Source organism: Trueperella abortisuis (assembly GCF_030811095.1).
Lineage (GTDB): Bacteria > Actinomycetota > Actinomycetes > Actinomycetales > Actinomycetaceae > Trueperella > Trueperella abortisuis.
Window position 1 is genome coordinate 1 of record NZ_JAUSQL010000001.1, and the last position, 461,373, is coordinate 461,373.

372 protein-coding genes, 7 tRNA genes, 1 other RNA gene and 2 pseudogenes (1 of these 382 only partly in view) are annotated in these 461,373 nt (G+C 64.2%); 221 read left to right on the top strand and 161 right to left on the bottom strand.

Going from position 1 to position 461,373, the window contains the following annotated elements:
• Positions 1–225 precede the first annotated feature (225 nt).
• The 7 genes from J2S45_RS00005 to J2S45_RS00035 all read right to left on the bottom strand — a co-directional run bounded on the left by J2S45_RS00005 (position 226) and on the right by J2S45_RS00035 (position 12,021).
• Positions 226–1,971 (bottom strand): RNA-binding domain-containing protein, encoded by a 1,746-nt coding sequence (locus tag J2S45_RS00005; RefSeq protein WP_307634107.1) that lies wholly within the window; start codon positions 1,969–1,971, stop codon positions 226–228.
• Between the two features lie 190 nt (positions 1,972–2,161).
• Positions 2,162–3,397 (bottom strand): methyltransferase domain-containing protein, encoded by a 1,236-nt coding sequence (locus J2S45_RS00010; protein ID WP_307634108.1) that lies wholly within the window; start codon positions 3,395–3,397, stop codon positions 2,162–2,164.
• 112 nt (positions 3,398–3,509) lie between these two features.
• On the bottom strand, positions 3,510–6,050 hold the full coding sequence (hrpB, locus tag J2S45_RS00015; RefSeq protein WP_307634109.1) for an ATP-dependent helicase HrpB: 2,541 nt from the start codon (positions 6,048–6,050) through the stop codon (positions 3,510–3,512).
• Between the two features lie 20 nt (positions 6,051–6,070).
• On the bottom strand, positions 6,071–6,685 hold the full coding sequence (locus J2S45_RS00020; protein WP_307634110.1) for a hypothetical protein: 615 nt from the start codon (positions 6,683–6,685) through the stop codon (positions 6,071–6,073).
• Positions 6,686–6,796: 111 nt separating this feature from the next.
• Positions 6,797–9,883, bottom strand: a complete 3,087-nt coding sequence (locus J2S45_RS00025) for an efflux RND transporter permease subunit (RefSeq protein WP_307634111.1) — start codon at positions 9,881–9,883, stop codon at positions 6,797–6,799.
• Between the two features lie 10 nt (positions 9,884–9,893).
• Positions 9,894–10,694 carry a potassium channel family protein gene (locus J2S45_RS00030; protein WP_307634112.1) on the bottom strand — a complete coding sequence of 267 codons (801 nt, stop codon included), beginning with the start codon at positions 10,692–10,694 and terminating at the stop codon, positions 9,894–9,896.
• Entirely contained in the window at positions 10,687–12,021 is a 1,335-nt protein-coding gene (locus tag J2S45_RS00035) for a TrkH family potassium uptake protein (RefSeq protein ID WP_407702438.1), read from the bottom strand. The genes J2S45_RS00030 and J2S45_RS00035 overlap by 8 nt, the downstream gene beginning before the upstream one ends.
• Positions 12,022–12,155: 134 nt before the next feature.
• Between J2S45_RS00035 and J2S45_RS00040 the strand changes: the two genes are divergently transcribed.
• Entirely contained in the window at positions 12,156–13,475 is a 1,320-nt protein-coding gene (locus J2S45_RS00040; RefSeq protein WP_307634114.1) for a hypothetical protein, read from the top strand.
• Positions 13,476–13,527: 52 nt separating this feature from the next.
• On the opposite strand, the gene tgt is transcribed toward J2S45_RS00040, so the two are convergent.
• The 6 genes from tgt to J2S45_RS00070 form a co-directional block, all read right to left on the bottom strand.
• Positions 13,528–14,757, bottom strand: a complete 1,230-nt coding sequence (gene tgt / locus J2S45_RS00045) for a tRNA guanosine(34) transglycosylase Tgt (RefSeq protein WP_296931523.1) — start codon at positions 14,755–14,757, stop codon at positions 13,528–13,530.
• A gap of 3 nt (positions 14,758–14,760) precedes the next feature.
• A complete protein-coding gene (locus tag J2S45_RS00050; protein ID WP_307634115.1) occupies positions 14,761–15,450 on the bottom strand; it encodes a queuosine precursor transporter in 690 nt (229 codons plus the stop codon).
• A 157-nt stretch (positions 15,451–15,607) separates the two neighbouring features.
• Entirely contained in the window at positions 15,608–16,435 is an 828-nt protein-coding gene (locus J2S45_RS00055) for a DUF4261 domain-containing protein (RefSeq protein WP_307634116.1), read from the bottom strand.
• 23 nt (positions 16,436–16,458) lie between these two features.
• Positions 16,459–17,007 (bottom strand): DUF4825 domain-containing protein, encoded by a 549-nt coding sequence (locus tag J2S45_RS00060; RefSeq protein ID WP_307634117.1) that lies wholly within the window; start codon positions 17,005–17,007, stop codon positions 16,459–16,461.
• Positions 17,008–17,153: 146 nt separating this feature from the next.
• On the bottom strand, positions 17,154–17,870 hold the full coding sequence (locus J2S45_RS00065; RefSeq protein WP_270973713.1) for a CYTH domain-containing protein: 717 nt from the start codon (positions 17,868–17,870) through the stop codon (positions 17,154–17,156).
• Between the two features lie 72 nt (positions 17,871–17,942).
• Positions 17,943–19,229: a hypothetical protein gene (locus tag J2S45_RS00070; protein WP_307634118.1), complete on the bottom strand. Its 1,287-nt coding sequence runs from the start codon at positions 19,227–19,229 to the stop codon at positions 17,943–17,945.
• Positions 19,230–19,377: 148 nt separating this feature from the next.
• On the opposite strand from J2S45_RS00070, the gene ilvA reads away from it, so the two are divergent.
• The 8 genes from ilvA (at position 19,378) to J2S45_RS00110 (ending at position 26,800) form a co-directional block, all read left to right on the top strand.
• Positions 19,378–20,625, top strand: coding sequence for a threonine ammonia-lyase IlvA (ilvA, locus tag J2S45_RS00075; protein ID WP_270973710.1), 1,248 nt, complete (start codon positions 19,378–19,380; stop codon positions 20,623–20,625).
• Positions 20,626–20,657: 32 nt separating this feature from the next.
• Complete coding sequence (locus J2S45_RS00080) at positions 20,658–21,446, top strand: DsbA family protein (RefSeq protein WP_307634119.1); 789 nt, start codon at positions 20,658–20,660, stop codon at positions 21,444–21,446.
• A 78-nt stretch (positions 21,447–21,524) separates the two neighbouring features.
• Positions 21,525–22,100: a 1-acyl-sn-glycerol-3-phosphate acyltransferase gene (locus tag J2S45_RS00085; RefSeq protein ID WP_270973705.1), complete on the top strand. Its 576-nt coding sequence runs from the start codon at positions 21,525–21,527 to the stop codon at positions 22,098–22,100.
• The gene (locus J2S45_RS00090; RefSeq protein ID WP_307634120.1) at positions 22,097–23,467 is read left to right on the top strand and encodes an alpha/beta fold hydrolase; all 1,371 of its coding nucleotides are present in this window, start codon (positions 22,097–22,099) and stop codon (positions 23,465–23,467) included. Before J2S45_RS00085 ends, J2S45_RS00090 begins: the two co-directional genes overlap by 4 nt.
• Positions 23,468–23,581: 114 nt before the next feature.
• Positions 23,582–24,388 carry an aldo/keto reductase gene (locus J2S45_RS00095; RefSeq protein ID WP_307634121.1) on the top strand — a complete coding sequence of 269 codons (807 nt, stop codon included), beginning with the start codon at positions 23,582–23,584 and terminating at the stop codon, positions 24,386–24,388.
• An 80-nt stretch (positions 24,389–24,468) separates the two neighbouring features.
• Positions 24,469–25,401, top strand: a complete 933-nt coding sequence (locus J2S45_RS00100) for a hydroxymethylpyrimidine/phosphomethylpyrimidine kinase (protein ID WP_307634122.1) — start codon at positions 24,469–24,471, stop codon at positions 25,399–25,401.
• Between the two features lies 1 nt (position 25,402).
• Positions 25,403–26,074 (top strand): HD domain-containing protein, encoded by a 672-nt coding sequence (locus J2S45_RS00105; RefSeq protein ID WP_270973694.1) that lies wholly within the window; start codon positions 25,403–25,405, stop codon positions 26,072–26,074.
• 24 nt (positions 26,075–26,098) lie between these two features.
• Positions 26,099–26,800 carry a FadR/GntR family transcriptional regulator gene (locus tag J2S45_RS00110; protein ID WP_307634123.1) on the top strand — a complete coding sequence of 234 codons (702 nt, stop codon included), beginning with the start codon at positions 26,099–26,101 and terminating at the stop codon, positions 26,798–26,800.
• 114 nt (positions 26,801–26,914) lie between these two features.
• Here the strand turns inward: J2S45_RS00110 and J2S45_RS00115 are convergent, their stop codons facing one another.
• The 3 genes from J2S45_RS00115 to dnaB form a co-directional block, all read right to left on the bottom strand.
• The gene (locus tag J2S45_RS00115; RefSeq protein ID WP_307634124.1) at positions 26,915–27,601 is read right to left on the bottom strand and encodes a cyclase family protein; all 687 of its coding nucleotides are present in this window, start codon (positions 27,599–27,601) and stop codon (positions 26,915–26,917) included.
• A gap of 136 nt (positions 27,602–27,737) precedes the next feature.
• Positions 27,738–29,027, bottom strand: coding sequence for an MFS transporter (locus J2S45_RS00120; protein WP_296931543.1), 1,290 nt, complete (start codon positions 29,025–29,027; stop codon positions 27,738–27,740).
• A gap of 144 nt (positions 29,028–29,171) precedes the next feature.
• Positions 29,172–30,506, bottom strand: a complete 1,335-nt coding sequence (gene dnaB, locus J2S45_RS00125) for a replicative DNA helicase (RefSeq protein WP_296931545.1) — start codon at positions 30,504–30,506, stop codon at positions 29,172–29,174.
• 564 nt (positions 30,507–31,070) lie between these two features.
• Here dnaB and J2S45_RS00130 point away from each other — a divergent pair.
• The 3 genes from J2S45_RS00130 to J2S45_RS00140 all read left to right on the top strand — a co-directional run bounded on the left by J2S45_RS00130 (position 31,071) and on the right by J2S45_RS00140 (position 36,113).
• Complete coding sequence (locus J2S45_RS00130) at positions 31,071–31,700, top strand: hypothetical protein (protein ID WP_307634125.1); 630 nt, start codon at positions 31,071–31,073, stop codon at positions 31,698–31,700.
• Between the two features lie 15 nt (positions 31,701–31,715).
• A complete protein-coding gene (locus tag J2S45_RS00135) occupies positions 31,716–33,026 on the top strand; it encodes an MATE family efflux transporter (protein ID WP_296931548.1) in 1,311 nt (436 codons plus the stop codon).
• A gap of 144 nt (positions 33,027–33,170) precedes the next feature.
• Positions 33,171–36,113, top strand: coding sequence for a 5'-nucleotidase C-terminal domain-containing protein (locus J2S45_RS00140; protein ID WP_296931550.1), 2,943 nt, complete (start codon positions 33,171–33,173; stop codon positions 36,111–36,113).
• A 158-nt stretch (positions 36,114–36,271) separates the two neighbouring features.
• On the opposite strand, the gene J2S45_RS00145 is transcribed toward J2S45_RS00140, so the two are convergent.
• The 11 genes from J2S45_RS00145 to J2S45_RS00195 all read right to left on the bottom strand — a co-directional run bounded on the left by J2S45_RS00145 (position 36,272) and on the right by J2S45_RS00195 (position 47,781).
• On the bottom strand, positions 36,272–36,892 hold the full coding sequence (locus tag J2S45_RS00145; RefSeq protein WP_307634126.1) for an ATP-binding cassette domain-containing protein: 621 nt from the start codon (positions 36,890–36,892) through the stop codon (positions 36,272–36,274).
• A gap of 90 nt (positions 36,893–36,982) precedes the next feature.
• Positions 36,983–37,948, bottom strand: a complete 966-nt coding sequence (locus J2S45_RS00150; RefSeq protein WP_307634127.1) for a hypothetical protein — start codon at positions 37,946–37,948, stop codon at positions 36,983–36,985.
• The gene (locus tag J2S45_RS00155; RefSeq protein WP_307634128.1) at positions 37,945–39,495 is read right to left on the bottom strand and encodes an ATP-binding cassette domain-containing protein; all 1,551 of its coding nucleotides are present in this window, start codon (positions 39,493–39,495) and stop codon (positions 37,945–37,947) included. The genes J2S45_RS00150 and J2S45_RS00155 overlap by 4 nt, the downstream gene beginning before the upstream one ends.
• 189 nt (positions 39,496–39,684) lie before the next feature.
• The gene (rplI, locus tag J2S45_RS00160; RefSeq protein ID WP_270973681.1) at positions 39,685–40,131 is read right to left on the bottom strand and encodes a 50S ribosomal protein L9; all 447 of its coding nucleotides are present in this window, start codon (positions 40,129–40,131) and stop codon (positions 39,685–39,687) included.
• 15 nt (positions 40,132–40,146) lie between these two features.
• Positions 40,147–40,386: a 30S ribosomal protein S18 gene (gene rpsR, locus J2S45_RS00165; RefSeq protein ID WP_038101734.1), complete on the bottom strand. Its 240-nt coding sequence runs from the start codon at positions 40,384–40,386 to the stop codon at positions 40,147–40,149.
• Between the two features lie 75 nt (positions 40,387–40,461).
• A complete protein-coding gene (locus J2S45_RS00170) occupies positions 40,462–40,986 on the bottom strand; it encodes a single-stranded DNA-binding protein (protein WP_270973679.1) in 525 nt (174 codons plus the stop codon).
• A gap of 14 nt (positions 40,987–41,000) precedes the next feature.
• Entirely contained in the window at positions 41,001–41,309 is a 309-nt protein-coding gene (rpsF, locus tag J2S45_RS00175; RefSeq protein ID WP_270973678.1) for a 30S ribosomal protein S6, read from the bottom strand.
• Positions 41,310–41,457: 148 nt separating this feature from the next.
• Positions 41,458–43,614, bottom strand: coding sequence for a transglycosylase domain-containing protein (locus tag J2S45_RS00180; RefSeq protein WP_307634129.1), 2,157 nt, complete (start codon positions 43,612–43,614; stop codon positions 41,458–41,460).
• A 2-nt stretch (positions 43,615–43,616) separates the two neighbouring features.
• Positions 43,617–44,813 carry an AI-2E family transporter gene (locus J2S45_RS00185; RefSeq protein WP_296931561.1) on the bottom strand — a complete coding sequence of 399 codons (1,197 nt, stop codon included), beginning with the start codon at positions 44,811–44,813 and terminating at the stop codon, positions 43,617–43,619.
• Positions 44,814–44,941: 128 nt separating this feature from the next.
• Positions 44,942–46,339, bottom strand: coding sequence for an MFS transporter (locus J2S45_RS00190; protein WP_307634130.1), 1,398 nt, complete (start codon positions 46,337–46,339; stop codon positions 44,942–44,944).
• Complete coding sequence (locus tag J2S45_RS00195) at positions 46,336–47,781, bottom strand: CCA tRNA nucleotidyltransferase (protein ID WP_307635423.1); 1,446 nt, start codon at positions 47,779–47,781, stop codon at positions 46,336–46,338. Before J2S45_RS00195 ends, J2S45_RS00190 begins: the two co-directional genes overlap by 4 nt.
• A gap of 114 nt (positions 47,782–47,895) precedes the next feature.
• On the opposite strand from J2S45_RS00195, the gene J2S45_RS00200 reads away from it, so the two are divergent.
• From J2S45_RS00200 to J2S45_RS00225, 6 genes are all read left to right on the top strand, one after another.
• A complete protein-coding gene (locus tag J2S45_RS00200; RefSeq protein WP_270973673.1) occupies positions 47,896–48,414 on the top strand; it encodes an NUDIX hydrolase in 519 nt (172 codons plus the stop codon).
• On the top strand, positions 48,411–50,399 hold the full coding sequence (locus J2S45_RS00205; protein ID WP_307634131.1) for a DUF6049 family protein: 1,989 nt from the start codon (positions 48,411–48,413) through the stop codon (positions 50,397–50,399). The genes J2S45_RS00200 and J2S45_RS00205 overlap by 4 nt, the downstream gene beginning before the upstream one ends.
• Positions 50,400–50,444: 45 nt before the next feature.
• Positions 50,445–52,421, top strand: coding sequence for a hypothetical protein (locus J2S45_RS00210; RefSeq protein ID WP_307634132.1), 1,977 nt, complete (start codon positions 50,445–50,447; stop codon positions 52,419–52,421).
• 12 nt (positions 52,422–52,433) lie between these two features.
• A complete protein-coding gene (trxB, locus tag J2S45_RS00215) occupies positions 52,434–53,363 on the top strand; it encodes a thioredoxin-disulfide reductase (RefSeq protein WP_307634133.1) in 930 nt (309 codons plus the stop codon).
• A 93-nt stretch (positions 53,364–53,456) separates the two neighbouring features.
• A complete protein-coding gene (locus tag J2S45_RS00220) occupies positions 53,457–54,779 on the top strand; it encodes an aminotransferase-like domain-containing protein (protein WP_270973669.1) in 1,323 nt (440 codons plus the stop codon).
• Between the two features lie 6 nt (positions 54,780–54,785).
• The gene (locus tag J2S45_RS00225) at positions 54,786–55,772 is read left to right on the top strand and encodes a D-alanine--D-alanine ligase family protein (protein WP_296929828.1); all 987 of its coding nucleotides are present in this window, start codon (positions 54,786–54,788) and stop codon (positions 55,770–55,772) included.
• A 74-nt stretch (positions 55,773–55,846) separates the two neighbouring features.
• Here J2S45_RS00225 and J2S45_RS00230 read toward each other — a convergent pair whose 3' ends face one another.
• The 8 genes from J2S45_RS00230 to rpmH form a co-directional block, all read right to left on the bottom strand.
• Positions 55,847–57,118, bottom strand: a complete 1,272-nt coding sequence (locus tag J2S45_RS00230; protein WP_307634134.1) for a ParB/RepB/Spo0J family partition protein — start codon at positions 57,116–57,118, stop codon at positions 55,847–55,849.
• A gap of 2 nt (positions 57,119–57,120) precedes the next feature.
• Positions 57,121–58,050 carry a ParA family protein gene (locus tag J2S45_RS00235; protein WP_366512645.1) on the bottom strand — a complete coding sequence of 310 codons (930 nt, stop codon included), beginning with the start codon at positions 58,048–58,050 and terminating at the stop codon, positions 57,121–57,123.
• Between the two features lie 996 nt (positions 58,051–59,046).
• Complete coding sequence (rsmG, locus tag J2S45_RS00240) at positions 59,047–59,682, bottom strand: 16S rRNA (guanine(527)-N(7))-methyltransferase RsmG (RefSeq protein ID WP_307634135.1); 636 nt, start codon at positions 59,680–59,682, stop codon at positions 59,047–59,049.
• A gap of 78 nt (positions 59,683–59,760) precedes the next feature.
• A complete protein-coding gene (locus tag J2S45_RS00245; RefSeq protein WP_307634136.1) occupies positions 59,761–60,366 on the bottom strand; it encodes a Jag family protein in 606 nt (201 codons plus the stop codon).
• Between the two features lie 14 nt (positions 60,367–60,380).
• Entirely contained in the window at positions 60,381–61,559 is a 1,179-nt protein-coding gene (gene yidC / locus J2S45_RS00250) for a membrane protein insertase YidC (RefSeq protein ID WP_307634137.1), read from the bottom strand.
• A 10-nt stretch (positions 61,560–61,569) separates the two neighbouring features.
• Entirely contained in the window at positions 61,570–61,902 is a 333-nt protein-coding gene (gene yidD, locus J2S45_RS00255; protein ID WP_270973660.1) for a membrane protein insertion efficiency factor YidD, read from the bottom strand.
• Positions 61,895–62,233 carry a ribonuclease P protein component gene (rnpA, locus tag J2S45_RS00260; protein ID WP_270973659.1) on the bottom strand — a complete coding sequence of 113 codons (339 nt, stop codon included), beginning with the start codon at positions 62,231–62,233 and terminating at the stop codon, positions 61,895–61,897. The genes yidD and rnpA overlap by 8 nt, the downstream gene beginning before the upstream one ends.
• On the bottom strand, positions 62,234–62,374 hold the full coding sequence (rpmH, locus tag J2S45_RS00265) for a 50S ribosomal protein L34 (RefSeq protein ID WP_024963111.1): 141 nt from the start codon (positions 62,372–62,374) through the stop codon (positions 62,234–62,236).
• Between the two features lie 368 nt (positions 62,375–62,742).
• On the opposite strand from rpmH, the gene dnaA reads away from it, so the two are divergent.
• The 13 genes from dnaA to J2S45_RS00330 all read left to right on the top strand — a co-directional run bounded on the left by dnaA (position 62,743) and on the right by J2S45_RS00330 (position 75,382).
• Positions 62,743–64,398 (top strand): chromosomal replication initiator protein DnaA, encoded by a 1,656-nt coding sequence (gene dnaA, locus J2S45_RS00270; RefSeq protein ID WP_296931414.1) that lies wholly within the window; start codon positions 62,743–62,745, stop codon positions 64,396–64,398.
• Between the two features lie 329 nt (positions 64,399–64,727).
• Positions 64,728–65,864: a DNA polymerase III subunit beta gene (gene dnaN / locus J2S45_RS00275; RefSeq protein WP_307634138.1), complete on the top strand. Its 1,137-nt coding sequence runs from the start codon at positions 64,728–64,730 to the stop codon at positions 65,862–65,864.
• Positions 65,865–67,088 (top strand): DNA replication/repair protein RecF, encoded by a 1,224-nt coding sequence (gene recF, locus J2S45_RS00280; protein WP_307634139.1) that lies wholly within the window; start codon positions 65,865–65,867, stop codon positions 67,086–67,088.
• Positions 67,081–67,653, top strand: coding sequence for a DUF721 domain-containing protein (locus J2S45_RS00285; RefSeq protein ID WP_307634140.1), 573 nt, complete (start codon positions 67,081–67,083; stop codon positions 67,651–67,653). Before recF ends, J2S45_RS00285 begins: the two co-directional genes overlap by 8 nt.
• Before the next feature lie 235 nt (positions 67,654–67,888).
• Complete coding sequence (gene gyrB / locus J2S45_RS00290) at positions 67,889–69,922, top strand: DNA topoisomerase (ATP-hydrolyzing) subunit B (protein ID WP_307634141.1); 2,034 nt, start codon at positions 67,889–67,891, stop codon at positions 69,920–69,922.
• A gap of 9 nt (positions 69,923–69,931) precedes the next feature.
• Positions 69,932–72,577 carry a DNA gyrase subunit A gene (gene gyrA / locus J2S45_RS00295; protein WP_307634142.1) on the top strand — a complete coding sequence of 882 codons (2,646 nt, stop codon included), beginning with the start codon at positions 69,932–69,934 and terminating at the stop codon, positions 72,575–72,577.
• A gap of 60 nt (positions 72,578–72,637) precedes the next feature.
• A complete protein-coding gene (locus J2S45_RS00300) occupies positions 72,638–73,063 on the top strand; it encodes a DUF3566 domain-containing protein (protein ID WP_270973648.1) in 426 nt (141 codons plus the stop codon).
• Between the two features lie 161 nt (positions 73,064–73,224).
• A tRNA-Ile gene (locus tag J2S45_RS00305) sits at positions 73,225–73,298 on the top strand.
• A 23-nt stretch (positions 73,299–73,321) separates the two neighbouring features.
• Entirely contained in the window at positions 73,322–73,444 is a 123-nt protein-coding gene (locus J2S45_RS00310) for a DLW-39 family protein (RefSeq protein ID WP_270973647.1), read from the top strand.
• A tRNA-Ala gene (locus J2S45_RS00315) sits at positions 73,445–73,520 on the top strand.
• Positions 73,521–73,823: 303 nt separating this feature from the next.
• The gene (locus tag J2S45_RS00320) at positions 73,824–74,102 is read left to right on the top strand and encodes a hypothetical protein (protein ID WP_307634143.1); all 279 of its coding nucleotides are present in this window, start codon (positions 73,824–73,826) and stop codon (positions 74,100–74,102) included.
• Positions 74,103–74,816: 714 nt separating this feature from the next.
• The gene (locus J2S45_RS00325) at positions 74,817–75,002 is read left to right on the top strand and encodes a hypothetical protein (protein WP_307634144.1); all 186 of its coding nucleotides are present in this window, start codon (positions 74,817–74,819) and stop codon (positions 75,000–75,002) included.
• Complete coding sequence (locus tag J2S45_RS00330; RefSeq protein WP_307634145.1) at positions 74,999–75,382, top strand: hypothetical protein; 384 nt, start codon at positions 74,999–75,001, stop codon at positions 75,380–75,382. The genes J2S45_RS00325 and J2S45_RS00330 overlap by 4 nt, the downstream gene beginning before the upstream one ends.
• A gap of 151 nt (positions 75,383–75,533) precedes the next feature.
• Here J2S45_RS00330 and J2S45_RS00335 read toward each other — a convergent pair whose 3' ends face one another.
• On the bottom strand, positions 75,534–76,349 hold the full coding sequence (locus J2S45_RS00335; RefSeq protein WP_307634146.1) for a hypothetical protein: 816 nt from the start codon (positions 76,347–76,349) through the stop codon (positions 75,534–75,536).
• A 206-nt stretch (positions 76,350–76,555) separates the two neighbouring features.
• Here J2S45_RS00335 and J2S45_RS00340 point away from each other — a divergent pair, with 206 nt between their 5' ends.
• Together J2S45_RS00340 and J2S45_RS00345 are read left to right on the top strand one after the other, a co-directional pair.
• The gene (locus J2S45_RS00340) at positions 76,556–77,077 is read left to right on the top strand and encodes a peptidylprolyl isomerase (RefSeq protein WP_270973643.1); all 522 of its coding nucleotides are present in this window, start codon (positions 76,556–76,558) and stop codon (positions 77,075–77,077) included.
• 102 nt (positions 77,078–77,179) lie between these two features.
• Positions 77,180–77,791 (top strand): rhomboid family intramembrane serine protease, encoded by a 612-nt coding sequence (locus J2S45_RS00345; protein WP_307634147.1) that lies wholly within the window; start codon positions 77,180–77,182, stop codon positions 77,789–77,791.
• A 342-nt stretch (positions 77,792–78,133) separates the two neighbouring features.
• Here the strand turns inward: J2S45_RS00345 and J2S45_RS00350 are convergent, their stop codons facing one another.
• Positions 78,134–78,409 carry a cell division protein CrgA gene (locus tag J2S45_RS00350; RefSeq protein ID WP_270973641.1) on the bottom strand — a complete coding sequence of 92 codons (276 nt, stop codon included), beginning with the start codon at positions 78,407–78,409 and terminating at the stop codon, positions 78,134–78,136.
• A 147-nt stretch (positions 78,410–78,556) separates the two neighbouring features.
• On the opposite strand from J2S45_RS00350, the gene J2S45_RS00355 reads away from it, so the two are divergent.
• Both J2S45_RS00355 and J2S45_RS00360 read left to right on the top strand, forming a co-directional pair.
• The gene (locus J2S45_RS00355; RefSeq protein WP_296931876.1) at positions 78,557–79,336 is read left to right on the top strand and encodes a class E sortase; all 780 of its coding nucleotides are present in this window, start codon (positions 78,557–78,559) and stop codon (positions 79,334–79,336) included.
• Positions 79,336–79,491: a hypothetical protein gene (locus J2S45_RS00360; RefSeq protein ID WP_270973639.1), complete on the top strand. Its 156-nt coding sequence runs from the start codon at positions 79,336–79,338 to the stop codon at positions 79,489–79,491. Before J2S45_RS00355 ends, J2S45_RS00360 begins: the two co-directional genes overlap by 1 nt.
• Before the next feature lie 43 nt (positions 79,492–79,534).
• Here J2S45_RS00360 and pknB read toward each other — a convergent pair whose 3' ends face one another.
• The 6 genes from pknB to J2S45_RS00390 form a co-directional block, all read right to left on the bottom strand.
• Positions 79,535–81,382: a Stk1 family PASTA domain-containing Ser/Thr kinase gene (pknB, locus tag J2S45_RS00365; RefSeq protein ID WP_307634148.1), complete on the bottom strand. Its 1,848-nt coding sequence runs from the start codon at positions 81,380–81,382 to the stop codon at positions 79,535–79,537.
• A gap of 90 nt (positions 81,383–81,472) precedes the next feature.
• Positions 81,473–82,912, bottom strand: a complete 1,440-nt coding sequence (locus J2S45_RS00370) for a peptidoglycan D,D-transpeptidase FtsI family protein (protein WP_307634149.1) — start codon at positions 82,910–82,912, stop codon at positions 81,473–81,475.
• The gene (locus tag J2S45_RS00375) at positions 82,909–84,411 is read right to left on the bottom strand and encodes an FtsW/RodA/SpoVE family cell cycle protein (protein WP_307634150.1); all 1,503 of its coding nucleotides are present in this window, start codon (positions 84,409–84,411) and stop codon (positions 82,909–82,911) included. The genes J2S45_RS00370 and J2S45_RS00375 overlap by 4 nt, the downstream gene beginning before the upstream one ends.
• Entirely contained in the window at positions 84,408–85,745 is a 1,338-nt protein-coding gene (locus J2S45_RS00380; protein WP_307634151.1) for a PP2C family protein-serine/threonine phosphatase, read from the bottom strand. The genes J2S45_RS00375 and J2S45_RS00380 overlap by 4 nt, the downstream gene beginning before the upstream one ends.
• Positions 85,742–86,233: an FHA domain-containing protein FhaB/FipA gene (locus J2S45_RS00385; protein WP_307634152.1), complete on the bottom strand. Its 492-nt coding sequence runs from the start codon at positions 86,231–86,233 to the stop codon at positions 85,742–85,744. Before J2S45_RS00385 ends, J2S45_RS00380 begins: the two co-directional genes overlap by 4 nt.
• Positions 86,230–86,928: an FhaA domain-containing protein gene (locus tag J2S45_RS00390; RefSeq protein ID WP_296931865.1), complete on the bottom strand. Its 699-nt coding sequence runs from the start codon at positions 86,926–86,928 to the stop codon at positions 86,230–86,232. The genes J2S45_RS00385 and J2S45_RS00390 overlap by 4 nt, the downstream gene beginning before the upstream one ends.
• Before the next feature lie 184 nt (positions 86,929–87,112).
• On the opposite strand from J2S45_RS00390, the gene J2S45_RS00395 reads away from it, so the two are divergent.
• Positions 87,113–87,199: transfer RNA gene (locus J2S45_RS00395), tRNA-Leu, on the top strand.
• A 294-nt stretch (positions 87,200–87,493) separates the two neighbouring features.
• The gene (locus tag J2S45_RS00400) at positions 87,494–88,615 is read left to right on the top strand and encodes an IS1249 family transposase (protein WP_296929937.1); all 1,122 of its coding nucleotides are present in this window, start codon (positions 87,494–87,496) and stop codon (positions 88,613–88,615) included.
• 22 nt (positions 88,616–88,637) lie between these two features.
• Here J2S45_RS00400 and J2S45_RS00405 read toward each other — a convergent pair whose 3' ends face one another.
• Entirely contained in the window at positions 88,638–89,684 is a 1,047-nt protein-coding gene (locus J2S45_RS00405) for an IS481 family transposase (RefSeq protein ID WP_307634153.1), read from the bottom strand.
• A 308-nt stretch (positions 89,685–89,992) separates the two neighbouring features.
• On the opposite strand from J2S45_RS00405, the gene J2S45_RS00410 reads away from it, so the two are divergent.
• Complete coding sequence (locus J2S45_RS00410) at positions 89,993–90,280, top strand: hypothetical protein (RefSeq protein WP_296931863.1); 288 nt, start codon at positions 89,993–89,995, stop codon at positions 90,278–90,280.
• Positions 90,281–90,765: 485 nt separating this feature from the next.
• On the top strand, positions 90,766–91,443 hold the full coding sequence (locus tag J2S45_RS00415; RefSeq protein WP_296931861.1) for a hypothetical protein: 678 nt from the start codon (positions 90,766–90,768) through the stop codon (positions 91,441–91,443).
• Between the two features lie 163 nt (positions 91,444–91,606).
• Here J2S45_RS00415 and J2S45_RS00420 read toward each other — a convergent pair whose 3' ends face one another.
• Positions 91,607–92,515: a macro domain-containing protein gene (locus J2S45_RS00420; RefSeq protein ID WP_307634154.1), complete on the bottom strand. Its 909-nt coding sequence runs from the start codon at positions 92,513–92,515 to the stop codon at positions 91,607–91,609.
• A gap of 191 nt (positions 92,516–92,706) precedes the next feature.
• Between J2S45_RS00420 and J2S45_RS00425 the strand changes: the two genes are divergently transcribed.
• The gene (locus tag J2S45_RS00425) at positions 92,707–93,180 is read left to right on the top strand and encodes a ribonuclease H family protein (RefSeq protein WP_307634155.1); all 474 of its coding nucleotides are present in this window, start codon (positions 92,707–92,709) and stop codon (positions 93,178–93,180) included.
• 140 nt (positions 93,181–93,320) lie between these two features.
• Here the strand turns inward: J2S45_RS00425 and J2S45_RS00430 are convergent, their stop codons facing one another.
• On the bottom strand, positions 93,321–94,016 hold the full coding sequence (locus J2S45_RS00430; RefSeq protein WP_307634156.1) for a DsbA family oxidoreductase: 696 nt from the start codon (positions 94,014–94,016) through the stop codon (positions 93,321–93,323).
• Positions 94,017–94,161: 145 nt separating this feature from the next.
• Here J2S45_RS00430 and J2S45_RS00435 point away from each other — a divergent pair, with 145 nt between their 5' ends.
• Entirely contained in the window at positions 94,162–96,270 is a 2,109-nt protein-coding gene (locus tag J2S45_RS00435; RefSeq protein WP_296931854.1) for a S9 family peptidase, read from the top strand.
• Positions 96,271–96,351: 81 nt separating this feature from the next.
• On the opposite strand, the gene mtnN is transcribed toward J2S45_RS00435, so the two are convergent.
• Genes mtnN through J2S45_RS00450 form a run of 3 tightly spaced genes read right to left on the bottom strand, consistent with a single transcriptional unit; the run spans position 96,352 to position 98,630 of the window.
• Positions 96,352–97,695 carry a 5'-methylthioadenosine/S-adenosylhomocysteine nucleosidase gene (mtnN, locus tag J2S45_RS00440; protein WP_270973621.1) on the bottom strand — a complete coding sequence of 448 codons (1,344 nt, stop codon included), beginning with the start codon at positions 97,693–97,695 and terminating at the stop codon, positions 96,352–96,354.
• Positions 97,692–98,153 (bottom strand): S-ribosylhomocysteine lyase, encoded by a 462-nt coding sequence (locus J2S45_RS00445; protein WP_296931850.1) that lies wholly within the window; start codon positions 98,151–98,153, stop codon positions 97,692–97,694. Before J2S45_RS00445 ends, mtnN begins: the two co-directional genes overlap by 4 nt.
• A 30-nt stretch (positions 98,154–98,183) precedes the next feature.
• Positions 98,184–98,630 (bottom strand): Fur family transcriptional regulator, encoded by a 447-nt coding sequence (locus tag J2S45_RS00450; protein WP_307634157.1) that lies wholly within the window; start codon positions 98,628–98,630, stop codon positions 98,184–98,186.
• A 576-nt stretch (positions 98,631–99,206) separates the two neighbouring features.
• Between J2S45_RS00450 and nrdH the strand changes: the two genes are divergently transcribed.
• The 5 genes from nrdH to hemQ all read left to right on the top strand — a co-directional run bounded on the left by nrdH (position 99,207) and on the right by hemQ (position 104,216).
• Positions 99,207–99,452, top strand: coding sequence for a glutaredoxin-like protein NrdH (nrdH, locus tag J2S45_RS00455; RefSeq protein WP_270973617.1), 246 nt, complete (start codon positions 99,207–99,209; stop codon positions 99,450–99,452).
• 44 nt (positions 99,453–99,496) lie between these two features.
• Positions 99,497–99,898, top strand: coding sequence for a class Ib ribonucleoside-diphosphate reductase assembly flavoprotein NrdI (nrdI, locus tag J2S45_RS00460; protein ID WP_270973615.1), 402 nt, complete (start codon positions 99,497–99,499; stop codon positions 99,896–99,898).
• Positions 99,883–102,030: a class 1b ribonucleoside-diphosphate reductase subunit alpha gene (gene nrdE, locus J2S45_RS00465; RefSeq protein ID WP_307634158.1), complete on the top strand. Its 2,148-nt coding sequence runs from the start codon at positions 99,883–99,885 to the stop codon at positions 102,028–102,030. Before nrdI ends, nrdE begins: the two co-directional genes overlap by 16 nt.
• A gap of 415 nt (positions 102,031–102,445) precedes the next feature.
• Positions 102,446–103,453 carry a ferrochelatase gene (locus J2S45_RS00470; RefSeq protein ID WP_307634159.1) on the top strand — a complete coding sequence of 336 codons (1,008 nt, stop codon included), beginning with the start codon at positions 102,446–102,448 and terminating at the stop codon, positions 103,451–103,453.
• The gene (hemQ, locus tag J2S45_RS00475) at positions 103,425–104,216 is read left to right on the top strand and encodes a hydrogen peroxide-dependent heme synthase (RefSeq protein WP_307634160.1); all 792 of its coding nucleotides are present in this window, start codon (positions 103,425–103,427) and stop codon (positions 104,214–104,216) included. Before J2S45_RS00470 ends, hemQ begins: the two co-directional genes overlap by 29 nt.
• 77 nt (positions 104,217–104,293) lie before the next feature.
• Here the strand turns inward: hemQ and J2S45_RS00480 are convergent, their stop codons facing one another.
• Positions 104,294–104,857, bottom strand: coding sequence for a methylated-DNA--[protein]-cysteine S-methyltransferase (locus tag J2S45_RS00480; protein WP_307634161.1), 564 nt, complete (start codon positions 104,855–104,857; stop codon positions 104,294–104,296).
• Entirely contained in the window at positions 104,854–106,173 is a 1,320-nt protein-coding gene (locus J2S45_RS00485) for a DUF418 domain-containing protein (protein WP_307634162.1), read from the bottom strand. Before J2S45_RS00485 ends, J2S45_RS00480 begins: the two co-directional genes overlap by 4 nt.
• A gap of 120 nt (positions 106,174–106,293) precedes the next feature.
• Here J2S45_RS00485 and nrdF point away from each other — a divergent pair, with 120 nt between their 5' ends.
• Positions 106,294–107,256 (top strand): class 1b ribonucleoside-diphosphate reductase subunit beta, encoded by a 963-nt coding sequence (gene nrdF, locus J2S45_RS00490; protein ID WP_270973609.1) that lies wholly within the window; start codon positions 106,294–106,296, stop codon positions 107,254–107,256.
• A gap of 90 nt (positions 107,257–107,346) precedes the next feature.
• Here nrdF and J2S45_RS00495 read toward each other — a convergent pair whose 3' ends face one another.
• Positions 107,347–108,618, bottom strand: a complete 1,272-nt coding sequence (locus J2S45_RS00495) for a dicarboxylate/amino acid:cation symporter (RefSeq protein ID WP_307634163.1) — start codon at positions 108,616–108,618, stop codon at positions 107,347–107,349.
• Positions 108,619–108,775: 157 nt separating this feature from the next.
• On the opposite strand from J2S45_RS00495, the gene J2S45_RS00500 reads away from it, so the two are divergent.
• The 3 genes from J2S45_RS00500 to J2S45_RS00510 all read left to right on the top strand — a co-directional run bounded on the left by J2S45_RS00500 (position 108,776) and on the right by J2S45_RS00510 (position 111,323).
• Entirely contained in the window at positions 108,776–109,348 is a 573-nt protein-coding gene (locus J2S45_RS00500; protein WP_296931835.1) for a low molecular weight protein-tyrosine-phosphatase, read from the top strand.
• Between the two features lie 130 nt (positions 109,349–109,478).
• Positions 109,479–110,384, top strand: coding sequence for a 3-hydroxyacyl-CoA dehydrogenase NAD-binding domain-containing protein (locus J2S45_RS00505; protein WP_296931834.1), 906 nt, complete (start codon positions 109,479–109,481; stop codon positions 110,382–110,384).
• A gap of 30 nt (positions 110,385–110,414) precedes the next feature.
• The gene (locus tag J2S45_RS00510) at positions 110,415–111,323 is read left to right on the top strand and encodes a 3-hydroxyacyl-CoA dehydrogenase (RefSeq protein WP_296931832.1); all 909 of its coding nucleotides are present in this window, start codon (positions 110,415–110,417) and stop codon (positions 111,321–111,323) included.
• Between the two features lie 97 nt (positions 111,324–111,420).
• On the opposite strand, the gene J2S45_RS00515 is transcribed toward J2S45_RS00510, so the two are convergent.
• Together J2S45_RS00515 and J2S45_RS00520 are read right to left on the bottom strand one after the other, a co-directional pair.
• Complete coding sequence (locus J2S45_RS00515; protein WP_296931830.1) at positions 111,421–112,167, bottom strand: hypothetical protein; 747 nt, start codon at positions 112,165–112,167, stop codon at positions 111,421–111,423.
• 143 nt (positions 112,168–112,310) lie between these two features.
• Complete coding sequence (locus J2S45_RS00520; protein ID WP_270973603.1) at positions 112,311–113,651, bottom strand: ABC transporter substrate-binding protein; 1,341 nt, start codon at positions 113,649–113,651, stop codon at positions 112,311–112,313.
• Between the two features lie 217 nt (positions 113,652–113,868).
• Here J2S45_RS00520 and J2S45_RS00525 point away from each other — a divergent pair, with 217 nt between their 5' ends.
• Positions 113,869–115,191, top strand: coding sequence for a chymotrypsin family serine protease (locus tag J2S45_RS00525; RefSeq protein ID WP_307634164.1), 1,323 nt, complete (start codon positions 113,869–113,871; stop codon positions 115,189–115,191).
• A gap of 80 nt (positions 115,192–115,271) precedes the next feature.
• The gene (locus J2S45_RS00530) at positions 115,272–115,694 is read left to right on the top strand and encodes a hypothetical protein (RefSeq protein WP_307634165.1); all 423 of its coding nucleotides are present in this window, start codon (positions 115,272–115,274) and stop codon (positions 115,692–115,694) included.
• Between the two features lie 52 nt (positions 115,695–115,746).
• Here J2S45_RS00530 and J2S45_RS00535 read toward each other — a convergent pair whose 3' ends face one another.
• The 7 genes from J2S45_RS00535 to J2S45_RS00560 form a co-directional block, all read right to left on the bottom strand.
• The gene (locus tag J2S45_RS00535) at positions 115,747–116,916 is read right to left on the bottom strand and encodes an ATP-binding protein (RefSeq protein ID WP_307634166.1); all 1,170 of its coding nucleotides are present in this window, start codon (positions 116,914–116,916) and stop codon (positions 115,747–115,749) included.
• A gap of 119 nt (positions 116,917–117,035) precedes the next feature.
• A complete protein-coding gene (locus J2S45_RS00540) occupies positions 117,036–117,890 on the bottom strand; it encodes a carbohydrate ABC transporter permease (RefSeq protein ID WP_270973601.1) in 855 nt (284 codons plus the stop codon).
• Position 117,891: 1 nt separating this feature from the next.
• Positions 117,892–118,935 (bottom strand): carbohydrate ABC transporter permease, encoded by a 1,044-nt coding sequence (locus J2S45_RS00545; RefSeq protein ID WP_307634167.1) that lies wholly within the window; start codon positions 118,933–118,935, stop codon positions 117,892–117,894.
• Between the two features lie 204 nt (positions 118,936–119,139).
• Positions 119,140–119,985, bottom strand: a complete 846-nt coding sequence (locus J2S45_RS00550; RefSeq protein WP_296931820.1) for a type IV toxin-antitoxin system AbiEi family antitoxin domain-containing protein — start codon at positions 119,983–119,985, stop codon at positions 119,140–119,142.
• A gap of 244 nt (positions 119,986–120,229) precedes the next feature.
• Positions 120,230–121,051: a hypothetical protein gene (locus J2S45_RS00555; protein WP_307634168.1), complete on the bottom strand. Its 822-nt coding sequence runs from the start codon at positions 121,049–121,051 to the stop codon at positions 120,230–120,232.
• Between the two features lie 56 nt (positions 121,052–121,107).
• On the bottom strand, positions 121,108–121,554 hold the full coding sequence (locus J2S45_RS11065) for a DUF4258 domain-containing protein (RefSeq protein ID WP_407702441.1): 447 nt from the start codon (positions 121,552–121,554) through the stop codon (positions 121,108–121,110).
• A gap of 377 nt (positions 121,555–121,931) precedes the next feature.
• Complete coding sequence (locus J2S45_RS00560; RefSeq protein WP_296931816.1) at positions 121,932–122,393, bottom strand: SprT-like domain-containing protein; 462 nt, start codon at positions 122,391–122,393, stop codon at positions 121,932–121,934.
• Between the two features lie 78 nt (positions 122,394–122,471).
• Between J2S45_RS00560 and J2S45_RS00565 the strand changes: the two genes are divergently transcribed.
• Together J2S45_RS00565 and J2S45_RS00570 are read left to right on the top strand one after the other, a co-directional pair.
• Positions 122,472–123,578, top strand: coding sequence for an NAD(P)-binding domain-containing protein (locus tag J2S45_RS00565; RefSeq protein ID WP_296931814.1), 1,107 nt, complete (start codon positions 122,472–122,474; stop codon positions 123,576–123,578).
• A 69-nt stretch (positions 123,579–123,647) separates the two neighbouring features.
• Positions 123,648–124,340, top strand: a complete 693-nt coding sequence (locus tag J2S45_RS00570; protein ID WP_307634169.1) for a hypothetical protein — start codon at positions 123,648–123,650, stop codon at positions 124,338–124,340.
• Positions 124,341–124,521: 181 nt separating this feature from the next.
• Here the strand turns inward: J2S45_RS00570 and hrpA are convergent, their stop codons facing one another.
• A complete protein-coding gene (gene hrpA / locus J2S45_RS00575) occupies positions 124,522–128,916 on the bottom strand; it encodes an ATP-dependent RNA helicase HrpA (protein WP_407702442.1) in 4,395 nt (1,464 codons plus the stop codon).
• A 317-nt stretch (positions 128,917–129,233) separates the two neighbouring features.
• Between hrpA and J2S45_RS00580 the strand changes: the two genes are divergently transcribed.
• Genes J2S45_RS00580 through J2S45_RS00590 form a run of 3 tightly spaced genes read left to right on the top strand, consistent with a single transcriptional unit; the run spans position 129,234 to position 134,455 of the window.
• Positions 129,234–132,038 (top strand): MSCRAMM family protein, encoded by a 2,805-nt coding sequence (locus J2S45_RS00580; RefSeq protein WP_307634171.1) that lies wholly within the window; start codon positions 129,234–129,236, stop codon positions 132,036–132,038.
• Positions 132,039–132,078: 40 nt separating this feature from the next.
• Entirely contained in the window at positions 132,079–133,521 is a 1,443-nt protein-coding gene (locus J2S45_RS00585; RefSeq protein ID WP_307634172.1) for a SpaH/EbpB family LPXTG-anchored major pilin, read from the top strand.
• 58 nt (positions 133,522–133,579) lie between these two features.
• Positions 133,580–134,455 carry a class C sortase gene (locus tag J2S45_RS00590; protein ID WP_307634173.1) on the top strand — a complete coding sequence of 292 codons (876 nt, stop codon included), beginning with the start codon at positions 133,580–133,582 and terminating at the stop codon, positions 134,453–134,455.
• Positions 134,456–134,557: 102 nt separating this feature from the next.
• Here J2S45_RS00590 and J2S45_RS00595 read toward each other — a convergent pair whose 3' ends face one another.
• The 6 genes from J2S45_RS00595 to J2S45_RS00620 all read right to left on the bottom strand — a co-directional run bounded on the left by J2S45_RS00595 (position 134,558) and on the right by J2S45_RS00620 (position 140,327).
• On the bottom strand, positions 134,558–135,166 hold the full coding sequence (locus tag J2S45_RS00595) for a response regulator transcription factor (RefSeq protein WP_307634174.1): 609 nt from the start codon (positions 135,164–135,166) through the stop codon (positions 134,558–134,560).
• Positions 135,163–136,272, bottom strand: a complete 1,110-nt coding sequence (locus tag J2S45_RS00600; protein WP_307634175.1) for a sensor histidine kinase — start codon at positions 136,270–136,272, stop codon at positions 135,163–135,165. The genes J2S45_RS00595 and J2S45_RS00600 overlap by 4 nt, the downstream gene beginning before the upstream one ends.
• Positions 136,273–136,376: 104 nt before the next feature.
• Positions 136,377–137,120 carry an ABC transporter permease gene (locus J2S45_RS00605; RefSeq protein WP_307634176.1) on the bottom strand — a complete coding sequence of 248 codons (744 nt, stop codon included), beginning with the start codon at positions 137,118–137,120 and terminating at the stop codon, positions 136,377–136,379.
• A gap of 1 nt (position 137,121) precedes the next feature.
• A complete protein-coding gene (locus J2S45_RS00610; RefSeq protein WP_307634177.1) occupies positions 137,122–138,033 on the bottom strand; it encodes an ABC transporter ATP-binding protein in 912 nt (303 codons plus the stop codon).
• Positions 138,034–138,231: 198 nt separating this feature from the next.
• Positions 138,232–139,629, bottom strand: a complete 1,398-nt coding sequence (locus J2S45_RS00615; protein ID WP_307634178.1) for an FtsX-like permease family protein — start codon at positions 139,627–139,629, stop codon at positions 138,232–138,234.
• Positions 139,626–140,327, bottom strand: coding sequence for an ABC transporter ATP-binding protein (locus tag J2S45_RS00620; RefSeq protein ID WP_307634179.1), 702 nt, complete (start codon positions 140,325–140,327; stop codon positions 139,626–139,628). The genes J2S45_RS00615 and J2S45_RS00620 overlap by 4 nt, the downstream gene beginning before the upstream one ends.
• Positions 140,328–140,461: 134 nt before the next feature.
• Between J2S45_RS00620 and J2S45_RS00625 the strand changes: the two genes are divergently transcribed.
• The 4 genes from J2S45_RS00625 to J2S45_RS00640 all read left to right on the top strand — a co-directional run bounded on the left by J2S45_RS00625 (position 140,462) and on the right by J2S45_RS00640 (position 144,114).
• Entirely contained in the window at positions 140,462–141,178 is a 717-nt protein-coding gene (locus tag J2S45_RS00625) for a sensor histidine kinase (RefSeq protein WP_307634180.1), read from the top strand.
• Positions 141,175–141,864, top strand: coding sequence for a response regulator transcription factor (locus J2S45_RS00630; protein ID WP_307634181.1), 690 nt, complete (start codon positions 141,175–141,177; stop codon positions 141,862–141,864). The genes J2S45_RS00625 and J2S45_RS00630 overlap by 4 nt, the downstream gene beginning before the upstream one ends.
• A gap of 871 nt (positions 141,865–142,735) precedes the next feature.
• Positions 142,736–143,644, top strand: coding sequence for a chymotrypsin family serine protease (locus J2S45_RS00635; RefSeq protein WP_307634182.1), 909 nt, complete (start codon positions 142,736–142,738; stop codon positions 143,642–143,644).
• 77 nt (positions 143,645–143,721) lie between these two features.
• Positions 143,722–144,114, top strand: coding sequence for a hypothetical protein (locus J2S45_RS00640; RefSeq protein ID WP_307634183.1), 393 nt, complete (start codon positions 143,722–143,724; stop codon positions 144,112–144,114).
• Positions 144,115–144,378: 264 nt separating this feature from the next.
• Here the strand turns inward: J2S45_RS00640 and J2S45_RS00645 are convergent, their stop codons facing one another.
• The gene (locus J2S45_RS00645; RefSeq protein ID WP_307634184.1) at positions 144,379–145,248 is read right to left on the bottom strand and encodes a lipid II:glycine glycyltransferase FemX; all 870 of its coding nucleotides are present in this window, start codon (positions 145,246–145,248) and stop codon (positions 144,379–144,381) included.
• A gap of 438 nt (positions 145,249–145,686) precedes the next feature.
• On the opposite strand from J2S45_RS00645, the gene J2S45_RS00650 reads away from it, so the two are divergent.
• The 5 genes from J2S45_RS00650 to J2S45_RS00670 all read left to right on the top strand — a co-directional run bounded on the left by J2S45_RS00650 (position 145,687) and on the right by J2S45_RS00670 (position 152,021).
• A complete protein-coding gene (locus J2S45_RS00650) occupies positions 145,687–145,857 on the top strand; it encodes a hypothetical protein (RefSeq protein ID WP_307634185.1) in 171 nt (56 codons plus the stop codon).
• Positions 145,854–146,162, top strand: a complete 309-nt coding sequence (locus tag J2S45_RS00655) for a 4Fe-4S cluster-binding domain-containing protein (RefSeq protein WP_307634186.1) — start codon at positions 145,854–145,856, stop codon at positions 146,160–146,162. The genes J2S45_RS00650 and J2S45_RS00655 overlap by 4 nt, the downstream gene beginning before the upstream one ends.
• Positions 146,163–146,575: 413 nt before the next feature.
• The gene (locus J2S45_RS00660; RefSeq protein ID WP_307634187.1) at positions 146,576–149,368 is read left to right on the top strand and encodes a GEVED domain-containing protein; all 2,793 of its coding nucleotides are present in this window, start codon (positions 146,576–146,578) and stop codon (positions 149,366–149,368) included.
• 92 nt (positions 149,369–149,460) lie between these two features.
• Entirely contained in the window at positions 149,461–150,993 is a 1,533-nt protein-coding gene (locus tag J2S45_RS00665; RefSeq protein WP_307634188.1) for a SpaH/EbpB family LPXTG-anchored major pilin, read from the top strand.
• Between the two features lie 101 nt (positions 150,994–151,094).
• Positions 151,095–152,021: a class C sortase gene (locus tag J2S45_RS00670; protein ID WP_307634189.1), complete on the top strand. Its 927-nt coding sequence runs from the start codon at positions 151,095–151,097 to the stop codon at positions 152,019–152,021.
• On the opposite strand, the gene J2S45_RS00675 is transcribed toward J2S45_RS00670, so the two are convergent.
• Positions 152,012–152,287, bottom strand: coding sequence for a hypothetical protein (locus J2S45_RS00675; protein WP_307634190.1), 276 nt, complete (start codon positions 152,285–152,287; stop codon positions 152,012–152,014). The two genes, J2S45_RS00670 and J2S45_RS00675, sit on opposite strands and share 10 nt — an antisense overlap.
• 660 nt (positions 152,288–152,947) lie before the next feature.
• Between J2S45_RS00675 and J2S45_RS00680 the strand changes: the two genes are divergently transcribed.
• The 4 genes from J2S45_RS00680 (at position 152,948) to nrdG (ending at position 157,837) form a co-directional block, all read left to right on the top strand.
• Entirely contained in the window at positions 152,948–153,856 is a 909-nt protein-coding gene (locus J2S45_RS00680; RefSeq protein WP_307634191.1) for an ABC transporter ATP-binding protein, read from the top strand.
• Positions 153,853–154,584, top strand: coding sequence for an ABC transporter permease (locus J2S45_RS00685; RefSeq protein ID WP_307634192.1), 732 nt, complete (start codon positions 153,853–153,855; stop codon positions 154,582–154,584). The genes J2S45_RS00680 and J2S45_RS00685 overlap by 4 nt, the downstream gene beginning before the upstream one ends.
• A gap of 443 nt (positions 154,585–155,027) precedes the next feature.
• On the top strand, positions 155,028–157,178 hold the full coding sequence (nrdD, locus tag J2S45_RS00690) for an anaerobic ribonucleoside-triphosphate reductase (RefSeq protein WP_307634193.1): 2,151 nt from the start codon (positions 155,028–155,030) through the stop codon (positions 157,176–157,178).
• Positions 157,175–157,837: an anaerobic ribonucleoside-triphosphate reductase activating protein gene (nrdG, locus tag J2S45_RS00695; protein WP_307634194.1), complete on the top strand. Its 663-nt coding sequence runs from the start codon at positions 157,175–157,177 to the stop codon at positions 157,835–157,837. Before nrdD ends, nrdG begins: the two co-directional genes overlap by 4 nt.
• 33 nt (positions 157,838–157,870) lie before the next feature.
• On the opposite strand, the gene J2S45_RS00700 is transcribed toward nrdG, so the two are convergent.
• Entirely contained in the window at positions 157,871–159,757 is a 1,887-nt protein-coding gene (locus J2S45_RS00700) for an acyltransferase family protein (RefSeq protein ID WP_307634195.1), read from the bottom strand.
• Between the two features lie 84 nt (positions 159,758–159,841).
• Positions 159,842–160,633, bottom strand: a complete 792-nt coding sequence (locus J2S45_RS00705; RefSeq protein ID WP_296932211.1) for an IclR family transcriptional regulator — start codon at positions 160,631–160,633, stop codon at positions 159,842–159,844.
• Between the two features lie 228 nt (positions 160,634–160,861).
• On the opposite strand from J2S45_RS00705, the gene J2S45_RS00710 reads away from it, so the two are divergent.
• Genes J2S45_RS00710 through J2S45_RS00725 form a run of 4 tightly spaced genes read left to right on the top strand, consistent with a single transcriptional unit; the run spans position 160,862 to position 165,292 of the window.
• Positions 160,862–162,463 (top strand): mannitol dehydrogenase family protein, encoded by a 1,602-nt coding sequence (locus J2S45_RS00710; RefSeq protein ID WP_307634196.1) that lies wholly within the window; start codon positions 160,862–160,864, stop codon positions 162,461–162,463.
• The gene (locus tag J2S45_RS00715; RefSeq protein ID WP_296932217.1) at positions 162,460–163,554 is read left to right on the top strand and encodes a mannonate dehydratase; all 1,095 of its coding nucleotides are present in this window, start codon (positions 162,460–162,462) and stop codon (positions 163,552–163,554) included. The genes J2S45_RS00710 and J2S45_RS00715 overlap by 4 nt, the downstream gene beginning before the upstream one ends.
• On the top strand, positions 163,554–164,198 hold the full coding sequence (locus J2S45_RS00720; protein ID WP_270973554.1) for a bifunctional 4-hydroxy-2-oxoglutarate aldolase/2-dehydro-3-deoxy-phosphogluconate aldolase: 645 nt from the start codon (positions 163,554–163,556) through the stop codon (positions 164,196–164,198). The genes J2S45_RS00715 and J2S45_RS00720 overlap by 1 nt, the downstream gene beginning before the upstream one ends.
• Positions 164,195–165,292 carry a sugar kinase gene (locus J2S45_RS00725; protein WP_307634197.1) on the top strand — a complete coding sequence of 366 codons (1,098 nt, stop codon included), beginning with the start codon at positions 164,195–164,197 and terminating at the stop codon, positions 165,290–165,292. The genes J2S45_RS00720 and J2S45_RS00725 overlap by 4 nt, the downstream gene beginning before the upstream one ends.
• Before the next feature lie 349 nt (positions 165,293–165,641).
• Here the strand turns inward: J2S45_RS00725 and J2S45_RS00730 are convergent, their stop codons facing one another.
• Genes J2S45_RS00730 through J2S45_RS11070 form a run of 4 tightly spaced genes read right to left on the bottom strand, consistent with a single transcriptional unit; the run spans position 165,642 to position 169,690 of the window.
• Entirely contained in the window at positions 165,642–166,403 is a 762-nt protein-coding gene (locus tag J2S45_RS00730; protein ID WP_296932223.1) for an ABC transporter ATP-binding protein, read from the bottom strand.
• An 8-nt stretch (positions 166,404–166,411) separates the two neighbouring features.
• A complete protein-coding gene (locus tag J2S45_RS00735) occupies positions 166,412–167,398 on the bottom strand; it encodes an ABC transporter substrate-binding protein (RefSeq protein WP_307634198.1) in 987 nt (328 codons plus the stop codon).
• Positions 167,399–167,411: 13 nt separating this feature from the next.
• Positions 167,412–168,431, bottom strand: coding sequence for a FecCD family ABC transporter permease (locus J2S45_RS00740; protein WP_307634199.1), 1,020 nt, complete (start codon positions 168,429–168,431; stop codon positions 167,412–167,414).
• Positions 168,428–169,690, bottom strand: a complete 1,263-nt coding sequence (locus tag J2S45_RS11070) for a prolyl oligopeptidase family serine peptidase (protein WP_407702494.1) — start codon at positions 169,688–169,690, stop codon at positions 168,428–168,430. The genes J2S45_RS00740 and J2S45_RS11070 overlap by 4 nt, the downstream gene beginning before the upstream one ends.
• A 1,409-nt stretch (positions 169,691–171,099) precedes the next feature.
• Between J2S45_RS11070 and J2S45_RS00745 the strand changes: the two genes are divergently transcribed.
• Genes J2S45_RS00745 through J2S45_RS00755 form a run of 3 tightly spaced genes read left to right on the top strand, consistent with a single transcriptional unit; the run spans position 171,100 to position 175,915 of the window.
• Positions 171,100–172,362 (top strand): YcaO-like family protein, encoded by a 1,263-nt coding sequence (locus J2S45_RS00745; RefSeq protein ID WP_307634200.1) that lies wholly within the window; start codon positions 171,100–171,102, stop codon positions 172,360–172,362.
• 27 nt (positions 172,363–172,389) lie between these two features.
• Complete coding sequence (locus tag J2S45_RS00750) at positions 172,390–174,153, top strand: ABC transporter ATP-binding protein/permease (protein WP_307634201.1); 1,764 nt, start codon at positions 172,390–172,392, stop codon at positions 174,151–174,153.
• Between the two features lies 1 nt (position 174,154).
• On the top strand, positions 174,155–175,915 hold the full coding sequence (locus J2S45_RS00755) for an ABC transporter ATP-binding protein (RefSeq protein ID WP_307634202.1): 1,761 nt from the start codon (positions 174,155–174,157) through the stop codon (positions 175,913–175,915).
• Here J2S45_RS00755 and J2S45_RS00760 read toward each other — a convergent pair.
• Positions 175,839–176,888, bottom strand: a complete 1,050-nt coding sequence (locus tag J2S45_RS00760; RefSeq protein ID WP_307634203.1) for a LacI family DNA-binding transcriptional regulator — start codon at positions 176,886–176,888, stop codon at positions 175,839–175,841. The genes J2S45_RS00755 and J2S45_RS00760 overlap by 77 nt on opposite strands.
• A gap of 174 nt (positions 176,889–177,062) precedes the next feature.
• Here J2S45_RS00760 and J2S45_RS00765 point away from each other — a divergent pair, with 174 nt between their 5' ends.
• The 9 genes from J2S45_RS00765 to J2S45_RS00805 all read left to right on the top strand — a co-directional run bounded on the left by J2S45_RS00765 (position 177,063) and on the right by J2S45_RS00805 (position 189,029).
• Positions 177,063–179,150 (top strand): glycoside hydrolase family 36 protein, encoded by a 2,088-nt coding sequence (locus tag J2S45_RS00765; protein WP_307634204.1) that lies wholly within the window; start codon positions 177,063–177,065, stop codon positions 179,148–179,150.
• A complete protein-coding gene (locus J2S45_RS00770; RefSeq protein WP_307634205.1) occupies positions 179,147–180,475 on the top strand; it encodes an ABC transporter substrate-binding protein in 1,329 nt (442 codons plus the stop codon). The genes J2S45_RS00765 and J2S45_RS00770 overlap by 4 nt, the downstream gene beginning before the upstream one ends.
• The gene (locus J2S45_RS00775) at positions 180,475–181,380 is read left to right on the top strand and encodes a carbohydrate ABC transporter permease (protein ID WP_307634206.1); all 906 of its coding nucleotides are present in this window, start codon (positions 180,475–180,477) and stop codon (positions 181,378–181,380) included. The genes J2S45_RS00770 and J2S45_RS00775 overlap by 1 nt, the downstream gene beginning before the upstream one ends.
• Positions 181,377–182,264 (top strand): carbohydrate ABC transporter permease, encoded by an 888-nt coding sequence (locus J2S45_RS00780; RefSeq protein ID WP_307634207.1) that lies wholly within the window; start codon positions 181,377–181,379, stop codon positions 182,262–182,264. The genes J2S45_RS00775 and J2S45_RS00780 overlap by 4 nt, the downstream gene beginning before the upstream one ends.
• Positions 182,265–182,357: 93 nt before the next feature.
• A complete protein-coding gene (locus J2S45_RS00785; RefSeq protein WP_307634208.1) occupies positions 182,358–185,153 on the top strand; it encodes a glycoside hydrolase family 16 protein in 2,796 nt (931 codons plus the stop codon).
• Between the two features lie 200 nt (positions 185,154–185,353).
• On the top strand, positions 185,354–186,499 hold the full coding sequence (gene galK / locus J2S45_RS00790) for a galactokinase (protein WP_307634209.1): 1,146 nt from the start codon (positions 185,354–185,356) through the stop codon (positions 186,497–186,499).
• Positions 186,500–186,578: 79 nt separating this feature from the next.
• Positions 186,579–187,601, top strand: coding sequence for an endonuclease/exonuclease/phosphatase family protein (locus J2S45_RS00795; RefSeq protein ID WP_307634210.1), 1,023 nt, complete (start codon positions 186,579–186,581; stop codon positions 187,599–187,601).
• 69 nt (positions 187,602–187,670) lie between these two features.
• Positions 187,671–187,967, top strand: a complete 297-nt coding sequence (locus J2S45_RS00800; protein ID WP_270973543.1) for a hypothetical protein — start codon at positions 187,671–187,673, stop codon at positions 187,965–187,967.
• A 90-nt stretch (positions 187,968–188,057) separates the two neighbouring features.
• Positions 188,058–189,029, top strand: coding sequence for an ADP-ribosylglycohydrolase family protein (locus tag J2S45_RS00805; RefSeq protein WP_296929201.1), 972 nt, complete (start codon positions 188,058–188,060; stop codon positions 189,027–189,029).
• Positions 189,030–189,044: 15 nt separating this feature from the next.
• Here J2S45_RS00805 and J2S45_RS00810 read toward each other — a convergent pair whose 3' ends face one another.
• From J2S45_RS00810 to J2S45_RS00835, 6 genes are all read right to left on the bottom strand, one after another.
• Positions 189,045–190,145: an App1 family protein gene (locus J2S45_RS00810; protein ID WP_307634211.1), complete on the bottom strand. Its 1,101-nt coding sequence runs from the start codon at positions 190,143–190,145 to the stop codon at positions 189,045–189,047.
• Between the two features lie 161 nt (positions 190,146–190,306).
• Complete coding sequence (locus tag J2S45_RS00815; protein ID WP_307634212.1) at positions 190,307–191,743, bottom strand: multicopper oxidase domain-containing protein; 1,437 nt, start codon at positions 191,741–191,743, stop codon at positions 190,307–190,309.
• Positions 191,730–192,911 (bottom strand): hypothetical protein, encoded by a 1,182-nt coding sequence (locus J2S45_RS00820; protein WP_307634213.1) that lies wholly within the window; start codon positions 192,909–192,911, stop codon positions 191,730–191,732. The genes J2S45_RS00815 and J2S45_RS00820 overlap by 14 nt, the downstream gene beginning before the upstream one ends.
• Positions 192,912–193,063: 152 nt before the next feature.
• Positions 193,064–194,086 (bottom strand): hypothetical protein, encoded by a 1,023-nt coding sequence (locus J2S45_RS00825; protein ID WP_307634214.1) that lies wholly within the window; start codon positions 194,084–194,086, stop codon positions 193,064–193,066.
• A gap of 138 nt (positions 194,087–194,224) precedes the next feature.
• On the bottom strand, positions 194,225–194,503 hold the full coding sequence (locus tag J2S45_RS00830) for a DUF2249 domain-containing protein (RefSeq protein WP_270973534.1): 279 nt from the start codon (positions 194,501–194,503) through the stop codon (positions 194,225–194,227).
• A 290-nt stretch (positions 194,504–194,793) separates the two neighbouring features.
• A complete protein-coding gene (locus J2S45_RS00835) occupies positions 194,794–195,627 on the bottom strand; it encodes a GntR family transcriptional regulator (protein ID WP_296931604.1) in 834 nt (277 codons plus the stop codon).
• A 228-nt stretch (positions 195,628–195,855) separates the two neighbouring features.
• Between J2S45_RS00835 and J2S45_RS00840 the strand changes: the two genes are divergently transcribed.
• The 3 genes from J2S45_RS00840 to J2S45_RS00850 are packed head-to-tail and all read left to right on the top strand — an operon-like array spanning position 195,856 to position 199,447.
• Positions 195,856–197,352: a sugar ABC transporter ATP-binding protein gene (locus tag J2S45_RS00840; protein ID WP_307634215.1), complete on the top strand. Its 1,497-nt coding sequence runs from the start codon at positions 195,856–195,858 to the stop codon at positions 197,350–197,352.
• Positions 197,349–198,401, top strand: a complete 1,053-nt coding sequence (locus tag J2S45_RS00845; RefSeq protein ID WP_307634216.1) for an ABC transporter permease — start codon at positions 197,349–197,351, stop codon at positions 198,399–198,401. Before J2S45_RS00840 ends, J2S45_RS00845 begins: the two co-directional genes overlap by 4 nt.
• Positions 198,402–198,433: 32 nt before the next feature.
• Positions 198,434–199,447, top strand: a complete 1,014-nt coding sequence (locus J2S45_RS00850; RefSeq protein ID WP_296931600.1) for an ABC transporter substrate-binding protein — start codon at positions 198,434–198,436, stop codon at positions 199,445–199,447.
• Positions 199,448–199,453: 6 nt separating this feature from the next.
• On the opposite strand, the gene J2S45_RS00855 is transcribed toward J2S45_RS00850, so the two are convergent.
• Positions 199,454–200,677 (bottom strand): carbohydrate kinase family protein, encoded by a 1,224-nt coding sequence (locus J2S45_RS00855; protein ID WP_307634217.1) that lies wholly within the window; start codon positions 200,675–200,677, stop codon positions 199,454–199,456.
• Between the two features lie 857 nt (positions 200,678–201,534).
• Between J2S45_RS00855 and J2S45_RS00860 the strand changes: the two genes are divergently transcribed.
• Complete coding sequence (locus J2S45_RS00860) at positions 201,535–202,896, top strand: family 4 glycosyl hydrolase (RefSeq protein WP_307634218.1); 1,362 nt, start codon at positions 201,535–201,537, stop codon at positions 202,894–202,896.
• 101 nt (positions 202,897–202,997) lie between these two features.
• Here the strand turns inward: J2S45_RS00860 and J2S45_RS00865 are convergent, their stop codons facing one another.
• The 7 genes from J2S45_RS00865 to J2S45_RS00895 all read right to left on the bottom strand — a co-directional run bounded on the left by J2S45_RS00865 (position 202,998) and on the right by J2S45_RS00895 (position 216,229).
• Complete coding sequence (locus J2S45_RS00865) at positions 202,998–207,884, bottom strand: family 20 glycosylhydrolase (protein WP_307634219.1); 4,887 nt, start codon at positions 207,882–207,884, stop codon at positions 202,998–203,000.
• A gap of 226 nt (positions 207,885–208,110) precedes the next feature.
• Positions 208,111–209,592: a galactose-1-phosphate uridylyltransferase gene (locus tag J2S45_RS00870; RefSeq protein ID WP_307634220.1), complete on the bottom strand. Its 1,482-nt coding sequence runs from the start codon at positions 209,590–209,592 to the stop codon at positions 208,111–208,113.
• Complete coding sequence (locus J2S45_RS00875; protein WP_307634221.1) at positions 209,589–210,716, bottom strand: phosphotransferase enzyme family protein; 1,128 nt, start codon at positions 210,714–210,716, stop codon at positions 209,589–209,591. Before J2S45_RS00875 ends, J2S45_RS00870 begins: the two co-directional genes overlap by 4 nt.
• Positions 210,716–212,878: a 1,3-beta-galactosyl-N-acetylhexosamine phosphorylase gene (gnpA, locus tag J2S45_RS00880; protein WP_307634222.1), complete on the bottom strand. Its 2,163-nt coding sequence runs from the start codon at positions 212,876–212,878 to the stop codon at positions 210,716–210,718. Before gnpA ends, J2S45_RS00875 begins: the two co-directional genes overlap by 1 nt.
• A 35-nt stretch (positions 212,879–212,913) precedes the next feature.
• Positions 212,914–213,852 (bottom strand): carbohydrate ABC transporter permease, encoded by a 939-nt coding sequence (locus tag J2S45_RS00885; protein WP_307634223.1) that lies wholly within the window; start codon positions 213,850–213,852, stop codon positions 212,914–212,916.
• Entirely contained in the window at positions 213,845–214,813 is a 969-nt protein-coding gene (locus J2S45_RS00890; RefSeq protein ID WP_296931586.1) for a carbohydrate ABC transporter permease, read from the bottom strand. Before J2S45_RS00890 ends, J2S45_RS00885 begins: the two co-directional genes overlap by 8 nt.
• 81 nt (positions 214,814–214,894) lie before the next feature.
• Positions 214,895–216,229, bottom strand: a complete 1,335-nt coding sequence (locus tag J2S45_RS00895) for an ABC transporter substrate-binding protein (protein ID WP_270973521.1) — start codon at positions 216,227–216,229, stop codon at positions 214,895–214,897.
• Positions 216,230–216,460: 231 nt separating this feature from the next.
• On the opposite strand from J2S45_RS00895, the gene J2S45_RS00900 reads away from it, so the two are divergent.
• Together J2S45_RS00900 and J2S45_RS00905 are read left to right on the top strand one after the other, a co-directional pair.
• The gene (locus tag J2S45_RS00900; RefSeq protein WP_296931582.1) at positions 216,461–217,633 is read left to right on the top strand and encodes an ROK family protein; all 1,173 of its coding nucleotides are present in this window, start codon (positions 216,461–216,463) and stop codon (positions 217,631–217,633) included.
• On the top strand, positions 217,630–218,541 hold the full coding sequence (locus tag J2S45_RS00905) for an ROK family protein (RefSeq protein ID WP_307634224.1): 912 nt from the start codon (positions 217,630–217,632) through the stop codon (positions 218,539–218,541). Before J2S45_RS00900 ends, J2S45_RS00905 begins: the two co-directional genes overlap by 4 nt.
• Before the next feature lie 1,480 nt (positions 218,542–220,021).
• Here the strand turns inward: J2S45_RS00905 and J2S45_RS00910 are convergent.
• The 4 genes from J2S45_RS00910 to J2S45_RS00925 are packed head-to-tail and all read right to left on the bottom strand — an operon-like array spanning position 220,022 to position 225,867.
• The gene (locus J2S45_RS00910) at positions 220,022–222,076 is read right to left on the bottom strand and encodes an ABC transporter ATP-binding protein (protein ID WP_307634225.1); all 2,055 of its coding nucleotides are present in this window, start codon (positions 222,074–222,076) and stop codon (positions 220,022–220,024) included.
• 2 nt (positions 222,077–222,078) lie between these two features.
• Positions 222,079–223,053 carry an ABC transporter permease gene (locus J2S45_RS00915; RefSeq protein ID WP_307634226.1) on the bottom strand — a complete coding sequence of 325 codons (975 nt, stop codon included), beginning with the start codon at positions 223,051–223,053 and terminating at the stop codon, positions 222,079–222,081.
• On the bottom strand, positions 223,050–224,009 hold the full coding sequence (locus J2S45_RS00920) for an ABC transporter permease (RefSeq protein ID WP_307634227.1): 960 nt from the start codon (positions 224,007–224,009) through the stop codon (positions 223,050–223,052). Before J2S45_RS00920 ends, J2S45_RS00915 begins: the two co-directional genes overlap by 4 nt.
• A 52-nt stretch (positions 224,010–224,061) precedes the next feature.
• Positions 224,062–225,867 carry a peptide ABC transporter substrate-binding protein gene (locus J2S45_RS00925; RefSeq protein ID WP_307634228.1) on the bottom strand — a complete coding sequence of 602 codons (1,806 nt, stop codon included), beginning with the start codon at positions 225,865–225,867 and terminating at the stop codon, positions 224,062–224,064.
• A gap of 189 nt (positions 225,868–226,056) precedes the next feature.
• Here J2S45_RS00925 and J2S45_RS00930 point away from each other — a divergent pair, with 189 nt between their 5' ends.
• From J2S45_RS00930 to J2S45_RS00950, 5 genes are all read left to right on the top strand, one after another.
• A complete protein-coding gene (locus J2S45_RS00930; RefSeq protein ID WP_307634229.1) occupies positions 226,057–227,217 on the top strand; it encodes an ROK family transcriptional regulator in 1,161 nt (386 codons plus the stop codon).
• 11 nt (positions 227,218–227,228) lie between these two features.
• On the top strand, positions 227,229–228,545 hold the full coding sequence (locus tag J2S45_RS00935) for an alpha-L-fucosidase (RefSeq protein WP_307634230.1): 1,317 nt from the start codon (positions 227,229–227,231) through the stop codon (positions 228,543–228,545).
• A gap of 3 nt (positions 228,546–228,548) precedes the next feature.
• Positions 228,549–230,012, top strand: coding sequence for a M81 family metallopeptidase (locus J2S45_RS00940; RefSeq protein ID WP_307634231.1), 1,464 nt, complete (start codon positions 228,549–228,551; stop codon positions 230,010–230,012).
• Positions 230,006–230,767, top strand: a complete 762-nt coding sequence (locus J2S45_RS00945) for a copper homeostasis protein CutC (RefSeq protein WP_307634232.1) — start codon at positions 230,006–230,008, stop codon at positions 230,765–230,767. Before J2S45_RS00940 ends, J2S45_RS00945 begins: the two co-directional genes overlap by 7 nt.
• Positions 230,768–231,252: 485 nt before the next feature.
• Entirely contained in the window at positions 231,253–237,786 is a 6,534-nt protein-coding gene (locus J2S45_RS00950; protein ID WP_307634233.1) for a Rib/alpha-like domain-containing protein, read from the top strand.
• 128 nt (positions 237,787–237,914) lie between these two features.
• On the opposite strand, the gene J2S45_RS00955 is transcribed toward J2S45_RS00950, so the two are convergent.
• On the bottom strand, positions 237,915–239,390 hold the full coding sequence (locus tag J2S45_RS00955) for an NAD-dependent succinate-semialdehyde dehydrogenase (RefSeq protein WP_307634234.1): 1,476 nt from the start codon (positions 239,388–239,390) through the stop codon (positions 237,915–237,917).
• Between the two features lie 246 nt (positions 239,391–239,636).
• On the opposite strand from J2S45_RS00955, the gene J2S45_RS00960 reads away from it, so the two are divergent.
• From J2S45_RS00960 to J2S45_RS00995, 8 genes are all read left to right on the top strand, one after another.
• Positions 239,637–241,127, top strand: a complete 1,491-nt coding sequence (locus J2S45_RS00960) for a fumarylacetoacetate hydrolase family protein (RefSeq protein ID WP_307634235.1) — start codon at positions 239,637–239,639, stop codon at positions 241,125–241,127.
• A 2-nt stretch (positions 241,128–241,129) separates the two neighbouring features.
• Positions 241,130–242,662 carry a 5-carboxymethyl-2-hydroxymuconate semialdehyde dehydrogenase gene (hpaE, locus tag J2S45_RS00965; RefSeq protein ID WP_307634236.1) on the top strand — a complete coding sequence of 511 codons (1,533 nt, stop codon included), beginning with the start codon at positions 241,130–241,132 and terminating at the stop codon, positions 242,660–242,662.
• A 139-nt stretch (positions 242,663–242,801) separates the two neighbouring features.
• Positions 242,802–243,869 (top strand): 3,4-dihydroxyphenylacetate 2,3-dioxygenase, encoded by a 1,068-nt coding sequence (gene hpaD, locus J2S45_RS00970; RefSeq protein WP_307634237.1) that lies wholly within the window; start codon positions 242,802–242,804, stop codon positions 243,867–243,869.
• Entirely contained in the window at positions 243,869–245,296 is a 1,428-nt protein-coding gene (locus J2S45_RS00975; RefSeq protein ID WP_307634238.1) for an MFS transporter, read from the top strand. The genes hpaD and J2S45_RS00975 overlap by 1 nt, the downstream gene beginning before the upstream one ends.
• 157 nt (positions 245,297–245,453) lie before the next feature.
• Positions 245,454–246,107, top strand: coding sequence for a GntR family transcriptional regulator (locus tag J2S45_RS00980; RefSeq protein WP_296931974.1), 654 nt, complete (start codon positions 245,454–245,456; stop codon positions 246,105–246,107).
• A 51-nt stretch (positions 246,108–246,158) separates the two neighbouring features.
• Positions 246,159–248,090, top strand: coding sequence for an FAD-dependent monooxygenase (locus tag J2S45_RS00985; RefSeq protein WP_307634239.1), 1,932 nt, complete (start codon positions 246,159–246,161; stop codon positions 248,088–248,090).
• A 13-nt stretch (positions 248,091–248,103) separates the two neighbouring features.
• Positions 248,104–248,889, top strand: a complete 786-nt coding sequence (hpaH, locus tag J2S45_RS00990) for a 2-oxo-hept-4-ene-1,7-dioate hydratase (protein ID WP_307634240.1) — start codon at positions 248,104–248,106, stop codon at positions 248,887–248,889.
• Positions 248,874–249,722, top strand: coding sequence for an HpcH/HpaI aldolase family protein (locus J2S45_RS00995; protein ID WP_307634241.1), 849 nt, complete (start codon positions 248,874–248,876; stop codon positions 249,720–249,722). Before hpaH ends, J2S45_RS00995 begins: the two co-directional genes overlap by 16 nt.
• A 116-nt stretch (positions 249,723–249,838) precedes the next feature.
• Here J2S45_RS00995 and uxaC read toward each other — a convergent pair whose 3' ends face one another.
• Positions 249,839–251,245 (bottom strand): glucuronate isomerase, encoded by a 1,407-nt coding sequence (gene uxaC / locus J2S45_RS01000; RefSeq protein ID WP_307634242.1) that lies wholly within the window; start codon positions 251,243–251,245, stop codon positions 249,839–249,841.
• Between the two features lie 375 nt (positions 251,246–251,620).
• Between uxaC and J2S45_RS01005 the strand changes: the two genes are divergently transcribed.
• The 3 genes from J2S45_RS01005 to J2S45_RS01015 are packed head-to-tail and all read left to right on the top strand — an operon-like array spanning position 251,621 to position 254,615.
• Positions 251,621–252,658 (top strand): TRAP transporter substrate-binding protein, encoded by a 1,038-nt coding sequence (locus J2S45_RS01005; protein ID WP_307634243.1) that lies wholly within the window; start codon positions 251,621–251,623, stop codon positions 252,656–252,658.
• Complete coding sequence (locus tag J2S45_RS01010; protein ID WP_307634244.1) at positions 252,658–253,305, top strand: TRAP transporter small permease; 648 nt, start codon at positions 252,658–252,660, stop codon at positions 253,303–253,305. Before J2S45_RS01005 ends, J2S45_RS01010 begins: the two co-directional genes overlap by 1 nt.
• Entirely contained in the window at positions 253,302–254,615 is a 1,314-nt protein-coding gene (locus J2S45_RS01015) for a TRAP transporter large permease (RefSeq protein WP_296931988.1), read from the top strand. Before J2S45_RS01010 ends, J2S45_RS01015 begins: the two co-directional genes overlap by 4 nt.
• Positions 254,616–254,978: 363 nt before the next feature.
• Here J2S45_RS01015 and gndA read toward each other — a convergent pair whose 3' ends face one another.
• Positions 254,979–256,454 carry an NADP-dependent phosphogluconate dehydrogenase gene (gene gndA / locus J2S45_RS01020; RefSeq protein WP_307634245.1) on the bottom strand — a complete coding sequence of 492 codons (1,476 nt, stop codon included), beginning with the start codon at positions 256,452–256,454 and terminating at the stop codon, positions 254,979–254,981.
• 255 nt (positions 256,455–256,709) lie between these two features.
• Here gndA and J2S45_RS01025 point away from each other — a divergent pair, with 255 nt between their 5' ends.
• From J2S45_RS01025 to J2S45_RS01040, 4 genes are read left to right on the top strand one after another with little or no spacing between them, the layout of a single operon-like run.
• Positions 256,710–257,738 (top strand): siderophore ABC transporter substrate-binding protein, encoded by a 1,029-nt coding sequence (locus J2S45_RS01025; RefSeq protein WP_307634246.1) that lies wholly within the window; start codon positions 256,710–256,712, stop codon positions 257,736–257,738.
• The gene (locus J2S45_RS01030; protein WP_307634247.1) at positions 257,725–258,930 is read left to right on the top strand and encodes an ABC transporter permease; all 1,206 of its coding nucleotides are present in this window, start codon (positions 257,725–257,727) and stop codon (positions 258,928–258,930) included. Before J2S45_RS01025 ends, J2S45_RS01030 begins: the two co-directional genes overlap by 14 nt.
• Positions 258,927–259,991 (top strand): iron chelate uptake ABC transporter family permease subunit, encoded by a 1,065-nt coding sequence (locus J2S45_RS01035; RefSeq protein WP_307634248.1) that lies wholly within the window; start codon positions 258,927–258,929, stop codon positions 259,989–259,991. Before J2S45_RS01030 ends, J2S45_RS01035 begins: the two co-directional genes overlap by 4 nt.
• A complete protein-coding gene (locus J2S45_RS01040; protein ID WP_307634249.1) occupies positions 259,988–260,746 on the top strand; it encodes an iron ABC transporter ATP-binding protein in 759 nt (252 codons plus the stop codon). The genes J2S45_RS01035 and J2S45_RS01040 overlap by 4 nt, the downstream gene beginning before the upstream one ends.
• A 143-nt stretch (positions 260,747–260,889) precedes the next feature.
• On the opposite strand, the gene pgm is transcribed toward J2S45_RS01040, so the two are convergent.
• Positions 260,890–262,569: a phosphoglucomutase (alpha-D-glucose-1,6-bisphosphate-dependent) gene (gene pgm, locus J2S45_RS01045; RefSeq protein WP_307634250.1), complete on the bottom strand. Its 1,680-nt coding sequence runs from the start codon at positions 262,567–262,569 to the stop codon at positions 260,890–260,892.
• A 305-nt stretch (positions 262,570–262,874) separates the two neighbouring features.
• Here pgm and J2S45_RS01050 point away from each other — a divergent pair, with 305 nt between their 5' ends.
• On the top strand, positions 262,875–268,886 hold the full coding sequence (locus J2S45_RS01050; RefSeq protein ID WP_307634251.1) for a glycoside hydrolase domain-containing protein: 6,012 nt from the start codon (positions 262,875–262,877) through the stop codon (positions 268,884–268,886).
• Positions 268,887–268,906: 20 nt separating this feature from the next.
• On the opposite strand, the gene J2S45_RS01055 is transcribed toward J2S45_RS01050, so the two are convergent.
• The 8 genes from J2S45_RS01055 to J2S45_RS01090 form a co-directional block, all read right to left on the bottom strand.
• Positions 268,907–271,582, bottom strand: a complete 2,676-nt coding sequence (locus J2S45_RS01055) for a lysylphosphatidylglycerol synthase transmembrane domain-containing protein (RefSeq protein ID WP_296932005.1) — start codon at positions 271,580–271,582, stop codon at positions 268,907–268,909.
• A gap of 93 nt (positions 271,583–271,675) precedes the next feature.
• The gene (locus J2S45_RS01060) at positions 271,676–273,952 is read right to left on the bottom strand and encodes a heavy metal translocating P-type ATPase (RefSeq protein ID WP_307634252.1); all 2,277 of its coding nucleotides are present in this window, start codon (positions 273,950–273,952) and stop codon (positions 271,676–271,678) included.
• Positions 273,952–274,176 (bottom strand): heavy-metal-associated domain-containing protein, encoded by a 225-nt coding sequence (locus J2S45_RS01065; protein ID WP_270973482.1) that lies wholly within the window; start codon positions 274,174–274,176, stop codon positions 273,952–273,954. The genes J2S45_RS01060 and J2S45_RS01065 overlap by 1 nt, the downstream gene beginning before the upstream one ends.
• A gap of 104 nt (positions 274,177–274,280) precedes the next feature.
• Positions 274,281–275,765: a hypothetical protein gene (locus tag J2S45_RS01070; RefSeq protein ID WP_307634253.1), complete on the bottom strand. Its 1,485-nt coding sequence runs from the start codon at positions 275,763–275,765 to the stop codon at positions 274,281–274,283.
• Positions 275,766–275,891: 126 nt separating this feature from the next.
• Positions 275,892–276,566, bottom strand: a complete 675-nt coding sequence (locus J2S45_RS01075; protein WP_307634254.1) for a DedA family protein — start codon at positions 276,564–276,566, stop codon at positions 275,892–275,894.
• A 4-nt stretch (positions 276,567–276,570) separates the two neighbouring features.
• Positions 276,571–277,977 carry an adenylosuccinate lyase gene (gene purB, locus J2S45_RS01080; RefSeq protein ID WP_307634255.1) on the bottom strand — a complete coding sequence of 469 codons (1,407 nt, stop codon included), beginning with the start codon at positions 277,975–277,977 and terminating at the stop codon, positions 276,571–276,573.
• Positions 277,978–278,119: 142 nt separating this feature from the next.
• Positions 278,120–278,980 (bottom strand): fructosamine kinase family protein, encoded by an 861-nt coding sequence (locus J2S45_RS01085; RefSeq protein ID WP_307634256.1) that lies wholly within the window; start codon positions 278,978–278,980, stop codon positions 278,120–278,122.
• Positions 278,981–278,983: 3 nt separating this feature from the next.
• On the bottom strand, positions 278,984–279,382 hold the full coding sequence (locus J2S45_RS01090; RefSeq protein WP_270973476.1) for a phage holin family protein: 399 nt from the start codon (positions 279,380–279,382) through the stop codon (positions 278,984–278,986).
• A 74-nt stretch (positions 279,383–279,456) separates the two neighbouring features.
• On the opposite strand from J2S45_RS01090, the gene J2S45_RS01095 reads away from it, so the two are divergent.
• Positions 279,457–280,512: a histidinol-phosphate transaminase gene (locus J2S45_RS01095; protein ID WP_307634257.1), complete on the top strand. Its 1,056-nt coding sequence runs from the start codon at positions 279,457–279,459 to the stop codon at positions 280,510–280,512.
• A gap of 185 nt (positions 280,513–280,697) precedes the next feature.
• On the opposite strand, the gene J2S45_RS01100 is transcribed toward J2S45_RS01095, so the two are convergent.
• Both J2S45_RS01100 and J2S45_RS01105 read right to left on the bottom strand, forming a co-directional pair.
• The gene (locus J2S45_RS01100) at positions 280,698–281,576 is read right to left on the bottom strand and encodes a YwiC-like family protein (protein ID WP_307634258.1); all 879 of its coding nucleotides are present in this window, start codon (positions 281,574–281,576) and stop codon (positions 280,698–280,700) included.
• A gap of 55 nt (positions 281,577–281,631) precedes the next feature.
• Positions 281,632–282,234 carry a hypothetical protein gene (locus tag J2S45_RS01105; RefSeq protein WP_307634259.1) on the bottom strand — a complete coding sequence of 201 codons (603 nt, stop codon included), beginning with the start codon at positions 282,232–282,234 and terminating at the stop codon, positions 281,632–281,634.
• Positions 282,235–282,337: 103 nt separating this feature from the next.
• Between J2S45_RS01105 and J2S45_RS01110 the strand changes: the two genes are divergently transcribed.
• Genes J2S45_RS01110 through aroD form a run of 7 tightly spaced genes read left to right on the top strand, consistent with a single transcriptional unit; the run spans position 282,338 to position 288,210 of the window.
• Positions 282,338–283,333 carry an AAA family ATPase gene (locus tag J2S45_RS01110; protein WP_307634260.1) on the top strand — a complete coding sequence of 332 codons (996 nt, stop codon included), beginning with the start codon at positions 282,338–282,340 and terminating at the stop codon, positions 283,331–283,333.
• Positions 283,330–284,220, top strand: coding sequence for a DUF58 domain-containing protein (locus tag J2S45_RS01115; protein WP_296929881.1), 891 nt, complete (start codon positions 283,330–283,332; stop codon positions 284,218–284,220). Before J2S45_RS01110 ends, J2S45_RS01115 begins: the two co-directional genes overlap by 4 nt.
• Entirely contained in the window at positions 284,213–284,668 is a 456-nt protein-coding gene (locus tag J2S45_RS01120; protein WP_307634261.1) for a hypothetical protein, read from the top strand. Before J2S45_RS01115 ends, J2S45_RS01120 begins: the two co-directional genes overlap by 8 nt.
• Complete coding sequence (locus J2S45_RS01125; RefSeq protein WP_307634262.1) at positions 284,662–285,636, top strand: vWA domain-containing protein; 975 nt, start codon at positions 284,662–284,664, stop codon at positions 285,634–285,636. The genes J2S45_RS01120 and J2S45_RS01125 overlap by 7 nt, the downstream gene beginning before the upstream one ends.
• On the top strand, positions 285,633–286,646 hold the full coding sequence (locus J2S45_RS01130) for a vWA domain-containing protein (protein WP_296929889.1): 1,014 nt from the start codon (positions 285,633–285,635) through the stop codon (positions 286,644–286,646). The genes J2S45_RS01125 and J2S45_RS01130 overlap by 4 nt, the downstream gene beginning before the upstream one ends.
• Positions 286,647–286,702: 56 nt before the next feature.
• Complete coding sequence (locus tag J2S45_RS01135) at positions 286,703–287,449, top strand: hypothetical protein (RefSeq protein ID WP_307634263.1); 747 nt, start codon at positions 286,703–286,705, stop codon at positions 287,447–287,449.
• Positions 287,446–288,210, top strand: coding sequence for a type I 3-dehydroquinate dehydratase (gene aroD, locus J2S45_RS01140; protein WP_307634264.1), 765 nt, complete (start codon positions 287,446–287,448; stop codon positions 288,208–288,210). Before J2S45_RS01135 ends, aroD begins: the two co-directional genes overlap by 4 nt.
• A gap of 35 nt (positions 288,211–288,245) precedes the next feature.
• On the opposite strand, the gene J2S45_RS01145 is transcribed toward aroD, so the two are convergent.
• Positions 288,246–288,680, bottom strand: coding sequence for a membrane lipoprotein lipid attachment site-containing protein (locus J2S45_RS01145; RefSeq protein ID WP_307634265.1), 435 nt, complete (start codon positions 288,678–288,680; stop codon positions 288,246–288,248).
• Positions 288,681–288,880: 200 nt separating this feature from the next.
• Here J2S45_RS01145 and J2S45_RS01150 point away from each other — a divergent pair, with 200 nt between their 5' ends.
• From J2S45_RS01150 to J2S45_RS01160, 3 genes are all read left to right on the top strand, one after another.
• Positions 288,881–289,849 (top strand): potassium channel beta subunit family protein, encoded by a 969-nt coding sequence (locus J2S45_RS01150; RefSeq protein ID WP_270973464.1) that lies wholly within the window; start codon positions 288,881–288,883, stop codon positions 289,847–289,849.
• A gap of 117 nt (positions 289,850–289,966) precedes the next feature.
• Positions 289,967–290,971, top strand: coding sequence for a ferrochelatase (gene hemH, locus J2S45_RS01155; protein WP_296929897.1), 1,005 nt, complete (start codon positions 289,967–289,969; stop codon positions 290,969–290,971).
• 44 nt (positions 290,972–291,015) lie between these two features.
• Complete coding sequence (locus J2S45_RS01160; protein ID WP_307634266.1) at positions 291,016–291,798, top strand: CDP-alcohol phosphatidyltransferase family protein; 783 nt, start codon at positions 291,016–291,018, stop codon at positions 291,796–291,798.
• A gap of 92 nt (positions 291,799–291,890) precedes the next feature.
• On the opposite strand, the gene J2S45_RS01165 is transcribed toward J2S45_RS01160, so the two are convergent.
• From J2S45_RS01165 to J2S45_RS01175, 3 genes are all read right to left on the bottom strand, one after another.
• Positions 291,891–292,958: a hypothetical protein gene (locus J2S45_RS01165; protein WP_296929903.1), complete on the bottom strand. Its 1,068-nt coding sequence runs from the start codon at positions 292,956–292,958 to the stop codon at positions 291,891–291,893.
• Between the two features lie 9 nt (positions 292,959–292,967).
• Positions 292,968–294,830, bottom strand: coding sequence for an LTA synthase family protein (locus J2S45_RS01170; RefSeq protein ID WP_307634267.1), 1,863 nt, complete (start codon positions 294,828–294,830; stop codon positions 292,968–292,970).
• A gap of 97 nt (positions 294,831–294,927) precedes the next feature.
• A complete protein-coding gene (locus tag J2S45_RS01175; protein WP_307634268.1) occupies positions 294,928–296,130 on the bottom strand; it encodes an ROK family protein in 1,203 nt (400 codons plus the stop codon).
• Between the two features lie 88 nt (positions 296,131–296,218).
• Here J2S45_RS01175 and J2S45_RS01180 point away from each other — a divergent pair, with 88 nt between their 5' ends.
• The 6 genes from J2S45_RS01180 (at position 296,219) to J2S45_RS01205 (ending at position 302,970) form a co-directional block, all read left to right on the top strand.
• The gene (locus J2S45_RS01180; protein ID WP_307634269.1) at positions 296,219–297,160 is read left to right on the top strand and encodes a carbohydrate ABC transporter permease; all 942 of its coding nucleotides are present in this window, start codon (positions 296,219–296,221) and stop codon (positions 297,158–297,160) included.
• Between the two features lie 7 nt (positions 297,161–297,167).
• A complete protein-coding gene (locus J2S45_RS01185; RefSeq protein ID WP_296929913.1) occupies positions 297,168–298,091 on the top strand; it encodes a carbohydrate ABC transporter permease in 924 nt (307 codons plus the stop codon).
• A gap of 58 nt (positions 298,092–298,149) precedes the next feature.
• Positions 298,150–299,520 (top strand): ABC transporter substrate-binding protein, encoded by a 1,371-nt coding sequence (locus J2S45_RS01190; RefSeq protein ID WP_307634270.1) that lies wholly within the window; start codon positions 298,150–298,152, stop codon positions 299,518–299,520.
• A gap of 97 nt (positions 299,521–299,617) precedes the next feature.
• On the top strand, positions 299,618–301,129 hold the full coding sequence (locus tag J2S45_RS01195) for a glycoside hydrolase family 36 protein (RefSeq protein ID WP_307634271.1): 1,512 nt from the start codon (positions 299,618–299,620) through the stop codon (positions 301,127–301,129).
• A gap of 5 nt (positions 301,130–301,134) precedes the next feature.
• On the top strand, positions 301,135–302,451 hold the full coding sequence (locus J2S45_RS01200; protein ID WP_307634272.1) for a family 16 glycosylhydrolase: 1,317 nt from the start codon (positions 301,135–301,137) through the stop codon (positions 302,449–302,451).
• Positions 302,452–302,460: 9 nt separating this feature from the next.
• Entirely contained in the window at positions 302,461–302,970 is a 510-nt protein-coding gene (locus tag J2S45_RS01205) for a macro domain-containing protein (protein ID WP_307634273.1), read from the top strand.
• A gap of 39 nt (positions 302,971–303,009) precedes the next feature.
• Here the strand turns inward: J2S45_RS01205 and J2S45_RS01210 are convergent, their stop codons facing one another.
• The 3 genes from J2S45_RS01210 to J2S45_RS01220 all read right to left on the bottom strand — a co-directional run bounded on the left by J2S45_RS01210 (position 303,010) and on the right by J2S45_RS01220 (position 306,110).
• Positions 303,010–304,191, bottom strand: coding sequence for an MFS transporter (locus J2S45_RS01210; RefSeq protein WP_307634274.1), 1,182 nt, complete (start codon positions 304,189–304,191; stop codon positions 303,010–303,012).
• A gap of 81 nt (positions 304,192–304,272) precedes the next feature.
• Positions 304,273–305,667, bottom strand: a complete 1,395-nt coding sequence (locus J2S45_RS01215) for an MATE family efflux transporter (RefSeq protein ID WP_307634275.1) — start codon at positions 305,665–305,667, stop codon at positions 304,273–304,275.
• Positions 305,668–305,930: 263 nt separating this feature from the next.
• Complete coding sequence (locus J2S45_RS01220) at positions 305,931–306,110, bottom strand: hypothetical protein (protein WP_296929931.1); 180 nt, start codon at positions 306,108–306,110, stop codon at positions 305,931–305,933.
• A gap of 363 nt (positions 306,111–306,473) precedes the next feature.
• Between J2S45_RS01220 and ppk2 the strand changes: the two genes are divergently transcribed.
• Entirely contained in the window at positions 306,474–307,433 is a 960-nt protein-coding gene (ppk2, locus tag J2S45_RS01225; RefSeq protein ID WP_307634276.1) for a polyphosphate kinase 2, read from the top strand.
• Between the two features lie 20 nt (positions 307,434–307,453).
• On the opposite strand, the gene ffs is transcribed toward ppk2, so the two are convergent.
• An RNA gene (gene ffs, locus J2S45_RS01230) (signal recognition particle sRNA small type) lies at positions 307,454–307,550 on the bottom strand.
• 132 nt (positions 307,551–307,682) lie between these two features.
• Between ffs and J2S45_RS01235 the strand changes: the two genes are divergently transcribed.
• A tRNA-Ser gene (locus J2S45_RS01235) sits at positions 307,683–307,767 on the top strand.
• Positions 307,768–307,977: 210 nt separating this feature from the next.
• On the opposite strand, the gene J2S45_RS01240 is transcribed toward J2S45_RS01235, so the two are convergent.
• Both J2S45_RS01240 and J2S45_RS11165 read right to left on the bottom strand, forming a co-directional pair.
• Positions 307,978–308,763 carry a transposase gene (locus J2S45_RS01240; RefSeq protein ID WP_307634277.1) on the bottom strand — a complete coding sequence of 262 codons (786 nt, stop codon included), beginning with the start codon at positions 308,761–308,763 and terminating at the stop codon, positions 307,978–307,980.
• A gap of 263 nt (positions 308,764–309,026) precedes the next feature.
• Positions 309,027–309,152 (bottom strand): annotated as a pseudogene (locus tag J2S45_RS11165) (transposase-like zinc-binding domain-containing protein); the annotation flags it as partial.
• Positions 309,153–309,489: 337 nt separating this feature from the next.
• Here J2S45_RS11165 and J2S45_RS01245 point away from each other — a divergent pair.
• A complete protein-coding gene (locus J2S45_RS01245) occupies positions 309,490–310,356 on the top strand; it encodes a tyrosine-type recombinase/integrase (protein WP_307634278.1) in 867 nt (288 codons plus the stop codon).
• Here the strand turns inward: J2S45_RS01245 and J2S45_RS01250 are convergent.
• Together J2S45_RS01250 and J2S45_RS11075 are read right to left on the bottom strand one after the other, a co-directional pair.
• Positions 310,353–310,568, bottom strand: a complete 216-nt coding sequence (locus J2S45_RS01250) for a helix-turn-helix transcriptional regulator (protein ID WP_270973442.1) — start codon at positions 310,566–310,568, stop codon at positions 310,353–310,355. The two genes, J2S45_RS01245 and J2S45_RS01250, sit on opposite strands and share 4 nt — an antisense overlap.
• Before the next feature lie 359 nt (positions 310,569–310,927).
• Entirely contained in the window at positions 310,928–311,323 is a 396-nt protein-coding gene (locus tag J2S45_RS11075) for an ImmA/IrrE family metallo-endopeptidase (protein WP_407702446.1), read from the bottom strand.
• A 486-nt stretch (positions 311,324–311,809) separates the two neighbouring features.
• Between J2S45_RS11075 and J2S45_RS01255 the strand changes: the two genes are divergently transcribed.
• Positions 311,810–312,604 carry an NYN domain-containing protein gene (locus tag J2S45_RS01255; protein WP_307634279.1) on the top strand — a complete coding sequence of 265 codons (795 nt, stop codon included), beginning with the start codon at positions 311,810–311,812 and terminating at the stop codon, positions 312,602–312,604.
• A gap of 37 nt (positions 312,605–312,641) precedes the next feature.
• Here the strand turns inward: J2S45_RS01255 and J2S45_RS01260 are convergent, their stop codons facing one another.
• Both J2S45_RS01260 and J2S45_RS01265 read right to left on the bottom strand, forming a co-directional pair.
• Positions 312,642–312,860, bottom strand: coding sequence for a transcriptional regulator (locus J2S45_RS01260; protein WP_307634280.1), 219 nt, complete (start codon positions 312,858–312,860; stop codon positions 312,642–312,644).
• Positions 312,857–313,030: a hypothetical protein gene (locus J2S45_RS01265; protein WP_307634281.1), complete on the bottom strand. Its 174-nt coding sequence runs from the start codon at positions 313,028–313,030 to the stop codon at positions 312,857–312,859. The genes J2S45_RS01260 and J2S45_RS01265 overlap by 4 nt, the downstream gene beginning before the upstream one ends.
• Positions 313,031–313,610: 580 nt before the next feature.
• Between J2S45_RS01265 and J2S45_RS01270 the strand changes: the two genes are divergently transcribed.
• The 7 genes from J2S45_RS01270 to J2S45_RS01300 all read left to right on the top strand — a co-directional run bounded on the left by J2S45_RS01270 (position 313,611) and on the right by J2S45_RS01300 (position 322,685).
• Positions 313,611–316,718 carry a DNA polymerase III subunit gamma and tau gene (locus J2S45_RS01270; protein ID WP_407702447.1) on the top strand — a complete coding sequence of 1,036 codons (3,108 nt, stop codon included), beginning with the start codon at positions 313,611–313,613 and terminating at the stop codon, positions 316,716–316,718.
• A complete protein-coding gene (gene recR, locus J2S45_RS01275) occupies positions 316,718–317,335 on the top strand; it encodes a recombination mediator RecR (protein ID WP_270976197.1) in 618 nt (205 codons plus the stop codon). Before J2S45_RS01270 ends, recR begins: the two co-directional genes overlap by 1 nt.
• Positions 317,336–317,393: 58 nt before the next feature.
• On the top strand, positions 317,394–318,668 hold the full coding sequence (locus tag J2S45_RS01280; RefSeq protein WP_270976195.1) for an aspartate kinase: 1,275 nt from the start codon (positions 317,394–317,396) through the stop codon (positions 318,666–318,668).
• Positions 318,665–319,720 carry an aspartate-semialdehyde dehydrogenase gene (locus J2S45_RS01285; RefSeq protein WP_296930946.1) on the top strand — a complete coding sequence of 352 codons (1,056 nt, stop codon included), beginning with the start codon at positions 318,665–318,667 and terminating at the stop codon, positions 319,718–319,720. The genes J2S45_RS01280 and J2S45_RS01285 overlap by 4 nt, the downstream gene beginning before the upstream one ends.
• Positions 319,721–320,267: 547 nt before the next feature.
• A complete protein-coding gene (locus tag J2S45_RS01290) occupies positions 320,268–320,930 on the top strand; it encodes an endonuclease domain-containing protein (RefSeq protein ID WP_307634283.1) in 663 nt (220 codons plus the stop codon).
• A 131-nt stretch (positions 320,931–321,061) separates the two neighbouring features.
• Positions 321,062–321,457 (top strand): hypothetical protein, encoded by a 396-nt coding sequence (locus J2S45_RS01295; RefSeq protein WP_307634284.1) that lies wholly within the window; start codon positions 321,062–321,064, stop codon positions 321,455–321,457.
• Between the two features lie 133 nt (positions 321,458–321,590).
• Positions 321,591–322,685, top strand: a complete 1,095-nt coding sequence (locus J2S45_RS01300) for a Gfo/Idh/MocA family protein (protein WP_307634285.1) — start codon at positions 321,591–321,593, stop codon at positions 322,683–322,685.
• Positions 322,686–322,921: 236 nt separating this feature from the next.
• Here J2S45_RS01300 and J2S45_RS01305 read toward each other — a convergent pair whose 3' ends face one another.
• The gene (locus tag J2S45_RS01305; RefSeq protein WP_307634286.1) at positions 322,922–323,656 is read right to left on the bottom strand and encodes a FadR/GntR family transcriptional regulator; all 735 of its coding nucleotides are present in this window, start codon (positions 323,654–323,656) and stop codon (positions 322,922–322,924) included.
• 2 nt (positions 323,657–323,658) lie between these two features.
• On the opposite strand from J2S45_RS01305, the gene J2S45_RS01310 reads away from it, so the two are divergent.
• On the top strand, positions 323,659–324,597 hold the full coding sequence (locus tag J2S45_RS01310) for an ABC transporter substrate-binding protein (RefSeq protein ID WP_307634287.1): 939 nt from the start codon (positions 323,659–323,661) through the stop codon (positions 324,595–324,597).
• A 103-nt stretch (positions 324,598–324,700) separates the two neighbouring features.
• Here J2S45_RS01310 and J2S45_RS01315 read toward each other — a convergent pair whose 3' ends face one another.
• Positions 324,701–325,468, bottom strand: a complete 768-nt coding sequence (locus J2S45_RS01315; protein WP_307634288.1) for an ATP-binding protein — start codon at positions 325,466–325,468, stop codon at positions 324,701–324,703.
• A complete protein-coding gene (gene istA, locus J2S45_RS01320) occupies positions 325,468–327,102 on the bottom strand; it encodes an IS21 family transposase (protein ID WP_307634289.1) in 1,635 nt (544 codons plus the stop codon). The genes J2S45_RS01315 and istA (J2S45_RS01320) overlap by 1 nt, the downstream gene beginning before the upstream one ends.
• A gap of 250 nt (positions 327,103–327,352) precedes the next feature.
• On the opposite strand from istA (J2S45_RS01320), the gene J2S45_RS01325 reads away from it, so the two are divergent.
• Genes J2S45_RS01325 through J2S45_RS01340 form a run of 4 tightly spaced genes read left to right on the top strand, consistent with a single transcriptional unit; the run spans position 327,353 to position 330,731 of the window.
• Positions 327,353–327,796 carry a type 2 periplasmic-binding domain-containing protein gene (locus tag J2S45_RS01325; RefSeq protein ID WP_307634290.1) on the top strand — a complete coding sequence of 148 codons (444 nt, stop codon included), beginning with the start codon at positions 327,353–327,355 and terminating at the stop codon, positions 327,794–327,796.
• Positions 327,797–327,807: 11 nt separating this feature from the next.
• On the top strand, positions 327,808–328,746 hold the full coding sequence (locus J2S45_RS01330) for a carbohydrate ABC transporter permease (RefSeq protein WP_407702496.1): 939 nt from the start codon (positions 327,808–327,810) through the stop codon (positions 328,744–328,746).
• 44 nt (positions 328,747–328,790) lie between these two features.
• On the top strand, positions 328,791–329,582 hold the full coding sequence (locus tag J2S45_RS01335; protein ID WP_307634292.1) for a carbohydrate ABC transporter permease: 792 nt from the start codon (positions 328,791–328,793) through the stop codon (positions 329,580–329,582).
• A 45-nt stretch (positions 329,583–329,627) separates the two neighbouring features.
• Complete coding sequence (locus J2S45_RS01340) at positions 329,628–330,731, top strand: Gfo/Idh/MocA family protein (RefSeq protein WP_307634293.1); 1,104 nt, start codon at positions 329,628–329,630, stop codon at positions 330,729–330,731.
• 127 nt (positions 330,732–330,858) lie between these two features.
• On the opposite strand, the gene J2S45_RS01345 is transcribed toward J2S45_RS01340, so the two are convergent.
• Both J2S45_RS01345 and J2S45_RS01350 read right to left on the bottom strand, forming a co-directional pair.
• The gene (locus tag J2S45_RS01345) at positions 330,859–332,130 is read right to left on the bottom strand and encodes a DUF4032 domain-containing protein (RefSeq protein ID WP_307634294.1); all 1,272 of its coding nucleotides are present in this window, start codon (positions 332,128–332,130) and stop codon (positions 330,859–330,861) included.
• A 113-nt stretch (positions 332,131–332,243) separates the two neighbouring features.
• Positions 332,244–333,425 (bottom strand): ABC transporter ATP-binding protein, encoded by a 1,182-nt coding sequence (locus J2S45_RS01350; RefSeq protein ID WP_376707117.1) that lies wholly within the window; start codon positions 333,423–333,425, stop codon positions 332,244–332,246.
• Between the two features lie 191 nt (positions 333,426–333,616).
• On the opposite strand from J2S45_RS01350, the gene J2S45_RS01355 reads away from it, so the two are divergent.
• From J2S45_RS01355 to J2S45_RS01370, 4 genes are all read left to right on the top strand, one after another.
• Positions 333,617–335,437 carry a serine/threonine protein kinase gene (locus J2S45_RS01355; RefSeq protein WP_307634295.1) on the top strand — a complete coding sequence of 607 codons (1,821 nt, stop codon included), beginning with the start codon at positions 333,617–333,619 and terminating at the stop codon, positions 335,435–335,437.
• A gap of 65 nt (positions 335,438–335,502) precedes the next feature.
• Entirely contained in the window at positions 335,503–336,330 is an 828-nt protein-coding gene (locus J2S45_RS01360; RefSeq protein ID WP_307634296.1) for a DsbA family protein, read from the top strand.
• 207 nt (positions 336,331–336,537) lie between these two features.
• A tRNA-Thr gene (locus J2S45_RS01365) sits at positions 336,538–336,610 on the top strand.
• A 727-nt stretch (positions 336,611–337,337) separates the two neighbouring features.
• Entirely contained in the window at positions 337,338–338,132 is a 795-nt protein-coding gene (locus J2S45_RS01370) for an IS3 family transposase (RefSeq protein ID WP_307634297.1), read from the top strand.
• 101 nt (positions 338,133–338,233) lie between these two features.
• Here the strand turns inward: J2S45_RS01370 and J2S45_RS01375 are convergent, their stop codons facing one another.
• Genes J2S45_RS01375 through J2S45_RS01390 form a run of 4 tightly spaced genes read right to left on the bottom strand, consistent with a single transcriptional unit; the run spans position 338,234 to position 341,727 of the window.
• Positions 338,234–338,977: a FadR/GntR family transcriptional regulator gene (locus J2S45_RS01375; RefSeq protein WP_307634298.1), complete on the bottom strand. Its 744-nt coding sequence runs from the start codon at positions 338,975–338,977 to the stop codon at positions 338,234–338,236.
• A 16-nt stretch (positions 338,978–338,993) separates the two neighbouring features.
• Positions 338,994–339,647, bottom strand: a complete 654-nt coding sequence (locus tag J2S45_RS01380) for a class II aldolase/adducin family protein (RefSeq protein ID WP_307634299.1) — start codon at positions 339,645–339,647, stop codon at positions 338,994–338,996.
• 15 nt (positions 339,648–339,662) lie between these two features.
• A complete protein-coding gene (locus J2S45_RS01385) occupies positions 339,663–340,655 on the bottom strand; it encodes a zinc-dependent alcohol dehydrogenase (protein ID WP_307634300.1) in 993 nt (330 codons plus the stop codon).
• A gap of 10 nt (positions 340,656–340,665) precedes the next feature.
• Entirely contained in the window at positions 340,666–341,727 is a 1,062-nt protein-coding gene (locus J2S45_RS01390) for a 2-keto-3-deoxygluconate permease (RefSeq protein ID WP_307634301.1), read from the bottom strand.
• Positions 341,728–341,901: 174 nt separating this feature from the next.
• Here J2S45_RS01390 and otnK point away from each other — a divergent pair, with 174 nt between their 5' ends.
• Positions 341,902–343,185 carry a 3-oxo-tetronate kinase gene (gene otnK / locus J2S45_RS01395; protein ID WP_307634302.1) on the top strand — a complete coding sequence of 428 codons (1,284 nt, stop codon included), beginning with the start codon at positions 341,902–341,904 and terminating at the stop codon, positions 343,183–343,185.
• A 551-nt stretch (positions 343,186–343,736) separates the two neighbouring features.
• Here the strand turns inward: otnK and J2S45_RS01400 are convergent.
• Both J2S45_RS01400 and J2S45_RS01405 read right to left on the bottom strand, forming a co-directional pair.
• A complete protein-coding gene (locus tag J2S45_RS01400) occupies positions 343,737–344,075 on the bottom strand; it encodes a hypothetical protein (RefSeq protein WP_307634303.1) in 339 nt (112 codons plus the stop codon).
• Between the two features lie 138 nt (positions 344,076–344,213).
• Positions 344,214–344,903, bottom strand: a complete 690-nt coding sequence (locus J2S45_RS01405; protein ID WP_307634304.1) for an IS1/IS1595 family N-terminal zinc-binding domain-containing protein — start codon at positions 344,901–344,903, stop codon at positions 344,214–344,216.
• A gap of 961 nt (positions 344,904–345,864) precedes the next feature.
• On the opposite strand from J2S45_RS01405, the gene J2S45_RS01410 reads away from it, so the two are divergent.
• Positions 345,865–346,242, top strand: coding sequence for a DoxX family protein (locus tag J2S45_RS01410; protein ID WP_307634305.1), 378 nt, complete (start codon positions 345,865–345,867; stop codon positions 346,240–346,242).
• A 26-nt stretch (positions 346,243–346,268) separates the two neighbouring features.
• On the opposite strand, the gene J2S45_RS01415 is transcribed toward J2S45_RS01410, so the two are convergent.
• The gene (locus J2S45_RS01415) at positions 346,269–346,937 is read right to left on the bottom strand and encodes a uracil-DNA glycosylase (RefSeq protein WP_307634306.1); all 669 of its coding nucleotides are present in this window, start codon (positions 346,935–346,937) and stop codon (positions 346,269–346,271) included.
• A gap of 188 nt (positions 346,938–347,125) precedes the next feature.
• On the opposite strand from J2S45_RS01415, the gene J2S45_RS01420 reads away from it, so the two are divergent.
• From J2S45_RS01420 to groL, 6 genes are all read left to right on the top strand, one after another.
• On the top strand, positions 347,126–347,830 hold the full coding sequence (locus J2S45_RS01420; protein ID WP_270976017.1) for an ABC transporter ATP-binding protein: 705 nt from the start codon (positions 347,126–347,128) through the stop codon (positions 347,828–347,830).
• A 10-nt stretch (positions 347,831–347,840) separates the two neighbouring features.
• Positions 347,841–348,878, top strand: a complete 1,038-nt coding sequence (locus J2S45_RS01425; protein WP_307634307.1) for a COG1361 S-layer family protein — start codon at positions 347,841–347,843, stop codon at positions 348,876–348,878.
• Entirely contained in the window at positions 348,879–350,273 is a 1,395-nt protein-coding gene (locus J2S45_RS01430) for an ABC transporter permease (RefSeq protein WP_307634308.1), read from the top strand. It begins immediately after the preceding gene.
• A 113-nt stretch (positions 350,274–350,386) separates the two neighbouring features.
• Positions 350,387–350,767: a DUF3263 domain-containing protein gene (locus J2S45_RS01435; protein ID WP_307634309.1), complete on the top strand. Its 381-nt coding sequence runs from the start codon at positions 350,387–350,389 to the stop codon at positions 350,765–350,767.
• 9 nt (positions 350,768–350,776) lie between these two features.
• Positions 350,777–351,397, top strand: coding sequence for a LytR C-terminal domain-containing protein (locus tag J2S45_RS01440; protein WP_307634310.1), 621 nt, complete (start codon positions 350,777–350,779; stop codon positions 351,395–351,397).
• 311 nt (positions 351,398–351,708) lie between these two features.
• The gene (groL, locus tag J2S45_RS01445) at positions 351,709–353,334 is read left to right on the top strand and encodes a chaperonin GroEL (RefSeq protein ID WP_296932761.1); all 1,626 of its coding nucleotides are present in this window, start codon (positions 351,709–351,711) and stop codon (positions 353,332–353,334) included.
• 101 nt (positions 353,335–353,435) lie between these two features.
• Here groL and J2S45_RS01450 read toward each other — a convergent pair whose 3' ends face one another.
• Positions 353,436–354,578 carry an HD domain-containing protein gene (locus tag J2S45_RS01450; protein WP_307634311.1) on the bottom strand — a complete coding sequence of 381 codons (1,143 nt, stop codon included), beginning with the start codon at positions 354,576–354,578 and terminating at the stop codon, positions 353,436–353,438.
• 142 nt (positions 354,579–354,720) lie between these two features.
• Between J2S45_RS01450 and J2S45_RS01455 the strand changes: the two genes are divergently transcribed.
• The gene (locus J2S45_RS01455; protein WP_307634312.1) at positions 354,721–355,509 is read left to right on the top strand and encodes an SDR family NAD(P)-dependent oxidoreductase; all 789 of its coding nucleotides are present in this window, start codon (positions 354,721–354,723) and stop codon (positions 355,507–355,509) included.
• Entirely contained in the window at positions 355,506–356,201 is a 696-nt protein-coding gene (locus J2S45_RS01460; RefSeq protein ID WP_296932756.1) for a lysophospholipid acyltransferase family protein, read from the top strand. The genes J2S45_RS01455 and J2S45_RS01460 overlap by 4 nt, the downstream gene beginning before the upstream one ends.
• Before the next feature lie 36 nt (positions 356,202–356,237).
• Here J2S45_RS01460 and J2S45_RS01465 read toward each other — a convergent pair whose 3' ends face one another.
• The 5 genes from J2S45_RS01465 to J2S45_RS01485 form a co-directional block, all read right to left on the bottom strand.
• Positions 356,238–357,752, bottom strand: coding sequence for a sensor histidine kinase (locus J2S45_RS01465; RefSeq protein WP_307634313.1), 1,515 nt, complete (start codon positions 357,750–357,752; stop codon positions 356,238–356,240).
• Positions 357,749–358,492 (bottom strand): response regulator transcription factor, encoded by a 744-nt coding sequence (locus tag J2S45_RS01470; RefSeq protein WP_376707114.1) that lies wholly within the window; start codon positions 358,490–358,492, stop codon positions 357,749–357,751. The genes J2S45_RS01465 and J2S45_RS01470 overlap by 4 nt, the downstream gene beginning before the upstream one ends.
• 23 nt (positions 358,493–358,515) lie before the next feature.
• The gene (locus tag J2S45_RS01475; RefSeq protein ID WP_296932751.1) at positions 358,516–359,067 is read right to left on the bottom strand and encodes an NYN domain-containing protein; all 552 of its coding nucleotides are present in this window, start codon (positions 359,065–359,067) and stop codon (positions 358,516–358,518) included.
• Positions 359,068–359,189: 122 nt separating this feature from the next.
• Positions 359,190–359,945 (bottom strand): PspA/IM30 family protein, encoded by a 756-nt coding sequence (locus J2S45_RS01480; RefSeq protein WP_270976002.1) that lies wholly within the window; start codon positions 359,943–359,945, stop codon positions 359,190–359,192.
• A 48-nt stretch (positions 359,946–359,993) separates the two neighbouring features.
• A complete protein-coding gene (locus tag J2S45_RS01485) occupies positions 359,994–361,904 on the bottom strand; it encodes a TPM domain-containing protein (RefSeq protein ID WP_307634314.1) in 1,911 nt (636 codons plus the stop codon).
• A gap of 215 nt (positions 361,905–362,119) precedes the next feature.
• Between J2S45_RS01485 and J2S45_RS01490 the strand changes: the two genes are divergently transcribed.
• The 4 genes from J2S45_RS01490 to J2S45_RS01505 all read left to right on the top strand — a co-directional run bounded on the left by J2S45_RS01490 (position 362,120) and on the right by J2S45_RS01505 (position 366,212).
• Positions 362,120–362,494 carry a cold-shock protein gene (locus J2S45_RS01490; protein ID WP_307634315.1) on the top strand — a complete coding sequence of 125 codons (375 nt, stop codon included), beginning with the start codon at positions 362,120–362,122 and terminating at the stop codon, positions 362,492–362,494.
• Positions 362,487–363,275: a DUF3027 domain-containing protein gene (locus J2S45_RS01495; RefSeq protein ID WP_270975998.1), complete on the top strand. Its 789-nt coding sequence runs from the start codon at positions 362,487–362,489 to the stop codon at positions 363,273–363,275. The genes J2S45_RS01490 and J2S45_RS01495 overlap by 8 nt, the downstream gene beginning before the upstream one ends.
• A 6-nt stretch (positions 363,276–363,281) precedes the next feature.
• On the top strand, positions 363,282–364,607 hold the full coding sequence (gene manA / locus J2S45_RS01500) for a mannose-6-phosphate isomerase, class I (protein ID WP_307634316.1): 1,326 nt from the start codon (positions 363,282–363,284) through the stop codon (positions 364,605–364,607).
• Between the two features lie 138 nt (positions 364,608–364,745).
• Positions 364,746–366,212: an NCS2 family permease gene (locus J2S45_RS01505; protein ID WP_307634317.1), complete on the top strand. Its 1,467-nt coding sequence runs from the start codon at positions 364,746–364,748 to the stop codon at positions 366,210–366,212.
• A 148-nt stretch (positions 366,213–366,360) separates the two neighbouring features.
• On the opposite strand, the gene serC is transcribed toward J2S45_RS01505, so the two are convergent.
• Complete coding sequence (serC, locus tag J2S45_RS01510; protein WP_307634318.1) at positions 366,361–367,464, bottom strand: phosphoserine transaminase; 1,104 nt, start codon at positions 367,462–367,464, stop codon at positions 366,361–366,363.
• 108 nt (positions 367,465–367,572) lie between these two features.
• On the opposite strand from serC, the gene J2S45_RS01515 reads away from it, so the two are divergent.
• The 6 genes from J2S45_RS01515 to J2S45_RS01540 all read left to right on the top strand — a co-directional run bounded on the left by J2S45_RS01515 (position 367,573) and on the right by J2S45_RS01540 (position 375,570).
• Positions 367,573–368,253, top strand: coding sequence for a metal-dependent transcriptional regulator (locus J2S45_RS01515; protein WP_296932733.1), 681 nt, complete (start codon positions 367,573–367,575; stop codon positions 368,251–368,253).
• A gap of 117 nt (positions 368,254–368,370) precedes the next feature.
• A complete protein-coding gene (locus tag J2S45_RS01520; RefSeq protein WP_296932732.1) occupies positions 368,371–369,105 on the top strand; it encodes a C40 family peptidase in 735 nt (244 codons plus the stop codon).
• A 180-nt stretch (positions 369,106–369,285) separates the two neighbouring features.
• A complete protein-coding gene (locus tag J2S45_RS01525; RefSeq protein ID WP_307634319.1) occupies positions 369,286–370,227 on the top strand; it encodes a universal stress protein in 942 nt (313 codons plus the stop codon).
• 138 nt (positions 370,228–370,365) lie between these two features.
• Positions 370,366–370,438, top strand: a tRNA-Arg gene (locus J2S45_RS01530).
• Positions 370,439–370,523: 85 nt separating this feature from the next.
• Entirely contained in the window at positions 370,524–375,227 is a 4,704-nt protein-coding gene (locus J2S45_RS01535) for a hypothetical protein (RefSeq protein WP_307634320.1), read from the top strand.
• On the top strand, positions 375,220–375,570 hold the full coding sequence (locus tag J2S45_RS01540; protein ID WP_307634321.1) for a hypothetical protein: 351 nt from the start codon (positions 375,220–375,222) through the stop codon (positions 375,568–375,570). Before J2S45_RS01535 ends, J2S45_RS01540 begins: the two co-directional genes overlap by 8 nt.
• Here the strand turns inward: J2S45_RS01540 and J2S45_RS01545 are convergent.
• Positions 375,567–376,223 carry an SAF domain-containing protein gene (locus J2S45_RS01545; protein ID WP_307634322.1) on the bottom strand — a complete coding sequence of 219 codons (657 nt, stop codon included), beginning with the start codon at positions 376,221–376,223 and terminating at the stop codon, positions 375,567–375,569. The two genes, J2S45_RS01540 and J2S45_RS01545, sit on opposite strands and share 4 nt — an antisense overlap.
• A gap of 69 nt (positions 376,224–376,292) precedes the next feature.
• Positions 376,293–376,940, bottom strand: a complete 648-nt coding sequence (locus tag J2S45_RS01550; RefSeq protein ID WP_296932720.1) for a 5-formyltetrahydrofolate cyclo-ligase — start codon at positions 376,938–376,940, stop codon at positions 376,293–376,295.
• Between the two features lie 82 nt (positions 376,941–377,022).
• Between J2S45_RS01550 and J2S45_RS01555 the strand changes: the two genes are divergently transcribed.
• The 5 genes from J2S45_RS01555 (at position 377,023) to J2S45_RS01575 (ending at position 380,579) form a co-directional block, all read left to right on the top strand.
• A complete protein-coding gene (locus J2S45_RS01555) occupies positions 377,023–378,237 on the top strand; it encodes a molybdopterin molybdotransferase MoeA (RefSeq protein WP_270975983.1) in 1,215 nt (404 codons plus the stop codon).
• Positions 378,238–378,599: 362 nt separating this feature from the next.
• A complete protein-coding gene (locus J2S45_RS01560; RefSeq protein WP_307634323.1) occupies positions 378,600–379,457 on the top strand; it encodes a hypothetical protein in 858 nt (285 codons plus the stop codon).
• A 7-nt stretch (positions 379,458–379,464) separates the two neighbouring features.
• Positions 379,465–380,097, top strand: coding sequence for an alpha/beta fold hydrolase (locus J2S45_RS01565; RefSeq protein ID WP_307634324.1), 633 nt, complete (start codon positions 379,465–379,467; stop codon positions 380,095–380,097).
• Between the two features lie 63 nt (positions 380,098–380,160).
• Positions 380,161–380,236: transfer RNA gene (locus J2S45_RS01570), tRNA-Ala, on the top strand.
• Between the two features lie 94 nt (positions 380,237–380,330).
• Complete coding sequence (locus tag J2S45_RS01575) at positions 380,331–380,579, top strand: ribbon-helix-helix domain-containing protein (RefSeq protein ID WP_307634325.1); 249 nt, start codon at positions 380,331–380,333, stop codon at positions 380,577–380,579.
• A 191-nt stretch (positions 380,580–380,770) separates the two neighbouring features.
• Here the strand turns inward: J2S45_RS01575 and J2S45_RS01580 are convergent, their stop codons facing one another.
• Together J2S45_RS01580 and relB are read right to left on the bottom strand one after the other, a co-directional pair.
• The gene (locus tag J2S45_RS01580; protein ID WP_296930581.1) at positions 380,771–381,058 is read right to left on the bottom strand and encodes a type II toxin-antitoxin system RelE family toxin; all 288 of its coding nucleotides are present in this window, start codon (positions 381,056–381,058) and stop codon (positions 380,771–380,773) included.
• Positions 381,055–381,267 (bottom strand): type II toxin-antitoxin system RelB family antitoxin, encoded by a 213-nt coding sequence (gene relB / locus J2S45_RS01585; RefSeq protein WP_296930576.1) that lies wholly within the window; start codon positions 381,265–381,267, stop codon positions 381,055–381,057. The genes J2S45_RS01580 and relB overlap by 4 nt, the downstream gene beginning before the upstream one ends.
• Before the next feature lie 379 nt (positions 381,268–381,646).
• On the opposite strand from relB, the gene J2S45_RS01590 reads away from it, so the two are divergent.
• The gene (locus tag J2S45_RS01590) at positions 381,647–381,907 is read left to right on the top strand and encodes a hypothetical protein (protein ID WP_307634326.1); all 261 of its coding nucleotides are present in this window, start codon (positions 381,647–381,649) and stop codon (positions 381,905–381,907) included.
• Between the two features lie 65 nt (positions 381,908–381,972).
• Here J2S45_RS01590 and J2S45_RS01595 read toward each other — a convergent pair whose 3' ends face one another.
• Both J2S45_RS01595 and J2S45_RS01600 read right to left on the bottom strand, forming a co-directional pair.
• Positions 381,973–385,059, bottom strand: coding sequence for a glycoside hydrolase family 2 TIM barrel-domain containing protein (locus J2S45_RS01595; protein WP_307634327.1), 3,087 nt, complete (start codon positions 385,057–385,059; stop codon positions 381,973–381,975).
• A gap of 125 nt (positions 385,060–385,184) precedes the next feature.
• Positions 385,185–385,892 (bottom strand): GntR family transcriptional regulator, encoded by a 708-nt coding sequence (locus J2S45_RS01600; protein WP_307634328.1) that lies wholly within the window; start codon positions 385,890–385,892, stop codon positions 385,185–385,187.
• Positions 385,893–386,001: 109 nt separating this feature from the next.
• Here J2S45_RS01600 and J2S45_RS01605 point away from each other — a divergent pair, with 109 nt between their 5' ends.
• Together J2S45_RS01605 and J2S45_RS01610 are read left to right on the top strand one after the other, a co-directional pair.
• Positions 386,002–387,714, top strand: coding sequence for an alpha/beta hydrolase (locus J2S45_RS01605; RefSeq protein WP_307634329.1), 1,713 nt, complete (start codon positions 386,002–386,004; stop codon positions 387,712–387,714).
• Positions 387,715–387,725: 11 nt separating this feature from the next.
• The gene (locus tag J2S45_RS01610; protein ID WP_307634330.1) at positions 387,726–389,141 is read left to right on the top strand and encodes a sugar porter family MFS transporter; all 1,416 of its coding nucleotides are present in this window, start codon (positions 387,726–387,728) and stop codon (positions 389,139–389,141) included.
• A gap of 355 nt (positions 389,142–389,496) precedes the next feature.
• On the opposite strand, the gene J2S45_RS01615 is transcribed toward J2S45_RS01610, so the two are convergent.
• Entirely contained in the window at positions 389,497–389,724 is a 228-nt protein-coding gene (locus J2S45_RS01615) for a (4Fe-4S)-binding protein (protein ID WP_270975131.1), read from the bottom strand.
• Positions 389,725–389,875: 151 nt separating this feature from the next.
• On the opposite strand from J2S45_RS01615, the gene spxB reads away from it, so the two are divergent.
• The 21 genes and pseudogenes from spxB to J2S45_RS01720 all read left to right on the top strand — a co-directional run bounded on the left by spxB (position 389,876) and on the right by J2S45_RS01720 (position 413,939).
• Positions 389,876–391,624 (top strand): pyruvate oxidase, encoded by a 1,749-nt coding sequence (gene spxB, locus J2S45_RS01620; protein ID WP_307634331.1) that lies wholly within the window; start codon positions 389,876–389,878, stop codon positions 391,622–391,624.
• A 140-nt stretch (positions 391,625–391,764) separates the two neighbouring features.
• Complete coding sequence (locus J2S45_RS01625) at positions 391,765–392,025, top strand: ACT domain-containing protein (protein ID WP_270975127.1); 261 nt, start codon at positions 391,765–391,767, stop codon at positions 392,023–392,025.
• Between the two features lie 7 nt (positions 392,026–392,032).
• Positions 392,033–393,397, top strand: a complete 1,365-nt coding sequence (locus tag J2S45_RS01630; protein ID WP_307634332.1) for a PFL family protein — start codon at positions 392,033–392,035, stop codon at positions 393,395–393,397.
• Between the two features lie 81 nt (positions 393,398–393,478).
• Positions 393,479–394,303: an ATP-binding cassette domain-containing protein gene (locus J2S45_RS01635; RefSeq protein WP_307634333.1), complete on the top strand. Its 825-nt coding sequence runs from the start codon at positions 393,479–393,481 to the stop codon at positions 394,301–394,303.
• Positions 394,303–396,477, top strand: coding sequence for a YhgE/Pip domain-containing protein (locus J2S45_RS01640; protein WP_307634334.1), 2,175 nt, complete (start codon positions 394,303–394,305; stop codon positions 396,475–396,477). Before J2S45_RS01635 ends, J2S45_RS01640 begins: the two co-directional genes overlap by 1 nt.
• 37 nt (positions 396,478–396,514) lie before the next feature.
• A complete protein-coding gene (locus J2S45_RS01645) occupies positions 396,515–396,694 on the top strand; it encodes a hypothetical protein (RefSeq protein WP_307634335.1) in 180 nt (59 codons plus the stop codon).
• 208 nt (positions 396,695–396,902) lie between these two features.
• Positions 396,903–398,966: a glucose PTS transporter subunit IIA gene (locus tag J2S45_RS01650; RefSeq protein WP_307634336.1), complete on the top strand. Its 2,064-nt coding sequence runs from the start codon at positions 396,903–396,905 to the stop codon at positions 398,964–398,966.
• 2 nt (positions 398,967–398,968) lie between these two features.
• Positions 398,969–399,790 (top strand): annotated as a pseudogene (locus J2S45_RS01655) (PRD domain-containing protein); the annotation flags it as partial.
• 87 nt (positions 399,791–399,877) lie between these two features.
• Positions 399,878–400,144 (top strand): HPr family phosphocarrier protein, encoded by a 267-nt coding sequence (locus tag J2S45_RS01660; protein ID WP_296931744.1) that lies wholly within the window; start codon positions 399,878–399,880, stop codon positions 400,142–400,144.
• The gene (gene ptsP, locus J2S45_RS01665; RefSeq protein WP_307634337.1) at positions 400,144–401,832 is read left to right on the top strand and encodes a phosphoenolpyruvate--protein phosphotransferase; all 1,689 of its coding nucleotides are present in this window, start codon (positions 400,144–400,146) and stop codon (positions 401,830–401,832) included. The genes J2S45_RS01660 and ptsP overlap by 1 nt, the downstream gene beginning before the upstream one ends.
• Before the next feature lie 523 nt (positions 401,833–402,355).
• Positions 402,356–404,119, top strand: coding sequence for an ATP-binding cassette domain-containing protein (locus J2S45_RS01670; protein WP_307634338.1), 1,764 nt, complete (start codon positions 402,356–402,358; stop codon positions 404,117–404,119).
• Between the two features lie 326 nt (positions 404,120–404,445).
• On the top strand, positions 404,446–406,080 hold the full coding sequence (gene istA, locus J2S45_RS01675) for an IS21 family transposase (RefSeq protein WP_307634289.1): 1,635 nt from the start codon (positions 404,446–404,448) through the stop codon (positions 406,078–406,080).
• The gene (locus J2S45_RS01680; protein WP_307634288.1) at positions 406,080–406,847 is read left to right on the top strand and encodes an ATP-binding protein; all 768 of its coding nucleotides are present in this window, start codon (positions 406,080–406,082) and stop codon (positions 406,845–406,847) included. Before istA (J2S45_RS01675) ends, J2S45_RS01680 begins: the two co-directional genes overlap by 1 nt.
• Positions 406,848–407,630: 783 nt before the next feature.
• Positions 407,631–408,263, top strand: coding sequence for an NUDIX hydrolase N-terminal domain-containing protein (locus tag J2S45_RS01685; RefSeq protein ID WP_270975120.1), 633 nt, complete (start codon positions 407,631–407,633; stop codon positions 408,261–408,263).
• Between the two features lie 52 nt (positions 408,264–408,315).
• Positions 408,316–409,119, top strand: a complete 804-nt coding sequence (locus J2S45_RS01690) for an ABC transporter ATP-binding protein (RefSeq protein ID WP_307634339.1) — start codon at positions 408,316–408,318, stop codon at positions 409,117–409,119.
• Positions 409,116–409,904, top strand: coding sequence for a hypothetical protein (locus J2S45_RS01695; RefSeq protein WP_307634340.1), 789 nt, complete (start codon positions 409,116–409,118; stop codon positions 409,902–409,904). The genes J2S45_RS01690 and J2S45_RS01695 overlap by 4 nt, the downstream gene beginning before the upstream one ends.
• A gap of 194 nt (positions 409,905–410,098) precedes the next feature.
• Positions 410,099–410,926 carry a PRD domain-containing protein gene (locus tag J2S45_RS01700; protein ID WP_296929867.1) on the top strand — a complete coding sequence of 276 codons (828 nt, stop codon included), beginning with the start codon at positions 410,099–410,101 and terminating at the stop codon, positions 410,924–410,926.
• A 20-nt stretch (positions 410,927–410,946) separates the two neighbouring features.
• A complete protein-coding gene (gene nagE, locus J2S45_RS01705) occupies positions 410,947–412,539 on the top strand; it encodes an N-acetylglucosamine-specific PTS transporter subunit IIBC (RefSeq protein ID WP_296929865.1) in 1,593 nt (530 codons plus the stop codon).
• 2 nt (positions 412,540–412,541) lie between these two features.
• Positions 412,542–413,027 (top strand): PTS sugar transporter subunit IIA, encoded by a 486-nt coding sequence (locus tag J2S45_RS01710; RefSeq protein ID WP_307634341.1) that lies wholly within the window; start codon positions 412,542–412,544, stop codon positions 413,025–413,027.
• A 55-nt stretch (positions 413,028–413,082) separates the two neighbouring features.
• Positions 413,083–413,343, top strand: a complete 261-nt coding sequence (locus J2S45_RS01715) for an HPr family phosphocarrier protein (protein WP_270975112.1) — start codon at positions 413,083–413,085, stop codon at positions 413,341–413,343.
• Positions 413,344–413,483: 140 nt separating this feature from the next.
• Positions 413,484–413,939: a carboxymuconolactone decarboxylase family protein gene (locus tag J2S45_RS01720; RefSeq protein ID WP_296929861.1), complete on the top strand. Its 456-nt coding sequence runs from the start codon at positions 413,484–413,486 to the stop codon at positions 413,937–413,939.
• 153 nt (positions 413,940–414,092) lie between these two features.
• Here the strand turns inward: J2S45_RS01720 and J2S45_RS01725 are convergent, their stop codons facing one another.
• The 4 genes from J2S45_RS01725 to J2S45_RS01740 are packed head-to-tail and all read right to left on the bottom strand — an operon-like array spanning position 414,093 to position 418,760.
• Positions 414,093–414,716: a LutC/YkgG family protein gene (locus J2S45_RS01725; protein ID WP_307634342.1), complete on the bottom strand. Its 624-nt coding sequence runs from the start codon at positions 414,714–414,716 to the stop codon at positions 414,093–414,095.
• Complete coding sequence (locus J2S45_RS01730) at positions 414,713–416,311, bottom strand: LutB/LldF family L-lactate oxidation iron-sulfur protein (RefSeq protein ID WP_307634343.1); 1,599 nt, start codon at positions 416,309–416,311, stop codon at positions 414,713–414,715. The genes J2S45_RS01725 and J2S45_RS01730 overlap by 4 nt, the downstream gene beginning before the upstream one ends.
• A complete protein-coding gene (locus tag J2S45_RS01735; protein ID WP_270975108.1) occupies positions 416,311–417,099 on the bottom strand; it encodes a (Fe-S)-binding protein in 789 nt (262 codons plus the stop codon). Before J2S45_RS01735 ends, J2S45_RS01730 begins: the two co-directional genes overlap by 1 nt.
• A gap of 11 nt (positions 417,100–417,110) precedes the next feature.
• Positions 417,111–418,760: an L-lactate permease gene (locus J2S45_RS01740; RefSeq protein ID WP_407702449.1), complete on the bottom strand. Its 1,650-nt coding sequence runs from the start codon at positions 418,758–418,760 to the stop codon at positions 417,111–417,113.
• 191 nt (positions 418,761–418,951) lie between these two features.
• Between J2S45_RS01740 and lysX the strand changes: the two genes are divergently transcribed.
• A complete protein-coding gene (gene lysX, locus J2S45_RS01745) occupies positions 418,952–422,257 on the top strand; it encodes a bifunctional lysylphosphatidylglycerol synthetase/lysine--tRNA ligase LysX (RefSeq protein ID WP_307634345.1) in 3,306 nt (1,101 codons plus the stop codon).
• Positions 422,258–422,270: 13 nt separating this feature from the next.
• On the opposite strand, the gene J2S45_RS01750 is transcribed toward lysX, so the two are convergent.
• From J2S45_RS01750 to J2S45_RS01760, 3 genes are read right to left on the bottom strand one after another with little or no spacing between them, the layout of a single operon-like run.
• Positions 422,271–422,930, bottom strand: coding sequence for an alpha/beta hydrolase (locus J2S45_RS01750; protein WP_307634346.1), 660 nt, complete (start codon positions 422,928–422,930; stop codon positions 422,271–422,273).
• Positions 422,890–423,624 carry a DUF998 domain-containing protein gene (locus J2S45_RS01755; RefSeq protein WP_307634347.1) on the bottom strand — a complete coding sequence of 245 codons (735 nt, stop codon included), beginning with the start codon at positions 423,622–423,624 and terminating at the stop codon, positions 422,890–422,892. The genes J2S45_RS01750 and J2S45_RS01755 overlap by 41 nt, the downstream gene beginning before the upstream one ends.
• Before the next feature lie 35 nt (positions 423,625–423,659).
• Complete coding sequence (locus J2S45_RS01760) at positions 423,660–424,691, bottom strand: ornithine cyclodeaminase (RefSeq protein ID WP_307634348.1); 1,032 nt, start codon at positions 424,689–424,691, stop codon at positions 423,660–423,662.
• Between the two features lie 369 nt (positions 424,692–425,060).
• Between J2S45_RS01760 and J2S45_RS01765 the strand changes: the two genes are divergently transcribed.
• The 3 genes from J2S45_RS01765 (at position 425,061) to J2S45_RS01775 (ending at position 427,851) form a co-directional block, all read left to right on the top strand.
• Complete coding sequence (locus tag J2S45_RS01765) at positions 425,061–426,011, top strand: FecCD family ABC transporter permease (protein ID WP_307634349.1); 951 nt, start codon at positions 425,061–425,063, stop codon at positions 426,009–426,011.
• Positions 426,008–426,811, top strand: a complete 804-nt coding sequence (locus J2S45_RS01770; protein ID WP_307634350.1) for an ABC transporter ATP-binding protein — start codon at positions 426,008–426,010, stop codon at positions 426,809–426,811. Before J2S45_RS01765 ends, J2S45_RS01770 begins: the two co-directional genes overlap by 4 nt.
• Positions 426,812–426,879: 68 nt before the next feature.
• Positions 426,880–427,851, top strand: a complete 972-nt coding sequence (locus J2S45_RS01775) for an ABC transporter substrate-binding protein (protein WP_307634351.1) — start codon at positions 426,880–426,882, stop codon at positions 427,849–427,851.
• 17 nt (positions 427,852–427,868) lie between these two features.
• Here J2S45_RS01775 and J2S45_RS01780 read toward each other — a convergent pair whose 3' ends face one another.
• Entirely contained in the window at positions 427,869–429,125 is a 1,257-nt protein-coding gene (locus J2S45_RS01780; protein ID WP_307634352.1) for an AI-2E family transporter, read from the bottom strand.
• A 311-nt stretch (positions 429,126–429,436) separates the two neighbouring features.
• Here J2S45_RS01780 and J2S45_RS01785 point away from each other — a divergent pair, with 311 nt between their 5' ends.
• Positions 429,437–431,254: a BCCT family transporter gene (locus J2S45_RS01785; RefSeq protein WP_307634353.1), complete on the top strand. Its 1,818-nt coding sequence runs from the start codon at positions 429,437–429,439 to the stop codon at positions 431,252–431,254.
• 258 nt (positions 431,255–431,512) lie between these two features.
• A complete protein-coding gene (locus tag J2S45_RS01790) occupies positions 431,513–432,619 on the top strand; it encodes a class I SAM-dependent methyltransferase (RefSeq protein ID WP_307634354.1) in 1,107 nt (368 codons plus the stop codon).
• Here the strand turns inward: J2S45_RS01790 and J2S45_RS01795 are convergent.
• Positions 432,616–432,960 carry a DsrE family protein gene (locus tag J2S45_RS01795; RefSeq protein WP_296929816.1) on the bottom strand — a complete coding sequence of 115 codons (345 nt, stop codon included), beginning with the start codon at positions 432,958–432,960 and terminating at the stop codon, positions 432,616–432,618. The two genes, J2S45_RS01790 and J2S45_RS01795, sit on opposite strands and share 4 nt — an antisense overlap.
• Before the next feature lie 221 nt (positions 432,961–433,181).
• On the opposite strand from J2S45_RS01795, the gene J2S45_RS01800 reads away from it, so the two are divergent.
• Genes J2S45_RS01800 through J2S45_RS01830 form a run of 7 tightly spaced genes read left to right on the top strand, consistent with a single transcriptional unit; the run spans position 433,182 to position 442,499 of the window.
• A complete protein-coding gene (locus J2S45_RS01800) occupies positions 433,182–435,758 on the top strand; it encodes a type I restriction-modification system subunit M (RefSeq protein WP_307634355.1) in 2,577 nt (858 codons plus the stop codon).
• Positions 435,759–436,925, top strand: coding sequence for a restriction endonuclease subunit S (locus J2S45_RS01805; RefSeq protein WP_307634356.1), 1,167 nt, complete (start codon positions 435,759–435,761; stop codon positions 436,923–436,925).
• Positions 436,922–437,143: an antitoxin VbhA family protein gene (locus tag J2S45_RS01810; RefSeq protein ID WP_307634357.1), complete on the top strand. Its 222-nt coding sequence runs from the start codon at positions 436,922–436,924 to the stop codon at positions 437,141–437,143. The genes J2S45_RS01805 and J2S45_RS01810 overlap by 4 nt, the downstream gene beginning before the upstream one ends.
• Positions 437,133–437,792, top strand: coding sequence for a Fic/DOC family protein (locus J2S45_RS01815; protein WP_307634358.1), 660 nt, complete (start codon positions 437,133–437,135; stop codon positions 437,790–437,792). Before J2S45_RS01810 ends, J2S45_RS01815 begins: the two co-directional genes overlap by 11 nt.
• The gene (locus J2S45_RS01820) at positions 437,789–438,328 is read left to right on the top strand and encodes a restriction endonuclease subunit S (protein ID WP_307634359.1); all 540 of its coding nucleotides are present in this window, start codon (positions 437,789–437,791) and stop codon (positions 438,326–438,328) included. The genes J2S45_RS01815 and J2S45_RS01820 overlap by 4 nt, the downstream gene beginning before the upstream one ends.
• On the top strand, positions 438,325–441,513 hold the full coding sequence (locus tag J2S45_RS01825) for a type I restriction endonuclease subunit R, EcoR124 family (protein WP_307634360.1): 3,189 nt from the start codon (positions 438,325–438,327) through the stop codon (positions 441,511–441,513). The genes J2S45_RS01820 and J2S45_RS01825 overlap by 4 nt, the downstream gene beginning before the upstream one ends.
• A 59-nt stretch (positions 441,514–441,572) precedes the next feature.
• Positions 441,573–442,499, top strand: a complete 927-nt coding sequence (locus J2S45_RS01830) for a site-specific integrase (protein WP_307634361.1) — start codon at positions 441,573–441,575, stop codon at positions 442,497–442,499.
• 39 nt (positions 442,500–442,538) lie between these two features.
• Here the strand turns inward: J2S45_RS01830 and J2S45_RS01835 are convergent, their stop codons facing one another.
• Together J2S45_RS01835 and J2S45_RS01840 are read right to left on the bottom strand one after the other, a co-directional pair.
• The gene (locus tag J2S45_RS01835) at positions 442,539–443,801 is read right to left on the bottom strand and encodes an O-acetylhomoserine aminocarboxypropyltransferase/cysteine synthase family protein (RefSeq protein WP_307634362.1); all 1,263 of its coding nucleotides are present in this window, start codon (positions 443,799–443,801) and stop codon (positions 442,539–442,541) included.
• 148 nt (positions 443,802–443,949) lie between these two features.
• Positions 443,950–445,647, bottom strand: coding sequence for a dolichyl-phosphate-mannose--protein mannosyltransferase (locus J2S45_RS01840; RefSeq protein ID WP_307635424.1), 1,698 nt, complete (start codon positions 445,645–445,647; stop codon positions 443,950–443,952).
• Positions 445,648–445,757: 110 nt separating this feature from the next.
• Between J2S45_RS01840 and J2S45_RS01845 the strand changes: the two genes are divergently transcribed.
• Both J2S45_RS01845 and rsmI read left to right on the top strand, forming a co-directional pair.
• Positions 445,758–446,123 carry a metallopeptidase family protein gene (locus tag J2S45_RS01845; RefSeq protein WP_307634363.1) on the top strand — a complete coding sequence of 122 codons (366 nt, stop codon included), beginning with the start codon at positions 445,758–445,760 and terminating at the stop codon, positions 446,121–446,123.
• 419 nt (positions 446,124–446,542) lie between these two features.
• A complete protein-coding gene (rsmI, locus tag J2S45_RS01850) occupies positions 446,543–447,367 on the top strand; it encodes a 16S rRNA (cytidine(1402)-2'-O)-methyltransferase (protein ID WP_307634364.1) in 825 nt (274 codons plus the stop codon).
• Positions 447,368–447,380: 13 nt separating this feature from the next.
• Here the strand turns inward: rsmI and J2S45_RS11080 are convergent, their stop codons facing one another.
• Positions 447,381–448,451, bottom strand: a complete 1,071-nt coding sequence (locus J2S45_RS11080; protein ID WP_407702451.1) for an isochorismatase family protein — start codon at positions 448,449–448,451, stop codon at positions 447,381–447,383.
• A 214-nt stretch (positions 448,452–448,665) separates the two neighbouring features.
• Here J2S45_RS11080 and J2S45_RS01860 point away from each other — a divergent pair, with 214 nt between their 5' ends.
• From J2S45_RS01860 to J2S45_RS01890, 7 genes are all read left to right on the top strand, one after another.
• Entirely contained in the window at positions 448,666–454,236 is a 5,571-nt protein-coding gene (locus tag J2S45_RS01860; protein ID WP_307634365.1) for an immunoglobulin-like domain-containing protein, read from the top strand.
• 339 nt (positions 454,237–454,575) lie between these two features.
• Positions 454,576–456,381, top strand: coding sequence for a methionine--tRNA ligase (gene metG / locus J2S45_RS01865; RefSeq protein ID WP_307634366.1), 1,806 nt, complete (start codon positions 454,576–454,578; stop codon positions 456,379–456,381).
• Positions 456,381–457,340, top strand: a complete 960-nt coding sequence (locus tag J2S45_RS01870) for a TatD family hydrolase (protein ID WP_307634367.1) — start codon at positions 456,381–456,383, stop codon at positions 457,338–457,340. The genes metG and J2S45_RS01870 overlap by 1 nt, the downstream gene beginning before the upstream one ends.
• 337 nt (positions 457,341–457,677) lie before the next feature.
• Entirely contained in the window at positions 457,678–458,892 is a 1,215-nt protein-coding gene (locus tag J2S45_RS01875; RefSeq protein ID WP_307634368.1) for a G5 domain-containing protein, read from the top strand.
• Entirely contained in the window at positions 458,893–459,774 is an 882-nt protein-coding gene (gene rsmA, locus J2S45_RS01880; RefSeq protein WP_296931453.1) for a 16S rRNA (adenine(1518)-N(6)/adenine(1519)-N(6))-dimethyltransferase RsmA, read from the top strand.
• Between the two features lie 51 nt (positions 459,775–459,825).
• On the top strand, positions 459,826–460,731 hold the full coding sequence (locus tag J2S45_RS01885) for a 4-(cytidine 5'-diphospho)-2-C-methyl-D-erythritol kinase (RefSeq protein ID WP_307634369.1): 906 nt from the start codon (positions 459,826–459,828) through the stop codon (positions 460,729–460,731).
• Positions 460,731–461,373, top strand: partial view of an ABC-F family ATP-binding cassette domain-containing protein gene (locus tag J2S45_RS01890; RefSeq protein WP_307634370.1) — the 5' portion only. 1,238 nt of this gene lie beyond the right edge of the window; 643 of the gene's 1,881 nt are visible here — the first part of the coding sequence; the start codon lies at positions 460,731–460,733; its stop codon lies beyond the right edge, outside the window. Before J2S45_RS01885 ends, J2S45_RS01890 begins: the two co-directional genes overlap by 1 nt.

Consider the following 461,373-nt stretch of genomic DNA (forward strand, 5'->3'; position numbering starts at 1 on the left):
GCTCACCGCCCCAAGTTGTTTCGATGTTGTTTAAACAACTTCGAAACAACTTCCGGCCCGCGCGGCGCCCCGAAACACCCCTAAAACCGTGATATTCCGCAGAAAACAAAGTTGTTTCAGGTTGTTTTCAAGTTGTTTGAGTTGTTTGCCGGCCGCCGGAGCCGCGCCGGCCGCCTGCCAGCCGCAACCCTAGCGCAAACCGCCACTCGACGCCGTCGAATGCCCCTACCGAGCAACCCACCGAGTATTAGGGCCGCGTTGCGGGCCCTCCGGGTCAATCATGGCCACACCCTGGCTGCGCAGTCCGCGCAGAAGCTTGGTGACGTCGCGAACGTCCATTTTGAGCTGACTCGCTATCTCACGCGCCATAAGGGCCGACCCTTGCTCGAGATGTCCTCGCACCCACTTTTCAGCTTCGCCCAGCGTAGCCCCTACGTTGCTGACGTTGAACAACGCGCGGCACTGCTCCGTCAGGCGCCACTCTTCGACGTGATCTCCAATCTTGTCAATGACGCCGGCACCCGTTAGCCAATCCACGATCTCGTGAGTCTCAAGCTTGTTCGTCTGAAGCTCCTCGGTCAGGGTTTTCCACACGATCCCCGGATGATCCACAAGGTAGCGCACGACGATTAACGCATTGACCGATCCGCGCAGGTCCACACCCAGTTGGTACGCGACTGCTGCCAACCCTCGCACGAAAGCAACATCGGGCTCGCCGGAATCCAGTGTCACGGAAACGGAGAACTCAGACGGCTCCACGACCGGCGCCCTCCGGCCACTCGCCAGCATCGACACCCACATGCGGTCAAAGCCGCGCGAGGATTCCTCAGCTAACCCCAATCTCCGCGCCCCGTTCATGAGGGTCGGGTTGCGCGGCACGGAGCGTGTCGTCAGCAGGTTTTTCTCGCTCACCTCGGCTGGAAATCCGCCCGGGGAGATGACAGTCAACGTGCGCGGGGTTTGTTTGATCACGATAGGGTCAACCGCAACCCAGTCCCGGTGCAGAAGCGCGTTCGATACCACCTCGTCCACTGCTTGGCGCGGGAAGGACGGTATCGGGACTTCCTGGCCGCCCCCAAAATCCACACGCGCTACCTCCTGGCTGGCATGTGACTCGATAAGCGTCTGAATCTCGGCGAAGAGCCCGACCAGCGGGAGATCCCGTTCTTCCACCCGCGGCTCGCCACCCTGGACCGGGTAGTACAAGTGCCGAACTGCCATATTCCGGGCGGTCGAGCGCGCGAAGAAGATTTCGCCGGCCATCAGGAGCTTCCCATTCCGATCCACAAGCCCGAGCTCGCGCAGGAGTCCATGGTTTGTCTCCGGGATCACCGACGATCCCATCGCGGCCCTCTTCGTGCGCAACAACTGGCGCGCGTTCTCAAGCGCCGCCAGCTCAAGTTCCTCCTCACCAATCTCTGCCACTTTCGCGGTGACGTCGGGGTTTCGGCGCTCCCACTCGAGCCGCCGCAATCTCTCCCCCTTCAGCACCTGACACTCAGTACCCGACCTGTACCAGGCCTCGCCCTTCGATCGCGCATACACCTGCAACGGGTGGGGGATCCTGATGAGCAGAAGCCGCTTGCCTTGCACGTAGAATTCGTCGACGTCGACGGCCAGGTTCGGGTCCGTCCCGTTGAATACCTTCCGCCGTATCCAGTCCGCGTCACGGCTAGTGCCCGAGAGAGCCTCGGGGCCGCCCACGTCGTCTTTGATTCCGAGCACGACGTACGAATCCTCGTCATTTCCGTTAGCCATGCACACCGTCGCCTTAAGAATCATCGAGATCAGCTGGGCATCATCGTTCCCTCTCCCAGATCGGGCCGTCATTGGATCTTCTTTGAAATCGAGGGTCTGGCTCTCCTGCGAGTCGGCGGTCTTTCCACCTTCCATAATCGCGAGCAGGGCTGAACTGACCACATCCGGAAGGTTGAGGGAAGACAGCTGCGAGGACAGCGTTGACTCAGACATGTCACCAGCATACCCCAAGTTGTTTCGATGTTGTTTAAACAACTTCGAAACAACTTCCGGCCCGCACGACGCCCCGGAACACCCCTAAAACCGCGATATTCCGCGGAAAACAAAGTTGTTTCAGGTTGTTTTCAAGTTGTTTGAGTTGTTTGCCGGCCGCCGGCCCACGACAGCCCCGAACAGCGCGCCCCTACCTGCCAGTGCGCCGCAGCAGCACCACCGTTTCGAAGTGGTCCGTATGCGGGAACATGTCCACCACCTGCGCTTTCGCCACTTCGTAGCCGCCCATCGCCGCCACGTCCTTCGCCAGCGAACTCACGTTACACGACGAGTACAGCACCGTGCCCACCCCCGACCGCGCGATCCACGCCGCCAGCTCCGGCCCGATCCCGCGCCTTGGCGGATTCACGACGACGACGTCCGGGCGCTCGTCCTGCTCCTCCGCCCACGTCCTCGCGTCCGCGACGACGAAGCGCGCCTCGCCCAGCGCGCCGGCCGCGGCCATCTTCTTCGCCGACTCCCTTGCCGCCTCGACGGCCTGCTCCTGCGTCTCGACGCCGACCACGCTCATCCCCGCCCGCGAAAGCGCCAGCGCAAACCCGCCGACCCCGCAGTACAGGTCCCACGCCGTCGTCGGCCCGGCAGCTACCCGCCCGGGCGCATCCGCGCCAGCACCGGCCAGCTCGGTCACCCATTCCACGGCCCGCGAGTACAGCACCTGCGCGGCCTCAGTGTTGGTCTGGAAGAACGACTTTGGGCGCAGGTTCAGGCTCAGCTCCGCGCCTGCCACGTCGAGCCGCATCGGCAGTTCAGACTCCTCCGAGATGAGGATCTCCTCCTCGCCCTCGATCACGGCCTTGTGCTCGGGTTGGACGTTGAGCGAAACCACCCACGCCGCCGGCACCAACTCCCGCAGGCGCTCCAGCTTCTTGAACAGCATCCCTTGCACGCCACGACGCCGCGCGACGAAGCGGATCATCAGTTCCCCGCTCGGCGACTCGGTGACGATCACGAATTTCAAAACCCCGCGGTCGCTGGCCACATCGTAGGGCTGGAACCCGCACTCGCTCACGAACTGGGCCAGCGCTGGGGTGGCGAGTTGGATGCCGGGCGTGGGAAGGGGGCAGTCGCGCAGGTCCTGGCCGCCCTTCGGCCCCAGGATCCCGAGCCGCGGTCGCGCGGCCGTGCCCGTCACCACCAGTTTGACCTTGTTGCGGAAGGCCTCCCGCCCCGACGCCCACGGTTCCAGCCAGTCTCCGCCCATGTAGGGCGCCAGCGCTTCCTCGGCGCGTGCCTGCTTGGCCACCAGCTGCTGATCCTGCGGAACCTCGATCAGCGTGCAGGACCGACAAAGCCCCTGGTCGTGGTAGTGGCACTCGAGGGGTGTCTCGGTTACGGCGTCGCGGACGGGAAGGGGAAATCGCATGCCTCCCATCCTACCGCCCCGACCACCGGCCGCCGCCCTCAGCCAGCCTCCACAGCCGCGAGCCCGCGGCCCGACCACCGGGCGCCGCCCTCCTGACCGCCCGCCGCTGGCCTCACCGTTCGCCGCGCCGCTTGGCCCGCCGCGTCGGCGTCGCCGTCAGCGGATCCTCAGGCCACGGATGACGCGGATAGCGCCCGCGCATCTCGGCCCGCACCTGCAGGTAGGGCCCCTCCCAGAACGACGCCAGATCCTGGGTGATCGCCAGCGGCCGCTGGGCGGGGGAGAGTAGCTCGAGCGTCACCGGCACCCCGGCCAGCTTCGGCGTGGCCGTCCACCCGAAGCACTCCTGGAGCCGTAGCCGCACGGTCGGCCGGCCGCTCGAATAATCCACCTTCGCGCTCCCCGTAGGGGTGGCGATTCGTTCCGGGGCGAGCTCGTCCAGCCGTGCGGCCTGCGGCCACGGAAGCAGCGCCCGCAATCCGGCCAGCAGGTCCGGCTTCCCAGCGCCGAGCAGCGGGGTCAGCCAGTCGTCGACGCGCGCGGCCAGCGCCTCGTCGGACACGTCGGGCCAGGGTTCCCCCACGGCGTCGCGGACGAATGCCAGCCGTTCCCGAAGCGCGGTTGCCGCCGCCGGCCAGTCCAGCACCCCGACGCCGGCCCGCGCGACCTCCCGCGCCCGCGCGCTCGCCACCTGCTCTTTCGTGAGGCGAACCGGCTCGCGCCCCAGTTCGATGGCCCCCAGGCTCCGCACTCGCACGCCCTTGACGTTCATGGCGCGCACCTCGGTCTCCACCCGTTCGCTCACGCCCGGCCCGTACGTCAGGGCGTCCTCCGGCGTCACCGGCACGGCCGCCCTTATCACCGCATCCGCGCGCCCCTGCGCCTCACCCAGCTCCGCGACCGCCAGCCACTCCTGGCCCTCCAGCGGCGAGCCGTCCTCCAGCACCGCCCCCGCGCCGTTCGCCAGCACGTATCCGCGCCCGCGCCGACGCGCCACCCACTGCGGGTAGGCCAGCACGACGACGACGGCGAGCTCCTCGTCCACGCCCGCCCGGCTTGCACCCGACCCGGCTCCCGCAGGTGCGCCGCCCATCCGGCCGCCGGCCGAGCCCACGATCTCACCCGCCAGCGCGCGGAGCCGTTTTGCCTCCCGGGCCCACTCGCGGTCGCTGCCCGCTCGGCGCAGCTGCGCCGCCAGGTCCGCCCCGGGGATGCGTGGAGCCAGCGATAGCAGCGCGACCACCTCAGATGCTCGCCGGGCGCCCACGATCTCGGCGCCCTCCACCAGGGCGCGCCCGAGTTGCGGGGAGAGCGGCATGCCGGCCAGTAGCCGCCCGCGCGTCGTGATCGAACTGGAGCGGTCCACGGCGCCGATCGCCTCCAGCGTGCGGCGCGCCGCCTCGCCGGCCGCGGGCTTGGGGTAGTCGAGTAGCCGCAGGCCGGCCATCCCTGGGTTGCCCCACGCGGCGGCCTGCAGGCTCGCCCCCGTCACGTCGCCGACCAGGATCTCCGGCTGCGAAAACTCCACCGCCCGCGCGTAGCTCAGGCAGCGCCACGCCCTGCCCGGCCCCTCACGCCCGGCCCTGCCGGCGCGCTGATCTAGCCTCGCCCGCGACGCATGCACGGTCACCAGCCCCGAGATTCCCGTGCGCGGGTCGAAGCGCGGCTCGCGGGCCAGCCCGGCGTCGACGACGGCGCGCACACCCGGAACCGTGAGCGACGACTCCGCCAGGGACGTGGCCAAGATGATCCGATCCTCCCCGCCGGCAAGCACGCGGTCCTGTTCCTTGGCCGGCATCGACCCGTGCAGGGCCAGCACTGGTAGCGGCGCACCCGCGAGCAGCGCGCGCATCTTCTCGATCTCGCCCACGCCCGGCAAGAAGACCAGCACGGAGCCGGCCCGCCCCGTTCCCGCGTCGGCCCGTCCGGCGCCCGCAGCCCACTGCGCCGCCTCCCCGACCACGCGCGCCACGTGTGCGAGGAAGTCCCGGCTGACCACCACCCCGTGGCCCACGTCCGTCAGCGCTCGCGGCCCGAGTCGCTCCTCGATTTGCACCGGGTGGATCGCCCCGGGTATGTCCACGACCGTGCCACCCATCAGCTCCGCGAAGCGTCCGGCCTCCAGGGTCGCCGACATCGCCACCAGCCGAAGGTCGGGCCGCAGCGTGTCCTGCACGTCGAGGAGGAAGGCCGTGGCGAGGTCGGTATCGAGGTCACGCTCATGGATCTCGTCCACAATCACCGCGCCCACACCGGCCAGCTCCGGATCGTTCTGCAGCATTCTCAGCATGACGCCCGGCGTCACCATCTCCACCCGGCTGCCCGGCGTCGTCTGCCCGCGCACCCGGAACCCCACCTGCCGCCCCACCGGCTCGCCCAGGAGGTAGGCGATGCGTCGGGCCGCTGCCCGCGCCGCCACCCGCCTCGGCTGCACGACGACGACCTTACCCGCCGCGCCCCGACGCGCGGTGCCGGCCCCGCCCAGCTCTACCGGCACGGTCCCGGCCACGACGCTTGCCATCAGCACCGGCACCAGCATCGTCTTACCCGAACCGGGAGGGGCCGTGATCACGATGTTGCCGCGCTGGCGCGCGATGTCGGCCAGCCCGCGCGCGACGGGCAGGTCCGGCAGGTTCGCAAGCAGCCGCTCCACGCGCTCTGGCGCCCCGCCCACTAGCGCCCGGCGAGCGTGTCCAGCAGCGCCAGCGTCGTCGCCTTCACCTCGTCAGCCGAATGGCCCTGGTCGAGCAGCTTGAGGCCCGCGTCAAGGATCGAGCGGGTCATCTGGGCGTTGACAACCGCATCATCCGGCGTCACCTTGCGCCACAGCCCCACGATGCTCCGCCCGAGTTCGCGGTGGAAGTTGAGCACGGCGTCGGAGCGGGCCTGAATCTCCGTCCCCGACGGCGCCGCGTCCTTCTTTCCGCGCCCAAGCCCAGCCTTGACCACGTCAATCAGCCACTGGTGGCCGGCCTCCGCGCCGATGTCGAGGGTGATCTCCACGAGCGTGCGCAGCTGTTCGTATGGTTCCGCGTCCACCTCGAGCGCCGCGTCCAACCGTGCTGCCAGCCAGGGATATAGCGTTCGAGCACGAGCAGGCGCAGGTCGTCGATCGACTCCACGTAGCGGTACACCGAGTTGCGCGCGATCCCCGCCCGAGGCCACGGCCCCCGCCGTCAGCGCCGCCGGCCCGTCCCCGCGCAGAATCTCTTCGGCACAATCCACCAGCTTGGTAAACATCATCGAGTGATGTTCCTTCACGGAGGGAGCTAGAATCTTCGGACTCATGTTCTTTCTTTCACGACGACGGTTCCCTCTAGTTTAACCCACCCGCGCCCCGCCGGCAGGGACCATCGCGCAGTTGGCTCACCCGCCTGGCACGCCAACTGCCGCGGCGGGCTATTCGACCTTCGCCCGCCTACGCTCTGCCACTCCCTCGACCAGCCGATACAGGATCGGCAAGAGGATCAGGGTCAGCAACGTTGACGTGATAAGCCCGCCGATCACCGTGATTGCCAGCGGCGTTGAGATGAACCCGGTCGAGGAGGACAGCCCCAGCGCCATCGGGATCATCGCCACGATCGTCGCCAGCGACGTCATCGCCACCGGCCGAACGCGCCGCATCGCGCCGTCGTGAACCGCGCTTGCCAGGTCCATGCCCTGCTCGCGGTACTGGTTGATGAGGTCCACCATCACCACCGCGTTCGTCACCACGATGCCGGCCAGCATGAGCAGGCCGATCATCGCCGACATATCCAGCGCCGTGCCCGTCATCAGGAGCGCGAGGACAGAGCCGATTGCCGCGAACGGTATCGCAACCAGCAACAACGCGGGCTGGAGCAGCGAGCGGAAGATCCACACCAGGACCACGTAGATCAGTAGCACCGCGGCCGCGAGCGCCAGGGCGAGCTGGCTGAATGATTCCGCCAGCTGCTGGGAGGCCCCGCCCATCGACGTCGTCGTCCCGTCCGGCAGGTCCAGCCCGTCCACCGTCTCCCGTACCGCGTCGGTCGCGTGCCCGAGGTTATCGGTGTCGACGGGCGTGGCCGACACCGTCGTCGTTGTTTGTCCATTCATCGTCACGATCGTCGGCAGGGAGTCCACTTCATCGACCGTCGCGAATGCCTCGAGCGGCTGGCCGAGGATCGTCATTGCGCGCAACTCGTCGATGGTGGTGACCGGGTCGTCGATCGAGATGTAGATCGAGGTGTCGACGTTATCGATGGTGATCTGCCCGATCTTCGGCTCCACCATCTGGGCCGCTATCATGCCGACCACGTCGTTCTCCGTCAGCCCCACGGCCGCGGCGGCGTCACGGTTGACGTTCACTTGCACCGCCGGGGTGATCGCGCTGGCGTTGTGCTCGGCACGTTTGATCTCGGATAGCTGGGATAGGGCGTCGTTGATCCGCTCGGTCGCCTCGGACAGCGCCTGGGGCGTGGGGGCCGTGACGTTGACGTCGATCGTGCCCGATCCCAACATCGACTGAGCCGAGCTGGAGGTGGTGCCCTCGCCGGTCACGGAGTCGCCGGCCGCCACGATCGCGTCGGTCAGGCTCGTGATGTCGGCCTCCTCGTCCACCGCGATCATGTACATGATCGAGTCGCCCGAGCGGCCCGAGCCGCCCATCGCCATCGGGCTCGAGCCGATCGTCGCCGCAGTCGACTCCACGCCCTTAACCGCCGAGATCTTTTCCTCGGTGGCATCCGCCTGTGCCACCTTCGCCTCCATCGACGCCCCCGGCGTCGTGGTCTGCGCGATTGTCACGGTGCCCTCATTTGTGCCGCCCAGCAGGTTGATCTTCAAGAGCGGGAACAGCGCCGCCGCGACGGCCAGGATCGCCACCGCCGCCACCAGCGTGATCGCCGGATGCTTCTGGGTGGTGCGCAGCGCCGGCTCGTAGGCGCGGTGCAGCCAGTAGCGCCTCTCCTTGTCCTGCGCACGACGCCGGAACTCCTCCGCCTCGCCTGCGGCCGCCGCTGCCACCGCCTCCTTCGACGGGCGCAGGAACCAGTACGCCAGCACCGGAACGATCGTCAGCGCGACCAGCAGCGACGCCGCCAACGCGATGACCACCGTGAAGGCGAAGGGCCGGAACAGTTCGCCCACCATGCCCGGCACCAGGCCCACCGGCACGAACACGATGAAGGACACCACGGTCGATGCCGTGATCGCAGAGGCCACTTCGCGCACCGCATCAAGGATCGCCTCACGCTTGGGCTTGCCGTACTCGAGGTGCCGTTTGATGTTTTCGATGACGACGATCGAATCGTCTACCACGCGCCCGATCGACAGGGTCAGCGCGGCGAGGGTGAGCATGTTGAGCGAGTAGCCGCCCACGAGCATCCCGATGAATCCGACCAGCAGCGAGAGCGGGATCGACAGCGCCGTCACCAGCGTGGAGCGGATCGAGGTCAGGAAGATGAGGATCACGACCACCGCGAACACCAGGCCAAGCAGGCCCTCCTGCGCGAGGGACTCGATCGAGCCGGTGATGAAGGGCGCCTGCGTGAAGAGGGTGGTGAAGTGGGTGTTGCTGCCGACGGAGGGCGCAAGCTCGTCGAAGACGTCGGTGACCCGGTCGGTGACCTGGACGATGTTGGCGTTCGCCGTGGGGAAGACGACGATGCCGAGCGCGGATTCGCCGTCGATCCGGCCGACCATCTGGGCGGGGGCCTGGGCGAGGCGCACCTCGGCGATGTCCGAGAGCGGGTAGACGGTTGCCGGCTGACCCGGCTGGGCCTCGCCCGCCACCACGGGGATCTGGCGCAGGGCCTCGACCGAGTCGATCTCCTGGCCCACCGTCACGTCGCGGGACTCATCTCCCTGCACGAGCGACCCCACCGGCACGGACAGCCCGTTGTCCTCGAGGGCCTGCTGGACGGCGTCGGCGGATATGCCGAGCTCGGCGATGCGGGCCTGGTCAAGCGTGATGGAAACCCGCTGCTCCGGGGCGCCAAGCAGCTGAACCGACGCAACGCCCTCCTCCTGTTCGATCGCGGGGACGACGGTGGAGCGCAGGCGCTGAGCCACCTCGAGCGGGTCACCGTCCGAGGTCACCGCCACGTAGGCGAGCGGAATGTCGGACGTTCCCCCGGAGACGACGTCGTAGGTGAGGTTGTCGGGGAAGTTCATCTTCGCTCGCGAGATCGACTGCTCCACACGGTTGGCTGCGCGGGCGATGTCCGTGCCGTAGTCGAGCTCGATAGTGACGATCGAGACGGAAGAGCGGGAGGTGGTGGAGGTGTCCGAGACCTCGGCGATCGTGGAAACCTGCTGCTCGATGGGGACGGAAACGCGGTCACGCATCTGCTCGGACGTCGCGCCCGGGGAGGTGGCCACGACGTTGATGACCGGCAGCTCCACGCGCGGGATGAGCTCCTGGCGCAGGGTGGCGAGAGCGAAGATCCCCAGCACAAAAATCACGGTCGAGACAAGGGCGACGAAAGGGCGGTTCTTCAGGGAACCTTCTGCGAGTCTAAACATTTTCCCCGGATCAGTAGGCCAACGCTACGAGCCTAGGGAAGGGTGGCGGGCGGTGCCAGCGTGTCCTCTCACAGAGAAGCGCCGCAGAGTTGCCGAGGGCGCGTTTTCGGCGGGGGACGCCGCGGCTAGGGGCTAGGGGCGCTCCGTCTCCCGCTCGAGCCGGGAGGTGGGGCCGGCGAGGATGATAAGGTCGCCCGACTCGAGGGTGTCCGCATCGCGGGCGGTGCGGAAGTTGCCCTCCCCCGCGCTGGACGGCGATGATCTCCAGGCCAGTCTTCTTGGCGTTGACCTCGCCCACGGTCTTGCCCAGCAGGCGGGCGGGCGGGGTTGCCGCGGCCACGGAAAAGCCGTGGGTGAACTCGAGGTAGTCCTCCACCTCGTTGCGGATGAGGTGGGCGACCCGCTTGCCCATGTCGATCTCGGGGCGCACGATGTGGTTGACCCCGATCTGGGCGAGCAGGGTGGCGTGCGACTCCTTCGACGCCTTCGCCCACACGTCCGGCACCCCCATGGTCACCACGGCAGACGCGGCGAGCACCGAGGCCTCCACGTGTGAGCCGATGGCGATAATGACGCGGGATGCCTCGTCCACCCCGAGCTGGCGAAGCGCCTCGGGGTTGGTGGCGTCCGCGTGAACGATGTGGTCGAACTGGGTGGACAGCTCCTGGACGACATCCCTGTCGGAGTCCACGCACAGCACCTCCACGCCGCTGTTCTCCAATTCCGTGGCAAGCGCCCGGCCAAAACGGCCGAGGCCGAGGACGACGACGGCGCCATCGTCGTTGTTGCGATGAGCAAAGATGTTAGCCAATGGCAGGCCTTTCTTCGGGATACTCGTAGAGCCGGTTGGTCACCTTCCCGGCGAGGGTGGTGGCGAGGCCGAGGGGGCCCACGCGGCCGGCGAACATGAGAAAGATGAGGACGAGTTGGGCATAACGCGGCAGACTCGGCGTGATGCCCGTCGATAGGCCCACCGTACCGAAAGCGGAGGTAGTTTCAAAAAGCACCTGGTCAAGCGTGAAACCGGGCGAGAGCGCGAGGATGAGGAACGTTGCGCCCACCACGAGGCCGACGGCCGCGAACGTCACCGAAAGCGCCTGGCCGATCACGCGCCGGGAGAGGGTGCGCCCGCGCGCGGTGACGACCCGGCGTCCCCGCGCCTCCGCCCCGATCGTGGCGACGAGGACGCCAAGAGTGGTGATCTTGATGCCGCCCGCGGTGCCGCCACTGCCCGCGCCGATGAACATGAGGACGTCGGTGCCGAGCAGCGTCTGGGGGCGGGCCTGGGCGTAGTCGATCGCGTTGAAGCCGGCAGTGCGCGGGCTGACGGCGGCGAAGAAGGCGTTGAGGAGGCGACCGGGAGTGTCGAAGCCCGCCAGCACGCCGTTCCACTCGGTGAGCATGAGCGCCACGCCGCCGACGATCAGCACCACCGTGCCCATCCAGGTGAACACAGCGGTCAGCGACCAGCGCCGGCGCCGGTACTTCGGCGTGCGCAGGCGCCGGTAGGTCTCGAGCAGGACGGGAAAGCCCAGGCCGCCGACGATCAGCCCGAAGCTGAGGGGCAGGAGCACGAGGCCGTCGGCGGCGAAGCCCATGACGTTGTCCGAGTACAGGGCGAAGCCGGCGTTGTTGAAGGATGTGATCGAGTGGAAGAGGCCCTCCCACGCGGCACGCGCCCAGCTGTAGCCGTAGCCGAGGCGGAAGCGCAGGGTGAGGAAAACGAAGATGATGGCCTCGATGGCGAGCGTGAAGACGACCGTGGCGTTGACGATCCAGCGCACGTCGCCCAGGTTGCCGCGGCCCTCCGCGCCGGCACTCAGCCGCCGGCGCAACCCGAGGCGGGCGCCTAGCAGTATCGACAGCAGGCAGGCCACCGTCATGATCCCCAGGCCACCGAACTGGACGAGCATCATGATGACACCCTGGCCGAAGGGGGTCCACGCCGTCGCCGTGTCGAGGGTGATGAGGCCGGTCAGGCACACCGAGGAGGTGGCCGTGAAAAGGGCGTCAAGAATCGCCACGGGTGGCCCGGCGGAGGCCCACGGCGTGGCAAGCAGGATCGTGCCGATCACGATCAGGCTCAAGAAACTCAGTGCTACTGCGCTTGCCGGGCGCAGACGACGCAAGTGATGCACGAGGACAGCGTAAGCCCCCGCACGTCGTGACGACTAGTTCCGTGATCGGATCCTCCTTCGGCTCCCCGCGTGACCGGCCACGTCGTGCCCGGCGCAACATTTCGTTCCGCGCGGGGAGTTGATAATAATGAGGTATGGATTTCATGGAGTGGGCCCTACAGCAGACCTCCCAGCACCCCCGGCTGGCCAATTCCCTGGTCACGGCGAATGGGGACTGGCTGGATGTGCTCCTCGACGACGGGCGCACCTTCCGCTTCCGCCCCGGCGCCCTCATCCGGCGCGACGCCCCGCTTGAGCAGCGCACCGAGCTTCTCGACCGCCTCATCGGCATCGGCATCGACGGCGCCGAGGCCGCCACCGTCAGCGAGCCCGGCCGCGCCGGCGAGGACGGCGACCCCAGCCCGGACCTCTTCTCTTCCGACGATGCGGACGGCTCCTACGAGCCCTCCGGCGCCAGCCACCCGGACTACCCGACGGACTACACGGACGGCGAGGGCCCGATCGTCCCGATCGTGCGCTCTGCGGACTACTTTCTCCCAGCCACCCCGGGCGCCGACTCGATCGTCTACATCCCGCTCACGGCGTTCCTCGCCGTCGGGATCGCCCGCGACTACCCGGACACGATCCAGCCTATCTACTACGAGCAGCTAGAGGACTCCCGCGAGATCGGGGAGATCATGAGCGACGCCGTCATGGCGCTGCGTTTCATGACGAACGATACCCAGCAGTCGGTGGAGATCGGGATCACGGAAATCGCGGGCGCCGAGGTGATGACGTTCCTGCAGCCGCCGAACTACGAACTGTCCTGGTTCGCGGACCTCGACATGATCCAGCAGGTCGCCGAACGCATCAGCGAGCGCCGCCCCGACGACATCCCGCTGTTCATCCCCGCCTCGCGCACGAAGCTCTTCATCGTCTTCGCAGACGACCCGCACCTGGCCGACTTCTTCAAGCTGCTCCTCGCCCAGCGCAACTCCGAGGACGCGATCTACCCCCTGCCCCACACCGTCGCCGCGGACGGTTGGCTCGAATGGCAACCCTTCCCCGGCTCCGAGCTGGCGGAGGTGCTCGGCGCGCTGCGCAACTACTTCCGGCAGAAGATCTACACCGCCCAGGAGGACATGATGCGCCAGTGGCCGGCGTTCGGGAAGGTCAAGGCCTTCCTGCCGCGGCGGCTGGCCAGCGGCGAGCGGGTCTCCGCCGCCACGTGGGACGCCATCGACACCCACGGCTCCATCCCCCACACCGACTTCATCACTTTCACCCGCTCGCCCCACCCGTGGGAGGCGGTGCCGGCCGTCAACATCACGGTTCGCACGCACGTCGCCCGCGAGATCTGGCCCGCCGGCATCGTCGAGGACGACACGGTCTGGCCCCCACGCTACGGCGTCACGGGTTTCCCCGATGAGGAGACCCTGCGCAAGCTTCGGGATGCCGCCGACCGGCGCTTCTAGCGCCGGTCGGCGCCCCGGGATCTGATCCTTGAGGCGATGACCGCGAGCGCGGCTACTTGGCGAGCGGGCCGGCGCCGCCATAGAACCGCCCGAGCGTGTCCGCCTTGAACTCCCAGTAGGTTCCCTCCACGATCGAGGCACGAATCTGGTCGACCAGGTGTACGGTGAAGTGCTCGTTGTGGATCGTACACAGCGTGGCCGAGAGCATCTCCTTCGCCTTGAACAGGTGGTGGATGTAGGCCCGCGTGTAGTTCTGGCACGTGTAGCACGTACACCCCTCCACGAGGGGGCCGAAGTCTCGCTTGAACTCGGCGCGGGTGACGTTGAAGCGGCCAGTGGGGGCGTAGATCGCCGCGTTGCGGGCCACGCGTGAGGGGTTGACGCAGTCGAAGGTGTCCGCCCCCGACTCGATGCACGCGAAAAAGTCGTCCGGCTCGGAGATGCCGAGCATGTGGCGCGCCCGGTCCTCCGGCAGCTCCTCGCTCACCCAGGCCGTGATCGTGGACAGGTTCTCCTTCTCCAGGGCGCCCCCGATCCCAAAGCCGTCAAAGCGCTGGCCATCGACCTCCATCGACCCCAGGTCGCGGGCCGCCTTCCTGCGCAGGTCCTCGTACTGGGCGCCCTGAATCACCCCGAAGAGCTGCTGGTAGGGCTTACCCGCCCGCGCCTCGGTCAGCCGCTTGTGCTCGGCCAGACACCGCTGCGCCCACAGCCTCGTCCGCTCGAGGGCCTCCTCCTGGTACGGCCGGGTGTTCATCAGCGTCGTCAGCTCGTCGAACGCGAAGATGATGTCCGCCCCCAGCTCGTGCTGGATCCGCATCGAGATCTCCGGGGTGAAGCGGTGCTTGTCGCCGTTGAGGTGGGAGCGGAACCAGACGCCGTCGTCGTCGACGTTGGCGAGGCGCTCCTTGCCCGGCGCCACCGCGTCGTCGGCAACGGTCTTGCCCGAGAACTCGTCCGAGAGCACCTTCTTGAAACCCGACCCCAGGCTCATCACCTGGAAGCCGCCCGAGTCCGTGTAGGTGGGGCCGTCCCAGTTCATAAACGCGCCCAGGCCGCCCGCCTCGTCGACGACGTCCGAACCCGGCTGCAGGTAGAGGTGATAGGCGTTCGACAGCACCGCCTGCGCACCCAGCTCCTTCACCGACTCGGGCAGGGTTGACTTGACCGTCGCCTTCGTGCCCACGGGGATGAAGGCGGGGGTGTGGATGGTGCCGTGCGGGGTGTGGATGGTGCCCGTGCGCGCGAGCGTGCCATCCAGGCGGGATTCGAGGCTAAACATGGCTTACTTTCGGTAATTCGGTTCGTACTTCTTGATGAGGTTAATGACGACGTAGGTGATGGGCAGGAAGACGACCTCCACCGACACCTTGTACAGGAAGCCGACGACGGCGAGGTTCGCGATGGTCGCCCAGCCGGCGACGCCGGCCCACGCCACCACACAGAAGATGGCCGTGTCCGCCGCCTCGCCCACCAGGGTGGAGCCGATCAGGCGCGCCCACATATGCTCTTCGCCCCAGCGGTCCTTGATCGCGGTGAGGACCTTGGCGTTCAGCAGCTGGCCGGCCAGATAGCCGGCGAGTGAGGCGAAGACGAAGCGCCACACCACGCCCAGGACCTCCTCGAAGGCGGCTTGGCTCGTGTAGTCGGGGTGGGCGGGCAACTGGATCACGGCCCAGAACGTGAGCGAGGCGAGGAAGGAGACCACGAACCCCATGAAGATCGTGCGCCGGGCGGCCTTAAAGCCGTAGACCTCCGACAGGACGTCGCCGATGATGTAGGTCAGCGGGAAGAGGATCGCTCCGCCGTCGAAGGTGAGCGGGCCGATCTCCACCAGCTTCGTGGCGCCGATGTTCGACAGCAGCAGGAAGGCAACGAAGAAGACCGCGAAGTAGTCGTAGAAGCCGCGGCGGACGCCGGCGTATGCGCTCGCAGAGCTCGAATGGGCGGTCGCGGTGGGGTCGGGGGCAGTCATGGTGTCCTTTCGTAGGCGCGGTATCGCGCGTCGATGCCGGGCACTGCCACTACCCGAGCGCACCACGGCTCGCGGAGGCGGCCGGGTGGGACGCCGATCGCTCGTGCGTCCGCATACATGGTAGCACCCGCTGCCGGCTTCCCCGGCCGGCGCCCGGCTAGAAGTCGAGCCGGATCACCGTGGCGCCGTCCGCCTGCGACACCTCCTGCGAGATCGCGATCTGCTCCCCGTCCGAATACCCCAAGGTCTGGCTGGGCAGCAGGAAGGTGTCGCCCGTGACCACGTAGTTCGCCACGTTCATCAGCAGGTTGTAGACGTCCTCCTCCGATCGCGTCGATTCGCGCACCTGCACGTCCAGGTGCCCGAAGTCCGTCAGGCCAAGCGTGCGCCCAAAGGTGAGATCGTGGCTGTGTACCCGCGTGTTGATCCACAGCGGTAGCGGCGCCTGCCCCTTCGTCAGCATCTCGGCCAGGCTCGTCACCATCGACGGCGGCATCAGCACCCCCAGCTCGTCGCGATAGACCCCGATCGCCGCCGGCTCGCGCATCAGCCCGTCCATCACCTCGGTGAACACGACGTGCGCCTTGACCATCTTGTGACGACGCCGGAGCTCCCTTTCCAGCGCCGCCTCCGGATCCGGCTCTGCGACCGGAGCGCCGCCGGGTTCGCCGGGGGCGTCGTCGGGAACGAAGAACGAGGCCGCCACGTGGAAGCGGTGCAGGGGAAGCTGCCCGCGTTCGAGCACGAGGCCGTGGGGCACGGGGGTGAGCAGCACGTGGACGCCGTCGAGCTCGAAGTGAAGCACGCGGCCCGCGTCGCCGGCCTGCTCGTCCACGACCTCCCAGGCGGGAGTGATGGTCTCGCCCCACAGTGCGGCGAAGCGTTCGGTGGCGGCCTCGAGGTCGACGGGCGCGCGCATGATCGCCGCGGCCGAGAACATCGCGGGGGCGGTGGGGTGGATGGAGGTGATTCCGAGCTCGTGCATGGCACGAGTCTACCGGGTGGTCCCTAACTATCCGCGACCAGGGTACCCGCCTCCAGCGGGATCAGCCCGCGCACGCCCTGCCACGCCTCCGCGGTGTCTAGCAGGTCGGAGAGCGGGGTGCCGAAGCGCGCCTCGATCGCGGGGCGCTCCACGTAGTAGCTCCTGCCCGGCGTCACGTACGTCACCGAGCGGGCGTTATCGATGGCGGCCATGAACGCGATCGCCGAATACAGGACATTCTCCCGCTCGTTGGTGGTCTCCCCGTCGACGATCATGACCACCACGTCCGTGTCGTGGATCTCCACTCGGTCGATGCGCGCCCCCAGCGGGAGCGCGTACAGCGCCTGGATCGTGTTCGAGTTGTCGCCAACGTAGGGCTCACGGTGGTGGTCGATCACGCTGATGTCGTGCGTCAGGAACGACGACTGCTGTTCCAAGGATTGTGCCTGCGCCGCGGTGGCGTCGGATTGCGTCAGGCGGATCCACGTAAAGCCAATGATGACGATCATGGCCAGCCCGATGGAGATGAGCACCTGCACCATCAGGCTCTTACGCGAGGAGGAACTGTTCATGCTCCCATTATTGTTGACCTGCCCGTATGGACCAATAGCCCTCCGGGTTGAAAGGGGGGCCGGCACCACCCGGCTAGGGGATGAGGGCGGGCGGAATCACGCCGGCCTGCCTCCGCTAGCTGGGAAGGCCGCGCTGGTGACACGGGTTAGCCGCGAAGGTCGAGGAAGAAGGGGCCGCGCTGGTCGAGCTCATTCATGTAGAGGGCATCCCAGTGCTGCCAGGGTTCCTTGGACAGGGAGTCGTTGGTGAAGCGCGGGTCGGTGGTGACTTCGGTGACGCAGAAGTCGGGGATGACCAGGTCCACCACCGGGCTGAGGCGCTCGATCTCCGCCACCACCAGTCCGGCGTTCTGGCCGGCGAAGACGTCGAACTCCCAGCCGTCCTCGCCCACCCACAGCGAGTGGCGGGTCTTCGCCACGATCCGGCCCGAACGCTGGATGATCTGCACGGCGACGTCGGGGTCGAGCTCGGTCTCCATCTCGTAGCGCTCGCCCGCCACCGACGGAGACTTCACCGCGATCGTCGCCACCGGCGCGGTGGGCGCCGGGCGCGCTCGGTCCGAGGCTGACGCCGACGCCGCGGCGGGAATTGAGCTGGCGCCTGCGGCGCTGCCGGCCACGAGCTTGGCCAAGAGGCGGCGCTCGTAGGCGCCGAGTTCGTCGACGCCGGGGTCGAACGCGGGAGCGTCCAAGTCGGCCTGGATGTCCACTCCCCGGAAAGCGAGGCGGACGCGGATGGCGTAGCCGGCTTCGGCGAAGACGTAGGCCTGAATGATCACCTTCGGCGCGCCATGCTCGACCACGCCCTCGGGTAGCTCGCGCACCAGGAACTTGCGTTCGAATTCGAAGGGAAAGTCTTCCATGGCGAAAGCATACCCCGGCCCGGGGTCGGGCCGGGGGCTAGCCGGGGTCTGGCCGCAGGCTAGCTGGGGCTATCAGCCGAGCGGGCGCAGGTAGTGCAGGGCCGACCCGTCCCATTCGAAGAACATGTCGGCGCTTCGGCCCTCGCCGGCGAGCCCATCATCCGTGAGCGCCTCGCCCGTGGCCAGGTTGACGATCCTCTTCCCGACCAGCGCGAACGGGGCGTCGCGCTCCAAGAGCTCGGCGCCGGCGGGGATGTCGGTCAGCCAGCGCCCAGCCGCGAGTACGGCCGTCGCGTGATCCCCTTCGCCGGTCTCGGCGAGGGCGGAGGCCAGCTCGCCGGCGGTCACGTCGGGGTCCATGCCCTGCACGTGGTACAGGGATCCGGCGCTGCGCGCGCTCAGCGCGGTTGCGCGCCGTAGATTCCCACGCTCGTCGTATTCGACCACCTGGCCCGCATCGACGCAGACGATCCCGTCCGTCACCGACCAGCACTCATCCCCGCTAACCTCGCTGAGCTGAGGAAAGGTGATGAAGGTCGTGCCCGAGCGGGCTGGGATGCCGGTGTCGATGATGTCAGCCCCGATCGTCACCTCGCCGTCCGCCGTGAAGAGTCGCTTGTCCTTCACCGCGTCCCCGCCGGCATCGATCACCGCCGCCAGCACCGAATCGCGCCCCAGCCGCGCAATGCCCGCACCCGAGTCATATGCGCCAACCAGCCGCGGAACCTCCGTGTCGAGCACGTGCGCCCGCGACCAGCGCAGCTCCTCCGCACCCGACCTTGCGCTCAGCACGATCAGGTCGCTCGGCTCCGTGCCGGGCGCGGCACTGCTTCCCGGCGCGGCACTGCTTCCCGGCGCAGCGCCGACTGTGGGCTCTTCCCGGCTCGCGCCCGACCCGGCCCCCGCCGCGCCCGACCCGGCCCCATCCGTGCCCGACCCGACGGAGACGAACACCGACCCGCTCGAGGCGTCCATCGCGATGAGCTCCGCGCCGTCTGGGATCTCGTACGTCCAGGTGGGCAGGGTGCGCCCGGAGCTCGCCACGCTAAACGCGTGCAGCTGCGTGCCGCGCGCCGCCGCGAGCGCGGCCACCAACGTCCCCGACTGCCGGTCGTAGACCACCGACGACGGCCGGTCCGCCAGCTCCACCGACCACGCCCGCTCGGCGCCGCCCTGGTAGGGGTTGCGCACCGGCTCAGGGAGGGGCGCCGGCCTCGCCTCGGGGGTGGGCTGAGCGCTCGGCGAGGAGGAACTCGGGGTCGGCGTCGGGGAGGCCGGCTTGGTGACGTCGCTACATCCGGCAAGCATCCAGGTGCATCCGGTGAGCACCAAAGCGATCGCCGCCGCGCGCTTCGTCATGCCGATCCTCCTCCTTCTCCTCGGGCCCGAGCCACACGGCCAGCCGCCCGAGCCACCCCGTCTCTCTTCACGATACCGGCACTGCTAGACCGGCCGCGAATAGTGGTGAGGATTTGGTTTCGAGTTCTTGACGCGGAAAGATGGGCATATGACGAAAGTGACCGGTACCGACGTGGTGGTTGCGGCGCAGACCCTTGGCTCGACCGTGCGCACCACCCCGCTTGAGGAATCAGTGCGACTCTCGGCCAAGGTGGGCCACCAGGTGCTCCTTAAGCGCGAGGACATCCAGGTGGGGCGCTCCTACAAGGTGCGCGGCGCGTACAACTTCCTCGCCTCACTCACCCCGGACGAGACACCCAACGGCGTGGTGTGCGCATCGGCGGGCAACCACGCACAGGGCGTGGCCTTCGCCTGCAACAAGAAGCGCATCCACGGCACGATCTTCATCCCGTCCACCACACCGCGCCAAAAGCGCAACCGCATCGCGGCGATCGGCGGGGACTGGGTCACGCTGTGCACGGTCGGCACCTCCTTCGACGAGTGCTCCGAGGCCGCGATCGCGTTCGCGAAGGCCAACGACGCCGTCTACGTCCACCCCTTCGACGACCCCCGCACCATCGCCGGCCAAGGCACGGTGGTCAAGGAGATTTTCGAGCAGGCCTCCACCCCGCCCGCCACGGTCGTCGTGCCGGTCGGCGGCGGCGGGCTACTGTCCGGCACGCTGGCCTGGGTCAAGCAGTTCCACCCGGAGGTCAAGGTGATCGGCGTCGAGCCGGCGGGGGCGGCGTCGATGGTGGCGGCGCTCAAGGCGGGAGCCCCGCAGACCCTGGAAACCGTGGACAACTTCGCCGACGGTACCGCCGTGGCCCGCGTCGGCAACCTCACCTACCAGATCGTCTCGGAGCTGTGCGACGACGTCGTCATCGTCCCCGAGGGCGCAATATGCACCGAGATGCTCGAGCTGTACCAGGTGGAGGGCATCATCGCCGAACCCTCGGGCGCGCTGGCACCGGCAGCGCTCAACGGCTACCTCGCCGACCTGCCCGACGGCCCGGTCGCCTGCATCATCTCGGGCGGCAACAACGACGTCATGCGCTACGACGACATCGTCGAGCGCTCCATGATCCACGAGGGCCTGCGCCACTACTTCCTCGTCACCTTCCCCCAGCGCCCCGGCGCGCTGCGCACCTTCCTCGACGACGTGCTCTCCGAGGGGGAGGACATCATCCTGTTCGAGTACACCAAGAAGAACAACCGCGAGACGGGCCCGGCACTGGTTGGCATCGAGATCGAGGACCGCGCCAAGATCGACGATCTGCGCGCCCGCATGGATGCCTCCGACCTCGAGATCGAAGAGCTCGAACCCAACTCCCCGCTCTTCGGCTACGTCCTCTAACCGCACATGACCGCCAACCGCAGGAGAATCGCATGAATAAGAACGCCCGTAACCTCGTCATCGCCGCCGTCGTGGCGGCCACGCTGGTCCTCGCGGTCGTCGTCGCCCTGTTGCTCAACCGCACCTCAGACTCGACGCCGTCCGCGTCGGACTCGGCGACGAACTCGGCTACCGCCACCCCCAGCCCCGAGGCCGGCGGCGACCCCACCGCGTCGGGTACCCCCAACCCGGAGCCATCCGCCCCCAGCCAGCAGCTCAAGGAGCTGGTGCAGGGCCTGTGGCGCCTCGACCCGGACGATCCGATGGCGGTCGGAGACGTCGACGCCGACGTCGTCGTGCAGATCTACTACGACTTCCGCTGCGGCTACTGCGCGCAGGCCGCAACCCAGACCGAGCCTCAGATGCAGCACTACGTCGACGACGGGACCGTTCGCATCGAATACCACAACCTCGCCATCCTGGGCGACGAGTCCGTGCTCCTCGCGCAGGGCTCGGTGGCGGCCGCGAACCAGGGCAAGTTCCTCGAGTACCACTCCTACATCTACGACCACCAGGTGGCCGGCAACCCGGTCGAGGCCACTGAGGACGCGCTCGTCGCGGTCGCGAAGGAGATCGGGGTGGCGGACCTGGACCAGTTCCGCACCGACATGACCTCGGAGGCCGCCGTTGCTGCCGTCGCGGACGGCCGCACCACCGCCCAGAACCTCGGCATCACCGGCACGCCGGCGTTCATCGTCGGCTACAGCTACCTGCCCGGCTTCGTCCCCATTGAGACGATGGACCAAGTCATCGCCGCGGAGCTTGCCCGCCCCGCGGCCTAGCTCCGCAAGCCGACCCGCACCACGGCGTCGTCAGCTTCCGCCCGGACGCTGGCACCGAGCGCCAACGCAAGGAGAATCATGGGTGTCAAACGACTCTTTTCCAAGACCTACCAGCGCCTATCGAAGTGGACCTTCACGGAGGAGGCGCCGCTGCCCGAAAAATCAATCGTGATCGGCGCCTACCACACGTCGAACTGGGATTTCTGGTTCATGCTCATGGCGCTGTGGGACAAGGGCGTGCCCTTCAAGTTCCTGGTCAAGGACTCGCTTACGCGCGGCCCGCTCGCCCCGCTCATTCGGGCGGTGGGTGGCATCGGCGTCGACCGCACGCACCCGCACGGGATGGTCGCCGGCATCGTCGAGCAGCTGGAGGGCGTGGACCGCTTCTCGCTCATCATCGCGCCGGAGGGCACGCGGAAGAAGGGCAGGTACTGGAAGTCCGGCTTCTACCACATCGCCCGCGGCGCCGGGCTGCCCGTCACACTCGGCTTCATCGACTCCAGCCGGCGCGTCTACGGCTGGGGCAAGACGATCGAGCTGACCGGCGACGTCTCGGCGGACATGGACGTCATCCGCGACTTCTACGCGGGCGCCGTCGGCTTCAAGCCCGACCAGGGCACCGCGCCCCGGCTACGAGCCGAGGACGAGCAGTGACACACCAGGTCAGCTACGAGATCCCGTGGGTCCGCCCCACCACCATGATCGAGCACCGGCTCGAGGTGCCGCTGTGCCACCCGGGTCTGGGCTACCGCTCCCCGCGCCCCGGGGCCACGATCCAGATCTTCGCCCGCGAATACGTGCGCCGCGGCGGTGAGGACAAGCCACGCCTCGTCTTCTTCCAGGGCGGGCCGGGATTCGCCGGCACCCGCCAAACCACCGACTCCGGCTGGGTTGCCCGCGTTTTGGAGGACTACCGGCTCGTCATGCTTGACGAGCGCGGCACCGGCCAGTCCTGCGCGATCGACGCCGGCGTGCTCAGCGGCGTCGGTAGCCCGGAGCAGCAGGCCGACTACCTCGCCTGCTTCCGGCAGGATTCGATCGTCGCCGACGCCGAGGCGCTACGCCGCGCGCTCCAGGGCGATGAGCCGTGGGCCGCTCTCGGCCAGTCCTTCGGCGGCTTCTGCGTGACCACCTACCTCTCTCAGGCGCCCGGCGGGCTGAGTCGGGCCTTCATCACCGCCGGCCTTCCCTCCACGTGGCGCCACCCCGACGACGTCTACCGCCTCACCTACGCCCGCACCGAGGCGCGCAACGCCGAGTTCTTCGCGCGCTACCCCGAGGACGAGGAGACCTGCTGGCGCATCGTCGCCCACCTCGCAGACGCCGCCGCTGCCGGGCTGCCGGAGCGCCTGCCCACCGGCGAGCCGCTGACCGCCCGGCGCTTCCGGATGCTCGGCATCGGACTGGGGCATAGCTACGGCCTGGAGGCGCTGCACTACCTGTTGGAAGACCCGTTCGTGAAGGTCGCGGCGCCCGGCGGCGGTGGCGTGCGGCTGAGCTCTCGCTTCCTCGCCGCGGTCGGGGCCGAACTGAGTTACGGGCCGAACCCGCTGTACTGGGCGCTACACGAGTCGATCTATCAGCAGCGCGGGCTCGCCCCGAATTGGTCCGCTCACCGGGTGCGCGGGGAGTTCCCGCAGTTCCGCCAGCCCGCACCCACCGCGAGCGCGGAGGCTGAGCTACGGGCCGAGGGCCACGGGTTCCGCTTCACCGGCGAACACGTCTTCCCCTGGCAGGGCGAGGAGGATCCCGCGTTGGCGCCCATGGCCGAGGCGGTGGGGATCCTCGCCGCCCGCGACGACCTGCCGGCCCTTCACGACCGCGCGGTTCTGGCCCGCAACACCGTGCCGGCCGCAGCATGGATCTACCGGCCGGACATGTTCGTCCCCGTGCAGATCTGCCTGGAGACCGCCGCCGACATCGCCGGAATGAAGACCCTCATCTCCGAGGATTGGCATCACGACGCCCTGCGCACCCACGGCGCGGAGGTCATCGGCCCGCTCTTCGAGGCGCTGGCCTAGGCGCCCGCCGCCTTCTCCCGCGCCGTCCTAGGCGCCCGCGTCCGGCATTTTCTTGCATGTGCCCCGGATTCACGACCTCTGTTGGCCGGAGGGGGTTCACGGTAGACTGGGGCAATGGACATCCCTCAGCTTGGTTTTGGCACATACAAGATCGACAACGACGCGGCACCCAAGGCCGTTGCCTCCGCGCTCGAGGTGGGCTATCGGCACATCGACACCGCGCAGATGTATGGAAACGAGGCCGGTGTGGGCCGGGCGCTCGCCGCCACCGACATCCCGCGCGAGGACATCTTCGTCACCACGAAGCTCAACACCCCCAACCACCGTCCCGACGACGTGCGGCGCACCTTCGCCCAGTCTCTCGTGGATTTGCAGACCGACTACGTGGACCTCTTCCTCATTCATTGGCCGATGCCCATGTTCTACGGCGGGGACTTCATCACCACCTACCGCGTCATGGAGGAGTTCGTCGCCTCCGGGCAGGCGCGCGCGATCGGCGTGTCCAACTTCGAGGCCCACCACCTCGAAAAGCTGCTGTCCGGCACCTCGATTCTGCCGGCCGTCAACCAGATCGAGCTGCACCCCTACTTCAGCAACTCAGAGCTGGCGGCTTTCTGCTCCGAGCGGGAGATCGCCGTGGAGGCCTGGTCGCCGCTCGGCCGCGGCGGCGTGCTGGCCGACCCGGTGATCGGGGAGGTCGCCGCGGAGGCGGGCGCCACGCCGGCGCAGGTGGTGCTCGCCTGGCACCTTGCCAAGGGCCACATCGCGATCCCGAAATCCGTACACGTGGAGCGCCAAAAGGAGAACTTCGCCGCCCAGGGTCTCACGCTGTCCGCGGAACAGATCGAGCGCATCGATGCGCTCAATAAGGGCGAACCCGGCCGCACGGGCAAGCACCCGGACGTCTTCGACCGCATGTAGGTATTCCTCTTTGGGGCCGGCGGGGACTAAAATCGTCTGGGCCGGCCGCGCAGATCGCGGCCACAGTTGAAAGGTTATCCATGGTCACGTACGCGTACACGATTGCAGGTTCGGAAGCCACCGGCGGGGCGGGCTTCCAGGTGGATCTCAAGACGTTCCACGAGCTCGGTTGCTACGGCCTCGGCACGCTCACCTGCATCGTCTCCTTCGACCCGGAGGACAACTGGAACCACAAATTCGTCCCCATCGAGCCGGGCGTGATCCGCGATCAGATGCACGCCGCGATGGCTCATGCCGACCTCGACACGGTCAAGATCGGAATGCTCGGCACGATCCCCACGATCGACGCCGTCGCCGAGGGCCTCAAGAGCCAGGAGTGGAAGAACATCGTGCTTGACCCGGTCCTCATCTGCAAGGGCCAGGAGCCGGGCATGGCGCTGGACACGGACAACGCGTTGCGCGAGAAGATCCTCCCCCTCGCCACCGTCGCTACCCCGAACTACTTCGAGGCCTGCACGCTGGCGGGCATGGACAAGCTCGAAACCCTCGAGGACCTGGCCGAGGCCGCCATGCGGATCTCGAAGCTGGGCCCGAAGTACGTGGTGGTCAAAGGCGGCATGGACTTCCCGGGCCCGGACGCCGTCGACGTCCTGTGGGACGGCGAGGCCGCCCTCGCCTTCTCTGTCCCCAAGATCGGCAACTCCCGCGTCTCGGGCGCGGGCTGCACCTTCGCCGCGGCGATCACCGCGGAGCTGGCGAAGGGCGCGGACATTCACAAGGCCGTGCGAGTGGCGAAGGACCTGGTCACCCAGGGTATCGACGCCCAGGTGAAGGCCAACACCCCGTTCTCCACGGTGTGGCAGGGCGCCTTCGAACCCAAGCAGGACGCCGACTACACCTACGCCGCCCAGATGGACTACTCGGACGCCACCCCTGACGAGGGCGAGGGGTGCGGCGGCGACGGCAATTGCGACAGCTGCGGGGACGGCGGCTGCTGCAAGGAGGCCAAGTAGCATGTTTCCGGACCTGTCGGCCGCCAGGGCGTTCCTGCGTGAGCACCTGGCCGCCGCACCCGCGTCCGAGGCCTCGCGCCGCTACCGCTACGAGCACTGCCTAAGGGTGGCCCGCATCGGCCGCCGGGTCGCGCTTGAGTCCGGCCTCGACGCCGACGCACTCGAGCTGGGTTGCCTGCTCCACGACGTCGGGAAGTACGACGCCGCCGTGCCGGTCGACCACGGCCGGGCGGGCGCGCTCGTCGTGAAGGAATTCTTCGACGGCCTGGGCTTTCGTGGCGAGGCGGCCGAGGAGGTCGTGCAGGGCATCGCGATGCACGTGGACGGTAGCTTCAACCCGCGCGAGGACGGGGACGGCACCGGCGCCGACGCGCGCGGCCGAGCCTACCTCGCCTTCACGCGCGAGCCGGGCCTGGTGGCGAGGTCGATCGGGGACTGCGACAACGTGGACCGCTTCAGCACCTACCGCATCGCGGACACCTTGAGGTACGTGGACTTCATGGGCAAGTCGACGGGCGAGCAGGTTGCGTTCATCGAGGCCTACCTCGAGGGTCTGCGCGCCCAGTACAACTACGAGTGCGCCACCAAGACCGCCCATGAGCTGTGGATCACGAATCTGGACTACCAATGGAACTTCTTTACTAGACTATCGACGGAAATCACCGAAAGGTGACGTTGTCTTGACGAAAGGTGCTTTGTGAGCACAGACCTGGTCCATCGCGCGATCGACGACATTCTGCGCCGCATATCGAGCGGGCAGTTCCCGGCCGGCTCCGCCCTGCCCCCGGAGGACGAGCTGGCCAACCTCCTGAAGGTTTCGCGCCTGACGATGCGCGAGGCGGTGAAGGTCTTGAAGGATCGCCGCGTGCTCGACGTCATCCACGGGCGGGGCACGTTCGTGTTGCCGCTAGAGGAGTGGACGGATCTGTCCAGCATCGCCACGTTGCTCACCGATCGTGTCAGCCCCAAGGAGCTCGGCCTGCAGCTGACCCAGGTGCGTAGGATGCTCGAGGTCGGGGCGGCGGGCCTCGCGGCGGGCAACCGCAGCGAGGAGGACCTCGCCCGCCTCGAGCAGGACCTTCGCGCCTACGAGGAGGCGCACGACGCCGACGACGTCGAGGCTGCACTCAATTCGGACCTCGCCTTTCACCGGCATATTTTGGCGGCCTCGGGCAACCCCTTCGTCGGGGCGATCATGCAGCCCTTGCAGGCCACGCTCTCCCTGTCGCGGCGTCACACCTCGGCGCTGCCAGACGTACGTGAGCGGGCTCAGGCCCATCATCGCAAGATCTTCGAGGCTATTGCCGCGGGCAGGGCGGACGAGGCGAAGAACGCGATGCGCGCCCACATGACGCAGACGGCGAACGACATCGCCAGCCTTCCGGACTCGACGGACTGACGTCGGGCACTCGCGCCCTGTTGGGGCACCCGACGAACGCGGGCGGCTGGAGATCCCAGCCGCCCGCGCGATGTCGTGCCGCCAAACCGGCGTGATCGCCTCGTCTGCGATCGCCTAGTCCTCGACCCACGCCATGACGTTGACCGGCGCCGAGTCCACCTCCGCCACGCGCAGCGGGCCGAGGGTGACGCACCTAATCTTCTTGTCTCCCAACGCCTGGAGGGCCATGTCCTCGATCGCGCAGATGACGTGGTCGGTGTAGTTGCCCAGGAGCCAGTGGTGCGCCTCGGGGCCGTAGTCGTTCGTCGGGGACGCGACCGACAGCCAGTCCATCCCCAGGCAGTCGAGCTTCGGGAACTCCTCGTTGAGCCACTTGCACAGGTCGGGGTGCAGCGAGACGCCACGGTTCGTGTACGTGTCGGGGTCCGTGTGCTTGAGCTCCTCGAAACCGGTGCGGATGAGGAGAAGACGCTTGTCCGCGAGCTCGTCCGCGTAAGGTTCGAGGTCCTCCTTCATCACGACCTCCGCTGGGCCGTTTCGGTGCGGCAGGTCGACCACGAGCACCTCGTGGCCCTCGTAGGCGAACTTTTCGATGGGTAGGTCCGCGAAGTTCGTACCCGTCGAGTTGAAGTGGTGTGGGCCGTCCATGTGGGTGGCAAAGTGGTTGGGCAGGTGCATCATGTAGGAGTTGAAGGGCTTTCCCTCCTCGCTGCGAACCGAGTCCGGCTCGACGGTGAGGACGGGTTCGCCGGGGAACGCTCCGTCGTTGGGATTCAGCACGTGTGACAAATGAATGAACATCGTTGTTCTCCGCTTTCGTCGATTCGGTGAATACGGCGAGTCTATAATTCTCAGACCTCAGAGGTCAAGGGTTTTTCTGCGCCTTGACAGCTCTTCCCGGGCGGGGCGCATTGTGTGGTGGCGTGGGCAGACGAGGCTACATCCCCACCATCTTCTCGTTGGCCTGCACGGTCCACTCGGCGTGGATGCCGGGCAGGTATTTGGAGAAGTGGAGGCGCAACCTCATGCCCTTCGTGGTGAAGTAAGCCAGGATCCCCAGCACCGTGATGAGGTTGAGACCGCCGCCCACCAACAGCGTGGAGCGCGGCCCGAAGGCGTCGCCGAGCCAGCCGACGATCGGCGCGCCCAGCGGCGTTCCCCCCAGGAAGATCGCCATGTAGATCGCCATCACTCGCCCCCGGAACAGCGGGTCGGAGCTCATTTGGACGGCAGCATTCGCGCTGGTCATCACGGTCAGCGCGAAGAAACCGGCGGGCACCAGCAAGATCGAGTACGCCAGGTAGCTCGGCGTGAATGCCAGCCCGATCGTCGCCACAGAAAACGCCATGAGCGAGATGAGGATCGTGCGCAGGCGCGGGTGCTGCCGCCGCGCCGCCATCAGCGCCCCCGCGAGCGTGCCGATCGCCATGATCGTGCCCAACAGCCCATACTCGCCCGAGCCCTTACCGAAAACCTCGGTGGCCATCGTCGCGTTGTAAATCTGGAAGTTCATACCAAACGTGCCCAGCATAAACACGATGACCAGCAGCACGATGATGTCCGGCTTCGACTTCACGTAGCGGAAACCGCCCCGGATGGCGCCCTTCTTCTCCGCACGCGGGGAAGGGTGCAACTCGGAGGTCTTCATCGCGATCAGCGCCCAGAACATGCCCACGAACGACAGGGCGTTGATGAGGAGCGCCGGGGCGACGTCGTCGTTGAAGGCGGCGATCAAGAAACCCGCCAGTCCCGGGCCGATGAGGCGAGCGGCGTTAAACGACGTCGAGTTGAGCCCAACCGCGTTCGCGAGCCGATCCTGCGAGACGATCTCCGGGACGAAAGCCTGGCGGGCGGGGTTGTCGAAGGCCACCACAAGGCCCTGCATGAACGCGAGCGCATAGATGTGCCAGAGCTGCACGACGCCCGTGTACACCACCAGCCACATCGCCACCGCGTTCAGCATGAGCAGAAGCTGGGTGACCATGAGGACCTTGCGCTTGTCCAACCGATCCACGATGCCGCCCGCGTAGGGGGCGAGGAACGGAATCGCGAGGAACTGCAACGCCGTGACGAAGCCGAGGGCGGAGGAAGAGCCGGCCGTCAGTTCCGTCAGTACCAGCCAATCCTGGGCGACTCGGAAGATCCACGTGCCGACATTCGACACCAGCGCCCCGGCAAAAAAGTACCTGTAATTCCTGACCTCAAACGACTCAAACGTGCGCGACATGCACCATCTCCTTAAAGGACAAGGTTAATGAACCCCTGCGGGGATGTCTATCGCACGCGTCACCCGCACTTCGCCGCCCTGACACCGAGCCCGCCGAGCCGGGCTGCCCGCGCCGTCTCGGCCCGGACCCCTCCCCGGCCCGGGCTACTCCCCGCCGAAGTTCGCGAAGCGCGTGTAGTTGCCCTGGAAGGCGAGCTCGACCTTCGCGGTCGGGCCGGAGCGGTTCTTACCCACGATCACCTCGGCGGGCGGGGTGTTAAGCGAACCGTCCTCGGCCTGGGGGCGGTTGATGAGCAGGACGACGTCGGCGTCCTGCTCGAGCGATCCGGACTCGCGCAGGTCGGAGACTTGCGGGGTCTTGTCGTTGCGCTGCTCGGGATTTCGGTTGAGCTGGGCGATGGCGATGATGGGGACGTCGAGCTCCTTGGCGAGCAGCTTGATGGAGCGGGAGAACTCGGAGACCTCCTGCTGGCGGGACTCGGGAGTGCGCCCGCCGGACGTCAGTAGCTGGAGGTAATCGATGACGACGAGCTCCACCCCGTGCTGCTGGCGCATCCGGCGCGCCTTGGCGCGGATCTCCATCATGGTGAGGTTGGGCGAGTCGTCCACGTAGAGCGGGCCCTCCGCGATCCGGGCGAGCGTGGTGGAGATGCGCTCCCACTGGTTCTGCCGAATGTCGCCGGAGATGAGCGCGGATAGCGGGATCTCACCCTCGGCGGCGAGCACACGCATGGCAAGCTCGGTTCGCCCCATCTCGAGGGAGAAGAAGGCAACCGGCTTGTTCTCACGGAAGGCGATGTGCCGGCAAAAATCCATGGCGATGGTGGTCTTGCCCATGCCCGGTCGGGCGGCCACGATGATCATCTGGCCCGGTCGCAGGCCGTTGAGGACGCCGTCAAGCTCGTGGAATCCGGTGGCTAGCCCGGACACCTTCCCGTCGCGGCTCGCGTTGGTCTCCAACTCTTCGATGAGCCCGGGCACGATCTCGCGGAACGCGGTGTAGTCGGACTTCGTGCGCGACTCCGTCATCTGGAAGACCTCGGACTGGGCCATGTTGACCAGCTCGACGACGTCGGCGCCGTCCGTCGTATAGCCCAGCTGGGTGATGCGCGTGCCAACCTCGATCAGGGCGCGGAGCTGGGCCTGCTCGTGGACGATGCGGGCGTAGTAGGAGGTGTTCGCGGCGGTGGGCACGCCGTTGACGAGGTCGAAGATGTAGGTGCGCCCGCCGACACGCTCGAGTTCGCCGCGCCGGGAGATCTCCGCGGCCACCGTGATGGCGTCGGCCGGCTCGCCCTTGCTGAACAGGTCGAGGATGGCGTCATAGATGGCGGTGTGCGCGGGGCGATAGAAGTCGCCTCCCTGCAGGATTTCGAGGACGTCCGCGATCGCGTCCTTGTTAATCATCATTCCACCCAGCACCGATCGCTCCGCCTCGATGTCCTGCGGCGGCACGCGGTCAAACCCAGCCTCGCCCACGGTCCCTCCTTCACTCTCTGTTAGACCTTACCTGCCGCGGGCGGCTCGCGCGTAACCCTTGCACGTGCGCTCGGTTGCGGGGCGCACGTGTTCTCGCTCGCACGCCGACGCCGGCCACGCGCGCACGTCCAAATCGGGCTGCGCGATCGCGCCTCATCGGGCTGGTTCGCCGCCGCGCCTCCGGTTGCGTTGTCAAATCGCGGCCGAGCACCGAGCCGCACGTTGTCCACAGGTTTCGAGAAATCCTGTGGCTTGTTGAAGAAATTCGGTGGATACTCGCGGGGTGTCTGTGGAGGGAGCGGGGAGAACCACCCCATGTTATCCACACCGTTACACACATTCGCTGAGAACTGTGGACAGCCGGGCGGTTTTCGGCGAGATTTCCTCAACAGATCTGTCCACAGCCGTGGATAAGCGCTCTGAGTGTCGACAGGTTTTTCCGTTGCCCTTGTCGCGATACTTGAAGGACACACCGGGGGCGTGGGCCGAGCGCGTCTCGCGAGCGCACCCCGGGCTAAGCTCCCCAGACCTGCGGTATTCTTGAAAGACAAGTAGGGAGGAATCATGGTCAGCTTCTATTCCGACAACACGACCGGCTCGGCGTGGGTTTCCTCGACGAGGCGTTTCTCGCTACCCCACCGGACCGAGAGCCTCGAATCGCCCTTCCTCGCCGGCGACTACGCCAAGGCCGACAGGCGCCGCAAGAAGCGTGACAAGCGCCGGGCACGGGAGATGACCAAGCGCGCCCCACGATCCTTCAGCGAAGCCCCGCGCAAGGAGGCGCGCCCACTCCAGTCTCAGCCGACTCGCGCCATGCGCTCCCCCTTGGGGCAGCCGGCGGCGCAGACCGGGCAGCGTCCGCCCATGCCCCAGGCCCGGCAACCCCAGGCCCCGCTACCCCAGGCCCGGCAACCCCAGGCCCCCGTGACGGGGATGACGGTGGGCCGGCTCCACGGCGTCACAATAGCCCCGCAGACCTCCTTCTTCGACCGCATGTCGCGCACCGTGCAGAACTTCTCCAACTCCCGGCTCACCTCCCTCACGAAGAAATCCTTCCCCGCAAGCTCCGGCTTCGCGCTCGACAAAGTGGAGCTCACCAAGCAGGAATACGAGGCGTGGATCGCCGGTGACCCGACGGCGAACGCGAACGTCGTCGTCGACGGCGCACCCGGCACCCGACCCGAAGCCTACTAAGAGCCGCCCCGACCCGTGAGCATCGACCGCGAGATCCGCCAACTCGCCCTGCCGTCCCTCGCCACGCTGCTGGCCGAGCCCGTGCTCGTCGCCGTGGATACCACGATGATCGGGCGGCTGGGCGCGAACCCGCTCGCCGGGCTGTCGCTCGCCTCCACCGTGCTGACCACGCTCGTGGGGGTGTGCATCTTCCTGTCCTACGCGACGACGGCGGCCACCGCTCGTTTCGTCGGCGCGGGCAGACCGGACCGCGGCCTGCGCCAAGGGCTGGACGGGATGTGGCTCGGCATCGGTCTGGGATTCACGCTCGGGGTTCTGCTCGCCGCATTCGCCCCCGCCATACTCAGCTGGTTCGGCCCGGAGCCGGCGGTCCTCGACCAGGCGGTCGCCTACGCTCGCGCCTCCGCCTTCGGCCTGCCGGGGATGCTGCTCGTGCTCGCCGCCAACGGCACGCTACGCGGCTTCGCCGACACCCGCACGCCACTCATCGCGGCGAGCGCCGGCGCCTTGGCGAACATCCCCCTTAACGCCGCGCTCATCTACGGCGCCGGCCTCGGAGTGGCCGGCGCCGGGCTCGGCACCGCCATCGCCCAAACCCTCATGGGCCTCTATCTGGCGTGGGTGGTCCGCCAGCTAGCCGCCACGCACGCCGTCTCCCTCGCCCCGAACGGCGTGGGCGTGCTCCGGGCCGTCCGCGACGCCGTCCCCCTCATCGTCCGCACGCTCTCCCTGCGAGGCGCGATCCTCCTCCAGATCGCCGCCGCCACCGGGCTTGGAACGGTGGCGCTGGCCGCGAACCAGATCGTCATGACGATGTGGAACTTCGCCGCCTACGGCCTGGACGCGCTTGCCACCGCGGCGCAGATCCTCGTTGGCCAGGGCCTGGGCTCGGGCAACCGCAAGCGCGTGCGCACCATCCTTTCCCGCTGTCTGGCCTACGGGGTGAAGGTCGGAGCGGGCCTCGGACTCCTACTCGCCGGCCTGTCCTTCCTCATCCCACGCCTGATGAGCGTGGATCCGGACGTGGCGTGGCTGGCCACGCAGACGATGTGGGTCACCTCGGTGGCCCTGCCGATCGCGGCGGTGGCCTACATGCTCGACGGCGTGCTCATCGGCGCGGGCGACACCCGCGCCCTCGCCGGCTACATGCTTCTCGCGCTGGCCACCTTCGCCCCGCTTGCCCTGCTCCTCGCCGGCCCGGGCCGTCACCTTGGCGCGGTCGGGATGGCGGCGCTGTGGTGCGCCTACGCGATCGTGTTCATGGCGGTGCGCGGCGGGACGATGCTGTGGCGGGTACGCACCGACACCTGGATGCACCTCGACTAGACTCGGCCGCCACCTGCGCGAATACCCACCCCTGGTATGACGACGTCGCCGCCACCTCCACCCGTGGGAGGATGGCCAGCCAATTTAGGCTCGCCGAAAGCGTTCGAAAATGGGAGCACACATCACCGTCCGAAAGGTACACCTATGAGAAGAGCGAAACGGCTGATCGTGGGCAGTGTTGCCACCGCCAGCCTCATCCTTTCCCCCACCCTCGCACTCGCGACCACCGCCGGCAACGACGCCGCAATCCCCGCCGGCAACGACGCCGCAGCCCCGACCACCGAGACGCAAGCCGGCTCCGACGTCGTCGTCCTCGACCTGTACAACCTCACCGACATCCACGGCCACATCGAGCAGGTCACCTCCAAGGACAAGCAGGGCAACGTCAAGGTCACCGAGGCGGGCCTGTCCGCCATGTCCTGTTATGTCAAGCGTGCCAAGACGCAGAATCCAAACTCGCAGCTCCTCCTGCTCGGCGACAACATCGGCGCCTCGCCGTTCACCTCCGGCTCTCAGCACGATAACCCCACCATCAAGGCCCTCAACCAGATGGGCGTCTTCGCCTCGACGATCGGCAACCACGAATTCGACAAGGGCCAGGACGTCCTGCGTGCCCGCTTCACCGGCGGCGTCGTCGACGGCGTCACCTACGAAAAGGTCGGTTTTCCCTACCTCGGCGCCAACGTTCACGGCCTGACGGGCCTGGGTAGCTACGAGGTGTGGACCTCACCGTCCGGCGTCAAGGTCGCATTCATCGGCGCGATTGAGGACGACGCCGACACGAAGGTCTTCCCCGGCACCTTCGCCGGCATGACCTTCTCCAAGCCCGTCCCCGTCATCAACGACCTCGCCAAGCAGATCAAGACCAAGGGTGAGGCCGACGTCGTCATCGCCATGTACGACAACGACGTCGAGCGCTCCTACCCCAAGATGGGCGAATACGTGGACGGCATCATGGGCGGCGACACCCACAAGCCGTACTACTTCACGAAGGTTGCCACCGAGTCCGGTCACGTGCTGTCGGCGACAGCCTCTGGCTCCTTCACCGACAACCTATCCAACCTGCAGATCACGTACGACAAGAAGACGGGTAAGGTCATCGACTCGCAGGCCGTCCAGATTAGCGCCGCCGAGGTCGCCACCTGCGGCGATGACCCGGCCGTCAAGGCCGTCGTCGACGAGGCGAAGGCCGCAGCGAACGAGGCAGGCTCGAAGGTGATCGCCGACGGTGCCGGTAATTTCTCCCGCGGCTACCAGAAGACCATCAAAGGCGAGGCGGTCACCCGCGGCGAGAATCGCGGCACCGAATCCACCATCGGAGGCCTCATTGCCGACGCCATGCACGAAACCTTCACCACCCTCGAGGGCACGCCGATCGACATCGGCATCATCAACGCCGGCGGAATCCGCGCCGACCTCTTGCCCAAAGATGGCAAGGTCACCGTGGCCGACGTGTTTAAGGTCCAGCCGTTCTCAAACGAGGTCGGCTACGTGAAGATGACCGGCGCCCAGTTCAAGACCCTGCTCGAGCAGCAGTGGAAGGAACTCGGCAAGGACTCGAGCCGGCCGATGCTCAAGCTCGGCCTGTCGAAGAACGTCTCCTACACCTTCGACCCGACCAAGCCGAGGGGTGAGCGCGTCACCTCCATCCTGATCGACGGCAAGCCGATCGACCCGGCCGCGACCTACTCGGTCGCCTCGGTCACCTTCCTCCTCTCCGGCGGCGACTCCTTCGACGTGCTCAAGGATCCCGCGATCGCGACGACGCTGACCACCATCCCCAACAAGCTCGATCGTGACGTTTTCGGCTCCTACCTTGAGAAGAACCCCAAGGTCCAGCCGCGCGCGGCCAAGCAGTCGGTGGGCGTGAGCATTGCCGCCGACGTCTCCGGCAACACGGCGTCGGCGAAGGTCGCCCTCCGCGGCCTGTCCTTCTCCGGCGAGGGCGAGGCCCGTACCGACACCGTCACCGTCAAGCTCGGCGACGTCACCGCCACCGCGAAGGTCAACAACACCCTCGAGGATGCCAACGCCGCCAACGAGAACGCGATCGTCACCGCCGACGGCGTGGGCTACCTCGACACTCCCGTCTCCCTGTCCGCAACGGCGCAGTGCACGACGGCGACCACCGTTCACCTCCCGCTGACCGTCACCTCCGACACGGGCGCAGTGCTCGTCGGTGAGGCCGCGGGTCTCGGCGTCGACGTCGCCTGCACCCCTGCCGGCGGAAGCCAGGACGAGGGCGGAAGCACGGGCGGGGAGCAGCCCGGCACACAGTGCGCGGTCATGGACCGGCCCGCCACGCCCCCGCGCGCCACGCCCCCGCACGCCACGGGCAAGCTCGGTGAGGCGACGGGTGACTCCTTCGCCGATCTCTGGTTCGTCGACGGCTCCGGCACGGTTCATTTCTATGCCGGCAACAGTGAGGGCTTCTACCGCCGCGGCGTCGTCATGTGCGGCCCCACGGACATCGTGGATCTTGCCGCGATGCCGGACCTGAATGGCGACGGCCGGGCCGACGTGCTCGCCCGCTATGCGAACGGGGATGCGTACTACATGTACTCCAGTGGGGAGGGCTTCCTGACCAAGGGCGTCAAGGCTGGCCATGGCTGGGCCGGCATGGACAACGTCTCCTACGCTGGCAAACTCGGTTCCTCCGGTGACACGTACGTGGTGGCTCGGCAGGTCGCCACCGGCGACCTCTACCGCTACACCGTGAGCCGCTCCGGCCTGCATAGCGGCGTGAAGATCGGCCACGGCTGGGGCTCGATGCGGTTCGTTCTGGCCCCCGGACAGTTCACCGGCTCCGCACTGGGCGACCTCGTCGCTATCCGTGACGACGGCGCGATGTTCGCCTACGCCGGCGCGACGGACGGCCGGGTGTACAGCGTGGGACAGATCGGCCATGGCTGGCAAGCATTTACGCACGCCTCCATCCCCGGCGATATCAACGGCGACGGCACGTTTGATCTCGTCGCTGTTCGCAACGACGGCGCGATGTTCAGCTACTCCAACAAGGGCAACGGCTGGTGGGGTCCGGCAAAGCAGGTTGGGCACGGCTGGAGTCGCATCGGTGCCATCAGCTAGCGGACTAGTTTTCTAGCTCATCCTCCCCGATTGGGCCCCTGCCGGACGTGCTGACCGGTAGGGGCCCGACACTTCACTTGAACATACCGGCCACCGATCGCTATACGGGGCCGGTAAGCCTCAGATTCCGGAGTTGTGTCGGGTAGCGTGAGACCGGCTCACAGGCGCCGCTCGCTGACGCCGGGGATCTGCGCCGGGCGGTCGTCGTGAGAAATGAGGATGGTGATCCAGTCGGCGCGGCTTTCCTCAATCTCCGCCATGACGTGCGCCGCGGCCTCCGGTGACAGGCCGTTGAAGGGTTCATCGAGGACGCGCACGCCCCCGGTCCGGCGCAGGTGCCGCAACCAGGCGACGACGTGCCTCTCCCCACCGGACAGGCTCAGCCCGCCGGGCCCGAGCTCCTGGTCCACGAGGTACCCCATCCTGGCGTCGGTGAGCCCGCCGCGGGCTGCCATGTCGAGATCCGGCCGATCCAAGGTGATGTTCTCGGTGACTTTCCCGGACAGAATTGACGGGACTTGCGGCATAAGGAACACCTGCCCAGGTGCGAGTGCGCCCGCAGCGCCGTCGACGAGGATCTCCCCATCGAGCTCCTCACCGAGCCCGATGAGCGCGCGCACAAAGCTCGTCTTACCGATCCCGACATCACCACGTAGCCACAGGACATCCCCACGCGCGAGGCTCGCAGACACCGGCGCGGTCCTCCGGCCGTTGGGCAGGAGCGTGGAGACATTGCGTAACTCGAGCGTCTGGACGTTCACGCCTACGTCGTCGGTCACGTGCTCCGTCGGAGCGGTGCCGCCAGCCGGCCTGCCATCCGCCTCAACGACGAGCCAGCCGAGCCGCCGCGTTACGATCTCGCGAGCACGCTAAGAAACGATCGCGGTGGTGACGCTCTTCACCGCCGCCTGCACCGGGGCGACGAGCACTGCGGCACCTACGACGCTACCCGCGTCCATGCGCCCGTGCGCCGCCAGAACGGCTCCACCCCCGAGGACGATCGTGGCCCCGAGGAGCGGCCCTGTGGTGGCGATCTGCCGCTGCATGGCCCACGCCCGGAAGACCCGCCTGGCCGGCCCAGCAGCGAAGACACTCCAGCTGCTACGAACCCGCGCGGCGCCTCGCCGGGCGCGCCCTCGCGCCCAATACAGGTCATGGGCCTCGGCAACCTCTTGGATCATGGCAGTGCGGGCCATCGTTTGCCGACGCAGAGCGTCGTCGGCCGCAGAACCGCTCTCGTTGACGACGGCGGTGAACACGATGGGAAGCACAACCGCAAGAGCAACGAGCAAGAGTGAAAATGGGCTCCAGGATCCCGCAACCGCAGCCGCCCAGATTCCGATCACGACGGCGACGGGGGCAGCGATGACGTCGAGGGTATCAAGGCGGTAGCGGACAAGGTCGATCATAAGTCGATCAGGCACTTGCCCGGTGCGCAAAAGCGCGGCGCGTGCCGGTTGCAGGTGAAGGTAGCGATCCAAAAGCGCTAGCTCGTGATCGTAAGTATCGGCCAACAGGATCCGATTGCGAACAAGGAGGGCGGCGGGTTCAAGGAGTGCCGCGGCGAGGATGACAGGCACCGCCGAGAGGACCTGCGCGCCAGTGAGCGTGCGGCTGAGCGCATGCTCAATGAGGGAGGCAGTCGTCGTCGCGAGGAATACCTGGATGCCCCGCGAGAGCAGTTCGTAGACTCCCTGCAGGACACTGGAACGCCACATGGTGCGCCAGTAGTCGCGGCGCAGGATATTGCGGGCTACTGGAAGCATCGGACTGTCCGTCTCGAGCTCCGTGAGCGCCGTTACTGGCGCGCCCGAGGCGCTATCCATGGTGCTCATCGGCCCTCCTCCGGTCGCGCGACACGAAGCTCGGGCGCAGCCCAGAACGCACCAAAGTGGGGAGTGTGCGCAACGACAAGAACCGCGTCGTCCAACCGTGTCAGGAGGCCGGCAAGCCGCCGCGCGGCCTCAGCGGACAGGTGGGCGTCCGGTTCGTCAAGAAGAAGAACTCCCTGGGATGAACCGATAGCTTCAGCGATGAGAACAGTCTTGCGCTGCCCACCAGACAAGTCCGCAATCGGCACGTCGACGATTCGTGCGGCCTCCTCACCTCCAAGGATCTCGGCGAGGGCGGTGTGAGCACGCTCAGCGTCCCCTCCGGTTGCGGCTACGTCGTCGAAGAGCTCGGCAGGGGTGAGCGTGAGCAACGGGTCGTGCTGCGGAAGGTACCCGGCTCGCAGCCCGTCCGCTGGCAACACCGAGGCGACGATGCCATCCGCGTCGGCGAGGCCGACGACGCCGCGTAACATGAGCGACTTGCCGGCCCCGTTGGGTCCGACCACGCGCAAATCCTCCCCAACGCCAAGGCGTAGCACGGGGACTCGGGAACGGACCTTCCCACCGGCGCGAACGGTAAAGCCATGCAGGAGGAGGGCGTTTTCGGAGGTCTCGAGGGGACGCAGCGGTGCGGGACGGAGGAGTCTTGCGAGACGTGCTTCTTTTCGTCGATTGACCCAGATATCGGTCAGGGAGTCCGCGCCTGAGCCCACGAGTCCGAAGAAAGAACGCAGGACGATGACCGCTCCGGCCGCCTCGGTAAACGGGATGCGCTCAGTGGAGACGAGCCAGAGCACGAGGAGCAGCGAGCCGTACAAAGCGGTCACCTGGACGAGGTTGGACAGACCCCATTGGGCGGCGCCGCTCGCCTCGGCCAGGGTACCTATGCGCAGGTGGAGGTCGTCTAGGCGGCGGACACGGGCGCGAACGTATGCCTGGAGTCGCTCGGTGTGAACGAGATCGAGGCTGTCGCGAGCCTGGAAATACTCCGAGTCAATGGCGGCCTCGATGTCGGTAGTATCCTCGTAAGCGCGCTCAGCCCACCGTTTCACCGCCCACGCAGGGATGACGGTGGCCAGGGAACCCGCGACGGCCCAAGCGAGTGCCCAAGGGCTGATCCTAGCGACCCAGATTAGCGAAACGATCATCACGACGCCGGTGACGGCCAGCTGCGGGACTGTCTGAACGCGCATCGTCACGATATCAGTGAGATCATCGACAAGGCGTTCTTTAATGGTTCCAGCCGGGGGCGTGCGCACAAGGGCTAAGACTCGTTCCGTCGCCTCCGTCTGAGCACGGACCAGGACCTCTTGTCGGTTACGCTCAGCGCGTGCTTGTACGAGGACGCACAAGACAAGGCTCACTAAGACGATAACAAGCGTGACCGCGAGTAATACCCACGATCCAGAAGTGTTGTGGTTCTGGGCGACAGCGACAAGCCGGTCGGACAGCACCGCCAGGATGAGCGGCGTACCCATGGAGAGCACAGCGAGAGCAGCCGCCGCGAGGCTAGAGGCCCGAAGCGTTGAATGAGAACTGTCGAAAACCATGGAAGTAAGCTCGGACCTCTTTGACACAAATGCAACACTAATCCCACGGATGTCACATCAAAACTCGGGAAAAGCTACGTCTGGAGGATTAACGCATCAGGAGTGAGTCAGCGGGCGCCGGGTAACCCAGTCAAAGGCCGCCGGGTAGCCGAATCAACGGCTACCCGACGGCCTGTCGAGGAGCAGAACCTACTCGCCGACCACGTTGATCTTCACGTTGGCCACGATCTCATCGCCCAACTTGATCGAGCCGGTGTACTCGCCGACCGACTTGATGGCGGAGATCAGGTGGACCTGGCGACGATCGACCGTCTTGCCGGTCACGGCGGCAGCAGCTGCAGCCACGTCCGCGGTGGTGACGGCACCGAAGAGGCGGCCGTTCTCGCCCGCAGTCTTCGCGATCTGCAGCGTCGTGGCCTCGAGGGCGTCGCGTGATTCGCGCGCCGACTCGAGATCCTCGGTGACGCGGCGACGGCGGGCCTCGTTGATCTGATCGATCTGGCGCTGCGCCCCCTTCGTCCACGCCGTGGCGTAGCCGCGCGGGATCAGGTAGTTACGGCCGTAGCCGTCCTTGACGGTGACGACGTCGCCCGGCTGGCCGAGCTTTTCAACTTCGTGAGTCAGGATGATCTTCATTTATTTTCCCCTTCCTCAGCGGTTCGAGCTAGAGAACGGAAGAAGAGCCATCTCGCGGGCGTTCTTGACGGCGCGGGCGATCTGGCGCTGCTCCTGGGTGGAAACACCGGTGACGCGGCGCGCGCGGATCTTCCCACGGTCGGAGATGAACTTGCGAAGCGTGGCGGTGTCCTTGTAATCGACGTGCTCGATCTTCGCGGCCTTCAGCGGGTTTGACTTCTTCTTGGGCTTACGCAAAACAGGCTTTGCGACCATGATTGAATTCCTCTTTATCTGTGAACATTACGGCGCGCCCGTGCTGGCCGGGCTTGGCCGATTAACAATGGTGGATCAGAACGGCGGGTTGTCGTCGAACGCCGATCCGCTTGGCGCCTGCGACCACGGGTCTTGGCCCGAGCCGCCCTGCGGCGCGTTGTAGGATGCTTGACCTCGCTGCTGGTTGTAGCCCTTGTTGTAGCCGCCCTGGTTGTAGCCACCCTGCCCGCCGGAGCGGTTGATCTTGGTGACCTGCGCCGTGGCGTAGCGGAGAGAAGGTCCGACCTCGTCTACCTGCATCTCCACGGACGTGCCCTGCGAGCCGTCCTGACGCTGGTAGTTGCGGATCTGGAGCCTGCCCTGAACGAGCACTCGCATGCCCTTCGAGAGGGACTCGGTGACGTTCTCTGCGTAATCGCGCCACACCGAGCAACGGATGAAGAGGGCTTCGCCGTCTTCCCATTCGTTGGTGTTGCGGTTAAAGGTACGCGGGGTCGAAGCGACCGTGAAGGAAGCGACTGGCGTACCCGAGCCAACATACTTGAGTTCCGGATCTGCAGTGAGATTCCCGACGACGGTAATGATCGGTTCGCCTGCCATGTCTCTACCTCTTCTTACTCGGCTGCCGCCGTGGCCTTGGGCTCGTAGCGGAGCAGCTTGGTGCGCATCACGGTTTCGTTCAGGCCCAGCTGGCGATCGAGTTCCTTAGCCGTATCCGGCTTCGCCGTCATGTACACGACGACGTAGATGCCTTCGGTCTTCTTGTTAATCTCATAGGCGAGGCGACGCTTGCCCATGATGTCCACATTATCGAGGGATCCGCCCTCAGCCGGGACGACGGACAGCATCTTGTCCAGCGTGGGCTGGAGGTTGCGCTCGTCCGCTTCCGGATCCAGGATGATCATCATCTCGTACTGACGCATGTGTACCCACCTCCTTTGGTCTCAACGGTCACGGTCCTTCCGTGACAGGAGGGTTCATGCGCTGTCATAGACAGACACCGAACCATTGTAGCCGATCGATTCGCTCTCACCACTGCGCAATTGGCCACACGTTGACGACGCGCGGGCGCTACCGCCCGCCATTCGCGCGCTCACCCCCGGGGGAATCACCCCCGGGTGCGGGGGTCGTTCCCATGCTGGGATCCGAGGTCGGCTCCTGCGAGGGGGAAGGCTCCACCTCCGGTTTGTCTGTGGCGGGTTCGTCCTTCTTGGGCTCCTCCGTAACCGACGGTTCTTCGCTTGGCGTCTCCTCCGTTGGCTCCTGCGTGGGTTCCGGAGCCGGGATGTTGCGCGGCGCCCTCTTGTTGACGAGCTGTTCGGCGCTGGGGAAGCTCTCAACCGCCATGTCCGCGGTGGCGCTGACCATGTAGTCGTGCCAGACCTGGGCCGGGAAGTTACCGCCGGCAACCTGGTAGACCCCGCCGAAGGGTTCGAGCACGGCCTCCGAGCCGTCCTCACCCACGGCGTACATGTTGACCACCGTGACCATCTGCGGGATGAATGCGGCGAACCACGCGGACTTCGGGCCGGTGGATGTGCCGGTCTTCCCGGCGGCCTCCCGATCCGGCAGGGCCGCGTCTTCGGCGGTCCCTCCGGGCTCAAGGGTGTTTTTCAGGACGTAGGTGGACAGCCGAGCCGTTTCCTCGCTAATGACGCGTTCGCTCGTGGTCTTGCCGGTGTAGACCCGGTTCTCGCCCTGGTAGACCTCCCGCACGATGTGCGGGGTCGTCTTCTCGCCGTGGTTGGCGATCGCCGTGAAGGCCGTGGCCATATCCACCGCCCGCGGGGAGGCGGAGCCGAGCACGTTGCCGACTCCGGCGTCGAGCCCTGGCGTGTCCTGCGGCAGGCCGAGACGCACCGCCATGTCGCGGGTCTTCGCCGGGCCGATCTCCTCGTTCAATGCGATGAACCCGGTGTTGAGCGACTTCCCCGTCAGCTGGGTGAGCGGCACGTTGTAGTAGCTACGCCCGTCCACGTTGGTGAACACGAGGTCTTCCCCGCCGGGGTTAGCGATCCTGTAGGTGGCCGGCGAGTCGTAACGTTCGTGCGGGGAAATACCCGCGTCCATCGCGGCGACGACGCCGAAGGTCTTGAAGGTCGATCCTGCCTGGGCGCGATCTTGCAGCGCCGAGTTCCGCTGACGCTCGAGGTAATCCTTGCCGCCGTACATCGCGTAGATCTCGCCGTTGCGCGGATCGACGGACAGCAGGCCCACATAGTAGTTCTCCGGCTTGTCCTTGGGTAGATTCGCCACCGCGTCCACGGCTGCCTTCTGCTTGGCCGGGTCGATCGTGGAGACGATGCGATAGCCCCTGGTGGCAAGATCCTCCTCCGTGAAGCCGTTGTCCAACAGCTCATTGTGCACGGCGGCCAGTAGGTAGCCGTCCGTGCCGGCGAAGGCGTTGTCCTGACTTGGCGGGAGCACCTGCGGGAATGACGCCGCATCCGCCTGCGCCTGCGATATCCACCCTTCGTCAACCATGCGGGAGATGACGCGCTCGAAGCGTTGTTCGGCGCGTTCGGGGCTGACGGCGGGATCCCACGCGGAGGGGGCTGGGATGATGCCGGCCAGCGTGGCGGACTGCGATAGCGTCAGCTCTTTGGCGGAGACGCCAAAGTAGGCCTTGGCCGCCGCCTCGATACCGTACGTGCCGCGCCCGAAGTAGATGGTGTTGAGGTAGTTTTCGAGGATTGTCTCCTTCGATTGCTCGCTGTCGATCTTCAGCGCGAGGATCGCTTCCTTGAGCTTGCCGAACAGCGAGGTGGTGGTGCCGGTGTAGTAGCGCTCCACGTACTGCTGGGTGAGGGTGGAGCCGCCCTGGGTGGGCTTGCCCTGGACGTTGTTCCACAGGGCGCGCGCGATGCCCCGCAGATCCACGCCCGAGTTCTCATAGAAGGAGGAATCCTCCGAGGCGATGACGGCGTGCTGAAGGTCAACCGAGATGTCCGCCAGCGCAACCGAGGAGCGGTTCAGTTCGGAAAAAGAGCCGAGTTCCGTGGTGCCATCCGAATAGTAAACCTTCGTGGCCTGGGCGAGCGCGAAGTCGTCCGCCTCCGGGATGTCGGTGGTGGCCCACAGCCCCACGAGTCCGCCGATCCCCACCGCGACGAGCGTGAGGAACGTTCCGAGGAAGAATCGCCAGGACGGAATCCAGCGGCGGACGGGGCCGAGTCCCGCGCGCGGATAGCCGCGCCCCTTCGCCTTCGTCTTCTTTTTTCCAGCCATGGCTACCTTTCAGTTCTTCGCGCGCGCCCCGCGCGCTTCATTCTCCGCCTCCGCTCCTTGGCAGCGGGGACGGCGTACGCGCCCTGTTTCTCTTTTCGCACGATGTGTTGCTCGGAGATGAGGTAGGCATCGAGCCAGCGTGCGCGTGGATCGGAGTCTACTAGCAGCGCCTTAAAGAACAATGTGAGCGGCACCGCGAGGATGGAGCCAAGGATGCCAACCACGACCGTCCACATCACCAGCGAGATGAATGTGACCGTGGGCGAAAGCCCAACCACGTCACCCGTGAACTTGGGCTGGATGAAGGTTTGGATCGCGACGTTGATGATCGAGTACAGCACCAGCACCCACACCATCGCTTGCCAGCCCTGGTCCAGGAGCGCCATCAGCATCGGGGGCACGACGCCGATCACGAAGCCGATGTTGGGGATGTAATTGGTGATGAACGCCCAGTAGGCCCACGTCCATGCCAGAGGCACGCCCATCACCTGCAGGGCGAAGCCGTCCACCACCGCGACGATGAATCCGAAGAACGTGGAGACCACCCAGTAGGAGCGCACGCGGCGCTCGAAGTCCGCCATGGCCCGGCCGATGTTGGCGTGGCGCTGGTTGATGAGCGCCATGCGCCCGGAGGTGATGGTGGTGTCGATGGTGATGAAGAAAGCTGCCACCGCCACGATCGCGATAAGCCCGCCCACCGACGACATCCCGTCGACGAGCGACCACGCCAGGCTGATAATCGAGTTGAAGTTGATCTGGTCGAAGAAGCTCGACAGCTCCACGTTTTCAAAGCCGATCCGGGCGAGGAGCTCAGTTGCCTGTTGCGTGGTGTTTTCGAAGTTGATCGAGTAGTTCATGAGGGTCTGCGGCACGGGCGTGAGCAACAGGACCGTGATCCCCAGCAACCCGAACACGATCAGCGCCAGCACCACGATGACAACCGTGGCGGCCAACCAGGAAGGCAGGCCGCGCCTGATCATCCTCTGCCCGATCGGCCGCACCGCCAGCACGAGCGTGAGCGCCAAAAAGATCGGGGTGAAGACCGAGGAGATGGCGTGCAGCCCAATCCCGAGCACTGTCATGAGCGCGAGCACCCCGAGGATCATGAGCCCGTTCGTCTCACGGTCCTCGATGTGCGCCTGCGGCGCCGGGGCATCTTCCTCCGAGGGGAGGTCACGCGGAAGGTCATCATTCGTCATGTCTGTATCATCTCACCTTCCCCCGACACTCGCGGCGAAGGCGGGCGATGGTTCATCAGCGGCTTCGGTGCGGAGCTGCGCCGAGAAGCCCGGCCACCCGGGACCACGAACCCGCGCGCCCGCGCCACCTACACCTCTCGCGGGGTGTTGCCAATCCGGCCGATCTTGTACCAATACCAGCCGGCGAGCAGGACGTAGACCACGGTCAGCACCGCGAAGACACTCGGCTCCCAACCCGTATCCGGCAGGGCGACGGCGGCCAGGCCGGCCGCACCCACGAACGCCGCGTTGTACATCATGTCGTAAAGGGAAAAGGCGCGCCCGCGGAAGACGTCGGCAGTGTCGGCTTGGACGATGGTGTCCACCGCGATCTTCGCCCCCTGCACACCCAGGCCCAGTAGGATCGCGGAGACGAATAGCAGCGGCATCTGGTAGGTGAGCGCGAGCAGCGTCTGCGACACGGCCGAGATTCCCAGGCACACCATGATCCACGACGCCGGCGAGATCCACTGGTGGACGGTGGGCGTGGCCACGATCGCGAGCCCGTTACCCGCCATCGACACGCCCGCCACCAGCGCGAACGTGGCAAGTCCGGCGGCGGCGTCGTGAGGATCGGAGAGCAGATTGCGCGAGATCAGCAGCAGCGCGATGAAGTTGACCCCGTAGAGGAAGCGGTGAGTGGCCATCACCGTCAAGCCGTACATGGGCGTGCCGCGACGGGTCAGGTAGGACACGCCGTCCCACATTCGCCGGACCACCCCGGCCAGATCCTCGCCCAGGGTGGTGTCGGGGCGGGATTCGGGGCCGAGCTCGTCTGGTCCGAGGCGCAGGGCCGCCACCGCCGCCATCGCGAAGACGACGCCGGCCAACACGAGCGCCACCGTGTCGCGGATCGCCTCGGCGGAGATGAGGCTGAGGGCCAGGCCGACGCCCGAGCCCAGCGCCGCCGCCACCGAGCCGAGCGTGGGGGTGATGGAGTTCGCCATGACCAGCAGGTGCTTCGGCAACGTGTGGGGCTGGCCCGCGGACAGGCCCGACAGCAGGAAGCGGTTCACGCCCAGCGTCACGAGCGCCAGGACGTAGACCAGCCAGTGCGTGGGGGCCACGAAGATGAGAGCGGCCAGCACCAGCGCAAGGGCGGTTCGCGCCAGGTTGGCTCCGAAGAGTACTTGGCGTCGCCTCCACCGATCGAGCAGAGTGCCCGCGAACGGCCCAACCGCCGTGAACGGAAGGAGCAGCACTGCGAAGGCCGCCGCCACCCCAGCCGCCGTCGTCGCATTCTCCGGGTTGAAAAAGAAGAGCGTGGCGAGCCCGACCTGGAACACGCCGTCGCCCGTCTGGGACACGAGCCGGATCGCGAGTAGCTTGCGGTACTTGGGGTAGCGCGCGCACTGGCGCAGCTGCTCGATCAGACCCGGCTTGTCCTCACGCTCCGCCCCGCCGCCCACCCGGGGGCCTTCCGCTCCCGCGACGCCGTCGCCGTAGCTCGCGCCGTCGGCGCGCCCGGCGTCACGTTCGTCATTCACTGCGCCTCGCCCCGCTGTTCCCACCAGGCGAGCAGGCGCCGGGTGGCCTCCTCCTCACCGAGTGGGCCCTCCTCCATGCGCAGGGTCAGCAGGTAGTTACGCGCCTGGCCAACCTCGCGGCCGGGCTTGAGTCCGAGCAGTTCCATGATCTGCGCCCCGTCCAGGTCGGGGCGGATCGCATCGATCTCCTCCTGCTTCTTCAGCTCGACGATGCGGGCCTCGAGGTCGTCCATGCCGGCCGCCAGCCAGGCGGCCTTGCGCCGGTTGCGGGTGGTGCAGTCGGCGCGAGTGAGGCGGTTCAGACGCTCGAGGAGCGGGCCGGCGTCGGTCACGTAACGGCGCACCGCCGCGTCCGTCCACTTCTGCTCGCCGTAGCCGTGGAAACGCAGGTGGAGGGCGACAAGCGAGGAGACATCCTTCGTGACCGTCTTGGGAAAGCGCAGGTGGTTCATCCGCTTGCGGGTCATCTTCGCCCCCACGATGTCGTGGGCATGAAAAGACACCGCGTTTCCGGGTTCGAAGCGACGGGTGGCGGGCTTGCCGACGTCGTGCATGATCGCCGCGAAGCGCAACACGAAGTCCGGGCCGGGCACGGGCCCGTCCTCGTCGGTCTCCAGCGCGATGGCGCGGTCGAGCACGGTGAGGGTGTGTTCGTAGACGTCCTTGTGGCGCCCGTGCTCGTCCACCGTCTCGCGCAACGCGGAGAATTCGGGAAGCACGACGTCGCACACGCCCGTCTCGACCATGAGCTCCAGGCCCTTGCGCGGATTGGCGCCAATCATGAGGCGTTCGAGCTCGGCCTGCACGCGCTCGGCTGAGACGATCTCGAGACGGCTGGCCATCTCCGTCATCGCGCCCATGACCTCCCACGAGACGTCGAAATTCAGCTGCGAGGCGAACCGGCAGGCTCGCATGATGCGCAGCGGATCGTCGTCGAAGGATTGGCGCGCCGGGGCCGGGGTCTCGAGCACGCCGTCGATGAGGTCATCCAGGCCGCCGCAAGGATCGACCAGCGCCAGCTGCGGCAGCCTCACCGCCATTGCGTTGACCGTGAAATCGCGCCTCGTGAGATCGCCCTCCAGCGTGTCGCCGTAGTCCACCTCCGGCTTGCGGGAGGCCGGGTCGTACGTCTCTGTGCGGTAGGTGGTGACCTCGACGACCAGCCCGGAGCGCGCCGCCCCGATCGTGCCGAAATCCTTGCCGATATCCCACACCTTGTCGCCCCACTCACGAAGCAGCGCCATCGTCTGCTCGGGACGCGCCGACGTCGTCAAATCAAAGTCGTGAATGGCGCGGCCAAGGAACGCGTCGCGAACTGGCCCGCCAACGAGAGCCAATTCGTGTCCAGAACGTGCGAAAATGGATCCTAGTTCAAGAATGGCCTCAGGCAGATCGGACAGGGACCGGTGTCCCTGGGCGAGAAGCCGGGCACGCTGGTTCATGCCGGCGTCCGTCGTCGTCGAGGAAGTGCTATCGCGTTCAGTCACCCCTTAAGAGTGCCAGAAAACCGGGCGCGTGAGCACTTTCCCCGACCGAGATCACTACAGTAGATATAGATGTCAAGAAGATTCCCGACCCCTCCTCCGCGGGGGTCGCGCCGCAGACGGCAGGCGGTTCGTATCCACAACCTGCCCGTCGTCAACGAGATGTCCGCCGGCGGCGTGATCGTCTCGGTCCAGGGCGGCCACGCTTTCGTCGCCGTCATCGCCCGGCGCAACCGCGGCGGGCGTCTTGAGTGGTGCCTGCCGAAGGGCCACCTTGAGGGCGAGGAGACGGCCGAGCAAGCGGCCGTGCGGGAGGTCAGCGAGGAGACGGGCATTTTTGGCCGCGTCCTGATGCACTTGGCCTCCATCGACTATTGGTTTTCCAGCACCGACAAGCGCGTCCACAAGGTGGTTCACCACTTCCTTCTCGAGGCGCTCTCTGGCGAGCTGACCGTGGAAAACGACCCGGATCACGAGGCCGAGGACGTCGAGTGGGTGCGCATCGACAAGGTTGCCGCGCGCCTGGCCTACCCCAACGAGCGCCGCATCGTGGGCATGGCACGCTCCATCCTTTACGGGGGGCGGGAATGAGGCGGCTGGTCGTTGCGGCGCTCGCCGCCCTCATGCTGGGTATACCCGGTGCCGGCATTCTTTCCGGCCTCGCCTGGGCGAGCCCGGAGGATTCGGCCACCTCCGGTACCGCCGCGCTCTCCACCGTGACGATCACCGACCTACCCGCCGTCCTCGAGCCGGGCGACAACCTCGTGGTGTCCGTGGACGTGACGAATGCCGGCGACGAGCCGCTCGAGCTGACCTCTGTCGACCTGCGCGCTCAGTCCACCACCTCCATCTCCGAATTCGCCCTCCACCGCTGGATGAACGACCTCACGCCCTCGACTCCGGTCACCCGCGCCACGATCAGTCGAAGTCTCGCACCCGGCCAGACCAGCACGCTCCGCCTCAGCTTTCCCGACGCCGAGCTGCCCTGGCCCACAGGCGAGTTCAACTGGGGCCCGCGCGGCATCGAGATCGCCGTCAACACCGACGCGGGCACAATCGGCACCGACCGCACGATGATCGTCGTGGCCTCCTCCGCCGACGTCACGCCGTACCCGACCACCGCCGTCGTGCCCATCTCAGCCCTCACCTCCGAGCCGGTCAACCGCCTTCTCGACGACCGGGCCCGCGCCGACGGCGCGGCCCCCGACAACCCGACGCAACCCGCCGAGCCGGCGCAACCCGACAACCCGACGCAACCCGCCGAGCCGGCGCAACCAGACATCTCGAAGCGGGTGGCGGCCTGGGACATCGCGGGTGTTACACTCGCCGTCGACCGCGAGTTGGAGGCAAGCCCGCGCCACGCCACCCGCGCCGCGCTACCCTCCTATGACGCCGACATCACCGCCCTGCGCGCTCTCGGCCTCACCGACCAGGCCCGCCGGCTCGGCGAAAACGCCGTCTTCCTGCCCGTCTCACCACCGGCGGAAGAGGACATCACCTTCGCGCAGAGCCTCGGCATGACGGTCCTGATCCCCGACGCTGACTACGCGCCCTTCTCCGTCCTCACCTACACACCCAGCGCCGTCACCACCTTCAACAAAGAGACGGTGCTCGCCACGAACTCCACGATCTCCACCACGCTCGAGGGGCGATTGAGCGTCCCCGGCAGGGAGGACATCGCGCTCGACGACCTCGACATGCGCCAAGTCGCCGTCGCCCTGTCCGCCGTCCACCAGCGCCAACGCCCCAACGATCCGCGCCCTTACGTCATCGCCGTGCCGCGCGCCGCGAACGACGCCGCCCGCGAGGCCGTCTCCGCGGTCCTCGGCGCTAACTGGACCACGGCGTCGTCGGTAAACACCCTGCTCAGCCTCATCCCCGACGGCACCGAACGCGTCCTCAACACCCCCGCAGACGCCACCGCGGGCGCGCTGACCAAGAACGACGCCGCGGCCATCGACTCCTCGCTCGCCGCCTTCTGCGCCGTTGCCGCCATCTTCGACGACGCCGACGCCAAGATTGCCGCCGCCACCGCGGGCGCCGACCAGCTCACCTCCGTGTCCTGGCGTGAGGACCCCGCGGGGCGCGGCGCCCAGATCCGCGCGATCGCGCCCACGAAGGAACAGCTCGAGTCGATCCACGTCACCACCACCTCCACCATCAACCTCATTTCGGAAAGCTCCTCGCTGCCCGTGCAGGTGACCAACGACTTCGACCAGCCGGTCACGGTGACGGTTCACCTCGACGTGCCCGACATTCGCCTGCGCGCCCCCGCCCCGGTGGAGGTGACCCTCCCGGCGTCGTCGACCACCACGGTCTCGGTGCCCGTGGAAGCCCATGGCTCGGGCAACCTCGACGTCGAGGTAACGGTGACGAACGCGCAGGGCACGCTCGTCGGTGCCGCCGACGTGTTGCGCGTGCGCGTCCGAGCGGACTGGGAGAACGTCGGCACCGTCGTCGTCGCCGGATTCGTGGGACTCATCTTCGTCATCGGCCTGGTGAAGTCGGTGCGCGATGGGCGCCGTTCCAAGCCCGTGCCGCCCGACGATTTCGTCGCCGCAGCAAAGCGTTCGTGAGGCGATGGCGGTAGACTTTGGCAAAGTAGTAAGAGGGAGTGAGACGTGAACACATACGCGCAGGCTGGTCAGCGGATCGTGGACCGCTTCGACCTGTTGTACCCCTACGAGTATCAGCCCAGTGATCACGCGAGCGTCTGGGTAGCGCGCGACGTCGTTCTGTCGCGGCACGTGCGCGCCATCGTCGTCGACCCGGACTCCGCGCGCGCCCAGGCCACGATCGACGCCGCGCACCGCGCCTCCCTCGTGGCCGACCCGCACCTGGTTTCCATCGTGCAGGTGGACGCCGAGGATCTGGCCATCATCACCGAGATCCCGCCGGGAAAGCCCCTTGCCCAGCACCTGATCGGCACGCCACTACCGCCCGAGCAGGTCGCCGCCATCATGGGCGAAACCTCGAGCGCCATCGCCGCCGCCGCCCGCCGCGGGGTCCGCCACCTGCACTGCACGGCGGACACGATCTTCCTTACCCAGGAGGGCGACGTGATCGTCGACGGCCTGGGGGTTTACGGCGCGCTCGCCGGAGCCGACACGTCGAAGGACCGCGCCGACCTCGACCGCGACGAGGCTCGCGGGCTGACGGTGCTGTGCGCCTCGCTGTTGTTGGGCCGCGGCTTCCCGGAGCCTGCCAAGCACGACGCCGTCATCGCCGAGGCCCTCCTCCTCGACCTGCCCCCCGTACTCGATTCGCTCCTATCCCGCGAGAGCCAGGGCCAGGGAGCCGCGTCGCCGGCCGACCTGACCCGCGCCCTCGTGCCGTGGAAGGAGATCGACGTCGCGACGCTCCCCGCGCCCGCGGCAGCGCCGGAGGCGGGCGAGACGCTCGCAACGGATGTGGCTCCGGTGGGCGAGGCCACGGAGGAGATACCCGCCACCGGGGAAGCCGAGGCAACCAACGACGACCCCGCCGCGGGTGAGGCCCGGGCCGATGGCAGCGGGGGCGTTGCCGCGCCGGCGAACGAGGAGCAGGCTCGCCAGCCCGCCGAGACGACGGCCGAGGCGGCTCACGTCGTCGACGAGGTGCTTGGCCTGAACGGGGAGGGCAAGCTCTCCTCGCCCGTCGAGTGGCCCGGACTCCCCACGCAGCCGGACGAGCCAAAGGCCGGACCCAAGCGCGTGAGCGTCCTCGATTCCGCGATCACCGAGACCGAGCGCATCACCCGCACGAGCATGTCAGACCAGGGTGCCGATTCTGCACCCGCCACCGAGCCGGTTGCGGCCGCCGAGCCGCCCACGGAGCCGCTTGACAAGCCGGCTCACACCGATCTGGCCGGGTTGATGCCAGCCGCAGCCAAGCCCGCAGCTGACGCCGCCACGTCCGCCGCCGCCAAGCCAACCTTGGCGGAGTACGAGCGCGAGCGCAAGAAGAAGCTTGACGTGTCCAAGGTTGTGCTGCCGCTCTTCATGATCGGCGTCGTGTTCTTCGGTTGGCTGGGGTTGCGCACTCTGACGGCTCCGGTCTCCGAGGTCACCCTGATGGATCCGGACACGAACCTGGCCGCGACGAACGAGGCGACACCGACGCCGAAGCCCACCGAAGCCGAGCCAACACCGACGCCGAAGCCCACCGCCGCCCCGGCCATCGCCACGGCCGCGCTGGTCAGCCCTGACGCCGGCCTGCTGCGCGGCACGGATCCGGCCACCCAGGACAACCCGAGTAGCGTTCCACTTGCGGTGGACGGCAACGCGGAGACGAGCTGGAAGTCGTGGACGTACACCTCGCCCGACATGTCGCCCATGTCCGGCATCGGACTCTACGTCGAGCTCAAACAGGAAGCGACCATCACCGAGGTCACGCTCGACACTGCGGGCAACTCCGGCGGGAATATCCAGATCCGCGACACCGTTAAGGAAGCGCCATCGGCAGGAAAAGTTCTCGCCGAGGGCCCCGTGGATGGCAGCACCACGTTCACGCTCAGTGAGCCGCTGACCGCCACGAGCTTCATCATCTGGATAACCGAGCTCCCTAAGAACAGCTCGGGAGAACCGCAGATCATCGTGTCCGAGATTCATGTGAAGTAGAAACGAGGAAGAGTGACCATTCACGACGTCGTCATCGTCGGCTCCGGCCCCGCCGGATGGACCGCCGCCATTTACACGGCCCGCGCCGGCCTCAAGCCCGTCGTCATCGCCGGCGCTGTCAGCGCCGGCGGCGCCCTTATGCAGACCACCGAGGTGGAGAATTTCCCCGGCTGGCCCGAGGGCATCCTCGGCCCGGAGCTCATGGAGAAGTTCCAAGAGCAGGCCGAACGCTTCGGCGCCGACCTACGCTACGAGGACGCCCTGTCCATGAAGCTCGACGGCGAGGTCAAGGAGATCGTCACTGACGAAGACACCTACCGGGCCAAGACCGTCATCCTTGCCCTCGGCTCCGAATACAAGAAGCTCGGCCTGCCCGGCGAGGAGGAGCTATCCGGCAAGGGCGTGTCCTACTGCGCCACGTGCGACGGCTTCTTCTTCCGCAACCAGGAGATCGCCGTCGTCGGCGGAGGGGACTCGGCCGTCACCGAAGCCCAGTTCCTCTCCCGCTTCGGCGCCACCGTCCACGTCATCCACCGCCGCGATCAGTTGCGCGCCTCGCAGATCATGGCCGACCGCCTGCTCGGGAACGACAAGGTGAAGATGCACTGGAACAGTGTCGTCGAGTCGATCAACGGCTCGTCCAAACTGGAGTCTCTCACGTTGCGCGACACCCTGACGGGGGAGACCCGTGAGCTGCCCGTGACCGGCCTTTTCGTGGCGATCGGCCACGAGCCGCGAACGGCCTTCATCAAGGATCAGGTCACGCTCGACGAGCGGGGCTACATTAGCGTCGCCGAGCCGAGTACCGCCACCAGTGTCCCGGGCGTGTTCGCCTGCGGCGACGTCGTCGACTCCCACTACCAGCAGGCGATCACCGCCGCGGGCCAGGGTTGCAAGGCCGCGCTCGACGCCGAGGCATACCTCGCGGCGCTGGCCGACTGACGGCGTCGCCGGGATCCCAGTCCCGGCACCCTGTGGACATTCGCGCGCACGGACCGCGTGACGTGGTAGCGTCAACGACGGAGAGGAATAACGATGAACGAGCGCATCGCGAGCAAGCTTGCCGCAACCGGATCGGGCACGCGCCTGGATTCGTGGTTTGACCGTTATGCGGACCGGGCGCTCGGCATGCGCCAGTCCGAGACCCGATCGCTGTTCGCCGTGGCGAACCGCCCGGAGGTGGTCTCGCTCGCGGGTGGCATGCCGAACATCGATGGCCTTCCGCTGGACTTCCTGGCGGAGATGACCGCCAAGCTCATCCGGGAGCGCGGCACCCAGGTGTTGCAGTACGGCAGCGGCCAGGGCGAAGAGGAGCTACGGGAAATGATCGTGGAGGTCATGCGCCCGGAGGGCATCCGCGCCCACCCGGATGACATCGTGGTCACCACCGGTTCCCAGCAGGCGCTCGAGCTCGTCACCCAGATTTTCATCAACCCTGGCGATGTGATCCTCGCTGAGGCTCCCAGCTACTTGGGAGCACTCGGCGTTTTCCGCGCCTACCAGGCCAACGTTGTTCACGTACCGCTCGACAAGGACGGCCTCATCCCGCAGGCGCTAGAGGAGACGCTGACCAAGCTGGAGAATGAGGGACGCGAGGTCAAATTCCTCTACACCGTGCCCAATTTTCATAACCCCGCCGGCGTGTGCATGTCGCTGGAACGGCGCCCTCAGATCGTGGAGATTTGCAAGCGCCACCACGTGCTCATCCTCGAGGATAACCCTTATGGGATGCTCGGCTTCGACGACGCGACGATGGTCCCGTTGCAGACCTTCAATCCCGACGGCGTGGTCTACCTCGGCTCGTTTTCCAAGACCTTCTCCCCCGGATACCGCGTGGGTTGGGCGTTGGCCTCGCACGCCGTCATCCAGCGTCTCGTGCTCGCCAACGAAAACGCGGTGCTCTCACCCACGAAGATGGGCCAGCTCTCCATTTCAGAATACCTACGCAGCTACGACTGGATGGCGCAGATCAAGTCCTACCGCTCCATGTACCGCGAGCGGCGAGACGCCATGACGGCCGCCCTTGCCAAGTATCTGCCACAGTGTTCGTGGAACGTTCCCGAGGGCGGCTTCTACACGTGGGTGAAGGTTCCCGATGGCATCGACGCCAAGGCCATGCTTCCGCGCGCCACCACCAATCTGGTCGCCTACGTGTCCGGCACGGCCTTCTATGCTGACGGGCAGGGCCGCGATCACATGCGCCTGTCCTTCTGCTACCCCACCCCCGAGCGGATCGAGGAGGGCGTGCGGCGCCTGTCCACCGTTCTCGAGGCCGAACTCGACACCGTCCAGATGTTCGGCAACCCCAACCGCCACACCAACTCCGGCGTCGAAGCGCCGGACTCGAACCTAAGGTAGGTAATCATGGGCCCGATGACCGTCGCCGTGCTCGCGGGTGGCCTCACCCACGAGCGCGAGATCTCGTTGCATTCCGGACGCCGAGTCGCCGATTCGTTGCGCAACTCCGGTATCCAGGTCAAGGTTCTCGACGTCGACGCCCAGCTTCTCCAGCGCCTCGACGCGATCGAGCCCGACGTCGTGTGGCCGCTCGTGCACGGTTCCATCGGCGAGGATGGCTCCCTGCAGGACCTGCTCGTGCTGGCAGGTTATCCATTCGTAGGCTCGGAGGCTTTCGGGTGCCGGCTCGCATCGGACAAGTCCGTGGCCGCGTCGGTTCTCGCGCGCGCCGGGCTGCGCGTGCCCGACTCGCTCGCCTTGCCCCAGAGCCTCTTCCGCGAGGTTGGCGTTGGCAACATCCTCAACTTGGTTGAGCATCGATTCGATTTCCCCCTGGTTGTTAAGCCCACCAAGGCAGGTTCGTCGATGGGCTTGTCGATCGTCGCCGACCGCGCTGCGCTTCCCGGGGCGATGGTCGATTGCTTCGCCTATGGGGACGTCGCCCTCATTCAGCAGCACATCGCCGGGCGCGAGTTCGGCGTCGGCGTGGCCGACTTGGGGGATGGACCGCGCGCCCTGCCGCCGGTTGAGGTGCGGGCTTCCGGCCCCTACGACTACGACGCCCGTTATAACCCCGGCCGGGTGGAATACCTCATCCCGGATGAGGACGACGACGTCACCCGAGTTGTCAGCCAGATGGCCGAGGAGGTTCACCAGGCGCTCGGCCTACGCCACCTGTCCCGCACGGACGTTATGGTCGACGCCGACGGGCAGGCATGGTTCCTCGATGTCAACATCGCCCCCGGCATGAGCGAGACGTCGATCTTCCCACAGGGCGCTGCCGCCTTGGCCCGCCGCCAGGGTCGTTCGCTCGATGACGTCTACCTCGACATCCTCACCACAGCGGCGCACTCGGCCGATGCCGCGCACGCGGTGGAGGCCGCCGACGCCTAGATCGGGGCCCGGACTGGCGCCTTGGCCCGCCCCTTGTCGCGGCCGTGTTTTCGGCGAGCGTGTTCGCGGCGTCGTCAGCCGTCGGTTTCAGCTCCGCTCTCTGTCCTGATCGTGACGGCGTCCTCTGCCAAGCCGTCGAGGATTCTGTTGAGGTCGTCGATCGTGGCAAACTCGATGGCGATCTTTCCCTTCGTTGCACCCATGTTGACCTTGACCCGCGTATTGAAGCGGTCCGAGAGGCGGCCCGCGAGTTCATTGAGCTCCTCGGTGTAGCGTCCGCGCCGCGGTCCGCGCGCGCGCGAAGGCGCGTTGTCCTCCCCGAGCGCCACGATTTCTTCGACCTGGCGGACCGAGAGTCCCTCCGCCACAATGCGCTGAGCTAGGCGTTCCATCGCCGCCGGGTCGAGCAGCCCGAGTAGGGCCCGGGCGTGGCCCGCCGACAGGACACCGGCCGCTACCCGCCGCTGTACGAGAGGGGGGAGCTTGAGCAGGCGCAGAGTGTTGGAGATCTGCGGGCGCGAACGCGCGATCCTGCGCGAGAGCTCTTCCTGTGTGCACTGAAAGTCGTCGAGAAGCTGCTGGTAGGCGGCCGCCTCTTCGAGCGCGTTGAGGTTGGCGCGATGGAGGTTCTCGAGGAGAGCGTCGCGCAGGAGGTCGGCGTCGTCGGTGTGCCGGACGATCGCCGGGATCGTTTCCTTGCCGGCGCGCTGGGAGGCTCGCCAGCGACGCTCTCCCATGATGAGCTCGTATTGGGCGTCCGGGTTTGCTGGATCGGCTTCGGCCAGCCTGCGGACGACGATCGGCTGGAGCACGCCGACCTCGCCGATGGAGTCGGCGAGCTCCTTGAGGTCGTCCTCGTCGAAGACCTCCCTCGGCTGACGGGTATTGGGGATGATGGCGTCCACTGGGATGTCGCCGAAGGTGGCCCCGGGAACCGGAAGAAGGCTAGCCCCCGTCGACGCCGCGTCTTGGGCCGCCGCTTCGCCGACAGCATTCGTCACACCGTCCGCTGGGTTCTCATCCCCTGCGGGCGCGGTCTTGGTGGAAGTCGGGCCATGTGCCTTGCTGGCTGCAGCGCGGGTCGTCTTGGCTCCCGGCTTCGTATCCGCCTTGGCGCGCTTCTGCGCCTTTGCCTGGGAGGCCTTCGCCTCACCGCCCGCGCGATCGTCCGTTTTGCCCGGTACTTGTGCGGCGGAGCGCTTCTCTTCTTCGTGCTCTTCCACCTCCGGCTCGACCTTTTTCGGTGAGCTAAAGAAGACGTCGGTTGCCCGGCTGCGCGGTTCCTTTTGTTCCTCGGGGAACAGTGCACCAAGTCCGCGTCCGAGAGCTCTTCTCTTATCAGCCATTGTTACCTCCGGTTGGCGATCTCGTGTGCGGCGGCGAGGTAGGCGACGCCCCCGGCCGAGCGCGGGTCATACGTCAGTACCGTCTGCTCGAAGCTGGGCGCCTCCGAGATCTTAACGTTGCGCGGGATCTCCACCTCGAGCGTTTCTTCGGGAAAGTGCTCGCGCACGTCGGCCGCAACGTCCTGGGAAAGGTTGGTGCGCTTGTCGAACATGGTGAGCACGATCGTTGAGATGCGCAGCTCCGGGTTTGCCGACTCCTTGACCATGTTGATCGTGTTGACTAGCTGCGTGAGCCCCTCGAGCGCGTAGTACTCCGTCTGTATGGGGATGAGGACCTCACGGGCAGCGATGAGCGAATTGAACGTGAGCAGACCGAGGCTCGGCGGGCAGTCGATGATGATGTAATCGACGTCAAGATCCGCCGCCTCGATCGCGTCCTTGAGCCGATATTCTCGGCGAAATTCCGTGATAAGCGCGACCTCGACCGAGGACAGCTCGATTGTGGACGGAACGACCTTGAGGTTGACGATATCCGGGCACTGATACGCAACGTCGTTGATCGTCTTCTGCCCTGTCATGACGTCGTATAGCGAGGCGGTTCCGCTGGCATGGGGGGTCCTCAGCGCCGTGGACGCATTACCCTGAGGATCCGCGTCAATGACGAGGACCTTGAGCCCGCCGAGCGCGAGGCCGGCGGCCACATTCACCGCGGTTGTCGTCTTCCCAACGCCACCTTTTTGGTTTGCTACGGCGATGATACGCGTCTGCTCAGGCTTCGGCAGTTTCTTCTTCCGCAGCCCTCTCAGTGTCCTCCGATCCCGGACGAGCTCCGCACCGAGCGGCGACGATTCATCCGTAAACTGGTCTTCGAAGGTACGCTTGACTGGCTCTGCGCCACGGCGTCGTTCAGCTTGAAGTCTCGGATCTGCCACATTCGCTCCTCGGGTCGCTAGGCTTCTATTCTAGCGAAGTCCTCCGACAATCTCCCTCTCTGGCTCCTACCAGTGATGTTTCACGTGAAACATCGATGCCGACATGGCGCGGCGAGAACCTCGGTACACGATAGTGGCAGTCGGCAAAGGGAATAGCCCAGACCGAACCACTCGCGATATCCTTCAAATGTTTCACGTGAAACACCGAGCGAAGTGCGGGAACGTCCAACGAATCAAAGGTTGAGGGTCTATCGGTGACCCAGGTCGGCCGTTGATCCGGGCAAGCGTTTCACGTGAAACACTTGCCTCAGGGACTTAGTGAAGCCGGCAGGTTCCTCCCGTGCTTTCACTCGGTCGCAGTCCGATCAACAAGGTCGCGACCGTTTCACGTGAAACACTAGGCTCGGACGCTCTCCAAAGCCAGCGAACAGCTTCGGGACGATCATACGGTTGCGATCTCGAAGATAAGACGCCGACCGTTTCACGTGAAACAAACATCTTCGGAACATGAATCTCCGACATCTCCATCAACGCACCATCAAGTCGCGTAAGCGCACCGGAAAGAATCCATATTTTCTCCATACGAATTCCTCTCTGCGCCCGCCAGCGCTCCGCTCTCAGCGCCGGGGCACGGGCCCTATCCGCGGATGTTTCACGTGAAACATCCGCTCGTCCTCCTCGGGGCGTGGCTCCCCACAGCTTCGTGAGGATACATCGCCTCACGGACCTTCCGCCAACACACCAGGGGACCAGGCCGAGTGTTTCACGTGAAACACTCGCTCGTTACCTCTTAGAGACTCGATATACACCTCGACATCGTACGTGTGCGGCCTCAAACCCTACCGCCGATGGGAAATGGTCAAGCGCCAAATGTTTCACGTGAAACCTTCGGCGGGTTTGACCCGTCTCTCAGGGGAGCGCCCGAGAGTAAAACAAAGCGCGAGCCGACCAAATGTTTCACGTGAAACACTGCCCCGTCCCGCTCCCGCCTACCGGCTACTTCATCTTGACCACTTCAACCACGCGCGTGCCCTCGTCGGTTCCCCACACCTCGACATCGTATGTGCGCGCGGACTGCGCCCGGTACTTCAAGAGTTGCTTCTCAGCTTCGTATATCTCGGTCTCGGCTCGCGCACCCTTCAACGCGACCAGCCGGCCGCCAGCCCGGACCAGCGGGAGCGTCCAGGGAATGAGTTTCTTCAGGGCCGCTACCGCGCGGGCGGTGACGACGTCGACCGCGTAGCCCCGCGGTAGATCCTCCGCGCGCGCACGAATCACCTCAACGTTGGAGATCTTCAGTTCGTCGGCCACGAACCTCAGCCAGTCCGTGCGTCGCTCCATCGGCTCGATCAGATCGACCTTGAGGTCCGGTCGAACGATCGCCAAGACCATCCCGGGGAAGCCGGCGCCGGCGCCCACGTCGGCCAGGTGGATTCCCTTTGAAAGAAACTCGGCCACTGCCGTCGAATTCAGCAGATGCCTCGACCAAAGCCGCTCAAGCTCGCGTGGACCGATAAGCCCGCGCAGCTCGCCCTGCTCCTCGAGCAGTTCGCCGAACCTGACGAGGCGCCCCCACTCGACGCCCCCCAAAGTGATCCGCGCCACCTTCTGGCGCGGGTTCCACGCCGTCATTCCTCATCATCAATTCCCCCACAGAATAGTCGATAGATAGAAAACGGGGGCCAGCCAACGCCAGCCCCCGCCTCACGCTTACTCGTCGGCGCTATCCTCGCCCTGTCCCACGTCCGCGTTTTCGCCGTCATCGGCGCTGTCAACCGGGACCTCGTCGCCCGAGAACTCATCCTCATAGTCCTCCGCGGACTCGATATCGTCCTCGGCGAGCGTGATAACCACGTGACGATCCTGCCCAATACCGGACGAATCCGACACGAGGCCTGCCGCTGCGACGACGTCGTGAACCACCTTGCGCTCGAACGGATTCATCGGCTTCATCGAGTACGCCTCGCCGGTCTCCTCCACGCGCTCTACTGCGCGCTGCGCGATCTCGGCGATGTGCCGGCGGTGGTTATCCCGGTATCCCAGGATGTCGAGCATCAGGCGGGAACGCTCACCCGTCTCCTGCTGTACGGCAAGGCGCGTCAACTCCTGCAGAGAATCCAGCGCCTCGCCCTTGCGGCCGATGAGCCGCTTGAGCCGCCGATCCCCTCCGTCGTCGGCGACGATGGCAACCGACGCGCGGTCCGCTTCGACGCCGATCTCAATGTCGCCATCCAGATCCGCGATGTCCAGCAGCTCCTCGAGGTAGTCTGCGGCGATGTCGCCTTCGTGATCAAGCTTGGAGGTGTCTTCACTCATGGCAAATCCTTACCCTAAAAGTTCCGCTTCTTCTGATTCTGCCGGCGCTGTTTGGCCTGCTGCTGCTTCTTGTTCTTCTTATTCTTCGAGCGCTGACGCTCGGCCATCCGCCGTTCGTAGCGCTTCTGGGCGCGCTCGGAATCCGTCAGACCGTCAAGTCCGCGAACCTCGGTGACGGGTTCGTCGGCGTCGTCGGCCTCGGGCATCGGATCCGCTGCAGTCTCAAGGCCCTTAGCGCCGGCCTTCTTCGAGCGCTTTTTACCTAGCGGCTGCTCGCGCTGGCCGGTGGAGACCGAGCTCGACTCGTCTTCCTCCTCCGCCGGCAAACCCTTCGCGATGCGCTTGGCGCGCAGCCGCTCCTGGCGCGCACGGTAGGCCGCCGAGCCGGGCGCTGGATTGGTGGTGATCAGCCACGTCTGCTGACCAATGTTCCAAATGTTGCCCGTCAGCCAGTACACGAGCACGCCCACCTGGAACACGGAACCGGAGAAGACATAGATAAGCGGCATACCGTACAGCATGTACTTCTGCATCTTGTAGGCCGGGTTATCCGGATCCTGCGAATCTTCCGGCAGATTCTTCGTCATGATCTGCTTCTGCGAGAAGAACAGGGTGGCCATCATCAGCGCGATCATCGTGACCGCCACCGCGATCACGTTCGTGGGTTGGACGTACTGCGAGGAAGTCGAGATCGAGGACACCAGGGGAGCGCCGAAAACAGTGGACGCACCGATCTCCTGCGCCACCGCCTGATCGATCGGGCCAATGGAGGGACGCTGGTAGGTTCCCGTCGATATCGGGAGCACCGCATAAAGGAGCCGGAAGAGGGAGAAGAAGATCGGCGCCTGGATGAGTGCCGGCATACAAGCCGAGAACGGCGAAGTCCCGTGATCCCGGTAGAGCGCCATCATCTCTTCCTGCTGACGCTGCTGGGAGACCTGATCCGTGCGGCCCTTGTACTTCTTTTGAATCTTTCGGATCTCCGGCGCGAGCTCCTGCGAGGCGCGCGACGCCTTCGTCTGCTTATTGAACAGCGGGATGATGAGGATGCGGACGATGACCGTGAGGCCCACGATCGACAGCACCCAGGCCGGACCCGAGCCGGTCGACAGACCGATCGTGGTTAACGCGGCGTGAACTCCATACATGATGTAGGAGATCACCCACATGAGAGGGAAGAGGATAGTATCCACCTATACGCTCCTAAGCGTCGTGACCACCGCAATGGCTATGTGCCTGATGATCATGTTCTTGCTCTTCGCGTAGTGCGATGAGTTCTTTGTAGCCCAACGGCTTCGTAGGCCATTTTCCCTTGTCGGGAACCCAGTCCACGCCGCCCTTCGACCACGGATTACACCGCAGCAACCGCCAGATACTCAAGAGTGTACCTTTAATCGCGCCGTGAATTTCAATTGCCGTGATGGCATAGGCCGAGCACGTGGGCTGATAGCGGCAACGCCGGGGCTGACCTGCGGAAATGTTGCGCTGATACCAGCGAATGACCGACTGCAGAGCCCGGGTTACGCCGTTAGCCACGGTTGACCCCCGCTCGCTCGAGCTGGGTTGCGACGGCGATCGCCAGCTCGTCGTAGCTCGCCTGGGCCGCAGCCGGTAGTGCGCGAACGACGACGAGCCGCGCGTCGACATCGAGGTGGTCCGCCATAATATGACGAAGACGCCGGCGTACCTTGTTGCGTACGACGGCGTTGCCCACCTTTTTACTAACAGTGAAGCCGACCCGAGGGCCGGCTTGCGATGCGCCCTTCACAACGTGAACGACGACGTATCTGTTGGCACTGCGTGACCCCGAGCGGAAGGCGAGGCGAAAATCCTCCGACCTCCGCAGTCGGTTCGCTGCAGGGAGCATTTACGCAGAGAGCTTGGCGCGACCCTTACGGCGACGTGCGGCGAGGACGGCGCGGCCGGCGCGAGTGGACATGCGCTTGCGGAAACCGTGGGTCTTGGCGCGACGACGGTTGTTCGGCTGGAAAGTGCGCTTCGTAGTCATGGGTGACCACCTAAACCTAGATCGGATAACGAAAAACGCTCCGCGGGGAGCGCGTGTGCAAAGCACACATGACTTGTCGAATTTACTGAAGAATGAGCCAAAAGGTCAAGGAACGCGCGCGGCGCGGTGATAGATATCTCAGGGCCCAACGAGCGACGCAATTTGGAATTAATCCATTAATTTACGTCATCCACATTTTTTGTTCCTCCGAAGGTCAAAACTTTCGCGCAGAATTACGCCATTCCGGCTGGCGAATTACATCCGTGTAATATCCACACATGTGCACAACGCTGTGGATAACTAATCTGACTTTCCACAATTTATCCTCTAACATAAAGAGTCCGGAAAAAATATCGATCGGAGAAATCATGGACGTCTCACCTGCACGCGACGCATGGACGGCTGCCAGCGAGCTCCTGCGCGCACAGGGTGATCTCTCCGACTCACAGGCGGCGTTCGTGCGCCTCGCCCACCCGCTGGCCACAGTCGACGACATCTTCATGATCGGCGTCGCCTCCGAGTTTGTGAAAAATTGGATCACCGAGCACGTCTCCACCATCATGGAAAACCAGCTCTCGGCCATCCTCGGCCGCTCGGTCCGACTCGTCATCTCCGTCGACCCCTCGCTCAGCGAGCAGCAGACCACGCCCAACCAGGCTCTCCCGCAGTGGCAAGCCCCCGAACGCCAGCTCCACGCCGTCGACGACGCCGCCGACGCCGCCACTCCCGGATCCTCACGGCCCTCGACGCCTAGCTATCAGCACGCACAGCCGCAGGCTCCTCGACTCGACGCCGCTCAACACGGCCCAACCACAATATCCGACCCGGCGAACTTGCACTCGCAGCCCGCCCACGCCGTCGTCGACGCCGCCGCGAGCGAACCACAAGAACATCACGCCTCTCATCCGACGTCGAGTGGGTTGGGGACCATGCTGCCGAGGATCGAAAAGAATCAGGATCAGTCGAACGCGAACCTCAATCCGCGCTACACGTTCGACAATTTCGTCATCGGCGACTCGAATCGCTTCGCCCACGCCACCGCCCTAGCCGTCGCGGAGGCGCCCGGCTCCACATACAACCCGCTCTTCCTGTACTCCGACTCCGGAATGGGTAAAACCCATCTGCTGCACGCGATCGGCAACTACTACCTCAGCCTCTTCCCCGGATCCAGGGTTTTGTATACGAGCTCGGAAGAGTTCACGAACATGTTCATCAACGCGATGATGCGCAAGGAAGGGCATAACTTCAAGAACCTCTTCCGCTCGGTGGATATCCTCCTCATCGACGACATCCAGTTTCTCTCCCACAAGGAGGGCACACTCGAGGAATTCTTCAATACGTTCAACGCGCTGGCGACGGCGAATAAGCAGATCGTTATCACCTCCGACGTCGCGCCTCGCCTGCTCGACGGTTTCGAGGAACGCATGATCTCGCGCTTCGCCTCCGGAATCGTCGCAAACATTGACCTGCCTAACCTCGAGACGCGTATCGCGATCCTGGAGAAGAAGGCCGCTTCAGAAAAGCTCATGGTCCCGCGCGACGTGCTCGAATTCATCGCCTCGCGGATCACGACGAACGTGCGCGAGATGGAGGGATCCCTTCGACGCGTGACGGCCTTCGCTGGGCTGTTCAACATGCCGGTCACGCTCGACGTCGCCGAAAGCGCTCTCAAAGACATGATGAGCGATCCGAGCTCGTTCACGGTGACCGCTGCACTCATCATGAATCAGGTGGCCACGTACTTCGGGATCACCACGGAGGATCTCAAGTCGCCGACGCGAACCCGCCTGCTCACCCAACCGCGCCACATCGCCATGTACATGTGCCGGGAGATGACTGACCTGTCGCTACCCAAGATCGCCGAGGCATTCAACCGCCGCGACCACACGACCGTCCTCAACGCTCTGCGCAAGGTTGAGAGCCTCATGGCGGAGAAGCAGGAAATCTATAACCAGGTCACCGAGCTGACCTCGCGGATCAAGCAGGCTGCCAAGGAACAGGCCCAGCTATCCGAGAATCGCTAACTATCCACAGCCCCTGCGAACAATAGGAGATTTTGACGTGACAACGTGTGGACAAGGCGGCAAAAAGTGCGAGTTTGTCGAAGTCGAAAGTGTCCCATCCACACCGACCCCGAATTAGACACAGCTTACTCTCGCGGATATCCACAATGACCAAAGCGCGCAACCGCGCGAGAAGATAGACTTGTCCACAGAATCCACAAAGGCTACTACCTCTACTACCCACTAATTCACGAAACGACACCGGTGGCCACCGACTGCGTCGAACGAATGGGCTTAGGTGGGGTCAGATCGCTAAAGTAGGAGCCAGATGACAGAAAGTAGGTTAGACGGTGAAATTTAGCGTCGATCACAAGGAATTTACTGACGCCGTGACGTGGGCGTCGCGCACGATCCCTTCGCGCCCGGTTCAGGCGATCCTCGCCGGTATTCACATCGTCGCGGAGGAGGATGGGACCGTCACGATGGGCACACGTGACGCGGATGTCTCCTCGCAAATCACCATCAACTCGGCCAACGTGATTGTCGCGGGAGAGGTACTCGTCAACGGTAAGCTACTGGCGGAGATCTCGCGTTCGTTGCCCGATGAGACGATCGAGATTGAGAAGGACGGCGGGAAGTTTGACATTACCTGCGGACGCTCACACTTCACCCTCAAGACGATGGCAACCGAGGACTACTCGGATCTTCCCCCGATGCCTCCGGTGATCGGCAAGGTGGATGGCGCCCAATGGGAGAAGGCCGTCTCCCAGGTGACGATCGCCGCCTCTAACGACGACACCCTGCCCATGCTCGTCTCCGTCTGCATCGAGATCGAGGGCGATCAGATCTCCCTCATGGCCACCGACCGCTACCGCCTGGCAATCAGGGACTTGACGTGGGCGCCGGCTCAGCCCGACTTCTCCACCCGGATCCTCGTGCGCGCCTCGCGCCTGCTCGACGTCGCCAAGGCCCTCGGCACCGTTGCCGACGTCGAGATCTCGCTACAGGACGAGGGAATGGGTGCGCTCATCGGGTTCTCGGCAGGCGACCGCCAGAACACGATTCAGCTCATCGACGGCGAATACCCCCAGGTGCGTTCGCTGTTCCCCACAGAGGTCAACGGTCACGTGGAACTCGACCGTCTGGAGATCCTCGACGCGATTAAGCGCTCGCGCCTGGTGACGGAGAAGAACGCCGCGGTGCGTCTGTCCTTCTCTGAGGGTGAGGTCGTGATGGAGGCCGGGCAGGGCGACAACGCCCAGGTCTCCGAGGTTCTGCCCGCCACCCTCGAGGGCGAAGACATCAAGATGGCATTCAACCCGATCTTCCTCCAGGAAGGTTTTGCCGTCATCAACGAACCGACCGTCCGGCTATCCTTCACCCATCCGACGAAGCCGGCCGTGGTCACGGCGCAGGATAAGGACGGCAACGTGGAAGACGACTTCCGCCTCCTCCTCATGCCGATTCGGACCTTCGGCCAGAACTAGGTGTACATCTCCGATCTGGCGCTCAACGACTTTCGGTCGTACCGCGAGGTCGTGCTCAACTTCGAGCCCGGCGTCGTGACCTTCGTGGGTGAGAACGGTCAGGGCAAGACAAACCTGGTGGAGGCGATCGGCTACCTTGCCACGTTTTCTTCGCATCGGGTGGCAGCCGACGCCGCACTCGTGCGCCAGGGTGCGAGCGCCGGGGTGATCCGCGCGAAGGTGCGGCGCGGGGAGTCGGAGACGATGCTCGAGGTTGAGATCATCACCGGCAAGGCCAACCGGGCACGGATCAACCGCGGCAACGCCCGGCCAGCCGACCTTCTCGGGATCGTGCGGACCGTCGTCTTCGCCCCGGAAGACCTCAGTCTGGTCAAGGGTGATCCGGCGGATCGGCGTCGTTTCCTGGACAACCTTATGATTCAGTTTCGCCCGCGTCTGGCGTCGGTCAAGGCAGAGTATGAACGGGTATTGCGCCAGCGCGGCGCGCTGCTCAAGGCCCTGAACAAGACGCGGCGGGCCGGAGGGATGGTTGACGAATCCTCTCTGGAGGTGTGGGACGACCAGCTCGCCCGCTACGGCGCGCAAATCATCTCGGCGCGCGCCGAGATCATATCCGGCCTGCGCCCACACGTGCTCAACTACTACGCCGATCTTTCCGGCGGTAGCGACGCGGCGCGGATCGACTACGCCGCCAACCTCGACCACCGGCGTGGCTGGGAGCTTCCCGGCCCGGCACTGCTGGCGGGAGAAGGCGGGGAGGAGCTGGCCGACGGCGTCGTCAGGCACGAAAAGGAGCTGATGGAGGCCGGAACCGTGGAGGCGGAGCTGCGCCAAACGCTACGGGACTGGCACGGGGCGGAGATCGAACGCGGGGTTAACCTGGTTGGGCCGCACCGTGACGAGCTCGAACTCTCCCTCGGCACGCTCCCGGCGAAGGGATTCGCCTCCCACGGCGAATCGTGGTCGTATGCGCTGGCGTTGCGGCTCGGATCGTGGTCGTTGCTTCGCGGGCACGAGTCCGGGGATTGGGCGGAGGACGAGGAGCCTATTCTTATCCTCGACGACGTCTTCGCCGAACTCGACTCGCGGCGGCGGCTGCGGCTCGCGCAGATTATCGACGACGCCGAGCAGGTCTTCGTCACGGCGGCCGTCGGAGATGAGCTACCGCCGCTGGGAGGGAGCCGGTTTGTCGTCACCCGCGGGAAGGTGACGCGCGATGGATAGGATCGCGCAGGCGAAAGCCGCCTCCGCAGAGAAGTATCACGACGAGCTACCGCTCGAGGCGCTTGACCGAGCTCGGCGGATGGCCGAGGCGCAAGGATGGGTGCGGGTGCGGATGGCGGCCCGCATCGAGCGAGAGACGGAACAGATCGGGGAGGACGTCGTGGTGCCGACCCCCGGGCAGGACGTCGGGTCGGGATCCCGCCCGTCCAAGCGGGACCCGAAGCCGCTTGGAATCGTGTTCGACCACATCGTCAAGAGTCGCGGGTGGACTACTCAGCTCGAGGTTGGCTCCGTCGCGGCGAGGTGGCCGCAGATCGTGGGGCCGGCTATCGCGAACAACTGCCAGGTGGAGAGCTTCGAGAACGGCGTGTTGACGCTGCGGGCGGCATCGACGTCGTGGCAGGCACAGATGCGCGCTCTATCCGCCTTCCTCGACAAGCGACTGGAGGAGGAGCTGGGCCACGGCGTCGTGAAGGAAATCGTGGTCAGCGGGCCTTTTGCGCGCTCGTGGAAGCACGGTAGGTACTCGGTTCCCGGCCGCGGGCCGCGCGACACCTACGGGTAATGCCGCGAAAAGCCGTCAATGGTGTGCTCGGCCGCGCCACGAAGTCCCATCCACGTCCGCGGTTGCGTAATTCCGGGCTCCAGGCTGCCTGCTGGCGAGATTTTAGGCCCAAAACGCGCTATAATTAGTTTCCGGTCTAATGGTGTAGATACCTACCCACAAGGGCCTCAACGCCTTCTAGGCGATTCTAGGGGCTATTTAGAGATGTAGACCACAGGTAGAGGAGTTGCCAAGCGTGAGTGAACACGAGAATCGGATCGGCACGGTCTCAGCGGACCAGTCGTACGACGCGTCGAACATCACCGTCCTTGAGGGGCTGGAAGCCGTCCGGAAGCGCCCGGGCATGTACATCGGCTCCACCGGAGAGCGCGGCCTTCACCACCTGGTCTACGAGGTAGTCGACAACTCGGTGGACGAGGCGCTCGCCGGCTACTGCGATCACATCGAAATTACCCTGCTGGAAAACGGCGGATGCCGCGTGACGGACAACGGGCGCGGAATTCCGGTGGACATTCACCCCACCGAGGGGCTGCCGGCCGTCCAGGTGGTCATGACAGTCCTGCACGCCGGTGGCAAATTCGGCAACGGCGGATACGCGGTCTCCGGCGGCCTGCACGGCGTGGGCGTCTCCGTTGTCAACGCGCTGTCCACCCGGATGGACACCGAGGTGCGCCGTGACGGCTACGTGTGGCGCATCTCTTACGAGAACGGCGTGCCCGTTGCGCCGCTGGAAAAGGGCGAACCGACCACGGAGACGGGCACCACCCAGACGTTCTGGCCCAATGGTGACATCTTCGAGACCACTCACCTCGACTTCGAGACCCTGCGTCATCGCCTCCAGCAGATGGCCTTCCTCAACAAGGGACTGCGCATCACGCTCACCGACGAGCGCCCCCAGGCCGCGCCCGAGGGCGAGGAAATCGTGGGAACGGAGGATTCGCTCGCGGCGGAGGCAAAGCACCTCGAGGTCTCCTACCGCTACGACGGCGGTCTACTCGACTACGTGCGGCACATCGTCAAGACCAAGAAGGTCGAACCCGTTCACCCCGAGCCGATCTACTTCGAGGCCGAGGATCAGGAAAAGAAGATCTCGGTGGAGGTGGCCATGCAGTGGACCACGTCCTACTCCGAGACCCTCCACACCTTCGCCAACACCATCAACACCACCGAGGGTGGCACGCACGAAGAAGGCTTCCGCACGGCGCTGACCTCGGTGATCAACAAGTATGCTCGGGACAAGGGCCTGCTCAAGGAGAAGGACCCGAACCTCTCCGGCGACGACATCCGTGAGGGCCTCGCCGTCGTTATCTCCGTCAAGCTCGGCGAACCGCAGTTTGAGGGGCAGACGAAGACGAAGCTGGGCAACACCGAGGCACGTACCTTCGTTCAGCAACAGACCTACGCCCACATCTCCGACTGGCTCGACATGAATCCGTCGGAGGCCAAGGAGGTCATCCGCAAGGCGACCCAGGCCTACCAGGCGCGCCTCGCCGCGCGCAAGGCCCGCGAGGCCACGCGGCGCAAGTCCGTGCTCGAATCGGCCTCGATGCCCGGCAAACTCAAGGACTGCACCTCCCGCAACCCCGAAGAGTGCGAAATCTTCATCGTGGAGGGCGACTCGGCTGGCGGTTCCGCCGTCAACGGCCGAGATCCGCGCCACCAGGCGATCATGCCAATCCGCGGCAAGATCCTCAACGTGGAAAAGGCACGCCTCGACAGGGCGCTCAGCTCAGACACGATTCAGAACCTCATCACCGCCTTCGGCACCGGCGTGGGAGAAGAGTTCGACATCAACAAGCTGCGCTACCACAAGATCGTCTTTATGGCCGACGCCGACGTCGACGGCCAGCACATCGCAACCCTGTTGCTCACGCTCGTCTACCGTTACATGCGTCCGCTCATCGAGGACGGATACATCTACCTCGCCATGCCGCCGCTGTACCGGATCAAGTGGACGAACGCCACGCACCAGTACGTCTTCTCCGACGCCGAACGCGACGCGGTGCTCAAAGAGGGGCTGGCCGAGGGCAAGAAACTACCCAAGGCGGAGGGCCAGGGCATCCAGCGATACAAGGGTCTGGGCGAGATGAACGACTCGGAGCTGTGGGACACCACGATGAACCCGGAAACCCGAACGCTCAAGCGCGTCAACATCGGGGAGGCCGCCGCGACGGATGAGGCCTTCTCCATCCTCATGGGTGAAGACGTGGGATCGCGCCGCAGCTTCATCCAGCGCAATGCCCGTGACGTGCGATTCCTCGACATCTAAGGATAGAACGTGAGTGAGAATACTGTGAGCTTTGGACACGGCAACATCAAGGATGTCGACCTCCAGCGCGAGATGGAGTCCTCCTACCTCGACTACGCCATGTCAGTTATTGTCGGGCGCGCGCTGCCCGACGTCCGGGATGGCATGAAGCCCGTCCACCGCCGCGTCATCTACGCGATGTGGGACGGCGGCTACCGCCCCGACTCGGCCTTTTCCAAGTCGGTCAAGATCGTCGGCGACGTCATGGGCCACTACCACCCGCACGGCGACGCCGCCATCTACGACACCATGGTTCGCATGGTTCAGCCGTGGAACCTTCGCTACCCGCTCGTGGCTGGCCAGGGCAACTTCGGTACGGCCGGCGACCTGGGGGCGGCCGCGCCGAGGTACACCGAGGCGCGGATGGCACCACTGGCGGTCGAGATGGTCCGAGATATCAACGAAGACACCGTCGACTTCCAACCTAACTTCGACGGCTCCGTCCAGGAGCCCGTGGTCCTCACCTCGCGCATCCCGAACCTCCTCATCAACGGATCGGAGGGCATCGCCGTCGGCATGGCCACGTCGATCCCGCCGCACAACCTGCGCGAAGTCGCCGCGGGAGCCCAGTGGTACCTCGAGCACCCGGACGCGACGCGCGACGAGCTGCTCGCCAACCTCATGATGCGCATCTCGGGTCCGGACTTCCCCACGGGAGCGACGATCCTCGGCACCAAGGGCATTGAGGACATGTACCGCACCGGCCGCGGCACCATCACCCAGCGCGCCAAGGTCGAGATCGACGAGGTCAACGGGCGCACGTCGCTTGTCATCTCCGACCTGCCATACCAGGTTAACCCCGACCGCCTGCTCGACCGCATGGTCGAAGGAGTCAAGGACGGGCGCCTGTCCGGCATCGCCGACATCCGCGACGAGTCCTCGGGCCGCGCCGGCCAGCGCATCGTCGTCGTGCTCAAGCGCGACGCCGTGGCGAAGGTGGTGCTGAATAACCTCTACAAGCACACCCAGTTGCAAAACAACTTCTCGGCCAACATGCTCGCGCTGGTCGACGGCGTGCCGCGCACCCTCTCCCTTGACGGCTTCATCCACTACTGGGTACAGCACCAGGTGGAGGTCATCAACCGTCGCACCGCCTACCGCCTGCGAAAGGCCGAAGAGCGCCTCATGATCCTGGAGGGTCTGGTCAAGGCCCTCGACATGCTCGACGAGGTCATCGCCCTCATCCGGCGTTCTCCCACGGTGGACGAGGCGCGGACCGGGCTCATGGATTTGCTCGGCATCAACGAGATCCAGGCTGACCACATCCTCGCCATGCAGCTGCGCCGCCTGGCCGCCCTCGAACGGCAAAAGATCATCGAGGAACGCGACGAGAAGCTCGCCCTATGCGAGGAATACCGCGACATCCTCGCCAAGCCCGCCCGCCAGCGGGCGATCATCTCCGAGGAGCTCAACGAGGTGGTGGAGCGCTACGGCGACGACCGTCGTACCACCATCCTTCCCTTCGACGGCGAGATGACGGTCGAGGACCTCATCCCCGAAGATGAGATCGTGGTGACCGTGACCCGCTCGGGCTTCATCAAGCGCACCAAGGTCTCCGAGTACCGCGCCCAGCGCCGCGGCGGCAAGGGAGTCAAGGGTACGACGCTGCGCAGCGACGACGTCGTGGAACACATGGGCATCGCCTCCACCCACGACTGGCACCTGTTCTTCACGAACCTGGGTCGGGTCTACCGCGTCAAGGGATACGAGATCCCCGAGGGTTCCCGGGAGTCGAAGGGGCAGCACGTGGCCAACGTGCTTGCACTGCAACCGGGCGAACAAATCGCATCCGCCTTTACCCTGCGCTCCTACGACCAGGCCGACTACCTCGTGCTCGCAACCGAGGACGGCATGGTGAAGAAGACCAAGCTCGCCGACTACGACTCGGCCCGGACCGGCGGCCTCATTGCCATCAACCTGCGCGAACACGTGGACGGATCCACCGACCAGGTTGTTTCCGCCCGCCTGATCAACAGCGGCGACGAGCTCATCCTTGTCTCCCGCAAGGGACAGTCGCTGCGCTTCACCGCCGACGACGAATCGCTACGGCCCATGGGGCGCGCGACGAGTGGCGTCCGCGGCATGAAGTTCCGCGACGGGGACTCGCTGCTGGCCATGGAGGTGGTGAGGGAAGACTCCGAGGTCTTCGTCATCACCGACGGCGGCTTCGCCAAGCGCACCAACGCCGACCAGTACCGGCCACAGAATCGCGGAGGCCTCGGCATCCGGGTGGCCAAGCTCGCCGAAAACCGCGGCGACCTCGTGGGCGCGCTCATCACCAAGCCCGGCGACGAGGTCGTGGTCATCATGGAGGGCGGCAAGGTCGTGCGGTCCTTCGTGGACGAGGTCAACCTCACCGGCCGCAACACCCAGGGCGTGCGCTTCGTCCGCCCTGACGAAGGCGACCGCGTCATTGCCATGGCGCCCGTTTTCGAATCCGAGAACAGCGATAGTGCCGACAGCGCGGATTCCGTAGCCTCGGGTGAATCGGTAGGCTCGGCCGACGGCGTCGTGGAGACGACGGACGAAACCGAGGCGACGGCGGAAACCGAGGCGACGGCGGAAACCGAGGCGACGGCGTCGTCGGGCGAAAACAATCCACCCCAAGAAGGGTGAGCGGTCGCCCAAAAAGCGGTAGCGTCATACCAGTAGGAACATCAACGACGGAGATCTCTCATGACCGAGACCACGCAGACCCCAGATAGCGTCGAGCAGCCCAAGGCGGAGGAGAAGGTGGACGTGGGCATCAGCCGCGTCCGCATGACCATCTCGCGCATCGACCCACTGTCCGCGCTCAAGCTTTCCTTCCTTGTGTCGGTGGGTGTGGGCATCATGATCGTCATCGCCGCCATCCTCTTGTGGTTCACGCTTGACGCCATGCACGTGTGGGCACGCATCAACGAACTGCTCGTGACCCTCAACTCCGAGCCGCTGCTCGAGCTAGGCCAGTTCATGCAGTTCGGGCGCGTCGTGTCCTTCGCCGTCGTCGTGGGCGTTATTGAGGTGGTGCTCATGACCCTGTTCGGCACCGTGATGGCGCTCCTGTACAACGTGGTCGCCATGCTCGTAGGCGGGCTCGGCATCACCGTAACGGACGAGTAGCGGGCGCGGGTCGGCCCAGCCAGATCGAAGGTGGCCAGCAGCGCTCACGGCGTGAAGTAGCGCCCGAGGGGGCGTAAATGTGACGTCGAGCGCTCAGGCGATATCCGGTTTGGAGAAGTGCGGAGGAATGAGTTAACCTTATTCGGCATCCTTCAGGAGAGGGGCGTATAGCTCAGTCGGTTAGAGCGCCACACTGATAATGTGGAGGTCCGTGGTTCGAGTCCACGTACGCCCACTCGTTAATTGAGGAAGGTCACGATGAAGAGGTTCGCTCTGGTGTGTTTGGCTGGCCTGGGAGGTTACATCGTCTTCCTCCAGGTTCAAAAGAACATGCAGCGCCAGGCGACGTGGCGACAGGTGACTGACCCGGTTAGCTTCTAAGGGGCCTTGGCGCAATTGGTAGCGCACCTGCTTTGCAAGCAGGGGGTTACGGGTTCGAGTCCCGTAGGCTCCACCAACTGCCTGCTGGTGTCGATATAATTTCGCGCCAGCAGGTCTTGTTTGTTGATGGTCGTAGCTGCTCCTTTGAAAGACAAAGCACATAAATGGTGAACGACTCTGACCAATTCTACCAAGCACGGCCTAAAGCTCGGGCAACGCAACATCTCGCTAGTTTGAAACAAGCGCCCGCAGGTAGACTTGGATAAACGTAACCCCGGCGATTCAGCCGAGGCTGGTGATCGTTCCGGGGTCTTCGGTACCTATTTTACTGCAGGAGGCGGATGTGTCAATGGCAGGTAGAGCTTGGGATGGTAGTCACGTGGTGCATCTGCTTTCTGAAGAGCGCATGGCTACCTATATCACCGCTGCCGATGGTGACCTTGATAACGCATTCGAACTGTATGCCTGGAACATTCAGCTTGCCACGGCATTGCAGGGTGCCACCGCGATGGTGGAAGTGGTGGCTCGTAACGCTATCGACCATGCGCTTACCGCGTGGCATCAAGGGAAGCATCCTGGTGGGGATTGGTTTAACCTGCCGGTGTTTGATGAGCGAACTCGGAACGATATTGCTGCGGCTCGGGCTCGGGTGCCCTGAAAAGCGACCTGAGCAACGTCGTCACGAAACTCAAGAACCCTTGTTTTGGCTTGTTATCAAACGAAAAAGCCCATCCACACCACCGCCGCCACGCACACCGCTTTGTATCATCTTCGGAAACTAGGTAACCACGGCGATAGCCGAACGGTAAGACAGCCGTTCGGTTTTCTTACTCGTGAGGCTCAGGAAGTTGTGCGCAAGTTTACTGCGCAAACCTGCGAGCACCACTGGATTCCGCTAAAGGTCGACGAGGAGCCCAGCATTAACCTCTTTTCCGGACATCGAGTTGGATACCCGGTGGATACCAATGGAAGCGGCGTCTCGGTAATTGAAGGCGCCGACGAACTAACGACGAGTAATACCAGTTTCAAGATGCTCTTGTGCCCGCGAATGAATAAGATAATGACGAACATTTGGCCGGGCCTGGTCCTCTAGCCACCGCTACCTGGTCGGATTCGCATAGTTCAGACCCGTCATATCCATTCTAATAGTCATAACTTGGCCTGGAGCGAAGCCCGGATTATCCCGCCTAAGTACGCCGGTGACCGGGGTGGCCTACAGAAGTCGTGAATATACCGGCTGGTAGGTAGCAACAGTACCGGGCATGCCTGGAGTACATATGGGCGAGTGATTTGTCCGTGTCTCCCCGGATCGGGCCTAACCATAGGTTTAGTGCCCTATACATGGAGGTTTAATCATGTTAAACTGGAGCGTGTGAAGCGAAAAGACCTGATTCGAGAGCTGCGCGATATCGCCAGAAAGCAGGGCACGAACTTCACCGTGGCTGAAGGAGGAAGACACACCGAGATCAAGATTGGTACCAAAGTGCTCATCGTCCCTCGCCACCGCGAGATTAACGAACTGACAGCTCAAGGGATTATTGAGGAGGCATCAAGATGACTACGCCATACATCCATATCGATTTCCAATCGGGGTGGTGGATCGCGACTATCAAACTCGATAGTAATACCCTCCACACCCAGGGCCGCAATTTAGCTGAGCTTTACCAGATGATCGATGATGCGCTTGAGATCGCCAGGGAGGATCCGGATCTTCCGACCCCAGGTGATGCCCGGATGATGACATTTGCGCCTCGGATTCATAACTTCACTATTGAAACGACTCAGGCTCGTCACGAAGCTGATCGCGCCCAACAGCGGGCGCAACAGGTTCAGCGCGACGCCGTGAAGGAAATGCGCCGTGAAGGGATGAAGACAGCGGATATCGGAACGCTCTTGGGGATAACGAAAGGTCGTGTCTCCCAACTTGCGAACAGCTGACTGATTCGGATGACGGAAAATGTGGGGGGCGGGGTGCGCATCGCACCCCGCCCCCCACACAGGTCACGGCCAAAGCTCAATCAGCGGCCTCGCTATCCCTGCAGCCAACAGGCCTGGCCCTCAGCCGACAGGCCTGGCCCTTCCGCAGGAGCTAGTCCTCCTTGAGGATCCCGGCCGCCTCGGCGGCCTCCTCCTCGCGAGTCTTCTCGACCTTCTCCTTCAGCTCTTCTTCCTTGAGCTCGGCCTCGGAGACGTCCTCCGTGATGACCTCATGCTCGGCAGCCTGCTCCTCCACCTTCTCCTTGGCGGTGGTGGCGTCCGCTGCCGCGCCGGCCGCCGTAGCCGAATCCTCGGGCTCATCGGATGGCACCGAGACGTCCTCCCAGTAGGCCTCGGCCCACGGATCCTGGACCGGCCGAGAGCGCGCCCACGCAACGTAGGCGGCGGCAGCGCCCGCGCCGGCTACCGCGAGGAAACCGATCCACTTGCGCAGGCCGCGCTTCTTCTTCTCCGGCTTGGCCAGCTCCTTCTTAGACGCGGCGACGACGGCGTTCGCGCGGCTCGTCAAATCACCGGAGTTAGACCGGGCCTCGTCGAGGGCCGCCTGCGCGGCGCGCTTGGCGCGGGGAAGATAATCCTCGCGCACGAGCGCCGAGGTCTCCTCATACCGAGCGGTGGCGTCGGCGACGTAGGGACGAGCCTTCTCGGCGGCGTCGTGGGCGACGTCGTTAGCCTTGTCGTAGGCCTCCTTGACGTACGGGCGTGCCTTCTCGGCGGCGTCCTTCACAAGGGGCGCGGCCTTCTCATAGGCGTCGGCGGCCAGCGGCTCGGCCCAGTTCACCGCGGCCCGAACGGAATCCTTCACCAACGAACCGATCTGGTTGCCGACCTCCGCTGCACGTTCGGCCAGCGGCTCGACCTGATCGGCCACCTTATCTTTCGTGCTCTTCTTCTTGAACAAAGACATGTTTACCTCCACTGCTGGACGGCGTTGTGCCGCGCGTTACCATTATCTTTCCACGTAGTTGGCTATTTCGCAGGACGCTAGCCGAATTATCTCGGCAAATGCCCCCTCTTTTCATTGAGAGAGTAAATTTCGCCCATAGCGGTGTGCTGAAACGAATGCGTGGAGAAAGCCCGTCCGGCCCGGGCGGGTGTGGGAGGATTAGCCATATGGAAGCAACACTGCATACAAACTACGGAGACATCAAGATCGACCTCTACCCGGAGCACGCTCCCGAAACGGTCGCCAACTTCACCGAGCTCGCCACGGGCAAGCGCGAGTGGATCAACCCGCGTACGGGGCAGACCACCACGGATCCGCTGTACGACGGCGTCATTTTCCACCGCGTCATCGCCGGCTTCATGATCCAGGGCGGCGATCCGCTCGGGACCGGCACCGGCGGCCCGGGCTACCGCTTCGACGACGAGATCGCCCCCGAACTAAACTTCACCGAGCCCTACGTGCTCGCCATGGCGAACGCCGGCAAGCAGGGCGGCCGCGGCACGAACGGTTCGCAGTTCTTCATCACCGTCGCTCCGACCACCTGGCTGCAGGGCAAGCACACGATCTTCGGCAAGGTTAACGACGCCGACTCCCAGGCTGTCGTCGACGCGATTGCCGGCGTCGAGACCGGCCCGATGGATCGCCCGCTTCAGGACGTGGTCATCAACTCGGTGACGGTCGTCGACTAGCTTATGGACGACGCCGAACGGTTCGACGGAGTGTCGGGCGAGGAGGAAAGAGCTCCCGGTTTCCGGAGGCGGATGTTCGTCCGGCGTCGTTATCATGCCCCGGTGACTGCGGCGCTGATCGTCCTGTGCGCCGTCATGGCGCTTGCGGAGCGTCTGCAGCCCCAGGTGGGGGTGGAATTCATGTTCTACCCTCCCCTGGCGCAGGCGCAACCCTACCGCTTCATCACCTCAGCGTTCCTCCACAGCGGCTTTTGGCACCTCGTGTTGAACATGTATGCGCTGTGGTTGCTGGGGCGTGCGCTTGAGCCGGCGCTCGGCTGGGCGAGATACCTGGCGTTGTACTTCCTGTCCGCCATCGCGGGTAATGCCGCGGTATACGCGGTTGCCAACCTGACTGGCGGGTGGAATGTCGGCGCGGTGGGCGCCTCCGGCGCGATTTTCGGGCTGTTTGGCGCGCTGATGATCATGTATCGCAAGGTGAATGCGAACATGTCGGGGATCCTCGTCATCCTCGGAATCAATCTTGTGTATGGCTTTGTGATGCCGGGGATTTCGTGGGAGTCACACGTCGGCGGGTTACTCGTGGGCGCGTTCCTGATGTGGCTATGGCTTTCGATCCGCGAGGGCGGGCAAGGCCTGCGCACCCGAGCGTTCCTCGATATCGCCTCCGGGTTGGCGGTGCTTGCGCTGACCGGGCTCATCCTGTGGATCTAGCGGCGCGGATCTAGCCGCGCGAAGGGCAGGACGTTGCCATGCCGGTCCCGCTAATCATCGATAGCTATCCCCAGGTGTGGTTTACCCTGTGGAAAATTACACCCATGTAATTCGAGTTGTCCCCAGCTGTGGCTTGGTCTGTGGAGAATTACATCCGTGTCATTTAGGCGGGCGTGTAGCTAACTGGTGAATCTGAGAGATTTCGTCGTGAAAACAGGGCTTTTTAGGCCCAGATTCACGAGTTAGCCCCGCCCAACAGCCGCACCGCGGGACTGGTGTGACGCGTGAGAATATTGTGACTGATGTGACGGGGATTTTGGGTGGCCGCGCGGTCAGGAAGCGTTACTTCCATCCCATCGTCATGAGGAAGCCCACCAGCATGAATCCGATGCCCACGAAGATGTTGATGTTGCCGTTGGATAGGCCCGGGATCGGGAAGCGTCCGCCGGTGATGTAGGCGACGACGATGATAATGAGACCGAGGACGGCGAGGCCGACCATGACGGGAACCCACCACCGGGGAGACTGCGCGGGAGCGGCATTCTTACGGTTCTCCTGCGCGTGCTGCTGGGCAATCCTGCGCTCAACGACCTTCTTGCGCTTCTTCGATTCGGGCATCGCTTATCCTTCTGTGCGGAACTTACCCCCAAATCCTATATGGATAAAAGGAGAAACGGGAATCATCCACAGGGCAAGTCTTCATCACGCGGAGATGCGGTGACGATGACATACACTATGGAGTGCAAAAGGAGTCAACTCGAGGAGATGATGATGAAGGCGGAGCACGCGCGGCGCAAACCCTCCCTGTTCGGCCGAATCCTCGGTGTCATTGGGGAACTGATGATCACTGCTGGCCTCGTCATCGGGCTGTTCATTGTGTGGCAGATCTGGTGGACGGACATTGAGGCGAACAAGCAGCAGGAAGCTGCCATCGTCACGCTCCGCGAGGAGTATGGCACGGTTCCGGATGACGGGGTCGCGCAACCCCAGCCCGGCCCGCCCCCGGAGTGGGCGGGGCCAACTGGCGAGGGCGAAACGATCGGCATCATGCGTATCCCGGCATTCGGCCTCGACTACGCCTACACGATCCAGAACGGAACCGACCTGGCCACGGTCCTCGATAAGGGTTCCTTCGGACGTTACACGGACACGACCTACCCGGGTCAGGTGGGCAACTTCGCGACGGCGGCCCACAGGCAAACCTACGGCGCCCCGATGCTCAACGTACCGGACCTCAACGAGGGCGACGCGATTGTGGTGGAGACGGCGGAGGCCTTCTACGTGTACAAGATTATCGCGGACGAGATCGTCAAACCGACGGACGTGTGGACGGTCGCCCCCGACCCGTTCATGGCGTTTGACTCACTGACCAACGGCACCCCGGTGTCGGAGGCCACGCGCCGACTGCTAACGATCACCACCTGCCACCCGCCCTTTGTGTCCAACGAGCGATGGGTGGTCCACGCTGAGTTCGACTACTGGACGAAGCGTGCAGATGGGCTCCCGAAGGAGCTTGTGGATACTAACGCGGAAGGAACGAACTGATGTACGCAGCGATTTGGCGCATGCTTCCGGGCCCGACCTGGCTGAAGGTCATTGAGGCCCTAGCCCTCATCTTCGGCGTGGTATACCTGCTGTTCGAATACGTCTACCCGTGGGTGATGGAGAACACACACCTGGTCGACAACACGGTCGGCTAACGACGACGAGGCCCGGCCGCGCCGTTCGCGCGGCCGGGGCATTCTACTTGCCCGAATTGTTGTTGGGTGCCGGATCGGTTGGCGTCGGCCCGTTACTCGGACCCGTGCTCGGAGCCTGGGTGGGCTGCTCGGTCGGGGTAGCGGTAGGTGCCTTGGCTATGACGAGCTCGACGCGCTGATTGTAGGGCACCTTCCCGGCGGCCGGGTTCATGGACAAAACGGTGCCGGGCTCGGACTGGTCCGTCTCCACGTCCGTGATCGAGATCGACTGGATGCGCAGGTCGTTGGTGAGGAGGTTTTCGGCTTCGTCAATCTTCATGCCGCGAACGTCGGTGAGCACGACGTCGCCGGAGGCGACCACAAGGTTGACCTGGCTGCCGCGTTTGACGCTGTTTCCGGCCTCCGGGGAGGTGGCGGAGACGGTGTCCTTGGCCAGCCCGGGCACGTCCTGGACGTCGACGCGGCCCACCCGCAACCCGGCGTTTTCAAGGATCTCCTTGGCCTGGTCCTGGGTGTAAACGCCGTTGGCGACGTTGGGAATCTCCACGGAGCCGACGCCGGAGGAGAAGTGGACCGTGACAGTGTCGCCCTCGTTGACCGTGGTAGCGATGGAGGGATTGGAGGAGACGTAGACGCCTTCGGGGATCTCGTTGTCCTCCACGGGGTCGCCCACGTTGAGCACGAGTTTGCGTTCTTCGAGGGCGGCCCGCACCTGGGTTTCGTTCATCCCGGTGAGGTCGGGGACGGTGGTTTGCGCGAGCGTCGAGGTCGGTTCCTCTGGGGAGGAATTGGCGTTGTAGATCGCGTATCCGATGCCCGCGGCGGCGAGCAGGATGAGGATGATGCCTAGGATGATGAAGATCTTGTTGCGCGAGCGCGAGTCCTCGGCGACCGGCATGGCGGTCTGGGTGGACGTCTTGGCAGCCTGCGCGGGCGGGGTAGGGGCGACCTGCGTGGGCGGCGTGGCGGCGACCTGCGTGGGTGCGGACATGACCTGGGTCTGCCACGAGCCGACGGCGGGAGCGCTAACCTCACCGCCGCGAATGGCGGCCAGCAGGTCGGCGCGCATCTCGGCGGCGCTCTGGTAGCGATCCTCGCGGCGCTTGGCCAGCGACTTGGTGACCACCCTGTCGAGGGCCTTGGGGATGTCAGGGGCGATCGACGTCGGCGCCGGCGGCTGCTGGGAGACGTGCTGGTAGGCGACGGCCACCGCGGAGTCACCGCGGAAGGGAGGCTGGCCGGTGAGCAGCTCGAACAGGACGCAACCGGTGGAGTACAGGTCGGAGCGGGCGTCGACGACCTCGCCGCGGGCCTGCTCGGGCGACAGGTACTGGGCGGTGCCGACCACGGAGTTCGTCTGCGTCATCGTGGCCGAGGAATCGGCGACGGCGCGCGCGATACCGAAGTCCATGACCTTGACCTTGCCGTCCGGGGTGAGCATGATGTTGCCCGGCTTGATGTCGCGGTGGACGATGCCCTCCCGGTGCGAGTATTCGAGGGCGGACAGGATCCCGACGACGATCTGCACCGCCTCGTCGATCGGCAGGGCGTCGCCGTTGCTCAGCAGCTGGGAGACGGTGCGGCCCTTGACATACTCCATGACGATGTAGGGAAGCGAAAGGGTGCGGCCGGACTCGGAGGTCACGGTCTCTTCGCCCGTGTCGTAGACGGCCACAATCGAGGGGTGGTTGAGGGCGGCGGCGGACTGCGCCTCGCGCCGGAAGCGAGCGATGAAGGTGGGATCCTGGGCGTGGTCGGTGCGTAGAACCTTGATGGCGACCGTGCGGGAGAGACGGGTGTCGTAGCCCAGGTGAACCTGCGCCATGCCTCCGCGGCCGATCAGGTCACCCACTTCGTAGCGGTCACCTAGGATACGGGGTACGTCAGCCATGCCGAACTTTCCTTTCCCTCACACCTTCAAACATACTGCCCCAAAGCGGCGCGTGATTGCCAACTATCGAGGTTACGATACGGTTACAGTTCAACGGCCCACCACCGCGTCTATGACGGCGCGCGCGACCGGGCCGGCATTGCTGCCGCCGTCTCCACCGTTGATGACGAGCGCGGCGACGGCGACCTTCGGGTTGTCGGTGGCGTCGAATCCTGCGAACCAGGCGTGGGGCTCGACCCCGTTGGCGACCTCTGCTGACCCCGTCTTGCCCGCCACCTGCACGTAATTGAGTGCGGCATACGAGCCGATGCCCTTGTTGACGACGTCGATCATCATCGACCGCATCTGCTCGGCCGTCCGGGTGGAGATCGGGGTGGAGAAGACGGTGGGGCTGGTGGTCGACAGGACGCCGAGGTCCGCGGTGAAAGTCTTATCCACGAGGTAGGGCCTCATGAGGGTGCCGTCGTTGGCTATCGCGGCGGCGACCATCGCCATCTGGAGCGGGGAGACGAGGACGTCGCGTTGGCCGAAGGAGTCCATGGCGAGGGCGGCGTCGTCCTGCGGATCGGGGAACTCCGAGGGGCGGACGGTGAGCGGAATCTGCAGATCCTGCCCGAAGCCGAAGGCCTCGGCAGTCGCGCGCATCTTCTGGGCGCCGAGATTCAGGCCCCCGATCGCGAAGGCGGTGTTGCAGGATTCGGTGAAGGCCACGCGCAACGGCACGGTGCCGGAGCCGTCGCCGCACTGGCGCCTGAGCGGGTTGTAGATCTCGTGGGAGGTGCCGGGCGGGGAGTACGTGTGTGGCGCCTCGACGTCGGAGTCCGCGCTCAGCCCGTTTTCGATCATCGCAGCGGCGGTAATGAGCTTGAAGACGGAGCCGGGAGCGTACAGGTCGCCACCGATGGCGCGGTTGAGTAGCGGCTTGGCCGGGTCGGCGTTCAGGGTGTCCCAGGCGGCGCTTGCCTCCTCGCGGTTGTGGGAGGCGATCGTGTTCGGGTCGAAAGACGGCTTAGAGACGAGTGCGAGGATCTTGCCCGTGGAGGGTTCGATCGCGACGACGGCGCCCTGCCGGTCCCCGAGGGCATCCCACGCGGCCTGCTGTGCGGCCGGGTCGATCGTGAGGGAGACAGCACCGCCCTCCGGGTCGGCGTCGGTGAGGAGTTCCTGCAGGTGTTGGGTGGCGAGCTGGGAATCGCTGCCGCCGAGGATGCCGTTCTCGGCACGTTCGATGCCGGTCATGGCGTTGTGGATGACCGAGAAATAGCCCGTGATCGGCGCATACAGGTCGGGCTGGAGGTAGGTGCGCAGGTAGTTGTAGGGAGAGTCGATCTCCTCCACCCCGGTGATCGCCTCGCCGGCGACGATGATCGGCCCGCGCTTGACCCCGTACTCCTTGTAGAGCGTGCGGGCGTTGCGGGTGTCGGCATTGAGCGAGGGGGCGCGGAAGAATTGCAACGACGTGGCGGCCACCATGAGGGTGAGGAACATGATGGTCACGACGACGGAGAGCTTACGTAGCGGCGGGTTCATCGGACCACCTCCGTGGGGTAGCGGTCGTTGGTGGTCGCATCGTCGGGCTCGCCGGACGCGGTGGCGGAAGCGGGATCGTGGGCATCGGTGGGCCAGTCGGCGTCGGGCCAATCGTCGTCGGGAGACTCGGGAAGATCCGGGAGCGGCGCTGAGGAGGGCAAGGCGGGGCGGCGGGCGGCGTCGGACATGCGGATGAGGAGGCCGACGATGATCCAGTTCGTCAGCAGCGCCGAACCGCCGAGGGACAGGAAGGGGATCGCGAGGCCGGTGAGCGGGATGACGCCCGTGACACCGCCGGCCACGATGAAGCACTGCAGGCCGACGGTGAAGCCGAGCCCGGAGGCGAGGAGTTTGCCGAAGCCGTCGCGCAGGTCGAGGGCGGTCTTGAACGCGCGTTGGACGAGCAGGAGGTAGATGGAGAAGATCGCCAGCAGGCCCACAAGGCCGAGCTCCTCGCCGAACGAGGCCACGATAAGGTCGGAGTTCGCGGCGAACGTGTTGCCGGGGTAGCCCTGGCCAAGCCCCGTGCCGAGCAGGCCGCCGGAGGCCATGCCGAACCATCCCTGCACGATCTGCCACGACCCGTAGCGCGCGGAATAAACCTCGGGGTCGAGGGCGTGAAGCCAAATGTCGAAGCGCGCCTGGATGTGGGGCATGATCTGCACGAGGAAATAGACGCCAATCGCGGTGAGGACGCCGCCGATGATCAGCCAGGAGACTCGCTCGGTGGCCACGTACAACATGGCGACGAACAGGCCGAAGAAAAGCAGTGCCGTGCCGAAGTCTTTCTCCATCGCGAGGATGCCCATGCATCCCAGCCAGCCCACGAGCAGCGGGCCGAAGTGTCGCCCGCGCGGCAGCTGGATGCCGAGCACCTTCTTGCCGGCCAGCGCCAGGTTATCGCGCTGGCTGACGAGGTAGCCCGCGAAGAAGATCGCGAAGAAGATTTTCGCCAGCTCGGCGGGCTGGTAGGAGAAACCGAAGACGTTGATCCAGATGCGGGCGCCGTACACCGAGCGGCCCAGCCCCGGCACCATCGGCAGCAGGAGGAGGATCGTGCCGAGCGCGAGGGAGGTGAAGGTGAAGCGCCGCAGCGCGCGATGGTGGACGAGCACGGCGGTCACCACCATGAGCACCACACCGACGACCGCGAGCATCAACTGCCCGCCCACGAGTGCGGCTTTGCCCCTGGCGAGGAGCGAATAGTCGATCCGGTGGATCATCACTAGGCCCAACCCGGTCAGCACCACCGCGATCGGGAAGAAGACAGGGTCCGCCCACGGCGCCCGCCACCGGATGACCAGGTGGGCGGCGAGAATGAGGCCGCCGGCCACGCCCGTGACCATCCAGAAGTTTTCCGGCAGCGCCGAGACCTCCTCCACGCTCACGCTGTGATGGACGATGACCCACGCCTGCAGGCACACCGCAAGTGCGAGGACGAGCAGAAGGAACTCGCGGAATCGGCCCGTACGCGCGGTCTTCTGGGTGACGACGCTCATTGGCTCTCCTCCGGCCGCGGGTCAGTGGGCAACGGGATCGTGGTGGAGTCGGTCGGGAAGTCGGAGCTGCCCGGCGTCGTCGCATCCCTGCCCGAGGGTGGCGTGCCGGTGGTCGGAAACACGCTGGGCTCGGGGGTTGGGTGCTCGACGATGATCGGGTCCGGCTCGCGCACCTGCGCCGCGAGGTCGGCGACGACCGTGCGCGCCTCGGCGAGCGAGTCGCGGGTGATTGGCTCGGCGATGCGCGCCTGGGCCACTGTCGTCAGGCTCGCAACCTCAAGATCTGATTTTTCGTGCAAGTGGGACAGGGTGAGCGGGCCTAGCTTCTGCGGTACGCCCTGGAAGATCGCGACTTTTCCGCCCGCCTGCGTCACGTAATACTGGGTCTGGCTCCAGGCGTAGGCGCCAAACACGCTACCCACCGCAATGGCGAGCACCGCGATGGTCGCCGCGATCCGTGCCCACGGGCTGCGCCGCTCCTGCGCGACCTCGACCGACTCCCCCGGCGTCCAGCGCGATAGTTTCCCCGCCGCCGACGTCGTCCCCCGCGTGGGTCTGTGAGCATCCACCGCCGCTGACCCCACGATCAGGGGAGGGCCGGGCGCAACGTCGTCGTCGACGACGTCAGCCAACACCACCGTGACGTTATCGGGCGCGCCGGCGGCGAGCGCCAGGTCGACGAGGCGGTTCGCGCACGCGTCGAGGTCGCGGTAGTCCGTGAGCGTCTTCGTGATGCGTTCCTTCGACACGACGCCGAACAGGCCGTCAGAACACAGCAGCCAGCGGTCGCCCGCGATGGCCTCGCGGATCGAGCGGTCGATCTCGAGCGGTTCGGGGGTGTCGCCGATGTTGCGCATGATGACGTTGCGCTTCGGGTGGTTCTCCGCCTCCTCCGGAGTGATCTCGCCCCGGTCGACGAGGTACTGGACGAGCGTGTGGTCGTGGGTGACCTGGGTCAGCGTTCCCTCTCGCAACAGGTAGGCGCGCGAATCGCCGATGTGGACCATGCCGAGCTTGTTGCCCGCGCGCATGATCGCGATGCATGTCGTGCCCAACCCGGCCAACGACGTCGTCTCCGCCGAACGCGCGATGAGCTCCGCGTGGGCGTCCTCGAGCGTATTGGTGAGCACGGGCAAGATGTCTTCAGCGGGGTGGCTGTCGTCAACCTGCGCCAGGTGCGCCACCACGACCGACGACGCCACGTCCCCGCCGGCTGCGCCACCCATCCCGTCGGCCAACACGATGAGGTTGGTGGAGGCATAGCCAGCATCCTGATTAGACTTACGAATCAGGCCGACGTCGGAAACTGCTGCGCAGCGGAAAGAAATGCTCACTGGCGTATCTCCAGGGTTGTCTTGCCGATGGTCACGGGCGTGCCGAAGCTCAGGCGGGTCGGCTCATAGATGCGCGTACCGCCCACCCACGTGCCGTTCGTCGAATTCAGATCCTCCACGTACCAGTCATGTCCGTCCGTGTAGAAGCGGGCGTGGCGTGCCGAGGTGTAGCCGTCGTCCAGCACCAGGGCCGAATCCGGGGAGCGGCCCACCGTGATCGAGCCCGACAGCGGGATCGTGCTCCCGGCGAGTGAGCCGCCGCTGACCACCAGGTGTGGCTGGGCGGCGGCGCGAGGCGTGGGGGTGGACGCGCGCCGCGGACGCGCCGTCGTGCGGGCGGCCACCTTGGCCTGGGGCCTACCCGTGGTGCGGGACGTGACGCGGGTGCCGTAGACGTCCTTCTTCACCGTGAGAACCACGGCGAAGACGAACAGCCACAGGAGAATGAGGAAGCCGTAGCGGAAAAGCGTGACAACGAGGGCGCTCATAGCATCTCCGGGCTCGTCCAAAACATGATGCGGGTGCGGCCGATCGTAATCGTGTTGCCGTCCAGGAGGGTCGCCGCCGTGATCCGGTGCCCCTCCACGTAGGTGCCGTTCGTTGTGTCCAGATCCGTGGCGATCACGCCGCCCGGGGTAACGCGGAGCTCCAAGTGACGGCGGGAGACACCGGCGTCGTCGACCGTGATGTCCGCCGAGGAACCCCGGCCGATGACCGTGACGGCACCCGTGAGCAGGTAGCGCTCCCCGCCGACCTCGATGATCGGGTTTTCAGGCGTGGCCTCCGGGGTGGTGGCGGGTGCGGCCGGGCCGCGCTTCGAACGGCCACGGACCAAGAGTTTGCCGCGGGAGAGTTCCGGCATGGAGCTGAACGTGATCTTGATCGGGCCCAGGAACGTGTAGCGCTGGTTGCGGGCGTGGGAGGTGGCGATCTCCGTCAGCTCGTCGCGCATCGCGTCCTCACCCCACTCTCCCAGCTTGTGGAAGTCTGATTCCGACAGCAGAATCTCAAACTCGTTCGGCACGACCACACGGTCCTGGCTGACCGCTGCCGCCCTGTCATCCATCGACTTCTTCAGGCCCGAGGCCAACTCCACCGGCTTAAGGTCCGAGCGGAAAGCGCGCGAGAATACGTTTTCGACGGCGTTCTCCATGCCGCGCTCAATCCTGTCGAATGCGCTCATCGTGATCCTTTCGCACGCCACCGACGTGGCTGAATCCATAGTCCTTTTACCTAGGCTACTCGTTCTTCGCTTCAGGTGGATCAGCCTGTGAGCGCGCCCTGAGCGGACAAAGTGAGAAACGCGGCATAGTACGCCGCGGAGACTTGGAGCGGGGGCACGTTCCCGTGTAGGCTGTTCTTCGCTTGCTCGAGTGGCGGAATAGGCAGACGCGCACGGTTCAGGTCCGTGTGCCCGCGAGGGCGTGGGGGTTCAACTCCCCCCTCGAGCACCATGTGATGTCTCGCGACATAGTTCCGGCTATGTCGCGAGACATTTTTTCTATTTTTTGTCGCTATGTCTCGCGTCATCGTTCCGTTTTTTGGGTTGGTATTTTTTGGTTTTGTCGAGGCTTATAGGTCAGGTTGTGTTGGTTTTTGGGCTGTCTTTCGTTGCTATAAAGCCGAAAGGTGGGGGTTGGACTGGTTGTGACTTGAGTTCTTGGTTGGCCAGGTCGTGTTGGTTTTATCCCGGTTTTTGATTGATATTCCGTGGCAAGGTCGGGGTTTGAATCGGCTTGAATGTGGGGATGGGAAATCCTCGATGCAAAATCTGTGGTGGCACGACGCAAAAATGGGGCTCAACTCGAGCAGGTAGGCCAAGGTTGCGCTGTCCAACATGTGGGGCAAGCCAGTCTCGGCGTAACGATACCCGCGCCCGGCATTTCAGTGCGTTTTTAGACTTCGTCACCGGCAAACACACCCTGGCCGATTACGGGCCCAAGGCACGCACCATACGACGGCGTAACGAACCATTTTGGCATCTATGGCCAGTTTCCCCACTGGTCGACGAAGTCAGCCACGTGGTCTTTGTTGACGGGATCTACCTGTCCCACAAGCTGGTCGTCCTGATCGCGTGTACCAAGACTCACGTGCTTGGCTGGTACGTGGCCAAGGGCGAGACCACCCGCGCCTGGCAAGCGCTGATGTCGAGGATCGCGCCCCCAGATGTTGTCGTGTGTGATGGTGGGCAAGGCATCGCCAGCGCGGTGAAGACTACCTGGCCTGGAACCCGGATCCAACGCTGCGTCTTTCACGCCTATAGCGCGGTCAAGCGTAAGACCACCACCCGGCCACGCACTCAGGCAGGTGTTGATCTCTACGGTCTTGCTCAAGCCCTGCTCGAGGTCGCCACCTATGAGCAGGCAGTGGCATGGATGAGCAAACTCGCCGCCTGGAACACCACCTACAAACAGTTCCTCGCCCAGCGCACCCGGCTACCAGACGGACGCCTCGTTCCCACCCATGCCCGGCTGATCCAGGCCAAGAACTGCCTCAACACGCTGGTCAAACAAGGCACGCTGTTCACCTTCCTTGATCCCGCCCTTGACCTTGAAGGTGACCCCATTCCCAGGACGTCGAACCTGATCGAGGGCGGGATTAATACCCAACTACGCTGCGTGCTACGAGCCCACCGGGGCATGAGTCTTGATCACCAGGTCAAGACCGTGTTGTGGTGGTGCTACCTGCACACCGAGTTCCCTGCCACCCCAGCACACATCCTCAAGACCACGATCACCGACCAGCAGATCATTGACCAATTCGACAAGGCCAGCCACCGCGCCCAAGCACAAGCCGAGATCGACAGATGGGGAACCGCAGTTAACTGGACCGACTTCCACCACAACGGAACCTGGCACGAAACCTACTAAACCGAAACCAACACATTTTGGCCTATAAGCCTCCGATGTGGAGTTTGCGTAGTTCTCCGGCGTATCTGATGGTGATTTTTCCTCCGTTATCGACTTTGTCGTAGCGGATTCGCCAGAACGTGTGTGGTTCTTTTTCAATGGTGGGTTGTGCTTTGGGGAGTGCGTTGTAGGCATGTGCGGGTGTTGCGTTTGCCAGGGCTCGGTGGGGGCGCTGGGTGTTGTAGAGGTTTTGGAAGTGGCGTAGTTGTGTGTTGAGTTCGTTTATGGTGGTGACTGGTGGTTGGGCGCGTAGCCATTTTTTGAGGGTTTGGTGGTATCGCTCGATTTTGCCTTGTGTGGTGGGGTGGTTTGGTCGGCCGTTCTTTTGTGTGATGCTCAGGTCGGCTAGGAGTTGTTCGAAGCCGTTTGGTTGGGTGTTAGTACGGTTTCCGCGGGCGAGTTTGGTGGTGTAGACCATGCCGTTGTCGGTCAGTGTTGATGCTGGCAGTCCGTAGATATCGGTAGTGCGTGTGAAGGTGTCGATGACGATGGGTGTGGTGATGCGTTGGTGTGCTGAGACGTGGAGGAGGTAGCGGGAGTGGTCATCGAGCCAGGTGATGATTTCGGTGTCGGTTCGGTCTGCTAGTGGCCAGTGGGTGAAGTCTGATTGCCAGGTTTCGTTAGGTGTTGCTGCTTCGAAGCGGATCCATGATGAGCGTGGTCGTTTTTGAGGTTGGGGTGTGATGAGGTTGTGGCGTTTGAGGATGCGCCAGATTGTTGCTACTGATGGGCGGTTGGCTTGAGGTAATTGAAGCCAGATCGAGTGTGGTCCGTTGTCTAGTCCGTGGTTGGTGAGGTGGTTTCGGATGCTTAGTATTTGGGTGATGGTCGTGTCGGTGTATTGGTGCGGGTTTGATCGGGGTGCTTTCGATTGTGGGTCGACGGCTTCTAGGCCTCCTTCGCGGTAGCGTTGGAGGAGTTTTCGTACCCATCTGGTGGAGACGTTGAACCGGTGAGCAGCTTCAGTGGTGCTCATGTTTCCTTCGATGATGGCCATGACAATGACGCGGTTCTTTTGTGTGTTATTCATGATCGTACGATGCCGGTTGAGGCGGAACGATCACGTGAGACACCCCGGAACGATCTCGTGAGAGAGCTGTACTAGCAGGGCGTACGGTGAGGGCGGAACGATGTCGTGAAACCACACACCCCCTCGAGCACCATTGTGATGTCTCGCGACATAGTTCCGGCTATGTCGCGAGATATTTTTTAATTTTTTGTTGCTATGTCTCGCGTCATCGTTCCGTTTTGGCTTATAAGCCAAATGAGGGCACCGAAGCCAACTAAGCGCATCTTGCTGTTAATGTGACATTGAGCGGGTTAGTCTGGGAGGAACACGTGAATACTGAGAACGAAGGTGTCCGTAAAACGTATTCGGGAAAGAAGCAGAGGAATCAAATTCTCATAGTTGTGATCTTCGGGTCCGGAGTATTGCTCTTTACGTTGATGACAGCTTTTCCGGATGCGGCCAGTATCTTTGCCTTTTCTGGGCTCGCACTTATGATCACTTCGGCGGTTCTGGCCGTCATTAATACGACGACGGAGGGAAAGAAAGGACGTGCGCTGGCAGCGGTCGCAGTGTTTGCCGCCCTTGGATTTCTCGTTGCATCGTTTCTTATTCCGTAGATGAACGGTCCGCGTCCCATGTGGGGGTGGCGGTGCCCGGTTCGGTTTCGTGACCACACAGCCCAACCTATGCCCAACAGCTACCTGAAGTGACCCGTGACCTTGGTCTGCCACCAGTGAGGTGACCTGGCCGAACGGTGTGGGACGTTCGGGTGTGTCGCTAAGTTTGTGGTGGTGTAACCGACCCGGCGTCGCCGTCGTTGACCTGTTCGTCGGCGCCACGAAAGGGGCACACGCCCACCCAAAACCGGGACTATGGTCCTACGACCATGGTCGTATGCGCCGTTTTGTGGCAAATTAGTTGAATCCTTCAGTAAAACGTGACGGTTTGGATTTTTCGCGGGCGCCGCGGAGACATATTATTCAGGGCACGCAGGGCTGGGTGGCCATCTCGATCACGCGATGTTCAGCCGGCAAACTGGTCCACTGACACCACAAGTGTCACGAAAAACCCCGCCTCGCCGGGCGGGTCATGAGAGGAAACTATGGCTACACAGGTTTACAAAACCCTGTCGAAGATCTTCGGCATTATCCTCCTCGTCGTCGGCATCGCTGCCCTCAGCGGTGGCCTCTACGCGGATTCGTTCATTAAGGCTCAGCTCGAGGAGCAGGACGTCGTCCTGCCCACGACGGAGTCCATCGACGGCCAGCTCAAGGCCGGTCGCATCGCCCAGGAAGACGCCGACGCGCTTTACCCGGTCGCGGGCGAGGCCGTGGTGACGGGCGACCAGGCCCGCATCTTCGCCAACCACTACATCCACGCTCACATGCGTGCCGCGGTTGTCGACGCCGGGCTTGATCCCGATACGACGACGTTCGCCACCGTCGGCAAGATTGCCTCCGATCGCGAGGCCGTGCTCACCGAGGAGATCGCCGCCGATAACCCCGCCGCCGACGATGCGACCATCACCAAGATGGTCAAGGCCGAGATCGCCAACCCGCTCACCGAGTACGACATCGCGGCGGAGGTCGCTAACCTCAACAGCCTGCGCTACGACACCTTGCTCGACGGTAATACCCTGCGCGGCATGCTCCTCAACGCCTACGGCTGGGGGCTGCTCGGTACCATTGCGAAGCTGGCGGGCGCCGGACTCGCCGTCGTCGGCCTGCTGTTGACGGTCTTCGGCTTCGTCTACAAGGGACGCAAGGTGGCCGCCGAGTAAGGTACCTTCGGACCGCCGGCGTAACGAAACGACGAATTCGGCCGGAAGAGGGACTGACATAGAAAAAGGAGGGTGCGGGCATTCGGCCCGCGCCCTCCTTTTGGCTTTTTCGACAAACGCGACGCTAAGCCGCGAGATGCGGCGAGCCCGCGGAGGGCCAACCTTAGTCGTCGATCCAGGTGTCGATGACGTCGGCGTAGGTCATCGCGTCGGCCTCCGAATGCACGGAGAAGACGATGAGGTCGAGGTTGTGGCCGTGCCGATCCATCCAGGTGTTGACGGCGTCGAGCGCGATCTTCGCGGCACGGCGAAGCGGGAAGGCGTTGTAGCCAGTGGCGATGGCGGGAAAGGCGATGGAGCGCACGTCGGGCATTTGCCGGGTCAGCTCGAGGGCGTTCCAGTAGCAGTTGTAAAGGATTTCGTGGTCCGCGGCGGTGACGACGCCGTCGTGCACGGCGGGCCCGACCGTGTGGATGACGTACTTGGCTGGGAGGCGGTAGCCGCGCGTGATCTTGACCTGACCCGGTTCCTCGATGTCGGTGCCCTGGAGCTCCATGATGGTGGCGCAGTCGTTGCGCATCCAAGGGCCGGCCTGGGCGTGAAGTACGGAGTCAAGGCAGCCGTGGAGCGGGATGCGGCACCCGGTGAGGGTGGGCAGGGCGGTGTTGACGACGGCGTCGATGACGAGCTGGCGCATGTCCCCACGGAAGAGGACGGTCTCGGTGGAGGAATCGAAGTCGTTCTCGGGAAGGAGATCGTGGATACGGCGCAGGTTCTTGGCCTCGACGCGGCCGTGTAAGCCGACCTGCCGGTAGAGCAGGGTGTTAATTGCGCGGGAGGCGATCGGGTTGAGCGGGCCGGGTTCGCGTAGGGCCAGTTCGGCCTGGAGCCAGCGCAAGAGGCCGTCGTCGGTAGAGAGGTGGGCGATGGACCCGGTGCCGGTGTAGTGCTTCTTGTTGAGGCCACCGAGCGCCGTCATGAGTAGATCGTAGGTGGAGCGGGTGTCGTCGTTGGGCTCGGGGAATGGCTCCGAGAGTTTGATTGCGTCCCTATAGTCGTCGAGCTGGAGCATCTTACCTTCCTCAGTTTGATACCTCCCAGATTACCCGAGTTCGCCGCGCGCTGGAACCGCGAGGGCTGAGTGCACGACGTCGTTGGGGAACCGCGCGTCCGACGCTGACGCCGTGATCGGGGCGAGGCGGGTGTGGGGCGCTTGGCGCGGGAGCGGAAAAGTTTGTCGGAGGCGCCCGCTAAGCTGGTCCCATGACTGAGATTGGACGGCCCAAGGCGGGCTATGACCTGGTGATTGCGACGGACGGTTCGTGCTCGGGGAACCCGGGCCCGGGCGGCTGGGCGTGGGTGGAGCAGTATTCGGGCCGGACGGCGGCCGGTGGTGCGCATACGACGACGAACAACATCATGGAGTTGACGGCGATGATCTCGGCGCTCGAGTTCGCGGGCCCGGAGGCGGACCTACTGTTGCGTTCGGATTCGTCGTATGTCATCAAGGCGATGACCGAGTGGGCTCCGGGCTGGCGGCGGCGGGGCTGGAAGAAGGCGGACGGCAAGCCGGTGCTCAACCGGGAGCTGATTGAGAAGATGGTGAACCTGTACGAGTCGCGCACGGGCCGAACGGACGTGGAGTGGGTGCGCGGCCATTCCGGTGACGCCGCGAACGAGCTGGCGGACCGGCTGGCGGTGGAGCAGACGGGCCTGCACTCGGGCCTGCGTTCCTAGCTCGGCAAAGCGCGCCGGGCGAACGCCAGCGGCGCCGTCCGGCGCCGCTGGCCGGGGCGTACGCGGCCCGGGGACTGCGTGGTCCGGGGAGTACGTGGTCCGGGGAGCCGTGCGTCCCACGAGCCGCCTACCCCGGCCGGTTAGTCCTGCTCGACTGGCACTTCCTGGGCGTGGGCCACCTGCATCTCGGCCATGGCCCGCTGGATCGCGTCGGCGTAGACGCTGGCCGGTTGCGCGCCGGAGATCCCGAACTTGCCGCCAACCACATAGAACGGCACGCCTTCGATCCCGAGTGAGCGGGCGGAAGAGATGTCGGCGCGCACGGAATCCGCATGCTCGCCGGATTCGAGTTCGTCGGCAACGTCGTCGTGATCAAGGCCAAGGTCGGCCGCGATGTCGATGAGCTCATCCGTGTCGGCGAGGTTGCGGCCCTCGGTGAAGTGGGCGACGTAGAGGCGCTCGAAGGCTTGCGCGCCGAGCAGCGCGGCCTCCTCGGGGGTCTCGCCGCGGGACTTGGCTGCGTAGACGAGCTGGTGAGCCAGGAACGTGTTGACCTCGGTGACCTTATCCCAGTTGATCGTCAGGCCCTCGGCGGCTGCAAGCTCTGTGGTGGAGGCCAGCACCTCGGAGACCTCGTCGGCGGAGAAGTGCTTCATTGACAGGGAGGTGGCGAAGGGCACAGGGGCCCCGGCGTCGGGCTGAAGCTGGTAGCTGTGGTACTCCACAGCGACCTTCTGCCCCGACTCCTCGATGCCTTTTTCCAGGCGGTGCTTGCCGATCCAGCACCACGGGCAGGCGATGTCGGACCACACGTGAACCACGATGTCATGTTCCATGCACCCCAGACTACAGATAGTGCGGCGAAAGTGTCGCCCGGAAAGCCTTTGTCACAGCCCGCCCGCACCCTCCTGCCCGAGGCTCCCCGGCAAAGCACCCACCCAGGCGAGGCACCCACCCCGGCAAAGCCCCTAGAATGGATCTATGACAAACATCAACAAGGACGCACCCCACGCCGAGCGCATCCCGATCGAGCGAACCTTCCACGGCCACACCTTCACGGACAACTACGAGTGGCTGCGCGAGGATGAGGAGAAGGCCCACTCCCTCATCGACGCAGAGAACGCCTGGTTTGAGGCGAACACGGCCGACCAAGCCGAGCTACGCGAGCAGATCGTGGCGGAGATCGCGGCACGGACGAAGGAGACGGACGTCTCGGTGCCCGTGCGCAAAGGCGATTACTGGTACTGGACCCGAACGTGGGAGGGCCGCCCCTACGCCGGACTTTTCCGGGTACCGCTGACAGGCAACGGCAAGCAAACAGAGAAGCTAGAGCTGATCCGCCCCAAGCCGTCAGACACGCTCGCGGGCGAGACCTGCGTCTATGACGGCAACCAGCTTGGCGTCGACGAAGAATACTTCGCCACGGGATCGGGGGACGCCTCGCCGGACGGCCGCCTCTTCGCGCTCGCGATCGACACCACCGGGGACGAGCACTTCGATCTGCGCATCCACGAGATCGACTCGGACCGGGTGGTCGACGACGCCGTGGAGGGCATCGGCTACGGGCTGGCCTGGCTCGCGGATTCGAGCGGCGTGTTCTACACGCGCGTGGACGACGCGTGGCGCCACCACGAGGTCTGGCTCCACCGGGTGGGGACGAACCCGGACGAAGACCAGCTCATCCTGCGCGAGGACGACGAGTCCTTCGGGCTGTGGTTCGAGACCTCGCGGGATGGGAAGTGGCTGGTCATCTTGTCGACGTCGACGGAGACGTCGGAGGTCCACCTGGTCTCGACGGCGGATCCGGCCGAGCGTTTCATGGTGCGCGGGCGCGAGCAGGGCCTGTTCTACACCGTCGAGGTGGCCGGCGACGAGCTCCTCATCATCCACAACGCCGAAGAGCCCGGATTCGAGCTGGCCACTGCCCCGGTCCGCCCCAGCGACGTCACGGAGTGGACCAGCCTGGTCAAGCCGGCTGCGGGCGAGCGCTTCCTTGAGGTCGCCGCATTCAAGACGTTCGCGGCGCTGCACACCCGCGCCAAGGGCGGCACCGAGATCCGGATCATCGAGCGTACCGCCAAGGGCTGGGCGAAGCCCTACGCGCTCCCGATCCCGGAGACGATGACCGTGGAGATCGGGGCGAACCACGAGTGGGAGGCCACCGGGGTCGACGTCGTCGCCGAATCACTCATCCAGCCGCAAACGTGGCTGAGCTGGGACGTGGTGAATAAGGAGATGACCACGCTCAAGACGCTCGAGGTGCCCGGCTACGACCCGAGCCAGTACGTGGAGTACCGCGACTGGGCGGAGGCGGAGGACGGGGTGAAAATCCCGCTGACCATCGCCCACCGCGCCGACCTCGACCGCACCGGCGCCAACCCCGGCTTCATCTACGGCTACGGCTCTTACGAGGTGTGCAACGACCCGTACTTTACCCCCATGCGCCTGCCGCTACTGGACCGCGGCGTGGTCTACGCCGTGGCGCACATCCGCGGCGGCGGGGAGATGGGGCGCCAGTGGTACGAGGACGGGCGCCTGCTAAAGAAGAAGAACACGTTCTCCGACTTCGTGGCCGCCTCCCGCCACCTCATCGACACGGGGCTCGTGGACGGGGAGCGCCTCGCGGCCGAGGGCGGCTCCGCCGGCGGGTTGCTCATGGGCGCGGTGACCAACCAAGCCCCCGAGCTGTACCGGGTGATCCTGGCGCGGGTGCCGTTCGTCGACGCCCTGACCACGATCCTCAAGCCCGAGCTGCCGCTGACGGTTGGTGAATGGGAGGAGTGGGGCAACCCGATCACGTCGAAAGAGGTCTACGAATACATGGCCTCGTACTCGCCGTACGAGAACATCCGCGCCGAGCGCTACCCGGCGATCCTCGCCACCACCTCACTCAACGACGTCCGCGTGTCCTACATCGAGCCCACCAAGTGGGTCCAGGAGCTGCGCGAGGTCGTCGCCGACGACTCCGGCATCATCCTCCAGCACACCGAGAAGGTCGCTGGCCACGCCGGCGGCTCCGGGCGCTATGCCCGCTGGGAGCGGCGCGCTCGCGAGATCGCGTTTGTGCTGCGCCAGCTTGAGGTGGCCTAGGATTCACGACGCCGGTCGGTCCCGTTGCGTTCGCAGCGTCGGGGCCGACCGGCGTCGTCGTCCGATAGCCGCTCCCTTGTGCTAGTCGGTCTCGATCGCAGCGGCGTTGAGGGCTTCCTTCCAGGAGCCGAAGCGCTGGCGAATCGCGGCGCCCGAGGGTAGCTTGCCGGCGTGGCCCGACTTCTTGAGCCACGTGCTGTAGGCGTTGAAGGAGGGTTGGCGGCGTGAGCGCTGGGCGTCGATGAGGTAGGAGCGGATGGCGAAGAGGTAGTCCTCGGTGGAGAACTTCAACCCGCCACGGTTGCGCCCGCGGCGCGGGGTGAGGCCGATGGAGATCAGGGCGTCGTTCCAGTAGCCGTTGAAGCGCTTGATGACGGTCTGGGAGGTGGGTGGCCAGAGGAAGCCGGGCCCGGCGTCGGAATAGTTCTTGATGAACTGGGCGCGGTGGGTGTCATAGTCCTTGGCGGTGAGGGCGGCTGAGGGTTGTTCGGAGGCGAACTGGTAGCCGGCGAGCATGAGCCCGAGGGCCTCCCCGCGCAGCGGCGCATCCAGGGAGCTGAGGTGTTTCTCCGCCGCCTGCAGCACCTCGGGCAGCTCGCCGGACGCGGCGGTGAGGCCGTGGGCCTTGGCGAGCATGAGGTAGAGCGCGCACTGTAGCGACGCCTTGGAGAAATGCTGCGCGGGCCCGTGGCCGGAGCGTTCGATGTCGAGCGCGGAGGTGTGGGAGAGCAGGTTGAGCACGGTGTGGGCGGCGGCGAGGGCGACGTCGTCCAACTGGTTGTTAAAGGTCTCGGCCTGCTTCTTGGCGTCGCTGGCGCCGACGACGTCGGAAATCGAGCGCACCGACGCGAACGGGATTCCGAACAGGTGGGCGATCTGGGCGAGCGCGTGGGACTCCATGTCGGCGGAGAGGACGCCGGGGAAGGTGGTGCGTGTGTCCTTGACGTTCGCCTCGGTGACGAAGGAGTCGGAGGAGACGACCAGGCCGGCGTGCGTGCGCCGGTCGGCTTGGCTGGCGGCGTGGGCGGCCTGGACGAGGTCATCGGTGGCCTCAAAGTATTCGGGCTGGCCCGGGATTTGGCCGGGGGCGTAGCCGAAGGCGGTGGCGTCGGCGGTGCCGTGAACGTAGCGCGTGCCGACGACGATGTCCCCGATGCTCACCGACGAATCCAGCCCGCCGGCCGAGCCGACTGACACGATCGCCCGCGGCTCGTACTTGGCAAGCGCCCAGGAGAGCAGGCCGGCCGAGCAGGCGGCGCCGATGCCGGTGGTGAGGAAAAGGATGGATGAGCGACCCTTGCGGGCGAGGAAGGCCGAGCCGAAGGGGGTGGTGATGGGGGTGGTGATGAAGTCGGGTAGCAGCGTGGTGAACGGCCTCATCTCCTCCGCCATCGCGGCAACGATGATGGCATTGATGCTGGTCATGCGAACACCTCTCCCCACTGGTCGCGGCGGGCGAGCATGTCGGCCACGGCCTTCTGCGCTCCGGCGAGCGAATGGTTGGCGCCCCAGCCGCACTGTACCTCGTTCGCGGCGGGCACGCTGGTGGCGGCGAGGATGTCGCGGAAGGTCTGTTCGATCAGGCCCATGGTGGCATCGACGTCGGGTTCGCCGGCGAGGATGAGGTAGAAGCCCGTCTGGCAGCCCATGGGCGAAAAATCGACCACGTTATCGGCGTGGTTGCGGGCGTATTCGGCGAAGGAGTGCTCGATCGAGTGGACGGTGTCCATCTCGAGGTGTGCGGCGTTGGGCTGGCAGAAGCGCACGTCGTACTTGGTCAGAACATCGCCGTGCGGCAGCCGTTTGACGTCGGCGATGCGCACGAATGGCGCAGCCACCAGCGTGTGGTCGAGGTTGAACGACTCGACGTTCATCTTGTTCATGGGCTTCCTTTCGACGAAGCCCATTGTAGCCTATTGTGCGTTCGCGGCGGCTTCTTCGAGACGAGCCTGCTCGCATTGCGGGCAATAACCCCAGAAGACCACTTCGGCTTCATCTATGGCGAATTCGTGCGCATCGGAAGGCTCCAGGCAGGGCGCCGAGCCGACGACGCACGGGATGTCCACCACCTTCCGGCACGCGCGGCACACCAGGTGATGGTGGTTATCGTGGCGGGCGATCTCGTAGAGCGGAACCGAGCCGTGCGGCTCTATCTCCCGCAGAATCTTCTTGTCGGTCAGGACATGGAGGACGTCGTAGATGGCCTGGGTGGACACGGAGCCGAGCCGCGTGGTGACACCCTGGCGGACCGAGTCAGCCGTCGAGTGCGGGTGAGCCTCGAGCTCCTCGAGCACAGACAGGCGCGGGCGGGTCACGCGTAGACCCGCTTCGCGCAGTTGGTCTTCAAAGTTGGTGTCCATATGAACCATTTTCCCCGCCAAAATGGACTTATTCAAGGACATCAGCCCTAGATCGGGTGGCGGTGAGGTGCCATCGCAGGTGAGAGGGGCGCCGTTCGGCGAGGGTGATGCCGCTCGCCTTGGCGGCCGCAGAGCGACACCCATAGGACACGCCGGTTACCCGCCGCGACACGCCGACGCCGAGCATGCGGCATATCGGACGTTTCGGGGCGGCGGGTCGGCCTTCCCTCCACAATTGTGGATAGATCTACTCGCAGCCGTGGACAACGGGGATAATTTTGTCCACAACCCGGTGGATTTGTGGACAGGCTTTTTTGTCGGAGGCGGGTGCGAGGATGGTTTCGTGGCTGGCCGAGGCGCGTCGTCGTCGTTGGCTGTGGAGCCTGACGTGGGTAAACCCGAGTGTGATGTTGTGCGTATCGCGGCGTCGTTCGAGCTTCCCACAGGGGGATATCCGCATGCCGGCGCGAAGCGTGCCGCGACACGCCACCAACACATGATCTAGTGGTAAGCCGTTTGTCGGCCACTAGGTGTAGTGTTGATTCCCGTATCTGATCTATGACTAGGAGAAATGCGATGGCCATTACCGTCTACACGAAGCCCTCGTGCGTGCAGTGCACCGCCACCAAGCGGGCGCTGAAGAAGCACGGCCTCGAGTTCGAGGAAGTCGATCTGGTCGAGGATGCGGACGCGCTGGCGACCGTGAAGGCACTGGGCTACCAGCAGGCTCCCGTCGTCTTCGCCGACGGCGACCACTGGTCGGGTTACCGCCCGGACAAGATCAAGGCCCTCGCCGTCGACGTAGCGGAAGTGTCGGCCTAAGTGTTCGGGGCGGCTACGGTCGCCCCGAACGAGCCGGGTGCGCGATGGTACACATCGTCTACTTCTCCTCCGCCACCAACAACACGAAGCGCTTCGTGGACAAGCTCGGCTTCCCGGCCGAGCGCATTCCTCTGCACGCGAAGGATCCCTTCCTCCACGTCACGGAGGAATACGTGCTGATCACCCCCACCTACGGTGGCGGCAACACGAAGGGCGCGGTGCCGAAGCAGGTCATCAAGTTCTTGAACGACGAAGCGAATCGCTCCCTCATCCGCGGGGTCATCTCCTCGGGCAACACGAACTTCGGCGAAGCCTACTGCCTCGCGGGGGACATCATCTCCGCGAAAACGAAGGTTCCACACATGTACAGGTTTGAACTCCTCGGCACTCCGCGGGACGTCGAGGTGGTTCGCAAAGGATTGGAAGAATTTTGGACGCAACTTTGACGGATACGGGCGAGGAGAGTCTCGATCCGGCGCTGGACTACCACGCGCTTAACGCCCAGCTCAATCTCTACGACGCCGACGGCAATATTCAGTTCGACGCCGATCGCCAGGCAGCCCGCCAGTACTTCCTCCAGCACGTCAATAAGAACACGGTCTACTTCCACGACTTGGAGGAGAAGCTGAAGTACCTCGTGGATGAGGGCTACTACGAGGCGGAGGTGCTTGGCCAGTACGACTTCGCGTTCATCAAGTCGCTGTTCAAGGCCTGCTACGCCCACAAGTTCCGCTTCCAAACCTTCCTTGGCGCGTTCAAGTACTACACCTCCTACACGCTCAAGACGTTCGACGGAACGCGCTACCTAGAGCGCTTCGAGGATCGCGTGTGCATCGTCGCCCTCTACCTCGCCCGCGGGGACGAGGAGATGGCGATGAACCTCATGGAGGAGATCATCACCGGCCGCTTCCAGCCTGCCACCCCGACGTTCCTTAACGCCGGCAAGGTGGCCCGCGGCGAGCTCGTGTCCTGCTTCCTGCTGCGCGTAGAGGACAACATGGAGTCCATCGCACGCGCGATCAACTCCTCCCTCCAGCTGTCCAAGCGCGGAGGCGGCGTCGCCCTCAACCTGTCCAACCTGCGTGAGCAGGGAGCGCCGATCAAGAAGATCCAGAACCAGTCCTCCGGCGTCAACCCGGTGATGAAGCTGCTGGAGGATTCCTTCTCCTACGCCAACCAGCTAGGCGCGCGCCAGGGCGCGGGTGCGGTCTACCTGCACGCCCATCACCCGGACATCATGCGATTCCTCGACACGAAGCGGGAGAACGCGGACGAAAAGATCCGCATCAAGACGCTCTCCCTCGGCGTCATCATTCCCGACATCACCTTCGAGCTGGCCAAGCAAAACCAGGACATGTACCTGTTCTCGCCCTACGACGTGGAGCGCGTCTACGGCGTGCCCTTCACTGAGGTCTCGGTCAGCGAAAAGTACTACGAGATGGTGGACGACCGGCGGATCAAGAAGAGCAAGATCAACGCACGCGCCTTCTTCCAGACCCTGGCGGAGATTCAGTTCGAATCCGGCTACCCCTACATCATCTTTGAGGACACGGTGAACCGGGCCAACCCGATCGACGGGCGCATCACCATGTCGAACCTGTGCTCGGAGATCCTGCAGGTCTCGGAGGCATCCAGCTACAACCTCGATCTTTCCTACGATCACGTGGGCAAGGACATCTCGTGTAATCTCGGCTCGCTCAACATCGCCAAGACGATGGACTCGCCGGACTTCGCCCGCACGATCCACACCGCGATCCGCGCGCTGACCTCGGTGTCGGACCAGACGAACATCGAGTCGGTGCCGTCGATCAAGCGCGGCAACGACATGTCCCACGCGATCGGACTGGGCCAGATGAACCTCCACGGCTACCTCGGCCGGGAACGGATCTTCTACGGGTCGCCGGAGGCGCTGGATTTCACGAACATGTACTTCTACACGGTCACCTACCACGCGATCCAGGCCTCCATGGAGCTGGCGCGCGAACGCGGGGAGGCCTTTGAAGGATTCGAGAAGTCGGACTACGCCAACGGCTCCTACTTTGACAAGTACACCGAGAAGGAGTGGGCGCCGGAATTCGATCGGGTTAAGGAACTCTTCGCGAATATCCACATCCCCACCCAGGAGGATTGGAAGCAGCTGAAGGCCGACGTCGCCAAGTACGGGATGTACAACCAGAACCTGCAGGCCGTTCCGCCCACGGGTTCGATTTCGTACATCAACAACTCGACGTCGTCGATCCATCCGATCGTGTCGAAGATCGAGATCCGCAAGGAGGGCAAGCTGGGGCGCGTCTACTACCCGGCCGCCTACATGACGAACGACAACCTCGAGTACTTCCAGGACGCCTACGAGATCGGGCCGGAGAAGATCATCGATACCTACGCCGTGGCCACCCAGCACGTGGACCAGGGCCTGTCGTTGACGCTGTTCTATCCGGACACGGTCACCACCCGCGACGTCAACCGCAACTACATTTACGCCTGGCGCAAGGGGATTAAGACCTTGTACTACATGCGCATCCGTCAGGCCGCCCTCGAGGGCACTGAGGTGGAGGGTTGCGTGTCCTGCATGCTCTAGCGGCCGGCAGCGGCTTGCCGTGACTGGCAGCATCCGGCAGCGGCTTGCCTTGGCGGGCCGCGTGGTCGCGAGGTAGAGGTGGAGGGTTTCCCGGCGACGGGAAGCCCTCCACCTTGAGGTTTAAGGGCGGTCTGGGTTCAGGGGGCGCTCTGTGTTTACGCAGTGGGGTAGGTTGACAGGGCGCGTCGCCGCCCTCGCGCCGGGAGGCTCGCCCGTCGCGCCCGGCGCCGCAGGAGGCCCGCCCGTCGTCCACCCCAAAAGGATGGCGACACTATCGGCCGGTGATGTTCTGAAACGGCTGGATGTATGGGGCAAGTCTCCGGTCAAGATGCGACACACCATGTTCAAGGTGCATAATCGTGGAGGGCGCCGCCCGGCGCACGCCCGATATCTGCTCGCGAACTTAGGGACACACATGGTCGACGCCTACATGCTTCTCTCCTACGGCGGCCCGAATAAGCCGGAGGACGTGGTTCCGTTCCTGCGCAATGCGGTGGCGGGCCGTGGCGTACCCGACGAGCGGCTGGCTCAAGTGGGCCAGCACTACTACCGCTTCGGGGGAAAGTCGCCGATCAACGAGCTCAACGCCGCGCTCGTCGATCGGCTACGAGTGGAGCTCGCCGCGCGCGGCGACCACACGCCGATCGCGGTAGGCAACCGGAACTGGCATCCTTTCGGCCATGAGACCTTGACCGAGCTCTACGACGCCGGTGCTCGCACGGTCCGAACGCTCGCCACCTCGGCCTACTTCTCCTATTCTTCTTGCCGCCAGTATCGCGAAGACCTCGACCGATGGCACGCCCAGCTGGCCCATCCGGATCTGCACCTGGAAAAGGTCCGGCCGTTCTGGCAGACCCCTGGCTTCTACGCGGCCTACCTCGAGGTGGTGCGCGAGGCGCGGGCGGCCATGCCGGACGCGCGCCTCGTGTTCGTCACGCACTCGATCCCGACCGCGATGAACGCCACCGCCGGCCCGCCCGTCTACGACCTCCAGCACCGTCAGCTCATCGAGAGGTTGTGTGCGGAGCTCGGCGAGCCGGAGTGGGATCTGGCGTACTGTTCGCGCTCGGGTAGTCCGCATGTGGCCTGGCTCGAGCCCGACATCAACGACCATCTTGTCGAGCTTGCCGCCTCGGGCACGCGGGCCGTGATCGTTGTGCCGATCGGCTTCATTTCGGACCACATGGAGGTGGTCTACGATCTCGACGTCGAGGCGCGGGCCACCGCCGAACGCCTCGGGCTGGGCTACATGCGCGCGCCGACGGTCGACGCCTCACCCGTCTTCGTCGCCCAGCTTGCTGACCTGCTCCAACACGGCGCCACCGGCTGCCCTGCCGGGTGCTGCCTCCCGACTCCACCCGCCGCACGGCGGGCCAACCAGAAAGAGGAAACCCATGACACACTCGACGCCCGGCGTGCCTGACGCCGCCGCTCACCCCGCCGCTCACCCCGCCCACGACGACGCCCGGCCGCATGCGCACGGCCACGCGCGCGGGGAGGTCCGCCCGATTGCCCAGCGCCTGAACGAGACCCGGCCGTTCGTCATGTGGTCGGTCTTCAAGGCTGATCCTGCCGTGACCGATCCAGCCGACATCGCGGCCAAGGTCGCCGCTGCGGAGGACGCCGTCGCGAAGACGGGCGTGACTGTCCGCGGATACTACGACGTGTCGGGGTTCCGCGCGGACGCGGACCTCATGGCGTGGTTCATCGCGGACACCGCCGAGGCCGCGCAGGCCGCCTACCGCGTGTTGCATCGGGGGCTCGGGCTGACGCCGGTGTGGTCGGTGCTCAGCCAGCATCGTCCCGCCGAATACAATCCGGATCATCTGCCGGGCATGTTTGAGCGTGAGCCGGAGAAGTTCGCCGCGGTCTACCCGTTCGTGCGCTCCTATGACTGGTACCTGCTCGAGGACTGGAAGCGCGCCTCGATCATGCGTAACCATGCGGCGGCTGGCCGTCCGTTCGGCGATCTCGTGACCTCGACGCTGGCCTCGTTCTCGCTGTCGGATTACGAGTGGGTGGTGGCACTCGAGGGCGAGAACCTCACGCGCATCGTTGACCTCATGTACGCCTTCCGTAAGACTGAGGCGCGCCTCTACGTCCGCCAGGACGTGCCCTTCTTCACGGGCGAGCGCGTCGGGCTTGGCGAGTGGGCGGGCCGATTGGTTAGCCCGCTCGGGCAGTAGCTTGACGACGGCGTCGCGCCCGCCGGCTGCCCGGCGGGCTCCTCGTCGCCGGCAGTTGCCGGCAGTTGCCGAAAGTTCTACTGAATATATCGGCTACCGGTCGCTATGAGGGCCTGGTCGGCCTCAGATTCCTGATCTGTGTCGGGGCACTCGCTGCGTTCGAGGGCGAGGAGGCGCCTCTTGCTGTCGAGGCCGCCGGCGTAGCCGGTCATGGACCCGTCGGCGCCGATAACGCGGTGGCAGGGCACAGCGATGAGCACCTGGTTCCGGCCGACTGCCGCGCCGATCGCTCGAGCGGAGGTGGGCCGGCCAAGCTTCTTCTCGACGATGACGGCCAGCTGGCCGTAGCTGACCGTGTGCCCATAGGGGATGGTGTGCAGGGCCTGCCAGGTGGCCTGCTGGAACGGCGTGCCGGTTTGCTCGATGCGGAAGTCGATGGTGGGGTTCCGGCCGGCGAAATATGCGTCGAGCCAGGCGGTGACCGGCGCGGCAGTGCTACCCGGCTCGGCAGAGAATGCGGACTTGGCTGCTATCGCGGTAGCCGCGTCGGCGGGAACATTTCGCGAGGTCCACAAGCCGCGCAGGGCGCCGTCGTAGGAGATGGTGAGGATCCCGATCGGGGAATCGTAGTGGTAGATCACGGCCGCCTCAGATGGTGGCTGTCGGGCGGCGTCTTTGCGGGCTGAGGTCGCGGTTCGGCAGATGGGATCGGAGCCGTGGCGGCATCGCTCGGGTGCAGCTCCGGCCCATGCGCCGGTTGTGCCAGCGCAGCTTGCGCGGGTTGTGTCTGCGCCGGCCTTGTCGGTTCCGCCGGTTGAGCCTGCGCCCGAGCTGGAGTCGGCCGGGCGAACCACTGAGAGAAGCGGTAGGTGACCCACTCAAGCGGGCCGCGCCGGAAGGGCAACAGCGCCCACAAGGTGCAAAACAGCACCACGAGTCCGGCGACCACGAGGAAGGGCGTGGCGGACTCGGTGTAGAACCAGTCTTCCTTGAAGTGCAGGCCGAAGGCGTGGCCGACGTAGGCGGTCAGCGACATGGACCCCACCGCCGAGATCGGGAAGAGCACGTGCTTGGCTAGCGGACCCAGCCACAGGCAGAGCGCGAGCAGGGCGATCCCGAAGCCGAGGTTCCCAATCACCGACGGGGTGGTGTTCGTGTGGGGTTCGGCGGTGAGAAAGTCCCACAGGGTGAAGGGGCCCAGGTCGGGCGAGTACGTCATCGATTCGACGTCCACCTCGGGGGCGATGGTGGAGGTGGCCAGGTACGCGCTGCCGTAGCCGACGACGGCGAGGGGCAGGCCGATGACCAGGAGCCGGATTCGGGCAGCGGGTGCGGTGAGGTCGGCGCGCCCGATGGCCATGCCGACGAGCACGTAGGCCATGTAGGCCAGGCCGGGGTAGGCACCGGCGACGAGGACGTCGTAGAGGAAGGCGTTGGGGCCGCCGTCGGCGAAGACCTCATAGGTGAACGAGAGATATTCGAGGAGGAAGATGAGTTGCGGGCCGACGACGGCGGTGACGCCCGCAGCGATCGCGAGCTTCCTAGCCGACCAGCTCAGGAGGGGGATGGCGAGCAGGAACCAGGCAGCGTAGAAGCCGAGGATGACGGCGATGATCGTGGGGAAGTTGGACAGGAAGGCGGAAAAGCCGAGGAGGACGACCGCGCGGCCTGCGATGCGTAGTTGGGCGTGGCGGAGCTGTTCGCCGGTGTAGACGACGTTGCGGCCGGAGAGGATGGCCAGTGAGATCCCGGCGAGCAGGGCGAACAGCGCCGACGAGCGGCCCAGGGGGATGTCTGCGAGGAAGTAGGCAAGGGTGCCTTCGCTGTACATGGCGGGGCGGACGTGGGCCCAAATCATGCCGAGGATTGCCAGGCCGCGGGCGATGTCGATGCCGTGGATGCGGCCCCGATAGCGTTGCACGCCAGGTTCGGCGGGCGTTGTCGTGGAAGTGCTCATTGAATAAGCCTATGGCTAATTCCGGCCGCTACCCTATGGAGCCGGGCGTGAGGGGCCACACGTTGGGAAAGTGTCGGAGGAACGTGCGAAGATATAAAAGGTTAGGAAATGGAGGATCGCATGGCGCATCAGGGCCCGTTCGAGGCAATCAACTGGAACAAGATTGAGGATGAGAAGGACCAGGAGGTCTGGGATCGGCTCACCGGCAATTTCTGGCTGCCGGAGAAGATCCCGTTGTCGAACGATATTCAGTCGTGGAACACGCTCAAGCCGCACGAGCAGGAGATGACCACGCGCGTGTTCACGGGCCTGACTCTGCTGGACACGCTGCAGGGCACGGTCGGCGCGGTCTCGCTCATCCCGGATGCGGTCACGGCGCACGAGGAGGCGGTGTACACGAACATCGCGTTCATGGAGTCCGTGCACGCCAAGTCCTATTCCTCGATTTTCTCCACGCTCATCTCGATGAAGGAGATTGACGAAACGTTCCGCTGGTCGGAGGAGAACGTCTACCTGCAGAAGAAGGCAGATATCATCGAGCACTACTACGACGGCGACGATCCGGAAAAGCGCAAGGTCGCCTCCGTCATGCTCGAGTCCTTCCTCTTTTACTCGGGCTTCTACGCGCCCATGTATTGGTCGGCGCACGCGAAGCTGACCAACACGGCGGACCTCATCCGCCTCATTATTCGCGACGAGGCGGTGCACGGCTACTACATCGGCTACAAGTTCCAGGTGGCGATGGCGAAGGCCAGCCCGGAGCGGCGCGAAGAGATCAAGGACTGGACGTTCGAGTTGCTCGACGAGCTCTACGACAACGAGGTCGAATACACCGCTTCGCTGTATGACCAGATGGGGCTCACGGAGGACGTGAAGATGTTCCTGCGATACAACGCCAACAAGGCGCTGATGAACCTGGGCTACGAGGCGCTATTCCCGGCGTCGGAGACGGCGGTCAACCCCGCGATCCTCGCGGCGCTCTCCCCGGGGGCGGACGAAAACCACGACTTTTTCTCCGGCTCTGGCTCCTCCTACGTGATCGGCACGGCTGAGGCCACCACGGACGACGACTGGGACTTCTAGTCGCAGGTGACGTGGCGGGCCAGGGGATTCCCTGGCCCGCCACGGTTATGTGTCGGCGCGCTCTTGAGGCGCTCCGAGCGCGCTACCTTTTTAGATTGCGCTCTCTTCTGTCGGCGTACCGCCGACGGAAGAGAGGTAGGTGCTGGCGTCGAACTCGGCGCGCGCCTTGAACGCCTCGGCACCCTCGGTTTGCTCAACGTTGCCGCCAGCGAAGCGGTCGATGATGAGGGCGATGGCGCCGTCGCCGGTCACGTTGGTGGCGGTACCGAAGGAATCAAGCGCAATGTAGGTGGCGATCATGAGGCCGATCATGGCGTCGTCGAAGCCGAGCATCGATTGCAGGATGCCGACCGCCGCCATGATGGCCCCGCCGGGGACGCCGGGGGCGGCGACCATGATGACGCCGAGCATGAAGATGAAGCCGATGAACTGCAGGGCTGGCATGGCGATGCCGTTCATCGCGATGACGGCGAGCGCGAAGGCGATGATCTTGGACATGGAGCCTGCCAGGTGGATCGTCGCGCACAGCGGGATCACGAAGGAGGCAACGGGCCGTGAGACGCCGGCCGCGATGGCCTGGCGCAACGTCACCGGGATGGTGGCTGCGGAGGACGAGGTCCCCAGCGCGGTGAAGTAGGCCGGAAGCATGGTGCCGATGGCCTTGAGCGGGTTCTTCTTCGCGATCGCGCCGGCGATCCCATACTGGGTGGCGAGGATGATGACCTCGAGGACGAGCACGAAGACGACGACCTTGACCACCGCGGAGAGCACGTTGGCGATCTCACCGGTCTGCGTGAGGTTGAGGAAGATGCCAAAGATATGCAGCGGCAAGAACGGGACGATCACCTTCGCGATAAGGGCGGTGACGATCTCCCGGAACTCGACGAAGCCCTTGCGGATGACGCCGCGCGGGGCGAGCGAGAGGCCAATGCCGAGGATGAAGGCGAGCACGAGTGCGGTCATCACGCCGAAGACCGCAGGAATCTCGAGTTGGGAAAGGTAGCCGGTGCCGGCGGAGGATTCGGAGCTGAGGTCGGGCTTGTCGGTGGTCGACAGGATCGAGGGATAGATCGCCTTCGCGGCGAAGTACGTCAGGAAGCCGCCGAACAGCGACGACGCGTAGGCTATTGCTGCCGTGATTCCTAGCCATTTGCCGGAGCCGCGACCAAGGTCAGCGATGGCGGGTACGATGAGGCCGACGATGATAAGCGGAATGGCGAACCCGAGGAACTGCGAGAAGATCTCGTTGAACGAGAAGAAGATGCGCGAGAGCCATTCGGGGAAAAAGAATCCGCACAGGATGCCAAGGGCGATGGCAAGCAGGACCCACGGAAGGATTCCGGCCTTTTTGAGCGTGGACACGGGGTGCTCCTCTACCTAGTGTGTAATGTGCCTAATGTAGTGTTCCCCGATTCTCCCGCGCGTGTTCATCTTCCGGACGGACTGTCCGCATGCTGGCCCTCGGGGTGCCGGTGGCGGAACCTCGGGGAGGGGCTCGTCCGCCCTGTAGGCTGAAGGCATGTATCACGTGCTCGTTGTCTGTACCGGAAACATCTGCCGTTCTCCCATGGGGGAGATCGTGCTTCGCGATCGTCTCGCGCAGGCGGGCATCGACGACGTCGTCGTCCGCTCCGCCGGCGTCTCCGCCGAGGAGACGGGCAACCCGATCGATCGACGCGCGGCGCGGGTGCTGCGCGAGTCCGGCCATCGCCTCCCCGACCATCACCGTGCGCACCGTGCCACGGACGACGAACTGCGCAGCGCGGACCTCGTCCTCGCAATGACCACGGGGCACGCCCGTTCGCTTCGGGGCATGCTCAGCCGGATCGGGGAGCCGCTGGCCAAGGTGCACCTCTGGCGCGAGTTCGACGGGACGACGCACGTGGCCCCCGGCGGCGTCTTCGGCGCGGGAGGCGCGCTCGAGGAGGACGCGTCCAAGGCCTCGCACTCGGCTAATCTCTACCAATCAGGCGGAGTCTTCGACGTGCCCGACCCCTGGTACGGCACCATGGAGGATTTCTACGACACCTACGAGGTGGTCGATCGAGGCGCTCGCGGACTTGTGACCTATATCGGCGAGGCGATCCGTTGAGGGTGCCGCGAACAGGTCACTGACCTGCAGATCCGTGTGCTTTCGCCGCAAGCAAAAGGTCGTTGAACCGCACGGGTGGTAGGACTAACGTCACTGACGCTAGGTATCCATCCTCGGAAAGGATTCTCCAATGACGGAGGAATTCACATTCAACAAAGTTGCCATCCTTGGCGCCGGCGTTTTGGGGTCGCAAATGGCCTTCCAGGCGGCATGGCACGGGAAAACCGTCTACCTCTATGACCCATTTCCCACCGCTATTGCCAAGCTCCCCAAGCGCTGGGGCTCCCTACGCAAGGGGTACCAGGCGGATCTAAGAGACTACACGCCAGAGCGATTCGACGATGCAATGGCTCGCATCATCCCCACCTCCGACGTCACGCTCGCCGTATCAGGTGCCGACATCGTGCTTGAAGCCGTGCCGGAGAGTCTGGACGTCAAGCGCGAAACGTGGCATGCCGTATCCGAAATCCTCCCCGAACGCGCCCTCCTAGCGACCAACACCTCGCAGCTCCTGCCGTCGGAGATCGCCCTCGCGACCGGTCACAAGGATCACTTCGTCGCGATGCACTACGCGAATAGGATCTGGGCCCATCCCCTGACGGAGATCATGGGCAGCGCCGATACGGATCCGCGCTACATCAAGGCCGCCATCCAGTTCGCCGAAGAAACGGGAACCTACCCCTTCTTCATCAACAAGGAAATCCGTGGCGGGCTCTTCAACACTCTCAACTTCCCGTGGATCTACGCGGCGGCATCCCTGTACATGAGAGGCGTCGGTGACCCGGCCGAGATCGATGAGGCGTGGGTCATCGGCACCGGCGGCCAACTCGGCCCGTTCGCCATCCTCGATGGTATCGGGTTCCGACTCGGAGCCTACCTAGCAAAGATGGACTCGCGGCCCGAAGTTCGCGAGTTCGGTGAGAAGCTGAACGAAGCCGCCTACGCCGGCGTCTCGGGCGTGGCGGACGGCCAGGGCTTCTATCTCTACGACAACATGGGACGAAATCTCGGACCCAACCCGTACTGGACTGTCTAGCAGATACGTAGAAAGACTTAGGAGTTACCAATGGCTAAAGAATTCAATTTTGAAAAGATCGCCGTTCTTGGGACCGGCGTGCTCGGATCCCAGATCGTCATGCAGGTAGCGTGGTACGGCAAGGAAGTATATGCATACGATGCGTTCCCGGCGGCTCTCGAGAAACTTCCGAAGCGATGGGAGTGGATACGGCAGGGCTACGAACGCCACTACACGAACTTCACGGAAGAGCGTTGGCAGGAGTCACTCAAGCGGATCCACCCGACCTCGGATTTGAAGGAGGCAGTCGGCGACGTCGACCTCGTCATCGAAGCGGTACCCGAGAACCTCGATCTGAAGAAGGAAACCTGGGAGAAAGTCGGTGCGCTCGCGGATGAGCGCACCATTTTGGCGACCAACACCTCCTCCCTCCTGCCCTCCGCCTTCTCCGCATACAGTGGCCACGAAGACCGCTTCCTCACGATTCACTTTGCAAACGAAATCTGGAAGCACAATTCCGCCGAAATCATGGGAACGGCGAAAACCGACGCCGACTACATCAACGGTGCCATCCAGTTCGCAAAGGAAACCGGACTCGTCCCGCTCCACGTTCGCAAGGAACAGCCGGGGTACTTCCTCAACTCGCTGCTCATTCCATGGCTGGATGCGGCGGCCAAGCTCTACGTCAACGGCATCGCCGAACCGGCCGACATCGATAAGGCCTGGACGATCGCGACGGGCACGGATTCGGGTCCGTTCCGGGTCTACGACGTCGTCGGCTTCAACGTCGCATCGAATATCTCCGCGGTCTCGAAGGATCCGGAGGTGCAGGCATTCGGCGCGGAGCTGAAGAAGGCGATCGCGGACGGCTTCTCTGGCGTCATCGACGGGAAGGGCTTCTATCTCTACGACGAAGACGGTGAGCCCACGGGACAAAACCCGTTCTGGTCGAAGAAGTAGCGAGAAGTAGTTGCCGGTGGCAGGCAAGCGTGAGGGGGTGGGCCCATGTGGCCCACCCCCTCACGCGTAGCACCCGCAGGCCATTGCCACACCAGGTTTACTTGGCTGCCTCCAGCTCGGAGCGGTGCTCGTCGTCCTCGAAGCGCGGGTTGATGATGTCCTGCGGCTCGTCCACCGCCGTCAGCGTGGCGGTACGCGTGCTCTCCTTGCCGTTTACCGTGTACTCCGACTCGGAGCGGATCACCACGTAGTCGTCGCGAATGAAAAGCTTGGAGACGAGCCGGTCGGCGTCGTCGTTGACGGTGAGGGTCAGCACCGTGACGGGCGTGCCGTCCACGACGTCGCTGCCCACGACCTTGTACTCGAGCGCGGGGTCCGTGCCTGCCGCCCGCGCCTTTGGGTTGAGCAGCGCCTCGTAACGCACGGGCAGGGTGGACTGGAAGGCGAGGGTCTCGTCGCTGGAGTCGGAGGTGGCCTGAACCCAGGCGTCGTCACGCAGGACGAACGTGTTGCCACCCACGAGGATGACGCGACCCGACTCCTTCCCGCCACGGTCGAAGGACTCAATCTCCACGGCGAGCGGATCCATGTTTGCGCGCGAGCGTGTGGCGAGCTTCCCGTTGACGGTGTCCTCCTGCACGTAGCCGGCGAGCTTACCGAGGGCCTCCGCCTGGCAGAACGCGAGCTCACGGGCGTTGACGGTGGTGGTGGCGTTCTTGAGGGGGTCGGTGCAGTGGTCGACGGCGGTGGAAGGTGCGGTCGTGGGATCGGCGGCGACGTCGCCCCCACACGCGGTGAGGATAGCCGTCAGTGCACCCATGCACGCCACAAAACGACCATTCATCGCCCATCCTTTCCGCTGAACCTACTGTACCCACCCAACCCTTAATGATCCCTGGAGGAAGTGGCGTTGGATCTGGGAATTTCCTGTGAAAAAGTGTGGGCGGGTTTGGCCCGCCCACACTCATCTAGGTTCTGCGACGTCGGCTAGAAGCCCATCGCGGCGTTACCGGTGTCCTGCGCCTCCTTCAGGCCCTGCTCGACGGGGACCGAGCCGAGGAAGACGTCCAGCAGACGCGGGGTGAAAGCCTCCGAACCGGCGTTGACGTCCGGGCCGAACGGCGACAGGGTGGTCTTGCCGGAGGCCGAATCGATGAAGACCGACACGTCCACGCCCTGCTCCGCCCAGTAGTTGACGAAGTAATCCTGCGCGGCGACGGCGCCCGGGAAGGACACGCCCATCTGGCCGAGCGGCGCCTGGCCCTCGGCGGAGCCGAGCCACTTGAGGACCTCAATGGTGGCCTCGCGGTTCTTGGTCTGCTCGTTGCCCACGGCGACGACGCCGTGCGAGGTGGAGATCGCTCCCTCGGGGCCGGCGATAAGGTTGGTCAGACCCCAGTTGATGTCCGTGTTCTCGGCGATGGTCTTCAGCGAGTACGGGCCGGACTGGAAGAGGGCCATGTCGCCGCGGATGAACATCTCGCGGGAGAGGTCGCCGTTGGTGTTCGTCTCGGCCGCCGACGGCGCCACGTGGTACTTGTTGATCAGGTCCGTGAGGTAGGTGAAGGCCTGGACCCCCTGCTCCGAGGCGAAGTCGAACGAGCCGTCCTCCTTCTGGAACTGACCGCCGGCCTGCGCCAGGAACGGAAGGTAGATCGCCTGAAGGTCGGCCTGGGCGTTCATGCCGTAGGTCTTGATGTTGTTCGCATCGAAGTCGGCCGAATCGGCGGTGTTGCCGTTCGCGTCCTTGGTCAGCTTCTGCAGGGCGGGCAGGAGCGTGTCGTCCTCGCCGCCCCACTTAAGCTTCGTGACGTCGACGCCGGCGGCGTCGACGAGATCCTTGTTGTAGAACAGGCCGATGGAGTCCCAGATCTGGGGGATGCCCCACAGCGCGTCGTTGCGAGTGTAGAGATCGACCACCGACTGCTGCCACTCGTCGTGGTCCGTGCCGATCTCCTTAGTGATGTTCATGAGGTTGCCGTTGTCAGCATACAGGGCGAAGTTGGAGGAGTTGACCCAGTAGATGTCGGCCATCTCGCCCGATGCCACATCGAGGGGCAGCTGAGTCCAGTAGTCCGCCCACGGCACAACCTCAACCTTGACGTCGATGTTCGGGTGCTGAGCCGTGAACTCCTTGAAAGATGCTTCGTAAGCCGGGGCGGCGACGTCGTCCCACAGGCGGAACGTGACGGTCGCCTTCTCGCCGGAATCGGTGCTGCTCGTGGCGCCGGTGGTCTCGGTGCCGCTGCTCGTGCTCGGCGAGCAAGCGCTCAGCACAAGTCCGAGCGTGCCAAGTGCCGCCGCGGCGGTAATGAATGAACGCTTCATGTCTCTCCTAATGTCGAGGGCAGTTTGCCACTAAAGCCACCCTACCAGTTGAAATGTTAACAAGTTGGTCTGCGTGCGGATACGGTGCGGGCGCTGGGGCGGCCCGGCCCGCAGGACTGAGGAAGGGGAGCGCTTAAGCCGACAGCAGAAATACGTGATAAAGACCATATTGCGTATAGTGTAGTCCTTATCGGGATGCGGGGATGGGGTGAGCTCGATGAGGTCTTCAATACTAAAAGTCATTCTGGCGACATTTGGTGCGCTTGCTATAGTTTTTTCGGGTGGCTTTCTTACTGGAACAGCGGTTGCAGAACCTGAAGCGACGACGCGTGGGGTCAATGAAGTTGATGCTAATGGTGAGCGGATTTGGTTCGGAGAGGCTAGCCCTGAGTTGCTGGCTGTTGCGGATCGGATCGGCGAGTACATTGATGCGCGCGAGGACGAGTTTGCTGGGCACTCATTGACGTCGGATCGAACGATGGTCGAGGTCTATGTGGCAGGAGGCAACGGTGAAAATGATCTTCGTTCACTTCTTTCGAGTGAAGAACTTGCTCTGGTTCGCTTCGTTCAAGTCGAGCACTCGTTAGATGATCTACTCGCTTTGCAGCGCGATATCGTCGACAGTTTTGGGGATGACTTTGTATCTGTGAGTGTGGATTTGGAATCGAACTCTCTTGGGGTATCTGTTCCCCCTGCGGTGTTAGAGGATCAGCCTGAGGATTTGCTCGAATTCCAATCGGATCGAGAGCTATCGAGTGTGTACGAGGGCGATGGCGTGAGCCTTGATGGCTTGCGTGAATTGGCAGAGGCAAGGGGAATGAGAATTAGAGTTTCTCCGGAAACGACACCCGAATCTGCTGCTACGAGGGATCGTGATTATGTGCGGTTCTACGGGGGTGGTGCAATTGACGGTAAGAAGCTGTGTTCGCTGGGGTTCCCGGTGAGCGTAGGCGGTCGAGTCTACGGAATCACTGCCGGCCACTGTGGGCAAGGTAATTTTCAGAATCCGGGGTCACGCTCACCAGTTGGCGCTACTTACACCACAACGTGGAAGGATACAGCCAAAAAATATGGAGATTGGCAGCTTCTTCAAGGTCCGGGATTCGATGCGAAATTGTTCAGTGGCAGCGTGGTCTCTTCGAGTTGGTTGCCAATTAGTCGTGCTAACTCGGGATCCCGAGCCAACGGTACAGAACTGTGTACAAGTGGCCGGACTACAGGGTCACTTTGTCGATTTGTAGTTATTGCATCCCATGTATCGGCCAAGGTTGATGGGGTTCCCGTTGGATATTTGACCCGACTTCGACACGATCCTAATCGCGATGGCATCGGGACCTGTACTGGTTTTCGAGGGGGAGACTCGGGAGGACCTGTTTACTACAGGTCTGCTACCAACCCTAAGGCAGTTGAGGTTTTAGGAATTGTTACGGGTTGGCCGGGTTTGGGTGCAACCGACTGCCATAACAATTTCTACTACATAACCGAGTTTAAGGGCGTGACGCAGTGGTCTTCCTCGGCTCGATTGGGAGCAAGCAAATGAGGCGGGTCGCTTCCTTAGCCGCGTTGCTTTTTGTGCTCGCCGGGTGCGAATCGGAGCCTTGTCTCTTAGATCCAGACGAGATGATCTACCCGGATATTCCGGACTATTTTCAGAGGCTTGACGGCGAGGAGGCGGAACAAGCGGAGCAAACGTGTGGCGGCGCTATCGACGCCGCAGCGCCGGTAGTGACCAGCGAGGTACTGGATCGTGAGCGGGAGACCGACGCCGACCTCATCGAATGCACGTTCGTCCCGACGGGCGATGGCGGGGGAACGTGGTGGGCGAAGCGGGTGGTCAAAGATGGAATCAGCGACGATTCGTGGAGCTTTTTCCTGCTCACCCACGTCCCAGGCGAGGATCTTCCCTACATCTGCGAAGATACCAATCCGGATGCCGAGCAGGTGTTCTTGATCGTCGGCGACCAGGTGTACCGGGCGAGGTCGGTCATCTGCGACATTGGGGTGATCACGGGAGACTGCCCGGACAACCCGATAGCATCCTAACCCGGGTCAGCGAGGACGCGCCTTTGTATCCTTTACTATCTTGTTAATCTTGTTAATCGTTACTATCTTCACCTCGGAAGACCTCGACGACCGCGTGCTCCCGCAGGTACTCGCGCATGTAGGGAAGCTCGAAATCCACTAACCCGTAGCCGGTGGCAGCGATGATCTCGGCATCGATCAGCCGCCTGCGATAATTGCCCGCGTATTGCGCATTCACCCCGAGGCGCTGGGCGATATCAGCCATCGACGACGGCCCGTCATCCACCGCCATTGCCACGAGGAACGTCCGGTCGACTTGCGAGAGGTCGGACAGCGCAGGTTCGTGCACCAGCTGGCCGAGCTTACGCTTCGCGACCACGGCCGCACTGTCGACAGACCCCACTCCGATGACGTCGCCGCTGCGGCGCTTGAAGCACTGCTGGCCGATGAGCTGAACCATGAACGGGTAACCATTGCAGGCGTCCACAGCGGCATCTAGCGCGGCAGGCTCCCACTCAACCCCGGCGGCTGCCACGGGTTTGGCGAGGGCCGCGCGGACGTCGTCGTCGGAAATAAGGCCGAGGTCGATGCGGTTGGCGCGGCGGAGGAACGTGACCGGATTCTTGCCCTCGTCGCTGTCCAGAAGCGGTTTGATGGATTGCGGGATCCCGGCCATCGCGACGGCGATATTGCGATCCTCACGAACGAGGTGCTGGATAGTGGTGGCGAACTCGATGACTTCGGCGCGGCGGTGGTAGTGCAGCTCGTCGAGGGTGATGAGCAGGCCGACCGGCTCTTGGCCGAGCGTGCGATCGACCTCCTCCTGCCACGTGAGGACCTCCGTCAGCGCGGTGCGTAGCGTGATCTTGGGCTGGTGCTGCACGACGTCGGAAAACTGGACGCCCCCAATCGTGGGGAGCGTGATGCCGGCGAGCCTCTTCTTGTGGGTGTGCAGAACGTCCCCGGCGATGCGGAACAGGGAGTCGATAATGCGATCGGAGAAGCCGGCGATCGCAGTTTCCGAAATGACCCACCACGACCGCTCCCGCGCCTCGTCCTCGAACGCGTTAAGTAACACTGTTTTGCCAACTCCGCGCAGGCCTCTGATCAGCGATATCCGTTCGTGGGTGCCAGGGCCGTCGGCGAGAGCTTCCGCAAAATCGGCGACCTCGTGCTCCCGCCCTGCCAGGTAGGGAGGCGTGGATCCGAGGGTCGCCCGAAAGGGGTTGGTCGCGCGGTTCATGCCACCTAGCCTAGCGGGCTTTTGTATCCTTTACTATCTTGTTTATCTTTACTATCTCGCACCGACAACGGGCGGCGTCGGTGCTGGGTGGGACGTCGTCGTCGGGGCTGGCAGCGTTCCTACTTAAACGAGGAGATCCCGATCGAACGCACAATCTGCTTGTTGAACGCGACAAACAAGATGAGTAACGGCAGGATCGAAAGGGTGGTCGCGGCCATGACCAAGGTCCAGTTGGCTGCGTACTGAGACTGCAGGCCCGCCGTCGCAACCGTCAACACGTTCCACTCCTTGCGCGGGGAGACGATCGACGGCCACAAGAAGTTGTTCCACTGCGAGACCACCGTGATAAGTAGCAGCGTGACAAGGATGGGCCGATTCATCGGCAACGCGATCGACCACAGCTGACGCCAGAAGCCAGCGCCGTCAAGCTCGGCGGCGTCGAGGATCTCCTGCGGGAGCGCCATAAAACTCTGCCGCAACAAGAAGATCGCATACGGCGAACCCAGCATGAAGGGCAGGACGATGCCCGCGAACGTATTGCGCAGACCCCACTCGCTCATCATGGTGAACAACGGAATCATCGTGACGATCGCGGGAATCATCATGGTCGAAATATAGGCCCAGAACAGGAACTGCCGGCCAGGAAACTCCAGGCGGGCGAACGCGTATGCCGCCAGAATCGAGGAGACAAACTGGCCAACCACCATCACGGCCACCACCTGAATGGTGACCGCCAGGGGAACAATGAAGTCGTGCTCGGTAAAAAGCCGGACATAGTTATCGAAGGTCACCTCGCCAGGCAGGGAGAGCGCGCCGCGCTGGACGAGGTCACGCTCGGTGCGAAGCGACGTCGTGATCGAAAAAACAAGGGGCAGCACCGTGAGCAGGGCCCCCGAAATGAGCAGGGCGTAGGTGAGCAGGATCGACAGGATCGAGTTCTTCTTGCGATAGCGGGGACGCTTGAGAGTCGTCATGTCAGCTCATTTCGTAGGTCATGCGCCTGGCGAAGTAGCGCTGTTGGATGACGGTCACTGCCACAATCAAGACCATGAGGAAAACAGCCATCGCCGCCGCCTCCCCAATCCGAGGCGAGGCGAACGCCGCGGTGTAGATGCGGGCCGCGATCACGTCCGTCGTACCACCGGGATAGCCGGGGTTGCCGTCCGTGAGCCCGTAGACGAGGTCGAAAATCTGGAAGGACGCGATGAACGATGTGACGGTGACGAAGAAGGTCGTGGGCCGCACCAGCGGCATCGTGATCGACCACAGCGTGCGCAAGGGGCCGGCGCCGTCGAGGGAGGCAGCCTCGTAGATGTCGCGCGGAATGGACTGGAGGGCCGCGAGGAAGAACAGGGAGATGTAGCCGACGTTCTGCCACACGTAGACGAACGCCACCACCGGTAGCGCGGTCGTCTCGCTGGACAGCCACGACGCGCGCGTGCCGAGGACCTCGTTGATCAGCCCCGACGGCGCCAGCAGCCAGCTCCACACGATACCCAGCGCAAGCGGTGCGGCCACCCAGGGGATCACGTACATGATCTGCAAGACTCCGGAGCCGGGCAGCTTCCTGTTGAGCCCCACCGCGATGAGCAGGCCGAGAATGATCGCGGCCGGAATCGCAATGAGGGAGAAGACGACTGTCACCTTCACCGAATTCCAAAAACCGGGGGAGGAAAACATGGTCTCGTAATTGCTCAACCCGACGAACGTGGGCGGCGAGATGAGGTTCCAGTTGACGAACGAGATCGCGATGACCAGCACAATCGGAACCATGAGGAAGAATCCAACTCCGATGAAGGAGGGGATGAGCATGGTGTATGCGGTGGCAATTTCCTTGCGCTTGCGGGCGGTTCGGCGTGGCCGGGGCCCGGCGTCGAGGGTCGGGCTGGGCGTGCTCGCCAGACTGGTCTGGGCGCCGGGTCGGCTATCGGCCTGAGCGCCGGGTTGGGCGCCGGGTTGGGCGCCGGCCTGGCTACCGGCCTGGCTACCGGCCTGAGCGCCGGCTTTTTGTGCTGACATGGGACCACCTCCTGCCGATAGACTAGATCAATGAGCGCCCGTGCGCCTATATGGGTCGTCCGACACTTCACGTGAGGATTTGGTCCACCTCCCGACAGTTCTTTTGAATATACCGACTGTCGGTTCATATATGGGCCTGGTAGGGCTCAGATTCATGTTTTGTGTCGGGCCGGGTACGCAGTGGCTCGGATGTTCCCGTGGTGGCTAAGGCCATTTGCGATAGTTCCGGCGTGCGATGATTCTTATCAGCGAGTCTTTCGTGTTCTCCCAGTCGTGCCATATCTGCCGGTAGCTAAGGCGGGTGACCTCAAAACCCATTTCTTTGAGGAGGAGGTCCCGTTGTCTGTCTCGGGCAAAGGCGTCTTCACCCGCATGATGGGCCACGGAGTCGCACTCGAGAATCCATGAGTTCCCAACGAGCATGTCCACGTACCAGCCAGGTACGGGGGAGAACTGCTGAACCACCTTAAGACCGCGATTGCGCAGGAAATGAGCCACCCGGGTTTCACTGCCTGACTGAGAGGTCGTCTGAAGATTTCTTAGACGGCGCGCCCGGCTCTTGGGGATCGAGCTCAACAGGTACTTGGCATCGGAGACGGACATCTTGCCAAGGTTCAGTGCTGACTCGATGACGATCAAAGCCTCCTCCGGGCTATGGAATCGGGCCGCGTGCTCGACAGCTCGTTTCACGTCTACAACGAGCTCGTTCTTGCTGCCAAAATCGCGGTGGATGATCGGCTCGATCCGACCATTCGTGGCGTTTCGGATTCTCCCGGCAATCTTGTCAACCGACTCCCAATTGTTGGCTACAAGGTGAATCGTCTGATTCGTTTGGGGTGGCACCCAGAGCTCATGAACTTTACATGCGGATAGGCATCCCACTCGAGTGTTGCCGGTAGCCGCAAGCTTAACGAGTGGATCCGCGCCTTGCCAGGCATACCAGCCGCGGCTTACATGGAAGAGCTCTCCCTTGGCCTGTAACTGCGCAATGCGATGCCCGTTTATGCCGGCTTGTTCTAGCTCCGCGCGGGAGATCACTCCGTTCCACATGCATCCACGGTGGCAGAGTTCCACGCGGACTGCGTGCGGCTGATGGCCAATTGTGGATAGCCGTAGCGTTTTGAAGAGTGTGGATAGTTAGAACTGAAGGCAAATGAGGCTCTGCGGCTTTTTGTCCGTCAGCCCGACATAAAACATGAATCTGAGCCTGACCAGGCCCGTATATGAACCGGCAGTCGGTATATTCAAGAGAACTGTCGCGAGGCAGGATCCTCGGAACTGCCGGAGTTGCCCACTACGGAACGAAGTGAAAGGAGAGGCCGTTGAAAACCATCGCGTGGGTGTCATCCATAGTGACGGCTTGCATGCCGTAACGGCTATTCGCACTCATGAAGGAATAACCCTGGCCAGCACCTCCGCCTGGGCCGAATACGCGGATATTCACTGTAGAAATAAAGTGATCGTCAAAGAATAGGTCATCTGGTTGTTGAGTTGCCGATAATGTGACATAGCAGGAGCCTGCGTTCCGGGTCGTCGTACATGCAAGGGCGACTTCTTCGCCGTCGTTCAGCTGTTCAGCGAAAGCTAGCAAATCATGCCATTGCGCATCGTGAATCGTCACTGGATACTGCTGCTCGACCGGAGTGTGTACAACTAGCCGATCACGTGTGATGGTGACCGCAGGGTGAATAGAGTATTTGAAACTGAAATCTTGAGCGCCGAAGGTGCAGTAGCCAGCACAATCCGTCGATTCATTAATGATCCTGGCTAGGCATTGGAGTTGCTCACGATCAACTAGTAGACCGGTACTGTCCTCGATAGTTTCACGTTGATCGCTCAAGAAAGTAACAAAGAGGTAGAGTTTGCCGCATTCGGGGCACACGCTGAGTCGTAGGTCAACGTGCGCTTCCCAGATGTTTAAAACGTCCAGATCCTGCAGGGACGTGCAGTGGTGGTGACTGTCCAGCTCTTGTGACGGCTGCTGAGCGTGAACACCGTGAATTCTTTGCGACCAAGAGGTGATAGTAGCCGCCATGATAGATACTTCCTCATGCGAAAGCACCGAGCATGCATGCTTGTGCAGTCCCGTTTTCGAAACATGGGTAATGCTCAGCATTGTGGCCGCTACTTGTTGGTCGTAATAAGGGTCAAATCTGAATTGTAAAGAAGACGTCATAGCAGTCTCACCTCTAATCGATCGACATCCATACCGAACTCGGGCGACCAGTCATGACAGTCTTGACGATCTTGCCAGTGGTAGCAACATGAATACCGTTTTCCTGAAACCAAAGCTGTTCTCACCTGAGAAGTACTCACATTTCGCTCCGACATTCGAGCTATTGCATGGCGAGAGAGGGCGAACCCTGCGATCGATACGTTGCCTCCTCCATGTTCCATGCACATACGAGAGATACATGCTTGAGGGAGAATAGATGGAGCGTTATCTGGGAATGCAGGAGCCAGAGACGGATCATCATCTGCTATCAAAGTGACGAGCTTCGAAGTCTCTGAATGCTGTGCGGCATATCCCTTGCCAAGTGATTCGTATAATGCGGGTGAGAAGGGAAGTAGTGTATAAACAAGCGAAAATGCCAGTATTTTGAAGTAGATATTCCGCATGGATTATCGTGCTCCTTTTCACATAAGTTTTCGCATCGTAGATCTCGAATGACCGAAACTGACAACACAAAACTAGCAGTGCGTCTATGTTATCTAACAGTAAAGAGGTTTTCGGTGTCACTCTTGCGCCGTTGCAGTATTCTGATCGGCGTATCCTTCGCGTTTTCCAGTTGTTTGCAATTAGGTGGATTGTGGGTTTTCAAGCTTCACTCGGGAAACAACTTCACCACGTCTAGGCTGGCAGCCGACATAAAACATGAATCTGAGCCCTACCAGGCCCGTATATGAACCGGCAGTCGGTATATTCAAAAGAACTGTCGCGAGGTGGGCCAAATTCTCAAGAGAACTGTCGGACCACGGGCTTCTGAGTCGAACACCTAGCGGAAGACCGCGCCCGTGCGCTGGTTGGTCCACGTGATGAGGTAGCGCGCGTCGTAGGCGCGCGAGCACCGCGGGCACGATCCGGTTCGCCCCCGCCGCTGGCGCTCGAAGCGGTGCCCGTTCGGGCACACCCCAACCCATAGTGGCGGCGCCGCCGGCCAGCTCGGATCCACCTTGACCCGCCCGTCCCCGCCGATCGTCAGGCACGTGGTGCGCCACACCGCGTCGTGCCCATGCCCTTCCCCGACCAGTGCGTGCGCCACCTCGTGTAGCACAAGCAGGCGGACCTGTTCGGCGTCGTACAGCTCGAGCAACGGGCCGGAGAGCGAGATGACGCGCTGGGCGTGGCTGGTGTAGCCGGCGCGGCGCTTGGCGCGGTCGATCGCGAGTTCCCACTCGCGCAGGCCGTGCGCATCCATGAGACCCCGGGCGAGGCTGTGAGCACGGGTAATGTCCATGTCGTGATTGTACTGCCCGGCCGGCGCCCTTTCGGGTGTCCGCACCGTCGCTGGCTCATGTGCGCTACCGTTGGGGGTATGGAGCACGAGGTCGATGTTGTCGTGATCGGTGCCGGCCAGGCCGGGCTCGTCGCCGCGCATGAACTTCAGCGCCGGGGCGTGGTCGGATATGCGGCGTCGTCGTTGCCGTCTGCGCAGGCGAGGGCCTCGTTCGTGGTTCTCGACGCCGAGGCCGGCCCGGGCGGAGCGTGGCGCCACCGCTGGGATGGGCTGACGATGAAGACGGTCAACCACATCGCCGAGTTGCCCGGTCTGCACGCGCGGCCAACCGACGGCGAAGAGCGCGCCTCGGCCTACGTCGCAGACTATTTCGGCGAGTACGAGGATGCCTTCGATCTTCCCGTTTTCCGCCCGGTCAGGGTCCGTTCTGTTCACGACGACGGTGCCCGGCTCCGCGTCCGCACGAGCGTTGGGGACTTCTTGGCGCGCGTCGTGATGAATTGTACGGGCACGTGGGAGGCGCCATTCATCCCCTGGTACCCAGGCCAGCAGCTGTTCCGCGGCATTCAGATTCATACCCACGATTACAAGGACCCGGACCTGTTTTGGCGCAAGCGCACGCTGGTCGTGGGCGGGGGGATCTCGGCGCTCGATCACCTGGATGAGGTTTCGCGCGTGACCAAGCACGTCTTTTGGGCCACCCGCACGCCTCCGCGCTGGCGCGACCCTGACGATTTCTCGGTCGGCCCGGCTGCGGGCGGGCTGACGGCGGAGGCTGGGCGCGCGATCGAATCCAGGGTGCGGGCGCGGACGACGGCGGGGTTGCGACCGTTGCCGGTGGTGGCGGAGACGGGCTTGCCGTTGAATGAGCGCGTGCGGGACCTGGCAAGGCGCGGGCTTTTGAATCGCCGCGAGATGTTCGATCGCCTGGATCGCCACGGCGTGTGGTGGGGTGAGGATTACCTCGACCTGGATGCCATCATTTGGGCCACCGGTTTTCGTGCAAACCTGCGCCATTTGGCCCCTCTTCACCTGCGTGAACGTGGGGGCGGGATCGTCATGGATGGCTCGCGGGTGGCGAAGGAGCCGCGCGTGTACCTGCTCGGGTATGGTGCCTCGGCGTCGACGATCGGGGCGAGGCGTGACGCGCGGATCGCGGTGGCGCAGATAGTGGCGGGGCTCTAGCGTGGGCAGGCGTCGGGGTCGGCGGCTGGGCTGGGGCGGCCTGCGGTAAGGTGTGTGAGGAGGAGGATCATGGCTTCACACACAGACCTTGTTGCCCGCATTGGCGAGGCGGGTGCAGTCCCAGCGAATAGGCCGGTTGATCGCGCGCGTCGGATCGTGACGGCGTTGACGATCGGGGCCTTCCTCGCCACGATCGTCGCGCTGTTGTGGTTGTTGGGTTACCTGAGTCCGGCGAAGATGATGATTGCGGCGATCCCGTCGGTGATCTTGCTGGCGGCCTTCGTGGTGGTGTGGCGCGTGATGCGCGACGAGCGTGGAGGTGAGCCGATCCCCGTCATTGCCCGGACGCTGGCGACGTCGGAGAGCCCGTACTCGCGCTACATCAAGAAGGGTGTGAACAAGGGGTTGCTTGTGCCGGTTGTGGTTCAGCCGGTTGAGGGCGAACCGTTCCGCTCGGTCATCTTGCTAAGAGAGACGGGCGGCGTGCAGGTGGAGGAGCCGGAGGTCGGGACCTTGCTGGCGCTGTGTCAGGTGGAGCGCGGCATGGGCGAGCTGGCGAACATCGACGAGGTCACCCCGGAGCAGGAGGCTTTGCGTGAGCGCTTGGCCCGTCATCCTCGTCAGCTGTCGAATCGCGCCCCGGCCTTGCCGATGCGCCGCGGGAGTCTGGAGCGGGTTCCGGCGAGCGCGGCCGCCGAGTGGTGGGGTTCCCTTGGCGCCGGTGTGGCGATCGTGTTTGCTTACATTTGGGTGATCTATTAGGGAGGTCGCCGAGGGGTGAGGGAGGTCGCCGAGGGGCGGCCGGCATAAGTCGTGAGCATGTGGTCCACAAGGCCCATTTTCGCGACGAAAGTCCTCAGATTCACGACTTGGCTCGGCTGGCCGGGCTAGGGGCCGGTGGACCGGGCCAGGGGCCGGGCCCTGTGGGGCAGAAGGGCCGGGCCTAAGCGAGTAGCTTGCGGATTCGCTGCGGCGAGACCTTTCCGACCGTGCCCAACTGCTGGGCGAAGAGCGAGACCCGTAGTTCCTCCACCATCCATCTGGCCTGCCGTAATGTGGCCGCCCGCTGCGGATCGTAGGCACGATCCGCAGCGGCCTCCCGCTCACGGACGACCAAATCCTCAATGTCGTGGACCTGCCAGGCCGCGGCGTCGTCGGCGGCGGGATTGAGTGCCGCTTTGTCGATCCGCATGGTCGCCGCCTGCAAATACCGCACGAGGTGGGTGAGTCTTTCTTCCTCGGTGTCCCTGATGAAGCCCTCATACACCAGGCCGGAGATCTGGTCGCGCACGTCGCTGACCGTATTGATGAGGGCGAGTGAGGTGTTGGCGCGCACCTTCGCGTCGGCCTGCCCGTAGGCGCCCAACACCCGCACCAGAATCTTGACCAGCGCATATATCTCGTCTTCGAGTAGGTCCTGGGTGTGCTCGCGCAGGGCGAGGTAGTCGGCGCGGGCGCGGATGCGCCCGAGCGGGCGATCATTGGCGGCGGCCCAGCGGTCGGCGATGTTACGGGCGGCGGCCAGGTGCAGGTCGTCCACCACGGCGGCGGTGTTCTTGTATGGCGCGGCGGCCATCGTCAACGACTCCTGCCCATTCCACCGCGACGTCACCCGCGCCTCGGGCAACGCCAGCTCCGTTGCCAGTAGCCGGATGACGCCCCGCCGGTGGTCGCGCACCTGAAGCGCCGGCTCCGGTAGCACGCGCAGGCTCACTCGGCGCCCGTCTTCCACGAGCGCCGGATACCCGCGCACCGCCATTCCGTGCGGCCCGGCGGTTTCGACGACGGCGGGCAGCTCCTCAACCTCTGGCCACGTCTCCAGTCCGTCGACGCCGTTGGGCAGGTTCGCGCCCGCCCGGCCAGACTCGCCGGACCCACCGGACCCACCCGGCGCGCCGAGCCGGCTCGCCCCGCTCGCCCGATCCGGCGCATTGCCGCCAGCGGCGGAACCACCGCTATCCGCGGACGAAGCGCCGCTGCCCGCAGCGGAAGCACCGCCGCTCGCGGCCATCTCCTGCAGGATCTGGGCCCGCGCCTCCTCCAGGGCCTGCGCCACCGCCCCTTTGACCACGGACTCGACGGCCGTGCGCGTCTGCGGCGCGAGTCGGCGCTGGAGGTCGGTGATCGACGTGCTCTCGTCAAGCACGGCGCCGCGCTCGGAGCGCACCCGAAACGTGATCTCCAGGTGCGGGGGCAGGTTGACCTCGGCCCATTGGGCGGGCGTGATGTTGACGCCGCGAAGTGCGTAGACGGCGTCGTTGAACGCTTGGCGGAAATCGGGGGCGCCGGGCTGCCCGTGGGCGACGTCGTCCCACCGTGGCAGCTGGTCCCGGATTTGTCGGGCGGTGTCGGGGGCGGGGACGAGGTGACGTCGCACCGGCTTGGGTAGGGCCCGGATCGTGGCCACCACGAGCTCGTCGAGCATGCCGGGCACGAGCCAGTCGAAGCCGTCGTCGGTGAGCTGCGGCAACAGGGTGACCGGCACGTCGATGCTGAGGCCGTCGGCGTGGGCGCCGGGGGTGTAGTGGTATTCGATAGGCAGAGTGATATCGCCCTGGACCCACTCCTCCGGGAAGTCGGCGTCGTCGGCGGAGGTGGTCCCGAGCAGGAAGTCGCGGGTGAAGTTGAGCAGCTCGGGGTTGTTCTGCCGCTCGCGCTTCCACCAGGAATCGAAGTGGCGGGCGGAGACGACGCTGTCGGGGATGCGCTCGTCGAAGAAGGTGAACTGGGCGGCGTCGTCGGCCACGAGCCCGCCTTGGCGGAGGCGCTGCTCGACCTCGTGGGCGTCGGCGAGGGCCTGCTCGTTGTGCTTGATGAAGGCGTGGTGGGCGCGCCACTGGTTGTGGACGAGGGCGTGGCGGATGAAGAGCTCGCGGGCGAGTTCGCGCGCGGCGGGCGTTCCGACTTTCGACAGCAGCACGTTGCGGTCGGCGATGAGGGTCAGGCCGTAGAGGGTGACTTTTTCGTGAGCCATCGCGGCGCCGTTGCGGGTGGACCAGAACGGTTCGGAGTGGCTGGTGCGCACCAGGTGCGAGCCGACCTCCTCCACCCATTCGGGCTTGATCTGCGCCACCGAGCGGGCGAAAAGCCGCGATGTCTCGACGAGTTCGGCCGCCATCACCCAGCTGGGGTTGCGCCGATGCAGTCCGGATCCGGGCCAGATGATGAAGCGCGTTCCGCGGGCGCCCAGGTAGTCCTTGCTCCGCTCGTCCCAGGAGCCGAGGTTGGACAGCAGGCCCACCAGCATGGAGCGGTGGATCTGGTCGGCGGCGGGGGTGTCCGCGCTCAGGCCGAGGGCCTTGACGGCGCGGGTGACGTCCTGGTTGTGGGAGTTGTCCTTGTCCTCGGCTGCCGCCCGGGCGAGCGCCGCGCGCGTGGGGAGCGCGACCGGCTTGGCGTCCATCCCCAGCGGCCGCGACATTTCCCGCAGCTGCACGACGACGTCCTGCCACTCCCGGAATCTCAGCCAGTTGAGGTATTCGGCCCGGCACATCCGGCGGAAGGCCGACCCGGACAGTTCGCGCTGCTGGGTGCGCAGGTAGCGCCACAGGTTGAGGTAGGCGAGGAAGTCCGAGGTGCGGTCCGTGAAGCGGGCGTGCAGCTGGTCGGCTTGGGCGCGGAACTCGGCGGGCCGTTCGCGCACGTCCTGCACGGACATCGCCGCCACCAGCACGAGCACCTCGCCGGCGCACCCGTTTTCGTGTGCGGCGAGCAGCATGCGTCCGAGCCGCGGGTCGATCGGGAGGCGGGCGAGGATTCGTCCGGTCTCCGTGAGCAGGTGGCTCCCGGCGCCGACGACGGTACCGCGGGCCTTGGCCGACATCGGCGTCAGCGCGCCGATCTCTTCGAGCAGCTGTATGCCGGCGCGCACTTGGCGCATGTCCGGCGGGTCGATGAACGGGAAATCCTCCACCGAGCCCAGGTTCATCGCCGCCATCTGCAGGATCACCGACGCCAGCGACGTGCGACGGATCTCGGGTTCGGTGAACTCCGGGCGGGAGGCGAAGTCCTCCTCCGAGTACAGCCTGACCGCGATGCCGTCCTCCACGCGGCCCGAGCGCCCCGAACGCTGATTGGCCGAGGCCTGCGAGATCGGCTCGATTGGCAGGCGCTGCACCTTGGTCTTATTCGAGAATCGGGAGATGCGGGCGGTTCCTGGGTCGATGACGTAGCGGATGCCCGGCACCGTCAGCGACGTTTCCGCGATGTTGGTGGAAAGTATGATCCGGCGGTGGGCGTGGGGCTGGAAGATCCTGCGCTGTTCCATTCCGGAGAGCCGGGCGAAGAGGGGCAGGACCTCGACGGCGTCGGGCACGGAGGAGCGCCCGCCCGGTTCGATATAGCGACGGCCGAGCTCCTCCTCAAAAGCCTTCGCGGTGTCGCGGATCTCGCCCTCGCCCGAGAGGAAGACGAGGATGTCGCCGGGGCCCTCCGCCATGAGCTCGGCGGCGGCGTCGAGGATGCCGGAGACCTGGTCGTGGGCCTGCTCGCGGGTGAGCTGTTCGCGGCCGTCTGCGTCGGGCGTCTGGCGGGATTCGGCGTCGTCGTAGAGCGGACGGTAGCGGATCTCGACGGGGAACGTGCGCCCGGAAACCTCGATGATGGGCGCCTCGTTGCCGGGGAAGCCGCCGTACATGTGACGGCCGAAGTGCTCGGCGAAGCGCTGGGAGTCGATGGTGGCGGAGGTGATGATGACCTTGAGGTCGGGGCGGCGGGGGAGAAGGTTGGCGAGGTAGCCGAGGAGGAAGTCGATGTTGAGGGAGCGCTCGTGGGCCTCGTCGATGATGATCGTGTCGTATTTGCGCAGGTCGGGGTCGGACTGGGTTTCGGCGAGGAGGATGCCGTCGGTCATGAGCTTGACCAGGGTGGTGGGCGAGACCGCTTCCGTGAAGCGAACCTGGTAGCCGATCGCGCCGCCGAGCTGCACGCCGAGTTCATCGCAGATACGGTCCGCGACCGAGCGGGCGGCGATGCGGCGCGGCTGCGTGTGACCGATCATGCCGGTGATGCCGCGGCCAAGCTCGAGGCAGATCTTGGGAAGCTGGGTGGTCTTGCCCGAGCCGGTTTCTCCGGAGAGGATCACCACCTGGTTGTTCTGGATCGCTTCGGCGATATCGTCACGACGCGCGGAGACTGGCAGCTGCGGTGGGTAGGTGATGGCGGGCAGGGCGGCGCGGCGAGCCTCAAGTTCGGCGGGTGTGAAGGGGCGCGGCCGGCGGTCGTGGCGTTGGCCGCGGGCGCGCTTGCCCGAGCGTTTTCCGGCGCGCGTGTCGGCGCGCTTGCGCGCAGCCGTCTCGTCGTGCCTGGTAGGCGTGCTTCCGTCAGTCATCGAGACCATTGTGCCACGTTGGTGGGCGGCGGGCTTCGGCGGCCGTGACGGCGTGGGCTTTCGGGATGCCGTCAAGAGAAAACAATCACTAAATCCTATTAGTGTGTCATAAATCTCACTGTGGGGCGAGGGACCTCCGGCCCGGGTCCTCAGAGGATCATTGCCCGAGGTGGCGACGGTTTCTGGTACGCCATTCGCGAAACGCGGGGTCGTGTTGGGAAGATGTCAGACATGTTCGTATACTAAAAACCGTTTCTTTTGGTATCTCTAGATGTCAAAATGAACTCACAAAAACCGGTGACAATCCTTTCGGAGGCGGAGCGACCATGAGCAAACGTGCTGAGCGAGTCGTGGCGCATCTGCGCGCACTCGCGGCGCTGATGGCTGTGGCGGGCCTGGCGCTGGTCGGAGGTGTGCCGGCCGCCGTCGCGCAAGATTCCCCGACGCCTTCGGCCACGCTCGCCGAGGCATCCGATACCGCCACGCAGGCGGGTGACCAGGCGAACCCATCCGGCGGCGCTGACGCCGAGACGGCGGAGCCGGGAGCCGCTGAAAGCACCGACCCCTCGGTTGACAGTTCCGAGGAAGCCGCGCCCGAAACGCCAAGTGTCGATAATTCAGCGGGGGGGGGGCAGCTTCCTGAGCTAACCGCCCCGGATACGGCCGAGGGCGATACGGAGGCTGATCCGCAGGAGGGCGATCCGAGCTCCGCGGAGCCCAACTCTGACGAGCTCGAAGACTCGGGCCCGCTCATGTTCGCCGCGCTGGGGGCGGCGGGCTCGGCGCCGGGCATCGAGGCCCTGTCCACGAACGGCGAGCTTTACCTTGTCAATCCGGCGACGGCGGACATCACCCCGCTGCCGCCCTACCTGCCCGGCATCCAGAACCTCACCACGTACACGAGCGCCAACACCCGGCGAGAGGTTCGTGTTCCGCTGACTATGCCCGCGTGTAAGAACGCCCGCACCACAAGAACGGATGACAGGTACTGTTATTTCTCCAAGGGCATGAACTACAACGCCCTCGGCGTCGGGGAGGACGGCACCCGGTACGCGACGCTGAAGATCGGGCAGTCCGGCACCCCCTACGAAGGAAGGAGTGGCTCCTCAAAGGCGCCGCTCTTCCAGGTCTACAAGTACACGCCGGGGGAGATGGAGTGGAGCAAATTCGGAGACGAGTTCGAGTTCCCCTACAGCCGAGTTCAGGGCGGCCACGCCCCCAACGACCTCACCTTCAACGGCGGCCAGGTGGCCCCCGACGGAACCTACTACCTCGCGGTCACGGATCGCGAAGGCCTGACCAATGACACGCGCCTTGTCGCCCACGTCTACAGGATGACGCCCGACGGCGCGTTAGAGAAGGTCGGCGATGTCCGCGATTCCTCGCCGGGGGGCTCGAATAGCGACAACAACGGCGACTTGACCTTCACCGAATCCGGCGATCTCGTGGTGGCCTTTTCCCACCTGCGAGCCGACATTCCGGGCAGCTCGCAGGTGGGCTACAACGAGGTGAGCTTCGAGGTGGTGACGCGGGAAACTCTCGATTCGGCCTGGGGCGGCGAGCTCGCCTCCTATCACCTTGGCACCTCGAAGATTCGTCTAGGCCAGTACCGCTATGAGGAAAACTATGACGTGATGGCGACGACTGGCATCTCGATTGGGCCCGACGGCTCGCTCGTCACCTCGAACTTCAATAAGAACGACTCCATTTCGCATTTCTACCAGCACGACCCCAACGGTGTTGCACGCGAGATTCTCGCGATGCCGGGGGATCTGGGCACCTACGGGGAGATGGATCCGGACTCGCCGTGGGCGTATCCGCTTGCCAATTGGCTCCGAGGGCAGACTGACGCGGGCGATCCCTACTACCGGCCAGTGCCGTGGGTGGGCCAGATTTCCGATCTTGCCGGCAAAGCCGTCATCCCTTCCGTTGCCGCGAGGAAGGTCGTCGATGGCCGCGTTGAGGCCGACGACCAGTTCACGGTGAAAGTCGCGACGAACGAGATCTCCCGGGACGCGAGCACCTCAGGCGAGAAAAACGAGGTCACCACCCAGCGGCTCCCGGTGCTCGCAGGAACGCAGGTCACCCTCTCCGAGACGATCGACCGCCGCGGCGCCACGCTGGAGGGCTACACCATCACGCTTCGCTGCGACGGCGGCGTCCAGCCCACCACCCCAAAGATTTCGGGCGCCACGGCGACGGCGAGCGTCGTCATTCCGAACGCCGTCGGTGACGTGGTGTGCACCTTCACGAACACGGCGAAGGCCAACGGCGAGATGGAATGGGCGAAGGTGAACGAGGACGGCGAGTTGCTCCCCGGCTCGTCGTGGACGCTCGCACGCGAGGACGGCGCAACCTTTACCCTCGACGGCGCCACGCAGGAAGCGGCCAGCTTCACCGTCCCCGACGCGACGGCTTTCGGCGGCATCGACCAGGACACGGAGGAGGGGCAGCTGCTCCTCACCGGCCTTGAGCACGGTACCTACACGCTGACGGAGGCGGTCGCCCCCGCAGGCTACGTGAAGTCGGACAAGACCTACACGTTTACGATCAGCTCGTCGTCGCAGGAGGCACACGAGGTTGACCTCTACGACGGTCAAGATCCCGTCGAGACCGGGTACAAGCTTCACAACGCGGTGGTCAACACGCCGATCACGGGATCGCTGACCTTCGAGAAGCGCGCGAAGCAGGGCGCGGCGGCCACGGGTGACGAGCCGTTGCTGAGCGGGTCGGAGTGGGAGCTGACGAACACGACGACGAACGACGCGTGGACGATCACCGACTGCGTCGCCAATTCCCCCGCCGATTGCGAGCGCTCGGCGCACAACGACACAGACTCCCGGGCCGGAATCATCCAGGTCACGGGCCTCCCGCTCGGCACATACGAGCTGGTGGAAACGAAGGCTCCCGCGGGGTACGTCCTTGACGCGACGCCCACGACCTTCACAATCAACGCCGTCAACCCGAACGTGACGTTCGCGGGAGCGAAGGCGATCTACAACACACTACAGGCCGGACCTACGATTCCGCTCACCGGCGGGATCGGACGCGACTTCTACGCCTTCCTGGGTGCGGGGGTCCTCGGTTTCGCCCTGCTCATAAGGCTTACGCAATCGCGCAAGCGAAACTGAATCAGGGCGAAGTTCAGCCCACAAGACGAAAGGTACTCGAGTGCATTTCCTGAAAAAGATGAAGCAGCGCGCTGCGGCGGCGATGGTCGTCGCGGTGGCGTCCGTCCTCACCCTGGGTGTGGGCGTCGCAAACGCGGCCCCGGCGCCGGGTGACATGCCGACCGGGCAAGGGTCGATCACCATCCACAAGCACAAGGAAGTCGGCAACACCAACCAGCTCAAGCCGGACGGCACGTCGCAGGCGCCGAGCGATCCGCTCAAGGGCGTGGAGTTCACTGTCACGAAGATCGACGGCCTCAACCTCACCAACAACGCGGACTGGGCGAAGGTCAAGGATCTGACCGTCGATAAGCTCGGTCAGGGGGGAATCACCAAGGGGACGTCCCAGAAGGTGACGACCACAGATGACGGCTCAGTAGTTGTCAGTAACCTGGACATGGGTGTCTACCTCGTCGAGGAGACCGGGATTGGCGACAATGCCATCACCAAGAAGGCAGCTCCCTTCTTCGTGACCATCCCGCTCCCGTTTGACGGCAAGTGGATCACCAACGTTCACGTCTACCCCAAGAACGTCATCCAGCCTCCGGGCAAGAAGGAAGTCACGAACGACACCCAGACACACAAGGTCGGCGACGTCCTCGAGTGGACCATCGAAATGACGGCGACCACCGACAGCCCGAAGGCGTTCGGCGTGGTCGATGAGCTCAAGGATTACCTGAGCTATGTTGACCAGTCTGCGAAGGTCTACCTCAAGGATTCTGTCGATCCGCTGACAGACGTTACTGTTGAGCCGCTCACCGGCGGGAAGAACGGCGTCAAGATCACGCTCGGCGACACTGCGCGTGCACAGATCAAGAAGGGTGACACCGTCAAGTTCGTCCTCAAGACCACGGTAACCAAGATGCCGGACAGCGGCATTGTCGAGAACAGCGCGTGGCCGATCGACAACGACTACAACCCCTTCGACGATCCGAACGTCACGACCCCGCCGATCGTCCCGACCAAGGATCCCTACTTCGGCGACTACAAGTTCAAGAAGGTGGACGCTGATACCCCGGGCAAGGTGCTGTCGGGTGCCGAATTCGGCCTGTACCAGTGCAACGGCGACCAGACCACCGGCGATGCGATCGCGACCGTGGCCTCTGGCGAAGACGGCGTCGTCGCCTTCAACGGCATCTACCTCGGTAAGTTCGATAAGGGCACCGCGGCCGACCAGGCCACGAAGGAGTTCTGCCTCAAGGAGACCAAGGCTCCGGCCGGCTACGTCCTCTCTGACAAGGTGACCAGGGTGGAGATTGCCGCCGGTAAGGTGACGACCCCTGTTGACCAGCTCAGCACTGTGACGAACACCCCGCAGGACGGCCCGGACCTGCCCCTCACCGGTGCGGCCGGCACGCTGTTGCTGACTGTTGTTGGTATCGGCCTCGTGGGCGCCGGCGTGGCGCTCTACGCCGTGAACTCTCGTTCGCGTAAGCAGCGATAACAACACCTAAAGTTGTGGGGGTGCCTCGCACCCCCACAACTGTGCTATCCGGACTCTCATGCGTCGTCTTGTCAGCGCCTTCATCGTCGCGCTCTTCGTCCTGGCGGGGAGCGGGCTCATTCTCTACCCCACGATCGCCTCGTGGAAGAGCCAGTGGGATCAGTCCCAGGTGGTCGACTCCTACGCCAACCTAGTCGACCACGTCGAGCCGGACCGCCGCGCGCAGATTGAAGAGGCGCACAGATACAACGATCTGCTGGCCTCCGGGGCCGTCGTCGGATCGAATGAGCACGTGCCGCAGGGCTCCGGCGTCGTCGATCTCGAATCGAACCCGGACGTACTGCCCTACGATCAGCAGCTCAAGGCTGGCGAGGCGGGGATCATGGGCAGGATCCGCATTCCGTCGATCGACGTGGATCTGCCGATCTACCATGGCACGAGCGAGGAGACGCTACTGAAGGGCGCAGGTCATCTGGAGGGAACGTCGCTACCCGTGGGCGGGGACTCCACCCGGACGGTGATCACCGCACACCGCGGCCTGCCCGAAGCCACCCTCTTCAATAACCTCGACCAGGTCAAAGAGGGAGACACCTTCACGCTCGAGGTCTTTGGCGAGGTGCTGACGTACCGCGTCTTCTCCACGCAAGTGGTCGAACCCCAAGACAGTCAAGCGGTGCTCGTGGAGCCCGGCCGCGACCTGGCGACTCTCATCACCTGCACGCCGCTTGGCGTCAACTCCCACCGCATTCTCGTCACCGGCGAGCGCGTCATCCCCACCCCTGCCGCCGACGTTGACAACGCCGGGAAAGACTCCGAGCTCCCGCGCTTCCCCTGGTGGCTGCCCATCTCCATCACTGTGCTCCTGATCATCGCGGTTTATCTCGGCCGCGAGATTGTGCTTTACCGGCGTGCAGCCGGTGTCGCTAACGGGTGAGTTTGGTGGTTTTGCTCGGGAAATCTGGCGTTTTTGGGCTCAGATTCACCAGTTAGCAACGGCGCCGGTAAACCAGCCCGGCCGCAGGCAGCCCAGCCCCGCCTAGAGCCAGCCCTGATCAAGAGCGAAACGCGCCGCCTCCACGCGGGTGCTCACCCCCATCTTCCCGATTGCGCAGGAGAGATGGTTGCGCACCGTCCCCTCCGACAGGTGCACGCGCCGGGCGATGTCAGCCACCTTCCCGCCCTCGAGCGCGATGCGCAGGATCTCGCGCTCGCGAAGGGTGAGCGGGTTCGCCCCGGAAAACAGTGACTCGGTGGCGAGCGCAGGGTCAATCACCCGCTTGCCGGCGTGGACGTCGCGGACCATGTTGGCGAGCTGATCTGCCGGGGTCTCCTTGACGACGAACCCGGAGGCGCCGGCCTCTAGAGCCCGCTGCAGGTATCCCGGCCGCCCGAAGGTGGTCACCACCAGGCACTTGATCTCCGGCCACGCGGCCGAAATCTGCCGCGTAGCCTCGAACCCGTCCATGCCGGGCATTTCGATATCGACGAGGACGATGTCGGGTGCCGTCTTCTCCACCAGAGCCACGAGCTCCTCGCCGCAGCCGGCCTGCCCGACCACCTCAATTCCATCCTCGAGCGAGAGTAGTGCGGCGAGCGCTCCCCGCACGAGCGCCTGGTCGTCGGCAAGAACAACCCGAATCGTCATGACAGCTCCACCTCAATCCGCGACCCGCGCCCGCTCGGTCCGGGGCTGGTGATCCTCAGCCTACCGCCGGCGTTCTCCACCCGCTGGCGTAGGCCGCGTAGCCCGTTTCCCTCGACGAGCGGGGAGAACCCGACGCCGTCATCGGTCACAACGATCCGCTTCTCGGCGATGTCGATGTCGGCGTGCCGGGCCCCAGAATGCCGCACGATGTTGGTCATGGCCTCCCGGGCCACCCATCCGAAGAGGATGCGGTGGCCCGGGTCGGCGTCGTCGGCGGTGCCGGTGATGGTGAGGCTGATGCCGGCGTCGTCGGCGACCTCCTTGATGTGGGCGAGCTCGGAGGCAAGCTGGCGGCCGGCTAGCCCGGAGACCGTGGAGCGCACATCGGCGATCGCTTGTCGGCTGAGCTCGTTGATGTCGGCGAGTTCGGCGCGGACTCGGGTGGGATCGCGGTCGAAGAGTTTGGCGGCGAGCTCGGACTTGAGGGCGATGACGGTCAGGGTGTGGCCGAGGACATCGTGGACATCGCGGGCGATGCGTTCGCGCTCGTCGAGGGCGGCTTCGCGCCGGGCGGAGCGGTTTTCGCGCTCGGATTGGCGCGTGAAGAAACCTGTGGCCACGGTGGAGACGTATACGGCGACGGAGATGATCCCCAGCGCCCACGCGCCGTCGTCGGGGAGGTCCGAGGTGAGGAGAAGGACGCCGACGGTGAGTGCCGCGCCAACCGTGGAGCCGATGCGTGGCGGGAGGGTGGTGACGACCTGGGCGATGACGTAGATACCCATGGCGGCGGATCCCGGGTAGGCCAGGGTTAAGCCCACGAAGATGAGGAAAGAAGATGCGGCGAGCGCGGCTGAGACGGGGTAAAAGGTGTCGGAGAAGGGGTCTGGGCGGGTGAAGGCGTAGCTGGTGGCGGCCACGTAACTGGCGATGAAGGCGGCGATGCCTGCGAGCGGGATCGCCTTCGCCGAGGCGGGCGCGTCCTGGGCGAGGATCCCCATGACCGGCGGGATGAGGAATGCCAGCCACACGAAGGCCATGATCATGCCGACGATCCGGGAGTGGCGTTCCTCGCGATACCGGGCATTCGGGGGGTCGTGTTTCATGGCGCGCTCCTCATGGCCGGTGCGGACTTCGCGGGTGGCACCGGCCGGCCGCTCCGCGCCGCCCGGGCTAGCCGCGCCATCTGCGGGTTTTCCCATGATTGTATTCAGGACCGCTCGCCTCGGCGTCGCAGCGCGAGCGCGGCGAGCCCGACGAATACGAGCGTCCAGATGCCGTAGGAGAGGATGGCCTGCCATAGTTCGAGCGTGTAGGGCTCCCCGGTGCCCGTGGTCCACGTCCCCTCTGCCACAGGCCAGCGGGCGATCGTGATGTAGCCCCACATCGGGGTGAACTGGGAGGCCTCGAGCAGCTTGCCGGACAGCGGCACGAAGAGGTTGCCGGCGAAGGCGAAGAGGAGGATGAGGGCGCTGACCACCGACGTCGCCGACTGCGAGCCCATCACGTAGCTGACCGCGAGTCCGAGCAGAGCGTAGGGCAGGCAGCCGAGGACGACGAACACGAACGATCCCGCCCACGCCCACGCCGTGCCCTTCGCGCCGGTGGGGGCCGCCACCGCGTAGATAATGGCCACGGTGATGAGCGCGATGGTGGCGGCGGTGAGGGACTTGATGAGGGCGTAGCGGCTGGTGGTGAGCGGGGTGAGGGCGAGTTGGCGCCCCCAGCCCTGGAGGCGTTCGACCCCGGCCACGGAGGCGAAGCTGGCGGTGCCGAAGGCGGCGCCGTAGGCGGCCATTCCCACCATGATTGCCATGGCGATGTTGCCGTTGGCGGCCATCTGCTGCCCGTAGCTTTGGGCAGCGCCGAAAATGAGGTACATGAGCACGGGCACGCCGATGACGAAGAGGACTCCGGGGTCACGTAGCATGCGCTTGAGGTCGATGGCGATCACGTCAGGCTCCAATTGTGTCGGCCGAGGTCAGAGCGAGGAAGGCGTCCTCGAGGGAGGTCTCGGTGATGATGAGGTCGGTCAGGTGCGGGTGGGCGAGGAGGATGCGGGCGGCGTCGTCGGAGAGTGCCGTGCGCACCTCGAGTGCCCTGCCGTCCCACGACGCCGTGGTGCCCGGTAGCGCCGCGAGCTGCGCGGCGAGCGCGTCGCGTTCGGGGGCCGGCAGCGGGGAGCTGGCGGTGACCCGTACGTGGCGCAGGCCGGCGACGGAGCGCACCTGGCTGGTCGGCCCGTCGGCGACGATGTGGCCGGCGTTCATGAGGATCGTGCGCCCCGCGAACTCCTCGGCCTCGGCGAGGTAGTGGGTGGCGAAGATGACGGTGCGCCCGTGATGGGCCTCTTCGTGAATGTTGGCCCAGAAGTCGCGGCGGGCGGCGACGTCCATGCCGGTGGTGGGCTCGTCGAGGATAAGGACGTCGGGTTCGGGCAGGAGGGCGAGGGCGAACTTGAGGCGCTGTTGCTCACCGCCGGAGCATTTGCCGACTGTGCGGCGGGCGATCGCGGTGAGGCCGGCGCGTTCGAGCACAGAGTCGATGGGCTGGGTCTTCGGGTAGCAGGCGGCGATGTAGGCAACGGTGTCGCGTACGCTCATGTCGGCAAGGAGGCCGCCGCTCTGTAGTAGGGCGCTGATGCGTCCGCCGCGGATTGCGGCCGCAGGGGTGGTGCCCAGCACGCTGACCTGCCCGGAGGTGGGGTGGGTCAGGCCGAGGATCATGTCGAGCGTGGTGGTCTTGCCGGCCCCGTTTGGGCCAAGGAGTGCAACGACTTCGCCGGGTTCGATATCGAGATCGATGGCGTTGACGGCGGTTACCTTGCCGAATCTCTTGGTCAGTGCCGTGGCGTGAATTGCGTTCATGACTCCATTGTGCCCGTAGCGCATGCGCGCGCAGAAGTGCCGGGTGATCAGACTTTTCCATGACATCGGTCATGGGTTTGCCGTCTCACCCGGCACGAGCTTGCCGACGAGACCGACGAGGCCGACGACGCCGGGGCTGGCCGGCGTCTGAGGCCGCGGCCGGCGCCGGAACCTTTCGGCTGCCGGCGCCGGCTGGCCCTAGTCGTTCTTGCGCGTCTTTTGCGAGGAAACCATTGCCTGAATCGGGGCTGTGCTCGCCACCGCGGCGAGGGTGAGGATGACGCCGAGGATGACCACCCATGCGAGGATGATGAGGTTATCGGCGTTGGTCTTCTGCTGGGCGGCTATTCCGAGTAGTGCGCCTAGGCTGATCGTCACAGTGAGCATGAGCAGGAGCGGCGGGATGACCTGCCACATGCGCGCCCTGAGAAGGGTCGAGTAGGGAAGACCGATCCGCGTGAGTGCCGCGGACTCGTCGGCGCGGTCGAACACGTCGGAGGCCTGGTGGATGAGCGTCCCCGTGGCGCCAAGAATCAGGGAGAAGGCCAACGCGATGGTAACGCCTTTGGTGATATCGGAGATGAGGGCCTGTTTGAGAGTCTCCGTGGCGGCATCCGGGACGGGAGCGTCAAGCGTTATAGGAACGGTGAAGACAACGACGGCCGCTACCAGAGCCATGAGCGAGACCGCGGAGACATTGCGCCAGGCGGCGCGCGGGTCGTCAAGGACGCGGCGGGTGCCGATCAGTCGCGCGGCGTGGGCGGTGCGGGCCACCGGGCGTGCCGCGAGCTGGATGAACAGCGGGCCGGCGAGCGAGACCATAAGGAAGAAGACCATGAGCATCAGCGCCGACATGACGATGTTCGCCGTGGAGCTCTCGCCAGGATCGAGGGTTTGGATCATGACACCAAGCACCGGAACTGCGATGAGCACGCCGATGCCGCGCCAGTATCGCAACGCCTTGGGCGTCTCCCGCCGCGAGACGCCGAGGGGAGAGATGGATACGCGCCACAGGCCGGCAAGCGTGGAGCCCATCGTGATAAGCCCGATGAGCGCGGCCGCGGCGAGCCAGCCCCACCAGGGCAGTAGCATCTCGGTGGAAGAGATGGGCAGGGTCGCAAAGCTCATCTGTGACCACGCCGGCAGGCTCAGCAGATAGATGGCCCCGCCGATCGCGAAGCCGACGGCCGACTGAATGAGGGTCTCCACGAGGGTCATGAGGTTGACCTGCCCGGCGCTAAGCCCGATGAGGCGTAGCGAGGCGAGCCGGCGGGCGCGTCCGTTCGCGCCCAGCCGCGCGGCTGACGCGCCGAGGGAGAGGAGCGGAATGATAAGCAGACCCAGGGCGAGGACCGCGAGGCTCATGTAGACCTCGGCCAGCCCGTTCGTGATCTCGGCCGGAATGCCCTGCTCGGCTAGGCGCGGCACGAGCGTGTGGAGGCGCTGGTAGAACATCCACACGCCGCCGGCCGTGGTGAGCAGTAGCCAGGAGGAGACGGAGAAGGCGACGACGGCGAGCGCGTCTAGTAGCGCGTGCCCGCGGGCGTTACGAATTCGGGACAGGGCAAGCTGGCCTGCCATGTGCAGCGTGTTCATCGGGCCACCTCCGCGCCCTGCACGTGGGCCATCGGGCGGTCGGTGTGGATGAGCCCGTCGCGGATCTCCACCAGGCGCTCGCACCAGGAGGCCACCTTGAGGTCGTGCGTGACCACCACGAGCGTGGTGCCGTTCATGCGTGCGGTGGTGGTCAACAGCTGCATGACCTCGTGCCCCGTGGCCTGATCGAGCGCGCCGGTCGGCTCGTCAGCGAAGATGATCGCCGGGTTGGACACCATCGCGCGGGCGATCGCCACGCGCTGGGCCTGCCCACCCGACATCTCGCCGGGACGCTTCTTGGCCTGGTCGGCCACCCCGAGCCGGTGGAGCCATTCCTCGGCGTGGCGCAGTCCCTCCCCGCGCTTCGTGCCGGCGGCGAACAGCGGTAGCGCCACATTCTCGCGAGCCGTGAGTTCCGGAACCAGCTGCCCGTCTTGGAAGACGAAGCCGAAACGCTCGCGGCGGAGCCGGGACCGGCCGGCGTCGCCCAGCGAGGTGACGATGGTGGAGCCGAGCCGAACCTCGCCGTCGTCGGGAACGAGGATCCCGGACAGAACGTGCAGGAGCGTGGACTTGCCGGAACCCGAGGGGCCCATGATGGCCACGAGCTCGCCAGCGTCAATGTGCAGGTCCACCCCGGCGAGGGCGTGGACCGTTCCGTAAGTCTTGACCAAGTGTGATGCGTTGAGTTCGTTCATGCTTCCATTCAAGCCCTGTGGGCCGGGGTAGACCATGGTGCTGCCTGCCGACTTTATGGTAGAGCCAGGTCTACCTTTGCGCAGGTCGGCCCGGTGTACTTCAGCGTGGTGACGGGCGCCGATAGGCTAGGGGTATGTGGAGAAAGAAGGATGTCGCGCGCCGGATCGAGGAACTGACCGCCTCGCGCCGGCAGATCGTGTCCGCGTTCGAGATCGAGCGGCGCCGCATCGAGCGCGATCTTCACGACGGCGCCCAGCAGCACCTCGTCGCCTCCGGCATGGCGATCGGCGAGGCCCAGTTCCTGCTGGATATGGCCGCCGCCGCGGGCGAGCTGCCCGCCGCGCTCGCGGACCTGCCGCAGATTGTGACGCGTGCCCTGCAAACAAATGAGGCGGCGTTGCGAGCCCTGCGTGAGACCGTCCACGAGATTCACCCCAAGGCGCTCTCCGATCTGGGGCTTGAGTGGGCGGTGCGCGGGGCGGCCGAGCGGAGCCCGGTGTCGGTGCGTGTGGTCGTGCCGCACCCGCTACCCGACATGCCCGAGGGGGTCATTGCCGCCGCCTACTTCCTTGTCAGCGAGGCGTTGACGAACGTGGCCAAGTACGCCCCCGACTCCCGGGCGACGCTGCTGTTGGCGGCGGACGAGCATTTGAAGGTCTCGATCGTCGACGAGGGGCCGGGTGGCGCGAAGATCATCCCCGGTCACGGCCTGGCCGGCCTGCGCGAGCGGCTGGCCGCATTCGGCGGGAATCTGGAGGTCAACTCGCCTGCCGGTGGGCCGACGTCGGTGGTGGGCGTGATCCCGCTGCTGCTCCACCGGGGGGAAAGTGCGATTGGGGGAACGCGATGAAGATATTCCTTGCCGACGACGCGACGCTCGTACGCGAGGGCTTAGCCGGCATCCTGGAGCGGGTGGGGCACACCGTGGTGGGGCAGAGTTCCGACGCGCCGACCACGCTCGCCGCGGTGCGCGAGCTCCGCTCCGCTGACCCGGGCGCGGTGGATGTGCTGGTCACGGACGTGCGCATGCCGCCCACCATGAGCGACGACGGGCTTCGGGTTGCCGTCGACCTGCGGGCCGACTTCCCCGACCTTTCCGTCATGGTGCTCAGCCAGTACGTGGCCCCCGCCTACGCCTCGGCACTGTTTGACCCGGTGGCGATGGCCCGGCCCGGCGCCGACCGGGGAGGCTTAGGGTACCTGCTCAAGGAGCGGGTGGCGCGGGTGGCGGACTTCGTGCATTCGCTGTCGATCGTGGCGGGCGGGGGCGTTGTTGTCGATCCGGAGGTGGCCGTGGGGCTGGTGCGTGGGAAGGCGAGCGCCCTGGATGCGCTGACCCCGCGCGAGTCCGAGGTGCTCGAGCTGATGGCGCAGGGAAAGTCGAATACGGAGATCGCGGCTCAGCTGTACCTGTCCGGCGCGGCGGTGTCCAAGCATGTGGCTAACGTGTTTTCCAAGCTGGGTTTGCCTGCCGGCGAGGAGAACCGGCGCGTGCGGGCGGTGCTGACGTATTTGACGGCCACCGGCGCGGTGTAGGCCGGGCGGGTGCCGGGTGCCCTCACGCCCCACATTTCCGCGCCCAATCGGGCAGAACCACCCACCCGGCGACAGTTCTATTGAATATGCCGACTACCGATCGCTATAGGGGCCTGGTCGGTCTCAGATTCAGGTGTTGTGTCGGGTTGCGACACAACACCTGAGAATTTGGCAGACCCGGCGAACGCCGGGTGCTTGTGTAGCGCCGCCCAAATCTGACTAGCGACGCTCGAGGTTGGCCGCCGCATCCGCGTTTGGCCAACGATGCTCGAATCTGACCAGCACGCCCGAGTCTGCCCGCCGTATCCGAGTTTGACCGCCGGGCCCGAGTTTGGACGCCGCGCCCAAATCTGCCCGCCGCGCCCAACCAATACCACGTCACACCGTTCACTCCTGCAACATGAGTCCCACATGTCACACGTCAGGCGGTGCTGAAATGATTCGGGTGTGGGTAACTGGTGAGTTTGAGTCGGGAAAGGGCGGGTTTTGGCCATGAAATCTCTCAGGCTCACCAGTTAGCAACACGCAACCCCACCAGGAGTTACTGGCCGGACAGACCCGTGTGGACAACAGGTGAATTTGGGGCGGAAAGGGGCGGTTTTGGCCACGAAACCTCTCAGGCTCACCAGTTAGCAACAGACCCCGCATCGAGAGCCCGCCCGGAAGTCTTGACCCGCGGTCAGGCCTCTACCTAGCTCAACTGTTCACAATCTCCCTGGGGAACGTGCCTAGGCTGGGTGCCAACTTGATCGAGTCGCCCTGGCAGGGGACAAGCATCAGGTCCGATATTTCGCAAACCTTGCAATCGAAACGCCTAGCACACCCGGGCGGGTTAGTGTAGTCTAAAAATATGAAAAGGCCCACATCCGCTATGGTTCTCGCGGTTATCCTCCTGGCTTCCGCGACGGGCTTCGCCACGGCAACCGACGGCAGCTCAGATTTGCCGGTTGCTGTCGACGATTCGGGTGCGACGAGAATCCCTGTTTCTTCTCTTGCACAACCTGTTGATTATCCGCAACCCGTTGAATATTACGCGGCATCTGCAGAGGAGATCGGATTGCTCCCCGAAGATGCTTCGCATACAGCCGGTGGTTTCGAGATCGTCGGGCAATACTATGACGCGGATCTGGATCAGGGATTCGTTGCGATTTCACACGACGATGCGGTGGTAGCTAAAGCACGGTTCGAGATATCTGCTCAACGCGCTCTTAGTCCGCATGATCTTTCTGAGGGGGTGAGTACGGCTCTTGATGAGCTTGATCGCGACGGCGTCATTGTTGTGATGTCGAAGTACAATCCGGCACAGATCTCATCTGCTATGGAGCAGCTGGCGTCCCACTTTGAAAACACTGGCGCACGGGTTATCTCCGGATATCAGGCTCAACGTGACACGATCGAACTCACTGGTGAGTTGACGCAGGCTGATCTTGACGCGCTCCCGGATACGGGTGTGGGGTACTCCTTCTCGCCGGGTTACTACCAGGATGATGTCCACAATGAGAATGTGCGGGCGCCATTTGTTGGCGGGGCTGCAGTTTTTGGCTATCAACAGGGAGAATTGGTTCGGTGTACGAGCGGCATCCCTGCGCTAAATGCCAACGGTACTCGTGGGTATTTCACGGCAGGTCACTGCTTCGATCTGCTTTCCTATGTCTGGACCTCCTCTTCGTTGTCGGGAGCTTCCAACTCGTCCTCCCAGAATGGTGATTCTGGGGGGTTCGGTCTACGCCAACTTTGGCGGCTCGGTAAGGGTCACTGGCACAATAACGGGACATGTTGACTCGCCAAGTGCAGGGTCAACCACTTACGTGACGGATTGGCGCGCAGTGCGCGATAACTATGGAGCTCGATTGATTTATGGGTAAGGTCAAGATCGGCGCCTTGGCGGCCACGTGTGTCATCCCCTTCGCCTTGTCCGGGTGTTCGACGGGCGCGGAACTGAAAGCACCCACGCTTGAAGCTTCCCCGGCTGTCGTGGACATTGCCATCGTGACAACCTTGAAGGAGATCAGGGTGGCTGACGAGCAGTTGTGCCCTGTCAGCGAGCACGGCGCTCTCCTCCTCTTCTCAGGATCGGCAACGGGACCAGCGGATGGCTCTTATCTCGAGGTCAACGGCACGAAGATCGAGGTCGGGGACGTCTTCGAAACGGGCCAGCAGTCCGATATTGAGGGCGGATACGACTGCGGCGGCGAGCATTATGGCAAGGCAAGCCACGTGCTTGTCGAGAAGATTACCAAGACCAGCTAGATCGGCTTCGCGCGGGCAATTCAAGCAACGTGGGCGATGTTGGGGCCATCTCCTTGTGGAGAAGCCTCCCGACATCGCCCAGTGAGCATAAGTTCATTCGGACTGAGCGGCCAGCGGCGGCAGGTGCGCCCGCCAGAGCCGGTGCCACCTCCGCCCACATGCAACACTTATCCGCTAACTGCGACGTTAATTCCCCGCATTTTACCGTTACATATTGTGCATTAGTGCTGTATTTGCGGTTTTGGCTCGGCTTGCACCAGCGCACTAGCCCGCCGAGCCAGCCCGCCGCCCCGCTGCACCAACCCGCCGTACCAGCGCACGGCCCTGCTTGGCCACCATCAGCGCGCGATAGATCGGGCCGAGGACGGGAAGATCCCACGCGCCGTCGACCTCGACGTCGCCAGCGGCGTAGCGGCGCTTGTTGATGCCGAGCTCGTCGAGGTTGGGGCAGGGCATCGAGTCAACGCCCATGAGGTCAAGTCCGGCCACGCCCTCCTCGCCCATGACCTTGGCGCTCCAAAAATCCAGGAATTGAGAGGCGAGGACCTCGCGCGCCGCGTGGGAGTGCGCGCCGTAGTACTGGCAGGCCTGGCCGTCGTTGACGAGCACCAGCACCCATGCCACGATTGCGCCACCGTGTTCGACGCCGAAGAGGCGCGCGTGGTCGGGCCCGAGCGCGTCGAGCATGTTCCAGTACACCTCCATCGGGTGGATGGAGAAGCCGTTGCGCTGCGCCGTCTCGCGCAGAACCTCGTAGACGGGGGCGAAGTCGGCAAGAGCGATCCCCGTCAGGTCCACGGCCTTAGCGCCGGCCTTCTCCATGCGGCTCATCGCGCGGCGCACGGCTCGTCGGCCGTCGTTCGGCATGGCGGCGAGGATCTTCTCCGGGTCCCCGCCGCAGGTGTCGATGACGACGGTGCGATCGTAGGTGAGGGTGGTGAGGAGGTCGTGCGGGTCGGGGGTGGAGTACTTGGCGTGCAGGCGGATGAAGGCGACCTTGGGGTCGAGCTTGTGGATCTCGGCCTTGAGGGCCGCGCGCAGAGCCGCTTCGTTGTCCGGGGACTGAGAGCGTAGCCAGAGCGGGCCCTTCTTCGCCCACAGGAACTTGACCCCGCGGATCTCGTGCTCGACCAAGGAGATGAGGGCGAGCCTCTTGCCGCCTTTGGAGAAGGCGAATCGGCCGAAGGTCGACCGGCCGCAGCGTTCTTCGAAGGCGTCCCACGCGGCGGATTACTCAATGGGCAGCGGCTTGACGCCTGCCGCGGTCGTGCGCATTTCCTAGGCGGTGATGGGCGCGAGTTCATATGGCATGACGATTCTCCCCTATCGGTTGGCTTGACTTCCAAGCTTACCGATCGCCGACGCCGCACCATCGGCCCCGCTCGTGTCCCGACGACGACGCCGCCCGCCGCGGGCGGGGTGGAATGCGCCTCTGTGATTCGAAAGCGGATACTATATGTATTTTTCGGGACTTTGCGACACACAAGATTTAGTGTTTTTAGGTTTACCCCAGAAACTACTGAACGCGTCGCGGCAACACGCGCGCACAGGTGAAGTCGGAAGGAAATTGCCATGTCGCTCCTCGCTCATGATCACACTGTGGAAGAGACCCCCGCCGAGCCTGCGCTCACGGTCGTCAAGCGTACCTGCGGCTATCTCGGTAATCCGGTCAAGCGACCGATGGTTCACGGTCGGCACATGGAGATCTCCGCGCGCGTGAAGCACATGGATGCTCTCGAATGATCGACGATGACGGCGTGACCGTCCCGGCTCCCTGCCAGTGGGATGGGCGGGCGCTGTTCGCGGGTAACTACGCGGACTACAAGCCGTTCAATTTCGTGGATGGGGAGGGTGTGCGTTGCTCGCTGTACGTGTCGGGTTGTCCGTTTCGGTGCCCGAACTGCTACAACAGGGCGACGCAGTCCTTCCGGTATGGTCAGCCCTACACGGACGAGCTGGAGGAGCGGATCCTGGCCGAGAACGTGGACGGCTCGCATAAAAACGAGCTGATCAATAATCATCGATGGAAAGAGGTTCTTGAAGTTTAGATCGCAACTTTCGAGTGGGTGACCTGGTCGAACCAGGCTTGTCTCTACCACGGCTCCGACTACCGCACGCCGGTCGAGGTTGAGAACGACTACTGGCACATCGCAAGCAAATCAGGGAGAATGAGAACCAGGGAAAATGCCTAGAAAGCAAACACGGGACACTTCAATAGCTGCACGCGCTGTTTGTTCCACTTAGCAGGCAACCACACGAGGGATGGGGATTTATGAGGGGCGGTTTTTTCACGCGGTCTAGATTCACCGTGAATGTGACGCTGATCGCGATCGTATCCGTTGCCCTTGTGTTGGGGTTCGGTGGTCCGCTGGTTAAGCCGCTAGACGCGCAAGCGGGGTATGGCACGGGAAGCGCCACCACGCCTGATCCGAAAAGCCAATACATTGACATCGTCAATTGGGTGGATTTCAACCAAGTGTCCGCGCTGATGAAGCGCTATAAGCCGACTCCTCGTACGGACGGCTCGGCTGGACGGATCGAAAACGCCGATCTCCCCGTCAGCGTTTCCTCAACGACTCAAATCGGCGAGGCCCAGATGATCACCACGTGTACGGTCAGTCAGCTGAGGAGACTTGGTGGCACAACACCTGCCTCGAATTTCCAGACGGTTGATTTTCACTGGCCTGGTGGGTGGATCTCGGACGGATTCGACGAGTATTACGGTGATCAGCAGCTGACTGGAATTGGCTCCGCTGGGGGTGAGTTTAACTTCGACGTGTCATGTGACGTGAAACTCAAGACGGGCCCTGCGGCCGAACCCGTAGAAATCCCAGTACAGGGCCTCGTGTTCGCGAACGCGGAGTCGCTGGACAATGAGAAAATCGCTATTCAACCGAGTTCCTCGACGGGGCAGGATCTCACGTGGCGCCTACTCGAATACGAGAATCAGTGTGGCCCACGGCGCGGAACCACCCAGCTGGGAGTGGATGCCTCTAACACACTGACGATGACGTCTAACCAGTCGTATTGCCGCGATGGCCTCTTCTCCTTCACAAATATGTTTGCCGAGGGAGCCGATTCGGCGTGGATCCACATGGCGCTCACTCGAGGTGGGAACTACCTGGCCATTGGCGTGGTTGCTGCGTATGACTCCGGCGACGCCCCGCTCAGCTACGGTGAGGCCGGCGCCATCTTCCAGCCGGTCGTGTCCGGTGGCGCCATTGAGCCGAACACGAGCCTGAAAAATGCGGATGCTATTCCTCAAGCCACCGTCAGATACGCCTCCAGCCCGGTGCTCGGCGCCCTCGCTCCTGATGGCGACATGTCCAATATGCAGGCGGACAACTCGTGGTATGACCTCGCAGGGGATGACCGCAACGGTTGGCCGGGGCGCAACGATGAAGACGCGCTTGCGGAACCGGTGGTGGTGCCCGCGCTGGCGGCTACCTATCAACACACTTTCCCGTGCAGTAGCAATACATCGCCAACCTATGTAGCTGGCTGGCTGGACTGGAACGGGGACGGCACATTCACCGCCAGCGAGCGTAGCTCGGGGCAGTGCGTGGATGGCAAAGCGGTCCTAGAGTGGGACGTCACCGATGCCATGCTTCCCACCGACCGCACACCCGGCGTGCTCGGATCCGCCCTTCGCCTCATGATCTCCACCACTGAGATCAACGAAGCCAACGGGATCACGGACTCCGGCCTCGGCGTGCTACAAAACGGTGAGGTCGAGGATCACGCCGTCACGATCGTCAAGCCCGGCTTCACCGTCACAAAGGAGACTCTAGACGCGGCGGGAGTCGCCACTCCCGCCGCCGGATGGGAGTTCACCGCCGCGGCAGCTCAAGGAGCGCCGCTGTTGGCGGAGGTCTCGGCCACGAATCCGGGTGGAAACGCCGTCGGTACGTTGACCCAGACGACCGCCGCTGGCGCCACCACGCTTCACTTCCCGTTGACCTTTGCTCAGGTTGATCCGGCCACGCCGGTGCCGCTGACCAATGCGGCCGCGAGCTTTGCCAACGTCTCGGCAGATATCAAAATCGATGAAGCGACCCAGCCCGGATACTTGCTGTTCGAGCAGAATGGCGCGGCGGCCACGGGCGCACTTCGGGACAGGGCAGCCACCGGCCTCGCGGACGCCAGCGTATACGGCTACCCGGATATGGTTATGCCCACGTGGGTCGGAAACAACACCGATGCGCAGACCGGCCACGGTTCAGGCTTCACCCTGCGTGACTTTACGCCGCTGACGGTGGCGGACTACACGGTTCGTAACCAGCCCACGGGCGGCTTCGAGGTGACGCCGGCGGTCGATACGAGCCAGGTTGAGCTTTCCCCGGGCGAGGCCGTGGATCCAAACCTGACCTTCGAGGGCACGTGGCAATGCACGCCGCCAGCCTCCTTTACCGGGCCCACCGGCACGGACGCCACCCAGCCGCAGGTGGTGACCGGCACGTGGGGGCCGGTAGCTGCCGGTGCCACGGCAACCGTGATCGGCGACGGCGCTGCGACGCCGAAGATTCCCTTGGGATCGGTGTGTACCGTGACTCAGACGCAGCGCGCGAGCACCTCGCCCGGCAATGAGACCAACTCCGCCCCCATAGCTGGCGCGACGCAGTACACGTGGGGCGAAACAACGTATGCCCCGCAGGAAGTGACTGCGAAGAACGTGGCACTCGGCCAGCAACTGGACGCCGTGACCGTGACGAACCCCGTGGTCGATAGCCCGGTGACGGACGTGACGTTCACCAAGGTCAACCCCGAAGGTGCAACCTTGCAGGGCGCAACTTTCCAGCTAACCGGCCCCGCGGGCTTCGACTCGCGTGCGATCAGCGACTGCACGGCCAGCCCGTGTGATCCCACCTTGGGTGATATCAACCCCGCCCCCGGCGTCTACACGATCGAGGGCCTGCCGGTTGGTGAGTACACGCTCGCCGAAACAAACGCGCCGGCCGGCTATGACAGCCAGCGGATGAAGTTCCGAGGAGCGGCTGGGGACTACGCGGCGTCGGTGACCTTCGGCGTCGTCGTAGACGACCTCACCAACCCTGCTGGGAAAACGCTCGCTGACCTCGAAAACGCGCGCCTCCCCCTCGCCGGCCTGCCGGGGTTGCCCATGAGTGGCGGCCTGGGCGAAGACGCCTTTAAGGTGCTTGGAGGAATACTTGTGCTCTTCGCCGCCGGGGTAGGGCTGTACGCCGGCTGGCGGCGGCGAAACGGCGGGCTAGCCGATGGGAGGGTGGGCCTATAGCGACCTCTCATCAGCCCGGACAAGCCCGGAACTTCGGATAGATACTTTGACACCACACACGTCACACATGGAAACAAGATAAGGAAGAAAAGATGGCAACAAAGACACTGCACACGCCGCGCGTGGTCGTTGCTCTTGCCGCTGCGATCACGGTGCTGTTCGCGTGGCTAGTGGCCGCTCCGAGTGCGGTAGCCGCGCCCGGAAATATTGACACGACGCAAAAGGGTACGATCACGGTTCACAAGTTTGAGAACCTCGATCCGGCGCCCACGAATCCAAACAACGGTACTGAGCAGACGATAACAGGTGCGAAGCCTATTGCCCAGGTAACCTTCACCTACGCCAAGGTGGGCGGCATCGACCTCACCACCTCCGAGGGATGGACGGCCGTTCAGGGGCTGACGATCAACGATCAGGGCCAGGTGGTCAATGGTGCTACGACGTACACGGTCGGAGCAGCAACCCCGATGGGTCCGACCGACGACACCGGCACGACCTCAGTGGGCGACCTCGACCTCGGCGTTTACCTCGTCACCGAGACGGATGCGCCTAGCAACGTCGTCGCCAAGGCGGACCCGTTCCTCGTGACCGTGCCGATGCCGAACGCGGACGGCTTCCTCTACAACGTCCACGTCTACCCCAAGAACACCGTGCTTCAGGATGACGAGAAGCCGGTCAAGAAGGTGGACAACCCGGGCTCCACGCACTTCCCGGGCGACGCCATCTCCTGGACGATCACCCAGAAGATCCCGACCCTCAAGGCCGGCGAGACCCTCACGAGCTACAAGGTCACCGACCAGATGCCTGCGGGCGTTGACAAGGTCGACGGCGCCACTGGCGTGACCGTCAGCGTCGATCGCGCTGGAGCCCCGGTTGCTCTGGATGCCGGCGACTACAAGGTCACCGTCAGCGACGCTAACCTTGTGACCGTCGAGTTCACCCCCGCCGGGCTTGCCAAGCGGCAGCAGGGCGACGTCGTCTCCGTGAAGATCGCGACGACGGTGAGCACCAACGTGGCTGGTCCTCTCGAGAACCAGTCGACCACCACGATTAACGGCGTCGACTTCGCCTCCACCCCGGGCGACGGCACTGGCGAAACCCCGACCACCACCGATTTCGCACCCTTCACCATCGCCAAGGTGAACGAGAAGAACGAGGCGCTGGACAACGCGGAATTCCAGATCTTCCCGCTGCCCGCAGGCGCTGATCAGTGCCCGGCCGAGGTCCCGGCTGACACCAAGACCGTCACCGTGAAGACGGGCTTCAACCAGGATGCTACGGGCAACGCGCCGGGCGCTGCTGGCACCGCCGGTCAGGCCACCCAGGTGCTCGTGGCAGGTGACTACTGCGTGAAGGAGACCGTGGCCCCCGCTGGCTACACGGCCGAGGGAAGCGGCTACGCCGAATTCACCAAGGTGACAGTAGCTGCTGACACCGACGCGGCTGTTGTTGATCTGACTGTTACCAACAAGCTCGCTGGTTCCGGCGCGGGATCGCTCTTGCCGGGTCTGCCCCTCACCGGTGCTCAGGGCACCGTGCTGTTGATCGGCACCGGCGCGGTCATCGCGCTGGCTGGCTTCGTGCTGGCATCAGTCGCTCGCCGCCGCCGCGAGGTTGACGCCTAAACACTGTATGTGATGGCGCTGTGGCGGGGCTGCACCGATATCCTTCGGTGCAGCCCCGCCTGCGGCATTCCTGATCCAGCATGAGACGAGCGGGGGAACTGATGAAGGGTACAGCGCGGCAGTCGGCCCGTCATAAGTCGCATCACTCAATCACTCGGGCGACGTGGCCCGAGCTTGCGGCCGTTATCTTATTCATCGTCGGCATTTCCGTGGCGTTCTATCCGCCCACCGCACAGTGGGTCACCCAGTTCAACCAGTCAAAGATCGCTCAGGCCGCCGTAGAAAACGCCAAGTATGCTGAGCCTAGCCAAGCTAAGCAGGTGGTCAACGCGCTGGAGTACAACGCGGCGCTTGCTGACAACGTGCTTGTCGACATCGACGGGCGCATCCCCACGCTCAGGTCCGGGCAAAAGACGCCCGAGGTGCTCGGCCTACTACCCTACGATCAGCAGCTACGCGTCGATTCCACTGGGCTCATGGGCCGAATCCGAATGCCGGCGGCCGATGTTGACATCCCGATCTACCACGGTACCTCGGACGCCACGTTGCTCAAAGGGGCCGGTCATTTGCGGGGCACGGCTCTGCCCGTGGGTGGTGAGGGCGGTCGCACAGTGATCACGGCCCATCGCGGGCTCGCGGAGGCCACGATGTTCACCCACCTCAACCGCGTGAAAACGGGCGACGAATTTACCCTCGAGGTGTTTGGCGAAGTGCTCGTTTACCGAGTGTTCGACATCAAGGTGGTCGAGCCGGAGGACACAGAAACAATTAGAGCCGTACCGGGCGAAGACCTCGCCACCCTCATCACATGTACGCCCCTTGGCATCAACACGCAGCGCATCGTCATCACCGGCGAGCGGGTACTCCCGACGCCGGACGACGCGCTGGCCGCGGCCGGTAACCCCTCCGAGCTCCCTAGATTCCCGTGGTTCTTGGTAGCGTGGGCGGGCCTCGTGACCGCATTTGTTGGCTACTACGTTCGGGCGCGCCGAAAGGAAAAGGCGCGCCGGCAGCGCCGCTATGCCTGAGTGGAGGCCGAGCCCATACGCCTGCTGGCGCGAGCCGCGCCGACCAGAGTCTCGAGTGCTTCGGTCAGGGCGCGCACGGCGTCTTCGACGGGCATCGACGGCGGGAAGTCTGTCTCCGCGCTCGCGGTAGGCACTCCGCCGGCGTCCCGACTCGTCAGCGCCGCCGTGTGTGCCCGGGCGAGCTCCGGCGTGAACGGCACGTGGACGAATCCCGCCGGCACGCCTTCCCGGCCGATCTCGCCGGACGGGCGGGGGCCGGTGCTCATGGAAAACAGAGTATCCGCGGCACCCGCGGGGGAGGTTTTCTATTTTGAGAAAAAGCCTTTCTCAAATATTTGTTAAGAATCCTCATGCCTTGTAATGAAAGAAAATCCGCCGATGTAGTGAGGGCCACGGCACATTCTCCACGAAGCATCGCCGGAGTTTCACACGCCTGAAAGATAATAATGATGCGAGATTCTGATCGCCCTTGGCTTAGAGGAGACACCATCTTCGCCTCAGCACCCGGGGGAGTGCTTATCTCCAATGCGACGACAGGTTGTGAAATCGCCGGTGAGTCCGCCGAGTCGTTCGCCGTCGATCAGTTCGAAAAGCTCGCGCCCGACCTTACGGTGTTGGGCCTCCTCTGCGCAGCAAGGTCGTGATCCGCCTAAATCAGCGAAACCGCCACCAGCCAGACCGCTTCTATCAGCCGAACAATCTGGCGGGCGACGGGCGAAACGGGCAAAGACACTCGTCTCTCATCGAACTGCAGGCAGTTCGATGTAACAGGAATGTATCACGCACAGTTATTCGAACACGATCCTGGAGTTCTCCACGGTTGACGAAGCAACTCGAAGTGATTCACTTCGGTTCCGGGGTGGGTGGGATACGCTCACAGATGTCCGTATCCCACCCACCGCAACAGCACTCGAGAAAGGTCACACGTGACTGACTATGCAGTTGACGCACGCGACGTAAGCGTCGTCATTAAGGGGAAGACGATTCTTTCCCACCTCGACCTCCAGGTGGAAGAAGGTTCGTTCCACGGGATCATCGGGCCAAACGGGGCGGGCAAGACGACGCTCTTTAACGCGATCCAAGGGTTTCGAAAGCCGACGGAAGGAACGATCCGAGTCCTCGGCCAGTCGCCCTACCCGCGCAATCTAGCCCTGCTGTCCCAGATCGGGATCCAGCCCCAGCAGTCGGCGTTCTTCCCGAAGACGACGCTCCGCGAGCACCTTCGCGCGGTCTGTGCGATCCAGGGCGCAGAGCACTCCACGATCGACACGCTCATCGAGGCCCTCAACCTCGCGAAGGCGGCTGACACCAAAGTGGAGAATCTCTCCGGGGGTGAGCGCCAGCGACTCGCCGTCGCCACCGCGATTGTGCACCGGCCGAAAGTCCTCTTCCTCGACGAGCCGACGGCAGGCCTCGATCCCGAAGCCAGGTACTCGTTGGTCTCCCTGCTCCAGTCGACCGATCTTCTGGAGATGACCACCCTTTATACGACGCACTACCTCGACGAAGCTGAGCGGCTATGTGACACGGTGTCGATCGTCGAACAGGGCAAGATCCTCACGACGTCGAGCCCGAGCCGCCTCATCGCCGAGGCCGATCTCGGCTCGACGGTCATTCTCCCCAATGCTCTCCACCAGGCGGATGCGGTGGCGACGCTTCTTGGCCCGGACGCGGTGCGGGTCACCAAAGACGGGCTCGAGGTTCGCTCTCACGACACGGCCGCTCTGTTCGCGCGCCTCGCTGAGGGCGGGATCGATACACGGCACGCCCAAGTCCACGATGGCCGCCTCGAGGACGTCTATCTCCAGCTCACCGGAAGGGATTACGTAGCATGACCAGATACCGCGCATTAACCAATGTCCTTCTTCGCTACGACCTACGCGACTGGGCGACCCTTATCTTTACGTTCCTCTTCCCGGCGGGCCTACTCGTTGCGCTCGTGTTGACGATGGGTGACAGTATCGAAGGAATGGACCTCACTGGGCCGATCAGCGCGAACGTCATGGCCTTCGGCGCGGCCTTCGTGGGAATCTTCGCGGGCGCCACCCACCTTGCGCTGTGGCGCGAAAACGGAATGTTCGTCGTCCTACGGAGCTTCCCCATCTCCTCAAACACGGTCATTGCCGCACAGGCGACGGCGGGCATGATCTTCCTGATAGCGCAGGCCCTTGCCCTCTTCGGCATGGCAATGGCACTCGGCATGACTCCGGAGGCGACGGCGCCGATTGTACTCCTGCCCTTGATCCTGGGTTTCCTGCTTTTCTTCATGCTTGGGGTGCTGGTCGGAATCATTCTGCCGTCGATGGCCGGCGTCTCCATGGCAGCGGTCGCCATCATCATCCCCTTGGGAATGATCGGTGGAGCCATGATGCCGATTGAGACGCTTCCGAGCTGGGCGCAGACGGCTGCACCGTACACTCCGATCTACCACATGCGCGAGGCCGTGACGATGCCGCTCATTGGCGAGGGGACGTGGGGTGACGTTGGAATTGGGCTCGGCTATCTGGTCGCTGTGACCGCGATACTCACGTTGATGGCGCAGCGAGCGATGAAGTGGAAGTAGAGCTGCGCCTTCTTTGCTCAGCACCTGTACGCAGGAAGCCTGTGTGATCGCAGATGGCTTTCTCGCGGCAGGCCCGCACAGTCTCACGGCGGAGGAGCTGCGCGAACGTTGGTTGCGGACGCGGTGCCGTCGCCGTCGCCACGTGACACGCCGAGACGCGCGGTCGAACGAAAGCTGCACGTTTTCCCGCCGTCGACCTTTCCGCGCCACGGCGCCGAAACTCGTCAACGACGAAAATGTCACAGAGTTGTCTTCGTGTAAGTACACGCATGTGATTCGAAAGCGGCTACTATATGTAGTGCTTGCGTTTTTTCGAGACGGCACATCTTGTGTTTTCTGGAAGACACCCAGAAAGCGCAGCCGACCGGCTAAACGCGGCCCAACAGCAAGAACACTGCACGCATTGGCCTAGGCTGGGCGCGCTCAAAGAGGGGGAAGAGATCATGTCAATCATCGACGTCACCACCGTTAGCGTCCTTAAGCGAGACGGCCGCTCGGTCCGCTTCGATCCGTCGAAGATCTACCGGGCCATCGAGGCGGCGATGAATGACCGCGGGCTCGAGGACCACGCCTTCTGCTCGCAGGCGACCGAGGCGGTGGTCGCCTCCCTGCCCGCCGAGAACCTCGATATCCCCACGATCCAGTCCGCGGTGGAGGACTACCTCATGGCCTCCCGTTACCCGGAGGTGGCCCGCGCCTACATTGAGTACCGCCACGATCGTGACGTTGAGCGTAACCAGACGATGGACATCCAGCACTCGGTGGGCAAGCTGCTCAGCCGGGATAAGACGGTGGTCAACGAGAACGCGAACAAGGACGCCACGGTCTTCAATACTCAGCGCGACCTCACCGCCGGCTCGGTGGCTAAGGCGTACGCCCTCAAGCACATGCTGCCCAAGCCGGTGGCCAACGCTCATATCAAGGGTGACATCCACTTCCACGATCTTGACTACAACCCGTTCCAGCCGATGACGAATTGCTGCCTCATCGACATTCCGGGCATGCTCACGAACGGCTTCCAGATCGGTAACGCCCGTGTCGAGTCGCCCAAGTCGATCAACACGGCCACCGCCCAGATCGCCCAGATCATCGCGAACGTTGCCTCTTCCCAGTACGGCGGCACGTCCGTGGATCGCATCGACGAGGTCCTCGCTCCCTATGCGCAGCTCAACTACGACAAGCACATGCGCGACGCCGAGGAGTGGGTGGCGCCCGAGCGTCGTACGGACTACGCCCTGGCGAAGACGAAGAAGGACATCTACGACGCGATGCAGTCGTTGGAGTATGAGATCAACACGCTTTACACCTCCAACGGCCAGACACCGTTCGTCACCCTCGGCTTCGGCCTGGGTACGGGCCTGTTCGAGCGCGAGATTCAGAAGGCGATCTTGCGGGTCCGTATCGGTGGGATCGGCAAGGACCGGCACACGGCGATCTTCCCGAAGCTGGTCATGGGCCTGCGTCGCGGCGTCAACCTCAATCCCGGCGACCCGAACTATGACATCAAGCAGCTCGCGCTCGAGTGTTCCACCAAGCGCATGTACCCGGACGTGCTCTCCTACGACAAGCTGGTGGAGATCGAGGGCGATTACAAGGCGCCGATGGGCTGCCGCTCGTTCCTGCCCAAGTGGGTGGATCCAGAAACGGGTGAGGCGGTCAACGCGGGGCGCAACAACCTCGGCGTCGTGACCCTCAACATTCCGCGCATCGCGATCGAGGCACGCGGTAGCAAGGACGCGTTCTGGGAGATTTTTGAGGAGCGCATGCAGATCGTCAAGGAGGCTTTGCTCTACCGCATTAAGCGTTGTGAGGATGCCACCCCGGCTAACGCCCCGATCCTGTACCGTTACGGCGCCTTCGGCCTTCGCGCGCAGGAGGGTGAGACGGACGTGTCGAAGTTCTTCCGCGCCCACCGCGCCACGGTGTCGATGGGCTACCTTGGCCTGTACGAGGCGGCTACTCTCTTCTACGGTCCGGACTGGGAGGGGAACCCGGAGGCGAAGGAATTCACCTTGGAGATCTTGCGGGCGATGAACCGTTACGCGGAGGCGTGGCGCGAGCAGTACCCCTACTGGTTCTCCATCTACTCCACGCCGTCGGAGTCGCTGACGGATCGCTTCTGCCGGCTGGATCGGGAGAAGTTCGGCGTCATCGAGAACGTCACGGACAAGGAGTACTACACGAACTCGTTCCACTACGACGTGCGCAAGAAGATCACGCCGTTTGAGAAGATCGACTTCGAGGCGGAGTATGCTCCGCTGACGAAAGGCGGGTTCATCCACTACTGCGAGTACCCCAAGCTCACGCACAACACGAAGGCGCTGGAGGCGGTGTGGGACTACGCCTATGACCGTGTGGCCTACCTCGGCACGAACACGCCGATCGACAAGTGCTACGAGTGCGGCTTCGAGGGTGAGTTCAGCCCGACGCCGGAGGGATTTGCCTGCCCCGAGTGCGGTAACGACGATCCGGACACGTGCGACGTCGTCAAGCGCACCTGCGGCTACCTCGGCAATCCGGTCAAGCGACCGATGGTTCACGGCCGGCACATGGAGATCTCCGCGCGCGTGAAGCACATGGACGCTCTCGAATGATCGACGACGACGGCGTCACCGTCCCGGCCCCCGGCCAGTGGGACGGGCGGGCGCTGTTCGCGGGTAACTACGCGGACTACAAGCCGTTCAATTTCGTGGACGGGGAGGGTGTGCGTTGCTCGCTGTACGTGTCGGGTTGTCCGTTTCGGTGCCCGAACTGCTACAACAGGGCGACGCAGTCCTTCCGGTATGGTCAGCCCTACACGGACGAGCTGGAGGAGCGGATCCTGGCCGACATCGCGAAGCCGTATGTGGCCGGGCTGTCGCTGTTGGGCGGGGAGCCGATGCTCGCCACGCCGATCCTGATCCCGCTGGTGCGCCGCTTTCGGGAGCGCTTCGGCTCGGGGGAGGAGGCCACGCGCGACGTGTGGCTGTGGTCGGGCTACACCTATGAGCAGCTCTTGGTTGACACCCCCGACAAGCGCGAGCTCCTCGATCTGGTTGATGTGCTCGTGGATGGGCCGTTCATTCAGCGCCTCTATCATTATGACCTGGCCTTCCGCGGCTCGGCCAATCAGCGCATCATCGACCTGCGCGCCTCGCGCAAGGGTAGGTCCGGCGCCGGCCGGGCCGTCCCGACCGGCCGGGATCACCCGTCCGGTCGGGATTACTCGTCGGCGTGGAACTACGCGGCCGAGCCGGTGCTATTGCGCGACTAGGGGTTTGCGCCCGCCGAGCGAGCCTGCGCTGGCCTAGAAAGAGTCGATCGCCCGCTTGATCTCTGCGGCGTACTCGGCCCCGCCCGTGCCGCCGGGGTGGATGCCGTCGGAGGCGAGGTGCTCGGGGTGGGCAGCGGCGATGGCCGCCCAGTCGGCCACGCGCACGCGATCCGGGTATTCGGTGGCGATCTGCGCGATCGTGGCGTTCGACCGAGGCACCCATTCGGCGTTCGGCGCGGCGGCCGTCACCCACACGACGCGGCGGTCGGGGCCGAGGTAGTCCATGATGTCGCGCGCGGTCTGCATCGAGATGGCGCCGTTGGTGCCGAGTGAGATGACCACCGTGTCGCGTAGCTTGCCCTGGCTGGCGTAGGTGTCGGCGATCTGCTTGAACACCCAGATCGAGCGGGATACCTCCCCGTCGACGACGGCGTCCGGGTACGTCTCGAGCAGCGCGGGGGCGGCGGCGAGGGTGACGGAGTCGCCGATGATGGTGATGTCGGCCCCGGTGTCGGGGGTCTGCCCGGGGGTGGGCTCGGCGGTCGGCTCGGGGGTAGCTGTGGCGGTCGGCGTCGTGGCCGGCGTGGTGGGGGAATCCCCGCCGTCGTCGGGCTCGGCAGCCTCGTCGGGGTCTCCCGCGTCGGGCGTGGCCTTGTGCGTGGCGAGGGCTTCCTCGCCGGCGGCGACGGCGCGCTGCGCCTCGGTCATGTCTGTGGAGGTGACCAGGGCGAGCGCGAAGGTGGCGGTGAGGGCCAGCGCTCCCGTGGTCAGCCAGGCGGTGGCGACGGTGGGCAGGGCCCGCATGCTGCGCACCCAGCCGACCAGGCCCTTGCGGCGGATCGGGGTCTCCACGTAGGTGAAGGAGAGGTGGGCGGCGGTGACGCTCGCGGCGAGCACCACGGCGGCGGCGAGCGGGCGGGGCATATGGATGTGGTAGGTGGCGAGCACCCACAGGGGCCAGTGCCACAGGTAGATGCCGTATGAGCGCTGCCCGATCCACACCATCGGCCGCGATTCGAGCAGGCCGGCGAGGGTCTCGGAAGCCGTTCCGGCGACGTCGGGCAGGATGCCGCGGATGGCCACGCCGGCGAGGGCGGAGGCGAGCAGCATGCCCCAGGGGTAGAACCAGGAGGCGTCGGGGACGGCGAAGGTCAGGACGGTCAGGCCGGCGAGCGCCGCCCAGCTGCCCGCGCCCCACAGGGCGGAGGCGGTGCGGGGGCGGCCCTTCATGATGCCGGGCAGGGCGAAGGCGATGCCGGCGCCGATCATCAGGCCGAAGATGTGGGTGTCGGTGCCGACGTAGGCGCGGGTGACGTCGCCGCCGACGAGCCAGGCGTGCAGCGCGAGCGAGACAACGGCGATGGCGGCCGCCGCGCCGATCTGGATGCGGCGCCCGAGATGGCCGGCCCGCCGGGCGGCGAGCGCGAGCACCATGACGACCACGGGCCACACGAGGTAGAACTGCTGCTCCACGGCCAGGGACCACATGTTGTTGAGCAGCAGCGGTTCTTGGGCCTCGAAGTAGCTTGAGCCGTTGGCTATCTGGAACCAGTTGTAGGTGCCGGTCAGCGCGCCGAGGGCCTGCCAGCGAGCCTGGGTGACGGCGTCGGCGGAGATGAGGCGGCCGAGCGAGAGCGTGACGACCACCATGAGCGCGACGGCCGGCAGGAGGCGCCGGTAGCGGCGGTGGAGGAAGCTGGGCAGGTCGATCACGCCGGTTGAGTCGTGTTCCTTGAGCAGGAGCGCGGTGATGAGGAAGCCGGAGATGACGAAGAAGACGTCCACGCCGATGAAGCCGGCCCCGCCCACCGACGGCAGCAGGTGGTAGACGAGCACGAAGAGTGCTCCGATGGCGCGTAGGCCGTCCAGGCCCCGGATGCGATATGACCTAGAAGGCGAGTTCGCGGTGTTTCCTGGCATGAGCATAATACTAGGCTTGCCCGCGAGGCGGATCGTCCACCGCGAGCTGTACGTGTGTCTCACATGCGTGTGTGGTGCAGCACCTCAGTCGCGCGTGATCGGGCGCGTGTGCAGGTGGAGGTTGGCGGGAAGCTGGTCGAGCTCGGCGCGGATGCCGGCGGCGAGCTCGGCGCGGTACGTGGGCGTCATGCGTTCGACGGGGGCGGAGATGGAGATGGCGAAGCTCTTGGGCGTGCCGAGTAGCGGCACGCCGACGCAGGCGATGCCCTCCTCGTTTTCTTCGATCTCTTCGGTCCAGCCGTCGCGGTCGAGGCGGGTGAAGTTGGCCAGGACGGCGTCGCGCAGTTCGCTCTGGTCGGCTTTGGTGCGGGAGGTGACGCCGGGGGCTTGGAGGTACCAGGCTAGCTGGGTGTCCCGGTCGGGTAGGGCGCCGATGAGCGCGCGTCCGAGGGAGGTGGTGACGGCGGTGGCGCGGCGTCCGACGGCGGAGACGACGCGGATGGCGCGGTCGGGCTCGACTTTGTCGAGGTAGACGATGTCGGTGTCGACGAGGCGGCCGAGGTGGACGAGCTCGTTGAAGCGCCGCCCGATGTTTTCCAGGTGGGGGCGCAGTGCCTCCACGGCGTGTCGGGTGGAGGTGCGGTAGGCGGCGATCGGGGCGATGCCGTCGCCGAGCCGGTAGAAGCCCGTGTCCGGGTCCTGCTCCACCCAGTCGCGTTCGCGCAGCGTGGCCAGCGTGTTGTAGGCGGTGGCCTTGTTGACTCCAAGGTCGGCGGCGATGACGCCGAGGGGGGTGCCGTCGGCGTCGCGCGTGGCGAGGTATTCCACGAGCGTCAGGGCACGACTGACGCTGGCCAGGGGCTTTGGAGTGCTCATGGGGAAATCTTATCCCGCGCCGTTCTTCTATGTGAAATGCCTGGCTGGAGTAGAGATCTGTTGCGCGCCGCGACGACGGTGGTGCGAGGCTTGCGTTTGGGCCTGGATTGTTGCGTCAAACACACTATGATGAAAGTGCTGACGGCGTTTCGAGAACACGGTACTGTTTAAGTAGATGAAACGACCGTTTCACATATATAAACGACTAGGGTCAACGGAGAGCCAAGTATGAAACTAAATCTCGCAGGACTGAACGATCGAGGTTCCTTCGAGGCGGCAGGCGTTCAGCTGCCGCCCTTCGACGTGGCCGCCATGCAGGAAGAAGGCAAGGCCAGCCCCCGCTGGATCCACCTGGGGCCCGGCAACATCTTCCGCGTTTTCCCCGCCCGCATCGCCCACGACCTCCTGGCCGCTGGCGATCGCTGGCCGATCACCGCCGTCGTGCCGATGAACCCCGATGAGCTCGCCATCCAGCTCGGCAAGCACGACCTCATGACCCTGTCCACCATCCTCAACCCCGATGGCACCCGCGACTACCGCGTCATCGCCGGCATCTGCGAGGGCCTGGCATGGCAGCGCCCGGAGGACTTCGAGCGTCTCACCCAGATCGTGACCAACCCCGAGCTGACGCTGATCACGATGACGATCACCGAGAAGGGCTACGCCATCCACGACTCGGCCGGCAACCTCTCCGAGCAGGCGCGCGAGGCGATCGCCGCCGGCCCGCACAAGTTCCACGCCAACACCATGGCCAACCTCGCGGGCCTCCTGGTGCGCCGATTCGAAGCCGGCGCCGCGCCCATCAACGTCATCTCCTTCGACAACTTCTCCCACAACGGCGACAAGCTGCGTGACTCCGTCATGACCATCATGCGCGGCTGGAACGAAGCCGGACTCGTGTCCGACGCCGCGCTCGCCTGGGCCGACGACGCCGCCGCCGTCGCCTTCCCCATCACCGTGATCGACAAGATCACCCCGCGCCCCAACGCCTCCGTGGCCGACGAGCTCGCAGGCCTCGGCTTTGAGGACATGGGCATCGAGACCCTCGGGCGGACACCGCTGGCCGGCTTCGTCAACGCCGAACCCACCGAGTACCTCATCATCGAGGACGTCCTCGTGGGCGAGGTGCCTGACTTCGCCGCCCACGGCGTCCACCTCACCTCCCGCGAGGTGTGCGACGACTTCGAGAACATGAAGGTCACCACCTGCCTCAACCCGCTCCACACCGCGCTCGCCACCGCCGGCGTCCTCCTCGGCTTCGCCACCATCGACTCTGAGATGCGCGACCCGGACCTCAAGGCCCTCGTCGAGCGCCTGGGCTGGAAGGAAGGCCTGCCCGTCGTCGTCGACCCGGGGATCGTCAAGCCGGAGGACTTCCTGCGCGAGGTGCTCGAGGTGCGTTTCCCCAACCGCTTCCTGCCCGACGACCCGGCCCGCATCGCGATGGACACCTCCCAGAAGGTCGGCATCCGCTTCGGCGAGACGATCAAGAAGTACATCAACCAGGGCCGCGACCTCGGCGAACTCGTCGCGATCCCGCTGGTCATCGCTAACTGGATGCGCTACCTGCTCGCCGTCGACGACGAGGGCAAGCCCTTCGACCCGTCCCCGGACCCGCTGCTTGAGGAGCTCCAGGGCCACCTGGACGGCGTCGTGCTCGGCGGCGACGTGGACGCCCACGCCGCCCTCGAACCCATCCTGTCCAACTCCGCCATTTTCGGCACCAACCTCTACGAGACGCCGCTTGCCGCGCGCGTCGAAGAACTGTTCACCAAACTCGTGGCCGGCCCGGGCGCCGTCCGCACCACCCTGAAGGAGACACTCGCATGAAGATGACGTTCCGCTGGTACGGCGAAGGATTCGATCCGATCCCGCTGCAGTACATCAAGCAAATCCCGGGGATGACGGGCACCATGGGTGTCCTGTCCCAGTACGCCGCCGGGGAGGTGTGGACCAAGGACGAGATCAAGAAGATGATGGACCAGGTCCACGCCGCCGGCCTCGAGTGCGAAGTGATCGAGTCCGTCAACGTCCATGAGGACATCAAGCTCGGCCTCGACACCCGCGACGAGTACATCGCCAACTACTGCACCACCCTGGAGAACCTCGCCGAGTTCGGCGTGAAGGTGGTCATCTACAACTTCATGCCCGTCTTCGACTGGCTGCGCACCGAGCTCGCCCACGTCAACGAAGACGGCTCGACCTGCCTGTACTACGATCACGCCGACATCGAGGGCATGACCCCGCAGGACATCGTCCAGCGCACGGCCGAGGAGTCCGGCGGGCTGACCCTGCCCGGCTGGGAGCCCGAGCGCCTGTCCCGCCTTGACGAGGTCATGGCCCTCTACCAGGACATGACGGTGGACAAGCTGCGCGAGAACTGGAAGTACTTCCTCGACGGCATCATCCCCACCTGCGAGAAGGTCGGCATCCGCATGGCCTGCCACCCCGACGATCCGGCGTGGGACCTCTTCGGCATCCCGCGCGCCTACAAGAACCGCGACGACATCGACGCGATCTGCGGCCTCAACGATTCGGACGCGAACGCCCTGTGCCTGTGCTCCGGTTCGCTCGGCTCCAACCCGGCCAACGACGTGCCCGCGATCTTCCGCGAGTTCGGCAAGCGCGGTCGCATCGCCGCGGCGCACGTGCGCAACGTGAAGTACCTGGGCGAGAAGAAGTTCCAGGAGGCCGCCCACTGGGCCGAGGACGGCGACCTCGACATGCACGCCATCGTCGAGGCCCTCTACGACTACGCCCCCGACGTCCACGTCCGCCCCGACCACGGCCGCATGATCTGGGGCGAGACCGGCCGCCCGGGCTACCCGCTCTACGACCGCGCGCTCGGCGCTCAGTACATCCTCGGCCTGTGGGACGCCATCGACGCCCAGCGCAAGGCTAACGCCGGAAAGGATGCCTAATGGTTCAGATTCCTGACGCACTTCCCTTCCTCAAGGCCAACCCGATCGTGCCCGTCGTCGTGATCGACGACGCCGCCGACGCCGCCGACGCCGGCCGCGCCCTCGTGGCGGGCGGCATCCACTGCGCCGAGGTGACCTTCCGGACGGAGGCCGGCCCCGAGGCGATCAAGGCGATGAGCGCCGTGGAGGGCATGACCGTGGGCGCGGGCACCGTGCTCAACCGCGAGCAGGCCGAGCGCGCTGCCGACATGGGTGCGAAGTTCTTCGTCTCCCCCGGCTTCAGCATGGGTGTGGCCGAGGTGGCCGCCGAGCGCGGCATCGCCTACCTGCCCGGCGTGCAGACCGCGACCGAGGTCATGATGGCACTCGAGGTCGGCGCCACAGCCGTCAAGTTCTTCCCCGGCGGCGAGGCCGGCGGGTTGAAGATGGTCAAGGCGTTGCGCGGGCCGTTCCCGAACACGGCTTTCGTGCCCTCCGGCGGGGTCAACCTTTCCAACCTCTCCGAGTGGTTGGCCGATCCGGCCATCGCCTCGGTCTCCGGGTCGTGGATGATCAAGCGAGACCTCATTACTAACAAGGAATTCGACACGATTACGAAGCTCTCGCAGGAGGCATCCTCGCGAGTGAAGGAGTTGCGATCATGATTAAGCTGCGTCCCGCTGAGGAATGCGCCTACGACATCGTCTCATTGGGCGAGGTGATGCTCCGCCTGGATCCGGGCGAGGGCCGTATCCGCACCGCCCGCTCGTTCGCGGCCTCGGAAGGCGGGGGCGAGTACAACGTGGCCCGCGGCCTGCGCCGCTGCTTCGGTAAGCGCGGGGCCATCGTCACGGCCCTCGTGCGCGACGAGGTGGGCCGCCTGCTGGAGGACTGCATCCTCACGGGCGGGCTGGACACCCAGTTCATCAAGTGGGTTCCCTCCGACGGCATCGGCCGCACCGTGCGCAACGGGCTGAACTTCACCGAGCGCGGGTATGGCGTGCGCGGGGCTGTGGGCACCTCGGACCGCGGCAACACCGCGGTCTCGCAGATGCAGCCTGGCGACGTGGATTGGGATCACCTTTTCGGTGAGCTCGGCGTGCGCTGGCTCCACACGGGCGGCATCTTCGCCGCACTGTCCGAGTCCGCGGCCGAAGTTGCCAAGGCCGCGATGCAGGCCGCGAAGAAGTACGGCACCATCGTCTCCTACGACCTCAACTACCGCCCCTCCCTGTGGAAGGCGATCGGCGGGCTCGACAAGGCCCGCGAGGTCAACCGCGAGCTGGCGAAGTACGTGGACGTCATGATCGGTAACGAGGAGGACTTCACCGCCTCCCTCGGCTTCGAGATCGAGGGTGCGAACGAGAACCTCGACAACCTCGAGGTCGAGTCTTTCCGCAAGATGATCGAGAAGGCTTCCGCCGAGTACCCCAACTTCCAGGCGATCGGCACCACGATGCGCGAGGTCAAGACCGCCACGATCAACAACTGGTCGGCCGTGGCCTGGAGCCGCGAGGACGGCTTCGTCAAGGCCACCCAGCGCGACAACCTGGAGATCCTCGACCGCGTGGGCGGCGGCGACTCGTTCGCCTCCGGCCTCATCTACGGGATCATGGAGAAGGGCAACGTGCGCGAGGCCGTCGAGTACGGCGCGGCACATGGCGCGCTGGCCATGACCACCCCCGGCGACACCACAATGGCGTCGCTTGAGGAGGTCGAGCGGCTGGTGGCGGGAGGTAGCGCCCGCGTCCAGCGCTAGGCTCGCGTGCTCAGGCTGGGAATACACCTAGGCACTTCTGATATCCGTGAGGGTAATCGGACAGCCGCGACACTGTTTTCAAAGCAGTGTCGCGGCTGTGTTTTAGTTGGCGTATGTGGAGCAGGATATGTGTGTTGTATGATTCTTGCTCCGTCCTTAGGGTGGGGCGTTACTTCTCGCTAGTCGTACATAGGTTGCGAGATCAAGGGTGTCCTATCAGGGAACGATATAGGTCTAGGTCCCTTGTCGTCGGTATAAGGGTTGGAGCACTTCGCACCCTTTCAACGTCCTCGGTTTAAGGCGCATCGCGGTTTAAAAGATTTCTAGCTGCCACATGGTAAACGAGTAGTTATCGAAAGATGAACTGTTTGATCTCCCCGTCGTATACCTCGATGGCTTGCACGCCGTAGATGTCGGCGATGAGTTCCTTGGAGAGGGTAGTTGTTGGCTGGCCTTGGCAAACGATTGATCCGTGGTTCATAACGATAACTTCGTCGCAATATCGTGCCACAAGATTCAGGTCATGTAGAACGATTACTGCTGTGGGTGCGACTTCGCGTACGAGAGCAAGAACTTGATGCTGATACTTGACGTCCAAATGGTTAGTTGGCTCGTCTAGCAGCATAAATGGGCATTGCTGAGTCAAAGCTCGAGCGATAAGAACACGTTGGCGTTCTCCACCTGAGAGTGTGGTGAAATACCGGTCTTTGACACCAGACATGCCGACCTTGTGGAGGGCTTGGCTGGCAATGTCCCGGTCAGTATCCGAATATCCCTGGAAATCGGTGCGGTGAGGAGCTCGTCCTAAGAGGACGAACTCCTCCACGCGCATCCGATCAGTATCATGTTCAAATTGAGAGACCACAGATACTTTTTTGCTGATCTGCGATGCCCGCATTTTATGCAGTGGATCTCCTTCGAGTGCTATTGTTCCAGTGGTGAGGACTTGCGCCCCAAACAGAGAGCGCAAAAGAGTTGTTTTACCCGAACCGTTGGGGCCGGCAATGCCGAGGACTTTCCCGGGTTTGACCTGAAAAGAAACCTGGTTAACGGCCGTGTAAGGGCCAAATCGCACGGTTGCTTGATCGACAACCAAAGGAAGATCGTTCACTGCTCAACCTATTGATGGATCTGGCCTGCGAGGTTGATGGTTCCATATAGAGCCGTAGGCGATGCATACGCGATGGAAGATTCAGCGAAGATAATCTTGTTGTTCTTCACGGCCTTCATGTTCGTGTATCCCGGAATCTTCTTCAAACGTGCCAAAGTTGATTCTTTGGTTGCCCCGCCCATTCCCAGCAAGACGATAATCATGTCTGGATCTGACTTAACAAAGGCCTCTTCTGCGATAGGTCCTTGGTGGGGGTGATAGTTCGGATCAATGGCACTCGTGAGGCCTAGGGTTTTTGAGATTTCCCCCATGACGCCCTTTGTTCCATAGCTGTAGAGTCCTTCGTCTTCACCATAGTAGTAAGCGTAGGACACGCTGCGGCCTTGTCCTGGCTTTTCTTTGGCTATCTGATCCAGTTTGGACTTGAGATCGTCAACGGTCTTCTTGGCTGTTTCTTGTGATCCCAGTAGATTTCCGAGCATCGTTATCTCGTCTAAAATCGCGTCGAACGACTCGTTTTCTTCTTGGTCAGGATAGAAGTAGTGACACTCTGGCGCGTCAACGACCGCAGGGATCTTCTTCTCGAGCACTGCATCTGGGGAGAGTCCGTTTGACTCGAATCCTCCTCCATAGACCAAATCCGGTTGTTTGGCTACAAGAGCCTCCATGGAAATCGGTTCTTGAACCGATTCAATACGGTCGGCCTTACCGGCCATCCACGCTGCGGGATCTTCGCCCCATTCATTTGCACGCAGAATCACTTTGTCTTCTGCCCCGGCTGCAACGAGATATGCAAGTCCCGTAACTCCGAGGGAAACAACCTTCGATGGGCTGTTTGTGAAGGTCTGTTGTTTACCACAGTTACTGACTGTGACCGTGTCAATCTGGCTAGGCGTAGACTCAGACTGGTTCGATGGTGTTGATGAGCAAGCAGATACACCCATTGCCAGGATGGCAACGGATACGATCAACGCTGTCATTTTGCTACTTTGCATTATCTCTCCTTTTCTAATGTGCATGTTTCCTAATCAAAACCATGAGCATGGGAGTACCTACCAAGGCCGTGAGGATTCCTATGGGAAGCTCGGCAGGACGGATGATCAGACGTGCGCACAGATCTGCCGCGACAACCAGAATCCCGCCAGCGACCATAGCTACAGGCAGCGTATTACGGGTGGTCGATCCGACAAGCAGCTTGGCAAGATGGGGAATAACCAACCCAATAAACCCAATTGCTCCGGTCAACGAGACGAGGACGGCAACGGTGAAAGCTACTATTGCGATAAGTGCGGCTCGGTAAGTGCGAGGATTGGTTCCCAGAGATCTTGCGCAATCGTCACCGAGATTGAGTACGTCAACGCGGCGCCCCATTAGAAAAAACAGTGCGAAGGCGAAGGCTGTGCAAGCGCTCGCCATCCACACGTCCTTCCACGATGCTGAGGTGAGTGAGCCAAGTATCCAGAACACAACAGACTTCGCGCCTGCAGCATTTTTGGCCATGACCGTGATGAAACTTGTGAGCGCCGAGAAGAAATAGTTAACGGCCATACCCGCGAAAATGATTCGGGCCGGAGTAATGCGACCTCCTACACTGGCGAGAAACCCCACACAGACCATAGCTAGGAGTGCCCCAAGGAATGCCCCTATTGTTACTCCGAGTGAAGCAAGGATTGCATGGGAGCTGCCCATAACAATGACGAGTGCCGCTCCGGTCGACGCCCCAGACGAGATGCCAAGGATATAGGGATCACCTAGCGGATTCCTTAGCAACGACTGAGTGATAAGACCGCACATAGCTAGCCCAGCCCCTGTCGCAAATCCCAGCAACACGCGCGGCAAACGAATGTCTGTAATAACTTCCTGTTCGACGCCACCGTCAGCACCAATCAACGTGCTTCGAATGACGTCCATTATCACGGACAGGGAGATGTCGGTGGCGCCCAGTGAGATGCCCAATAATAGGCAGATTCCAAGTAGCACAGTTAGTGAAATAAGGAGCAAAGTGCGCTCGCGGCGGCCGTTTATCACCGTTCCTCGCCTTTTCGGAACGCATTGTCACATGCCGGGGTAACCGCATGAGTGATGTCCGTGTGACGTGCGTGTGCGGTGAGGTAGTTCCACAACTGCGTGGAATGCTGTTGTCGGACTTGGGCTGAGGTTTCCCCACGGTGTGTTGCAGATGTGCGATAACGATAGTATGTCAGTTGAGCCTGATTCGCGCGAAGTTTTTCAACCAGGGGATTCGCATGAGTCACAGGAGTTACTTCGTCATGTGTATACACTGAAACAAACCAGGATGTCCCACCTAGCAACCCATGAATTGGAGTTGCAATAGGGTCTTCTTTTTCCATAAATTCGTCCCACTCAGACGTTCTTGGATCTCCGTATTCACTGATCCATTCACGTCTAATGGGATTAAGGTGAATACTCCGTGTCGTCGCTATAGGCACGCGACACACATAATGATTTGCGAGACTAGGAGCGCGCATCGCTGTAGAGGCAACGGCGAGCGCTCCATGTGGCATGCCATGCAGGAAAGTGTCTCGTGACGAACAGATACGTTGGTCGTGTAGGGCGCGAAGCGCCGCTTCGACATCGCAACGTACCATTGCGCGTCCGTGGCGCTGTGTCTGTTCATGCCAGGAGGTGCCATATTCTGCTCCTCCTCGAGTATGAACAAGCGCAATCTTGAATCCGTGGTCAAGCCATGTGTGCGCAATCTGAGGCGAAAAGAAACTCGTATTATATTGGTCAAAACCTCCGTACACGTGTACGAATGTGGGGGTACTGCCGGCTAGTTCGCCATAGCAATCAATCGGTATATGTGTGTCGTCGCCGGATACGGCAACGATATGTTTGTGTTTGACCTTAACGGCGAAAGGATATGAGGTTCTCTTTGCCTCGACCAAATTGCCGTCAGCCTCAATCCCGTAACGTATGCCTAGGCATACGAACGAGGATGCGAACAATTCCCAGCCAGTTGCCCCATTCTCAATTGGCTCGATAAAACTCCCGGGAGGAGAGAAATCTCTAGCGCGAAAGACACAGGCGGTTCCTGCGCGCAGGACTGCGACTGCAAAGTGTGCATCAATCCATTCGCCGTATATTTCACGGTTATCACCTCTAATCCGCCAGATCGGAAAGAGAACGGAACCGCTGGGTAACCGTATGCTTCTAGTTGCACGAACGAGCTCAGAGACATCGGGAGATTCTATTCTGTGTGCCGGATGTTTGATTTTCACTGGCATTCCTTGAATTAGAAGTTCATTCATCTGGGGGCTGGTCATCGGAGAAAAGTGCTGTACACTTAAGTAAGGGTATCCTACCCTAACTAAAAAAGCGAGGGCGATCTTGTTTCTCACCCACTATCCAGAAAGGTGGTCATGATGGAGAATCTCGTCATTGTCGAAGTTTCAGAGGAATCCACCGCTCAGATTACGGTTCCTCACTGCCATCACGCCCGTACCACGGGCACGTTCGCATGGGCATAAACGGATCGCATCTCACGGTTAGGGAGCGCCGTTCGACGTTTCCTCAAACTGATGCTTAGCCCAGGCACAAATGTCGCACCTGTACGCCAACTCGACACGCAAACCTCCGGTTTAAGTGCACATTGGCGTTCAGGTGCGACGCTCGTGGTAGAGATACTCGCCTCGGTAGGTGGCTTGACGGGCTCACACGCATCGCTATCTAACGCTACGACATAGATCTATACACCGAGAATTTAGGGGAGGGTGAATTGCTTGAAATATGTGCAGAACTAAGACCCTTAGAACAATCAAAGTCCTTGCTGACATGTGCAGACGGTACGCAGTTGATACTTCAAGCGGATGCGGTCTGTATCGCTGAATTGTTCGATAGGGCAGGAACGCAAAGCGCGCAGCATGTTCTTGGTTCCCCTCTCTATTCTGCGCTTGCTCAACACGGTTCGTTGCGTGATTTGCCGCCAGCGACGGAAGAACGAGAGTTGGGTGTACCGGATTCGTCCAGATCGACAGCTGTGGTTGTCTGTGGAGATGAGTCATTCGGGCCAACTCTTGCGAATGCACTAACACGGAAGGGTCTGAGTTGCACATATTCACATCGGAGCCCGCGGGAGTGCTCTTACGAAGTCTTCCGCGGCGGCTTCCTGATTGTGTGTAGATCCAGCGAATCTAGAATACAGTTTGCCGATGAATTGCGAGCACTCAACGAGCTGAATGTATCGTGGATTCCAGTTGATTATTGTGGTTTTTCATTGCGTGTTGGGCCAGCTGTTCTTGAAGGGTGCGGAGCAACTTATAGCGACTGTTTAGCTCGCGAACGTGCTAACTCTATAAATGACGAGGTATTCGCAGCGTCGCTGCAACCGGCTTTGCGGGGAAACTTCCTCCGGGCTATTACAAGCACTCCCTCCCTAGTGGAAGAATGCGCCACATTATTGTGCCGTATCTGCTCGGAGGTGCCGATTGATCGGGCTCAAAGCTCCGTTCGCGACACAGTGTGGGAAATGAGGCCAAATTCTGATTTAGTAATTCATTCGGTACTCCCCATAAGTTTCGTCAACCCACCGGATAAGCAGCTTCCTATCCATCCACCTACGTTCCTCGTTGATCGGCTTTATGGGATAGTGCGAGAGCTGACCACCGTTACCCATTCACCTATGATGCCTCCGACGCTGGCCACTACCCAAGCGCGAACTACAGACCTCTCAAAGATGTCTGGATACATAAACACTGTGTTTTGCCAAGGTTCAAGCATTATCCCTTCAGATACTGTTCGAGATGACGAAGACCGCATTCACGAGAAGAACTTCTATGCAGCGATTGGCGAGTCAGTGGAGCGATATTGTTCAAATCTCATAGATCTAAAGCCAGTCCATTACGCCAGCTATAATGAGCTGAGAAGGCGGGGCTTTCCAGCACTTGATCCTAGAGAGCTTGTGCTGTTCTCGTCCAGGCAGTATGAGACTGCAGGTTTTCCGTTTCAGCCCCTCGCGGCCGACTTGAGAATTGGCTGGGTTGAAGGTCACTATCTGGACGACGACAGTGCAGTCTATGTTCCAGCGTCGCTCGTTTACGTAAACTGGTATCTGCGTCAGAATCGTCATCAACCACGGATTAACTTCCCAGCCTTTGCTGGTGTAGCCGCTGGGACATCAACCGAACAGGCGATTCTTTCTGGGCTGAGCGAAATCATAGAAAGGCATGCCACCATGGTGTGGTGGCTAAACAAACATGCATTGCCGCATATCAAGCTTACGCAAGCTCAGCTAGCACTATTCGATGGAGCGCAAGAGACTCTGCGTCCGGCGCTGATTCACGTGGATAACACCTTCAATGTTCCCGTAGCCGCGGGTGTGGTTCATAACGATACATCCGCGCTTGTCCACATAGGCTTTTCGTGTCGTTCAACGCTCGCCGAAGCCGCGTTGAAGGCTTGGTCCGAAGCGCTAACACTCCAGGAAGGGGCGCATGATCTGAAAAACCCCGATGGTATTCACTGGTCAGCTATACGCAATGGATTATTGCCCGGTCGATCGTATAAGGCGTGGCGTGAGGATAGACGCTACCTGGATGACTTCCGCGCAGATTTAAAGGATGTGGACGACCTCTTAGTGCAACAGGAAGTCTTCCTTGATCCCCGAGCAGTCGAACACGTTGCTCCTTTACTTGATCGCGCTCCTACACGGGAACCGGGCACAGTTAACGAACTGTCCAATGACTTCCTAAGTACATATGTGGAGAAAGTCTACGACCATGGAAACCGCATCATCACTGTCGATATCACGTCTCCAGATGTGGCCTCCTGTGGACTGAGCGTCATCAGGACGATTGTACCTGGGACGGTAGGAAACACTCCAGCCGCATTTCCCTACTTGGGTAATGGTGTAGTTACTCATGAGGCGGTCAAGCTCGGGTGGCGTGACAGACCCCTGGCTGAAGAAGATGTTAACAGTTTTCCGATGCCGCACGCGTAGCAGAATTATCGTTCACAGAGGAGAAGGATGTTCACACAACAACGACGAGTAATGGCAGCCGGAGGGCTGACGTTGTGGCTGTTGATTCTGCCTATCTTAATTGGGCTGATTGTCTCCGCCCTCTACGTGGCGACCGCCGCGGTGAACGCCACTCTCTTCACGGAACTATTGGGACAACGACGCTATTCCACCATTGTGCCGCTGATCGTCAGCATCGGTGTCTTACTTGTTGTGCGTCCTTTCATTGATGTGTGCGGGCAGCTGGCTCAAAACCGGGCAGGACTTGTGGTTAAGAGTAACTTGCGGAGTTCGCTACTTCGGGAAATTGATCGGCAAGGTCCGATGCGGGTCGGCTTGGGGAGGTCCGGCAATATTCAGTCTGTTATCACTGACGGCGTGGAGGCTATTGAGCCCTACTTCATTAAGTATTTCACGCAATTGGCAGTCACGGCCATCACCGCAATAGCGCTGACTATCGTCCTCGCGCAGGTAAGCTTGTGGATAGCGCTCGTGTTGCTCGTGTGTGGACTTGCCGTCGTTGCGATTCCGCGATTATGGGACAAGGCGTTGGCTGAACGCGGGCAATCCCACTGGATCGCATATGAAACTCTTAACGCAGATTTTATCGACGCGATGATGGGCATGTCGACCTTAAAGTCCTTTGGAGCTGCTGATTCCTATGGAGATAAGCTCCACCGCCAGTCCCGCGAGCTCTTGACGTCTACTTTGGGTCAGCTTCGCCTGTCATTAGGTGAAACAGGTTTGAGCGGAATGATGAAGGTCCTCGGCCCGGCTTTGGCATTGATTATTGCCATTGCCCAGGTGCGCGAGGGAAGCATGGAACTGGATCAACTGTTCCTCGTCACGCTGCTATCGGTTGAAATGTTCCGTCCTTTTAACCAGCTCTCTTCTTGCTGGCATGAGTCCTTCTTCGGCATTTCAGCACTGCCGTCAATGAATGAGATTTTCACACGGATTCCGCCCGATGCTAACCCTGGTCGCACTGCGCGCGATCCAGCGATAGACCCAAGCTTGGGTATTTCTTTTGAGGACGTCTCCTACACATATCTTGGGAGCGATGAACCAGCTATTGAGCAGATGAGTTTCCACATTGCGGCTGGGCAAACGACCTCGATCGTTGGCTTATCGGGGTCCGGGAAATCAACTGCTCTAGGACTACTCATCGGCTACGACCAGCCGCTAAGCGGAAAGATCGGTGTCTTCGGACTATCACCGTCGACTGACGACGTGACACAACTCGTTACCCTTGTCCCGCAAGAACCCATTATCTTTCCCGGCACTATTCGCGAGATTCTACTGAGCGCAAACCCTGATGCGAGTGATGCGGAGATGATGAAGGCGTTGACGATAGCCCGCGCGGACCGCCTGCACATGGAATTCGACGACGACGCCGGCTGGCTACAGGGGGCTCCTGAGGACGTTTTGAGTGTTGAAATTTTTGAACACGCTAAGAATTTGTCTGGTGGGCAAAAGCAGCGTCTTGCCATTGCACGGGCGTTGATTCGCGGCACGCAGATTCTTGTGTTGGATGAATCCACGTCTGCGCTCGATACCTATACGGAACACCAACTTATAAGTGAGCTACGCGTCGCCTACCCTGAACTCACGCTCGTCCTTGTCACGCACCGCATTGATACCGCAGCAAACTCCGACCGCGTCGTCGTTCTCGCCCATCGTCGTGTGAGCTGTATGGGCGATCCACATGAGTTGGAACAGGATCCGCACTCTACGTGGTCTGAGCTCGTTGCAGCGCAGAGGGGAGAAAACTGACATGACCCAGACGCTTTCGAACATGCTCCGGTTGATACGCAATCTACGCGAATGTCTGCCATTGTTCATTGCTTCCACTTTTGTCACTGCGCTCGCACAGGTCACGCTTGTTGGAGTTACTGTGACGTCGGTGTGGATCTCGACTCAGTTCATCACCGATGGTAGCGTTCCGCTGGCAGCATTAGTGGCTCTCTTGTTTTCCCTAGTTGCCGGCCATGGGCTGGCAACACTTCTTGAAGTGTGGTGGTCACATGAGGTCGCTTACCGGATCTTGCATACGTTCCGAGTCCACATTTACCAAGCCATTAAACGCATTGCCCCTGTCGGCTTGGAGGGTAGACGTACCGGCGATGTGGCTTCCGCTGCTATGGACGACGCCGAAAAGCTCGAGTGGTTCTATGCACACACTGCTTCAACGATCATTTGTGCTGTGGTCAGTCCATCCATTTTTGTGACGATCTTATGCTGGCTAATCGGCCCGCTAGGGCTCATCATGCTCTTTCCTATCCTGACCATGATCGCACTGCCGATCGCGATACTTCCATTGCAGCAAAAGCAAGGCAGGGCCTTGAGAAGCGCGCTTGTTGACCTGCGTATCGCTGTCCTTGACTCAATCCAAGGGCAAAGGGAACTTCGCTCGCTGGGAATGGTAGCTAACCAGCACGCCATCATCGATGGGCTAACAAAGCGGGTGCAACGCATTATGAGCCGGCAATCTATGCGTAAAGCTTGGGAGAGCTCCTATGCGGCGATATCGACCTCTGTGTGCTCTACGATTCTGCTGGTCATTCTCACTGGGAGGGTACTCAATGGCCAGTTAGACGGCGCCTTCTTACCCGTCGCGATCGTGTTAGCAGGCATGAGCCCTGCACCGGCGCTGACCCTCGTAGGAATGCTCGGTAGGTTCGGAGAACTTGGTGCATGCGCCACACGTATTAACGAGATCCTCGACGCTCGCGACCCCATCCCGTCCCGGCCTGATGACGTAGAAAAACTGCTTGGCGAGGAAGAATCACTCGTCGCCGCACAGGTGTCTTTCGCTTATGGCGGCCAGAAAGTGCTCAAAGAGGTATCGGTGGAGATCCGTCCTGACCGTTCTGTAGCGATCGTCGGCGCCTCGGGGGCAGGCAAGACCACGTTCGCTAATCTTGCCATGAGGTTCCTTGACCCCGATACCGGAACCATGCGTTTTAGCGGTTCAGACTTGCGTGGCTACGTGCCCGACGAATACCGGCAAAAGCTTGCCCTGATTCCTCAAGACTGTCACATTTTCGCCGGGTCAATCCGCAATAACCTCACGCTTGCTCGGCCCGACTCCACCGATGAGGAGATCTGGCAAGCCCTGCGTGCCGCACAAATCGCGTCTCTGGTTGAATCGCTCGGTGGGTTGGATGCGCATGTCGGTGACAGGGGAACAACCCTATCTGGTGGCGAACGTCAAAGAATCGGTATTGCCAGAGCGATCTTGCGCGACCCTGAGCTGCTCATCCTTGACGAGCCTTTAGCCAACATTGATCCGTTCCTTGAATCCCAGATAGCAGCCCATATCAAACAGTTGCGCTCTGGGCGCGCCACCATCGTGATCGCTCATCGCCTCGCGTCTATCCGCATAGCCGATCACGTCGTTGTGCTCGACAACGGCACGGTCATCGCGCAAGGCACTCACTCTGAACTGCTCAACGACGTCACCTATCGGAAACTCTTGGGGGATCAAATACCGGCGGGCAGGTGCTCGCCCGGACAATCAGTTCCGGCGGTATGAGAACGCAACCCCCTGGCAAGGTTTCCTCCTTGTTGCCAGGGGGTTGCTCATTGCTGGAGGTAACTGGGGCGATCCCGAGGGCGAGGCGGGCAGCGGTGGCCCCTAGTTCCTCAAAGTCGAGGCGAACGGTGGAAAGCGCAGGAACCGTGGCCACCGACAGCGGGTGGTCGTCCATGCCGATGACGGATATATCCTCGGGCACACGCACGCCCGCGCGGGCGAGCCCGGCGATGACCCCGAAGGCGAGGTCATCGTTGCCGCACAGTACGGCGCTGACGTGGGAAGATATGGCTTGCTCGGCGGCGCGCATGCCGGTTAGTGCGGACCATCCCGTGCCGAACTGGGGCGCGCGGATTCCGCAGTCAGCCAGCACCTCGCGCCAGCCGCGCACGCGCGGGTCGGGATGGCCGGCTTGGGGCAGGCCCACGTAGCCGATACGACGATGGCCGAGTTCGACGAGGTGCTCGGCGGCCATCCTGGCGCCCGAGTAGTCGTCGATCCACGCGCGGGTAAGGTTCTCGCCCTCCTGCGGATAGCCGCCCGCGATGGCGAAGGGGAGGGATCTGGGCAGGGCGTCGATGACGTGGGTGGATGGCGTGTCGAATTCGAGCACGACGACGCCGTCGACGCGGCCCTGGAGCGCGCTGTGGATGGCATCATCGAGCCGCTCGGGATCGGTTGCGATGAAGGCCATGGAGACGTTGAGGGAGTGCTCGCGGACGACGTTCATGATCCCGCCGAGGGTTTCGCGGTAGCCGGTTCGCGTGATCTCACTGCTGAAAACGACGAGGTGCGGGGCCGACGTGTTTGGTTCGCTGTAACCCATGTCGCGGGCGATGCGGGCGATCTCGGCCGCGGCCCGCGGAGTGCGTGTGGAGCTCGGCGACAGCGCGCGAGAGACGGTGGCCAGCGAGGCGCCGGATGCGCGCGCGACGTCACGCAGTGTGGGTGGGTGCCAGGGTCGCTCGTGCATGGGATAAGTATCGCAGGTCCGCGAGGGCGAACTGAGACAATTGACCCCGGTTGTTATCGGGTGTCTGACGCGCAAGCACAGATGGAAACACGTGTTTCCCGAGGGCTTGAAGCCGGCTTCGGACGCTTTCTAACCTAAGTGTTAAGGCGCACAACGACGTGACAAGGAAGCGATATGGACCTGACCCCGTGGGCTCACCTAGATCTTGACCCAGACCATGCCGCCAGGCTCAGTCTGGGGGATTCGAGCATGCCGGCTAACGTCCTCGTCGAATGCTTCACGCTTGAGCACGGGCGCGCCTTCGTCGATCACCGCCTCACCCAGTCCCGCGTGGGCAGTGAGCTGCGACCCATCAACGTGGAGACGGCCGACCTCCCCCAGGAGTGGTCGCGCTGGAGCGTACACCAACGGGACGACAACAGCGGACTCGAAGCGGACGTAGAGATCACCGCCCCGAAGGGCGCGGCGGCGCTTCGATTCACGACGACGATCCGGAACACCTCCGCCACGCCCGTCCACCTCACGGCTGTCTCCATCACCTCGGCCACCGTGCTCCCCTCCTCGCGTTTTGACGATCTTCGCCTGCGTTTCGCGCGCTCGGGGTGGATGGCCGAAAACCGGTGGGAGAGCCACCGGCTCGCCGACCTCCTCGTCGACATCAGCCCCGACATGCACGGAAACTCCGCCCGTGACGCCTTCCGGCTCTCCGCTGAAAGCGGCTGGTCCGCAAGCCTGTTTGCGCCGACCGGCTACGTCGAGGACGAGGCGGGATCGTGCGTCGGCTGGCAGATCGAACACAACGGGGGCTGGACTGTTGAGCTCTCCCGCCGCCACCAATCCCTCGGCCTGGCGATCTACGGCCCCACCGATCTGCAGCACTCCTGGATGCGCGTTCTCAAGCCAGGGGAGTCTTTCACGACGCCGTCGGCGACGCTCGCGTTCTCGGCCACGGGATGGCAGGGCGCCGTCGCCCAGATGAGCGACTATCGCCGTTCGCTGCGCAGGGCGAGCGGGGAAAAGAAGCTGATCGCCCCCGTCGTCTTCAACGACTACCTCAACACCCTCAAGGCAGACCCGGATTCGGCGAAACTCTCCGCGCTCATTCCGGCTGCCGCCCGCGCGGGTGCTGAGGTTTTTTGTATCGACGCCGGCTGGTTCGCCAATGAGCGCGACACGGACTGGTGGGCCAACGTGGGGCAGTGGATGCCCTCGACAACGCGCTTTGAGGGCGGGCTGGATGCGGTCTTGCAGATGATCCGGGAGCACGGCATGGTTCCGGGGCTGTGGATCGAACCCCTCGCGGTGGGTGTGAACTCCCCGGTGGCTGCCCGCCTCGAGCCGCTGTGCATGAAGCGTGACGGGGTGACGATCATCGAGCAGGACCGGATGCGCCTCGACATGCGCAAGCCGGAGGCTCGCGCCTACCTCACCGCGGTCCTTGATCGCATGGTCGACTATGGTATCGGCTACCTCAAGGTTGACGACAACTATTCGATCGGCGTCGGCCCCGACGAGGGCGCGGACAGCCCGGGCGACGGTCTGCTCGAGCACAGCCGCGCGTGGTCCGCCTGGCTGGCGGAGATAACTCGGCGCTTCCCGCACGTGCTCATCGAAAACTGCGCCTCGGGCGGGATGACGACCGACTACGCCCTTCTGACGAGCGCCCACCTTCAGTCCACCTCGGACACGGAAGACATGCGCAGGTACCCGGTGATCGCGGCCGGCGCCCCGCTCGTCGTGCTGCCCGAGCAGACGGCGAATTGGGGAGTGCCGCAGCCCGACATGCCGCTCGGCGAGATCGTCTCGACGCTGACGGTCTCGCTCGCCGGAAGCCTCTACCTCAGCGGCCACCTCGATCAGCTTTCACCACTCCAGGCCGACCTCGTTGCGGCCGCCGTCGACCTCGCCAAGGCCGAACGCGACGCGCTCGGTCAGCGCCATCCGATCTGGCCCACCGGCTTGCCTCGCTGGGACAACGAGTGGGTGACGCTCGCCCACCTGCCGGCTCGTCCCGACGACGACGGCCTGCTCTTCGTCTGGCACCGAGGGGGCGGCTCCGAGCTCGTCGTCGTCGATGGGCGCTGGCAGCTGGGCGAGCAACTGTTCCCGCCCGCGGGCATTGAGGACGTCGCCTGGAACGTGACACACACAGCTTCGGGAATCACCATGCAGGTTCCCGGAAAGGAAATCTCCGCACGGATCTACCGAATCCGGCGGCACAACAGCTCGGCAAAGGAGCCGGGCGAAAGGGAGGAAAAATGAAGATTCACAAGAGAATTCTGGCCGTCGCGGCAGCGATGGTCCTCGCGCTGGGGGCCTGCTCGGATCCAGGTTCGGGCAAGGCCGGCGATAACACGTCGGGCGGCGAGGCGAGCGCGCAGCAGTGGCCCGAGGCTACCGCTAAGCTGGATGGCACCACGCTGACCGTGTGGGCCGCACAGTCCTCGAACCAGATCCCCGCCGGGGTGGCCAAGAAGTTTGAGGAGGCCACCGGGGCAAAGGTCAACATTGTTACGATCCCGGACGGGTACGAGCAGAACGTGCTGACCAAGGTTGCCACGGGCGACAAGCCGGATCTTGCGATGTGGCAGCCCACTGCCTCGATGCTCACCCCGATCAACGCCAAGGAGAACCTGCAGACCCTCGACGGCGCGCCCTGGGAGTCGAAGTACGCCGACGGCGTCCTCGACTACGGGGGGACCCTCGACGGCAAGCGCTACTCGGCGTTCGTTTCCTCGCCCTCGACGATCGGGGTGTGGTACAACAAGGAAGTCTTTGAAAAGAACGGGGCCGCCATCCCGAAGAGCTTCGACGAGCTTCTGACCCTCGCACGGGATTTGAAGGCCAAGGGTGTCACGCCGCTGAACGAGATGGGCGGCGAATGGTGGGCCACCCAGTGGACCGTGCAGGCTCTGGTCGCAGACGCCTCCGCCGACGGCCTGTGGGACCGAGTCAACAAGAACGAGGATGGCTTCACGGGTGAGGCACTCCAGGGCGCCATCGACAAGTATGCGTCGATGATCGACGAGGGCCTGTACAACGAGGACATCAAGACCGGTACCTTCGCCCAGCAGGCCCAGGCTCTCCTCGACGGTAAGGCGGCCATGGCGATCGCCACGAACTCGCTCCTGGACAACATGGGCTCGCTCACCGACGCGAAGACCCTCAATGAGAAGATCGGATTCTTCCCGATCTCCGAGAAGGGCAACCGCGCCACCAACCACCCCGAGCAGACCAACGCCGTCGTCGCCTTCAAGACCGGAGACGCCGGCCGTGAGGCGGCCGCCCGCCAGTTCCTGAACTTCTGGCTCACCACCGGCTACCAGGACTTCGTCACCGAGCAAAACACCGTCTCGATCATGAAGGATGTCAAGACCCCGGCCTCGGTGCCGCAGGCGGCTGTTGAGGCCAGCGAGGCCCTGAAGGGTTCGGTCGGTTCCATGCAGGCACAGGCGATCGCAAACCCGGATCTGGCCATGAACCTTGGCGACATGATCGCGGGTACCAAGACGCCGGCGCAGGTCGGTGAGGCCACTCAGGCCCAGTTCGCCGAGCTCGCAAAGGCCATGGGAGCAGCGGGCTTCTAATGTCTGCGCTTTCCGCCGTCGCCGCCCGTGGGAGGTCCTACCGGGCCTCCCACCCGTGGTGGTTCCTCGTTCCCGCATACGTGTTGCTCGCGCTGTTCTTCCTGACGCCGACGATCTACAACTTCGTATACGCCGCCACGGATTGGTCGAGTTTCAAGTCGGAGATTAACGGTGTTGGTCTGCGAAACTTCGAGACTCTCCTCGCCAACGGCGCGCTGTTGAACTCGTTGCGGATCACGCTCATCTACGCGATTGGTGTGGCAATCTGTCAGAACCTCTTCGGTCTGGCCTTGGCGTTACTGCTCGAGCGGGATACGACCCTCAACCGGATCGTGCGCGTGTTGTTCTTCATCCCCGTGGTGATGAGCGCGCTCGCCGCCGGCTATGTCTGGCGGGCCCTGCTGGACACGGGAGGGGGGCTCAACCAGGCCCTGTCAATGTTTGCGGGGCATGAGGTGGCGATCTCATGGCTGGGATCGACGTCGGGAACCCTCTACGTCCTGATCCTCATCCATTCGTGGAAGTGGATGGGCCTGTCGATGCTTGTCTACCTCGCCGGCCTGAAGACCGTCGATGGGCAGCTCCTCGAGGCCGCCCGCATCGACGGGGCGAGCCCGTGGCAGATCTTCACCAAGATCCGCCTGCCGCTGATCGCCCCCGCCGTGACATTCAATGTGGCCACAGCGCTGCTCGGTTCGATGAACTCCTTCGACGTCATTGCGGCGACGACGGGCGGCGGGCCGGGTGGAAGCACCGAGGTGCTCAACATGTTCATCTTCCGCACCTTCGGCCAGGGCCTGTACGCCCAGGCTACGACGATGAGCCTCGTGCTGTTCCTCAGCGTCGTGATCATCGCTGTCCCGCTCATCGCGGGGCTGCGTAGCCGAGAAAGGAGGATGTCATGACTGTTCGAGCTTCGAGTAGTCAGCGCAACGACCGCGCCAAGCGGGCAGGCGGGCAGCCGACGTCGGTGAAGGTGTGGCGCATCGTCCAGCCCCTGCTCGCCGTCGTGCTCGCGGCATTACTCATCGGGGTGCCGCTGTGGACGCTCGTCGTCAACGCGGGCAAGAACCAGGCGGAGGCGTCGTTGCTGAGCCTGGCCTTGCCCACCGAATGGCAGCTGTGGGACAACCTGCGCCAGGTGTGGTCCGAGGCGAACATGGGATGGGCCTTCGTCGGCTCCCTCCTTCTGCTTATTCCCTCGGTCTTCCTTGTGCTTCTCTTCGGGTCGATGGCGGCATGGGTGCTGGCGCGCAGGCAGTCGAAGGCTTCTGCGTTCCTTTACGCGCTGGGAATCTCCGGCATCGTGCTCCCGCCGGCCGTGGTCACCCTGGTTCTTCTCCTACGCCAGCTTGGTTTGGCGGGACTGCCGATCGGCATGATCGCCACCTACGTGGGGATGTACATGTCCACCGTCATCTTCTTCGTGACGGGGTTCGTGCGAACAATTCCGCCCTCGCTCGAGGAGGCCGCCCGCATCGATGGCGCCGGGCCGGTGCAGATCTTCTTCAGGCTGATCCTGCCGCTTCTGCGCCCGGTGCTGTCCACCGCAACGATCCTGATCAGCCTTTACGTGTGGAATGACGTGTTCTACGCGTTCTTCGTGGTCGGCGGTCGAATGGATACGCTGCCGCTCAACCTCTACACCATCGCCAGTTCGGGAATCGCCCTGAACAACTGGCATCTCATCTTCGCCTACGTGCTGGTGATGAGCGTGCCGCTGGTGACGATCTTCGTCATTTTCCAGAAGAAGATCATCGCCGGCATCACCTCTGGGGCGGTGAAGTAGAACCCGAGAGGTGGCCAGGCCCTGGGCGTGGCCACCTCTCGACGGTGTTCACCACCTGCAGGCAACGTCGCCTGCAGGAAGATCGGAGCATTCATGAAATTCAAGAAACTCACTGCAACTATCGGGCTCGCCGCCCTCCTGTCCGCGTTCGGGGGCGTCGCCGCGGCCCTACCGGCTGACGCGGAACCCGCCGGCGATGCCCACACCGTAGCGACGGTCAACGTACTTCGCGGTAAGGTGCCGACGACGAACGCAACCGAGCCGCTTCAGCCCGGGTCTGCCGAGGTCATGGTCGCGCCAGAAAAAGCCACCGATGGCTCGGTAGCCTATGAGGGAGACGAGGCGGGGGTCACCGAGATCGCCGCCGGACCCGAGGTGAGTTCAGAGCCGATGAACGGCTGGGAGAACTGGAAGGACGTCTACCTTCAGTACGCGTTAGACGATCCCCGCGAGATCCGCGAGGTGCGCCTGTATCACAACCAGTATTCGACGTCGGTGTCAACGTTCAAGAACGTGCGCGTCCAGATCGCTACCGACGCCGAATTCACCGATGTCGTCTATGACTCGGGGTTCGCCGATTATCAGGAGACCGCGCAGACCCAGGGCCAGGCGCAGGTCGTGACGCTCGATAAGCCGGTGACCGGCCAGCACGTACGCATTTGGCAACGCGGGCACTACATCGAGTCGACCTCTAGTTCGTGGAAGGGCATGTCCAACAAGGTCCGATTCCGTGAGATTGAGGTGATGGCGAGCGCCACCGAGGATGAGGCAGCGGCCCTCACTCCGCGCAATATCGCCGCGGGGAAGATCCCGTATGTCTGGGGTCTGGCGCCCACGAATATCGCCGCGATCTCGGACGGGGACTGGGACACGTACGCCACTCACAATACGCCCGGCGAAAACTGGCTCCAGTTCGAGTTTAAGAACAGCTACGACGTGACGTCGATCAAGCTCGGCCTCGAGCCGGGCACCTACGAGTCGATCAAGGCCTTCGTGCTCGCCGGCCCTTCTGCCACTATCTCGAAGACGACGGGTCTTCCGGAGGGCGGCGGTACCCCGGTATATTCGGCGTCGTCGTTGACCGTGGATGGGCCGATCACCATGGAGTTTCCCGCGACCAAGGGCTCGACGGTTCGCTTTGTCTTGAAGAAGGACGAGACGGGCCCGGTGAAGTTCTCCGAGGTGGAGATCATGGCCACCGGCGATTCCTACGACGAGTCGGACCCGGTGTACAAGGCGCCGGATTCTCCGTTCACGAAGCTCGTGTGGAGCGATGAGTTCAACGGCACGCGCGTTGACGAGTCGAAGTGGAACATCATCTCCGGCATGGCTAACCACGGCGCGATTTACAATCGGGACGCGGTGAGCATTAAGCATGGCCTCGAGGGTGAGGAGTCGAACGGCTACCTTGCGATCAACTCGAAGAACTATGGTACGACGGACGCCCTTGTCCGGGCGGTCGGGCACGATCCCTACCCGGGGGAGCCGCTCAAGGACAAGCAGACGTGGTCCTCGGGTCGTGTGGAATCGAAGAACAAGTATTCCTTTGAGTACGGTCGTATGGCCGTGCGGGCGAAGGTGAATGACTCCCAGGGCATCTGGCCGGCAATCTGGATGCTGGCGCAGGATGAGACCGGCCATGACGAGATCGATGTTGTGGAGTACCTTGGCCAAGAACCGTGGACCGCGTACATGACCAACCACTACGGCGTGTGGGGCCATAACAAGGGCCAAGATTCAGGTACGGCGGGCACGTATGAGTCATGGTCGCAGAAGTTCCACGTCTACGAAGTCGAGTGGACTCCGGAAGAGATCACGTGGTTCATCGACGGCCAGAAGCGATTTGCCACCGCGCGCGACTGCACGGGCGGCTGCGACTCGCGCCATTCACTGCCCATGTTCCCGATCCTCGAGACGCAGGTTGGGGATGGCTGGGTTGGCGACGTCGATTATGCCAAGCGCTGGACGAAGCAGGACTCGGACTTCCTCGTTGACTGGGTGCGCGTCTACCAAAGCGAGGACCAAGACCGGGTGCGCTTCGATGACCTCGAGGCGGAGCGGCCAGCCGACGGCGAGTATCGCCTTGCCCCGATCTCGCAGACTAACGTGGCGGCAAAGACGACCGGCACGGCGCTGGCCGACGACAAGAACAACTTCTTCTACGGTGGCCAGCCCCGCTACGAGGATTCGCGTCTCGTTTCAGCGGACAAGCCCGGAGAGCTGGTCTACGAGGCGGCCGGGCTGAAGGAGGTTCGCCTCACCGCCTACTACAAGACGGTCGCCGGTCAGAAGACGCTGAACGGCGTCAACAACCAGTGGGAGGGCACCTCGATACGTTCGGTGACGAGAGACGGCAAGCTCGACTTCGCGGTCTATGCCTCACCCGACGGCAAGACGTGGAGCGCACAGGAACTGTCCACCCACAACAACTTCGTTGACGCTCCGCCGGCATACGCGCGTCACACTGTCACCGCGCGAGGGCTGCCCGCCGATACGGAGTTCGTGAAGATTGTCTTCCCCGACGTGTCAGGGGTGACCTACCGCGTGGGTGACGCAGATGTCGCCGTCGAGGCGGGCGACGTGCAACTGGCGAAGGTGACGTTCCTCCAAGAGAGGCGCGCGCTCGATTGGACGGAGTTGTTGCCGGCCACGCCGGTGGAGCCGTCGGTTCCCGCCACGGATCCGGCGCCGGCTACGGTCCCGACGGCGGATCCGGCGCCGGCCGCGTCGCCTGCCCCCACGGTGGCAAAGCCCGAATCTGCTCAGGCGGGGGCGGCGACGCCCCGGAGCCTGCCGAAGACCGGTGCGACGGTCGGCTCCCTGCTCCTGCTCGCAGCGGGAGTTTGCGGGGCGGGAGTCGCGGTGAGGCGTCAGGCCAAGTCGTGTTAATGATGGGGCGCCCCGCGCAGTTGCCAGCGGGGCGCCCTCATGGGCCAAACGTGGCCGCCTCGGGATCCCAACTAAGCCTGGTAAGGGGACTCGTCTTTCGGGACCATAAACCTCGAGATAATCCGGCAGATTAGGGGCAAAATGGTAAGGGTACATCCACACCGCATGACAGAACGTAAGAAAGCGTAAGAAAGGCAGTCATGGAGCTTTTTCAGTCGTGGACGAATGAGGAAGGCGCTCGCCGCGCATGTGAGAGGTTCGAGAGCCGATTCGGCCGCGCGCCCCAGGCGGTTTGGGCCGCACCCGGGCGGGTGAACATCATCGGCGAACATACAGACTACAACCAGGGTTTTTGCCTCCCGATCGCCCTCCCGCACCGCACTTTCGTGGCGTACGCGAGCCGTGACGACGACGTCGTGAACGTGGTCTCGGGCAAGAGCCACGTGTGGACGGGCGCCTTGGCGGACGTGAAGCCGGGGATGAAGCGGTCCTGGGCGAACTATGGCGCGGGGCCGGCGTGGGCCCTCGGGGTCGAGCGCGGATTTGAGGCGGCCTTCGAGTCGTGCGTGCCGGTGGGCGCGGGGCTGTCGTCGTCGGCGGCGATTGAATGCGCGATCGCGTGTGCGCTGGTTCCGCCGGCGTCGGACGAGGATCGGCACTCGATTGTGCGGGCGGCGATCGCCACGGAAAACGAGGTTGCTGGCGCGCCGACGGGCGGCATGGATCAGACCATCTCGATGTTCGGCCAGCCCGGTCACGCGCTGCTGATCGACACGCGGGACTGGGCGCTCAAGCAGGTGCCGCTGGACCTGGCGGCACACGGCCTGGAGATCCTCGTGATCGACACGCGGGCGACGCACTCGCTCGGCGACGGGCAGTACGCCAAGCGTCGGGCGGCATGCGAGGAGGCGGCTCGGGAGCTGGGTCTGGTCTCGCTGCGCGACGCCGAGGAGGCGGACCTCGGCCGGCTCTCCGGAGAGCTGCTTCGCCGGGCGCGTCACGTGGTGACGGAGAACGAGCGAGTGCTGGCCACGGTTGAGCTGTTGCGGGCCGGGCGGCCGGAGGAGATCGGGGCGTTGCTGTCGGACTCGCACGCCTCCCTGCGTGACGATTACGAGGTCAGCGTGGCGGAGCTGGACGTCGCGTGCGAGGCCGCCGAGGGCGCGGGTGCGCTGGGTGCGCGCATGACGGGCGGAGGATTCGGCGGTTCCGCGATCGCGCTCATCGAGGCGGGCGCGCAGGACCGGGTCGTCGACGCCGTCCGTGGGGCATACGCCCAACGCGGATTTGGCGAACCGGGCTTCTTGGCGGCGACGCCGGCAAACCGGGCCGAGCGGGTGAGCTGATCGGTCAGCGCGCCTGTGGGTTGCTCCTAAGAATGTCGGAGGGGAGGGCTAGAATCGGGCTCGACACGATGGGAGCTGAATGAAGTACGTCTGGGGATTCTTGGCGGTTTTGTTTGTGGCGGTGGGCGCGCTGACGCTGCGGCCCGATCTGCTGCCGGGCGCTGAAAGCTGGGTGCTGCGCACCCCGATGGCTCACGTCATGGCGTTGCGGCCGTGGCTTGCGATCGTGTTCGCCGGGGTGGCGGCCTTCCTCCTCATCTTCGCGGCGATCCGCCGCTCCCTGGTCGGCTCGGGCAGGATCGCGCTCGCTACGAGCCTGGCCTACCTCGTGATGGCCGTCTTCCACGGGGGTACGCTCTACGCGCGCGGGATCCAGTCGCCGGCGCAACTGGGCCCGGACCACGGCGTCACCGCGGTGGGGGAGGGCAACGGTCAGGTGACCGTGCTGTCGTTTAACACGCTCGGCGGCTCGATCGTCATGGCGGATCTCGCCGACTCGGTGGTGAGCAACGGCGTGGACGTGCTCGTGCTGACGGAGACCTCGACCGCCGGCGGCGAGGAACTCGTGGGCCTGCTGGCCGATCGCGGCCTGACCTTCCGCCAGTTCGACACGGGCACGGATCGCTACGCCACGGAGTTCGAGTCCACCGTGGTGCTGGTCTCCGACTCGCTTGGGGAGTATTCGCAGGTGGCGGCGGAGGGGCTGCCGGGCTCGAGCGTCGTCGTCGTGCCGGCGAACGGGCACGGGCCGAAGATTATCGGCGTGCATCCGTTTGCGCCTGCGCCGGCGCATATGGACAGGTGGAAGGCGGACATCTCCGCGATCTACGGCCAGTGCGCGGATACGTCGTTCATCATGGCCGGCGACTTTAACTCGACCGTCGACCACCAGATGGTCCTCGGGGCGGATTGCGCCGACGCGCGGATCGAGGCGGGCGCCGGCGGGCTCGGGACGTGGCCGAGCGCCATGCCCGCCCTGCTCGGCACCCCGATCGACCGCGTCCTCACGGACGGTAGCTACCGCGGGGTGGAGGCGAGCGAGGTCGCCAGCGGGGGCAGCGATCACCGCGGGATCATCGTGCGGTTGGCGCCCGCCGATTAAGCGCAGCGCAAAGCGGCCGCCGGCGGAGGTGTGGCGCGGTTATGCTGGAGGCAAGACTAAGGAGGAACCATGGGTTTTTTGAGGACGGTAGCCGTCGGCGCGATCGGATACGTGCTGGGGGCGCGTGCGGGGCGTGAGCGCTACGAGCAGATCAAGTCAGGGGCGAAGCGCGTGTGGGATTCGAACGCGGTGCGCGATGGGCGTTCCAAGGTGCGCAACCAGGCCGCGGACACCTTCCAGCAGGCCCAGAACCTCGCCTCCGAGAAGCTTCATGAGGCCACCGACGCCGTCAAGGACAAGGTCCGCTCGGACGATCCGCGCGTGGATGACGAGATCACGGTGGAGGCCGTCCGGGTCGAGGAGTAGCGGCACGGGCGGCCGCCCGCCAACATGTGAGCCAGCCCACCAGCGGGGCCGCAGGAGGGGTAAGCTAGGGGCAAGCGACGGAGGTGCCTCATGGACTATGTGCTCACAGATTTGATGGTTGACCGCGGGCGCGGCGCGCTCTTGGCCTCCGCCTGCGGGGATGCGCTCGGCGTGCCGTACGAGTTCACGCGCGGCACGGACGATCCTCAGATGCTTGGCGGCGGACTCGGCCCCTACGAGCCGGGCGAGTGGAGCGACGACACGCAGATGGCGATCTGCATCGCCTCCGTGGCGGACTCGGGCCTGAGCCTGACCTCCGACAAGGCACACGACGAGATTGGCCAGAACTTCATCAACTGGATGCACGACGGCGCCACCGACATCGGCATCCAAACCCGCGCGGTGTTGCTCAACGCCTCGCGGATGACGGGCGACGTCTCCGACCGTCTGCGCCAGGCAGCTCGCGACTACGCCGCCACCACGGAGCGCGGGGCGGGCAACGCGGCGCTCGGGCGGATCGCGCCGATCGGCATCTCCTTCCTGTGGGATCGCGACGCGACGGCACGTGCGGCGCGCTCCATCGCGACCCTCACTCACGCCGACCGCGAGGCGGAAGAGGCTTGCGTGCTGTGGGCCGAGGCTATGCGCGTGGCCGTCATCGACGGGGTGTTGAACGTGCGCGCGGGGATGGACCTGCTCCTGGAGGAATCGCGCCCGAGCTGGGAGGCGCGGATCGCCGACGCCGAGGCCGGGTTGGTTAACCCCCGAACGAACGGCTACACGGTTTCGGCGTTGCAGTGCGCGTGGTTTGCGGTCAAGGCGACCCAGGACTACTTCGGCGAGGCCGCGATGTATGACGGGTTACGCAGGGCGGTCAAGCTCGGCGGGGATACGGACACGGTGGCAGCCATCGCGGGCGCGCTGCTCGGCGCCCGTTGGGGCGAGAGCGCGATCCCGGCGGCGTGGAAGGACGCGGTGCACGGCTGGCCGGGCATGGGCGGCGCTGAGCTCGCAGACATGGGCGAGCGGATCGTTCGCAATTCCCAGCCGCGAGGCTTCTAGCGCGCCGAGCCTGGCCTACCGGAAGCGCCGAATCTTGCGCAGGAGCGCGTAGCCGTCCTCGCCGCGAATGATGGGGACGCCGCCGTCCTCGATGTCGCAGTCCTCGCGGTCGCCGGCGGTGGCCTCCGGCGTGCCGTGGGAGAGCACCTGTTGGACCGGGTTGAGGGTGCGCAGAGCGATGCCCCGCACGCGGCGCGGATGGGCGCGGGCGAGTTCGTCGTAGATGAGGGGGTCGTGCTGGCCGTCGTCGCCGACGAGGTACCACGAAATGTTGGGGAACATGATGAGCAGGTTGCGCAGCTGCGTCTTCTTGTGTTCCTGGCCGGAGCGGAAGAGGCCGGTGGGGGTGGGGCCCCAGTCGGTGAGCAGCATCGGGCCGATGGGGAGCTCGTTGTGCTGGATGAAGCTGAGCATCGTCGAATAGACGTTCCATGCGCCTGTGGACAGGTAAAACACGGGTGCGTCCGGGCTTGAGTCGAGAAGGTTGTGGTAGAACTCGGCCATCCCGGGCACGGGCTGGCGCATGTCGGTGTGGAGAACGAAGGAGTTGTAGGCGGCGAGCATCGCGCGCGGCAGCCAGGTGACGACGATCGTGTCGTCGATGTCGGAGACAAGTCCGGTGGTGGCGTGGTCCGAGACGATCATGACGGGCGCGGTGATCGCCTCGCCCGCGGCCGGGGTGAGCGTGGCCTCGTGCCAGCCGGGCGGCAGGCCGTGGTCCTCGATGAGGAGGTCAACGTAGCCGGAGCGATCCGTGCGCGTGGCGATCGTGCGGCCGCCCAACTGGACCGTGACCGGCAGGAAGCCCACCTGGGTTGTGAAAAACTGGCGCCACCCGCGTTGGGCCTTCTCCGCGTTCTGCGTGGCGAGTTTGGCCAGGCCGCGCACTTGCGGCGAGGTCAGCGAGTGCATGGACTTGGGTAGGAAGGGCAGCTCGAAGGGTTGGGCGTCGTTAGGGTCGGCCATGGTGGCGCGCGCGAGCACCTTTGCCGCGTGGACGGAGCCCCAGCCGGCGTAGCCGGTTAGCCGCGGCAGCCACCCGCGTTCGCGCAGGCGCACGGTGTTGCGCCTGTTGGCGGCGTCTTCGAAGTTGCGAGCCACATCTGCCAGATCCATGCCCTTAGCCTACAAGGGTGGGCGCCGGCCGTGCGAGGGCAACAAGCCCGACAGAAATCGTGAATATGCCGGCTGACGATCGCTATACGGGCTAGACCGCGTCAATGAAAACGATCGCTGGCCCTCAGCACCTCGTAGCGGCACAAAGTCGCGAGCAACAGCTACTTAGTCGGATCCGTTACTTTGACAATTCCGTGCGCACCACGTTCGGCTTCGGACATGATGTGGTTGACCACCGAGTAGTGCCCTGCCTCCGGGAAGGTCAGCTCAACGAAACCACCCTCGGCCGGGAGCAGGGAAAGTACTTGGGCACCGCCGTCGTCGGATCCCCAAGCACTGGCGCCCTGCTTGATGTGGTAGGCGCCCTCGGTCCATAACGTGTCGAATTGTCCGCCGACGATATGGAAGCTCAGCGGCACGTTCGGGCCAGCATCGAGCACCCAGAAGCGCACACGCTCGTCGGTGACGACCTCGAACATTTCCTGGTCGTATTGGTTCGCGATGCCGTTAAAGACCACTCGATCCGGGGTGCCAGTTGCGATTTTGTCCGCATCAAGCTCCTCGGCCTCGGCGGCCGAATGTGCCGCGCTGGCAAGGTAGACCTCAGACTGGACGAGCACGAACTGTTTATCCACCGGTTCTAAACCTTCGGGTTCAATCACCACGGCACCGTGCATACCCGCGGCAATGTGCGTGGACATCGGAGAGGTGGAACAGTGATACATCCAGATTCCGGCGCGGGTGGCGGTAAAGGTGTAGACGAGTTTCTCGCCGGGTGCGATCGTTCGCATCGGCTCGTCGGGGGCGAGTGCACCGGCGTGAAAATCGATGGAGTGGCCAATCGTTCCGTCGTTGATGAGCGTTACGTTGAACGTATCCCCCACGCGCCCATGAAGGGTAGGCCCTACCCCGTTGCCGTTGAACGTCCAGCGTGTTTGATACAGGCCGGGTGCTACCTCAAGGGGAACCTCGGTGACGGTCAGGGTGACCTCGTGAGTCACTGGCCCTTCGTCCGTCTCGAGCGCGGGAAGTTCCGCCGATATTGGCTCGTTGATCTCGCCATCGCCGTCGGGAATCGCTACATTACCGGTGTGCTCGGCGTGGGGAGCTGAGCCGGGTCCGCCGTCGGACGTACCCGCAGCCGGCTCGATAACCACAATGTCGATTGTCATTCCCATTTGCTTGTGACCCGCAACGGAGCAGTAGCCCTGGATCGACTCCGTGATTACCCCGGCATCGAGCACCGCGGTTTCGCCCGGCTGAACGCGCCCCGTCTCATACTCACCGATCACGAGGTCATGCCCATTGAGCGCATCGCGGTTCTCCAACGTGACAACGAGCCTATTGCCCGCTGGCACCTCGATGCGGTTGGGCGTGAAGGACATATCGTGGTTCGCAACGATCATCACTTCCGTTGTTTCGCCGGTGGGTTCGACGACGCCGGTCTGGCTTGGCTGCACACCGCCCAAGTCGCGTGCGGGGAGATTCGCGGCCGATGGATTCCATATAACACCAATGGTGACGGCAAGGAGAATCGCACACAGGGCTGCGACGATGCTGATGCCCGACCATATCGATGGCGGTTTAACCTCGTTCATGAGACTTCTCCTTGGCTGCGAGAGCGGCTCGAATCGCTGCTATTAATGCGGGGATGAAAGACGCGAAGGTAATGAGTGCAAGGGCGATCATGGCATGCCTGACCATGTCCGGGACGGGCAGCAACCACACGAGCAACGCCACGTTTGGGACGATGATGCGGAATGCGGCCCCTGCGTTCAGGGGCCCTTGGGCAGCTCGCGTCATGGCGGGCCCGCGGCCAACGAGCATCGGGATCAGATAGCTGAGCGCTCCTAGTAACAGTTGCAGGCTAAAGCCCACCACGAACACTGCGGCGACGGCTGGGAGCTTGTCAGTCACCTCGGGCCAGCTTGCCGACGTCGCCAAGAGATAGCCCACCCACACCAGCCCAACCGCAGACCACAGCATTGACGCGCCAACCGACGTCGGCGCAAATTCGACCAAACCTTTTTGCTTGAGCGGCGCTACCAGCGACCTGCCCCACCACACTAGTCCCACGGCATAGACCGCGAGGCCTGCGAGCGACAGTTCTTGAATCCCGCTCAGCGCACCCGCCGACATGACTGCAATGCCGAGCAGGAAAAGCGGGTAGGTCTGGCGCGCGTACTTTTCAGCATGGGGATCCATGCGTGCGCGGATCATCGTGGGCCAGAAGGTGAGAAGCGTGCCGATCACCGTCAGCCCGATCCACCCGAGCAGGTTAAAGACCATGTGGGTGATCATGAGGCGACCGCGCCACTCGTCGTTCACGCCGAATGCCAGCACGACACCAAAAGTAGCGCCGATCGGGAGCAGGCAGGCGGCCGTCACGTAATAGCGGACGACGATACGGAACCTGCCCGGAAGTGCAGCGCGGAACTTTGTGAGGAGGTGTGCAATGTGCCAGGTCATCGCTGCGGCTACGAACAGTGCGCCCGCAAGGACGATCAACCATTGGTCGGCCGGGAAGCCGATGAGCACGAGAAGGGCACCCACGCCGAGCACGCCGATGCGCTGGTCTTGGGCACGTTCTTCGTGCGGGGTCGCGCGAGTTTTGAGCAGGGTGTGAGCGAAGTACTCTGACCACACCATCGCCGAATGTGTGAGCGCACCGAGGAGGATGAGGTGGATGAGTAGCCAGTCCGAGGCCGGGATGAGGTGATTTAGTGGCACCACGATAATGGCCGTGAGCAGCCAGACGAGAGCCACGAAGTCACGCAATCGTCGAACGCGTTTGGGGGAAGGCGCGGGTGTGCTTTGCGGGCTAAGACCGGGGCGAGGGTTGCGACTCGACCAGGTTTCGCGATGTGGACCTCCGCTGTGGCTGCCGTGTGGGTCACCGTTGGGTCGCGGTCCGATGTTCATCGTGTTCCCTTTTCTGCGGCGACGACGGCGGCCCGGCCGCGTGTCACTTTCCGATTCTTGCGGGAAGGTTTGCGGTTTCCCGTCACCACGGCTGCGATGACGGACAGCAGGAACAACAAAATGGCCACGATGTTAAGGATTCCGCCGTGCTGCCAGATCGTTCCTTGGCCATCGAAGATTTCTCCGAAAACTCTCATTGCAAGGCCAAGGTTAAGCAGCACGAGAGGCACCCACATAAAGCTCCGATAGGGCACGGGAACGCCCATGACGGCTGGGAAGATGACTGGAGCGTGCGCCATGATCATGGCGATGGCGAAGCCGACGAAAACCGTATGGATAACGACGTCGTAGTAGACGGTACCCACCTGGCCGCCCGTGACAATCCACGTCAGCGCTCCCACAATCAGCCAGAGGTAACCGAACAGCAGCGCGAAAGCTGTGAAGCGATGAAGGCCGGTGGATCGGATGAGCCGGCGAGGGACGTCGTCTTTGAGAAGCCAGAACGCGATGGTGAGCTGGGCGAAGCCAAATACTCGTGACGCTGGAATCGGCCAGAGCAGCGAAGCCGTAGCAAATGTGAGGAGTGCGCTCGACGTTGCAAGCAGGGTGGGGACGGCTCGCGGTCCCATGCTCAGCTGCGCGAGCTCAGCACGTTCCGCGGCGATAGTGATGATAAGGAATGCCGAGAGAAGTGGGATTAGCGCCGAATTCTCAAAAGCCAGTGACAGGAGCGCGGCAGAAAGTGCTGCGACCGCACTGAGGATTTGTGTTGCGACCAGAGTGAGGGGTGCGCGTTTCCACAGGTAGACGTAAACAAGGACAAAAGCGATGGCGCCCTCCACCATGAGGAGCTGGCCGATCATGCCAACCGTCGTGTCTGGGCCGCCAACCGCATGGACGAGCCCTCCGAGACCTAAGAGCCCCGGAGCGAGGTAGGCCCAGCGCTTGCTCGGATCCCTATGAGCAAGCGCTTGGGCTCTTTCTAACGAAATCAGCGCACCAAGAAAGCCCAGGGTCATGACGAGACCGTGAGCGTCGTCGTCGGCGGAAGAGATTGGTGCCCACGTTCCCAACTGAAGGAACGCGGCGTTTAGTCCCGCCAGAAGACATATCCCGCCAAGGATGAGGAAGACGATGCGGCTGGATGGCATGTGGCGTTACGCCGTGCGGGTGAACTTAACAGTCCACGGGTCTTCGGATACGTAGCTGATTGCGATGGCGTCACCGTTCGCTGCTGTTACTTGGTCGAGGAGGGGGACGGGGTTGTGCGGAGCGATGAGGTTCATCGAGCCACCTGGCTTGAGCTGGGAAATCGCACCGAGGATTGCCCCGTGACGGATAGCCGGAGCGAGTTCGCGGGCGTCGAGCACCGGGATGTCGGTGTGGGTGTGTCCGCAGCCGCAGGAATGGGATTCTTGAATAGGTAGTTCGTTCATGTATTTATTACATCTATAACTGTGGAAAAAAGATAGTGGGGAGACTGCGAGAGTTGCCACTGACTAGGCACTAGGCTGCTAGAAACCTTCATCACTAACACACGCCAAGCTCGACCAGAACCCAACCCCAAACCCAACTCCGACCAGCCAACCGAGATCGACACCCACATCGACCACGAACACCCCTGGGAAGACGGACTCCACATCCGAAAAGGCTGGATCCAAAACTAACGACACGCCCCCTTTTGTCTATTAACCCGACGGAGCCCGAGCCGGCGTAGCCGGCCGTGTTAGCCCTGGGCGAAGACCGTGGACTCGTACCTGTAAAGGTCGGCGCGGTAGATGTGGAAGCCCCATTCGATGATCGCGCCGCGGGGGTCGAAGGCGGTGCGGTCGATGGTGAGGACGGGGTCGCGTAGGGAGATGGCGAGCAGCTTGGCTTCGCGCCGGTCGGGCCGCTCGGCGCCGACGGACTGCGTGGTCGAGGCCAGCTCCACCCCGGCCTCTCGCAGTAGCTCGTACAGCCCGTGATTTTCGAGCTTGTCGCGCGGTGGGGTGATCGCGGCGGGTAGCCAGTTGTAGAGGATGGCTACGGGTGCGCCGTCGCGCTTGCGTAGCCGCTCCAGCTCCACGACGGGCGAGTCGATCGGCACTGCGAGCTGTGCGGCGATGGCGTCGGTGGCGCGGCGATGGTTGTAGTTGAGGATCTCCGTGGTGGATTCGTGCCCGGCGGCGATGATCTCCTCGTGCAGGGAGGGCAGGCGCATGAGCTGCCGTACCGGTTGTGGGGCGACGACGGTTCCGACTCCGCGGCGGCGCAGCAGGAAGCCTCCTTCGACGAGCGACTGGAGCGCCTGGCGCGTGGTCGGCCGGGAGACGTTGAGCCGGCGCGACATCGAGACTTCGTTCTCGATCCGGGTGCCGGGCAGCAGGTGTCCCTCGAGGATGGCGCGCTTGATGGGTGCCGAGATCTGGGCGTGGAGCGGCTGGCTCGAGCTGCGGTCGAGCTCGACGGCGGGCTCGTACCTGGCGGGGGAGCCGCGTTCGCCGGAGCGTCGCCCGGCGCGCGGAAGCCTGGAGGCTCCTGCCGCGGAGGTCCGCGGCCGACGGTCCTGGGCGTCCATGTTTCCTCCTCGTGTTCCGTCCTCTTTCGTCCACGCGCGGCGCGTGGAGGCCACCTACCCATTCTAGCCACGCGGCGAGACGGCGCTGGTAAAGCCATTTGTCATGACATATAGTGGTGCATGTTCACGAATGAGCCGCGCCCCGGCACGCCGTAATCCGCGCGATTTCAATGAATCTCGCTTCAAGGCATGTCCGTTTCACGGCTCAGCTAAGTTGGGATGTGTCATATGCTTCTCGAAGCGCGCTCGATCTGCAAGCGCTATCCGGGCGTGCAGGCTCTGGACGGCGTCGATTTCAAACTCCGCGCCGGCCAGATCCACGCACTCGTAGGTGAAAACGGCGCGGGCAAGTCCACGCTGATGAAGATCCTCGGCGGCGTTGAACGCGCCGACACCGGCCAGGTGCTCCTCGACGGCAAACCCGTCACCCTCACCGGCCCGCTCGACGCCCAGCGCCGCGGCATCGCCCTCATTCACCAAGAGCTCAACCTCATGGCCGACCTCAGCGTCGCCCAGAACATCTACTTCGGCCGCGAGCCACGCCGGGGGCCCTTCATCGACGACGCCGCCATGGCCGCCGGCGCCCGCGACATCCTGAAGAAGGTCGGCCTGAACATCGACCCCACGATTCGGCTCGGCACCCTGACGGTGGCCGGCCAGCAGATGGTGGAGATCGCCAAGGCGCTCTCGATGGACGCCCGCATCCTCATCATGGACGAGCCGACAGCCGCGCTCTCGGAGCACGAGGTCGTCCAGCTGTACGGAATCGTTCGCGAGTTCATCGCCGACGGCGAGCGCGCCGTCATCTACATCTCTCACCGCCTGGAGGAGATCCAGGAGCTGTGCACGCAGGTCACGGTGTTGCGCGACGGCGTCATCGTCGCCTCACACCCCACCCCGGAGCTGACCCGCGAGGACATGATCGCGCTCATGGTCGGCCGCGTCATCGACACCTCCCACCGCCCCGAACCCTACCCCGGCGGCGAACCGAAGCTGGAAGTGCGCCACCTCAGCGCCGGCATCGTCCGCGACGTGTCCTTCACGGTCCACGCCGGGGAGATCTTCGGGCTGGCCGGCCTGGTCGGCGCGGGCCGGACGGAGACCGCGCGGGCGATCGTCGGGGCGGACGAGAAGGAGGCGGGCGACGTCGTCGTCTCCGGCAAGGCCCTGCTCGCCGCGTCCGTGGAGGATGCCGTGCGCGGGGGGATCGGCTACCTGTCGGAGGACCGCAAGCACTATGGGCTCCTGCTGGAACAGTCGCTGACGCAGAACGTGGCACTACCGTCGTTGGCTAGGTGGTCGCGCCGCGGCGTCGTGGACGATTCGCACGCCGGGCAGGTGGCCGAGCGGTCCGTGGGGGAGCTCGCGATCGCCACCCCCTCGGTGGAACAGAAGGTCAAGACGCTCTCGGGCGGTAATCAGCAGAAGGTGGTCATCGCGAAGTGGGTGGCCCGCGACTGCGACGTCCTCATCTTCGACGAGCCCACGCGCGGGGTGGATGTGGGCGCCAAGGACGACATCTATTCACTCATGGAGTTGCTGGCGGCGCAGGGGAAGGCCATCGTGGTCATTTCCTCGGAGATCGCCGAGCTGCAGCGAGTTGCACACCGCATTGGCGTGATGTGCCAGGGCCGGCTGACCGGAATCTTGGACAACCCCGAGGCGACGCAGGAGAACATCATGGATTTGGCAACGCGATTTGTTGCGGCAGAAGGAGAAGCATGAACGGCAACGTCGAATCGAGCGTCAGGCCCGACGCCGAAAGCGTCGGCATCAAGGTGCGAGAAGGAAAGAAGGTCGGCGGCGGCTTGCTCGGCAGGCTGTATGCCAAGCACCCGGCGCAGGTGCTGATCGTGGTCTCGGAGCTGGTGCTCGTTGCCGTGTTCGCGGTGGCCAGCCCCTACTTCCTCGACCTAGGCAACATCTCGGCGCTACTGCTGGACGCCTCGGTTTACATCCTCTTGGCCCTCGGGTTGACGTTCGTCATCGCAACCGGCGGCATCGACCTCACCCCCGGATTCGGCATGGCATTCACGGGCGTGATCGCGGCGCTTACGATGACGAAGGTGGGCGGGCCGATGTGGCTGGCGATCGCGGCCGGCGTCATCGCGGGAATCCTGGCTGGGCTGGTGCTCGGGATCGTCAACGGGTTTCTTGTGGCAAAGCTGAACATGCAACCCATGGTGGCGACCCTGGCGATGATGCTGGTGGCGTGGGGTGCGGCGCTGTCGATCACGGGGACGTCCTCGATCCCGCTCAACGATTTTGGGCCGTTCCTCGCCCTCGGCAACGGCAAGACGTTCGGGCTGACCAACGCGATCTACCTGTGCATCCTGGCGGCGATCCTCGCACACTTCCTGCTCAAGCACACGCTGATCGGGCGCTACGCGCTGGCGATGGGCTCGAACGAGGAGGCCACCGAGCTTTCCGGGGTTAACGTGCAGCGCTGGAAATGGCGGGTCTACGCGCTCGCCGGCACGTTCACCGGCCTGGCCGGCGTGCTCATGGCGTCGCGGCTGGCATCGGGTAAACCGGACGTGGGCCAGTCCTATGAAATGTATGCCATCGCGGCAGCCGTGCTCGGCGGGGCGTCGCTGCGCGGCGGTAACGCCTCCGTGTTCGGTTCAGTGGTCGGCGCCATCCTCATCGCCACGATCCGCAACGGCGCCGTCCACCTCGGCATGTCCGACCAGAACCAGAAGATCGTGCTCGGCATCATCGTGCTCATCGCGGTGTTTGTGGACGTGCGGCGCAAGCCGAAGGCGTCGGCATAATGTTGGGACGCGGGCAGACAAGGCAGGGGCACATGACGCGCCGGCGGGAAACGCGCGGGCAGACAACGCGCCGGCGGAAGGCCGCCACCGCGCTCGCGGCCCTCACCACGGCCGTCGCGCTCGCCCTCGGCCTGAGTGGCTGTGCGGGCTTGGGCGAGCGGGTCTCGGAGGCCAATGGGCGGATGGATATCGCAGTCGTCGCGAAGGGGTACGCGAGCCCGTTCTGGGCCGCCGTCAAGGCCGGCGCGATGGACGCCGGGCAGGATCTTGGGGTGAACGTGAGGTTTTCGGGGCCGGATACGGAGTCTGACGTCGTGCGGCAGGTGGATCAGATCAACCTCGCCCACGTCCAGCACCCGGACGCGTTCGTGTTCGCCGCCCTCGATTCCTCCGCCTCCGTCATCGCGTTGCAGCAGTTCGTGGACTCACACATCCCCGTCATCGCCTTCGATTCGGGCGTGCCGGGATCGGACATCCCGCTGTCGACAGTCGCCACCGACAACCGTGCCGCCGCCGCCGAGGCCGCCGCGCACATGGCTGAGTTGCTCGGCGGGACGGGGAAGGTGGCGGTGCTTGCGCAGTCCTCCACGTCGGTGACCGGCATCGACCGCCGCGACGGTTTCATCGACTGGCTTGCCGAGAACGCCCCCGGCGTGGAGGTGGTGGACGTCCAGTACAACGATTCCGACCAGGCCAAGGCTGAGCAGCAGGCTGCCGCGATCCTACAGGCGCACCCCGACCTTGGTGGCATGTTCGCCACCGACGATGACGGCGCGGTCGCCGCCGCGCAGACCGTGCGCCGTACCGGGCGTGACGTCAAGGTGATCGGCTTCGATTCGGGCGCCGTGCAGATCGGTCTGATCCGCGAAGGCGCGATGGCTGGGGCGGTCACGCAGAACCCGTATCAGATGGGTTACATCGCGGTGGAGAAGGCGGTGGCCGCCGCGAAGGGGGAGGCGATCGAGCATGAGATCGACTCCGGTTTCTACTGGTACGACGCCAGCAATCTCGATGACCCCGACATTCAGAAGGCGGTCTACGACTAGCGGGCGCTAGCCGGCGTAGGCGGCCACTATGGCCGCGGGGTCTGGGATTGTCGGCCAGTCAGCCGGGCCTGCACCGGAGCCGGCACCCGGGCGGGCGGACTTTCGCGGGACGATTTCGGCCTCATCTACGTATATACGCAGATACGGCCCAAATCGTCCCGCGAATGTCGCTTCACGCCCGGTACCCGGCTGTTCTGACCCAGCTGAATCGGCGGGGAGTGCCCAGCACAGCTGGCCCGACTCCGCCCAATCCCGCAGGTCAGCACAGGTGGGCGCCGCCGAGCCACCCAGCCGCTGCACGGTCCACCCCGCCACCACCTGGCCGAGCATCACGGCCTCGGACAGTTTGGCTCCGCGGGCGAGTGCGCGCACGAGCCCGGCGGTGAACGAGTCGCCGGCGCCGGTGGTGTCTTTGGCCTCCACGTCGATCGCCGGCAGCTCGATGATCAGCGCGCCCAGCGGACCCGCGCCGGCATGTGCGGAGCCAGCTAGCGCGTCAGCCCCTGCCAGCCCGCCGGCCTCACCCAGCCCGTCATCCCTAGTCAGCACGCACGTGGGCCGGCTGGCGACCACCGCCCCGTCCCCGCCGCAGGTCACGACCACGGTGGGCACCAGCTCCAACAACCGCGTGGCGGCTTCCCGCACGCTCCCCGCCCGCGTGTAGGCGAGGGCTTCGGCGGCGTTGGGGACGAAGATGTCGGCTTGGGCCAGCGGGTCGAGGTCGGCGCGATCCCAGCGCCCGGTGGGGTCCCAAGCCGTGTCTGCCACGACCACGGTCCCCGCGCCCCGCAGCCGCTTCAGGCGGTCGAAGTTGCGCGCGAGGTAGTCGATGGAGGCCACGAGGAAGCGCGGCGGCTGCGCGAGCACGGTGCCCGGCAGGTCCGGGCACGCGCCGTCACCGTATGTGGTGAACGCGCGGTCTCCGCCCAGTACCTGCGCTACCGTCACCGACTGATTGCCCTCACGCGTGGATCCTGCCAGCCCCACGTTTTCCTCCGCGAGCATCTCGGCCACCCAGCGCCCGGCCCTATCCGCGCCGACATTTGTCACTACTTCCACGTTCAGGCCGAGCCGGGCGCACGCGATCGCCTGGTTCGCCACGCCGCCGGCCATGACGGCCCCGCCCGCTACCCACTGCTCCTCGCCGGGCCGCGGCGCGTGTTCGAGCCCGTACTGGATGACGTCAAGAAAGATCGGACCCGCCGCAATAACCTCTGCGTTCTCACTCATACCCCCAGCCTATCCAGGCCCTCCGACAATCGCCGCGTACTGCCAAATGCGGGTCAAATGTAGGCTTGTGGTAGGCAAGAACAAGACCATTGCTCTCTTTTGAAAACCTTGCGGCGGCGAAACCTCCGGTGCTACGCTATAAGCACTAAGCCATTGGTATCAGCGCAACGGTGCGTTGGGATTTAGTCGAGCTCATTTGCAGCTCCCGCTACGGTTCAGCCGTCATGTCGATATTTGTTCATGGGTGTCGACCACTTATCAAGGTCGGACAACTACCAAAAGGAGTGTCAGATGAGCGCAGCAGTTCTATCGTCAGCAGGTTCAATCGTGCTTTCCATAGTGATAGCACTTATCGTCATCGCGTTCGGAATACGAGCGTGGAAGTACATGGGCAGAGAGAAGCACCACGGAGACTCAACGCCGAAAACTAATAGAGGCCAGATGAGTCACCAAGTTGATGGTTGAAAGCCGTTGAAGAGCTGATAGTCGGGCTGTCTCTCCATATGGGTAGCCCCGTACCCCCGAGGTAACAAAGCGACGTGCCAGGCGCATTCCACTAAGGTGGGAAGCGCCTGGCACGCGCTTGTGGTTCGGGACTTCTTATGTCCGGCGGTGACGCTGTCCTCGGGGCCGAGAGCGAGGCCTCCTCTTTCTCCTCAGCACCTGCCTGTTGTGGAGGATTCGAACGAAGGGACGCGCCGGCCCCCGCGCCCACAGCTGTTGGTTGCGCCTCCCCGCTGACAGCGCTCTTCTGGCCCGCAAATAGTCCTCGGGATCGCGTCCGGGGCGGTTACCTCGGGCCGCCCACCGTGCCATTGGCCCTGATAGCTCGCTAGGCTTGGATCCGAAAGGAAGGCATGATGAAACTGACGTTGATCGGCGGGGGCGGCTTCCGCGTCCCGCACGTGGCATCCGTGTTCCAGGAGGACTCCCCGGTGCGCCTGGACGAGCTATGCCTGTACGACATCGACCCCGCCCGCCTTGCCATTATGCGCAACGTCCTGGTCCAGCTGGGACTGACGGAGGCGATCGGGTCCGTGACCACGACGACGTCGCTATCGGATGCCGTCCGCGGCGCGGACTACGTCTTTTCCGCGATGCGCGTCTCGGGGGCATGCGGGCGTGTGATCGATGAGCGGGAGGCGCTGCGGCGCGGCGTACTCGGCCAGGAGACGGTGGGCGTCGCCGGCTACGCCTACGCGTTCCGTCAGATCCCGGAGGCCCTCCGCCTCGCCCGCGCGGTCGCCGAGCTCGCGCCGAGCGCCTGGGTCCTGAACTTCACGAACCCGGCGGGTATCATCACGCAGGCGATGCGGACGCTTTACCCGCGTGTCGTCGGCATCTGTGACACCCCGATCGGGCTGGTGCGCCGGGCGATTCACGTGCTTGGCCTGGAGGAATCCACGACGACGTACGACTACGTCGGCCTCAACCACCTCGGCTGGCTGCGCTCGATGACGTCGAACGGCGTTGACCACCTGCCACGCCTCCTGGCAGAGGATTCGCTTCTGGTCCGCATGGAGGAAACCCAGGTGATTGGCGCGGACTGGATTCGCGCGCTCGGGCATATGCCCAACGAGTACCTGTACTACTACTACAAGAATCGGGAAATCGTGCAGCGCTTGCGCCACGGTCAGACTCGTGGTGAGTTCCTCGTCAAGCAGCAGGGGCGCTTCTACGAGTCGGCGGAGGCGAATCCGAGCCGGGCGGGCGAGGTGTGGCGTGCCGCCGACGCCGAGCGTGACGCTACGTACATGGCCGAGGCTCGCGAGGAGGGCGAGGGGCGTCCCGAGGAGGGGATCGACATCGGCGGCTATCCGCGCGTCGCTCTTGAGTTGATGAACGCGCTGAGCAACGGCGCGACCTCCCAGTTCCAGATGATCCTCGGCGTGGGTAATTCCGACGACGAGTCCGGCCGGGGGTTGCTCGTGCCCGAGCTTCGGGCCGACGCCGTGGTGGAGGTTCCGTGCGTTGTGGATGCGAACGGCATTCACCCCCGGCGCCCGGCGCCGGTGACGGGGCCCGAACTTGGGTTGATGACGTCGGTGAAGGCGTGTGAGGAGTTGGTTATCGAGGCTGCGCTTAAGGGGGATCGGGAGATCGCGTGGAAGGCGTTGGCCAGTCACCCGCTTGTTGACTCGATCGATGTGGCCCGCGAGGTCCTGGATGCCTACATCGAGTGCAACCCCGATGTGGCCCGCGTGTTCGCCCGAGGGTGACGCACACGCAAAGCACGAAATGCATGTTGCATGTGCTGGATTAGTGTCGCATGTGCAGGAGGGCGCCGGCCGGCCCCCGCGGGGGCCGGCCGGCTAGGCATCTATCCGATCAGCGCGATCGAATTCCACCCATGGCCCGCCTCCCTCGCTGGGCCCCAACCGTTACCGGTGTTGTGGTAGGTGAAGAGCTTGCCATCGTTTCGGATGCCGACGAGGTCCAGGCGCCCATCACCGTCCGTGTCGCCGGGAACGGTCACGTGGGTGAAGGCATCCCACCCGTGACCGATGCGATCCGCGAGGCTGATGTAGCCATCGGAGGAGCCGGCGTAGAGGTAGAGGCGGCCGTCGCGTCCTGTCGAGATGACATCCGAGACGCCGTCGCCGGTGAGATCTCCGGCTGACATGATAGCGCTCATGCCTCCCCACGAGTGGCCGATCTTCGTCCCCGAGTGCATGCCCGAGGGGGTGAGCACGTAGCGGTACAGATCCCCGCTGGGAACGTGGCGTGCCACGACGAACTCGCTTCGCGACGAACCGATCCTGCCGACGTAGGTGAGGTTGTCCAGGTCCGACCAGCCGTGGCCTGCCTGCTGCCCGCGGGTGAGGAAGCCATCGCCTTGCGAGTTGTAGAAGAAGGCGCGCCCGTCGTTGAGAGTTACGAGCATGTCGGCGCGCCCGTCGCCGTTCATGTCCGGGATTGGAGCCATGGAGGCGAAGTCCTGAGCGTCGCAGGATACGACACCCTTGCCGGCGAACTCGCCGTTTCCGAGGCTCGGGTAGAACCGGAGATGACCGTCGGCGTCGATCGCCCACAGGTCCGCGAAGCGATCGCCGCTTGCTTCGCCGAGTCGATCGGTGGCCTTCGCCGGGGTTGAGGGCCTGTCGATCGTCTCGCACACCGGCTCGTCGGGCTCGTCCGGGACGACGACCTTGTCGGGGAATTGGTGGGTCCACGTGGTCTGCGCCTGGGGATCGAGTGTGATGCCGTCCGCGAGTCCGTCCTTGAGCTGCGCGCTCACCTGCGCGACGTAGCCCGGCTCGACAGACTGAGCTCCGGGGGAGAGGACCGTCGATCCAAGCAGGTATTCGACGTACTCCGACTCGGGAACCGTGAAGGTCAAGTTCTCATCGTCCCAGGTCGGCTCGTCCGGGACGACCACCGTTTCGAAGGTGTGAACCCACGGGATGAACCTGCCGTCGTTGTCGTAGAAGGAGTCGGCGAAGTAGTAGCCGTCAGCGGGCTCGGCGGTCACGACGAGCGTCGAACCGGCTTGTCCTTCGTGGCTGCCCGGCGTCACGGGCGCGCCGTCGACGAGGTAGGTGACCCCCTCGGTGGCGGGGATGGTGTAGCTCAGGCCGTCGTAGGTCGGCTCCGCGGGCTCAACGAGGGTCTTCGGTGCGCCCGTGCCCCGAATGACTTCAAGCTCGCCGGCAGACATGACGGTTGCGTCTGTGGTGCTCGGCTGTGCGTTGAGGCCTTGGAACCGGAGGTACTTGGCCCGGACGCCGTCAAGCGGGACCGTTTGGCGCTCGGCGGAGTCCTCGAAGGATCCCCTTGCGACCGGTTCGCCCCAACCTGCCGGGTCGGAGGGCAGCTCGTTGGCCGCGTAGATCTCGTAGTCCTTGACGCGACCGTTGACCTGACCCTGCCTCGGCGTGTAGACGAAGCCGCACAGGTCTACCGCTTCCTCGCCAACCTGCAGGTCGATGTAGTGGGGGTAATCGGGCTGCGAGTTCTGCCACGCGGTGTGCCAGAAGGTGGCGGGGTTGCCGTCAACGGCTGCTTCCTTCGGCCCGTTGGGGGCTGCCTCGCCCCTCAGTTCCTCCGAGGATGCGGCCACCGCCGTCGGAGATGACGGCAATCCGCAGACGGCCGGGATGGTGGCGCGGACGTCCGTGCTTTGCTCGCCGGCGGTGACGTTGAAGACGAACTCCGCTTCGCCTCGATACCAGTCAGGCTTGACCTTGAAGGTCACTTCCTTCGCTTCGCCGCCGCCGATGGTGTCGATGGTCTGAGCGCCGGGGGTGATGAGCCAGCCGTTTTTCACGGGAGGCTTCACGACGACGTTGGTGAGGCTGGCGTCCGTGCGGTTGGTGACCGTCACGGTCACGGTGGCCGCCCCGGCGTCGTCGGCGGAGGGGTAGGCGGTGAGGGGGTTGGCGGCGACGGTTGCGGTGAAGGTGCGCGTTGAGGGCTCGATCTTCCACACGTCGTCCGTCATGTCGCCGGGCAGCTGGACGATTTCGCCGGCAGCGGGCTTGGTGTCCTTCTTGGTCCCGTTGAACTCGACGAAATCGATGTGCTCCTCGGCGCCGGTGGCGACTGCCAGGCGTTGGAGGGTCACGGCGTTGACGATCTCGAAGGAGCCGTCGCCAGTTGTGAGGAGCATCCACTTTTGCGGGTTGCGCTCGGCGTAGCCGGTGTTACCGGCCTGGTTGCCCGTGTAGATCTGGGACACGTCCACGCAGGGACGGGCTTCGGGGCGCGCGCCAACCTGGGTCACCGTGGAGAGGTGCTTGTACCCGGAGACAACCGAGAGGCACTGGTTGGTCGCCATGTTCTTCAACTGGTAGTAGTGGTCCGGCGTGGAGGTCAGCCTCCATTCGTCGCCGTCCCCGAGTGAAGCGTTACCCGCGAGTTGGAGGGACTTGCCGGCCGGCTGAGAGATCGTGTAGACGCCGTCCTCAAGCGGCTTGCGGTTGACGTTCTCCCACATGGGCGAACGTTCGATCTTGTCGACGCGCTTCGCCTTGAAGTCCGCGTAGGTCGGGTTATCGGAGGGGTTTCCTCCGCTCCACGTGATCTGTGCGACGTAGCGCATCGCCTCGTAGACGTCGAGTTCGACCTCGTTTTCGGTTTGTTTGACGCCGTTGTCGGGCCAGATCGAGAGCTTGGCGCCGAGGATGTTGTCGGTCTTGGACACGACGCCGTCGCGGCCCTGGAAGATGTTGACGCCGAAGTTCGGGTCGTTGTACAAGAAGGCCGGACCGTTTGCCTGAATGGGGTAGGGGTTGGCCCTGGCGAAGTAGAGTTTGAGGTTCGCGTTGACCAGCCGGTAGCCGTCGTTGGCAAGGGCGTTGGCTGAGCGTCCGGATCCGAGCCAGTGCTCAACCACGATGTCCTTGTCGAGCGTGACGGCGTGGGTGGCGACGATTCCGTCGTTCCAGATGCGCAGCGTCTTGCCTTTGGCCTTGACATAGCTGTTGATGTCGTTGATGAAATAGGTGAAGGCGTCAGCACCGGTAGCCAGACTATTGCCGGTGACCTCCCGGGCGTAGCGGGCCAGTTGCGGGTAGGTGGCGTAGCTTGCCCCCATGAGGTACTCGTCGGCGCCCATGTGCCAGTAGTTGGTGGAGAAGACGCCGTCGTACTCGTCGATGAGTGTCTTGTAGAACTGAACGGCCTGCGGGTTCGTGATATCGAGGCGATCGACGCTACCGTTGCCGGCTAGGTCCTTCAGCTGGAACTGCGGGAGGTTCTCCAGCCAGATGTTCATGTGGCCGGGGGAGTTGATCTCGGGGATCACATCGATGCCGTAGGAGTCGGCCTTCTCAACAAACTTCTTCACGTCCTCGCGCGAGTAGTACGAGAACGTGTTGGCGGCCGGGTAGGCGTCCGACTTGAGCTTCATTTCCATGAGGATGGAGTTGAGCTTGAGGTCAGCCATCTCGTTGAGGAAGCGGTCGATCCACTCGGTGGAGAAGTTGATCTGGCAGGCGCACAGCGTGACGCCGCGCTCCTTGTAGGCGGGCGTGTCCGTCACCGTTCCGGCGGGAAGGGTCAGACTCTGGCGGAGCATTTGGGATAGCGTGCGGGTGCCCCAGAATGCGCCGCGTGCTGTGGCGGCCGTGATCGTGACGCCCGCTGGTTGGATGGAGAGGGTGTAGCCCTCCTCGCCGAGGCTCTCCTTGTGCGTGTCGTCGATGACGATCTCAATCCCTGTCCCGCTGGTTGCTCCCGTGACGGCGTCGCCGTCGGTGTAGGCATTGAGCTCGTCGACGAGGAGCTGGGCGCTGGCGGCGAAGGCGTCGGGACGAACGACGGTCACGTCCTGCGTGGCAGTCCAGGTTCCCTCGGAACGCACGAACTGCCCGGCCAGGGAGGGGATGGTGGCCGGGATGGGCATGCCCTCGTAGCTGAAGTCGTAGCTGACGGACTGCTCGCCGAAGAAGGTGTAGCCATCGTGAGGGGTGGCGGTTACGGTGGTGGCGCCGTCGTTGAGGGCGACGTCGCCCGTGACGATCGCGCCATTGATCTTGTAGTCCACCCCGGCGATCGTCGGCACACTGATGCTCGCGCCGTTCTCACTCTGGATGGGTGGAGTTGGGGTCACGATGGTGGCGCCGGCCTCGGTGTGGCAGGAGCCGATGAGGCGAATGTCGCCGACGGACGTCAGGTTCTGGCTGTTGACGAGCGCGGAGAGCGCCTTGAGGGTGACGAACTTGCCGGTTGCGGGCTTCTCAAAGCGGACGACCTGCGCAGAATCTGAGTTCTCGAAGGTGCCGCTAGCGACCCGGGTGGTGTCGGTGAAGCCGGCGCCATCCTCGATGGGGCTATCCGAGACATGGATCTCGTAGTTGCCGACGATGCCGTTCTGTTTACCGGTGCCGCTGCTGCCCTGCCGCTGGGTGTACTCGATGCCCGTGAAAGAACAGCCGGCGATGTCCGCACCTGGGAATGTGCCCACGGAGATCCAGTGCGGGCCGGGGGTCTCGGTGTTGCCCGCCGACCAGTTGGTGTGCCAGTAGGTGGTTGCAACCCCGTCAATCGCTTTAGCGGCGGGGCCGTTGCCGTTGGGCTCCCGGGTTTCTTCCGAATCTGCATAACCGACGTACAACTGGTCGGGGCCGCCGATGAAGGTGTCGGTTGTGTCGGCGGTTGCGGCTGGGGCGTTGACGATACCGAAACCGCCTCCCGCCACGACGACGAGTGCTGCCGACACTGCGGCAATAGCTCGCCTAGGCCACGATCTGCTTGCGCTTGTCACACATGCTCCTTTGCTCAATGTGGTTGGTTGGTGTTTGCGATGGTGGTTGGTCGTTGCTAGCGATCGGGGGACCCGGGCGGATGAGCGGCGCGTCGTCGACAATGACGACGGTCCGCCGTGCTCGGCTACATCTGTGCCCCTGTGCAACATCGAAGGGACACAGGGGCACAGAGGCGAGCGGCCGGCGCAATCGCCAGGCTAAACCTGATGGGATGTGCTTCGAGACCTATCGCGCCTCGAAGCCGTGGTCGAGGAGCCAGGCCAGGGTCTGCTCCTTGTGCTTGAACACTGCCGTGTTGTCGAGGATGCGCTCGCAGATGCTGCCCAGCTCGTCGCGGATGGCGGCGTCGATTGCGGCGCGGTCGGTGGAGCCGGCCAGGGCCTCCTTCGTCTCGTCGAACAGAAGGCGGAACTGTTCGAGGTCGGCCGGGAGGTCGGCGCCGGATTCGATCGCGTCCGCGATCAGCGCCAGCTCCGAGTCGAGGCGGCCGGGCAGGATGAACAGGCCCTGGGCCTCGATGAGGCCGATGGATTCCTGCTTGACCGCATGGAATTCGGGGTGGGCGTGGAACACACCCGCCGGGAACTCCTCGCTCGTGACGTTCGACCGCAAGATGAGGGACATTTCGTATCCGCGTTCGGTGCGAATCACCGTGGGGGAGGTGGCGGAATGAATGCCCTCATCATCGCGGGCGATTATTCCTAGCTCCGGGTTGGAGTAGGACACCCATGCGTCGTGGATCTTCTCGCAGACGGCCACCACGGTCTCCGCGTCCGGGCTGACCACGCGAACGGCGGTGTTGTGCCAGTCGAGGATCTCCACCCCGGCATCCGGATGGTCCGGGTCTTGGACTTCCTTCCACGTCTTCGCGGTGTGCATCGGCAGGAGCTCCCCGCCGCCCTGGTAGTGGTCGTGGCCGAGCACCGAGCCGCCGATCCGGGGCAGTGCCGCGTTGCAGCCGATGAACAGCGAGGGGTACTGGTCGACGAAGGAGATGAGCTGACGGAAGGCGTCGGCGTCCACGTGCATCGGGGTGTGAAGGGTGTTGACCGCGATGCCGTGCTCGTCGAGGTAGCCGTAGGGGGAGAACTGCCAGAACCAGTCCTCCGCGCCCATCTTCAGCGGCACCGTGCGGAGCGTGAACTTGGCCCGGCCCGCGAAGCCCTCGTTTTCGTGGCAGATCGAGCAGCGCGGGTAGCCGCCGGCCACCGCGTTTCCCGCCGCCGCCTTCTTCGGGTCCTTGAACTCGGGCTTGGCCTTGTTGATCGTGACGATCAGGCCGCGGGTCTCGAAGCGCGGGTTGCGGTCAAGCACCGCCCGGCGCACGTAGTTCGACCGGATCGAGTACTCGTAGAGCCAGGCCATCGCGGCGTCCCCGCCCTCGGCGTCGCGCACCTGCGCGAACCGTTCCTGCAGCTGGGAGGGGATGAGCGTCAGGTAGCCCATCGCCTGGTCACAGACGGCGTCGGCCTGGTAGTCCTCGATGAGGCCCTCGGCGAGTAGCGCAGCCGTGAAGTCGGCGAGGAGGTCGTCGGGGCGGGTGTAGTCGGCGCCCGTGGCGCCCGTCGGTTCGTAGGAGTTGAGGGCGAACATGGCGAAGATCTGGTTGCGTGCCCAGTCTTCGTTGGCCGCGTCGAGTTCGAGGCGAGCCTTCGCGTAGTCGACGAGGGCGTCGATCGTTTCGTAGAGGCGACGTAAGCTCATCATTCTTCCTTTTCCGTGCTTTGTGGTGCTTCACTTCTGAGCGCGTGCGTGCTTTCCAGCGCGCGACGCACGATCGCGTTCATCTGTTCCATCTTGGTTTCGATGTCCGCCACGAGGGCCAACTGGGTGCGGGCCCGCACCAGGTTGTGCGTGGGACTCGCGGTGGCGAAATAGACGTCACCCTCGAGGTAGTCCGTCAGGAAACGCATGCCGCACTCGAGGGTGAGGAGCTTGACGGAGAAGGCGAGCAGCTGAGCCTCCCTGTCCGTGATGGCATCCCCCATCGTGGTCAGGAATCCCTGGCAGTAGGCCTCGAAGAGCTCAAGGTTGATCCCCATGTTCGCCGGGTTCGGGTCGTCCTCGTCGGTGGTGGCGGCGCCGGTGCGCAGCGCGTCCCCGAAGTCGTAGAGCATCGAGCCGGGCATGACCGTGTCGAGGTCGATGATGGCCCGCGCCTCGTGCGTGCTCGCATCGAACAAGATGTTGTTGATCTTCGTGTCGTTGTGAGTCACGCGGTAGGGGATCTGACCGGAATCCAGCAGATCCGTCACCACCGGGCAGTCCGACGCGCGGCTCAGGTACTCCGCGATCTCGGCACGGACGCCGGCGGCTCTGCCGACGGCGTCCGCCTCAATCGCCGCCTGGAGGTTCGCTAGCCGCCGGGGCGTGTCGTGGAAGTGCGGGATGGTCTCCGCCAGCTGCGTGGCGTCGAAATCGGCAAGATCCTTCTGGAACTGGCCGAACGCGGCGCCGGCTGCCCGCGTCAGCTCCGGGTCCTTGACCACCGAGTAGGAGACCGTGTTGTGGATGAACACGTAGAGCCGGTAGGCGCCGTCCGCCCCGGCGTCGTGAAACAACTCGCCCTCGACCGTGGGGATGACCGTCAGGGTCTCGCGGCCCTTGCCGGCCATGAAGCGCGTGACGAGGTCGATGTTGCGCATGAGGCTGGCCGGGTCAGAAAAGATCTCCGTGTTCAGCCGCTGCAGGATGAACATGCCGCGGTCAGTCTCGATCCGGTACGTGTGGTTGATGTGCCCATCGCCCCACGGCTCAGCGTGCGACATCTCGCCGATGTCGAAGTGAGCCAGGACCCGATCCAGCACATCCGAGTTGAATTCCTTGGCCATCAGTCCTCGTAGTCCTTCCACAGGATGCCGGAACCCTCCAGCTCCACATCCACGCTTAGCCCGTTCGGCAGCGAGACCGTGGTCGCCTGCGGATCGCCCGTGTTGTTGACGACGGCGTAGCAGGAGGTGGCCGGGAAGTAGGCCACCTCGCAGTCGGGGTTGGAGCTCGACCAGGTGGCGTAGTGATCCTCCGCGCCCGCCACCCAGAACAGGATGCGCTCGAGCAGGCGGGCGTTCGTGGCCGAATAGGGCAGGCCGGACAGGTAGACGCCGCGGCCGGCACCGTAGTCGTTAGCGGCGAGCTGGACCTCCCCGTTGTGCGCGCGCAACACCGCCGTCTCCTGCGAGATGGGGAAGGTGTTGGTGATCGTCTCGCCGAAGTCGAGCGGCGAGGTGAACTCGGAGGTGATGAAGTGATCCTCGGTCGGCTCCGGCCAGTACTTGTCCACGTTGAGCGAGCGGTAGATCTCCTGATCCACGCCGAGCACGTCGGCGAGCTGGAAGAAGCGACCCTGGCGGGAAAGCGCGGTTGGCTGGCCGACGCCCACGAAGCCCTTGCCGCTGCGCACCCACGCGCGGATCGCGGAGACGAGGGCGGGGTTGGCCCAGGCGTCGTCACCCGAATAGGAGGTGGCGGCGGGGCCGGCGTTGATGATGACGTCGACGTCGTCGGGCACGCCGCCCTCCAGCACGTCCGCGAACGAGATGAACCGGACGTTCACGCGCATACCCGAGATTGCCTCGAGGATGCCGTAGTAGTTGCGGTTGTACTTGTTCGGCAACGCGTGCGCGACGGTAAAGCCCTGCCAGGAGCGCTGCTCGCCCCACGCGTCAAGGAACGCGACGGTCAGTTGAGGCTGCGCGCCCACGCCGCCCGAGCGGTCGTAGATGTCGCGGAACTCGTCGGCGATGTGGGCCACGGCCTCCACGAACGTGGGGAACTTGTTCGCCAGCGACAGGTAGCCGCCGTAACCCATGCGCTCCAGCGGGGAGCGCAGGATCGCGCGGCGGGCCTTGCGCCAGTTGTCCCACGCCTCAATCGAGGGGTCTGCCCCCTCGTAGAAGCTATCCGGGAAGAAGTAGGGAAGGAAGCGGCCTTCGTGGTACCGCACGCCCTTGATGTCCGCGATCATGCGGGTGGTGGTGCCGTCGCCCACCGAACCCACGATCGCGTCCATGCCCAGGCCCGGGTATTCCTTCGAATACGGCTCGGTGCCGATCCACTGGTCGCCGAGGAACATCATGGCTTCCTTGCCAGCCGCGTGGGTCAGATCGACCATGTGCTTAATCATGTGCTGGACCGAGTGGAAGGTGAAGTCCAGCCAGTCGCGCTGCGGCTTGCCGGGGTTGACGAACGACGAGCCGTAGCTGCCGGCGTCGACGAAATCCTCCGGGCGCATCCGGTAGCCGTACTGTTTCTCGAAGTCAGCCAGCGCCTGCGCCGAAACGGTGACCTGGAATCCCGTCCAGTCCACGATCTTCTCGCGCCGAAGGTTGTTGAAGATCAACGTGAACTGGTAGAAGAACGTGGTGAAGCGGACGACGTCGACGTGCGGGTTGTCCGCCAACCACTTCTCTAGGGTCTCGTACATGAAGTCACGAACCTCCGGGTGGCGCGGATCGAAGGCGATCTCGTGCTCCTTGTCCCCCCAATCGTTCGTGATGTGGTTGTACATCTGGACCGGATCCCAGATGACGTAGGCGAGGAACGTCACGGTGTACTCGTGCATCGGGGTGGCCCCGGTGATCGTGACGCAATCCGTGGCGGCGTCGTAGCTCCACGACGCCGCGGGCAGGGTCTCGCCGGATGTGCGGTCAATGACCTCCCAGTACTGGGCCGGGTCGTCGTCGTGGTTGACCTGGAGCTGCTCGTCAAAGTAGGTGGCCAGCAGCGGGATGGTGACGGATTCGCCCTCGGCGAGGGTGCGCTCCGAGAGCAGGTAGACCTGCGGGACGTACCTCATCCTGCCGACCATAAACTCGTTATGGCCACGGGTGGGGAAGTAAGCCGAGTAGACGCGCTTGCCCAAGTCCAGGACGTCATGGTCGAGCTGCGTGCCGTCTGAGTTGCGGACGGCGTCAGCGCCCCAAAGTTCGGCGAGTTTCTTAGATTCTTCGAAGAAGTTTTCTTCGGTCGGCATGGTGAAGCGGCCGCGTGACATGGTTTCTCCGTGAGGTAGTAGTAGGTGGGTGGTGATCAGCCCTTGACCGCGCCGGCCGAGAGGCCGGACTGCCAGTAGCGCTGCAATGCAAGGAACAGGATGATCAGCGGGACGACGCCGAGCAGGGAGGCCATCATCATCGGACCATACTGCGGGTTGAAGTACGAGGCCATGCCGTACAGGCCGAGGGTGATGGGCTTGAGCTCCTGGGAAGAGATCATCAACTGCGGCAGGATGAAGTTATTCCAGGTGGCCACGAAGATGAACAGGAAGATCGTCACCATCGCCGGGGCCAGGATGCGCAGCACCATCGTGAAGAAGATGCGCGCCTCGCCGGCGCCGTCGATGCGGGCCGCCTCGATCAGTTCGGTGGGCACCGATGACTGGACGTAGACCCTGCCGAGGAACACGCCGAAGGGCGAAACCGCGCAGGGGATGATGATCGACAGCATCGTGTTGTCCCAGCCAAGGTTCAAGAACATGATGTAGATCGGCACCGAGAGCAGGGACACCGGCATGAGCAGGCCAGCCATGATCGTGCCGAGCGCGGCGTTCTTGAACGGGAACTTGAACTTCGCGAGCGCGTAGCCGGCCATCACCGAGGTGATCGTGCCGATGAGCGCCGCAACCGTGGAGTAGATGAAGGAGTTGCCGATCCACCGCCACAGCAGGCCCTGGGTCCAGCCCATGAGCGAGTCATAGTTGGCGGAGATGGCGGCGGGCAGTGACGGGCTCGCCGTCGTGTCGTTGTGGGAGGCGAACCACAGGCCGAACGTGGTGGTCAGCTCGGAGTTCGTCTTCGTGGAGGCGACGATCATCCAGTAAATCGGGAAGATGAAGTACAGGAGGAAGATGATCATGAACAGGGCGGCGATCACCTTCGAGGTGATCTTCGGTGCGAAGGTGCGGGTGGGGACGCCCTCGATTGAAGGGGTGTAGGTTCGCCCGTCGGGGAGCGTGGCTGTCTTAGTCATTTCCATTCACCTTCCGATCCGTCAGGAAGTAGATCACGGCGAGGACACCGGCGATGATCGCCATCATGATTGCGATGGCGGACGCGGGGCCGTCACCCGAGGGCGTGATATACCCCTTGGCCGTGTTCAGCGCCATCATCAACGGCGTGTAAGCCTGGCCCATCCAGGTGTTCTTCGTGGCAAGGACGGCGGGCTCGTTGTAGAGCTGAATCGTGCCGACGATCGACAACAGGATGGCCAGCAACGCTGCTCCGCGCACCATGGGGATCTTGATGTAGCGCACGATCTGCCAAGATGATGCGCCGTCGACACGGGCTGCTTCGTACAGGTCGCGCGGGATGGCCTGCAGGGCTGCGAGGAAGATGAGCATGTTGTAGCCAGCGAACGTCCACGTGGTCATGTTCGCCATGGAGGCGAGGATGACGTTGCTGGAGAAGAAGTCGATCGGGAATTCCACGCCCATCGCGTCAAACAGTGAGTTCAGTGGCGAGACTGTCGGGGTGTAGATGTACATCCAGATGATGGCGGCCACGACGCCGGGAACGGCGTAGGGCAGGAAGTAGGACAACCGGTAGATGGTGACGTGGCGGAGGATAAACGAGTCGATGAGGAGGGCCAGGACCAGGGCCAGGCCGATCATGACCGGCACCTGGAAGAGGGTGTAGAGGATGACTCGTCCGATGCCGGCCCAGAACACGTCGGAGCCGACGACGTAGGCGAAGTTGTCAAACCCGACGAAGACCTGCTGCGAGTCGCCGCCGCCGAAGGCGCCGCCTCCGACCACGCGGGTCTGGAAGAAGGCCTTGTAGATGGAGACGATGATTGGGATAACGAAAATAAACGTGAAGAGTACAGCAAACGGGGCCATGAAGAGCCAGCCGGTGCGGGCTTCGTGTGCCTCGCGCTTTGTGCGCCGATGCTTATGTGTTGTGGCTGGAGGTTCCTTAACGGTTGTAGACATTTTTATTTTTCCGTCCGTTTTTGCATCCTGTTCTTGGTGTGGGGGCACCTTTCGGCACCCCCACACCAAGAACAAGTGTTCTTACTTCACCGTCAGGCCGGCGTTTTCGATGGCCTTCTTGGCGGTGTCGCCAGCCTGGTTGAGCACGTCAGCCACTGAGCTGGAGCCGCTGCCTGCGGCGGCGGCGTTCTCACCGAGGTTGCTCCAAACGGCCGACCAACCCGGGATGTAGAGGAAGGGCTTCATCGCGTCGTTCGCGGTGGCGAACTGGGCGAGGACGTCCTCATCCCCGTAGAAGGAGGCGTACTTGGGGTTGGCGGGCTTGTCGGTCGCGGCGACCACGAGACCCTGGGAGGCGAGGTCGTCAACCTGGGTGTTGAACCAGGCGTTGAACTCCATGGCCTGCTCGGGGTACTGGCAGGTCTTGGACACGACGACGCCGGAGCCGCCGTCGGGGCCGGTGCCGCCACCGTTGCCGAAGTCGGGCAGCTGGGCGATGGCCCACTTGCCGACGTTGTCGGAGCCGGCCATGTCGTCAGCGAGGAGCGGGGCCTCCCACGCGGCGCCGATGGTGCCGATGACGGTGCCGTCGTTGAGCTTGGACTTCCAGTCAGCGCCCCAGCGCTCGATCACGGGCGCAGCCTTAGCGTCGAGCAGCTGCTGCCAGAAGTCGGCGACGGCCGAGGTGCCCTTGCCCTTGAGGTCGATCTTCCAAGAATCGCCGTCGATGGCGAACCACTGGTCGCCAGCGGCCGCGGACAGTGCCGGGAGGATCGAGCCGGCCTCGTCAGTCTGGAAGGTGGCAATGTACTTGCCCTTCTCGGCTGCCTTCTTGGCGGTGTCGATGAACTCCTGCGAGGTGGTCGGAACCTTGAGGCCGAGCTCCTCGAACGCGGCCTTGTTGTAGTAGTAGACGAGCGGGCCGGTGTCCTGCGGCAGGCCGAAGTACTTGCCGTCGAGCTGCATGGAGCCGAACGGGCCATCGCCGAACTTGTCGGCGTACTTCGTGGCGTATTGCGTGACGTCCTGGACGAGGCCGCCGACGTAGAGCTCAGCCAGATCGGCGTATCCAGCCTGGAAGAGGCAGGCCGCGTTGTTGGCCGAGACGTCCGTCTGGACCTTCTTGATCAGGTCAGCCGGGGCACCGTCGAACTTCGTGGAGGTGACCTGGATGTCGGGGTGCTCCTTGTTCCAGCGTGCGACGATGTCAGCGACGGGGACCATGCCTTCGCCGTCGGGCAGACGGTGCAGGTACTCGATGGTGACGGGTGCGCCGGAGGCGGAGGTTTCCGATCCGCCGCTGGTAGGCGTGGTGGTGGACTCCGAGCCGCCTGCACCGTTTGAGCAGGCGGAGAGGATCAGAGCGCCCGAAGCAAAGAGGGCTCCGACCTTAGCGATTGACGAAAGTTTTGTCATGTTTCCTCCCCCTTGAGGATTGTTGTGTCGTGATGACGGGATTCGGGGTTCCGAATCAGTATTGGCACATCGCCTTCGGTGCGCCTCAACTGACCTCGAGTTTAACACACTTCGTCCACGCAGTGTGCAATTTGCAAAAGAATAACGAAATAGTTTCGCCAAGTTGGAAAAAGGCCCGTGGGGGGATACACTGATTCTAGAGCGGATACCACGGCTCAAGGAGGAGTTTAGGTGGCGAAGAATCCTGCGGTAAGCACTGACTTGCTAGACACCGCATACGGAATGATCAAGTCTGGCGTCGCCCGGCGTCGATCGGATTTGGTGCACTCGATGGGGATTTCGTCGTCGACGGCGTCGAACGTCGCCCGCAGCCTCATCGAACAGGAGCTGATTAAGGAAATAGAATCGAACAGGTCCACCGGCGGGCGTCCGGCGAAGATCCTCATCTCAATCGACACCGCAGAGGTGGTGGCCGTGGCTGAGGTCGGCGCCCACCACCTGCGCTTCGGCATCATGGACTCCATCCACCCGATGCGAGAACCGCAAGAGATCGTCTTCGATTCCCCCTCGGCGCCCGAAAAGGTGATGGCCACCCTGGTCGAACGTTGGAATCAGCTACGCGAGGAGCACTTCGCGGAGCGCAAGATCGGCGCGATCGGTCTGTCCGTGGCCAGCCCGGTGGAGGCGATCACGCGCAAGCTCGTCCTGCCCGCCCGCATGCCCGGCTGGCACGGGGCGGACCTGTGCGGGATCCTCAACGAGATGACGGGCCTGCCCGTATGGGTGGAAAACGACACGCGCGCATGCGCGGTGGGGGAGCTACCCTACGTGTCCGCCGATTCATACATCTACGTTAAGGCGGGCACCGGCATCGGCGGGGCGGTGGTCATCAACGGGGAGCTCTACCAGGGCGCGGGCGGCTTCGCGGGGGACATCAGCCACGCGCGGGTCGATCCCAACCTCAACAACCTGTGCGCCTGCGGGCGCAGCGGGTGCCTGGAGGCGGTGGCCTCGGGTGCCGTGATCCGCGAGCGGGCGCTGAGTGCGGGCCTCGACCTCGGCGACCGCCCGATCGTCGACGCCGTCCTCAACGACATGCCAGAAATCAACCCGTACGTGCGCCAGTCGGGGGAGCTGATTGGTCGGGCTTTGGGGCCGATCGTCAACTTCATCAACCCCGGCGCGATCTACGTGGGAGGTTCGCTCGCTCAGCTGGGCGTGTTCATGAGCTCCCTGCGCGCCTCGGTGTTTGACACTGCCAGCTCCACCGCCAGCCAGGATCTCATCATTGACATCGCGCCCAACGGCGCGAACGCCCCGCTCATGGGCGTGGCGCGGGAGGCGTTCAAGCTTGTCGGATCCAACACTACCCATCTGAAGTATCGACCTAGGAGGCATGAATGATGCGCGTGGGAATCGACGTCGGCGGCACGAAGATAGCCGTCGGCCTCGTTGACGGTGGAAACATCCTGGCCAAGGAAAGGTTCGCCTCGTATCCGGGGGCGTCGCAGTCAACGATCGCCGACATGGCCCGCGAGGTTGAGGCCCTCGTCAGCGCGCACGGCCTCGGCCTTGACCAGATCGAGGGCGTGGGCGTGGGCTTCGCCGGCACGGTGGACTCGGGCGCCGGCGTCGTGCGCACCTCGGCCAACCTGCGTTGGACGGACGTGGACGTCCGCACGCCGCTGTCCTCAGCGCTCGGGCTTCCCGTCCGCCTCGTCAACGACGCCGACGCCGCGGCCTGGGCCGAATACCGCTTTGGCGCGGCGCGAGGGTATGACTCGGTGGTGGCCATTACGGTGGGCACCGGGATCGGGGGCGCGCTGATCTTCGGCGATCGGGTGCTCGAGGGCAGGCATGGCCTGGCTGGCGAGCTTGGGCACTTCACCTACGAGCCGGGCGGGCTGCCGTGCGGGTGCGGGCGCGTGGGTTGTTGGGAGCAGTACTGCTCGGGTAGCCGGATGAACGCGCTCGCGGCTGAGCGTCTGCCGGCCACAAACGGGCTGGCCACGGCCCGCGACGTCGATCCGCTGGCGCACGCGGGGGACCCGGTGGCGCTGGGGATCTTTGAGGAGATCGGCACGGCGCTGGGCGCGGGCATGGCCTCGCTTGGCATGATCTTCGACCCGGACCTCTTCCTTATTGGTGGTGGGGTGTCCGAATCTGGAGAGCTGCTGCTGGAGCCGACGCGCCGGGAGTACACCCGTCAGATGGGCTTGGGCGGCTTCCCGTGTGCGAAGATCGTCGCGGCCTCCCTGGGCAACGATGCGGGGATTATCGGCGCGGCCGACCTCGGCGCGGCCGCGGGGTGATCGCGGGGCTCCGGCCGCGGCCGGGGCCCCGCAGGCGGAGACCCGCGGGCGGAGTCCCACGGGCGACACAACTCAGGAATCTGAGGCCGACCAGGCCCGTATTTCGATCGGCAGTCGGTATATTCAAGAGAAGTGTCGGCTGGTGGGTCAAATTCTCAAGTGAAGTGTCGAGGCCGGCCTGTGCCAGCAGGATGAACGCCTGTGCCGGCTGGGTGCCCGGCGGTGCCCCTACCGCGCCCCGACATAACTCAGGAATCTGAGGCCCACCAGGCCCGTATAGCGATCGGCAGTCGGTATATTCAAGAGAAGTGTCGGGGCAGGCCTGTGCCAGCAGGATGAACGCCTGTGCCGGCTGGGTGCCCGGCGGTGCCCCCTACCGCGGCCCGACATAACTCAGGAATCTGAGGCCGACCAGGCCCATATAGCGATCGGCAGTCGGTATATTCAAGAGAAGTGTCGGCAGGTGGGTCAAATCCTCAAGTGAAGTGTCGGGGCAGGCCCGGCCGGCTGGGTGTTCGGCGGTGCCCCCTACCGCGCTCCGACATAACTCAGGAATCTGAGGCCGACCGGGCCTGTATAGCGATCGGCAGTCGGTATATTCAAGAGAAGTGTCGGCAGGTGGGCTGACCGCCGGGTGGCCGCGGTGAGGCGATCCGGCGGGGAGACTTAAGCCCGGGGCCCACGCACGCCCTGCAGCCGGCCCCGACCCGCGCCCGACCCGCGCCCGACCCGGCAACACCCGGCCCCGACCCGCGCCCTGCTCAGCCCTCACCCGGCCGCGGCCCGACATAACTCAGGAATCTGAGGCCGACCGGGCCCGTATTTCGATCGGCAGTCGGTATATTCAAGAGAAGTGTCGGCTGGTGGGTCAAATTCTCAAGTGAAGTGTCGGGGCAGGCCTGGCCGGCTGGGTGCCCGGCGGTGCCCCCGGTCGCGGCCCGACATAACTCAGGAATCTGAGGCCGACCAGGCCCGTATAGCGATCGGCAGTCGGTATATTCAAGAGAAGTGTCGGCAGGTGGGTCAAATCCTCAAGTGAAGTGTCGGGGCGGGCCCGTGCCGGCTGGGTGCCCGGTGGTGCCCCCGCCTCCGCCCCGACACAACTCAGGAATCTGAGGCCGACCAGGCCCGTATAGCGATCGGCAGTCGGTATATTCAAGAGAAGTGTCGGCAGGTGGGCTAAATCCTCAAGTGAAGTGTCGGGGTAGGCCTGTGCCGGCTGGGTGTTCGGCGGTGCCCCCTACCGCGGCCCGACATAACTCAGGAATCTGAGGCCGACCAGGCCCGTATAGCGATCGGCAGTCGGTATATTCAAGAGAAGTGTCGGCAGGTGGGCTGATCGCCGGGTGGCCGCGGTGAGGCGACCCGGCGGGGAGACTTAAGCCCGGGGCCCACGCACGCCCTGCAGCCGGCCCCGACCCGCGCCCGACCCGCGCCCGACCCGGCAACACCCGGCCCCGACCCGCGCCCGGCTCAGCCCTCACCCGGCAGCCGACGCGACCCGTGCCTGCACGCCGTCCACCAGCGGGAAGTGGCAGGCCACAAACTGGTCGCCGCCAAGCTGGTCGCCGCCCTGCCCGGTGCGAAGCTTCCGAAGTGCCGGCTCCTGCGCCGCGCAGATGTCCTGGGCGAAGGGGCAGCGGGTGCGGAAGCGGCAACCGCTGGGCGGATCCATCGCGGAGGGGGTCTCGCCGTCGATCTTGAGGCGGGTGACCTCCTCGGTGAAGGCGTCCTCGATGCGGGGGACGGCGTCCACCAGCCCCTTCGTGTATGGGTGGAGTGGGCGGCGGGCGACGCTGTCGGCGTCGCCGTACTCGACGATCTTGCCCAGATACATGACGGCGATGCGGTCGGACATGTACTGGACCACCGACAGGTCGTGGCTGATGAACACGTAGGCCAGCGAGTAGCGCTGTTGCAGGGCCCGCATCTCGTTAAGTACCTGAGCCTGAACGGAGACGTCGAGGGCGGAGACCGGCTCGTCGCACACGATCAGCCGCGGGTTAAGCGCGAGGGCGCGGGCGAGCCCGATGCGCTGGAGCTGGCCGCCGGAGAATTCGTGCGGGTAGCGGGAAAGGGCGTCGCGTGGAAGGCCGATCTGCTCCACGAGGGCGGCCACCCGGTCGTGGCGCTGGGCGCGGGTGCCCACCTTTTGGATGTTGAGCGGCTCGAGGATGATCTCGTCCACCCGCATGCGTGGATCCATCGCGGCGGCGGAGTCCTGGAACATCATCTGGACCTGGGCGTGGAACTTCTTCCGCTCCTTACCGCGCAGGCCGGAGATGCGCACGCCGCCCACCTCGATCTCGCCTTCGGAGACGTCGTCGAGCCCGGCGATGAGCCGGCCGAGCGTGGACTTGCCGCACCCGGATTCGCCGACCAGCCCGAAGACCTCGCCTTCGTAGATGGTCAGGGAGACGTCGGCGACGGCCGAGACGGTGCCGATCTTGCGCCGCACGAGCGAGCCGCCGTAGGCGGGGAAGTTGCGCGAGACGTGGCTGACCTGAAGGATGGGCTTGCTCTCATCGAGGGCGTCGTTGTGTGCCACGGACCGTAGCTCGTTGGTGAGCGGCTCGCCGCCGGGGAAGTGGCAGGCCACCTTGTGGCTCCCCTCCCCGAGCGTCGGTGTCACGGTGTGGCAGACGTCCTGGGCGAAGGCGCAACGCGGTGCGAACGGGCACCCGGTGACCTCCTCGGTGATCTCCGGCGGGGAGCCGGGGATCGAGTACAGCTCGGCGTCGGCGCTGTGGGCGCGCTCGGGTAGCGCGGCGAGCAGGGCGCGCGTGTACTGGTGGCGCGGGCTGGTGAATAGCTCGCGCGAGGGGGCCTGCTCCATCACGCGCCCCGAGTACATGACGGCCACGGAGTCCGCTCGCCCGGCTACCACTGCGAGGTCGTGGGTGACGAGGATGACGGAGGAGCCGAACTCGTCCTTGACGTCGTCGATGAGGTCGAGGATCTGCATCTGGGTGGTGACGTCGAGGGCGGTGGTCGGTTCGTCGGCGATGAGGAGCTTGGGCCGGCAAATGAGGGCCATGGCGATCATCGCGCGCTGGCGCATGCCGCCGGAGAGCTGGTGGGGGTAGTCGCCGACGATCTTGTCGGGGCGGGGCATCCCCACGCGCCGCATGATGTCGATGGCTGCCTCGTCGGCCTCCTTCTTCGACGCCGAGCGGTGGACGCGCAGCGGTTCGCCGATCTGGTCGCCGATGGTCATCGTGGGGTTGAGGGAGGTCATGGGATCTTGGAAGATCATGCCCACTTCGGTGCCACGCAGGCGGCGCAACTCGGCGTCGTCCATCCCCACAAGCGCCTTGCCGTCCAGGGTGATCTGCCCGGAGGAGACGTACCCGTTGGAGGGCAGGAGGCCCATGAGGGCGAGCGCCGTCATGGTTTTGCCGGAGCCGGATTCGCCGACGATGCCGAGGGTCTGCCCGCGTCCGACGGTCAGGTTGACGCCGGACAGCGGCTGGACCTCGTCCTTTCGGCGGGGGATGCGAACCGAGAGGTCCTCGATTGACAGCAGGGTATCCATGTCTACCTCTTCCGCAAGCGCACTTCGAAGGCGTCACGCAGGCCGTCGCCGACGAAGTTGAAGGCAAGTACCAGGACGATGATCGCGATACCTGGGGGCAGGATGAGCCACCAGTTGCCCGAGTAGACCTCGGACAGGCCGGAGGAGAGCATGCCGCCCCAGTTGGCCGCGGGCGGCGGAACACCCAGTCCGAGGAAGGATAGGTAGGCGACGTACAGGACGGCGTCGGCGACCTGGAAGGTGGCGTTGACGATGACGGTGCCGATGGAGTTGCGCACGATGTGGGTGCGCACGGCCCGCCCCGATGAGCCGCCCATGCCCTTCATGGCGAGGATGAACTCGCGCGAGCGCAACGCGATGGAGTCGCCGCGGACCATGCGCGCCGGGTTGAGCCACGCGAACGCGGAGATGACGAGCACGAGTAGCGGGACAGTGGGGGTGATGATCGTGGCGATCAGCATGAACAGGAATAGCGCGGGGATCGACATGAGGGCGTCGACGAGGCGCATCATGACGGCGTCGACCCAGCCGCCGATGAAGCCTGCCGCGGCTCCCCAGAGGGTGCCGAAGGCGGTGGCGAGCAGGCCGGCGCACAGGCCCACGATGAGGGAGGTCTGTCCGCCGAGCATGAGGCGGCCGAGCTGGTCGTAGCCGACGGAGTCGGTGCCGAGTGGGTGGCCGAGCTCGCCAGGGGCGAGGTAGGCGTGGGCGAGGTCGGTGTGGACCTGATCGGTGTGGTAGATCAGGGGGCCGACGAATGAAAAGAGAATGAGGGCGACGACGAGGCACAGGCCGAGGACGGCGAGCTTGTTTTCGAAGAAGACGGCTATGCCTTGGCGTCCGATGCCGAGTTGGCGCCGGGCGTGCGTGGCGTCGCCGACGACGACGGCGGCAGCGCCGGATCCGCCTCCAGCGGAGCCGGAACTGCGGCTTGAGGCAGGGGCGCCGGCGACGGCGTCGTTGATGGGCTCACTCATTGGTCACCTCCGGAAAGTCGGACGCGGGGATCGGCCACGGCGTAGAGGATGTCGGCGATGAGGGCGCCGATCACGGTGGCGAGGGAAACGATGAGAGTGGAGGCTAGGAGGATGGGGTAGTCGCGGGTCTGGGTGGCCTGCCAGAACATGAGACCCATGCCGGGATAGTTGAAGAGCTGTTCGACCACGAGCGCGCCGGAGAAGAGGGCGGGGATGTACATGCCCAGTAGCGTGATGACGGGGAAGAGGGAGTTACGCAGAGCGTGGCGGATGGTCACGCGGGAGGGGGAAAGGCCTTTGGCCTTGGCCGTGCGGATGTAGTTCTCGTTGAGGTTGTCGACCATCGTGGAGCGCACGTAGCGCGTGAACGCGGCGAGGGCGACGACGGCGAGGGTCACCACCGGCAGGATGAGGCCCTTCCATTGGCTGAGGATCTCGGCGACGGTGAAGCCTTGCGGGGCTTGCGGGGGAAGGATCGGCCACCACTGGGAGAAGACCACGATGAAGATGATGCCGAGGAAGAACAGCGGGGTGGCGTAGGCCAGGAGCGCGACGCCGGTGATGGCGTAGTCGACCTTGGTGTTGCGGTAGACGGCCTGGATGGCGCCGAGGGGGACGGCGATGACGACGGCGAGGGTGGTGGCGAGAAGGCTCAGCAGGATGGTCTTGGGCAGGCGCTGGAGGATGACGTCGGCTACCGGTTGGTTGAGCTGGAAGGAGTAGCCGAGGTCGCCGCTCAGGAGGCGCTGGACGTAGAGGCCGAACTGTGTGAGGAAGGGCTGGTCGTAGCCCATCTGCGCGTTGTAAGCCTCGATCTGTGCCGGCGTGGCATCCAGGCCGAGCGCGGATCGGGCGGCGCCGCCGGGAAGAAGGTGAAGAAGGAGGAAGGTCAAGAAGGTCACGATGAGCATGACCGCGAATGCCTGGCCGAGCCGTTGAAGAATGTATCGCCACATAGTTGCCCCTCGCGGGCCGGCTGGCTTTCGCCAGCCGGCCCGTCAGCGTCTGTTACTTACGTGTCCAATCTTGGGGGTACATGCCGAGCATCGGATCTTGCGGATCGATGCCGGAGATATCCGACTTGTAGGCGGAGACCCGGTTGACCGGATTCGGCATCCACAGGACGGGCAGGTCTTCGGCGAGGAAGTCGTTGTAGTCCTTCATTGCCGACTCGTCGGAGGAGACGAGGGTGGCGTCGATGAGCTTATCCGCCTCCGGGTTGGAGTAGGCGCCGAGGTTTACCGGCGCGCCGGTGGCGAACAGGCGCTGGCCCGAGGCGAAGGGCGGGTAGTACCAGGAGCCTTCGGAGCCGAAGAAGGATAGATCCCATTCGCAGTTGGGGTCGTCCTTCTTGCACACCTGCGAGACGGCCACCGAGTCGGGAACCTCCTGGATCTCCAGCACGATGCCGAGCTTGCCGAACTGGGACTTCAGTTCCGCCATCATGTCGTGGGTGGCGGTGAAGCCGGACTGGGAGATGAGGGTGAAGCGCATTTCTGCGCCGGCCTCGATTCCTTCGCCGCACTGGTCGGCGCCGGTGCCGGGCTTTTCACAGGTGGTCACGCCGTCGGGGTTGATGGCCCAGCCGTGATCTTCGAGCAGCTTTCGGGCGGCGTCGGGGTTGAAGGAGTAGGCGCAGCCCTCGGTGGTGCCGGCGGCGCCGGGCTCCTGCGGGACGGGCCCGCAGGTGGGGGCCGCCATGCCCTTCCAGATGACCTTGGAGATGGTCTCCTGGTCAATCAGTTGCTGCATGGCTTGGCGCACGTACTTCTGGGCGAAGATCGGCCCGGACTTGGGGTGGTTGAAGTTGAACGGCATGTAGGTGATGGACCAGCCGTACCACGGGGAGACGGTGTAGCCCTGGCCTTCGATGTAGTCCTGCTGGGAGATGTTGCCGGCGGGGATGTAACCGTAGTCGATGCCGCCGGCGCGCAGGGTGTTGAACTCGGCGTCGTCGGAGGTGAAGGGCTTGTAGATGACGTGGCTGAAGGTGGCCGGGTCGGGCCCGTCGTAGGAGTCGTTGGCGACGAGCTCGACCGCGCCGGACGGGGTGTAGGAGGTGAGCTTCCAGGGCCCGGAGACGGTCTGCCACAGGGCGTTGCTGGCGTAGTTGGCCGGATCCTCCGCGGCGGCACGCAGGTAGGCGTAGATGTCCTTGGCGTTTTGCGGATCGGTGAAGTCGACGATCTCGCCGTCGTCGGAAGTCTTGGCCCAGGCGTGTGCGGGCATGGGCCGCACGGAGTTGAGCTGGTTGCCCACGAAGTAGCCGCCGGAGAAGGGTTCGGTGGTGGTGATGGTGAAGGTCTTGTCGTCAACGATCTTGAAGCTGGTGACGTTGTCGGGGAAGCCGCCTTCGCGGTAGGAGGCCCATTCCGCCTTGTTGTTGAGGACGAGGTTGTACCAGAAGTCGATGTCCTTGGTGGTGAGCTTTTCGCCGTCGGACCAGGTGCGATCCTTGAGGGTGATGGTGTAGGTCAGCCCGTCGTCGCTGATCTCGGGGATGTTGGCGATGGAGCGCTTTTCGTCGATGTTGAAGGGGTGCTCGCCGTCGAGGGTGAAGGAGTACATCGAGGGGTAGAGCATGTCGATGAAGATGGCGTTTTCGCCCTGGGTCTTGCCGGGGGCGGAGATGGGGAAGATCCACGTGGGGGTGTCCATGGCGACGGTGACGGTCGACCCGTCACCGGCGGCGGAGCCTGATGGATTGGTGGCGCCTGAGGGCGTGGACGAGCTTCCACTGCCGCAGGCGGACAGGAGCAGGGCGAGGCCTGCCACGGTGGCGACGATGCTAGCTCGCCGTGATGCGCGGGTCATGTGTGCCTCCTTTGGCTCACGTTCTGTGCCGTGCGGCACAAAACCTAGGATTGTTTTCAAAATAGCAGGATGTGATCCAGCATGTGGGGTTTTTGGAAAACTTCTTGCCAATTTAGAAAATCAATTGCGTTGGTTGGATCTTAGTGGTGATATAGGAAACACAACCGTCGTCGATGAAGTGAGGCATCCATGGCTAGCGAACAGGGTTTTGCTACTGTGAGCCCCGATCTGCTTGAGTCCGCCTACCGGCTCATTCGCGCAGGCGCGGCCAAGAACCGTTCAGACTTGAGCGAGAAGCTCGGCGTGTCGTCGTCCACGGCGTCGAACATCGCCCGCTCGCTGGTCAGCCAGGAGCGCGTGCGCGAGGTCGAACCCGCCTCCCACGCTCGCGGCAGGCGCTCCACCCAGCTGGAGAGCATCGCCCCGCCCGTGCTCGTCGCGGCCGCGGAAATCGGCACGAGCCACGTCCGCTACGCGCTCTCCGATCGCGTCGGCCCGATCGTGGAGGCCCAGGAGGCGCCGATCGACCTCACCCCCGGACCGCGTCCGGTCCTCGAACGCCTGGTGGACCTGTGGCGCGAGCTGCGCGACCGCGAGTTTCCCGGCGCCGACATCCTCGCCGCCGGCATCGCGGTTCCCGGCCCGGTGGACGCGAGCACGCGGCGCATCGTCTTGCCCTCGCGCATGCCGGGGTGGCACGACGCCGACGTGCGCGCGATCGTTGCCGAGCTGGCGGACATGGATTGCGTGGTGGAGAACGACGCGCGGGCGGCGGCGCTCGGCGAGGCGAGTGTGCGCGGCCCGGAACACCAGCCCCTGCTCTACATTAAGGCCGGCTCCGGGATTGGCGGCGCGCTGGTGATCGACGGCAAGATTTACACGGGCGGGATGGGAATTGCTGGCGACGTGTCCCATGCGCGCGTGGTGGAGGATTCGCCGTTTGTGTGCGGGTGCGGGAAGTCGGGCTGCTTGGAAACCGTGGCGTCGGGCGCGGCGATTCGCCGGGACGCGGCACCGTTCATGGAGCTGGGCTCGATGGCGGAGCTGGTGGAGGCGGGCCAGAATCAGTTCCCGCAGATCACCCAGCTGATCCGCAATTCGGGGATGCTGGTGGGCAAGGCGCTCGGGCCGCTGATTAGTTTCGTCAACCCCTGCGACGTGGTGGTGGGCGGCGCGATGAGCGAGCTGACCGCCTTCATGAACGCGTTTCGGGTTTCGCTGCTGGGTTCGGCGGTGCCGATGGCGACGGAACGGCTACGGATCGAGGCGGCGAGCCTGGGCGCGAATTCGGCGCTGACGGGGATAGCCCGCAGCGCCCATGACCTGGTGGTCAGCGCTCCGGTGCAGTGACGGGAGAGATTGTGGACAACACGTTTGAACATCGAACCGGGCCGGCGGACTTGGCCGCCCGCACCACCTACCCGGCACACGAGGTGCCGCAGTGGTTCACGGAGGCTAAGCTCGGCTTCTTTATCCACCTGGGCATCTATTCGGTGCCGGGTTGGGCCTATAGCCGCGATCCGGGATGCACGACGCCGCCCGAGCTGGCCTACGACTATCACGAGTACGCGGAGTGGTACGCCAACACGGTGCGCATCCCTGGCTCGCCGTGCGCGACGTGGCATGAGGAGACCTTCGGGGTGGGCACCAGCTACGAGGACCTCGCCTTTAGCTTCGCGCCCTCGCCGGAAAACCTGGCCAACCTGGTCGCTGCGCTGGTGGCGGCGGGCGGGCGCTACATCGTGCCGACCACGAAGCATCACGACGGCTTTTGTTTGTGGGACACGGCAACGACGCCGTTTTCCTCCGTCTCCCGTGGCGGCCCGGACGTCATCTCCGTGGTGGCGGACGCCACCCGGGCGGCCGGCGCCCGGCTCGGCCTGTACTTCTCCGGCGCGCTCGACTGGCACGTGTCCCACTTCCCGCCTATCCGCTCGGACGAGGACCTTTTCGCCTTTCGCCGCAACGACGAGGCCTTCGCCCGCTATGCCGCCGGCCAGCTGAGCGAGCTGATCGACCGCTTCCATCCGGACCTTTTGTGGAACGACATCGACTGGCCCGACGCCGGCAAGGGGCCGCAGGAGTGGGGTTTGTCCGCCATCCTCACCCGCTACCTGGCCGAGCACGAGGCCACGATCAACGACCGCTGGGGGATCCCCTTCCACGGCTACCTGACCCGCGAGTACACGCAGGTGGACGAGCCGCTTCCGGAAATGTGGGAGTCCACTCGCGGTCTGAACCGCTCGTTTGGGTACAACCGCAACGACAACCCCGCCGACCGGCTCAGCGGAGCCGAGGCGGCCTGGCTGCTTGTCGACGTCGCCTCCCACGGCGGCAACCTCCTGCTCAATGTGGGCCCGCGCGCCGACGGCTCGCTCGACCCGTATCAGGCCCGCGTGGTTGCCGAGCTCGGGGAGTGGATGGGGACCTACGGGCGCTACATCTACGCCTCTACGCCCGGGCCTGCGCCCTTCTCCCTGCTCACTGCGGGCGCGACGGCCTATTTCGTCCGCGAAGGCGACCCCGCCGGCCCGCCCGGCGCCGCCGCGGCTGCGGCCGGCGCCTCCGCCGCCGATCCTTCGCGCGCTTTCTGGCTCGCCCCGGACGGCAGCCGCATCCCGGCGTCGTGCCCGGCGCCGGCTTCCTCTTTCCCCGTCGCTCTCATCGTTGAAAGGTAAGTTATGCGCATCGCAATCGCAGGTATCCACATCGAGTCATCCACGTTCTCGCCGCAGCCGGCGGTGGCGGAGGACTTCGAGATCACGCGCGGTGAGGAGGTGCTGGGGCGCTACGGCTGGATCCACGAGACGTGGAGCAAGGCGGTGACGTGGCTTCCGATATTCCACGCGCGAGCGTTGCCCGGTGGCGTGCTGGAGCGGGCCACGTATGAGGCCTGGAAGGCGGAGATCCTCGACGGGCTCGCCGCCCTCACGGAGCAGGCGCCGCTGGACGGCTTCTTCTTTGACGTCCATGGCGCCATGAGCGTGGCCGGGCTCGACGACGCCGAGGGCGACCTCATCACCGCGATCCGCGCCGTGATCGGGCCGGAGCCGATGGTCTCCCTGTCCACGGATCTGCACGGCAACGTCTCCGAGGCGCTGTTCGCGGGGTGTGACCTGCTGACCACCTACCGGGAGGCCCCGCACGTCGACGCCCTCGAATCCCGCCGCCGCGCGATGAAGAATCTGGTCACGCGCTTGCTGAGCGGGCAGGGTAAGCCGGCGAAGGCGCTGGTACACATGCCTTTTCTTCTGCCCGGTGAGCGCACCTCCACCCGCCTCGAGCCGGCCGCTTCCCTCTATGGGCGCATCCCGCATCTGGAAGCGATGCCGGGGATCTTGGATGTGGGTTTCTGGATCGGGTTCGCCTGGGCGGACCAGCCGCGGTGCAAGGCGGCGGTGGTGGTCACGGGCGATGACCAGGAGCTGGTGTCCGGGGTGGCCCGCGATTACGCGCGGGAGATCTGGGCCCGCCACGAGGAGTTCGGCTTCGTGGCGCCGGTGGACTCAATGGACGGCTGCTTGGAGTGGGCGCGGACGGCCGCCCGCCCGACCTTCATCTCCGACACGGGTGACAACCCGGGTGCCGGCGGCGCCGACGACGTCACCTTCGCCCTCTCCCGCCTCCTGACCTTCCAGCCGGTGGCTACCGGCGAGCTGTCCGCGATCTTCGCCTCGATTCACGACGCCGCCACGGTGGCGCTCGCGGCCGAGGCGGGCGTGGGCGCCCGGATCGAGGTGCGACTCGGCGGGAAGATCGACGCCCGTGAGCCGGGCACGCTGGCCCTCAGCGTGCGGGTGGAGAACCTGGCCGTCGACCCGCGGGCTGGCGAGGTGGCCGTGCTGCGGCCGTTGGGGGAGGGCGGGCCGAGCGGCGCCGTCGTCGTCGTGACGCAGAACCGCATGCAGTACGCCACTGAGGAGGCGTTCACGATCGCGGGGCTCAAGCCGCGCGAGGCGGACGTGGTTGTGGTGAAGATCGGCTACCTCGAACCCGACCTGTATGAGATGGCGGCGGCGTGGAAGATGGCGCTCACGCCGGGCGGCGTAGATCAAGATTTGCTGCGGCTGGGCCATTCGCGCATCGACCGTCCGATGTATCCTTTCGATGAAGGTTTTGAGTGGGAGGCACAGGTCACGTGTTAGAGATTGCAGTGCAGGACGCCGCGGGCGCGCGGGTTGCGCGGGATGCGGGCGCCGACCGGGTGGAGGCGTGCAGCGCCCTGGAGGTCGGGGGCCTGACCCCGTCGCTTGCGATGGTGGAGGCGTGCGTGGTGGAGGGCATTCCCGTGTGTGTGCTCGTCCGTCCGCGCGCGGGTGACTTCGTCTACGACGACGCCGAGGCGGCGATCGTCGCCAACGACGTGCGGTGGGTGGTCTCCCGCGGGGCCGCCGCCGTGGTGGTGGGCGCGTTGCGCGAGGGGCCGGCGGGCCTTGAGTTGGACGTGGCGCGGCTGCGCCAGTGGGCCGAGGCGGCCAGGGAGCGCAACCCGGAGGTGGACGTGGTGGTTCACCGGTGCGTGGACGTGCTGTTTGGCGCCGGGGTCGGGCCGGCGGAGGTGGCGCGCCAGCTGGCAGAGGTGGGCGGCGTGACGCGCGTGCTGAGCTCGGGCGGCAAGTCGCTCGCCGGCGACGGCGCTCCCGTGCTCGCGCAGTTGAAGGCCGAGTTGGATCGGCTGGGCGCGGGTGTCACGGTCATGGCTGGCGGGGGAGTGGCCCTGGAGGCGATCCCCGCCCTGCGCGAGGCCGGGGTCGAGGAGTTTCACATGTCGGCCCGCCGTGAGATCGCCACGGGTCCCACCGGTCCGGGTGGGGGCCAGAGCGTGCGGTCGGTGACGGACGGGGAGCTGGTGCGGGCGGCTCGCGCCGCGATCCGCGGGGCGCAGGCACACGGCGATTAAAACGGACTGGACGATTGTGGGGCGATCTTCGTATATGGCGAGATCGCCCCACAATCGTCCGAGTTTTCTTAATTCGCGGCCGGCTGAACCGGTCCGGGGCAGCCGGCTCTGACGCGGAACGCACACTATATCACCAGAATTTAGTAAGGGTTCCCCATGAATTCAGCACCCTGTTCAATATGTGATATGTCAAACAAGGCGCTGAACTGCGGTTTTAATCGTTTTCGCGGCAACGTTGGATCTACGACGATGGTCCCTTGTACAATAGAACGCACGAAGCGCTAATCATACGCACAAGGCTATAGCATGGTTTTTGCGGGGGGGGGCTGTCAAGGCGAGTCGTTTGATTGCTATAGGTTGCCTGCCGGGCAAATGAATTCTCGTTTCTGTTGATATGCGCCCCGATTGAGTGGCGAACAAGCTCAATGTGAATCCAAATTGAGAGGAAGGAGAGATTTGTGATCTCTCGGATAATAAAGAAAGCGATGGCTGTCGTAGGCACAACGGCAATCGTCGCTACCGGGCTTGCAGGAGGGGGTGCCATAGCGGCGCCCACTTCTGACGGCGCCGGTGGAGCTACGGCCGTACGGTCGATTGGGACGGCGATCGAGTCGACCGGTACGGGCAATGCGCCCTACACCGTGTCGGGCACGGCGCGTTTCATCGAGTCCTACGCCTCGAACAATACCGGGGTGGACTACAAGGGCCCCATCGAGGGTGTGAAGGTCTACGTGCAGTGGCGAGAGGGAGCCGGCAACGCCGACTTCCCGTACAGCTACTCCCCGATCTACTACACCACCACGGATGCGCAGGGTAACTTCTCGATCGACATGAAGCCCTACTTCGATACGATCGGGCGCGTGCGCTACTTCGAGGGGAATACCACCACTGGCGCCGCCGGCACCAAGGATTTCGCGGGTAACGACTCGCGCCTCGGCTGGCAGGAGAAGGTCCGCATCTGGGCTCAGCTTCCGGACGGAGCTAAGGATCAGTACCGGCTCATCAACCACTACGCCACGACGTGGGCGCCCGATCAGCCTATTGTAGATCTCAGCATGATGGCGAGCTGGGATAGTGGGCAGTCCTCCATCCGCGACGTGTACATCAACTACGCCAAGAACACGGACAACATCCTGGCCAAGCAGGATCGTAATCTGTGGGCTGTTTCCGGCGAGGGCAATAACGTCGGCAATGGTCTTGACGGCCGTGTCGGTGGAACGGTGTTCTGGAACGCAACCGTTCCCAACGGTGCGCTCGACTTCTCTACGTCGATGATCAACCAGGCGGGCGGGGATTATCCGCTGTCCGGCATCGAGATCCAGGGCTCCTACCTCAGCGATGAGGCGGTTGCCAAGATCAAAGAACACGCAAAGGCGGCCTTCGCGGGCAAGACCCTGCGCGGAAAGGACTGGACCGCGGACGACGAGAACGCGCTGCAGGCCTGGATCAGCGAGCAGATTAAGGCCGATCCCACCTGGATCGCGGAGACCGTGACCGCGACGACGGGCGCGGACGGAAGGTACCAGCTTTACTTCCGCGGCATTTACGGAAACGCTGCCGATTCCTGTGGCATCGTCTCTAAGGATAAGTGTCACCAGCTGGCCGGCTCGTGGAAAGAGGGTTCGTTCCTCAACGGCAACCTGGGTTCCAAGCACACCAACTGGGACTGGATGTACGTCGGCCCGGTTGATCTTCCGAACAACGTGGGAGTTATGTCGCCGTGGGCGATCCAGCGTTGGCAGTATGCAGGTGGTAGCGGAACCTGGGGTGGTGCCAGCTTCGGCCAGGTTGGTTTCACCGGTGGCGGCTTGAACGATAACCTCACTCTGGCGGACATCGTCCTGTCCCCGGCTCCGCTCGAGTTCGACGTCGTCAACTACGACACCCAGCTCAACCCGGCCGCGCCTGGCGACACCGCCAAGACGTACACCGGCGGCGTTCTGACGAACGAGAACCTCACCTACGACATCGTCTGGACCGATCAAAAGGGCAACCAGGTCCACGAGTGTACGGGTCTCAAGCCGGAAACGAACCTGAGCCTTGCCTCGTGCGACTATCAGGTCCCCGAAGATCTGACGGCCGACACGGTCTACACCGCCACCCTGTACGGCGTGAACGTTGATACTGGTAAGCGGGGTGCGGCTCTCGCCTCGGACGCCTTCCTCGCCACCCGCGGCACCGAGCTGCCGTGGGGCTCGAAGTACTCCGACTACGATGCGGCAGCACTTCCGGAGGCACCGAACGGGACTACCCTCTCCGGGCTCACCGCTGACGGCCTGCCCGCCGGCCTGAGTATCGATCCTGCCACGGGCAAGATCACGGGCAAGCCGACCGAGACCGGCCGCTTCGTCGTGAAGGTGAAAGGAAACGCCTCCGTTCCGCGCAATGGCGCCGACCATGTCGACGTGCAGCTTGCGCGCACCTACATCATCGTTGTCACGGACACCCCGCTTGCGCCAGGCGTTCGCGGCACCGAATACAGCCAGGAAGTCACGCCGACCGGTTTTGAGGACGCCGGCTACACGCTGGGCGAGATCAAGTCGGTGGAGAACCTGCCCGCGGGTCTGACGTACAACGCGGACACCAAGACGATCACCGGCACTCCCACCGCGATCGTCGCCGCTGACGAGGAGACCCCGAACGTCACCGTCACCTACACCGTGACTCGCCAGACTCCGGACGGCCCGGAAACCAAGGACGTCACGGACATCGTTCCGTTGCCGGTGGCTAACGGCGACGCCGACGGCGATAAGGTTCCGGATCCGGTTGATCCGGCTAACCCGCAGCCGGGTGAGGATCAGTGCCCGGATACGCCGAAGGGCGTGACGGTTGATGAGAATGGTTGTTCGCTTGCTCAGCTGTTCGAGCCGGCTTACGCCGATTCGACGGCTGTTGCCGGTGGTGATCCTGTGACCGTTTCTCCGACCTTCACGAAGAAGGGCTCGGAGGATAAGGTCGACGCTCCTGAGGGTACGACCTTTGCTCTTGGCGAGGGTGCTCCCGACTGGGTTCAGATCAATGACAAGACCGGTGAGATCACGTTCACCCCGGGTGCCGATGTTACGGCTGGCCCGGTTGACGTCCCGGTTGTGGTGACCTACCCGGACAACGGTGGTACCGACGCTGTCAACGCGAAGGTGACCGTCCTTGCTGACTCGGATGGCGATAAGGTTCCGGATCCGGTTGATCCGGCTAACCCGAAGCCGGGCGAGGATCAGTGCCCGGATACGCCGAAGGGCGTGACGGTTGATGAGAACGGTTGTTCGCTTGCTCAGCTGTTCGAGCCGGCTTACGCCGATTCGACGGTTGAGGCTGGTAAGACCGCCACTGTGACCCCGACCTTCACCAAGAAGGGTTCGGAGGATAAGGTTGACGCTCCTGAGGGTACGACCTTCGCTCTTGGCGAGGGTGCTCCCGACTGGGTTCAGATCAATGACAAGACCGGTGAGATCACGTTTACCCCGGGTGCCGATGTTCCGGCTGGTGCGGTTGACGTCCCGGTTGTGGTGACCTACCCGAACAACGGTGGTACCGACGCTGTCAACGCGAAGGTGACCGTCACGGTGACCGATACCGATGGGGACAAGGTGCCCGACGGTAAGGATCAGTGCGCGGATACGCCTGCTGGCGCAGTCGTCGATATCACAGGCTGTGCTGTTGCTCCGTCGGTTCCGAACGTTCCGGCGATCAACGGTGAGGTTAACAAGCCGATTGATCCGGTCGAGGTTCCGGTTGCTAACCCGGGTCAGGCTACTGATCTGGTTTGCACTGCCACTGGCCTTGCTGCTGGTCTGAACATTGCTTACGACGCGGATAAGGGTGCGTGTGTGATCACGGGTACCCCGACCGCTCCGATCAATGGCGACTACACCGTCACCGTCACGGGCAACCGCCCCGATGGTGATAAGGGTAAGGTCTCCGAGTCCGGTACTGGCAAGATCACCGTCACCGAGCCTGCTGCTCCCGAGCCTGGCGATAAGGACGGGGACAAGGTCACCGACGATAAGGATCAGTGCCCGGATACGCCTGCTGGCGTGAAGGTTGACGAGAATGGTTGCTCGCTTGCTCAGCTGTTCGAGCCGGCTTACGCCGATTCGACGGCCGTTGCCGGTGGCGATCCCGTGACCGTTTCTCCGACCTTCACCAAGAAGGACACCGAGGGCGCGGTCACCGCGCCTGAGGGTACGACCTTCGCTCTTGGCGAGGGTGCTCCGGCGTGGGCCAAGATCGATCCGAACACCGGTGAGATCACGTTCACCCCGGGTGCCGATGTTCCTGCTGGCGACGTTAACGTCCCGGTTGTGGTGACCTACCCGGACAACGGTGGTACCGACGCTGTCAACGCGAAGGTGACCGTCCTTGCTGACTCGGATGGCGATAAGGTTCCGGATCCCGTTGATCCGGCCAACCCGAAGCCTGGCGAGGATCAGTGCCCGGATACGCCTGCTGGCGTGACGGTTGACGAGAATGGTTGTTCGCTTGCTCAGTTGTTCGAGCCGGCTTACGCTGATTCGTCGGTTGAGGCTGGTAAGACGGCCACTGTGACCCCGACCTTCACCAAGAAGGACACTGAGGGCACGGTTACCGCGCCTGAGGGTACGACCTTCGCTCTTGCTGAGGGTGCTCCTGACTGGGCCAAGATCGATGAGAAGACTGGTGAGATCACGTTTACCCCGGGTGCCGACGTTCCTGCTGGTGCGGTTAACGTCCCGGTTGTGGTGACCTACCCGGACAACGGTGGTACCGACGCTGTCAACGCGAAGGTGACCGTCACGGTGACCGATACCGACGGGGACAAGGTGCCCGACGGTAAGGATCAGTGCCCCGGTACGCCGGAGGGTGCGACGGTCGATGAGAACGGCTGTGCTGTTGCTCCGACGGTTCCGAACGTTCCGGTGATCAACGGTGAGGTTAACAAGCCGATTGATCCGGTCGTCGTTCCGGTTGACAACCCTGGTAAGGCCACTGATCTGGTCTGCACCGCCACCGGCCTTGCCGATGGTCTGACGATTGCGTACGACGCGGAGAAGGGTGCGTGTGTGATCACGGGTACCCCGACCGCTCCGATCAATGGCGACTACACCGTCACCGTCACGGGCAACCGCCCCGATGGTGATAAGGGTAAGGTCTCCGAGTCCGGTACTGGCAAGATCACCGTCACCGAGCCTGCTGCTCCCGAGCCTGGCGATAAGGACGGGGACAAGGTCACCGACGATAAGGATCAGTGCCCGGATACGCCTGCTGGCGTGAAGGTTGACGAGAAGGGCTGTGCTGTTGCCCCGTCGATCCCGGCTGTTCCGGTGATCAACGGTGAGGTTAACAAGCCGATTGATCCGGTCGAGGTTCCGGTTGCTAACCCGGGTCAGGCTACTGATCTGGTTTGCACTGCCACTGGCCTTGCTGCTGGTCTGAACATTGCTTACGACGCGGATAAGGGTGCGTGTGTGATCACGGGTACCCCGACCGCTCCGATCAATGGCGACTACACCGTCACCGTCACGGGCAACCGCCCCGATGGGGATAAGGGCAAGGTCACGACCTCTGGCACCGGCAAGATCACCGTGACGGAGCCTGCCGCTCCCGAGCCTGGCGATAAGGACGGGGACAAGGTCACCGACGATAAGGATCAGTGCCCGGATACGCCTGCTGGCGTGAAGGTCGATGAGAATGGTTGTTCGCTTGCTCAGCTGTTCGAGCCGGCTTACGCTGATTCGTCGGTTGAGGCTGGCAAGACGGCCACTGTGACCCCGACCTTCACCAAGAAGGACACTGAGGGCACGGTCACCGCGCCTGAGGGTACGACCTTCGCTCTTGCTGAGGGTGCTCCCGACTGGGCCAAGATCGATCCGAACACCGGTGAGATCACGTTCACCCCGGGTGCCGACGTTCCTGCTGGTGCGGTTAACGTCCCGGTTGTGGTGACCTACCCGGACAACGGTGGTACCGACGCGGTCAACGCGAAGGTGACCGTCACGGTGACCGATACCGACGGGGACAAGGTGCCCGACGGTAAGGATCAGTGCCCCGGTACGCCCGAGGGTGCGACGGTCGACGAGAACGGCTGTGCCGTTGCTCCGACGGTTCCGAACGTTCCGGCGATCAACGGTGAGGTCAACAAGCCGATTGATCCGGTCGTCATCCCGGTTGACAACCCTGGTAAGGCCACTGACCTGGTCTGCACCGCCACTGGCCTTGCCGATGGTCTGAATATCGCGTACGACGCGGAGAAGGGTGCGTGTGTGATCACGGGTACCCCGACCGCTCCGGTCGATGGCGATTACACCGTCACTGTCACGGGTAAGACCCCGGATAGTGGCAAGGAAGTCAACACCTCGAGCGATGGCAAGATCACCGTCACCGAGCCGGAGGCCCCCAAGTCCCCGGATTGGGGTAATGGTTCGGGCAAGCCCGGCGAGACCGTTGTGATCCCGAATGACGGCGGCCCGGTTCCGGACGGCACCACGGTCGAGACTGACGGTCCGGGCAAGGTGACCATCGATGAGAACGGCAACGTGGTTGTCGACATCGATAAGGACGCCAAGCCTGGTGACAAGATCGTAGTTATCGTCAAGGACAAGGACGGCAACGAGATCGACAAGATCGAGGTCACTGTCACCGATCCGGACAAGCAGCCCGAGGCCGATAAGCCGAACTGGGGCGATGGTTCCGTCAAGCCTGGCGAGACCGTTGTGATCCCGAACGACGGCGGCAAGGTCCCCGACGGCGCTAAGGTCACGGTCGACGGCCCGGGTAAGGCTCAGATCGACAAGGATGGCAACCTCGTCATCACCGCCGATCCGAACGCCAAGCCCGGCGAGAAGATCACGGTGACCGTGACGGACAAGGACGGCAACGTCCTCGATACGTCCACGATCACGGTCGCGGGTAAGGCTGCGGCGAAGTCCGGTGCCGGCAAGCTCCCGTACACGGGTGCTACCGTGGGCGGCTTGGCTGCTGCGGCTACCATGCTGACTGCGGCTGGTGCATTCCTGGTGTCGCGGAAGCGTCGGGAGGACTAATCACCCTCGGGTGAGAGTCCACCTCTAGCGCGAGGATCCCCCGGTGTTCTGAAAAGAACCCGGGGGATCCTCGTATATGCTGGCGCGCCCAGCGGGCGGCGCCGGCCGGCTGAACCGGCCGGCGCCGGCTAGAAGAAGTCCGGCGCCGGGATGCCGACGTAGACGGTCTGGAGGTAGTCCTCGATGCCTTCCTTGCCGCCCTCACGCCCCATTCCCGAATGCTTCATGCCACCAAAGGGCGCACCCGCGTTGGAGATGGTGGCCGAGTTGACTCCCAGCATGCCGATCTCCAGCCGCTCGGCCAGCCGCATCACGCGGTTCATATCCTTGGTGTGGAAGTACCCGCCCAGGCCCACCGAGTCGGCGTTAATGACCCTGATGAGCTCGCGCTCGTCGCTGAAGCGGATGATGGGTGCGACCGGCCCGAAGATCTCCTCGGCGACGATCTCGGATGCCGGATCCACGTCCACGAGCACGGTGGGTTCAAGGAAGAAGCCCTTCCCAGCCGGCCGCCCGCCGCCCACCTTGACCTTCGCGCCGGCGTCGACGGCCCGCTCGATCATGGCGCTGACCTCGCTTAGCTGCTTCTCGGAGATGAGCGGACCCACCTCCGTCCCCTCCTCCAGGCCGTCGCCAACGCGCTGCGCGGCGATCCGGGCGGAGAACTTCTCCACGAACTCCTCATAAACGGCGTCGTGAACGAAGAAATGGTCGGCGGCGTTGCAGGCCTCACCCATGTTGCGCATCTTGGTGGCGAGCGCGGCATCGACGGCGGCGTCGATGTCGGCGTCGTCGAAGACGATGAAGGGCGCGTTCCCGCCAAGCTCCATGGAGGTGCGCAGCACGTTATCCGCCGCCTCCTTCAACAGCGCCTTGCCCACCGCGGTGGAGCCGGTGAAGGACAGCTTGCGCATGCGCGGATCCTGGATAAGCGGGCCGGTGATCGGCCGGGAGCGCGAGGAGGGCAGCACGGCAAGCACGCCGGCGGGCAGACCCGCCTCGCGCATGATCTGGGCGAAGAGGAGAGCCGTCAGCGGCGTCTCTTGCGAGGGGCGCAGGATAGCGACGTTACCGGCGGCGAAAGCCGGACCCGCCTTGCGGGTAGCCATGGCAAGCGGGAAGTTCCACGGGGTGATGAACAGGCAAGGGCCGACCGGCCGACGTACCACGATCGCCTGGAGATGCCCCTCGGGTACGCGGAAGTAGTCCCCGCGGATGCGGGCGGCTTCCTCGGAGAACCAGCGCAGGAATTCCGCGCCGTAGGTAACTTCGCCGTAGGCCTGGTCCAGAGGCTTGCCCATTTCCAAGGTCATGACGGTGGCAAGGTCGTCCCGGTACTTGCCGGTGGCGAGCTCGAAGGCGCGGCGCAGGATCTCGGCGCGCTCGCGCGGGGCGGAAACGGCCCAGGCGTGCTGGGCCTCGACTGCCAGATCCATGGCGCGGGCGGCGTCGTCGGGCGTGGCGTCGGCGACGGTGGTGAGCACCTCGCCGGTGGCCGGGTTGAGCACCTCGAAGCGCTGCCCGGAGGAGGAGTCGGTGAACTCGCCGTTGAGGAAGATGCCGGTGGGGATCCGGTCGAGGAGGGCTGAAATGTGAGGATTCATGGTTGCCTTTCCGCTCGCACTGCGTTGTGCGGGGCGTCTGTGTTGTGTCAAGTTCAGGGTAACGACGCCGGCAGCTGAGAGCCTCCGAATCATCTTCCCGAGAAACTTTGAAAAACCTCTTGACGTTGTGGGATCTATGGTACATGATCGTATATACGATCGTACACGTAATCATATACGATCGGCGGGGAGGTCGCGCAAGACCTTTCCACAAGGTTCACGGAAGTCGAGCAAAGGAGCCAGGCTTTGAACATCGTCACCCAGACGTACGGTGAGGTCGGCAAGATCATCGCCGTCCACCTGTCCTACCCCTCGCGCGCGGCACAGCGCGGGCGCACCCCCGCCGAGGCCTCGTACTTCATGAAGGCATCCTCCTCCCTCAACGGCCCGGGAGAGGTGGTGCGGCCCGCCAATACCGAGCTGCTCGTCTTCGAGGCCGAGATCGCGCTCGTCATCGGCACGGCCGCGCGCAACGTCTCCGAGGCGGACGCCTGGGGCCACGTCTCCCACGTCACCGCCGCGAACGACATGGGCCTGCTCGACCTGCGCGCCGCGGACAAGGGCTCCAACGTCCGCTCCAAGTCCGGGGACGGCATGACCCCGATCGGCCCACGACTCATCCCCACCGACGCCATCGACCCGGCCCGGCTACACGTCCGCGCCACGGTAGACGGCCAGGTAGTCCAGGACGACTCCTCGGCCACCCTCCTCTTCTCCTTCGCCCACATCATCGCTGACCTCTCCCGCGTCATGACCCTCGAGCCGGGCGACGTCATCCTCACCGGCACCCCCGCCGGCTCCTCGGTGCTCCAGCCGGGCCAGACAGTCACGGTCGAGGTCTTCTCCGAGGACGACCCGCACCTGACCTCCGGCGAGCTCACGACGACGGTGGTGGCCGGCCCCGCCCTCGCCGACATCGGCTCCGCCCCCGCCGCCGACGACAAGCAGCGCATCGACGCCTGGGGCTCACCCGAGGCCGCCGGCCTCGCCCCCGCCGAAGCCGAGTTCGAGCTCACCGCCGAGCTGCGCGAACGCATCTCCAACCTGGCCGTCGCCACCCTGTCCTCCCAGATGCGCCAGCGCGGCTACCCGAACGTCTCCATCGACGGCGTCCACCCCATGCGCGCCGGCCAGAAGATCGTGGGCCGGGCCCGCACACTGCGCTACGTGGGCCACCGCCCGGATCTATTCAAGAAAGTCGGCGGCGGCTACAACGCGCAAAAGCGCGCGATCGACTCGGTGGGCGAGGGCGAGGTCCTCGTCATGGAAGCACGCGGCTTTGAGTTCGCGGGCACGCTCGGCGACATCCTCGCCCTGCGCGCCAAGGTACGCGGGGCGGCGGGCATCATCACCGACGGCGCGGTGCGCGACTGGGCCGCCGTCGCCGAGGTCGGCCTGCCGGTCTTCGCCCAAGCCGCCCACCCCTCCGTGCTCGGCCGGCTCCACATCCCGTGGGACACCGACCAGACCATCACCTGCGGCGGCGTCGCCGTCCAGCACGGTGACGTGATCGTCGGCGACGACGACGGCGCAATCGTCATCCCGCCCCACATGGTCTGCGAGGTGGTCGAGGCCGCGGAGAAGCAGGAATCCGAAGAGACGTTCATTGCCGAGATGGTCGCCGCCGGGGAGTCGGTGGACGGCCTCTACCCGCTGGGCCCCGCCTGGCGGGAACGCTACAACGAGTGGCTCACGGCCAACGGCCACGCCCACGCTGACAACCACGAAGGAAGGTAACCATGGCGAATAAACCCGCGGGACTGCCCGACCACATCCGCCACTACATCAACGGCGAGCTCGTTGATTCCATCTCGGGAGACACCTTCGATGTCCTCGAGCCGACCACGAACGAAACCTACATCCAGTGCGCCTCCGGCGACAAGGCCGACGCCGACGCCGCCGTCGCCGCCGCCAAGGCCGCCTTCGACGAGGGTAGCTGGGCGAACATGCTGCCCCGCCAGCGCGCCCAGATCCTCTACCGCATCGCGGACGAGGTGGCCAAGATGAACGACGAGCTGGCCGCCATCGAGTCCTACGATTCGGGTCTGCCCATCCGCCAGGCCAAGGGCCAGGCCAACCGCGCGGCGGAAAACTTCCGCTTCTTCGCCGACCTCATCGTGGCCCAGGTCGACGGCGCGTTCAACATGCCCGGCCGCCAGATCAACTACGTCCACCGCAAGCCGCACGGGGTCGCCATCCTCATCACCCCGTGGAACACGCCGTTCATGCAGGAATCCTGGAAGCTGGCCCCGGCCCTGGCCGCGGGCGCCACCGTGGTGCTCAAACCGGCCGAGTTCACCCCCGTCTCCGCCTCGCTATGGCCGGGAATCATGGAACGCGCGGGCGTGCCCGAGGGCGTGTTCAACATCGTCTACGGCTTCGGCCACACCGCCGGCGACGCCCTGGTCAAGCACCCGGACGCCCCGCTCGTGTCGTTTACCGGCTCGCTCGCCACGGGCAAGAAGATCTTCGAAAACGCGGCCCCCTACATGAAGCACCTCTCCCTCGAGCTGGGCGGCAAGTCGCCGGCCATCATCTTCGAGGACGCGGACTTCGACAAAGCCCTGGACTCCACCCTCTTCGGCGTCTTCTCCCTCAACGGCGAACGCTGCACCGCCTCCTCGCGCCTGCTCGTCCAGCGTTCCATCTACGACAGGTTCGTCGAGGCCTACGCCGAGCGTGCGAAGAAAATCGTGGTGGGGGACCCCTCCGACCCCAAGACGGAGATCGCGGCGCTCGTTCACCCCGAGCACTACAAGAAGGTCACCTCCTACATCGAGATCGGCAAGGGCGAGGGCCGCCTAGTCGCCGGCGGCGGCCGCCCGGCCCACCTGCCCACCGGCAACTATGTTGAGGCCACGGTGTTCGCCGACGTGCCGGCCTCGGCCCGCATCTTCCAGGAGGAGATCTTCGGTCCCGTCGTCGCCATCACCCCCTTCGACACGCAGGAGGAGGCTATCGCGCTCGCCAACGACGTCGAATACGGACTCGCCGCCTACGTGTGGACGAACGACATCGCCCGCGCCCACAACGTCGCCGGCCAAATCGAATCCGGCATGGTCTGGATAAACTCCCACAATGTTCGCGACCTTCGCACCCCGTTCGGCGGCGTGAAGGGCTCCGGCCTCGGCCACGAGGGCGGGTATCGTTCGCTGGACTTCTACACCGTCCAGCAATCCATCCACGTCACCCTCGGTGACGTTCACACCACCCGGTTCGGGGCCACCGGATACGCCGATGGTGACCTCGGCCTTGGTGGACCGAGCGCCTAGCGGGTGCCGGCGCCGGGCGGCCCGCCCGGCGCCGGCCACACCCCACACCGCCTCGACACAAGAAACTGTCAACCCACGATTGAACAAGCCCCAACGGAGGGGCGCACCCCTTGAAATATTCAGCCAAAGGAGACTGAACATGTCCGATATCACCAAGGTTCCGCAAGCACCGGCGCCGGACGTCCTGCGCTGCGCCTACATGGAGCTCGTCGTCACCGACCTGGAGAAGTCGCGCTTCTTCTACGTGGACGTCCTGGGCCTCGTCGTGACGAAGGAAGACGAGAACTCGATCTACCTGCGCGCCGCGGAGGAGTTCATCCACCACAACCTCGTGCTACGCAAGGGCAAGGAGCCCGCCGTCGCCGCCTTCGCATTCCGCGTGCGCTCGCAGGAGGACGTGGACAAAGCCGAAGCCTTCTACCAGGAACTCGGCTGCGAGACCCGCCGCGGCGACTTCACGGACGGAGTGCACAACGCCGTGCGCGTCGTCGACCCGCTCGGCTTCCCATACGAGTTCTTCTACGAAGTCGACCACGTCGAGCGCCTCGCCTGGCGCTACGACCTGCAGATCCCCGGCCAGATCGTCCGCCTCGACCACTTCAACCAGGTCACACCGGACGTGCCCTCCGCCACCACATACATGGAGAACCTCGGCTTCCGCACCACGGAGAACATCAAGGACGACGCCGGCGTTACCTACGCCTCCTGGATGCGGCGCAAGGCCACCGTCCACGACACGGCGATGACCGGCGGCGACGGCCCGCGCATGCACCACATCGCGTTCGCCACCCACGAGAAGCACAACATCCTCGCCATCTGCGACAAGCTGGGCGCCCTGCGCATCTCCGACCAGATCGAGCGCGGCCCGGGCCGCCACGGCGTCTCCAACGCCTTCTACCTCTACCTGCGCGACCCGGACGGGCACCGCGTGGAGATCTACACCCAGGACTACTACACGGGCGACCCCGACAACCCCGTGGTCACCTGGGACGTCCACGACAACCAGCGCCGCGACTGGTGGGGCACCCCCGTCGTCCCGTCCTGGTACACGGACGCCTCCCGCGTGCTCGACCTCGACGGCAACATCCAGCCCCTCGTGGCCCGCACCGACGCGCGCGAACTCGACGTGACCATCGGCGCCGACGGCTTCTCCTACACCCGCAAGGACGACGCCGAGAGGGGCTTCAAACTCGGAGAGCAGATCTGATGGGTGCGGCCAACACCGGCGCCGCCCTCGTCCTGTCGACGAAGAGGAAGGAAGACCGCCGCGTCGCGCTCGGCACCCTCGTGGGGACCGCCGTCGAGTGGTACGACTTCTTCATCTACGCCAACGCCGCGGCGATCGTCCTCGCCCCGCTGTTCTTCGACCCCTTCGTGCAAGGCGCGGGGGAGGTGGCCGGCCGGCTGATCTCGTTCGCAACGGTCGGCATCTCCTTCTTCTTCCGACCGCTCGGCGCGGCCGTCGCCGGGCACTTCGGCGACAAGCTGGGACGCAAGACGATGCTGGTTGCCACGCTCATGCTCATGGGATCGGCGACCTTCCTCATCGGTCTGCTCCCCACGTACGACTCGATCGGCGTGGCGGCGCCCATCCTCCTCATCGTCCTGCGCATCCTCCAAGGATTCGCAGCCGGCGGCGAGTGGGGTGGCGCGGCCCTCATGGCCGTGGAACACGCCCCCACGCACCGGCGCGGCCTCTTCGGCGGCTTTCCGCAGATCGGCGTCCCGCTCGGCATGCTGCTGGCGACCCTGGTGTTGGCCATCACCTCTCACCTGACCACCGAGGACCAGTTCGCCAGCTGGGGCTGGCGCGTGCCCTTCCTCCTGTCCATCGTCCTCGTCGTCATCGGCTTCGTCATCCGCATGGGGGTCTCCGAATCCCCGGTGATGGAGGAAATCCGCAAGGCCGACGAGCAGGACGAACAGGTGCGCCTGCCGATGGTGGAGATGTTCCGCACCGCCTGGAAGCCCCTCATCCAAGGAGCAGTCATCTTCGCCGGCAACGGCGTTGCCGGCTACATGATCACCGGCGGCTACATCCTGTCCTACACGACGAACGACCTGGGCCTAGAACGCTCAGTCATCCTCAACCTCGTCTCCCTCGCAGCCCTCATGTGGATCGCCTCCACGATCTTCTCCGCGTGGGTGTCGGACATCATCGGCCGCAAGAAAACCTACATCATCGGATTCCTCATCCAAATGGTGTGGATCTGGGTCGTGTTCAGCTTCCTCGACACCGAGAACTACGGGCTCATCGGCCTGGGCATGGTGGTGTTGGCGATCCCGATCGGCTTCACCTACGGCCCGCAGTCGGCGATGTTCGCTGAGATGTTCCCGGCCAAGATCCGCTACTCGGGTGCCGGCCTGGCCTACGCGTTCGGCTCGATCCTCGGCGGCGCCTTCGCCCCGTTCATCGCAACCGCGCTGCAGGCCAAGTTCAACACCTCCATGGCCGTGGCCGCCTACATCTTCGGCGTCACCGTCATCGCGTTTATCACGCTCCTGACACTGAAGGACCGCACGGGCCGCGACCTCAGCCCCGCCGCCGACGGCGAACTGAACGAGGTACTCACCGACCTGTCCCGCGGGGACGGGGTCCTCGAATCGACCTTCGACCGCGGGGCCGGGTTCTAAACCCTTCCCAGTAAACTGTGGGGTCATAGGCACCTGCCTCGCGGCAGAGGCACCCCAGTCGGCGCCGCCGGCAGCCGGCCGTCGTCGTCGGCAACCGGCAGCAGCCAGCAGCCGGCCGTCGTCGTCGGCAACTATGACCCCACAAAAGGAAATGAACATGACAGTGCAAACATCGAAGTCCACCCAGGTCTACGAGGAGCTCCGCGACGGGATCGTCAACGGACGCTACTCGCCGGGATACAGGCTCACCCTGTCCACCCTGGCCAAGGAATTCGGTGTGTCCACCGTACCCGTCCGCGAAGCCATCCGCTGGCTGCAAGCCGAGGGACTCGTGGAATACACGCACAACGTGGGGGCACAGGTCTCGCAGATCGACGTCTCCGGCTACGCCGAATCGTTCGCCACGCTCGCCTACCTCGAGGGGGTGGCCACCGCGCTCGCGGCCAGCGCCATCACCCCCGACGACCTCGAGCGTGCCCACACCATCAACAACGAGATGCGCTTCCTCGTGGAGGCCCTCACCTTCGACTCCGCCGCCTACCGCCGGCTCAACGGTGAGTTCCACACGCTGCTGTGCGCTCCGTGCCCCAACTCGCGCGTCCTCACACTCCTCACCGCCGAGGCCGAGCGCGTAACCCTTATCCGCCGTTCCTCATTCGCCTTCGACCCCCAGCGATCAAGCATCTCGGTCGAACAACACGCCCACCTCCTCGAACTGATCGAGTCGGGGGCCGACGCCCAGACCATCGAGAACTATGCGCGCCAACATAAGCTCGCCTCGCTCGAGCGTTCATTGGCGTCAGCCACATAAGAGACAGGGGCCTCGCCCCCTGGTTTCACAACGAAGTGAAAGGTTTGACAAGTGAAATTCCATCACCACGGTTACGTTTCCACCAACCCGCGCCGCAAGGCCGCGGCCGGGATCGGACTCGAGCGCTGGGAGGCCCCGGAGGCGCCACACCCGGACATGCCGCAGAACATCGACGTTCTCATCGTTGGCGCCGGGCCGGCCGGCATGATGACGGCCGCCTCCCTCTCCGTCTACGACGACATCAACGCCGTCCTCATCGACAAGCGCCCCCACCGCCTCATCCTCGGCCAGGCAGACGGCATCCAGGCCCGCAGTGTAGAAACCTTCCAGGCCTTCGGCTTCCGCCACGAGATCGTCGATGAGGCCTACCAGATCACCGAGACGGCCTTCTGGAACGACGATCCGGACAACCCCGGCAACATCATCCGTACCGGCTGGACGATCGACGATGAACACGGCATCTCCGAGTTCGAACACATCATCGTCAACCAGGCCCGCGTGCTCGACTACTTCGCCGAGTTCATGTACAACCAGCCCTCACGCATGCGCCCCCACTACGGGTGGGAGTTCCTCGACCTCGAGGTCGGCGCCGGCAGCGAAGACTACCCCGTGCGGGTCAAGCTACGCGGCTCAGGGGAGTGGAACAAGGGCGAGGAGGTGAGCGTCAACGCCAAGTACGTGGTCGGCACCGACGGCGCCACCTCGGGCGTGCGCAGGTGCATCGGCGCCACCCACACCGGCAAGATCTCCTACCACGCGTGGGGCGTGGCCGACGTCATCGCCCGCACCGACTTCCCCGACATCCACACCAAGTGCATCATCCACTCCAAGGCCGGCTCCTCCCTCCACATCCCGCGCGAGGGCGGCTACCTCTTCCGCTCCTACATCGACCTGGGCGAGGTGGCCGAGGACGACAACCACAAGATCCGCCAGACCCCGCTCGAGGAAATCCTGAAGAAGTGCAACGAGATCTTCCACCCCTACACGATTGACGTGCAAGACACCGCCTGGTGGTCCGTCTACGAGGTGGCCCACCGGGTGACCCAGCGCTTCGACGACGTGCTCCCCGAGAACCGGGACAAGCAGGACCCGCGCGTCTTCATCGAAGGCGACGCCTGCCACACCCACTCGGCCAAAGCGGGCCAAGGCATGAACGTCTCCATGCAGGACGGCTTCAACCTCGGCTGGAAGCTCGGACAGGTGCTACGCGGCTACTCCTCGCCGTCGTTGCTACACACCTACAACGGCGAGCGCCAGCAGATCGCCCAGGACCTCATCGACTTCGACCTCGAATGGTCCGCGCGCATGGCCGACCCGGAAGGCGAAGGCATCGAGGAGTTCTACCTCAAGACAGCCGAGTTCCCGGCCGGCTTCATGACCGAATACCCCGTCGGCCTGCTCATCTCAGGGGAGGCCAAACAGGAACTCGCCACCGGCTACCCGCTCGGCAAACGCTTCAAGTCAGTGGAGGTCACCAGGCGCAACGACGCCAACTACCCGCACCTCGGCCACCTCCACCAGGCCGATGGGCGCTGGCGTATCTACGTCTTCGCCGACCAGGCCTCGCCGAAAGACAAGGACTCCAAAGTGGCGAAGTTCGCGACATGGCTGGAGAAGGACCCGGCCTCGCCGCTCGTCCGCCACACCCGCCCCGGCGACGACGCCGACACCCTCTTCGACATCAAGGTGATCTACCAGCAACACCACCACGACTTCGAGGTGACAGACGCGCCGGCGGTCTTCCGCCCCAAAACCGGCCCGTTCCAGATCGAAGACTGGAACCAGGTCTTCTCGGTTCACCCGGAGATTGACATCTTTGACGAGCGCGGGATCTCACGCGACGGCGCCGTCGTCGTCGTTCGCCCCGACATGTACGTCGCTCACATCACCTCGCTCGAGGACACCGAGTCGCTGACGAACTTCTTCGACCCGATCTTCGACCTGTCCGCAAACACTCCGGCGGCCGCGCGCCCCGGCCAGTGACGAAAGGAAGACCATGCTGGAACAGGCAACACTCGACCAGATCGCCGCGGAGCTGGCCGACGCCGACCGCCACCGCACGGTGATCAAGCGCATCACCGCGCGCTACCCCGATGCCACAGTGGAGGACTCCTACGCCATCCAAGCCGCCTGGCGCGACCGCGAGCTGGCCAGCGGGCGCTGGATCGTGGGCCGCAAGATCGGCCTGACCTCCAAAGCGATGCAGGCCGCCACCGGCATCAGCGAGCCGGACTACGGCGTCATGTTCGACGACACGGTGTACGAAACCGGCTCCGTCATCGACTACGACAGGTTCTTGAACGTGCGCATCGAGGTCGAGCTCGCCTTCGTGCTCAAGGACCCCCTCGAGGGGCCCGGCTGCACGCTCTTCGACGTGCTGCGCGCCACCGAGTACGTCACCCCGGCGCTCGAGATCCTCAACTCCCACATCGAGCTCGAGGGCCGCACGATCGTGGACACCATCTCGGACAACGCCGCCTACGGTGCCATGGTGCTCGGCGGCAATCCGATGGGCCCGCACGAGATCGACCTGCGCTGGGTGTCGGCCCTGCTGTACAAGAACGAGACGATCGAGGAGACCGGCGTGGCGGCCGGCGTCCTCAACCATCCCGGCACGGGTGTGGCCTGGCTGGCGAACAAGTTCGCCCAACACGGGGATCGCCTCGAGGCCGGCGAGGTCATCCTCGCCGGCTCCTTCACCCGGCCCATGTGGGTTGAGCGCGGAGACACCGTGCTGTGCGACTACGGAAGGATGGGGACGATCTCATGTCGTTTCGTGTAGAGCTCCCGCCCACCTTCGGCCAGCTCCTGCGGGAGCGGCGGGCGGTAGGCGCTGGCGCTGATGGCGGCGCTGGTAGTGGCGCTGGTGGTGGCAGGCGCGGGCTGGTCGGCATGTGGGTGACGTCCGGCTCGACCGTGAATGCGGAGATCTGCGCGGGCGCGGGCCTGGACTGGATCCTCATTGATGGTGAGCACGCGCCGCTTGGCCTCTCCCAGATCCAGGCCCAACTGCAGGTCATCGCCGCCTACCCGACCACCCCGGTGGTGCGGGTGCCGGTCAACGACTGGGTGGTCATCAAGCAGTTCCTCGACCTCGGCGCGCAGAATCTCCTTGTGCCGATGGTCAACACCGCCGAGGAGGCCGCGCGGGCGGTGCGCTCGGTGCGCTACCCGCCGGCGGGAGTGCGCGGCGTTGGCTCGGCGCTTGCACGCGGAGCCAGGTGGAACCGGGTGCCGGACTATCTGACGCGCGCCAGCGACCTCGTGTCGCTGACCGTGCAGATCGAGTCCGCGGAGGCGGTGGACAACGTCGAGGCGATCGCCGCCACCGAGGGCGTGGACGCCATCTTCATCGGCCCCTCCGACCTGGCCGCGTCGATGGGGGTGATCGGCCAGCAGGCCCATCCCGATGTCGTGGCGGCCGTGCACCGCGCCATCGAGGCGGGCCGGCGGGCCGGCAAGCCCGTGGGTATCAACGCCTTTGACCCCGCCCTCGCCCACTCCTACCTGGATGCCGGGATCGACTTCATCCTCGTCGGGGCCGACGTGGCCATCCTTGCCCGGCAAAGCGAGCACCTGGCGGCCGAGTACCTCGGGGACAGTGCCTCCTACTAGTCCGCGTCGACCGACCCACGCGGGACGATTTGGGCCGCATCTTCATATATACGAAGATGCGGCCCAAATCGTCCCGCGAAGGGCAGGCCTCTCGCCGATGCGGCCTGGACGGCCGCTTACCCCTCGAGCTTGAAGGCGCGAACCGGGTTGCCGACCACCAGCTCGCGGATTGCCTCCTCGGCCTCATCCATCTCCAGGCGGTGCTCGGCCACCAGCTTGGCCACGTAGCCGGCATCGATACGGCGCGAGACGTCATGGCGGGCGGGGATGGAGCAGAAGGCGCGGGTATCGTCGATGAAGCCCGAGGTGCGGGTGAAGCCCGCAGTCTCGGTGACGGCGCCGCGGAAGCGGACCATCGCCTCGGGGGCGTCGATGAACCACCACGGCACGCCGATGAACACCGAGCGGTAGAACCCGGCCAACGGCGCAAGCTCACGCGAGTAGACCGTCTCGTCCATGGTGAACGGGATGAGGTGAAGGTTCTCCGAGTCCCCGAAGTCCGCCAGCGCGGGCTGAAGTGCGGCGGCGAACTCAGTCTTGAGCGGGATGTCGCAGCCAACGTCGGCGCCGTACTTGTTGAACGTGGGCGTGTGGTGATTGCGGTAGACGGACGGATGCATGGTCATGACCAGCCCGTCCTCCGAGGCCATGCGCACCTGCTCGTAGACCATGGAGCGGCGCAGCGCGTCGGCATCGTCGGGGGAGACCTTGCCCGCAAGGGCCTGCTGATAGATGCGCTCAGCGTCGGTGTCGGAAAGGCGTGCCGTTCCCGGATCGCGGTGGGAGTGGTCGGTCGAGATTGCGCCGGCCGCCTTGAAGTAGGCCCGGCGGTTCTCCATCGCGGCGTTGAAACCGGCCCAGGATGTCGTATCCACGCCCGACGCCTCCGACAGCGCCGCCATCAGCTGCGGCCAGTCGGCGCGGGCGGGCTCGAGGTACTTGTCCGGGCGGAAGGTCGGCACGACGATGCCGTCGAAGGTCTCGCGGATCTTCTTGTGGTGCTCGAGGGAATCACACGGATCGTCGGTGGTGGCGAGGAACTGGATGTTGAAGCGCTTGTACAGCGCGCGCGGGCGATACTCCGGCTCGGCAAGGCGCTCGGCGATCTGGTCGTAGATCTGGTCCGCGGTCTCCGCCGACGGGCGCACCCGCACGTCGAAGTAATCGAACAGCTCGTTCTCCATCCAGTATTTCACGGGCGTGCCGCGGTAAAGCCACCAGTTCGAGCACAGGATCCGGAAGGCGTTGCGGGACTGCTCCTCGCTGAATTCCTTCTGCCCCACGCCGAGCTCGCTGAGCTCCACGCCGTGGCTGTGCAGCATGCGGTTGACGTAGTGGTCGGGGGTGATGAGGAGGGAGGTCGGGTCCGTGAAGGGGATGTCGTCTGCGATCCACTCCGGGGGGACGTGGCCGTGCGGGGAGATGATCGGCGCGTCCTTGATGAGGGAGTACAGGTTGCGGGCGATCTCGCGGGTGGTGGGATCGGCGGGGAAGAGCCGATCCGGGTGCGGCTGGAGTTTCATGAGTGCCTTCCTATGCGTCGGGGCCGGCGGGGCGGCGGGTGATGGGCGGTCTGAGCGGGCGGCGGGCCGTGGCCCGCCGCCGTCGGTGGGACGGCGGCCGCGCTGAGACGGCGTGGGCGTGCCTGCGGTGGCGCGCCCTTGGCTTAACTCTATGTGTCGACTGCGAACGTGTCATGCGTTTCGCGGAATTAAACGCCCATTTCTGGTTGTGAAATAGTACATGGCGAAGGTCCCCCGCGCAGTCGCATAATCTTGATAGTCTCAAAATAGCTTGGAAGACGCACGCAAGGCTGCCGCGTCGACGAGTACAACCACGGCCAATGCTGGCTCACACACATGGGGTAGCACTCGTACCCCGCATGCTAAGGAGATCCAATGAAGAGACGTTGGAACCTTCTCGCTCTCGCGGCAAGCGTGTCGCTCCTGCTGTCCGGCTGCGCCGGACTGGGAGGCATTCAGCTTGACTCGGTGGGCGAGGCGGATACCGTTTCATACTTCAAGGTCGCCCTCAACCAGTCGGAATCGCATCCGTCCTTCAAGGCCCTTGAGAAGTTTTCTAAAGACGTCGCTGAGCGTACCGATGGGCGCTACGTGATCGAGGTCTTCCCCAACGAGCAACTCGGCTCGCAGCAGGAAGTCCTCCAGTACGTCAAGTCCGGCGCCATCGAAATGGCGATCGTGTCCGGTACCCAGCTGGAGAACATCAACCAGGACTTCCGCGTCCTCAACATGCCCACCACCTTCAGCTCCATCGACCACCAGATCAAGGTCATCAAAGAGCCAGAGATTGTCGGCAACCTCTTCGCCTCCCTTGAGGACAAGGAAAATATCACGGTGCTCGGCGGCTACACCCAGGGTGAGCGTCACATCTACACCACGTATGGTCCGGTGCGTACGCCCGCCGACCTCGCGGGCAAGAAGATCCGTGTCCAAGAATCCGACATGCACATCGAGATGATCAAGCTCATGGGCGGATCGGCCACGCCGCTGTCCTACGGCGAGGTCTACTCCGCGTTGCAGGCCGGCGTGCTCGACGGCGCGGAGAACAACATCGTCTCCTACAACACCGCCCGGCACATGGAGGTGGCGCCCTACCTGTCCTACACCAACCACCTGGTGGGCCTGGACTACATGATCATGCGCAACGACCTCCTCAAGGCCATGCCCGAAGCTGACCGTGAGATCCTCTACGACTGCTTCTACGAGTCCATGGACTTCCACACCGACCTGTGGAAGAAATACACCGAAGAATCCAAGGCCATCGCGGAGGAGCACGGCGCGACCTTCTACGACGTCGACAAGGAGGCCTTCGCCAAGGCGCTCGCCCCGATCGTCGACATGTACGTCTCTGACGGCTACCAGCGCGAGCTCTTCGACGCCATTCGCGCGGCCGACACCGAAGGGGGTCAGTAATGGAACGCGTCCATCACTTCACCACTAAATTCCTCGGCTGGCTGTGCATCATCCTGTTCGTCGGCCTCGTCTTCTCCACCACGTGGCAGGTCTTCTCCCGCCTCGTCCTCCACTCACCGGTGACCTGGTCTGAAGAGCTGGCCAAAATGCTCTTCGTCTGGCTGTCTTTCCTCGGGCTTGCATTTGTGTACGGCGAGCGCGGCCACATGGCCGTCGAGTTCCTTGTGCTGAGGGCCCCCGAGCGCAGCCAGAAGGTCTTCGCGATCTGGTCCCACGTCGTCTCCCTCGTCCTCGGCCTCGTCGCCCTCGTGTGGGGCGGCTGGAACGCCGCGATGAACGCCTGGTCGCAGAATCTGACCGCCCTGCCGGTGAACATCGGTTCCGTCTACCTCGTGCTCCCCATCTCCGGTGTGGCGATCGTGCTTTACGCGATCTACCACATCATCGAGATTGCCACCGGGCGCGAGTCCAACTTCCCCATCCCCGAGGCTGAAGCCGCCCTCGAGGAAGCAGAAAAGATCATGATTGAGGCCGAGGCCGAGGGTAGCGTCGTCGACGACGCCGCGGGCGCGGCTGGCGCTGACGGCGTCGTTAACAAGGGCGCAGGGGCGGGTAACGCCGCTGGCACGAAGGGAGCCCAGCTGTGACACCTACCGCTGTTGCAGGACTCATCCTGCTTGTTGGAATCATCCTCCTGATCGCCACTTCGGTGCCGATCGCCGTGGCCATCGGCCTGCCCACCGTCATCGCGGCGATGGCGGTGATGAACCCGGACGTGGCCGCCATGTCCATCGCGGGGCGCATGTTCACCGGCGTCAACTCCTTCTCGCTGCTGGCCATCCCGTTCTTCGTGTTGGCCGGCGTGCTCATGAACTCCGGCGGCATCGCGGCCAGGCTCATCGACGCCGCCAAGGTGCTCGTGGGCCGGATGCCGGCATCGATGGCGCTGACCAACGTGGTGGCTAACGGCCTATTCGGCTCCGTGTCTGGTGCGGCCGTTGCCGCCGCCTCCGCCATCGGCACCATCATGAACCCCCGCATGGTCAAGGACGGCTACTCGCGCGAGTACACCGCCGCCGTGAACGTGGCCTCCGCGCCGTCGGGCATGCTGATCCCGCCGTCGAACACGTTCATCGTGTACTCCCTCGTGTCCTCCACCTCGATCGCTGCCCTGTTCATGGCTGGCGTCGGCCCGGGCACCCTGTGGGTGGTCGCGTGTATGATCGTGGCCCTCATCCTGTACTTCCGCCACGAGAAGAAGAACGTGGTGCAGGTGACTGAGCGCCCGAGCGCGAAGGTTATCGGCGTGACCCTGTGGCGCGCGATTCCGTCGCTGCTCATGATCGTCATCGTGGTTGGCGGTATCCTCGGGGGCGCGTTCACCGCCACCGAGTCTTCCGCCATCGCCGTGGTCTACTGCCTGGTGCTGGGCTTCCTGTACAAGAACATCAAGGTTAAGGACCTGCCGGGGATCATCATCAGCGCCACCCGCACCACCGCTGTGGTCATGTTCCTGGTGGCGGTCTCGGCCGGGTTGTCGTGGGTGATGGCCTTCGCACGCATCCCCGACATGATCGCCTCCGGCCTGCTGTCCATCACTGACTCGCCCACCGGCATCCTCATCATCATCATGCTGATCTTGCTGGTGGTGGGCACGTTCATGGATCCGACGCCCGCGATCCTCATCTTCGTGCCGATCTTCTTGCCCATCGTCACTGAGATCGGGATTCACCCGGTGCACTTTGGCGCGATGGTCGTCATGAATCTCTCGGTCGGCGTGATCACGCCGCCCGTGGGTAACGTGCTCTTCGTGGGTGCGAAGGTGGCCGGCTTGCGCATGGAGGCCGTGATCTCCAAGCTGTGGCAGTTCCTCGTGGGCATCATCCTGGCGCTGTTCGTGGTGGTCTTCGTCCCCGCGGTCTCGCTGTGGCTGCCAGGGGTGCTGGGGCTGATTTAGTCGGGAGGCGCGATGGCGGGAGCGCCCGCCATCGCGCCTGGCTCCCGCTTGCGGGTTCTACCTGCGGGTTCCGCTTGGCTCCCGCCCAGCTTGCGCCCCCGGGCCCGCGCGACCAACCGAGCCGGGTTTGACTTCAGTGGACGATTGTGGCGTCATCTCCCCATATACGGAGATGACGCCACAATCGTCCACGTTGCTTTGATCTCGGCCCGGCCCTCCGGCCCGGCGCCGGGTGCCGGGCCGGAGGGCCGGGCCGGGCAGGGCGGTGAAGCCAGATAGGGCCACGCCCAGGCAGGCCCAGACAGGACTGGACAGAGCCGGACGGGCTAGATCAAGCCGGGCGGGCGCCCGGCGCCCGGCGGGTTAGGCCCACTGCTCCTCGGCCCGGTCCTCCGACCACGTGGTGTGGAAAGTGCCCTCCATATCCACGCGCTGGTAGGTGTGCGAACCGAAGAAGTCGCGCTGGGCCTGGATGAGGTTGGCGGACAGGCGGGGCGAGCGCACGCCGTCGTAGTAGGCCAGCGACGACGTGAACGCCGGCACCGGGATGCCGGCCCCGAGCGCGGCGGTGAGCACTCGGCGCCAGGCGGGCACGGCGGCACCGATCTCGTGGGCGAAGAACTCATCGGCGAGGAGGAGGGGCAGGCCGGCGTCGCGGGCGTAGGCCTCGGTGATGCGGTCGAGGAAGCGGGCGCGGATGATGCAGCCGGCGCGCCAGATCTTGGCCAGCGCCCCGAGCTGGACGTCCCAGCCGTACTCGTCGGAGGCGGCACGGATCAACTCGAAGCCCTGCGAGTAGGCCACCATCTTCGAGGCGTACAGGGCGAGGCGGACGTCCTCGATGAAGGCGGCCCGGTCCGCGGGCGTCGCGGCACCCGCAAGCTCGCCCAGGTCGGAGGCGTGGCTCGGCAACGCGGACTGCGCGGCCTGCCGCTGCGCCACCGACGCCGACAGCGAGCGGGCGAACGTCGCCTCCGCGATCCCGGTGACGGGGATGCCAAGGCCGGCGGCGGTCTGGACGGTCCAGGCGCCGGTGCCCTTCTGCGAGGCGCGATCCGCCACGATGTCGACGAATGGGCGCCCCGTCTTCGGGTCCTCGTGGTGAAGGACCTCGGCGGTGACGTCGATGAGGTAGGACTCGAGGTCGCCCTTGTTCCACTCGGCGAAGACGTCGCCGATCTCGGGGGCGCTCATACCGAGCGCGCGCATGATCTCGTAGGCTTCGGCGATGAGCTGCATGTCGGCGTATTCGATGCCGTTGTGGACCATCTTGACGAAGTGGCCGGCACCGTCGGGGCCGACGTGCATGCAGCACGGCTCGCCGTTCGCCTTGGCGGCGATGGTTTCGAACATGGGGCCGAGGCGGTCGTAGGAGGCTGGGGTGCCGCCGGGCATGATCGCCGGGCCGAGCAGTGCGCCCTCTTCGCCGCCGGAAACCCCGGCGCCCACGAAGTGGAAGCCGCGCTCGGAGAGGGAGGCTTCACGACGTCGGGTGTCCATGTACTGCGAGTTGCCGCAGTCGACGATGATGTCGCCTTCCTCCATCTCGGCGGCGAGCTGTTCGATGACGGCGTCGGTGGCGGCCCCGGCTTGGACCATGATGATGGCGACGCGTGGGGTGGACAGGCTGGCGACGAAGTCCTTTATCGACTCGGCCGGGAAGAACTGGCCCTCCTCGCCGTGCTCGGCGATGAGGCGTTCGGTGCGGCCGACGGAGCGGTTGTGGATCGCGACCTTGAAGCCGTTGCGGGCGAGGTTGCGGGCGAGGTTGGCGCCCATGACGCCGAGGCCGGTCACGCCGATGTCTGCGATGGCGGGGGTGGGGGCAGGGAAGCTCATGATTCTCCTTTGTCGGTCTACCCTTCTAACTTACCGCTCGCGGCTGTGAATGGGTGTGCCGAAATGCCTCTGGCAAGCGCTTGATGCGATTGGGCGGGGCTCACGGGCGGTGAATTACGCAAGACTTTTCCCCCGAGCTTTGAAATCGCGCGCCAGATAGATTAGGTTGACCTAAGTGCATTAAGCAACGCACGGCTTTCGTAATGACCGCACGACGCGCTAGCGCCCGCTAGCGCCACATTGAAGGAGACACACATGCACCTTCCCAAGGTTATGAAACTCGCGGCCCTCACCGCCGCGAGCGTCCTTGCCCTGAGCGCATGCTCATCGGCCACCCCGGGAAAGACAAGCACCGCCACCGGTACCGAAACCACCGCCACCCAGGAGGCCACCACCGAATCCGCCGAGGCCACCTTCCCGCGCACCATCACCCACGCGCAGGGCCAGACGACCATCGAGGCCAAGCCCGAGTCGATCGTCGTGCTCGACATGGCGGCACTCGACACGATCGACGCCGTCGGCGCCGGCGACCGCGTGGTCGGCACCGTGACCGCCTCCGTCCCCACCTGGCTCAAGGATGCGGACGGCATCGACTACTCCAAGGTGACCTCCGTGGGCGGCCTCAAGGAGCCCGACATGGAGGCCATCGCCAAGCTCAAGCCGGACCTGGTGATCGTGGGCGGGCGCTCGGCGAAGTTCTACGAGGAATTCTCCAAGGTCTTCACGACGATCGACGCCACCCACTCGTGGAAGACGGAGGACTACTCGGCCACCGTCCCGCAAAACGTGGAGATGGTCGCGCAGGCCGTGGGCGCCGACGCCAAGGGCGCGGCCGCAGCCGAGGCCATCACCGCCAAGATCGCCAAGTACTCCGGCAAGGGTGAAGGCAAGGGTAACGCGCTCGTCATCATGACCAACGCAGGCGAAATCTCGCTCCATGACCGGGGCTCGCGCTGGGCGCCCATCTGGGACGTCTTCGGATTCGGCCAGGCCTACCAGAAGCCCGAGGCGGACGAGGGCCACAAGGGTGACAAGGTCTCCTTCGAGACCGTCAAGGAACTCAACCCGGACTGGATCTTCGTGGTCGATCGAGACGCCGCAGTCGGCAAGGCCGAGGCCGGCGACACCGCGCAACAGGTCCTCGACAACGACCTCGTCAACTCCACCACCGCCGCCCAAAACGGCCACATCGTCTACCTGAGCCCGGAGCGCTGGTACATCGTCATGACCGGCGCCACCAACTTCCCCGCCATGCTCGACGAAGTTGCTGATGCGATCAAGTAAGTCGATGGAGGCGTCCGCGCCCGACTCGGGCGCGGACGCGCCACGCCAACCGCAGGCCCACCCGCGCGGGGCGGAAACCGCCCCGCGCCGGCCAGGCCAAGACCGGCCTGGCCAAGACCGGCCCGGCCAGCGCCGCCCGCTCCAACCTCTCAAGCTCGAACAGTTCCGGGGTTGCCGCCACGCCGAATGCGAGGAGTCGCGCTCGTGTACGCGCTCGGCGCGCCGCGGCCACTTCCTTCGCGCGATGGGGATCATGGCGGGCGCCGTCCTCGTTCTCGGCGTCGTCTCCACCCTCATCGGCGGGGCAGACATGTCCATCGGGGCGATCCTGACCGGCGAGGCCTCCGCCAGCGACCTCCAAATCCTCTTCGTCTCCCGCCTGCCGCGCACCCTCGCCGTCATCCTCTCCGGCGCCGCGATGGCCGTTGCCGGCCTCGTCATGCAACTCCTCGTGCGCAACCGCTTCGTCGAACCGTCCACCACCGGCGTCACCGAATCCGCCGGACTCGGCATTCTCGTTGCCACCGTCTTCCTCCCCACGCTCTCCCTGCCCGGCAAGATGCTCATCGCCGTCGCCTTCGCGCTCGCGGGAACCGCGCTGCTGACGCTCATCCTGCGCAGCCTCGACCACCGCGACATCATCGTCGTCCCCCTCGTCGGACTCATTCTGTCCGGCATCATCGGCTCCGCCGCCACATTCCTCGCCTGGGAATTTCAGCTCCAAGGCACCCTCAACGCCTGGATGACCGGCGACTTCTCCGGCATCATCCGCGGCCGCTACGAACTGCTGTGGATCGTCGCCGTCGTCGCCGCCCTGGCCTACCTCTTCGCCGACCGCTTCACCATCGCCGGGCTCGGCGAAGACCTCGCCCGCAACCTTGGCCTCAACTACGGCGCCGTCCAGAGCGTGGGGCTGACCATCGTCGCCGTCGTCACCGGCATCACCACCGTGGTCGCCGGGCCGCTGCCCTTCCTCGGGCTCGTCGTCCCCAACCTCGTCTCCATCTTCCACGGCGACGACATCCGCCGCTCCCTCCCCCTCGTCGCCCTCATGGGCGCCACCTTCGTGCTCGTCGCCGACATCATCGGCCGCGTCCTCATCGCCCCCGCCGAGGTCCCCGTCGGCGTCGTCATGGGCATCCTCGGCGCCGGGATCTTCCTCGCGATCCTCATGAAGAGGGTGAAGAAATGACCGCTCACACCACCCGCGTCGCCCACGACGCCGCGCCCGCACCCGCAACGCCGGCCCTTGCCGCGCCCGGCTCGACCCCGCCCCCGATCGAGAAGGTCCTGAGCGCCCAGCGCGCCAAGTCCCGCCGGCGCCTCATCCTCGTCGGACTCCTCGCCCTCGCCGCCGGCGCCTTCTTCCTCACCTACGACGCCCTCGACGCCTGGGCCATCATCGGCGCGCTGCGGGCCACGCGGTTAGGGGCACTCGTCGTCGTCGCCGTGTCGCTGACCACCGCCACCGCCGTCTTCCAGGCAGTCACCCGTAACCGGATCCTCTCCCCATCCGTCATGGGCTTCGACTCCATGTTCCAGCTGGTGGCGACAGCCTCCGTCTTCTTCTTCGGCTCCGCAGCCGTGGGCGCCGTGCCCAACGCGATCATGTTCCTCATCAACACGGCCCTCATGACCGGGCTCGCCGTGTCCATGTTTTTGGCGGTCTTGCGTGGAAAACGCTCGAACGTCTACCTACTCGTACTCGTCGGGATCGTCGTGGGAACCTTCCTGCGCTCCGTCACCTCACTGCTCTCTACTGTGATGGATCCCGGCGAGTACCTCTCCGTCGCCGACGCCGGAACGGCCTCCTTCGCCGTCGTCAACTCCGAATCCCTCGGCATCTGCACCATCGTGGCGCTCCTTGCCGTCGCCTGCATCCTGGTGCGCAGCCCCGTGTGGGACATCTTGGCACTCGGGCCGGAGGTCGCGATCGGCCTCGGGCTCAACTACCGCCGGGAGGCGCGACTGGCGCTGACGGCGTCGTCGCTACTGGTGGCCTGCGCGACGGCGCTGGTCGGGCCGCTCATGTTCTTCGGGTTGCTCGTGGTCAACATTGCCCACTACGTCGGCACCTCCACCCGCCTGCGCGAGCTCATCGGGGTGTCGGCGGGCATCGGCGTCGTCGTTCTCGTGGGCGGCCAGGCCATCCTGGAGCACGTGATCGACCAGGCCACCATCCTGCCCGTTGTGCTGGAGCTGGTCGGCGGCCTGCTGCTTCTTACGATGATCGTGAAAGGAACTCGCCGATGATCGAGCTGACGAACGTGACAATGGCCTACGACGCCGACCCCGTGGTCCGCGACGTCACCCTCACCCTGCCCGATTCCGGCGTGACCGCGCTCATCGGGCCGAACGGCGCCGGCAAGTCCACGCTACTGTCCGGGATCGGGCGACTCCACCCGCTCCTCGGCGGGCAGGTGCGGATCGACGGGCGGACGCTTGACGAGTGGGACACCGACGCGCTGGCCCGCACCATCGCCATCCTGCGCCAGGAGAACCACCTCGCCATCCGGCTGACCGTGGCCGAGCTCGTGATGCTCGGGCGCCACCCGCACTCCAAGGGGCGGCGTACCCGCGAGGATTACGCACACGTCGCCGACGCCCTGCAGTGCGTCAACATGCGCGACCTCGCCGACCGCTTCATCGACGAGCTCTCCGGGGGCCAACGCCAGCGTGCATTCATCGCGATGGCCCTGGCCCAAGACACCACATACCTGCTGCTCGACGAACCGCTCTCCGCCCTCGACATGCGCCACGGCCGGGACATGATGCGTCACCTGCGCCGCGTGTGCGACGAGCGTGGCATCTCGGTGGTCATCGTCATCCACGACGTCAACACCGCCGCCGCCTACGCCGACACCATGGTCGCGATGAAGGACGGCAAGATCGCTCGCGTGGGGACGCCGGGCGAGGTCATGCGCGAGGACGTGCTGGGGCAGATCTTCGACGTCGAGGTGACCGTCGCCGAGCTGGGCGGGCGCCTGGTGGCCATGCCGGTCGCCTAACATCCGCACATGCAACACTCATTGAGTAGATGCCACACTAAACAGCGGGTTTTAATGTAGCATCCTCGGGGTTAGCTTGACATGTGCGCGGTGGGCCGGGGAGGGGAGCCCGGTTGGGTGCCCTCCCCGGCCCACCGCCGCCGTTATGCGAGAGCCGCGCTGACCACGTCCTTCGCCTCGGCCTGCACCTGCGCGAGGTGCTCGGGGCCCAGGAAGGACTCGGCGTAAATCTTGTACACGTCCTCCGTGCCCGAGGGCCGCGCCGCGAACCACGCGTTCTTCGTGGTGACCTTCAATCCGCCGATCGGCGCGCCGTTGCCGGGAGCCTCGACCAGCCGCGCGGTGATCTCCTCGCCCGCGAGCTGGGTGGCGGCGACGTCGGCGGGGGAGAGCTTCTTCAGCTTCGCCTTCTCCTCCTTCGTGGCCGCCGCATCGATGCGTGCGTAAGCAGACTCGCCGTAGGTCTGCGTCAACTCGCGGTGCAACACCGACGGCGACTTGCCCGTCTTGGCCAGGATCTCCGAGGCCAACAGGTCGAGGATGATGCCATCCTTATCGGTGGTCCACACTGTCCCATTCTTGCGCAGGAACGACGCACCCGCCGACTCCTCTCCGCCAAACCCGATCGAGCCGGAGACCAGCCCGGGCACGAACCACTTGAAGCCAACCGGCACCTCGACCATCGGCTTGCCCATCCCGGCAACCACCCGGTCAATGAGCGAGGAGGACACGAGCGTCTTGCCCACGCCCACAGTCGGGCCCCACTCGGGGCGGTGCTCGAAAAGATACTTGATCGCCACGGCAAGGTAATGGTTGGGGTTCATGAGCCCCGCGTCGGGAGTGACGATGCCATGACGATCCGAATCGGCGTCGTTGCCGGTGGCGATGTCGAACGGCGCGGCGCCGTCGGCGCCCGGCTTCATCCGCTCCAGCAGCGAGGCCATCGCGTAGGGCGACGAGCAATCCATGCGGATCTTGCCGTCCCAGTCGAGGGTCATGAAGGGCCAAGCCGGGTCGATCACGGGGTTGACCACCGTCAGATCCAAACCGTAGCGCTCGCCAATCGCCCCCCAGTATTCGGCGGAGGCTCCACCCATCGGGTCAGCGCCGATGCGGACGCCGGCGGTGCGGATCGCCTCGAGGTCAATGATCGACTGCAGGTCGTCCACGTAGGCCGACAGGTAGTCGTGCCCGCGCGTTGTCTCCGCGTTGCGCGCCTGCTCGTAGGGGACGCGCTTCACGTTCTTCCAGCCCTGACGCAGGATCTCGTTCGCGCGGGCGGCGATCACCTCGGTGGCGTCGGTGTCGGCGGGGCCACCGTGAGGCGGGTTGTACTTGAACCCGCCGTCACGCGGCGGGTTGTGCGAAGGCGTGATGACGATGCCATCCGCCAGGCCAGGGCCCTCCGTGCGCACGCCCGCCGCGGTATCGGCGCCGTTGGCAGTGAGGATCGCGAGCGACACGGCCGGGGTGGGAGTCCAGGAGCCGCGGGCGTCGAGCCGCACCTCGACGTCGTTGGCGGCCAGCACCTCAAGGGCGGTGCGTTCGGCCGGTTCGGAGAGCGCGTGGGTGTCACGGCCAATGTAAAGCGGGCCGTCGATCCCCTGCGAGGCACGGTATTCGACAATCGCCTGGGTCGTGGCGACGATATGGGCTTCGTTGAAGGCGCCGTCAAAAGCGGAGCCGCGGTGGCCCGACGTTCCGAACACGACCTGCTGAGCCGGGTTGTCCGGGTCCGGCTCGATGTCGTAGTAGGCGGAGATCAGGGCATCAACGTCGATGAGGTCTTCCTTTTGGGCAAGCATGCCAGCACGTTCGTTCATGGCTCTATCGTCTCACTTTTCGGCCCTACCTTCTATCGTCAAATGCGTACTCGCCACCGCCAGGCGCCCGGTCGGCTCGGCCCGCGCCCGCCGCCACAGCGGCGCCACGCCGGGTTCATGCCCGCCGCCAGCGGGTTCGCCTCCTCAGGCTCGCGGACCGGCTTGCCAAGGCGCGCTCCGACTTACCCCAAACCCGTTGTCTGACAACACGCCGGCTGATAGAGTCGAAACTGCACGGTACCCACGCATGCGCAGTGTCGCGCCAGCTCACGCAACGAAGCGTCGGCGGATTTGAAGGGGAACACATGAATGGAATTCGGCGCCTGCTCGGCGTTGGCCTCACAGCCTCCGTCGCCCTGGCAGGTCTACTAGCTGTCCCGCTTGCGCCCGCGGCGCTCTCGGACGAGGGTCCGGTCGGGGAGATGGTCACCATCGCCAAATGGCATGATGACATCCCCGGCGGCGTCAAGTACCGCATTCCCGCGCTGACCCAGGCGCCCAACGGCGACCTCCTCGCCATCTTCGACATGCGCCCGAACCAGGACGACCTGGCGAGCAACATCGGCGTCGTCATGCGCCGCTCCAAGGACGAGGGCCAAACCTGGGGCCCGATTCAGACGATCCGCTACGAGACGGGCAAGCGCGGCAACGGCGACCCGTCGGTTCTGGTAGACCGTGCGACGGGTCGCATCTTCGTCTTCTATGCCGGCTCGGAGAATCAGGGATTCGGCGGGGCGAGCGCCGGCAACTCCGCCTCCGACCCCAACACCATGACGGTCGCCTACTCCTACTCCGACGACAACGGCGCCACCTGGCGTCACCGCGACATCACCGAAGACGTCAAGCCCGCGGACTGGGCCGGCATCTTCGCCGCCTCCGGCGAGGGCATCCAGGTCCGCTCCGGCGCCCACAAGGGCCGCCTCATCCAACAGTTCGTCACCCGCGCGGCCGGCCGCAACGCCAACGTTTCCCTCTTCTCCGACGACGATGGCGCCAGCTGGCAGTTCGGCACCCCGTTCGCCACCTATGGGGATGAGAACAAGGTCGTGGAGCTATCCGACGGCACACTCATGATGAGCGCGCGAGTGGGCGGCGGCATGCGCGGCGTGGCCTACTCCTCCGACGGCGGGCAGACCTGGGGCAACGCCCACACCGACGGCCAGCAGGTCGACCCCACCTCGAACGGCACGATCCTGCGTCTCTACCCCGACGCCGCGGCGGGCGACCCGAAGTCCAAGATGCTCATGCTGCTCAACTCGGACGATCCCAACATCCGCCGTAACGGAACGGCGAAGGTCTCCTGCGACGACGGCGCCACCTGGCCTGGCCGCGTCACCATCGAGGCTGACGAGTCGGAGTACATCACGGGCACCCCGATCTACCGCAACGGCGAGGCGACCGGCAAGGTCGGCGTCCTCCTCGAACGCGACGGCTACACCACGATGGCCTACACGTCGGTGGACACCACGGGGATGATGGTGTGCGCGCCAATCAGCGCCAAGCAAGGCCAAGCGGAGACGACCCCGAAGAACCGCATCACCGTCACCGCCGGCGAGCGCTTCACCCTGCCGCTCACCATCACGAACCAGGGCACCGACCAGCTCGCGCCGGGCACCCTCTCCGTCACCGGCTACGACAAGTCGGAGTGGACGGCCACGGATACCGCCGACGTCGGGCCGATCGCGGCCGGCGAAAGCGCGGACGTCGACGTCGCGCTCAACGTCCCCGATACGCTCCTGGGGGAGCGGACGCTGGTGGCAACGTACGCCGTCGGCGGGAAGACGTCCCAGCAGTACGTATACGTGAACGTGACCGGCGAGGCGGGCACGCCGACCCCGAAGGTGCTGGTAGAGCCTTACCTGGACGCCACGTACGAGGACGGGTCGAAGATCTGGCGCCCTGGGGTGACACCGCAGGAAGGCCCGCTCGGCGACATCGCCGTGCCCTGGGTGCGGGTAACCAACGTCGGCAACGTGCCGGTGCGCAACGTCCAGCTTAACTACGCCACCAACTACTGCCACCAGGACTCGATGGCGCCGGGGACGAAGATCCTGCCGAACTCGGCCTACAACCCGGGCATCTGCTGGTCGCGCAACGACATGCGGCACGTGATCACCGCCGAGGACGTGGAGCGCGGATACTGGGAGCAGGAGTTCTACGCCACCTTCACCTACGACGGTCAGCAATACGAGTCCAACCGGGAGACGGTGCGCCTGGATCTGTCGGATGCGACGATCAACGCGTCGGGAGTCGGAGCCGACGAGGCGAGGGTCTACCTGCCCACCGGAGACTTCCAGAGCTCGAGCTTCACGCGCATGCCCGAGGCCCAACCCGACTCGTGGATCCTGCCCAGCGGGCACGATCTGGGCCTGGAGATGGCGAAGGACAACCGCGCCTCGGCCCAGCTCGTGGTCGTGTCGCCGACGGCGGGCCAGCTGACAGCCGAGGTCAGCCCGGCCGAGGGGATCGAGTGGGAGGTGAGCTACCCGGACCGGATCGTCAACTCCGACCAGGGCACGCTCCAGGCCGGCTCAACACTTGACCCGCTTCGCACCGCGGCGCCGACCGTGGAGGCGAATGCCAACCAGGCGGTCTGGTTCGTCGCCCACGTGGCCCCCGACGCTGCGGCCGGCGTCATCAGCCAAACCATCACCCTCAAGCTCGATGGTTTGGTCATCGCCAGCTATCCGGTGAAGGTGTCCGTGCGCGACGCGCAGCTGCTCGACCGGGCAGCGCGCCCCTTTGTCCTCGACCTGTGGTGGCACCCGGACGCGATCGCCGACTGGTACGGCGTCGAGCCCTGGTCCGAGGAACACTTTGCGCTCATGAAGCCCTACCTGGCCGAGCTGGCCGAGGCGCAGCAGGACGTGGTCAACGTGGCCATCGTCCACGACCCGTGGTACCTGCCCGACTCGGACCACCCGCAGACGGCCTCGCACTACAACTCCACAGTCGAATGGCGGTGGGACGGCCAGCGCTACTCCTTCGACTTCGACGTCTTCGACAGGGTGGTGGCCGCCCACGCCGAGGCCGGCATCACCGGCCCGATCCACGCCTTCTCCATCAAGGGATTCAGGCAGGACCGCCTGACGTACTACGACGACACCCAGGGCGGCAAGCTCGTCAGCAAGACGATCGCGCTCGGCGGGGACGAGTACCGCGCCGCGTGGAGCGCCTTCCTGGCTGCCTTCGAGCAGCACCTCAAAGACAAGGGCTGGTTCGAACGCGCCTCGCTCTTCGTCGACGAGCCGCGCACGGAGCAGATGTCCGCCATCGAAAGCCTCATCAACGACGACGCCCCCGACTGGGCGGGCAAGCTCGCGCTCGCCGCGAACTCCGTCAACGAGGCGAACAAGGCCGACTTCGTGGCGTTCAACTACGACTTCCTCAGCCAGGTCCCCGCGGACCTTGTGACCAAGCGCAAGGAGGAGGGCAAGGCCTCGCTGTTCTACACCTACTACAGCCCGCAACGCCCGAACGTCATCACGGCCTCGCCGCTGCAGTCGGGCCGCATGCTCGGCTGGATCGTCCAAAAGCGCAACCTCGACGGGTTCCTTCGCTGGACCTTCAACTCCTGGCCGACGGACGTCTACGCCAACTCGACCTTCCTCTACCACCAGGGCGACGAGTACCTCATCTACCCCGGCGGCCGTGCGGGCGCCCCCGAGGCGGGCCCCGTGTCCTCGATGCGCTGGGAGGCATTCCTCGACGGCATCGACGACTCGGAGATCCTGCGCGAGGCGATGAACACCGACGACGGCGACGCGGCCGGCCTCCAGCACACGCTGACCGGCGTGGCGGACACCGACGCGGAGACGGCACCCGCCTGGGGCGGCATGGTGGGCGCCCGCTCGATCGCCCTCAACGCGATCGGCGAACAGGCCGACCAAGCCGCGCGCATCAGCGCCTCCGCCAGCTCAGAACAGGTCTCCCCGGGTTCCCCGGTGAAGGTCACCGTCCAGATTCACGCCCCTCTCACCAGCGGGCTTGATCCGCTCACAGTGACGCCGACCGCGCCCGAGGGGTGGCAGATCACCCCCGCCAACGTCACCACCTCTGCCATCGGCGCCAACCGCACCGCGAGCGCGGAGTTCTGGGTAGCCAACAACCGCGCCACCGGCCCGGGCACCGTCTCCTTCGCCACCACCGGCCCCGAGCTGGCCACCCAGGTGAACCTGACGGCGTCGGCAGGGACGTGCGTTCCGGCGTCGTTGGTGGGCGAGGCGTCCGCGAACTCGGAGGAGTCCACCGCCGGCCTGCCGAACGAGGGCCCGATCTCCCTCGCCTTCGACGCCAACCCGGCGACCCACTGGCACTCGGCGTGGAACGGCCACGCCTACCCGATTGAGGCATGGTGGAAGACCGACGCCGCGCAGGGACAGGAACTGTGCGCTGTGCAGTACCAAAAGCGCCAGGCGGGCGTGAACGGCCACCCGTCCGAGGCCAAGATCTACACCTCGCCCGACGGGCAGGCATGGACCGAGGTCGCCACCGTCCACCCCGATAACTCCGCAGGGCTGCAGAACTTCGAGCTGCCCGCCGGCACCACCGGCCCCTGGGTGAAGTTCTCCGTGACCAACGCGGCGAGCACCGTGCCCGGCAAGTCGTTCGGCTCGGCCGCGGAGTTCGGCGCGGCCAAGCGTACAGTGTCGAATACTGCGCCGGCGATCTCCGACTCCATCATGGAGGGCACGGCAATCCAGAGCTACCAGATCCCGGATAACGGGATTGGCTACCTGGTCAATGGCGTGGTGGCCGAGCCCGGCGTCTACCGGGCCGAGCCCGGCCAGCGCATCGAGGTCAAGATGAACGGACTAGCCGAGCACGGTTACACGCTACCCGCGGATGCCCCCATCGACTGGGCCCACACCTTCCTCAAGGTCAGCGTCGATCCGATCGCGGTTCACCCCGGCGACGCGATCCCGGCCACGCCCCTGAAGGTGGCCGGCAACGGCGGCAAGCTCAGCGTTGAACTCGGCGATGGCGCGCCCGCGTGGCTCACCGTCTCCGAGGACGCCGCCCTGACGGGGACGGTCCCCGCGGACGCCGGGCCTGGACAGATTGAGGTGCCCGTGGTGGTCACCGAGGAGGTCGGCGCCCCGACGCTGCTTCCGAACATTGCGGGCACCTACACGGCGCGCTCCGCCGCGGTGATCACGATCCTGCCGGCGGAAACGGACCCCGAGGATCTGCCCAAGCTGGACGTCCTGCTCGCCGGCGCGCCGGTGGATGCGAGCGTCGGCACCGCCGCGACAAGCTACCCGCTCGACGCGATCGATGAGGACGCGAGCCCCGCCGAGTGGCCCGCGGGTACCACCTTCGCGCTCGCGGACGGCTCACCCGAGGGCGCGAGCATTGACCCGGCGACCGGCGCCGTGACCTTCACGCCCACCGCGCAAGACGCGGGCAGGGACGTGGGCATCGAGGTGACCATCGCCTACCCGCCGCTGAGCGTACACCCGGATTCGGCGACGTCGTTCAAGGTCATCTTCCGGGTGGCAAAGGCAGGCGAGCCGGGCGCGACCTGTTCGGCCGAGGAGTTCGCGGGCAGGGCGCCGGGTGCCACCAACCTCCTCGGGGAGGCGACCGGGGACCTGCTGGCCGACCTCTGGTCGCTCGACGCCGAGGGCAAGATCCACTTCTACGCGAACTACGGCTCTGCCTTCGCCCATCAGTACGTGGCCCACTGCCCGGGAGCGCAGATCACCGCGATGACCGCCATCTCGGACGTCAACGCCGATCGGCGCGCCGACCTGCTGCTTCGCCACGCGAACGGCGAGCTGTACTTCTACTACTCGCTCGGCCGCGGGCAACTGCAGCAGGGCATCAGGGCCGGCCACGGCTGGAACGGCATGGACAACATCGCATACGTGGGCAAGCTCGGCGCGGGCAATACGCAATACGTCGTCGCGCGGCAGGTCGCCACCGGTGACCTCTACCGCTACGAGGTGACCCGCGACGGCCTGGCGAACGGCACGAAGATCGGCCACGGCTGGCAGGAGATGACGAACGTCGTCGGCGTCGGCCAGTTCGTCGGCGACGGCTACCCGGACGTCATCGCGACGCGCTCGGACGGAAAGCTGTTCGTCTTCGCCGGCACCCGAGGCGGCGGCCTGGTGAGCGCGGGCCAGATTGGCCACGGCTGGTCGAGCTTCGGGGCGGTCTCCTCGCCGGGCGACGTGAATGGGGACGGCGCCTACGACCTGGTTGCCATCCGCAACGACGGGAGGCTGTTCCTCTACAACAACCAGCGCGGGTATTTCGCCACCGGCGCCCCGATCGGGCACGGCTGGAGCTCCGTGAAGCTGGTGAGTTAGCCCGGGCCGGGGCCGGCCCGCTAGACGATGTTGCGCTTCTGCGCGATCTGCAGCGCCACCCACCCGAGCGGCACCCGGCCCCAGAAGGTGAAGAGGCGGTAGAGCACAGCGGTCGAAAACGCGATGGAGGAGGGCACGCCCGCGATGACGAGGCCGCCCGTCAGCGCCGCCTCGACCGGACCGATACCGCCCGGCGAAGGAACCACGGAGCCCACCGAGTTCGAGATCAGATAGGTCACGGCGAGGGTGATGATCGGCAACTCGTAGCCAAACGACTTCAGGGCGAACCCGAAGCAGGCGATGAACGCCACGGACATGAGCATCGAGCCGGTGGCCCCCAGCAGGATGCGGGTGGGGTGGGTGAACAGCCACACGAAGCGCGGCCAGACCTGGTTGACGGTGGGACGAATCTTCGCCATCACCCAGCGCCGCAGCTGCGGAATACCCCCGACGATCCCGCCGACCACCACGATGATCGCGAGCGCGATCTGGATCGTGCCCGAAGGCAGGGACAGATTGCCGAAGTCGCCGGTGAAGAGGGACAGCACCACGAGCAGGGCGATCGTCACCACGAACTGGCCCACCTGCATCGCAGAGACGGTGGCGACGGCGGCGGGTGTGGAGACGTTCTTCTTCTGCAGGAAACGCAGGTTGATGGCGGCCGGCCCGATGCCGGCGGGCGCCACGAGGGTGACCACGGAGGCCGCCACCTGCACGAGCAACGCCTCCCGGTAGGGCACGGGCTCCTTGGAAAAGGCGGTCAGCGTGACAGCCACACCCGCATACGTGCCGAGCCCGAACAGGAACGAAATCACCATCCACCACGGGTTGGCGCCGAGGATAGCGGTGCGCAGATCGTCGAAGTTGAGGGAGCCGAAGAGGATGATCAGCGCGATGCCACCGATGGCGACGGTCGCGATTGTCTTGAGGGAGAAGCGCTGGTATTCGACGGTCTGCAGGTTGGAGGCGTCGGGAATCTCGGCGGCGAGGGCGTCGCGCAAATCCTGCAACTGTTTCTTCTCAAGCGCAGCCTTCGTGGCCTGGGGAAGGATGGTGGTCTGGAGGAAGGGCGCGATGGAGGCCACCGCCGTCGTCGGAAGGTTACGGTTCGCCGAGGCGACGGCACGCGCGACGCCGACCACCCCGGCCAGCATCGCGACCGTCTGGGCCAGGTCGACCTGTCGGGCGGTGTCGGTGGACAGGACGGAGGCGTGCTGCCAGTTGGCCACGTGCAGGCCCATCGGGGTGACCTTGACGTAGCTGGCGTGCATGTTGCCGTGCGACATGCCGTTGCGGTGAGCGAGGTTGAGCTCGTGCCAGAGGTGGTCGAGGTCGTCGTCGGTGATTGAATCGGGGTCGGCGTCCTTCAGGAGCGGGTCTGCGGTGGCGAGATCGGCCACGAGGATGGAGGAGTCGAGCCCGGCGATCGTGGAGGAGGCGCGGTCCGCGACCCCGATCTGCTCGGCGCGCATCTGGGCCAGCAGCATCTGCTCGGCGGTGGCCTCCAGGGTGCGGCGCGTCTGGCGGATCGCGGTGCGCAGGCTGATACGGGCCCACACGTCGTCGAGGAAGGACAGGATCTGGCGATCGTTATCGAGCACCTTGAGGTGGAAGGCCCGCCCATGGATGTCCGTGGCGATGTAGTTACGCGAGACCGCCGACGGCCGAGTGGTCGGGTAGCGTGCAATTGTCTGCGCGCGCAGGGCGTAGGAGTCGACGTCGGTGACCTCGCGCTCGTCGCCGGGCATCGTGAGGTTGTCAATCTCGTCGATGAGGGTGGCGGTCTCGGTGTCGGCGTCGTCGCTGTCGGGGTCCAAGATCTTGCGGATCTGTTCGAGGCCGGCAAGGTTGGTGTGCCCGATGGGGGAGGAGGTGGTGACGTCGATGGCCTGGAGCATCGAATCGCCGGTGAGGTCGTCGATGCGGACGGCGGTGACGACGTCGATCCCGGCGCGGCGTATCATCGCCACGAATCTGGCGCCGACCGTGCGATCGGGGGCGCCGCCCACAATGTAGCGGGTCAGGAGGCCGGCGAGGACACCGATGAGGATGGTGAACAGGGCGCCGGAGAGGTTCTGGTTGCCGCGCAGGATCGACAGGACGAGCGCGATGCTGAGCAGCCACCAGCCCGTGCGCGTGATCCGGGAGCCCTTGGAGGACCCGGAGACGGTGAGCATCGTGGCCAGGAGAGCGACATAGGGCACGGCAACGATGAGCGACTGGCCCGGGACGGGCTCAGAGAGCGCGTCGAACAGGTCGGAGCTGGGCAACCACTTGGCGCCCATCCACACCACGAGGGCGGAAATGCCGACGGCGGCGCCCGAGCCCACCAGGGTCGTGAAGAGGGCGCGCCAACGTTTGCGGAGCACCATCTCGCCGAGGATGAGGATCGGCAGGAAGAAGGACATGAGGCCTTCGAGGGCGTTGATCGGCAGGGCGAGGATCGTGGTGAGGATGCCGCTGGCGGCCCGCCGCACGTCCTGGGCGACGGCGATGGTGGTGGTCTTGGCGTAGACGGAGACGAGGATGACGAACGCGATCCCGACCACGCACAGTACCGCGCCAAAGAGGTCGGCGGGGTTGCGTACCCAGCTCGGCTGGGAGTCGATGAGGAGAACCTCCCGCTCGGGGGTTCGCCCTGCCGCGGCGCGGTTGTCTGGTTTGTGCTGGGCCGTCACATCATCGATCCTACTCATGCGGACGGCTCCGGCTCCACTTCGTGGGGTGCGTCGGTGCCCGCCCGATGCGGTGGCCGCATCGGGCGGGCACCGCATCGGACGGGCACGCGGTCAGGCGTTGCGCAGGCGTAGCGAATTGCCCACCACGATCACCGACGAGCTCGCCATTGCGAACGCCGCGATGCCGGGCACGATCACGCCGAACACCGCCAGCGGGATCGCGATGACGTTGTAGGCAAAAGCCCAGGCCAGGTTCTCCTTGATGATCTGCAGCGTGCGGGCGGAAACCCGCAGCGAGTTCGGGATAGCCCGGATATCGGAGTTGACGATCGTGATGTCTGCGGCGGCCTTGGCCACGTCGGTGCCCGAGCCCATCGCGATCGAGAGGTCGGCGGCGGCGAGGGCCGCGGCGTCGTTGACACCATCGCCCACCATCGCAACCTTCCTGCCCGCGCCCTGAAGCTCCTTGAGCACCTCGACCTTCTGCTCGGGCAGCACCTCGGCGCGCACGTCCGCGATGCCGAGCTCGGCGGCGACGGTGACGGCGGCAGGCGCGTTATCGCCGGTGACGAGCACGGGGGTCAGCCCGCGCTCGCGCAACGCAGCCAGGGTCTGGGAGGCCTCGGGCCGGATCGTGTCGCGCACGGCGATGAGGCCCGTCCCGCGCCCGGCCTTCGTCACGACGACGACGCTTGCTCCTGTCCGCGCCAACGCCTGCGCCCGGTCGGTCAGCTCGGGGCTGACGTGGTCGGCAAGCCAGCTCAGGCGGCCGGCGGCGACGGGCTCGCCGCCGGCCGTGCCCGCCACTCCCTTGCCGGCATGGTTCGCGAAATCGGAGACGGCGGTGGGGGTGATCCCGTGCTCACGGGCGGCGCGCACGATCGCCTGTGCGATGGGGTGCTCGGAGTGGGCCTCGAGCCCGGCTGCCAGCGCAAGGACGGCGTCCTCGGCGCCAGACGTGCCCTCGGCGCCAGAAGTGCCCGCGGTCTCCACCTCGCTCACCGACATGACGCCGCTGGTCAGGGTGCCGGTCTTGTCCAGCATGATGGTGTCAACGGCGTGGGCGCCCTCGAGCACCTCCGGGCCGCGGATGAGCGCGCCGAGGCGGGAGAGTCGGCCGGAGCCGACCAGTAACGCCGTCGGGGTCGCCAGGCCCAGCGCGCACGGGCACGCCACCACCAGCACGGTGATCGCGGAGGCGAGCGCCATCTCGGCGTTGTCGGTGAACACGCGCACGCCGAACGTGGCTAGCGCGATCAGAATAACGACGGGGACGAAGACGGCCGAGATCCGGTCGGCGATCCGCTGCACGGGCGCCTTGCCGGTCTGCGCCTCGGCGAGGAGGCGACCCATGTGGGCCAGCGTCGTGTCTTCCCCCACGCGCGTGGCGCGCACCTCGAGCGAGCCGTGCGTATTGAGGGTAGCCCCGGTGACGTCGTCGCCCACGCCCACGTCGACCGGCAGGGACTCCCCGGTCACGAGCGAGGCGTCGATGGAGGAGGAACCCGCCACGATGACGCCGTCGGTGGCCACGGTCTCGCCGGGACGCACCCGGAACACGTCCCCCACCTGCACCTGCGAGACGGGCACAACCCGCTCCACCGGCTCATCGGAGCCCGCGCGTCGCACGAGGAGCGCCTCGGAGGCGCCAAGCTCAAGCAGGGAACGCAGGGCGTCGCCGGCGGAGCGGCGCGAACGGGCCTCCAGCCAGCGGCCGATCAGCAGGAAGGTCACGATCATCGCGCTGGTCTCGAAGTACAGGTGTGGCGCGGCGGCGTGGCCCAAACCGTGGATGCCGGTCATCTGCATGGTGTAGCCGATGCGGCCGGCCCCGCCCAGCGTCAGCGCCCACAGCGACCAGCCCATGGAGGCCAGCACGCCGAGGGAGACGAGGGTGTCCATCGTCGACGAGCCGTAGCGTGCCGCGCGGAATGCGGCACGGTGGAAGGGCCAACCGCACCAGAACGCCACCACCAGCGACAGGGCGCCGATCACCCACTGCCAGCCAGGAAACTGGAGGGCGGGAATCATTGACAGCCCAACCACCGGCACCGACAGGATCGCGGAGACCACGAAGCGGCGCCACAGATCCGCCACCCGCGCCTTCGCGGCTGCTTCCGCGGCGGCCTCGGCGGCCTGGATCATCTCGGCGTCGGGCGCGTCGCCGGTGCGGCTGATCACCGACGCGTCATAGCCGGCCTTGACGACGGTGCCGACCAGGTCCTCATTCGACAGGTCGGCGGCCGAGCCGTCGAGCTCGACGTGGGCCCGCTCGGTGGCCAGGTTGACCACCGCCGTCACCCCGGGGACCTTGTTGAGCTTCTTCTCTACGCGCGCCACGCAGGAAGCGCAGGTCATCCCGCGCACGGCGAGGTCAACTTCAATCATCAGCGGACGATCTCGACGACGGTGTAGTTGCCCGCCTCGTCGACGGCCTCACGCAACGCGTCGTCGGAGACCTCGGCGGAGGTTGCGAGGCGAACCTCGGAGGTGCCCTTCGGATCGAGGGTCACGTCGACGGAGTCGACGCCGGGCAGCTCCATGAGCTCCTCGGTGACGTGGGCGACGCAGTGATTGCAGGTCATTCCGTTGACCTTAAGGGTGGTGGACATGGCAAACCTTTCACTCGGTGTCATTCGCGTTGACACTGAGGCCAACGACACCGGGTGCGGGTTTATTCCAGCGGGCCGCTCCGGGGCAAGGCTGGGTGCGCCGCCTATTGCTCGGGCTGGAGGTCGCCGATCCACTGGATGCCGGCGGTCAGGTCGGCGGAATAGGGCGAGCCCTCGCGGGGCGCGTGCGCGGCGGGGTTGCCGGAGCCACCGGCGTCGTGGGCGGCGTCGCGGGCGAGGCGGTGGAGCAACCAGTCGGGCATGTTATCGCCGTTGCGCGGGAAGGCCTCCACCTCGGTGTGCCACTCCTCGGCGCCCACGAGGTCGGCCCAGACGGGTTCCTGCACCGCGTTGACGTTGAGCTTGCCCTGCCCGTCCTTCGTCACGTTGATGACGGCCACGAGGAACGGGGCCTCACCCGCGATCGCAAGGTTCTGCTTGAGGCGGCGCAGATGGTGGATGACCGCGGTGGGCAGCACGCGAAGCTGCGCGTTCTTCTCGCCCTCAAGCTTGGCGTAGCCCTCATAGATCGCGGACTGGCCAACAAGCTGGACGCGAACCGTCTCCTCCACCCATCCGGGCGGCGCCGTCTGGGACAGGAGGGAGAGGCACTCGCGCAAGAGTACGTTCGTGTCGGAGAAGTCGATCGCCTTGCCACGTGCGGCGATGGCGGGCCGGTTGGAGACGTCCCAGCTGACAGGGCGCGCCTCCTGGCGTTGCTGGTTCGTGAGATGGGCGGGGTCAACGAGCGCGGTGTACACGCCGGTCGACCAGCGCTGGAACTTCGCGCGCTCCAGGTACAGCGCGTCGTTGAGCGACGCCGTGACCTGGAAGAGCAGCTTGTCCTCGCTACGCACTGAGCGGACCACCCGCACCGGGATGCCGGAGACCTCCCCGGTGACGAGGTCGGCGTAGATGTCCGCGCCGTGGCCAACCGCGATGCGCTTGGCCCACATCCCCGACTCGAGCTCGGTGAAACCCTCCTCGGTGGGCGGGTTTGTGGGACTGACCATCGTCACCGCCGACGGGCGGCCGCCGTCCAGTTCGACGTCGCACGGGACGCCACCCCAGTCGCGCTTGATCACCGGGCCGACGAACGGAGAGGGCACCGTCGCCGTGAAGGTGCCGGTGGCGACGTTCTCCCAGCCATAGGCAAGCCCGTGGTAGACGCCGCGCAGCTCCGGCTCCAAGCTGCCCGGGTGGAAGCGCCACAGGCGGGCGCCCGCCGTGAGCCGTGCCGGGTCCACGAGTAGGAGGTCCGTCTCCACCCCGCCGCCGCGGGCCACACCCGAGCCATCGAAGGGTGGATAGTCGACGACGCCGCCACGGTAGCCCTCCGGATGCAGCGGGCCGACAGCGTGGCGGTCAAAGATGAACGGATCCACGGGCACGTGCAGGATGTCGAGCGGTTCGTCCTCAGAGTAGGGCGAGCCGGGGAATCGGAGGCAGAGCAGGTCCATCAGGTCGGCGACGTCGGTGACGGAGGCCGCGGCGGCGGCGTCGACCGCGAAGCCGGAGAAGAGGTCGTAGCCCGTGTCAAGGAAGGCCTGCGCCTGCTGCGCGGTGACGGCCAGTTGGAAGGTAAGCATGGGGCTCTTTCGTAGACGAGGTTGCCCCTCCAGTCTAGTGGCTCCGGGCAGGCGGCGGGGAAAACGGACGGGAGGCGGGCGCGGGAGTTGGCGTGCGGGCGCGGGAGTTGGCGCGAGACGCTGGCGTCAGGCCATCCTATTCGCGCGCAACCGCTTGACCACCCACCACACGAGGAGCACCACGACTACGGCCGCCACAACGTAAGACAGGATCCCCACGTACTGCTCCACCAGGTGCCAGTTCTCACCCAACACGTAGCCCGCGCCTACCAGGGCCGTGTTCCAGATCGCGGCGCCCGCCGTCGTGAGCAGCGTAAACCACGCCAGGTTCATCTTGATGACGCCGGCCGGCAACGAAATGAGGGAGCGGAAAATCGGCAGCATGCGTCCGAAGAACACGGTGGACTGGTCGTGCTTGTGGAACCACTCCTCGGTCTTATCCACGTCCGACATCTTCACCAGGGGCAGCCAGTTGAAGATTGCGCGGGTGCGCTCGCGGCCGATGAGGCGGGCGATGGCGTACAGCGCCCACGCGCCCACGAGCGAGCCGGCCGTGGCCCAGACGATCGCGGAGACCAGGCCGAACGACGTGCCCTGCGAGGCCGTGAAACCGGCCAGCGGCAAGATGATCTCGGAGGGCAGCGGCGGGAAGAGGTTCTCCAACGCGATGAGGAAGGCCACCCCAAGACCGCCCAGAGACTCCATGATCGTGACGGCCCACGCGGCGATGCCCGTGAGCTGGTCGGCGGCGGCAGGTGCTGTGGCGGCGACGGCGGGTGCGGCGACGGTCAGTTGAATCATGTGCTCAGCGTACGAGTTGGGGCGCCAGCCCCACGTAGGAGGCAGGGGTGAGATTCGCCAAGCGCGTAGCGACGTCGTCGGGAAGGCCGAGCGAACCGATGAAGGCGCGCATCTCCTCCGCACTCACGCGGTGGCCACGGGTAAGCTCCTTGAGGCGCTCGTAGGGGTCCTGCATGCCGGTGGCGCCCGCAATCGCGGCGGCGCGCATCGCCTGCTGGATCGGCTCGCCAAGGACCTCCCAGTGAGCGTCGAGGTCGGCGGCGAGCGCGGCGCGGTTGGCCTCCACGCCTGCCACGCCGCGGCGCAGGTTCGTGATCGCCAGCAGCGAGTGGCCGAAAGCCACCCCGACGTTGCGCAGGGTGGAGGAATCGGTCAGATCGCGCTGGAGGCGCGACGTGACGAGAGTGGCGCCGAGGGTATCCAACAGGGCGCAAGAGATCTCGAGGTTCGCCTCCGCGTTCTCGAAACGGATCGGGTTGACCTTGTGCGGCATCGTGGAGGACCCCGTAGAGCCCTGCGCCGCGAGGTTCTGTGCGAGGTAGCCCAGCGAGATGTACGTCCAAAAATCGGTGGCGAGATTGTGGGCGATCCGGTTGAAGCGGGCGACGTCGGCGAAGAGTTCGCTCATCCAGTCATGGGACTCGATCTGGGTGGTGAGCGGGTTGAAGGTCAGCCCCAGCCCCTCGACAAACCGGCGGGCGAGGGCCGGCCAGTCCACGCCCGGCACGGAGACCGAGTGCGCGCCATAGGTGCCGGTGGCGCCGTTGAACTTGCCGAGGAATTCGGCCGCCTCGATGCGGCGGATCTGGCGGGAGAGGCGGTGGGCGAGGACGGCCACCTCCTTGCCAAGCGTGGTCGGGGAAGCCGGCTGGCCGTGCGTATGGGAAAGCATGGGGGTCTCGGCGTTCGCGCGCGCCATCTGGGAAAGATCGGCCACGAGGGCACGGGCGGCCGGCAGCCAGACGTTCGTGAGGGCCGCCTTGATGTTGAGCGCGTAGGCCAGGTTGTTAATGTCCTCCGAGGTGGCGAAGATGTGGACGATCTCGTGCATCTGGGGGAGGTGGGTGGCGGGCTCGGCAAGCGCCGCGGGCGCGGCGTCCATCTTTTCCTTGAGGAAGTACTCGACCGCCTTGACGTCGTGGCGGGTCTCGGCCTCAATCTGCGCGAGCCGGGCGATATCGGCGTCGTCCATGTTGGTGGGGATCGCGCGCAGGTAGGCGATCTCGGCGTCGGTGAGGACGGGCGCGCCGGGGAGAACCATGTTCGTGGAGAGGAAGATCAGCCACTCGACCTCCACGTGGGCGCGGGCGCGGTTGAGGGCCTGCTCGGAGAGGTGGTCGATCAGCGGGGCGACCTCCGGCCGGTAGCGACCGTCGAGCGGACCCAGGGCGTACATGTCAGAAAAGTTCATGGTTCCATGGTGGCACATCCGCAAGCGGCGGCGTCGCCAAGTCCGCAAATGTAACGCTAATCCGCAACATGTGACACCAATTTCGGGCTTTTGGTGTGACATCTGCGGGGTGGGGCGCGAGGTGCGCGAGGTGGGCGGGAGGTCACAGGTAGGGGCGGGCCGTCGCCACCGTCTCCCGCCCGTAACCGCCACCGAAGAGGGCGGCGTGGACGATGAGCATGTGCAGCCGATGCAACCCGATCCTCTCCCGCCACCCCGGAGCAAGCGGCGAGGCCTCGTCGTAGCCGGCGTAAATCTCCTCCACGAACGGCGCGCCGAACACGGTCAGCTGCGCCAAGTCGGACTCGGCGTGACCGCCCTGGCACGCCGGGTCGATGAGCACGCCAACGACGCCGGCCCCTCCGGGCGCCGAATCCGCCGGGGTGGCCGGATCGACACCGCCCTCCATCGGAGAATCGGGCCGCGACCACAGCAGGTTGCCCGACCACAGGTCACCGTGAAGGAGCGCCGCGTCCGTGCGCACCAGCCCAGGCTGGGGAGAATCGAAGACGCCGTCGCAGAGGCGGCCGGCCAGCCTCTCGATCACGGCCGCGTCCTGCGGGGTGAACGAGCCGTTGGCGAGAGCCGCGCCCACGTAGGGCAGAAGACGGTCGGCGGCGTAAAACTCGCCGAAACGCCGAGCCGGCGAACCGGGCGCGACCAGCGGCAACGGCGCCATCCCCATCGCGCCCACCTCCCCCTCAAAGCCGTCGGGGGCCTGGCCGAACACGCGCGCCCCCTCGGCGTAGGCATGGGTGCGGGCAAGCCGGGCGCCGAACTCCCGTGCGGCGCCCGGCGTCGGCGGGGCAGGACGCAGCACATACGTCGACAGGGTGCCAGCGCCACCGGAGGCGACCCGCGCGACGGGAGCTCCGCCGTCGTGGGCGGCCTTAGCCAGCGCGGCGAGGCCGGACAGCTCGTGGGCGACGGCCCGCCTATCCCCGCGCTTAGTGTGGAGCGCCACGGTTCACTCGGAGGCGGTGACGAGAGCCGAAATCCAGTTGACCACGCCCACCACGACGCCGCCCGCGAGCGCCCAGCCGAAACCATCCACCACGAGCGATAGCTCGAAGTAGCCCGTGATCCACGCGGTGAGCATGAGCATGAGCGCGTTGACCACCACGAAGAACAGGCCCAGCGTGACCACATAGAACGGCAACGAAATCAGCATGACGAAGGGGCGCACAAACGTGTTCACCAGCGCTAACACCGCGCCGGCGAGGAGGAAGTAGACGACCATCCGGCCGACCGGGCCAAGACCGGCAAGCGGCCCATCCTCGGGGCCCACCAGCCGGATGCCGGGGAGAATGATCGTGGTAATCCACAGCGCGAGGCCGTTGGTCACTGTCCTGCCTAAGAAACTCATGCCCCCATCCTACGGCCGGGACGGGTGGGAAAACGGGGAGTGCGCGGCCCGCGAAATGGGTGCAAGATGGAGGTATGAGTTTCTTCCGCCCCGAGATCGATCAGCTCCCCGCCTACGTGGCCGGCCGTAACCCGACCGACCCGGACGTCATCAAGGTGGCGTCCAACGAGATGCCCTTCCCCACCCTGCCCGGGGTGGAGGCGGCCCTCGGGCTACGGATAGGGGACCTGGGCCGCTACCCGGACATGGGTGCCGCCGCCCTCAAACAGGCGGTCGCCGCCTTCCACGAGACGTCGGTGGACAACGTGGCGGTGGGCAACGGCTCGGTGGCGCTCATCGAGAAGTTCCTCCAGGCGGTGTGCGGGGCCGGCGCCGAGGTAGTGCTACCTTGGCGTAGCTTCGAGGCCTACCCGATCGCAATCCAGGCGGCGGGCGGCGTAGCCGTCAAGGTCCCGTTGCGTGGCGGCGCGATCAACCTTCCCGCCATGCTCGACGCCGTCACCGCGCGCACCCGCGCCATCATGATCTGCACGCCGAACAACCCCACCAGCTCGGCCCTCACCCACGACGAGCTGCACCGCTTCCTCCGCTCCGTTCCCGCCAGCATCCCCGTTCTCATCGACGAGGCCTACGTCGACTTCGTCGAGATGGAGGATCCCGTACGCGGGGTGGAACTGGTTCGTGAGTTCCCGAACGTCGTGACGCTTCGTACCTTCTCCAAGGCGTACGGGCTGGCCGGGCTGCGGGTGGGCTACGCACTTGGCGCGACCGGCGTCGTGGCCGGCCTCGACAAGGTGGCCACCCCCTTCGGTGTGAACGCGCTCGCCCAGGTGGCGGCTGTGGCCGCGCTCCAGCAGCGAGGCGAGGTGGAGCGCCGGGTGGGTGTCATTAAGGCTGAGCGGGCAAAGCTTGTCTCTGCGCTACGGGCTCTGGACTGGGAGGGCGGCGCGCCGCAGGGCAACTTCCTCTGGTTCGACCTCGGCGAGGACGCGGAGCGCTTCGCCGCCGCGTGCGGCAGGGAGAAGATCGTGGTGCGGACATTCCCCGACGACGGCGTGCGGGTCACGGTTGCGACGCCGGAGGCTTCCCTGCGCCTGGTCCGGGCATATCGGGCGTTCCGCGCTGCCTAATCGCGCTTCCCCGGGCCCACACCGGTCAGGGCCCGGTGCCCTCACCCTGCTCGAGCCCGACATAACTCAGGAATCTGAGGCCTACCAGGCGCGTATAGCGATCGGTAGTCGGTATATTCAAGTGAAGTGTCGGCAGGTGGGTCAAATCCTCAAGTGAAGTGTCGGGGCAGGCCCGTGCCGAGCGGTCACAGGAACACCAGGAACAGCGCTACCGAGATGGCGACCTCGCCCAGCCCGATGGCGATCGGAGGCAACCAGCCGCGGTGGTAACCCCACGCGGGCACGGCCACCGCGCGGATCGCGATGAGCCCACACAGCCACGGCAGTGCCAGCGGCAACCGCAGGTGCGCGTTGAGGACCAGCACCCCGATCAGCCCCGCCCCGTGGAAGAGGAGGGAGGCGAGGAACCAGGCCCAGTCGCCGCGCTCGCGGATGTTGGTCTTGACGTAGAAGATCGTGCCCAGGAAGTACCAGCCCACCACGGCCGTGACGATCCAAATCCAGGCCCATCCCGTCACTGAGCCGTCCGGGGAGGAACCGGGGAGGGCGGCGAGGTCATGGGTGGCGAGGTCATAGGCGACGGGCAGGGTAAGGGTGGCGGCGGTGACGGTGGCCGCGTCGTTGAGGAAGGAGCGTTCCTTGCGGCGGGCGTAGCACCAGGCCGAGACCACGACGAGCGGGGCGAAGGCGAACGCCCAGCGCACCAGGAATGGGGCCACCACGAGCAGTGCAACGCCGAGCGGAGCCGCGATCGCCGTGTAGGTCAGCGCTGGCCGCACGAAACGGGAGCGTCCGGAGCGCCTCCCCCCGGAGCCCCCGGAGCGTCGGCGCTCGCAGGACGTGCGGCGCGGTTGGCGCGATGTAGAGCGACCGGCCGGCCGGGCAGAACGCAGCCATTGCCCGATGGCGTAGAAGGCGAAGTAGCCCACCCACCAAGTGCCGAGCAGGAGGAGGTGGGCCGGGACGAAGCCGCCGAGCGCGATCCCGAGCAGGATGGGAATGGTGACCATCGCCCACGCGCCGTGATAGCGCGGGACCCAGCCGGGTGGGAGCTTGCGGCTCATGATCAGACTCCGAAGATCGCGGGTATGTGTGGCGTTTACTGGTGTTTAGTGGCGTTTAGAAGATCCGGTCGGCCGCGCGCTTGAGCTCAAACCCGTGCCCGGACATGACGGACCAGCAGGTCACCCCGTCATTCTCGAGTGTGCAGGCGAATCCGTTGAGGGAGACGGCGGTGCCGTAGTCGTAGACGTCAGAGACGCTGACGGCGTATTGGCAGTCGGCGTTGACGGCGCGCTCAGTTCCGACGACGTACGTGGCAGTCAGCCCCTCGCACTGGCCGGGGGAGGGGTAGTCGTAGGTGTAGATGGAGCACTCGACGTTGTCGGAGTTGATGCGGCAGTGGATGTTCTCGGCGGGGGTGGTGAATGAGGCGGCCTCGATGGCGCCGCTGGGGGCGGGCCGCATCGGCGTGGGCTCGGGCGTGGGCGTGGCCACGGTGGCCTCGGCGGTTTTGGGCGCGGCCTGGCTGGGGGCGGCCTGCGCGGTGGGGGCGGCGGTGGCCGACGTCGTCGGGCTGGTGGCGAGGTCGCGCCCGGAGGCGATGAGCCGCTGGAAGACGATGACAAGGATGACGACGAAGAGTAGGGCCGCGGCGCCGATGAGGAAGTAGAGGGGGCCGCGGCTTTCGCGTTGCGGCGGGCTGGCGTGGGGGTGGCTCATGAATCCTCCTTGAGTATCACGCCCATCTTAAAGGATGTCGGAGGCCCTGTGTAGGCTGGAAACATGCGCGCGCGGGCCGATCCGCGCGCCGATGGGAGGGCTGATGGCACTGGCAAACGGGCAGATTAACGACGCCGACCTGGCGCGTACCGCGGCGCTGCTCGGGCGCGTCCGGGGTATTTTCCATGGCAGCGTGGTGGGGCAGACGGATTTGGCGAGGGCGCTTGTCACGGCGTTGATTGCGCGCGGACACGTGCTGCTGGAGTCGGTGCCGGGGTTGGCAAAGACCACGGCGGCGCTGACGTTGGCAGACTCGATCTCCGGCACGTTTTCCCGTATCCAGTGCACGCCGGACCTCATGCCGAACGACATCGTGGGAACCCAGATTTACTCGTATGAGACGGGTAGTTTTTCCACTCAGCTCGGGCCGGTGCACGCCAACATGGTCCTGCTCGATGAGATCAACCGTAGTTCGGCCAAGACCCAGTCGGCGATGCTGGAGGCGATGCAGGAACGCCAGACGTCGATCGGGGGCACGATCTACAAGCTACCGGATCCGTTCATGGTGATGGCTACCCAGAATCCGATCGAGGAGGAGGGCACCTACGTGCTGCCGGAGGCGCAGATGGATCGTTTCCTGCTCAAGGAGGTGTTGACATACCCCGAGCCGGATGAGGAGGTGGAGATCCTGACCAGGTCGGCGCAGGGCAGCTTCGGGCGCGGTGAGGTGGAGCCGATCTCCACGGGCGACGTGTTGTTCTTGCAGGCCACGGCCCGGCGGGTGTACGTGGATGAGTCGATCAAGCGCTACATTGTGGCGCTCATTAACACTACGCGCGGTCGGGGGCCGCGCCCGTTGCCGGAGCTGGAGCGTCACTTGCGCGTGGGGTCCTCCCCGCGCGGAGGGCTGGCGCTCATGCAGGTGGGTCAGGCGCTGGCGTTGCAGGCGGGGCGGAACTACGTGACGCCGGAGGACATCACGGCGATGCGTTATCAGGTGCTCAGGCACAGGCTCGTGCGCACGTACGACGCGCTGGCCGGCGGCGTCCGCCCGGAGTCCCTCATCGACGCCGTCTTCGAGGCGGTGCCAACCCCATGAGTGGGCGGGTCAGGCACGCGGCCACCAGGTCGGCGTTGGTGCGCGCCAAGGTCGCGCTGCCGGTGATCCGCCGCGCGTCGGGGGTGTTCGAGGGCCAGCACGGCTCGACGCTGACGGGTCGGGGTCACGACTTCGACGACCTCGCCGATTACGTCCACGGCGACGACGTGGCGGACATCGATTGGAAGACGTCGGCGCGGGCCGGGCACCCGATCATTCGCCGCTTCGAGCGTGAGACTGACATGTTCACCCAGCTGGTCATCGACACGGGCGCGCAGATGGGCGCCGCTGCGCCGTCGGGGGAGTCGAAGGCGGAGTTGGCGATGTTCGCCGCGGACGTGCTCGGCTACCTTGCGATCCAGCGCGGGGACCGGCTGTCGGTGGTGTACGGGGATAGCGCGGGGGTGCGCCGGATTCCGGCACGCAACGGCAACTCGCACCTGGACTTTGCGCTCGACGCGGTCCAGGAGCGGATGGAGGCGGGCGCGGGGGAGTCGGCGGTGTCGGACATGCTGGAGGAGCTGTTGCGTGTGCCCCAGCCGCGCGCGCTGTTGCTGCTGGTCACGGACGAATACTGGCCAGACCTCCCGGACGGGCGGACGCTGCGCCGAATCCGCACCCGCCACGAGATGGTGGTCTTGCGGGTGGCGGACATGTCGGTGGCGGCGCAGGGCGTGGAGCGCATGGTCGACCACGCAACCGGCTCCCTTATCCCGGCCTTCCTCCGCGACGACGCCATGCTGCGGGCTGATCTTGAAGATGAACGACGCCGCGCCCACGCATTCGCGGCCGATCTGCTGCGCTCCAACGGAGTGCGGCACGTGAGCGTGGCGTCGACCAAGGAGGTCCCCTCCGCGATCGTTGGGTTGCTGAGGCGCCATGCTTGACCACGTCGTGGATCCGTTCGGCGCGCCCGCTGTGTACTGGGTGATTTTTGCCGTGGCGCTGGTGGCGTGCGCCGGCGTCGTTGGGGCGGGGCGATGGTACTGGAGGCGCGAGCCGGCGCGGCGGGAGGCCGGGCCGGCGCCGATGCGGGCGGGCCGGGACCCGGGCGCGATCGAGCGGATCGACGCGGTGGTGGCGCGCCACCCGGCGGAAACGCCGGAGGATGTGCGGGCGCTGCACCTGGAGTTGGCCGCAGAGCTACGGGCGATCCTGGGCGAGCGCGTGGGTGCGGACCTGTCGGCCTGGCAGGTGGGTCAGTTGCGCGAGGTGGCGGCTTTCCGGCAGGCGGCGGACGCGATCGAGGAGTGGGAGGAGCCTTCCTTCTCGGCCGAACCGCACGCCAGTGCGCGGGCGGCCCGGGACCGCGCGGTGAGGGCGGTGTCATGGTAAACCCGCTGGTAGGAATAGTGCTTGGCCTTGCGCTTGTGGCCGCGGCGGCGCTCGGTTGGTTGCGCGGGCGGCGCGCCGAGGGCGGGGTGCGCGTGGCTCATACCGGCGCTGCCCTCCGCCACCCGCGGCTGCGCAGGCGGCTTGCCGTGCTGCGCGTGGGAATCGGGACCGTGGCGGCGCTCGCCGTCGTCGTTGGCGGTGGTGGCGCGTATCTGGCGGCGCGGCCGGTGGATGCGGACTCACTGCGCTCCGAGCTCGCCAGCCGCGACATCATGTTGTGTTTGGACGTGTCCGGCTCGGTGCTCGCCTACGACGCCGAGGTGCTGCGCTCGTTCGCCACCCTCGTGGAGAACTTCGAGGGGGAGCGCGTGGGGTTGAGCATCTTCAATTCGTCCTCGCGGCTCGTCTTCCCGCTGACCAGCGACTACGCCCTGATCACCGACCAGATCGACTCCGCCGTCGACGTCATGAGCACCCAGAACCCGGCCGGCCTCAACCGCCTCCTCGCCGGCACCGAGGCGGGGGTGGAGGCCTATGGCTCCTCCCTTATCGGCGACGGCCTCGTCTCCTGCCTGTACTCCTTCAACTTCGCCGATGACGAGCGCGCCCGCACCGTCATCTTCGCCACCGACAACCAGCTCGCCGGCGAGCCCGTTTTCACGCTCGCCGACGGGATCGAGCGGGCCAAGGAGCGCGACGTCGTCGTGCACGGCGTCTACATCTCTGGGCCGTGGACGGACGACGACGCCGAGATGCGCGATCTGCTGGAGGCGGGCGGAATGTACTACTACCCCTTCAACGACATCGGGGCGGCGGGACGGATCGTTGAGTCGGTGCAGGCTCAGGACGTGGAGAACGTCGTCGTGCAGGGCGATGCGGTGATGGTGGACCGGCCGGGGCGGTGGCCGGCGGTCATCGCGGGGGCGCTCGTGGTGTTGCTCGCGCTGGCGTGGAGGTTCAAGCTATGAACGTCCAGTTTTTGATTCCTCCGGTGCCGCTCGCCGTGGTGGCGGGCGTGGGGCTGGTGATCGTCGTCGGCGCGATCGTGACCGCGCGTGAGCGCTGGCTGGCGTGGCTACGCCGGGCCGGGATGCTCGCGATGGCGGTGGCGATGGGGGTGACGCCGGCGGTGAGCGTTCAGACGCGCACGCTGACCTCGAACCTGGCGGTGCTGTTCGTCGTGGACGCCACGGGCTCGATGGCGGCGCAGGATTACGGGGACGGGCGCCGGCTCGACGGAGTGAAGGCGGACGCGGCGGCGCTCTTGAACGCGCTGCCCGAGGCGCACGTCGGCATCGTCGAGTACAGCTCGCAGGCCACCGAGCAGCTGCCGCTGACCACCGACAAGCAGGCGGCCCGCACCTGGTTCGACGTCTACGATCGGGAGATGACGGACTTCTCCGCCGGTTCCTCCATCAACCGGCCGGTCGAGGAGGTCAGGGCCGTGCTCGAACGGATGCAGGGGGAGCGTTACGTGCCGGTGGTCATTGTGATGACCGACGGTGAGGCCACCGACGCGATGACATCGCGACGCGACGAGGCCCCGGACTACTCGGCGTGGGCGCCGCTGGTGGAGGGCGGATTCGTGCTCGGGTACGGCACCGAGGCGGGCGCGCCGATGCTTCGGCGCGACGCGGCGGGCGAGACCGGAGAGCTCATCACGGCGCCCACGGGCGAGGTGGCGATCTCGAAGGCCAACCCGGAGGCGCTGCGGACGATCGCCGGGCAGATCGGGGTGCCCTACGTGCACCGCAACGGGCCGGGCGGGATCGAGGAGCTGGCGAGGGAGCTGACGGCGAATGCGAGCCTGGGCGAGGGCGTGGAGGAAAACGTCTACAGCCCCATTATCTGGCCGTTCGCCGTGGTCCTCGCGCTGCTGGGGGCATGGGAGCTCTTCGATCTCATGCCGCGGGTGCGGGCGGTGGCCACGATGTCCACGCGCCGGGCCACCCTCGACACGGGCGGAGGCAGACGATGAGGCGGACAGGTAGGGCGAGCGCGAGGCCGGCGAGCCCCGCCGTGCGGCGCTCGGCGATGAAGCGGACCGTCGTGGCGCTGGCAGGAGTGTGCGCGTTGGCGCTCGCGGCGGTGAGCATCCTGGCAGGCGTCGCGGCCTTCGCCCTGGCGGCGGGAAAGTCCCGGTACGACGCGGGTCAGTACTCGGCATCGGCGCGAGCCTACGAGCTGGCCACCCACGCGATGCCGGACGCGCTTGGGCGCTGGAAAGCCTACTTCGGCGCAGGTACGGCCCGGCTCAAGGCGGGGGAGGCGGCCGCGGCGATCGAGGACCTGACGAGGGCGCTCGATCTGGTGACGGCGCAGGCCTCGCCCGCCGAGCAGGACCCGTCCGGCGAGCAGGACCCGCCCGCCGAGGAGCGCGAGGTCAGCGACGAGTGCAAGGTGCGCATCAATCTCGCCATCGCCACGATGGCGGTGGCGGCAGACGAGTCCGACCCGGCCCTCGCCGCCGCGGGATACGCCGACGCCGCCAGCATTATCGCCCCCTGCCAGGACGAAGAGTCCATGAAGGTGGGCAAGCAGGCGCAGGAGAGCCAGAACGACGCCGAGGAAGAGGCGGCGCGCCAGGACGCTGAGCGCCGTGGCGAGCAGGGGCAGGAGGCCGACCAGGGCGAGCCCGGCGAGGATAGCCAGGACAGCGAGGGGGAAGCAGGCGAGCAGGACCGGGAGCTACTTGAACGCATGTCGGAGGCCGAGCGAGAACGTCGCGAGTGGGACGAGTATGATAAGAAATTCGGGAGCAAGAACGGAGAAAACTGGTGATTTTCGACCAGGGCAAGCGCCCCGCGATCATCGTGCCGGTGGCGGGCACCACCCCGCAGGTGATCCTCGAGGAGGCGAAGGCGTGCGAGAAGGCGGGCGCCGACGTCGTGGAGTTCCGCGCCGACTACCTGCTGGCGGCGCATCCGGGCACGGACGTCGACACGATCGCGCGCGACCTCCTGCGCGAGCTGTACTCCCAGCTCGCCGTGCCGGTCCTCATCACGTTCCGCACCATGCCGCAGGGCGGCGAGGTGGAGCTCACCCCCTTCCGCTACCGGGTGCTCATGGCCACGATCCTCGACATCCTGATGCAGGAGGCCGTGCCGCCCGAGCGAGTGGGCGTGGACCTGGAGTTCGTCTCGGAAGCCACGCCTGAGCTCGCCGCGCGAGCGGTGGAGCTGGGCTACACGCCCGTCGTGTCGCACCACGAGTGGGAGGACACCCCTGACTCTGAGGTCCTCTACGTCATGGTGGAGGATATGCTCGCGATTCCGACCGCGGTGCCGAAGCTGGCCGTCATGGCGCACAACGAACAGGACACCGCGCGGCTGCTAGAGGTCACCAAGCAGCTGGCGCAGGAGACCGGCCGGCCGCTGATCACCGTGGCGATGGGGGAGGCCGGTATCCGCTCCCGACTGGAGGGCTACAAGTACGGGTCGGTGGCCACATTCGCCACCGCCGGCGCATCGACGGCGCCTGGCCAGCCGACAATCGAGCGCCTCCGAGCGGTGCTCGGAGGCGCTGATCAGGGCGAGGATTAAGCCCGCGTGTGTTGGAGGCTCGGCCGCGGGCCGGGCTACTTGGATTCGCTGTCGGCGGCCGCGCCCTCGACCTGCTCGATCTTGCCGTCGAGCTTGTCAGCGATCGCCTTGAGGGCGGCCTCGTCGCCGGCGATGTACCAGTTGTCGCCCACCAGCGCGGTGAAAGAGTCGCCCGCAGCCTGCGCCCGGTGCATGTAGGCCGAACGCGCGCCCTGGTTGGTGAAGACGCCAAAGAAGTCGCTTTCGGAGCAGGTTCCCTGGTTCCAGTCGCCTTCGGTCCAGTTCGCGCAGGTGTAGCCGGCGTCGACGGCGGCGTTCTTCAGATCAGCCACCGTGTTGTAGCTGCCCGCGAGCGCGCGGACGGTGGCGCTGGCGGATTCGCTGGCGCCGGTGGTCTCGGTGGAGCTGGTCGCGTCCGAACAGCCGGCGAGGGCCAGTGCAATGGTGAGGGTCGCAAGGATCTTCTTCATGTTGTTCCATTCTTCTGAGTGTTAGCCGTGCGCTACTATACTCCTTCCCGTTCCCGCGCTCCTATTCGCATCCGGCAGCGCCACGAGTGCCAAGAGCTCCGTGGGCGGTACGGCGACATCGGCCCCCGGGGCGGAGTGGGCCGTTCCACCCTCGGCGCAAAGTCTGCGGGCGCCCGGCCACCCTCACTAGACTGGCCACCATGAGTGATATGCCGTACAACCGTCTTGGATCCGCAGGCCTTCAGGTCTCCCAGTTCAGCTTCGGCTCCTGGGTCACATTCGGCGGGCAGGTGGACACCGGGCTCGCCAAGGAGCAGCTCCAGGCCGCCGCCGACGCCGGGGTCAACTTCTTCGACAACGCCGAGGTCTACGCCGGCGGCGAGTCCGAGAAGATCATGGGCGAGGCCATCCGCGAGCTGGGCTGGAAGCGCCACGAGTACGTCATCTCCACGAAGTTCTTCTGGGGAATCAACGGCGACATGCCCAACATGAGGAACACCCTCAACCGCAAGTACCTCATGCAGGCGATCGACGGCTCGCTCGAGCGCCTCGGCCTCGACTTCGTGGACCTGGCCTACTGCCACCGCCCGGATCCGAACACCCCAATCGAGGAGACGGTGTATGCGATGAGCGACATCGTCGAGTCGGGCAAGGCGCTTTACTGGGGAACCTCCGAGTGGAGTGCGGAGGAGATCCGCGCCGCCTGGGACATCGCCGACAAACGCAACCTGCGCAAGCCCGTCATGGAGCAGCCGCAGTACAACCTCCTCCACCGCGACCGCGTCGAGAAGGAATACGCCCGCCTGTATGAGGACCTCGGCCTTGGCCTGACCACGTGGTCGCCGCTGGCGGGCGGCATCCTCACGGGCAAGTATGCGGACGGCGTTCCGCAGGGCTCGCGCGCCACGCTCAAGGGCCACGACTATCTGCTTGCCGACGCCGAAGCCTCCCGCGGGCAGGTGCGCGAGCTCGGTCAGATCGCTGGCGAGCTCGGAGTCAGCACCGCGCAGCTGGCCCTCGGCTGGGTGGCCGCCAACCCGCACGTGTCCACGGTGATTTTGGGGGCGTCCTCGGTCAAGCAACTGCAGGAGAACCTCGGCGCGCTTGACGCTGTCAAGGCCCTCAACGACGACGCCGCCCTCAAGGCGAGGATCGACGAGCTGTTCTAAGCCCGCGGCCCGCCGCCGGTAGCGCCGACCACAAGCCCGCCGCCGGTCGGCAAGCTGGCGGCGAGCCCGCCCCGGGCGGTATGAGATCCGAGGGCCTAATGAGCTAGGTTAAGACCCATGCCCGGTATTTTGCTCGTCAACCTCGGATCGCCCGACTCGCCCGCGCCCTCGGACGTCGCCACCTTCCTTCGCGACTTCCTCTCCGACCCCGACGTCATCGACTTTCCGCGCCCGCTGTGGCTACCGATCCTGCACGGCATCGTCCTTCGCACACGCCCCAAAAAGTCCGGCGCGCTGTACGAGACGATCTGGACGGAGGAGGGCTCGCCGCTCGTCGCTATCACGCGCCGCCAGCGCGACCTGCTCGCCGAGGCGCTACCGTGGCAGGTGCGCTTCGCGATGACGTACACCGCGCCGTCGATCGCCGAGGAGCTCGACGCGTTTGCCCGCGAGGGCGTCCGCGAGGTCACCGTGCTGCCGCTTTACCCGCAGTGGGCGCCGTCCAACACCGGCTCGATCGCGTCGCAGGTGCGCGAGTGGCAGGCCACCTCGCCCGAAACCCGCGTGCAGGTGATCGGCCCCTGGCCCACCGAGCCCCACTTCGTGGACTGGCACGCGGGCAAGATCGCCGACGCCGTCACCGCTCTGCCCAACCCGGAACGCGCCCGCATCCTGCTGTCTTACCACGGGGTGCCCGAGCGGCGCGCCCACCGGCCGCACGAATACGTCGTCCAGTGCGAGGCCACCACGTCCGCTATCGACAGGGCGCTTCGCCTACGCGGAGTGAGCAACGACGTCGTGACCACCTACCAATCGAAGTTCGGGCCGGGCCGGTGGCTGACCCCCGCCACGATCGACACGATGGCGGCCCTGCCCGGCGACGGCTTCACGAGCGTGGTCCTAGCCACCCCGGGTTTCCTCGCCGACTGCATCGAAACCCTCGACGAGCTCGACGTCCTCAACCGTGAGGCCTTCGAAAACGCCGGCGGCACGCACTTCGTGCGGGTGTCGCCGATGAATGACGATCCGGCGCTCGCCGACGTCGTCGCCCACCTTCTCGCAGGTTCCGGCGCTTCTCCTACCCCGGTACGAGATCCCGAGGCCGCGGCCGAGGCGAATTAGACGATAATGATCTACACATACGCCGTTGCACAAGGGGATTATTCATGCCTATAGACCAGCCCGCCGGTGCGCCGCGTCGTATCCGCTCCATCGCGCCCGAAGCGATAGCCCCACTCCCACAGCGGGTGCGCGCCTGGCTGGTGCACATCTTCACCATGTCCGGCATGGCGTTCGCCGCGCTCGCGACCCTCGCGCTCATCAACCAAGAGATCACGTGGATGTGGCTATGGCTCGGGGTGGCGCTGGTGGTGGACGGCGTGGACGGCTTCTTCGCCCGCCGCTATCGGGTCAAGGAGGTGCTGCCGTGGTTCGACGGCGGCATCCTCGACATCGCGATCGACTACATTACCTGGACCTTCATCCCCGCGATCTTCATGTACACCCAGCTGGATCTGGGGCCGAAGCCGCTGGCGGGCGTGCTGACGGTACTGATCTTGACGTCCTCGACGCTGTGTTACGCCAACGAAAACTGGAAGTCGGTGGACTACTACTTCTACGGCTTCCCCGCGGCGTGGAACATCGTGGCGGTGATCCTGTACGTGCTCCAGCTGGGGCAGGCGGCGAACGTGTTCTGGGTGGCGCTGTTCATCTTCCTGACAATCGTGCCGTTCTACTGGACTCACCCGTTCCGGGTGCGGCGCTTCATGGCGCTGAATCTGGCGGCGATCTCCGTGTGGATCATCGCCACCGGTTGGCTCGTGGCGATCTTCCCGCGCCAGCCGATGTGGCTCATGGTCTTATTCTGGCTCTCCGGCGGTTGGTTCATCGCCACGGGTCTGATCCGCACCCTGACGGGTCCCGACCGGCCGATCTTCCGTAAGAAATGAGCCCGCGCGGGGCAGACCTATCGCGCAGCTGAACCCATTACACAGCTGAACCTATCGCACAGCTAGCCGCCGGGGCGCTGTCCGGCGGGAAACTAGATCTGCCGGCTGCGCAGGCCCGTGGCCACCGCGCGGTCGCGCAGGTAGTTGAAGCTCTCGTACAGCAGGGCGCCGGCGATCATCGCCACCACCACGGCGTTGACGCCCCACGGGTAGCCGCGCCCGTGCGTCCAGAAGTAGATGTAGGGCGCGATGAACGTGATGAGCGTGACGGCGAACCCGACGGCCCGCAGCCAGGCCTTGTGCGCGGTGAAGAAGGCGACCAGCCCCCACGTGTAGGGAATCGCCGTGACCACGTCCATCGTCCACAGCAGCGCCACGCTCCCGTGGAAGTGCGGCACGAAGGTGACCGGCAGGGCGCGCAGCGCCGAGTAGCCGAAGACCACGACGTAGGCCCAGAACGTCGGGCTGTGCAACGCGCGGTAGAGCCGGGTGGAGGGGACGAGCCGTGCCCCGGCCTCGCGTAGTGTCCGATAGTTGCGCGAGCTGATCGTCGCCGACTCCGCCCCGACAAAGGCCGCCCTGACGAACGCGCGTTGCTCGGGGAGCCCCTCGGCCCACGTCCGTAGCCACGCCGAGGGGCTCATGCCGACGACGACGTGCGGCTCATCCATGTCGCCCAGATAGTGCTCGCTCACCTCGGAGGCGACGACGCCGTCCTTGATCATGCTGAGATCCTGCGGCAGGAACTCCTCGCTGAGCCGGTGGAGAAGGTAGTCGCCCGGCTCGACCCCGGCACCGCGCGCCGTGTTGCGGCCGAAGAATTCCCGTAGTCCCTCCACCCGCGTGGCGGGGACGAAGGCGATGAGGAGGTGCTGGCGGCTGCAGATGACGCGGCGCAGGTCGGTGGCAAGGGCGTCGCGCAGGTCGGTCAGGAGCCGATCCGGCGTCGTGAGCGGAAACTGGTCAAGGTGCTCGCTGAGGCGGTACATGACCAGGCTGATCACGACCGAGCGGGCCGTGAGGTTGCCGAGGCGGTCGATGCCGGAGACGTGCTTGACGGCCGCGGGATCCACGCTCACCTCGCGCAGGACCCGGTAGCTCAACGCCGAATGGCGGGTGAGGATCTTCGGGGTCTTGTCAGCGCCAAAGAGTGCTTGCATGTCTGATCCCTAGAACTTGTTGTCTTGATTGACGTCGGGTGTCTGCGCCTTGGTCTCTCGATGTTTATCATAGAACGGCGAGCGTTTGGCGAATTCCTGATTAAGTAGAGCCGTGCCGTCGCGCTCGACGAGGGTAGGAGTGCCAGAGAAGAGGTTCGTGCCGAGGCCGAGCCGGTCGCCGTCGATCGTGGCTCCGATGGCGGAGAGAATGGTGGGGAAGAAGTCGAAGGACGCGTACTGGCGGTTCTTCGTGATCTCTTTGGGCAGGTCGGTTCCCTGGACCGGGTTGAGGATGAGGTTGACGACCGTGCGGTTGTAGCTCTTGTCCCAGTCCTTGAAGAACTCCTTGTCCATGGAGCGGTGATCGCCGGTGATGACGATCGTGGTGTCAGCGGCCCAGGGCTGGTCGAGGATCCACTCGACGAGCTTGACCGTCTGGGCTTGAGAGTAGTGGATGACGTTCTCGTACTGGGTGGGGAAGGGCTGGTCGGTCATGTTGGGGGAGAGGTAGCCGTCAGGCCAGTGCGTGTCGGCGTTCTCGAGGATGAAGTAGAAGGGCTTGTCGCCGTTTCCGCGTTCGGTGAGGACGTCGCGGGCATAATCGTAGAGCTTGTCGTCCTCCACGCCCCACCAGACCATGTAGTTCTTGGGCACGCGGCCCTCGGCCCTGAAGGTGGTCAGGTCGTGAATGGTGAAGTCGCCGTGGCGGCGGTAGTAGTCTCGCACCCCGCCCCAGGTGGAATCCGAGCCGACCATGAAGTCGGTGGCGTATCCGGCGTCGTGAAGGAAATCTCCGATGGTGGGGAAGTCCGGGTAGGACATTTGGGTTCCGTTGCCCGCGCCCGAGGCGAGCATGGGCGTGCCGGCCCACATCGCCACCATCGCCGCGACCGAGTGCCCGGTTGCGTAGAGCTGCTGCGGGCCGCCGGCGAGCTCGTTGTGGGAGAAGGACACGCCGCGGCGCGAGAGTTCTGCCAGCTCCGGCATGACGTTGTATTCCCTGTACCCGCCGAGGTCTGCCGAGTAGAAGGAATTCTCGATGGACTCCATGTAGATGTGGATGAGATTGCGTTTCTTCTGCGGCAGATGCACGTTGTCCGGCGTCGCCATGACGAAGTTGTTTTCGATGTAGTTGGAGGTGACGAACTGCTGGCGAATCATGTCCGCAAGGGGGAGGGCGTGGGCGGCGTAGGCGATCGATCCGGCGAGTGTTGCGAGCATGGCGACGAATGCGACCCCGCGAACGTGGCGGAAACGCAACGGGCGCCGCGTCGTTGACTGAGGCTGGTCCGCGGTGGCGGGTGAGGCGTCGACGCCTCGTCCGAGGACAAGGTCTGAGCTGATGAGGCCGATGCAGGCGCCGACGAGCGCGAGCCAGGCGGTGGGGGCGATCATCAGATTGATGAACTCCAGAGCGCGTTCGGGAGTCGTCTCTCCATTGCCCTGAGTGAGGATGAAGAGGATCTGATCGGCGGTGACGTTATCGACCGAATCGGTGATGACCTTCGGGACGAAGGTGAACAGTGCGATCAGGGCCCCGAGAACGGCGCCGGCCAGTACCGAGGCGAGTTCGCGCAGGCGCCACGGGCGGTCCTTGTAGGTGAAGTGACGCTGTGAGAGCCGAAGAAGGGCAAGGATCGCCAGGCCCAGAGCGAGAACGAGGAGGAAATACACCAAAAGAAGCCACGGCGAGGCAGTCGTGCCATAGAAGAAGGTGCCGGCGCGGGCGAAGGTCCACCCGATCGTGAGCGCGGCGTTGCTGACGATGCCTGCGGCGATTCCGCGGGCAACCGCGCGCACGTTGCCCCCGAACATCCTTATCGCGACGATTAGGAGGATCGTGATTGTCAGTACTTGGATAGCGAGAAACACAGCTTCTGATTATAGGTAATCCTCGCCGGTATGAACTCATACCGGCGAAGTAGCCGCGGGTGGGCGGGAGCCGGGGCGCGATGGCGCCTCGGGTGGATCAGGCGGTTTCGGTGGCGAAGGTGGCGAAGGTGGCGTTGAATCCCTGCGCGGAGGGGAAGACCTCCGAGGATCGCGCGGTGGTCGTGAGGGTCTCGTTGAGGTGGTCAATGCCGAGCCTGATCGCACCCAGGCAGATCGCGCGCGGACCGAGCGCCGAGATGGAGACGTCGGGCATGATCGGGCACCAGCGGGCGAGGTTGGCGACGAAGCGGTCCAGGAAGAGGTCGGAATACGCGGAGTATTTGCCGCCGATGACGAGGTGGGAGGGGCCAAGCGCGAGGACCATGGCCGCCGAGCCGAGGCAGAGCGCGTCGGCGAACTCCTCCACGGCCGCCAGCGCAGGGCCGTCGCCCGCATATGCGGCCTCGAACACCTTGCTCCGGGAGCCGGGATGGGTGGCGTAGTGGTGGGAGATGAAGGTTTCGGCCTCGATGTCCTTCCACCGGATGGCCTCCAGCTCGCCGATCAGTCCGGCGCCGCCGAGGTGGCCGCGGTGGATGCGCCCGTCGATGATGGCCGCGGCGCCGGTGCGTTCGCCGGAAAGAACGTAGAGGACGTCCGAGTGCCCGCTCGCGGCGCCGAGCCAGGATTCGCCGAGGGCGCCGAGGGCGCAGTCTCCCGCGACGATCGTCGTGCGCCCGAGTTGTGCGCTAACCTCCGCGGCGATGTTCGTGCCCTGCCAGCCGGGCATGCCCGTGCCGCCGAAGAAGGTGACCGTGCCGTCGTTAATCACGCCGGGGGAGGCCACGGCGCACAGCGTCAGCTCCTCGGGCGCCACGCCGGCCTGCTCCATCGCCTTCCTTCCGACGGCGACGGCGGCGCGGATGCGTTCGTTGGCTGGCATGCCCGCGTCTAGCTCCTCCGTGCGCTCGCCGAGGAAGTCGCCATGGAAGTCGGCCACGATCGCTGTGCAGTGGTGGGCGCCGACGTCGAGGCCGAGCACGACGACCGTGCGGGGGTTGACCGCCCAGCGCGTGGCCGGCCGCCCCAGGGAATTATCCGGCGTGACCTGGGTGAGCCAGCCGAGCGCGGCGAGATCGGCCACGACGTTCTCGGCCGCACGCCGCGACACGCCGATGTTCGCGGCAACGGCGGAAATCGACAACGGGCCGCAGAGCAGCTCGTTGAAGGTGTTGAGGAGGTTGACTCGGCGTTGGACTCGGCGCGCCGCTCCAGGTGTGTCGTGTAATCCGGTTGACATACATAACAAACTATCGTAATAATTCTCTTACGGCAAGACCTCCGCGAAGAGGCGCAGGTCAGAAGCCCATTCCAAGATTGGAGCATAGATGCAAGCATCTGCCATCTCGGCACAACCAAGCCCGAGAGGAGCCGAGCGAACCAGCGGAAAAGCGCCACGGCGCCGTCGATCTGACGCGCGCGCCGCCGCACTTTACCTCGCCCCGGCAGTGTTCGGATTCGTCGTGTTCTACCTCGTGCCGATCGTGCGCGGCTTCCAGATGTCGCTGACCGACTGGAACCTGCTCGAAGACCCGCGGTGGGTCGGCTTCGACAACTACGCCCGCCTGCTCGAGGACGCCACATTCATCAACGCGATCAAGGTGACGGTCATCTACGTGGTCGTCAACATCACCACCCAGACCATCCTCGGGCTGCTCATCGCGATGCTCATGATGCGAGTATCGCAATCGACGCTGATCCGCTCCACGCTCCTGCTTCCCTGGCTCATCCCGAACGTCACGATCGCAGCGATCACGCTGTTCGTGCTCGATCCGACCGTGGGCCTGCTCAACCACCTCATCGGCTTCCTCGGCGTCGGCCCGATTTCCTTCTACGGGGATTCGTCAATCGCGATCTACACCGTCGCACTCGTGAACTCGTGGCGAAACATGGGCTACACGGGCCTCCTCCTGTTCGCGGGTATGCAGACGATCCCGAAGATGATCTACGAGGCGGCCGAAGTCGAAGGGGCCTCCACGTGGCAGACCTTCCGCCACATCACGGTCCCGCTGCTGCGCCCGATCCTCGTCATGGTCGTCGTCGTGTCGATGATCGGCTCCTTCCAGATCTTCGACACGGTCTCGGTGGCCACCTCGGGCGGGCCTGGCAACTCCACGCGCGTGATCTACCTCTACATCTACGAAAAGGCCTTCCAGCAGTTCGACATGGGATACGCCTCGGCGATGGCGGTGGTGCTCATGGTCGCACTGGTGGTGCTCACCCTCATCCAGCTCAAACTCGCACGGTCAAGCGAATCGGATATGGACTGACATGGACATGCGAAATCGAATCATCTCCCGGCCCGCCCGCAGCGAGCGCAAGGTGCAAAAGAAGAACCACGGCAAGGTGGCCGGCTGGGGCCTGCTGATCTTGCTCATCATCGTCACGCTGCTGCCGCTGGTGTGGGCGCTACGCACGGCCATCACCCCGAACGCCGAGATCTTCAACGGCAACTACTCGCTCATCCCGGACAACGCCACCACCATCAACTTCAGGCGCGTGCTCGGCATGACCACGCCGGAGGAGAACGTCGCCGCTGGCGGGACGGCCGCCGTCATCAACTTCTGGCTCTACATGCGCAACTCGCTGATCTTCGTGGCGGTGCTCGTCTTTGCCCAGGTCGCGACGTCGACGATGGCGGCCTACGCCCTGTCCCGCCTGCACTTCAAGGGCCGGGACACGATCTTCGTCATCCTGCTCACCGCCCTCATGATCCCGCCGATCTTCATCGCGCTACCGAACTTCGTGCTCATGGACGAGCTTGCCTGGATCAACACCTTCCAGGGCCTGCTCGCGCCCTACGTGCTCATTTGCCCGTTTGGCATCTTCTTCCTGCGCCAGTTCATGCTCTCGCTTCCCCGCGAGGTGGAGGAGGCGGCGATGGTGGACGGCGCCTCGCGGTGGACGGTCTTCATCAAGATGATCGTCCCCATGTCAGCGGCACCCATCACGACCTTGGCAATCATCCAGGCGGTCTTCGGGTGGAACGAGTACATGTGGCCCCAGCTCATTGCGAAGGCTGACGACGTGCGGTTGCTCAACGTCGCGCTGTCCGTCTTCGCCCAATCCTCACCCTCAACCCGACCCGACTGGGCAGGACTCATGGCGGCGGCAACACTGCAGGTCATCCCCATGTTCATCCTCCTCATCATCTTCGGTAAGCGCCTGGTGAACTCCCTGGGGCTGACCGCGGCGAAGTAACTCATCGACCTGCCGGCTCCGGCCGGAACACACACGGCTCTCAACGAAAGGAACAACGATGGCCAAGTCATACAAAGTCGTATCGATCGCGGCTGGACTCGCGCTGGCACTGACGGCGTGTTCAGGAACGTCGATCTCAGGCGGCTCCGGGAAAACATCCGGCGCCACCGGGGAGGCGAACGCGAAGGAGGTGACCTACCGCCTGTGGGACCCGGGCCAGCAGGCCACCTACCAGCGCTGCGCCGACGCGTTCGAAAAGGAAAGCGGAATCAAAGTCAAGATCGAGCAGCAGGGCTGGGACGATTACTGGGCCAACCTCACCACGGACTTCGTCTCCGGCACCGCCCCGGACGTGATCACCAACCACGTCCAGTACTACCCGGACCTGGCGAGCAAGGGCCAGCTCCTTGACCTGAACACCTTCCTCAAGGACGGCGATGTCGACTTCTCCAAGTACACGGGCGATCTAGCGAACCTGTGGGTCAAGGACGGCGCCCGCTACGGCATCCCCCAGGACTGGGACACGATCGCGCTGGTCTACAACAAGAAGATGGTCGCCGACGCCGGCGTGCCCGAGACCGACCTGCGTAACCTCACCTGGAACCCGACCGACGGCGGTAGCTTCGGCAAGCTCATCGCCCACCTGACCGTGGACAAGAACGGCGTGCGCGGAGACGAGGCCGGCTTCGACAAGGACAACATCGACGTATACGGCTGGGGCCTGGAGAAGGGCGGCGGAATCGTCGGCCAGGGCCAGTGGTCGTGGCTCGCACTGTCGAACGGCTTCGAGTACCTGGACAAGAACCCGTTCGGGACGAAGTACCAGATGGACGACCCCAAGCTGATCGAGGCCATCTCGTGGTGGCAAGACCAGATCGCGGCCGGCTACGTCACCCCGCTTTCGATCGCGGGCCCGCTCGGCCTGGAGCCCATGATGGAGCAGGGCAAGGCCGCGCTCGTGCCTGACGGCTCGTGGCGCATCAACATGTGGTCGTCGTCGACGACGAACGAGTTCGGCTTCGCCCCGCTACCCGAGGGCCCGCAGGGTCGCAAGACGATCATCAACGGCCTGGCGCCGTCGATCACGAAGCAGGCGAAGAACCCGGAGGGTGCGTTCGAGTGGGTCAAGTTCCTCACCTCGGACAAGTGCCAGTCGATCGTCGCGAAGGACGCCATCGTCTTCCCCTCGCTGATCGAGTACTCGGAGAAGGCCGTGGCCGCGCATGCGGACGCCGGCCGCGACGTCACCGCGTTCACCGATATCGCCAAGGACCCGGCAAGCCTCGCCTACTACCCGATCACCGACAAGGGCAACGAGATCGGTTCGGAAGGCCAGGTAACCTTCGATGAGATCGAGCAGCTGACCGTCAAGGCCGCGGACGCCCTTCCGCAGCTCAACGAGAAGGTCAACAAGATTCTGACGAACTAGGCCGCCAAGCCGGATCGGCGAGGAGGCCGTGGCCAGGAAACGCTGGCCACACCAATACGGGTGCGGCGGTTCGCCGCCGCACCCCGAGGGAGGACATGTGGATATCCAGGTAGGGGCTAAGACATTCCGGGTCAGCGGCGCGCCAGCCGTGGCGCGTGGCGAACGGGTGTGGATCGCCTCCGGGCGCGAGATGACCATCGAACACCCGTGGGGTGCCACAGAGTTCTACCGTCACGGCTGGAACTCGTGGTCCTCGACCCGCTGGTGGCGACTGGACAAGAGGCCGTGGCGCGTGTGGAACAACGCCAACCGGACCCTGACGGCCGAGGACGCCGCCACCGACACCCCGGACGCCCACACCTCCTCCATGCTCACCGCACTCACCGGCCCGGATGGGCACACCTTCCTCGTCGGCGCCCTGCGCGGGTGCGCCCCGACGCTGACCATCGACGAGGCGGCGATCGTGGCGAGCGCGGAATCGGAGGCCGAGTGGTTCATCGGGGTGGGGACCGAGCTGGAGGTCTTCGAGCAGTACGCTACGGCGCTCGCGAGCGCCCGCGAGCTGACCCCGCTTCCGCGCGCGGCTGGCACGGTCGGCCCCGTGTGGTCATCGTGGTATTCGTGGTTCGAAGAGATCACGGCCGAGATTATCGCGGCAGAAATCCTCCCCGCCCGCGAACTCGGCTACGCCACGATCCAGATCGACGACGGCTGGGAACGCCGCGTGGGCGACTGGCGCCCGAACGAGAAGTTCCCAGCCGGCGTCGTGGACCTCGCGGATCGCATTCACGACGCCGGGCTCAAGGCCGGCCTGTGGGTGGCCCCCTTTATCTCCCTGGCCGCCACCCCCGTGCTCGATCGCCATCCGGAGCTGTTCCTCCGGGCGGGCGGGGAGCTCATGCCGGTCGGGTACAACTGGTCAGAGCACTACTTCGGACTCGACCTCTCTCGCGCCGACGCCCGCGACTGGCTTGCCGAGACGATGGCGGAGATCGCCGGCTGGGGCATCGACGTCTTTAAGCTCGATTTCATCTACGCCGGCGCGCTACAGGCCGAACGCGCCGGGGCGATGAGCCGGGAGGAGGCCTACCGGGCGGGTTTGCAGACGATTCGCGACGCCGTCGGGCCCGAGACCTACCTGATCGGCTCGGGTGCCGTCCTCAATGCCTCGTTCGGCCTGCTCAACGGCGTGCGCGTGGGACCGGACACCGCGCCATACTGGGATAACACCGAGCGGGTGGGGGACCCGACCGGCCCGTCGGTGCTCAACGCGCTGCGCACCTCCCTCTCGCGCGCCTGGCTGCGCACCCTCATCGACATCGACCCCGACGTGGCCTACTTCCGCACCCGCGGTTCCCTGCTGTCGCCGGAAGTCAACGAGCTCACCGCCGACGCGGCCCTCGCCTGCGGGTTCGCCCAGTGCTCCGACCCGGCATCCTGGCTGACGGACGAGGAGCGGGAGAAGGTGGCGGCCTGGACGCGGGCGGCGCGCACGGCGTCGTCGAAACAGATTGGGCGCTACGCATACGCGATTGATGGGCGCCAGGTAGACTTCGACGCCTGGCTCAACCCCTCCGGGCGCGTCTCGGACCGACTGATTGTGAAGTGAGGACAATGAGGACGCCGACCCCGGCCGCGCTGATCGCGGCGACGGTACTGGCACTGGCCTCGGTTGTGGCGCCGGCGCAGGCGGACGGCGAGGCGGAATCGGGCGCGCCGGCCCACCCGGCGAGCATCATTGACCCGGACACGCCGCAGCGGGAGGGGATGGTGCTCACGGCGTCGGCGGAATTCAACGACGGCGTCAACGGGGCGCTCTTCACCGACCGCTACCTTCCGCACTGGTCGCTCTCGGACGGGACCCGCGCCCGATACGAGGTGAGCGACGGGACGCTCAAACTGCGCATCGACGCCGACCAGGAGCCGTGGGACCCCGACCACGACGGCTCGACCCGGGTCTCCTCCCTGCAGACCTACCAGCGCGATTACCTGCACAGGTGGACCAAGTACGCGGGCATCGCCCAGAAGACGACGCCGTTCCGCGGCCACCTGCAAAAGTACGGGTACTTCGAGGTGCGGGCGAAGGTCGCCGCCGGCGGCGGGCTCCACAGCGCGTGGTGGATGACCGGGGCTAACCAGGACCTGCCCGACGGGGATGGCAGCAGCTCGCATCAAAGCGGCGAGGTCGATATCTTCGAAGTGCTCGGCCGGCGCGGGGCCACCCAGGCTCAGACGGCCATCCACCCGTGGGGCGACCTCTGGCGGCTGTGGCCGTGGACGGCCCGGATCACGAATGGCGACGTCGACCTCTCGAAGGACTTCCACACCTACGGCTTCGAGTGGACGGCGTCGGGAATGAAGGTCTACGTCGACGGCGAGCTCGGGTTCTCGACGCCGCTGTCCCCGTCCTACCCCATGCTGACCTACCTGGGGGTGTACGAAAAGCGTGAACCGAAGGCCTGGACCGGGCCGTTCGATCCAGGCGTGCCCTACCCGAAGGTATTCGAGGTCGACTACTTCCGCGCCTACCAGTTCGACAAGGGCGATTTCCCGCACGCATACACGGTTGGCGACGGCATCCTTCAGGGCCAGACGAGGGTGAGCCACGGGGTGACAAGGTGGGTCGGCGGAGCTGGCAACGCGGCGACCGTGAACGTCTACGCGGCCCGGCCGGGCTTCTATGACCTTGAGCTTGGCTACCGCTCCGGCGAGCCGCGCGGGCTGACGGTCGCGGTCAACGACACCCAGACCCTGCACTTTGACGGGCTGTCAAGCGGATCGTTCGTCGGCAAGTTTGACACGCTCAGGTTCGCGGCCGAGCTCGAGGAGGGGTGGAACTCAATCCGCTTGTCCAACCCTCGTGGGGTGGCGCCGGACCTGGGGGTGCTACGCGTCTTGGGGCAGGACACGGGCGGCGCCGACGCTTGGTAGCGTTGAGCCATGAAAGCATTACACGCGGATATCACCACACTGGACGTGGATGCGATCGTCAATGCCGCCAACTCCACGCTCCTCGGCGGGGGCGGCGTCGATGGCGCGATCCACCGCGCCGCCGGGCCCGGCCTGCTTGCCGCCTGCAAGGACGTGCGTCGTGAGCGGTATCCCGGCGGCCTGCCGGTGGGCGAAGCCGTCATGACGCCGGGCTTCAACCTCCCCGCCCGCTACGTCATTCACACGGTCGGCCCGAACCGGCACCGCGGCGAGACGGACCCCAAGCTGCTCGCGCGAGCATTCCGATCCTGCGCCGAGCTGGCCACCCGCGAGGAGCTGACCCGGATCGCCTACCCCGCCATTTCTGCCGGGATCTACGGCTGGGACATGGGGCAGGTGGCGAGGATCGCCGTGGCTGAGCTGTCCAATTTCCCGAGCCTGGACGTGACCTTCGCGCTTTTTAGCGAGGAAGCGCGGCAGACGTGGGAGCGCGCGATCGACGTCGGGACGCGCAATTGACGTCGGGGCGCGCCACCTGCGAGATTGAGTCGTGGCCGCCTATGTCCGACTCACCGTGCGCACATCCGGGACCAAGAGCGGGATGAGGTGCGCCGCCACCAGTGCGAATCCGCAAAAGAGAGCCACCTGAGTGGCGCCGAAGGCGAGTGCCGCCGGGCCGACCAAGAGCTGTGAGAGCGGCACGGTGGCGAAGGACAACGCATCGTCAAACGAGGACACTCGGGAAAGCTCGCCTCGCGGCACCTGGGTCTGCAGGGTCGAATCGTAGGTGATGGCAGCGGCCGTCGCGGCGAAAGCCGACACGAAAACGACGCCGATCAGCACCGCGATCGAATCCGACAGGCCGAGCGCGATGAGCGGCAACCCCGTCAGAGATCCCAGGATGAGTCCGGTAGGCAGCGGGTTGCGAAAACGAAGCCGCATGAGCGCGACGCTCGCCACCACCAGTCCCGCCGCGCGCACGGACAGCACCACGCCCCACCATGCCTCCGAGTGAGACCGGCCGATGATCGTCGGCCCGAGGATCTGCCACGGCCCGATCAGCAGCAGGTTGATGATGGCGTAGGACAGTGCCAGCGTCCACACCCACCGCAGCCTGGAGAAGGCCTGCCAGCCCTCGCGCAGGTCGGCCCACATGCGCGCAGGCCGCGGTTGGCTCAGCCGTGGTAGGCGCGCAAACAGAATCGCGGCGAAAAGGGAGGTGACGGCGTCGGCGAGGAGGGCCCAACCCCCGCCGACGAACGTGACGAGTACGCCGGCGAGCGTGGGCCCAAGAATCCGGGTGGCGTTCTTCGAGGTGGCCAGTGCGGCGTTGGCCCGCTGGATGTCCCCCGGCGCCACCAGGTCAGGGACGATGCCCCGCAGTGCCGGGCCGGAGAACGCGGCGAGGATGCCGCTCGCCGCCGACAGGGCGGCCATGGCGCCGAGGCTGAACGCGTCCGAGAAAAGCAGCCCCGCCATCGCTGCCTGCGTGGCGGCGCTCGCCGCGGCGGTGGCGGTGAGGATTCGCGAGCGCGGGAACGTGTCGGCGAGAACGCCGCCGGCCAGCATAAAGACGAGCATGGGTAGCACGTTCGCGGCGAGCACCACGCCGGTTGCCGAGGCCGACTTCGTCTCCTCGAGTGCCACGAGCGTGAGTACGACGGGGGTCAACGCCGTGCCGAGGAGATCGACCGTGCGCGCAGCGAGGAAGGTGGCGAAGACGCGGTTGGTGAAAGCCATGGCTAGCCGACGTCGTGAAGCGTGAGCGCCACGCGCGTGGCGCCGCTGGTGAGGCTCGCCCCGGCGAACGTGGCCGTGGCGTTAGCGGGCTGCGACTTCAACTTTGGGCTCCTCGACCTCGACGCGCATACGCACCGGTTCAACCCGCGGGGAGAGGTTCCGCTTCATGGCGTGGACCGCGAGCGTGAGAATAAGGCAGGCGCCAATCCACGCCAGCGGTTGACACACGACGATCCCGACGTAGCCGTAAATCGGCGCGATGAAGAGCGCGGTGGCCACGCGGGCACCCATCTCGATGAAACCCGCGAGCGTGGGGATCAACGCGTTACCCAGCGACTGCAGGGAGTAACGGTTGACGAACAGGACGGTGAGGAAGGGGTAGAACGGGACCGTCACCCACAGGTAGAGCGAGCCGAGGCGAAGGATCTCGTCGGTCGCGCCCGAGCCGAAGAAGGCGCCGATCAACTCGTGTTGGAAGACGAGGATGAGGGTGCCGATGACGGCGGCGTAGGTCAGCGACATGTAGATCGCCTGGCGGATGCCCACCCACATGCGTTCCATCTTGCCCGCGCCGTAGTTCTGCGCCACGAAGACGCCGGCCGCGATGCCGAAGGAGACGAAGGGGAACATGGCCAACTGCTCGATGCGCTGGGCCACGGTGTAGGCGGCGATGGCGGCGGCGCCGTGGCCGTTGAGGGCGATCTGGATGACGATGAGGCCGAGGGCGATGACGGAGGTCTGGAATCCCATCGGGATGCCGAGGCGGAGCTGCTCGAACGCCTCCACCTTGACGATGCGGAAGTCGGAACGGCCGATGCGCAGGACCGGGATGCGGACCTGGATGTAGACGACGCACGCCACCACCGACAGCGCCTGGGCGATCACAGTGGCGAGCGCCGCGCCCTCCACGCCTGTGCCGAGGTAGAGGATGAAGACGAGGTCGAGCCCGATGTTAAGCGCCGCGGCAAGGATAAGGAAGATCAGCGGCGTGATCGAATCGCCGATGGCGCGGATCGCGTTGGCCAGCAGGTTGTAAAAGACCGTGAAGATCGAGCCCGCGAAGAGGACCTGCAGGAAGTAGGTGGCCTCCGGGAGAATATGCGCCGGGGTGTTCATGAGGCGCAGGATGTCACCCGAGAAGACCACCGACGGCACGGTGATGGCGAGCGCGAGCACAGCCGACAGGATGATGGAGGTGCCGAAGTTCCGCCGCAGGGCCGGCAGGTCCTGGGCGCCGAAGTGACGCGACATCGGGATCGTCATGCCGACCGTGGCCGACTGGGCGAAGCCCATGATGAGGAAGAAGAGGGTGCCGACCGCGCCGACGGCCGCCACGGCGTCAGCGCCGAGTGTGCGCCCGACGATGAACGTGTCCGAAATGTTGTACAGCTGCTGGAAGAGGTTCCCCACGAGAAGGGGAAGCATGAAAAGAAGGATCAGTTTTCCTTCATGGCCGTGCGTGAGTTCTTTTGCCATTCTGCTCTTTCCCGGCACATATTCGATCGTCTCTAAAGCCGCTAAGGAGCGTACCAGGTAGAGCGCCGCCAAATGAGGTCGCGGCCATGTGAGATATGCGGCAGGTTGGCGGGTGGCGCGCCGTGGGCGAGGCGCGGGCGCGGGCGCGGGCCAAAACGGTAGGGCGGGCCAAAACGGTGGGGTGGGCGAAAGCGGTGGAGCGGGCGTCGTCGGAAAACCAACGACGCCCGCCCCCAGGCCAGCGCGACGAACGCGGTTGCGCGCTAGGCCATCTTCTCCAGCGGCGCGCGCACGCCGTGGTCGCGGATGACCTCGAAGGCGGCGAGGTAATCGCGACGGAAGGCCGGGTCCTTGGCGAGTTCGCCGAAGATCGGCTGAACGTTGAGGAAGGCCCCTCCTCTCCGCCTGCCTGCGCCGCGATCGGGAGCTTCATCTCCTCCCACGCCTTGTCGCTGATCTGGATCTCCTTGCCATCCTCGGCCTTGCCCTCCAGCGAGATTGCCCACGCCGCGCCGGTTTTCCCGCAACCCGGCCGCTCGTTGCCCTCTTCCGCACTCACATTGGTCACATGTGTCTCACGGGCCACTTCTGCCCCACGGCCATGCGGATCGGCGTTGCTAACTAGTGATCCTGAGCGCTAAACTGCCGGTTTTCGCGACGGAATCTCAAAAACTCACGACTTGGCCACACGTCCGAGGCGGGAAGAGCTACTGAATCCCGCCGGGCGACCCGTGACTGGGCGCCCTGCGGGTGCTGTTCCAAGCAAAACGCCCGCGCGGGCATGTGACCGCGAGTACACTGAGATCATGTCCCATACCGATTCCCTCTCCACGAAGCTACCCAAACTAGACTCGCACGCCTACGACAAGGAGCTACGGCGTCTTCAAGCGGAGCTCGTCGAAATGCAACAGTGGGTCATTGCCACCGGCGAGCGTCTCGTCATCCTCTTCGAGGGGCGCGATGCGGCGGGCAAGGGGTCGGCGATCAAACGCGTCACCCAGTATCTAAACCCGCGCCACGCACGCGTCGTCGCGCTCCCCAAACCCACCGAACGCGAATCCACGCAGTGGTACTTCCAACGTTACGTGGCGCACCTGCCCGCGGCAGGAGAGATCGTCATCTTCGACCGCTCGTGGTACAACCGCGCCGGCGTCGAGCGCGTCATGGGTTTCGCCTCTCCGGAGGAATACCACCGCTTCCTGCGCCAGGCCCCCGAGTTTGAGCGGATGCTGGTCGACGACGGGATCCGAATCCTCAAGTACTGGTTCTCGGTGTCAGCCGAGGAACAGGAGGCGCGATTCCGCTCGCGGTCCTCGGACCCGATGCGGCGCTGGAAGCTGTCGCCGATCGACGTCGAGTCAATCAACCGCTGGGAAGAATACTCGCAGGCCAAGGATGCCATGTTTGCCGCAACGGACACGCCGTGGGCGCGCTGGCGCACGGTCGAGTCGGAGGACAAGAAGCGTTCGCGCATTAACGTCATCGCCGACATCCTCCGCGAGATCCCCTGGCAGCGCATCGAGCCGGAGAAGGTGGAGGTACCAAAACGGCCGGTGCTCGACGAGCAGGATTCACACCAGCGGCTGGACCGGACGAAGTACATCTACGTCGACGACGTCGCCGCGAAGCTCGAGAAGCGACGCGTGAAGGCGGCGGAGGAAAAGCGCAAGGCCAAAAAGAAAGCGCGTAAGGCTGCGAAGAAGGCGCGCAACGTGGAGATGGTGGATATGGTGGATGACGAACGCGGCGGCTCGGGCGAGGACTAGGGCGGCGTCGTCGTTGGAAGAAAAAGGACTCCCCACGCACCCGCCAGAGCTCAAGTACCCTTGCTGCATTCCTGCCCTGGGGGAGTTCCTCAAGATGGCGCCACGTGGGGAGCCGCAACCGATACTACCATGAGTTCGCGGGAGGCGGCGCCGCGCGGGTGAGACTAACTGCACCCACGCCCGTCGGCATGCAATTTCCCAAAGCCCACCATGTTTCGTAAACTAAATAGGCAGATTCACTGAATCCGAGGAGGATTCGCCTAGTGGCCTATGGCGCTCGCTTGGAAAGCGGGTTGGGTTAACGCCCTCGGGGGTTCGAATCCCCCATCCTCCGCAGATTGCCCCTTCCGGAAGCCCCGGGAGGGGCTTTTTCGTTGTGTTTTCGCGGTTTTGGCCTATAAGCCTCAGAACACACCAGAAAACACCGCCGGGCACTACCCTAAGGGGTACAAACCGGGGTACAAACCGAAACGCAAAGGGGTACAACAAAATGCGTGAATTCTTGGGTTAATAGACAAAAAATGTGTCTTATCCGGGCGTGTCGTTAGTGTCCTGCCCAGCCTTGGTGGATGGTCAGGCCGTCGTCCCAGGGGGCTTGGGTGTTGATGGCGTTGTCGATGTAGGCTGGCCCGTCGGGCTCAGGTTCGGGTTTGGGCTTGGTGGTGGCGGGGGTGTTGTTGATGAACGTGGCCAGGGGTTGGGGGTCGATGGAGCGGGTGTAGAGGAAGTAGTCCAGGGCGGTCTTCATGTGCTCTTCGGATAGGCCGCGGTGGGCTCGTAGGTAGGTCTTCAGCACGGCGTTCGTCCCGCCTTCTAAGGAGTTCGTGGTTGAGGCCAGGGGGCTTGTCGCGCCTGTGGTGGGGTCGAGGTAGGTAAAGAGCACCCCGGCCTTGACGTAGCCGTCTAAGGCTCTGACCAGGCGCCTGGTGGCGTGGTGGGTATACCACCAGGACTTGTTGTTTTGGGCAAAGCGCGGGATCTGTGAGGGGGCGACAGTGGCCTTGTAGGTGCGTTCGGCCAGCCAGGTGTCGTAGAGGGTGTGGAAGGCTGCGAGGCCTTTTTGCCAGGCGATGGCTTGGTCGGCGGTGGTGATCTTGGTCAGGTCCAAGGCCAGTTTGTATAGGGCCTTGTGCTGGTCGGTCTTGGGGCGGGTGGTGGTCAGGGTGCGGATGTTGCGCTGGATGTGGACTAGGCACCGTTGCAGGCGGCTGGTAGGCCAGCAGGCCTTGATCGCGGCCAGGGCCCCGCGGTCCCCGTCGGTGGTGCCACGGCCGGAGCAGGGATACGCGACAGTAAGGCCGTGTAGGCGGCTTTGGATTCTTTGGCGCATAGCTGGTAGGCGATAACACCGTCAGTGGTAGCCGCCACCAAGACGCACCAGCCGTGAGCGATGTAGGTCCCGTCGATGAAGATCTGGTCATGAACCTCTCCGGTGATGTCCCAGATCGGGCGGGTATCCCAACACCAAGCGTGATCGCGATCCCACGTCCGAGTAGAGCCGGTTAGGCGACGTTTGGGTTCAGTGTCGGTAATGAATTCAACGAATTCGCGGAACTGTTTTTCGCGTTGCTGGCGCCGATGAGTGCTGGTGAAGCTGTGGCCACAAGCCGGGCATCTCCAGCGCTGCCGGCCAGCACTCGTTGAGCCGTTCTTCTTCGTGGCGGTCTGACAAATCGGGCAGCGGCGGGCGTGCGGGTTTGGTCTTCTCACCCCATGCACGTAACCGGGCAGATGTCAACGAAGCAACCACTTTCAGCGTCTCAACCTTAAGAACCCTGACTTTCCCTTATTACACCAACGAAAAACTCGATCATAAAACACATTTTTTGTCTATTGACCCGAATTCTTCGGCTCAATCGTCCCCCGCAATGGCCGCCACCACGGCCGCTACCGACACCAAGGAAAGGAATATTACACACCCACCAGACGCACCAAGACCGAAGTCAGAAACGACCTCACCAAAATCCATGCCGCCGTCCTCGACGGCACCTGGCGACCCCCACACAGCCGGCGCACCCCACCCACACGTACACTTCGACAATGGCACGACCAATGGATGCGCGACCTTGAACTCGCCGGATACTCACCCAACACGCTACGTTCCTACAAGACGCACTGGCACGCCCACGTCCTGCCGAAGCTGGGGGAGTCCACGGATATGGCCATGCTGACCACGGGGATGATCGAGGACTTCCTACGCCAGGTCCAGGCTGACACCTCGCTGCGCACCGCCGGGAACGTGGCACGCTCCCTGTCGGCAGGTTTGAACGCGGCACATGACAAGGGCCAGCTCGAGGTCGTGCCCGCGTTCCCGAAAGGCTGGAGGAGGCGCCCCACCGCCCGCCGCACAGCCACTATCACCTACACGGCCGACCAGTTGGATGCGCTCATCGCTGCGGCTCAGGAGCGGTACCGGGCAGCGATTGTGCTTGGATCGTATGCTTTCCTGCGTTCGGGTGAGGTCACAGCCCTGCGCCGTAACGACATCACCGACGCCGGTGTGCGTGTGGATGAGGCGACCAAGACAGAGCCGGGTGGGCGCACTGTCATCGCGCCACCCAAAAGCGTGGCAGGGTACCGTACCGTCCCTATCGCCGCGCGTTACCAGCGCATCATCGCAGAGCATCTTGAGCGCTTTGTGCCACCGGCACCTGCCTCGTTGCTCTGGGCGACGCGCGATGGTGGCCCGGTGCGCTCCCGTGTCCTCCTCACGGCTCTGCATGCGGCCTGTGAGGCTGCTGGCCTACCGAAAGGCCGGTTTCACGATCTGCGTCACTCTGGGCTTACCTTGTATGGGCAGGCGTGCGCCACACTCGCGGAGTTGATGGCGGCGGCTCGGCATCCGGATGTGGATGCGGCGATGATTTATCAGCATGCTGGGCAGGCGCGGGCGATCGAATTGGTGGAGCGGATGGGCGGCTAGGGCTGGAGATCGGTTCGGGCGCCACGTCCGGGCCGGTTTACCTGCCAGTTGTCGATGGTTTCCGGTAGCCAACCAAAAGTGCAGCCTTTGCCTTGGCCGAGTTGGGCGTCGGGTTCAGGGAGTCGGCCGTCGGCTTGGTAGGTGCGGATTGTTTGGTAGGAGATACCGATTCGTTCGGCGAAGCCGCGCAAGGTGAGGTAGATGGTGGTCATCGGGTTTTCCTCCTTGTGATGCCGTAGGCGGTGGCGAGGATTGATAGAGCCCATAGGGTGGCGGTGACTAGATTTATTCCTATGGCGTAGGTGCCTATGGTCAGGATTGCCCAGGTGGGGGCGGAGGCGCGGAGCGTTTTACGGGTTTGGTCTTCCATGGAGGTGTTCCTCGTGGTAGTTTGAAGGGGAGACGAGGGCTGAGAGCCTCGTGGTGGCTCCCAGCCCCTCCCTCACCGCACTAGTCGCGGGTGATCGTTACGATCTGCAGGCAGATCGAGATGATCATGAGGGAGATCATAATGCTGTCTGCCAGCGTCATGATTGTCTCCTTCCTGTTGGGGGTATTTCCTCCAACAACACTAACTATACCCGCACCCCACACCAATATCATGGGTTGCGGGTATAGTTGTCTGTGTGTCACACCTCAAGCCCTCCCGATAAGCCACCACCCACACCGGCACACCAAGCTCCTCAGCGATCGCCGCAACATCACACCCATAGAGGTGCTCAGCGAGGATGTACTCGGCGGGTGAGACTAGTAGACGGGCGGCCCGCCGATCCACGCGGGCCTCTATGTGCGCCTCCTGCGGCCCATCATGACCCAGGGTGGCATGAACATACTCATGAGCCACCTCCACCGGCTGGCGGTCCACCGCCCTCGACGGGCCGCCCCTGCGGTGGCTCACCGTACGCGCCGACTGGGGGTCAAGAAACGGCCCCGAATGGTCCGAACACGTCGAACGGCTCGAGACCATACACCGCCGCTGGCAGACCGCCTGCGAACCACCCAGCGAGATATCGGGGCACTTGTGTCCGGCTTGCGGCAGGGCGAACCTGAACTGGGCGCACAAGAACCAGCTCTACCGCTGCCCCGCCTGCGACTACGCCGGCACTCTCGAGCACGTAGCTAATCTACGCGCCTACGTCATCGCTCATGGTGACGTGTGGGTCAGTCGTGACATGGCTTGCGCCCTGTTTGGGCTGACTCGGGAAGGGCTGAAGAAGCATATTCAGCGTGGAAATCTTCACCCGCGTGAGGGGTTGTTTTCGACTGTGGCGTTGCGTGGCTTGCCAAGGCGCACCTAGGCGCCACATTTTGCGAGGGAGGCCACAAGCAACTGGCAAAATCAGATTGAGAAAGTCTTGTCTATCTACTATTCTTTTTGAAAGATGCTCTGGCCGTTGACGCTCCACTTATAGGGATGCCGCCGATGACCAGAGCCTTTTCACTAGGAGAAGCAATGAAACCTACCTCGTCGAAACGCACATCTTCATCGAGTCCAGAAATCTCACGCCGCCCGATCGTAACCGCCATCCTCGTCGATGGAGGCTTTTACAGAAAACGTGCGTACTCCCTGTTTGGTGACAAAAGTCCTGAAGAACGTGCCGAAGAGCTCCTAGAGTACTGCCGTAGACACATCCGGAAATCTCGTTCTAGTCTATACCGGATCTATTACTACGACTGCCCGCCATCAGAAAAAGTTCTCTATCACCCTTTGTTGAAAGAGCAGATAAATCTGGCAAAAAGCGATCAATACCGCTGGACCCAGCAATTTTTCAGGGAGCTCTTGAAAAAGAGAAAGGTCGCGCTCCGCCGCGGCGAGGAGCTCGAAACGCAGCGCGGATACAGCCTCAAACCAGAACCCATGAAGAAGCTCCTGGCCAAAAAGATTACGATCGACGACCTCACTGAAAAGGACTTCAGCCTAGACATCAAGCAAAAGGGTGTCGATATGCGTCTCGGGCTCGACATTTCCACGCTCGCAGAGCGCAGTCTCGTTAATCAGATTGTGATGATTGCCGGGGACTCGGACTTCGTCCCGGCCGCGAAACATGCAAGGCGATCGGGGATAGATTTCATTCTCGACCCAATGTGGTCGCCAATTACAGATTCCTTGAGTGAGCATATTGACGGCATTCGAGAATGCGTGACTGCCCCGCCTGACAATATGAATGATCCAATGCACATCACCAATATGAACCAATCGTCCAACTATCGCTCTGTGCAGGCAGATACCGACGACGAAGAGCTTTAATTCGCCAATGCCTGCCATGTGCAACAATCGGCTAGCCTTAGCGTTCGAGGTCGGTTCTGTGGCCTTGGCCTACCCGGTTGGCCATCCAGTAGTCCACTGTCTCGGGCAGCCATCCGTGCGTGCCGCCGCGCCCTGGCCCGCCGATGATCGCGTCCGGTTCTGGCAGGCGGCCTTGATGGCGATAGGACACAAGGGTAGAGCGGCTCAAACCGGCGCGTTTCGCGAAACCGTTGAGCGATAAGTAATGGGCGGTCATTGATCTTCCTTTCCGCGATGGCGCACAATGTTGATGCTGAATGCGATTGCGCAGATGAGTGCCGCAAGGCCGGTGAGGAATACCCCGATCTGTGCGAGCACCCCGTTGGCATGAAAGATTCTGGGGATGAGGAGGATTGCGATGAGTGCGATCCATAGGGTTCGTTCCATGGTGGGCGTGCTAGATGGTAGTATGTAGGGGAAGCAACCCTACGGTGTGGGGCGCTTCCTAGAAGAACTAGCGTTTATTCTTCTTCCTCTTGGTGGGCTTGAGCACTTCGACCAGTTTGGCGATTGATCCGATGAGTGCGGCAAGCCCGCCGAGGAAGATTCCTACATCTTCTAGCATGTTCACCTCCTTTCTTCATGTCTATAACTTTACCAACACACCCGCCAAATGTCAATTAATTTGGTAAAGTTGTGCGAGGGGATCGCATCGACCCACGCATGAGCCCCTTCGGAATACCCCCCAGCAAGACCCTCACCAACCCCGCTCGTGTGGTATAGTCCTCCTTGTAGGGCGTCCAGTGCGCCCATTTTCCATACCACGACACCCGACCACGGTGGTGAAGCAATGGCTTGGACAACCTCAACCCGCAACAAGCGAGGGTTAATAGACAAAATATGTGTCTTATCCGGGCGTGTCGTTACGGGTGGATCCGGCCTTCTTGGATGTTGAGGCCGTCTTTCCAGCCAAGGGGCCGGCCAGGTTTTCCACGGTGGTCGCATGGGGAAAGATTTGTCGGAGGGTATGCGTAGACTAGGGAACGTGAGTATAGCCCTGTATCGCCGCTACCGGCCCGAGTCTTTTCAAGAAGTGATCGGCCAAGATCACGTCACCCGGCCCCTGATGGCCGCTCTTGAGGCGGGCCGGACAACGCATGCCTATCTGTTCTCCGGGCCGCGCGGCTGCGGGAAGACGACGTCGGCACGCATCCTCGCCCGCTGCCTCAACTGCGTGGAATACCCCACCGCCAAGCCGTGTGGAAAGTGTGATTCGTGTAAGGAACTGGCGAGAGACGGGTCGGGCTCGCTCGACGTCGTGGAGCTGGACGCGGCGTCGCATGGCGGCGTGGATGACGCGCGGGAGCTCCGCGAACAGGCCGGGTTCGCGCCGGTGCGGGATCGCTTTAAGATTTTCATTATCGATGAGGCCCACATGGTCACCAACCAGGGTTTCAACGCGTTGCTGAAGCTGGTGGAGGAGCCGCCCCCGCACGTGAAGTTCATCTTTGCCACCACGGAGCCGGAGAAGGTGATCGGTACGATCCGTTCGCGTACGCATCACTATCCCTTCCGCCTGGTCCCGCCGTTGGAACTCGAGAAGTATCTGGCGCTGGTGTGCGCGCGCGAGGGGGTGAGTGCGGGCAAGGATCTGCTGTCGCTGGTCGTGCGTGCGGGCACGGGTTCGGTTCGCGACACGCTCTCGGTGCTGGACCAAATCATCGGCGGTTCTGAGGGCACACGCCTTGACTACGACCGCGCGGTCGCACTGCTCGGCTACACGTCGGCGGCGCTACTCGACGACGCCGTGGACGCCATCTCTGCGCGGGATGGTGCGGCGCTATTCGGGGTTGTGGACAAGGTGGTCAAGTCTGGCCACGACCCGCGCCGCTTCGTCGAGGATATGCTCCAGCGATTGCGAGATCTGGTGATTATTGCGCTCGCTGGTGATGAGGCGAAGGACGTGTTTGTCTCGGTGCCGGAGGATCTGTATGCGCGGATGGTGGAGCAGGCCGCGGCGCTCGGGGCGGAGCGGGCTTCGCAGTGCGCGGATCTGACGAACGCCGCGCTGAGCGAGATGGCGGGCGCCACCGCGCCGCGCCTCCAGTTGGAGTTGCTGTGTGCCCGGCTGGTGATCGCCCGGGTGGGCACGCCAGCGCAGGTTGCCGACTCGGGGCCCGAGGCGCCGAGCCCCGAGGTGGCCAGCACTCTAGCGCAGTTCCGGACGACGCCGTCGGCGGCGCAGCACGCGGGCCAGCAAGTCCGTTCACAAGTTCCACAGCAGGCTGGGCGGCAGGAACAGGTCGGCCGTGATGCCGGGCAGCGGGCAGACCGGGAAGCCGGGCAGCCGCAGGCCGGAAACACAGAGCCGGGCGGGCAGGCGCCGGGGGCTCAGTGCCTGCAGGGTTCGGCCGTGCAGGGTTCGGCCCCGCAGGGCATGTCAGGGTCGGTTGAGCAGCAGCGTCGTCTGGATCAGATGGATCCGCGACGCCGGCCGATGCCCGCGATGCCGAACATCGGACAGGATGACGGCCCGCGCGCCCAGCCCGCGGCTGGCGCGCAGCAGACGGCGCAGCAGACGCACGCCGAGCCGCCGGCAGTGCAAGATCGAACGCAACAGACGCCGCGGCGCTCTCCCTACCATGCGGCAGACCAGCGCGCCTCCCAACAGCCGCACGGTGAGATGCGGGGGCAACGGCCAGCCGCGCACGATCACAAGCAGCCGGCCCCGGAACAGGAAGCCCAGGCTCAGTCGGCGGCGTCCGTGGGGCAGGTAGGCGGCGACCCGCTTACACAAATCGTTGCTCAATGGCCCGCGATCGTGGCCGACCAGAGCTTGTCCCGCATTGCGAACGCACAGTTGAGCGCCGCGAGCGGCCCGGTCAGGGTCGAAGGCGGGGTGCTCTACGTGGGCTTTGAACAGCCCGGCGTGGCGGCCGCGTTCATGGCGCGGGGCGCTCGTGATCTCGAGCGCATACTGGCGAAAATGCTCGGACTCACGCTCCGGGTCGAAGGAAGGGTCGGAGGTGAGCCGCCCGCCCCAAAAGCTGACGCCGCGCAGGCCGCGGCACCCCACCCGCAGGCCGCAGTCCCCGCACAGGCTGCGCAGGCACGGAAAATAGACGGCACGGCACCGACGGGGCAACCCGCCGAAGAATTCGAACCAACTCAACGGGCTCGCATCGCCCCCGTACCAGCCGGCACGGAGCCAGCCCAGCCTGAGGGAGATCCGATCCCGGCAGCCTCGGCGGAATCTGCGAAGCCCGCATCGGCACCGCCGGTGAATCCAGCCCCGGCGGAATCTCCCAAGCCCGCCCCTGCACTGCCGGTGGATCCAGTTCCGGCCGCCGGCGCTACACCGGCCAACGGTCAAGCTTCGCCCGCTAATCCAGCGTCGCCCGCTAATCCGGCACCGGCGAACGCTCCGGCTTCGGCCGGCGGCTCCGAATGGGCTGAGGAGCCGCCGATAGACGACGAACCGTACCTTGACGAACCTGATCCGGCCCACGACCCGAGCTTCTCCGCCGAACCTCCCCTACCGCCTGAGGCACCGCACGGCTCCGCCCTCATGAACGGCTCCGCCCACATGCGCGGGGCCAACCCGCTGGGCGTCAACGGCGTCGACGAGGGATCCGATCAGCGTTCCGCCAGCGACATCCTCGGCTCAGCGGCTGAGAGCTTCCCGATGCCGCCCCCGGCCGAACTGCCCGAGGCGCTTGTCTCCACCGCCGGCGCGGACACATCCGAGCACGATCCGGCAGGCGGTTTTGCGCAGTTCCCCGTCCCTCCCGTGGAAGACCCCTATACCCACACCACCCTGGGCACGTGGGCGCAGCCGTCCTCGTTCCTGCGAACTCCGGACGGCCCCGACCCGGACGACGACGACCTACCCGACGTCCCCGACGCCGAGCACACCGACCGGGTCCGCTTCCCCGGCCTCGCCCACGCCTTTGCCGGCGCCCGCAACCTTGCCGAAACCGACCAGCCTGCCCCTGAAGACGACACCGAGGGAGACCCCGACTGGGACGGCGCCTCGGCCGACGACCCGGACATCTCACAGTCAACCATGGTGGGTCTGCAGGTCCTCATCGAGCGCTTCGACGCTAAAGTGATCGAGGAACGTGAGGAGGAGTAATGGCCGGAGTTTATGACGGCGCGGTCCAGTCGCTCATCGACGAACTGGGCCGACTGCCCGGGATCGGCCCCAAGGGCGCGCAGCGGATCGCGTTCTACCTGCTCGAAGCCGACGACGCCGAGGTTGACGCCCTCGTCGACGCCCTTGAATCCGTCAAATCGAAGGTCAGGTTCTGCGAGATCTGTGGCAACGTCACCGAGGAAAAGATCTGCCGTATCTGTGCCGACCCCCGGCGCCTCGACTCCGTCATCTGCGTGGTGGAGGAAGCCAAGGACATCGTCGCCATCGAGCGTTCGCGCGAATACCGCGGCCGCTACCACGTGCTCGGCGGGGCGATCGACCCCATCGGCGGCGTCGGCCCAGAAGACCTACGCATCCGGGAGCTATACGCGAGGCTGGGCTCCGGCGTCGTGCAAGAGGTGATCCTCGCAATGGACCCGAACGTCGAGGGGGAGGCCACCGCCACGTACCTCTCCCTCAACCTGTCACACATGAACGTCATCGTGTCACGGCTCGCCTCCGGCCTGCCCGTCGGCGGCGACCTCGAATACGCTGACGAGGTCACTATTTCCCGCGCCATGGAAGGCCGTCAGAGGATTCACGTGCCCAGCACGTGAGAGTCCCAGCCGCGCGCGCGACGCTTCGCATAGCATGGGGGCACCGAAAGGAGTTGACGTGTCTCTCATTGTGCAAAAGTTCGGCGGATCGTCGGTCGCCGATGCCGACGGCATCAAGCGTGTCGCCCGCCGCATCGTGGACACTCACCGAGCCGGCAACCGGGTAGTTGTGGTGGTCTCCGCCATGGGCGACACCACCGATGACCTCATCGACCTCGCCGGCGCCGTCACCGAGGAACCCACCGCACGCGAATTGGACATCCTGCTCTCCGCCGGCGAGCGCATCTCCATGGCCCTCCTCGCGATGGCCGTTACCGACCTCGGCGTTCCCGCCCACGCATTCACCGGCCAACAAGCCGGCCTACACACCGACACCGTCTACGGCGCGGCGTCAATCGTCGGCGTCGTGCCCGAACGCATCGGCCGCGTCCTGCAGAACAACGAGATCGCGATCATCGCCGGCTTCCAGGGCGTGAACGTGCATAACGACGTCACGACGCTCGGCCGCGGCGGCTCCGACACCACCGCGGTCGCGTTCGCGGCGGCGCTCCGGGCGGACGTGTGCGAGATCTACTCCGACGTCGACGGCGTCTTCACCGCCGACCCCCGCATCTGCAAATCCGCCCGTCACATCGCCGCCCTCACCTACGAAGAAACCCTCGAAATGGCGGCGCACGGCACCAAGATCCTGCACCTGCGCGCGGTCGAATACGCCCGCCGCTACGACGTGCCCCTGCATGTCCGCTCATCGTTTTCCAACAAGGAAGGAACGTGGATCGTGAACGAGTCCACCCGCAACCGCTGGGACGGCGACAACGAAGCCCCGATCATCTCCGGCATCAGCCACGACACGTCGCAGGCGAAGATCACCGTCACCCGCGTCCCCGACGAACCCGGCGCCGCCGCACGCATCTTCCAGGTGGTCGCCGACTCAGGCTCCTCCATCGATATGATCGTCCAGAACGTGCCCGTCAACCAGCCGGGCCAGGCCACGATCTCGTTCACGCTCCCAATCAGCGAGGTCAAGCGCGCAGTGTTCGCGCTCGAGCATGCGCGCGACGAGCTAGGCTTCGCCGAGATCCGTAAGGACGACGGTGTCGGCATCCTATCCCTCATCGGCACGGGAATGCGTTCACACCCGGGAGTGACGGCGAAGTTTTTCGCCGCGCTCGCCGAGGCAGGCATCAACATTGACATGATTTCGACCTCGGAGATCCGCATCTCCACAGTGTTAGCCGCAGACGACATTCCGGAGGCCGTCCGAGTCGTCCACAAGGCATTCGACCTGGATGCTGAAGATGAAGCAATCGTTTACGGAGGTACAGGACGATGAGTATTACCCTTGCAGTTGTTGGCGCCACCGGCCAGGTCGGCCGCGTCATGCGCACAATCCTTGAGGAGCGCGAAGTGGATGTTGACGCCGTCCGCTTCTTCTCCTCCGCGCGTTCGGCCGGCACCGTGCTCCAGTTCCGCGGCCAGGACGTGGTCGTGGAGGACGTGGCCACGGCGGATTATTCCGGGATTGACGTGGCCGTGTTCTCGGCCGGCGGTGCTGCCTCGCTCGAGTACGCGCCGAAGTTCGCGGCGGCGGGGGCCGTGGTCGTCGACAATTCGTCGGCGTGGCGAAAGGATCCGGAGGTCCCGCTGGTGGTGACCGAGGTCAACCCGGAAGCGATCACGAAGCGCCCGAAGGGGATCATCGCCAACCCGAACTGCACCACGATGGCGATCATGCCGGTGGTGAAAGTGCTTGCCGACGAAGCCGGACTGACCAGCATGGTTGTCAGCTCGTATCAGGCCGTGTCGGGTTCGGGTCTGGCGGGGGTCAACGCGCTCGCGAACCAGACCCGGGCCGGTGTGGAGGAGGGGGAGGCGCTCAAGGGGCTGGCCGTGGACGGCTATGCCATCGCCCACCCCATCGACACCGCTCCCTATGTGGCGCCGATCGCGTTCAACGTGGTGCCCATGGCCGGCTCGATTGTGGACGACGGTTCCTTCGAGACGGACGAGGAGCAGAAGCTACGCAATGAGTCGCGCAAGATCCTCAGCCTGCCCGAGCTGAAGGTGGCGGGTACGTGCGTGCGGGTGCCGGTGTTTACGGGACACTCGATGGCGGTCTCGGCGCAGTTCGAGCGGGAGATCTCCGTGGAGCGGGCGATCGAGCTGCTGAAGGAAGCGCCGGGCGTGAAGTACGTGGAGATTCCGACTCCGCTGGAGTGCGCCGGGAATGACGCCTGCTACGTGGGCCGCGTGCGGCAGAACTTTGCCGCGGACGACCCGGCCAAGGGGCTGTCGCTCTTTGTGGTTGGCGACAACCTTCGCAAGGGGGCCGCGCTCAACACGATCCAAATCGCGGAGCTGGTCATCCAGGAGCTACGCGGGTAATTCAAGGCTGTTAATCCCGGGTTTCCCACGCCACGTTGTGGTGCCCGTGGCCCGGCTTGTAGACAACTGGTGAATCTAGTGGTTTTCGTCGGCTAATCGGCGGTTTTGGGCCGTAGATTCACCAGTTGTCTACATCGGTCATTGCGCCGGGGTTTTCTGGGCGGAGAGCGTTGTAGCTAACTGGTGAATCTGGTGGTTTTCGTCGGCTAATCGGCGGTTTTCGGCCTGAAATTCACCAGTTGGCGGCGAGAGTGCTCCTCGAGAATCCTTTCCACAGATCGCGATAGTGTCGTTGCTACCCTCTTTTCGGGGGTATTGGGAAACGGTCACGCGGGATTCTTGCCATCCTAAAGCCATGTTTCGTGGTGTTGTTTCTCGCGCGGAGTTGGACAGCCAGGGTCTCAATGATCGGCAGATCTCTGACCTGATTGCGACAGGTAAACTCGAGCGAATAAGCCGCGTCTGGTATGCCAGGCCGGATGCCGATAGCACTGTCGCATTGGCGGCCGCATGTCATAGTCGGCTTGGATGCCTGTCCGCTGCTAGGATGCACGGGATCTGGGTACCACCGGAATCGACACCGACGATACACCTGGTAGCGAACAACGGCGAGTCCGCGGCGAAGATCAAGCAGGAGATCTCGCGGTTCAGTCGCGGCCGGGCTTCGGCCAACGTTCACCGTGTCTCCGGATCCAAGAGGCAACTGGTCGCAGATGTTGAGGACGCCGTTGAGCAGGTTGCGCGCTTCCACGATGGGGAGTCTGCCCTCGTGGTGATGGAATCGGCGCTGAATCTGGGCCTGATGAGCATGTCGGGGATCCAGGCGATCTTAGAGAGGGTCCCGGCAAGTAGGGCGCGCAAGCTCAACGGGGTGCAATTCGGATCGCAGTCGGGCAGCGAGACCCGCGTTGCGCATTTCATGAGGAAACGAGGCGTGCGGGTGGTTCAGCAGTTCTCGCCCGTTCGTGGTCGTTATGCTGACATGCTCGTCGGCAACTCGTGGCTCCTCGAGTGTGACTCCGTGGCCCACCATATGAGTCGGATGGAGTTTGAAAGTGACCGGGAGCGCGACCTCCTCTTTCGGTCGCTTGGCTATGAGGTTACGCGCCTGAGTTACCACCAGATCTGGTACGACTGGGAGAACACCCAGGATGCGCTGGCCGCGATCCTCAAGCAACGCCGCTATCTGCGCCCTCCCCATGGGCGTTAGCATCGGTTGCCCACCAAGTATAAGGATCCCGTGGATTTCCGTCGCGGACTTTGCGCTCAGACCGATGAGAGCAGACAGAGATTTGTGGTGTACAATAGGGCCGAGATCCAACACCGACGTCAAGGACGGCCATGAGCAAGCGCACTGACCCCGCGCACAAACAATCCCCCGGACCTCGTTATCGCAAGCTCGTGGCGGTCATCGCCGCAATCGCGAGTGTGTTTGTGCCATTCATGCTGGTCGCCGGGATGCGTTCGGAGGGGATCCCGCAGGCGGCGATGTTCCTCTCGGCTATTCTGCTTGCGGCCGTGCTGGTCAAGGCGGCGATCGGCCTCAAACTTAACTACGTCATTGACGCCCCGGATTACTTCGAGCTACGTGATTGGCCCTCGGCACCCAAACGCATCGTGTACGCAGACCTTGCCCAGGTGCGCTTCTTCAACGAGCCGCGCAACTACCTCCACCTGCTCGACACCAGGGGCACGCTCATCAAGGTCGATGTTCGATACTATAATGCCCCACCCTGATCGCGCGGGCCGAGAGTTTTGAACGTAGATCAGCACGGCCGGCGTAGGCCGCAACAAGGGCAGGAAAACCTCGGCGCTCCGCCACCGGCGGTAAGCGTTACTGAACCAACACTCGATAAGGAAAGGACACTTCATGGTCAACTACGGAATCGTCGGAACGGGCTACTTTGGCGCGGAGCTCGGTCGGGCATTGCACCGGCTCGAGGGCGCGAACGTGCTCGGCGTCTACGACCCCGTCAACGCCGCCGGTCCCGCCGCGGAGTTTGACGCGGAGGTCTTTGACTCGATGGAGGCCTTGGTCACGGACCCGCGTGTTGATGCGGTGATCGTTGCCTCCCCGAATTCCATGCATGTGGAGCCGACTCTCACGGCGGCGCGCGCGGGTAAGGCGATTTTCGTGGAGAAGCCGATCGCGCTCAACTACGCGGACTGCGCATCGATGGTTGACACCGCCCGCGCCAACAACGTCTTCTTCATGGCGGGCCACGTCATGAATTTCATGAACGGGGTGCGGCTGGCCAAGCGCCTTATCGCGTCGGGCGAGCTGGGGCGCGTGCTCCACATTCGCTCGACGCGCACGGGCTGGGAGGCTGAGCCGCCGATCGCAGCGTGGAAGAATGTTCGAGGGCTCTCCGGCGGGCACCTCTACCATCACATCCACGAGCTTGACTGCGTCCAGTCCATCCTCGGCCCGGCCCGCTTTGCGACGATGATCGGCGGGAACATGGCCCACCACGGAGTCGATGACGTCGAGGACATGCTCCTCATCCAGCTTCAGTTCGACGACGCGTTCGCCACCCTCGAGTACGGTTCGGCCTTCCGCTGGCCAGAGCACTACCTGCTCATCCAGGCGGAGAAGGGCGCGGTGAAGATCGACCTGCAGGATGTAGGTGTCACGGTCCGCATCGGCGACGCCGAGGAGCACTACCTTCTGCATCGCACCGAAGAAGAGGATCGCCAGCGTGCGCAGATCTATGCGGGTCTGACGGCGACGGATGGTGGTGTCCAGTTTGGCCATCCCGGCATGGAGTTGCCGCTGTGGTTATCGGGCATTGTGGAGGAGGAGATGACTTACTTCCACGGACTCATGCAGGGTGAGCCAGTCCTTGAGGAGTTTTCGAAGCTCTCTGATGGCACAGCAGCGATGGAAGCAATTGCTACGGCGGATGCCTGCACCCTCTCGCTCAAGGAGAACCGCAAGGTGGCGATAGCGGAGATCACAGTCTAAATCTGGCGGCGGTCTGTCATGCCCGTGGTTCCGCCGCGCGCCAATCGCACCTGTCCGAGCGATAGCTATTTGACGACACTCGGTATTATTCTCTCTTTGCCGGCGCCAACATCATGCCCATCGTGATTGCCAGTGTTGCTATACCGCCACGTATCCATATCGCGAGTCGAGCTACTGGGCGGTCTGAGCGCTAGAGATTGGCATCCAACGATGGCGTTACGGGGTATTCGGGTGTGTCAGTTCTCGTCGGGGTAATAATTCGGGTGAGGTAGCTTGTTTCTGAGCGGCGTGTAGTGTTGGTTGAGGAGCGTCTTGTACTTGCCGACTTGCCCGGCTTCAGCCGCCCCAAGGATCTGTCTGTGAATTGTAGCGGTGGCAATGAGTTCTTCGTTGCTCAACGGGGCGAGCTTTTGGTGCACAACGTCTTCGACGTCCCAAAAAGCGTCAACCAATTGAAGGAACAAGAGATTGTTCGCTCGTTTTGCGAATGCCTTGTGGAACTCTCGGTCAACGTCAAGAAATGTCTCACCGTTTTGAGCAAGCCTCTCCATTCGATCTACGAGGGCATGGAGCTCTGGGTGTGTCTTGCCTTTTAGCTTTTCTACTACAGGTTCCGCGTATCCGGTGTCGAGCAACGCACGAATTTCGATCATGTCACCGAGGGCGACCAAGCCTCCCGTCGGCGTCAAAGCGCCACGGAAAATCAAGGACTGAACCATGGGCTGCAACGACATGTTTGAGACGTAGGTGCCAGTACCGTGTCGAACTTCGACGATATCCAATGTCGAGAGGACCTTGATAGCTTCGCGAATCGAAGAGCGTGAAACATCGAGAATCTCCATGAGTTCGGCCTCTGAAGGTAGCATGTCGCCACTCTGCAGGCCTCGCTCAAGAATGAGGTCTTTGATCGCGCCTACGATCCAGTTGTCGGTGGGCCGAGGCTGGTGGCGCGGTCGTTTTCTCTGGTTCATTCTTGCTCTTTTCTCTCGAAAAGCTGTTGACAAGTGATACAGAGAACAATACCATAGCTCATACGACGTTCGACGTCGGACGTCCTAGGTTTCAGCATCTAAGAACAAGGGAGTTCGCAATGGGACTGAAAAGGATACTTGCTTTTGGTGCCGCGGCCATGATGTCCGTGGCGTCCCTGACAGCTTGCTCGGGTGGCGGTGAATCTGAAAGCGGTGGCAGCGGCGGAGATCTCGCTGGCGATATCGTGTTTTGGTCTAGCTACACTCAAGGGCCCAGAGCTGAGTATATGCAGGAGATGGCCGATCGGTTTATGAAGGATCACCCGGATGTGAACATCAAGATCGAACTGTTCTCCTGGAGTGAGTTCTACACGAAGTGGACGACGGGACTTTCAACCGGGAATGTCCCGGATATTTCCACTGCGTTGCCGAATCATGTGACGGAAATGATTGATGCTGATGCCCTTGTCCCGCTCGATGATGTTATTGATGTCATCGGAAGGGACCGGTTCTACGAAACAGCGCTCGCTGAGGGTGAGTCCGACGGTGCTCACTATTCCGTTCCTCTATACTCTCATGCCCAGCTTATGTGGATTAGGAAGGATCTGTTGGAGGATGCCGGACTTGAGGTGCCGCAGACGTGGGATGAACTCTCGGCTGCCGCCGAGAAGCTGACGGATGGTAGTGTTTTCGGCCTTTCCGTACCGATGGGGTCGAACGACATGGCGGCGACGCGCTTCTTGAATTTCTACGTACAATCTAATGGTGAAGCGCTGATTGATGAGGAGGGTAGGGCTGATCTCACGTCGCAAGCCGCACTTGACGGAATTAAGTACTTCACTGACCTCTACAAGAAGACCTCCCCTGAGGGATCAGTCAACTTCAACATTCTTGATCAGGCGACTCTTTACTACCAGGGATGTTGCGAGCGTGGAAAATGAAGCGGTGTGGTGACGATCGTGAAGCGCGATGGTGAGCATCGTGAAGCGCGTGGGTGACGATTGTGAAGCGGTTGTCACCCACGCGCTTAGTTATTGCTGAGGACTAGGACACTGTTGGTGCCAGCCTCATGTTCGGTCCGTCGACGTTGACGATTTCTGCCCCGCCGACAAGGCGGTTGAGTAGGGATTCAGCCACGACTCGATCAGGCATTGATTCGTACCAGTCTTCTGGGGCGAATTGGGAAGTGACCATGGTCGATCCTCTGCCTTCTCGTGCTGCTAGAAGATTGAACAGCTCGTTGGCGGTTTCACCACTAATTGGAGTGGTGAGAAAGTCATCGAGGACGAGCAGGTCACAGCCAACTATCTGGTTGATGAATTTCAACCGTGCGGGATCGCTGCGGTCGAGTACGGCCAGTTGGTCGGCTAGGTCTGCGGTTCGGAAGAACTTGGCTGAATAGTCCCGCTTACATGCTTCGTGTAAGAGAGCGCAGGCTAGATAGGTCTTTCCGACTGATGATTTGCCCAGGATAACGACGTTGCTGGCGTGTTCTATCCATTGACAATGCGCTAGCCGGCTAGTTAACTCACGGGTGAGGTTGCGCTTTGGTGTGTGACGGATATCAGCAGCACAAGCATCGGGCAGGGGTGTCATTGATGCCTTGAGCAGTTTTGCAAATCGTCGCTCTGCTCGAGCTGCAACCTCTTTTTCTACAGCGAAGATGATCTTGTCTGAAAACGTCCACTCATCAAAGGCACTGTCATTGGCCATACTGATAACGGTCTGGCCAAAGGCAGTCATGCGTAGCTTGGTGAAGGTTTCCATCCACGTGTCGTCTAGATGCTGACGTGGTGCGGTAGAAAAAGTCATTAGTTGTCTCCTTCTTTCATCAAAGCACTCAGTGAGAATTGCTCACGCCCGCCGAGCATGCCGCGTGATTGGGAACGCGATGACGGTGCTGGCTGTGATGGAGTTGCTGGTGCAGATTCCCGCGTGGGCGGGGCGGTTGGCCGTGTGGATTGTTCATGGCGGATGACTGCCATCATGTTCTTGACCGCGGTGTAGCTAATAGCTCGTTGGCGGTGGCCTTCATCTCCTAGAAGGCGCTGGCATGCTTGCTCGAGAATTAGTTTATTCTCTGTAGCTTTACCTAGCTTGATGATGTTGCGGGCTGGTTGAAAGCCTTGGGCTGTAATCTTTTTCGATGCCAACAACGCTTCAACAGCTTGCCGGGTATACGGCCCAATCCGGGATGCTTGGGTCACAAAGTACGACGGTGTCCATAGGTTCCTAGCCTGGGCCATCCCCGGCGGAGCGTGTTCAACATCGGTGACATAGGCACCGCGTTGGACACTGACCTGGTGACGAGCCTGAGCTTGGCCATCGGCAAAGACATCAAGGATCTGCCCACGGATACGCACATCAACACTTCGTCCCACCAGCTGGTAAGGCACCGAGTATTTCACGGTATTGATCGTGATATGCCAGTCAGGAGTGACTTTCGACTTCTTCCACACGGTATCTACCCACCCTGTTGCAGGAAGATTACCTAGTTCGTCAGATTCGAGTTCTTCGAAGATATCCTGGCGGCTACGTTGCTGATTGCGAAACGGGCGGCGATGATTAATCGCCTCAACCTGTCCGGCAACCGCGTCATTAAGGTCGTCAAGGCTGGCAAAGACCACATCGGCAAGTTTGCGAATCACCCAGTTGGTTACAATCTTGACTCCAGATTCCACATTGCCTTTTTCACGTGGGCGAACAGGATTAGTTGGAAGAGCAGCAGTGTTGTAGTGCTCGAGAAATTCCTCATACTTCGCGTTGACTCGTCGTGCGCGTTCACCTTTGGCAATCTGATTCGATGCCGTAGACGCATTATCAGGAACAACCACCTCAGTAACGCCACCGAAATACTCGAAGGCCAAGCGGTGCCCTTCCAGCCACGAGGGTTGTTTTTCATCAATGAAGCCATGGGCAAAGACCATTCCTGAATACGGCAGTGAAGCAACAAAGATATGGATCTTGCTGCGTTTAGCCGTAATCGGATCAACAACTGCCATGGTCGACCCCGCCCAATCCACCTGCATGGTATGGCCCGGCTGGTGCACAATCAGTGCGGTCACGCCTTGGGTGGCAACATGGGCAGCCACCAGCTGGCGGAAGCGCTCATAGCTATAGAACTTCAGACCACGTGGTGCTGGTTGGTCAAGATAGGTCGACCACAGCACTCGCAGTGGAGTCTTGTTCCTGCCGGTACGAGCTTTGATCACAACATCGAAATCGATACCAACGAAGTCATCAGCGACTACGAGTCGACCATCACCAATGAGATCAGTAATCGCCGAATCGTCTAACGACTCTAAAAGTTCACTGGTGATGCCATGGGAATCAATGGCTTTGCGCGCTTTGGCAATCGTGGCCTGAGCAGCACCACAGCGTTGTTGTATCTGCCGATACGAGAGCCCCTGAAGCAGGAGCTTGATAATCAACCGGTAATCAGTCACGGCTGACGTCCTTTCTAACAAGCACGCAACCGGATTGTCACGTGCTAGTAGAAATAGTTATCAGCCCACCGAAAGTGCTTCACGATCGTCACCACACCGCTTCACGATCGTCACCACCCTGCTTCAAAAAGCACGTTCCTAACACCAGGGAAAGACAGCATTCGATTTTAATTCGGGATTCCAGATTGGCGGCGTTGAGTCAACAACGCCTGATCTCTTAGATGCGATTGAGGGTGTTCCGCTTCCGCGCATGAAGGCAAGTGATCCGATTTATGGTGGCGAGACATCGAATCTTCCGATGGTGGTCTGGAAGAACTCGAAGCACCCAGAGGTTGCAAAGGAGTTTCTCAAGACGCTCTACCGGGATGAGGACTACATCCGATTCCTCAAGTCCGTTCCTGTGGGAATGATGCCGTCGCTGAAGGACATCGCATCTAATGAGGAGTTCCTCCAAGATCCCTATATCGAGCGTTTCCGGAGTACATACGATGCTCTGAATGAGGTCATTCCGCTTGGTACCTCCATTGGAATGGAGGATGGCCCGTGCGTACAGGCAGGAATCATCGTCAGCCAGGGAGTTATCGAGAAAATGTTCCAAGACATCGTGTTGTACGATAAGCCGATTGAGAGCGCAGCGAAGGAAGCTGAAGACTCGCTCAACAACATGTTTGAAGCTGCGGGAGCCTTGAATTAGGAATCTTAATGATGAGAAAGACAGATGTATCAGATTCATCTGTTCCGTCTGCAGGGCTAAGAGAACGGTTCAAGGCGATTAGCTGGACGGGTATAGCATTCGTTGCTCCCTCAGTAATCATCGTTGTGCTGTTACTCTTCTACCCGCTGGGATCATCGATCTTTTACTCATTCACGAACAAGCACCTGTTTAAGCCGAACTACGAGTTCGTCTTCTTCGATAACTTCGTGACGTTGCTAAAGGATCCACTGTTCTGGCGCGCTTTCGGAACATCAATCAAATGGACCGCCTTGTCCATTGTGGGTCAGCTGGGCCTCGGTTTCGCACTTGCCATGGCCTTGGACCGGATTCGCCACATGTCGAGCGTATTTAGAACCTTGCTGATCGTCCCTTGGGCGTTCCCCGCGGTCATTATCGGTTTTGGCTGGAAGTGGATCCTCAACGACGTCTACGGCTTCCTTCCGAATGCCCTGCATGACATGGGGATCACGGATGGCCTAGTTGCCCTGTTGTCGAACCCGTCGACAGCCTTCTGGGTTGTTTTGATGATCAATATCTGGTTTGGGACGCCGCTCTTCATGGTCAATATCTTGTCCGCGTTGAAGACAGTGCCGCATGACCAGATTGAGGCTGTGACAGTCGATGGTGCTAATGCGTTCCAACGTTTTGGCTATATTACGCTTCATCACATTAGGTCTGTGATCGGCCTGCTTGTTGTCCTGAGGACAATCTGGGTCTTCAATAACTTTGATCTCTTGTTCCTCCTGACGGGCGGTGGGCCTGGCGATCAAACGACTACGTTGCCCATTTTTGCTTACAGAACAGGATGGGGACTTAAGCAGCTAGGAATGGCGTCGGCCGTGACCATTCTGCTGCTGGTCTTCTTGCTTGCTCTCGCAACGCTGCTATTCAAGATCATTAGGCGCTGGGATAAGGAGGACGGTCTATAATGCATGGCTTGACTAAGCGGAGGCTAATAACACTGTGCGCGTATGTGTTCTTGATCGTCATTTCTGTCATCTTCGTCTTTCCGCTCGTTTGGATCATCTTTTCGAGTTTCAAGTCTGGCGTGGATCTCTCGTCGAGTCCTACAGCGCTGTTTCCGAAGCACTTCACTTTCGAAAACTACTCGAAGGTGTTGTTCGAGATGGGATTCCTTACCAACCTTAAGAACTCATTGATTGTCTCGACGCTGACGACAGTGCTTGCTGTGGTCATTTCCTGCTTCGGTGCGTACGGCATTGTTCGTTACTTTCCCAACGTCGGACGCAAAATCACGCGCGTTCTCATCACAACGTACATGTTTCCCCCGATTCTCTTGGCGGTTCCCTACTCCATGGTGTTAGCCAAGCTGAACCTGGTGAATTCGTTTGCTGGGTTGGTCTTGGTGTATCTTTCCTTCTCTATCCCGTACGCGCTGTGGATGCTGGTTGGGTTCTACCAGACAGTGCCGTTAGAGATTGAGGAGGCTGCTGCGGTTGACGGTGCGAGCAAGCTGCATATCTTTGCTCGGATTTCGACGCCCATCGTTATTCCGGGAATTGTGGCGACGACGATCTATACCTTCATCAATGCGTTTAATGAGTTCCTCTACGCCCTCCTCTTTATGTCATCCTCGGAGAAAATGCCAGTTTCGGTTGGCCTTTACTCTCTGACGGGTACCGAGGTTTTGGATTGGGGCGCACTGATGGCTGCATCTACATGCGTTGTGGTTCCCTCGGTCATCATCTTCATGTTTATTCAAAAGTACATCGCCGCAGGTCTCACTGAAGGTTCTGTTAAGTAGCCTGCGTTTCGCGAAGATCAAGTCTCAATAATGAAAGGTAATTCAATGCTAGTGAACTATGGAATCGTAGGGTCAGGTTACTTCGGTGCAACGCTAGGCCGAGCACTTAACGCGCTCGACGGAGCGAAGATCGTCGGTATTTATGATCCTGAAAACGCGAAACGGCCGGCCGCCGAATTCGGGGCGGAGGTCTTTGACTCGATGGAGGAACTCGTCAACGATCCACGGATTGACGCAGTTATCGTGGCATCTCCCAATGGAAAGCATGTTGAACCCGTTGTGGAGGCAGCGCGTGCTGGGAAGGCCGTTTTTTCTGAGAAGCCGATCGCGCTTAGCTACGCGGACTGTAAGACGATGGTTGATGCGGCTCGCGACAACAATGTGTTCTTCATGGCTGGCCATGTCATGAATTTCATGAACGGTGTTCGGCTCGCCAAGAAGATTATTGAGGAGGGGGAGCTGGGTAAGGTCCTATTCATTCGTGCTGTACGTGTTGGATGGGAGGAAATACAACCCTCTGTTTCGTGGAAGAAAATCCGTGAGTTATCTGGCGGGCATCTTTACCACCACATCCACGAACTCGACTGTGTGCAGTCCATACTTGGGCCGGCGCAGTACGCAACGATGATTGGAGGGAATGTCGCCCATCGTGGTGAAGGTTTTGGGGATGAGGATGACATGCTTCTCATCCAACTTCAGTTCGAATCAGGCGCCTTTGCAACCCTCGAGTACGGCTCGGCATTCCGCTGGCCTGAGCACAGCGTTCTAATCCAAGGAGAGAAGGGCGCGGTGAAGATCGACCTGCAGGATGTGGGCGTGACGGTTCGGATCGGTGGCTCTGAGAAGAGGTACTTGCTACACCGGAACGAAGAGGAAGATCGTCAGCGTGCGGACATTTATGCGAATTCGGCCATGGATGGCGCCATTCAGTACGGGAACCCCGACAAGACGCCGCCTTTGTGGCTTGCCGGAATTGTAGAGGAAGAGATGAAGTACTTCCACGGCCTGATGCAGGGTGAACCGGTGCTGGAGGAGTTCGCAAAGCTCTCGGACGGTACTGCTGCGATGGAAGCTATCGCGACGGCCGATGCTTGCACTCTTTCAAAGGCGGAGAATAGGAAAGTCTCTATTGCAGAAATCGTGCGCTAGTTTTCGGGTTGCTAGTGCGAGGCCCTGATCTATTGGATTCTGGGGTCCAAGATGCTTGTTGTGCGACACGTACCCCTCTTCAACGTGAAACACAACAAGCATCTTTTTGTGCCCCACAACATGAAGGTTAGTCGCCGAAGATTGTCCCGACCTCGAATTCCTCGGTGGCGGGCCCGTCGGCGTCGCGGCCGATGAATTGGGATTCGTCGCGGCGGTGCGTCAAGACCTCCCGCACGTAGGAGTGGACGGCCTCAGGCATGGGCACGTCGCGGTTTTCGCGCTCGGACATGAACCAGCGATGCTCGAGGATCTCGTGGAAGAGCTGGGCAGGCTGAAGTTTGGCGCGTAGCTCGGGTGGAACGGCCTGGATCGTGGGCTCGTAGACGTTAGTCATCCATTCGTGTGCGACGATCTCGAGCGGGTAGCCGGACTTGCCGGTGTAGGTGCGGTAGGACTCCATGTCGTTGACGAGTCGGCGCGCCTGCTTTTCCTCCACATCGAGGCCGGTCAGTCGCATGAGCTTGCGCGAGTAGTGGCCGAGGTCCACCACTTTGGGCTGGATGGAGATGGAGGTGCCGTTGATGTCGGTGGACATGGCGAGCTCGCCCACCTCGAAGCCGAGGTCGTTCAGGCGGCGGATGCGGGCGTCGACGCGCCAGCGCTCGGACCGGTCGAAGGATTCCTCGCCGGTGAGCTCGTTCCACAGTTCGAGGTAGCGCTCCTCGAAGCGGTTGCCTACCGCGATGGCGTCGAATTCGGGGTCGAGGATGGATCCTGCCTGCAGGTCCATGAGCTCGCCGATGATGTTGACGCGGGCGACGTCGATGTCGTAGTTGCGCTTCTTCTCGGACAGGTTGTCTTCGAGTTCGCCGGTTTCGGCATCCACCAGGTAGGCCGAAAACTCGCCGGCGTCGCGCCGGAAGAGGGCGTTGGATAGTGAGACGTCGCCCCAGTAGAAGCCGAGGAGGTGCAGGCGGACCATGAGCACGGCGAGCGCGTCGATAAGGCGCTGGACGGTGTCGAAGCGCATGGAGGCCTGCCCGAAGAGGGAACGGTAGGGCAGGGAGAAGGGGAGGTGGAGGGTGACGAGCGCGGCGTTGAGGGGTTCACCGTTGTCATCGAAGCGGCCGGTGATGACGGCGAGTGGCTCGACGCAGGGCGCGTCGAGGCGGTTGAGGTCGCGCAGGGTCTCGTATTCGTGGTGGGCGACGCTCTCCCCGATTTCCTTGACCGCCACCACCTTGCCTTCGAGGTGGGCGAAGCGGACGATGTGGCGGGAGATGCCGCGGGGGAGGGCGGCGATGATGGAGGTGGGCCATTCCTCGAGCGGCACGTTCCACGGCAGGTCCAAAAGCGCGGGTTCCACCTGCGCTGACGTGATCTGCAGCGACTTGATCACCTGTTCTTCTCCTGCCTCTGGCCGTTACGTGCGTGGCTTAGTTTAGCGCAGAAATAAACGACGCCGGGGCGTGGGTTGCGGCCTGAGCCCCGGCGTCGTTCATCTAGCGGGTGTTAGTCCTCGATTCGGACCGGAGCGGCGTCGTTGTCCACGTTCCCCATCGCGGGCTTGTGAACGGAGCTGTCGATCCGCTCGCCAGTGGAGGTGGAGAAGAAGTGGGTGTGCTCAGCCTTGGGCTTGAGGTAGACGACGTCGCCGGCCTTGGGCACGTCGTACGGCTCGATGCGCACGACCATCGTCTCGGACTGGTCGCCGGAGCCGAAGTTGGAGTTCTCGCGCTCCGCGCCGACGACCGTGCCGTAGACGTAGGCGTCCGACCCGAGGGACTCGACGAAGGTGACCTTCACCGGGATGCCACCCTCGCCAGCGCCGGCCATCTCGAGGGCCTCGGGGCGCAGGCCGACGGTGAGCGAGCCGTCCGCGCGGGCGGCGGCGAGCACGTCGGCCGGGAGGGTGAAGCGGGCGTCGCCGAAGACGGCGTCGTTCCCGTCGATGCGCCAGGTGCCGAGGTTCATGGCCGGGGAGCCGATGAAGCCGGCGACGAAGGCGTTGGCCGGGCGGGAGAACATCTCAGCCGGGGAGGCGACCTGCTGGAGGATGCCGTCCTTGAGGACCGCGATGCGGTCGCCCATGGTGAGGGCCTCGGTCTGGTCGTGGGTGACATACACGGTGGTGACGCCGAGCGAGCGCTGCAGCGACGCGATCTGGGTGCGGGTCTGAACGCGGAGCTTCGCGTCGAGGTTCGACAGCGGCTCGTCCATGAGGAAGACCTGCGGCTTACGGACGATCGCGCGGCCCATGGCAACGCGCTGGCGCTGGCCGCCGGAGAGGGCCTTCGGCTTGCGGTCGAGGTACTCGGTCAGATCGAGGATCTTGGCTGCTTCCTCCACGCGCTTGCGGATAACGTCCTTATCCTCGCCCGCGATCTTCAGGGCGAAGCCCATGTTGTCTGCAACCGTCATGTGCGGGTAGAGGGCGTAGTTCTGGAACACCATCGCGATGTCGCGATCCTTGGGGGAGATGTCGGTGACATCGCGGTCGCCAATGAAGATTCGGCCAGAGTTCACGTCTTCCAGGCCTGCGAGCATGCGCAGCGAGGTGGACTTGCCACATCCGGACGGGCCAACGAGGACGAGGAATTCGCCGTCCTTGATCTCGAGGTTGAGTGAATCAACTGCGGGGGTGGTTGCGCCGGGGTAGATGCGCGTAGCGTTATTGAATGTAACAGTCGCCATTATTCATGGTCCCTTCACCGGCAGGTACGTGCCGGACGATCCGTCGTGAAAGGTGTCAGTGTCAACTCTGACACGATGCCAACATCTGCGTTAGCATCCCTCCTATCTTGCCACATTTCCTTCGCTGTAGGATGCTTTTGTGACGTACTTGTAAGACAGGGATGAGGGCACGAGAGCGAAAAGGGGGTGGCATGAGGCAGCGGTCGATGATCGGCGGATACCGCATCGTGAAGAAGATCGGGGCGGGCGGGATGTCGTTCGTGTACAAGGCGGTTGACGCCGACGGGCGCGACGTCGCCCTCAAGCTCCTGCACCCCGAGCTGGCGGCCGACCCCCGGTCGCGCGAGCGCCTGCGCCGTGAGGTGGCGATGCTGCAGCGCGTGCGGGGGAAGTATGTGGCGCGGATTCTTGATGCCGAGACGGACGAGGATGAGATTTTCCTTGTCACGGAGCTGATCGACGGGCCCACCCTGGATCAGGATGTTCGCGACTCGGGCCGCTACGAGGGGGCGGATCTTGTGGAGCTGGGGCAGGAGCTTGCGGCGGCGCTTGAGTCAATTCACGCCCAGGGGGTCCTGCATCGTGACCTCAAGCCTTCGAACGTGATGATGGGGGAGGATGGGCCGGTGCTCATTGATTTCGGGATCGCCCAGCTTGGCGATGACCTGCGCATGACCCAGACCGGCGCACTCACTCACACCCCCGGATTTTGCGACCCGGTGGTGGTGCGCGGGGCGGAACCCGACGTCGACGCCGATTGGTGGGCTCTCGCAGCTGTCCTTGCCTTCGCCGCGACGGGCCAGGCGCCCTTCGGGGTGGGCAACTCGCCGGCGGTGATGCACCGGGTGCTGGTGGGGGATGCGGACCTGCCGGGGCTGTCGCCGGAGGTGGAGCGGGCGTTCCGGGCGGCGTTGGCGCCGCGGCGAGAGGAACGGATTGGGTTTTCGCGCCTGATGTCCGTGGTGGGCGGGGCGATGTACGACGACGCCGCCGCGCCGACCTTCGAGCCTCCGGTCACGGCGCCGACCTTTGCGCCACCGGTTGCGCCGCCGTCCTACGAGCCGGCGGCGGGCGGCGTGTTCGGGGCTGGTGACGTCACGGAGGAATACGGCGGGCCGGGCAGCGAGGGCACGGGTGAGGATGACGCGGCGGAGACGATCGTTGATGCGGGGGCAACCCACACGGTCCCGCTCGCCGGAGCTGCCGGCTATGTCGGCGCGGCCTACTCGGAAGCTGAGCGGCCGGCGTCGTCTGAGCCCCTGGGGCGGGAGCCGATCGACGCGACCGTGCCGCTGCCGGTCGCTATCCAGCCGGGAGCGCGGTACGTGGGTGGCGAACCGATGGGCGAAGGCCCCTCTCTCGCGCGCACGTCAGTATTCGAACGGATGTCGACGTGCGAGCCGGTTCCCGCCGGGCCGACGCCGCCCGCCGACTTTGGCGGCTACGGCGGCTACCGCACTGGCCCTCTCCCCGCCTGGGCTGCCCGGCCGCGAAAGGCGAGGCTTCAGGTGTGGGCCGCCTCGGTCGTCGTCGGGCTGTTTGCCCTGGTGTGGCCGGTGACGACCGCGGTGGTGGTGGCGGCGCTCGTCGTGTTGCTGTCGTGGCTGGGCGGCGCGCACATCGACCTGCGTGAGCGGCGGATGCGAGCCGGTGGGCCGCAGCCAAACGACGTGATGGGCGCGGTGCTGCGCTCGCCGCTGACGCTGATGGGAGCGCTGGGGCGCAGTGCCGTCTCGGTGGGGGTAGGTGTTGGAATCGGCTGGCTGACGTGGACGTTCCTTCCCCTGCTCGGGGCGTTACCGGAGGCGAGCGTGCAGGCGGTGGGGGTGTACGCGGGCGTCGTCGTCGCGTGGTTCGTGGGGACGAACGCGAACGGGCGCGAGGGGGTGAGGTACCTCATGGAAGGCATTGCGCCGACAGGCGGGTACCGATTCTTCTGGTTTGCGATTACGCTGTTAGTTGCGCTCGCCGCGGGCGTAGTTGTCAGCGAGGCTCACACCCCGATAGTTTAGAGTTCAATGAGTGGTGAGTTTTCGCTGCTCCATGGTTGACCGCGAAACTGTTCGAAAGAGGAACAATGGCAACAAAGAATAACGCACAGAGCGTTTCGAAGAAGGAGCGACGCGAGGCGGCGCGTGAAAAGGCGCGCATCCTGCGGGAGCAAGAAGCCAAGAGGGCGCGGCGTAACAAGGTGCTCATGATTGGTGGAATTGTCCTCGTGCTCGCGCTTGTTGCCTTCGCCGTCTTGCAGATTGTCGGCAAGGGCTCCAAGGCTAATACGGGCGACTACGAGGGCACCGCACGCCCGGCCGCGCTCGCCAACATTACCGATGACTACGGGATTGACGTCAATGCGGCCGGCGTGGCCGGCAAGGTAGTGGATGGTGCCGGCGTCTTCTCCGTGTACTCCGACTACACGTGCTCCGGTTGCATCAACCTCGAGTCGAAGTACGCCGACACCTACCACAGCCGCGCCAACGCCGGCGAGCTCTCCGTCCGTCTTTATCCGGTAGCCACGCTCAACAACTCGGTGTCCGATAACGGGGCCGCGGCCATGTTCTATGTTGCCACGTACGCGCCCGAGCAGGCGTGGGCGTACAACGACGCACTCTTCAAGCGCACCGCGGAAGCGGTCACGGGTGGTGGTAGCGCACCGACGCTGGCCGAGTTCGCTGACATTGCCAAGAGCGTGGGCGTTCCCGACGACGTGGTGAAGGACCTGCCCGCCTCTGTCGATTCCGAGGCGTGGAGGGACGTGGCAAAGGCTGCCACCGCGTCCTTCCGCGACAAGGGCTACACCGCCACGCCGACCCTCGAGGTTAACGGCACGGAGGACGATTCCTGGCTGAAGGAGGGAGACGTCGACTCCGTGATCCAGGCGGCGGTCGATGCCGGCGCTAAGTAGGCCGCTAAGAATGCTTGGGCGTAGCCGGGTGGATAGGGCTGTGCCGAAGCTGTGCGTGCGGCAAAGGAGGTAGGCCGCGTGTGAGCTGGCTCGGGGCCGCGGGGAGGACATCCCCGCGGCCCCGTCCGCGTCCCCGGTCCCCGGTGGTTGACTTTGTCAACCGTTGTGGGAATCTGGCACACTTGGAACATCTGGCCTGCGCCAGATGCCTCCTTAGCTCAGTTGGTAGAGCGCCGCTCTTGTAAAGCGAAGGTCGTCAGTTCGAGTCTGACAGGGGGCTCAGATACTGAGCCAGTCGCGTGTTGTTCCCGCTCGAGCTCAACCAAATCGTCGGAGAGTAACTCGGACACTGGGATGTCCAAGAAAGCGGCTGTCCGGACGAGGTCAGTTGTCGACCAGCCGACAATCCCGGCGATCTTCTTCGAGGCGCTGGAGCGACTCAGCCCGAAATATTTCCCTAGCTCCGTCTGCGACTGTCCGCGACGCTTAAGCCAGAGCATGACGCGCTCACCGACTGAAGTGTCCCAGGTTTTGTTCCGTTTGAGTAGATGGGAAAATCTGGAACATGCCGAGGAAATTTGACCAGGATGCGAAGGAGCGCGTTGTCCGTCTCGTAGAAGACCGCATTCTGGCGGAGAGTATATCCACGTAGGAAGCGTGCAAGATTGTGGCACCTAAACTGGGCGTCTCGTGGCACACAGCCCGCCAATGGACGCAGGCAGCTCGCCGCGAAGGACGAGTTCTCGGACGCCTGCCTGAAGACCTGGCTGCTGAAAATGTCAGGCTACGCCGCGAAGTTCAGCAGCTACGTGAGATAAACGAATTGTTGAAGACCGCATCGGCTTTTTTCGCCTCCGAACTCGACCCCCAATGTTAAGAAATGATCCGATTCATCGATAAACAGCGGGATCGTTTCACAGCCCGAGTTCATCTGCCAGACGTTAAGGAATGATCGTGAGGGAGGATTTATCACCTCGCGCGGGTAGCGCCAACACAAAGCACGTGGCGTGAGCGCTCGCCGCCTTCGCGATGCGGCCCTCGTAGAACGTCTTCGCGAGGTTCACGCTGGCAATGACGGCGTCTACGGTGTGCGGAAAATGTGGCACGCGCTTGGAGGTGAAGGTATTGATATTGGTCGCGAACAAACTGCCCGGTTGATGGGTCTGGCAGGCCTGTGCGGAAAGGGAAAGGTGGTGCACCCATCACCACCCGTAAGCCTACGGGCCCGGATGGGCGACCTGTCCTCGTTAACCGTGAATTTAAGGCCTTTGGACCCAACCGTCTATGGGTCCGCTGACATTACCTACGTCCGCACGCGAGGCGGCTTCGTGTATGCAGCGTTCGTCACTGACGTGTACTTTCGTCGGATCGTCGGGTGGGCGTTGTCCGATTCGATGCGTACCGAGGCGTTGCCGCTGCAGGCGTTGAATCAAGCCATTGTGTGTGCCAAAGACACAGCGGGCCTTGTTCACCATGCAGATCACGGATCGCAATACCTCAGCATTGTCTACAACCAGCGTCTAGCCGAGCACGGACTCACGGCCTGTACTGGGACGGTCGGTGATTCCTACGACAATGCCTTAGCCGAAAATGTCAACGGTTCCTACAAAAATGAACTCATTCATACCCGCACTTGGAACAATGTGGTCGACGTAGAAATCGCGACCTTCGAGTGGGTCACGTGGTGGAACGAATCAAGGCTTCACCAAAGTCTCGACTACCGTACACCGGCAGAAGTAGAAGAAGAGTTTTGGACTGGTAACCCAAATCACGAGAGAATGGAAACCAAGGCAAACGCCTAGGAACAAAACCCGGGGCACTTCAACCGTCAACAACTAGCGAGCAAGCCCACTCAACATAATGTAGTTGCACCACTGGCCAGAAAATGATTTTTTAATGGCTATTATTGGGTTTTATCTTCATTTATCCGGTGTTCGGGGTGCGCGTCCCAGGTGTCTTTAACTTCTTCAAGATGCTCACGCATTGCCTCTGCTGCGGCAGGGCCATTCCCCGAAATAATCATATCCGCTACCTTCCGATGCGCTTTTGCTACAGTCTGGATCCTCTCTGGGGCCATGCTGAAGGTAGCAACTCGAGTTTCTGTTAGCGCTTCTTGCAAAACCTGAAACAGCATTACAAAAAATTGATTTTTGGTTAATTCTGCTATTCGAAGATGAAAAATAATGTCATTCTTCGAGGCCTCAACGATATCTTCTGGGTCAAGCTCAGCCAGCTCATCACATAACTCGATTAACCCATGAGCATCATCGCCGGCGACTTCTGCACAACGCGCAGCAGCCGCCGACTCTAATGCCACTCTTACCTCATGCAAATCTGCATATTTCAGTCGGGTTCCTCGCCGCATAAATATTCGAAGAGCGTCTGAGATGTCATTAACACTCACTTGAGCTACCACAAACCCTTTTCCCGGGACAGACTCTAGAATTCCTTTGCCCACAAGAGTGCGCGTAGCTTCACGCACCACCGTCCTAGAAACACCACACGTCTCACAAAGTTCTCGCTCAGAAGGTAGCAGATCGCCGGGCATCATGCTGCCATTCACGATAAGATTCTGCAGATACTCTACGAGCTGTTCACTAAGAGTCGGTTGCCGTTTAAGCTTCTTAGGCATGTTGGTAACTGGCATACCAGCAATAATATCACTAACCGTTAGCAGAACTCATTCGCCAATCATTCTCAAGCCAAGGACGTTTGCTTTGCCGCGCAAGATACTCGGCCTCATTTTGCGTTAAAAAGCGACATTCTTTTCCTTCCAGCAACAATCGCAACCTGGCAGAATTCTCAATTTCGATACATCGTTCCACCGCTAACTGAACATTAGCGGCAGAAACAATTTGTCCATGATTCTGCAGCAGCACGCAATCACAATTTGTCGTTAACTCACGAATTTCTTGCGCCAAATCGCTAGACCCAGGAGGCTGATAAGAAATCATCGGCATATTCCCAACTTTCATCACAAAATAAGGAGAAAGCGGCGGGAATGCACATTCAGACCGCCATGCAGGTAAGCAGGATGCTGCGGCGGCTTCCGGAGAATGTAGATGAATAACGACTTGCGCGTCAGGATTCTTTCGATACATTTCAAGGTGCAACATGGCCTCTTTAGTGGGACGCCCTTCTGCCCAGATACCATCACGAAATGGTATGAAATCAGCAGGTACTATCGAAGAAAACGATGTTCCCGAGGCAGAAACCCACATTGTGTCATCAACGCGTGCCGATAAGTTACCAGTTGTTCCTGGAGAAAGGCCAAGATCTGAAAGTTGACGAGCTGCGCGAACAAGACTTTCTAACATCTTTATCATTTCTTTCTAGGGTTTCATCAGCAGCTTGAGCGTATTCCCCGGCCCATGTTTACCCATTTCGGTAATTTTCTTAGCGGCAGTTTCAAGATCAACTATTTTACTAACTAAAATTTCAGGTATATTCGGGTATCTCGATAGTAAATCAAGTGCGGTCTTGAAATCTTCCTTTGTGTACATTGCAGTTCCCAATAACGCTTGTTCACGGACTTGCAATTCACCTACATGCAATTCCACCGGGTTTTTAAATACCGCAACCTGCACAATTGCTCCGCCGGGTGCAAGATGAGCCATGGCAACTTCAATTAAGGCCGGCACACCAGCGGCAATGAAAATTGCATCGTATTTGAATTCTGCCAGATCTTCCGGAATTACTACCCGATTCGCGCCAAGGCTAATTAATTTCTCTGCCAAAAATTCTCGCGGTTCACTTACCGTCACGTCGGCACCCTTATCTGATAAGACGCGGGTTATCAACGATCCGATGGTTCCCCCTCCCAACACAAGAGTTCGATTGAATCTTCTGGCGCCCAGTTGACGTACTGCATGCGCCGCCACAGCAATCGGTTCAGCTAATGCCAAATATTCGTCGCCGACGTTAGCTGGTGCCGGAATGCAACAATAGGCAGGCACCTCCACGAATTCAGCAAAGCAGCCATCCCATTGCGCTACCCCAAGCATTGTTTTAGTGGCGCACAGGTGATAGTCCCCTCTTGCACAGTAATCGCAGGAACCACATGGGCGTTGCGGATCTATCACAACTCTGTCTGCGACGCTTATGTGCTCAATATCGGCACCGACTGCTTCAATCACACCACCACCTTCATGTCCAGAAATCAAAGGTGGCACTCGAAACAGATGGGTGCCGGTAAGTGCTGAAATATCAGACCCACAAACTCCAGCTGAGGTAACACGTATAACTACATTCCCCGACGCCGGTTCCGGTTTTGGAATATCCACTACACTCGCGCACTGCTTCGTATCGAACCTGATAGCTTTCATTATTCTCTCCTTAGTGGTTAGATTTCAGAGCTTTCATTTTCTCGGCGTGTTCTGCCAATTCTTCTGGTGAACCGTTTAATGCCGGATCGTCATATTCGTGCATTGGATCCACGCCTCGTTTCATTTGCCACTTGTACCAAAGCGCGGTGACGACCGGGGTAAGCAGAGCTGTCACTATGACAGATCCGGCAACTTGCACAGTTGCAGCATCCACAATCGGGGCCAATGCCGGGTCTGCTGCAGCCGCGACTGCCGGTGTTGCTACCGCTGCGCCCGCAGTTGAAGACTCTGCGACGGCTGAGATGAGGTTTCGTTGATGTTTTGGCCGCTTGCTTAAAACTTGGAAGATCCAAAGCAAGCCAACGGCGCAACCGCCAGACAAAAACAAAGTGAAAAAGCCGAGCAGAATACCCGAAAGCCCCGATTCAACGATGTTGCCTAAATTAATTCCAGCACCAAGTGGAAAAGCGAAGAACGGGATAAGAACACGTTCCCCTCCCCTTAGGAAATCGCGCAATTCATGATCCAAATTACCCAGAATAAAGCCGATCAGCACTGGAGCTAAAACTGCCAGAAAAGACACGAGCGGAAAACTCGCCATCCCCGCAGCTCCGAGCACTACCAGCGTCAGGAAAGGTCCGTCATTAATTGTAATAACTGCTGCGGCGCCGCGATCTGTGACATTTCCGAATTCTTGTGTTAAGGCCGCATAGAGACCCGTATTTGAGTTACTCATCGCTGCGACAATCGCCAACGGAGTTAGCCCCATAATTGTGCCGCTTGGCATCAACATGCCCGCGATGAGGCCAACAGTGATTGCTGCCAATAGCTTCCCTATCAGGATCGCGAAGCCCTTAGTGGCAACCGCGCCGGCAGCTCTAACGGGAAGCTGAGCCCCCATACACAGCAGAAAGGCGCCGATCAAAGCCATTGCGCCTTCTTTAAACAAAGCCTGTGCGAACCCTCCCACCATCAAGATCTCCGGGAAGAAAGTATTCGTTAGGACTCCAAGCAGAAGCGGGACGATCATCAAACCTCCCGGAATCTTCTGAACAGCTTTAAAAATTCTCATGATGTGCTCCTAAAGAGTGGCTCGTGCCAGCCAAACGAACCAAAACCAATACGTCGGTGTATTGACCCTCCATTGATGTATACTGTATTCATGTACACGTGTGTGTCGTATACAGTATACTACAGTATACGAATTACGTGTCAAGCGATTGTTATCTAACAATTTGGAGGAACTATGGGCGTGCGACTAGGGGTAATCGCCGACGATTTCACTGGAGCAACCGACATCGCAGGATTCTTAGTCGATGCAGGAATGAGCACGGTGCAGCTGAACGAACCCAGCGCAGAAGAGATTAAGACGATTGCGTCAGATACCGATGCGATCGTTGTTGGGCTTAAAACTCGATCTGCGCCGTCAGCGGAAGCTGCAACTCGCAGCAGACAAGTCCTGCAAGCATTGAGAAGCTGCGGCACCGAAAAATTCTTCTTCAAGTATTGTTCGACATTCGATAGCACCGAACACGGCAACATTGGCCCAGTCACCGACGCCCTCTTGGACGAGCTAGGCGAAGAATTCACCATTATTGTGCCTTCGTTACCCGTTAATGGACGCGAGGTTTACCATGGATATTTATTTGTTAACGGTGAATTGTTAAGTGAATCAGGTATGCGCAATCACCCAATTAATCCGATGCGAGATTCGAATTTAATGCGTTTAATGAACGCCCAATCTAACGGCGTCGCCACAAATATTTCCTACCACACGGTCAGACAGGGCGTAGAAGCGACTAAACAGGCATTAAGCCAAACGGCTGGGCAGGCAAATTATGCAGTTCTGGACGCTTTAACCGATGCTCATCTAGACATTATTGGCAAGGCAGCGTTATCGCTAAAACTCGTTACCGGAGGCTCGGGATTGGGTGCCGCTTTAGCCAGAGCTCTCATACAAGAACAAGGAGGTCATTTGGCCGCACCAACAAAATCGTGGAAATACTCTGCCGGCAAAGCCATTATCTTTTCTGGATCCTCCTCAGACATGACTAATCGACAGGTCAATACTTACCGCAAGAAAGCCCCTAGCTACGCTCTAAACATAGCTAAAATCATGGAGAACCCGAATAGCTACCAGCAGATAGTTCTAACCTGGCTCACCGAAACTCTCGCTTCAAACAAAATAGCTCCACTGATTTTCGCGACCGCTTCCCCAGAAAAAGTACGAGAGTCTCAAGAAAAATTCGGCGTCAGCGAAGTATCTAGCGCAATCGAAAATTTCTTCGCCCGGCTTTCCCAAGACGTGCTCAAACTTGGCGTCACAAGGTTCATCGTAGCTGGCGGAGAAACTTCAGGTGCCGTGGCTCAGGCCTTAGGTGCGCGCGGCTTTTACGTCGGACCACAGATCGATCCCGGAGTGCCGTGGACCAAAACCTTAGACGGTAAACTCGATCTTGCACTCAAATCAGGCAATTTTGGCGACGAGGATTTCTTCATGCGGGCTCAGTTGATGACTCGTCACGAATAACGGAGTTAAGTAAAAGGGGAATTGGTGATTCATGCCGACACCAATTCCCCTTTTGGGGTGGCCTAAGAATTTGGTCCGGTTGGCTTAAGTGTTGACCGTGTTTTCTTGTCTGCATTGTTCGACATACTTGCGTGGGCTGAGGTAGCTTAGGGAGGAATGCGGATGGAAGTCATTGTAGCGCCGCGACCTGAAGTGCCCCAGGTTTTCTTCCTAGGCGTTTACCTTGGTTTCCTGTTCCTCGGTGACAGTGTGCAAGTGCCAGTATTCTGCTTCGACTTGATGGAGTGTGCGGTAGTCCAGGGTCTGATGGAATCTGGCGTGGTTCCACCAAGTCACCCATTCATAGGCAAATCTCGTTCGGGTAGGTACAAACGTGTAATCAGCTACCCACAACTGGTCAGGACGCTCAGCGGTGAGGCCCCAATCCACCAAATCTCCTGGCGTGTATTGACGTTCCTTGCGCCGAGTGGTCGTTGGCGCCCTGCCTTTACGTTTTCCCTTCACGCCAAGAGGGTTAATAGACAAAAAATGTGTCTTATCCGGGCGTGTCGTTAGTGTCCTGCCCAGCCTTGGTGGATGGTCAGGCCGTCGTCCCAGGGGGCTTGGGTGTTGATGGCGTTGTCGATGTAGGCTGGCCCGTCGGGCTCAGGTTCGGGTTTGGGCTTGGTGGTGGCGGGGGTGTTGTTGATGAACGTGGCCAGGGGTTGGGGGTCGATGGAGCGGGTGTAGAGGAAGTAGTCCAGGGCGGTCTTCATGTGCTCTTCGGATAGGCCGCGGTGGGCTCGTAGGTAGGTCTTCAGCACGGCGTTCGTCCCGCCTTCTAAGGAGTTCGTGGTTGAGGCCAGGGGGCTTGTCGCGCCTGTGGTGGGGTCGAGGTAGGTAAAGAGCACCCCGGCCTTGACGTAGCCGTCTAAGGCTCTGACCAGGCGCCTGGTGGCGTGGTGGGTATACCACCAGGACTTGTTGTTCTGGGCAAAGCGCGGGATCTGTGAGGGGGCGACAGTGGCCTTGTAGGTGCGTTCGGCCAGCTAGGTGTCGTAGAGGGTGTGGAAGGCTGCGAGGCCTTTTTGCCAGGCGATGGCTTGGTCGGCGGTGGTGATCTTGGTCAGGTCCAAGGCCAGTTTGTATAGGGCCTTGTGCTGGTCGGTCTTGGGGCGGGTGGTGGTCAGGGTGCGGATGTTGCGCTGGATGTGGACTAGGCACCGTTGCAGGCGGCTGGTAGGCCAGCAGGCCTTGATCGCGGCCAGGGCCCCGCGGTCCCCGTCGGTGGTGACCACGGCCGGAGCAGGGATACGCGACAGTAAGGCCGTGTAGGCGGCTTTGGATTCTTTGGCGCATAGCTGGTAGGCGATAACACCGTCAGTGGTAGCCGCCACCAAGACGCACCAGCCGTGAGCGATGTAGGTCCCGTCGATGAAGATCTGGTCATGAACCTCTCCGGTGATGTCCCAGATCGGGCGGGTATCCCAACACCAAGCGTGATCGCGATCCCACGTCCGAGTAGAGCCGGTTAGGCGACGTTTGGGTTCAGTGTCGGTAATGAATTCAACGAATTCGCGGAACTGTTTTTCGCGTTGCTGACGCCGATGAGTGCTGGTGAAGCTGTGGCCACAAGCCGGGCATCTCCAGCGCTGCCGGCCAGCACTCGTTGAGCCGTTCTTCTTCGTGGCGGTCTGACAAATCGGGCAGCGGCGGGCGTGCGGGTTTGGTCTTCTCACCCCATGCACGTAACCGGGCAGATGTCAACGAAGCAACCACTTTCAGCGTCTCAACCTTAAGAACCCTGACTTTCTCTTATTACACCAACGAAAAACTCGATCATAAAACACATTTTTTGTCTATTGACCCCAGCAAGACCCATCAAACGCGCGCTTTGCTTCTAACGCGTGGTTTGCTCCCGCCCGATTTCGCTTCCTTCGCCTTTAAGGCCTACCACATCTTGCGAATCCCATACGCCCCATAATTCTTGGCATGGACTTCCTTGATCAGCTCCACCAGCTGTTCATCACGAACGCTGCGTTTGGACCGCGAAGGGGACTTAGCATCCCGATAACCCCCACAAGTAACGAGCCCGTCCTGACGGTACTTATTCAACGTCGCACATGAACTCAACCGAAAAACGATCACGCTGCTGATCAATAAACGCGATCATTTCCCACGCCCCAAGTCGAGTTCCGATGCGAAAAAGCTGACCAAGACCACACCCGCTTTACGAGCCTGCCCCAGCCAACGCCGAGCCGAATGCCACAACACGCTAAGCTTTGGCGCTATCTCCTTACAAGCCGCTTCAATCGCACACCCATCAGAAGCGATACGCTCTTCAGCAGGATGCATCACCCGATCCTTAGTCTCCTGATCAGATTTCTTGGGCATAACCTCATCCTCCAGCCCTACACCTCCGAAGGAAACCCGGGACATATCAGGAGTGAAACCCGGAACTTGCCGGAACCATATAAGAGGCTACACAAGAGCCAAGGCGCTTCAAAGATGACATACGGGGGATTTGGCCTTCCGGGAGCACCTGAATACTCCCGTATCGCAACCACTGTGCTACGTGTAGTTCCGCAGTGCCGCACATTCAGCTCACCGCCGCAAAACCGTGGTCGCACTGGCCCGCGTCGTTAGAGTTGGGTGCGGCTGGCCGGCGTTCCGTCGGTTAGAGACGTCGAGGAGGAAAAGATGAACATTGGGCATATGATGATGGCGCCGATCTTTGTGCTGGGCGGCTTCGGTGCCATGAAGGAGCCGGGCGGCCGCATTGGCCTGACGAAGGACTTGATGGACAAGACTGGTATCACCGTTGACGAGCAACAAGCCGAACTCATGGTCAAGGCAAATGGCGCGGCAATGATCGGCGCGGGTGCTGCACTCGGGCTTGGCATTTTCCCGCGCGCCGCCGCACTCGCTCTTATCGGCTCCCTCATTCCAACGACGGTGGCCGGCCACGCGTTTTGGGAGGAAGAGGGGGCGGCGCGCGATCGGCAGAGAATCCAGTTCTTCAAGAATCTGGCCATCGTGGGTGGACTCGCCGCAGTTGCCCTCGGAAAGAGGAAGTAACGGGCACGATCCCGGTGGTGGCTGCCCTATTCCAGGCGCCAGTCGATCGGCTCCGCGCTTTGCTCCTCGAGCAGGGCGTTCGCGCGTGAGAAGGGTCTGGAGCCGAAGAATCCTCGCGTGGCCGACAGTGGTGAGGGATGGGCGGAGGTCACTTTCGGCGTCGTGCGAAGAAGGGGCGCGAGCTCCTGGGCCTGCCGCCCCCATAGGATTGCGACGAGCGGTTGCTCGCGTTGGGCGAGCACGCGGATGGCGTGGTCGGTGATCTTCTCCCATCCCTTTCCTCGGTGCGAGGCGGGTTTGCCGGGCCGGACGCTGAGCACCCTGTTAAGCAGCATGACGCCGTGCTCGCACCACGGGGTGAGGTCGCCGTGGGGGGCGGGGGTGATGCCGAGGTCGTCGTGTAGTTCGCGGTAAATGTTGGCCAGCGATCGTGGGATTGGCCTGACGTCTCGGTCAACGGCGAAGCTGAGCCCGATCGGGTGCCCGGGCGTGGGGTAGGGATCCTGCCCGACGATCAGTACCCGCACCCGACTGAGCGGGTAGGAGAAGGCGCGTAGGACGTTCTTGCCCGCCGGCAGGTAGCCGTTCCCGGCCGCGTTCTCGGCGCGTAGGAAGTCGCCCATCGCGTGGATGTCACCTTCTACGGGCGCCATCGCCTCGGCCCACTCTGGATCCATCACGTCACTCAATGCCATGCCTCAACGCTACACCGCCGACGACGCCGTGAGGCGGCTCCCGCTCGCGCACCGCCGACGACGCCGTGAGGCGGCTCCCGCCCGCGCATCGCCGCGATTTAGCCGCGATATCCGCCCTACGGTGGACGCCGCAAGTGTGGACGGTCACTTAAGATCTCGTTAAGGATGCCGGCAAGAAAGCTAGATTCGTGGAAGAAGAAATCGCAGTACGCACGAGCGACCTGTCGAAGCTGTACAAGGTGGGGCGCTCGCACGTCGTCGCCTTGAACCGGGTCAACTTGGAGATCCCGAAGGGGACGTTCGTCGCCGTCGTCGGAACCTCCGGCTCGGGCAAGTCCACGCTGTTGAATATGCTTGCGGGTTTGGAGCCGCCCTCGGCGGGAACCGTGGAGGTAGCCGGGTACCGGGTGGACAAAATGGGCCAGGCGGATCTGGCTAGCTTCCGGCGAGATCACGTCGGCTTCGTCTTCCAGTCCTTTAACCTCATGCAGGAGATGACGGCGCTCGATAACGTCGCCTTGCCGCTCACGTTCCGTGGGATGGGTAAAGCCGAGCGGCACAAGCGCGCTGCCCGGGCGCTCACCATTTTGGGGCTCGGCACGCATCTTCATCACAGGCCGAGCCAGATGTCGGGCGGCGAGCAGCAGCGCGTCGGCATCGCGCGGGCGCTGGTGACCAATCCCGAGATCGTCTTCGCGGATGAGCCCACCGGCAACCTCGACTCCCACACCGCTGCCGCGACTCTCGACCTCTTCCGGCGCCTGATCGCGCACTACCACCAGACCTGGATCATGGTCACCCACGACCGGCACTTGGCGAGCTACGCGGACGTCATCGTATCGATTGGCGACGGCCGCATCACAGACATCACGCACACAAACCACACGCACTGAGGAGACACCCGTGAAACGCTTCAGCACACTTATGGCCATCCTGACCTTGCTCTTCGCAGGCCTCATGATCCCCGCCACTGCCAGTGCGGCGCCGGACGCGGGTCAGACGGAAGCGCGCGAGACGGCTGACGCGCCCGCCCCCAGCGCGGAGGCGCCGATTCAGACGGGCAAGTCCACCCCGCGCATCATGGTGGAGGGCTTCACCACCACGCCCAAGCCGGTGGTGGCCGGCGACGACTTCGACATTGTCTTTACCGCTCGCAACATGTCCGCCACCGCCACGGTGCAAAACATCAAGTTCTCCCTCTCCGGTGAGGGCGGGCTGTTGCCGCGCTCCGGTTCGGCGTCGGTGTACCTGGCCAAGCTCGGCCCGCGTGAGTCGGTGGACGTGACCATGTACTACACGTCGCTACCCACGCTCGAGGACAAGCCCTACCCGCTCACCCTCACCATCGACTATGAGGACGCCGACTTCACGGCGTTGTCGTCGACAGAGACGGTCGCCGTCGTGGTCAGCCAGCCGGCCCGCGTGGAGACGTCGGTGCCGCAGGTGACCCCGGAGGTGATGACGCTCGGTGGCGAGGGCTCGCTGGTCTTCACCGTCAACAACTTGGGCAAGTCGGCGATTTCGAACGTCAAAGCCTCCATCAAGGGGGGCCAGGCGGTCACGGGGTCCGAGGCCTACGTGGGTAACGTGGCGGCCGGCGCTACGGCGAACGTCGACATGATCGTGCAGGCGGTGGACGTGACGGCTAGTCCGATTACGCTGGTCCTGAGCTACGAGAACTCCGAGGGTGTGGAGGCGAGCCTCGAGCGCGAGGTACCCGTCACGGTTATGGAGATGGCGCAGAATGAGGGCATGCTCGGCCCGGAGGATATTTACGAGGAGGAGTCGACGATTCCGTGGGGCCTCATCGGTATCGGAGCGGCGGTGCTGGCCGCGATCGTGATCGTGGCGGTGGTGGCCGTGCGTCGTCACCGTAAGAAGAAGGATGTGGAGGACGAGGCCGACGCGCTCAGCCTCCTCGACCAAGACGGCCTGATCTAGATGCGCTTTACTGACATCCTCGCCTCGGCGGTCGCGTCCCTACGACGCCGCCCGCTGCGTACCGTGCTGACCTCGACGGGCGTGGTGATTGGCACGATGGCCGTGGTGGTGATGATCTCGCTCGGCGTGGGCCTGGCGCGGCAGACCGAGGTGAGCGCGAACAGTCCCACCGTGCGGCAGGTCAGTGTCCAGAACCCGCCGCCGGGCGAGCGTGGCAAGCCCGCGCCCAAGATGGACGACGCGCTCGCGCAGACACTGGCCACCTTCGAAGGTGTGGAGGCGGTATTCCCCGAGTACTTCGTCGACATGAAGGTTAAGGCGGCCGGCATTGACCAGTACTTCTCCATTCGCGGCATTCCGGCTGAGGCTTTCTCCGCCCTCGGCTACGACCTGGCCTGGGGGAATATGCCTGAGCGCGGTGGCTCCCTGCAGCTGCTTGCGGGTGGCAAAACCAACGAGTCCTGGGATCCGATAACGGGCGAACCGAAGTCGATCGACTTTAAGGATCGTGCGCTCTTCCTGACCGCGGACACCGCATCGGGGGCATTGATGGATGGGGCCGCCCCGGCTCCGGCGATCGGCGACGCCTCCGGCGCGGGTGGTTCTGAGGGGTCGGGCACGAATGGCTCGGGTGGCACGGGCGGCTCGGGGGAGGGCACGACGTCGGTGGCCCCGCCGCGTCCGATCCTTTCCAGAGTCTCGGGTCAGATCGCGGAGGATCCGCAGGTGTGGACGGCGACGTCGGCGGTGTTCTTCGCGGACATCGACACGCTGGTGTCGAGCCTGAAGAAGTCGTTGCCGAGCGAGAAGCTGCCCGGGCAGCAGAGCGCGAACGCCAAGCCCGGGCGCAACTTTATCTACAACGAATTTATCGTCATGGCTAAGGATGCCGACGCCGCACTCAACCTCACCACCGAGTTGCGCGATTCCGGCTACGGCGCCTTCTCGGAGGCGGAGTGGATCCTTGAGGCGAAGAAGACCGCGGCGCGCATTCAGGCGGCGCTTGGCGGGATCGGCGCGATTTCCATGCTGGTGGCCGCGATCGGGATTGCGAACACGATGCTCATGAGCGTCTACGAGCGCCAGCGCGACATCGGTGTCATGAAGGTCATTGGCGCATCGATGAGGGACATCCGCTGGCTGTTCCTTGTGGAGTCCTCCTCGATCGGCTTCCTTGGTGGGGTGGTCGGGATTGTGCTCAGCTACGGCCTGTCGGCGCTCATCAACTCCCTGACCTTCCAGCCGGACCAGGTGGGGGGAATCTCGCAGATTCCGCCCGTGCTGGCGGTGGCGGCGGTGGCGGGGGCAACCCTTATCGCGATGGCCTCGGGCATGGTGCCGGCGCGGCGCGCGATGCGGCTCAGCCCGCTGGCGGCGATGACGGCGCAGCGCTAGCCTGCCTTCGCGCCCGCATGTGACGCTTGTCGAGGTCTGCGCCCACGGTTCGCTGTCGTATCTGTCAAAGGTCTCGCGCTACGCTGTCGGTGCGGCGCGCTAGAGTGGAGGCCATGAACGACGAGCTGACTGACCTCGAGCGTTCGATCCTTGACATCGAACGCGGCTGGTGGCGTGTGGCCCCTACCCGCGAACAGGCGATTCAGCGCGAGTTGGGGATGACGGCGTCGAAGTATTACTTCATCCTGTCGCGCATGCTGGATTCGCCGAGGGTGTGGGCGGCGGACCCGGCGCTTGTCGAGCGGTTACGGCGCTTGCGCGATGCCCGGTTGGCGGAGCGCGGCCTCGACAACCCGCCGATCGCGCGCAGCGTTCGTGGCCCGGATGAGCCTGGCGAGCCGGAAGGTGAGGTAGAGGTCCCCCAGGGTGAGCTTGAGCTCGGCCGCGAGCCGAAACACATCGGCGGATCTCAATTTGGCGCAGATTCCCTGTAAACTTGGCCTGTGGCCACTACATATCCTGAAGACGAATTCGACCGACTCGCTGCCGAGCGCAAGACGATCGGTGCTCATCGCCAGCCGCCCAGTGGGCGCCCGTGGATCATCGCGATTGTCGCGGTGCTCGTCCTTGCGCCCCTGGTGGGTATCGGCGCGAGCAAGCTTTTCATGGGTTCCGATTCGCCGCAGGTGGCGACCACGGCGCCCGCGCAGCAGAGCTCTTCTTCGGCTGAGGTGACCTCGGAGCCGTCGGCGGAGCCGACGGACCCGGCCACAGCCGCCGAGACGAGCGCGGCTCCCACCGAGGCGCCGAGTGCCACGCAGACCGAGGCGCCCGTCGTCTCCAAGCCCAACCTTGGCACGCGGGTCCTCGTGCTCAACGGCCGCGGCACGGCTGGCTTTGCCGGGGAGAAATCGGCGATCCTCCAGGGGGCTGGCTTCACGAACCTCAACGTCGCCGACTACAAGGGCGGGGCTGAACCCGCCGAGTCGACCGTCTACTATAGCGGGGCTGACCATGAGGGCACCGCCAAGGCGGCCGCCGAGGCTCTCGGTTTCGCGAACGTGGTGGAGGATTCGGCTGTGACCGGGCAGTACGGCGCTTCCGTCGTCGTCGTCGCGAGGTAAGGGGCGGGGCTCGCGTGGCTCGCCCCTGAGCGCGAAGCACCGGATCGAGCCTCGACGCAGAGCCGACAGGCCTCACCAAAACTTGATACCTCCACGCTCAACTTTTAGCCGGCGGTGAAACGGGGGCGCGGCGGCTCGCGGAGATTTGCACTCTCGGGCGGCGAGTGCCAAAATCATTATTGGCACTCTTGAAGTGAGAGTGATAATTCTGCAGCCGATGAGGCTCGCGGATGGCCGTGAAGGAAACGGCCGTGCGTGGGTCGTCCGTCGCGGGCATCGGCTGGACAACCACTAACGTGGAGGAAGTTCGCATGGCAAAGATCATTCATTTCGATGAAGAGGCTCGCCGCGGTATGGAGCGGGGCCTGGACCTGCTCGCTGACACCGTTAAGGTGACCCTCGGCCCCAAGGGCCGCAACATCGTTCTCGACAAGCAGTGGGGCGCCCCCTCGATCACCAACGACGGCGTGTCCATCGCCAAGGAAATCGAGCTTGAGGAGCCGTTCGAGCGCATCGGCGCCGAGCTGGTCAAGGAAGTCGCGAAGAAGACCGACGACGTCGCCGGCGACGGCACCACCACCGCCACGGTGCTCGCCCAAGCGCTCGTCAAGGAGGGCCTGCGCAACGTCGTCGCGGGAGCGAACCCGATCGCGCTGCGTCGCGGCATTGACTTGGCGGTCGACGCCGTCGTCAAGCAGCTGCTCTCGGACGCGAAGGAGATCGAGACCCGCGAGGAGATCGCGGCCACGGCCGGTATTTCGGCGGGCGACGCGGAGATTGGCGAGCTCATCGCTGAGGCACTCGACAAGGTCGGCAAGGAGGGCGTGGTCACCGTCGAGGAGTCCAACACCTTCGGCACCGAGCTCGAGCTGACCGAGGGCATGTCCTTCGACAAGGGCTACCTCTCCCCTTACTTCGTCACCGACGCGGAGCGCCAGGAGGTCGTCCTCGAGGATGCCTACGTGCTGCTCGTCGAGTCGAAGATCTCGAACGTCAAGGAGCTTCTGCCGCTGCTGGAGAAGGTCATGCAGACCGGCAAGCCGCTGGCCATCATTGCGGAGGACATCGAGGGCGAAGCCCTCGCCACCCTGGTGGTCAACAAGATCCGCGGCACCTTCAAGTCCGCCGCCGTCAAGGCCCCGGGCTTCGGCGATCGCCGCAAGGAGATGCTCCAGGATATGGCTGTGCTCACCGGCGGCCAGGTCATCTCCGAGACGGTGGGCCTCAAGCTCGACACCGCCGACATCTCGATGCTCGGTCAGGCGCGCAAGGTCGTCATGACTAAGGACGCCACCACCATCGTTGACGGTGCCGGCACGGCCGAGGACATCAAGGCTCGCGTGTCCACCATCAAGACCCAGATCGAGAACTCCACCTCCGATTACGACCGTGAGAAGCTCCAGGAGCGTCTTGCCAAGCTCGCGGGCGGCGTGGCCGTCATCAAGTCGGGCGCGGCTACCGAGGTCGAGCTCAAGGAGCGCAAGCAGCGCATCGAGGACGCGATCCTCAACGCGAAGGCTGCTGTGGAGGAGGGCATCGTCGCCGGTGGTGGCGTTGCTCTGATCCAGGCGGGCGACGAGGTGCTCAGCGACCTCGGGCTCGAGGGCGACGAGGCAACCGGCGCTCAGATCGTGAAGTTCGCGGTGGCTGCCCCGCTCAAGCAGATCGCCGAGAACGCCGGCCTCGAGGGCGGCGTCGTGGCGGAGAAGGTTCGCTCGCTCCCCGCGGGCCAGGGCCTGAACGCCGCGACCGGCGCGTACGAGGACCTGCTGGCCGCCGGCATCGCCGACCCGGTCAAGGTCACCCGTTCCGCGCTGCAGAACGCGGCCTCGATCGCCGGCCTGTTCCTGACCACGGAGGCCGTGGTGGCGAACAAGCCGGAGCCGGCATCGAACGGTGCCGATGACGCCGCTGCGGGCATGGGTGGCATGTACTAAACCCACACGCGCAACTGGGGTGGCCCGCCGAGCAAGGCTCGGCGGGCCACGTCGTATCTTGGCGGGTCTTAACAGGTTGTGGCGGGAGCTTCCTCCGGCCGCTACTCCACCAGGCCCGAGGGGAAGTCGCCCTCACGGGCGCGCTCGCGCGCCCGCTGCGCCTCCTTGGCGGCCTTTGCCCGCTCGATCTTCTCCAGCGTGGCGCGTGCGATCTCGTCGCGGCGGGCCTGCTTGACCTCCTCGGGGGTGAGTGTGCGGCCGGGCATGCCCGGGTCGAGATCCTCGGAGGCGGTCTCGAGGGAGGAACCGGCGTGCTCAGTCTGCGACGGAGCCGGAGCCGGCGCGGCGGAGGCGGTCGACCTGGGCTCGACCGAATCTGATCGGGCCGGGCCGGAGCCGGGCGCGTCAACAGGATCGGCGGCGGGGGCAGCCTCACCGGGGCCGGCAGGGGCCGGAGCGTTGACCCCGGCAGAGGCGGTCCCATCGGGGCCGCCGGCGGGCTCCTGAGCTGAACTGACCGCACCCGCCGACGCCACGCCGCCCCCTCCGAGCTCGGCCTTGATCGCCGGGATGGTCCCGGTAGTGCGCTGGAGCTTGACAAGCAGACGCTGGCGCTCAAGCTCGAGGTTCTGCCGTGCGGAGTCCTCCCACTGCGTGGCGAGCGGGGTGGCGAAGATGCGACGCCGGCCGAGCAGGCGGGTGACCACCTCGAGGCGGCCTTCCAGGAAGCGCAGCTCGGGGATGTGGGCGTATTCCGCGCGGACCTTCTCCATGTAGGTCTTATACTTTTGCGGCTGGTTGGCGAGGAAGCCGAGGTGGGCGTCGGTGAGGACGAGGAGATCCATGTCATGCGACTCGAACATGCCGGATTCGGACACGGGATGCTTACGCATGTGAAGGATGAGCTGGCGGATCTCCTCCACCGTGTCCGCGGGGACGCCGAGCTCATCGAGGTACTTGGCCATGAGCGCGGCGGAGGCGCCGCGGTCCTCACCACCGTTGCGGGTGTAGATGGCCTGCCCGTCGGTGGAGAAGACGAGGCCGTGTCCCCAGGCGGCGAGCCGGACGACGTCGGCGTTCTGCGCCTCGACGGCGAGTGAATCAATGCGGGCAAGGAGGTCGTAGAGGTGGGCCGTGCCGTGGAAGTGGCGACCAGGGCTCGACCACAGCTCGATGAGGAGGCAGCACACACGGTTGATGGCCTCGCGGGAGGCAGTTGAACCTACCGCGAGCGCGGAACGCATAAAGGATTGCGTAACCCACTGGGGTACATCCGTACAAGACATCTCTCTCCAAAATTTCGATGACGTCCGCGATTCTACCTACAATGGCGGTAGTATCTGAATCGGCAGTGAACTGGCAGCTTGGCCGGAGGACGAGGGCAGTATGACGCATCCAACCTCACGCGTGCGCGGGCGCGCGCTGATCACGGGCGGTTCGTCGGGCCTGGGAATGGCGTTTGCGCGCCAGTTGGCCGATCGTGGCCTGGACCTGGTGCTGGTGGCGCGAAATCCGGAGCGCTTGGAGGGCGCGGTTGAGGAGTTGCGCGGCTCGGGTGTGAAGGTGGAGACGATTTCGGCGGATCTGGCTGATGAGAGCGGTGTGAAGGCTGTCGCTCGGCGCCTCGGGTCGGTGCAATCCCCGGTTGATGTGTTTGTTAACAATGCCGGCTCGGGCCTGTATGCGAAGATGGCTACCGCGGACGCCTCGGAGTTGGTGGCGGGCGCGCAGCTCATGGCGATCGCCCCGATGGTGTTGGGCGGTGCGGCCGCGGCGGCGATGAAGGAACGTGGGACGGGCCTCATTATTAACACCTCCTCGATGTCGGGGGCGGTGCCGATGGGCGCATACTCGGCGATTAAGGCATTCGTGCGGGTGTGGTCGGATTCCTTGGCGATCGAGGTCGCCCCGTTTGGTGTGCAGGTGGTGACGTTCATCCCGGGCTGGGTGCGCACGCAGTTCCATGCGCGAACGGGGGTCTCCACTTCTTCGATCCCGGATTTCCTGTGGCTGGACGCCGATCGTGTGGTGGCCGAGTGCCTGGCTGACGCCGATAAGGGCAAGACCACGTCCACCCCGTCGAAGCGTTTCAAAGCGATCGGTTTCTTGGCCAAGCACGCTCCCGCGGCCGCGGTGGCGGTGGCGGTGAAGAAACTGAATAAGGGCAGGCGATGAACGAGCTACAGCCGCTGGACGACTACCATTCCGAGTCGAAGATGCACGCGCGTAAGAACGTGCGCAGGTTCTTCACGCGCCCGGCGCTGAAGACGATCCTGTCCACCACGGTGGAGGGCCAGGAGAACGTGGAGGGCCTAGAGGGGGCCTATGTCGTCGTCGGTAACCACACCTCGCACCTGGATGCGCCGATGGTATTCACGCTTCTGCCTGAACACATGACGGAGCGGCTGGCGACGGGGGCGGCTGCCGATTACTGGTACCGGCGGCCGACGATCTCGAAGATCACGTCGCTGTTTTTCAACACGTATCCGGTTGAGCGTAAGCGCTCGGCGACCCCGAATGGCGGGCGGGCCAAGGGCATGACGGCACGGCTGCTGCGCGAGGGGATTCCAATCCTCATCTTCCCGGAAGGGACGCGCTCGCGGTCGGGTGAGATGGGCGAATTCAAGGTGGGTGCGGCGGCGCTCGCGATCAAGTTCGGTATCCCGATCGTCCCGCTTGCCCTGCGCGGTGGACACGAGGCGATGCCGGTGGGGGCCGTGTTGCCGACCCCGAACCGTCCGCCCGTTGACATGTTTATTGGCAAGCCCATGTACGCCGAGGAGGGTGAGGGTGCGGAGGCTTTCATGGGCCGGGTGCGCGGCCACATCCAGGCGATGCTTGAGCAGGGTAGCGCGAACCCGCAGTAGTGCGCCGGCCGGCGGCTCGGCGCGGCTCGCAGCCTGTTAGCGGCTCAGCCGGCCGCGTTTCTTCTTCCCGTTATCTTCGGCTATCACGCCTGGGAACTGGAGCCGGATGGTGAGTCCGCCGCCGGGGGTTTGGAGGGCCTGGGCGTCGCCGTCGTGAACCTCCATAATCGCGGCGACGATCGCCAGTCCGAGCCCGGAGCCGCCCGAGCCGCGTGACCGTGAGGTGTCGGTGCGGAAGAAGCGTTCGAAGATTCGCCCGGATTCAGGGGCGTCGATGCCGGGGCCGTGGTCGCGCACCTCCACGACGCCGACCTTGCCCTCCGCGTCCGTACCCACGGCGACCTCGACGGGGGTGCCCTCGCGGGTGTGGGTGATGACGTTGGACAGCAGGTTCGTGATGACCTGCGTGACCTTCTCGGCGTCGGCGGTCACGACGACGGAGCAGGGCTCGTCGCCGGTGAGCCCGACGACCTTGGCGGGCCATTGCGGGGCGCGGACGTGGAAGTCGGTGACGGTGTTGAGCGCGATGGTGGCGAGGTCGACGTGCTGCATGTTGATCTGGCGGCGTTCATCGAGTCGGGCGAGCTGGAGGAGGTCTTCGACAAGGTGGGCCATGCGTTCGGACTCGGACTCGATGCGCGACATTGCCAGGTCCACTCCGCCCTCGGGTACCCCGCCGAGTCGGTAGAGCTCGGCGTAGCCGCGGATGGTGGCGAGTGGGGTGCGCAGTTCGTGGGAGGCGTCGGAGACGAATTGCCGCATGCGTTTCTCGGAGGCGACCTGGACCTCGAAGGATTCCTCCACGCGGGCGAGCATCTTGTTGATCGATTGGCCCAGGAGGGCCACTTCGGAGCCGTCCGTGCCGGTGGGTACGCGCACGGAGAGGTTGCGGGCGGCGACCTCGTGGGTGGCGCGTTCGATGTCGCGCAGGCCGGTGAGCGACTGGTCGACGAGCAGGTAGGAGGCGAGCGCGCCGAGGATGAGGGTGATGAGCACGAGGGTGGCGAGGGCGCCGGCGAGGTTACGAACCGTGTCGTTGATCGGCTCGAGTGGCAGGCCGATGACGACCGACCCGACCGAGGTGAGGTTGGTGGGGGAGTAGTTGAGGTCCGTGGTGATGATGCGCCACTCTTGGCCGTCCCGCGTGGAGGGGACGGTGGAGGGCGCGGAGCTCTTCCGCTCGGCCAGCAGTTCGGGGTGGAGCGGGGTGCCGTTTTCTTCCTTGATCTGGGAGTTGACCACCGTCAGGTGCCCGAAGGGGGTGTTGGCCGCCGGGTCGGTGTAGGTGATGAAGAGATAGAAGTCGGAGGGCAGGAGCTGGTCTTGTGTGTCGTTGATGAGCTGGTCGATCGTGACGGTGGCGATGGTGCGGCCCGAGGAGCGCAGGTTGCGGTCAGTTTCGTCGATGAGTGAGCCGCGTAGCGTGACGGTGGCAAGCCAGGACACGGTCACCAGCACCACCGTCATGATGACGATGAACGCGAACACGATGCGCACGGAGAGGCTTCGGCGAACCTTCGGGGTCGGGCGCCTGTGGAAGGAGGTGCTCATTTGGCCCGGCGCAGCACGTAGCCGATCCCGCGCTTGGTGTGGATGAGCGGCTCGAGGGCGGCCGCCTCGTCGGGATCCGTGATCCCGAGCGCCTCGGGCGAGTCGATCTTGCGGCGCAGGTAGGAAATATAGGATTCGACGATCGAGGCCTCGCCCACCCAGTTGTAGTCCCACACGTGGTCGAGGATCTGGACTTTGGATACCACGCGTTCGGCGTTGATGAGCAGGTAGCGTAGCAGTTTGTATTCGGTGGGTGACAGGTCGACGTCGTGACCCGCCCGGCGCACCTCGTAGGAGCTTTCGTCCATCTCCAGATCGTGGTAGCGAAGTATATCCGGGTTGGTGGCCTCGGGGCTGGTGCGGCGCAGGATCGCGTGGATGCGCGCCACCACCTCCTCCAGCGAGAAGGGCTTGGTGACGTAGTCGTCGCCGCCCACCTCCAGGCCGTGTACGCGGTCCTGCACGTCGTCCTTCGCGGTGAGGAAGAGGACCGGAAGCTCCGGTTCCTGCTCGCGCAGGTGGGTGAGCACCTCGAAGCCGTCCATGTCCGGGAGCATGATGTCGAGCACGACGATGTCGGCCAGGAAGGTCCTTTCCACCTTGAGCGCCTCCGCGCCGTTCTCGGCGGTGGCCACGTCGAATCCCGCGAAACGTAACGAGGCTGAGAGTAGCTCGCGGATCGTGGGTTCGTCGTCAACGACGAGGATCTTCGCCTCGGGTTTCTTCGATGCCATGTCCATCCTCTTCTTTGCCTCGCTCCGTGTCAGATGAAGGCGAGCGGGTCGAATTCGTCGATGTCGATCGGGTAGATCCGGTTGAGCGTTTGGTTGAAGGCGCCTACGTCGTACTCGAGGTCGATAATCTCTAGCCCCCGATCCTCCAGCTCGGCCAACTGCGCTGAGAGAAACTCGCGGAAACACATGATCGCCACCCGGTGGCCGGCGTCCAGCAGGTCGCTGACCTGGGGCAGATAGTCGACGTCGTGCGAGGCGATGATGATGTCCGCACCCGGGCGGTGGATCGCAATGGCCTCGAGCGTGCGTTGGATGCCGGTGTCGACGATTTTGATGTGCGGATCCTCACTGGTGAGTAGGACCGGCTTCCAACCGATTGCGAGGAGGGCCTGAACGAAGGTGTATGCCGTGCGTTGGGAAGCGTTCATGTAGAACAGGCCGGTCGTCTCATCATCCTCGCTCCACGGGTTGTAGCGCAGCACGCGATCCCAGCGGGGACGCTCTTCCGGGTGCGGGGCGCGCTTGAGGATGTTGACGCCGAGGGTGGCGTCGATGTTTTCACCGTCGATCAGGGTATACATGGGTCTATGCTATCGCGGATTGACGCGGCGAGGTGGCCCCTGGCGGGGCCACCTCGCCGCGTATCGCGCTCGGCTGAGACAACCGCGGCGCGGTGCGCCGCCGGCGTGCTCAGCGGAACTGTTTAGTAGTCGGTGAATTCCTTGCCCTCGATCACCTTGGGAGCCTCGCCGGCCTGGAGGGCGGCAAGGCGGGCGGCGACTTCGCTGGAGGTTTCCGATTCCTCCAGCTCGGCGAACTGGGCGTCGAGCGAGGAGGCCGACAGCTCGGCGCGGCCAGCGGCGATGGCTTCCTCGCGGCGGACCTTGTCCTCGAAGCGGGACAGCTCCGAGGTGGGGTCGAGCACGTTAATGGAGGAGATGGCGTCTTGGACCTTGTTCTGGGCGGCGGCGGACTTTTGGCGGGCGACCAGCTGGTCGCGCTTGGACTTGAGTTCCTCGAGCTTTGCGCGCATGACGTTGAGGCCGTCCTTGAGCTTGGCCACCACTTCCTGCTGGGAGCGGATCATCGGCTCGGCCTCGCGGGCCTCGCCCTCGTGGCGGATCTGGCGCTCGAGGGCGACCTTGGCGAGGTTGTCGAACTTCGCTGCGCCCTCCTCGTTGCCGGCCTCGCGCATCTCCTTGGCTTTCGTGACGGCGGCCTGTGCCTTCTGCCCCCACTCGCGGGCCGAGGTGATGTCCTCGTTGTAATCCGCCTCGGCTAGGCGCAGGTTGCCGATGGTGACGGCGACGGCGTCTTCCGCCTCAGCGATGGAGTTGGTGTAGTCGCGCACCATCTGGTCGAGCATCTTCTGCGGATCCTCGGCGCGGTCGATGAGCGCGTTGATGTTGGCCTTGGCCAACTGGGCCATGCGCCCAAGGATGGACTGCTTTTCTGCCATGGTCATGTACCTTTCTCTTACCTGGTCAAAGTGTTGACATTGTTGAAACTAGAATCCGCGGCGTCCGCCCGTGGCACCGCCACCGAAGCCACCTCCGAAGCCTCCTCCGGAGCCGCCCTGGCGGCCACCGAAGCCATCGCCGCCGAAGCCGCCCATGAGGATGCCGCGAGCCACCCCGGACAGAATCGAGCCGGCCAACGCTCCAGCGAAAGCGTCGTCACCGGAGGAGTAACCGCCCGATCCGTAGGGCCCGCCGCGATCCATCCGCTCCACGTCGGTCAACGCGGCCTGCTTGGCCCGATTTGCCGCCACCCGGGCCGCTTCCGCCAACTGAAGACGCTCCTGCGGATCCCCGCCGCGGGTGGCCCGCTGGTAGGAATCCCGAGCGTAGGCCAGCTGCTCGCGGGCCCCGCTACGGGCCGAGGCACGGTAGCGGGTGACGGTGGCCTCGGCGTCGTCGATCGCCCGACGCGCATACTGCAGCGCCTGGCTAACGTTGGCCTCCAGCTTCTTGCGGGTCTCCTCGGCCGCACGGAACGGTTCAAGGGCGAGGTCGATCTTGGTCTCGGTGTCGTGTAGCTCCTCGACGGCGCGGAACGGGTCCGCGTTCGCTCCAGATGCACGCTGGACCGCCTCCTGGGCCGTGGCCAGCAGCGGCCCCACCGTCGGATCGGTGGGGGCAAGTCGGAGGGCGTCGGCGATGTCGGAGGATAGCGACGCCACCCGCGTGCGCATCTCTTCCGACGCCGCCTCCAGCTGCTGGGGCGCGTTGAGCAGGGCCTGGGTGAGCTGGGAGGCCTGGTCGAGGGTGGCCTCCGCCATCCGCACATACGGCACCGCCCCGTTACGATCGCCGGCCGCGAGCTCGGCATCGGCGGACTGAAGCGACTGGCTCGTGGCCTCTAGCAGGTGCGTGACCTGGGCGGGGTAGGTGCGCAGGGTGGCCAGCGCGGAGGCCGGATAGTTGACCTCGAGGTTATCGACCGTGCGCGTGCCCAGCTCCAGGCGCTGGTCGATCTCCGCCATCCGGGTCCTAAACTCGGCCGTCTTAGCCTCCACGTGAGCGGCGAGGTTACGCAGCTTTGAGAACTCCTTCGTGTGGCTTTCGAGCGCCTCGCGCGCCGACGTGACCAGCTCCGTGATCTTCGCGCTCAGATCCAGCTTCTCCTGCGGGGTCTCCGGGTCGGCGTCGTGAAGCTGGGAGTGAATCTGGAACGCCGCCGACGTCGCCTCGCGCGCCTTGTCGATCGTCTGCTGGAAGGACTGGGTCGCCTCGAGTCCAAACTCGGCGCGGGCGAACTCCAGTTCGGCGCTTGCGGCGCGGACCTCGTCGTCGATGGCAAGGAGTGCGGCGGAGGCCGTTTGGACCTGCTTGTCCGCGTCGGCCGCGGAGGCCTTGACCTTGCGCCGCTTGTTGAGGGCGAGCGCGCCGCCGGTGCCGAGTGCCGCCACGCCGATCCCGACCAACGGCCACGGGAACCCGCCTGAATCGTCTACCAGGTTGCCGCCGCGGGCCAGTGACGCCACGTTTTTCGCGAGGGTGGTCACGCCACGGTCCCACTCGCCCTTGCCGAAGAGCTCCATGACGTACGGGCTGAGCGACTTGTTGAGCACCGCCTCGGTGACGTCCGTATTGCTTGTCGAATGCCAGCCGACCTCGCTGGTTTCCACCGAGATGACGATCACGCCGTCGTAGCGATCCATGCCCGACGTCTTGTGCGTCTGCGCCGCCCACTGCTGGGCGTCCATGCCGTCCAAATTGTTGACGGTCACCACCCATAGGTCATCGCCCGGGACCTCGGAGATCTGGGCGGCCGCCGCCGCGTCGTCGTCGACCACGCCCGCCAGGTCGGTGAATCGCGAGTCCAGTTCCTGGGGCGGTTCCGCGAACGCGGTGGTGGGAACGAGCACGGCTCCAAGTGCCATCAAGGCGGATGCAAGGACGTGCGGCTTTCTCATGGGGACCTCCCTGAACCTGCGCGTGTGTTGCGCAACACCACGGTATCAACTCCGGGTACCGGCGCGCGAGTGCGGGGACGGCGCTCACCTGCACGCCCGCCCCGAGGCTCCAGCCGCTGGCCGCAGTGATGCGTGCCAGAAAGGGCACAGGGAAAAGGGGCCGGGAAAGTGCCATAATAGATAGACGTAGTAATAAGCATGAAAGGGAACGCTAGGTGCCTAAAGGAAAGGTGAAGTTCTTCGACGAGAAGAAGGGCTTTGGTTTTATTGCCGGCGACGACGGGCAGGAGGTCTACCTGCCCGAATCTTCGGTGCCGCTCGGCGTGCGCCTGCGTGCTGGAACGCGCGTTGAATACGGTATCGGCGATACGCGCCGCGGGCCGGCCGCGCTGCAGGTGTCGGTGATTGAGAAGCACAAGTCGCTGGCGGCGGCGAACCGTCGCTCGGCTGAGGACATGGTTCCACTCATCGAGGACCTGATTAAGATTCTCGATCAAGCTTCCAGTACGCTCCGTCGGGGCCGCTATCCGGAGGGCGGCACGCGCATTGCTCAGGCGCTGCGGGCTCTCGCTGAGGATTTTGATGTCTAATCGTATTAACCCCACCCAAAACGCAACCCGCGAAAAGACGCTCGCGCGCGCTGTGGACCAGGCTCGCGAAGCCCTCCTCGAGGTCACGCACGCATCCAACATCGGCGAGCACGCCGGCGTCGTCCAGGTGGCTGAACGCGTGGTCACCCACGCCTTCGTCTGCCTGCTACCCGGATACAGGGGCTGGTTCTGGACTGTCACGCTCTCGCGCGTGCCGAGGGCCCGGCGCGGCACGGTGGACGAAGTCGCCCTGCTGCCCGGCCCCGACGCGCTGCTCGCGCCTGAGTGGGTGCCGTGGGCGGACCGGCTACGCCCCGGCGACGTGAGCGGGACGGACCGGCTACCCTACAACCCGGACGACGCGAACCTCCAAGCCAATGACGCGCTGCTGGAGGAGGGCTTCGAGGCGACGGGCGTGGACGGCGACGAGCTTGCCGAGTTCGAGCTCGGCCTCGGCCGGGCGCGTGTGCTGTCGGACGAGGGGCGCCAAGAGGCCTTCAAGCGCTGGTATGAGGGCGAGGGCGGCCCACACAACCAGGCCACCCGCTCGGCGAAGGCGGCGTGCTCCACGTGCGGCTACCTGCTCCACATGGGGGGCTCGGCACGCCGGCTGTTCGGCGTGTGTGCCAACGAGTGGAGCGCCTACGACGGGCGAGTGGTCTCGCTCGACCACGGTTGCGGGGCACATTCGGAGACGGACACCCCAACCCCGGAGAAACTGTGGGACCCCACGGATCCCGTGCTCGACGATAACGATCTGGACGTCTCCGCGAACGAGTAGCCCTCCATGCACATCATTCAGGGCCGTGTGCGCGACTATGCCTGGGGCGCGCGGGATGTGATCCCGAAGTTCTTCGGTTTGCCCCCCGCCGACTTCCCCGTAGCCGAGCTGTGGCTCGGCGCGCACGCCGGCGCCCCCGCCCGCTACGATGTGGGCCCGCACGCGAGCGCGCTCGCGGCTGAGGACGTGCGGTCTTCTCGCGGCGCGGCGGCCGGTAGCGATGCGGCGGTTCGCGCCGGCCAGGTCGGCGCTGAGCCCGCCGGCGCGGCGGCCGGCGGCCGGACCAACTCGCCCGCCAACCTCCGCGACTACATCGCCTGCGACCCGGAGGGCGCGCTGGGGCGAGATGTCATGCACCGCCACAAGGGTGAGCTTCCCTTCCTGCTCAAGCTCATCGCGCCCGCCCAGCCGCTGTCCTTGCAGGTGCACCCCTCGATGGAGCAGGCTCAGCGGGGCTTCGCGCGGGAGTCGGCTGAGGGGATCGCGCTGGACGCGCCGAATCGTTCCTACAGGGACGCCAGCCACAAGCCGGAGCTGGTCTACGCCTTCACGCGTTTTGAGGCACTGGTCGGCTTCCGTTCCCCGCGCCGCATCATCGGCGTGCTCGAGGGGCTGGGCACCGAGCTCACCGACCGGCTGGCGGAGGCTATCCGTTGCGAGCCCAACGCGAACGGGGTGCGCGGTGCCTTCTCCTCTCTACTCTCTGCGGCGCGCCCCACCCCGCAAGCCGTGGCCGAGGTGGTGGCGGCGTGCCGTCGTCGTCCCGCGGAGGATTCCCCCTCCCCGCGCGCGGACGCGATCGTGGGCCGGCTGGCGGGCTACTTCCCGGACGACCCCGGCGTCGTCGCCTCGCTCCTGCTCAACCCCGTCACGCTGAATCCTGGCGAGGCGATGTTCACTCCGGCAGGCACCGTCCATGCCTACCTTTCCGGCTTCGGGCTGGAGATCATGGCGAACTCGGACAACGTGTTGCGCGCCGGCCTGACGTCGAAATACGTGGACGTGGACGAGTTGCTCGACGTCATGGAGACCGTGGCCGCCCCGCCGATCCGCATCGCGCCCGAGCGGATCTCGCCGGTGCAGTCCACCTATTACGCCCCCGTCGACGACTTTGAGCTGTCCATCATCAACCTGCGCGACGCCACCCGCCGCGTCAAGCTGCGCGGCGCCGGGCCGCGGATCCTCTTCTGCGTCGCGGGTGCGGCCGAGATCCGCACGGCCAGCGGCCAGTATTGCCTGATGAACACGGGGCAGGCGGTGTTTGTGCGTGCCGACGACGGCGCCATCCAGGCTCGCGGGGCCGGCCGCCTCGTCCAGGCGGACGCTCCGTAGCGGAGGGCTGGCACCGGGCCGCGGCGTCCTGAACGCCTCAGTTGCCGGTTTCACAATGTGACCAAGACGTCCTCGAAAAGCTCCCATAGTGTGAGACGGAGTTTGCCCCGGTTTTTCCGCGGTGTAAAACTCACATAGGTGAGCACTACGAAGAGCACTGCGCAAAAGCAGAACACACCATCCATCCTTGATTCATACTTCCGCCTGTCCGAGCGCGGATCCTCCGTGCGCAAGGAACTGCGCGGAGGCCTCGTGACATTCTTCGCGATGGCCTACATCCTCGTGCTGAACCCGATCATCCTCTCGGGACCGGACTCGACCGGCCAATTCCTCGGCGGCGGCAGCGAACCGAACCTCCCCGCGATTGCCGCGGGCACCGCGATCGTCGCGGGCGTCATGTCGATCCTCATGGGCGCGGTGGCGAACTTCCCGCTGGCACTTGCCGCCGGCCTTGGGCTGAACTCGATCGTGGCCTACACGATCGTCCAGCTGCCCGGCATGACGTGGGCTGACGGCATGGGCATCATCGTCATCGAAGGTATCGTCATCGTCCTACTGGTGCTGACCGGCCTGCGCGAGGCGATCTTCCGCGCCGTGCCCAACGTTTTGCGGACCGCGATCTCCGTGGGTATCGGCCTGTTCATCACGCTCATCGGCCTGATCAACTCCGGCATCGTCGGCACTGGCGCCACCCCGCTCGCCTTCGGCGTCCGCGGCTCAATCTCCACGTGGCCGCTCGTCGTGTTCGTCATCGGCCTGATCCTCACCCTGGCGCTCATGGTGCGAAAGGTGCAGGGCGCGATCCTGTGGGGCATCATCACCAGCACGATCCTCGCCGTCATCGTCGAGGCCATCGGCCACCTCGGCGCCAAGGGCGAGAACAACATCGGGGGCTGGGGCCTGACCATCCCCGCGCTCGACGGTTCGCCCGTCCAGGTGCCGAACTTCTCCACGCTCGGCCAGTTCTCCATCGTCGGCCCGTTCCAGAAGATCGGTGTGCTCGCCGTCGTCGTGCTGGCCTTCTCCGTCATGCTTGCCGACTTCTTCGACACCATGGGCACCATGGTCGCCGTCGCCTCCGAGGGCGACCTCCTGGATGAGGACGGCAACCCGCCGCACACCCAGCGCATCCTCCTCGTCGACTCCCTCGGCGCGATCGCCGGCGGCATGGGCGGCGTGTCCTCCAACACCTCGTTCGTGGAGTCGGCCACCGGCGTCGCCGACGGCGCCCGCACCGGCCTGTCGACCATCTTCACCGGCATCTTCTTCCTGCTGGCCACCTTCCTCGCCCCGCTGTTCGCGATGGTTCCCTCCGAGGCCGCTGCGCCCGCGCTCGTGGCGGTCGGCTTCCTCATGATGCAGCAGGTGGTGGAGATCAAGTGGTCCGACCTCGGTGTAGCGATTCCCGCCTTCGTCACCATCATCTTCATGCCGTTCGGCTACTCGATCACGGTGGGCATCGGCGTGGGCTTCATCGTGTACGTCATCATGCAGGCCGTGGTGGGCAAGGCCCGCAACGTGCACCCGCTCATGTACGCCACCGCAGTCACCTTCGTGATCTACTTCCTCCTGGATCCGATCAGTAAGGCGCTCGGCGTGGCCTAAGGCTGGCATAGAGGTGGGGCCCGGGGCAGACGCCCGGGCCCCACTCCTTTACCTAGGGGCTCCTCGGGCCGGGCCTGCCGGCGGGGTTCGGGCCGGGTAGCGGTGGTGCGCGGCGCGGCGCGCCGTGGCGCTATGCGGGGCGTGCCGGCTAGCGGCGGTGCTCCCCCTGGCCGATGATCTCGTCGATGAGGCCGAGCAGGCGGCGCACGTCCTCGACCTCGATCGCGGGGAACGTGGCGATGCGCAACTGGTTGCGCCCGAGCGAGCGGTAGGGCTCCACATCCAGGACGCCAAACTCTCGCAGCCGGGCCGCTACGGCGGCGCCATCCACCCCCGCGCCATCGGCGAAGTCGATCGTACACACCACCGGTGAGCGGTAGGCGGGGGCGATGAACGGCGTGGCGAACGGGCGCGCCTCGGCCCACTCGTAGACCGCGTCGGAGCTGGCCCGGGACCGGGCCTCCATCGTGGCTAGCCCGCCGAGGTCAAGCATCCAGTGCACCTGCTCCTCGAGCATGAGGAGCGTGGCAATCGCCGGGGTGTTCAACGTCTGGGCTTTGCGCGAGTTGGTGACGGCGAGGCGCAGATTAAGGAAGTCGGGCACCCAGCGCTCGGCGGTCAGGCGCTCGATCCGCTCTAGCGCGGCGGGGGAGGCGAGGGCCAGCCACAGGCCGCCGTCGGAGCCGAAGCACTTTTGCGGGGAGAAGTAGTAGAAATCGACGTCGGCGGGGTCAAAGACGATTCCGCCGGCGATGGAGGTGGCGTCAACCACGGTCAGCGCTCCGGTGTCCGGCGCGACCCGGCGCAGCGGCGTCGTGGCCCCGGTGGAGGTCTCGTTGTGGGCGTAGAGGTAGGTGTCGACGTCGGCGGGCTCGCACTCGACCATCTGGCCGGGTTCCACGCGGCGCACGTCCGGGGCGGACAGCCACGGGGCGCGCTCGACGGCGCGGGCGGCCTTCCCGGAGAATTCGCCGATGACGGCGGCCTGCGCGCGGTCCTCGACCAGGCAGAACGAGATGGCATCCCACAGTGCGGATGCGCCGCCGTTGCCGAGGATCACCTCGTATCCCTGTGGCAGGCGGAACAGCTCGCGCAGGCCCCACTGGATCGAGGCGACGACGTCCCGCACGCCCGACTTGCGATGAGACGTGCCCATCAGCTGGGAGCCGGAAATTGCCGCGAGCTGGGCGGGTCGGACTTTTGAGGGACCTGAACCGAAGCGGCCGTCGTCGGGCAGTAGTAACGCGCTCATGGCCTGATCATCTCACGTGGGCACAGGGCGCGGGGGCATGTTTCGGCTAGTGAGCGCGAGGGGGTGCTTGCGGGTAGAATAATGGGACGAGCGAGTGAGGGGAACGACGTGAGCCAGCTGATCGATACCACTGAGATGTACTTAAAGACCATCTTCGAGCTCAACGAAGAGGACATCCCGGCGTTGCGCGCGCGCATCGTGGAGCGGCTGGGGCAGTCGGGGCCGACCGTGTCGGAGACGGTGAGCCGCATGGAGCGCTCCGGTCTGGTGGCGATGGGCCGCGGGCGCGAGATTGAGTTCACGGATGAGGGGCTCCACCACGCGATCCGCGTCATGCGTCGCCACAGGCTCGTAGAGCGGCTGTTGCAGGACATCATCAAGCTTGACTGGCCCCACCTTCACGACGAGGCGTGCCGCTGGGAGCACGTGGTGTCCGACGACGTCGCGGAGCGGATCGACGCCCTCCTCGGCCACCCGCAGATGGACCCTTACGGCAATCCGATCCCGGCGGCGGGTGCCACGAGGATTTCGGATGTGCGCGAGTTCAACCTGGCCTCGGTGATGGAGGTTGAGCCAGGTGATGGTAGGGTGTACGTCGTTGACCGCTTGGCAGAATCGGTTCAGCTCGATCTCGACATTCTGTCGATGCTCGAGGACGAAGGGCTGACGCCGGGGGTAAAGATAACGGTGGACGTTATCGATCCCGACAGCGCGATCGTCGCCAAGAATGGCGATTCTGTGCGGCTTTCCGCCGATGTGGCGCGGGGAATCTTCCTTCGCACGGCTTAGTGACCTATCACATCGTTATCAAATCGTGACAAAACGTTATTAGGTCGTTATGCTGGAACCCGGGACGCACCACGCGGTGCGTCAAGAGTTTCGAATCAGCATTACGGAGAGTTTTTTATGGCGTCACGTCACGAAATGGTCGCACCTCGTGCGACGTTCTCGAAGTCGACCATGACGACGGTTGCGACTGCATCTGCGGCCGGTGCTCTGATGGGCCTCGGTGCGCCCATGGCTCTGGCGGACGGCAACGGCACCGCGGCTGCGGCCCCGGCTGCTGCAGTCGCGCTGGCCACCCCGGCGGCCGCCACCAACACGGTCGCCACGGTCGACCTGGGCAACGTCTCGGCGGGCGAGTGGGAGATGGAGACCGTCGTCGTTGAGGCTGAGGCCGCTCCGGTTGCTCCCGCTGTCGAGGCCCCGGTCGCGCGGACCGCCCCCACGACCGAGGCGCGCGCCACCACGCAGCAGGCCACCCCGGCCGCTGAGGCTGAGGCCGCTCAGCCGGCCTACTCCGGTTCGTCGAGCTCGATCGCCGCCACCGCCCTCGCCTACCAGGGTGCCCCCTACCGCTGGGGCGGAACCACCCCGGCTGGTTGGGACTGCATCGGCTTCGTCCGCTACGTCTACGCCCAGCACGGCGTTTCCATCGGCGGCTACACCACCTCCGTCCTGTCGGTCGGCCGCCAGGTTCCCTACTCGGAGGCTCGCGCGGGCGACATCCTTTACTGGCCCGGTCACGTGGCCATCTCGCTCGGTAACGGCATGAACATCGGCGCCTGGAACGAGTCGATCGGTACCACGACCGGCGCGGACTCCTACATCGGCGTCCCCACCGTCATCCGCGTCTTCTAGCGCGATTGGCGCGGGGTTTAGCCCCTAGCTAGATCTTTTCGAACTGGGACCCGCAAGGGTCCCTTTTCGTATGCCATTTTCGTGTGCCATTCCAATCCTGCCGGCGAGGCGTCGATTTTGGATATCCTCTACCGCTGTGACCTCGACTTTGAGAGAATGGAGGTAACCGAGGAGGATGCAATGGCGCATGAAAACATTGTTGTAGTTGGTATCGACGGGTCCGAGGCGGGTAACTCCGCTCTCGAGTGGGCGCTCGCCCAGGCGAGGGCTCGCGAGGCCCGATTGCATATCGTGTGCGGCTACGAGTTGCCATCTCAGTACATGTCGCCCGAGTTTCAGGTTTCCCAAGGCGGCGTCAACCACCTGTATGACTCCGCGCGCAATATCGTCAGTGAGGCGGTGGCCGCGGTGGAGGGCCAGGGCGTGGAGGTGACTTCCGCACTCGAGTTTGGTGATCCTACCGAGGTGCTGGTGGAGATCTCCAAGCGCGTGGCGCTCGTGGTGGTGGGCGGGCGCACCCAGCACACCGGCCGGCTTGCCGACCGCCTGCTGCGCACCGTCTCCTCCGCCGTTCCGGCCAACGCGTACTGTCCCACCGTCGTCGTCCCCACGGATTCGCCCGCATCGCACGTCCCGATCGAGCGCGTGGTGTGCGGCGTGGATGGTTCAGAGCACGCGAAGATGGCGCTCCAGCGCGCCGTGTGGGAGGCCGACCGGTGGCGGGCCAAGCTGACAGCGCTGGTGGCGGTCAACCCGTCGGCGGTGGGCTGGGTTCCGGCCTACACCTTCCGCGACGAGCACCTGGCCGAGATGGAGTCCGCCGTGGCGGAGCAGCTGGCCGAGGTGGACGAGGGGCGCGATATCGACGTCGAGATCAAGGCCGTCGAAGGTAGCCCGGCGCATATCCTTGCCCAGATGTCCGAGGAGTCCGACCTGGTGGTGCTTGGCACGCGCGGGCGCGGCGGCTTCACGGGCCTTCTGCTTGGTTCGACCTCCCAGACGCTGCTCGGCTACTCCGCCTGCCCCACCATGGTGGTGCCGCGCCGCGTCCGTAAGGACGACGACCACGGGCCGGGCCCGGTTCAGCTGGTTGACGACGACGAACCCGGCATCAAGGGCTAGCCGCACTTAGGCTGGCGCGCTCCATGCGGGTGTGGCGGCTGTGAGCGGTTGCGGGCGCGGGCCGCCTGGCCCGCGCCCGCCAGTTTCCGCCTCGCAGTTTTTCGCCCTTGGCTAGTTTCGGGTAGTCTTGCAGGGCATGCCCTCGTAGCTCAGTGGATAGAGCACGGCTCTCCTAAAGCCGGTGTCGTAGGTTCGATTCCTATCGGGGGCACTTTTCTTGCAGGCGACCCAAACTGTCGCGCCGGGTCGCGGCGCGCGTCTGTCTGCTCGGGCGGCGTTCTCGGTACGGTAAGAATGTGAGTCCTTTCTTTAAGCGTAAGAAGTCCGAGCCGACGGACACTGTGGCCGAATCGCCCGAGGTGGAGCCGGAGCCTGCACAGGTGGAGGCCGAGCCGTCGCAGGAGTCGGCACCCGAGTCGAGCGCCATTCCGACGCCGGAGCCGACACGCTCCCGCGAGGAACTCCTCGACGCCGCCTACAAGTCGTGGCACGCCGAGCTGGCCGCCCGCGCCCTCAAGGCCGACGAGGCGATGTCGGACGAGGCGAACGGGGTCATCGACCTCAGCCACCCGCACCCCACGGGCGCGGTCTCCTTCGCTTCCGGCTCCCCGGTGCGCATCACCTCGCTCATCCGTGAAGATGTGGCGCAACGCGAGGCACTGGCCAACCTGCGCCGGCTTCAGGCCGCCACGCGGCGCATCGCCGAGGCCTATGGCCACGCGCCGGTCTCGCTATCGGTCGGCAGGCTGACGTGGTCCGAGCTCCCGCCCGCGCCCACCTCCGAGAAGCCCGAGCCCCCCACGAACATTGAGTTTTCCGAGCTCACGGGCGAGTTCATCGTTGACAACGACGGTTCGCTCGTGGCCGTCGACACCGGCGGGCGCTCGCCCGCAACCTTCGGCGGCCACCCCGACGACGCCGACGCCGCGGCGAATCCCGAAGCGGCCGGGGAAAGCGCGCAGGCGGCGGAACCGGACGGTGCCGAGCCCGCCGGGGAGCCCGCGGTGGAAAGTGAGCCGCGCCAGGTCGTCGTCGTGAACGAGCCGGCGCTGTACCGTAGCGTGGCGATCGAGTTCGAGGAGGGCGACGCGACCGTCCGGCAGCTCAACCACACGACGATCAACCCGGCCTACACGCGCGCGCTACGCGAAAACGGTGCGACGGCCGAACAGCTAGCCGAGCTGACGGGTGCGGCCGCGGCGACGGATCTGGAGCGAGTCCTCGAGCTCATCGCCGGGTATGGAAAGACGTTCCTGCCCGGATTCGACTTCGATCACGAGATGCTGCTGGGATGCTTCGAGCGTCCCGAACGGACGATGCTGGCCGACCTAGAGGCGATGGAGCCCTACATCCGCACCTCGGGGATCATGATGGCGCTCGCGGGTGACGAGGAGACGCGTCGGCTGTCGGCGGCGCCGCTCCCGCCGGGGGGCGAGGAGGATCGTGCCCCGGAGGTCGAGCGTGGGGCGGGCGACCTGGACGTGGCAGAGTTGAACGTCGTGGAGGCGGTGGCCTCGGGTCGGTCGATCGTGGTCGATTGCCCCCCGGGTTCTCAGCGCGTCCAGACGGTGGCCTCCATCTGCGCGGACGCGGCGGCGTCGAAGCGCTCCGTGGTGGTCGTTCCATCGCGGCTGTCGTCGGGAAGGCAGCTGATCGCGCAGCTCGAACGGCTCGGGCTGGGCGACCTCGTGCTTGACTTCTCCGCGGTGGACAAGGTGCCTCAGCGCATCCGCACGGGATTGCGCCTGAAGACCCCGGAGCTGCCGACTGATGAAACGCTACAGTTGCGCGCCGAGTTGGTCTCCGCGCGTCGTCAGCTGGAGACGTTTGTGGGCGACCTGCACCGCGTGGACGAGGATTGGGGTGCGTCGATCCACGGCTTGCTGGAGAAGCTGGCGGCCCTCATGGCAAGGCCGGACGCGCCCAAGACGCGCGTGCGGCTGGGGCAGACGGCCGTGGCGGCGATGAAGCGCGAGGGCATCGAGGCGATCACGGCAGACCTCGATCGTGCCGCCGAACTGGGCGCGTTCGATCCTGGGATCTCGCGGTCGGCGTGGGCTCATTCGACGATCTCGAACGCGGCAGACGGGCAGAGCGCCCTCGACGCCGTTCGGCGCCTAAATGACATCACGATCCCCGCGGTGATCAGCCAGTCTTCACGTTCGGCGGGCGAAACGTCGATGAAGCAGTCCAAGACGCTTGCCGAGTGGTTCGAGCAGATAGACGTGCTCGACGGCATCGCCGACTCCCTCGACACTTTCCTGCCGCTCGTGTTCGAGACCTCACCGATGAACTTCGTGATCGCAACGGCGCCGAAACAGTGGCGCGAAGCGCACGGGCATTCGATGAAGAGGTCCGACCGTCGGCGCTACCGCAAGCAGGCGCTCGACATGGTTCGGCCCGGGGAGTCCACGGCCAACCTGCACGAGGAGCTGATCAAGGTTCAGCAGCGCCGCGAAGTGTGGCGCCGCTACAGCCCGGAGGGCGGCTGGCCTACCCTGCCCGACGGCTTGACCCAGATCCGCGCCACCCGTTCTGAAGTTCAGCGCGACCTGGAATCGTTGCAGTCCTTCCTGGGCGGCGAAGCGCTACTCGACATGGATTTTGACGCTCTGCAGGCGCGGCTCGCGGCGCTCGTCGCCGACGCCGGCCACATGGCCACGTTGCCCGAGCGTAACGCCACTCTAGCCTCGCTACGTGAGCGGGGGCTGGGGGAGTTCATCGAGGACATGGTCGATCGGCACGTGGATCCGAAGCGGATCCCGAGCGAGCTCGATCTGGCATACACAAGCGCCGTCTTTGATCAGATCATCCGCACGACGCCGACCGTGGCCAGCTTCGGCCCGGCCGACCTGAGCCAGCTCCTCGACCGTTTCCGCAGGCTCGACCGCGCACACACCAGTACCTTGTGGGGGCCGGTGCTACGCGCGGTGGTGAACAACGGGCGCGAGGCGATGCAGTCGCGCCGCCAGGACACGCTACGCCTGGATGAGATCCTTGCCGAGCAGGGTTTGGCAGGCCTGCGGGATGCGATCGCGACCTACTCCCGGCTCGTGCAGAGCGCCCGGCCTGTGTGGGTGGTCCCGCCGAACGTGTTGGCCGAGTTCATCCCCCCGATGCCGTGGGCGGACCTCGTGCTTGTGGAGGCCACCGACGCGGTTGCGCCGTTGATCTCCCCGATGATGCGCGGACGTCAGGCAGTGCTGGTCGGCGATCTGCACCGGCCCGACGCCGTGGCGGTGCGGGTCTTCGGCGAGGTGCTACCCGTTGCCACGCTTCCAACTCTGCGCGCCGAGCACGACGCGCTGTCGGCCCATGCGCTGAAGGAGATCGGCTACGAGCTTGCGACGATCCCGTCGGTGTATGCCAGCCGCGCATCGCGGCTCATCTACGTCGACGGGCGTGGCGTGCCGGGGATGTCCGGGGACGGCGCGGTGGAGTCCACGCAGGTGGAGGTCGAGGCCGTGGTAGATGCGGTGATCGAGCACGCTGTCGCCCGCCCCACAGAGACTCTCGCCGTGGTCGCCCTGTCGGTGGCTCACGCGAACCGCATCCGCGACGCGCTGGTCGCCGCGGACTCGAGTGACGTCGATAGGCTGAAGAACTTCGTCATCACCGACATCACGCGGGCCGCCGGCCTGCGCTATGACCATGTGATCCTCTCGGTCGGATATGGCAAGACCGTTCACGGCCGCGTGTTGCACACCTTCGGCGCGCTCGCGACCCCGGCCGGCCTTGCCGGCCTGATCGACACGATCGCCGCCGCAGGTTCGGATCTGACGATCATCTCGGCACTAGGCCCAGGCGACATCGACACGCGCCGCGTCTCGACCCCCGGCCCGAAGCTCCTTGCCCACCTCATTGAGGAGTCCGACGGGACCGACGTGGCACCCACCTACGACGAGGCGGTCACCCCGCTACTCGCCGACGTCGTCGCGCGCCTCGGCGCTCGCGGTTGGCAGACTCGCGCGGACTACGGTTACGTTGGGTCCCCGCGTATCCCGCTGGTGGTGGGCAAGGACGGTCGCTTCACGGTGGCTGTCGTGCTCGACGACGCGCCTTACGTTGCCGAGCGCTCCCTGCGCCGCCGGGACCGCTTCTGGATCGAGACGCTGCAGGCGCACGGCTGGTCCGTATTCCAGACGTTCTCCAGCTCGCTCTTCATTGATCCTGCCGGGCAGGCTGATGCCATCGAGGCGTTGTTGCTGACGAGCTTCGGGACGCGGGGCGAGCCCGTGCAGGTCCCGATCGTTGACGACGACGGCGCCGTGGTCCGCGATCCTGCGACCGAGGAGGGCATGGTTTCCACCGGCATCGTCAGGCAGGCCGTGACGGCTACCGCGGCCGGAGTGATGGGCACGACTGGCGTCTTGGGTGGGGTCGGTGCCCGCGCCGGGCGTGAGGTGCCGGCGCCCGTGGTGGCACGGCCGCGCGGTGCCCGCCCCGAGGTAACCCCGGGTCTGAGCCTGGCCGCCTACTCCGACGACCAACTCGACGACATGATCGCTTGGATCGCCTCTGACGGGCTGGTTCGTAGCGAGGACGACTTCGTTCGTGATCTGCGCTCCGAGCTGGGCATCAGCCGGCGCGGCGAGCAGGTGGACGTGATCCTGCGCAACGTGGCACGGCGTTCCGGACTGGTCGGCGTGGCGCTCGAGGCGCCCGCGGCCGAGCCGGAGCCGGAGCCCGTGGCAGAGCCGGAGCCGGAGCCGGAGCCCGAGCCGGAGCCGGACCCCGAGCCGGAGCCGGAGCCCGTGGCAGAGCCCGACCGGGAAACGCCGGCCCCCGCCGACGTCGCCTCTGTTGACGAGGTGGCAGCCGAAGAGCCGCCGACGGGTGAAGCCGCGCCCGTTGCGGAAGAGCCACCCGTTGCACAAGAGCCGCCTGCAGCCCCCGAAGATGCCCTGTTTGCCCCGGTGGACTACGAGATCGTGGAGGAGCGGACGGACGATCTAGATCTCGGTGACGATGCCCCCTTCCTGGGCGACGATCATGAGTGAGGGTGGCGACCCGGCGAGCCAGGTTGGCAAGCCGGTGCGACGGCGCGGTTCGCGCCGCGTCGTCATGGTCTCGGAGGTGGATGCCAAGCGGATCGCGGCAGGCGAATTCGCCTCGGCCGAAGAGGCCCTGCACGCCACCGACGCCCGACAGCCCGGCGCGTCTTGCTCGCGGCCGGCCAAAACCGTGGCGGCTGAGGGAGGCGAACAGTGCGAGCGCAAGACCGGTGAGCGCGCTCCACGCCAGCCCAAGCCTGACCAGCAACGCCGGCAGGCCACGCCCCGGCTCAGTCTTCATGACCAGGAGATTCTCAACGAGGTGCCCCCACATTTTGGCAAGCTCTAATCGCTGATGGGCCCAGAGAGCACGGCGTGCAGGGGAGCGCGGGTGGACGCGCCGATGACCTTGTCGATGTCTCGCTCGGGCACGGCTAGGTAGAACACGCGTGTGTCCTCGGTACTACCCAAGAACGTGCTGGTGCCCTTTTCCTGAGCGATGCCGGCAACGAGGACATCCCGGGCGACCAAGGTGGCGGCGCCGTCTGTGAACTCGTCGGGCGGGCTGTAAAGATTGACGGTCACGCCGGGTTGGACGATGCCGAGGCCCCCGGCGTCGGCGACGGGGAGCGCCGCGATTACGGTTCCCTTAGGTGCGCGGCTGAGGAACTCGGAGGAGAGCAGGTTCGAGGTCAGGACGGGGGCGCCCTCGGCGACGGGTGTGACCACGAATTCGCCTATCACAAGCTCCGCCTCCCGCGCGACGTCGGGGAGGTCCTCGGCGAGCATGATAACCTGCACGTCGCCGTCCTGGACCCGTTCGCCCCCGGAAAGGGGCCGCGCCGCGACGACCGTGGAAAATGATGCCTCCTGCTTCTCCGGCACGAGTGCCTGGATTGCGAGCACCGCGAATAGTGCCACGCCGACCCACCTCCAGCGCCACATGAGGGCCCGGATGGGGGAGGTGCGGGACGATGAGGGTGCGCGCGTTATCTTTGCCATGCACCGATTGTGCCAAGCCGCCCCGCGCGAACCGCCCGCGTCATCGGGCAAATGTGGATGACGGCGTCGTTAGCGAATCAGTGGAAAAGTCTTTCCGGCGGCGTCGGTGGCAAGAACCTCGGTGGGAAAAATGACGTACGGGACGCGCACGTCCATATCATCTTGGGGAATCGGCACGTCCAGGAACTCCTCAGGGAAGATCATCGCGCCCACCGCAGCCTGCTGGTTCGTCTGCTTGAGGGCCCGGTCGTACCAGCCGCCGCCCTGCCCGAGTCGCTCGCCGCTACGCGAAATCGCCAGTGCCGGAATGATCATCGCATCCACAGCCGACAGGATCGAGTTGTCGAAGGCTTCACCCGCGGGCTCCGGCGGGCGTCCCGGCGCCATGTTCACCAGCTCCGTGCCCGGTTCGAAGTATCCCCAGGCGCGCGAAAGCCCGGGGCCGAGCTTCGGCAGGAGGATGCGCTTGCCGGCGTCGTGAAGTGCGCAAAGGATGCGTTCGGTGGAGGGTTCGTTCTTCGTCGACACGTAGCACGCCACCAGCTCGCGCTCTCCCACGAAATCCAAAACGGTGGGTACCCAGACTTCCGCGAGCTCGGCCAGCTTGCGTTTGGGGCGCTGCGTGCGGTGCTCGCGGACCGCGGCACGCAGAACCTGCTTGGCTTCCTCGACATCCACGTCGGACAGGTCGGGAATGCTCAACGGCGAGATTGACATACCTATATTCTTCCACGAAAGGAAGATGTGCCCGGCGAGGCTACGCTCTTGGGTAAACTGGTCTCAATCTAGAGGAGGCCCGATGAAGTCTGTTGCCGACCACCTTGCAGAATGCCTCGCGGTGGCCCAGCCGTTACCGCCCTTCGCCGTCGCGCTTGGCGACGCCGTGGGTTGCGTTCTTGCCGAGGACGTGCGTTCGCTTGTGGACGTTCCGCAGGCGGACCTCGCCGCGCGGGATGGGTACGCGGTGCGGGTCGCCGACGTCGACGGTGCCAGCCGCGACGATCCCGTCACCTTGCCGATGCTGGAGGAGGTTCGCGCCGATACCGTGGATCCTACGGCGATGGTGGAGCGTACGGCGGTGCGGATCTCGTCGGGAGCGGTGCTACCCGCAGGCGCGGACGCGGTGATCCCGATCGAGGACACCGACCAGGGCCGGGCCGAGGTGCGCTTCTTCGCCGGCACACGGACCGGGGAGAATATCCGCCGCCAATCCGAGGATTTCTCTGCCGGCGACGTGCTCCTGCGGGCGGGCGTGCGTATCGGGGCGCGCCAGATCGCGGTGCTCGCCTCGGCGGGGCACTCGACTGTCATGGTTCACCCCGCACCGCGCGTGGTCGTCATGGCGATCGGCGATGAACTACAAGAACCCGGCATGCCCGCGCGCCGGGGCAAAATCTACGACGCGAACTCCCACGCCCTTTCGAGCGCGATTCGCGACGCCGGGGCGGAGGTCTTCCGGGTCGGTGGCGTGACGGACGACAAGCGGGAGTTGCGTGAACTCCTCGAGGACCAACTGGTCCGCGCCGACATCATCATCACCACCGGTGGCCTGTCCTACGGCGGCGGCGACACGCTGAAGGAGGTGCTCTCCCCGCTGGGGACGGTTCGCTTCGACAACGTGGCGATGGCCCCCGGGCGCCAGCTCGGTGTGGGGCGCTTGGAAGAGGAGACCACGGTGTTTTGCCTGCCCGGTTCGCCGGTGGCGGCGATGACGGCCTTCGAGGTCTTCATCCGCCCGGCGCTTCGCCACATGGCCGGTTACACGTCGATTCAGCGGCGCTCGATCCGCGCCGTCGTGGAGAAGGGCTGGGAGTCGCCGCAGGGGCTGCGGGAGTTTGTCCGGGCGCGCGTCGTCGGCAATCCACACGACGGTTATCGAGTTGAGCCGCTGGGCGACCCGGGTCGCCCACTGTTGACCGCGCTGGCGACCGCGAATTGTCTGGCGGTTGTGCCGGAGGAGCAACGCGCGGTGCAGGTGGGCGACACGCTCGAATGCGTCGTGTGGGAGCGTTAGTCGTAGCGTCGGACGCGCCACGAGCGGCGTGATAAAAGTGGCTGGTGTGGCTGCAGTGAAGGATGTCTGGAATAGCGTGAATCCGCGCTATTCCAGGGGTAGGAGCAACACGCCAGTGCCGGTTCGCCGCGCCCTTCCCTCATTCGTCATAGCGTGGGAATATGGGTATCGAAGGGGCGGTTCTCGCCGTTGGAACGCTGTTCCTTTTGGTGTATGTCGTCCCTCAGATTACCCGCAGGAGAGCCGTTTTCGCGGACGCACCAATCGAGGAACGATACTCAGCTAACCTGAGGCTCATCACCGAGAGGACTCTCACGCAGGAAAGTGGCGATCACGGAAAGATCTTTACGACGGAGCGAACAATGAGCACACCGACCCGACCGAGCGGCACCCGCGGTCCCGACGCGGCCAAGATGCGTGCGATCGCCCGCGACCGTTCGCGTGCTCGCGCCCGAATTGCCCGCCGTGGCGCCTACCAGCAGCGCGCACTCGTGGGTGGTGCCGTCCTCGCAACCGTGGCCCTGGGCTTGTGGATTGCGGCCGGCATGACCTCCCTCGCCCCCGGCTACGCCATCGCGGCGACGGCGGTAGGCGGGCTCTACCTCCTCGGCGTCGGATACATGGTCTCCACGTGGTCCGTCCTCAACGCGGGCGACGAGGAACGCATCACCAAAGCGAACAAGGTGCTCCGGCGGTCGATCCGCACGACGTCGAAATCGCAGCGCGAGACCACGCTGACCGGCGCGGATACGGCGGCCGAAGCGCCGGCGAAGGTTGAGGCGGAGGTGGGCAGCGCCGCACCCAAGGCTGAAGTTGAGGAAGAAGCGGTGAGCGCTGTCGCGATTGAGGCGGCGACAGAGCCGACCGCGCGCCCCGGTGAGGCGGTCAAGCCTGCCCGGAAGCCGGCCCGCCTGACGCGGGCTACACACCCGCGTGCCGACGTCGTGAAGAATACCGAGCCCCTTGAGGAGCGCCCGGCGGCCGACGTCCCGTCGTACACGCTCAAGGCCATGCGCCGCACGGTCAAGCCGTACGAGGCGCCCGAGGCGCCTACGGCCGACGTGCCCTTCCGCCCCACGCGGATCGGCGAACGGATCGGGGATGCCCCTCTCGAGGAGGCGAACCCGGCTCGTGCCGTCACCGGTCAGGAGGAGCTCCGCTCCGACGTGCTCGGTGGCGGATCGACGCTTGATGCGTTGCTTGACCGCCGTCGCGCATGACACGCGCATGAGCGCCGTCGCCTTTATCCACGGACACGCACACACCCCCGAGGTGTGGCGGGCCGTCGCTGACCACCTGCCTCCCGCCTGGGCAGTCGTGGCGCCGGACCTGTTCAGCGTCGCCCGCGTCGGGTTCGACGCGGGCGCCCACCGCCACGCCATGGCCGCCCAGATCAACCGCGACCTGGCGCTGATGGGGCTTGAGGAGCCCGTGCTCGTGGTCTCTGAAGGGCTGGGCGCGATCCCCGCCATCCACTACGCCCTCGAGCATCCGGGCCGGGTGGCCGGACTCTTCGTCTCCGGGCCGCGGCTGTCCCTGAAGCGTGGGGACTCAATGCGGCTCCAGGTCAGCGCGGCCCTGCGGCGGAAGAGTCCCACGTCCGCCACCTCCGAGCAGGTGGGGACGTACTTGGCGGGGCTTGTCGGGCTGGACGAGCACGATGCGGCGACGCAGATGGACGTGCCGCGCGTCGCCATCGCGGGGGAGAAGGACAGTGCCGGGACGCGCGAGGCCGCGGCGCTCAAGGGTGCCGGCTGGGAACACGACGTCGTCCTGCAGGCCTCCGAGGACTGGTACGCCTACGCTCCCGGCGCCTTCGCCGCCCGGGTTGCCGAGTTTGCCGCCACGCACGGTCTTTAGTGAGCTACTTTACGGTTATGGGCGGGCGAACCGGGCTCAAGTAGTGCTAATATCATCTGGTCAGGGGCTATGGCGCAGTTGGTAGCGCGCTTCGTTCGCAATGAAGAGGTCAGGGGTTCGAATCCCCTTAGCTCCACCATTTGTACTCGACTTTTGATACGAAGTGAGTGTTCTTCTGCTTTGACCTTCGTGAGGTGCTTCTCACGAGCGTAATTGTGTATTACGATTTACCCATGGGTGAAAAGATCGACGGTAAAGCGGTTACTGAGGAGCAGATTTCTCAGTGGGTTCGTGAGGCTGAAGATGGTTACGACGTCGCACAGCTGAAGAAGCGCGGACGCGGGCGTCCTGGTCGAGGTGCACAGCCGAGCCAGGTTGTGGCGGTTCGCTTCACGCCTGAAGAGATTGCTGAGTTGGATCGGCGGGCGCAGTTGCGGCAGATGTCGCGGTCGGAGCTGATTCGAGAAGCGGCCTTGTTGTGAGTGTGAAGCTCCATGCTTCCGCACGCAAGCATCAGGTCAATCAGGGTCTGACAGACGACGGGATTATTCTCGCTGCTGAGTTCCCATTATGGGTAGAGCCTCTCGATGACGAGGATCCACAGCGCGAACTCAGGCTCGGCTTTGATGATGCTGGCAGGTTGTTGGAACCCGACTCCGCAACTTATGTCCAATCAGCTGTCATAGATCTTGTCGCGTCTGCCGATCGAAAAGATCTCGACGGTAATGACGTCGTCGTGGATAAGCGCAAGGATTCGGTAGGAGCCGACGCGGTAACGCCATTCACCTGAACGATTGGCGGTCAACCCCTTGCCAAAGGCGCGCGGGTTAGCACACCCGTCCAGATTGTTTTTTATCCAGGTGGCAAGAATCTTAGCGTCGAACCTATCCATCTTCTTCAGCTGCCTGCGCGCACGCGCAGTCAGCTCGACGCGGTAAAAAGTGTCCTCCGGAATCGTCATGCTAGCTCGGATAGGACTTCGTCAATGCTAAATCGTTCGCCGGAATCTTGCGCGATCGCCGCCCGCAATTCTTGGAGATCGTAGGCATCCTCAATCTTTTCCAAGATTGCATTGCGCGCAAAATCAGAGATAGTGACGCCCTCAAACTGGGCGAACTTGCGCACGAGCGCAGCATCCTCTTCGCTCATTCGGACGGTCATAGTTGCCATGGCTGCCTCCTTGATCTGAATACAGCGTATTCACCAAAGCCGAGCAAGACAAGGACTTGAGCGTTAGCTGTTGGACGCAGGCTCGCGTAAACCCATTCGGGACAGATTGTTCGCGCCCGATCTCGATTTGCTGTGGGCTGGTTTTGTGCGGCGACGATCTTCGACTTGGCGAATGGCACGGGCCGCAGTTGCTGCACTCAAGGTCTTTGGCCCGCCGGCGGGCCAAAGACAAAGACAACCCGACCCTGTGTTGGTGGACATGGGCTAGCCCCGGACGGTGCCGCGTATAGGCATAACTGTCGCCTCCTTCATCCCAACCCGCTCCTTACAACGCTGGCGCATCGTGGATCGCCTAAGATGTATTCGAGGTGTTGACGTCATGAATACAGGGTTTTGGTCGCGAAAGCTGGGTGAGCTCGAAGCGCTGTGGAGTACTGAGCGGATCGAGCGCTACGGCGCCATTCTTCCCGTGGTTGAGAGGCTTGCACGGTTGGAAGCTGTGGGCTCAACCGACACCGTTGTGTGGAGGCGGGACGTGGATAGGATTACTCAGAAAATCCTTGACGAGTGGCCGTTTGACGACGAGCACGGGCTCGAGATGTTGCGATACGCTCAGGCGCTGCGCAAGGGGAAGTCCTAGTAGCCGTGGGCGCACAGGCGGATGTTGAAGAGGGGCGAGCAGACCTTGATTGCGCGCCCGTCCTGCTACGGCTGAAAGAACTCCACCTCCATGTAGAAGGCGCGCGGACCCCACGCGTACTCGGGGCGGGTGTCGGGTCCGCAGGAGCGTGACCCGAGTCCGTGCTGGCCGCCGTCGAGATAGAGGAACGTGCCGCGGGAGGTGGGCAGCTCGTGCGGGTGGGCGGCGGCGGTCAGTTCGAACTCGTCCCACTTGTGCACGCTGAAGGAGGGTAGGTGTTCGGAGTAGGCGGGAAGCGTGCGATTCGCCGATGTGCGCACACCGAGCCGTGAGCCCGAGTCGAAGTCCACGATGAGCTGGCGAAGTCCGGGCCGGGTCCCGCTTTCTTGTGGGTGGGAGTACATGAAGCTGACCTCGTCGGCGTCTGCCTCGAACTGGCCGCGGTAGGCGGCCTGTAGCGAGTCGGCGTAGGCCTCGCCCGGCCCGAGCCCGTCCCAGCACACCCGCCGTGCCGCCGGCAGCTGGAGGCACATGCCTGAGCGTGGCCAGGTCCGCCACCAGGTGGCCGACGGCTGAAGGGCGAACCGTAAGCGGACGAGGCTTCCTGCTCCCGTCTTCGTGGCAGCGCCGCCCTCTGACTGGTCGGCGGCGTGGGGAACCTCGCCCCACGACCAGCGCCAGTCGACGTAGACGTAGTCCGAGGCGTCCTCGACGTCGGGGCGCCACAGCTCCCGGCGCGTGAGCGAGCCGCATGCGCTCGAGCCGGCTTCGCATACCGTCACCTGGGCAAGGGCCATCCGATTAAGGCCAGCCTTTTCCCACATGGCCATCGACGACGGCGCCTTCGCGGTGCCAATCCCGCCGGTGTCGGCCGGGTCGGCAAGCGCGTAGGAGCCGAAGGTCGTGAGACGATCGTTGTCGGTGGGCGCGCGCCAGAACGCCGGGCGTACCTGCTCCACGTCCAACCCGAAGAGCGCGGCGACCTGCCCCTCGCGCACGACGACGAGTCCGCTCGGCACCTGAGCCTCGCCCGGCGCGGCATCTTCGCTCAACGCCATCGGCTCGACAAGGCCCTCGCCGCCGCACCGTGCCATCGGTTCGGGCAGGCGGCTCTGGGTGCGGGAGATCACGACGTCGCCCCAAGCCGGAGCCTGCGCGAAGCGGGTGCGGATCTCGATCGTGCGCGCGGTCAGGGCCCCGTCAAGGGGGATCTCGAAAAGGCGCCGCCCGCCGGGTTCCACGTCGTGCTCAAAAGGTTGGGTGGCGCCGTCGACGTCGAGGGTGCTAATCGTGGCTGACGAGCGCAGGAAGTCGAAGCGGTTGTGCACCTCAACCGAGATTCCACAAGCCGTGCGGGTGATGTGCATCTTGATGGGGGAGTAAGCCGCCGCGACTTCGCTCAACCCCGGCGAGGGGGACGAATCGGAGCGGACGAGGCCGTCGATGACGAAGTTGGAGTCGTGGACCGCCTCCCCGAAGTCCCCGCCGTAGGCGAAGAACTCGCAACCGGCCTCGTCCCATCGGCGCAGGCCATGGTCGCGCCATTCCCACACGAACATGCCGAAGAACTTCGGATAGCGCCCCAGTAGCTCCTCGTAGTATGTCAGGCCTCCCGGGGAGTTGCCCATGGCGTGGGCGTACTCGCACAGCATGAACGGCAACGATCGTGCCTGGGCGTGCCCCGTGACGCTACCGCAGTGGATTGGCCCCGACGCCGAGCAGATCGCCTCCACCTCCTCCTTCGGGCAATACATGCGAGAGTAGACGTCGGCGTAGGTGCAGTCGTAGTCGGAGGCGTCGTGGATGGGACGGGAGGGGTCGAGGCGGCGGCACACGTCGGCCATGGCCGCGAGGTTCGCTCCGAAGCCGGACTCGTTGCCGAGAGACCACATGATAATGGAGGGGTGGTTGAAGTCGCGCACCACCATGCGCTCGGCGCGGTCCTCATAGACGGCCCGCCACGTCGGGTCGTCGGAGGGGTTGGCGCGCCAGCCTTGCTCCTCGAAGCCGTGGGTCTCGAGGTCGGCCTCGTCGATCACCCAGAAACCCAGCTCGTCGGTGAGGTCGAAGAACCGGGGGTGGGGCGGGTAGTGGGAGGTGCGGATCGCGTTGATGTTCGCCCGCTTCATGAGGGTGAGGTCGGCGCGCAGGAAGTCCTCGTCGAAGACGCGACCCAGGTCCGGATTAGTTTCGTGGCGGTTGACCCCGCGTAGCTTCACCCGCCTGCCGTTGATGAGGAAGGCTGGATCGGCGCCCTTGACCACCTCGACGCGGCGGAAACCCACACGTAGCGCGCGCTTCTCCTCGCCGGTCCATGCCCGCACGTCGTACAGGCGCGGCACCTCGGCGCTCCACGGCTCCACTTCGCCCACCTCCAGGCGGGTCCATTGCCCCGCGGGCACCTCCGCCGTGACGCCGAGCTCGGCGATGTCGACGGTCACCGGGCTGGCGGCGAGCACGGCGAGCGTGCCGAGCCCCGAGGCCGGGTCGAAGTCCGCCACGACCCTCAGGTCGCTGATTCGTCCGGCGGGTTCGAAAAGTAGCGTGACGTCGCGGAAGATGCCCGGTAGCCACCACTGGTCCTGGTCCTCCACGTATGTCATCGCCGACCACTGCGAGACGAGCACGCGGATGGTGTTCTCGCCCTGGCGAAGCATGCCGCGCAGGTCGAACTCGTTGCGGTTCCGCGACCCGCGCACGACCCCGACCTCAGCGCCATTGACCTTCACCCGCGCGATTGACTCAACACCGTCGAAGCGCAGAACCGGCCATGGGGCGGCGGCTTGCTCGGCGCTGAGGGTGAAGGCGCGCTGGTACTCGCCGGTCGGATTGAGTTCGGGCACGTCGGGCGCGGTGATGGGGAAGGGGAAGGCGACGTTCGTGTAGATCGGTGCGCCGCGCTCGAAGCTGTGGCGTGGATGGTAGCTGGCCGAGCGCGGCTGCTCGTCCTCGGGCGAGGTCAGTACCCAGTGCGAGGGGACGAAAATCGTCTCCCAGGTGGTGTCTGGGCCGGTGGCCGGCGCGTCGGCGGTAGCGTGAAGTCGGAAATCCCAACGCCCGTTGAGGGAAAGAGTGGGGACAGAGGACGAGGAAACGTATGGGCGCGGCTTCATGATCGCGCCGGTCGAGGGCGCAACCTCGGTCAGATACACGATGACTCCTTGGCTTGGGAAGTACCGACTGTGGTGTCTACTTCCCTATTATCACGTGTGGGCATCACGTGTGGGCCGTCAGGAAAAGGTGTTTCGGGCAATCGTGGTGGCGACGCGCCGAGGACTCAGGCGGTGAACTCGACGTCGTCGCCGATGAACTTGCTGACCGTTTCGGCGCACGTGACCCCGTCCGCGTCGACGAACGAGGTCTCAAGGTTGAGGAGTGCGGCGGGCTCGCGCAGGTGGAGCTGGGCGGCCTCGTCGGCGGTGGCGATGGTGGCCCTGATGGTGCGCGTGGTGACGAGCTGGCGATGGTGGTCCCAGTGATCGCCTGCGAGGATATCAGCGAGGTCGAGGGACAGGTCGAGGCCCAGGATGCCGGGGAAGAGGTCGGCCCGAACGATCCCGACCTCGATGCCGACCAGCTTGGTGTGGGCGTCGTCGAGGTAGTGGGCGCGTTGGATGCGTGCGACGAATGGTTCGTCAGTGGTGCGCAGGAGCTCGCGCTCGGCGTCGTCGGCAACCTCAAGGGCGGCTGAGATGAGCTTGGCGTGGGTGAGGGGTGCGGCCGGAGCGAGGCATGGTTCGTGTGGCGATGGCGTTCGGCGGCTGGCGGGAGGCGTGGAGGCGCGCTCCGTGACGAAGGTGCCGCGGCCGGGGATGCCGATCGTTAGGCCGTTTTGGCTGAGGAGCATGAGGGCGCGGCGGACGGTCATGGGCGAGACGTTGAATGACGAGGCGAGCTTGACCTCGCTCTCCAGGCGCTCCCCGGGGCTCATCTGCGCGATGCGCTCCACGAGGGCGTCGTAGACCTTCGAGTACTTCGGCTCCATGAACCCATCCTCTGATAACAAGCTATTGACAATCAGTGTACAGCAACCCTAGGGTGGTTTCTATCCACCCTAGGGCGGCGCCCTTCCCTTCTTCACTAAGGAAACCTCAATGACGAGTCATGGAATATCCTATTCGGTTTCGGGCCGCGAAGAGAGGGGTGTGATCGTTGCTTTTCATGGAGTAACCGACAACGCGGCGTCGTTATCCGACCTCGCTCGCCACTGGAACGGCGAGTGGAAGGTATACCTGGTGGACACCCTAGGGCACGGACTTTCGCGACAGTTCGACGACGCCGAACTCGCGGACCCCTTTCCCGCGATGGTCGCGGCCGCCCGGTCGATCGTGATCGAAGCGGCGCGCCATTCGGTGAGCCGGAAGGTGGTACTCATGGGCCACTCCCTCGGCGGAGCCATCGCGGTCACGATCGCGCGGGACGTGCCGGACCTGATTCAGGCACTCGTGCTGGAGGACCCGGCGCTCTTGACCGACGAACAGAGCAAGCTCTACCGCGACACGGCCGGCGACCTCGTCAAGCGCCAGGAGCTCGTGACCGAACACGTGGGCGAGGCGATCACCGAGCTCATGAAAGTGTATTCGGCGTGGCCGCCATCCGAGTACGGTGCCTGGGCGCAGGGCAAGACCCAGGTGGATCGGCGCTTCGTCGCCACCGGAGTGGTGGGTGCCTGCGGGCGGAAGATCCTCGCCGATCTGACCGTCCCCACGCTCCTGGTCACGGGCGACCGAGACGACGTGCTGTTCGGCAAGGCCGGACAGGCCCAGCTCGAGGCCCTCGGCAATTCGCACATCAGCTCGATCCTCATCTCCGATGCCACGCACACGGTCCGCAGGGATCAGTCCGAGGAGTTCTATCGGGTGGTGGGGGCATTCCTGCGCCGATACGGCGGGCGACCCGCACAGCCGGGCGCCTACATCGCGGACGAGCTCGCCGGCGTCATCGACGCGACGCCGGCGCAGGACACCGAGCACTACCTCCAGATGCGCCGCGAGGGTGAGCAACTCCTGGCCGACGTCCGCCCGGGTGAGGGGATCCGGGCACAGGACGTCGTCGTCGAAGGCGGGCAGACCGTCCGCTGCCTGAGCGGTGAGGGCGAACCGAGAGCGGCCGTGTGCTCCATCCACGGCGGCGGGTACGTGGCCGGGGCGGCGCGGTACGACGACGCCCGCAACAGCGAACTCGTCGAGCTCTTCGGTGGGGCGATCGTGGCCAGTCCGGACTACCGCCTGGCACCGGAGCATCCATGGCCCGCAGGCGCGGCTGACTGCGCCCGCGCGTTGACCTACCTGGCCCGCACCTACCCCGACCTCCCGCTCTACGTCTACGGCGATTCAGCCGGGGCCGGGTTGGTGCAGCAGGCGATCGAACTCCTAGCCAACGACGGAGAGCAGATCCGCATCGAGCGTGTCATCTTGCTGGAGCCGTGCCTGGAGCCGGGGATGGCCACCGGGTCCTTCGCAACTTACGCACACGGTCCGATCTGGACACGCGAGGCCTCGACGGCGGCGTGGCGCCACTACCTGGGCGACCTGCGCACCACCCCACCCTACGTGCCCTCGCGAAGGGCCGCGGCGCTGATGCCGCCCGCCCTCGTCGTCGTCAATCCCGCCGATCCCCTCCGCGATGAGGGCATCCGCCTGGCCAAGGACCTCGCCGACGCCGGCGTCCCGGTCGAACTGCACATGTTCGCGGGCACGTTCCACGGGGCGTTGTCCGTGCCGGAATCACACACGTGGGAGCGAGTGAAAGCCACGATTCGGTCTTTCCTCGCCACGTCAATAAACAACTCACACACAGGTATGTAGAAGGGTTCCTTATGAGTAGCAACAATAGGCTCCTGCAAATTGCAGGGGCGGCCGCGCTAGGCGGCTTCCTTTTCGGTTTCGACGTGGCCGTCATCAACGGCGCGATCGGTTCGGTCTCGGGCCCCGAGACCGGGTTCGGGCTGGCCTCTTGGGAGACGGGCGTCATCGTGTCGATCGTGAGCCTCGGCGCCGCGATCGGCGCGGCCATCGCGGGTGGAATTGCGAACCGCATTGGGCGCGTCAAGGTCATGATCGCCGCGGCGGTTCTCTTCGCGATCTCGGCCCTGATGAGCGGGCTGTCCTTCAGCTTCCTAGCACTGGTGGTGTGGCGACTCGTGGGTGGCTTCGGCGTCGGCATCTCGGCGGTGATCGCGCCCGCCTACATCGCCGAGATCGCGCCCGCCGATAAGCGCGGGCGACTCGGAACCCTCCAGCAGTTGGCGATCGCCTTCGGTATCTTCGGTGCGTTCATCACGAACTTCATCCTGGTCAAGGTCACCGGATCCGCCGACGCCGAGGCGTGGTTCGGCCTTACCACCTGGCGCTGGATGTTCATCAGCGAGCTGCTACCCGCGTTGCTGTACGGAGGCTTCGTCCTCTTCCTGCCGGAGTCGCCTCGCTACCTCGTGTCGATTGGGGAAGACGCGAAGGCGGAGAGAGTTATCGTGAACGTCGGCTCGGACGGGGATCCCCAGGGGCGCATCGAGGAGATCCGCGCCTCGCTGTCGGACCACCGGCCACGCTTCGCTGACCTGCGCGACGAAAAATACGGCCTGCGACCCGTGGTGTGGGTGGCGCTCGCCTTTGCCTTCCTTATCCAGATGGCCGGCATCAACAACGTCCTGCTCTACGCGACGGATCTGTGGACTACGGTCGGGTTCGCCGGCAATCTCTCCGTCTTTATTCCCGTGCTCACCTCGGTGATCGGCATTGTCATGACGCTGGTCGGCATGGCGGTGATTGACCGGATCGGCCGCCGTCCGCTCCTGCTGTGGGGCGCGGTTGGCATGTTCGTGGCGATGGTGGTCGCGGCGGTGACCTTCACCCAGGGCACGCTCACCGATGCCGGCACGCTCGACCTGAGCGGGGCGTGGGCGTTCGTCGCACTGGTGAGCGTGCACCTGGTCTACATCATCTTCTGCGGCACGTGGGGCGTGGTGCTATGGGTGTTCTTGGGCGAGATCTTCCCCAACCAGATCCGCACCGCGGGCCTCGGGCTGGCAACGGCCGGCAACTGGATCGGCGGAACACTCATCACCTTCCTTTTCCCGGTCACCAAGGAGTACATCGGCCTGTCCGGCACCTACTTCTCCTACGCCGTGGTGGCGGCCATCCTCATCTGGCTGGTCGTTAAGCACATCCCGGAGACCAAGGGTGTAGAGCTGGAGGAAATGACCTACGACCTCAAGCAAGGCGGCTCGGAGTAAGGGCTCACAGCGGATGCCGCATTAGTCGGTGCCAGATAGTAACAAGACAGGGATAAGACAGGGCTAAGAGGGGGCTCGGCGGGTGTTGTGCTCGTTGGGCCCCCTCTTGGCCCCCTCTTGGCCCCGGTAATCTGCTCTTCGCAGGTGGTGTGTAGTGTGGAGTGGAGATCCGCTGGTCTCGAGTTGTGCGCGGGTGACGGCGTGCAAGTTGCGCCCGCCGAGGGTGGCGCCTCGTCGGCGGTGCCCCCGACCGCGCCCCGACATAACTCAGGAATCTGAGGACCACCGGGCCCGTATAGCGATCGGCAGTCGGTATATTCAAGTGAAGTGTCGGGGGAAGGCTCGCGCCGGCCGGCTATGCCGTCGCTTTCTCCTCCTCGCTTAGTCGACGGTAGCTGAGGGCACCGGAGGGGCAGGCGTTGATCTGGGCCACGAGTTCGTCGGTTGTGGCATTGAGTGGCTTGATCCAGGGGCGCTCCTTGGGGTTGTAGACCTGGGGCAGCGTGCGCCAGCAGATCGTGGAGTGTTGGCAGAGCTCGGGCTTCCAGATGATAGCGATGTCTTTGCCTTTGTATTCTTTCATGAAGATCCTCTCGCAAACTCATTCCCACATTAGTCCTACTGGTCAGGAGATGCGAGGGCGCCGGAGGGCTTGACACAACCCCCAAAGTAGTTTAGGATTCAACTAAAAGTTGCGAGGAAGAGATCCCCGCGCATGATGAGGAGAGAATCTCATGGCAACAATCAACGCCGGCGACGCAATGATGAAAGTCCTCCACAGCTGGGGCGTTACGCGCATCTACGGTCTTCCGGGCGGATCGCTCGATTCTACGATGAACTCTATCCACAACTACAGGGACACGATCCGGTACGTGGGCGTGCGTCACGAGGAGGACGGCTCGCTTGCCGCGGTGGCGGAAGCCAAGCTGACCGGCAGGATCGGCGTCATGCTCGGGTCGGCCGGCCCGGGCGCGGCACACCTTATCAACGGCCTGTACGACGCCAAGATTGACTCCATCCCCGTGCTTGCCATCGTCGGCCAGGTCCCCACCTCGAACATGAACAAGGACTTCTTCCAGGAGATGCCGGAGAACCCCATGTTCGCCGACGTCGCCGTCTACAACCGCACCGTCATGACCCCGGCCCAGCTGCCCATGGTCATCGATAAGGCCATCGCTGCCGCCTACGAAAAGCGCGGCCCGGCCGTCGTCGTCATCCCGAAGGACTTGGCCTGGGCGGAGGTGGAAGACACCTACGTCTCGAGTGCGGGCGTCTACCGCGAGGTCGCCTGGGAGCGCCCCGCCGCACACGACGACGTCGTAGCGGCCGCCGACCTCCTCATCGGTGCGCGCCGCCCCTACATCTACTTCGGGCAGGGTGCGAAGGGTGCGGCCGACGAGCTACGCGAGCTGTCCGACCTCCTGCAGGTTCCGCTTGGTTCGACCTACCTGGCCAAGCCCATCCTTGAGGGCGACGAGAAGGCCTGGATGCTCTCCACCGGCCGCGTGGCCACCAAGCCGGGCGTGGACGGTGCGTTCCATGCCGACGCCGTCGTCTTCATCGGCACCAACTTCGAGTTCCCGATGTTCAACCCGAAGGCCACGTTCGTCGACGTCAATATCCGCCCCTCCGTGATCGGCGACCGCCACCCCGCCTACCTCGGCATCCTCGCCGACGCCCCGACCTTCCTGCGCCAACTGCTGGCGGAGGTCAAGGCGCGCAAGGCGGCGGGGGAGGACCTGACCTCCGCGCACCGGGACTGGTACGACGCGATGGTTGAGGATCGCGCCGAGTGGGACGCTTGGATCGCCCGGAACGCCGAGCGGGTGGAGGAGTCGCCGGCCCGTTTTGAAGCGATCTACAAGGTGATCAACGAGGTCGCGGCCGACGACGCCGTGTTCGGTGTCGACGTCGGCAACGTCAACATTGCCACCGGCCGTTTCCTCGACCTGGGCAAGGGGCGCACATTCGTCACCTCCCCGCTGTACGCGACGATGGGCTTCGGTCTGCCGGCCGGCCTCGCCGCCGGGCTGTCCTATCCGGGGCGTGAGGTGTGGACGCTGGCCGGCGACGGCGGCGCCGCCATGACGATCACCGATCTTGTTGCGCAGCGCGAGCAGGGTCTGGGGATTATCAACGTGGTGTTCACGAACAAGTCGTTGGGCTTCATCGAGGCCGAGCAGGACGATACTCGCCAGCCGCACTCCGGCGTGGCCCTGTCCGACATCGACTTCGCTCAGGTTGCCCGCGGTCTTGGCGTCAAGGGCTACACCGCCCGCACGGCCGCCGAATTTGCGCGGATCGCGGACGAGGTCAAGGGGACGAAGGAACCGGTGCTCATTGACGTGAAGATCACCAACGACCGCCTCCTGCCGGTGGAGAAGCTCGCTTTCGCGCCGCAGGCCGCCCGCGAGCTCCTCGCCCAGTACGACGCCGCCGAGCTAACCCCGGTCGAGGAGCTGCTGGAGCGCCACGGGGCCTAGCTGATTCACCTGGCGGCGCTAGCTTGTCAGGATCGCCCGCGTCGCCCGGACGGATTCTCGGCCTTGTCTCGGCTCTCATCCTGGCCTCGCGCCAGCGCGGGCAGCTGTAACCTCCCAGGCCACCGCGATAGGATGGGGCAATGTACGCAATTGTTACCGTCACCGGCTCGGACCATCCGGGCATCGTCGCGGGCGTCACCTCGGCGCTTGCGGAGCACAAGGCCAACATCCTCGACATCTCCCAGACCCTCATGGGCGGGTTTTTCACGATGATCCTCCGCGTGGAGGTCTCCTCCTCCATCGACGAGCTCCAGGAGGGCCTGGCCGTCGTCGAGCGCGAGCAGGCTACCGTCATCCGGGTCCAGTCGGAGGACCTGTTCACCGCGATGAACGAACTGTAGGTGCGCCGTGACATTCCATTCGAGCCCGCAGTCCATCCTGTCCACGGTGGAGATGATCGAGAAGTACCGCCTGGACATCCGCACCGTCACGATGGGGATCTCCCTCCTTTCCTGCCGCCGCTCCACCATGGCAGAAACCTGCGATGCCATCTACGAGCGCATCACCACCCAAGCCGCCCGCCTCGTCGAGGTCGCCCAGGGCATCGAGCGCGAGCTGGGCATCCCGATCGTCAACAAGCGCGTCTCCGTCACCCCGATCGCCCTGATCGCGGCGGGCCTGGAGGGCGACGTCGCCGACATCGCCCACGCCCTCGACCGCGCCGGTAAAGCGGTGGGCGTCAACTTCATCGGCGGCTACTCGGCGCTGGTGGACAAGGGGATGAGCGACGCCGACCGCGCCCTCATCGCATCCCTCCCGCGAGCCCTGACCGACACCGACGTCGTGTGCGGATCGGTCAACGTCGCCTCCTCGCGAGCCGGGATCAACATGGAGGCCGTCGCCCAACTGGGCGAGGTCATCAAGGAGGCCGCGCGCCGCACCGCCGACCGCTCCGCGATCGCCTGCGCCAAGCTCGTCGTCTTCGCCAACGCGGTGGGCGACAACCCGTTCATGGCCGGCGCGTTCCACGGCGTCGAGGAGCCGGACACCGTCATCAACGTGGGCGTGTCCGGGCCCGGCGTCGTCGCCAATGCCATCGAACCCGCGCGCGGCGCCCCGCTCAACGAGATCGCCGAGGAGATCAAGAAGGCCGCCTTCAAGATCACCCGCGCCGGTCAGCTCGTGGGCGAACTCGCCGCCAAGCGCCTCGGCGTGCCCTTCGGCATCGTCGACCTCTCGCTTGCCCCCACCGCCGAGGTGGGCGATTCCGTGGCCGCGATCCTTGAGGCAATGGGCCTGGAGCAGGTGGGCGCCCATGGCACCACCGCCGCGCTCACCCTTCTCAACGACGCCGTCAAGAAGGGCGGCATGATGGCCTGTTCGCGCGTGGGTGGCCTATCCGGCTCCTTCATCCCGGTCTCCGAGGACGCCAACATGATCGACGCCGTCCGCGCCGGCACGCTCTCAATCGAAAAGCTCGAGGCCATGACGGCGATCTGCTCGGTCGGCCTGGACATGGTGGCCATCCCGGGTGATACCCCCGCCGCCGCGATCGCCGGCATGATCGCCGACGAGGCCGCGATCGGGGTCATGAACCACAAGACGACGGCGGTGCGTGTCATCCCTGCGCCCGGCACTGTCCCGGGCGACGAGGTCGATTTTGGCGGGCTGCTCGGTTACGCGCCCGTCATGCCGGTTCGGTCGGTGTCCAGCGCGGACTTCATCTCGCGCGGCGGATTCATCCCCGCGCCCGTGCACGGCATGCGCAACTAACGCCGGCGGCGAAGAAGTTTAAAGCTCCCGGTGCGCGGCAGTAGACTGCGAGCGTTAGTCCAGGTCAAAGTGGGAAACGTGATGCGACGCAACAAAGAACCCCAGGTTGATACCCGCAACGACGACGGCAGCGTGCTTCGCGCAACACGCCTTGCCGCCACGTCGGTGCACGGCCCGATCTTCGGGCCCCTCGACTTGACCCTCACCCCCGGCACGCTCTGCATCGTGCACGGCACCTCCGGGTCGGGACGCTCAGCCCTCCTGCTCGCCCTCGCCGGCCGGCTTCGCCGCGTGACGGGCGAGCTGCTCGTTGCCGGGCATGACGCCGCCTTCGACACCCGCGCGGTGCTCTCCCTCGCGAGCGTTGGCCGCATCGGGCAGTACGCCGCCCCCGATGACCGGCTGACTGTGGGCGAACTCATCGGCGAACGCGCCGTCCAGGACGGCATCAGGCTGAGCCAGGCCGTTGACCGCGCCGAAGAGATCGAGGACTTCCTCGGTTACCGCATCGATCGTGGCGCGCTATACGAGGACCTGCCCGCCGCCGAGAAGACGATGCTGTGTGCGGGGCTCGCGATGCTGCGCCCGGCGGCCGTCGTCGTCGTGGACGAGGCGGACCGTGACGTGCCCGCCCACCAGGTCGCAACGCTGTTCGCCACTTTGCAACGCCTGGCCACCATGGAGAACAACGTCGTCATCGTCAGCGCATCGAACGCGAACGCGGCGCCCGTCGGCGCGATGCGCGTCCACCTCGCGCCCACCAAGCTCTCGCGAGTCCATAAGATCGAAGACCCTCCCGTCGCCATCGACGAGGCCACCGAGGCCCCGGAGGAAGTCGAGCCGCTCGACCCGGACCTGGAGGAGACCGTCGTAGCGAAGGTTGGCGAGGAAGGCACGGAGGAATAATGATCAAGCCGCTGCGCGCCGCGGGCCTCGAATTCAAGCATTTCCGCGGAATCCCCGTCATAGCCCTCGTCTTCATCCTCATCGTCCCCACCCTCTACGGCGGCATCTACCTGCACGCCAACTGGGACCTGTACAACGAGATCGGCAAGGTCAAGGTCGCGATCGTCAACGGCGACAAGGCGGTTGAATACGGCGAACAAACCATCGACGCCGGCTCCCTGTTCGTGCAGGCCATCAAGAACCAGGAGGGTTTCGACTGGCAGTTCATGGACGACGAGGCGGAGGCCGAGCGGCTCCTGCACGAGGGCGAGGTCTACATGATCGTCTCCGTGCCCGAGAACTTCTCGGCGAACCTCGTCGCCGCCGGGCGCTTCCAGCCCGAACGCGCCACCATCACCTTCCACCGCGACGACGCCAACGGTTTCATCGCCGGCTCCCTCCTGTCCCAGATGCAGGCGCTCATCCAGGAGCAGGTCAACGCGGCGGTGGGGGAGGCCTACTTCTCCACTCTGTTCGGGCAACTGTCCGTGATCCGCGACGGCATGAACACCGCCGCCGACGGCGCCCGCCAGCTCTCCGACGGCCTCAGCCAGGCGGCGGATGGGGTCTCCGCCCTCAACGAGGGGCTCTCCGGCCTCGACGTGCCCGAAATGCAGGACGACATGAAACAGCTCTCGGACGCGATGGCCACCCTCAACCGCGGCGCCACGAGCGTGCTGCTCGGCGTCTCCGGGGCAACGGGCTCGGTCTACGGGCTGGAGAACGTCGCGGACGGCGTGAAGGTCGGCAAGGACAACGTCAAGGCCGCGCTCGAGCCCCTGCGCAATTACGTCAACAACAACTTGCCCAAGCTCCAGGACGACGCCGTCAACCTCGCCGGGGTCAGCGCCGAGCTATCCGGGAGCGCGAACTCGACGATTGGGAGGACGAACTCCGCCCTCGACGCCGTCAACAAGGCCCTCCTCCAGCTCGCCGTCAACCCCGACCTGGCCAACGACCCCGACTTCCTCGCCCAGCTCCAAGAGGACATCGCCGCGTCCTCCTCGCTGCTCGGCGACCTGTCCGCCAGCGTCTCCGGCCAGCTCTCCCTGACCTCGAGCCTGCAGGCGAACATCGACTACAACGCCACCAAATCCGCGGTGGACGCCGCGGACTCGGCGATGGCGGCGATCGACTCCTCCTTTGACAACCTGGACACCGCGCTGCGCAACTTCGGCTCTTCGGCGAACGACATCCGCACCGGCGTTGACCAGATCAACGAGGGCAAGAACCAGCTGAACACCCTGCTATCCGGCCTGAGCGGCAAGCTGCCCGAGGCGATCGCAGGCCTGGAGCAGCTGGTCAGCGGGGTCTCCCAGCTCGACCTTGCGATGCAGCAGCTTGACTCCGGCGCGGCCACCCTTGCCGACGGGCTCGAGCAGGGCGTGGCTCAGATCCCGGAACTGACCGACTCGGAGGTCGACCGCCTCGCCGAGATCATGTCCTCCCCGGTCAGCATCGACGTCATCATCGACAACAACGCCGAAACGTATGGCCGCGGCCTGGCACCGTTCTTCTTCTCTATCGCGCTGTGGATCTCCTCGGTGACATTCTTCCTCGTCATGCGGACGCTACCGGGCCGGGCGTTGCTCTCCCGCTCCGGGACCCTGGCCATGACATTGCAGGGATTTGCGCCGTTCGCGGTGATGGGCGTGGCCTCCTCACTGATCATGGGGCTGGGGGTGTGGGGCCTGCTCGGCCTGCACCCGGTCCACCCGTGGCGTTTCATCCTTCTGCTGATCGTGGCGGTGCTGGCGTTCATGTCGCTGGGGTACGCGGTGCGGCTGTGGCTGGGCTCACCGCAGAGCGCCGTCTTCCTCGTGGCGCTCATCCTGCAGCTGCCGGCGTCGGGCGGAACCTTCCCCACCGAGGTGCTCAACTCCTTCTACCGCGGGCTGTCCTCGATCGCGCCGATGCGCTACTCGGTGGACGCCTTCCGCGTGGCGATCTCCGGCGGCACGGACACCCAGTATTGGGGCTCGCTGGCGGTGCTCGTCATGATCACCGTAGTCTCGATGGCGGCCATGTACGTGCTCGTCGGGCGCAGGCGCGTGCTGCGGATGCGCGACCTGCACCCGACCATGGTCACCGGCGAATCCACCGGCGATTACGCGTTCTCGATCCGCCCCCGCTGATTTCCAACCGATCACACACCCGAGAAAAGGAGTCCACATGATCGTCGGAGCCTACGCCGCGATGCCCACCAGCCTTCTTACCGAGGACCGCGTGCGCGGCTTCATCGGCGCGGGCGGCGGGCGCGAGGACTACCGTGGGGTGAAGATCCAGGTGCAAGCCGGCGCCGACGTCGAGACCCGCGCTGCCATGATCAGGCGGCTAGCCGCGATGTGCTAAAAGCACACGCGCCACGGCGGAAAAACCCTAGAATGGCACGGGTGCTTGTCACGGATTGATCGGTGTGGTTACTATGGTCTCGAATTCACTCACTTGGGGTTGTTACTCACTGAGGCAAGACCTAAGGCGTCGTTGAGAGGCCTTAGGTCTTTTTTGTTCTCGGGCGCCAGTGCCGGCGGTATCAGCCACAAAACGAAAGTAGGAGACGATGACGTCGACAGCCACGAGCGCACGCTCAATCATCGACAACGTGGGCGGGGTGGAGAATATTCGCTCGCTGACCCACTGCGCCACCAGACTTCGCTTCGAGCTCGTTGACGCGGGCAAGGCCGACACCCGGGCGCTGGACGGCGTGGACGGCGTCCTCGGCGTCGTGCCGCAGAGCGGGGACCGCCTGCAGGTCATCTGCGGAGGCGGTGTGGAGTCCATGTTCTCGGCGATCAACGCCCTGCCGGAGATGGCGAGCAAGGGCCAGCTTACCGACGCCGAGATCAAGGCGCAGGCACGCTCGAAGGCCCGCGGCCGCTTCTCCTGGCTGGACAACTTCTTCGAGTACCTCTCGGATTCCTTCCGCCCGATCCTCGGCGTCCTGCTCGGCGCCTCGCTCATCATCGCCACGACGGCGGTCCTCGACGCCCTGCACATCGTCGACTTCCGCGCCGCCGACAAGTCGGCCACCTGGGTGTTCGTCGATGCGATGTGGCGGGCGGTGTTCTACTTCCTGCCGATCATGGTCGCCTACAACGCGGCGAAGAAGCTCCGCGTTGACCCCTGGCTCGGCGGCACCATCATGGCCGCCCTCATGACGCCGAACTTCATCAGCCTCTCCGACCCCAACGTCGTCTCCGAGACCACGTGTACGACGAACGAAACCCTGGGCACGACGTCGTGCACCTCGAACATCTTCGGCCTGCCGATGCAGCTCAACGACTACGGAGGGCAGGTCTTCGTGCCGCTCATGATGGTGGCGGTCCTCGCCCTCGTCTTCCACGGCCTGAAGAAGATCTTCCCGGCGTCGGTCCAGATGGTGTTCGTGCCGTTTTTCTCCATGCTCGTCATGATCCCCGTGACCGCCTTCCTCATTGGCCCGCTCGGCGTGTGGATGGGCACCGGCATCGGAAGCGGCCTTGCCTGGATGAACACGAATGCGCCGTTTGTCTTCGCCATCCTCATCCCGATGCTCTACCCGTTCCTCGTGCCGCTCGGGCTGCATTGGCCGCTGAACGCCCTCATGCTCATCAACATCCAGACCCTCGGCTACGACTTCATCCAGGGCCCGATGGGCGTGTGGAACTTCGCCTGCTTCGGCGCCACCGCCGGGGTCCTCGTCATCTCCCTGCGCGAGCGCGACCTGCGGATGCGCCAGACCGCTTTCGGTGCCCTCGCCGCGGGCCTCTTCGGCGGCATTTCAGAGCCCTCGCTCTACGGTATCCACCTACGCTTCAAGCGCATTTACCCGCGCCTGCTGCTGGGCTGCTTCGCCGGCGGCCTGACGATCGCGTTCCTGTCCGCCCCGTTCAACGGAGTCCAGACCCACGCCTTCGCCTTCACCTCCCTGCTGACCATTTCCGTCTTCAACCCGATGTGGGTCTACGGGGTCTCGATTGCCGTGGCCTTCGTCGTTGCCATGACCGCGATCATCTTCACCGACTACCGCACGCCTGAGGAGCGCGAGGCCGCCCGCGCCGGCGCCTCGGCGAACGCCGAGGGCACAGACGCCGCGGTTGGCGTTGGCGCCGGCGGGATCACCCTCGCCACCGAGGAGGAGGCGGCCGGCGAGGTGACCGGCGCCGAGCACGCGGTGGGCACGACCACCGCGGTGGGCGCACCCGTCGCTGGCGAGGTTGTGACACTGGCCGACGCTGGGGACGCCGTCTTCGCCTCGGGAGCCCTAGGGGAGGGCGTCGGCATCATCCCGGCCGAGTCCGCGATCGTCGCTCCCGTCTCCGGCACGCTACGGACGGTGGCCAAGTCCGGCCACGCGTTCGGCATCAAGACCGACGACGGCGTCGAGGTCCTCGTCCACGTCGGCATCGACACCGTGAAAATGGACGGCGCGGGCTTCGACGTAGCCGTAGCCAAAGGCCAGCGGATCGAGGCGGGCGACCTGCTCGTCACCGTCGACTTCGACGCCGTCACAGCCGCGGGTTACGCCACCACCGTTTTGATGACGGTGACCAACTCGAAAGCCCTCGGCACCGTGAAGCCCGGAGCCCCGGCGTCGGTGAACGCGGGTGATCCCGTCATCGCCATCGAAAGCGCGGCGCTCTAAACATGGAGGTCTTGAGAATCTTCAACAACAACGTGGTCCTGGCCAAGGACCCGGCTCGCGGGGGCGAAGTCATCGTCACTGGCCGCGGGGTCGGGTTTCAGGTCAAGGCCGGGATGGCCGTGGACCCGGCGAAGGTGGTGCGCGTGTTCGTCCCGACGGACGGGCGCGACTCCGACCACGTCGCCGAGCTCCTGGCGGACATCCCGTTGGAGAACATCACTCTCATGACCGACGTGCTGGCACGTGCCGGCCTGCCCGACTCCCTCGCCGGTAGCGCCACGCTCCTCATCGCGCTCGCCGACCACATCGGCTTCGCCATGAAGCGAGCACAGGAGGGGCTCCACATCGCATACCCGTTCCGAAGCGAGGTCTCCACCCTCTATGCCGAAGAATACGAACAGGCGATCCAGATCCTAGCCCACCTCAACGCGGCACTCGGCAAGCAGGGGCGCACGACTCTGCCCGAGGCGGAGGCCACCGCGCTCGCCATGCACCTCGTCAACGCCGGCTTCTCCACCGGCGACCTCTCCTTCACCTACCGCATGACGGGCGTGCTCCAGCAGCTCATCGAGGTCATCGAAGAGTTCTACGGGGTCAACCTCAGCGCCGCCACCGTCTCGGTGGGACGCTTCATCACCCACCTGCGCTACCTATTCGTGCGCATCCATCAACGCAACCAACTCGAAAACAGGCATTCGGCCATAGGCATCGCCATCCGCGACGCCGATCCGCAGGCCTACCAGTGCGCCCGCACACTTGCCTCCCTCATCGAGCTCCGGCTCGACCAGCCCCTCACCGGGGACGAGGTGTCCTACCTCGCCCTCCACGTCTCACGCATTGCGCACAACGCAAGCCCAACGCCGCCTCCACAGCCGGAGGCCGGCGCGGATACCCACCGAAAGGAAAACACCATGATCACCAAGACCGCGACGATCGGCTCCTCCGTCGGCCTACACGCCCGCCCCGCCGCACTCTTCACCTCCGCAGTGCAAGGCACCGACCTCGACATCACCATCTCGCTCGGCGGCGAGGAAGCTGATGCCAGCTCGCTACTCGAGGTCATGACCCTCGGCGCCCAACACGGCGACGTCGTCACCCTCAAAAGCGAGGACGACTCAGCCGAGGCAGCCCTCGCTGAGCTCGCAGCCATGCTCGAGCGAGACCTGGACGCTGAGTAATGGCGGGTCGTCGAACACTCTTTGGCATTGGCGTCTCGGCCGGTTTTGCTGCCGCCCCGGTCGTCAAGGTGATGGAAGCCCCCGGCTTCGACCCTCACGAACCGCCAAGCACGGACCCCGCCGGAGACGGCGTGCGCGTACGCGAGGCGATGGCCGCGGTGGCGGCGTCGTTGCGCGAACGCGCCGAGACCGCATCGGAGACCGCGCGCCCCATCCTTGAGGCCACAGCCCAGCTCGCCTCGGATCGCGCGCTGGCCAAGGCCGCGGACAAGAAGCTCAAGGCCGGCTCGGGCCTGACCCGCGCCGTCCACGACGCGGTTGAAGAGTACGCCACGCTGCTGGCCAACCTCGGCGGTTACATGGCCGAACGCGTCACCGACCTCTACGACGTGCGCGACCGGACAATCTGCATGCTGCGCGGCATGCCCATGCCGGGCGTACCCGACGTCAGCGAACCGGCGGTCCTCCTCGCCTGCGACCTCGCCCCAGCCGAAACCGTGGGGCTGAACCCCGAGGTCATCGCCGGGATCATCACCGAGGGAGGCGGGCCGACCAGCCACACGGCGATCCTCGCCGCCCAGCTTGGCATCCCTGCCGTTGTCAAGGTGCCGGGTGCGATGGAGATCGAGGGAGGCGACGTCGTCGCGATCGATGGTGGCACCGGCGAAGTGGTCGTCAGCCCCACCGCGGAAGACATCGAGACGTTCGAGGCGCGGGCGAAGATGCGCGAAGCGGTCCTCGCGCAGTCGGTCGGGCCGGGAATGACGGAGGACGGCTACCCCGTCTCGCTGCTGGCCAACATCGGTACGGCGGCCGACGCCGAACACGCCGCCGCGGGCGACGTGGAGGGAGCCGGCCTGTTCCGCACCGAATTCCTGTTCCTTGACCGCGATTCGGCGCCCTCCCTTGAGGAGCAGACGGAGACGTATGCACAGGTGCTTCGGGCGTTCGGCACCCGGCGCGTCGTCGTACGCACGCTTGACGCCGGCGCGGACAAGCCGCTGAGCTTCGCCAATCTCGGCGAGGAGGAGAACCCGGCGCTCGGCCGGCGCGGCCTGCGACTGTCCATGGCCCGCGAGGACCTCATGCTCACCCAACTCGACGCGCTTGCCGCGGCCTACGAGGCCACCGGCAAGGAGGCCGACCTGCGGGTGATGGCGCCGATGGTGGCGACGATGGAGGAGACCACCTGGTTCGCGGAGCGTGCCCGCGAGCGCGGACTGCCCAAGGTTGGCATCATGATCGAGATTCCCGCCGCGGCGATCCGGGCCAAGGACCTGCTCTCGGTGGCTGACTTCGCCTCGCTGGGCACCAACGACCTCTCGCAGTACACGATGGCTGCGGACCGCATGCAGGGCGCGCTGTCTGACCTGCTCTCACCGTGGCAGCCCGCCGTGCTGCAGATGATCAAGTTCGCCTGCAAGGGCGGCGACGCCACGGGCAAGCCGATCGGCGTGTGCGGCGAGGCGGGAGGCGATCCGCTGCTCGCGTTGGTGCTGGTCGGACTGGGTGTGAGCTCGCTGTCGATGGCACCGCCGAAGGTGGCGGCCGTGCGTGCGGCCCTGCGTCTGCACTCGCGCGCCACCTGCCAACAGATGGCTGCCTATGCGGTGGATGCGCAAACCGCGTCTGACGCGCGTGCTGCTGTCGAGCAGTTGGCTCACCCCAGGATGAGAGGGCTGTTGTAGCGGCGCTGCGGCGCTCTGGTGTTGCTAACTGGTGAGTCTGGTGGTTTTGCTTGGGAATTCCGGCCTTTTCGGGCTTAGATTCACCAGTTAGCAACGGGGAGGATTGGGCCGGGGTTGTCCGCCGGGGGGGGCTGGTGTTGCTAACTGGTGAGTCTGGTGGTTTTGGTTCGGAATTCCGGCCTTTTCTGGCTCAGATTCACCAGTTAGCAACGGGGAGGATTGGGCCGGGGTTTTCCGCCTGGGGGCTGGTGTTGTTAACTGGTGAGTCTGGTGGTTTTGGTTCGGAATTCCGGCCTTTTCGGGCTCAGATTCACCAGTTAGCCGCGCCAGGCAGGGATCCGGCGCGACGGAGGAATTACTTCGGAAAGTATCTGTAATGGGCCGCGGCTTCGCACGGACAATCTCCTAATCGAGCTACTGACGTGGGCTTGGCTGTCTCAGCTGCACCATCGACCAGCCGGCAAGTACGGTATAGTGCGTAGGCAACTAATCTTGGAATGCATGAGAGCGATTGAGTTGTCAGATGAACGAGTTTAGGAACTACCCAGATTGGCTGTGGGCCCTGCGCTACGGTTGGCAGGCGTCGCCGGCTTTTGCCACGGCGTCCACGATTGCTCTTCTCTGTGTCGCTCTCGTTCCAGCTGTTAACGTTTTGTTAATTCGGCAGCTCTCAAGCTCTCTAGCACATTCAGATGGCGCGGTCGCATTGATCATTTTAACTGGCGTTGTATTTGGCGCCGGAGGAGCCTTTCAACAAGTTGCCAACACTCTGTCGCGGGTCAATGCGATGAAGGTAAACACGTTCGCTTCAGACCACTTTGATTCTGTGCTCGCGCGTAGGTCAGCAAACTCTTACGCTTCAGAATCGTTTATGGAGAAACTCAGGAAAGCGCGTCAATGTACCGTTGAAGGGCACGTTTCATCTCAGTTTCAAGCGACGATCAATATCCTCACCGCGACGATGACGGCTTCTACTTTGGCTCTGACGTTGTGCGACTTGAGTGAGCGTGCAGCAATGATCAGCGTCTTGGCTCCCATACCTACTGTGGTTGCCTATGCGTGGTACGGCAGGCAAGAGTCCCGCCTTTGGCCCGATGCCGCGGAGAAGAGCCGACGTTCTGTGTATTTTCAGGATCAGATTTCATATCAGAGCACGGGAAGCGAATTGGCTAATCTCCGAGCATCATCTTTTATTGCTTCTCGGTCTCAAGAGATGAGGGGTCTTTATCGAAGAATACGGGAGAAGCTTGAAGGGTTGGCTGTCGTATCCGACGCTATGTCCGGTCTTGCCACAACGATTCTATTCTGCTTAGCCCTGATCTTTCTTTATAGGGATTCAGCTCAGGATGTTGGAGCGGTGTTTGCGGGCATCGTAGGTCTCATGAGCGGAATCGGAGCGATGGCAGGGATCGGCTATCAAGTTGGTGAGCTTATTATCTCCGTTCCAGCAAATCGGCATTTCCGGGATTTTCTGCGCACGGAAGATGATCACCTGCCCGAGTTAGATATTGAATCCGTCCAGAAATTCTGTGCTAGCGATGTGACGGTGAGATATGGAGATGTTGTAGCTGTCCAGTTGGCCAATCTTGCCGCTGTCCAGGGCGCCTTAGTGGCAATCGTTGGAGAAAATGGCTCGGGTAAGACTTCCTTGATTCGCGCGATGATGGGCACACAGCCCGAGGTTTCGGGTCGTTTGAAAATTGGCGAACTGAGCGTCGATCTCTCGTCTGGAGCTTTTCGTTATCCTTACGCCGTTATTCATCAAGATTACGGGCATTATGAGCTGACCGTACGAGAGTTTTTGACGATGGGTTTGAATGGGGAGGAAATATCGGAATCTCAGATAGTCGAAGCGTTGCGCTTCGCAGAGGCATACTCTTTTGTTTCAGAGCTTGCCGAAGGAACGCGGACTCTATTGGGTGCGCAATGGGGTGGCGTTAACCTCTCTGGCGGTCAATGGCAGAGATTGACTATCGCACGTGCGTTTCTCTCGAATGCACCTGTGTGGTTTCTTGACGAGCCTACGAGTGCAATTGATGCCCCCACAGAAGAGTTGATTTTTGAGAAATTCTCAAGAGAGGCTACAAGAAGGATCATCATCCTAACGACGCACCGAGTCTCGACTCTGCGGTCAGCAGGGCGCATCTATGTGATGCAGGACGGGGCGATTGTCGAAGAGGGGGCGTTCGGAGAACTCCTGTCGCGTGGGGGCGAGTTTAATCGAATGTTTCACTCCCAGTTGGAGAATGTGGCGGATTTAAACTCGGGCACGATCTTGAGGGATTAGTGTCGAAGTTGAATCGGCCAACCTCACTCTCATCTAGGGGGCTGGCCATGAAGTCTGTCATTTGTGCACCGCCAGCTTGCGTCTAATGTGGTGCGAGGCCGCGCGCGTAAAATATGGCAATGGACACTACTGCAAGATCGAAGTCCTCTGCGCAGCTATCGGGCGGTGCTGTCGCCCTCGGGTGTTAGGAACGTGCTTTTTGAAGCAGGGTGGTGACGATCGTGAAGCGGTGTGGTGACGATCGTGAAGCACTTTCGGTGGGCTGATAACTATTTCTACTAGCACGTGACAATCCGGTTGCGTGCTTGTTAGAAAGGACGTCAGCCGTGACTGATTACCGGTTGATTATCAAGCTCCTGCTTCAGGGGCTCTCGTATCGGCAGATACAACAACGCTGTGGTGCTGCTCAGGCCACGATTGCCAAAGCGCGCAAAGCCATTGATTCCCATGGCATCACCAGTGAACTTTTAGAGTCGTTAGACGATTCGGCGATTACTGATCTCATTGGTGATGGTCGACTCGTAGTCGCTGATGACTTCGTTGGTATCGATTTCGATGTTGTGATCAAAGCTCGTACCGGCAGGAACAAGACTCCACTGCGAGTGCTGTGGTCGACCTATCTTGACCAACCAGCACCACGTGGTCTGAAGTTCTATAGCTATGAGCGCTTCCGCCAGCTGGTGGCTGCCCATGTTGCCACCCAAGGCGTGACCGCACTGATTGTGCACCAGCCGGGCCATACCATGCAGGTGGATTGGGCGGGGTCGACCATGGCAGTTGTTGATCCGATTACGGCTAAACGCAGCAAGATCCATATCTTTGTTGCTTCACTGCCGTATTCAGGAATGGTCTTTGCCCATGGCTTCATTGATGAAAAACAACCCTCGTGGCTGGAAGGGCACCGCTTGGCCTTCGAGTATTTCGGTGGCGTTACTGAGGTGGTTGTTCCTGATAATGCGTCTACGGCATCGAATCAGATTGCCAAAGGTGAACGCGCACGACGAGTCAACGCGAAGTATGAGGAATTTCTCGAGCACTACAACACTGCTGCTCTTCCAACTAATCCTGTTCGCCCACGTGAAAAAGGCAATGTGGAATCTGGAGTCAAGATTGTAACCAACTGGGTGATTCGCAAACTTGCCGATGTGGTCTTTGCCAGCCTTGACGACCTTAATGACGCGGTTGCCGGACAGGTTGAGGCGATTAATCATCGCCGCCCGTTTCGCAATCAGCAACGTAGCCGCCAGGATATCTTCGAAGAACTCGAATCTGACGAACTAGGTAATCTTCCTGCAACAGGGTGGGTAGATACCGTGTGGAAGAAGTCGAAAGTCACTCCTGACTGGCATATCACGATCAATACCGTGAAATACTCGGTGCCTTACCAGCTGGTGGGACGAAGTGTTGATGTGCGTATCCGTGGGCAGATCCTTGATGTCTTTGCCGATGGCCAAGCTCAGGCTCGTCACCAGGTCAGTGTCCAACGCGGTGCCTATGTCACCGATGTTGAACACGCTCCGCCGGGGATGGCCCAGGCTAGGAACCTATGGACACCGTCGTACTTTGTGACCCAAGCATCCCGGATTGGGCCGTATACCCGGCAAGCTGTTGAAGCGTTGTTGGCATCGAAAAAGATTACAGCCCAAGGCTTTCAACCAGCCCGCAACATCATCAAGCTAGGTAAAGCTACAGAGAATAAACTAATTCTCGAGCAAGCATGCCAGCGCCTTCTAGGAGATGAAGGCCACCGCCAACGAGCTATTAGCTACACCGCGGTCAAGAACATGATGGCAGTCATCCGCCATGAACAATCCACACGGCCAACCGCCCCGCCCACGCGGGAATCTGCACCAGCAACTCCATCACAGCCAGCACCGTCATCGCGTTCCCAATCACGCGGCATGCTCGGCGGGCGTGAGCAATTCTCACTGAGTGCTTTGATGAAAGAAGGAGACAACTAATGACTTTTTCTACCGCACCACGTCAGCATCTAGACGACACGTGGATGGAAACCTTCACCAAGCTACGCATGACTGCCTTTGGCCAGACCGTTATCAGTATGGCCAATGACAGTGCCTTTGATGAGTGGACGTTTTCAGACAAGATCATCTTCGCTGTAGAAAAAGAGGTTGCAGCTCGAGCAGAGCGACGATTTGCAAAACTGCTCAAGGCATCAATGACACCCCTGCCCGATGCTTGTGCTGCTGATATCCGTCACACACCAAAGCGCAACCTCACCCGTGAGTTAACTAGCCGGCTAGCGCATTGTCAATGGATAGAACACGCCAGCAACGTCGTTATCCTGGGCAAATCATCAGTCGGAAAGACCTATCTAGCCTGCGCTCTCTTACACGAAGCATGTAAGCGGGACTATTCAGCCAAGTTCTTCCGAACCGCAGACCTAGCCGACCAACTGGCCGTACTCGACCGCAGCGATCCCGCACGGTTGAAATTCATCAACCAGATAGTTGGCTGTGACCTGCTCGTCCTCGATGACTTTCTCACCACTCCAATTAGTGGTGAAACCGCCAACGAGCTGTTCAATCTTCTAGCAGCACGAGAAGGCAGAGGATCGACCATGGTCACTTCCCAATTCGCCCCAGAAGACTGGTACGAATCAATGCCTGATCGAGTCGTGGCTGAATCCCTACTCAACCGCCTTGTCGGCGGGGCAGAAATCGTCAACGTCGACGGACCGAACATGAGGCTGGCACCAACAGTGTCCTAGTCCTCAGCAATAACTAAGCGCGTGGGTGACAACCGCTTCACAATCGTCACCCACGCGCTTCACGATGCTCACCATCGCGCTTCACGATCGTCACCACACCGCTTCATTTTCCACGCTCGCAACACCTCGGGTCGTTCTTCGTCAGCATCGCATTCGTCGTCGTTCCCGCCCTTTACATGTGGCTCAACCGGACACAGTTTCCCTCCCCGTTCCCACACATTGGGGCCTGGACTCCAACCCGAATAGCTGGTCCTCATGTCCCGCCGCCCTCGGAATGGATGTTGGCCTCGTTGCCCTCACGTCTGCCCTGTTCTTAGGAATCGGGTATGCCACGCGCATGTTTGAAGTGTTCGCTCCACTCGCGCGCCACCTGCCAACGGATGGCTGCCTATGCGGTGGATGCGCAAACCGCGTCTGACGCGCGTGCTGCTGTCGAGCAGTTGGCTCACCCCAGGATGAGAGGGCTGTTGTAGCGGCGCTGCGGCGCTCTGGTGTTGCTAACTGGTGAGTCTGGTGGTTTTGCTTGGGAATTCCGGCCTTTTCGGGCTCAGATTCACCAGTTATCAACGGGGAGGATTGGGCCGGGGTTTTCCGTCTGGGGGCTGGTGTTGTTAACTGGTGAGTCTGGTGGTTTTGCTTGGGAATTCCGGCCTTTTCGGGCTCAGATTCACCAGTTAACCGCGCCAGGCAGGGATCCGGCACCTGCAGCCGGGACCCTTGCGCGGCCGCCCGCGCCCTGGCCCGCAACATCCAGCTCCACACTGCCTGAACTATGCTAGAGCCATGGACGATAAGTGGCTGAGCTGGGCAACCGAGATTCAGGCAATCGCGCAGGCGGGCCTGACATACGGCCAGGACGCCTTTGACCGCGAGCGCTATTTGCGCCTTCGGCAGATCGCAGCACAAATTATCGCCGAGCACACCGACCTGCCGGTGGAGAAGGTCGTCAACCTCTTCTGCAACGAGGAGGGTTACCAGACACCGAAACTGGATACCCGCGCGGTCATCATCCGCGACCAGGCCACCGCGGGTGACCAGGCCATTTTGCTCGTGCGTGAGAACGACGGCCGATGGGCCATGCCCGGTGGGTGGGCCGACATCGGACTGACGCTTCGCCAAAACGTGGAAAAGGAAACGAGGGAGGAGGCGGGCCTCGACGTCGTCGCCACCCGGGTCCTCGCGATCCATAACCACGCCACCCACAACCGTCCCCCATTGCCGTGGAGCATCTGGAAGATTTTTGTCGCCTGCCAGGTGCGTGGCGGGGAGTTTGTGGAGAACGTGGAGACGACGGCGTCGGGATACTTTACCCTCGATGAGCTTCCCCCGCTCGCCGAGGGTAAGACTACGCGCGAGCAGATTGAGCTGTGCCTCGCGCTCGCGGCGGATGACACCCGGCCGGTCGAGTTCGACTAGCCCTGCCCGAACGCCCTGCGCGTACAATTAGCGAAACGAACGGAGGTGGCGCATGGGCGGCATCGACATTGAACACCTGACCCGCGACTATGGTTCGGGGCGCGGCGTGTTCGACATTACGTTTTCGGTGGCTCCCGGGGAGGTTTTCGGGTTCCTCGGCCCCAACGGTGCGGGCAAGACCACCACCATCCGGCATCTGCTCGGCTTTCTTCGCGCTCGCGCCGGATCCGTGGCCATCGACGGCAAGAACCCGTGGGCAAATGCGAGCGTGTTGGACGACGTCGGCTACGTCCCGGGCGAACTCGCGCTTCTCGACATGAAAGCTGGGGCCTACCTGCATTTCCTTGAGCGATACCGGTCCCGAACGGCTGAGCGTAAAGATGAACTCGTGGCGTTGTTCGAGCTTCCCCTCGACCTGCCGATTCGGAAAATGTCCAAGGGAATGAAGCAGAAGGTGGGGATCGTTGCGGCTTTCATGTTCTCCCCGCGGATCCTCATCCTCGACGAGCCCACTTCCGGCCTCGATCCGCTCATGCAAAACCGTTTCGTCGACCTCGTCGAGGAAGAAAAGCGGCGCGGATGCGCCATCCTCCTCTCCAGCCACATCTTTGACGAGGTGCAGCGCACGGCCGACCGGATCGGCATCATCCGCGCCGGGCACATGGTCGCCGTCGACACCGCGGCCGCCCTGCGCGAGCGGCACATGCGCCACTACACCGTCACGCTCGCCAGCCCGGAAGAAGCCGCCGCCTTCTCCCGGGATTTTGGCGGAAGCTCCGAGGGATGCACGGCCACCGTCTCGGCGTCGCAAAACCTCGAACGGATCTTCCTGGACTACTACAAGGAGCAGCGATGAACCTCGCACTCTTTCGCTGGCAGATGCGCAAGTCGCTGCTGATCGGGATCATCTTCGCGGCGATCTTGACGCTCTACGTCACCATGATCACCTCCATGTACGACCCGCAATCCATGGCCGCGCTGGTCAAGTTTCGCGACTCCATGCCGCAGGTGATGGCCGCCGTCGGGATGGATAACGCGCCAACCACCCTGCCCGAGTTCCTCGTGAACTTCCTCTACGGCTTCCTCTTCCTCGTCTTCCCGATGGCTTTCACCCTCATTCGGGCCCACGGCACCATGGCCAAGTACATCGATTCGGGGGCGTTGGCCACCCTGCTCGCCTCCCCGGTCTCCCGCCGTTCGCTCGCCCTCACCCAATTCGCCGTGGTCATCACAGGCACCACGATGTTGCTGGGCTACGTCACGGCCCTGGAAGCCATCGCCGCAACCCGCGTTGACGGCTCGCTCCCGGCCGCCACCCTCCTGACGCTCAACGGCGGCCTGCTCGTGTTGCATCTGGCCATCGCCGCCTTCTCCTTCTGGTGCTCTGTGGCGGCCAGCGAGGCGAAAACGTCCCTGGCGCTCGGGGCCGGCATCCCCTCCGCCATGCTCATCTTTCACCTCCTCGCCCAAGCCGGGGAGAAAACGGCGGGCGCCCGCTTCGCCAGCATCTTCACGCTCTTCGACCCACAGGCACTGATTGCCGACGGCGGCGGCTGGGGCATCGCCGCGCTCGCAGCTATCGGGGTTGTGTGCCTGGTCGGGGCGATCGTAACCATGGACAGACGCGACTTTAGCCTATGAAAACACGAGCGATAGGAGGACGCGGGCGACGGCGTCGTGAACGGATGCCCGCCAACTGACGTCCTTGACGGACAAAGTTTCATTTATGCTGGCGTGGAGGGCACGACCTGGAGTAGAATGGCTGCATCCACATTCTGGGTGTTACTGCATGGCAGGCATGACCGGGCTATTTTGTCGCTCACTGAGGAGCTTGTGTGTCCCAGCCTGTCGCGCACATTGTGCGAGTTCTCAACAACAACGCCGTGCTCGTCGGGCGCGATGGTATTGAACTCGTGCTCGCCTCGCGCGGAATCGGGTTTGGCAAGAAGCCTGGCGACGAAGTGGAAGTCGAATCGGATCAACGCAAATACGTCGAAACCTCGACCGACAAGGTGGAATTCCTCAAATCACTGGCATCTCTCGATCCCGAACTGGCTGCTGCGGTCAGCCGAGCAGTTGAGATCGCAACAGAGCTCCTTCCCGATCTGCACCCCTCGATATACGTGCTCCTCGCGGATCACCTATCCTTCGCAGTTCAGCGAAGCCGAGCCGGGCAAGCCATCGAGAATCGGCTCCTCAACGAAATCAGCGCGACATTCCCCACGGAATTCGCTGCAGCAGAAATCATCGTGGCATTCGTCAACTCCAAGCTGGACGTTGACCTGGCTACGGACGAAGCCGGCTACGTCGCTTTACACTTGAACGCCGCCCGAACGGGTTCCAGCGTGAAGAAGCCGCTGTCCAAAGCCAATGAGCTCAACCGGCTCTTGGACCAGATCAAAGCTGACCTGGGACTCGACGTCGTCAGCGATGAACAGATGCACGAACTGTTCACGCACCTGCAACGCGTGATCGATCGGATTGCCACTGGCCATTTCAGAAACAACCAAGCGACCCTGCCCATCGCCCAAGCGCTGACGCTTGAGATGTCGGTAGCTCGCTCAACACTGCGCGCAATTGCCGACAGACACGATTCCCACGCCCCGGATGCCGAAGCTGCACTGCTTGCGGTATTCCTCCACGGCTGGCGTCAAGGCGTATAGCGCAAAGAAAGGACATCCTCATGGGAGGAAGAATAATGGAGGCCCTGCAAAAGCTTGGCCGGGCGCTTATGGGCGCCGTTGCTGTCATGCCTGTGGCGGCAATTCTCATGGGCATCGGCTACTGGATTGATCCCCAAGGGTGGGGGTCCGGTAATCTCCTCGCCGCGATCCTGATCAAGGCGGGTGCCGCGGTTCTTGACAACCTCGGCTGGCTCTTCGCCATCGCTATTGCCTTCGGCCTGGCCAAGGACCACCACGGCGCCGCCGCGCTCTCGGGGTTCCTCGGCTATGCCACGGTCAAGCTCCTGATCTCGGCGGATGCTGTGGCGGGTTACCAGGGCGTCGATGTTGAGGCCCTCGAAGGAGACGCCAAGCTCGACTGGATCTCCCAGGGCTGGAACGCCATCAACGACAAGAACGTGCTCATCGGCATCCTCATCGGAATCCTGGCCGCGTGGACCTACAACAGGTTCCACAATACGAAGCTGCCAGACTTCCTGGCCTTCTTCTCCGGGCGCCGCCTTGTGCCGATCATGATGACCTTCTTCTCCATGATCCTTGCCCTCGTGCTGTACTTCGTGTGGCCGCTGCTGTACGGCGCGCTGTTCTCCTTCGGTCAGACAATCGCCGACATGGGCGCCGTCGGGGCCGGCATCTACGGATTCATCAACCGCCTCCTCATCCCAACCGGCCTGCACCACGCCGTGAACTCCATCTTCTGGTTCGACGTCATCGGTCTGGATGACATCGGCAACTTCTTCCGCGGCGGCGAGACGATCGCTACGGCGGCAGCCGCGACTTCGGCAGCCACCTGCCCGGGCGTCGGCATCTGGGATGGTTCGACCTGTACCGTCATCGGTGAAGTCGGACGTTACCAGGCGGGCTTCTTCCCCGTCATGATGTTCGGCCTGCCGGGTGCGGCTCTTGCCATGTACCTGCGTGCGGACTCGGCCAAGAAGAAGACCGTCGGCGCTCTCATGTTCGCCGGCGCTCTTGCATCCTTCTTCACTGGCGTCACCGAACCGCTGGAATTCGCCTTCATGTTCGCCGCACCCTTGCTCTACCTGGTGCACGCGCTACTGACCGGCCTGTCGCTGTTCCTCGCGGCCACGTTCCATTGGACGGCCGGTTTCGGGTTCTCCGCAGGCTTCGTGGACATGTTCCTCTCCTCGCGCAACCCGCTGGCTAACGAGTGGTACATGCTCCTCGTGCTGGGCGTAGTCTACTTCGCGCTATACTTCGGGCTGTTCTACCTGCTGATTGGCGTGGCGAAGTTGAAGACCCCGGGCCGCGGGGACGACGAGCCCACCGACGACGTCGCCGCAGGTCCGCTCAACGATCGGGAACTCGCAAAGCGCATCATCTCGGGGCTTGGCGAGCCGGCAAATATCGCCACGGTGGACTACTGCGCCACCAGGCTGCGTGTCACGGTCGAGGATCAGAGTCTCGTCGACGAGCGCGCGCTGAAGGCGACCGGCGTCGCCGGCGTCGTGCGCGCGTCGGCAAAGAACATTCAGGTGATCGTGGGGCCGAACGTGCAGTTTGTCTACGATGACGTCGCCGCGCTCTTGCGTGACACGCAGGCCACGCTGAAGGGTGAGCAGGAGGAGTAAACATGTTTGGACTGGGCAAGAAAAAAGTGAATGTGGGTGCGGTCTTCGCAGGCCGTGCCGTACCCGTGGCCGATATTCCGGACCCGGTGTTTTCGGGTGGGATGTTGGGTGAGGGCTTCGCCGTCGTGCCGCCCGCTGAGGAAACGACTCTCGAGGTCGGCTCGCCGGTAGCTGGCACGGTGACGCGGGTGTTCAAGACGGGCCACGCGTTCGTCGTCACTTCCCGTGAGGGCCTCGATGTCCTGGTGCACATCGGTCTGGAGACGGTCGAGCTGAAGGGCCAAGGTTTCACGATTCTTGTCCAGCAAGGCGAGGCGGTAGATATGGGAACGCCGATTATTCGCCTGGATCTCGCTACGGTGAGGCAGGCGGGATTGAACCCGATCACACCGGTCGTCTTTGCAACGAAGGCGCAGGTCTCCAAGGTAGAAACGACACTTGGGACGGTAGCCGCCGGCGATGTCGTCGCCACTGTGACGCTCGCGTAAGACTGGTCGGGTGCAGATCCGTGAGGGTCTGCACCCGGCCCACGAAAGGAAACATATGTTCACTCGCACAGCAACGGTTGCCTCCCGGGTGGGGCTGCATGCACGCCCGGCGGCGCAGCTGGCTCAAGCGGCAGCAGACGAGAACATCGACATCACGATCTCATTTGACGGTGAGGAGGCCGATGCCGCATCCATCTTGGAGCTGATGAGCCTAGGGGCCATGCACGGGGACGAGGTGACCCTGTCCACCGACGCTGAGGGCGGAGAGGCCGCCCTCGATCGTCTCGTGGCGCTGATCGAATCCGACCTCGACTGAGCGCCGGGCGCGGCGAGGACCTCGTCGATGAGACCGGGAATGGATGAGGGCCCCAATTCGTTATCGACAAGGACCGCGGAATGCTCGCGGCCGGTAGGATGCGTTCGTCCTCGGACGTGCCAACCCTGACAAGGAGAATAATGACGCGAATCGACATCACCAAGACGACCCCGGATGTCTACAAGGCGCTGAACGCGGCCTCGCTCAAGTCGCGCGAGGCGTGGGAAGCGGCCGGTCTCACCGAGGAGGAGGTGGAGCTTGCGAAAGTGCGGGTCTCGCAGATCAACGGCTGTGTGGCGTGCCTCGGCGTCCACGTCCCCGCCCTGCGGAAGGCCGGCATGGACCAGCGCCTCATTGACGTCCTGCCCGCGTGGCGCGACGCCGGTTCCCCTTTCACGGCCAAGCAGCGGGCGATCCTCGAACTGGCAGAGACGCTGACGAAGTTGGACCGGCCCGAGGCTCGCGAGGCCGTCATTGCCGCGGCGCTCGAGCACTTCACCCCCGAGCAGGTCTCGGCCCTCGAGTGGTCGATCATCCTCATCGGGGCATACAACCGGGTCTCGATCTCGTCCGGACACCAGTTGCCCCGCGCCTAGCGGGCCAGGGGCCGGACAAATCGGCCAATTTGGCCGGCCCGCCGGGCCGGCCGCGCCCACCCCTGTCCCTTCGCGGGACGATTTCGGCCGCATCTGCATATATACGCAGATGCGGCCGAAATCGTCCCAGTTAGGTCAGCTGCTCGCCGGCGGCTACCGCTCGACGATGATCACCCGCAGGTTGCGCGGGCCGTGCACCCCATCCACGCGCACCAGCTCGATGTCGGAGGTGGCGGACGGGCCGGCGATCCAGGTGGTCGGGCGGGCGGGATTCTCGCCCAGCACGGCGACGGCCTCGGGCAACGTAGCCTTGATCGCGTCGGCCTCGAGCACCACGACGTGGGTGTCCGGCACCAGCGTGATCGCGCGTCGTCCCTGGTCGGGTTCACCGTCGAGCATGATCGTGCCGGAGTTGGCGACGGCCACGCGCGAGGCGGTGAGCACGGCATCGGTGGCATTGAGCTCGGCTTTTGACAGGGCGGGCGCGTCCACGCGGACCTCACGGCCCCTGCCGGCGGCCTCCTTCCACTCGGAGGGCAGCCCCTCGGGCACGACCACACTGGAGCAGTCGGCGAGCAGTTCGTCGATGGCGGCGCCGATCCCGTCCGGGCCGACCCGCTTGACCACCGCGGTGTAATCCACGAGGGCCTGCTCCATCTCGGTGATGACCTCCTCGCGTGGGGCGTCGGTGCCGAAGCGGTACTCGCGCGGGATCTGCGGCGCCGGGATGGGGCCGACGTTACGGATACGGTTCAAAATGACGTCCTTGGCGCTCATCGCGCACCTCCTTCGTTTTCGCCGCAGCAGTCCTGCGAAGTGCTACCTGATCCGCAGCAGCCCTCCTCCTGCCACCACTGGCGGAAGGATTGGGCGGGCGGGGCCGGGACGTCGCGGGTGCGGGTCCAGTCCTTGACGACCGGTAGCGGCAGGTAGCCGAGCTTGCGGTCCTTGCCGGCCATGAGGCGGCCGGAGGATACGGCCTTGCCGGCTGCCTCCATGCCCTTGCCGGAGGACATGATCTTGGACGTGGCCTTCATGGCGATGTCCCAGCGGTCGGGCATGCCGCCGCGGTTGGCCTCGGTGTACTTGTGGCGCAGGTGGACCAGGATGTCGGGGATGTTGATCTTGACCGGGCACACGTCGTAGCACGCCCCGCACAGCGACGAGGCGAACGGGAGCGTGGCGGCGGGATCCTTGTGGTCCGTGGCGCCAAGCAGCTGCGGGGTGAGGATCGCGCCGATCGGGCCGGGGTAGACCGAGTTGTAGGCGTGCCCGCCCGTCACCCGGTACACGGGGCAGATGTTCATGCAGGCCGCGCAGCGGATGCACTTGAGGGCCTCGCGGCCGACCGGATCCTTCAGCACGTTGGTGCGCCCGTTGTCCATGAGGATGATGTGGAACTCCTGTGGGCCGTCGCCCTCGGTGACCCCGGTCCAGAACGAGGTGTAGGGGTTCATGCGCTCGCCGGTGGCGGAGCGGGGCAGGAGCTGGGAGAAGACCTCGAGGTCCTGGAAGCGCGGCACGAGCTTCTCGATTCCCATCACGGTGATGAGGGTTTCGGGGAGGGTGAGGCACATGCGGCCGTTGCCCTCGGACTCGTAGATTCCCACGGTCCCGGTCTCGGCCACGCCGATGTTGGCCCCGGAGATGGCGACCTTGGCGGAGAGGAACTTCTTGCGCAGGTGGGCGCGCGCCGCCATGGCGAGCACGCGCGGCTCGTGGGTGAGCTCGCCGGCGTCCTCCATGCGCGCCTCGAAGATTGCCTTGACCTCGGCGCGATTGCGGTGGATGGCGGGGACGACGACGTGGGAGGGCATGTCGTCCGAGAGCTGGACGATCATCTCGGCCAGGTCGGTCTCCCATGCCTGGATGCCGTGTTTGCCCAGGTATTCATTGAGGTTGATCTCCTGGGTGGCCATGGACTTGACTTTGACGACCTCATCTACGCCCTTGGCCTTGACGAGGTCGTAGACGATTCGGTTGGCCTCGTCCGCATCCCGCGCCCAGTGTACGACGCCGCCTTTGGCGGTCACGTTCGCCTCGAACTGTTCGAGCAGGTCGACCCAGTTCGCCGCCACAGTGCGCTTGATGTTGGACGCCGACTCGCGCAGCGCCTCCCAGTCGGGCATCTCCTCCACGCGGGTGTTGCGCTTAGCCCGGATCTTGCCGGTGGCGTAGCCAAGGTTGCGGCGCATCTGGGTGTTGCGCAGCGTCTCCTCGGAGCCTTCCTTGAAGGACTTGCCCCAGCGGAGCGGGTCCTCGGGGATGGGGTGACCGGGCACCCAACCGAGTTCGGTTTCGGCGATGTCTTGTTGGGCCCAGTCGGCGGGGTCGAGCCCGAGCTTGGAGCCGAGTTCCTTGATCTTCAGCATTAGGCACCTACCTTCGTGGTTGTGGCCGGGGCAATGAACGGTTCGTCTTCGGTGCCGGCGAGCACCTCGGCTAGGTGCATGGCGCGGATCCCGGAGCGGGTGCGGGACAGGCCGCCGGCGATGTTCATCAGGCACGAGTAGTCGCCGGCCACCAGGATTTCGGCGCCGGTGGACTTGATGTTGGCCATCTTGTCCGCGAGCATGGCCGAGGAGACGTCGGGGTTCTTGACGGAGAACGTGCCGCCGAAGCCGCAGCACACGTCGGAGTCGGGGAGCGGGATGTAGTCGATGCCGTCGACCGCCTTGATCAGCTGTAGCGGCTTGTCGCCAACCTTGGCCACGCGCAGCGAGTGGCACGTGGTGTGGTAGGTGACGCGGTGCGGGAAGTACGCCCCGACGTCGACCATCCCCAACACGTCGACGATGAGTTCGGGCAGGTCGTAGGTCATCGCGGCGAGCTTGTCCGCCTTCGCCGCGAGGGCGAGGTGTCCGAGCTCGCGGGCCACCATGGCCTGCTGGGTGCGGATCGATCCGGTGCAGGAACCGGAGGGGGCGACGATCGCGTCCCACTCGCCGTCGAGTGCGGGCTCGAAGACGCGCACGTGATTCTCGATGAGGGGCAGGGCCTCGGGGAAGTAGCCGGTGTTGACGTGCATTTGCCCGCAGCACGCCTGCTCTTGCGGGAAGATGACCTCGTGGCCGAGGCGGCGCAGGAGATGCACCGTCGCTTGCGCGGCCTGCGGGAACATGACGTCGTTCATGCAGGTGGAAAAGAGTGCGATTCTCATGGTGAACCTTTCTATGCAATGAGGAATCCGAAGATCCCATTGGAGGCGAGGACTGTGATCAGGCCCAGCAGGACGATGAGGCCGATGGAGTAGGGGGCGGCCTTGCGCAGAATCTCCGACTCGGAGCCCTCGGACTTGACGGCCCCCGCCGCGATGGCGAGGTTCTGGGGGCTGACGATCTTGCCGATGCCGCCGCCGATCTCGTTGACGCCGAGGAGGAGGCGGGTGGGCAGGTCGGCTGCCTGAGCGGCGGTGGCCTGCAGGTTGCCGAAGAGGGCGCCAGCCGAGGTGGCTGAGCCGGTGACGGCGGTGCCGATCCAGCCCAATACGGGGGAGAGGAAGGCGAAGGCTGCGCCCGTGCCGGCGAGCCAGGCGCCGATCGCGACCGTCTGGCCGGAGAAGTTCATGACGTAGGCCAAGGCCATGACCAGGCAGATCGTGAGGATCGCGATGCGGAGGTTGACCACCGTGGTGAGGAGGGCGCGCATGCCGGAGGCGAAGGGAAGCTGGAAGCGTCCGCTCGTGCGCGAGTAGACGATTGCCACCACAACTCCGGTGAGGAAGAGCATCGTTCCGGGTGAGGACAGCCACGGCAGGGTGAAGGTGACCGAGGAGTTCTGCTGGCCGTTCAACCCCATGACGCCGGCCAGACCCGGCCAGGTGAATGAGATGTCCGTGGAGGACAGCGCGGCCGGCACGTCGACCCCGACTCGCCACAGCTTGGCCACCGCGAAGACGATGACGACCAGCCAGTAGGGCAGCAGGCCGAGGAGGACCCGGCCGCCCGAGAGTTTCTCGTCGGCCTCGGGGGAGCGTAGCTCGTCGGGTGTTGTCGGGGACCAGAAGCGCGCCAGCGTGGCGAGGGCCGCGAAAGACAGGAGGGAGCCGACGACGGCGGCGAGCTCGTAGGACAGGAAGTTAGAGGTGAGGAAGATGCCGGCGGCCATCCCGAGCCAGGCGGCGAGCGCGGCGAACCAGGCGTCCTTGATACCGCGAATCCCGTCCATGATGAAAAGCATGAGGAAGGGGACGATGATGAGCAGGAACGGGGTGATGCGGCCCATCGTGGCGCCCACCAGGTTCGGGTCTTCGCCTCCGAGCTTGGCCACGGTGGTGACGGGGATCGCCATCGCGCCGAAGCCGACGTTGAGGGCGTTGCCCACCATCACGGCGATCGCGGCGCGGATCGGGGGAAGGCCGAGCGCCCACATCATCGTGCAGGCGATCGCCACCGGGGCGCCGAAGCCGGCCAAGCCCTCGAGCAGGCCGCAAAACGCGTAGCCGATGAGGAGGCCCTGGATGCGCATATCGCCCTTGCCGACGGCCGAGAAGACGGCCTGGACGTCGGCGGCGCGCCCGGAGCGCTCCGTGAGGTTGTATAGCCATACCGCCATCACCACGATGTAGATGATCGGGATGAGGCCGAAAGCGGCGCCCTCCAGCGCGGACATCCCGGCCATGGCGACCGGCATGTCGAAGCCGACCGTGGCCACGATCAGCGCTACTACGAGGGCACCGAGGGCGCACCAGTGGGTGGGGACGGAGAACACGCCGAGGCTGATGAAAAAGAAGACGAGTGGGAGAAGGCTGATAAGCGCCGTGATCATCGACGATCCGCCGATGGCCGCGGTGGAGGGCTGAAAAAGAGAAAGTGCAATCATAAACATCCTTGTTGAAGATTTCTTCGTTCAGTGTAATGAAACACCGCTCACCGTCCTAGCCGACAGCCGGGCAAATGCCCGTTTTTACGTAAGATTTTACTTGCACAAATAGCCAGGTATGAGGCGGGTTTACCTCTGGCATCTACCACGGTATGACAAGGGTGTGCTGAAACCGGTTTTACGATCGGGGTATGCATACGTCGATGGATATGGACAGCCCATGTCAGCCCGCGAGCGCCGGCCAGGAGGCCGTCGCTCGCTTCTTCACTTTCCTTCTTCAGGTGGTGGCCACATGGAATATCGTCGGTCTGCTCGTTGAGCGCGTGGCGCCGGGCGTGGCGGACGCGATCTCGGAGGTCTTCTGGCTGACGAACATTTCCGCCGATCCGTCCCTCATCTGGGGGCTGGTCAACGGGCTTCTGGCTTCGGGCTTCATGCGCCGCCAGCGTGCGGCGATGATCAGTTTTGTAGTCATCTTCCAAGCGAGCACCATCGCCCTTGCCGTCCCGCTCATCCCGATGTGGGAGGACTTCGTGGACGTGGGTGCGGGCGAGGAACAGTTGAGCTTCTACCTCTTCCTCGGCGGTACGGCCTTCGCCCTCGTCTCGGTGATCCTGCTGCTCTGGTCGCTTCCGGCGTTCCCGGCGCGGCTCGCGCGCGGGGCGTGGCTGCGGGCGCTCGCGGTCGGTATTGGCGGGGCCGCGATCGGCTACATTTATGCCTACCTCAGCGCCGTCATGGCTCACCACATGCCCTACCTCGCGGCGGCGAAGTGGGCGGCCGCGGCGGTTGTCAACGCGGATCCCACCAGTAGTCCCTACAACGTGGCTTACGACGCCGGCTGGTTGACCTACCTGATTGCCGAGGTGATCGTGGTGGCCAGCTTGCTCGGCGCGATCTCCACCTTCTTCCGGGCGGATGCCCGCCAGGTTGCCCGCCAGGTTGATTCCGAGGTCGCCGCTCGCACGATGCTGCTTCACGACGACGACGCGGACTCCCTGTCCTACTTCGCCACCCGGGACGACCGCCGTCTCACCACCAGCCCTAACGGGCGAGCCGCGATCTCGTGGAAGGTGACCAACGGCGTCGCGCTGGCGGGAGGTGACCCGCTCGGTGACCGGCAGTCTTGGGCGGAGGCGATCACTACCTGGAAGCTCGTGGCTCGCCGCCACGGCTGGGTGCCCGCTGTCATTTCCGCCTCCGAGGATGGGGCACGCGCATATCAGGATGCCGGCATGCACCTCATCGCGATGGGGGATGAGTCGGTCATCTACCCCGGCGATTTTTCCTTGAGCAAGAACAAGCCCGTCCGTCGCGCGATCGCCGGCCCGCGCAACGCGGGCTACACCGTGCGTATTCGCCGCCAGGAGGACATTGACGCCGATGAGCTGGCCGAGCTCGCCGCCTGCGCTGATCGTTGGCGCGTTGGCGAGGAGCGCGGGTTTTCCATGGCGCTCGGCAGGCTGGGGGACCCACGCGACCCCCGAATCCTCGTGGTCACCGCCCACGATGCCGCCGGCGAGGTCCGTTCCCTGCTGACGTTCGTGCCGTGGGGCAGGCGCGGGGTTTCCCTTGACTTCATGCGTCGTTCGCCCAACGCCGCCTCCGGGGTCAACGAGCTGATGATGACCGAGCTCATGCAGAACGCGGAGAACCTGGCCATCGACCGTATCTCGCTGAACTTCGCCATGTTCCGCTCCGCCTTCGAGGTCAGTGAGCGGGTGGGCGCCAGCCCGTTGCAGCGCCTGAACTACCGCGTCCTCATGATCGCCTCGCGCTGGTGGCAGTTGCACTCGCTGTACGAGTCCAACGCGAAGTACAACCCCGTGTGGAAGCGCCGCCTCATGTGCTACAGCTCCGCTCAGCAGCTCACCCGCACCCTCATCGCCTGCGGGCGCGCCGAGGGTTTCGTGCCCGACGTCCCCCAGGCGTTCCGGCGTCGTAACGCCGTTTCGGTGTCGGAGACGTATGTCAACGACGTCGTCGCCCGCATGCAGCCCATTATCGAGGGGATCCTCAACCCGTCGGCGATTGAACCCAAGCGCAACGAGCAGCAGCGCGTGCGCATTGCCAAGCTCAAGACGCTGGAGGGCGCGGGTATGGACCCCTACCCGCCGGCCGTCCCGCACACCGCCTCGATCGCGCAGATCAAGCGTGGAGCGGACGGGGCTGCGGACGCGGGCGAGGCCTCGATCGTGGGACGCATCTTGCGCATCCGCGACCACGGCGGCATCATCTTTGCCGACCTGCGCGAGGGCACCGACGAGCTACAGATCAGCCTCGAACGTTCCGGCACGGCCGATATGAAGCTGTGGAGGGCGGGCGTGGACCGCGGCGACGTCGTCTCCGTGACCGGCCGTCTTGGCGCCTCCCGCACCGGTGAGCCCACCTTCGCGGTGGACGCCTGGGTGATGGCGGCTAAGTCGCTGGTGGCTCCGCCGGACAAGTTCCTCGGCGTGGCCGACCCCGAGGCGCGCCTGCGCAACCGCCACATGTATCTGGCCACCGATGCCGGTGCGTGGAACCGGCTGTACACGCGTTCGGCGGCGGTTAAGGCGGTGCGTGATTTCCTCGCCGGGCGCGACTATATCGAGGTGGAGACCCCGATCCTTCAGCGCGTCCATGGCGGCGCGAATGCTCGCCCGTTCGCCACGCACATCAACGCCTACGACCTCAACCTCACCATGCGCATTGCCCCCGAGCTCTTCCTCAAGCGGTTGTGCGTGGCCGGCGTGGAGAGGGTCTTCGAGCTCGGCCGTAACTTCCGCAACGAGGGCGCCGACGCCACCCACAACCCCGAGTTCACCTCGCTGGAGGCCTACGAGGCCTACGGTGATTACCTCTCGATGCGCGAGCTCACCCGCGAACTGATCATCGCCGCCGCCACCGCGGTCCATGGCTCGCCCCGCGTGCCGCGCCCGGGTGGGGGCTGGCTCGACATCTCCGGGCCGTGGCGCTCGATCACGGTTCACGACGCCGTCTCCGAGGCCTGCGGCCAGCGCATCACGGCAGAGACGGGCGCGGAGGAGTTGCGCGCGCTGTGCAAGAAGTTCGACATCGAGGTCGGCGCTCACGCCACTGCCGGCGCGATGGTGACCGAGCTGTACGACGAGCTGGTCGAATCCCAGACCGAGGAGCCGACCTTCTACCTCGACTTCCCCGTCGAGACCTCGCCGCTGACGGCCCCGCACCGGTCCGTGCCAGGCTTGGCCGAGCGCTGGGACCTTGTGGCCTTCGGCATGGAGCTCGGAACCGCCTACACGGAGCTGACTGATCCGCTCGACCAGCGCGACCGCCTCACCCGCCAGTCGCTGCTGGCCGCCGCCGGGGATGCGGAGGCGATGGAGGTCGACGAGGAGTTCCTCAGCGCACTCGAGTTCGGGATGCGCCCCACCGGCGGGCTCGGCATCGGGATCGACCGCCTGACAATGTTCCTGGTCGACGGCACGATCCGCGACACGCTGGCCTTCCCCTTCGTCAAGCCCGCCGCGCAGTAGTCGCGGACGCGAGCTAGCGGGAGAGGATCAGCCCCGCGACCTCCGCCGGGTGGGTGATCGGGAAGAGGTGGTTCCACCCGCGCACCTCGATCAGTTCGCTGCCGATCTGGCGGGCGAACGCGCGCTGCGCGGAGCGGTACGAGCTGGCCCCGGCGCGGGGAAGCGCGCAGATGTGTAACGTCGGCGGGAGCGGACGCTCCAGCTTGAGCGCCACCCGGTCCTGGAGTTGGGAGAGCTGTGCGAGCTGGGATGTGATGACCTCCAGCCCGGCGGGAGTGCCGTAGCGGGCGCGGCGTTCGGCCCCCGAGAGCGGATCCGTGCCGGTCATGGCCACCATCGCCACCTTGCGTACGGCCGCCCCGAGCGGGGCCGCGAAGTGCGGAACCCGCAGGTGGGAGCTGGCGTCCCCGAGCGTGGTGGGGTCGAGGAGGGTGAGGGAGTCGGCGCCGTCGAGCGCCCAGGAGAGCGCGGCGAGCCCGCCGAGCGAGTGGCCGATGAGGTCGAGCCGCTCGGAGCCGTCGCGAACATCGGAGAGCCCGAGGACGTGGGGTAGGTTCTCGGCGGTCAGCGGCGCGGCCCACTGGTCGACCACGACCACCCGCCCGGGCAGGCGGTCGGCCAGGTCGGCGTAGTCACGCGGAGCGAGAGCCAGTCCGGGCAGTATCACCCACATGGCTACCTCCCATCCGGCAGGCAAGTTGAAGCATGAGGATCACCGAGGCGGCCACCTGGACGCGCGGCGCGATCCCCACAGGCAACCCGGTCGCGATGGCCACGAGTTGGACGGCCATCGCCACAATCGCCACCGCCGACACCGCGCGCATCGCCCACCCACCGGCGAGCAAGGCGCCCGCCGCGACCAGGACGAGCCCGAGCCCGGCCAGCGACGAGGTCAGCGTGTGTGCCAGGTGGCTGAAGGACACGCCGGCCTCGAGCTGGGCGCGACACGAGGCCTCAGATTCGGCGCAGTCCATGGGGAAACCGGCGTCCAGGACGGTCATCACGCCCGCGAGCGCCATCCCGCCCGGCACCAGCGCCCGCCTCACACGCTCCGGCACCGCCTCGACCAGCCGCCCCATCGCGCCCTGGAGTCCGCCACCGTCCGCGCCGGGCGGGAGGAAACCGGGCAGGAGGGCGCCGGCCGCGCCACGGCGTCGTGCCCCCCACAAGTAGAGCCCGACCGCGGCGAAGGCCACCCCCGCCACGGCGTCCATCGAACGCACCAACGTGGAGGAGGCCTGATCCACCGCCGACAGCTCGGATAGATAGGACAGGGTCGGGGAGAGTGGGTAGCCCAAAAGGGCCTCCGTCAGCACGCTGGCATACGACAGCGCACCGAGGGTTAAGACAATCGCGGCAACTAACACATGTAGAATCTAGCGCGTCGCGCGGCCCACCTTCGTCAGCCTACCGGATGAAGCGAGGGCACGATCAGCGAAAACAGGTCCTTCGGGTCCTCGGGTTCGGCCACCAGCTCGATGTCGTCGTAGTAGCCGGTGCCGGCCACGGCGTCGCGCGTGTAGCGCAGCGCCGAGAAGTCGCTCATCGCGAATCCCACGGAGTCGAACACCGTGATCTCCTCGGCCGACGTCCGGCCCGGCGCCGTGCCCGCCAGCACGTCGGCGAATTCGGTGACCGGGAAGTCGGGAGCCATCTGCTGGATCTCGCCCTCGATGCGGGTCTGCGGGGTGAACTCCACGAACACCGAGGAGCGGGTGAGGATCTTCGCCTCCAGCTCCGTCTTGCCCGGGCAGTCCCCGCCGATCGCGTTGACGTGAACCCCCGGGCGCACCTGCGCATCCGACAGGATGGTGTTGTTGGCCTTGTCGGCGGTGCAGACGGTGATGACGTCGGCCCCGGCCACGGCGTCGTCGACGCTGTCGCACACCGTGATCGCGAAGCCGAGCGGGGCGAGGTTGCGGCGGAACTTCTCCATGGCGTGCGGGTCGATGTCGAAGATGCGCAGTTCCTCAAGGCCGAGCGCGGCGCGCATGCCGAGCGCCTGGAACTCAGACTGGGAGCCGGAGCCGATGAGCGCGTGAACCTTCGAGTCCGGGCGGGCCAGCGTGCGGGCGACGAGCGCGGAGCAGGCCGCCGTGCGCAGGGCGGTGAGCAGGGTCATTTCGGCGAGGAAGGTGGGGTAGCCATTGTCGACGTCGGCGAGCACGCCGAACGCCGTGACCGTCTGGAAGCCGCGCGCCGGGTTGGAGGGGTGCCCGTTGACGTACTTGAAGGAGTACTCCACCGAGTTCGAGGTGGGCATCAGCTCGATCACGCCGATCGGGGAGTGGCTGGCCACGCGCGGAATTTTCTCAAACGAGTTCCAGTCGCGAAAGTCGTGGTCGAGGTAGTCCATCATCCCGGAGATGATGGCTTCCACGCCGGTGTCGAAGATCCAGCGCGACATATTCTTCACGTCAACGAAGGTGGTCATGGGCGATCCTTTCGCGTTTTTCATCACATCGTAGCGCACCGCCCGGGCGCGAGCGAGCGGAGGGCGCGGGCGTGTGTGCGCGGGGGTGTGGCCGAGGCGGTCTTGCCTTGCCGCGCGAGGCCGTGGCGCGGCTTTTCGGGTGTGTCCCACGACGCCGATCGCGGGCATTCCGGGCGGCCGCGGCCGAGGATATCGGGCGGGTTGCGTTACCGGATGCCACGTAGATGTCGCTAAGATGTTCGGCTCTGCGGTCGACGCGGCGGCGGCGATTCCTTATGCTTGGAAAGTTGGGAAGACGCGGCCAAATCCGGGGAGGTGAGGATGAGCAAGCGGAGCTTTCTCGCCGGATGCATTGTCCTGGGTGTCGCTATGGTTTTCGCCGTCGCGATCGGGCCCATCCTGACCCCGCCAGGGGAGGTCGCCGCCGCCCTCGGCCGCGCGCTGACCGGTGCCTCGGTCCCCGCCTCCGACGCCCTCATCACCCACATCCGCCTCCCGCGCGTGCTCATGGCGGCGCTCGTGGGCGGCGCGCTCGCGGTGGCCGGCGCGGCCATGCAGGCCGTGTTCCGCAATCCGCTGGCCGAGCCCGGCATCACCGGGGTGGGGACGGGAGCGGCCACGGTCGCCGTCATCGTCATCGTATCGGGGGCATTCCTGGCACACCCGATCCTCCTGCCGCTTGGCGCCTTCCTCGGGGCGCTCGCGGCGACTGCTCTGGTCCAGGTGGCGGGTGCGCGCGGCCCACGCGCCTCGACGGCCACGATCTTGCTGGTTGGCGTGGCGATGAACTCCTTCCTCGGCGCGATCATCGCCGCCGCCATCGCCAACGCTCCCGACGCGGAGAACGCCCGCTCCGCGATCTTCTGGCTCAACGGCGACCTCGCGGGCCGCACCATGTCCGACGTCGCGCTCGTGGCCGGGCCCGTGGTGATCGGCGCGCTCGGGGTGGGCTTGTACGCACGCGAACTCAACATGCTCTCGCTGGGTGCCTCCACCGCGCAGAGCTCCGGTGTGGCCGTGCGGCGGGTGTCCCACACGGTGCTCGCCTTCGCGGCGCTGGCCACCGCCGGGGCCGTGGCCACCACCGGGGTGATCTCCTTCGTCGGACTGGTGGTCCCGCACCTGATCCGGCTGGTGAGGGGAGAGAACTACCGGATGCTCATCCCCGCATCTTTCATCGTCGGCGCGATCTTCCTCATCGTGGCCGACACCGCGGCGCGCATGGTCTTCAAGCCGGTGGTGCTGCAGACCGGCGTCGTGACGGCTCTGGTGGGCGCGCCGATGCTCCTCTTCCTCGTGCTCCGGCAGGATCGCCGATGAGCGCGGCGGGCACGGTGAGCGCGCTGAGTCTGCGCGGGTTGCGCGTGAGCTACGGCGAGCGGCAGGTGGTGGACATCGATCAGCTCGAGCTTGACGCCGGGCAGATCGTGGGGCTCATCGGCCCGAACGGGGCGGGCAAGTCCACTCTGGTCAAGGCGATCCTCGGGCTGGTGCCCGCCGCCGGAGAGGTCGAGGTCGGCGGGCAGAACCTCGCCCGGCTGCCGGTGCGCCAGCGCGCCGCGCGCGTGGCCTACCTCGCCCAAGACTCCCTTCGTGGCTCGGCCTTCACCGGGCGCGAGGTCGTGGAAATGGGCCGGTATGCGGCCCTGCCGCGCTTCGGTTCGCTCAGTGCCGACGACGACGCCCGCGTCAGCGCCGCTCTCGCGGCCACCGGCGCGGGAGCCTGGGCCGAGCGCCCCACCCGGCAGACCTCCGGCGGGGAACGCCAGCTGACCGGCCTGGCCCGCGCCCTCGCGCAAGACGCCCCGCTCCTTCTGCTCGACGAGCCCGTCTCCGCCCTCGACCTCTCTCACGCCGTGGCCGTGCTCAAGGTGCTACGCCCGTGGGTGGCGGCTGACCGCCGTCGGACCGTCGTCGCCGTGCTACACGATCTGACGCTGTCGGCGCGATTCTGCGACGAGCTCGTCCTCCTCCAGCCTCGGCCAGGCGGGGCGCGGATCCGCGCCCGCGGCGCACCCGGCGAGGTGCTCAGCCCGGAGGTGATCGAGGAGGTCTACGGCGCGCCCGTCGACGTCCGGCTCTCCGAGGTGACGGGCACGCCCGTCGTAACCCCGCTCTAACCCCCCTCTCCGCCGCAGCGCACGCAGCTTTTCCATCTGTCATGCAAAACACACAAGAAAGGTTCACCATGATGAAGAAACTCCTGGCCGCCGCGGCCGTCCTCGCGCTCGCCGCGTGTTCCCAGGCGCCGGCAGGGTCCGGGGCGAGCGAGACCGCGTCGTCGGCAGCCACTCCGAGCGCGTCGGCGACCGCCACGCCGAGTGCGACGCCCGCCGACGAGGTCAGCGCCTACCATCACATCGTCGCCACCAGCCCCGAGACCAGCGACATGGCGCTCATGCTCGCCGGCCCGGAGAACGTGGCCGTCATCTCCGCCTCGTCGCTGAGCCCGATGGGGCAAAACCCGGAGCTTGCGCGGCAGGTCCCCGAGCGGCTCGAGACGGGCATCAACCCCGACGCCGAACAGATCCTCTCCTACAACCCGGACCTGGTGGTGATGACGACCCGCTTCGATTCGGAGACCGGTGTGGTCCAGCAGCTGCGCGACTCCGGTGTGGAGGTGCTCGACTTCGACGGCCACGAGTTCGACACCCCCGAACTCTACGCGGAGGCCGTCAAGAAGATGGGCGAGAAGCTGGGTATGCCGGCCACCGCGGCTGGGCTGACCAACGAGTTCCTCGGGCGGATCGCGCAGGTGGATGCGGACCTGGCGAAGATCGAGAACAAGAAGAGCCCGGCCGTCCTCGAACTCATCGCGCGCGGCGGCAAGGTCATGGCCATGGGGGCCAACAACGTGGTGCCCGGGCTGGCGATTCGCGCCGGGGCCACCGACGCCGGCGCGGCGGCGGGCATCACCCGCACCATGCCGATCGACGCTGAAACGCTCCTGCTGGCCAACCCCGATATCCTCTTCGTGGAGGATTTCCGCGGATCTGGACTCGAGCCTTTCCAGGATCTTCTCGACAACCCGGCGCTGGCGGACGTGCCGGCGATCAAGAACGGGCGCGTGGTGCTGCTGCCCATGAATGAGGCATCCTCCACGGCCGGCCTGCAGATGTACAAGGGCTACGCCACGATCGCCGCCGAAGTGCAGAAGTAGGAAGCAGAAGTAAGGGGTCAGTCCTCCTCGGGGAGCACCTTCTCCTCGGGGATGTTGGGCAGCTCGGTGAGCTCCTCGTCGCCCGTGTGCAGGGTGCGGTAGACCGACCAAGCGATCGCCATGAGCGGGATCGCGATGACGGCGCCCACCAGGCCCCCGGCGAATCCTCCAGCCGCCACGCCGATCGCCACCACGATCGGGTGGAGCGCCACCTGGCGTCCCATGATGAGCGGCTGGAGGAGGTGGCCCTCGATCTGCCCGATGCCGGCGATGCCGATGCCGACGATGATGAACTTGACCAGGCCTCCCGTGGCGAGGGCGACTATCATCGCCACCACCATCGCGGCCGGCGCGCCCACCAGCGGGATGAAGGTGCCGATCAGCACGAGCACCGCGAGCGGGGCCGACAGCGGCACGCCCACGATCGACAGGAAGATGAAAGCCAGGATGCCGTTGATCACCGAGATGATCACGGTTCCGCGGGCGTAGCCGGAGAAGGAGACCCAGCCGGCGGTGGCGCCCAGGTGGGTGCGGTAGCGGTTACGGGCCGGAAGAAGGTTGAGGAACCACAGCCACATCTGCGGGCCCTGGGCGAGGAAGAAGAAGGTGACGAACACCGACAGCGCCAGGATCGTCATGACCATCGCGAAGCTGGAGGCGTTGGCCATGACTGTCTGCGCGATCGTGCCGGCGTTTGACCGCACCCAGTCCGTTCCGCTGGACACGGCGTTGGAGATAGCGTCGGAGAGGTCCTGGCGGGAGAGGTGCCAGGGCAGGTCATCGCGAGTGAAGAAGTCAAGGATGGAGTTGACGCCATCTTGGAACTGGCTGGCGAGCGAGTCCCATTCGTTGGCCACCGAGTAGACGACGTAGCTGAGCATTCCGCCGAACACGATGAATCCGAAGAGCATGCCGAGGGCGGTGGCGGCCGTGCGGGGCATGAACTTCGACAGCCACGTCACGATCGGGTAGAGCACCGCGGTGAGAACGAAGGAGAGGAAGACCCCCAAAAAGACCTCCGTCACCGCGCCCAGGAGCCACGTGATCGCGACAACGACGATCCCCAGCCCGATCAGCATCCAGGACCCGAGCCCGAATTTGGCTAGCCAGTGCGGGATGCCGAGCGCCGATTGCATGCCCGGTGGGGCCGCCACCATGCCGCCCCACGTGCCCGCCGACTTCTGCTCGGCGGCCTCGGCGCCCTGCGCGTCTGCTTCGGCGCCCTGCGCGTCCGCCGCCGGCGTGTTTTCTCGCTTGAAAAGCCAACTCATCATGCTTCGAGCCTACTCGGTTGAGCGAGCGGGAACGAACCCGGCCCAACTGGGCGCTCCCCGGTCCTGCGTCCCGCTGCGTGTCGTGCCGCCCGTGCGCGGCATCAACACCGCGCTCCCCGCGCCCGCGTTCCACCGTGCCCCGCCCGCCCGCGTCGTTAACTGGTGAATCTGAGAGGTTTCGTTGCCGAAAACGAGGTTTCTAGGCGCAGGCTCACGAGTTAGCTACGTGTCGTGACGCCCTGCGGGAGACATATCGCATAATCTGCGCCCACCAGTGGCATATATACGGAATATACTCAAACAATGGGAGTATGGACGAGAAGAATAAGGACGTAAAACAGAGCGAACCGCTCGACGCTAACTCATCAGCAACCTCGGAGCTTGCCGCGCTCCTCTCGGTTGAGCAAGAGATCAACGCGGCCGACATCCAAGAAGAACCCGTCGAACTCGCCGCAGAGACGGCTGACGGTTCGATCAGCTGGGCGGTGGTAGCGCCCGCGATGGCACTGGTGGTGGCGGTGGTCGCCTGGGGCCTGGGCGCCCCGGACAACTTCGAAAGCGCCGCCTCCGCCATGTTCACCTGGGTTTTGGACAACCTGGGCTGGGCGTTCGTCTTGTTCTCGACGGTATTCGTGGCGTTCGTCGTCGTGATCGCCGCCTCGAAGTTCGGCTCGATCCGGCTGGGGGCCTCCAACGAGCAACCAGAGTTTTCGAACACGTCCTGGATCGCGATGATGTTCGCGGCCGGCATGGGCATCGGCCTGATGTTCTACGGCGCCTCGGAGCCGCTGGCCTTCTACCGCGACGGCGTTCCCGCACACCAGGCCCATGAGGTCGGCACCGCGATGGCGAGCGCCATGTTCCACTGGACCCTGCACCCGTGGGCGATGTACGCCATCGTCGGACTGGCGATCGCGTACTCGACCTACCGCATCGGGCGCCCGCAACTCATCTCGGCCGCCTTCACCCCGCTCATCGGTGAGGCTCGCGCCAACGGGGCGCTCGGCAAGATCATCGACTCCCTGTCCATCTTCGCCACCGTGTTCGGCACCGCCTGCTCACTCGGGCTCGGCGCCCTCCAGATCCGCGCGGGCCTGACCGCGGCCGGAATCGTGGACAACCCCGGCACGGGGCTCATCATCTCGATCGTGTCCGTGCTGACCCTGGCCTTCCTGCTCTCGGCGATGTCCGGGGTGGGGCGGGGCATCCGATACCTGTCGAACGCGAACATGGTCTTCGCCGCGATCCTCGCGCTCGCCGTGTTCGTGCTCGGCCCGACGATCGCGCAGCTCAACCTCCTGCCCGGCTCTGTCGGCGCCTATCTGTCACAGTTCTTCGAGATGGCTGGGCGCACCGCCCAATCCGCCAACGGCACCGCCGGGCAGTGGCTCTCCGGCTGGACGATCTTCTACTGGGCGTGGTGGATTTCCTGGTCACCGTTCGTGGGCATGTTCATCGCGAGGATTTCGCGCGGACGCACCATTCGCGAGTTCTGCATGGGCGTCATGTTCATTCCTGCCGGCCTGTCCACCGTGTGGTTCGCGATCTTTGGCGGCACCGCGATCTCGATGGAGCTTGCCGGCGATTCGATCTACGGAGACGGCTCGGTCGAGTCCCAGCTGTTCAACCTGCTGCACTCGCTGCCGGGCGGCTTCGCCCTCGGCCTCATTGCGGTGCTGCTGCTAGCCACCTTCTTTATCACGTCCGCGGATTCCGCCTCCACCGTGATGGCCTCGATCTCCCAGGGCGGGCGGGCCACGCCGTCGCCGTGGCTGTCGGGAGTGTGGGGCCTGCTGACCGCAGCCATCGGGCTGACGTTGCTGGTTTCTGGCGGCGACGGCGCGCTGGGCAACATCCAGTCCGTGACGATCGTGGCGGCCACCCCGTTCCTTTTCGTGGTGGTAGCGCTCATGTTTGCGCTGGTCAAGGACCTGCGCAATGATGTCGTCTACCTCGATCAGCGCTCGCAGGAGGCCTTCCAGCGCCAGCTGGCGGTCGAGCGGCGCCATCGGCGTGAGCGCGAGGAGGAGAAGAGGCTCAACCGGGCCTTCCGCCAGGCGATGGGCAGGCGTGGCCCCCGGGAGCTCCGGGATCCCTGGGAGCACCGGGACTCCAGCAAAACCGAGTAGCCCGCGCTGATCTTGTGGCTAACTGGTGAGTATGGTGGGTTTCGTCGTGAAATCCGGGGTTTTCGGGCTCAGATTCACCAGTTAGCTACGGCACCCGCGGAGCCGTGGGTTCTGGCTCCTGACCCCCTTGTGGCTAACTGGTGAGTTTGGTGGGTTTCGTCGTGAAATCCGGGGTTTTCGGGCTCAGATTCACCAGTTAGCCACGGCACCCGCGGGAGCGGGTAAGATGTGCGGGAACCGAACGAAAACGGAAGTGACATGATCTCAACCCTTGACCAGCTCATCCTCGACGTGGCGGCGGCCGAGGCGCCGGGCGCGAAGACCGTGGCGATCCTTGACGACCCCGCCGCGAGCCTGCTGTGCGCCGCGCTCGATTCCGCGGAGCAGGTGTGGGTGGCCTCCCGCACGGTGATGCAGGCGCGGGAAGCGGAACAGGTCGCGCGGGAACTCGGCGCCCGCGATCGTGTCCGGATCGCGGGCGTGGATGGCGCGCTGAGACTCGACGAGTTCTTCGCGCAGGGCGTGGATGTGGCCCTTGGCCGCACGCCCAAGTCCTTGGAGGAGGTTTCCTACCTGGCCGGATCCGTCCCGGCGGGCGCCTTCGTGTTCGGTGCGAACAACAAGCACATGGACCGCGGGCACAACGCCACCCTTGCCCGCTATTTTGACGATGTCCACGCATCCCACGGGCGCGGGAAGTTCCGGTGCCTCATAGGCGCGGGACGAACCGGGCGGGCCTACGAGCCCGCCGAGCGTGAGTCGGAGGTCGGGAAGATCGTGGGCGTTGGCGGCGTGTTTGCCGGCGCCGACGTCGACCACGGCGGCCAGATGCTCGCCGACACCGCGCTGGCCGAGCTTCGCGCTGAGCGCCGGACGGCCAAGCTCGCAGCGAATCCGTGGGATTCCTGGGAGGCACCCAAGCGGGTTGATACCGGCCTTGATGTCGTTGACCTCGGGTGCGGCAACGGTTCGGTGGCGCGCGCCGTGCTCACCGCCCTACCGGAGGCGGCCGTGCTCGCCACGGACGCCCATGCCGACGCTGTCGTCTCCTGCACTCTGACCCTCGCCGACTTTGGGGATCGTGCCCGCGTGACCTGGGACGACGCGGCCGGGCAGGAGCCGGTCGGGAGCGCCGACGTCGTGCTCCTTAACCCGCCCTTCCACGCCGGGACGGCACTGGACGCCACCCTCGTCCAGGATCTGCTGGACGCCGCCGCGCGACTGCTACGCCCAGGCGGGCGGCTTTACATGGTGCATAACAATCACCTGCGCTACCGCCCCGAGGTGGAGCGTCGGGTGGGCCGCACGCGGCAGCTGGCCCGGAACGCCAAGTTCACGGTGCTACGGGCGGATGCTCCGGCCTAGGCCTTGACGTAGCCGTAGCCTTCGGCTTGCAGCTTGGCGATCTCCACGATGCCCGCCGGGACGATCCGGACGTAATCGGGGACGAGTTCCTCCTTGACCTGGCGCTCGTCGAGGGCGATGTGGCACACCACGAAGGTCACGCCCTCGCCCTCTAGGCCGCGGATGCGGGCCATGCGGTTGGGGTCGGTTTCGAGCTGGGAGAAGGAGCGGACGGCGCCTCCATTGGCGACGACGACGGCGCGGTTTCCCTTGTCTGCGCGGACGAAGTTTCGCACGGAGCGTAGGGTGAACGGCCAGCGGTCGTTCTCGTTGATGTGGAAGACGAGCTTGTAATCGGACATTCTTTTCCCCTTCGAAAATGCCGGTAGGTGTGCCGGTTGTCACGAACCGGTTCTCTTGGTGCTCACACTACAGGCTTCGCGGGGTATTTTCACGTCAAGATAAAAACTTCTTCATGTAAGGCGCCGGCCCACCCTCACGGGACGTTGCGGAGGTATCTACTACCATGGCAAGTAGCATGACGGCGGTGGCGCCGCAGTCCAAGTAGAACGTGGGTTGGCATATGAATAAGCAGGAGCTTGCCTCTCGGATCTGGCAGTCCGCGAAGAGGATGCGCTCGAACATCGAGGCGAACGAGTACAAGGACTACATTCTCGGCTTCATCTTCTACAAGTTCCTGTCCGAAGAGCAGGTTGCAAAACTGAGGAATGACGGCTTGGATGACCTGACGCTACTGACGGAAGACGACACCGAGATCGTCGAATACACCCGTGACCTGTGCGGTTATTTCATTTCCTGCGACAACCTGTTTGAGACGTGGTTGGCGAAGGGAAACGACTTCGGCATCGACGATGTCCGCGACGCGCTATCCGCCTTTAGTCGCAACATTGATCCCGCTCGCAAGAAGGTGTTCAGCGGGATCTTCGACACTCTCCAGACGGGGTTGTCGAAGCTGGGCACGGACGCCCGAGCCCAGTCGAAAGCGGCGCGTGACCTGATCTACCTCATCCGGGATATCCCGATGGGTGATAAGCAGGATTATGACGTACTCGGTTTCATCTACGAGTACCTCATCTCGAAATTTGCGGCAAACGCGGGCAAGAAGGCGGGCGAATTCTACACGCCGCACGAGGTGTCGCTTCTGATGAGCGAGATCGTCGCCTGGCATCTGAGGGGCCGCGAGAACATCGAGATTTACGATCCGACTTCGGGCTCGGGCTCGCTGCTGATCAATATCGGTGCGGCCGTAGCGCGCCGGAACGGTAGCAGGGACAACATCAAGTTCTTTGCGCAGGAGCTGAAGCAGAACACGTACAACCTCACTCGTATGAACTTGGTGATGCGCGGAATCTTGCCGGATAACATCGAGGTCCGTAATGGTGACACGTTAGCTGCGGACTGGCCCTGGTTCGAGTCGGATGAGACCAGGGAGGAAACATACACCCCGTTGTTCGTGGATGCTGTGGTGTCGAATCCTCCGTATTCTCAGCAGTGGGAGCCCGAGGATAAGGATCTGGATCCGCGGTTTGCAAACTATGGTGTGGCGCCGAAGTCGAAGGCGGATTATGCCTTCCTGCTTCATGATCTTTTCCACCTAAAGCCTGACGGCATCATGACGATCATCTTGCCGCACGGTGTGCTCTTCCGTGGCGGTGATGAGGGCAAGATCCGTCAGAATTTGCTGGAGCGCGGCCATATCCAGGCGGTGATCGGTTTGCCGGCGAACATCTTCTACGGCACGGGTATCCCCACGATCATCTTGGTGCTGCGGAAGGTGAGGTCGGACCGTGACGTCTTGATCGTGGATGCCTCGAAGAACTTCGTGAAGGCTGGCAAGCAGAATATGCTGCGGGCTTCGGATATTCAGCGGATCACGGACGCGGTGACGGGACGCCTCGAGGTTGAAAGGTTTAGCCGCTTGGTCTCGCTTGAGGAGATCCGTGCCAACGACTACAACTTGAATATTCCCCGCTACGTCGATTCCTCTGAGCCGGCAGAGTCGTGGAACCTACACGCTTTGCTTTTCGGTGGAATCCCGGAGGATGAGCTGGATCGGCTTTCAGCTTTCTGGGAGGCGTGGCCAGGTGTGCGGGAGAAGCTGTTTGCCGTGAAAGAGGGCGGCATTGATGCCCGGGACGTCGACGTCGAGGATGTGCTTGCTCGCGACGACGCCGTCGCGGCTTTTCGTTCGACATTCGGCCGGGCTGTGGGGTCTTTCCCTGCACGGATTAAGGAGCGGCTTATCGATTGTCGGGCGAGCGTTAACATGCTCGCTGAGCGGGGCCGGTTCGCGGCTGAGCTTCAGCAGTCCTTGACGGGCATCGGGCTCATCGATTACTACGACGCGTTCCAGGTCCTTGATGATTCTTGGAATGTGATGAGCCAGGATTTGGAAGTCATCCAAACCGAGGGCGAGTCTAAGATCATGGCTACGGCACCAAACATGGTGATTCGAAAGAAGAACGGCAAGGACGTCGAGGTCCAGGAAGGGTACGTGGGCAGGATCCTGCCGTTCGAACTGATCCAACGCAAGCTCTTGAGTGCTGAGCTTGACGAGCTGGATACCATGAGGGGTGATGCCTCGAAGGTCGGCGAAGAATTGGTTGCGCTGGTAGAAGTTCTCCCTGAGGATACGCCCGACGATCTGCTCAACGAGGCCAAGACGGCCTTCGCCCGGAAGGGCGTGGTCGATTACCTCAAGGCCGTGGGGATCGGGTCGCGTGCGGTGCCGGAGGACTACCCGGAGGAATCGTTAGAGAGAGTCGTGCTGCAGGCAAAGTCTCTTTTGGAGGAGAAGACCCGCCTCGATAGGAAGATAAAGACCGCGACGCGCGAGCTCGAAGATCAGACAAAGGAGCGATTGGAGAGCCTAAGCATTGAGGAAGCCCTTGAGCTTCTGCATGAGAAGTGGAGTGTTCCCCTCATGGATGGGCTGGCGGGCTTGGCCGAGGCGAAGGTCGCTGAGTGCGTAACTTCGGTTCGTGAGCTCGTTAAGAAATACGATTCCACCTTCGCGGACGTCTCGCGGGAGATCGCCGAGACTGAACGCGAGCTTTCCGCTCTGCTGGGGGACCTCACAGGCGACGACGCCGACATGGAGGCAATCGCCGAGCTCGAGCGTCTCCTCGGGGGTGAATAAATGCTTGAAGAGAGGAACGTCCCGCAGATCCGTTTCAAGGGGTTCACTGAACCTTGGGAACAGCGTCAGCTAGGAGAGATGGGCTCAACGTATGGGGGGATGACTGGGAAGACTAAGGAAGACTTCGGGCATGGTGGCGCGAAGTATGTGTCGTACACGAATATCTTCAATAATCCTGTCGCTGATCCGACGGATTTTGGTGTGACGGAAGTTGATCCGCGGCAAAACCGAGTTCACCACGGTGATGCTCTTTTCACGATTTCTTCAGAGACACCAGAGGAAGTTGGGCTCTCGTCGGTTTGGCTTTCTGTTACGGAAAATCTCTATCTTAATAGCTTCTGTTTTGGTTTCCGCCAAGATGGGAGTTTTAATTCTTTCTATCTTGCGTACATGCTCAGATCAAAGAGTGTCCGCGACAGAATCATTCTCCTGGCACAGGGGATCTCACGTTTCAATATTTCCAAGGGAAAGGTGATGGAAATTGAGGTTTCTGTTCCCCAAATAGGTGAGCAGAAAAAAGTGGGCAACCTTCTGCATGATGTTGACCAACTTATCGCCCTTCATCAGCGTAAGCTCGACAGATTGAAGAGCGTCAAGAAGTCACTCTTGGAAAAAATGTTCCCGAAGCCTGATTCGGATGTTCCGGAGATTCGTTTCGTTGGATTTACTGACCCTTGGGAACAGCGTCAGTTGGGGGATACTGTAGAAGTATGCAGTGGTCGTGATTACAAGCACTTGCCAGCGGGAAGGATTCCTGTATATGGCACAGGCGGATATATGACTAGCGTTTCGGCCGCTTTGTCATATGCACGAGACGCAGTTGGTATCGGGCGCAAGGGAACGATTGATCGCCCATATAAGTTAGTAGCTCCATTTTGGACCGTGGATACACTGTTTTTCTCAATTCCGCGCGAGGGTAACGATCTAGATTTCCTTCTCGGAGTGTTCCTCCGGATCGATTGGAAAAGCAAGAATGAAGCGACAGGATTACCGAGTCTCTCGAAACAAACAATTAATGAGATCGAGGTTTTCATTCCGGAGGCAACTGAGCAAAGCCGAATCGGTCATGTCTTTGCCAAGCTCGACAACCTCATCACTCTTCATCAGCGTAAGTTGGACATACTTGGGAGAATTAAGAAATCCTTGCTCGAGAAGATGTTTGTGTGAGCAAGGTGACTCAGATCTGTGAGGGGGAGTCCATGATAGATAGGAAACGCGCCATGGAAGAGGCCATCCATTCCGGTGAAATGGAAGGAGCGTACGTTTCTACGCAGTTCAGGGAGGATGCTGCAGAGTACGTGAAGGGTGATATCTCAATTGAGGAACTGATGAGACGGACGAAGCGTCGGTGGATCCCTGAAGGATCGCAGACCCGTGAGCGATGAGTTCAAGGATCCGTATGTCGACGAAGAGTACGGGGTTCTGCACAATCTTGTTGGGGCTCGGAACTACTCGGAGCTTCGAAACGCAGAGGGTGAACTCGTTAGCGCTCGACTGAATGAGTACCTTACGATTGCTGACCTAGATTTCTCCGGTTCGCTTGATGACTTCAGAAACATTCATCGGTTCATCTTCCAGGACATCTACGCCTGGGCTGGCGAAATTCGGACAGTTGAGATCGCAAAGGCGCATGAAGGAGCCCAGTTCTTTCTTCCCTCTGTTAACATCGCGACGGGATTCGCGTGGGCTCAAAAAGAGCTAGCAGCGGACGATTACCTGCGGGGGCGGGGAATCTCGGACTTCGCTACACGGCTTGCCTATCACTTCGACAACTACAATTTCATTCACCCATTCAGAGAGGGAAACGGTAGAGTTCAACGTTTGTTTTGGTCGGTCATGGGACACAAGGCTGGTTTCGACCTCGACTGGAGGCTGGTGTCCGGAGCTGAGAATGATGAAGCGAGTCGTTTGGCGGCCGACGACGGCAATCTCGAACCCCTGATTAAGATTTTCCTCCGTATTTCATCACCTTGTGACCCAGACGAGCCGATTAATTCAAGACTTGTCTATTTTGGGCGGCTGGGGGATGCATGATTATCAGCATTCCAGCCGCACAGCCTCGGCCCGCTTGGGAACAGCGTCAGTTGGGGGATACTGTAGAAGTATGCAGTGGTCGTGATTACAAGCACTTGCCAGCGGGAAGGATTCCTGTATATGGCACAGGCGGATATATGACTAGCGTTTCGGCCGCTTTGTCATATGCACGAGACGCAGTTGGTATCGGGCGCAAGGGAACGATTGATCGCCCATATAAGTTAGTAGCTCCATTTTGGACCGTGGATACACTGTTTTTCTCAATTCCGCGCGAGGGTAACGATCTAGATTTCCTTCTCGGAGTGTTCCTCCGGATCGATTGGAAAAGCAAGAATGAAGCGACAGGATTACCGAGTCTCTCGAAACAAACAATTAATGAGATCGAGGTTTTCATTCCGGAGGCAACTGAGCAAAGCCGAATCGGTCATGTCTTTGCCAAGCTCGACAACCTCATCACTCTTCATCAGCGTAAGCATTCGCCCCCGAAAATCCGAAATTCAGCGTTGTGCCCACTCAGAGTAAAGGAAGTGTCATGACATTCGAACGTGAATCAGACTTCGAGGAAGCCGTCATCGAGGTTCTCAAACAGAACGGCTGGAATGATTCAGGCGGGGTGCTGAAGAATCCAACCGAGCAGGATCTCATCCGGAACTGGGCAAACATCCTCTTCGCCAACAACAAGCACAGAGATCGGCTCAACGGTGTGCCGCTCACGGATAACGAGATGGCTCAGATCATCAACAAGGTTCAGGAGCTTCGTACCCCACACGCGCTCAACGGTTTCATCAACGGCAAGACGGTCTCGATCAAACGCGACAGCCCGGACGATCCAGAGCACCTCGGCAAGGAAGTGAGCCTCAAGATCTATGATCGTCAGGAAATCGCGGCGGGAGACAGCCGGTACCAGATCGCCCAGCAACCCAGGTACCCCGCGTCGAACCGCATCCGCAACGACCGCCGAGGAGACCTATGCTTGCTGATCAACGGCATGCCGGTCATCCACATTGAGCTTAAGCGCAGCGGGGTGGCGGTCAGCCAGGCCACGAACCAGATCGAAAAGTACTCCCATGAAGGAGTCTTCACCGGGATCTTCCAACTCGTGCAGGTATTTGTTGCTATGACGCCCACCGAACTGAAGTACTTCGCCAATGCGGGACCGGACAAGTTCAATCCCGCCTACTTCTTCCACTGGGCGGACGTGAACAACGAGCCGATGTGCGCGGGAGACGACTCAACACCGCACCCGTGGAAGCGCGTCACGGAAAGGCTGTTGTCCATTCCGATGGCGCACCAGCTCATCGGCTTCTACACGGTGGCCGACGCTACGGATGGCTCCCTCAAAGTGATGAGGAGCTACCAGTACTACGCGGCAAGCGCGATCTCGAATGTCGTGCGCAACCACGACTGGAAAACGCCCCCGCTCGCAGGCCAACGCGGGCACCTCGGTGGCTACATCTGGCACACCACTGGCTCAGGCAAGACCATGACGAGCTTCAAGTCGGCACAGCTGATTGCCGATTCTGGCGACGCCGACAAGGTTGTCTTCCTCATGGACAGGATCGAGCTGGGCACCCAATCCCTTAGGGAGTACCGCGCTTTTGCCGATGACGCCGATGATATCCAGGGCACAAGTAACACGCTGGAACTCAAGGAAAAGCTGCTCAGTTCTAGCCCGTCTGAGAAACTCATCGTCACTTCGATTCAGAAGATGAGCAACCTCAAGCTTGGCGGTGATCTGCTCCGGCAACACGACGTGGAGGCATTGAACAACAAGCGGGTCGTGTTCGTCGTTGACGAAGCGCATCGTTCAACGTTCGGTGAGATGTTGCAGACGATCAAGCAGACCTTTCCCAACGCGCTCTATTTTGGATTCACTGGCACGCCGATCCTTGATGAAAACAAGAAGAAGGACACGACTACGTCAATGGTCTTCGGTTCCGAGCTACACAGGTACAGCATTGCGGACGGGATTAGAGACGGGAACGTCCTCGGCTTCGACGTATACCAGGTGACCACCTTCAAGGATGCGGACGTGCGCAAGGCAGTAGCGCTCGAGAAAGCGAAGGCCTCGAGCGTCGATGAAGCATTGGCTGATCCGAAGAAGAAACAAGTCTTTTACCACTATATGCACGACGTGCCGATGGGGCCATCGGAGGACGAGCTTGGCCGGCCCCGTGAGTCAATTGAAGGACACCTTACCCAGGCCCAGTACGGGGATGACACGGCACACAAGGAGATGGTTGTTGCCGACATCCTCGACCAGTTCCAGATCCTCAGTCATGGTGGGAAGTTCCACGCGATCCTCGCCACCAGCTCGATCCCTGAAGCGATCACGTACTACCGTAAATTCAAGGAACAGGCGCCCCACCTAAGCGTGACTGCACTGTTTGACCCAAACGTGGACAACTCCGACGGCGCGATCGTCAGGGGTGATGCGCTCGTGGAAATCATTGAGGGCTACAATGCCCGCTACGGCAAGAGCTTTACGATCCCCACGTGGTCCGCGATGAAGAAGGACATCTCGGCGCGCCTCGCCCACAAGACGCCCTACCTCACCATCAATACGAATCGTGGCGAACGGATCGACTTGCTCATCGTTGTGGATCAGATGCTCACCGGCTTCGACTCCAAATGGGTCAACACGCTCTACCTTGATAAGGTCATCCAGTTTGAAAGCATCATCCAAGCCTTCAGCCGCACCAATCGCGTGTTCGGGCCTGACAAACCATTTGGAACCGTGCGCTATTATCGCAAGCCGCACACGATGAAACGAAATATCGAGGCAGCAGTTAAGCTCTATTCTGGTGAAAAGCCCCCCGATATTTTCGTGCAGAAACTGCCGGAGAACATTGACCTCATCAACGAGAAGGCAGCTCGCATTCTCGAGCTATTTGAGGTTGCTGGCGTTTCCGACCTCAGCCGACTGCCCGACACCGAGGAAGAGAGAAAGATGTTCGCCAAGCTCTTCATCGAGTTTGACCGGGCTCTCGAGGCTGCCCACATCCAGGGCTTCACGTGGGGGATTGATACGTACGAGTTTGTTGACGACGACGGGCGTCGGCATTCGCGTACGGTCACGATTAACGAGGAGACCTACCTCATCCTGCTTCAGCGCTACCGGGAGCTGTTTTCAGCGGGCAGTTCGGCGGAGCTGTCTGTACCCTACGACCTGGCCGGGCACATCATCGAAAACGATACGGCCCGGATCGACGCTGACTACATGGAACTGAGATTTACCAAGTGGCTACGGGCATTACAGGGCGACGATCCGGATCTGGATGCGATCACCAACGAGCTCCATCGCTCGTTCGCTGCCCTGAGCCAAGAAGAACAGCGTCACGCGCAGAGCCTTATCCACGACATCGAATACGGCCATCTGAGAGTGGAGGAGGGACAAACTCTTCGCGACTGCATCAACGTCTACGCGAAACGCTCCGAAAATGCGCAGGTGGAGAAGGTGGTCGATAGCTTCGGTGTCGACCGGTCGGCTCTCGAACAGCTGCTTCGGTTGAGACTGACCGAGAACAACCTCAACGAGTTCGGGCGGTTCGAGAAGCTGGTCGCTACGATCGACACCGGCCGCGTCATCCGGTTCCTCACTCAATACGATTCAGGTTACGCCGCAGAATTCCGGGCGAAGATGCGAGTGCGGAATCTACTCAAAGATTTTGTCCTTGAGGGGGGATTTGATCTCGATGAGCGGATGCACTCGGCAACCTAATACCGCCCCCCGGCGCCTTCATCAGCGTGAGCAACTCACTGAAGGAAGAGGGAAATAACATGCAAATTACCAATGGTGCAGACGCACCGTTTGCTACCTACTACGCCGATTGGGTCAAGATCTATAAGGAAGGCGCGATCCGGGAGGTCACGATGGACAAATACCGTTTGTCCCAGACGTGGCTGAAGAAGCTTGCGCCCGACCTCCTGCTTAAAGACCTCAACCGCATCAAATACCAGCAGCTCATCAATGCCTATGCGGAGCACCACGAGCGCCAGACGACAATGGACTTCCACCACCAGTTGAAGGGAGCGATCCTCGACGCCGTCGACGAGGGATTCATTCCTCGTGATCCTACAAGGAAGGTAATCATCAAAGGTAGGACACCACGCCAGAAAAAGGTCAAGTACCTCAACCAGTTCGAGCTTCACTCCGTTCTCGCCAACCTCGAGCTCGGCCCAGATCCGAGCTGGGACTGGCTCATCCTGCTTATCGCTAAGACGGGCCTTCGTTTCAGCGAAGCCCTCGGACTCACGCCGAACGATTTCGATTTTTCGCACCAGAATCTCACCGTAAACAAGACGTGGGACTACAAGCGCAAGGGAGGATTTGTCCCCACGAAAAACGAATCCTCGGTCAGGAAGGTTCAGCTCGACTGGCACCTGGTCATGCAGGTCTCGGAGCTGGTCAAGCACCTTCCTACTGACGAGCCGATCTTTGTGAAGGGCTCTGTCTACAACTCCACGGCCAACGCTGCGCTGGCTCGGCACTGTGAGGCGGTAGGTGTCCCCGTGATCACAATCCACGGCCTGCGGCACACGCATGCGTCTCTGCTCCTGTTCGCGGGAGTGTCGATCGCGAGCGTGTCGCGGCGTCTTGGACATGCGAGCATGACGACGACGCAGGAGACTTACCTCCACATCATCAAGGAACTGGAAAACCAAGACATTGACATAGTGATGCGTTCACTGGCATCACTGGCATAAGTCTCGCTCACGCTGATGAAGGTCCGCCGGCGCCCACCCCTAAAGCCGGTCGAGTGCCTGGGCGATGTCCGCGACGATGTCGTCCACGTGCTCGAGCCCGATCGAGATCCGCACCAGCCCGGGGGTGATCCCGGCGGCGGTGAGTTCGTCGTCGGTGAGCTGGCGATGCGTCGTCGAGGCGGGGTGCAACACGCAGCTGCGCGAGTCCGCCACGTGGACCTCGCGGGCCACCAGCGTGAGCGCGTCCATGAAGCGGGTGCCGCGCTCGCGGTCGCCCAGGTCAACGCAGATCACCCCCGAATACCCGCCATGCAGGTACTTATCGGCCAGCTCATGGAAGGCGGAGGATTCCAGGCCGGGGTAGCGCACCTCCCCGACTTCCTCACGCCCCTCCAAGAACCGTGCCACCGCCAGCGCATTCTCGCTGTGCCGGGCCATCCGCACGCCCAGCGTCTCCAGCGACAGGTTGAGCAGGAAAGCGGAGTGCGCCGCCGGGTAGGCGCCGAAATCGCGCTGGAGTTGCGTGCGGGCCTTGACGATATAGGGCGAGGCCGCGTAATCCTTCGTGTAGATCACGCCGTGGTAGGACTCGTCCGGCGCCGTGAAGTCGGGGAAGTTCCCGTTCGTGTAGTCGAACGTGCCGGCGTCGACGATCATGCCGCCCACCTGCACGGCGTGCCCATCCATGTACTTGGAGGTGGAGTGGATGACGACGTCGGCGCCCCACTTGATCGGCTTGCACAGTGCGGGGGTGGCGAACGTTGAATCGACGATCAGGGGTACCCCGGCTGCGTGGGCGACGCGGGCGAACTTCTCGATGTCGAGCACGGAAAGCAGTGGGTTCGCGATCGTCTCCCCGAAGAGCAGCTTCGTGTTGGGTTTGAACGCCGCCGCGATCTCCTCTTCGGGCGCGCTCGGGTCCACGTAGATAACCTCGATGCCGAATCGCTTGAGCGTGACGGAGAAAAGGTTGGTCGTCCCGCCGTAGATCTCAACGGAGGAGACGAACGAATCGCCAGCAGAGCACAGGTTGAGGATGGCCATGAGGGTGGCAGCCTGACCGGACGTCGTCGCCATCGCGGCCACCCCTCCTTCCAGTGCGGCAACCTTCGCCTCGACTGCCATGACGGTGGGGTTTGCGAAGCGTGAATAGATCAGCGCGTGGGTGGGCTCGTCAAAGACTCCCGCGATCGAGTCGGCCGAGTCGAAGGTGTAGGTGGTCGACTGCACGATCGGTAGCTGGCGGGGTTCGCCGTCGCCGGGCTGATAGCCTGCGTGAATGTACTTGGTGTCGTCCTGCATGGAGCTCTCCTCTGGTCCACGACGCCGTCGCCACGGCGCCCTTGATGCCCCACCTTAGTCCCGGGTCGGGTTTTGTTCTTTCCCGTGCACCATGTGGACGGGGGTTGTGCCGGCGCCGATTTGCGGCGACAATACGACGGCGGCAGGCTCATACCCAGCTGGGCAGCCACATGTGGAGCTTCCAAAACCAGCGCGGTACCGGGGTCCCCCACCAGATTGGCATCCAGAACAGCGCGGCCACTACGATCAGCCCCACGACGACGCCGATCGTCGCCCAGGAGGAACGCTCCCGGGGGAGCGGGCTGATGACCGAGGGCAGCATTTCGCAAGGTCCGTACTCGGCCGGGGCGACGGCGTCGTCGTTGGCTTTGATGAGGCGTGGCGGCGGCAGAATGCGGGCGGCCCAGCCCAGCCCGTATGCGAGCGCGAGCGCGACGAACGGCAAGAAGGCCACGGCATAGAACTGATAGATGGTGCGGTCGAGGTAGAGGAACCACGGCGCATACATGGCCAGGTACCCGGATAGGATCGCCCACGCGCGCCAGTCGCGTCGAATCGCCGCCCACACCACCACGAGCAGTCCGAGCAGGCCGATCCACCACACGAACGGGTTACCCACCGAGGTGATGGCCATGACGCAGTCGCCGCCGGGGCAGGAACCGGTGGGGACGTCCTCGCCGGAGCGCCAGAAGAAGGACACTGGACGGTACTGGATGATCCACGCCCACGGCAGGCTCTGATACGTGTGCGGGGAGGACAGGCCGCGGTGGAACTCCATCGTGGCCTGATGCCAGTGGATGAAGGAGTTCACGACGTCGGGCGCCCAGGGGAGCGGCAGCTCGGCGGTGTGGTCGGCGGCCCATTGGCGATCCCAGCCGAGGGGGAAGGTGAACCACGGGAACCATGAAATGATGTAGGTGAGGATCGCGGTGGGGACGAGCTGGAAGAACGCCGGGACTCCCTCGCGCCACAGGCCGGCGCCGAACCACAGGCGGGCGCCGATCGCGCGCCGGGCGGACACACCCCAGAAGAAGACCAGCAGGCCGAAGACCGCCAGCGCATACGCCCCCGACCATTTCACCCCGCAGGCGAGGCCCAGGAAGATGCCCGCTAGGATGAGCCAGGGCCTGAAGGCGACCCGCGGGCCCCAGGCGGGGATGGCGAGGCGGTGGGTGGCCTCGCCGTTAGACGTGGCGGGTGTGGCCGGGATGGCGGCGGCGCGCGCGGCGAGGCGCTCGCGGGCGTACTCGCGGTCGCGAAGGACGGCCCAGAAGCCGGCGAGCACGAAGAAGGCGACCATGTTGTCGAGCAGGCCCGTGCGGGAGAGGGTGATTCCCATGCCATCGAGCGCCATCGCCAGGCCCGCGATCGCGGCGAGCGGGACCGAGCGGAACAGTCGTAGCGCCACGCGGACGAGGAGCGCCACGGCGATGACGCCGAGGATGGCGGTGGTGGCGCGCCAGCCGAAGCCGGCGTCGTCGCCGAAGATGCGCATCCCCAGGCCCATGAGCCACTTGCCGAAGGGCGGGTGAACCCAGCGGTCGGGGGCGGTCTCCATTGCGGAAAGGTCGCCGCGAACGAAGAGGTCGTTCTGGTTCTCGCCCTCCCAGTTGCGCTCGTACCCGAAGTTCAGCAGGGAGTAGGCGCCCTTGACGTAGTAGGTTTCGTCGAAGACCATCGCGCGCGGGTTGTTCAGACGCGGCAGGCGAGTCAGCGCGGCGATGAGCGCGGCCAGGGCCGTGACAATCCAGCCCTGGATCCTGAGCTGCGCGGGCAGGCTCGCCCCTTTGGGCAGCAGGCCGAGCAGGCCCCGGAGCTCGTTCTCGCGGCGAAGATTTGGGTTCATGGCGTCCACGGGGCAAGTCTACGCAAAGGCACGGCGGGCTTCGAACGACGCCGTGGCACGCGCGGGCGCGCTCACTTTCGGGGCGGGCGAGATTCTGGAAGGATGGGGCCATGCTTGAGATGTCCGAAGAGCGATTTGAAGAGCTCGTGGCCGACGCCCTGGACGAGATCCCGGAGGAGTTTGCCCGGCAGTTGGAGAATCTCGCGTTCCTTGTGGCCGACGAGCCGAACGAGGAACAGCTCAAAGAGGCGGAGGGCGAGGATCTCCTCGGGTTGTACGAGGGGATTGCGCTGACGGATGGGGACTTCTTCGGCTATGCCGAACCGAACCGAATCTGGATTTTCCGCGGTCCCACGTTGCGCATGTGTGAGACGGAAGAAGAGGTGGCCGAGGAGGTGTTGATCACCGTTTTTCACGAGGTGGCTCACCACTTCGGCATCGACGAGGACCTGCTGTGGGAGACCGGCTGGGCGTAAAGGCCGGCTGGGCGTGAAGGCTGGCCCGGCGCACGGGCTCGCCGGGCGTAAAAGGGCATAAAAAATGCGGACCTCTTTGTCCGCCTCTTTCATCCGGGCTTGCCCGGCCTAGTGTTCTTTGCTTAGCGGCCGAGGATCTCGATCCGAACCGACTGCTCAAGTGCGCGCGCTTCGGTGATGTACGCGTTCGAGCGCTTGCCCTTGTTGCTTGCAAAGATGTTCCATGAGATTGCCATGGTATCTCTCCCTATTTAGTTGTTGAGCTGGAGCCGAAATCTTCGGCTCCCGGACCTTTCGGCCGCTTGCAATTCTAGCCCGCTCGTGTAAGGAAATGAAAAAAATTTGCCCGGTCTCACACCCGCGCGGCGTAGGCCGCGATCACGATACGGCGTGGGTCGCGATCGATATAGGGTGGAGCCATGATCGTGCTAGCTGCAACACCCCTCGGCAACGACGACGACGCCTCGCCCCGCCTCCGCCGCGAGCTTGAGGGGGCCGACCTCATTGCCGCCGAGGACACTCGCCGCCTCCTCAACCTCGCCGGCCGCCTCGGCCTGAATCTGCGGGCGAAGGTCGTGGCCTTCCACGAGCATAATGAGGTGGAGGCCGCCCGGCAGCTGATAGAGGCCTCGCGGGAGGGCCGCCGCGTCGTGGTGGTCAGCGATGCCGGCATGCCCTCGGTTTCCGACCCTGGCTACCGGCTTGTCTCCCTCGCCGCCGACGAGGGCGTGCCTGTCACGGTGGTGCCGGGACCTTCCGCGGTTCTGACCGCGCTCGCCCTGTCGGGGCTTGCCTCCGACCGCTTCACCTTCGAGGGCTTTCCGCCGCGCAGGGAGGGCGAGCAGCGCCGCTACTTTGAGTCTCTTGCCGCTGAGGCGCGCACGATGATCTTCTTCGAGTCTCCGCGTCGGCTCGCAGCGACGCTCGCTGCGATGGGTGACGCGTTCGGCCCGGGTCGCCGCGCCGCGGTCTGCCGCGAACTGACCAAGACGTATGAAGAGGTCAAGCGGGCCACCCTCGCACAGCTCGCCGTGTGGGCCGAGGGGGCGCGCGGCGAGATCACGATCGTGGTTGAGGGTGCGCGCGCCGACGGCGGCGTAGTTGCGGCTGACGCCCACGTCGCCGAGGTTCTCGCTCTGCACGAGGCCGGGCTCCGCCTCAAGGATGCCGCAGCACACGTGGCTAACCGGGAGGGGTTGTCCAAGAACGAGCTGGCCAAGCTCGCCCTCGCCGCGAAGAAGTAGCGCCGCGTGCCGGTTACGGCTTGAAGTCGATGTCCGAGAAGTCGAAGTCGGCGTCGTCGGCGTCGCCGGAAAAGTCTACGTCCTCGACGTCGAGGTCGAAGTCGGACAGGTCGTAGTCGGAGAGGTCCTCCCCGAGTTCTACCTGGTTGGCCAGCGTGTCGAGCTCCTCGTCTTCACCGTCGGAGGTGAGTTCGGCGTCGGAGTCCTCGTCGTACTCGTCGCGGACGAAGTCGTCCCGGTCGAGGGCGGCGCCGCGGCGGGGTTCGTCGTCGCGGTAGTCGGCGGCTCCCCACTCGTCGTTTTCGAGGTCGTCGGCTACGCCGTCGCCGTCGAGGTCATTGGTCTCCAGGTCGTTCCAACCCTCGCGTGACCACACGGTCTCGTCATCGTCCCAGTCGTCCTCGTTCCATGCCTCCACGCTGCTGCCCTCGGAGTCGCCCGGGATCGGGGCGTCCTCGCCTTCCTCGTAGAAGCCGAAGGCTTCGGAGGAGGGTAGCTGCTCGACGCCGGCCTCGTCCATCTCTGCTCGGGCCGCCTCGCCGAGGTCCTCGCTGACGGGGACGGTCAGGTCGGAGAACACGCGCACGGGCCAGCCGGCGCGTAGCGCGTCGAGCGCGGTTTCCTTCACGCAGTGCGATTCGGCGATACCGACGACGTCGATCGCGTCGACCTCCGCGTTGCGCAGGATTGTCTCGAGCGAGTCTCCGGACTTGTTGACGCCCTCGAAACCGGAGTAGGCGGCCTTGTATTCGCCTTTCTTGACTGAATCGTCGAAGGGGAGGGAGGCGACGGCGTCGTGCAACTCGGCCTCGGGCGTGCCGGCCACCCCGTGCGGTGGCCAGGTGTCCACGAAGTCGGGGTGATCGGAGAAGTGGGTGCCCGGGTCCACGTGCCAGTCCTGAGTGGTGACGATGAGGTCGTATTCGTCGGCGTTGTCGGTGACGAAGTCGGCGATGCGCTCGGCGCACGCGTTGCCGCCCTCCACGCCCAGCGCCCCGCCTTCGCAGAAGGTCGGCTGGACGTCGACGATGATGAGTGCGCGATGATCGGACATGTTTCCTCCCGTGAGCTCGTGGTTCTTCATTCTAGCCGTTTGCGGGTGGCAGGGGTATCGATAGGGCGTAGGGACGGGTGCGGCTTCGGCTGCGAGCGTTGCAGAATCCGCGGACAGTTCGGCTTTCGTGGGTCGAGACGGGTAGAATGCCGTATGTATTCTATTTTGCCTGCAACTGGGGGTAGCCACCATGCGCAACACGTCTAGGGCACGTTTGCTTTTCGCGGCCTTGTTTAGTTTTCTGTTGATTGTTTTGCCTGGCGGTGCTCACGCTACACTCAATGAGGCAGCCCCTCAGGATATTCCATACACTGTCCAATTCTGGTCGGAGCGCGCCGACTACGATGAGGCTAACGTCGGCTCCATCGGCGATAAGTACGAATACATCGGCTTGAAGAACTTCACGGGTGCCGAGGGGCATGTACCTGACCTCCTGACAGTCGATCCGAGCGGCGTCCAGTTCCCGGATATTGAACTGGCCACCTCGTCGAATCCCGAGTTGTTCGCCAAGCTCTACCATCTGAACGCGGAATACACGAAAGCGCAGAATACTCACGACGACGCCGGTGTCCGCCCGTTGAATGCCACCAAGAAGAACGTCTACAACGTGTTCTTTGACCGTGAGGTCTACGAGGTGGTGTTCGAGAAAGACAATCATTCGAAAGATAATACGTTCGATCCGGTCATCTCGAAGAATGGCACCACTTACGACGCGAAGGCGAACCCCTACACCTTGCGCTTGCGCTTCGGCCAGGCGTTCGGCGACGCTTGGCCATTCGATAAGGACATCATGGAGGTGCCAGTTCAAGGGAAGCGGGGCTACGGATTGACCGGCTGGGAGGTGATGAACGCACAGAGTAAGTGGAATTACGTGGATACCCCCCCGTACCGGCTCACATACAGTGAATTTGTCCAGTATGCGGGGCAGATAAAAGCCTCGATCTCCCGACCCGGCGTGAGCTACACCGATCGCACCATCGCGATGGGTATTACCGATAGCCGTAATACTCACCCGGTCTTCGTGGATTTCGCTTTGGAGGGTTTTGAAGACGGGCTCCAGCCGCGCGAGTTCCCCGTTGATGAGGCCCTCTCGTACTGGAAGTCTGATACAACCTATATTGGATATTCGTTCCCGGTTCCTCAGCTCCAGGGCTTCGAGAGGGTCGCCACCACGAAGAGGCAACAAGTGGTGAAGAGCCAAGCGGCGCTGGATAAGATCAATGCCGCGCGCGGCGATGCCACCCCGCTTACCTTCATTGACACGCTTTACGGAACAAAGCGCGCCACGAACGGCTACCTGCGCCTCGAATACAAGCGGCAAAAGTTTAGCCTCTTCCTGGACGCGGATCCCCGCGTTCCGAAGGCCGACAGCGACTACTCCGCGGAGAACACGCTGACCGTGCCCTATGGCATGCCCACCGCAGATCTGAATCTTCCGACGCCCACGAAGCCTTCCGATCTCGGCGATGAATTTGTGTTCCGCGGGTGGGCCTGGGATTCCGCCGGTGCGTCCCTCCTGGCGGAATCGTCAAGGGCAATGCCGAACTATAACGTAGCCATTCACGCGTTTTGGGATGTTGAAAGGCACGTGGTCTTCAATCTCGACGGCGGGGCTGTCGATGGCAGCACGGATCAGATCAACCGCACCCAGTTCGATGGCCAGGCGGTGGAATTCCCCACCCCGACCCGGGATGGCTACACCTTCATCGGATGGGCGGACGACAACACGGAGGGCAAGACCTACAAGTCGACGGACAAGCCGAAGGTCGATGGCAATATGTCCTTCACCGCGAAGTGGGATCAGCACCCCGATTTGCAGGTGAAGGATGCCTCGGTTGCTGCTGGTGATGATTTTGATGTGAAGTCGTTGGTGGTCAAGGCTGAGGATGTTGAAGATGGTGTGCTTACTGATCAGGTGAAGCTGGTTGATGATGGTGGGTTGGATGTGTCCAAGCCGGGTAAGTATACGGTGACGTTTGAGGTTGTTGATTCGGCTGGTGCGAAGGCGACTAAGTCGGCGGTGGTGACGGTGAATATGAAGATGGTGGCTTTGAATGAGGTGCCGTCTTTGGAGGTGAAGGATGCCTCGGTTGCTGCTGGTGATGATTTTGATGTGAAGTCGTTGGTGGTCAAGGCTGAGGATGTTGAAGATGGTGTGCTTACTGATCAGGTGAAGCTGGTTGATGATGGTGGGTTGGATGTGTCCAAGCCGGGTAAGTATACGGTGACGTTTGAGGTTGTTGATTCGGCTGGTGCGAAGGCGACTAAGTCGGCGGTGGTGACGGTGAATATGAAGATGGTGGCTTTGAATGAGGTGCCGTCTTTGGAGGTGAAGGATGCCTCGGTTGCTGCTGGTGATGATTTTGATGTGAAGTCGTTGGTGGTCAAGGCTGAGGATGTTGAAGATGGTGTGCTTACTGATCAGGTGAAGCTGGTTGATGATGGTGGGTTGGATGTGTCCAAGCCGGGTAAGTATACGGTGACGTTTGAGGTTGTTGATTCGGCTGGTGCGAAGGCGACTAAGTCGGCGGTGGTGACGGTGAATATGAAGATGGTGGCTTTGAATGAGGTGCCGTCTTTGGAGGTGAAGGATGCCTCGGTTGCTGCTGGTGATGATTTTGATGTGAAGTCGTTGGTGGTCAAGGCTGAGGATGTTGAAGATGGTGTGCTTACTGATCAGGTGAAGCTGGTTGATGATGGTGGGTTGGATGTGTCCAAGCCGGGTAAGTATACGGTGACGTTTGAGGTTGTTGATTCGGCTGGTGCGAAGGCGACTAAGTCGGCGGTGGTGACGGTGAATATGAAGATGGTGGCTTTGAATGAGGTGCCGTCTTTGGAGGTGAAGGATGCCTCGGTTGCTGCTGGTGATGATTTTGATGTGAAGTCGTTGGTGGTCAAGGCTGAGGATGTTGAAGATGGTGTGCTTACTGATCAGGTGAAGCTGGTTGATGATGGTGGGTTGGATGTGTCCAAGCCGGGTAAGTATACGGTGACGTTTGAGGTTGTTGATTCGGCTGGTGCGAAGGCGACTAAGTCGGCGGTGGTGACGGTGAATATGAAGATGGTGGCTTTGAATGAGGTGCCGTCTTTGGAGGTGAAGGATGCCTCGGTTGCTGCTGGTGATGATTTTGATGTGAAGTCGTTGGTGGTCAAGGCTGAGGATGTTGAAGATGGTGTGCTTACTGATCAGGTGAAGCTGGTTGATGATGGTGGGTTGGATGTGTCCAAGCCGGGTAAGTATACGGTGACGTTTGAGGTTGTTGATTCGGCTGGTGCGAAGGCGACTAAGTCGGCGGTGGTGACGGTGAATATGAAGATGGTGGCTTTGAATGAGGTGCCGTCTTTGGAGGTGAAGGATGCCTCGGTTGCTGCTGGTGATGATTTTGATGTGAAGTCGTTGGTGGTCAAGGCTGAGGATGTTGAAGATGGTGTGCTTACTGATCAGGTGAAGCTGGTTGATGATGGTGGGTTGGATGTGTCCAAGCCGGGTAAGTATACGGTGACGTTTGAGGTTGTTGATTCGGCTGGTGCGAAGGCGACTAAGTCGGCGGTGGTGACGGTGAATATGAAGATGGTGGCTTTGAATGAGGTGCCGTCTTTGGAGGTGAAGGATGCCTCGGTTGCTGCTGGTGATGATTTTGATGTGAAGTCGTTGGTGGTCAAGGCTGAGGATGTTGAAGATGGTGTGCTTACTGATCAGGTGAAGCTGGTTGATGATGGTGGGTTGGATGTGTCCAAGCCGGGTAAGTATACGGTGACGTTTGAGGTTGTTGATTCGGCTGGTGCGAAGGCGACTAAGTCGGCGGTGGTGACGGTGAATATGAAGATGGTGGCTTTGAATGAGGTGCCGTCTTTGGAGGTGAAGGATGCCTCGGTTGCTGCTGGTGATGATTTTGATGTGAAGTCGTTGGTGGTCAAGGCTGAGGATGTTGAAGATGGTGTGCTTACTGATCAGGTGAAGCTGGTTGATGATGGTGGGTTGGATGTGTCCAAGCCGGGTAAGTATACGGTGACGTTTGAGGTTGTTGATTCGGCTGGTGCGAAGGCGACTAAGTCGGCGGTGGTGACGGTGAATATGAAGATGGTGGCTTTGAATGAGGTGCCGTCTTTGGAGGTGAAGGATGCCTCGGTTGCTGCTGGTGATGATTTTGATGTGAAGTCGTTGGTGGTCAAGGCTGAGGATGTTGAAGATGGTGTGCTTACTGATCAGGTGAAGCTGGTTGATGATGGTGGGTTGGATGTGTCCAAGCCGGGTAAGTATACGGTGACGTTTGAGGTTGTTGATTCGGCTGGTGCGAAGGCGACTAAGTCGGCGGTGGTGACGGTGAATATGAAGATGGTGGCTTTGAATGAGGTGCCGTCTTTGGAGGTGAAGGATGCCTCGGTTGCTGCTGGTGATGATTTTGATGTGAAGTCGTTGGTGGTCAAGGCTGAGGATGTTGAAGATGGTGTGCTTACTGATCAGGTGAAGCTGGTTGATGATGGTGGGTTGGATGTGTCCAAGCCGGGTAAGTATACGGTGACGTTTGAGGTTGTTGATTCGGCTGGTGCGAAGGCGACTAAGTCGGCGGTGGTGACGGTGAATATGAAGATGGTGGCTTTGAATGAGGTGCCGTCTTTGGAGGTGAAGGATGCCTCGGTTGCTGCTGGTGATGATTTTGATGTGAAGTCGTTGGTGGTCAAGGCTGAGGATGTTGAAGATGGTGTGCTTACTGATCAGGTGAAGCTGGTTGATGATGGTGGGTTGGATGTGTCCAAGCCGGGTAAGTATACGGTGACGTTTGAGGTTGTTGATTCGGCTGGTGCGAAGGCGACTAAGTCGGCGGTGGTGACGGTGAATATGAAGATGGTGGCTTTGAATGAGGTGCCGTCTTTGGAGGTGAAGGATGCCTCGGTTGCTGCTGGTGATGATTTTGATGTGAAGTCGTTGGTGGTCAAGGCTGAGGATGTTGAAGATGGTGTGCTTACTGATCAGGTGAAGCTGGTTGATGATGGTGGGTTGGATGTGTCCAAGCCGGGTAAGTATACGGTGACGTTTGAGGTTGTTGATTCGGCTGGTGCGAAGGCGACTAAGTCGGCGGTGGTGACGGTGAATATGAAGATGGTGGCTTTGAATGAGGTGCCGTCTTTGGAGGTGAAGGATGCCTCGGTTGCTGCTGGTGATGATTTTGATGTGAAGTCGTTGGTGGTCAAGGCTGAGGATGTTGAAGATGGTGTGCTTACTGATCAGGTGAAGCTGGTTGATGATGGTGGGTTGGATGTGTCCAAGCCGGGTAAGTATACGGTGACGTTTGAGGTTGTTGATTCGGCTGGTGCGAAGGCGACTAAGTCGGCGGTGGTGACGGTGAATATGAAGATGGTGGCTTTGAATGAGGTGCCGTCTTTGGAGGTGAAGGATGCCTCGGTTGCTGCTGGTGATGATTTTGATGTGAAGTCGTTGGTGGTCAAGGCTGAGGATGTTGAAGATGGTGTGCTTACTGATCAGGTGAAGCTGGTTGATGATGGTGGGTTGGATGTGTCCAAGCCGGGTAAGTATACGGTGACGTTTGAGGTTGTTGATTCGGCTGGTGCGAAGGCGACTAAGTCGGCGGTGGTGACGGTCCTGGCAAAGGAGGCTCCCGCCCCGGGTGAGCCGACGGGCAACCAGAGCGTCAACCCGGCGCCGCAGGCGACGCCCCACCCGTCGACCCAACCGTCCGCCTCCGCTGGCAAGCTTGCGTGGACGGGCGCCGACTCGCGTAACCTTGCGACCTTCGCGGGTGCGATGCTCCTGATGGGTGCGGCGCTCGTGGCGACGCGGCGTCGTGTGAAGTAATCGCTGATTGCTAGCACTGTGCCCCCGCTACCCTCGGGTAGTGGGGGCACACCTGACTCTCCTGCGTCCCAGCGATGATAAACGCATGCAATAGAAAGGCTTTTGTGGTCCTTCCTAGCTGAGCCGGCAGGTGCCCGACACAAGTCATGAATCTGGGGTCAACCAGGCCCATATAGCGATCGGTAGTCGATATATTCAAGAGAAGTGTCGGCAGGTAGCCCAAATTCTCAAGTGAAGTGGCGGCGGCGGGGCAGCTCGCGGTCGGGCGGCGGGGTCGCTCGCGCCACATCGGCTCAGAGGCGATTTCGCCGAGTGGTGCGCAAAGGCTAACCTTGAACTATGTCTAGGATCCTTTCAGCTGTCGCTTGGCCGTATGCAAACGGGCCGCGCCACATCGGCCATGTCGCCGGGTTTGGTGTGCCCTCGGACGTCTTCTCCCGCTACATGCGAATGCGTGGCAACGACGTGCTGATGGTCTCCGGTACCGACGAGCACGGCACCCCGATCTTGGTGGCGGCCGATAAGGCGGGCGTGACCCCGCAGGAGCTGGCGGACAAGAACAACCGCATCATCGTGGAAGACCTTGTCAAGCTTGGCCTGTCTTATGACCTGTTCACTCGAACCACCACAGGCAACCACGAGCGAGTGGTCCAAGACCTGTTCCGCGGGTGCCTGGCCAATGGATACATGTTGGTAGAGGAGACGCCGGTGGCGATCGACCCGAAGACGGGCAACACCCTGCCGGACCGCTACATCGAGGGCACCTGCCCGATCTGCGGCGCGTCGGGCGCACGCGGTGACCAGTGCGACACGTGCGGCAACCAGCTCGACCCGCAGGACCTCATCGACCCGATCTCCAAGGTTTCGGGGCTGGCGCCGCAGTTCCAGGAGACTGAACACTACTTCCTCGACCTGCCCGCGCTAGCCGACGCGCTCGGCACGTGGCTTGACGGCGTGGAGGAGGACGGCAAGTGGCGCCCGAACGTCATCGCGTTCTCCAAGCATCTGCTCGACGACGTCCGTCCGCGCGCCATGACGCGTGACATCACGTGGGGAATCCCCGTCCCCGGCTGGGAGAGTAAGCCGAATAAGCGGCTGTACGTGTGGTTTGACGCCGTCGTCGGATACCTGTCGGCGTCGATCGAGTGGGCCCGGCGTCGTGAGGCGGCCGGCACCGGCTCGGCGGAGGACTGGAAGAAGTGGTGGACGGATCCGGAGGCGCTGTCCTACTACTTCATGGGCAAGGACAACATTGTCTTCCACTCGCAGATCTGGCCCGCGGAGCTGCTCGCCTACAACGGTGAAGGCGCCAAGGGCGGCACGCCGGGGGACATGGGGCACCTCAATCTGCCTACCCAGGTGGTGGCGTCAGAGTTCTTGACGATGGAGGGCAAGAAGTTTTCCTCGTCGAAGAACGTGGTGATCTACGTGCGCGACGTGCTCGAACGCTACCAGCCTGATGCCCTGCGCTACTTCATCTCGATCGCCGGGCCTGAGACGCAGGATGCGGACTTCACCTGGTCGGAGTTCCTGCGCCGCAACAATTCGGAGCTGGTGGCCGGCTGGGGTAACCTCGTCAACCGCACTGCGGCGATGATTGCGAAGAACTTCGGCGAGATCCCGGCTCCGGGCGAACTGGAGGACATCGATCGTGAGCTGCTCGACGCCGTCGACGCGGGCTTCGACACGGTGGGTGACCTCATCGCGGGACACGCGCAGCGCGCGGCGCTGGCGGAGATCATGCGGCTGGTGGGAGAGGCGAATGCCTACGTGGCCCGCACTGAACCCTTCAAGCTCAAGGCTCCCGAGCAGCGCGAACGCCTCGCCACCGTTCTTAACACCCTCATTCAGGCCGTTTCGGACCTCAACACGATGATGTGCGTGTTCTTGCCGCACTCGTCAAACACGATCGACGCCGTGCTCGGAGGCCCGGGCGACATCGCGCCCATGCCGCAGATCGTGGAGACCGAAGACCTCGACACCGGCCATCCCTACCCGATCATCACCGGCGATTACGCAAATGTGCGCCCGTGGGAGCGTCGGATTGTGGTGCCCGGGACCCCGATCGCGAAGCCGAAGCCGGCGTTCGTCAAGCTCGACGAGTCGATTGTCGCCGAGGAGCTTGAGCGCTTGGGGATCGAATAGTGAGTGACTCGGCGTCGAAGAAGGACCGCAAGCGGGCGTTTCCGGAGGTTCCGGCCCCGCTGGCAGTCCCGATCGTCGACAACCACACCCATATCTACCCGGATCCAGCGCCGGAGCCTGGCCAGGAAGCGCCCATCCAGCGCGTGAACAACGCCGGCGCGTGGAAACCGCCTCTCCTGCTGGAGAACCTGCGGGAGGGCATGGCGCGTGCGGGGGTGCGGGCGGCGATCACCTCGGGGTGCGAGTACCCGGCACTCGAGTGGACGGTCGAGCTTGCCCGTTCGTGTCCCGAGATCTGGGCGGCGCTCGCCATTCACCCTAACGAGGCCGCCATGCATGCGGGGGTGCGCGAAGTTGCCCCTGACGGGCTTGAGCCGCGGGTGGAAGAACACCACTCGATCCCGCTGGCGGACGCGATCGCGCGCGTTGCGGAGCTGTGCGCCGACGACGCCGTGGTGGCGGTTGGCGAGACGGGCCTGGACTACTTCCGTACGGGCGAGGAGGGCAGGGCTGCGCAGAAGTGTTCCTTCCGTGAGCACATCGCTCTCGCGAAGGAGTTGGGCAAGCCGTTGCAGATTCACGATCGTGACGCGCACGCCGACGTCGTTGAGATTTTGAAGCGTGACGGTGCACCTGAGCGCACGGTCTTCCATTGTTTTTCCGGCGACGCCGATCTTGCGGCCGTGTGCCGGGAGCAGGGCTGGTACGCCTCCTTGGCTGGAACTGTGACGTATCCTGCGAACGCTTACCTGCGCGAGGCCTTCGAGGTGCTGCCCGATGAGCTTGTGCTTGTGGAGACGGACGCCCCCTATCTCACGCCGGTGCCCTACCGGGGTCAGCCGAACGCGGCCTGGGCCGTCGCTTACACGGCTGCCTACCTGGCGGAGCTCCGGCTCGTGCCGCTGGCGGACTTCTGTGCGAAGGTGGACGCGACCACGCGCGAGGTGTACGGCATCTGAAGCAAAACCCGAGGTGGGAGGCCAAAATCGGGCCCTTTGTCTCACCTGTCTGGGGTGGGTTCTTCAATAGACAAAGACCGGCTCTACCGATCTGCGTCTTCTCGGCATAAGCGCGGCGTGGGTGGCCGGGCGGGCGAACGCTGTGGGGCGGGCGTGAGACTCGCGTGCGATAGTTGCTCGGGAGGGGCAGAGTCAGAAGGGAACCGGTACGAATCCGCGATCTGCTTGTCACATCGGGCACAACCCAGTTGCGATTAATAACAATTTGATTACAATCGATTGCGTTGATGTAAACGCGGGGCGCACATTATCCGCGCGCAAGTTGACTGGAGAAGTTTTGACAGATCATTCAACCGATCGTGGCGTGGCCTTCGATGCCTCGCTCCTCGCGACACCGCCGAGGCCCGGCTCGCGCCGCGCGCGCCGCATGGCAGAGCGGGCCGCCCAGCTCAATACCCAGCACGGCTCCGCCTTTAGTCGCACCCCTGACACCGCGGAGATCCCGGCCGTCAGCCGCGTGGTGACCTCCGGTGCCACACCGTACGCGGAGCACATGAACTTTCGCCTGGTCACCTCCCACGCCGCACACGCCCCGGCACCCAAGCCGCGCCGTTACACGAAAGCGATGCACGTGGCGAGCGCGGCCTCCCTCGCCGTTTTTGCGGCGGGTGGCACGGTGGGCTTCCCGGTGATCCATCCCCCGCAGGTGGAGCAGGCGGTCGCCGCCGTCGTCGATTCGGCCGCGGAAGAGGCCCCGGTGGCCCCGGCCGGTGCCGTCTCCTTTGACGTCACGGTGGACGGGTCGACCACACACGTCGTTGCCACGGAGGGAGACACGTATGCCGCCGCGCTCGCGAACGCCGGCATTTCGATCGCCGCGCGTGACGAGGTCTCCGTTTCCCTGTCCGACACCGTGACCACGTCGCCGGTTGTCATCGTGCGCGTGACCAGCTCCACGGTCGTAGAGGACTACACCATCCCGTTCGAGACCGAGCGCGTGGAAACCGCCGAGCTTGCCAAGGGCGAGGAGAAGGTCGCCACCGCCGGAGTTGAAGGCACGGGCACGCGCAGCTACCAGGTCACCAAGCGCGACGGTGAGGAAAGCGCGCGCCTGCTCCTTGTTGAGACGGTCACCGCTGAGCCGGTCACCGAGGTCATCCAGGTTGGCACCCGCGAGGGCGCTGCGGCGGCCCCGGCTGATCCGACGCCGGGAGCCACGGACTCCGTTCCGGCATCCGCACCGGTCCCGGCGGGCTCCGCCCGCGAGATCGCGCAGGGCATGCTCTCCTCCTACGGCTGGGGCATGGACCAGTGGTCGTGCCTGGACGCGCTCTGGCAGCGCGAGTCCGGATGGAACCACCTGGCCGCCAACCCCTCCTCGGGCGCGTACGGCATCCCGCAGGCGCTACCCGGCTCGAAGATGGCCTCTGCTGGCGCCGACTGGCAGACCAACCCCGCCACCCAGATCGCCTGGGGGTTGGGCTACATCGCCGGCCGCTACGGTAGCCCGTGCGGCGCGTGGGGCCACTCGCAGTCCGTCGGCTGGTACTAAATGCTGCTCGGGCCCGTCCAGATTCGCGAGCTCGCTGATCGCCTCGGCATCAGGCCAACCAAGACCCTCGGGCAGAACTTCGTTCACGACGCCGGCACCGTTCGGCGTATCGTCCGCGAGGCCGGCGTCGCAGATGGCGACGCCGTGCTCGAGGTGGGCCCGGGGCTCGGCTCGCTGACGCTCGCCATCCTCGAGGCTGGGGCCTGCCTGTCCGCCGTCGAGATCGACCCGCCGCTCGCCGCCGCGCTCCCGGAGACGGTCCGGGCCTTCATGCCGCAGGCCGACGCCCGCTTCGCCGTCCTGCTCCAGGACGCGCTCAAGGTGCGGCGCGGTGACCTTGCCGTGCCGTCCGCATACGCGCAGGCCCACCAGGGCGCCAGCTTCGAGCCCACGCATCTGGTGGCGAACCTGCCCTATAACGTGGCCGTTCCCGTGATCCTGACCCTGCTTCAGGAGCTTCCCTCGCTTCGTTCCGTGACCGTGATGGTCCAGCTCGAGGTGGCTGAGCGCCTCGCCGCGGCCCCCGGATCGCGCGTTTATGGCGTGCCGTCGGCGAAGGCGAACTGGTACGGGCAGGTCCGGCGCGGGGCGAAGATTTCCCGCAACGTATTCTGGCCAGTGCCCAACGTCGACTCGGCCCTCGTCCACATCGATCGGCCCGAGACCGCGCGTTTCCCCGAGGAGCTGCGGGAGGGCACCTTCGCCGTCGTCGACGCCGCGTTCGCCCAGCGGCGCAAGACACTGCGCTCGGCCTTGGCGGCGTGGGCGGGGAGCCCGGCGCAGGCGGAGTCGATTCTGCGGATCGCCGGCGTGGATCCCGCGCTTCGTGGCGAGCGCCTGACGATCGAGGACTTCGTGAAGATCGCGCGGGCTGCCCGCTAGCGGGCCCGCCATAGGAATGCGTCGCCGCCGAGAACCGCTAGAATACGACACGTGCAACGAGTCTTAGTTTCCGCCCCCGCCAAAGTGAACCTGGCCCTGCGCGTCGGTGGGCCGCGCCCCGACGGCTTCCACCCCCTCGACACCGTCTTCGAGGCGCTCGACATCTTCGACGACGTCGAGGTCACGCCTGCGCCGGCACTCTCGGTGTCCATCACCGGGCTGGGGGAGGATCTGCCCACCGACGACACGAACCTCGCCATGCGTGCCGGCCGTGCCCTGCTTGAATATACGCGCGCCGCGAGCACGCATCCCGCGGAGCTTGGCGCCCACATCCGTATCACGAAACGCATCCCCGTGGCCGGGGGGATGGCGGGGGGATCCGCCGACGCCGCCGCCACCCTCCTCGCCCTCAACGAGCTGTGGGAGCTCGGGCTCGGCCGCGAGGAGCTGACGCGGATCGGCGCGGACCTGGGATCCGACGTGCCCTTCGCGCTCGTGGGCGGCCTGGCCCACGGCATTGGGCGTGGGGAGGAACTCGCCCCGCTACGTCCGAAAGCTATGCACGCCTGGGTGCTGCTCACCCGCGAACGCGGCCTGTCCACGCCCGCCGTCTTCCGGCAGTTCGACGCCATGCACCCGGACGCCGGCGCCCCGGCCGACACGGCCGCGCTGCGCCGCGCGCTCGAGCAGGGGAGCATCGACGACGTCGGCGCCCTACTCGCGAACGACCTGCAGGCACCCGCCTGCGAGCTTCGGCCGGAGATTGGCGCGGAGATCGAGCTCATCGAGGAGGCCGGTCACCGCGTTGTCCTCTCCGGCTCCGGTCCCACCATCGCCGTCTTCACCGCCCCCGAGCAGGCGGAGGAGCTGGCCGCGCAGCTTCGCGCCGATTTCCCCTACGACATCCACGTCGCCTACGGCCCCTCCGCCGGCGCGCACATCCGGGCGGCCGAGTAATGGCGCACATTCTTGGCATGGAGGAGGTCGGGATCTCGCTCGGGTCCCGGCCGATCCTCGGCGGCCTCAACCTTTCCCTCGAGGACGGCTCCAAGATCGGGGTTGTCGGCCCGAACGGCGGCGGCAAGACCACCGCGCTGCGGCTGTTGACCCGGACCCTCGAGCCGGATACTGGCCGGGTGACCGTCCGGGGCGGCACACGCTTCGCGGTACTCTCACAGCGCGATGCCCTCGACCCGGGCCTCAGCGTCCGCGACGCCATCCACGGCGCCGCCGCCACCTTCGAATGGGCCTCGGACGCGCACGTGCGCGAACTTCACGCCGGCCTCATCCCCGACGTCGACCTCGGCAGGCCCGTGGGCGAGCTCTCCGGCGGGCAACGCCGACGGGTGGCGCTCGCGGCGACCCTGGTGGAGGAGGCCGACGTCGTCGTTCTTGACGAGCCCACCAACCACCTCGACATCGAGGGGGTGACCTACCTGGCCGGATACCTTAACGAACGTTTCGCGCGCGGGGAGGGGGCGCTCGTCGTCGTCACCCATGATCGTTGGTTCCTCGACGCCGTGTGCACGCGGCTGTGGGAGGTAGTGCCGGGAAACGACGGCGCCGGTGGGCGTGCGCCGGTGCCCGGACACGTGGAAA

Bases quoted from the DNA above. Each gene is read 5' to 3' on its own strand.
- J2S45_RS00005 (WP_307634107.1), bottom strand. From the start codon at position 1,971: ATGTCTGAGTCAACGCTGTCCTCGCAGCTGTCTTCCCTCAACCTTCCG.
- J2S45_RS00010 (WP_307634108.1), bottom strand. From the start codon at position 3,397: ATGCGATTTCCCCTTCCCGTCCGCGACGCCGTAACCGAGACACCCCTC.
- J2S45_RS00020 (WP_307634110.1), bottom strand. From the start codon at position 6,685: ATGAGTCCGAAGATTCTAGCTCCCTCCGTGAAGGAACATCACTCGATG.
- J2S45_RS00025 (WP_307634111.1), bottom strand. From the start codon at position 9,883: ATGTTTAGACTCGCAGAAGGTTCCCTGAAGAACCGCCCTTTCGTCGCC.
- J2S45_RS00040 (WP_307634114.1), top strand. From the start codon at position 12,156: ATGGATTTCATGGAGTGGGCCCTACAGCAGACCTCCCAGCACCCCCGG.
- tgt (WP_296931523.1), bottom strand. From the start codon at position 14,757: ATGTTTAGCCTCGAATCCCGCCTGGATGGCACGCTCGCGCGCACGGGC.
- J2S45_RS00050 (WP_307634115.1), bottom strand. From the start codon at position 15,450: ATGACTGCCCCCGACCCCACCGCGACCGCCCATTCGAGCTCTGCGAGC.
- J2S45_RS00055 (WP_307634116.1), bottom strand. From the start codon at position 16,435: ATGCACGAGCTCGGAATCACCTCCATCCACCCCACCGCCCCCGCGATG.
- J2S45_RS00060 (WP_307634117.1), bottom strand. From the start codon at position 17,007: ATGAACAGTTCCTCCTCGCGTAAGAGCCTGATGGTGCAGGTGCTCATC.
- J2S45_RS00065 (WP_270973713.1), bottom strand. From the start codon at position 17,870: ATGGAAGACTTTCCCTTCGAATTCGAACGCAAGTTCCTGGTGCGCGAG.
- J2S45_RS00070 (WP_307634118.1), bottom strand. From the start codon at position 19,229: ATGACGAAGCGCGCGGCGGCGATCGCTTTGGTGCTCACCGGATGCACC.
- ilvA (WP_270973710.1), top strand. From the start codon at position 19,378: ATGACGAAAGTGACCGGTACCGACGTGGTGGTTGCGGCGCAGACCCTT.
- J2S45_RS00080 (WP_307634119.1), top strand. From the start codon at position 20,658: ATGAATAAGAACGCCCGTAACCTCGTCATCGCCGCCGTCGTGGCGGCC.
- J2S45_RS00085 (WP_270973705.1), top strand. From the start codon at position 21,525: ATGGGTGTCAAACGACTCTTTTCCAAGACCTACCAGCGCCTATCGAAG.
- J2S45_RS00095 (WP_307634121.1), top strand. From the start codon at position 23,582: ATGGACATCCCTCAGCTTGGTTTTGGCACATACAAGATCGACAACGAC.
- J2S45_RS00100 (WP_307634122.1), top strand. From the start codon at position 24,469: ATGGTCACGTACGCGTACACGATTGCAGGTTCGGAAGCCACCGGCGGG.
- J2S45_RS00105 (WP_270973694.1), top strand. From the start codon at position 25,403: ATGTTTCCGGACCTGTCGGCCGCCAGGGCGTTCCTGCGTGAGCACCTG.
- J2S45_RS00115 (WP_307634124.1), bottom strand. From the start codon at position 27,601: ATGTTCATTCATTTGTCACACGTGCTGAATCCCAACGACGGAGCGTTC.
- J2S45_RS00120 (WP_296931543.1), bottom strand. From the start codon at position 29,027: ATGTCGCGCACGTTTGAGTCGTTTGAGGTCAGGAATTACAGGTACTTT.
- J2S45_RS00130 (WP_307634125.1), top strand. From the start codon at position 31,071: ATGGTCAGCTTCTATTCCGACAACACGACCGGCTCGGCGTGGGTTTCC.
- J2S45_RS00140 (WP_296931550.1), top strand. From the start codon at position 33,171: ATGAGAAGAGCGAAACGGCTGATCGTGGGCAGTGTTGCCACCGCCAGC.
- J2S45_RS00150 (WP_307634127.1), bottom strand. From the start codon at position 37,948: ATGAGCACCATGGATAGCGCCTCGGGCGCGCCAGTAACGGCGCTCACG.
- J2S45_RS00155 (WP_307634128.1), bottom strand. From the start codon at position 39,495: ATGGTTTTCGACAGTTCTCATTCAACGCTTCGGGCCTCTAGCCTCGCG.
- rplI (WP_270973681.1), bottom strand. From the start codon at position 40,131: ATGAAGATCATCCTGACTCACGAAGTTGAAAAGCTCGGCCAGCCGGGC.
- rpsR (WP_038101734.1), bottom strand. From the start codon at position 40,386: ATGGTCGCAAAGCCTGTTTTGCGTAAGCCCAAGAAGAAGTCAAACCCG.
- J2S45_RS00170 (WP_270973679.1), bottom strand. From the start codon at position 40,986: ATGGCAGGCGAACCGATCATTACCGTCGTCGGGAATCTCACTGCAGAT.
- rpsF (WP_270973678.1), bottom strand. From the start codon at position 41,309: ATGCGTCAGTACGAGATGATGATCATCCTGGATCCGGAAGCGGACGAG.
- J2S45_RS00180 (WP_307634129.1), bottom strand. From the start codon at position 43,614: ATGGCTGGAAAAAAGAAGACGAAGGCGAAGGGGCGCGGCTATCCGCGC.
- J2S45_RS00185 (WP_296931561.1), bottom strand. From the start codon at position 44,813: ATGACGAATGATGACCTTCCGCGTGACCTCCCCTCGGAGGAAGATGCC.
- J2S45_RS00195 (WP_307635423.1), bottom strand. From the start codon at position 47,781: ATGAACCAGCGTGCCCGGCTTCTCGCCCAGGGACACCGGTCCCTGTCC.
- J2S45_RS00200 (WP_270973673.1), top strand. From the start codon at position 47,896: ATGTCAAGAAGATTCCCGACCCCTCCTCCGCGGGGGTCGCGCCGCAGA.
- J2S45_RS00205 (WP_307634131.1), top strand. From the start codon at position 48,411: ATGAGGCGGCTGGTCGTTGCGGCGCTCGCCGCCCTCATGCTGGGTATA.
- J2S45_RS00220 (WP_270973669.1), top strand. From the start codon at position 53,457: ATGAACGAGCGCATCGCGAGCAAGCTTGCCGCAACCGGATCGGGCACG.
- J2S45_RS00225 (WP_296929828.1), top strand. From the start codon at position 54,786: ATGGGCCCGATGACCGTCGCCGTGCTCGCGGGTGGCCTCACCCACGAG.
- J2S45_RS00230 (WP_307634134.1), bottom strand. From the start codon at position 57,118: ATGGCTGATAAGAGAAGAGCTCTCGGACGCGGACTTGGTGCACTGTTC.
- rsmG (WP_307634135.1), bottom strand. From the start codon at position 59,682: ATGACGGCGTGGAACCCGCGCCAGAAGGTGGCGCGGATCACTTTGGGG.
- J2S45_RS00245 (WP_307634136.1), bottom strand. From the start codon at position 60,366: ATGAGTGAAGACACCTCCAAGCTTGATCACGAAGGCGACATCGCCGCA.
- rnpA (WP_270973659.1), bottom strand. From the start codon at position 62,233: ATGCTCCCTGCAGCGAACCGACTGCGGAGGTCGGAGGATTTTCGCCTC.
- rpmH (WP_024963111.1), bottom strand. From the start codon at position 62,374: ATGACTACGAAGCGCACTTTCCAGCCGAACAACCGTCGTCGCGCCAAG.
- dnaA (WP_296931414.1), top strand. From the start codon at position 62,743: ATGGACGTCTCACCTGCACGCGACGCATGGACGGCTGCCAGCGAGCTC.
- J2S45_RS00285 (WP_307634140.1), top strand. From the start codon at position 67,081: ATGGATAGGATCGCGCAGGCGAAAGCCGCCTCCGCAGAGAAGTATCAC.
- J2S45_RS00300 (WP_270973648.1), top strand. From the start codon at position 72,638: ATGACCGAGACCACGCAGACCCCAGATAGCGTCGAGCAGCCCAAGGCG.
- J2S45_RS00310 (WP_270973647.1), top strand. From the start codon at position 73,322: ATGAAGAGGTTCGCTCTGGTGTGTTTGGCTGGCCTGGGAGGTTACATC.
- J2S45_RS00330 (WP_307634145.1), top strand. From the start codon at position 74,999: ATGACTACGCCATACATCCATATCGATTTCCAATCGGGGTGGTGGATC.
- J2S45_RS00335 (WP_307634146.1), bottom strand. From the start codon at position 76,349: ATGTCTTTGTTCAAGAAGAAGAGCACGAAAGATAAGGTGGCCGATCAG.
- J2S45_RS00340 (WP_270973643.1), top strand. From the start codon at position 76,556: ATGGAAGCAACACTGCATACAAACTACGGAGACATCAAGATCGACCTC.
- J2S45_RS00350 (WP_270973641.1), bottom strand. From the start codon at position 78,409: ATGCCCGAATCGAAGAAGCGCAAGAAGGTCGTTGAGCGCAGGATTGCC.
- J2S45_RS00355 (WP_296931876.1), top strand. From the start codon at position 78,557: ATGATGATGAAGGCGGAGCACGCGCGGCGCAAACCCTCCCTGTTCGGC.
- J2S45_RS00360 (WP_270973639.1), top strand. From the start codon at position 79,336: ATGTACGCAGCGATTTGGCGCATGCTTCCGGGCCCGACCTGGCTGAAG.
- pknB (WP_307634148.1), bottom strand. From the start codon at position 81,382: ATGGCTGACGTACCCCGTATCCTAGGTGACCGCTACGAAGTGGGTGAC.
- J2S45_RS00370 (WP_307634149.1), bottom strand. From the start codon at position 82,912: ATGAACCCGCCGCTACGTAAGCTCTCCGTCGTCGTGACCATCATGTTC.
- J2S45_RS00375 (WP_307634150.1), bottom strand. From the start codon at position 84,411: ATGAGCGTCGTCACCCAGAAGACCGCGCGTACGGGCCGATTCCGCGAG.
- J2S45_RS00385 (WP_307634152.1), bottom strand. From the start codon at position 86,233: ATGAGCGCCCTCGTTGTCACGCTTTTCCGCTACGGCTTCCTCATTCTC.
- J2S45_RS00390 (WP_296931865.1), bottom strand. From the start codon at position 86,928: ATGAGCGCATTCGACAGGATTGAGCGCGGCATGGAGAACGCCGTCGAA.
- J2S45_RS00400 (WP_296929937.1), top strand. From the start codon at position 87,494: ATGGGAAATCCTCGATGCAAAATCTGTGGTGGCACGACGCAAAAATGG.
- J2S45_RS00405 (WP_307634153.1), bottom strand. From the start codon at position 89,684: ATGAATAACACACAAAAGAACCGCGTCATTGTCATGGCCATCATCGAA.
- J2S45_RS00415 (WP_296931861.1), top strand. From the start codon at position 90,766: ATGGCTACACAGGTTTACAAAACCCTGTCGAAGATCTTCGGCATTATC.
- J2S45_RS00420 (WP_307634154.1), bottom strand. From the start codon at position 92,515: ATGCTCCAGCTCGACGACTATAGGGACGCAATCAAACTCTCGGAGCCA.
- J2S45_RS00425 (WP_307634155.1), top strand. From the start codon at position 92,707: ATGACTGAGATTGGACGGCCCAAGGCGGGCTATGACCTGGTGATTGCG.
- J2S45_RS00430 (WP_307634156.1), bottom strand. From the start codon at position 94,016: ATGGAACATGACATCGTGGTTCACGTGTGGTCCGACATCGCCTGCCCG.
- J2S45_RS00435 (WP_296931854.1), top strand. From the start codon at position 94,162: ATGACAAACATCAACAAGGACGCACCCCACGCCGAGCGCATCCCGATC.
- mtnN (WP_270973621.1), bottom strand. From the start codon at position 97,695: ATGACCAGCATCAATGCCATCATCGTTGCCGCGATGGCGGAGGAGATG.
- J2S45_RS00445 (WP_296931850.1), bottom strand. From the start codon at position 98,153: ATGAACAAGATGAACGTCGAGTCGTTCAACCTCGACCACACGCTGGTG.
- J2S45_RS00450 (WP_307634157.1), bottom strand. From the start codon at position 98,630: ATGGACACCAACTTTGAAGACCAACTGCGCGAAGCGGGTCTACGCGTG.
- nrdH (WP_270973617.1), top strand. From the start codon at position 99,207: ATGGCCATTACCGTCTACACGAAGCCCTCGTGCGTGCAGTGCACCGCC.
- nrdI (WP_270973615.1), top strand. From the start codon at position 99,497: ATGGTACACATCGTCTACTTCTCCTCCGCCACCAACAACACGAAGCGC.
- J2S45_RS00470 (WP_307634159.1), top strand. From the start codon at position 102,446: ATGGTCGACGCCTACATGCTTCTCTCCTACGGCGGCCCGAATAAGCCG.
- hemQ (WP_307634160.1), top strand. From the start codon at position 103,425: ATGACACACTCGACGCCCGGCGTGCCTGACGCCGCCGCTCACCCCGCC.
- J2S45_RS00485 (WP_307634162.1), bottom strand. From the start codon at position 106,173: ATGAGCACTTCCACGACAACGCCCGCCGAACCTGGCGTGCAACGCTAT.
- nrdF (WP_270973609.1), top strand. From the start codon at position 106,294: ATGGCGCATCAGGGCCCGTTCGAGGCAATCAACTGGAACAAGATTGAG.
- J2S45_RS00500 (WP_296931835.1), top strand. From the start codon at position 108,776: ATGTATCACGTGCTCGTTGTCTGTACCGGAAACATCTGCCGTTCTCCC.
- J2S45_RS00505 (WP_296931834.1), top strand. From the start codon at position 109,479: ATGACGGAGGAATTCACATTCAACAAAGTTGCCATCCTTGGCGCCGGC.
- J2S45_RS00510 (WP_296931832.1), top strand. From the start codon at position 110,415: ATGGCTAAAGAATTCAATTTTGAAAAGATCGCCGTTCTTGGGACCGGC.
- J2S45_RS00515 (WP_296931830.1), bottom strand. From the start codon at position 112,167: ATGAATGGTCGTTTTGTGGCGTGCATGGGTGCACTGACGGCTATCCTC.
- J2S45_RS00520 (WP_270973603.1), bottom strand. From the start codon at position 113,651: ATGAAGCGTTCATTCATTACCGCCGCGGCGGCACTTGGCACGCTCGGA.
- J2S45_RS00525 (WP_307634164.1), top strand. From the start codon at position 113,869: ATGAGGTCTTCAATACTAAAAGTCATTCTGGCGACATTTGGTGCGCTT.
- J2S45_RS00530 (WP_307634165.1), top strand. From the start codon at position 115,272: ATGATCTACCCGGATATTCCGGACTATTTTCAGAGGCTTGACGGCGAG.
- J2S45_RS00535 (WP_307634166.1), bottom strand. From the start codon at position 116,916: ATGAACCGCGCGACCAACCCCTTTCGGGCGACCCTCGGATCCACGCCT.
- J2S45_RS00540 (WP_270973601.1), bottom strand. From the start codon at position 117,890: ATGACGACTCTCAAGCGTCCCCGCTATCGCAAGAAGAACTCGATCCTG.
- J2S45_RS00545 (WP_307634167.1), bottom strand. From the start codon at position 118,935: ATGTCAGCACAAAAAGCCGGCGCTCAGGCCGGTAGCCAGGCCGGTAGC.
- J2S45_RS00550 (WP_296931820.1), bottom strand. From the start codon at position 119,985: ATGTGGAACGGAGTGATCTCCCGCGCGGAGCTAGAACAAGCCGGCATA.
- J2S45_RS00555 (WP_307634168.1), bottom strand. From the start codon at position 121,051: ATGCTGAGCATTACCCATGTTTCGAAAACGGGACTGCACAAGCATGCA.
- J2S45_RS11065 (WP_407702441.1), bottom strand. From the start codon at position 121,554: ATGCGGAATATCTACTTCAAAATACTGGCATTTTCGCTTGTTTATACA.
- J2S45_RS00560 (WP_296931816.1), bottom strand. From the start codon at position 122,393: ATGGACATTACCCGTGCTCACAGCCTCGCCCGGGGTCTCATGGATGCG.
- J2S45_RS00565 (WP_296931814.1), top strand. From the start codon at position 122,472: ATGGAGCACGAGGTCGATGTTGTCGTGATCGGTGCCGGCCAGGCCGGG.
- J2S45_RS00570 (WP_307634169.1), top strand. From the start codon at position 123,648: ATGGCTTCACACACAGACCTTGTTGCCCGCATTGGCGAGGCGGGTGCA.
- hrpA (WP_407702442.1), bottom strand. From the start codon at position 128,916: ATGGTCTCGATGACTGACGGAAGCACGCCTACCAGGCACGACGAGACG.
- J2S45_RS00580 (WP_307634171.1), top strand. From the start codon at position 129,234: ATGAGCAAACGTGCTGAGCGAGTCGTGGCGCATCTGCGCGCACTCGCG.
- J2S45_RS00590 (WP_307634173.1), top strand. From the start codon at position 133,580: ATGCGTCGTCTTGTCAGCGCCTTCATCGTCGCGCTCTTCGTCCTGGCG.
- J2S45_RS00595 (WP_307634174.1), bottom strand. From the start codon at position 135,166: ATGACGATTCGGGTTGTTCTTGCCGACGACCAGGCGCTCGTGCGGGGA.
- J2S45_RS00600 (WP_307634175.1), bottom strand. From the start codon at position 136,272: ATGAAACACGACCCCCCGAATGCCCGGTATCGCGAGGAACGCCACTCC.
- J2S45_RS00610 (WP_307634177.1), bottom strand. From the start codon at position 138,033: ATGAACGCAATTCACGCCACGGCACTGACCAAGAGATTCGGCAAGGTA.
- J2S45_RS00615 (WP_307634178.1), bottom strand. From the start codon at position 139,629: ATGAACACGCTGCACATGGCAGGCCAGCTTGCCCTGTCCCGAATTCGT.
- J2S45_RS00620 (WP_307634179.1), bottom strand. From the start codon at position 140,327: ATGAACGAACTCAACGCATCACACTTGGTCAAGACTTACGGAACGGTC.
- J2S45_RS00625 (WP_307634180.1), top strand. From the start codon at position 140,462: ATGTGGAGAAAGAAGGATGTCGCGCGCCGGATCGAGGAACTGACCGCC.
- J2S45_RS00630 (WP_307634181.1), top strand. From the start codon at position 141,175: ATGAAGATATTCCTTGCCGACGACGCGACGCTCGTACGCGAGGGCTTA.
- J2S45_RS00635 (WP_307634182.1), top strand. From the start codon at position 142,736: ATGGTTCTCGCGGTTATCCTCCTGGCTTCCGCGACGGGCTTCGCCACG.
- J2S45_RS00640 (WP_307634183.1), top strand. From the start codon at position 143,722: ATGGGTAAGGTCAAGATCGGCGCCTTGGCGGCCACGTGTGTCATCCCC.
- J2S45_RS00650 (WP_307634185.1), top strand. From the start codon at position 145,687: ATGTCGCTCCTCGCTCATGATCACACTGTGGAAGAGACCCCCGCCGAG.
- J2S45_RS00655 (WP_307634186.1), top strand. From the start codon at position 145,854: ATGATCGACGATGACGGCGTGACCGTCCCGGCTCCCTGCCAGTGGGAT.
- J2S45_RS00665 (WP_307634188.1), top strand. From the start codon at position 149,461: ATGGCAACAAAGACACTGCACACGCCGCGCGTGGTCGTTGCTCTTGCC.
- J2S45_RS00670 (WP_307634189.1), top strand. From the start codon at position 151,095: ATGAAGGGTACAGCGCGGCAGTCGGCCCGTCATAAGTCGCATCACTCA.
- J2S45_RS00675 (WP_307634190.1), bottom strand. From the start codon at position 152,287: ATGAGCACCGGCCCCCGCCCGTCCGGCGAGATCGGCCGGGAAGGCGTG.
- J2S45_RS00685 (WP_307634192.1), top strand. From the start codon at position 153,853: ATGACCAGATACCGCGCATTAACCAATGTCCTTCTTCGCTACGACCTA.
- nrdD (WP_307634193.1), top strand. From the start codon at position 155,028: ATGTCAATCATCGACGTCACCACCGTTAGCGTCCTTAAGCGAGACGGC.
- nrdG (WP_307634194.1), top strand. From the start codon at position 157,175: ATGATCGACGACGACGGCGTCACCGTCCCGGCCCCCGGCCAGTGGGAC.
- J2S45_RS00700 (WP_307634195.1), bottom strand. From the start codon at position 159,757: ATGCCAGGAAACACCGCGAACTCGCCTTCTAGGTCATATCGCATCCGG.
- J2S45_RS00705 (WP_296932211.1), bottom strand. From the start codon at position 160,633: ATGAGCACTCCAAAGCCCCTGGCCAGCGTCAGTCGTGCCCTGACGCTC.
- J2S45_RS00710 (WP_307634196.1), top strand. From the start codon at position 160,862: ATGAAACTAAATCTCGCAGGACTGAACGATCGAGGTTCCTTCGAGGCG.
- J2S45_RS00715 (WP_296932217.1), top strand. From the start codon at position 162,460: ATGAAGATGACGTTCCGCTGGTACGGCGAAGGATTCGATCCGATCCCG.
- J2S45_RS00720 (WP_270973554.1), top strand. From the start codon at position 163,554: ATGGTTCAGATTCCTGACGCACTTCCCTTCCTCAAGGCCAACCCGATC.
- J2S45_RS00725 (WP_307634197.1), top strand. From the start codon at position 164,195: ATGATTAAGCTGCGTCCCGCTGAGGAATGCGCCTACGACATCGTCTCA.
- J2S45_RS00735 (WP_307634198.1), bottom strand. From the start codon at position 167,398: ATGCAAAGTAGCAAAATGACAGCGTTGATCGTATCCGTTGCCATCCTG.
- J2S45_RS11070 (WP_407702494.1), bottom strand. From the start codon at position 169,690: ATGACCAGCCCCCAGATGAATGAACTTCTAATTCAAGGAATGCCAGTG.
- J2S45_RS00745 (WP_307634200.1), top strand. From the start codon at position 171,100: ATGTCTGGATACATAAACACTGTGTTTTGCCAAGGTTCAAGCATTATC.
- J2S45_RS00750 (WP_307634201.1), top strand. From the start codon at position 172,390: ATGTTCACACAACAACGACGAGTAATGGCAGCCGGAGGGCTGACGTTG.
- J2S45_RS00755 (WP_307634202.1), top strand. From the start codon at position 174,155: ATGACCCAGACGCTTTCGAACATGCTCCGGTTGATACGCAATCTACGC.
- J2S45_RS00760 (WP_307634203.1), bottom strand. From the start codon at position 176,888: ATGCACGAGCGACCCTGGCACCCACCCACACTGCGTGACGTCGCGCGC.
- J2S45_RS00765 (WP_307634204.1), top strand. From the start codon at position 177,063: ATGGACCTGACCCCGTGGGCTCACCTAGATCTTGACCCAGACCATGCC.
- J2S45_RS00770 (WP_307634205.1), top strand. From the start codon at position 179,147: ATGAAGATTCACAAGAGAATTCTGGCCGTCGCGGCAGCGATGGTCCTC.
- J2S45_RS00775 (WP_307634206.1), top strand. From the start codon at position 180,475: ATGTCTGCGCTTTCCGCCGTCGCCGCCCGTGGGAGGTCCTACCGGGCC.
- J2S45_RS00780 (WP_307634207.1), top strand. From the start codon at position 181,377: ATGACTGTTCGAGCTTCGAGTAGTCAGCGCAACGACCGCGCCAAGCGG.
- J2S45_RS00785 (WP_307634208.1), top strand. From the start codon at position 182,358: ATGAAATTCAAGAAACTCACTGCAACTATCGGGCTCGCCGCCCTCCTG.
- galK (WP_307634209.1), top strand. From the start codon at position 185,354: ATGGAGCTTTTTCAGTCGTGGACGAATGAGGAAGGCGCTCGCCGCGCA.
- J2S45_RS00795 (WP_307634210.1), top strand. From the start codon at position 186,579: ATGAAGTACGTCTGGGGATTCTTGGCGGTTTTGTTTGTGGCGGTGGGC.
- J2S45_RS00800 (WP_270973543.1), top strand. From the start codon at position 187,671: ATGGGTTTTTTGAGGACGGTAGCCGTCGGCGCGATCGGATACGTGCTG.
- J2S45_RS00805 (WP_296929201.1), top strand. From the start codon at position 188,058: ATGGACTATGTGCTCACAGATTTGATGGTTGACCGCGGGCGCGGCGCG.
- J2S45_RS00810 (WP_307634211.1), bottom strand. From the start codon at position 190,145: ATGGATCTGGCAGATGTGGCTCGCAACTTCGAAGACGCCGCCAACAGG.
- J2S45_RS00815 (WP_307634212.1), bottom strand. From the start codon at position 191,743: ATGAACGAGGTTAAACCGCCATCGATATGGTCGGGCATCAGCATCGTC.
- J2S45_RS00825 (WP_307634214.1), bottom strand. From the start codon at position 194,086: ATGACCCTGGGCTTTCTTGGTGCGCTGATTTCGTTAGAAAGAGCCCAA.
- J2S45_RS00830 (WP_270973534.1), bottom strand. From the start codon at position 194,503: ATGAACGAACTACCTATTCAAGAATCCCATTCCTGCGGCTGCGGACAC.
- J2S45_RS00835 (WP_296931604.1), bottom strand. From the start codon at position 195,627: ATGGACGCCCAGGACCGTCGGCCGCGGACCTCCGCGGCAGGAGCCTCC.
- J2S45_RS00840 (WP_307634215.1), top strand. From the start codon at position 195,856: ATGCTTCTCGAAGCGCGCTCGATCTGCAAGCGCTATCCGGGCGTGCAG.
- J2S45_RS00845 (WP_307634216.1), top strand. From the start codon at position 197,349: ATGAACGGCAACGTCGAATCGAGCGTCAGGCCCGACGCCGAAAGCGTC.
- J2S45_RS00850 (WP_296931600.1), top strand. From the start codon at position 198,434: ATGACGCGCCGGCGGGAAACGCGCGGGCAGACAACGCGCCGGCGGAAG.
- J2S45_RS00855 (WP_307634217.1), bottom strand. From the start codon at position 200,677: ATGAGTGAGAACGCAGAGGTTATTGCGGCGGGTCCGATCTTTCTTGAC.
- J2S45_RS00860 (WP_307634218.1), top strand. From the start codon at position 201,535: ATGATGAAACTGACGTTGATCGGCGGGGGCGGCTTCCGCGTCCCGCAC.
- J2S45_RS00870 (WP_307634220.1), bottom strand. From the start codon at position 209,592: ATGATGAGCTTACGTCGCCTCTACGAAACGATCGACGCCCTCGTCGAC.
- J2S45_RS00875 (WP_307634221.1), bottom strand. From the start codon at position 210,716: ATGGCCAAGGAATTCAACTCGGATGTGCTGGATCGGGTCCTGGCTCAC.
- gnpA (WP_307634222.1), bottom strand. From the start codon at position 212,878: ATGTCACGCGGCCGCTTCACCATGCCGACCGAAGAAAACTTCTTCGAA.
- J2S45_RS00885 (WP_307634223.1), bottom strand. From the start codon at position 213,852: ATGACTAAGACAGCCACGCTCCCCGACGGGCGAACCTACACCCCTTCA.
- J2S45_RS00890 (WP_296931586.1), bottom strand. From the start codon at position 214,813: ATGTCTACAACCGTTAAGGAACCTCCAGCCACAACACATAAGCATCGG.
- J2S45_RS00895 (WP_270973521.1), bottom strand. From the start codon at position 216,229: ATGACAAAACTTTCGTCAATCGCTAAGGTCGGAGCCCTCTTTGCTTCG.
- J2S45_RS00905 (WP_307634224.1), top strand. From the start codon at position 217,630: ATGATGCGCGTGGGAATCGACGTCGGCGGCACGAAGATAGCCGTCGGC.
- J2S45_RS00910 (WP_307634225.1), bottom strand. From the start codon at position 222,076: ATGGATACCCTGCTGTCAATCGAGGACCTCTCGGTTCGCATCCCCCGC.
- J2S45_RS00915 (WP_307634226.1), bottom strand. From the start codon at position 223,053: ATGAGTGAGCCCATCAACGACGCCGTCGCCGGCGCCCCTGCCTCAAGC.
- J2S45_RS00920 (WP_307634227.1), bottom strand. From the start codon at position 224,009: ATGTGGCGATACATTCTTCAACGGCTCGGCCAGGCATTCGCGGTCATG.
- J2S45_RS00925 (WP_307634228.1), bottom strand. From the start codon at position 225,867: ATGACCCGCGCATCACGGCGAGCTAGCATCGTCGCCACCGTGGCAGGC.
- J2S45_RS00930 (WP_307634229.1), top strand. From the start codon at position 226,057: ATGGCTAGCGAACAGGGTTTTGCTACTGTGAGCCCCGATCTGCTTGAG.
- J2S45_RS00940 (WP_307634231.1), top strand. From the start codon at position 228,549: ATGCGCATCGCAATCGCAGGTATCCACATCGAGTCATCCACGTTCTCG.
- J2S45_RS00950 (WP_307634233.1), top strand. From the start codon at position 231,253: ATGGCTGTCGTAGGCACAACGGCAATCGTCGCTACCGGGCTTGCAGGA.
- J2S45_RS00955 (WP_307634234.1), bottom strand. From the start codon at position 239,390: ATGAATCCTCACATTTCAGCCCTCCTCGACCGGATCCCCACCGGCATC.
- hpaE (WP_307634236.1), top strand. From the start codon at position 241,130: ATGGCGAATAAACCCGCGGGACTGCCCGACCACATCCGCCACTACATC.
- hpaD (WP_307634237.1), top strand. From the start codon at position 242,802: ATGTCCGATATCACCAAGGTTCCGCAAGCACCGGCGCCGGACGTCCTG.
- J2S45_RS00975 (WP_307634238.1), top strand. From the start codon at position 243,869: ATGGGTGCGGCCAACACCGGCGCCGCCCTCGTCCTGTCGACGAAGAGG.
- J2S45_RS00980 (WP_296931974.1), top strand. From the start codon at position 245,454: ATGACAGTGCAAACATCGAAGTCCACCCAGGTCTACGAGGAGCTCCGC.
- hpaH (WP_307634240.1), top strand. From the start codon at position 248,104: ATGCTGGAACAGGCAACACTCGACCAGATCGCCGCGGAGCTGGCCGAC.
- J2S45_RS00995 (WP_307634241.1), top strand. From the start codon at position 248,874: ATGTCGTTTCGTGTAGAGCTCCCGCCCACCTTCGGCCAGCTCCTGCGG.
- uxaC (WP_307634242.1), bottom strand. From the start codon at position 251,245: ATGAAACTCCAGCCGCACCCGGATCGGCTCTTCCCCGCCGATCCCACC.
- J2S45_RS01005 (WP_307634243.1), top strand. From the start codon at position 251,621: ATGAAGAGACGTTGGAACCTTCTCGCTCTCGCGGCAAGCGTGTCGCTC.
- J2S45_RS01010 (WP_307634244.1), top strand. From the start codon at position 252,658: ATGGAACGCGTCCATCACTTCACCACTAAATTCCTCGGCTGGCTGTGC.
- gndA (WP_307634245.1), bottom strand. From the start codon at position 256,454: ATGAGCTTCCCTGCCCCCACCCCCGCCATCGCAGACATCGGCGTGACC.
- J2S45_RS01025 (WP_307634246.1), top strand. From the start codon at position 256,710: ATGCACCTTCCCAAGGTTATGAAACTCGCGGCCCTCACCGCCGCGAGC.
- J2S45_RS01030 (WP_307634247.1), top strand. From the start codon at position 257,725: ATGCGATCAAGTAAGTCGATGGAGGCGTCCGCGCCCGACTCGGGCGCG.
- J2S45_RS01035 (WP_307634248.1), top strand. From the start codon at position 258,927: ATGACCGCTCACACCACCCGCGTCGCCCACGACGCCGCGCCCGCACCC.
- J2S45_RS01040 (WP_307634249.1), top strand. From the start codon at position 259,988: ATGATCGAGCTGACGAACGTGACAATGGCCTACGACGCCGACCCCGTG.
- pgm (WP_307634250.1), bottom strand. From the start codon at position 262,569: ATGAACGAACGTGCTGGCATGCTTGCCCAAAAGGAAGACCTCATCGAC.
- J2S45_RS01050 (WP_307634251.1), top strand. From the start codon at position 262,875: ATGAATGGAATTCGGCGCCTGCTCGGCGTTGGCCTCACAGCCTCCGTC.
- J2S45_RS01055 (WP_296932005.1), bottom strand. From the start codon at position 271,582: ATGAGTAGGATCGATGATGTGACGGCCCAGCACAAACCAGACAACCGC.
- J2S45_RS01060 (WP_307634252.1), bottom strand. From the start codon at position 273,952: ATGATTGAAGTTGACCTCGCCGTGCGCGGGATGACCTGCGCTTCCTGC.
- J2S45_RS01065 (WP_270973482.1), bottom strand. From the start codon at position 274,176: ATGTCCACCACCCTTAAGGTCAACGGAATGACCTGCAATCACTGCGTC.
- J2S45_RS01070 (WP_307634253.1), bottom strand. From the start codon at position 275,765: ATGCTTACCTTCCAACTGGCCGTCACCGCGCAGCAGGCGCAGGCCTTC.
- J2S45_RS01075 (WP_307634254.1), bottom strand. From the start codon at position 276,566: ATGATTCAACTGACCGTCGCCGCACCCGCCGTCGCCGCCACAGCACCT.
- purB (WP_307634255.1), bottom strand. From the start codon at position 277,977: ATGAACTTTTCTGACATGTACGCCCTGGGTCCGCTCGACGGTCGCTAC.
- J2S45_RS01090 (WP_270973476.1), bottom strand. From the start codon at position 279,382: ATGAGTTTCTTAGGCAGGACAGTGACCAACGGCCTCGCGCTGTGGATT.
- J2S45_RS01095 (WP_307634257.1), top strand. From the start codon at position 279,457: ATGAGTTTCTTCCGCCCCGAGATCGATCAGCTCCCCGCCTACGTGGCC.
- J2S45_RS01100 (WP_307634258.1), bottom strand. From the start codon at position 281,576: ATGAGCCGCAAGCTCCCACCCGGCTGGGTCCCGCGCTATCACGGCGCG.
- J2S45_RS01105 (WP_307634259.1), bottom strand. From the start codon at position 282,234: ATGAGCCACCCCCACGCCAGCCCGCCGCAACGCGAAAGCCGCGGCCCC.
- J2S45_RS01110 (WP_307634260.1), top strand. From the start codon at position 282,338: ATGGCACTGGCAAACGGGCAGATTAACGACGCCGACCTGGCGCGTACC.
- J2S45_RS01115 (WP_296929881.1), top strand. From the start codon at position 283,330: ATGAGTGGGCGGGTCAGGCACGCGGCCACCAGGTCGGCGTTGGTGCGC.
- J2S45_RS01120 (WP_307634261.1), top strand. From the start codon at position 284,213: ATGCTTGACCACGTCGTGGATCCGTTCGGCGCGCCCGCTGTGTACTGG.
- J2S45_RS01125 (WP_307634262.1), top strand. From the start codon at position 284,662: ATGGTAAACCCGCTGGTAGGAATAGTGCTTGGCCTTGCGCTTGTGGCC.
- J2S45_RS01130 (WP_296929889.1), top strand. From the start codon at position 285,633: ATGAACGTCCAGTTTTTGATTCCTCCGGTGCCGCTCGCCGTGGTGGCG.
- J2S45_RS01135 (WP_307634263.1), top strand. From the start codon at position 286,703: ATGAAGCGGACCGTCGTGGCGCTGGCAGGAGTGTGCGCGTTGGCGCTC.
- J2S45_RS01145 (WP_307634265.1), bottom strand. From the start codon at position 288,680: ATGAAGAAGATCCTTGCGACCCTCACCATTGCACTGGCCCTCGCCGGC.
- J2S45_RS01150 (WP_270973464.1), top strand. From the start codon at position 288,881: ATGAGTGATATGCCGTACAACCGTCTTGGATCCGCAGGCCTTCAGGTC.
- hemH (WP_296929897.1), top strand. From the start codon at position 289,967: ATGCCCGGTATTTTGCTCGTCAACCTCGGATCGCCCGACTCGCCCGCG.
- J2S45_RS01160 (WP_307634266.1), top strand. From the start codon at position 291,016: ATGCCTATAGACCAGCCCGCCGGTGCGCCGCGTCGTATCCGCTCCATC.
- J2S45_RS01165 (WP_296929903.1), bottom strand. From the start codon at position 292,958: ATGCAAGCACTCTTTGGCGCTGACAAGACCCCGAAGATCCTCACCCGC.
- J2S45_RS01175 (WP_307634268.1), bottom strand. From the start codon at position 296,130: ATGTCAACCGGATTACACGACACACCTGGAGCGGCGCGCCGAGTCCAA.
- J2S45_RS01180 (WP_307634269.1), top strand. From the start codon at position 296,219: ATGCAAGCATCTGCCATCTCGGCACAACCAAGCCCGAGAGGAGCCGAG.
- J2S45_RS01185 (WP_296929913.1), top strand. From the start codon at position 297,168: ATGCGAAATCGAATCATCTCCCGGCCCGCCCGCAGCGAGCGCAAGGTG.
- J2S45_RS01190 (WP_307634270.1), top strand. From the start codon at position 298,150: ATGGCCAAGTCATACAAAGTCGTATCGATCGCGGCTGGACTCGCGCTG.
- J2S45_RS01200 (WP_307634272.1), top strand. From the start codon at position 301,135: ATGAGGACGCCGACCCCGGCCGCGCTGATCGCGGCGACGGTACTGGCA.
- J2S45_RS01205 (WP_307634273.1), top strand. From the start codon at position 302,461: ATGAAAGCATTACACGCGGATATCACCACACTGGACGTGGATGCGATC.
- J2S45_RS01210 (WP_307634274.1), bottom strand. From the start codon at position 304,191: ATGGCTTTCACCAACCGCGTCTTCGCCACCTTCCTCGCTGCGCGCACG.
- J2S45_RS01215 (WP_307634275.1), bottom strand. From the start codon at position 305,667: ATGGCAAAAGAACTCACGCACGGCCATGAAGGAAAACTGATCCTTCTT.
- ppk2 (WP_307634276.1), top strand. From the start codon at position 306,474: ATGTCCCATACCGATTCCCTCTCCACGAAGCTACCCAAACTAGACTCG.
- J2S45_RS01240 (WP_307634277.1), bottom strand. From the start codon at position 308,763: ATGCGCCAAAGAATCCAAAGCCGCCTACACGGCCTTACTGTCGCGTAT.
- J2S45_RS01245 (WP_307634278.1), top strand. From the start codon at position 309,490: ATGCGCGACCTTGAACTCGCCGGATACTCACCCAACACGCTACGTTCC.
- J2S45_RS01250 (WP_270973442.1), bottom strand. From the start codon at position 310,568: ATGACCACCATCTACCTCACCTTGCGCGGCTTCGCCGAACGAATCGGT.
- J2S45_RS11075 (WP_407702446.1), bottom strand. From the start codon at position 311,323: ATGGTCTCGAGCCGTTCGACGTGTTCGGACCATTCGGGGCCGTTTCTT.
- J2S45_RS01255 (WP_307634279.1), top strand. From the start codon at position 311,810: ATGAAACCTACCTCGTCGAAACGCACATCTTCATCGAGTCCAGAAATC.
- J2S45_RS01260 (WP_307634280.1), bottom strand. From the start codon at position 312,860: ATGACCGCCCATTACTTATCGCTCAACGGTTTCGCGAAACGCGCCGGT.
- J2S45_RS01265 (WP_307634281.1), bottom strand. From the start codon at position 313,030: ATGGAACGAACCCTATGGATCGCACTCATCGCAATCCTCCTCATCCCC.
- J2S45_RS01270 (WP_407702447.1), top strand. From the start codon at position 313,611: ATGCGTAGACTAGGGAACGTGAGTATAGCCCTGTATCGCCGCTACCGG.
- recR (WP_270976197.1), top strand. From the start codon at position 316,718: ATGGCCGGAGTTTATGACGGCGCGGTCCAGTCGCTCATCGACGAACTG.
- J2S45_RS01285 (WP_296930946.1), top strand. From the start codon at position 318,665: ATGAGTATTACCCTTGCAGTTGTTGGCGCCACCGGCCAGGTCGGCCGC.
- J2S45_RS01290 (WP_307634283.1), top strand. From the start codon at position 320,268: ATGCACGGGATCTGGGTACCACCGGAATCGACACCGACGATACACCTG.
- J2S45_RS01295 (WP_307634284.1), top strand. From the start codon at position 321,062: ATGAGCAAGCGCACTGACCCCGCGCACAAACAATCCCCCGGACCTCGT.
- J2S45_RS01300 (WP_307634285.1), top strand. From the start codon at position 321,591: ATGGTCAACTACGGAATCGTCGGAACGGGCTACTTTGGCGCGGAGCTC.
- J2S45_RS01305 (WP_307634286.1), bottom strand. From the start codon at position 323,656: ATGAACCAGAGAAAACGACCGCGCCACCAGCCTCGGCCCACCGACAAC.
- J2S45_RS01315 (WP_307634288.1), bottom strand. From the start codon at position 325,468: ATGACTTTTTCTACCGCACCACGTCAGCATCTAGACGACACGTGGATG.
- J2S45_RS01325 (WP_307634290.1), top strand. From the start codon at position 327,353: ATGAAGGCAAGTGATCCGATTTATGGTGGCGAGACATCGAATCTTCCG.
- J2S45_RS01330 (WP_407702496.1), top strand. From the start codon at position 327,808: ATGAGAAAGACAGATGTATCAGATTCATCTGTTCCGTCTGCAGGGCTA.
- J2S45_RS01340 (WP_307634293.1), top strand. From the start codon at position 329,628: ATGCTAGTGAACTATGGAATCGTAGGGTCAGGTTACTTCGGTGCAACG.
- J2S45_RS01350 (WP_376707117.1), bottom strand. From the start codon at position 333,425: ATGGCGACTGTTACATTCAATAACGCTACGCGCATCTACCCCGGCGCA.
- J2S45_RS01355 (WP_307634295.1), top strand. From the start codon at position 333,617: ATGAGGCAGCGGTCGATGATCGGCGGATACCGCATCGTGAAGAAGATC.
- J2S45_RS01360 (WP_307634296.1), top strand. From the start codon at position 335,503: ATGGCAACAAAGAATAACGCACAGAGCGTTTCGAAGAAGGAGCGACGC.
- J2S45_RS01375 (WP_307634298.1), bottom strand. From the start codon at position 338,977: ATGCCAGTTACCAACATGCCTAAGAAGCTTAAACGGCAACCGACTCTT.
- J2S45_RS01380 (WP_307634299.1), bottom strand. From the start codon at position 339,647: ATGTTAGAAAGTCTTGTTCGCGCAGCTCGTCAACTTTCAGATCTTGGC.
- J2S45_RS01385 (WP_307634300.1), bottom strand. From the start codon at position 340,655: ATGAAAGCTATCAGGTTCGATACGAAGCAGTGCGCGAGTGTAGTGGAT.
- J2S45_RS01390 (WP_307634301.1), bottom strand. From the start codon at position 341,727: ATGAGAATTTTTAAAGCTGTTCAGAAGATTCCGGGAGGTTTGATGATC.
- otnK (WP_307634302.1), top strand. From the start codon at position 341,902: ATGGGCGTGCGACTAGGGGTAATCGCCGACGATTTCACTGGAGCAACC.
- J2S45_RS01410 (WP_307634305.1), top strand. From the start codon at position 345,865: ATGAACATTGGGCATATGATGATGGCGCCGATCTTTGTGCTGGGCGGC.
- J2S45_RS01415 (WP_307634306.1), bottom strand. From the start codon at position 346,937: ATGGCATTGAGTGACGTGATGGATCCAGAGTGGGCCGAGGCGATGGCG.
- J2S45_RS01430 (WP_307634308.1), top strand. From the start codon at position 348,879: ATGCGCTTTACTGACATCCTCGCCTCGGCGGTCGCGTCCCTACGACGC.
- J2S45_RS01435 (WP_307634309.1), top strand. From the start codon at position 350,387: ATGAACGACGAGCTGACTGACCTCGAGCGTTCGATCCTTGACATCGAA.
- groL (WP_296932761.1), top strand. From the start codon at position 351,709: ATGGCAAAGATCATTCATTTCGATGAAGAGGCTCGCCGCGGTATGGAG.
- J2S45_RS01450 (WP_307634311.1), bottom strand. From the start codon at position 354,578: ATGCGTTCCGCGCTCGCGGTAGGTTCAACTGCCTCCCGCGAGGCCATC.
- J2S45_RS01455 (WP_307634312.1), top strand. From the start codon at position 354,721: ATGACGCATCCAACCTCACGCGTGCGCGGGCGCGCGCTGATCACGGGC.
- J2S45_RS01460 (WP_296932756.1), top strand. From the start codon at position 355,506: ATGAACGAGCTACAGCCGCTGGACGACTACCATTCCGAGTCGAAGATG.
- J2S45_RS01465 (WP_307634313.1), bottom strand. From the start codon at position 357,752: ATGAGCACCTCCTTCCACAGGCGCCCGACCCCGAAGGTTCGCCGAAGC.
- J2S45_RS01470 (WP_376707114.1), bottom strand. From the start codon at position 358,492: ATGGACATGGCATCGAAGAAACCCGAGGCGAAGATCCTCGTCGTTGAC.
- J2S45_RS01475 (WP_296932751.1), bottom strand. From the start codon at position 359,067: ATGTATACCCTGATCGACGGTGAAAACATCGACGCCACCCTCGGCGTC.
- J2S45_RS01480 (WP_270976002.1), bottom strand. From the start codon at position 359,945: ATGGCAGAAAAGCAGTCCATCCTTGGGCGCATGGCCCAGTTGGCCAAG.
- J2S45_RS01485 (WP_307634314.1), bottom strand. From the start codon at position 361,904: ATGAGAAAGCCGCACGTCCTTGCATCCGCCTTGATGGCACTTGGAGCC.
- J2S45_RS01495 (WP_270975998.1), top strand. From the start codon at position 362,487: ATGTCTAATCGTATTAACCCCACCCAAAACGCAACCCGCGAAAAGACG.
- manA (WP_307634316.1), top strand. From the start codon at position 363,282: ATGCACATCATTCAGGGCCGTGTGCGCGACTATGCCTGGGGCGCGCGG.
- serC (WP_307634318.1), bottom strand. From the start codon at position 367,464: ATGAGCGCGTTACTACTGCCCGACGACGGCCGCTTCGGTTCAGGTCCC.
- J2S45_RS01520 (WP_296932732.1), top strand. From the start codon at position 368,371: ATGGCGTCACGTCACGAAATGGTCGCACCTCGTGCGACGTTCTCGAAG.
- J2S45_RS01525 (WP_307634319.1), top strand. From the start codon at position 369,286: ATGGCGCATGAAAACATTGTTGTAGTTGGTATCGACGGGTCCGAGGCG.
- J2S45_RS01540 (WP_307634321.1), top strand. From the start codon at position 375,220: ATGAGTGAGGGTGGCGACCCGGCGAGCCAGGTTGGCAAGCCGGTGCGA.
- J2S45_RS01545 (WP_307634322.1), bottom strand. From the start codon at position 376,223: ATGGCAAAGATAACGCGCGCACCCTCATCGTCCCGCACCTCCCCCATC.
- J2S45_RS01550 (WP_296932720.1), bottom strand. From the start codon at position 376,940: ATGTCAATCTCGCCGTTGAGCATTCCCGACCTGTCCGACGTGGATGTC.
- J2S45_RS01555 (WP_270975983.1), top strand. From the start codon at position 377,023: ATGAAGTCTGTTGCCGACCACCTTGCAGAATGCCTCGCGGTGGCCCAG.
- J2S45_RS01560 (WP_307634323.1), top strand. From the start codon at position 378,600: ATGAGCACACCGACCCGACCGAGCGGCACCCGCGGTCCCGACGCGGCC.
- J2S45_RS01565 (WP_307634324.1), top strand. From the start codon at position 379,465: ATGAGCGCCGTCGCCTTTATCCACGGACACGCACACACCCCCGAGGTG.
- J2S45_RS01575 (WP_307634325.1), top strand. From the start codon at position 380,331: ATGGGTGAAAAGATCGACGGTAAAGCGGTTACTGAGGAGCAGATTTCT.
- J2S45_RS01580 (WP_296930581.1), bottom strand. From the start codon at position 381,058: ATGACGATTCCGGAGGACACTTTTTACCGCGTCGAGCTGACTGCGCGT.
- relB (WP_296930576.1), bottom strand. From the start codon at position 381,267: ATGGCAACTATGACCGTCCGAATGAGCGAAGAGGATGCTGCGCTCGTG.
- J2S45_RS01590 (WP_307634326.1), top strand. From the start codon at position 381,647: ATGAATACAGGGTTTTGGTCGCGAAAGCTGGGTGAGCTCGAAGCGCTG.
- J2S45_RS01600 (WP_307634328.1), bottom strand. From the start codon at position 385,892: ATGGAGCCGAAGTACTCGAAGGTCTACGACGCCCTCGTGGAGCGCATC.
- J2S45_RS01605 (WP_307634329.1), top strand. From the start codon at position 386,002: ATGACGAGTCATGGAATATCCTATTCGGTTTCGGGCCGCGAAGAGAGG.
- J2S45_RS01610 (WP_307634330.1), top strand. From the start codon at position 387,726: ATGAGTAGCAACAATAGGCTCCTGCAAATTGCAGGGGCGGCCGCGCTA.
- J2S45_RS01615 (WP_270975131.1), bottom strand. From the start codon at position 389,724: ATGAAAGAATACAAAGGCAAAGACATCGCTATCATCTGGAAGCCCGAG.
- spxB (WP_307634331.1), top strand. From the start codon at position 389,876: ATGGCAACAATCAACGCCGGCGACGCAATGATGAAAGTCCTCCACAGC.
- J2S45_RS01625 (WP_270975127.1), top strand. From the start codon at position 391,765: ATGTACGCAATTGTTACCGTCACCGGCTCGGACCATCCGGGCATCGTC.
- J2S45_RS01635 (WP_307634333.1), top strand. From the start codon at position 393,479: ATGCGACGCAACAAAGAACCCCAGGTTGATACCCGCAACGACGACGGC.
- J2S45_RS01640 (WP_307634334.1), top strand. From the start codon at position 394,303: ATGATCAAGCCGCTGCGCGCCGCGGGCCTCGAATTCAAGCATTTCCGC.
- J2S45_RS01645 (WP_307634335.1), top strand. From the start codon at position 396,515: ATGATCGTCGGAGCCTACGCCGCGATGCCCACCAGCCTTCTTACCGAG.
- J2S45_RS01650 (WP_307634336.1), top strand. From the start codon at position 396,903: ATGACGTCGACAGCCACGAGCGCACGCTCAATCATCGACAACGTGGGC.
- J2S45_RS01660 (WP_296931744.1), top strand. From the start codon at position 399,878: ATGATCACCAAGACCGCGACGATCGGCTCCTCCGTCGGCCTACACGCC.
- ptsP (WP_307634337.1), top strand. From the start codon at position 400,144: ATGGCGGGTCGTCGAACACTCTTTGGCATTGGCGTCTCGGCCGGTTTT.
- J2S45_RS01670 (WP_307634338.1), top strand. From the start codon at position 402,356: ATGAACGAGTTTAGGAACTACCCAGATTGGCTGTGGGCCCTGCGCTAC.
- J2S45_RS01680 (WP_307634288.1), top strand. From the start codon at position 406,080: ATGACTTTTTCTACCGCACCACGTCAGCATCTAGACGACACGTGGATG.
- J2S45_RS01685 (WP_270975120.1), top strand. From the start codon at position 407,631: ATGGACGATAAGTGGCTGAGCTGGGCAACCGAGATTCAGGCAATCGCG.
- J2S45_RS01690 (WP_307634339.1), top strand. From the start codon at position 408,316: ATGGGCGGCATCGACATTGAACACCTGACCCGCGACTATGGTTCGGGG.
- J2S45_RS01695 (WP_307634340.1), top strand. From the start codon at position 409,116: ATGAACCTCGCACTCTTTCGCTGGCAGATGCGCAAGTCGCTGCTGATC.
- nagE (WP_296929865.1), top strand. From the start codon at position 410,947: ATGGGAGGAAGAATAATGGAGGCCCTGCAAAAGCTTGGCCGGGCGCTT.
- J2S45_RS01710 (WP_307634341.1), top strand. From the start codon at position 412,542: ATGTTTGGACTGGGCAAGAAAAAAGTGAATGTGGGTGCGGTCTTCGCA.
- J2S45_RS01715 (WP_270975112.1), top strand. From the start codon at position 413,083: ATGTTCACTCGCACAGCAACGGTTGCCTCCCGGGTGGGGCTGCATGCA.
- J2S45_RS01720 (WP_296929861.1), top strand. From the start codon at position 413,484: ATGACGCGAATCGACATCACCAAGACGACCCCGGATGTCTACAAGGCG.
- J2S45_RS01725 (WP_307634342.1), bottom strand. From the start codon at position 414,716: ATGAGCGCCAAGGACGTCATTTTGAACCGTATCCGTAACGTCGGCCCC.
- J2S45_RS01730 (WP_307634343.1), bottom strand. From the start codon at position 416,311: ATGCTGAAGATCAAGGAACTCGGCTCCAAGCTCGGGCTCGACCCCGCC.
- J2S45_RS01735 (WP_270975108.1), bottom strand. From the start codon at position 417,099: ATGAGAATCGCACTCTTTTCCACCTGCATGAACGACGTCATGTTCCCG.
- J2S45_RS01740 (WP_407702449.1), bottom strand. From the start codon at position 418,760: ATGATTGCACTTTCTCTTTTTCAGCCCTCCACCGCGGCCATCGGCGGA.
- lysX (WP_307634345.1), top strand. From the start codon at position 418,952: ATGCATACGTCGATGGATATGGACAGCCCATGTCAGCCCGCGAGCGCC.
- J2S45_RS01750 (WP_307634346.1), bottom strand. From the start codon at position 422,930: ATGTGGGTGATACTGCCCGGACTGGCTCTCGCTCCGCGTGACTACGCC.
- J2S45_RS01760 (WP_307634348.1), bottom strand. From the start codon at position 424,691: ATGACCACCTTCGTTGACGTGAAGAATATGTCGCGCTGGATCTTCGAC.
- J2S45_RS01765 (WP_307634349.1), top strand. From the start codon at position 425,061: ATGGTTTTCGCCGTCGCGATCGGGCCCATCCTGACCCCGCCAGGGGAG.
- J2S45_RS01770 (WP_307634350.1), top strand. From the start codon at position 426,008: ATGAGCGCGGCGGGCACGGTGAGCGCGCTGAGTCTGCGCGGGTTGCGC.
- J2S45_RS01775 (WP_307634351.1), top strand. From the start codon at position 426,880: ATGATGAAGAAACTCCTGGCCGCCGCGGCCGTCCTCGCGCTCGCCGCG.
- J2S45_RS01780 (WP_307634352.1), bottom strand. From the start codon at position 429,125: ATGATGAGTTGGCTTTTCAAGCGAGAAAACACGCCGGCGGCGGACGCG.
- J2S45_RS01785 (WP_307634353.1), top strand. From the start codon at position 429,437: ATGGACGAGAAGAATAAGGACGTAAAACAGAGCGAACCGCTCGACGCT.
- J2S45_RS01790 (WP_307634354.1), top strand. From the start codon at position 431,513: ATGATCTCAACCCTTGACCAGCTCATCCTCGACGTGGCGGCGGCCGAG.
- J2S45_RS01795 (WP_296929816.1), bottom strand. From the start codon at position 432,960: ATGTCCGATTACAAGCTCGTCTTCCACATCAACGAGAACGACCGCTGG.
- J2S45_RS01800 (WP_307634355.1), top strand. From the start codon at position 433,182: ATGAATAAGCAGGAGCTTGCCTCTCGGATCTGGCAGTCCGCGAAGAGG.
- J2S45_RS01805 (WP_307634356.1), top strand. From the start codon at position 435,759: ATGCTTGAAGAGAGGAACGTCCCGCAGATCCGTTTCAAGGGGTTCACT.
- J2S45_RS01820 (WP_307634359.1), top strand. From the start codon at position 437,789: ATGATTATCAGCATTCCAGCCGCACAGCCTCGGCCCGCTTGGGAACAG.
- J2S45_RS01825 (WP_307634360.1), top strand. From the start codon at position 438,325: ATGACATTCGAACGTGAATCAGACTTCGAGGAAGCCGTCATCGAGGTT.
- J2S45_RS01830 (WP_307634361.1), top strand. From the start codon at position 441,573: ATGCAAATTACCAATGGTGCAGACGCACCGTTTGCTACCTACTACGCC.
- J2S45_RS01835 (WP_307634362.1), bottom strand. From the start codon at position 443,801: ATGCAGGACGACACCAAGTACATTCACGCAGGCTATCAGCCCGGCGAC.
- J2S45_RS01840 (WP_307635424.1), bottom strand. From the start codon at position 445,647: ATGAACCCAAATCTTCGCCGCGAGAACGAGCTCCGGGGCCTGCTCGGC.
- J2S45_RS01845 (WP_307634363.1), top strand. From the start codon at position 445,758: ATGCTTGAGATGTCCGAAGAGCGATTTGAAGAGCTCGTGGCCGACGCC.
- rsmI (WP_307634364.1), top strand. From the start codon at position 446,543: ATGATCGTGCTAGCTGCAACACCCCTCGGCAACGACGACGACGCCTCG.
- J2S45_RS11080 (WP_407702451.1), bottom strand. From the start codon at position 448,451: ATGAAGAACCACGAGCTCACGGGAGGAAACATGTCCGATCATCGCGCA.
- metG (WP_307634366.1), top strand. From the start codon at position 454,576: ATGTCTAGGATCCTTTCAGCTGTCGCTTGGCCGTATGCAAACGGGCCG.
- rsmA (WP_296931453.1), top strand. From the start codon at position 458,893: ATGCTGCTCGGGCCCGTCCAGATTCGCGAGCTCGCTGATCGCCTCGGC.